Consider the following 461373-nt stretch of genomic DNA (forward strand, 5'->3'; position numbering starts at 1 on the left):
AGCTGATCAGTAGGAGGCGCATCGGCCTAGCTTAGCGAAGTTGCCCGGGTGAAGACAGCCTCATTGTTGCAACGGTTCGCTACCCAAGTCGGATAGCGCTTTTCCGGCCAGTGCATACACTGAATAGGTTGCTGGTACGGAGGTGAGAGATGTTGAAGCAGATGCTATCCGGCATGTTACTGGCCGGAATCGGGTTATCAGGTCTGGCGTATGCTGCGCCGCTGGAAGGGGAGAAGCAGGTGCTGTTGCTGGATAAACAGGGCAATGAGCGGCTGCTGGGACAGATCCTGTTTCAGCCACAGGGGAGCGTGAGTCAGTATGAGCTGCATGTGGATCATAGCCAGTTTCGGGATTACTTTCTGTCAATGAAAGAGATGAAGTGCCTTGAAGGCCCTGAACTCTGGTGTCACCTTCCCTATCCCTATACGCAGCCACATCAGGTCAGCGACACTGATCTGCGCTGGTTGTCCCATGATCTGCTGTTTATGTTCAAAAAGCCTTCGGAGTTCGGGGCTAACTTCTGGAACGGTATCTATTATCAACTGGAGCTGGAGGGCGATCAGATACGGGGCCGGGCGATGGCGGTGGATCTGAATCTGCTGGCATCTCCGCCTGAGAGTGCCGCTCCTCCCATCGGCGACACTGAACTGGATGATATCGACCGCAGCCAGCGTTGGCTGCCAGATCTGATTATTCGCTAGTCGGGGCTTGCTGAACCCGGCCGGTGCTGGGTTAAACTGGGCTATGCTTTAGCGGCGAATACGCTATTTTGTGGTTTGATAAGGCTCTGAGCTCACACAGGATGTATATGTACAGATGGTTTGGCATCATCGGGTTGGTTGTCTATGGTTGAGCGGCAGGACGGAGCTCCCCTGAGCGGAGGTAAAGGGTATCGCGCTTCCCTGCGTGCCCAGTTGATTCTGTGGATGGTGTTGCTGACTCTGGTGCCCTTAACGCTGGAGTCATGGATCAACTACCATCAGGATCGGGAGGGGCTGAAAGCCGCCTTTGAAGAGAAGCTGCAGCAATCCTCCAGAATTACCTCCGTCTCTCTGAAAAGCTGGTTTGAACAGCGGCAGACGGGCGTGCGCTTTCAGGCAGGCCTGAACAGCACAGTGCAGTTACTGCAACAGTTACAGCAGTCGTTTGCGCAGAGCGAAAAGAACCTGAGGCAGTATGTCGGCAGTGCGGAGTGGCAACAACTGACAGCCGCCTACAGCAGCGATCTGCAAGCCCTGCGGCGGCAGGATGATTTCATCTACGATATCCTGCTGCTGGATAACAATGCCAACCTGCTCTATTCCGTGATGGGTGAAACCGATCTGGGCACTAACCTGCGGCATGGGCCCTATGCCGGAACCGGCCTTGCCCGCAGTGTCCGCACCAGTTTGTCTACCGGCCAGCTCTCTTTCTCCGGTCTGGAACGTTACTCCCCTTCGGGTGATGTGCTGGCCGGATTTGTAACGATTCCTGTCCGCAATGTTCATGGTGATCCGCTCGGGGTTTACGCCATCCAGTTACGCTTTGGCAGTGTCTTCAAACTGCTGGAGATGACCCGTGATCAGAGCTACCTGCACTATCTTGTGGATCAAAGCGGCGTGCTGATCTCCCCACGGGGGAAGATGGTCAATGAAGTGCTGGTGCGTCAGGTCAGGCTGGCGGGGCGCAATCACGCCAACCGGGTCTACAGTCCGGGAGATGAAAACCGGGTGCAGAGTTATATCGGGCCGGAAGGGGAGGCCGTGTTTGGGGTGGTCAAACCGGTGCAACTGGCCAATGTGCAGTGGTATCTGGTGACTGAAGTCGAACAGACAACGGCGTTACGTTCCGCGGATCAACTGGGCACCTTTTCGCTTATGCTGGGGCTGGTGACGGCTTTGGTCGTGGCCCTGATGGCCTATTTAATTGCCGGAAAAATCACCTCGCCGATCATACAACTGGCACGACTGGCCCGTGAAGCAGCAGCCGGCGATGTGGAAAAGGTTGAGCTGGAATCGACCAATGAGGAAACCTCACAACTGACTCTGGCCTTTAACCACCTGCTTGCAGCGAGGCAAATGAATGAGGCGGCACTCAGGCAAAGTGCCGAGCAGGCCCGACAGGCCCTTGCCGAGCTGACAGAGCAGAAGTTCGCACTGGATCAGCATTCCATTGTTGCCGTCACCGATCTGCGCGGCACCATCACCTACGTGAATGAAAAATTTGTCGAGATCAGCGGCTATATGGCAAGCGAGCTGATCGGTCGTAACCACCGGATTCTTAACTCCGGGTATCACTCGCAGGAGTTTTTCCGTCAGATTTACCGAACCATTGCCAGCGGTGAGGTGTGGCAGGGTGAGATCCGTAACCGGGCTAAAGATGGCAGTATCTACTGGGTCTGGACCACCATCGTACCGTTCAAAAATGAGCAGGGAAAACCGGTCAGCTATATCGCCCTGCGTTATGACATTACCCAGCGTAAGCAGATGGAGCTGGAGATCCGCGAGGCGCTGGTGCGACAGGAGTCTATTCTGGAGTCCACCGATAACGGCATTCTGGTGACACTGCCGGGCGGCGCGGTAGACAGCTACAACCGGCGTTTTGCTGAGTTGTGGAGTATGCCAGAGGTCTACCATCGCGACACCCGGGTACTGGGCAACGTGCTGCGCCAGTTGAGTAATGCTGATGAGATGGCGCATATCATCAAGGGCCTGCTGAATAATGAGCAGCGGCCTGACAGCTCCTACCTGTATCTGAAAGATGGCCGGACCTACGAACAGATCTCGATTCCGATGTATGTGGATGGAGAGATTCGGGGGCGGGTATGGTCGTTCCGGGATATTACCAAGCAGGTGAATGCTGAGCGACGTCTGATCAAGGCGCTGGAGCAGGGCGAAGAGGTGCAGCGCGAGCTGGAAGAGGCCAAAAGCCGGGTTGATCTGGCGGTAGAAGCATCGGAAATCGGTATCTGGGAGTGGGATCTGCAGGCGAACCGGTTGACCTGGGATGAGCAGACCGTATCGATCTATCAGGTGCCGCCGGAGGTGATCGCGAGCCACCTTTACTATGATTTCTGGCGTGCCTGTCTGCATCCCGCCGATCGAAGCCGTGTTGAAAATTCGCTGTCTCAGGCGATCAGCCAGCGCCAGGGCTGGCGTAATGAATACCGTATCTGTCTGGCGAATGGTGAGGTGCGCTACCTGAAAGCGTCGGCGGCAGCGATTCTCGACAGTCATGGCGAAGTGCAGAAAATGATCGGCACCCATCAGGATATCACCGCCGAGCGGGAGATGGAGCAGCGCCTGATCGCGCTGAAAGAGGAGGCGGAACAGGCTAACCGGACTAAAAGTGCGTTTCTGGCGAATATGAGCCATGAGATCCGCACGCCAATGAACGGGGTGATCGGTATGCTGGGGTTACTCCTCAGCGCGCCGCTCAGCGATGAGCAGCGGCATCGGGCGAAGATTGCGGAAAGCAGCGCCAACGCATTGCTGCACCTGATTAACGACATACTGGATTTCTCTAAAGTTGATGCGGGCAAGCTGGAGCTGGAAACCATCGACTTCGATCTGCAGGAGATGCTGGCTGAACTGGCAGAGGCGATGGCACTGCAGGCACAGGAGAAAGGACTTGAGCTGATTCTGGATCTGACCGGGGTCGGGCAATCCCGGGTCAGAGGGGATTCAGGGCGTTTACGCCAGATTCTGACTAACCTGATAGGTAATGCGATTAAATTTACCCCGCAGGGTGAGATTCTGCTGCGGGTCGAACTGACTCCGTCTGCCACCGAGGGCTGTCAGTTGCGTTGCCGGGTTGAAGACAGTGGCATAGGGATCGCACCGGAGAAGCTTGAGGAGCTGTTTGAGTCCTTCAGCCAGGTTGATGTCTCTACCACCCGCGAGTATGGCGGTACCGGGCTCGGGCTGGCCATCAGTAAGGAGCTTTGTGTGCTGATGGGTGGGGATATCAGCGTAGAAAGCCGGGTCGGCGAAGGGAGCTGTTTTGAGTTCTGGGTTGAGCTGGAGAGCAGTGATCACCCGCTCAGTCAGACCGGCCAGACCGAAATGGACGGCCAGCAGGTCCTGTTGCTGGACGGCAATCGCCACAGTGCAGACGTCATCAGCCGACAGCTTCAGCAGTGGGGTGCCCGGGTTGTTGTGGCAGAGAGTGCTGAGGGGGCTTCAGGGCTTTGCCGGGAGTTGTCTGCCGGGGCATCGGCAAATGGCTTTGACCTCGCCTTTATTGATCAGCAGGCAGTGCCGGCGGAGTGGATTACCGAGTTGCGGAGCGAAGCCTGCTGCCAGCAAACGCGGATGATACTGATGACCTCAATGGCCGCCAGCAGTGCCAGTGGCGCGATTGCTGCGCTGGGTTATCACTGGCACTTTGCCAAACCGGCGACACCGCACAATCTGTTACTGGCACTGAATGCCAGTATTACACCACAGGCGCTGGAGCCAGAGGCGTTATCCGCATCAGGGGCGCTGCAACCGGAACCGGCGATGGTCGTGGAACCGGAGGCCGAAGCGTCGGGCAGCAGAGTGCTGGTGGTGGAGGATAATCAGGTTAACCAGATGGTGATACAGGGCATGCTGACCCAATTGGGTTACCGCTCGATGATCGCTGCCAATGGCGTAGAAGCCTTGCAGATGTTGCAAAATTCATTGCACGATGAGGATCCGGTGGAACTGATCCTGATGGATTGCCAGATGCCGGAGATGGATGGTTATGAAGCGACGCGGCAGATACGGGCCGGGCAGGGCGGTGATCTCTATATCGGGCTGCCCATTGTCGCGATGACGGCCAACACCATGGCGGGGGACCGTGAAAAGTGTCTGGCCGCAGGTATGGATGAATTTATCAGTAAGCCGGTGCTGGTGGATCAACTGAAGGGTATGTTGCAGCGCTTTATCTCAGGTAGTCTGGCGGAGCCTGAGAAGGTTACAGTGACTGAGCCCGTTGTAGCGACAGAGCCCGGTACAGAAGAGACGCAGGCTGAAGTGTGGGGGTTGTCGTCTCTGATCGACCGGATGATGGGTAACCGGGAGATGCTGCCACCGTTACTGGAGATCTTTATTGAAGATTCCGGCCAACTGGTTGCAGAGATTCAGAGTGCAGCGGATGCAGAAACGCTGGCGGCACTTGTTGGGCCGGCCCACTCGCTGAAAGGGATGGCTGCTAACCTGTCAGCGATGCAGTTGTATGAGCAGGCATCCATGATGGAGAGGTTGGCGCGGGAAGCCAACCGGGACGCACTGAGCCTGTTGCCCGGGTTTATCGCAGCGTATGATGCCGTGGTGCTGCGCTTCAGGGAGTACCTCGATGGCCTGAATCCGCAGGCGAAAAATGAGCTTAGTCATCTGCGGTTAAGGCAATTTATCCGTCAATTGACGGACGCCGTCAGTCAGGGAATCTACATTGATCCGGCTGACTATGATGAACTCTGGAATTGTCTGGCCGGACCTGAGGTTGATGCAGAACTGAAACGGCTGCGCAGACATATCTCCGGATTCGAATTTGAGGCGGCGCTGGAGAGTTTGGAAAAGCTGGACGGCTTGTTGCAAACCGATCAAGAAGAACAAACAGCAGGATGAAACCGTGAAAGACACCCCGGTGGTACTGATCGTAGATGATATGCCCTCCAATATTAAGGTGCTGGCAAACTGCCTCAAAGAGGAGTACGAGATTCGTGCGGCCACCAGTGGCCAGGCGTGTCTGCAGCAGTTGCAGGCTGGCCCCGTACCGGATCTGATACTGCTTGATATTGAAATGCCGGATATAAACGGGCTGGAGGTGTGTAAGCAGCTTAAGGCGCTGCCAAGGCTGAAGGATGTGCCGGTGATCTTCGTGACCGCCTGGGGAGAGGAGCGGGATGAGGAGCTGAGTTTTGAACTGGGCGCGGTCGATTACATTACCAAACCGGTGCGGCCTTCGGTGGTACGTGCCCGGGTCAATACCCATGTCACCCTGAAAAAACAGCAGGAAAAGTTGCGGGAGATGGTGCTGAAAGACTCGCTGACCGGCCTTTACAGCCGCTATTATCTGCTTGAAACAGCGGTGAAACGGATGGCAGAGGCGGAGCGTCACAGCCTGCCGCTGAGTCTGGTGCTGTTTAATCTGGATCACTTCAAACAGATCAATAATCACTACGGCTATATGCAGGCGGATAAGGTACTCAGCCAGTTGGGTGACCATCTGTTGCAGAACCTGCGTAAAGGTGATCTGCCGGCCCGCTTTGGCGGAGAGACCTTTATCCTGTTACTCGAACAGTGTGACCTGAAGGCGGCTGAGGAGAAAGCGGAGGCGCTGCGTCAGTCCATTGAGCAACTGGAGCCGGAAAAAATTCGCCTGACCTGCAGTATGGCGGTGGCGCAGTATCAGTCTGGTGAAGCGATCGAACAGTGGCTGGGGCGCTGTGATCAGGCTCTGGCTGAGGCCAAACGGCTCGGCCGTAACCGGGTCTGCCCGACCGGGTAACTGTCAGCCCCTTTGCCTCTGAGGTTGAAGGGGCATGTCGTCTTTTAATCTCCGGCCAGATGTAACTGCAACCATTTCTGTAGCTGACTGAACTCCATTGGCCGCGCGAAATAAAACCCCTGTGCCTGGTCACAGTCGAGCTGCCGGAGGTGTTCCATCTGCTCGAGGGTTTCTACCCCTTCTGCGATCACCTGCATATTCAGATCTTTGCCGAGGCTGATGATCATCTCCGGTATATGGGTGCTGGTGTGCTCATCGAGCATTTTATCGACAAAGGATTTATCGATTTTCAGGCGGTCAAAATTCAGCGTTTCCAGATAGCTGAGACAGGAAAATCCGGTACCAAAATCGTCGATGGCGACCTGAGCACCATACTCGTGGATGGTGGCCAGAATCTCGCGCACATTCTCGGTATCCATCATCGCCACAGACTCGGTTACCTCGAACTCGATCTGGCTGGCGGACACCTCCAGCCGGTCGAGACGACTGCGGATGGTGTGAAGGAAGTTGGGGTGGCGGAACTGCAGCGAAGAGATATTAATCCCCATCTGCAGTTTCAGGCCGAACTGCTGCTCCAGTCGAACCAAGTCGGCCATGGCAGTATCCATCACCCACTTACCCAGCGGGATAATCATGCCTGAGCTTTCAGCGACCGGGATAAACTCCTGCGGACCGATCATGGTGCCATTCTTGGTGCGCCAGCGCATCAGGGCTTCAAACCCGGTCACCTGACCCGTGCGGAGGTCGATCTGGGGTTGATAGGCGAGGAACAGCTCATTGTCGTTGTAGGCACGACGCAGCCCCTGTAACAGTAGCATCCGCTGGTGGGTTTCGCGTTCAATCTCCTGAGTGTATTCAATCGCCTCGCCGCGGACGATAGTCTTCGCCCTTTTCAGCGCAATATTGGCGCGTTTGATCGCATCGTTACCCCTCAGGTTGCTGTCGTTGAGCTGGTAGTAACCCTGAGTTACCGAGATCACCAGCTCATCACCAAACAGGCTGAAAGGGTCAAAAAATCCGGCTTTTATCCGGGCGGGCTCGAGCAGTGAACGTGGCCCGAGCAGACCGAAGGTATCGCCGGACACCCGGCTGACAAAGACCTCGGCCGGCAGCATCTCGGTCAGGCGTTGTGCCACCAGACGCAGCAGTTCGTCACCTGACTGAGCACCCAGTGTGTCGTTGATGCCGCTGAAGTGGTCGATGTCGATCAGCGACAGCATCAGGTTATGGCTCTGCCCCAGCAGCATCTTATCGATATGGTTGGCAAATGAGATTCGGTTGGGGATGTCCAGCAGCGAGTCGAAATAGGCGTGATTGTGTAAACGGTCCAGAATCGTCGCATTATCCAGACAGACCGAAATATTGCTGCAGAAAACCTCCAGAATCTGGTGTTCTGTCTCCTCCAGCGGGCGCTGTATATCGAGATAGAGCAGAATATCGTCGCGCATCTCGCTGGGGAAATAGAGCACGCAGGCGTGTTCATCATCAATACTGCGCTGCTCGCTGATGGCTCGTTGCAGCATCTGTTTGATATCCGGGTCTTCCAGTGGGCGGGCGTTCTGCGCTTTGATTGCCTGTTTGCCGGAAGCGGCGACGATAATAAACTGATGCTCATCCTGTTCAGTTATCTTACTGCGGCAGCAGATAATGCCCTCTTCAGGAACCCCGAGCAGGGCCGAAAGCTGGGTGATGATGCCGTTAGCCAAGTCGTTAATGCCGTGCCGCGACATCAGTTCGCTCGAGGCACGGACAATCTGTTCCAGCCCCCGCCGGCTGGTATCGATGGTGACCATTTCTGAGTAGGAGCGCAGCGCCGCGGTTACTGAGGTATAGAGCCGGGTGCGGGTCAGATCCGCTTTGTTTTTGTAATCGTTGATATCGTACTTCAGGATCACTTCGATTTCGGGAGCATACCCGGGCTGGCCGGTGCGCAGGATAATTCTGCAGTTGGTCATCTGCAGGTCGTGACGGATCACTCTGACCAGATCCAGCCCGGCGGTTTCGGTCTCCATCACCACGTCGAGCAGAACCACCGCGACGTCTTCGTGCTGGGTGAGCAAAGCGCGCGCTTCATCTGCGGAATAGGCATGCAGCAGTTGCAGCGGCTGGTTCATGAAAACCAGACCTTTCAGGCCAAATTTTGTTGCCTCGTGTACATCTCTGTCATCATCAACAACGAGCACCTTCCATGGTCTAAGACTCCCTTTCGCTTCGGAGCTGGCTTGGCGTTGCGGCTCCTCTGCAAACACAATGAGTTCATCAGACATGCATATCCCTCAGATCGAATGATCATAGTTAAGTATATGCACAGATACCGCAAGTTGTAGATTTTCCGGGGCCTTTTTTGGCCGGGCACCGGGCTGTCGGCAGGGCAGATCAAAGCAGGTTAAAATAGAGCGATGAATTACCTTGCCCACCTGTTTCTGGCGCAAAGCTCGGTAGAGTCCCAGGTCGGGAATCTGCTGGGTGACTTTGCCCGTGGTATCAGGCCTGACCAACTCCCCTCAGCCGTGCGCAGAGGGCTCTTCAATCACCGCTTGGTGGATCGTTTCACCGACCAGCATCCGCAGGTACGTGAGCTGAAAAGCCTGATCAGTCAGCCGCGACGTCGCTTTGCCGGCATCATGCTGGATATGGTGTTCGATCACTATCTTATTAAACACTGGCATTGCTACAGTGAGCGGTCATTCAGCGATAGCTGCCGGGATTATTATGCCAACCTGCAGCGCGGCCGTGCGCTGATGCCGTTGCCTATGCAGCAGGTTACCCGGCGCATTACTGAACAGGACTGGTTCAGCAGTTATGCCGAGATTGAGGGCATCGGCTATGCGCTGGACCGGGTCGCCACCCGGATTCGCTTCCCGCATCAGTTTGCCGGTGCGGTCATTGAACTGCGTCAGCATGAAGAGGCGATCGAACAGGGCTTTCTGCGCTTCTTTCCGCAGCTCTGTGCCGCGGTAGATGACGCCGCGCTTGAGCGGCATCCGGTGGACGAACCGGGTAGCCCGGCGCAGGGCTGATGCTGTCGGCGGGCTGATTGTATCCGCCACAAAACCTACGCCGTGGACAGGCAATAGGTTATGATCGGTTTCATAAAAGTTTCGCCGGATTGTCACATACGCCAGGGGCGGGTCTGCGTTAGCATAGCGGCCTTCCGGCCCCAGCCAGTAAAGGATCTTCAGCTTAATGACCACCCGTAAACCTGTGACCAGCGCTTCTGTTGTTGCGTACCTTCGCCAGTGTATCCGCAAAGGGGATCTGAACCCGGATGACAAGCTGCCTTCCGAGCGGGAGATCAGTGAACGGCTGCAGACCACCCGGGTGACAACCCGCGAAGCGCTGAAGCAACTGGAAGCTCAGGGGGTGATCTATCGTTCTAACCGGCGCGGCTGGTTTGTGACCCCGGCACGTATCAACTATGACCCGAGCCGGGTGATGTATTTTATGGATTATGTCGCCGAACAGGGGTTAGCCCCTTTCAGCCGGCAACTGCTCAAGCAGCAGATCCGGGCCGATGCGGAACTGGCGCAGCGGATGGGGATTGAGGTGGGCGAACCGCTGGTTGAGCTGCACCGCCTGCGTGGCGCAAACGGTCGTGCGGTTTACGTTGAGCAGATCTTCCTGCGGGAGAAGCTGCTGCCGGAGATCGGGCAGCGGGAGCTGGAACAATCCGTCAGCCGTGTGTTGCATAATGATTATGGCACCCGCTATGGAAAAGCTGAGCTGAGTCTGACCGTGGGCTCTCTGGCCGAGCGTGAGGCCGAACTGCTGCAGGCACCGGCGGGCTACACCTGCATTGAGATTCAACGTCTCTCTTATACCCCCGGTGGTGAAGTGATGGAGTACGACATCGAACACTGGCGGCATGATGCCATGCAGCTTCAGGTGTCGATTGGCGAAAACTAAGCAACCTCTGCCCCCGTCTTCTTGGCACTCGGGTTGCGCTGAGGCCCCCCCGCCGTGAGGGCTTGGTGTTACGCCCTGATCTTGCAAACAGTTTCCCCTGATCCGCTAACATTTTCTGACCCTGTCTGATCCCTTCCCCGGGCCGTCACGGCGGGCCCATGTACCTCGGGGAACCTGAGCATCCGTCCTGTTCGTGTTCTGTATATCCTGAAGCCAGAGTACCGCACGGGTTCCTTCGCATTAGAAAAGGTCGGGGATGGATTAGAGAAAAAAACAATCACGTAACATAAACGTCAAAAAGGCTATCTATCATATTTCACTATCTACTGGTCTAGACCAGATAACTTATAAGGTTAAGGAGAAGACGGTGAAATTTGCAAACAAACTTGGTACTACGCTGATGACGGGCCTGCTGGCCGGTACAGCGCTGATGGGTACCGCTCAGGCGGCAACTGAACTGACTGTTTACACAGCAGTAGAAGCAGAAGATCTGAAACGCTACGCTTCTGAATTCACTAAGAAAAACCCGGATATCAAGATCAAGTGGGTGCGTGATTCCACCGGTATCGTAACGGCTAAACTGCTGGCAGAAAAAGAAAACCCGCAGGCCGATGTGGTCTGGGGTCTGGCGGCCACCTCTCTTCTGGTGCTGAAAGGTCAGGATATGCTGAAGCCTTATGCGCCACAGGGTGTTGAGAACCTGTCTGCTAAATTCCGCGATGCTGATGAAGTGCCTTCCTGGGTGGGTATGGATGCCTGGATCGCGTCTATCTGCTTCAACACGGTAGAAGCTGAAAAGCACAACCTGCCTAAACCGACTTCATGGGCCGATCTGACCAAGCCGGTCTACAAAGGCCATGTGATCATGCCGAACCCGAACTCTTCCGGTACCGGTTTCCTCGACGTTTCCTCCTGGTTGCAGATGTACGGTGAAGAGAAAGGCTGGGCATTCATGGACGGCCTTCACCAGAACATCAGCCGTTACACTCATTCGGGTTCCAAGCCTTGTAAGCTGGCGGCTGCCGGTGAAACCGCCATTGGTATCTCTTTCGCCTTCCGTGGCGCCAAGCTGAAGAAGAAAGGCGCGCCACTGGATCTGGTCTTCCCGACTGAAGGTCTGGGCTGGGATATGGAAGCGGCTGCGATTGTAAAAGGCACGCAGAAACTGGCAGCGGCTCAGAAGCTGATGGATTTCATCGCGTCCAAAGAAGCCAACACCATGTACAACAAAGGCTATGCGGTTGTCGCTATGCCGGGTATTGCACAGCCGGTTGAGTACTTCCCGAGCAACGCTGAAGAGCTGATGATCGATAACAACTTTGCCTGGGCTGCAGAAAACCGTAAGGAAATTCTGGCTAAGTGGCAGACCCGTTACGACAGCAAGTCCGAACCTAAATAAGGGATTGCACGGACACCGCGCCCCGCATCGTGAGGGGCGCATTTTCTGAGAGGAGCCTGCTCCTCTCGTTGTTTTTATTCACAGGCGATATCGCCACCTCAGCAGGACCCAGGCCATGACGGATTCCTACCTGAAAATCATAGAACTGGATAAACAATTCGGTGATTTTGTTGCATTAAAAAATATCTCGCTGGAGATAAAAGAGGGGGAATTTGTTTGCTTCCTTGGGCCATCCGGTTGTGGCAAAACCACGTTGCTGCGTGCGATCGCCGGTCTGGATATTCAGACGAACGGGCGGATTGTTCAGGCCGGGCGCGATATCTCCTGGCTGTCGCCCGATCGACGTGACTTCGGCATTGTTTTTCAGTCTTATGCTTTGTTTCCCAATCTGACCGTGGCGGAGAATATCGCCTACGGCCTGCGTAATCGCAAAACACCGCGAATTGAACAGCGGGCCAGAGTCAGTGAACTGCTGGAAACCATCGGTCTGCCGGATGCGGATGCGAAATACCCGGGGCAACTCTCCGGTGGTCAGCAGCAGCGCGTTGCGCTGGCACGGGCGATTGCAACGTCACCCGGACTTTTATTGTTGGATGAGCCGTTGTCGGCACTGGATGCACGGGTGCGTCTGCACCTGCGCCATGAGATTAAAGAACTGCAGCGCAAGCTGGGTGTGACCACGATTATGGTCACCCACGATCAGGAGGAGGCGCTGTCGATGGCCGACCGGATCGTGGTGATGAATCAGGGGGTGATCGAGCAGGTCGGTACCCCGGAAGAGATCTACAGCGAACCGGCGACCCCGTTTGTAGCGGAATTTGTCGGCACTATGAACTTCTTCCCCTGCAGCGTGCTTGACCATGAAACCGTCACTCTGGGCGGCAAAAGCATGCGTTGCCTGCGTCCGGCTAAAGGTCAGGTTAACGGCAGTGCCCGGCTGGCGATCCGGCCGGAAGATATCCGGGTGCGCAACACGGCGAAGTCGGCTAACCAACTGCTTGCCGGTGTCGGTGCAATGGAATTTCTCGGCTCTTTCGTGCGTTCAGAACTGAATGTAGACGGGATTGCGGAGCCGGTGATTGCAGACTTTTCCATGAACGATATCCGCGACCTCAATATCACTCTGGGGGATCGCCTGGTGCTTGACCTTCCGGAAGAACGACTGCATCTGTTTGCCGGATAAAAGACGATGAGTATTTACGAAAACCTGCCCTCCACCCTGACCGGTGAGACGGCCATTAACACCCCCAAAGCCAGCCTTTCCCGTGACCAGATTCTGCAGAGCGGCGGCCTGCTGGTAGCCAGTGTCATTCTGCTGATTACGCTGGTGATGCCTCTGTACTCGATTCTGTCGAAGAGTCTGGAAGATCAACAGGGCAACTTTATCGGCCTGAGTAACTATGTGGAGTATTTCGCCACCCCGTCACTCTCGGTGTCGATCACCCATACACTGACGATTGCAGCGATTACCACGCTGATTGTGATCAGTCTGGCGCTGCTCACCGCCTATGCGCTGACCCGTACTTGCATGCCGGGACGGGGAATCTTCCGGATTCTGCTGATGGCGCCGATCTTTGCGCCCTCTTTGCTGCCGGCGATCTCTCTGGTCTACCTGTTTGGTAATCAGGGCGTGCTCAAAGGGATGCTGATGGGCGAGACCATCTACGGTCCGATCGGTATCGTGATCGGCTCCGCGTTCTGGTGTTTCCCGCATGCGCTGATGATTCTGATTACGGCGCTGTCGAATACCGATGCGCGGCTTTATGAATCAGCAAAAGTGTTGCGCACTTCAGGTCTGCGCACCTTTCTCACCATCACCCTGCCATCGATCAAGTATGGTCTGATCAGTGCGGCGTTCGTGGTCTTTACGCTGGTCATCACCGACTTTGGCGTGCCCAAAGTGATTGGTGGGCAATACAACATGCTGGCCACTGATATCTACAAGCAGGTGATCGGGCAGCAGAACTTCTCAATGGGTGCTGTGGTATCGGTGGTACTGTTGCTCCCGGCGTTACTGGCGTTTGCCGTGGATCGCTGGGTACAGCGGAAACAGGTGGCGTTACTCTCATCCCGGGCCGCGCCGCTGGTGCCGAAAAAAGAGCCTCAGCGTGACTGGATTATGCTCCTGCTCTGCCTGCCGGTACCGGTGATTATCCTGACCGTTCTGGGGATGGCCGTGTACGCCTCATTGGTCAGCTTCTGGCCCTACAATCTGGAACTGAGCCTGAGTAACTATGAGTTCGACCTGATGGACGGCGGTGGCTGGGGCGCGTACTACAACTCTCTGGAGATGGCGGCCTGGACGGCGCTGTGCGGTACCTTCTTTATCTTCTACAACGCTTATCTGGTGGAGAAGGTGAAGGGGCTGAAGCTGTTGCGCACCCTCTACCATCTGGTGGCGATGATCCCGCTGGCCGTACCCGGTATGGTGCTGGGACTGGCGTACGTGTTTTTCTTTAATGCACCAGACAATCCGCTGAACGGAATCTACGGCACCATGTCGATTCTGGTGATCTGCACGATCTCTCACTTCTATACGGTGTGCCACCTGACGGCGATTACCGCGCTGAAACAGATCGACAGTGAGTTTGAAGCGGTCTCCGCTTCGCTCAAAGTGCCGTTTTACATCACCTTCTGGCGGGTGATTCTGCCGGTATCCCTGCCCGCCTTGCTGGAGATCGGCAGTTATCTGTTTATGAATGCCATGACCACCGTATCGGCGGTCGTGTTTATCTACTCTGCCGACACCATGCTCGCCTCGGTCTCGGTACTGAATATGGATGATGCCGGAGATATTGCCCCTGCGGCAGCGATGGGGGTGCTGATTATGCTCACCTGCATTCTGGCCAAGCTCCTGCACTGGGCTTTTTCCCACTACCTGCTGAAACGAACCCAGCGCTGGCGTAACAGTTAGCCGCCGCGTTGCCCCCGGGGCTGAAACGTAAGCACCGGGGGAATAATTTAACCAAATTGTCATCGCTTTGCGCTGTTATAATCTGGTCTATACCAATTATCATAGACCGCGCAGATTATTACCCTGGATTAACCTCGCAGGCGCATAAAAGCCGTCTGCTGCAAGATGTAACCGGAGCCACCATGAGTAGCCAACAGCCTTTCCTGCTAACACCGGGACCGATCAATACCAGCATGAGCACGAAGCAGGCGATGCTGTCTGATTGGGGATCCTGGGATCAGGATTTTAATGCCATCACCGCGGAGGTCCGGCAGCGGATTCTGCAGTTAGCCAACGCTGAACAAAGCCATGTCTGTGTACCCGTACAGGGCAGTGGCTCGTTTGCAGTGGAAGCGACGCTGGGCACTCTGGTGCCGAAAGATGGCAAGGTGCTGGTGTTGATGAACGGTGCTTATGGCAAACGGATCGCGCAGTCTCTGGCTTATATGGGGCGTGAATCCTGTGCGATCGATATGGGCGACTATGCGCCGCCGCAGCCTGAAGCCGTGGCCGCGCGACTGGCAGAAGACCCGTCGATCAGCCATGTGGCGCTGGTTTTCTGTGAAACCAGCTCCGGCATTCTTAATCCCGTGGCGGAGATTGCAGAGGTGGTTCGGCAGGCCGGTCGTGGCCTGATTATCGACGCCATGAGTGCCTTTGGCGCACTGCCGGTAGACGCACAGACCCTGCCATTTGACGCGCTGATTTCGGCCGCCAACAAGTGTATTGAAGGGGTGCCGGGCTTTGGTTACGCGATCATCAGGCAACCGGTACTGGAGGCCTGTGAGGGCAACGCGCACTCCCTCAGCCTCGATCTTTACGATCAGTGGCGTTACATGGAGAAAACCGGGCAGTGGCGCTTCACGCCGCCGACCCATGTGGTGGCCGCCTTTCTGCAGGCGCTGAAAGAACACGAAGCCGAGGGCGGTACCGCAGGCCGTTATGCCCGTTATGCGCGCAACCGGGACCGCATGGTTGCCGGCATGCGCCAACTGGGTTTCCGTACCCTGCTGGAAGATCAGTGGCTGTCGCCGATTATCACCACGTTCTTCAGCCCGGCGCATGAGAACTTTGAGTTTCGTGAGTTCTATGACCGCCTCAAGGCCCACAACTTTATCATCTATCCGGGCAAGCTGACTGAGGCGGAAAGCTTCCGTCTGGGGCATATCGGTCAGTTGTTTGATGAACAGGTCGACCAGTTGCTGGAGGCGATGGCCGCCGTGCTGGATGAGATGCAGATCACACTTTGAGAGTTAACACAGGATTGAACAATGAGCTTTTCTTACAAGCGTAGCTATACCGGTCCGGTGACCGCGGTGATTTTTGACTGGGCCGGAACCACCATCGATTTTGGCTCACTGGCACCGATTAAGGCGTTTTGTGCGCTGTTTGCTGAAAACGGGGTTGAGATCAGTCTGGATGAAGCCCGTGCCCCGATGGGTGCCGAGAAACGTGAACATATCCGTCAGATTCTGGCGATGCCGCGGGTTCATAAGGCATGGCAGGAGGCCCATGGCCAGCCTGCGGATGAGGTGGTAATCGATCGCCTGTATAACGATTTTGTACCGCTGCAGATCGCAGCAATTGCTGAACGGGCAACGCTGATTTCGGGCGCGCTGGAGACCCTAAACTACCTTCAGGCGCAGCAGATCAAGATCGGCGCCAACACCGGCTACGCAGCGGAGATGATCGTTGATCTGCTGCCGAAAGCGGCCGGGCAGGGCTACCAGCCGGCGTCTAATGTCTGTGCGCCGGATGTACCTAAGGGGCGTCCTTATCCACATATGACTCTGAAGAATATGCTGGAGCTGGAGATCGAAGCGGTACAGTCGGTGGTGAAGGTGGATGACACCCTGATCGGCATTGAAGAGGGACTCAACGCCGGGTGCTGGACGGTAGGTGTAGCGATCAGCGGTAATGAAGTGGGTCTGGATCTGGAAGCGTGGCAGGCGCTCAGCGAAGCGGAACAGGATAGCCTGAGACAGCAGGCTTACGCCCGCTTCCGTGCCTGTGGTGCCCACTATGTGATCGATTCGATCGCGGATCTGCCTGAGGTGATCGAAGATATCGAAGCGCGCCTTGCCTGTGGCGAGCAGCCATGACCGTTTCATGTGAGAGCGGTAACCGCATGCGCTTCAGCCATGGGGCTGAAGGTTGTATTACCCGGTTACCTTATTGCCCGTCACTCCTGTGGTGACGGGCTTTTTTTCAGCTCCCGGTTATACGGTTCATTGAACCCTATGAGGTTTGCTGCGTAGCTGTTGAGTTATCTGATATTGCGAGCGTCCTGAAAATGAAATCTGAGCCTGATTACCTCAATCCACAAATTCCTGCGGATCTGCCGTGGGTGAATATTCCGGTGATTGTCGCCACGGAAGAGAACATTGCGCCTTATGGCCGTCTGGTGGATTCCCCGCAAGCGGCAGAAATTGAAATTGTCCGCTGGCCGGCACAGGGCTGGCGTCCCGTGGATGAGGGTACCGGTGATGAGGGTGGCACCACGCAGGGAACCTTCTTCTCCCGCTGGTGTGGTGATCTGCTCTACGGCAGCAACGAGGCGGTAGGCGGGCACTATATTCTGGGCTACGGTCAGGCACCGGAGCTGGCACAGGAGGATCATCAGCAGGCGCCGCAGCAACTGCTGTTGTGGCACGCCAACTATCATCCGGATGGAGGTCAGTTGTTTTTCCCCAATCAGAAACGCCCGTTTCTGGTGCCTCTGGCGCTGCCGGGAGACGATGTTCAGCCGGATCAGTTTGTCTGTTTCTGGTTCAGCGGTGAACAGGGGCTGTGTATCCATCCGGGAATCTGGCATGAGGGGGTGTTTGCGATCTCCGGTGAACAATCTTTCTATGATGAGCAGGGAGCGGTACATGCCCGGGTCTCGGTTGATTTCCCACGGGAGTTCGGTTGCTTGCTACAGATCGATCTGAGTGACCTGCCACAGCCGGTATGAGCTGAAGTGCGCCGCTGGCACCGGGTGTGTTTCGTCCTTTACAACGTCGGCTGGGTTTTGCGCCCGGATCAGGTATGCTGCCAGTTGATCTGAATGAATCGGGCGACGAAGTGATGATGCAACTGGGAGAGATCAACGAGCCTCTGCTGGTGTTTGGCGGGCCTTACAGTAATCTGGCGGCGACCCGCGCGATGCAGCAGCGTGCTGAAACACTGGGCATACCGCCGCAACGGGTGATCTGTACCGGTGATCTGGTGGCGTACTGCGCAGAGCCTGTGGAGACCGTTACACTGCTGCGGCAGTGGGGCTGTCACCTGTTGATGGGCAACTGTGAGGAGTCGCTGGCAGCCGGCGCCGTTGATTGTGGCTGTGGCTTTGACGAGGGCTCCGCCTGTTCGTTGCTGGCGGTAGACTGGTATCGGTACGCGCAGCAGAGGCTGGACGCGGACTGTTGCCACTGGATGGGCAGGTTACCGCGGGTGATCGGGTTCACACTGCAGGGTAAACGCTACCGGGTTGTGCATGGCAGTGTCAGCCGTATCAATGAGTTTATCTTCGCCAGCAGTGACCCCCTGTACAAACAGCAGCAACTGGATCTGGCCGGGGCTGATGTGGTGCTGGCAGGGCATTGCGGTCTGCCGTTTGGTCAGGCGCTGGAGCGGGGTTACTGGTTGAATGCCGGGGTGATCGGCATGCCCGCTAATGATGCCCGAACCGGTGGCTGGTATCTGCTGCTGACGCCGCAGGCTGATGGTACAGAGGCGCGCTGGGAGCGGTTAGATTATGATCCTGCGCCAGCCGTGGCGCGGATGGCGCAGGAAAACCTCAGCCCGGTTTATGCTCAGGCATTGCAGACCGGGTTGTGGCCGAATCAGGATATTCTGCCGGCTATCGAGCAGGCACAACAGGGTAAGGCCCTCTCTCTCAGGCCGATTTTAATTCGCTGATCAGGCAGTTCCGGCCCTGACGCTTGGCGCAGTAAAGGTTGTTATCTGCGGCATCCAGTGCCGCTTCCAGACTGCTGTACTGGCCGGCCCGGGCCTCCACAGCGCCGATGCTGATGGTGTAAGGGATCACCTGATCCTGCAGTGTTACCGGGTTGGCTTCGACCAGTTTTCGCAGGCGCTCCAGCGCCACTTCAGCTTCTCCGAGCGGCTGGTTCAGAATCAGGGCAAACTCCTCCCCGCCGATTCTGGCGACCAGATCACTCTGCCGGATCTGTTCACGCAGCAGGTTGGCCAGTTGAATCAGCACCTCATCACCCACCGCATGGCTGTGACTGTCGTTAATCTGCTTGAAGTAATCGATATCGATCATGGCGATGGTCAGCGCCGCGTCATCGCGCTGGTTCCGGTGCCATTCGCGGTGTCCGGCGAGGGAGAATCCACGCCGGTTGAGCAGATTGGTCAGGGGGTCGGTAATGGCCTGAGTATGGAGTTTCTGTTTCTCCTCTTCGAGCGCCTGCAGGGCTGACTTAAGCTTCTCTTCCGATTCCAGTAACGCTTCATTTTGCAGGGAGAGCATCTGCCCGCTCTGCTCCTTCTGCTGCATTAACTGGCTCAGATTCCGGATCATCTTGGCAAATGCCTTGGCCAGTGAGCGAACCTCCGAGTGCTGGGAGGTGAGTTCATGATCCACCCGCACGCTGAGATCGCCGTCTGCGGCTTTGACGGCCAGCGCTTCCAGATGTTTGATCGGCTGAGTGATCATCTCGGCAAAGATATAGGCGATGATCGATCCGAGAATGATGAACAGGGCACAGATCAGGAAGATCCGGTTACGGATCTCATAAAGACCGGCATAGAAATCATTCAGGCTGGCGCTGGCACCGATCACCCAGTCCCATTCGGGGATGTAACTGACCGCTGCTGCTTTGGGAATGGGCGATCTATCATTCAGTCCGCGCCACTGATAGTAAACCATCCGGGTATCCCCCGGCGGTTGATTGATCGCGGTACTGATGATGTGATTGACCAGAGAGTGCCCATGCTGATCGCGGATATCAGACATATCTTCACCGTCGCGCAGGTGATCCCGGGAAACCACATATTCACCGCGGCTGTTGAATACCCAGAGGTAGCCATGCTCACCGATCTTTTCATGGGCCATCCGCAAACGTAGCTGGTTCTGGAGTTTGTGGATCAGGTTACTGCTTTTGTAGTCGGTTTCATTGATCGTGACACCCACCACCATCTGCCAGTTAGTCAGGTAGGCCAGTGCACTCTGGCGGTAGAGGTAGACGCCATCGGCGGTCTGTCGCCACGGATAGCGGATGGTGACCACCTCGCCGGATAGCAACCGGGCGCGGGATTGTTCAATTCGGGTGATAAAGCCATTGTAGAAACGGACACTGGACGCGTCGGCAAGAAATTGCGGATTGATCAGTGCCTGATTTTGTTCATTCAGCAGAAAAATATGTCCGCTGCGATTCAGGCGCACGCCGGCCATATGTTGCAGAAGAGTATGATGCAGTGGCTCCCCCGGTACCGGTTGGGCTGCATAAGGTAAGGTGGAGAGTATATTCTGACTGAGCTCCGCCACCGAAATGATCCGTTTCAGAACCAGCCCCTCCTCGCGGCGCAGAACCCGGTCGTTCTGGTCGATCAGGTCATAAGCCAGCGAGACAATCTCTTTGTTGCTCTGCTGCAGACGTGATTCCAGTTCGTTATGGGCAAAGCGCTGGTAGGAGAAATAACCGGCGACCCCCATCAGCACGGTGGGCAGGGTCACCAGCAGGATACAGAGCAGCATCAGTTCCCATTTCAGTCCGATTCGCTTCATGCCTTACTCTTTGTAGTAACCGTGAAATTCAAAAATATCCTCCCACTCCCGGGTCAGGTTATCGAGGCTGTCCCGGGCCGAAATCCTGTCGCTGAACAGGTACTGGCTCCAGTTACGCTGGGAACTTTCCAGCAGCTCGGCATACTCCGGTACGGTCCAGAAATCGCGGACAAAGCCGAAGGATTCGCTGAAGGCTGCGTGCAGGGGGGAGGCATTGATAAACGCCGGTGAGTGCATAATTTCAATGTGGCAGCTCAGTCCGCCCAGCTCCGACCAGCGGGCCTGGGTTTGCTTGCGGATAAACCAGCGCAGAAAACGGAAACTGTGCTCTTTTTTCTTCGAGTAGCTGATCACCGAGATACCCTGACCGCCGAGCGAGGTCGCCCGGCCCCCGGGGCCTCCCGGGGTCGGGAAAAAGCCAATCTGATCGGCATAAGGGTTCTTCTCAGGATCGAGCAGCTCCGGGGCGATGGCAAAATAGGTCATCGCCATGGCGACCTGACCGTCGATTAAGGGCTTGTTGGAGCTGGCGTGGGTGTCCAGATAATAATCACGCCATTCGGGGTTGTTGAACTGCAGCAGGCGCTTGTAGAAGGCCAGTGCCGTTGTTGCCTGACCGCTGTTGAGGTAGTCCCGGATCTTATAGCTCTGGCGGTCACCCAGATCTGCACCCCAGGACCAGAGCACCGACTGCATGGCCATGGTCAGGCCATCATAATGAGGATCAGCCCAGGCCATCAGCCCCCAGAGCTCCTCTGCCGGGCGGTTGAAAAATTCGGCCAGGTCGTAAAGCTGCTGCCAGCTTTGCGGGACAGCCAGAGGGTAACCATAACGCTGCTGAAAGTTACGTTGTTCCTGCGGATCGTTGAACAGGTCTTTACGGTAGGCAAAGCCCATGGCGTCACCCTCTACCGGAATAGCCCAGTAAAAATGGCTGCCTTTGGGGTACTCCGCGTAGCCGCTCATCGCTGCCGGCACAAACGCCTGCAGGACATTGTGATCTCTGACCCAGTGACTGAGGTTAATGTAGTGGCCGTTTTCGGCACCGAAGCCCAGCCATTGGGAGTCGCCGATCACCATATCGTAATAGGCGCTTTTTTCCGCCATATGGCTGGCAAAGTGTGGTTGGAATTCAGACCAGGAGCGCTGTGCCACCTCAACCCGGATACCGGTTTCGGCGGTGAACTCATCGGCCAGAGTTTGCAGATAGTCAGCGGGTTTCCACTCAGCCCAGAGAATCCGGATGGACGCTTCACGTTTGGGTTCGAAAAACTGATAGGCGTCCGCCTCGGCCTGATGTTGTGACAACAGGTTAGAGGCAGCCAGTGTGATGACAATAATCGACGCCAGTAGCAGGATCAGGGCCGCAGCTACTCTTTTCATACTGCTAAACTCACATGAACCCTCAGGTTTTTTATCAAGCTTATGTCATATACGGCAGGCAGACTATAGAGAAAAAGTGCAATGTGTCTGGAAGTATAGGTCATCTGTCGGGACCCTGACGCTAAAATACAGAGAAATGGGGAATTCTGGAGAATGTTCAGAGCCTGCTGCATCAGTCTGATCGTGTTACTCTCCCTGCCGGTTCAGGCAGAGGACAAAAACTACCGTTACGCAGTGACGGATGAGAGCTGGGTACCCTACTGGATTGTTTCAGAAGCGGGCGTCGAAGGGATCTTCAGTGATCTGATGCAAGCGCTCGACCGATACCTGAATCTGCCGGTGTCTGTTCAGGCCCTGCCCGGTACTCTGCCCCCCAAACGTGCTCAGATGCTGTTTCGCAGTGGTGACCTGCAACTGGAGTGTTGTGTGAACCCGCTCTGGCGGTTGCCGCAGGATGGCGGGGCGGAAGATCTCTGGAGCGAGGCTGTTCTGGCGTCTGAAGAGGTGCTGATTTTTGCCCGGGGGCAGGCTTTTCCCTACCACCAGTTGACGGATCTGAAAGGTAAAAGGATCGCCACCGTACTGGGTTACGGCTATGTCGGTGATCATCTGTTTTTACGTCAGGACAGTACCCGCAGCACCGCTCAGTTAATGATGGTGGCAGACCGGCGGGTCGATGCCGGGATTATCGACCGGAACGAGCTCGCGTATCTGTTCAGAAATGAGCCCCGGGCGCGCCGGTTAAGGCATCTGATTGAGATCGGGCCGGTGGTTAATCGCTCCGCGCTGAAACTGCGGATTAACCGCGATCACCCGGAACTGCTCGAACCTGTCAACAGCGCCCTGCATCAGATGAAACAGGATGGCACACTACAGCGGCTTATCCGGCATTATATTGAGACCCCCTGATCTCCGGCCGTGGCAGCCTTTGATCTCCCGTAAAGGCAGCCTCCCGAAGTTGCCTGAGACTCCCCTTTTCTGATCCCGACTGAGTGGTTACATGCTTTACCTTAACGTAAATTTAAGGTATAGATTAGGGTAAACCCCTACATGGAAACCCTTATGGATCTCTCACTCACAGAAGAACAACAACTGATCCAGGACACCGCCAGGCGTTTTGCCGAAACTGAACTGGCACCGGTGGCCGAGAAACTGGATCAGACAAAAGACAAATCCATTTTGCTGGCCAACTGTAAAAAGCTCGCTGAACTGGGCTTTATGGGACTGAATATTCAGGGCGAATACGGTGGTACTGAAGCCGGTGTCGTGGCGTTCAGTGTGGCCATGACCGAGATCGCCCGTGCCTGCGCGTCAACCGCGGTGACCATGTCGGTCACCAATATGGTGGCAGAAGTTATTCAGGCGATGGGCACCGATGAGCAGAAAAGCCATTACCTGCCGCTGATCTGCAGTGGTGAGTATGCTGCCGGCAGTTTCTGCCTGACCGAGTCCGGTGCGGGTTCCGACCCGGCTTCTATGCGCACTCAGGCGGTGAAAACTGATCAGGGTTACGCCATCAGCGGTACTAAACAGTGGATTACCAGCGCTGAGTTTGCCGGTGTCTTTGTGGTCTGGGCCGTCACGGATCCGGAAGCGAAGAAAGGCAAAGGTATTACCTGTTTCCTGGTGGATGCGGACAGTGCCGGTATTACGGTAGGCCCGGCTGAGAAGAAAATGGGCCAGCATGGTTCGGCGACCAATGAAGTTCACTTCGATAATGTTGAAGTGCCGGAATCGGCGATTCTCGGTCAGCTTAACGATGGTTTCCGTCTGGCGGTAGCCGAACTGGCGGGTGGGCGTATCGGTATCGGTTCACTGGCGCTGGGCGTAGGTCTGGCGGCGATGGATTTTGCCACCGCTTACACCACCGAACGCAAGCAGTTTGGTCAGGCTATCTCCAACTTTCAGGGGCTGCAGTGGATGATTGCAGACCGTTACACCGATCTGGAAGCGGCGCGCCTGTTGCTGATGAGCGCTGCGGACCGGAAAGAGCGGGGTCTGCCGTTTGCTAAGGAAGCCTCAATGGCCAAAGTCTTTGCCAGCGAAAAAGCCAATCAGGCCTGTTACAGCGCACTGCAACTTCTGGGCGGTTATGGCTACATGCAGGAGTATCCGCTGGAGCGTTATGCCCGAGATGTACGTATTACCTCGATCTACGAGGGAACCAGTGAGGTTCAGCGCCTGATTATCGCCCGTGAAATTCTGCGCGAATTCAACTGAGAGCTGATCGATGCAGCCGCTTAACGGACTTAAGATTCTCGACTTTTCGACCCTGTTGCCCGGGCCTTACGCCAGCATGCTGCTGGCGGATCTGGGCGCAGAGGTGGTGCGTCTGGAATCTCCGAGCCGGGATGATCTGGTACGCAGCATGGAGCCGCAGATTGAAGGGCAGTCCGCGGCGTTCCGCTACCTCAACCGGGGCAAGCAATCCCTCTGTCTCGACCTGAAGCATCCGGCAGCGGTTAAAGTTATCCACAGTCTGCTGGATGAATTTGACATCATCATCGAGCAGTTCCGTCCCGGTGTTATGGATCGGCTGGGTCTGGGTTACGAGGCCCTCAAGGCGTCTCATCCCGGGCTGATCTACTGCTCGATTACTGGCTACGGTCAGACCGGCAGCTACGCCGAAAAGGCCGGCCATGATCTTAACTTTCTTGCCCTCTCCGGTTGCGCCAGCCATATGGGTCGGGCCGCTCAGGGGCCTGCACCGCTCGGCGTACAGGTGGCGGATATTGCCGCCGGTTCGCACCCGGCGGTGATCGGCATACTGGCGGCTGTAATTCAGCGACAGCGCACGGCAGAGGGCAGCCACATTGATATCTCCATGGCGGATAACAGTTTGGCGTTACAGGCGCTGATGGCGCCCGGTGCCCTGAACGGTGGCCGTGTAGAGAGCTACGAAAGTCACTTTCTCAACGGTGGCGGATTTTACGATTACTACCGGACCCGTGATCAACGCTATATGGCCGTTGGCAGTCTGGAGCCACAGTTTAAGCAGCGTTTGCTGGAAACTCTGAACGCTGCTGAGCTGGCCTGTCTGGATGATGCGACCCTGAAAGTGCGCCTGCAGGCGATCTTTATCCAGCAGGATCTGGCTCACTGGCAGCAACGCTTTGCCGGGGTGGATGCCTGTGTGGAACCGGTTCTGAGCATCACCGAAGCGGCAGAACATGAACTGTTTCAGTCCCGCGAAATGCTGCTGACCGGTGCCCGTGGCGAGCGCCAGATCGCACCGGCGATCCGCTTTAACGGGCAATCCCCGTCTTTACCTGACCCCGCCCCGAGCCGGGGACAGGACAGCGATGCAGTACTGGCCCGCAGCGGGCTGGATAAACAAGAGTTAGAGAGCTTCCGGCAGTCAGGGTTGTGTGGCTGATGCCATGCCTGCCTGCGGTTAAGAATAACAATGATAAATATGAGAGAAATAAAATGACTACGGAAAACTATCAGGACTACTACGATAAGTTTGACCCGGCCATGATCGAAGAGCTGATGATCGGCAATCTCAAGGATGGCTTCAACGTATGCGAAGAGATTGTTGATAAGTGGGCCGAAGGTGATCGGGTTGCGCTCAAGTACGAAGGTGCTGAGCGTCCGTCTTCACAGCTTACCTTTGTCGAGCTTAAGGAAAAAGCTGCGCAGTTCGCTAATTTCCTCAATTCTCAGGGCATCGGTAAAGGTGACCGGGTTGCGGCGCTGCTACCCCGTACGCCGGAGCTACTGGTAGTGATTATGGGTACCCTGCGTGCGGGTGCGGTGTATCAGCCGCTGTTCACCGCCTTTGGTTCGGGTGCCATTGAATACCGGGTACAGCAGGCGAGCACCAAACTGGTGGTCACTGATCCGGCTAACCGTCACAAGCTGGATGATGTAACCGGCTGCCCACCTGTCCTGATGGTTAACCGTGATCAGGCCGACGCTAAATACGCCGGGGATCCTGATTTTGGTGCTGAAGTCGGCCGCCAGTCTGCCGAGTTCGAACCGGTTCGCATCGGCAAGGATGAGCCTTTCCTGCAGATGTTTACCTCCGGCACCGTGGGTAAATCCAAAGGGGTGGCGGTACCGAGCCGTGCGATTCTTTCGTTCTACGTCTACATGCGTTTTGCCATTGGCCTGCGTCCGGAAGATACCTACTGGAACGTCGCAGATCCGGGCTGGGCTTACGGCCTCTACTACGCGGTGGTAGGGCCGCTTCTGCTGGGTAACACCACCCACTTCTGTGAAGCGGCGTTCACCCCGGAAACCACCTACGACATGCTGCGTAAATACAGCATCACGAATCTGGCGGCAGCGCCTACAGCCTATCGTATGCTGATGGCTAACGATGATGTGCTGGGTGCGGATGATAAATTTAATCTGCGCGTGGCCAGCAGTGCCGGCGAGCCACTTAACCCTGAAGTGATCAGTTGGGTGGATAAACGGCTGGGTTGCCCGGTGATGGATCATTACGGCCAGACCGAAACCGGTATGACCGCCTGCAACCATCACGATCTGGAACAGAGTGTTGTCCGGGTGGGGTCTATGGGCTTCTCTATGCCGGGTCATCGTGTGGTGGCGCTGGATGGTGACTACAACGAGATCACTGAGGGAGAAACCGGCCAGTTGGCAGTGGATGTGGATAACTCTCCGCTGTTCTTCTTCCAGGGCTACACCTGGCAGGAGAAAAATCCGTTCCATGGTAAGTACTACCTGACCGGCGACGTGGTGATGAGTCACGGTGACGGCAGTTACTCCTTCACCGGGCGTGATGACGATATTATTACCACGGCCGGTTACCGTGTAGGGCCGGCAGATGTGGAGAGCACTCTGCTGGAGCATGAAGCGGTGGCTGAATCTGGCGTGGTCGGTAAACCGGATTCCAAACGCGGCGCGATCATCAAGGCCTATGTGGTGATCAAGCGTGAATTTGATCCGACTGACGAGCTGAAAGATGAGCTGAAGCAACTGGTGCGTACCCGTCTGTCGACCCATGCCTTCCCGCGTGAGATCGAATTTATGCATGAACTGCCAAAAACGCCGAGCGGCAAGATCCAGCGTTTTATTCTGCGTAACAAAGCGCGCGATGAGAGCGACGCCAACGTATAAGGGGTGGGCTCATGCAACCGAAAAACCCGGACTACGAGACAGAAACTCGCCGGGTTTTCGATCAGGCGCCCTTTATCCGACTGCTCGGGGCTGAACTGCTTGAGTTCAGCCCCGGCTTCTGCCGGACCCGGATTGTCCTGAACGAAAACCACAAGCAACAGGATGGCTTCGTCCATGCCGGGGTGCAGGCGACACTGGCGGATCATAGCTGTGGTACTGCGGCGGCTACGCTGATCGCTGCCAATCAGCGGGTACTTACCGCCGATTTCAGTGTTAACCTGTTACGCCCCGCCAGCGGTTTGATTCTGGAGTGTGAAGCCCGGGTCATTAAAGCCGGCAACATGCTGAGCGTGGCCGAAGGTGAAATCTACACGGTCGATAAAGTGCGCAAGCTGGTGGCCAAAGCCACGGTGACGCTGGCACTGGTTAATCTGGAGTAGGCTGAAGCGATGAAGATGAATTTTACCGAGATGCAGCAGTTCCTTGAGGAACACTTTCCTCAGGGCGCCCAGTACGGTGAACTGCTGGAACTGGGCAATGGCACCTCAACCATGCGCCTGCCGGTGGATGATCAGCACCTGCGCCCCGGAGGTACGGTTTCCGGCCCTGCCATGATGGGGCTGGCTGATGTGGCGGTCTATGCGGCACTGCTCAGTAAGATCGGACCGGTCGCGCTGGCGGTGACCACCAACCTGAATATTAATTTCCTGCGCAAGCCGGCGGCAGACAGCGATATTATCGCCAAAGCACAGATGCTCAAGGTGGGAAAACGGCTGGGGGTGGGTGAAGTCTCCATTCTCTCTGCCGGGGATGAAGAACCGGTGGCGCATGCCACCATGACCTATTCCATTCCGGTACCGGAGCAGCGCGGATGAGTAGTATCACCTGGGCCGATCGTATGCTGACCCTGCCTGACGGGCAGCAAATCCACGCTTTGCATGGCATTCATCCGCAGGGTGCCGGTAAACCAACGCTGGTGTTCCTGCACGAAGCGCTGGGTCATATCCGGATGTGGAAACAATTTCCGGCGCAGTTGGCTGAAACCCTCGGCTGCAGTGTGCTGATCTATGAGCGTCTGGGTTATGGCCTCTCCTCACCGATTACTCTGCCCCGGGCCGATGACTACCTGGTTCCCGAGGGCGAGCAGCGTCTGGGCGAAGTCCTGAATGCGGCGGGTGTGGATAAGGTAGTGCTGATCGGCCACAGCGATGGTGGCACTATCGCCCTGATCGGTGCGGCGGCACTTGGCGACCGTGTTGTCGCGATGATCACTGAAGCAGCTCATCTCTATGCCGATCACCTGACCCTGAAAGGGATTCGTGAAGCGGTGGAACTGTATCGCACAACAGATCTGCCAGCGCGCCTCGCACGTTACCATGAAGCGCGGACCGATCATCTGTTTCGCGCCTGGTCAGAAACCTGGCTGCGTGAGAGCTGCCATCAGAATATGGATTTCAGTCCCTGGCTCAGCGATATCCGTTGCCCGTCACTGATTATGCAGGGGAAGCAGGATCAGTACGGCGTGGCGGAACAGGTCACCGATATCTGCACCGGTATTGGCGACCATGCCGAGGCCTGCTTTGTGGATAACTGCGGTCATGTCCCCCATCTGGAGGCCGGTGAGGAAGTCATGCAATTAATGGCGGCGTTTATTCGGCAGCATACCTGAACCGGCTTAAAGCGATTTCTGCATACTGAAGTTGATCAGTTCAATCCCGTTTCTCTGAACGCGGTTTTCCCGAACCACCTCGAATCCCCAATGCCGGAACACCGGTTTTGCCAGATGGGAGGCTTCAACATAGAGGCGCTTCAGGCCCCGTTGCTGCGCCTGATGTAGCAGGTGCTGATAGAGGGCCGAGCCGACGCCCTGACCCTGAGTGTCGGGGTCGGTATAAAAGCAGTCGATATGGCCGTCTGCTTCCAGCTCAATAAAGCCGACAGGCCGGCCACCGGATTCGGCGATAAACGGACGGGTCTGTTCCAGTCGGGTTGCCCATTCTGCATAGTCTGGCGGCGTTGGTGCCCAGGCTTCCTGCTGTTGCAAGGAATAGATCGCCGGGTTGATGCTGTGCACAGCATGATGGAAAAGGTCGCTGATCGGGCGGGCATAGCGGCTTTGAAAGGGGCGAATCCGGATCATCCGATCGCCCCCTGCAGACAGGTGGGCATCAGCCCAGATCGTTGATTTGCGCGGCCTGTTTAACCAGCTCCGGCAGGCTGCCGGCGCGCATTTTGCTCATGACCCGTGAGCGGTGGACTTCAACGGTTTTCGGGCTGATATCAAGCTCTTCGGCGATCTGGCGGTTGGCGTTGCCAGCCACAACCAGTGCCATCACCTCTTTTTCGCGGCGGCTGAGGTTGGCGTAGCAGTCGAGGATCTCCTGCTGAGCGCCCTGTTCATCGCGTACCTGGCTGGCTTTGCTCAGGGCCCGGTTGACCAGACGCAACAGGACATCGCCATCAAACGGTTTTTCGAGGAAATCCATCGCGCCCTGTTTCATTGCACTGACCGCCATCGGGATATCGCCGTGACCGGAGATCACGATGATCGGCATGCTGATACCACGCTCCTGCATGATCTGCTGCAGGGCCAGACCGTTGATCTCCGGCATCCTGACATCCAGTAGCATACAGCCGATCTCACCGTCGAAATTATTCAGAAAATCCCGCGCCGAAGGGAAGGTGATCACTTTGTGATTGGCTGATTCCAGCAACCACTGCATAGAGTCACGGAAGTCTTCGTCGTCATCAACGATGTAGATAGTACCGGTCAGGTTTGCTTGCATTATTCTTCTCTTAACGGCAGTTTCAGATAAAAGTGCGTACCTGTTTTGCCGTCACTTTCAGCCCAGAGCTGGCCTCCGTGGGTCTCAATAATGGTCTGGGAGATGGATAAGCCCATGCCCAGTCCGGTTGATTTGGAGGTGTAGAACGGTTCAAACAGGTTAGCCAGCCCTTCGGGACTGATCCCCTTCGCTTCGTCCTCAACCGAGATATGGATATAGCCCTCGGTAGAACGAGTGCTGATAATAACGGGTCTGTAGGGTTTCTTACAATCGCTGTAGGCCTCAATCGCGTTGCGCATCAGGTTTAGCAGCACCTGTTCGATCTGGATTTTATCGGCCACCAGATCGGGCAGCTTCTGATCCAGATGAAAGTCAAAGGTAATATTGTGGTCCAGCGCCTCCTGATAGAGGAACGCACTGACCTCCTTACAGCTATCATTGACCGAAAATTCAATGCAGTGTGAGTCGGTTTTGCGCACAAAAGAACGCATCCGGCGGATAATGTCCGAGGCGCGTTTCGCCTGTTTCATAATCAGCTTCATCGCCCCGGAGACGGTCTGTACCGGATCATCGACGCCATCTTCCAGACGTCGCTGAGTGCCGTGGCAGTAGTTGAGAATGGTCGCCAGCGGCTGATTCACCTCATGGGCCAGACCGGTTGCCATCTCGCCGACCGACAACAGGCGTGACATATGCGCCAGCTCCAGTTGGTGGCGCTTGGCTTCCTCCTCGGCCTGCCGGCGCAGGGTGATATCGCGGCCGATGATCGAGTAGTACTCCACCTTGTCATCTTCACGGCGGTTACGATGAGCGATGATTTCGCGAATCTCTGCGACCCGGTTCAGATGTTCCGGCAGGTGCATCGGGATACTGCCGTACCAGACGCCGTGCAGAGAGGCGTGCTCCAGCGCATCTTTAACCAACCCGTTGAGTACGTCGGGACTGAACAGTTGGGGCAGGTAATAGATAACCGGGGTGTCCTTTTCACTGCCCAGCGTGTGATAGGCCGACTCGTTGAGGTAGGTCAGTTTGTGAGTCTCGTGGTTGCAGAACATGATCATATCGGAGGAGGCTTCCACCACCCGTGCCAGACGACGCATATTCCGCTGGGCCTCTTCCCGCTCGGTCACATCCCGCGATACACAGATAATCTCCATCGGCTTGCCGCGTTCATCACGGATCACCCGGCTGGTGGTTTCCAGCCAGATATAGTGGCCCTGCTTGTGCCGGTAGCGGTACACATTGGTGTACACCCCTTCACGATAGCGTACCCGATCGTCCCGTTTTGACAGGTTATCCGCGTCTTCCGGATGAAACTGCTCGTAACCGGCCATGCCGATAATCTCTTCCGGTTTGTAACCGAGTACCCGCTCTACAGCCGGGCTGGCATCGATGTAGGTCCATTCCGGGGTGGGGGTATGACGCGAAATCATATCGGTGGACTGCTCAGCAAGCAGACGGTAGCGGTCAGCTACTTCACGGCACTGGGCCAGTTCATCGATGGCGGTGTTTGACATAGAGGTCCCTAGGGAAATCCCTGTTAAAAATTCTAGATGATAATGGTATGACTTTAGGATAGTTTGAGTAATAAGGGAAATTACGTAGTATGTTGAGGAGCCTGTGGCTTTTTTCAGGTTCCTAAGGCTTCAGCACGACAATAAAAATTACCGGGGCGCAGCGGCACGGTCGATGGCGTCCTTACCGACGGTCAATCACAGGAACAATAATAATGAGTACTGCCCATAACCCGTATGCTCTGGGACTGGACCAGAACCAGGCCAACTTCGCAGCTCTGACGCCTCTGAGTTATATCGAGCGCGCAGCCTTTGTTTACCCAAACCACACCGCGACCGTGCATGGTGATGTGCGCCGTAACTGGGCGGAAACCTACAGTCGTTGCCGCCGTCTGGGCAGTGCGTTGCAACGTCGCGGCATCGGTCAGGGGGATACGGTGTCGGTGATCGCACCCAACCTGCCGGAGGTGTTCGAGTGTCATTTCGGCGTACCTATGGCCGGCGCGGTACTGAATGCGATCAACATCCGTCTCGATGCAGAGGCGATTGCCTTTATTCTGCAGCATGCGGAGAGCAAGGTGGTCATCGTTGAACGCGAGTTCTCCGAGGTGGTGCAGAAAGCTTTGCGCATTGCCGGAACCACGCCGCTGGTGATCGATATTGATGACCCGACCTATGAGGGCGGGGAGTTGATCGGCTCAATGGATTATGAAGCCCTGCTGGCTGAGGGTGATCCGGAATTTGCCTGGCAGCCGCCGGCGGATGAGTGGGATGCGATCACCCTGAACTACACCTCCGGTACCACCGGTAATCCGAAAGGGGTGGTCTATCACCACCGTGGGGCTTACCTGAATGCGATGAGCAATATCGTCTCCTGGGATATGGGTCGTCATCCGAACTACCTCTGGACGTTGCCGATGTTCCACTGCAACGGCTGGTGTTTCCCCTGGTCAATTGCCGCTGCCGCAGGCACCAGCGTGTCACTTCGACATGTACGTGATCAGGATATCTACGACCTGATCCGCAGCGAGAAAGTGGATCACTTCTGTGGCGCGCCGATTGTCCTGAATATGCTGAATAACGCACCGGATGAGATGAAAGAGGGTATCGATCACAAGATTAAAGTGATGACCGCGGGTGCCGCGCCTCCGGCTGCAGTGATTCAGGGCATGGAGGAGATGGGTATCGAAGTGACCCACGTTTATGGCCTGACCGAAACCTATGGCCCTTCAGTGGTCTGTGCCTGGCATGATGAGTGGGACGACAACACCCTTGAAGACAAGGCCCGTCTGAAAGCCCGTCAGGGGGTTAAGGCACCGATGCTGGAAGGGCTGATGGTCGCCAATCCGCAGACGCTGGAGCCGGTACCGCAGGACGGTGAGACTATGGGTGAGATCTTTATGCGCGGAAATCTGGTGATGAAGGGCTACCTGAAAAACCCGAGCACTACCGATGAGTCCTTCGAGGGTGGCTGGTTCCACTCCGGCGATCTGGCGGTTTGGCACAAAGACGGTTACATCGAAATTAAGGACCGCTCCAAAGACATCATCATCTCTGGTGGTGAAAACATCTCCTCGATTGAAGTGGAAGATGTGCTCTATCGTCACCCGGCGGTGATGGAAGCCGCTGTGGTGGCCAAAGCTGACGAGAAGTGGGGCGAAGTGCCCTGCGCCTTTATCAAAACCAAGGCCGGTGTTGAGGTGACTGCGGAAGAGATTATCGAATTCTGCCGCAACAATATGGCCCGCTTTAAAGCGCCGAAGGAGATCGTCTTTGGTGAGCTGCCAAAAACCTCCACCGGCAAGATCCAGAAATTTGTTCTGCGTCAGCAGGCTGATAGTTAAGGAACCTGCGGGGGCGGCGCTGGCTGCCCCCGTCTCTTTTATTGTGATTGAGGCAGATTGATGGCTGATTACAAAGCACCTCAGAAAGATATGAATTTTGCGCTGCGCCACAATGCACGGATGCAGCAACTGGCCGGGCTGCCGGGTTATGAAGAAGCCACCGACGATATGGTGGAAGCGATTCTTGAAGAAGCGGCCAAACTGGCGACCGGTGTTCTGTCACCGCTGAATGAAGTGGGTGATCAGACCGGGGTTAAGCTGGACGGTGTGGATGTGCCAACCCCGGCGGGGTTTGCAGAAGCCTACCGGCAGTTTGCCGAAGGCGGCTGGGGTTCGCTGCAGTTTGATCCCGAATATGGCGGTCAGGGGCTGCCATACGCGCTGTCGATCCCGGTAATGGAGATGTGGCAGTCGGCTAACATGGCCTGGGGCCTCTGCCCGCTGCTCAGTCAGGGCGCAGTGGAAGCGATCTTCCACAATGCCACCGATGAACTCAAAGAGCGCTACCTGCCACCGCTGATCAGTGGCCAGTGGACCGGCACCATGAACCTGACCGAGCCGCAGGCCGGGTCTGATCTGGCGGCGATCCGCTGCCGTGCTGAGAAAGAGGGTGATCACTACCGGATTAAGGGTCAGAAGATCTTTATCACCTGGGGTGAGCACGATATGGCAGAGAACATCATCCATCTGGTGCTGGCGCGTCTGCCGGATGCACCGCCGGGGGTGAAGGGGATCAGCCTGTTTGTAGTACCCAAGTTTATGGTCAATGCCGATGGCTCACTGGGTGAGCGCAACGATGCCAAGTGTGTTTCGCTGGAACATAAGCTGGGGATTCACGCCAGCCCGACCTGTGTGATGGCGTTTGGCGACGATGAGGGCGCGATCGGTTATCTGGTGGGTGAAGAGAACCGCGGTCTGGCCTGCATGTTTACCATGATGAACAACGCGCGTCTGGCGGTGGGTTTGCAGGGGGTTGCGATCTCTGAACGGGCCTACCAGCATGCACTGGACTATGCCCATGACCGGGTTCAGAGTCCGGCAGTGGGTAGCCGGGAAGCGGGGCCGATCATTCAGCATGCGGATGTCCGGCGGATGTTGCAAACCATGAAATCGGTGACCGAAGCAGGACGTGCGCTGGCTTATGATGCCTGTGCCAGCCTCGACTTTGCCCATCAGTCTGAAGACCCGGGCGTACGTGCCCGGGAAGCGGCCCGCGCGGCGTACCTGACGCCAATCGTCAAAGGCTGGTGTACTGAACTGGCGCAGGAGGTGACCTCGCTGGGGGTTCAGGTTCATGGCGGTATGGGCTTTATTGAGGAAACCGGAGCGGCTCAGCACTATCGCGATGCGCGAATTCTGCCGATCTATGAAGGTACCAACGCGATTCAGGCGCTGGATCTGGTGGGGCGTAAAACTCTGTTTGACGGCGGTGAAGCCGGTGCGGCAGTGCAGGCGGAAATAGCTGAACTGATTGCTGCACTGAAACAGCAGGGCGATTTAAGCGATGAAGCCGAAGCGCTGGAGAAAGTACTGGAGCTGGCGCAACATGCCCAGACCAGCCTGCTCAGCACCGCACCGGATGATCCTTTGCTGCCGGGCTCGGTGGCGTTTAACTACCTGATGCTGATGGGCACCCTCTGTGGTGGCTGGCAGTTGCTGCGTGCTGCTCTGGCGGCGCAGCAAGCGCTGACGGAGGGCGGTGATACCGAGTTTCTGCAGGCGAAAATTCTCAGTGCCCGCTTCTATGTGGCGCAGGTGCTGCCCCGTTGCGCCGGTTATGCACAGATGGTTGCGGCTGGCAGTCAGAGTGTAATGGCGATGAACGATCAGCATCTGGCTTCGGCCTGGTATTCCTGATCGAACAGGCAGTCACGCGGGGGGCTGCCTACTCATCCCGCCCTTCAGCGAATTTGGGCAGGTCGTCGCTGAGTTCACACCAGTTGGCCCGGTAACGGGTGTAGATATGGGCATCGATCTGTACCGGGATCGGCTCATCAAAACAGGCGATGGCGATCTCCATCGCTTTTTTATCGGTACCTTCCGCGCGAAACCCGAGGCTGGAACCACACTGACTGCAAAAGCTGCGCAGGGTGCCGTTGTCGGCGCGAAACTCGCGGATTAAGGGTTCTCCGCTCAGCCAGTTCAGGTCAGACACCTCAACCAGCGTGCCAAATGCTGCGCCATGGAACTTACGGCACATGCTGCAGTGACAGTGGGCGGCCTGCTGGCTGAAGCCGGTCACTGAAAAACGGACTTCGCCGCAGAGGCAACTGCCACGGTAAGTTTCAGGCATGGTCGGCTCCTTGTTGCCGGGAAGTGAAGCTCATGACTACTCGCTTACGGCCAGTTTTGTACCAAATCCGAGTAGCAGTGTTCCGGTAATACCGTTCATGATCTGGCTGACTCTGGGGTTTTGCAGCCACAGCCGGGCACGGCCGATCATCAGAACCAGCGTTCCCTGCCAGAGCATCGCCAGCATAAAGTGAATACCGGCCATGACCGTTGCCTGCGGTATCGCCGGATGGGCCGGGTCAATGAACTGGGGCAGAAACGCCATATAGAAGATCACGGTTTTCGGGTTCAGCACATTCGACAGCAGCCCCTCACGCAACGAGCGCATCGCCGGGATCTGCTGATGGGTTTTCGGGTGGTGCAGCACCATACCTTGTCCACGCCGGGCTGCAAGCAGACTCTGGCAACCCAGCCAGATCAGATACCCGGCACCGGCCAGTTTCAGCAGCATAAACAGCTCGGCTGAGCTGAGCAGAATCACTGACAGGCCTGCCGCGGAGATCAGCGCATGCAGGAACAGCCCAAGGCAGATGCCGAGGCTGGTCAGCATGCCATCACGGGTTCCACCGCGGGCGGCGTTGCGCATCACCAGCAGGGTATCAACGCCGGGGCTCAGGGTCAGGGCTGTAATGGCTAGCAGAAAGGGCAGCCAGAGAAAATGTTCAAACATCGGTTCACTATTCTTTTACCGGATACAAGCTTATGCTTAACAGAAGCACCATGGCTTCTATTCTCGCGCTAGTTTCATGGAGGCACAAGTATGACAGATAGCAGGCAAGGGAAGGCTGCTCAGGGTAGTACAGAGCTGAAGCGGCTGGCTGAGGAAAACCGCATTCTGCAGCGTTACAAAAAGGATCTGGAAACACTGCTGGAAACAACCGATGACTTTATCTATATCAAAGATCGTCAGCATAAATTTATCTATACCAGCAGCGCTTTTTCGCGCTTGACCGGCCATGCAAGCTGGCAGGATCTGGTGGGCAAGGATGATTTTGATATCTTCCCGGCGGAGCATGCCGAGCGTTATTTCGCTTTTGAAAAGGCGGTGATCCGAGAGGGCAAGCCGCTGCGCTTTCATGAAGAACCCTACTATGACCCGGAAGGTAATCTGTGCTGGGTCACCTCAACCAAAAATCCGGTATTTGATGAATCCGGGCAGGTCATCGGGCTGGTGGGAATCAGCAAGGATATCACTCAGTTGAAGCGGCAAAAGGAGCAGATGGAGCATCTGGCTGACCATGATGATCTGACCTCGTTGCTGAACCGTCGGGCATTTTTTCTTTATGGCTCCAAGTTGATCGCTGCCGCCGAACGGGAAGCCGGGCGTATCAGCGTGCTGTATATTGATCTCGACCGTTTTAAGCAGATCAACGATCAGTGGGGGCATGCAAAGGGAGATGAAGTACTGACCTGTTTCGGCGAGCTGATCAAGGCGTGCACACGCGAATCGGATCTGACCTCGCGTTTTGGCGGCGATGAATTTGTGGTGATGCTGAAATCGGCCTCGGATGAGCAGGATGATACAGCGGTGCCACAGCTTGTTCAGCGTCTGCAACAGGCGGTGCAGGCGCATCACGCGGGGCTGATGGGCTGTGGCTGCAGTGTTGGTGTGGCACATTACAACCCGGGGGAGACGCTGGATCAACTGGTGAACCGCGCGGATAAGGCGATGTATCAGGCGAAGAAAAAAACTCAGTGACGCTGACCGGTCAGCACGGCTGTGCCAGCACCTCGACTACCCGGGCGGCACCACTGCTGAGGTTCGCCATGACATTCGCCCCCATCCGGGAAAAATCAGACCCCAGAATCAGTGCCGGAGATAGTGGCGCCGCCTGAACCTGCTGGCTCTTCTCCTTTTCGGATTGCCGCTGGCGCCAGGCCAGTGCCTCTGCAGACCAGTCATCAAACTGATAAAGCTCAAAACCACTTTCCTGTAACAGCTTACGCAACCGGGGTTCGCTGAGCAGGTGGGAGTGAGCGGCGTCACGGGCCCAGGGGACCGGATAGCGCATCTTTTCCGGCTGATCGCCGGCGAGTACCTCATGTAGCAGCAACTGACCGTCACTGAGCAGTAAGCGGCGCGACTCGCTGAGTACCTGACGGCTGTCCGGCATATTCAGCAGGCTGTGCTGAAACAGAATCAGATCAAACTGCTGATCGGCAAACGGCAGGTGATGAGCATCGGCGGTGATCAGGCGGGGAGATGTCTGCTCCGGGCAGAGCGCTGTAAGGTCACGGTTCAGCCTGTTCAGTTCATGGCTGATATCGACCCCGACCAGTGCTGTATCCAGCTTCGATTGGAGCAGACGCATTAATCCGCCTGTGCCGGAGCCGATGTCCAGAATCCGCCGGGGTCTGAGCTGTTCTATCCGCTGCAGCAGCTTTTCGGAAGCTTTGATGCCACCAATATGCAGTTGATCCACCGGCGCCAGTTGGTAAAGATTCGGCCCCTGTGGATAAGTTTGCTGCACACGGCTGAGAATCTGTTCACGCTGCAACTGTTGTTGGTAGTGCTGGCTGATCTGCCCGGTCATTCAAGTGCTCCGGCATGGGGACAAAAACGCCAACCCGAAGGTTGGCGTTGCTCGTTCAGGGTGAGGAATCAATCCTCCAGCCCCAGCTCCTGTATGGAGATCTCACGCATTTTGAACTTCTGGATCTTACCGGTCACCGTCATCGGGAACTCATCGGTAAACTTGAAGTAACGCGGAATCTTGAAGTGGGTGATCTTACCTTTACAGAACGCTTTCAGGTCCTCTTCGGTAACCTCTTCAGCACCCGGCGACAGTTTCACCCAGGCGATCAGTTCTTCACCGTACTTCTTATCCGGTACTCCGGTCACCTGAACATCGGAGATGGACGGATGAGTGTAGAGAAACTCTTCGATCTCTTTCGGATAGACATTTTCACCGCCACGGATCACCATATCTTTGATACGGCCAACGATCTGGATATAACCCTCTTCATCCATCGTTGCCAGATCGCCGGTGTGCATCCAGCCGCCCTCATCAATTGAGTTGGCCGTTGCTTCCGGGTTGTTCCAGTACTTCAGCATCACGCTGTAGCCACGGGTGCAGAGTTCGCCCACTTCGCCGCGTGGTACCACGTTGCCGGAAGCCGGATCAACGATCTTGGTTTCCAGATGCGGCTGAGTGCGGCCGACGGTGGTGACCTGCTTTTCGAACGGATCATCGGCAGCGGTCTGGGTGGATACCGGGCTGGTTTCAGTCATACCGTAGGCGATCTGAACCTCCTTCATGTGCAGCTTGGAGTTGACTGCTTTCATCACCTCCGCCGGGCAGATGGAGCCGGCCATAATCCCGGTGCGCAGGCTGGAAACGTCGTACTGATCGAAGTCCGGGTCATCCATCTCGGCGATAAACATGGTCGGTACGCCGTACAGCGCGGTCGCACGTTCTTCAGACACCGCCTGCAGGACAGATTTTGGCTCAAAACCTTCATCCGGGTAGATCATGGTCGCGCCGTGAGTCATACAGCCAAGATTGCCCATTACCATGCCGAAACAGTGGTACAGGGGAACCGGAATCACCAGACGATCTTTCTCGGTGAAGTTCATGCTCTCGGCAACAAAGTAACCGTTATTCAGAATGTTATGGTGCGACAGGGCGGCACCTTTCGGGAAACCGGTGGTGCCGGAGGTGTACTGGATGTTGATCGGGTCGTCGAACTGCAGTTCGCCCTGAACCCGCTGCAACTGAGAGACGTCGATCTTATCTGCCATCTCGACGAAATCGTCCCAGCGCCACATGCCGGCGTGTTTCTCATCTGCCAGATTGATCACCCCTTCGAGGTGCGGCAGCTTTTTCGATTTCAGCTCGCCTTCGGCGGAGTCATGCAGCTCCGGTGCCAGATCGAACAGCATGGCGGTGTAGTTGGAGCTTTTGAAACTGTCGGCGGTCACCAGAAAACGGGCTTCCGACTGGTTCATCGCGTACTCCAGCTCGTGCAGACGGTAGGCCGGGTTGACGTTCACCAGAATCGCACCGACTTTGGCGGTGGCAAACTGGGTGATGGTCCACTGGGCGCAGTTAGGCGACCACATGCCGACGCGATCACCGCGTTTAACACCGATCGCGAGGAAAGCACGCGCAGCCTGATCGACTTTCTCTTTTAGCTGAGCGTAAGTCAGGCGGATACCCTGATGTCGCACGATCAGGGCATCGTTATCCGGGTAAGTGTTGGCAATCTGGTCAAATTTGTCACCGATGGTCATGCCGATCAGTGGCTTGGTGCTGGTACCGCTGGTGTAGCTAGGGAGTTTGCTCATCGTTATTGACCCCATGTACTTTATTTTTATAAATCAAATAAGGGTTGGCCTGTGCCGGGCCCATCTTCGCAGACCCGGTGGTTCAGCTGTTATCGGTTCTGGCTGTGATACTCCGGATTCGGCTGCATATCCACCGCGCTGGCAACGCGGTTGGTCATGTTGTAGAAACCGGCAATGTTGGCGATATCCCAGATATCCTGCTCACTGAAGCCCACATCGCGCAGCGCCTGACGGTCCTGTTCAACGATCTGGTTCGGGGTTTCGGTGAGTTTGACCGCAAAATCGAGCATGGCGCGGTGGCGCTCGGAAAGCTCGGCGGCCCGATAGTTCATCACCATCAGTTCTCCCAGCATGGGTTCGCCGGAGTAGCCACGTACTGCAGCACCGTGGGCGACCTGACAGTAGTAGCAGCCATTACTGGAGGAGACCGCAACCGCGATCATCTCTTTTTCCAGCACGCTGAGCCCGCTCTCGCCAAACATCATCTCGTTGTAGATGCGTGAAAACACATCCAGCTGAGCCTGATTCTGGCTGTAGGCTTTGAGTACGTTCGGCACCATGCCGAGTTTCTCCTCGCAGACGGAGAAGTATTTCTGAAACTCGGGTGACAACTGGTCATGCTCAGGAATGGGCAGATCCAGTGCCGTAATATGGTCGGGTTGTGACTTCATTTTCTACCTCGGTTGTTGTTTTTGTACGAGGCAGCGCCTGCAGTGCAGACGCTGAATCCTTTTTTATTTATTCGCAGCCCATCGCCAGGGCGACTTTGGAGCCGTTACTGCGCCCCAACTGCCGGGTGATCCAGTGACTGGTCGCGACCAGCTTTTCAATATCGATTCCGGTTTTAATGCCGAGCCCGTTGAGCATATAGAGTACATCCTCGGTGGCGACATTGCCGGAAGCACCTTTCGCATACGGACAACCGCCCAGACCGGCAACGGAGGTATCCACCACCGCCACCCCCTCTTCGATTACTGCATAGAGGTTGGCCAGTGCCTGTCCATAGGTGTCGTGGAAATGCGCTGCCAACTGCTCCATGGGCACTTCACGGCTGACCGCTTCAAGCATCCGCTTCGCTTTCAGCGGGGTGCCGACACCCACGGTATCACCCAGAGAGATTTCGTAGCAGCCCATCGCCCGCATATCGGCGCACACTGCGGCGACCTGCTGCGGGGCAATCTCACCATCATAGGGGCAGCCCAGTACGGTGGAAACATAACCACGCACGCGGATTCCGTTTTCCTGCGCCATCTCGATCACCGGTGCAAAACGCTCCAGACTCTCTTTGATGGAGCAGTTGATATTTTTCCGGGTGAACGCCTCGGAAGCCGCACTGAACACCGCCACCTCATCGGCACCGGCTGCAATTGCGCCTTCAAGGCCTTTCAGGTTAGGCGTCAGCGCAGCGTAAGTGACGCCCGGTTTACGCTGAATACCGGCGAGTACTTCATGGGCGTCGCCCATCTGCGGTACCCACTTCGGGGAAACGAAACTGGCTGATTCGACGTAGCTCAGCCCGGCGTCCGCCAGTCGGTTGATCAGCTCAACCTTGATTGCGGTAGGGATGATCTCGCCCGGTTCATTCTGGAGGCCGTCGCGGGGACCGACCTCCACAATCCGGACCTGTTCCGGAAAGGCCATTACGCAGCCTCCTCGTCGGAGCTTTCCAGTGCAATCAGCTCGGAGCCTTCATTCACCAGATCGCCTTCGGCATAGAACACGTCGGTGACAACACCGTCATGGGGCGCGGAGATGCTGTGTTCCATCTTCATCGCTTCCATGACCACAAGAGTCTGACCGGCGCTGACCTGCTGGCCTTTTTCCACCAGTACTGCGACCACGGCACCGTTCATCGGCGCGGCCAGAGAAGCATCGCCGGATTGCTCCGATTCGCTGAAGGTTTCGCGGTGCTGACGGCAGTGGAACTGATCACCGCTGTGGAACAGGGTCAGGTTGTCGCCATCCTGGAAGCAGTGCACTGTCAGGCGGTGACCGTTGATGATCACGTTCAGCGCATCACCCTGCAGGGTCGCGCTGACCCGGTAGCTGGCATCATCGACGCTGATTTCGTATTCACCCTGCTGCTCAAGAATGCTCAGCTCATGCTGGGTTTCGTTCTCGATCAGTTTCATCGGCCGGGCGTAGGCGGAGTTCAGACGCCAGCCGTTCTGCGCAGAGAACGGTGAGTGGCGGTCGCCGCGAATGGTATCGCCCGCTTTGGCTGTTTCGAGGAAGAACGCGGCCGCCATCACCAGACAGAACTGGTTATCCAGTTGCGGCGCCGGGAACAGCAACTCACGGTGTTTTTCGATAAAGCCGGTATCCAGCTCCTGATCGCGGAACGGGGCGGCATCGGCCAGATTGCGCAGGAACCGGGTGTTGGTCTTGAGACCGGCGATACGGTACTCCTCCAGCGCCTGAACCATACGGTTGATGGCTGCTTCGCGGTTCTCATCCCAGACGATCAGTTTGGCGATCATCGGGTCATAGTAAACGCTAACTTCATCACCCTGAATCACGCCGGTGTCAACGCGCACATGGGCGTTTTCAGCCGGGGTCTGCAGGTATTTCAGTGTGCCTGTTGCCGGCAGGAAATCGTTGTCCGGGTCTTCGGCGTAGATACGGGCTTCCAGCGCATGACCGCGGATCTTCAACTGTTCCTGCGTGATCGGCAGTTCACTGCCAGCGGCGATACGCAGTTGCCATTCAACCAGATCGAGGCCGGTGATCATTTCCGTTACCGGGTGTTCTACCTGCAGACGTGTGTTCATCTCCATAAAGTAGAAGGAGCCGTCCACATCGTAGAGGAACTCCACGGTACCGGCACCGACGTAATCGATTGCTTTGGCGGCACGTACGGCAGCTTCACCCATGGCTTTTCGGGTCTCTTCAGAGAGGCCGGGCGCGGGTGCTTCTTCAATTACTTTCTGGTGACGGCGCTGCACAGAGCAGTCGCGCTCCGCCAGATAGATGCCGTTGCCATGCTGGTCGCAGAACACCTGAATCTCCACGTGACGTGGCTGGGTCAGGTAGCGCTCAATCAGCATATCCGGGTTACCGAACGCATTCTGGGCTTCACGGCAGGCGGAGACCAGTGCTTCGTCAAACTCTTCCAGAGAGGAGACAACCCGCATCCCTTTACCGCCGCCGCCAGCGACCGCTTTCAGCAATTGTGGATAACCGCATTTCTGGGATTCAGCTTTGAGCAGGGCCGGATCCTGATCTTCGCCATGATAGCCCGGTACCAGAGGCACGTTGGCGTGAGACATGATCTCCTTCGCCGCCGACTTGGAACCCATCGCCGCAATGGCGGAGGAAGGCGGGCCAATAAAGGTGATGCCATTGGCCTCGAGGGCTTCGGCAAAGCCGGTGTTCTCAGAGAGGAAACCGTAGCCCGGGTGCACCGCCTGGGCGCCGGACTGTTTGCAGATCGCGATAATCTTATCGGCGCGCAGGTAACTTTCGCTGCTCGGTGCAGGGCCCAGCAGGAAGGCTTCATCAGCCATCGCAACGTGACGGGCGTTAGCGTCGGCTTCGGAATAAACAGCGATACATTTAATACCCAGACGGTGTGCGGTCTGGATAACGCGGCAGGCAATCTCACCGCGGTTCGCAATCAGAATTTTACTAAACATTGCACTCTTACTCCTGAATCCAGTTTGGCTTGCGCTTCTGCAGGAAGGAACCCAATCCCTCCTGACCTTCGCTGCTGACGCGGATCTCTGCGATCCGGCGTGCGGTGTCGTCGATCACATCCTGATCGATCACCTTGCCGCTGACCGCGAAGATCAGCTCTTTGGCGGCGTGCATCCCCTGCGGGCTGTTACGGCGCAACTGATCGATCATGCGGTTGCAGGCGTCGTCGAGCATCTCCACATCGGCGACCACCTCATGCACCAGACCGAAATCGCGGGCTTGTGTGGCAGAGAACGCTTCAGCCGTCACAAAGTAGCGACGCGACTGACGTTCCCCGATGGCACGCACCACATAAGGGGAGATCACCGCAGGAATCAGGCCGATCTTGACCTCACTCAGGCAGAACTGGCTGGCTTCAGAGGCGATCACGATATCGCAGCAGGCCGCCAGACCCACGGCACCGCCGTAAGCGGCACCCTGAACCAGTGCGATGGTCGGTTTCGACAGGCTGTTCAGACGCTCCATCAACACCGCAAGACGACCGGCGTCCTGCAGGTTTTCCTGATAGCTGTTCTGAGCCATCCGCTTCATCCAGGCCAGATCAGCTCCGGCGGAGAAGTTTTTGCCGTTGGAACGCAGCACCAGTACACGCACGTCCGGGTCCTGATCGCAGGCTTCGAGCCGGCTGATCAGTTGCTCAATCACATCATCGTCAAAGGCGTTGTGAACCTCGGGACGGTTAATGATCAGCTGGGCAACGCCGCGACTGTCTTTTTCCAGTAGTACAAATTGATTCGACATAAGGCCCCCTTACATGCGGAAGACACCGAATTTGGTGTCGCCGATCGGTTTGTTGAGGGCAGCAGACAGACCCATGCCGATCACGTCGCGGGTCTGGGCCGGATCGATAACACCGTCATCCCACAGACGCGCACTGGCGTAGTAAGGGTGACCCTGATGTTCATAGGTTTCGATCACAGGTTTTTTGAATTCAGCTTCTTCATCGGCAGACCATTCCTGGCCCATGCGATCCATGTTGTCACGTTTCACCGTGGCCAGTACGCCCGCCGCCTGTTCACCACCCATGACCGAGATCCGGGCATTCGGCCACATCCAGAGGAAGTTCGGGCTGTAAGCGCGGCCACACATACCGTAGTTACCGGCACCGAAGGAGCCACCGATCAGTACGGTCAGTTTAGGTACATCGGCACAGGCTACAGCGGTCACCATCTTCGCGCCGTGTTTGGCGATCCCTTCGGACTCCGCTTTCTGGCCGACCATAAAGCCGGTGATATTCTGCAGGAACAGCAGCGGGATCTTGCGCTGGCAGCAAAGCTCGATAAAGTGCGCGCCTTTCTGCGCGGAGTCACCAAAGAGGATGCCGTTGTTGGCAATAATACCCACCGGGTAACCGTGGATATGGGCAAAACCGGTCACCAGCGTGGTGCCGTACATCTTTTTAAATTCGTCGAATTCGGAGCCATCGACGATACGGGCGATGATCTCGCGCACATCAAATGGCTTCTTCAGATCAGTACCGACAATGCCGTAGATCTCATCCGGGCTGTAGAGCGGTTCTTTCGGCTCACGGATATCCAGATCAAGTTGTTTACGGCGGTTCAGATTCGCCACGCAGGTGCGGGCAATCTGCAGGGCGTGGGCATCGTTTTCGGCATAATGGTCGGCTACACCGGAGACTTTACAGTGCACATCGGCACCGCCCAGATCTTCAGCAGAGACCACCTCACCGGTCGCGGCTTTTACCAGCGGTGGGCCTGCGAGGAAGATGGTGCCCTGATTACGGACGATGATCGATTCGTCAGCCATCGCCGGCACATAAGCACCGCCTGCGGTACAAAGGCCCATCACCACCGCGATCTGCGGAATACCTTTAGCCGACATGCGCGCCTGGTTATAGAAGATCCGACCGAAGTGGTCGCGATCCGGGAATACGTCATCCTGCTGTGGCAGGTTGGCACCGCCGGAATCCACCAGATAGATGCAGGGCAGGTGATTCTGCTCGGCGATCTCCTGAGCACGGAGGTGTTTTTTCACAGTCAGGGGATAGTAGGTACCACCTTTTACGGTGGCATCGTTAGCGATGATCATGCACTCCTGACCGCTGACGCGGCCAACCCCGGCGATAATACCGGCAGCGGGAATCACATCATCGTAGACCTTATAGGCAGCCAACTGGGACAGCTCCATAAACGGGGAGCCTTCATCCAGCAGGGCGTTGACTCGCTCCCGTGGCAGCAGTTTACCGCGGGACAGGTGACGCTCCTGATATTTAGGGCCACCACCCTGTTCGATGGTGCCGACCTTGTCGCGCAGGTCATTAACGGCTTCTGCCATCGATTCATGGTTACTGAGGAACTCTTCTGCGCGTGGATTTATTTTTGTTTGCAGAACGGCCATACCGGTCTCCTGAAAAATTACCTGAATAAGAGAAAAAAGGGGTGGGCTTAACAGCCCACCAATGACGGCGTTATCACTTGTTCAGGAACAGTTCGCGGCCGATCAGCATGCGGCGGATCTCGGAGGTACCGGCGCCAATCTCATACAGCTTGGCATCACGCAGCAGACGGCCTGTCGGGAATTCGTTGATGTAACCGTTACCACCGAGCAACTGGATTGCGTCCAGTGCCATCTTGGTCGCGGTTTCGGCGGTGTAAAGAATCACACCGGCACAGTCTTTACGGCTGGTTTCACCGCGCATCGCTGCCTGAGCAACGTTGTAGGTGTAGCATTTAGAAGCGTTCATCAGGGTGTACATATCGGCAATCTTGCCCTGTACCAGCTCAAATTCGCCGATCGCCTGACCAAACTGTTTACGGTCGCGGATATAAGGTACGGCGATATCCATCGCCGCTTCCATGATACCCAGCGGGCCACCGGCCAGTACCAGACGTTCGTAGTCGAGACCCGACATCAGTACCTTCACGCCACCGTTCAGCTCACCGAGGATGTTCTCTTTAGGTACCGGGCAGTCTTCAAACACCAGTTCACAGGTGTTGGAGCCGCGCATACCCAGCTTGTCCAGTTTCTGATGACGGGAGAAGCCCGGGAAATCGCGTTCTACAATAAACGCAGTAATACCGCGAGGGCCGGCGCTGGTGTCGGTTTTAGCGTAGATCACGTAAGTGTTGGCATCGGGACCGTTGGTGATCCACATCTTGTTGCCGTTCAGCAGGAAGTGGTCGCCGTTATCACGGGCAGTCAGTTTCATGGAGACCACATCGGAACCGGCATTTGGCTCAGACATCGCCAGTGCGCCGATATGCTCACCGCTGATTAGCTTCGGCAGGTATTTATGTTTCTGCTCTTCAGTACCGTTACGGTGGATCTGGTTAACACAGAGGTTGGAGTGCGCACCGTAGGAGAGGCCAACAGACGCAGAGGCACGGCTGATCTCTTCCATGGCAATGACGTGTGCCAGGTAGCCCATGTCTACACCGCCGTACTCTTCCTTAACGGTGATGCCGAGCAGGCCCATGTCGCCGAACTTACGCCACAGGTCATTAGGGAATTCGTTTTTCTGGTCAATCTCTTCAGCACGCGGTGCGATTTCCTGAGAGGCGAAGCTGTTAATCTGCTCGCGCAGCATGTCGATGGTTTCGCCAAGTCCAAAGTTCAGTCCGGAGTATTGTGAGATCATTTTGCTACCCTTTGCTTGCCGAACAGCCAGTTGCTCTTAGCTGGCTTTATCGGTGGATTGTTTTTGTTTTAATTCGTTAAGTGTTTCCTGACAGCGAACCTCGGCGTTATTCAGCTCCTGCTGGATAATCTCGATATCCTTGAGCTGCTGCTCAAGCTCAGCCCGCTTCTGATGAATAATTTCCAGCAGCAGATGGAGCTGCTTTTCACTACCGGTCAGTGTCTCGTCCCAGAGAGAGAACAGTTCCCGGGTCTCTGCCAGAGAAAAGCCTAGTCGCTTACCGCGCAGGATCAGTTTCAGCCGTACCCGGTCCTGCGAGCTGTAGACACGTGTCTGGCCGCGTCGGGTAGGAAACAGCAGTTGCTGATCCTCATAAAAACGGATGCTGCGCGTGGTCAGGTCAAACTCCCGGGCCAGCTCTCCAATGGAGAAGGTTTTTTTACTGTTCATAGGTCCACACTGTTCAGTTGTTGAGGGCTAGCATAATCAAAGTTGACGTTTACGTAAAGTTCAATAAGGGTATTCCTATATTTTTGTATTTTTTTTGATCTGCATGTTATCGCTTTGTATTTATTGGTTTTTTTCTGGATTTTTAGGATAACCTCAAGCAATATGCTACCAAAGTAGTACTAGCCTTCCTGTAGGGGAAATTGCTAATTTGGGTTCACGGCTTAGCTGCTTCCAGTCACCATTTAAGGCAGTAGCGCTGGTTACATAAAAATAAAAACACAGCGAGGATCGGATTCTGCATGAGTGTCGATTACGTCCTGCAAACCTCTGATTTGGTTAAAGAATTCAAAGGTTTCACAGCGGTAGATAACGTTAATTTGAATGTCGAGCGTGGCACTATTCACGCTTTGATCGGGCCCAATGGGGCGGGTAAAACCACCGTGTTTAACCTGCTGACCAAGTTTCTGATTCCGACTTCAGGTCAAATTCTTTTCAACGGCAAAGACATCACCCGAATGCGCTCGGCAGAAATTGCCCGGCGTGGCGTGGTGCGTTCCTTCCAGATCTCTGCCGTATTCCCTCACCTGACCGTGCTGGAAAATGTCCGTATTGCGCTACAGCGTAAAGAGGGCAACAGCTTCCATTTCTGGAAATCGGACCGGGTGCTTAACAAGCTCAATGCGCGTGCTATGGAGCTGCTGGAGTCGGTGGGTCTGCAAGACCATGCCCACTCAATTACAGTGGATCAGCCCTATGGCCGCAAACGTGCTCTGGAGATCGCTACAACGCTGGCGCTGGATCCTGAACTGATGCTGCTCGATGAGCCGACTCAGGGCATGGGCCACGAAGATGTTGAGGTGGTTTCGGACCTGATTAAACAGGTTTCCAAAGACCGTACCATTCTGATGGTTGAGCATAACCTGCACGTGGTTTCCAAGCTGGCAGACCGGATCACCGTATTGCAGCGTGGTGCCATCCTCACCGAGGGTGACTACGATACGGTATCGGCAGATCCGCGGGTTAAAGAAGCCTACCTGGGTGTGGCGGCGGATGAGGACGATGCATCTGCTCCGCAGGCGGTGGTCGCAGAGGAGAGGGAAGTAGTATGAGTAAAGGTGGAAACGAAAAGATTCGCATCAGCGATCTGCACGCCTTCTACGGTGAGTCCCATATCCTGCACGGTATCGACATGCACGTGATGCAGGGCGAACTGGTGACCCTGCTGGGCCGGAATGGCGCGGGCCGCTCCACAACCCTGCGTTCAATCATGAACATGGTGGGTCGCCGTACCGGCAGTATCAATATTAACGGTCGTGAAACCATCGATATGCCGGCGCATAAAATCGCCCATCTCGGTGTTGGCTTCTGTCCGGAAGAGCGCGGAATTTTCTCCAGCCTTAACGTGGAAGAAAACCTGCTGTTGCCTCCGACGGTGCGCAGCGACGGTATGTCCGTCGAAGAGATCTATGAGCTGTTCCCTAACCTGTATGAGCGTCGTACCAGTCAGGGTACCCGTCTCTCCGGTGGTGAACAGCAGATGCTGGCACTGGCGCGTATTCTGCGCTCCGGCGCCAATATTTTGCTATTGGACGAAATTACTGAGGGTCTGGCCCCGGTTATTGTTCAGAAGCTGGGTGAAGTGCTGACCACGCTGAAACAGCGTGGCCTGACGATCCTGCTGGTGGAGCAGAACTTCCGTTTTGCTGCGCCAATTGCTGACCGCCACTATGTGATGGAACACGGCCACATCGTGGAGGAAGTTCACAAGAACGAACTCGAAGCTAAAACCGAAATGCTCAACACAATGTTGGGTGTCTGATTAGGTTCTTTAACTCTTTAAACGAATAACAATAAAAATCCTATCAGGAGAAAGATGATGAAACCAATGAAGAAATCTCTGCTGGCAGCAGCCGTAACAACAGCGTTTGCGGTCTCTGGTGCTCAGGCTGCAGGTATCTCTGACGACAAGGTAAAGATCGGTGTACTGGCGGATATGGGCGGTGTATACGCTGATATCTGTGGTAAAGGCTGTGTAACTGCAGTGGAAATGGCGGTTGAAGATTTTGGTGGCACTGTACTGGGTAAGCCGATTGAGGTGATCAGTGCAGATGATCAGAACAAACCTGACGTGGGCTCTGCGAAAGTCCGTGAATGGGTAGAGAGCGAAGGCGTTGACGCGGTAACCGGTCTGGTAGCGTCCTCTGTAACCGGTGCAGCCACTAAGGTGCTGACCGATAACAAGAAGATCGCCCTGATCTCTACCTCTGCGTCTCATGCATTCACAACCAAGGCTTGCTCTCCATACAACGCGCACTGGACGTATAACGTAGTGGCGCTGGCGAACGGTACCGTGAAGCCAATGGTTGATGCGGGTAAGAAAAAATGGTTCTTCATTACCGCTGACTACGCATTCGGTCACGCCCTGGAAAAAGTGGCGACTGGCGTAATCAACGAAAACGGTGGTGAAGTGGTTGGCGCAGTACGTGCACCTCTGGGCACGACTGACTTCTCCTCTTACGTACTGCAGGCTCAGTCCTCCGGTGCAGACGTAGTTGCTCTGGCGAATGCCGGTGCGGACTTCGTTAACTCCCTGAAAACAGCGGCTGAGTTCGGTCTGACCGAAACCACCGATGTAGCAGGTCTGCTGGTATTTACCCACAACGCGCAGGCGCTGGATCCAAACATCGCAGGCGGTATGAAACTGACAACCGGTTTCTACTGGGATATGGATGACCAGACCCGTGAGTGGTCTAAGCGCTTCAAAGAGCGTCACGGTTCTATCCCTGCAATGGGTCAGGCCGGTGCTTACTCTATGACAATGCACTACCTGAACGCGATCAAAGCCGCAGGTACGGATGAGTCTGATGCTGTAATGGCGAAGATGAAAGAGATGAAGCCTGATGACTTCTTCGCGCGTAACGCTTACCTGCGTGCCGATGGCCGTATGGTTCACGATATGTACCAGGTACGTATCAAGAAAGCCGATGAGCGTGCAAATGGCGATGACATCTTTGCGATTGAGAAGGTAATTCCGGGCGAAGAGGCCTTCGGCCCAATGCTGGATTCCTGCAACTTCGCAGCTAAGTAATCGTGCTCAGGGGCGGCGGGTACCTCCTGCCTGCCGCTCCACTTAAGAAAGAGACAGAGCCGTACAGACATCAGTCCGGCTCCGGTTAACTCTCTTTGTCGTTTGGTGAATTCCGGCAAAGCTACCATCAGAAGTAGCCAGATCAGACCGGATAGGGGTGGAGAGTTATGGCAACATTTCTCGGTATCAATCTCTTTGGCCTTTTCGGCCAGCTATTAGTGGGCCTGATAAACGGCTCCTTCTACGCGCTGCTCAGTCTTGGGCTGGCGATTATTTTCGGGCTTTTAAAGATTATTAACTTTGCCCAGGGCGCACTCTACATGCTGGGTGCATTCTTTGCCTGGATGGCCCTCAACTACATGGGCATCAACTACTGGGCAGCACTGATTTTTGTTCCGTTAGCGGTCGGCTTAATCGGAATTCTGATGGAACGCTTCCTGTTACGTCCGATTGCCAATGAAGACCATCTCTACAGCCTGTTGCTGACCTTTGGTCTGGCGCTGATGCTGCAGGGTACATTTACTCATCTGTTTGGTTCTTCCGGTCTCTCTTACTCGATTCCTGAAGAGCTGAAAGGCGGTAACCGTTTACCGTTTATGTACCTGCCGAACTACCGTGCGTGGATCATTGTTGCGTCCATCGTCGTCTGTGCCGGTACCTGGTACATGATTGAAAAAACCAAGCTCGGTGCCTACCTGCGGGCAGGGACTGAAAACCCTCAGCTGATGCAGGCCTTTGGTATCAACGTGCCGTTGATTGTTACCCTGACCTTCGGTTTTGGTGTGGGTCTGGCCGGTTTTGCCGGTGTTATGGCCGCTCCGGTTTACTCCGTATCGCCGGATATGGGCTCGAATATGCTGATCGTGGTGTTCGCCATCGTGGTAATCGGAGGCATGGGCTCGATCGGGGGAGCGATTCTCACCGGTCTGGGCATGGGTATCGTGGAAGGTTTGACCAAGTACTTCTATCCGGAAGCCTCCACAACCGTGATCTTTGCGGTCATGGTGATCGTCCTGCTGACCAAGCCTGCGGGCCTGTTCGGTAAAGAAGCATAAGGGGTTAGCGTATGAAAATCAGTAAATCAGCCATTGCACTGGTCGTTCTCGGCCTGATCGCGCCCTTCATTCTTTACCCTGTATTTGTGATGAAGGTGCTTTGTTTCGCACTCTTTGCCTGTGCCTTTAACCTGCTGCTGGGTTATGTGGGCCTGCTCTCTTTCGGGCATGCCGCGTTCCTTGGCACCGGCGGTTATGTCACCGGTTACATGATGATGCAGACCGGCCTCACGCCGGAACTGGGGATTCTCTGCGGTACTGCCGCAGCCACCGCACTGGGTGCGCTTTACGGCAAGCTGGCGGTGAAACGTGAAGGGATCTACTTTGCGATGGTCACCCTGGCACTCTCGCAGTTGGCCTTCTTTGTCTACCTTCAGGCACCGTTTACCGGCGGTGAAGATGGTATGCAGGGTGTACCGCGTGGTGAGCTGTTCGGCCTGATCGATCTGAGCGACAACATGAACATGTACTACTTCGTGTTTGCGATCTTCCTGTTTGGCTTCTGGCTGGTGAACCGAACCGTTCACTCGCCGTTTGGTCAGATTCTTAAGGCGATCCGTGAAAATGAACCTCGTGCAGTCTCTCTGGGTTATAACGTCAATGACTACAAGTGGGCGGCCTTTGTGATCTCCTCCGGTCTGGCCGGTCTGGCGGGTTCCACCAAAACGCTGGTATTCCAGCTTGCCTCCCTGACCGATGCTCACTGGCATATGTCCGGTGAAGTGGTACTGATGACCCTGCTGGGTGGTATGGGCACCATTTTCGGACCGCTGGTCGGTGCCGGTGCCGTGGTAACCATTCAGAACTACCTGTCTGGTGGTGAACTGGGTAACTACATCCACATCATCATGGGCCTGATCTTTGTGATCTGTGTACTGGCGTTCCGTAGCGGTATCGTCGGTGAGTTCCAGAAGTTCATGAAAAAGAACTTCAGCTAAGCAGGGTGAACTCTGCTTAAGAGATTAGATATCCGGGGTGCGCCTGAGCACCCTTTTTTTTCTCGACAGGTTGACGTAAACGTCAACTTTTAAAACAGTCAATTAAGGTGAAATTATGAGTCAGGATGCAGTTGTTATAGTGAGTGCCGCACGCACGCCCATGGGCGGCATGATGGGATCTCTCAGCGATGTACGGGCACCGGACCTGTGTGCGACTGCGATTAAGGCTGCGATCGAGCGGGCCGGTATTCAGCCTGCTGAGGTGGATGAAGTGATCATGGGCTGTGTGCTGCCGGCGGGTCTGGGTCAGGCTCCGGCGCGTCAGGCATCCCGTGCTGCGGGTATCCCGGATGCCGCAGGCTGCACCACCATCAACAAAATGTGTGGTTCAGGCATGAAGGCTGTGATGATGGCTCATGATCAGGTACTGGCCGGTTCCGCAGATGTGATGGTGGCCGGCGGTATGGAAAATATGAGTCAGGCACCTTACCTGCTGCCTAAAGCGCGTCAGGGGATGCGCATGGGGCACGCTCAGGTGATTGACCACATGTTCTTTGATGGCCTCGAAGACGCCTATGAAGGCGGCCTGATGGGCGCTTATGCGCAGAAGAGCGCAGATGCTTACAGCGTGACCCGCGAAGCGATGGATGACTTTGCCATCAGCTCGCTGGAAAAAGCGCTGGCGGCGATTGAAAACGGCGAATTTGTCGAAGAGATCGCGCCGGTCACCATTCAGAGCCGTAAAGGTGAAACCGTGGTGGATACCGATGAGCAGCCGGGTAATGCCCGGATCGATAAGATCCGCAGCCTGAAGCCGGCGTTCAAAAAAGACGGTACCGTGACTGCGGCGAACTCCAGCTCGATCTCCGATGGTGGTTCTGCGCTGGTACTGATGCGTGAGTCTGAAGCGAAAGCCAAAGGCTTGCAGCCACTGGCCCGGATTGTGTCTCACTCTACCCATGCGCAACTGCCGGCGGAATTTACCATTGCGCCGATCGGTGCCATCCAGAAAGCCCTCGACAAGGCGGGCTGGAGCAAAGATGAAGTGGATCTGTTTGAGATCAACGAAGCCTTTGCAGTGGTCACCATGCTGGCGGTGAATGAACTGGGTCTGGATGCCGGTAAGGTCAATGTGCGCGGTGGTGCCTGTGCGCTGGGTCACCCGATCGGTTCCAGCGGTTCCCGCATCATGGTTACCCTGCTGCATGCGCTGAAACAGAAAGGCCTGAAAAAAGGCATCGCCTCCCTCTGTATCGGCGGTGGTGAAGCCACTGCGGTTGCGGTAGAGATGCTGTAACGAATCTTCTGATAGTGGGTCGTTTATGCCCTTAGATGGCCCCTTGCAACCAACTTATCGGTCGGGGATTTGCTTAACCTCCTGACTTGTAAGGCTCTGTGTTATGGTTGGTTTTGCCGGACTGCTCAGTCCGGCTTTTTTCTGTCTGAAAAATAAACAGTCGTTACGCATTGGCTGTAAACCTCTCGTCTACCTACACTGTATCCATTCCTCCCTGTAATAACCTGATGCTGACCGGGTTATTGAACTCATAACCGGGCTGTAGGCCCGACAAGTCTGGAGGGCACTATGGATACCCGACTCTCTTTGCTGCTTTTTGCAGCGACTCTTTTTACATCATCTGCTTTTGCACAGGACGATCAACAGGCGTTGATTGATCAGGCGCGTTCGGCTGCACCGTCTATGGTCAGTGCCGATGCCACCGTGGTCTATCGCGGAAAAACACTGGTTGAAGGCAGTAACGGCTGGGTTTGTATGCCGGAAACGCTGCCGGATGATAATGCACCTATCTGCAATGATCCCATGTGGATGAAAATGCTCACGGCGGTGGGCAGTAAGGCTGATTTTACCGCTCAGGGCATTGGTGTTTCCTACATGTTGCAGGGTGATGGTGGCGTGAGTAATTCCGACCCTTATCATCCTGACCCGATGCACTCCCATGATTTTATCAAGGAAGGGCCACACCTGATGCTGATTGTGCCTAAGGCGCTGTTGGAAGGTATGACCGATGATCCCGCTGCCGGCGGCCCTTATGTGATGTGGGGAGATACCCCCTATGCTCATATTATGATTCCGGTGGGCGAGCGAGAATAAGCGGACGCGCTTGATCTTCAGGGGGCATTTTGCCCCCTGACAACGGACTTCTGGGTTGGGTGGTAACCCGGCTTTTCCCACTCACTGATAGTGATGGGCTACCCTTATCGCATAACGTAATCAGGGAGATAACAGGTTATGCCTCAATACCGGCGTGCATGGATGCCAGGCGGTAGCTATTTTTTTACCCTCAAGCTCTATCAAAGGCGCAGTGATCTGCTGGTACGGCATATCGAATGCTTGCGCACGGCTGTGCAGCGCGTCCGGCAGACCTACCCTTTTGTTATTCATGGCTGGGTCGTTTTGCCGGATCACATGCATGCGTTGATTACGCTGCCACCTGACGACTGTCGTTACCCTCTGCGCTGGCGACTGATTAAAAGCACTTTTTCAAAAAGCCTGCGTACCGGGGAGTTACGGTCGGACTCGCGTATCCGGCGTGGCGAAAGAGGTATCTGGCAACGCCGCTTTTGGGAGCACCTTATCCGGGATGAGGCGGATTTCCATCGGCATATGGATTACATCCACTTTAACCCGGTAAAGCATGGCCACGTGGACCGGGTGGCAGACTGGCCTTATTCGACTTTTCATCGATTGGTTCAGAGCGGTTATTACCCCGCAGATTGGGGGGCATAGCGTAGCGCCGGGATAACAGGCCATTTTACGTTGCAGGGTGCCATGAACTCTGGCGCGGAGTTTGGGCGTTGATGGTGCAATACACTGCGTTATTGCACCCTACGGTTTGGTTCCGTGAACTCTGGCGCGGAGTTTGGGCGTTGGTGGTGCAATACACTGCGTTATTGCACCCTACGGTTTGGTGCCATGAACTCTGGCGCGGAGTTTGGGCGTTGATGGTGCAATACACTGCGTTATTGCACCCTACGGTTTGTGCCATGAATGCTGGCTCGGGGCTGCGGGCATCAATCCCCTTTGTACGGAAACGCGCCGGTGCGCATTTTGCGGTACTGGCTGGGGGAGACGCCCATCAGCTTTTTAAAGATCCTTGAGAAGTAGTAAGCGTCTTCATAGCCCACCGCGAACGCAATTTCGTTGATACCGTTGTCGGTGGTATCCAGCAGGTGGCAGGCGCGTTCGATTTTGAGCTGGATAAAGTGGTTGATCGGCGTGGTGCCGGTGACCTCTTTGTATTTTTTAACGAAATGGTATTTCGACAGGCTGATCGCTTCGGCCAGTGTGTCCAGATCCAGTTGCTCGTGAACGTGGGTTTGCATCAGGCTGTGTACCCGCTCTATATCCAGCCCGCCGCGGGACTGCTTCTGTCGCGCCAGTGGCTGCAGCAGGGCGATATGGCTGAGGATCTGCCGCAGTTGGTTTGCTGCACAGATATAGGCGTTCAGGTTGTAGGTGGATTCGCGCGCCTCAAGCAGGGCTTCAAAGTCACTGGCAAGGCGGGAGTGGATGCCGATCGGGGTAATAAACTGGCGCTGGCTGCTCTCCCGCTGTTGCAGGTGGCTGACAAAATCTCCCGCATGGTGCCCATGAAAGTGGACCCAGTAGATGGTCCAGGGCTGACTTTTACGTGCCTGATAGGTGTGAGGCACTCCCTTTGGAATCAGCAATATATCACCAGATCGGATGCGGGTTTTCTGTCCGTCGATCACCGCTTCGCCCTCTCCTTCAAGACAATATATTAGCAAATTATCATCATGTTCCGGCCGTTCCATCTGATGGCCACTGGCTTTTCGATAGTAGCCCATCCCCAGCGGATAAAGGCCCTGGCTCAATGGATGGGCCGCCAGCTCACTGATTACGCGGCGTGGAATAACAAAGCGGATACTCTCCGGTGGCAGGGGCCAGTTAGATGGGGCGCTCATGGCTACGACCTATGTATAAGGGAAAATACTTACCTAATCGCAATATAGTCCATTAATAAGACAAGATTATCAATCCTGCATTGGTAGGGTGCGTGGTACAACTTACCTATCGAGTAGAAAAGAGCGACCCGGAGCCTGCCACGCTTTTCTGTACAGGCTCCATCACTAATAACAATTAAACAGGTATCAGAGCATGACACAGCAAGTACCTCTTTTGATCAACGGCCAGTTAGTTCAGAGCGAATCGCAGAATCTTATCCCGGTAACCAATCCGGCCACTCAGGAAGTGATTGCACAGGTTCCCTGTGCCACTGCATCTGAAGTAGAAAGCGCAATCGATGCGGCAAAAGTAGCGTTCGAAAGCTGGAAAGATACCCCGGTTGGCGAGCGTGCACGTCTGATGCTGCGCTACCAGCACCTGCTGAAAGAGAACCACGACGAGCTGGCTACACTGCTGGCACAGGAAACCGGTAAGACCTTCGAAGACGCGAAAGGCGACGTATGGCGCGGTATCGAAGTGGTTGAGCATGCCTGCAACATCGCTTCCCTGTCTATGGGTGAAACGGTTGAAAACGTAGCGCGTAAAATCGATTGCTACAGCATCACGCAGCCACTGGGTGTGTGCGTAGGTATCACGCCGTTTAACTTCCCGGCTATGATCCCGCTGTGGATGTTCCCAATGGCCATTGCCTGCGGTAACACCTTTGTCCTGAAACCTTCTGAGCAGGATCCACTGACACCGATGCGTCTGGCTGAGCTGTTCAAAGAAGCCGGCGCGCCAGACGGTCTGCTGCAGATCGTTCATGGTACGAAAGAGGTGGTAGATCAGTTGCTGACGCACAAAGATACGCCAGCGATCTCTTTTGTTGGTTCGGTTGCTGTTGGTGAGCACATCTACCGTACCGGTACTGACCACATGAAACGTGTTCAGGCGTTTGCCGGTGCTAAAAACCACATGGTGGTGATGCCGGATGCCTCTAAAAATCAGGTAGTTAACAGCATCGCCGGTGCCTCTGTTGGCGCGGCAGGTCAGCGCTGCATGGCGATCTCTGTGGCTGTGTTTGTTGGTGAAGCCCGTGAGTGGATCCCTGAAGTGCGTGATGCGCTGGCGAAAGTACGTCCGGGTGCGTGGAACGATCCGGAAGCCGGTTACGGCCCGCTGATCAACCCACAGGCGCGTGAGCGTGTACTGGATTTCATTCAGCAGGGTAAAGATGCCGGCGCTGACTGTATCCTCGACGGTAGCGAGTGCGTGGTTGAAGGTTACCCGGATGGTAACTGGGTTGGCCCGACCATGTTCCGCAACGTAACCCGCGACATGTCTATCTATCAGGAAGAGATTTTCGGTCCGGTACTGATTGCTCTGGAAGTAGATACGCTGGAAGAAGCGATCGAACTGATCAACGAGAACCCATACGGTAACGGTACGTCTATGTTCACCTCTTCCGGTGCTGCAGCACGTAAGTACCAGCACGAGATCAAAGTGGGTCAGGTCGGTATCAACGTACCGGTACCTGTGCCGCTGCCAATGTTCTCTTTCACCGGTTGGAGAAAATCTTTCTACGGTGACCAGCATGCTTACGGTAAGCAGGCGGTTAAGTTCTACACCGAAACCAAGACTGTGACTGCGCGCTGGTTCGAAGATGACATCGATACCGGTGTTAACACTACAATCCAGCTGAAGTAATTCAGCGGTCCTCTGAAAACAATAACGAGAAGAAGGCCCCCGCCCGGGGGATCTTCTTCCATTAAAGGAGAGAGCGATGGATTTCGAGCTGAATGAAGATCAGATCGCATTCGCCGACATGGCCCGTGCCTTTGCGCAAAATGAATTCGAACCCAACGCCGCCGAGTGGGATCAGGAACAGACCTTTCCGGTTGATGTCCTGCGTCGCGCCGGGGAGATGGGTTTTTGTGGTCTCTATTCCCCGGAAGATGTAGGTGGCCTTGGCCTGAGCCGTCTGGACGCCAGCATCGTGTTTGAACAATTGGCGATGGGCTGTACCTCGACAACTGCGTTCATCACCATTCATAACATGGCGACCTGGATGATCGCCGACTTCGGTAACGAAGAGACCCGCCAGTTCTGGTGCCCGGATCTGACCGCCGGCCAGAAACTGGCTTCCTACTGCCTGACCGAGCCAAACGCCGGTTCTGATGCTGCATCCCTGAAAACCACTGCCCGTCGTGACGGTGACAACTACATCCTCAACGGCAGCAAAATCTTTATCTCCGGTGCCGGCAGTACTGATGTGCTGGTGGTGATGGCGCGTACCGGCGAAAGTGGTGCTAAAGGGATCTCTGCCTTTGCGGTAGATGCTAAAACCGATGGCATCGTCTACGGCCGGAAAGAGGAGAAGATGGGCTGGAACAGCCAGCCAACCCGTATGATCACCTTCGAAGACGTAGTCGTCCCCGCTTCTGCCCTGCTGGGTAACGAAGGCGACGGCTTCAAAATTGCCATGAAAGGCCTTGATGGGGGGCGTATCAATATCGCCACCTGTTCGATCGGTACCGCTCAGGCGGCGCTGAATAAAGCCCGTGATTATATGCATGAGCGTAAACAGTTCGGTAAAGAGCTGGCCAATTTCCAGGCGCTGCAGTTCAAGCTGGCCGATATGGCGACCGAGCTGGTGGCGGCACGTCAGATGGTGCGTCTGGCAGCGTCCAAACTGGATGCGGGCCATGCCGATAAGACCACTTACTGTGCGATGGCGAAACGCTTTGCTACCGATGTGGGTTACAGCGTAGCCGATGAAGCCTTGCAGATTTTTGGCGGCAACGGTTATATCAAAGAGTATCCGCTGGAGCGTTATCTGCGTGATAACCGCGTTCACCGGATTCTGGAAGGCACTAACGAAGTGATGCGTCTGATCATCGCCCGTCGCGTACTGATGGACGATGCTGCGGATCTGCTCTGATCCGTCACCAAGGAGATTAAGATGAGCGATAAACTGATCGTAGAAAAACAGGGCCACACGGCGGTTATTACCATGAACAACCCGCCGGCCAACACCTGGACTGAAGAGAGCCTGAAAGGCCTCAAGGTGGTGGTTGAGGAGCTGAATCAGGATAAAGAGATCTATGCTCTGGTGATCCGCTCCCAGAGTGAAAAATTCTTCTCCGCCGGCGCAGACCTGAATCTGTTTGCCGACGGTGATCGCAGTATTGCGCGGGATATGGCGCGTTACTTTGGTGAGGCGTTCGAAACCCTGTCTCGTTTTCGTGGTGTATCGATCGCGGCAATTAACGGTTTTGCCATGGGGGGCGGTCTGGAAGTAGCGCTGGCCTGTGATATCCGTGTGGCGGAAGAGCAGGCACAGATGGCGCTGCCAGAAGCGAAAGTAGGCCTGCTGCCCTGCGCAGGCGGTACCCAGAACCTGACCATGCTGGTGGGCGAAGGCTGGACCAAGCGACTGATTTTGTGTGGCGAGCGTATCAAAGCGCCGCTGGCGAAAGAGATCGGTCTGGTGGAAGAGCTGGTGCCACAGGGTGAGTCCTTCGCCAAAGCGATGGAGCTGGCGAAAGCGGTAGAGCAGCAAAGCCCGACCGCCGTTGCCGCCTGTAAACAGCTCATCCAGAACAACCGCACCCAGCACTGGGATGCCGGTTATATTCTGGAGCGGGAACTGTTTGTTGACCTGTTCCACACCGAAGACCAGAAAGAGGGTGTGAATGCCTTTCTGGAAAAGCGTGCCCCTGAGTGGAAAAACCAATAAGGACCCGAGTATGAGTTGCGTACTGTTTAACGAATACCCGACGCAGGATGGCAAAAAGATCGTTGAGATCAGCCTGAATGCGGAGCGCTCGCTGAATGCCCTGACGCTGGAAATGATCGACCTGATCCAGCCGAAGCTGGATGCGTGCAAAAACGATGACAGCGTGGCTGCGGTGATCCTCGACAGTGCCGGCGAGAAAGCGTTCTGTGCCGGCGGTGACGTGGTTAACCTGTATAAATCCATGACCGGTGGCGGCGATCCGGCGTTCCCGGAAGACTTCTTCACCCGCGAATATACGCTCGACTACACCATCCATACCTATCCCAAGCCAATTATCTGCTGGGGCAGCGGTATTGTGATGGGGGGTGGCATGGGCCTGATGAACGGCTGCAGCCACCGTATCGTGACCGAGACCTCACACATGGCGATGCCGGAAGTGACGATTGGTTTGTACCCTGACGTAGGCGGTAGCTGGTTCCTGAACCATATGCCGGGCCGTACCGGCTTGTTCCTGGGGCTGACCGGCAACCCGATGTACGCCGCAGATGCCCTGTTCCTGGGGCTGGCGGATCGCTTTGTTGCTGCTGAACTGCGCCAGAGCATGGTTGAGCGTCTGCAGGCAGAAAGCTGGAGTGGTTGTGCTCACGCCTCGGTTAACCGGGTATTGCGTGATCTGGAAGAGGAATCCCGGCCGCAGTTTAAGGCGGAGTCTCCGATTCAGCAGCACTATGACTTTATTCAGAAGATTACCGATCAGGACAGTGTTGAAGAGATTGTGGAAGCACTGCTGGCGGTTGAGAGTGAAGACAAGTGGATTCTGCGCTCACAGAAAGCGATTAAACACGGCAGCCCGCTGGCGATCAACCTGATCGCGCAGCAACTGGAAGTGACGAAACATATGTCACTGAAAGAGGTGTTCTGTGCCGAGATGATCCTTTCCGTGCAGAGCTGCAAGCACCGCGAGTTCCCGGAAGGGGTACGTGCGCTGCTGGTCGATAAAGACGGCAAGCCGGAGTGGACGTTCAAAACCCTGGCTGATGTGGATCAGGCAAAAGTGGCTGAGTTCTTCGTCTCCCCGTGGGAAACCAATCCACTGATCGATCTATAACCATAACCGGTAGGAGGCCAGTCCCTGGCCGAATCGCTACACCGTATCAGGGACAGGCTCCTGCAACGACTTGAACATAAACAGAGTGCTATAGGTTTGCGCCTGGGCAATCGGAAAATAATAAAAGGGCTAGAGAAATGGCAACAATCGGATTTATTGGTCTGGGCAACATGGGTGGCCCAATGGCGATCAACCTGGTTAAAGCGGGTCACAGTGTTAAAGCGTTCGACCTGTCTCAGGATGCAATTCAGAAAGTGGTCGCCGAAGGCGGTCAGGCAGCCAGCTCTGCGGTAGAGGCCGCGACCGGTGCTGAGTTTGTTATCACTATGCTGCCAGCCGGCAAACACGTTGAAGGCCTGATGGTCACCGGCGATGCGCCGCTGTTTGACGTGGTGGCTGACGGTGCTCTGATTATTGATTCCTCAACCATCGACGCGGACACGGCCAAGCGTGTTGCAGCGATCGGTGCCGAGCGCGGTATCAGCTTTATCGATGCGCCGGTATCCGGTGGTGTGGGTGGTGCTGTCGCCGGTACGCTGGCGTTTATGGTTGGCGCCTCCGAAGCTCAGTTCAGCAAAGCAAAACCGATTCTGGACTGCATGGGCAAAAACATCTTCCACGCCGGTGACAACGGCGCGGGACAGGTCGCTAAAGCCTGCAACAACATGATGCTGGCGATCCTCATGACCGGTACCTGTGAAGCCCTGAACATGGGTATCAAGAACGGTCTGGATCCGGCCGTGCTGTCTGAAATCATGAAGCAGAGCTCCGGTAACAACTGGGCGCTGCAGGTGTATAACCCGGTACCGGGTGTGATGGAGGGCGTACCTTCCTCCAACGATTATCAGGGTGGCTTCCAGGTCGATCTGATGTTCAAGGATCTGGGTCTGGCGATGGAACTGAGCCAGATGAGCGCGTCGCCTACGCCAATGGGCTCTCAGGCGCGTGCACTGTTTAACCTGCACAAAGCCAATGGCAACGGCGGTCTGGACTTCTCCAGCGTGCTGCGCCTGTATCAGGATCAGTAATTCTGAACGGATAATCAGCGGCCCGCTGCCCAGGTCAGTGGCGGGCCAGCCAACCTGATAAAAAAAATAATGAGGTTGAACACCATGGGATATAACGAAGAATATCAGTCTGCCCTCGATAATACGGAAGCCTACTGGGCAGAGCAGGCGGACAGCATTGCCTGGTACAAAAAACCTGAAACCACCGTCAGCCAGACCGATTTCGGCACCTATAGCTGGTACCCCGACGGTGAACTCAATAGCTGCTATCTGGCGCTGGACTACCATGTGGCCAACGGCCGTGGTGAACAGGTCGCGCTGTATCACGATTCTCCTGCCTCCGGTAACAAAGAAGCGATCACTTACAACCAGATGCTGGATCGCGTTTCCCGTTTCGCCGGTGCACTGAAGGCGCAGGGCGTAGAGAAAGGCGACACCATCCTGATCTATATGCCGATGATCCCGGAAGCGGCGGTTGCCATGCTCGCCTGTGCACGCCTCGGTGCGGTGCACTCCGTGGTATTCGGTGGCTTTGCGCCCAACGAGATGGCGATCCGTATCGACGACGCCAATCCGAAGATGATCCTGACCGCCTCCTGCGGTATCGAATTTGATAAGAAGATCGCTTACAAACCGCTGGTGGACAAAGCGATCGATCTGGCGACCCACAAACCGCAGAACACCATCGTCTGTCAGCGTGACATGCTGAAAGCTGAGCTGAACAGCGAACGCGATCTGGACTGGTATCAGGTTCAGGAAGGTGTTGAGCCTGCAGAATGTGTTGCGGTGAAGGGCGCTGATCCGCTCTACATCCTTTACACCTCCGGCACGACCGGCCAGCCAAAGGGTATTGTGCGCGATAACGGCGGTCATGCGGTGGCACTGAAATACGCCCTGCACAATATCTGCGGGATGAAGCCGGGCGATGTCTGGTGGGCAGCCTCCGATATCGGTTGGGTTGTGGGCCACTCCTACATCGTTTACGGGCCGCTGATGGCGGGCTGCAGCGCGGTATTCTTTGAAGGCAAACCGATTAAGACCCCGGATGCCGGCACCTTCTGGCGGGTGGTTGAAGAGTACGGTGTTAACTCCATGTTCTGTGCGCCGACCGCATTCCGTGCGATCCGCAAAGAGGACCCGGAGGGGGCGCTGTCAAAAGATTACAACCTCAGCAGCCTGAAATGGGTGTTCGTGGCGGGTGAAAAACTCGACTCCTCCACCTACCACTGGCTCTCTGATCTGCTGCAGGTACCGGTGATCGATCACTGGTGGCAGACCGAAACCGGCTGGCCAATGACCTCGCCGATGATGGGCTGGGATAACCCGTCCGAATCCCGTCTGGGTTCTACCAACAAGCCGGTACCGGGCTACGATATTCGTGTGCTGGATGGTGAGGGTAACGAAGTGGCCGACGGTGACGCGGGCAATATCTGCGTTAAGCTGCCGATGCCACCGGGCGTTGCCTGGAGTATCTGGAACAACAACCAGCGCTATGTCAGCTCCTATCTGGAAGCGTTCCCGGGCTACTACCACACCGGCGATGGCGGCTATAAGGATGAAGATGGCTACATCTACATCACCGGCCGTACCGACGATGTAATCAACGTATCCGGCCACCGTTTATCCACAGGCGAGATGGAAGAGGTGGTTTCCGCCCACGCTGAAGTCGCTGAATGCGCCGTGATCGGTGTCAACGACGAGCTCAAAGGGCAGTTGCCGGTTGGTCTGATTGTGCTGAAAGCGGGATCAGAGATCGACGAAGAGCAGCTTCAGGCTGAACTGGTGCAGATGGTTCGCGATCAGGTCGGTGCACTCGCCTGCTTCCGTACCGCCATTGTGGTACAGCGTCTGCCGAAGACCCGCTCCGGTAAGATCCTGCGCGCCATTCTGCGTAAGATCGCGGCTCAGGAAGAATACAAAATGCCTTCCACCATTGATGATCCGGCCATTCTCGGCGAGATCGAACAACTGATCGAAGCGCGCGGCGCTATCTGAATCAGTTAACCCCCTCAGGGCGGCCGGGCGAAGCATAACCCGGTTGCCCGACCTGTTGTCACTTATTCATTTTGCACTCTTAGCCGGCCATGTTGCTTAGCGCATGGGCCGGTCTTTTTATGTCCGGACGCCTTCGGCAAACCAGATCCCAAGCCGTAGGGTGCAATAGCGAAGCGTATTGCACCGTTTACCGAAGCGTATTGCACCGTTTACCGAAGCGTATTGCACCGTTAACCGCAGCGTATTGCACAGTTCACCTCCGCGTATTGCACGATATTCAAACCCATTAAAGCGAATCGCTCCGTTCCGCTTATTAGGGAAAACCCTAATTATTTCTCGCAATCGCAGCAGAAAAACGCTATAAATGAGGGCTGACAAACCAAGCTATTTCAAGCCTGTTCCGTTGAGCTTAACGGCTCCGGAGCCGGACTAAGGAGAATAAGAATGCAGATTAAAGACAGTGTATTTGTCATCACCGGTGGTGGTCGCGGACTGGGTCGTGCCATGGCGGAAAACCTGGCGAAACTGGGCGGTAAACTGGCCCTGATCGACCTCAGTCAGGAGAACCTGGATGAAGCCTGCGCGGCCTGTGCCGAGCACGGCAGCGAAGCCCGTGGCTACATCTGCAACATCACCGATGAATCTGCAGTGGAATCAACCTTTGCTCAGATCAAAGCCGATTTCGGCCAGATCAACGGTCTGGTAAACAACGCCGGCCTGATGCGCGACGGTATGCTGATCAAAGTTAAAGACGGCGAGCTGCAGGCGAAAATGAGCCTTGAGCAGTTCCAGTCTGTAGTCGACGTCAACATGACCGGCACCTTCCTTTGTGGCCGTGAAGCGGCGGCCGTCATGGCGGTACAGGGCAACGGTGGTGTGATCGTGAACATCTCCTCCGTATCCCGCGCTGGCAATATGGGCCAGACCAACTACTCCGCCACCAAAGCGGCCGTAGCCACCATGGTTACAAGCTGGGCCGGCGAACTGGCACGTCACGGCATCCGCGTGGGTGGTATTGCACCGGGCGTTATCGCCACCGAGATGACTGCACAGATGAAACCGGAAGCGATCGATCGCATGATCTCTGCGGTACCCCTGCGCCGTCTGGGCGAAGTAGACGAAATGGCTCACACCCTGCAGTACATCATCGAAAACGACTTCTTTACCGGCCGCATCATCGAGATGGATGGCGGTCTGCGTATCTGATTTCAGAAGGCGTTGATACCAGGAGCCCGCTGTTTAGCGGGCTTTTTTGTGGTTGGCGTATTTCGGAAATGGTGCAATACACTTCGTTATTGCACCCTACACTTGGAACAGAGAGATGGCGTAGGTTGGATTAGCGCAGCCTAATCCAAAATTGAGCTCTTTCTTTATTTCGCCTCTTATCCGGCTTCGACGCTGCCTCCGTAATGGGCATTTGTTTGGTTCAATGCTGCTGTCTATGTCGTCGCAGAGCTAGCCTTGGCATGCTGAATCATTCCCTTAAGCTCATCGATAGAGAGGGTTTGGGATTGTTTTCTGTGCACAACTGCGTGGCAATTTGCACAGAGAGGCACTAGATCGGTTTCAGGGTCGATAAGGGTCGGCTGATCTAGCGTTGAAACAGGGACAATGTGATGGATGTGTATAAACCCATCCGCATAATCACCATAGAAATCCTTGAAATTGAAGTTGCATGCGGCGCAAGTTAAGCCGTGGATAGCAATCGCTTGTTGCCTGTATTTGATATTTCGTTCGTAGGTGGTGACAAAACGCTGATTGGGTTTACCCTCACTGCCCGACTCTAGTTGATAGCCGCTGTCATTGAGTGGGTGTTCTGTTTCCTCGAGCTCAGATACAGTGATTACTTGATTGGGCTCTAGCTGAGAAAGGATTCTTTCAAAGCCGGTTGTGTCTATCGGTCGAACACCGTTTCTCCAATAATTGCTCTTCTGATTGTCCGGAATGGTTTCAAGGTAAGTACCATCAGTTTTTGCCATGATTGGAACCGTAAATGGTGCATAATCAATGATCGTGGCGAACAGGTCACCTTTGTCACTACTTCTGTCGGGATAGACTTTGCCAATCACAGCCTTAGCAAAGTAATGGGGGGCGTCGTCTAAACGCTTATCTCTGTATTGAAGGTTTTTGATTTTTCCCTTGTAGTAAAGCACTTCAGTACCGGGCAATAGATACTTTTGATAGCGCTTCGGGAAATGATAAAGGGAGCCGGTTTGGTCATCCCATTGAGACTCGTCATTCTCTGTAATTACTGCCTGCACGATACATCCTTATACTACTTCGACTACATTCAACGTGCTGAAATACAGGTATTTCTGTGGCCTTAATATCTATTGAATCGATATAGGCTGCAAGAGATGAATAGTATCAGATGAAGAATAAACAACGCCGGTAAACCGTGAAGTATGCCGTCGGCTGACGGTGTAATACGGTAAACGGTTCAAGACGGTAAACGGTGCAATACACTGCGTTATTGCATCCTACATTCGGAACAGAGATCTGGCGTAGGTTGGATTAGCGAAGCGTAATCTAACCATTCGATGGAGGCTCAGCTTCTTGTGCCCATAAAAAAATCCGCAACCCCTATGAGCGGGGCTGCGGATTTCAGAACGCGGTTAAGCGGGTCGATTACATATTCGGGTAGTTCGGGCCGCCCATGCCTTCGGGGGTGACCCAGCGGATGTTCTGAGCCGGGTCTTTGATGTCGCAGGTTTTGCAGTGCAGGCAGTTCTGGCTGTTGATCTGGAAGCGTTCGCCGCCGTTCTCTTCATCGGTAACCACTTCATAGACACCGGCCGGGCAGTAGCGCTGTGCAGGCTCTGCGTAGGTCGGCAGGTTTTTCGCCAGCGGGATCGAGGCATCTTGCAGTTGCAGGTGGCAGGGCTGATCTTCCTCATGGTTGGTGTTCGACAGGAACACTGAGGAGAGTTTGTCGAAGGTGAGTTTGCCATCCGGTTTCGGGTAGTCGATCGGCTGGAAGTTGCTTGCCGGCTGCATCTGGGCGTAGTCTTCGTGATCGTCGTGCAGAGTTACCGGGATCTTACCGCCAAAGATATTCTGGTCGATAAAGTTGAACGCACCGCCCATGATCGCGCCGAATTTATGCATTGCCGGGCCAAAGTTACGCGAGCGGAACAGCTCGTCGTGCAGCCAGGAGTTTTCGAACAGTTCCGCATAACGGCTCAGCTCTTTGCCGCCTTCACAGCCTGAGCTGAGCGCTTCAAAGATCGCTTCGGCACCGAGCATGCCGGATTTCATCGCAGTGTGTGTGCCTTTGATCTTGGAGAAGTTCAGGGTACCGGCGTTACAGCCCACGACCAGACCGCCCGGGAAGCTCATCTTCGGCAGGGAATTAAAGCCGCCTTTGGTGATCGCACGGGCACCGTAAGAGACCCGGGTGCCGCCGTCCAGATGCTGCTTCAGCACCGGATGATGCTTCAGGCGCTGGAACTCATCGAACGGGCTGATATACGGATTCGCATAGTTCAGGTCGATTATCAAACCCACCACCACCTGATTGTTGTCGGTGTGGTAGAGGAAGAAACCGCCGCTGGTACCACCCGTCAGCGGCCAGCCGGAGCCGTGAACCACCAGACCGGGTTTGTGCTGTTCAGCCGGGATATCCCACAGCTCTTTGATACCGATACCGTAGTGCTGAGCATCCGCATCGGAGGCAAGATCAAAGCGCTCGATCAGCTCTTTACCCAGATGTCCGCGACAGCCTTCGGAGAAGACGGTGTATTTGGCGTGCAGCTCCATGCCCGGCATGTAGTTCGGGCCCTGCTCGCCTTCGGCGGTCACGCCCATATCGCCGGTGGCGATCCCTTTGACGCTGCCATCGTCGTTATAGAGGACTTCCGCAGCGGCAAAACCGGGGAAGATCTCCACACCCAGTTCTTCAGCCTGTTCCGCCAGCCAGCGGCAGACGTTGCCCAGACTGACGATGTAGTTGCCGTTGTTGTGCATGGTTTTCGGCACCAGACCATTAGGGATCTTGCGGCCGCTTTCAGCATCTTTCAGCAGGAAGACTTCATCTTCGGTGACCGGGGTGTTCAGCGGTGCGCCTTTCTCTTTCCAGTCCGGGAACAGCTCATCCAGCGCGCGGCTCTCGATTACCGCGCCGGAAAGAATATGAGCACCCACTTCAGAGCCTTTTTCCACCACGCAGACGGTCAGCTCCTGCTCTTTTTCCTGCGCCAGTTGCGCCAGACGGCAGGCAGTGGACAGGCCCGCCGGGCCTGCGCCTACGATAACTACGTCAAATTCCATCGACTCGCGTGTCATGGTCGATCTCCCCTCAGATTCGTTGGATAAGGTTCAGGCGTTAACGCCTGCCATTATCGGATTAACGGGGGCCTTCACTCAGTTTACAGAGGCCCTTTATAGGTAATGGAATCTATTATAAGGGATATCCCTAATAAGTGAATAGGGTATTTATTAGCCTATGGGTGAACTTAATTGTTAGTAAGGGTGATTGCTTATTTGCAATAAATAAGTATGATTAGGGGAAACCCTTAGTGGCCTGAGTGGTGAATTCAACCTGTTTTTGCCCGGCCACTGACACAGAAAACAGCACGGGTTGGAACAGACCCGCTGACAACTAGAACTAAAAAGGTCTTTGCTGATGAAGGTACTCGTAACAGTTAAACGTGTTATCGACTACAACGTCAAAGTGCGTGTGAAGTCGGACAATACCGATGTGGATCTGGCCAACGTAAAAATGGCCCTGAACCCGTTTTGTGAAATCGCGGTAGAAGAGGCGGTGCGCCTGAAAGAAGCCGGCACGGCCACTGAAGTCGTGGTTGTTTCGATTGGCCCTAAAGCCTGTCAGGAGCAGATCCGTACCGCACTGGCACTGGGTGCCGACCGCGGTATTCAGATCGAGACCGAAGATATGCCTGAGTCCCTCAACGTGGCCAAACTGCTGGCGAAAGTCGTTGCAGAGGAACAGCCGGGTCTGGTGATCATGGGTAAACAGGCGATCGACAGCGATAACAACCAGACCGGCCAGATGCTGGCGGCGCTGACCGATATGCCACAGGGTACCTTTGCTTCTGAAGTGAAGATCGATGGCGACAAAGTGAATGTCACCCGTGAGGTAGACGGCGGTCTGCAGACCGTAGCCCTGAACCTGCCGGCCATCGTGACCACCGACCTGCGCCTCAACGAGCCACGCTATGCCTCTCTGCCAAACATCATGAAGGCGAAGAAGAAGCCGCTGGATGTGAAAACCCCGGCGGATCTGGGTGTTGAGCTGAAAGCGCACAGCAAACTGCTGAAAGTGACGCCGCCGGCGGAACGTCAGGCCGGTATCAAAGTGGCCAGCGTTGATGAGCTGGTCGAAAAACTGAAAAACGAAGCGAAAGTTATTTAAGGGGTGATGAGATGGCTATTCTGGTAATTGCAGAACATGACAACAGCACCCTGAAGGGCGCGACCCTGAATGCGGTGACAGCCGCAACGCAGATTGGCGGTGACGTTCACCTGCTGGTGGCGGGCGCTAACTGCGCTGCAGTAGCGGATCAGGCGGCAGCGGTTGCAGGCGTATCTAAAGTGCTGCTGGCAGACAACGCAGCCTACGAACACCAACTGGCGGAGAACCTCTCCAAACTGGTGGCAGAACTGGGTCGTGACTACAGCCACGTGCTGTCTCCGGCAACCACTACCGGTAAAAACTTCCTGCCGCGCGTTGCCGCATTGCTGGACGTCGCGCAGATCTCCGACATTACGGCGGTGGAATCTGAGAACACCTTCCAGCGTCCGATCTATGCAGGTAACGCGATTGCGACCGTTGAGTCTCTGGACCCGATCAAAGTGATCACCGTGCGTGGCACGGCGTTTGATCCGGCGGCGGCTGAAGGCGGTTCTGCAGCAATCGAAACCGTTGCCAGCGCACACGATGCCGGTCAGTCCAGCTTCGTTGGCGAAGAGATGGCGAAATCGGATCGTCCTGAACTGACCGCAGCGAAAGTGATCATCTCCGGTGGTCGTGGTATGGGTAACGGCGAGAACTTCTCTATGCTGGAAGCGATCGCAGACAAACTGGGCGCTGCGGTAGGTGCCTCCCGTGCAGCGGTGGATGCGGGCTTTGTGCCGAACGATATGCAGGTCGGTCAGACCGGTAAGATCGTTGCGCCTGAACTGTACATTGCGGTGGGTATCTCCGGTGCGATCCAGCATCTGGCAGGTATGAAAGACTCCAAGATCATTGTTGCGATCAACAAAGATGAGGAAGCACCGATCTTCCAGGTGGCCGACTACGGACTGGTAGCAGACCTGTTCGAGGCCGTACCGGAACTGGAAGGTAAACTGTAAGTATTTGAGTGCCGGTTCCTCCCCGGGCCGGCTCTCTTCACTCTGGAAAGGCTTGTCGGATATACCGTCCCAAGACATAACGCCTTTATTTTTACCGGCACACTGTGCCGGTTTTTTTATGCCCGGCTGCTTTCAACCCACCTGTTCTTTTGCCGGGTTATGTTGTTCTGGCGCGGCCGGCAACTATCAGTCTTGCTGTCGGAGCGGTGTCTCACCGCGATACCATCCACCTCTTCATATCACCGTTCTCCCACTGATTATTCTCCGCAATCGCCGATGAAGTAGATAAAAAAATACTATTGAGTCTAGAGTAACAATTAATTTCAACTAAATTTCGCGTCGGCCTATTATCTCTCCTGTCAACGAAACACAGCACAGTTACTGGAGATAACATGTCTAACTCACTGATCAACACTGAAATTAAAGCTTTTAACGCAACTGCATTCCACAACGGTGAATTCATCGAAGTATCCGATGACGATCTGAAAGGTAAATGGTCTGTTGTGTTCTTCTACCCGGCTGACTTCACCTTTGTCTGCCCAACTGAACTGGGTGATCTGGCTGATTACTACCCACAGTTGCAGGAGATGGGTGTCGAGGTTTACTCCGTGTCTACCGATACTCACTTCACCCACAAAGCATGGCACGACACTTCCGATACTATCGGCAAGATTCAGTTCCCGATGGTGGGCGACCCTACTGGTCTGATCACCCGTAACTTTGAGGTGATGATTGAAGAAGCAGGTCTGGCAGAGCGCGGTACTTTCGTCATCGATCCGGAAGGTCGTATCCAGATTATCGAGATCAACGCTGGTGGTATCGGTCGTGATGCAGGCGAACTGGTTCGCAAGATCAAAGCAGCCCAGTACGTAGCAGCTCACCCGGGTGAGGTTTGCCCGGCTAAATGGAAAGAGGGTGAAGAGACCCTGGCTCCTTCGCTGGATCTGGTAGGCAAGATCTAAACAGCCTGCAGAACCGTGGAAGAATGATCTCAAAGCTAAAGGCCACAGGCTCAGAGATCAGCCTTCCGGCCGGTCCCGTTTCCCCACGGGACTGGCCATCTTCCCTGTATAAATCAGTCACATAAACGGATATCGCTATGCTTGATGCAAATCTTAAACAACAGCTGGGCACCTACCTTCAGAAGATTATCAATCCGATTGAAGTGACTGTGTCCCTGAATGACACTGCCAAAGCGCAGGAACTGAATACACTGGCGACAGAGATCGCTGCTATGTCGGACAAAATCAGCCTGATTCAGGGGGCGACCCCGTCCGGGCGTCAGCCATCCATGGCCATCGGTCCGGCAGGAGAGTCCCCGAGGGTTGAGTTCGCAGGAATTCCCATGGGGCACGAATTTACTTCGCTGGTACTGGCCCTGCTGCAGGCAGGTGGTCACCCGGCGAAAGAGGAGGAAGCCCTCCTCAATCAGATTAAGCGTCTTGATCAGCCGCTGGAGGTGGAGACCTATATCTCCCTCTCCTGCCAGAACTGTCCTGACGTGGTGCAGGCGTTCAACCTGATGGCGGTACTGAATCCGAATATCAGCCACCGCATGATCGATGGTGCGTTGTTTCAGGATGAGGTCGAGTCGCGCAAGGTTATGGCGGTGCCATCGGTTTATATCAACGGTGAACTGTTTGGTCAGGGCCGTATGAGCCTGACAGAGATTGTGGATAAGCTGTTCAGCGGCTCTGCCGAAGAGAAAGCCGCTGAGCTGAGCCAGCGTGAAACTTACGATGTGCTGGTGGTAGGCGGAGGCCCCGCGGGCGCCTCGGCAGCGATCTACTCCGCACGTAAGGGTATCCGTACCGGTATTGTGGCTGAGCGTTTTGGTGGTCAGGTGATGGATACCATGGCGATCGAGAATTTTATCTCGGTTAAGGAAACAGAAGGCCCGAAACTGGTGGCCAATCTGGAGCAGCACGTCCTTAGCTACGACGTCGATCTGGTGCAGAACCAGCGTGCAGCGAAGCTGCGTAAAAATGATCTGATCGAGATTGAGCTGGAAAACGGTGCGGTACTGAAGAGCCGCTCGGTGATCCTTTCTACCGGTGCCCGCTGGCGCGAGATGAACGTGCCGGGCGAGCAGGAGTACCGTGGCCGTGGTGTGGCGTACTGCCCGCACTGTGATGGCCCACTGTTTAAAGGTAAATCGGTGGCGGTGGTTGGCGGGGGTAACTCCGGAATTGAAGCCGCGATTGATCTGGCCGGTATTGTTGAGCACGTCACCGTACTTGAGTTTGCCGACACTCTGCGTGCAGATGAAGTGTTGCAGCGCAAGGCCCGCTCTCTGCCGAACGTAGAGATCATTATGAATGCGATGACCACCGAGGTTCTGGGTAACGGCGAGAAGGTAACCGGCCTCAGCTATCAGGATCGGGTCAGCGGTGAGAGTAAACAGCTTCCGCTGGCGGGGATCTTCGTGCAGATCGGCCTGATGCCGAATACCGAGTGGCTGAAAGGTGATATAGAGCTGAGCCGTCATGGCGAGATCGTGATTAATGAGCGTGGTGAAACGTCTATTCCCGGTGTGTTTGCGGCGGGTGATGTCAGCACGGTGCCTTATAAGCAGATCATTATCGCGATGGGTTCAGGATCGACTGCAGCGCTGAGTGCATTCGATTACCTGATTCGTGAACCGGTCAATGAGGCCGCTGCCTGAGCGGCCCGGGAGAACGCCGATGTTAAAGGTTAAAGACATTATGCAGCGGGTTCCGGCCCTCAGCCCGGAGATGGGGCTGCAGCGCGCTGTGGATAAAATCGCCGAATCCGGGTTGCTCGGCCTGCCGGTGACGGATCAGGAGCAGACGCTGGTGGGGTACCTGTCTGAACAGGATTGTCTGGAGAAACTGCTGACCGAGAGTTACCACTGCGACAGCCACATTACCGTAGCCGATATTATGAACCCCAGTCCGTTACAGGTTTCCGAAGACCTGACGGTATTTGCTCTGGCCCAGTTGATGGGGAGCGGTAAGCCAAAACTGTATCCGGTGACGCGGGAAAATCGACTGCAGGGGCTGGTCAGCCGGGGGGCGGTGGTGATGAGCCTCTCCCGCTCCCTTGATGCCTGTAAAGTGTTTTAAATTTCTTCCTTCCAGAAAGTGCTTTGCCGACCTCCGGGTCGGCTTTTTTTGAGTTTAGCAGGCATAAAACGGGGTGGCGGACTATAGCTTTTCGGCCTATTGAGGGTTTATTCCAGTATGCTAATCTAGAGGTTTAGTTGCCCAGTTGCGGACCGCCATTTAAATGCCCTTTCCTCCGATTAAAATCCTGCTGTCTGCATTGCTGACATTGCTGTTGCTGAGCCAACCGGTGCAGGCGCAGTTGATGCTGACCGACGAGGAAAAGGCCTGGCTGGCGCAAAACCCTGAGATCCGGGTTGGTGAAAGCCCGGCGTTCCAGCCGTTATTTGTGCAGCAGCCGGACGGCAGTATCAGCGGTATTCTGCCGGATACATTTGATCTGATTGGCGAAATGCTGGGGGTTCGGTTTCGCTATGTGGCCGATGACTGGCCCGCAGTGCTTAATGCCCTGCGTGATAAACGGATAGACCTGATCGGGTCGATGAACCGGGAGACCGCAGTACAGCAGGGCTTCAGCAGCGTTACTGCACCGATCAACTTTTCCAGTGTCGTGTTTGCCCGCAAGTCCCGTGATTTTCAGCTTTACTCTTCCGCCGATCTGAGCGGTTTACGGGTGGCTTACCACAGTAAACGTCTCTACCTCGGACGCTATCTGAATCAGCAGCATCCACGGCTGACGCCTATACCCGCAGACACCCCCGAAGCGGCGATTAACAGCCTGCTGAACGGTACGGCGGATGTGGTACTGGGCATGAATATCGACAGTTATCTGCTGGCGCATAACGGTTTGCAGAATATTGAACCGGCCTTTGTACTGCATGAACTGTCAGCCGACAGTGTGATCGGCGTGCATCCGGATAACTCGCTGCTGGCGGGGATTATGCAGAAAGCGGTGGCCGAGATCGGTTATGAACGCAGTGCCGCTATTATGCAAAAATGGGCCTGGCTGCCTGAGAACAAAGTGCGTCTGGATAATCTGACGGCTGAAGAAAAAAGCTATCTGCAGCAGCATCCGGTGCTGCGGGTACAGAGCCTGAGCACCTTTCCACCGTTTAACTTTGTTGAAAATGATCAGGCCAAAGGCTACACCGTGGACTACCTGAATCTTGTCGGGGAGATGCTCGGGGTTCACGTGGAGTTTGTGAAGGGCAAGGAGTGGCATGAGTATCTGGATATGCTGCGCGAGGGCTCGCTGGATCTGATCCCGCATATTGCGGTCACTGAGGAGCGCGAGCAGTTTATCGCCTTCAGCCGGTTCAACCATATTGAATATACCTCCGGCGTTGCGCTTAATCGTAACGCGGGCATTGAAACGGCGGCTGACCTGGAAGACAAGGTGGTGGCCGTAGCCAATAAAACCTTTCTTCACAGCTATCTGAGCCAGCACTATCCGCAGTTTAACCTGCTGCTTACCGGCTCCACAGCCGAAGCGGTTGCGGCGGTATCGGCCGGACGCGCCGATGCGGTTGTCGGCAGCCTGCCGGCGCTGAACTATTACATTCAGAAAGACTGGCTGAGCAATATCTACATTGCCACGGTTGCTGATCTGAACATGCCCAGAGTGACCAAATTGCCGATGGGTGTATCGCAGAACAACCCGGTGCTCCTGTCGATTCTGGAAAAAGCCAACGAGGCGATTCCCCACACACAGATCTCGGTGCTGAAGCAGAAGTGGATGCGGAATAATTTTGACCAGATTATGAATGCCGAACTGACGACAATGGAACAGGCGTACCTGCAAAGTCGTGGCCCTTTGCAGGTGTGTATCGATCCGGACTGGCTGCCGCTGGAGGGGATGGTTGCCGGTCAGCCTCAGGGGATGTCGGCGGATTATATGAATCACTTCAGCCTTTTTACCGGTGCCGCGCTGAACTATGTCGAGACCGGCTCCTGGCGCGAGAGTCTTGCCGCCGGCCTCGAAGGGCGTTGTGATATCTACCCGCTGATTATGCGTACTGAGGAGCGTGAGGCGACCCTCAGCTTCTCCAGACCCTATCTCGAAATACCGCTGGTGCTGGTGACCGGAATCGACCAGAGCTTTATCAACGATCTGCATACTCTGCCCGAAGGGCGTATCGGGGTGACGGCCAGTTTTGCCGTTCGCCAGCAGCTCGAAGCGAACTTTCCGCAGTTGGAGTTTATCGGGGTCGAGCACGCACGGGACGGATTGCGCCGGGTCAGTGAGGGTGAACTGTTTGGTTTTGCTGAAGCGTTGCCGGTGGCAGGCTACTGGATTCAGAAACAGTATCTGGGTGACCTGAAAGTATCCGGTAAATTTGAAGAGAGCTGGTCACTGGGGCTGGCGGTAGATCGCGAGCAGCCGATACTCCACAGCATTTTCGACAAAGCCATCCAGCACCTCAGCCCGGAGATCCATCAACAGATTCAGAGCCGCTGGGTGGCGATCAACTACCAGCATGGGGTGGATTACAGCCTGATCTGGAAACTGGGGCTGGGATTTGCCGTGGTTGCGCTGTTCCTGCTCTACCGTAACCGGGCGGTGGCCCAGCTCAACCTGAAGCTGGAAATGGCCAATCAGGCCATCAGCGCGCAGCAGCGGATGGTCGATCGTTATGTCCTGATCACCACCTTCGACCGGCAGGGAAACATCACCAGCGCTAACCATGCGTTCTGCAATGCCTTAGGGTACACGCCGCACGAACTGCTGGGTTGTGAGCTGAAAGCGCTACTCAGCCCTCAGCCTGAGGGTGATCTGTTCAGCGAAATCTGGCAGCGTGTGCGTGAGGTCCACGCCTGGTCGGGTGAGCTTTGCTGCCTCAGCAGCAGCGGCGAAGACGTTTTTCTCGATATACATCTGGAAGCGGTGCTGGAAGATAACCGCGTGGTTGCTTACCGCGCTATCTGTGACAACGTCAGTGATAAAAAACGGATTGAAGAACTGTCTGTCACTGACAAACTGACCGGGTTGTATAACCGTCTGAAGATCGATGAGATTCTGGCGGAGCAACTGGAACGGCACCATCGCTACGGTAATTATTTCTCCGTGCTGTTACTGGATGTGGATAACTTTAAGGCGGTGAACGATCAATATGGCCATGATGTCGGTGATCTGGTGCTGAAAACACTGGCTCAGGTGATGCAGGGTACGGTGCGTAAAGTCGATGTTGTCGGCCGCTGGGGTGGTGAAGAGTTCGTGGTGATCTGTGAGAACACCCCGGCCAGCAATGCACTGTTACTGGCAGAAAAGTTGCGGCAGCGCGTTGCTGAAACCGAATTTGCCGAAGTGGGGCATAAAACCATCAGTATCGGCGTCAGTGAATTGCAGCAGGGTGATACCCTGAATGCGTTGTTCAAGCGGGCAGATCAGGCGTTATACCGGGCTAAACGCAGCGGTAAAAACCGCGTGGTTGCAGCAGAATCGGAGCTGGACCGAAGGGATCAGGCCTGAGCCTGTCCCCTTCGTTCGGGCACGCTCAGCTCATATACTGGCCGCCGTTAACCGACAGGTTGGTACCGGTAATAAAGCCGGCATCGTCAGCGGTCAGGAAGGTCACCGCACGGGCGATCTCCTCTGGCTGGCCGAGGCGGCCCACCGGAATCCCCTCGATAATGCTGTTCAGCACATTTTCCGGTACCTGACGTACCATCGGCGTATCGATATACCCCGGTGATACCGCGTTCACTGTCACGCCTTTACGTGCGCCTTCCTGTGCAATCGCTTTAGTAAAGCCGTAGATTCCCGCTTTGGCTGCAGAGTAGTTAGCCTGTCCGAACTGGCCCTTCTCACCGTTCAGGGATGAGATATTCACAATCCGGCCAAAGCCGCGCTGGCACATCGCTTCAAACACCGGCTGGCACATGTTGTACATCGAATCCAGATTGGTACGCAGTACCTGATTCCACTGCTCTGGCTGCAGACGTTTCAGCGGCCCGTCGCGGGTGATCCCGGCGTTGTTGACCAGAATATCGATCGCACCGACCTCTTCCTCCACCTTGTGGATAAAACTGCAGCAGTGATCGTAATCGGTCACATCCAGCGGATAGACCGCAATGCTGTAACCCTGTTCCTGCAGGCTGGCCTGCCACTGGCGGGCGTCCTCATCCTGACCCGGCAGGTAGCTGCCGACCACCGTCCGGCCCTGATCGGCCAGTGCTTTACACATACTTTCACCCAGGCCACCCTGAGCACCGGTTACAACCGCAACACGTTGAGACATCAATTTCTCCTTATTTTTATTTGAGCAGGGCTTTAAACCGCGCGGACCGGGCGACTTCACCCTGAGCGCTGTAAGCCTGACTGCGATTTTCAATATGGGGCAGATCGTAGAGATAGTTCACCATCAGCCCGGCCGACTGCTGTAAGCCTTTTTCGGAGCTGTCTGCCAGCCAGTTAAGCTGGGCAATCTCGGCGCCGTTGCTGAGATGGAAGTGACTGACCGGATCGAGCGCGGTTCTGCCTTTGCGCTTCTCCCGGCTGAGATAATGGGCGGCCAGTTGCTGCAGGGGCTCCTGCAGCGCTTCAGCCGATTCGTGTTCCAGGTGCCAGCCTTCTGCGAGCGGATCATCACCCAGTGCCAGCCAGGCCTGACCGCCGGGCAGTTCTGCCAGCGCTTCAGCGCTCTGGCGGTGCAGCCAGTGACAGAAGCCGGGGATCGGTGACAGGGTGGAGAACTGTTTCAGATTCGGGAAATCGTGTTGCAGCTCAGCCACCACCCGTTTAATCAGAAAGTTACCAAAGCTGATGCCGGCCAGACCGCGCTGGGCGTTGGATATCGAGTAGAAGATCGCGCTGTCGGCTTCATTCAGGTCGACCAGCGGGGCGGACTCATCGAGCAACTGCTGGACGTTGTCTGCCAACCCTTTAACCAGTGCCACTTCGACAAAGATCAGGGGTTCATCCGGCATCTTCGGATGAAAGAACGCAAAGCAGCGGCGGTCGGAATCGAGCCGGTTTTTCAGGTCATCCCAGCTCTGAATCGCATGCACCGCCTCATAGGCGATCAGCTTCTCCAGCAGATGGGCACCGGAGTGCCAGTTAATCTGGGCCATCTGCAACAGGCCGATATCAAACCAACTGGCCAGCAGGCGTTTCAGGTCCGCTTCCAGTGGCATCAGCTCCGGGTGCTCACGCCGCAGGCTGAGCAGTTCCGCACGCATATCCACCAGAAACTTAATCCCCTCCGGCAGCTCGGTGAACTGGGAAAGCAGAGTCTGGCGGGGTGGTTCAAGGGTATCGCGAAGCTGATTGCGCGCCTGTGCCTTCTCTTCGGCAGGGGATTCGCGCCAGTGTTCGATCGCCTGCTCCACGGCCTGGTCATCCACATCGTATTGCTGTGCCAGCAGCAACAGAAACTTCAGCCGGCCCTCAGCATTCAGCGCAAGGTAGTTTTCACCCAGCAGCGCGGCCCGGCGACGGGCGGCCACTTCACCTCCGGCGGCGGTCAGGCAACTGTCCATCCACTGTTGTAACTGCTGCAGATCCTCCCCCTCCAGTGAGGGGGACAATGACAACATCTGGCTCTGCTGGCGATCCACAGAGAGTTCATGCCACACCTTTTTGAGCTGGCTCAGGGTGCGATTCAGAAAACTGGTACTGATCTGACTGGGCATGACTTCACCTCATATTTCGGTTCGGTTGTGGCTAAAAGTATGGGTCGTGCAGCTAAGGTTGAGGGAAAACTATCAGAGAAAAATTAAAAAACCAAGTATAAACCCTTGGTTTTTTGTTTCGGAATCGATATGTTTGGAGCATCCAGACGCAGCAGAGGCTGCACAAGCGGAATAACAATAAGTAAAAATTTGGAGCGAAAAACAATGATGCAGGAATTACACGGCTACTATCTGGAAGATCTGGAAGTGGGCATGAGCGCCAGCTATGCAAAAACGATTACCGAAGCGGATGTGGTGCTGTTTGCCGGTATTACCGGTGATGATAACCCGGTGCATATCAATGCCGAGTATGCAGCGCAGACGATGTTTGAACAGCGGATTGTCCACGGCATGTTCAGTGCCGGACTGATCTCGGCGGTACTGGGCACCCGCCTGCCGGGCCCGGGCGCGATCTATATTGATCAGGAGCTGAAGTTTAAGGCTCCGGTGCATATTGGTGATACGGTAGTTGCGACTGCCACCGTGCTGGAGATCGATTCCCAGCGCCGCCGGGTGAAACTGGAAACCGTCTGCCGCGTGGGCGATAAGATTGTCGCCACCGGTACAGCAACGAATATGGTTGATCGCAAACCCGTCTGATCAGGAGAGAGAAAAGCATGTTAATGAAAGCCGAACGGTCAGCCCTGTTGCTGATCGACGTACAGGAAAAACTGCTGCCGGGCGTTCATCAGAACGAGGCACTGGTAGAGAGCTGCAAATGGTTACTGGGGGTTGCCCGACTGACAGAGATTCCGGTGCTGGCATCGGAACAGTACCCGCAGGGGGTGGGGCCGACGGTGGCAGCGCTGCGTGAGATGCTGCCGGCAGAGGATTTTATCGGTAAAACCCACTTCTCCTGCGCGGATGCTGAGGCGTGTCGTGAGCGTATTGAGCAACTGGACCGCGAACAGATCGTGATCTGTGGCATGGAAGCCCATGTCTGTGTGCTGCAGACCGCGCTGCGTTTGCAGGAAGAGGGCAAGCAGGTATTTGTGGTACGGGATGCGATTTCGGCGCGAAACCCGGCGGATACGCAAGCGGCGATTGAACGGATGGCAGCCGAAGGTATACGCATGGTGACCCGGGAGATGGTTGGCTTTGAATGGCTCGGACGTTCCGATGTCGCAGAGTTTAAAACCTTCAGCATGGAGTATCTGCGCTAATTCGCAGTGGTTTAAACCAACAGATAGGTAGCAGTATGGGCAATAAAAATAATAATCCGTACGACCTGGGGTTAGAGCAGAATCAGGCCAATTATGCGGCGCTGACCCCTTTGTCATTTATTGAACGCGCGGCTACGGTTTACCCTGACCGGACCGCAGTGATCTACGGCGATCTGCGGCGTAGCTGGCTGGAAACCTACCAGCGCTGCATCCGCCTTGCCTCGGCCCTGCGCAAGCGCGGTATTGGCCCGGGCGATACGGTGGCGGTCATGCTGCCGAACCTGCCGGAGATGCTGGAGCTGCATTTTGCCGTGCCGATGACCGGTGCGGTGCTGAATACACAGAACACCCGGCTCGATTCGGAGACCATCGCCTTTATGCTCGATCATGGTGAAGCCCGGGTGCTGATCTCCGATCGCGAGTTTTCTGAGGTGATCGCCAGAGCAGTAAAGATGGCCACGGTCGATCCGCTGCTGGTGGATGTGGATGATCCGCAGTATGAAGGCGGTGAACTGATCGGCGAGCTCACTTATGAACAGTTGCTGGCGGAAGGGGATCCGGAAGATCACTGGCAACCGCCGGAGGATGAGTGGCAGGCGATCACCCTGAATTACACTTCGGGCACCACCGGTAACCCTAAAGGCGTGGTCTATCACCATCGCGGTGCGCATCTGAATGCAACCAGCAATATCATCGGTCAAAATCTGCCGCCTCATGCGGTGTATCTCTGGACGCTGCCGATGTTCCATTGCAATGGCTGGTGTTACCCATGGTCGGTAACGGCGGTGGCGGGTACCCATGTTTGCCTGCGCCATCTGTTGCCGGAGACCGTATTTGAGCTGATTCAGGCCTGCGGCGTAACCCACTTCTGCGGTGCTCCGGTGGTACTGAATATGCTGCTGAATGCGCCGGAGGAAGCGAAACGGCGGGTCGATCACCCGGTGACCGTCACCACCGGCGGCGCAGCACCTCCGGCGGCGATTATCGAAGGGATGGAACAGATCGGGATCAAAGTCGTGCATGCTTATGGTCTGACAGAGTCCTACGGGCCGAGCGTATTCTGTGCGCATCAGGTTGCCTGGGATGAGATGGCGCTGGAGCAGAAAGCGGCGATGATGGCGCGTCAGGGCGTTCGTGCTCCGGCTCTGGAACAACTGATGGTTGCTGATCCGGCGACGATGCAGCCGGTACCCCGCGATGGTCAGACCATGGGTGAGGTGATGATGCGCGGCAATAACGTGATGAAGGGCTATCTGAAAAACCCCTCTGCCAGTGAGTCGGCGTTTTACGGTGGCTGGTTCCACACCGGCGATCTGGCGGTATGGCACCCGGATGGCTATATCGAGGTCAAAGACCGTTCCAAGGATGTGATTATCTCCGGCGGTGAAAATATCTCCACCATTGAGGTTGAAGATATGCTCTATCGGCATCCGGCGATTCTGGAAGCGGCGGTGGTGGCGAAACCGGATCAGCACTGGGGTGAAGTCCCCTGTGCCTTTGTTACCCTGAAGCCGGAGAAAATAGCCACTGAGGCCGAGATCATCAGCTTTACCCGCGAGCATATGGCGCACTTCAAGTGCCCGAAACAGGTGGTGTTTGCACCGTTACCGAAGACCTCTACGGGTAAGGTACAGAAATTCGCCCTGCGGGCGATGCTGAAAGATCTCTGATCGGACCCTGAACAACGCAGCAGGCACTCGCCTGCTGCGTTCACTCACCCAATGCTGCTACTATCCCTATGTTATTAAGTCACAATGCCAGGCACGAAAGCAGATTGATGGATTCCAGCGAGCGCGACCCGAACGCCCCCCACCTCAGCGATGATCAGGAGCACAACCGGCTGCTGGCCGAAATGGCAGAGCAGTCGACCGATATGATCTCCCGGCACACGCCGGGTGACTGGCGTTTTATCTATGCCTCGCCGGCGGTCGAGCATCTGCTGGGGTATCGGGTGGATGAGATTATCGGCATGTCTGCCTATGAGCTCTATCACCCGGATGATGTGGAAGATTTCAAACGCCGTGCCCCGAGTGTCAGTTATGAGCGCGGCACCTATACCCACAGCTACCGGTTCCGCTGTAAAGATGGCCATTACACCTGGCTGGAAAGTACCAGCCGTTCGATCCGCGATCCGCAAACGGGCGAGCTGAAAGAGATTCTGGTGGTTTCCCGTGATGCCAGCCGCCGGATTAATGCAGAACAGACCAACCGGCGTCTGGCCCGGGTGGTCGAAAACAGCAGTGATCTGGTGGTGTTTTTTGACCTTCAGCAGCAGGTCACTGATCTGAATGAATCCGCCCGCCGCCTGTTGGGTCTGGATCCGGGAGCTACCCCGCTGAGCCTGTCGCAGCTTTTCAGTGTCAACAGTTATGCACAGCTACAGCAAGGGCTGCCGATGGCAGAGCGCTCTGATCAATGGCATGCCGAAGCGGAGATGCAGGCCAGCAGCGGACAACTGATACCGGTTTCACTGGAGCTGCTGACGCATCGTGATGCCACCGGTCAGGCTGCGTATTATTCGATACTGGCACGGGATCTCAGCGCCCGGCGCGCCATGGAAGCGGAACGCCAGCGCTATCAGGCTGAAGTCAGTCATGCCTCACGGTTGATGACTATGGGCGAGATGGCTTCGGGTCTGGCCCATGAGCTGAATCAGCCGCTGACTGCCATCGTGAATTATGTGCGCGGGCTGGAACGCCGCTCTGTTGGCAAGTCGGAGCTGCCGGTTACGTTGCTGGAAAAACCTTTGCATAAGATCGCCGATACCGCACTCAGGGCAGGGGAGATCATCCGCCGGATGATGGACTTTACCCGCAAATCCCTGCCACAGCGCGAAGCGGTGGCGCTGGCGCCGGTACTGGAGGATGTGCTGCAGTTCTGTGCTACCAGTGCGCACAGTGCCAATGTACGCTTAACCAGCCGGATTGCTGAGTCGGTACCGGCTGTGCTGGCGGATCGGATTCAACTGGAGCAGATTCTGCTCAACCTGCTGCTGAATGCGATCGAGGCCAGTGCAAGCGGAGAAAACGAGGCCCCGGGGGAAGTCTGGATTGATGCCCTTGAGAGCACTCAGGGGCAGGTTATAATCCGGGTACATGATCGCGGATGCGGTTTGCCTGAAGGGGACAGTGAACAGCTTTTTCAGCAGTTTTATACCACCAAGCAACAGGGGCTGGGGATGGGGCTGGCGATCAGTCGCTCTCTGGTTGAAGCCCACGGCGGACAGCTTTGGGCGGAACCCGCTGAGCAGGGTGGTGCTGTGTTCAGCTTCAGCCTGAGCCGCGCAGAATCAACGGATGCAGAGAACAGATAAAAAATGACAGACCAGATCGTTTACGTGGTGGATGATGATGAGGATGTACGGGATTCGCTGCAGTGGTTGCTGGAATCGGTCGATCTTCAGGTAGAAAGTTATGCCACGGCGCAGGCGTTTCTGGATGCTTACCCGGCCGGTCAGAGTGGTTGTGTGCTGATGGATGTACGTATGCCCGGCCTGAGTGGCCTGAGTGCGCAGAAAAAACTGCCGGATTATGAAATTGATATTCCGCTGATTATGATCTCGGCTCACGGCAATGTGGATATGGCTGTGACAGCGATGACGCAGGGCGCACGTACTTTTATTGAAAAGCCGTTTAATGATCAGACACTGCTTGATCATGTTCAGCGGGCGCTGGATCAGGACCGCGCGCAGCGGGAGCAGCGTCAGCAAAGGCAGCAGATCCAGAGGCGGTTTGCGACCTTAACCAAGCGGGAAAAGCAGGTTTTTGAGCGGGTAATTGAGGGGCTCTCCAATCAGGAGGTGGCGGATGCGCTGGCGATTAACCGCAAAACCGTTGAAGGGCACCGCGCCAATATGATGGCCAAGATGGAAGCCGGTTCACTGGCCGAGCTGATCCAGATGGCGGTTCAGCTCGGTGTACTGGGGCGCTGCTGACGTTGGCTTCAGGCCGGCTCCAGCCAGTAATTTGCTTGCGTATAGATGCGGTTTTCGGCGTCAGGTGCCGGCAGTGATGCCTGAAAAGCCGGTCGTTCTGCCAGTCGATGATAGTAAGCCTGAACGGCAGGAAAAGCTGACAGATCGGTAAACAGCCCGCCCGCATGCAGGCTGTATCCGATCCCCGTATCTACCGCACTGAATCCGCTCTTCAGCATGTATTCCCGATCCTGCAGTATCGCTTCAAGCACCTCTATCGCTTTTTCCAGCCGGCGGGTTTCCAGTTTGCGTACCGTCGCTGAGCGCAGCGCCGGATCAAAAATTACAATCTGCTGCTGGGTCAGGCTGGCAACATGCACACAGATGGTTTCGGCATAGTGCAACCATTGCAGCCACTCCGCGCGCTCAGGGTCGCCGGGCAGGCGGATCAGGCGTGCCGCTTTGTCGTAGGTTTCACACAGATATTCACAGATGGCTCCGCTCTCAAACAGGGTGATCTCACCGTCTTCAAGGCAGGGCACCCGGCCCAGTGGATGGCGGTTCAGGTAGGATTCGCTGCGCAGGGCCTCACCGAAAGAGAGGGTGATGATCTCAGCGTCCAGTTGCAGTTCATTGATCAGCCAGAGCGAACGCATTGAGCGCGCTTCGTGGCAGTGGTAAAGCCTCAGTGCCATGGTCTTTTCTCCCGTATTTATCCCTGTGCATACCTGAGAAAGATACTGGGATAAAACGAGAGATAAGTAAATACCCTTATTTTTACGGCGGTGCGCAGGGATCTGTCGCCTGTAATGCGTCCAGCGCTTCCAGCGCCAGGTCGAAATCAAAATCCTGTACCGCATTCAGCACCGGCTGCAGGGACGAAAAGCCCTCTCCTTCGCTGTTCTGACACAGGGTTTCGAGCAGGGTCAGGGCATCGGTATCGGCGGATTCCAGCAGCCCTCTGAGGGTATCCAACTGACGGTTGATATCGGCCTGTTCGTGACCGGTCTGGTGGCTGGCAGATTGCGCTCCCGGCTGTGGCTGCTGCAGGCGGCGCAGGTTCTGCTGTAGTTGTTCGAGTTGCTGGCTCAGCGCAGTCAGCAGGGCGTAACCCTGATCCTCCGGTAGCTGTGTCAGTTGCTCCAACTGCTGGCAGGTTTGCTGTAACTGTTCCGCGCCGAGGTTGGCAAAGACGCCTCGCAGGCTATGGGCCAGTGGTTTGAGCTGGCTGAACTCAGCACTCTTCAGCAGCCCGCTGATCTGAGCCTGCAGATCCGGGTAGCGCTGGTCGAACTGTTGCCAGAGACTGAGGTAGCGGTTCAGATCGCCATTGAAGCGTGGCAGGCTGGTTTTCAGGTTAAGGCCGGGCAGTTCCAGTTGTGCCAGATCGGCGCTGGATTCAGGCAGTTCATGTGATTGCGGGTCGGGCGTATGTGGTTCGCCGCTGACCCAGCGGATCAGGGTGCTCTGCAACTGCTCATAATTAATCGGTTTGGTGATATGGTCATCCATACCCGCCGCCAGACTTCGTTCCCGGTCGCCGGACATGGCGTGAGCGGTCAGGGCGATCACCGGCAGTGCCTCAAAGCGCGGGTCATTGCGGATATGGCGGATGGTGGTCAGGCCATCCATCACCGGCATCTGCAGATCGAGCAGGACAATATCGAACGCTTCCCGGTCAAGGCAGCGCAGTGCTTCTTCACCGTTTGTGGCGGTACTGATCTTCAGCCCCAGACTCTCCAGCATGCCACAGGCCACCTCGGTGTTGAGGGGGTTATCTTCAACCAGCAGAACCCGGGCCCCGAGAATTGATTCGATACCATGCAGTGAGGCGGTAATGGTTTTTTTATTCTGCCTTAACGGGCTGCTGCAGAGATGGGAAAACAGCAGCTCAAAGATCGTTGAAGGGGTTCGCAGTTCGGCCAGAGCGTGGACGCCGTAGTGGGCCAGAGCGCTCTGCTGATCCTCGATAGTCTGGCTGTCACAAAGCAGAAAGAAGGGGATTTTTAACCCCAGTTGCTGACGCAGCGACTGCAGTGCCAGCGGCAGTAACTCCTGACAACTCTGCGCCCGGTCGGTGACCAGCATGACCGCATCGGTCTGCAGGTCGGCCTGTCGGCTGAGGTTGATCAGGGAGGATTCATCGCAGGCGCAGGCCGTAACCTCCAGCCCGAAGTTGTGCAGCAGGTGTTGCAGTTTTTCGTCACCGCCGCAGAGCAGCAGGCGTTTACCGGCCATACTCTGGCTGTGGCTGAGTACGTCGGCTTTGCTCTGCAGACGCAACGGCAGATCGACACTGACCCGGGTACCCTGACCCTGCGTGCTGTCGATGCTGATCTGGCCGCCCATCAGTTCGGTCAACTGGCGGGTGATCGACAGACCCAGCCCGGTACCACCGAACTGGCGGGTGGTGCTGGCATCACCCTGACGGAACGCCTCGAACAGGTTGGCTTTATGCTCATCAGAAATACCGACCCCGGTATCCTCAATAATAAACCGCAGTTGCAACTGGTCTGCTGTTTCCTCCAGCAGTTCGACCCGGATGCGCACTTCACCCTGCTGAGTGAACTTGATCGCATTACCGATCAGGTTGACCAGAATCTGATTCAGGCGTACCGGATCGCCGATCACCAGACCGGAAAAGCCGATATCACGATTCAGGGTCAGGCCGATCTGTTTGGCAGAGGCTTTAACCTTTTTGATCTCATACAGGTCCAGCAGCAGTTCGTCGAGATCGAACTCGATCTCCTCAATATCGAGCCTGCCGGCCTCAATTTTGGAGAAGTCGAGAATGTCATTGATGATAGACAGCAGGTTTTTGGCGGAACGCTGAATCTTGCTGACGTAGTTGGCCTGCTTCGGGTTCAGGCCGGATTCCATCGCCAGATGGCTGAGACCGATGATCGCGTTCATCGGCGTGCGGATCTCATGGCTCATGTTCGCCAGAAACATACTTTTGTGCTGGTTGGCTTCTTCCGCCAGCGCCAGCGCTTTCTGCAGCTCGCTGGTTTTTTCCTGCACGATCTGCTCCTGAAAGCGGACCAGATTACGGAGCTGTTCATTGGCTTCATACAGGTCGGAGGCTTTCTTCTCCAGCAGATCTTCTGCTGCCTGACGGGCCTTTTTCTCGCGTTGCAGCCGTCGTTCGAGACGGGCTATAAGCTCATTTTCACTCATCGATCTGGCGGATGTCGAAATCGGTCATGTGGTATTCGCCGGACTGGCTCGATTCGAAGCTGACCTCCAGCGCGTTGCCGAAGTAATCGCCGCAGCCTTTTATCAGGCCCAGAGCCAGCAGGGAGAAAGGACGTTTCGAGCTGTAATGCATCTTCAGATGGCCGGGGCCGAGGCGCTCGCAGCCGAATTTCGGCAGTTCTGCGTTGGGGTAAAGCTTGAGCACCTGAATATGTACGGTTGAGTCGACGCTCTCAAGGAAATCCAGCGTATTGGTGTAATCACCTTTCAGGGCCGGGTACTTACCGATCAGAATGCCGAACAGGTGGCGGCCGAACGCTTCGATCAGGTCATCGACCGGTACATCGACCCGTTTGCTCAGCGCGACGACCATTCTGACCATATCCTGATGGTCATAGTAACCCACGGAAGTGAAGATACCATCAGAGGACAGGTTGGAGGATTCGAGAACGTCGTCCAGTACATCGGCTGAAAACTGCTCTTCCACCATCTCCATAAACTCGGTGAAAACTATACCCAACATCTGTAATTCCCTCGCGGAAGGTTCCCTGAATTGACGGGGATCATTCTATGAATCTTTTTAACCGGGGTGCAATCGGTTTCGGTATAAGGTGTTATTTAGTCGTGATCAGGCTATGGCTAATATAGTGTAGCCCGATTGTGACGATTCATTATTCGTTCTACAGTTAAAACTTGTCCGGTGTATATGGTCGTGTTGGAGGTGTCCCGACGATGGTGGCGCAAAGCAAGGTAGTGCTGGTGGTGGATGATGAGCCGGTGAATATTATGGTGCTTTCTGACCTGCTCAAAGATCGCTATCGTGTGATCGCAGCCAAAAACGGCGAGCAGGCACTGCAGCGTGCTGTCGGTAATATCCGGCCTGATCTGATTCTGCTCGATGTCATGATGCCGGGCATGGATGGATTTACGGTGTGCCGGGAGCTGAAGTCAAAATCTGAAACCGCCTCGATTCCGGTGATTTTTGTCACCGCCATGAACGAAGAAGTGGATGAGATGAAGGGCCTTGAGGTGGGGGCGGTGGATTACATCACCAAGCCGATCTCACCGGCGATTGTTAACGCCCGGGTGAAAACCCATCTGGCTCTGAAAACCGCTCAGGATGAACTGGCGAAGCAGAACGAACTGCTGGATAAACGGGTCAAAACCCGCACCGCCGAGCTCAGCCTGACTCAGGATATTACGATTCTCGCACTGGCCTCACTGGCTGAAACCCGCGACAACGAAACCGGCAACCATATCCGTCGTACCCAGTACTATGTCCGGGTGCTGGCTGAAGATATGGCAAACCATGGGTTCTATACGGATGAACTCACGCCGGAAAATATTGAGCTGCTGTATAAGTCTGCGCCGTTGCATGATATCGGGAAGGTCGGTATTCCGGACAATATTCTGCTTAAGCCCGACCGGCTCACCGATGATGAGTTCCGGATTATGAAAACCCATGCCGTGCTCGGGGCAGAGGCGATTGAAGAGGCTGAAGACCGGCTGGGCGATGCGGTGGAAACCTCCTTTCTGCGTTATGCCCGGGAGATCGCCCGTTACCACCATGAGAAGTGGGATGGTTCCGGTTATCCTGAAGGGCTGACGGGCACTCAGACTCCCTTGTCTGCACGGCTGATGGCGGTGGCCGATGTGTACGATGCACTGATTTCAAAACGGGTTTACAAGCCTGCTTTTGAACACGATAAAGCAAAAATGATCCTGCTTCAGGGGCGTGGCACCCACTTTGATCCCGATATCGTGGACGCGTTTGTCCGGGTTGAGCAGGCGTTTATTGAAATTGCTGAACAGTACAAAGATGAGTAACAGGCCGATGCTGCGTAGTAAAAAAAACTGGCTGGGGTTGTGTTTAGGCTTGATGCTGTTGCCATCCTCTTTGCTGGCGGACAGTTTTACCGTGGGGGTGGTGCCGCAGTTTGATATTAAAACCCTGTACCGGATCTGGAACCCGATTCTGGATCAGCTGGAGCAGCGTACCGGCCACCAGTTCAGCTTGCGCGGGTCGCCGGATATTCCCGCATTCGAGCAATCATTTGCCAACCGCGAATTCGATTTCGCGTACATGAACCCTTACCACTACACCATTGCCGGGCACTACCAGCCGATTGCCAAAGATCACGGGCGTAAGCTGTATGGCCTGCTGGTGGTGAAAGCGGAAAGTGAGATTACCGAACTGAGTCAGTTACAGGGGAAGACTCTGGCTTTTCCGGCGCCTAACGCGCTCGGTGCGTCGTTGATGATTCGCGCTGAACTGGAACGCAAGTACGGTATTCAGTTTGAACCCAAGTATGTAAATACTCACTCATCAGTTTATCTGAATGTGGTGCTCGGGCTGGTGCCTGCCGGTGGCGGAGTACAGAAGACGTTCAACCAGCAGAAGCCGGAAGTCCGCGATCAGTTGCGTGTGTTATTGCAGACCGATCCGGTTGAGCCGCACCCGTTTACCGCGCGCAAGGATCTTGACCCGGCGCTGGTGGCGCAGGTGCAGCAGGTGTTGCTGGAGATGGGGCAGAATCCGGAGCATCAGGCGCTGCTGGCCCGGGTGCCGTTCAAACAGATCGGTATCGCCGTGGATGCTGACTATGAATCGATCCGTCAGCTCAATCTTGATCACTATTATGTGAAGCCGGAGCGGTAACTCAGGGTGAATATCTCCGGTAAGATTCTGACCCCGGTCGTCGTCACGCTGGGCCTGTTTCTCGGCTCGGTGGAATTTGCCTTTGTGCCGCACTTTAAACAGAAACAGTTAGAAGCGTTAATCGACCGGGAGCGTGCTGAGCTGCAGGTGCTGGCCCCGATTGTGGCGGAGGAACTGGCCGCGGGCGACCTGTCAAAAATCTATAGCATTCTTGATAACCAGAGCCGGATTCACGCGGAGGGTGATGAGAGCGGGATCGTCCTGACCGGACACAATGGCATGCAGCTTTACCCGCTGACAGAGCGAGCCCGGTTCCATGAGAACGATGATGACTATCTGATTATCGAGGAAGCACTGGTCTGGGGTGAACAGACGCTGGGCAGCTTCCGTTATGAGCTGGAGATTGAACACGAGCTGGATATTATCAACCAGCAATTGCGGCTGCTGCGGCTGGAGACTGCGCTGGTATGTTTGTTTATTACCCTGTTTGGCATCTGGTGGAACCGCAAGCTGGTGATTCTGCCGCTGGAACAACTGCGCCGGGCGGCAAAAAGTATTCAGCGCGGTAAGTTTGACAGCCAGTTGGTGGTCAGATCACAGGATGAGATCGGCGAGGTTTATAAAGCCTTCAACAAGATGCAGCGAACGATCCAGGAGAAAAATCTGGCCCTGAGTCAGGCGGTCGAGCGGGCGGAGCATGCCGCCCGGGCGAAAAGCGATTTTCTGGCGAATATGAGCCATGAGATCCGCACACCGATGAACGCCATTATCGGCCTGACCCATCTTTCACTGGAGAGTCATGGTCTCAGGGATGAACAGCGCAACTATCTGGAGAAGATTCAGCGCTCCTCGAAAAACCTGCTTGGCATTATCAACGACATCCTCGATTTCTCAAAAATTGAAGCCGGCCATATGCAGGTGGAGCAGACCAGTTTCAGTCTGGATGAGGTGTTGTATAACGTGCATACCCTGAACCAGCAACTGGCGGAGGAGAAAGGCATCAGTCTGACGGTGAGTCGGGATATGCGCCTCCCGGATAACTACAAGGGCGACCCTCTGCGCCTGAGTCAGGTGCTGATCAATCTGCTGGGTAATGCTGTGAAATTTACCGACAAGGGGTCGGTAAGGATGCATGTAGAACCGGTTGCAACCGATACTGAACCGGGCCTGCTGCGTTTTTCGGTGGAGGACACCGGGGTTGGCATCTCCGAACAGCAGCAGAGTCAGCTATTTACCCCGTTCAGTCAGGCCGACAGCAGCATTACCCGAAAATATGGGGGAACAGGGCTGGGGCTGACTATCTCAGCGCAACTGATCCGGTTGATGCGGGGCGAGATTAAGGTCAGCAGTGAGCCGGGTAAGGGCAGTTGTTTCAGTTTCGAACTGCCACTGGAACCGTTGCAGGCGAGTGACGGGGAGACTCAGCGGCGTGGTCTGGCTGAGATCGGTGTTTATATCCTCGGCAATGAAGGTATCGCTGACCTGCTGGCATCGTTTGGTGTACGTGTGCTCGGGCAAGTGAGCGATCTGCAGCAGGTGGACTGGCGGCAGATCAGTGATGAGCTGTCCGGGCAGCCGATTGGGCTGGTGGTACTGATGGACCCGGAAGGTCAGGTCGATATTGCTGAGCTATCCTCCCAACTGCAAACGCTGATGGCGCCACAACCGATGCCGCCGGTGCTGCTGATCTCGGCGCTTACCCGGTTGCCGAGTCTGCCGGAAGGGCTGCCGGTCTACCCGGTATCCGGGCTGATGACCCCCTCTTCGGTGTTTGATGCGCTGGTTAATCTGCTGCGTCAGACCGGGCATCTGGATCGGGTGACGAGCCCGGCACCGGATAAACTGGAAGTCACCCCGCAATTAGCCGGAGCGCATGTCCTGCTGGCGGAAGATAATGCGATCAATACCGAGGTGGCTTGTGGCCTGTTACAGGCGCTGGGGGTCAGAGTGACAGCCTGCAGCAATGGTCAGGAGGTGCTCGATCAGTTGCGTCAGCAAGCATTTGATCTGGTACTGATGGATATCCAGATGCCGGTGATGGATGGTTATACGGCCACCGCGCAGATCCGCAGTAATCCGGATTATGCGGATCTGCCGGTGATTGCCCTGACCGCCAATGCGATGGTCACCGATCGGGAACGCAGTCTGGCGGCCGGGATGAATGATCATCTGGCCAAGCCGATTGAGCCATGGCTACTGCAACAGGTGTTGTGTCGCTGGATCAGTCGGCCGCATGATGCTGATGCGGCTGACGACGCGTTGCCAAAAGCCGCGCCGGACACGACCCAGGCGCCTGCGCAGGTATTGAATCTGCAGGATGGGTTGAACCGGTTGTCAGGCAATCGCGACGCCTATTTTCGTTTACTGCAGCAGTTTGTCAGCAGTGCTGAAGAAGCAGAGAGCGATCTGCAGCAACTTATCGAAAGTCCGGATCAGGCAGGGCTGCAGGCGCAGGCGCACGCGCTGGCCGGAGTTGCCGGCACCATGGGCGCGTATGAGCTGCATGAGATGTGTCGTCAGATGGAGCGTGAAAAGAGCACTGACCCGGACGTTCTGCAACGGCTGTTTCAGCAGTTCAGAGAAGCTCTGCAGCGTTTGCGGGAAGCCGCGGCGGCTCAGTTGGCAACCGCTGCCTGTGAAGCGTCAGAGCCACAGGAGGCGTTCTGCAGCGATGCTGTGCTCCGGTTGTGTGAGCAACTGGAGCGTAAAATTACCTATGGGGATGTGACCAGTCTGGAAGCGGCAAAAAACTTGTGTCAGGCGCTGAATCAGCATGCGGCTTATCCTCAGGCAGAATTAATACACAGGGCGTTGGATGAGTTCGATTTTGACCAGGCGCAGACCCTGTTGCTGCAACTGAGAGAGAGACTATGAAGCCAGGTGAAGGACTGAAAACCATTCTGCTGGTAGATGATGAACCGGTTAATCTCGGCGTATTAGCCGGTATACTGCAGACAGATTATCGGATACTGGTGGCGAAAAGTGCCGATGCTGCGTTTAAAAGTATGGAACGTGGCGGGATACCGGATCTGATCCTCAGCGATATCGTGATGCCGGAGATGGACGGAATCGACTTCTGCCGGTTGCTGAAAACGGATCCGCGTTACCGGGATATTCCGCTGCTGTTCGTGACCTCCCATGATGATCTGGATAACGAAGCCCGCGCTTATGCCGCAGGGGGGGTGGATTTCATCACCAAACCGATCTCTCCGCCACGGGTGAAGCTGCGCGTTAGTCTGCACCTGCAACTGGAGCAGAACCGGCAGCGGGTGCTGCATCAGAAGCAGCAACTGGAACAGGAACAGGAGGATGTGGCCCGGATTCTGGACAAAATGCGTACCCGTTACCCGCTCAATTCGGCACGGCTCTCCTATCGGATGTCGCCGGTGGAGCGAAGCTCGGGCGATATTCTGCTGTCAGCCGAGAATGCCAGTGGCGAATACTACCTGCTGGGGGATTTTACCGGCCATGGCCTGACGGCTGCGGTGGGAGCACCGGTGCTGGCACGGCTGTTCACCGAATCGGTGACAGAGAAGCAGATGCCGCCGGAGGCGCTGCTGCAGGAGATCAACGCTGAACTCTGTAACCTGATGCCCACCGGGATGTTTGTCAGTGCCGGGCTGGCGCATTTCTGCCGTGAAAAACGGCAACTGAAAGTCTGGAACGCGGGCCTGCCGATTCAGTACCTGTGTAATGCTGAGATCACGCCGATTCACTCCAGCCTGCCACCGCTGGGAATTATGCCTGTTCTGAGCAGTCAGGCGCCCTCCTACAGCGGGTCGGTTATGCATAAAGCTGAGCTGTTTCTTTACACCGACGGCCTTACCGAGTCCGTTAACCGCAGTGGCGAGATGTTCGGTGATGAGCGGTTGGTGAACCTGTTGCAACAGGGGACTAAACAGGTGGAGTCGATCTATTCCGAAGTGCTGGCGTTCTGTCAGCCGGATTCACCTTCAGATGATCTGACCATGGTCGCGATCGATCTCTGATCAGCGCTGATTGTCGCCGCCTGCAGTTTAAAACGAGCCGGCCAGTGCCCGAAGGAATGATTTCTTTCTTTGCGCGAAGGGTTCAGAATGCAGCCTGCTGTGAACATTCCATAAAAAGAGAAAAAAAATGGATTACCTGCTGTTAGGGCTGATTGCGCTCGCCTTCATTCTGATTGTGATTGAAGATGTCATTCACCTTAATAAAGCAAAATCCACTCTGTTCCTCGGGACACTGGTGTGGATTCTTGCCTTTATCTTTCCGCATACTGATGCGAATCAGGTCAAAGAGGGCCTGAACGAGCAGTTGCTGGATATCGCAACCCTGTGGTTGTTTCTGATGGCGGCAATGACCTTTGTTGCCTACCTGAACCAACAGGGCTTGATTACACAACTGGTCTACCGGCTTCTGCCGGAAGAGCTGAAAATCAGTAGTCTGATGTTACTGATCGCTCTGCTGGCGCTGTTGTTCTCCTCTCTGGCCGATAACATTACTGCGTCACTGATTATGTTGTCGTTGCTCTCCTCGCTGAATCTGGATCGCAAAACCACCCTTAAGTTCGCCACCCTGATTGTCTTTGCGGTGAACTCCGGCGGTGTCTCGCTGATCACCGGCGATGTCACAACGCTGATGATCTTCCTCGCCGATAAGGTCTCCATCACCGACCTGTTTATGCTGATTCCTCCGGCGATCTCCGGCGTGATGCTGCTGGCGTTCTTCCTGATGTGGGGCAACAGTGAGCGGGTGACGCTGCCGAAGTTCAAGCGGCCGATTGCGGCAGGGGATAAGCTGATTGCCTGTCTGTTTCTGCTGACCATTATCGGCACCCTGTTTATGAGTGTGGCCTTTTCGGTACCGCCGGTGCTGACCTTCCTGTTCGGGCTCTCGGTCATGTTCCTGACCCACCGGGTGATCCACCGCAGTGAGAAGGCTCCGAATGTGCTGGAGTACGTGCGTGAGATCGAGTTCGATACCCTGTTGTTCTTCCTCGGGGTGCTGTTGCTGGTGGGGATGCTGAAAGAACTGTCGGTACTGGAACTGCTGCCGCAGTTGTATGAGCTGATGCCAATCTACATGGCGAACTACTTTATCGGTATTCTCTCGGCGCTGGTGGATAACGTGCCGTTGACCGCGGCGATCCTTAAATCCGGTGTGGAGATGGATACCGCCCAGTGGCTGGGGCTGACCTATGCGGTAGGTGTGGGTGGTTCGCTGCTGATTATCGGCTCGGCTGCCGGGGTGATCGCCCTGAGCAAGCTGGAAGCGCTCTCTTTTATTACCTACCTGCGTTTCTTCCACTGGCTGGTGCTGGCGTATACCGCCGGTTATGCCGCGGTCATGCTGATGGCCAGTTACGTGCTCTGATTGCTGTATGCTGTTCGCCGGGCCCGGCGGACAGCTCAGTCATCATTTTCCAGGGGTTGCAGGCTGGCTTCCGGCCGCAGCTCCAGATTCCTCAGCATCTCGATAATCGGCTCGATGTTCATATGGCTTGGCTGCTGGCGGCCAAACACCGCGTAGACGGCGTGGGGCATCGGATCGATCTCATCGATCAGAAACAAACTGCCCTCCTCCAGATAGGGGCTGACCAGCGCTTTCGGCAGGAAGGCGGCGCCACCGTTGGTCAGGATAAACTCCAGCGCGATCTGGCTCTGTTCGGTATGCAGAATCGGCGCGACCGCCTTTTTGAACAGTTTGGCGTGCTTCAGGTTGAAGGCGGTACCCCAGTCCACAAATACATAACCCATATCGCTGACCGCCGAAAATCCGGCGTCTGCCTGATGACAGACCAGTACCAGTTCAATCATGCCGATCTGAGCACTGCTCAGCTCCGCCATATTCGGCGGATCGAGCACGACGGCCACATCGAGACGGCCTGAGATCAGGGAGCGGGTCAGCTCTAACTGAGAACTGATCTCGGTGCGGATTGAGACACCGGGAAACGCCTCGGACAGCTTTGGAATGGCTGATTGCAGGAAGGTGCCCCACAGATTGGAAAGTCCGCCCAGCGACAGGTACATCGCCTGCTGTTCCGGCAGCCCCACATCCTGCAGCGCGATCTGCCAGGCGGCGATAATGTTTTCGGCGTGGGGGATCAGGCGTTCCCCGGCCGGGGTCAGCATGATGTTATTACGCTGTCGGGTAAACAGCGGTACGCCGACCCGTTCTTCCAACTGACGTACCCGGAAGCTCACGGCAGACTGGGTCAGGTAGAGGTTCTGGGCGGCCTTGCCAAAGTGGCGGGTCCGGGAAACCTCAAGAAACGTGCGTAACAGGCCTATATCCATCGATGAACCATGAAAGAAATTAATCGTTTTCCTGCGGCTCACCCGCTTGCTGCGAGTCTGTAATGAAACAAAAGCGGCAACGGCGCTTAACTGCGCCCGATGAGTCGGTTTTTACCCTAACAGTCGTTGATTTTTCGATCAATTTTTTTAATCAACTTCCATCAAAAAGCCTCATTTTACATGCCCGTAGATGGCGACAATAATCCGCTTGAACCTCTAATTGCCAATGGTAGTGATTGAAAAACGGTGCCTTATGATGAAAGTTCACGACTGCTTCAGGTCTGATGGGCTGTTTTCAGACCGAATCAATTTTCCCTACGGATTCCTGAAAAGTGGGGAGTTCACTATAACTCAGGCCGACCTGCTGGAGCAGCATGGACAGGCTTACAGCGAGCTGGCCAGTGGCCTGCGACAACCGGCAGGGCCCGAGGAACAGGCGTTTGTCCGCTTCTGTCAGGGTGAAAAGCCGGCCGAAAGCCACCATGAGCGGGTCTGGCAACGCTATCTGCACAAGGTGCAGGGCAACCATATGGCGATCTCTTTTCACAAGCGGCGTACCTGGGAGGGTGCGTTGTATGAGGAGATGAGCCCGCCTTACTAAGGACGCTGCGAACAAGTCCTGTTAGTGCCTGCACGACCGATTCGCAGGTTCCCTGACCTTATTCAGCCCGAAAAACAGATTTTACCCGGCTGCGCCCGATTTTTATGAGTCCGGCGCAGCTTTTTTTTATACTCTAAGCAGATCTGCGTTTTTGGGAATAAGAGTAATGGATGAGCTACAACCGCGTGAGCAACTGGATGTTTATGTTTCCCAACTGCTGGCGCCGCAGGCCGAGGCCACTGAGGTATTCGCCCAGGCCGCCGAAGTACTATCAAACAGTGAACTGAGCCTGTTGCTGGAAGCGCTGCCCATTGAGGAGCGTTTCCTGCGTTGGCAGGAACTGTCGGCCGAACTTCAGGCCAGCGTACTGGTGGGCATGCGTGCTCAGGCCCGGCGTCCGGTGCTTGAGGCGCTGGAGCCGGTTGCGCTGGAACAACTGCTGCAACAGCTCGATGCGGAAGGGCTGATCGAACTGTCGGATAACCTGTCCGATGAACAGGTCGATCGCGCCTATCACTATCTGGATGAAAAACAGAAACTCTGGTTCCGGGATTCCAGTCAGTTTACCGAGGAGCAGATCGGCCGTTACGCCGAACATCGCTTTATCTCCCGACTCGCCACGACGAAAGCCGGGGACGCGCTGCGCGCCCTGCGTCGCTCAAGCCTGCGGGATGCTTCGCGCATCTATGTGCTGGAAAAGGGCGGGGTATTTCTTGGCACGGTACGCCTGTCTGCCCTGTTGCGGGTAAAAGATGAAAATCAGCCTCTGGCTGAGCTGCTGGAAGCGGAACAGGTGAGCCTGAATGGTACTTTGTCGCTGCTGGATGCCGCCGAGCTGATCGAGCACAGTGAAGCTACGGAGCTGCCGGTGGTGGACGATCAGCAGCGGCTGATCGGTTGCGTCAGTCCGCAGACGGCGTTGTGGATTCAGCGGGAAGAGTTTGAACACCGTTTGATGGCCCAGGCGGGTATGGATGAATCCACCGACCTGTTTGTTCCGGTTGTGCGGGGTGCCCGGCAGCGTGCGCTGTGGCTGGGAATCAACCTGCTGACCGCGTTTCTTGCTGCCTGGACTATCGGTTTGTTTGCCGAGGTGTTGAGCAAAGTGGTGGCGCTGGCGGTACTGATGCCGGTGGTGGCTTCCATGGGAGGGATCGCGGGCAGCCAGACGCTGACGCTGATTATCCGTGGTCTGGCGACCCGTCAGGTGACGTTCGGTAACTCGCTGGCCCTGAGCCGGCAGGAGCTGAGTATCGCTGCACTGAATGGCGTCGGCTGGGGGCTGGTGATCGGGCTGGTGACTCTGTTCTGGTTTGACAGCACGGTGATCGGCCTGATCATCGGCGTTGCGGTACTGGCGAATATTGTGGTGGCGGCTTTATCCGGTGTCTATATCCCTTTGCTGCTGGATAAATTTAAGTTTGATCCGGCGCTGTCCGGTGCGGTTGTGCTGACCACCGTGACCGATGTGGTTGGGTTTGTCACCTTCCTTGGGCTGGCAACGCTGTTGATTTTATAGGGGAGAGGGGATTGATAATGCAGACTGGCGAAGTTCAGCAGGCGCTGAATCTGGAGGAAAAAACCTGGTATGCCATGAGTCTGGGGGATCTGACTCTGTACCTGCAGCAAAAGGGCAGTGAGCTGCTGACGGCAACCGCCTATCAGTCCAATGATGCCCCGCCTCTGTGTCAGGTGCTGCATCCGGTTGAGCAACTGGCAGACGGGGTTAAAATCAAGGAGCGCCTTTATATCGGTGATCCGGAGGAGCAGTACCGGATCCAGTTACAACTGGCGGATAAACCCTATCAGGTGAAGACCGATACGCCGATCCGGATCGGCCCTAACGGCCATCTGGTGCTCTATGTCAGTACACCGTTGTGGGTGCAGTTGATCAGTACGTCGGGACAGGTAATGAGCGAATACCCGGCGGTCAGTCCGCGCCTGAGCTGGGTCGGCAGCAGTACCACGGAGGGTGCGCTCTGCTACAGTTCAAAAAGCACGGCCCCGGCGGATATTACTCAGGTGCAGCGGCGCGAGCATCGGGCCGTCACCGCGATGGAGCTGGTGAACAGCGGTACCGCGCCGTTGTCGGTTGAACGGCTCTCACTGCCGCTGAATATGCTCAGTCTCTATTATGCCTCGGGAGAGGGGTTCTGGACCGAGTCGGTGCGTTTTCGCATCGAGCCGGGGAGTGGCGAGACGACCATTGTCGCCTCGGCTAAACCCCCGCTCGATATTGGTGAGGCGAAACTGATCTCAGAGCCGCGCGAGTCGGGTAAGTCGAGCCGGCTGAAAACCGCTATGAATCTGATAATGGGATAACCTATGCCTGAAATTATGGAAAGTATTGCCCCTCTGGCCTGGTTGCGAGCCCTGCTGTTTATTGTCGTCGGTTTTGTGATTGCACGGCTGGCCTCGCGCTTTTTCCGTCGGGTCAGTGAAAAGAAACTCAGTACTCATCACCAGTTGCTTGGCAGCATGCTGGTGTTTTATCTGCTGTTTATTATTTTTCTGCTCTCCGGGCTGCGTGAACTGGGCTTCAGTATGAGTGTACTGCTCGGCGCTGCGGGGGTGTTGTCTGTGGCGGTGGGCTTTGCGTCCCAGACCTCGGCTTCCAACCTGATCAGTGGTTTGTTCCTGATTGCCGAGAAGCCGTTTGAGATCGGCGATGTGCTGAAACTGAGTGAGTTTACCGGTGAGGTGATCGCGATCGATCTGCTGTCGATTAAGCTGAAAACCTTCGATAACCTGATGATCCGGGTGCCCAATGAAACCCTGATCAAGACCACCTTTGTAAATATGTCGCGCTATCCGATCCGCCGGGTCGACCTGGTGATCGGAATCGCTTATAACGAAGATATCGAGCGCGCCCGGCAGGTACTGCTGGCGGCCGTTCAGAATCATCCGCGAGCACTGGAAAGCCCGGATCCGTTTTGCATTGTGACCCTGTTCAATGCTTCCTCTGTCGATCTGCAACTGTCGGTCTGGGTTGTGCGCAGCGAACTGCGGGAAGGGCGCAGTGAGTTGCTGGTGGCCTGTAAGGAAGCGCTGGATAAGGCCAATATCGAAATACCCTATCCGCATACCAGCCTGTATGTGGGGAATCACACCCGGCCGCTGCCGATTCAGATGGTCACGGAGGAACCGCCGGTCCGGGGTGACTGACACTAAGGAACTACACCGTGGAAAACGCAATACTGCAACTGTCCCAGTTGCTGCACAAAGTCAGTAACGAAGCGGATCCTGCCCTGCAGGTAAAGCTGATTGTCGATTCGGTCAGTGAGCTGTTCGGCACCGATGTCTGCAGCCTCTATCTGCTGAATGAACAGCGCGAGTCAGTGTTATTTGCTTCCCACGGTCTGAAAGCCGAGCGGCCGGTGCCGCTGGCTGAAGGTAAAGGTCTGATTGGTCGGGTAATCACTTCAAAGCACCTGATTAATGTGGCGGATGCCGCCCATGAAGAGGGCTTTGAGCTGATTCCGGGCATCGGCGAACAGGCTTTCAAAAGCTTCTGTGCAGTACCGCTGGTCAAACAGGGACAGAGTGTGGGTGGTCTGGTAGTACAGAGTCGCCGCGCTGAAGCCTTGCCGGCGGAGTCGGAAGCGCTGCTGGTGACGCTGGCCGCGCAACTGGCGTGGATCGTGCCCGATCTGCAGCAACTCAAAGGCCGGACGGCGGTGAATCTGCGGATTCCCGGTGTTCGCGGCGCCCCCGGTATTGCGGTGGCGGAGGTCTATGTTCTCAGCTCCTGTTCACTGGAGCAGGTTCAGCCGGATCGTTGTGCAGACCCGGACGCCGAGCTGCAGCGCTGGCGCGAACTGCGTCTGGAGGTGGCTGAGAGTCTCAGTCGGGAGAAAGCCCATCTCAGCAACAATATCTCTGATCAGAGCTTTTCCGGTATTTTTGACGCTTACCAGCTACTGCTGGAAGACCCGGCCCTGAACCGGATGGTTGAAGCGGAGATCAGTGGCGGTGCGGATATACCTACTGCGGCGAAACGGGTCTTCAGCAATTTTGCCGACGGCTTCCGCGCGCTGGATGATCCCTATCTGGCCTCGCGTGCGGATGACCTGATCCACCTCGGCAATAAAGTGCTGAGTGTTTATAACTCGGTTTCACTGGCCGTGGCTGATCGCCCGCAGGGCCCGGTCATTCTCTATGGCGTGGATGTCAGTGTGTCGGATATTGCGGCCTTTCCGGAAGGCCATGTGGTGGGGATTATCTGCTCACAGGGCTCGCACCTGTCGCATACTGCCGTACTGGCCAACGCAATCGGTATTCCTGCGGTACTGGGCATCGGCCGTCAGCATCACCTGAACAAAGGTGAAGAGGTGGTGCTGGATGCGGATAACGCCTGCATTATCCAGCATCCGACCCGTTCGCTGCGTAATGAATACCGGCGTGCCGGAAAACGCATCCTGCAGGAGACACAGGCACTGCGCCAGTTGCGCGAGCTGCCTGCGCAAACGCTGGATGGCCATCCCGTCAGGCTGATGGTGAACAGCGGCCTGACCAACGATATCGGCCCGGGTCTTGAGAGCGGGGCGGAGGGGATCGGTCTGTACCGTACTGAGATTCCGTTTATGACCTGTCAGGCGTTCCCGACCGAAGCGGAGCAGGTTCAGATCTACAGCGAAATCATTCAGGCTTTCAGTGGCCGGCCGGTGTGTATGCGGGTACTGGATATCGGTGGTGATAAGCAGTTGCCGTACTTTCCGATCAGCGATGAGATGAATCCGGCGCTGGGCTGGCGGGGTATCCGTTTCTGCCTCGATAATGCGCACCTGTTGCTGAGCCAGATCCGGGCGATGCTGGTGGCTGCCGGGCTGGGTCAGCAGTTACATATCCTGATCCCGATGGTCTCGGATAAACAACAGATTCTGGCGTTTAAGCAGTTGCTGGCGGATGCCATTCGTCAGTTGCAGGAGGAGGGCGTGGCGGTGGAAGCGCCTGCGGTGGGCTGCATGATCGAAGTGCCGGCCGCAATCTCGCAGATACCGTTCTGGGCTGATGAGCTGGACTTCATCTCCATCGGTTCCAATGACCTGAGCCAGTACCTGCTCTCGGTAGATCGTAATAACCCCCGGGTCGCTGCGCTCTACGATCCGGTGCATCCGGCGGTTATCCATGAGATTAACCGGGTGGTGGCGCAGGCACAGAAAGCGGGCCTGAAGATCAGCCTCTGTGGCGAACTGGCCTCGGAGCCGGTGGCGGTAGTGCTGCTGGTCGGGATGGGACTTCGCTCTCTCAGTCTGGGGGCTGCCTACCTGCCGAAAATTAAAAAATTGATCCGGCTGATCGACCAGCAGCGGGCCAGTGAGGTACTGCAGCAGGCGCTGACCCGGCAGAGTGCGGCGGAGGTTCGTGCGGTGGTGGAGCAATACCTGCAGGAAGCCGGTTTTCTGCCTCCGGCCTGAAATGACAAACCGGGATCAGCCGGCTGCCTGCGCTTGCTCCGGTTTGCTGCTGTGTTTTGCCTGTTGGCGCTTAAGCTGTTTTGCCGCCATGGCGTAACCGCCACCGGTGCCGTCGACAAAATGCAGATGCTCCCCGTCACTCAGGCTCTCAACGTAACAGGTCATCTGCGCAGCACCGGAACGGTGCAGGCCAAAGGCTATTTCGCCACGCCCGGCGAATGGCTGTAACGCCTTTGTGATCTTTTCCACTTCGTCCGCAGAGCAGTCCAGCACCATACGCAGGGTGTCGTCATACTTCTGGAAATCACAATGCCGCGGAATCTTACGGACGTAGTTATCCACAGCGGAAAAATGGCGGAATCCCTTCAGGTTGAACAGCAGCACCGTCAGCAGTAGTTCATACAGTTCGCTGAAAAAGGCTTTGCTGAACCAGTGGCTGGAAACGCGCAGATGGCGGCGCAGGTTGTGGAAAAATGACTGGTATCGGGCCTGTTGCATCGTGATCGGGTTACAGGTGGAGAGGGGGTAACCGAGACCGCTTTCGAGTTCGCTCAGTACCTGACCGATGATGGCAGATTCATCCTTGCCGGTAGCCTGTACCAGAACACAGAGGGTGGAGCCCTTGCTCGCCGGGATCGGCTTCCAGCGGCAGGTCAGGCCAGCAAAAACCTGATCCCGCGGCAGCAGGGGCGCGGCCTGAATCTGCAGGGCCGGATCCGATTTCACCCGTTTTTCGGCCAGACTCAAACCGCCGCCTTTGAACATCGCCTGAGCGAAATGGTGCGTGCTGTTGTACTTGGCCACAAGGACGTCGCTGCCCAACTGACGTAATTCGCGGACGCTGACCAGGCCACTGTGTACCCGCAGAGAAAACTGCTGTTGGGCGTAATAGCAAAGCGAAGCCAGTAACTGTGTCGCCTGATCTGCCATCTCTGGCCTGATCAGTACGCAGGCACCGTCACCACCAAAGACAAACGGCAGTTCACGGGAGATCTGTGCCAAGAGGGTTGAGATGGCCGCCGCGCCGATAAAATTCACGTCGCGGTAGCGGCCCCGCTCAATCGCCTGAGTCGACTCACGGACATCCAGTACCGCGACCAGCCATTCATCGGGTACGGCGCGGTAATGCTGATTCTGCGCCAGCGCGGAGATATCATCAAAGCCGGGAAGGTTACGGTAGAACTGATCCATCTGATTCGTTATCGGTGATATCCACAGGCCCGGCCTGAGGGTTAATGATTTCGGGAATAGACGATTGCCCGGTTTTTGCCAGAACGCTTGGCATCATAGAGCGCGTTATCGGCCCGTTCAATCAGCGGCGTCAGGGAGTAATCTTCAGCCTCCAGTTCGGCTAGCCCGATGCTCAGGGTTGGCAGCTTTTCCATCCCCTGAATCTCATCCAGATCCCGGTGGTTGCGGATGGTATGGATAATACGCTCGGCGATTTCCAGTGCGGTATCCGCAGCGGTTTCCGGCATATAAACCACAAACTCCTCACCCCCGTAGCGGGCAAAGATATCATATTCGCGGACGTTGCCTTTAATCAGATCGGCCACCTTCTTCAGAACCAGATCCCCCTGCAGATGGCCGAGTTCATCATTGATCCGTTTAAAGTCGTCAATATCGATCATCATCACCGAGGCTTTCAGGAACAGCCGTCTGGCGCGGAGAAACTCCACCGCCGCGCGTTCATTGAAACAGGCCCGGTTGTTAATGCCGGTGAGCGAGTCGGTGGTGGCCTGAGAATAAAGATCCTTGTTGACCCGCCGGGTCTTCTCCAGATTGCGTTTCAGTGATTCGTTTTCTGAGATATCGCGCACCACGGCGATGGTGTTCATACCGAAACGGGTTTTCACTGGACTGAGCTTGATCTCGACCGGCACCTGAGCGCCGCTTTTAGTCTGACAGAAAAACTCTTTACCGCGCTGGCCCATCTCGCGGATCGACGGATCGGCGCTGTACGCCTGGCGGTGTCTGATATGGCCTTCCCGGTGCTGTTTCGGAATCAGTTGCTCAACCTTCATGCTGCTGAGGGTTTGCTGGCTGTAGCCAAACAGGGTGGTAGCGGCGCTGTTGGCGCGGACAATATTGCCATCGGCATCCACCTGTAACACCGCGTCGGGCATCGCATGGAACAGTTGATCGATCTCTTCCAGCGCGAGCCGGGTTTCTGCGTACTGCTGCTCCAGAGATTTCAGATTATGCAGATAGCGCTCTTCGATATTTTTCTGGCTGGTGATATCGGTATGCGCCCCCAGCATCCTGATCGGCTTGCCGGCGGCATTGCGGATCGCCATACCACGACAGCGGACCCAGACAGTGGAGCCATCCTGATGCCGGTAGCGCACTACCTGATCATACGGGTGCGAGGGATCGGCGCAGTGCGCGTGGAAATTTTCCAGCGACAGTTTCAGATCATCCGGGTTGATCAGATCCTGCCACTCCGATGCGAGATGCTTTTTCCCGGCGGGGTCAAAGCCGAGTGTTTTCCAGAAACCTTCGCTGAACCATTCGTTATCGGGGTTTTCCAGATCCCAGAACCAGAGGCCGTCGAGGGTGGAGGACTCAAGAAACCGAAACAGCCCACTGTCGGTTTGTAACAGTTGGGTCAGCTCCTGTTCCAGATAATGTATCTGATCTGCCATACAGTAATCCGTAAAAAGGGTGACAGGACTGCGTTAGTACCTTGTCATTAGCTGCTTATGAAATTCCTTTCAAGCTAACTGCCTCTTTCCGGAGGCATAACTACAATCATAGACCGGTCAGGAACCTTTAGATAACTATTGCTTTGTTTGAAATGTCCTTACAAAGCAAGAGGATATGTTCGTAAAACGGCCATGACTCTGTTTAATTTATGTTGTCTTAATGTCGCTTGTAAAGGATCGCGTTAGCGGTTGGCGTTTAAATTAACGGCTATCTATGTAGAAACGGTTAAAGTCTTTTTTTGTTTTTCGATACGCCGCTACGAATAGTTGTAGCCGCTGGTTTATGGTCGAACCCGGCAATCAGGACTAGGCTCAAAAGTACCGATGAACCTGCGAACGGCGCCCTGTATCTGCACGTTTAGGGAGATGCAGAGCATTATAAAGGACTGACTTGCAGGTTTCCTGAATCAGCGGGGACATTGCGATGAGTATCAAAGTGGCGATTAGCCAGAAACCGCCCGTGCTGCTGGATCTGCAGGCAAGCCTGCAACGTGCCGTGGAGTGTGTGGAGGAAGCGGCGGCCAGCGGCGCCCGGCTGCTGATGTTTCCGGAGGCCTACCTGCCCGGATATCCCACCTGGATCTGGCGGCTGAAACCCGGAGCCGATATGGCGCTGGGTAACCAGTTACATGCCCTGCTGCGAGAGAATGCGGTCAACATCAGCGGTGGTGATCTGGCACCTTTATGTCAGGCCGCTGCAGACCATCAGATGGTGCTGGTGGTAGGCATGAACGAACGGGATGCAGAATTCAGCGGCACCACCCTTTACAACACGCTGGTGGTGATCGGTGATGACGGCACAATACTGAATCGCCACCGTAAGCTTCTGCCCACTAACCCCGAACGGATGGTGTGGGGGATGGGGGATGCATCAGGTCTGCAGGTGGTGGAGACCCCGCTGGGGCGCATCGGTTGTCTGATCTGCTGGGAGAACTATATGCCTCTGGCACGGTTTGCGCTCTATGCCCAGAATATTGACCTTTATCTGGCCCCGACCTGGGATTGTGGCGATACCTGGCTGGCCTCCATGAATCATATTGCCCGTGAAGGCGGGTGCTGGGTGCTCAGCACCGCCACGGCGCTGCAGGGATCGGATATCCCGGATAGTTTCCCCGGGCGTGACGAGCTGTTTGATCCGCAGGAGTGGATCAATCCCGGTGATGCGGTGGTGGTGAAGCCGTTTGGTGGCGTCGTTGCCGGCCCGCTGCATCAGCGTGCGGAAATCCTGTATGCGGATATTGAGCCGGAAGCCGCACGTCAGGCGCGGAAGTCACTGGATGTGGCGGGTCATTATGGCAGGCCGGATCTGTTCCGGCTGGAGGTGGACTGTCAGCCAAAGCCACCGATACACTTTTCCCGCCCGGCCAAGTAGCGTATCTTAATTAAATCCCGCCTTGCGGTGGGGGTTTGACGCTATCAGCGCAGGGTGTTTGGTAGTTACTTCCCGGATGGAGGTTACTGGTGTACCTATGAAGTTAGTTAAAGATCTCTACGATTCCGATATCGTGTTTTACTGGACTGGCGATTCTGGTGAGAAGCTCAGCCCGAATCTGCATACCCTGATGGAAGCGGAAGAGTGGTGGAAGCGAGAGATGTTTGCCCGTTATGAGGGACCTGAGCGGCGCAAATCGATCTACGACCGGCGTGAAGATTCCGAAACCCGCAAACGCTTCGAGCGCAACCATAAGTTTTCCCGCCACAATCCCCAGGGGCGTCGTCAGACCGATCAGCCAGTCAAAGTGGATATTGATCTGGCCAAAGAGAAAATCGAGCAGATTATGGTCTGGCGGGTTGCCTCGAATGAAAATGATTAATCCTCCCATCCCCGGTTCTGTTTAAGCCCGCTCGTTGCGAGCTCCCCCCTGTAGATAACCCACTGTCCGAAATTATCAGGTATTTGGCTGCTGCGGTAATGGTCATGCCGGCCTGTAGCGCGTACCAATAAAGACCGCTCCGCAAGGTGTTCTGGTTGACGGCAAAAGGCACGATCAACCGGCGCTTCGGGGTGTTTGAGTGCGATGGCCTGATGGCTGAATCCCGGCCACTTTACAACAAGAATAATCACAGGACTCTGTTTATGTTTACCTTGCTGCTGTCTCCGGCGATCCGCCTGATGAACAGAATGAACTACCTCTATAAATTCTCCCTGATCAACCTGTTGTTTCTGATTCCGTTGCTGGGGCTGGCTTATCTGCAGCTCAATGAGATCGCTGAATCACGGCAGATGACCCGGACCGGGCAATTGGGTATCAACTCACTGGGTCAGGCCATCAAACAGGTGGAACTGGCTTCTGAGCTGCGTGATCTGGCGGTTATTCAGGGCAGCGGTGTCGAGCTTGAGAATGAACGCGCCGGGCTCAAGCAGGAATACCTGCAAGGGCTGGAGCAGTTACAGCAACGTCTGGGGACCGGGGCTTCGACGACGCTCATGCAGCAGATGGATAAACTGCGGCAGATGGTGCAGGAGAAGAACCATGTAGGCGCCGCAGACAGTGCCTTCCTGTTCGTGAAAAATAACAGTCTGGTGCTGGAGAGCTGGATTCTGGTACACCGCTTAAGCTACGAGACCGGGGTCTATCAGGACCGCGATCCGAATAACTTTATTCTGATGAAGATCGCCCTCGATAGTCTGGAATCGCTGCTGGAAAATCAGGGCCAGAAACGTGCATTCTCGGCACAGGTGATGAAATCCGGCATGCTCAACTCTAACCTGATGGATATTATGAATCAGGTGATGGATTCACTGCTGGAAGACCAGACCCGGCTGGAAAGCTCTCTGCGGCCGATTTTTGCGACGCAGGGGCAGTTTGGCAGTGAACTGGTAGCGCTGGCCAATCAGCTCAGCGACAGGCTGAAACAGGGTACTGAGCGCTTCGATAACACCCTGCTGGTGGAAGAGGATCTGAACCACGACTGGCGTGAATATTATCAGCAGGATTCCGCAACCAGCCGGGCTGCTTATGCTCTGATCTACGGAGCGCTTGAATATGTGGCAGACCGCCTTGAAGCCCGTGATCAGGCAGAAAACGGCTATTTTATCGGCTTACTCAGCAGCATCATCCTGATCTTTCTGGTCACTAACTACCTGATGCTGGCGTTTAACTTCTCGGTCCGTAACAGCATTCAGGCGATTCTGGATACGGCGGATGGTGTGGCTGACGGCGATATGACCTGCCGGGTACAGATCAGCAATACCGACGAGCTGGGCACTCTGGCGCAGCGCTTTAACCAGATGACCGAGCGGATGCATCAGTTGCTTTCAGAGGTGACTACCACGGTGGCTGCCGTGGTCTCTCAGGCCGGTCAGGTGGGCGGTATCGCTCAGCAGAGCAGCGAAGCGGTGGAGACTCAGCGTCGTGAGACCGATATGGTGGCCACGGCGATCAATCAGATGGTGGTCAGTGTGCAGGAGGTGGCTGACCGGACCCAGATCGCCTCTCAGGAAAGTGAAGAGGTTGATCAGCAGGCGGTTCAGGGGCAACGGCTGGTGAGCAACACGCTGGCGGATATTGGCCAGTTATCTCAGGATATGGATAAGGCGATGCAGGTGATCCACCTGCTGGTTAAAGACAGCGACAGCATCACTCAGGTGCTGGATGTGATCAAAGGGGTGGCCGAGCAAACCAATCTGCTGGCTCTGAATGCGGCGATCGAGGCCGCCCGTGCCGGAGAGCAGGGGCGGGGGTTTGCGGTGGTGGCGGATGAGGTCCGTACCCTGGCAAAACGTACTCAGGATGCGACCGCCGAGATTGAGGATATGATCAACCGGCTGCAATCCGGCGTCAGCGATGCGGTACAGGCGATGGAGGTCAGCCATGAGAAGGTCGGCCAGACTGTGACGAACTCCGCCGAGGTCGGTCAGACTCTGGAACATATCTCCACCGCCATCTCCCGTATTGTCGAGTTTAATACCCAGATTGCGGCGACCGGCGAGCAGCAAACCATGGTCGCGAATGAGATTGAACGTAACGTACAGTCGATCAGCGATGTGGGCAGCCAGACCGCCGACGGTGCACGCGGTACCGCAGAGGCCTGTCAGCAGATGACCCTGCAGGCAGAGAGATTGCAGACTATGGTGGCCAGTTTCCGGGTATAACGGATCCCGGCCCGACGACAATGGCTGTCGGGCCGGTTAAGGAGTGTCGTCAGACTTCGGCCATACTCAGCCAGGTATCGTGCTTGTTGCAGACACTCAACGCATAGATTGCACCCGTGTAACCGGTCAGCTTGTACTCGGAGCGGGCCTGAGCATCTTTGGTCGGGTCAAACATCAGTTCATCGATAAAACCGTAGTCCTTATCCAGCAGGATATGTTTGACGATAAAGTGCTCATATTCCTTCATCTCGTGGGGTGTGACGACCTCCACCATGGTATCCGCACCGGATTTCTGCAGCGTAATCAGCGGTACGTGGCCGCCCGCTTTCGCTGCCCAGCGCCCCGGTTGTTCTTTGGTGTAGTAGATACCGCCGGCTCCGCTCATCTTGTCAGATGCCAGTGCGGCGGTGGGAATCAGAACTCCGCTGGCAGTGGCCGCCAGACTCAAACGCATAAAACTTCTTCTGTCCATGATCTTGCCTCAGTTTAATCGTTAGCAGAGAGCGATCACTGAGAGTCTCCGTAAGCCCTGCACCCTCACTTCAAAACGGAGGTCGCCCGGTGATGCCTGAATAAGCATAGATAGGCATGCTGGATTCGGTTAGCAAAAACAAACAATTGTTTAAAAGACTACAGATAAAAGGGGGCAGCGTGGTAGCAGGGCTTATCCGGGCTTTAAGAAAACCGGGGTCGTCTGCTCACGCCAGCGCAGAGGCTTCTGCAAACAGATCGGGCTTTACAGCCTGTGTTCAGCAATGCAGCAGGTCATCTACTAACTGGCATTCATAGCCCCACTGCTGGCGGATAATATCTGCCCAGCGCAGATTGATGGCCCTGACCACGCCGGACTGGTGCAGACTTTCAGCGGCGGCTTGCCAGCGTTGTACCGTTTTCGGGTGGGTACCTTTCGACATGGCGAGGTAGATCGGTGCGCGGTGGGCCGTAAACAGCGGTTTAAACTCATCGGCGGCGAATGCCTGCTGCCGGCTGGCGTAGGCCACGCCCTGCGGTTCATAAAGCACCAGATCGGCTCGCCCCTGACGTAACAGACGCAGACTCTGGCCGGGGGATGCGGTCAGCAGCAGGTTAGTAAACCCCTGCTGCTGCAGCCAGCTTTCCCGAATATCGCCTCTGACCACCGCAACGCGCAGCGTGTGATCCAGCGCTTCAAGGTTGCGGGGTTGCCCGCTGAAGTCTCCCCGGGCATAGAAAACCCACTGTTTGACCCCGACCTGTGTGATCCAGTGAAACTGGGCTTCCCGCCCGGTGGTACGCGAGATACTGAATAGGGCAATGTTCGGCTGCTTCATCGCCATATGTATGACCCGGGATTCCGGTAGCAGGTTGATGGCGGCATAGTCACCGAGGCTTTTCTGGATCGCCTGAACGATCTCTACGGCGAAACCTTTCAGGAGGAGGGTACCATTCTGTTCGACCTGATAGTTACTGGGTGGCTCATCGACGGTGAGAATCTGTAACGAAGCCGCATCTGCCCGGTTCGGTGGCAGATTCAGGCTGATCAGTAACAGGGCTAACATGGAAAGGGACAGGCGCATGGCAACAACTCAGAAACCGGTTCGGCACACAGCTCGGACAGTGGGACAGGTGCCGGTAAGGTATTAAAAGCGGCCATGATCCATCAGCCTGAGCGAATATTAACTGAACGTGCGCTAATTAAGGGCACTGACATGAGTATAGCCAGTATGCGATGAGTCGTATGATTCTGCAGAGTACGGTCGCCACTTCACCGCCTCTGCGTCATTTCCGCCACTGACAAGGCGCTATATACTTGACCTTCCCGTTACGGGAAGGCTTAGGCTGCATGCGTAGCCCGGCTGTTCCGAAACAAAAATTACAACGGAGAACTCCATGAGCATTAAAACCACACTGAATTGTGTACTGCTGTCTGTGTTGGCGCTGAATACACCGAACCTTCATGCCCACGGTGGTGCTACCGGTGTGGTGAAGCAGCGTATGGATCTGATGGAGGATATGAAAGACGCGATGAAGTCCGTAGCGGCGATGTTTAAAGGCCAGACTCCCTATGACGCTGATCGGGTAAGGGCTGCTGCAGAGGTGATCAGGCGTCACTCCGGTGAGCATATGACCCGTTTGTTTCCCGAAGGAAGCCTGCAGCACCCTTCGGAAGCCAAACCCGAGATCTGGGAGGAGTGGCAGCGTTTTTCAGAAATGTCACAGCGTCTGGGCGTTATCAGTGAGGGGCTCTCCCGTGCAGCAGACAATTACGGCGACCCGGCTAAAGATGATTCGATGATGGGTGGCGGCCAGATGATGGGGTCGGGTCATATGATGGGTGCTGACAGTATGATGGGCGGTTCATCCGGCACTGAGCACAGGCAGCATACGGCCGAAGAATACGGCCAGATGCCGGTAGAAATGGTCTTTAAAATGGTCAGTGATAACTGCTCCTCCTGCCATACCCGTTATCGGGTCGAGGACGATAAATGAGAAAAGGGCTCGCGCTGAGTCTGGGGCTGATTCCGCTATTGGTAGTGGCGGGCATCAGCCTGCGGCCTGAACCGGCAGAGCTGCCCTCTCTGGACGGGCTGTCCGGCGATATTAAGCGCGGTGCCTATCTGGCAAGGGCATCGGGCTGCATTGCCTGTCATACGGACTTCGCTAACGGTGGTGCTGCACTGGCGGGTGGAGCGGCGCTGGAAACACCTTTTGGCCGTTTTGTCGCCCCGAACCTGACGACTGATCCGGAGCACGGCATCGGAGGCTGGAGTATTGATGACTTCAGCCGTGCCCTGCGTCACGGGATCAGTCCACAGGGGGAGCCCTACTATCCGGCGTTCCCCTACACCTTCTATACCCGATTCAGTGATCAGGATATTGCCGACCTCTGGGCAGCTTTTCAGACTGTGCCGCCGGTCGCCCGGAAGGCCCCGCAGCATCAGCTTGGTTTCCCCTACAATCTGCGTTTTGGTCTGACTCTCTGGCAGGGGCTCTATTTTGAGCCACAGCGGTTTCAGGCCGAAGCGGATAAAAGCGAAGCGTATAATCGGGGGGCTTATCTGGTCACGGCAGCCAGTCACTGTGCCGCCTGTCATACGCCGCGTAATCTGCTGGGCGCCATTGATCACCATGCGCCTTTCAGTGGTGCCGGGTCACTGCTTGACGGGGGCGGTCAGGTTCCGCCGATCACGCCTCAGGCTCTGACCCGCAATGGCTGGACTGAACTGGATCTGGCCTATGCGCTGCAGACCGGTGTTAAACATGATGGTGATGCGTTTGGTGGCAGTATGGGCGAAGTGGTCCGTGAGGGGACCGGGTTTATGCGTAAAGAGGACCTGCGTGCCATCGCGCACTATCTGTTTAACCGCGAATAAGAGGGTTGTGCACTGCGGTTGGCAGTGGCTATAGTTAGCGCATGAAATCCTCCCTGTTCACTCTGTTTATGCTGGTTATCCTGCTCACCGGAAGTTTCCAGATGAGCCCGATGCCACCTCTGCCGGCTGCTGCGCAAACGGTGGAGATGCCTATGGACGCCGATCCGGGTCACGCCATGGCAGAGATGCCGGGGTGCGAAGGCAGCAACGGTTGTGATCAGCAAAGTACCTGCGCCGGGCATCTCTGTTCCGGGATTCCGCTGATGGTCGTACTGGACCTGCCTCAGGTCGGGCTGGCAAGCCCCCCTTACACTGAAAGTAGTGATTCGCTCTCTCCGGTTCCACAGGACCGGCCTCCCCGTTTTCCGGTGATCTGATTCACCGGGAGCGACAACGCTTCCTGCAAAATTATCTCAGCGTCACTGCCAGAGGCGGTGGCGGCAATTTTTGCGTGGAGTATCAACATGAATATCTCAGAGGCTGCCCGTTGCAGCGGCTTAAGCAGTAAAGCGATCCGCTTTTATGAGGAAAAAGGGCTGCTGTCTGCTGTCGAGCGCACCGCTAACGGTTATCGCAATTACAACCAGCAGCAGGTCGAAATGCTCTGCTTTATACGCCGTGCCCGTGGGTTGGGTTTTTCGCTGGAAGAGTGCCGACAGTTACTGGCATTGCAGGGCCAGACGGAACGTCGCTCGGCCGAGGTGAAAGCCCGTTTCCAGAACAAGCTAGCCCGGATCAGGGCCCAGATCGCGCGGTTGCAGGCGCAGGAAACGGCGCTGCTCAGGCTGACTGACACCTGCCCCGGAAACCACGATGCGCATTGCCCGATACTCGACCAACTCAACGGGGTGGATAAAACCCCGGTGAGGAATCTTTAAGGAACCACGATGATTAAGAAAAATTTTCTGCTCTGTCTCAGTCTTCTTCCCCTGCCGCTGCTGGCCGGTGATCCCTACTGGCAGCAAGGCAAGGATCTACGTGAATTTGAAATAGAAGTGTATCGCAGCGCCAGTTGTGGTTGCTGTAAGGACTGGATCAGTCATCTGCAGGCGCATAATTTCAGGGTGCTGGACCGTGTGGTGGAGGATGTCACGCCGATCAAACAGCAACATGCTGTGCCGCAGCAGGGCTACTCCTGTCACACCGCTCTGATCAATGGCAAGGTCATTGAGGGGCATGTACCGGCGCAGGCGATAAAAGCCGCGCTGGCGCAGCCGGAAATTCGGTTACTCACGGTGCCGGGCATGGTTTCCGGCAGCCCGGGTATGGATAGCCCGGGCGCACCCCATCAGGCGTTTAAGGTGTACTCGGTTGATCAGCAGGGTCAGGTGGAGGTTTACCGTGAATACAGCGACTATTAAATCGCGCGGTTGGTTGCCGGTTCTGCTGGGTGTGGTTGGGCTGCTCAGTGGCTGCCTCGAAACCGAAGAGAAGGTGCCCGGACGCTGGTATACCCCCTCTCAGCTGGAACAGGGGGAGCAGGTCTTTCTGCAAAACTGTGCCCGCTGTCACGGTGCCGGTGCGCAGGGTACCCAAGAGTGGCGCAAGCCTCTGGCCGATGGGCGTTATCCACCGCCACCGTTAAACGGTACCGCGCATGCCTGGCATCACCCACTGGCGATGCTGAAAAATACTGTGGCAGAGGGCGGGGTCCGGCTGGGCGGCAGTATGCCGGGGTTTGCCGGAACTCTGAGTGAGGCTGAACAGGAAGCGGCGATCGCTTATTTTCAGAGCAAATGGCCCGCGGAAATCTACGCTGCCTGGTTGCAGCGCGGTGGTCTGAAATAAGTGCTGGAACAGACAGGCCCTCAGCCCGGATGATCCGGGTGGGCCTGCTGGAAAGCGGGCAGTGACAGGCAGTGCTGCTCGATCCGGCAGATCAGGGGCAGTTGGCTGAAATCAACCGCAAAGCGCCGCGCGTTGTAGAGCTGCGGCAGCAGGCAGATATCTGCCAGTGTCGGGTTGTCGCCATAGCAGCAGAGGCCGCTCTGGCCTGATCGGTGTAGTCGTGTCTCAAAGGCTTCGAGCGCGGGTTGCAGCCAGTGCTGATACCAGAGCTGACGCTGCTGATCATCAACGTGCAGTTCATCGCGCAGGTAGTTGAGTACCCGCAGGTTATTCAGTGGATGGGTATCACAGGCGATCAGATGAGCCAGTGAGCGGACACAGGCCCGGCTGTGGATATCTTTCGGGAGCAACGCAGGCTGGCTGAATTTATCTTCCAGGTACTCGCAGATTGCCAGTGATTGCAGGTAGACCCGTCCCTCATCTTCCAGCGCCGGCACCAGCCCCTGTGGGTTCTGGCGAAGATAGGCGTCGCTGCGCTGCTCGCCACTGAGCAGATCCACCGCCACCCGGGTATAGCTCAATCCTTTCAGGTTGAGGGCAATTCTTACCCGGTAAGCGGCTGAGGAGCGGTAGTAGTCGTACAGAATCACACGTCACTCCGGCTTTTAGTCAGAGAACTCTTTCTCATGGAGCCAGGCCGCGTGCTTCGGCGCCCTTTTCGTCTGGCTCCACTCCTCCAGCATCAGCGGCGCGACTTCAGCTAACTGTTGTAACTCCTGCTCGGTACCGCAACGGTAGGTCAGTTCCAGCCGGTGTCCGTTGGGGTCGAAGAAGTAGATGGAACGGATAATGCCGTGATCGGTGACGCCGACTACGTCCAGCCCTTTGCCTTCCAGTTCTGCCTTCGCTGCCAGCAGTGCGGCCTCATCGGCGACTTCGAAGGCGATATGCTGACACCAGGCGGGGGTGTTCAGATCCCGGCCCATCTCCGGCGAGTTGGGCAGTTCGAAGAACGCGAGGATATTGCCGTTACCTGCATCAAGAAATACATGCATGTAAGGATCGGGTTCTTTCGTCGACGGCACCCGGTCTTCGGCGATAGCCACCAGAAAATCCATATTCAGGTATTCCTGATAGAAACCGACGGTCTCTTTGGCATCTTTACAACGGTAAGCTACATGGTGAATCTGTTTTATATTTATCATTTTTCTACCTGTATCGGACTGTCGGTTAATGGTGTGGACGGGCGGGCAGCACACAGCCGGTGACGCTGCCGAAACCGATGCGTCGGCTGCCGGGGGCCTCGCACCAGCCGCGCAGGGTGACCCGGTCGCCGTCTTCAAGGAAAGTGCGTTGTTCGCCGTTGGCCAGTTGCAATGGCTGTTTGCCACCCTGACTCAGTTCCAGCAGGGAACCGGACTCCTCAGGCTGCGGGCCGGACTGGGTGCCGCTGCCGAGCAGATCACCCGGTTGCAGGTTGCAGCCGTTGACGGTGTGGTGGGTCAGCATCTGCGACAGGGTCCAGTAAGAATCAACAAAGCTGGACTGGCTGAGTTGCTGGCCCGGTCTGCTGGCTTCGCGATCGCGGGCGGTTTCCAGTTCCACCGCCAGACGAATATCCACAGCGCCGTGCTGGCGTACCTGCGGCGAATCCAGATAATCCAGTGGTTGCGGCTCATCCGGGCTGCGTGTCCACGGGGCGCGGAACGGTGCCAGTGCTTCCATCGTTACGACCCAGGGGGAGAGCGAGGTTAAGAAACTTTTCGACAGAAACGGGCCCAGCGGCTGGTATTCCCATGCCTGCAGATCCCGTGCTGACCAGTCATTCAGCAGGCAGAGGCCGAAGATGTGGCTTTCTGCCTGATCGATACCCACCGGGCTGCCCAGCGCGTTGCCTGTACCGACCAGCACACCCAGTTCCAGCTCATAGTCGAGTCGCTGGCAGGGGCCGAGGGTCGGGGTGGGGGCATCCGCTGCCCGGGTCCCCTGCGGGCGCTGAAAATCCTGCCCCGAGATCACCACCGAGGAGGCGCGGCCGTGATAGCCGATTGGAATCCACTGGTAGTTGGGGAGTAGCGGGTTATCGGGACGGAACAGGGAACCGACCCGGGTGGCGTGATGGATCGAGGTGTAAAAATCGGTGTAGTCACCGATCTGACAGGGTAACTGATACTCAACCTCGTCCTGTGGACAGAGAGCGGCTTTTAACTTATCCACAGTTACCGCGTCGGCGTTGCTGCTGAGCAGTTCAGACAGACGCGCCCGCAAAGCTGACCAGCAGGTCTGCCCCAATTCCATCAACGGTTTCAGGGTTTCACAGTTGCAGGCATTGATTACCCCGGCAGGCAGGCCCGTTAACAAACCACCGTGAGCAACCTGTTGCAGATCGAGTACCTGATCACCAATGGCTACGCCGATCCGAAACGGCTGGTCGCTGGCGACAGGTCGGAAAGAGGCGTAGGGCAGATTCTGAATCGGGAAGTCGCTGTCTGCCCGGTTGGCGGATTCGAGCCAACTACTCAGTTCAGGGTTATGGGTCTGGTTCAGTTCGATCATGCGATACCTGGCTCCGGAAATCGGGTTTACTCCACTATAGATCTCATATTGATTGAAACAATCGTCAAAAATGGATATTTCTATTCCATATCTGGAAAAGTGGTGATTGGAATGGGTAATTTCGACGATATCAGTCTGTTTAATAAGGTAGCGGAATACTGCAGTTATACCCGGGCAGCGAGGCAACTGGATCTGCCGATTGCCACCCTGAGCCGGCGGGTCAAACTGCTGGAACAGCGGCTGGGGGTGCAACTGATTAACCGTGATACCCGCAAGCTCAGCCTGACTGAAGCGGGGACTTACCTGTATCAGGCGAGCCGGGGGCCGCTTAGTCAGTTACGGGAGATCGAGCGGGAAACCAGCAACTATCAGATCCGTCCGGCGGGCGAGCTGAAGCTGACCATTCCGGTGGAGATCTCGGTCCGGCTGCTGAATGAGATCCTCTCCGATTTTGCCCTGCTGCATCCACAGATCAATCTGCTGCTGAATGTGACCAACGAGGTCGTGGATATTATCCATGAAGGCTACGATCTGGCGATTCGTGGTGGGGCACCGAAGGATTCCAACCTGATCAGCCGGAAGATCATGTCGAGCCGGCTGCACCTCTGTTGTTCAGCGGAGTATCTGGCTGAGCACAGTCCGGTACACACGCCGCAGGATCTGGAACAGCACTGCCTGATGACCTACAACTACGAGTTTTATACCAACCCTAAGCTGGTCCGGGGTGAGGAGGAGGTAGTGCTGAGCAGCGGCAGCCGCCTCAGTGCCAACAGTTTCGATATGCTGCACAAATGTGCTCTGAAGGGGATGGGCATTGCGGTGATGCCCAGCTCGGTGTGTTACGAATCGCTCCGTAGCGGGGCGCTGGTCAGCCTGCTCAGCGAGTGGCAGATGCCGGAGGTTGCGCTTTATGCGCTCTACCCCAACCGGGTCAAAACCAAAAAACTGCAGCTTCTGATCGATTATCTGGAGCAGCGCCTGCAGCAGGTTGAGCAGGCGTTTGCCGGGATTCAGTGATCGGCCAGTTCCAGCAGGCCGCTGGATTCGATTGAGCGTTTTTCCAGCTCATCCCTGACCCTGACTGAGTTTGCCATGTGCCGACTGACAGCTACGCTTTAGAAGGTACGCCTGGAGGGTAGCAGAGATGGTTGTAGTTTTGTCGCACCCGTTCATTATCGCTTTTGTGCTGGTGGTTGCACTGATGACCGGATCAGCCGTGGCCGCGGATAAAGCGGTAGAGGTTATTCTCTATGGGGATGACAACTACCCGCCCTATTCCTACAGCGAGGATGGCGAGGCGCGGGGCATCTATGCGGATATTATTCTGGAGGCGGGGCAACGGATGCCGGGTTTCCGGCTCTCTCTTAAAACTGTGCCCTGGAAACGAGGGTTGCTTATGCTGCAACAGGGGACGGCATTTGCGCTCTACCCGCCCTATAAGCACAGCAGCGAAAATCGTCCTTACATTGATGCGTATTCCCTGCCGATTCTGGAAGAAACCGTGGTGGTTTATTGCCGTGAGGAGGTCATTTCCAGCCGGGAACTGAATCGTTGGCCAGAGGATTTTTACGGTCTGGTGATCGGTCGCAATGCCGGTTTCCTGCTGGGCGGCGATGCTTATCGTGCCGCCATTCAGCAGGGCCTGATCTGGGAGAAAAATGCGCATGGAAACCGTGTAAATATTCTGGCGATGAAGATGGGCCGGAACGACTGTTACATCAATGACCGGATCTCCATCCTCATGGAACTGCAGCGTCTTGAGGATGAAGGCCCGCCTGAGGTTGATTATCAGCGGGTGTTTGAGGTCATTGAAGTCTCCCGGGAACACGGCTATCTGGCGTTCACAGGCAGGGATAAGGGGCGTTTCTACTATAAGCAGGCATTTCTTGCAGGCTTCAATGCGGCGATCCGGCAGATGCAGGAGGAGGGGCGCCTGCAGTCGATTATCGAACGGCACATCAGACAGGCCCCCTGAAAGCTGAATCGGGGATTATGGTCATGCAGAAAACAGGGTTTTGTCTGAATCGGTTCGGCTGTCATTTTGGTCAGGGCTTCTACCTGAGTAAGCCGCTGCTGGCGGAGGAGATCAGCCGGATGATACGCCGTAGTTGCGCGGAACAAACAAACGCGTGAAATTCTTTCAAAGCCTACACGGGGACACCAAAACCGGGCTACTATTGTTAGGTTCATAGGTTTTGCAGGGCTGCCTGTAACCGTCGGTGAATGAGAACGGAACTTAACTGAGCACAATCCGGAGGAGCTCTCAGATGACGTTGTCCAAGCAGTTGCTGCTGTTGATATCTTTAATCTTTCTGGCCATCTTTTCGGTCAACTTTGTCACCAGTATCAATAATATTCGCGATTATCTGCAGGTCGAATCTGAGGTCCATGCGCAGGATACCGCCACATCTCTCGGGCTGTCGCTGAGCCCCTATATCCTTGATGAAGACGACACCATTCTGGAAACCATGGTGAACAGTATTTTTGACCGGGGTTACTACCTGGAGATTATGCTGGAAAATCGTAAGGGCAAGGAGCTGGTCAGAAAAACCAACCCATCCTCCTTTGAAGAGGTGCCTGCCTGGTTCGAGGCGCTGCTGCCGATGCAGACCGCAACTGCCCGTTCTGAGATTGATGCGGGCTGGGTGATGGGCGGCACTGTGTATGTCACCATCCATCCGGGTTTTGGTTACCTGAAACTCTGGGAGCAGGCGAAGCGAAGTCTGGCTTTTTCGGCGATTGCGCTGACCATCTCAGTCCTGTTACTGATTCTGATGCTGCGTCTGGTGCTGAGTCCGCTTTCCCGCATCAACAAGCTGGCCCGGAGCATCGCCGATGGCAGCTTCGAAACCATTGAGCCGCTGCCGTGGACCACCGAGATACGTAACGTTGCCAGCTCTATGAACCTGATGTCGGGCAAGATCGAAAAGGTGATCTCTAACCTCAACTCGAAGCTGGAGGAGAGCTCACGGCGCATGCGGGTGGATGAGCTGACCGGGCTTGAAATGCGTGCCACCTTTGAAACCGAGATGAAGAACCGCTTCATGTCGAATGCGAAAGGCTTTGTCTTTTTGCTGCGCATTGCTGAGCTGGGTAAGTTCGCCAGTACGCAAAGCACTGCCAAAGTGGATGATTTTATTATCGGGGTAGTTAAGGCGATCCGTCAGGGGCTTGAGGATTCAGGACTTCCCGCTGACTGTATCTACCGCATCGTCGGTGCTGAATTTGTGTTTATTGCGGATTGTGCGGATCAGGCCGCAGCGGAGCAGACCTGCGGTAAGATTTTCAGCCGTCTGGAAGCGCTGGGGCAGGAGTACGGCAAACCGGAAGTCGCGCATATGGGGGGGGTGTTGTTTGATCCTCATGGCACGATCGATGCGATGGTGGCATCGGCGACTGAAGCCTACGAAAAGGCGCTGCTGATTGGTGCCAACAGCTTCTCGATTAATCAGGACAGCGGCAATGCGCGCAACATGGATGAGTGGAAGGCGCTGGTGGCCCGGGTGATTGAGGAACGTAAAATCTCAATCAGCTACATGGCGCAGGCTCACAGACTGACCGGAGATCAGGCCGGTGAGCTGATGATAGAAGAGGCGATGTCGCAGGTACAGGATGATGAGGGTGAAGCGTTGCCGATCGGTACCTTTATCTCGGTGGCCGAGTCGATTGGCCAGATTCTGACCTTTGATATGCATGTGGTTAAGGAAGTACTGCGCCGAATCCGCGAAGAGCAGATCAGCCACGACATTGCGGTTAACCTCTCGTTTACAACACTGGCGAGTAATGAGTTCCGCTCAGAGCTTTATGCCCTGCTGCAGGATAACAGTGATATTGCCAGCCATCTGGTGTTCAGTGTGACCGCCTACGGCGCGACTAAAGATCTTAAGGCCTTTGCGACCTTTATCGATTTCGCCCACCGCTGTGGTGCGAAAGTCATTCTCAAGCGATACGAAAGCCGCTTTATCTCCATGGATGATATTAAAGAGTACAAACTGGATTACATCCGTCTGGCCCGGGTTTACACCGAAAACATCAGCCGGGATGCCGAGAAACGACGCATGGTTGAAGTCTTTAAAGAGCTGGGCGAGCTGCTCAATGTCAGCATTCTGGCTGAGTCGGTGGCCTCTGACAGTGACTTTGCCGCTGTGTCTGAAATAGGTATTACGGCGGTCAGCAGATGAACCGGCTGCCAGGCGGTATCCGTGTAGCGCACGGCTGGCGCAGGTATCTGTGCGGCGTCTCTGTGCTGGCGGCACTGGCAGCGCCGCTGCCGGTGCAGGCGGCGGGCCTGATCGAATTCAGTGATTCACTGCTGAAAAAGGTCGAGAAACGCTACGGTAAGTCGGCGGTCTTGCGGCTCAATGCGCTGGCGGATCTGGTGCGCAAGAATGGCAATATCAGTGAGATGGATAAGGTTGAAAAGGTTAACGGCTTTTTCAATATGATCCCCTATTACACCGACTGGGCGCACTGGAAGAAAAAGGATTACTGGGCCACCCCCTTTGAGAAACTCACCACCCACGGTGGCGATTGCGAAGATTACGCGCTGGCCAAGTACTTCACCCTGAAAGAGCTGGGTGTGCCTGAGAAGAAGATGCGGATTATGTACGTGAAGGCGTTGAGGTGGAACGAAGCACACATGGTGCTGACCTACTTCCCGAACCCGGATGATATTCCGCTGGTGCTGGATAACCTTAATCCGCGTATTCTGCCGGCGCATAAGCGTAAGGATCTGGTGCCGGTCTACAGCTTTAATGGTGACGGCCTATGGCTGGCCAAGGGCCGTGGTACCGGTAAGCGGGTCGGCGGCTCCGGTAAGCTGAAACTCTGGGTCGATGTGAACAAGCGCTTCAATCAATAGCCGGTTACCACTGACCGGCTAGCCCAGATACTGCTCAATATCCACTTCATCAATCTGTTCAGGATCGAGGAAACGCTCGGCATACTGTTTGTAGATGCCGGCACTGAGGAACAGATCAAACAGTACCGGATCGATATGCTGATCCTTCTTGAAGAAACTGAGAATACGGATTGATTCAGACAGGCTCTTGGCCTTTTTGTAAGGCCGGTCGGAGGCGGTCAGGGCTTCGAAAATATCGGCGATGGCCATAATTCTGGCCGGAACTGACAGCTCGGATTCGCTCAGACCTCTCGGGTAGCCGGTGCCGATCAGGGTTTCGTGGTGTGCGCCGGCAATTTCCGGCACCCGGCGCAGGTTTGGCGGGAACGGCATCTGTTCCAGAATCGCAATGGTCTGGATGATGTGCTCGTTGATTTTAAAGCGCTCTTCCGGCGTCAGAGTGCCACGGCTGATCACCAGATTATGCAGTTCGCCGTGGTTGTAGAGATACTCGGGGATCTCCATCTTCCAGCCGTATTCCGGGTCCAGCGCTTTGTTGGGTGGTCGCTCGATCAGGTGTTCGGGGCGGTCACACAGCAGCGGCTCCATTACCGGCAGGGTTTCGTTGCTATCCGGGCAACGGCGCAGCTCATCGTCAGACAGACCGATCCGGTTATCAAAATTACGTTGCCAGCGTTGCTGGCCGATCTCGCGAATGCGCTCGATCTTGTCTGCTTCGAGGAATTCGCCGCCCACATTACAGTGCGCAATAAAGGCAAAATCATCCAGCAGTTGCTGACGGCGCTCAGCATAGGCGGCTTTGGCTGTCGCCGGATCTTGCTGCTGTTCATAGATCGCCTGTAATTTCGCGATCTCCGCATCGCGCAGCAAGACTTCAAACCGGGTTCGCACTTCATGGATACGGTTGTAGATGGTTTCCAGCTTGGTGGCTTTATCCACCACGTGTTCCGGTGTGGTCACCTTGCCGCAGTCATGCAACCAGGCCGCAATGTTAAACTCACGCCACTCGTCTTTGCTGGTCATGGCGAACTCAGCCAGAGGGCCCTCCTGCGCAGCGCTGGCGGCTTTACAGAGCATCACCGCCAGTTCCGGTACCCGTTCACAATGACCACCGGTATAAGCGCTTTTGGCATCGATTGCGCCGGCGATCATCTTGATCATCGCATCCATCATATGTTTCTGGGCGGCAACCAGATCCTGATTCTCAATGGCGACGGCGGCCTGTGACGCGAGGGCATCCACCAGACGAACGCTTTTGCTCTCAAAATCGACGATGCCGCGGCTCATCGGGTCGACGGCATTCAGCAGTAACACCACGCCTTTTACCGTCTGATCGGAGAACTGCATCGGCACTACCAGCAGGGAGTGTATGGCCGAGCCTGACATCGTGCGCAGTTCGGCCCAGGGGGCCTTGCTCAGCATCCGGTGATCATCTTCACCGAGATTCTGTATCTGATTCTGAACGCAGGTCTGGCCGATCAGACTGTTCTGGCCGGCTTCCTGAGTCAGGTCAACGGAGTCTTCCCAGTCGGTTTGCAGACCGCGCTGACCGACAGGCGTGAGCAGCCCGTCTTCGGATTTCAGCAGTATTACCTGAGCCTGACAGGGGGCCAGTTCATCAATACCATCCAGTGTCATCTGCAGGAGTGTGTCCCGATCCTGCAGGCGACCCAGTGCAATACCGTTTTCTACCAGCCGTTCCAGTCGGGCCTGTGCTTCGCCAAGGTTTTCCAGAATGCTGGTAATAAAGAAGGAGCCCATCACCAGCGTGATACCGATAACCACGCTGGATGCGGAAAACAGCAGCCCCCAGAGCCAGAACAGCAGATAACCCAGCCCCATAAACAGAATGGCGAAGATCGCGATAAAACCGAGCATCCATACCGGACGGTGCTTCAGCAGGGCGCCAAGCTGTGTTTTGGGTCGGGGAATAAACCAGATCAGCAGCATGCCCGTTGCCAGCACCGTCAGGACTTCCAGCCAGTGCAGCCAGACCGGACGATAGAGGAAGTCGCCATCAAACATCGCTTCGGCTAACTGGGCATGAATTTCGACCCCCGGAACCTGTTCATTCAGGGGGGTAAAGCGCATATCGGACAGGCCGGCTCCGGTCAGGCCGATCAGCACCAGTTTGTTCTCCAGCATGGAAGGGTCAACCTGACCATTCAGTACATCCACCGCAGAAACGTAGCGGTGGCGGGTGTCATCGAGTGATGCATAATGCAGCCAGACATCACTTTGGGCCTGCGTATTGATATTCAGGTCGGCGACACTGACCTGTTCAATGCCCCCGTTACCGACGCGCAGACGGATAGCCTCTGAAGCGGTGGCGACACGAAACATCTCCATCACCATATTCGGTACCGGCTCACCATTCACTGCCATAATCAGCGGCAGATGCCTGATCGGGCCGACAGAGCCCGGGATACTCACCAGCGCCTGGCCCGCTGCAGCGTATTGCAGCTCAGGAAGACTGGCCAGCACTTGCGGGTAGTTTGTCAGAAAGGCTGACGGGTCGGTGCCATCGATCTGTATCGGCGTGACAAACAACTCACTGCTGGTGGTGTAGGTGTCAAAGTCAAAACCGGCTGCGGCCAGCACCGAGGGGGTTCCGCTCAGCGCCATGGCTAACTGAAAATCACTCGATGGCAGTGATTCCAGCTCTTTGATGAGGTACTTCTGATCCGGCGCCAGTCGTTGCGCCAGTTTCTCTACTGAGTTCTGATCCGGCTCCGGCATATAAAAATCGAGGCCGATTGCAGCGGGGCCGAAAAAGTCGAGAGTGTGGATAAGTTTTGCCAGAATATCCCTTGGCCAGGGCCATTGGCCCAGCTCAACCAGAGTTTTCTCGTCGATTGCGACAACTGTGACCGGCTGGCTCAGGGGCTGACGCGGTGAGATCTGCTGGTAGGAATCAAATAACGCCAGTTGGGCACTGACAGTGGGGGCTCTTATGGTCTCAACCAGCGAGGAAAACCACTGCGGGTAACTGGCCTGCACCTTTTGTGGCAGCAGGTTGAGGACTTCAGAGAGGAGGATGATCAACAGAATCGCAATGGCCAGAGGGCGGCCCCGGGCAACGCCCAGAAGACGTTGCAGAGCAGAATGACTACTGGTCAGATTCATCCCCATCTGGCGTGAAGTTCCTTTCTGAGTGACGAGAAGGGTATTGCGATCAGCGGATACTGATCTCTACCCGGCGATTGTCCACGTTATCAACATTATCAGCGGTCGATACGGCCAGTTCACGTTCACCGCGTCCCGTCACTTCCATCAACTGTTGATCCACACCCTCTTTAACCAGAATCTCGGCCACCGTCTGGGCGCGCATTCTGGAGAGTTTATCGTTGGCCTGTAGCGAGCCTACGGTATCCGTATGGCCGATCAGGCGAACTTCGGGGGCCGAGCGTTTCTCCAGATCGGCAAACAGTTGCTGGACCACCGCCGCAGAATCAGGGGTCAGCTCGGTCGCTGAACCGGGCAGAAATCGCAGGGTATAGCTGGCCGGAGCCAGTGGTTGTTCTTTGAGTAGCTGACCAAAACGGGAGCTGACCTCCTGCTGACTGGCAGGTGCGGTTTCCAGCTCACCGGCCTGACCCACATGAATCGCGGCAAATGCGCTGTCGACCTTCTGTGCTTTGCCGCCGGAACTGACGATCACAGCACCGACGGTGCCCTCAGCGTCGGGTAACAGAATCACCCGATCCATGGGGTCACAACCCGGTTCCAGTTTCTGGCCCTGGGCACTGTTAGTGCTGACGCATTCGCCGAGGGAATCACGCAGTGGCGTGCCATCGGAGCTGTGCCAGTACTTTGCGGCGTTTACAACACCACTGGCAGAGAGCGCCGCTAAGGTCAGAAACGTGTATTTAATCATTGCAGACATCCCTGTTACTCCCCGGCTGCTTCAAGAATAAATTCGGTACCACGCACACCTACCGTCATCGACCCGGTATTGAACTGGACTGATTCCGGATTGGATTTAGCCAGCTTGCCGGAGATGACAGCCAGCTTGCCCCGTTTCAGGTTGGCACTGAGCCGGCCCTTATGGGTGGTGGTGTCAAAGGCAAAATCATCAATCACCAGCGTAGAGCCGGGGCCGGAGGTTAAACGGGTATTATCCCGCAGGGTAATGCCGGCAAAACTGGACTCGGCGGTGATCACCGTATCGCCTTCGAGTACGGCATCGCCAACTTCGGCGTTCTGGGTGGCTCCGTTACGCTCAATACTGACGCTGCCGTTGACGACTTTAAACGTGCCGGCTCTTTCAGCGGCATAGCTCTGACTGGTGAGGCCGATAAGCGAGAGGGTGAGCGCCATAATAGCGAGCGAGTTACGACGGGACATAGCTATGATCTCCTGAATAACACTGTCAAAAGTAAGTGATTTGAGTCTTGCTGTGTTCACTGCTCAGGTTCCTTCCTGATATCGATCAGCCAACAAACAAAACCGGACGTGTCATAGCCCGGGCCGGATGAAGGGGACTTTGATTCAGGTCGTCAAGTCCTAACAAAATAGACCATCCACAAGTAAAGATATAGCGGTCTGACAATGTGATTAATTGTAGTTAAGACGCGATTTTAATCTAGAGAGATGACTATTACCTTATGTTTTTAAAGGGTTTTGTCGTTAAGTATGGATTCTGATTCCGGTATGGATTGTGGATAAGTTTAGTCAAACTTAATGCTTATGTTATATCATAACGTATATTGTCAGATTGAGTTTATACAGGGGGGATCAGTGGAAGCAGCAGAGTGGGCAGAGCCCGAATTTCAGTCGGGTACAGAGGCCGGTGTGTCGTCTTTTACCAGCGGGGACACACCTGAGGTGATGACGCAGATCTACACCGAAGGGGTCAATTTGGTGTTGCTGAGGCGAACCCTGCTTCCCGGGGTGGCCGATGATTGTCAGCAACTGGCTGATCAGTATCCGGATTTTAACCTGCGCTCGGTGATCAGGCCGGAGCAGGCGGCCGTATCGCTGAGTGCGCTTATACCCGGGCAGGATCAGCACGGAGCGTTTATCGAGGATCTGGCGCAGGTTGTCGATATGTATGCCTGCCTGTTTGATCTGGAGGAGGTCGGGCTGAGGCTGCAGGTGCTCAACCGTGCCATGTGTCCGCGCTTCCATACCGATAAGCTGGGTTGCCGGCTGGTGACAACGTATCTGGGGCAGGGTACGGAGTGGCTTGGCAATAACGATCTTGATCGGCGTAAGCTGGGCCGGGGGAGTCAGGGATTAAGTGATGAGGAGTCGGGCCTCTACCACGGGCCTGAACGGATTCAGCAGGCAGAGCCGGGTGATCTGCTGCTGTTAAAGGGTGAGGGCTGGTTTGGCAATGAAGGGCAGGGCGCTGTGCACCGCTCTCCGGCAGTGCCATCGGGCCAATCGAGGCTGGTGGTCACACTGGATTTTGCCTGAGCATTACTCGTCGGGCCCGACCGCATGCAGGTAACGGTCTTCAATGGTATGGCGCAGCTTGAGATTCTCAGGATCGGCAAACGCCCGGTTAAGGATCTCAAGAATCTTATCGTTGTCGGGGTGGGCGCCGTTCAGCGCAAGATAGAAAGGCTGCTCTGCTAAACATCCGGCGATTCTGAACCCTTTGTCAGGCAACTTATGAAATTCATGGCTGACAAGGGTCCAGCTGACTATTTTACTGTCTTCGATAATGGTCGAAACCCGGCCCTGATGCAGCAGTTTTAATAATCTGACCAGCGCATTGGCGCCCTTGAGCTCCATAACCCGGTTATTCGTCTCCTGCTCGCTGAGAAAGCGATCGATCTCTTCTCCATAACTGTATTCAGCGATATAGCCCAAGCGCCCCAGATAGGAACTCAGGGATGCAGGGGTCTGATAGCGCCAGTTGCTGTCTTCGCGGGTATAGAAACAGACCTGATAAGACATGGTCGGGGTTCGGGTATAGAACAGATCCGGGCTTTCACTGGGGACGGCGGTCAGCAAGCCATCGATATGGGACGCTTCGTTTGCCTCGGCAATAGCGCGTGACCAGGGCAGCATTGTGATTTCCGTCCGGATCTGGTGCCGTGCAAGTATCTCTGTGACGTAATCCGCCACAATCCCGGGTTGGGGGCCTGCGCAGGTATAAGGACACCAGTCTGTGGCTGCCAGACGCAACAGGGTTTGCTGAGCCGCCAGCGGGTGGCTACAGAGAACAAGCAATAATGCGACAGCTGAGCAGTATTTTTTCATGGATAGACAGCATGATGGTTACACTAAACATAGGCGCTGTGACCGGCTTTTGCCTTATCTTTCGGGGAAATGGTGATGCACTGTCACGCCGCAGATTTGTTAAAGCAGGTGCAGGGTTGGAGCGCAGGTAGGCAGCTCCAGAGTGAGCGTCAGACCGCCAGCGGGGTTACTGACAGATGAGATTTTTCCTCCCAGCACATCGTTGATAAGCGAATGGGCCACACTCAGACCGAGCCCGGTACGGTTCATACTGGCCTCCCCTGTGAAGAAGGGATCAAACATCTTTTTCTGGACTTCGTCCGGTGCTCCGCTGCCGTTATCTGCCAGTGTGATCAGCGTTGTTGTCTGTGTCTGACTGATGGCGATTTCGATTACTTTTTGATCGGCGGTGGTGTCGGTAAACGCATGCTGGCAGGCGTTTTCAATGAGTTCTTTCAGAACCTGCGACAGGGAAACGGGATAGCTGTCCATTTCCAGCGCTTTATCGCCTGTTATCTGTACCTCAATGCCGGCCCGGCTGAGCTGTTCCTGAGACTGTATCAGTGCAACGTTCAGGTATTCGAACAGATTGAAGCGTTCCCGGTGCTCCTGCCCCTGATGGGCAACCAGCCTTTTAAAATCGTTTACCAGTCTGGCGGTTTTGTACAGGGCGGCCTCTTCCAGTTTTAAGGCTTCCAGTGACTCTGTGATAAAAGCATTAAGTTGTGTCTGGGTCAGTTTGCCCGCTTGGGTATCACGCTCAATCAGTTGCAGATGGTGACTGAGGTTGCTGTTTAATGTGATGGCATTACCGATTGGCGTATTGATCTTATGGGCCACTCCCGCGGTAATTCTGCCCAGCGCCGCCATCTTCTCAGATTGCACCAGTTGCGCCTGAGTCTGGATCAGATCATGCAGGGCCTCCTCGAGTGCTTGTTTGGCCTCACGCAGCGACCGGGTCCGGTCTTTAACCTGTTTCCTCAGAATATTGATGGCGACCAGAGTGATTAAAATAAATAACAGCACCCCGACCAGTGCTATGTTGAGGTAGGTTTGCCGGAGCTTGTGCTCGGTCAGGTAGACCATGTTGTAGCCGCTCCATTGTTTATTAAGGGCATCGAGGGTGCCATCTGAGCGCATCCTTTCAATCCCTTTGGTCAGCAGTTCAGCTAACGCCTGTTCGCCTTTTCTTACCCCCATATGGCTGGGCTTGAGTGCAATGGGGTCGGTGACAAACTTTATCCCTTCAAGTCTGTTTTTCTGAATAATATAGGCACCTACCCATTTGGTGGTTGCCAGTGCATCAATCTCGCCGGCGAGCAGGCGCCTGAATCCATCGAGGTGATCTTGCACAAACACCAGCTCCGTCTCACTGCCGGTACTGAGAATCTTTTGCGGGAAGCTGCCTTTGATCACCCCGGTCCGGGTACCGCTAAGGTCGGCCAGATTGTGGATTGTCAGGTTGTCGCTTTTCACAAACAGACTGATCTCAAAGGTCAGAAAACTATCCACAAAGTCGTAGTGTTCCTCTCTCTCTGCGTTGGGGCTGAAGACAGTGAGTACATCACCTTTTCCGGCTAACACCGCTTTCTGGGCCTCATGCCAGTTCATCAGGCGATATTCGATGCGCCGATCCAGCGCCGTTGCATAGTGTTCAAGAAACGAAGCGAAAATACCCCGGGGCTCTCCGTTTTCCAGCCATTCTATCGGGGGGTAGTCCTGATCCCCGAGGAAGACAATAGGGGGCTGCTCGCTGTTGTTTCCAAAGCTGAGGGTTTCGGCCTGTATCGGGGTGGAAGCAATACAAAGCCACAAGCCAAGATAAAACAACCGGTGTGCGCAGTTCATATGCCGGGGTCAGATTAGTGGTAACAGGATTGAGTATAGTTAGTTTTCAGCGGTCAGGAGGCTGTGTTGGCGGGTTGTATTCTTGCGCACCGGTAAAGCATTACCCTGCTCTGTTATCTGAGTTGAAGTAGGCCTTGATCCACTGCTTTGGCGTTACACCAAAGTGCTTCTTGAATACCTTGGCCAGAGAGGAGGCGTTCTCGTAGCCGACATCATTGGCAACCAGCCCGACAGGGCGTTGTTGCTTCAACAGCCCTTTGGCCATCACCATGCGCAGGTGGGTGACATACTCAATAGGCGACTGGCCCAGCGTTTCTTTAAACAACGCTGCAAATTTGGAACGGGACATGGCAACGGCGTTGGCCATCTCATCGACCGACCATTCCTGCTCGGGATTGTCTTTTATCGCCTGTATCAGCGGTGCCAGCGAAGGGTGTGAGCCGGCGGCGATGAGCCCCAGTTCAACCGTTCCGTTACTGATGACGCTACGCAGCATCTGCAGAACGAAGATATCGCACAAACGATTAATCATCAGTTGACGACCGGATTGTTCAGCAAACGCCTCAGAGAAGATCAGCTTTGCGGTGTGGGTGATCGCTTCTTCATGCTGAATATCAAAGCAGAGAAAGAGAGGAAGGTTATCCGATAAAACCTGTTTGTGGAGCAACGGAATTTTCACCGTCGCACACACCAGCCTCGCCTCCGCGGCTGGCGCAATCTTTACCTCGTGATTACAGCCACTGGGGAAGAAAATGACCGACCCCGCACCCAGTTCAATGCAGTGCCCTGACCCGGTCGACAGTGTCAGCGAGCCAGATTCCAGAAAGTGCAGAACGCTTGAATCCTGATGATCATCAAAGGCGTTGATGCCACACAGCGTTCCGCTGAAGAACACATCAGCGTTTACTTCCAGGCTTTGCAGAATCTGGCTCAATTTATCCATTAAGCACCTGTTTTGGACGATTGGCGTTTTTTTGTGGACTTGCTGCAGCCTTTTGACCGGTGGTTATCCGTAATCTTCATCTCAGGCACTACGCAACAAATCAGGTATGCGATCTGTGTCCGATTAAACCATCAACGAAGGAAAAAGAAATGAAATTTTCACAAACACTGAAACTGGCAACCGCCGCAGGTGCACTCTTTCTCAGCAGTATGAGCTTCGCAGCCGCGACAAATATCGGTACCAACGATGTCGCGATTCAGGGGTATGACCCGGTTGCTTACTTCAGCGAACACAAAGCCGTTGAAGGCTCTGCTGAATTTACCGCGACACACGAAGGCGCCATTTACCGCTTCAGCAGTGCGGAAAACCGCGACCTGTTCAAAGCTGATGCAGAGCGTTACGCACCACAATTTGGCGGTTACTGCGCGATGGGTGTGGCACTGAACAAGAAGCTGGATATTGACCCGCAGGCATTTCACATCGAAGAGGGCAAGTTGTACCTCAACCTGAACAAAGATGTGCAGAAAAAATGGCTGACCGATGTTCCCGGCCACCTGAAAACCGCGAACCGTATCTGGGCAGGTATTGAAGATCTGTCGGTAGCACAAGCCAACGCAGAAGACTGATGCGCTATGGCTGAACAGGCGTTGACGTTTTCAGTAAACGGGCATAGCTACCCACAACCGTTGGCACTGCTTTGGTTCAGTGCCAACTGGTGTGGCCCATGTCAGCAAATGAATCCGGTTATGCAACAACTGGCCGGTCAGAGCACTGAACAAGTCCGGGTATTAAAGATCGATGTAGATCAGCAATCTGCTCTGTCTGCAGATTTTTCAATCCGTGCGGTACCTACTCTGGTTTTATTGGGCGCCAACGGAGAGATTGATCGTCAGGTGGGCAGTGCAGGATTGGGCCAGTTGAGCCAGTGGCTTGACCGTTCTTTGGCCCGGTTAAAACACACAGGAGAGAAATATGAATACTAAACAGCGTGTAGCATACACTCTTTCCCTACAGACGCTCTTCCGATCTCGGCTGCTCTGGCGGCCGCGCTTTCCACAGTCGCCACCCTGCCTGCGGCGCACGCCGCCGGAAAAGAGAAGTGCTACGGCGTTGCACTGGCCGGTCAGAACGACTGCGGCAATCTTGCAGGTACACACTCCTGCGCAGGGCAGTCAAAAGTGGATAACGATCCCGGCGAGTGGAAGCTGGTGGCCAAAGGGACCTGTAAAGATCTCGGCGGCATGCTGAAAGCTGAAGCCAAAAAACGTTATCAGGAGCAATCTGCCTCATAAGGGTGGGGCTTGTTAAAGGAGAGATGAAGATGTCTTCAATCCGTTCAAAATGGGCCGGAAGTGCTCCCGAACAGTATCGGGTGGGGGTTGGGCTGCGTCACCCGCATTATCGGGAGGCGCTGCTGGGGGCATCTTCCATCGACTTTGTAGAGATCCATGCCGAAAACTTTTTCGCGGAGGGTGGCGTGATTCAGGAGATCCTGACCGATATGACAAACATATACCCGGTGAGCCTGCACTCCACATCCATGGGGCTGGGCTCAGCCATGGGGATCAATCAGGGGTATCTGAAAAAGCTGCAGCGCCTGGCTGAGCGGATCAGACCCTTGCATATTTCCGATCATGCCTGCTTTACCTGGGGAACGCTGGGAGACAAACCGGTGCATGCCGGAGACCTGCTGCCACTGGAGTTTACACGGCAGAGTCTGACAGTGATGAGCGACAATATTGACCGGGTACAGCAGCTTCTGGGCAGGAGGATCCTGATAGAAAACCTGTCTGCCTATGTTGAGTTTAAGCATTCCACCCTGAGCGAGACCGGGTTTCTGACAGAGCTGGTGGAAAGAACAGGGTGCGGCTTATTAGTGGATCTGAACAACCTGTTGGTGAATGCCCATAACTTCAGTGACGAACCTGCAGCAGAAGCCGCGAAACACTGGCTGCAGCAGATTCCTGCAGATGCAGTGGGGGAGATTCATCTGGCGGGATATACACCCGCAGAAAGGGGAGCGCTGATCGTGGACGATCATAGTCAGCCCGTCTCCGATGAATGCTGGGCGCTGTATCGCTATGCCCTGCAGCAGGTGGGGCCGGTCTCGACCTTAATCGAGTGGGATAACCAACTGCCCGATTGGGAAACGCTGCTGGCACAGGCCGTACAGGCGCGAACCATTATCCACAGCGAACTGAATCAGCGCGGAGGGATGGCCCATGCGAGCTGATCAGGATGCACTCAGCAACCGTCAGGCCTCCCTGATTAAGATGATTTTTGCAGGGGTGACGGTTAAGCCTGAGCGGGCTGAACCCGTTGCAGACAAAGGGCTTCAGATCTATCAGAACAACCTGTTGATGACAGCGGCGAGGGCCCTGTCGTTGAGTTACCCGGTGACTGAAAAAATGCTCGGTGAAGAGACGATGCGCCTCTTGTGCCGCCATCTCCTTTCCCGTGAACTGCCATCAAGCGGAGACTGGGCGGATTGGGGCGGCCAGCTTTCTGATCTGATCCGAACGACGAGCCTGCAGGACGGGCACCCCTATCTGGCCGATATCGCCGAACTGGAGTGGTTGATCCACAGGGCCGCAAGAGCCGCCCCGACGGAGCTGGATATTGCTTCCCTGTCCCGGTTGGCAGACGAAAACCTGAGTGATCTCCGTCTGTATTCAGGGTCGGGGCTGAACATTATTCGCAGCCTCTACCCTACGGCCGAGCTATGGCAGATACATCAGCAGGATGTCACCGATATCGATACCGAAGAGGTGGGCAGGTTACTGAGCCAGCCTCCGCGTGCGCGATACCTGCTGATCTGTCAGAAAGATCATCTTCCCTGTATCACGCATCTGACAGAGGAGGAATATTTATGGATGGCTGCACTGCAGGCGGGGCAGGATCTGGCTTCACTGCTGGAGCAGTTTCCGGCTTTCGATTTCAGTCAGTGGCTGACCCGGGCCATAGAGCAGCAGTGGCTGCATAAGCTCACTTAGCGCGATCTGGAAATCGATACGACACAGAGGAATCAGAATGAGTAATTTAATCCAGAGTACCTATCAGACATACCTGAACCGAGAGAATGGGTTCACACACTTCCACTTTCTGGCTGCCGTACTGGCCAGAGTATACGTAGCTCAGGTCTTTTTTAGTGCAGGTTTAACCAAAATACAGGATTGGGAAACCACGCTGTTCCTGTTTGAAGAGGAGTATCAGGTGCCGCTCCTACATTTTGAAACGGCAGCGGTTCTGGGCACGCTGGGCGAGTTAATACTGCCAGTGTTGCTGTTTTTTGGAGTACTGACCCGCTTTTCAGCCACAGGCCTGTTTCTGGTCAATGTCGTGGCGGTGATCAGCCTGGCCGAGATTGCGCCGGCCGCACTTTATCTGCACTACCTGTGGGGGATCCTGCTGGCTCAGATCGCGATATATGGCCCGGGGCCGCTGGCTCTCGATAGCTTCGCGCGCAAATTGATGCCGAAAGCCTGAGGCTGGGAGAGTGGTAAAACGCTGAGGCTGTTTTACCACCATCTTTTGTTGAGGGCTGCGAAAGCGGTGCTTTCTTGTCTCAAAATGCTCTTGTGGTCGCATTTTTCGAACCACATCGATGCTTCTCATCCGGCCTTTAGTCACCAAACAAAAAGCCCCGCACTCTCTTAAGGTAGAGAATCGAGGCTTTGAGTTTAGTGCCCAGAGGCGGATCAATGCCGCAGGCATTAACACATCGGAACGCAGTGACGATAGCCCGAAGGGTGAGCGCGCAGCGCGAATAATCGAACAGGTTCGGTGACGCCCAGAGATACTTAATCTTTGAAAGCTATACTACTAATGTTGGGAGGAGCTGCTCGAGGCGGAATGATCTTAATTTCCTTTGTGGAAATTAAGCCCCTCTCGGGTGAGAGGGCTGCGAAAGCGATGCTTTCTTGTCTCAAAATGCTTCTGTGGTCGCATTTTGTCGAACCACATCGGTGCTTCTCATCCGGCCTGTAGTCACCAAACAAAAAGCCCCGCTGATAGCGAGGCTTTGAGTTTGGTGCCCAGAGGCGGAATCGAACCACCGACACGGGGATTTTCAATCCCCTGCTCTACCGACTGAGCTATCTGGGCGCTGGGTGCAGATTGTCTGCTGAATAAAAAGCCCCGTTAGGTAACGAGGCTTTAAAATAAGTGGTGCCCAGAGGCGGAATCGAACCACCGACACGGGGATTTTCAATCCCCTGCTCTACCGACTGAGCTATCTGGGCAACTCAAGTGGCGCGTATTAAACCGTCTTAGCGGAACACTGTCAACCACTTGTTACAAAAAAACTATTTCGAAGGGGGAACGTAACCTTCGGCCTTCTCGTAGTCGCCGCCGTCCATGAATTTTTCCATTTCGGTCTGAAGAAATTCGCGGGTGGAGGGGTCCATCAGGCTGAGGTGTTTTTCGTTGATGATCATGGTCTGGTGGTCGGTCCACTCTTTCCATGCTTTTTTCGAAACATTGTCGTAAATCTCCTGGCCTTTGGCACCCGGGTAAGGTGGGCGGTCCAGTCCTTCCAGTTCTTCTTTGTATTTACGGCAAAATACGGTGCGGCTCATGCATGTGCTCCAAACTTTTATGATTCGGCCAGTTGTTGCAGCAGCTTTTTAACCGGGGCTGCCAGGCCGACGTTTTCTGGTTGCTCTATGTTATACCAGAGCAGCGGTTTGCCTTCCATGACAGAGTCTGTAGGGGTATTTACCCTTGCCCTGACCGGGGTTATATCCAGATGGAAGTGGCTGAAGGTGTGGCGCAGGGGTTCCAGCACCTGAATGCTTGCCTGATCGAGCTCCAGACCGGTTTCGCTCAGGGTGTCGCGCAGGTCGCTGACTTGCGGCAGGCTCCAGAGTCCGCCCCAGAGTCCGGTGGGTGGACGCTGGTAGAGCAGAACTTCTTTGCCCTGATCCTGTTGTAACAACAGCATATAGGTTTGTTTTACCGGTTGGGTTTTCTTCGGTTTAGGGGCCGGTAACTGATCGGTTTTACCCTGTTTAAAGGCTTCACAGTGGGGTTGCAGCGGGCAGAGCAGGCAACTGGGCTTGCTCCGGGTGCAGAGGGTGGCTCCGAGATCCATCATCGCCTGGGTGTAATCGCCGACCCGCTGACGAGGGGTGTTCTGTTCGGCATATTGCCAGAGCCGTTTTTGATTCGCGGTGGTGCCGGGCCAGCCTTCCAGCGCATAAAACCGGGCCAGAACGCGCTTGACGTTACCATCGAGGATCGGCGCCCAGCGGCCACTGCTGATCGAGAGCACTGCGCCGGCGGTGGAGCGGCCGATACCGGGTAGTTCTGAGAGTTCCTCTACGCTGAGAGGAAACTGTCCCTGATGGTTGTGGGTAACGATCTGAGCGGTTTTGTGAAGGTTACGGGCACGGGCGTAATAACCGAGCCCGGTCCAGAGATGGAGTACCTCATCCTGTTCCGCTGCTGCCAGCGCTTCGACGCTGGGAAAGCGTTCGATAAAGCGCTGGTAGTAGGGAATGACCGTGGTCACCTGGGTCTGCTGCAACATGATCTCAGAGATCCAGGTGTGGTAGGCGGTTTTGTTTTCCTGCCAGGGCAGGTCGTGACGGCCGTGCTGGTCAAACCAGTCCAGTACGGCCGTGGAGAATTGCTCAGGTTGCATCAGTTACCAAACAGGCCTTTCAGTTTATCGCCAAGTTTCTCTTTTACTTTTTCTTCGACTTCGGCTTTTTTCTCTTCTACCTTGGCCTTGGCTTTCTCCTTAACCTGTTTTTTCAGGGCATTGGTGATAAAGCTCAGGTCTGGTTTACAGAGTTTTGCCGGGTCGGTGTTAAAGCTGCCTTTACAGTCGACAGGAATCTCTACACCTTCCAGTTTATCCGGGAAGGAGCAGGTTTCTTTGAACAGGTTGCGCTCCACCATAAAGCCAAGGCGGTAGTCCAGCATCTGTTGTGGCAGGTTGACGGTGCCTTTACCGCTGAGGCTCATGGCATCGAGCGCGGCTTTCAGGTCCTGATTGCTGACCACACCGTTTTTGATCGTGGTTGAAGCGCCCATATTGGCGAATGGGGTGGAGCGGTCCACTTCCTGAGTGTTAATACCCAGAGAGCTGACGTTGTTCATGCCCTGACATACGGTCTGGGCCATATCGATACCGTGCAGCACACCATCGGTCATATTGACCTGTGCGGTACCGGTCATGCTGTTAACAAAGTCATGAACTGAGTTGCCGCGCAGGGTAATGTTGGAGCTGGAGTTAAGTGCGCCGGTAATCTGGGCTTCGCCCGCCATAGCCGTCAGCACTTCGCCGATCTGAATTCCTTTTACCGTTTTGTTCGAGGTGATGACCGGGGTGTTGTTGCGAACATCCACGGTGACATTGTTACGCACGGTGCCGCTGTAGAGGTCGGCGTCGATTTTGCTGGCTTTGATCAGGCCGCCGTGGGCGCTGACCTGCAACAGAATATTGCTGACATCCATTTTAGACACATGCAGTGCGCTCAGGCCCAGTTTGGCATCCAGCTCCAGTGCACGCAGTGCATCGATCGGCAGGATCGGGTCTTTCGGGTAAGCGCTGCCGCCCTGACTGCTGCCGGAGGCCTTAGCGCTGGTCTGCTGAGGTTGTTCGCTGGCCGGTGGCATGTAGCGGTCTGCATTCAGTTTGTCACCCTGCAGGTTAACGCTGATATTGCTGTTGGCCAGATTGTAAGCAGCAGAGCCATTGAAGCTGGTGTCATCCAGTTTCAGGTTGAGGCTTTTGGCGGTCAGCGTATTGGCAGGCCCTGTCAGTTCCATATTCATGCTGATCGCTTTGAGTACGTTCGGGTCAGTGGTCTTAACTTCTGCCTGACCGACACTGCTGAGCAGCTTGTTCAGATCAAATGGCGCGACCGCCAGTTTGCCGCTGATCTCCGGGGCTGCGAAGTTTTTCACGGCCAGCGCGCCTTCGGCTTTGAGATTGGCCAGGCCGAGGCTGAGGTTGTTCAGGTTCAGCATCTGCCGGGTCAGGTCGGCATCAATATCGGCTTTAGTCGCCAGTGTCAGTGAGTTGCCCGCCAGCGGTTTGCCGCTGAGGTTGATCTCGCTGTCGAGACCTTTGATTTTGTACTGCTGTTTATCCAGATCCAGATAAAACTCGGCGGCCAGCTTAGCGATGGCTTTGATCTGCTCTTCGCCCTTAACGCTCTGGGTTGCGGTAAAACTCAGTTCAGCCGGGAAGAACGCCTGTGTCACGACCTGACCGGAACTCATGTTGAAGTCGCTGAGCAGGGCTTCGCTGTCGCTGGTTTTATCCAGATAGCTGATACGGCCATTACTGATCTGGATGCTGTCGATATCCAGTGCCAGCGCGGGGCCGGCTTCACCAGCACTGTCGGCAGAACCGCTGTCTGCCTGCTGAGTGCCTTGTGAGGTGCTGATTGTGGCGCTCCAGTTGTTGCTGCCATCTTTCTCCTGAATCAGGTTCAGATTCAGACCATCAACCACTACGCTCTGCATTTCGACCTGACCGGAGAACAGTGCGGCAATGCGAACAGAAACCTGTGCCTGATTGAGGCTGGCCAGATCGGGCTTGCCGGGGAACTTAACATCGATTTTGTTAACTTCGAGACCCAGCCATGGGAACACGGACCAGCCGATATCACCGTTAATTTTCAGCTCGACGCCGCCTTTTTCCAGTGCCGCCTGCTCGATCTCCGGCTTGTATTCATTGGGGTCGAAAAATGCCCCCAGAATTGCTCCGCCGGCGAGAATAACCACAACCACCAGGGCGGCTAATCCAGCGATGATTTTCAGCAAACCTTTCATTGTTCTCTCCTTGGTCCAGGTTCCGAAGGGTTGAGGATAAACGGAATTAGTGAAGTTTCAACGGCAAAGCCTGAAGGTCGGATTAATAATTCAGCAGCAGACCCGGTTTTTACCCTCGTTCTTGGCTTTGTAGAGGGCCAGATCGGCCTGTTTCAGCATCATTTCCCGGTCGGAAAACGCCAGATCCAGTTCACCGACACCGATGCTGGCGGTCACCTGCAGCACTTCACCGTGCATGATCTCGATCTCAAGCTGACGCAGTTGTGCCAGATAGCGTTCGGCGATCTGCACCGCCTGCTGCTTACTGGTTTCCGGGAGAATGATCATAAATTCCTCGCCGCCGTACCGGCAGACAAAATCGTGGGCCCGGGAGTAGCGATCCAGCGCCCGGGCCGTGCGTTTCAGAACCGCATCACCGGCATCATGGCCGAAGGTATCGTTGATCTGTTTGAAGTTATCCAGATCCAGCAGGATGGCGCAGATCGGTCGCTGCCGACGGGTGGCTTCCTGACAGAGCTTCTTCAGTTGCTTGCGACCCTCGCGCCGGTTGTAGATGCCGGTCAGGTCGTCATAGGTCGCCAGACGCTGAAATTTTTTCTCCAGAATTTTTTGCTCAGTAATATCGATAATGGCACCGAGCAGCCCGGCGACATTGCCCTGTTCATCCACAAAGGTGGCTTTGTGGAACTTAACGTAGATGGTCTCTTCTCCTGCCCGGTGTACCGGGGTTTCGTAAATCTGGGTGCCGGGGTTGGCCAGTAGCTCCTGATCAGATGCGTGGAAGATGGAGGCCGGGATTTTGTCGAACAGTTCGAACACATCTTTGCCGATGATCTGCTCCCGCTGCAGGCCGACATACTCTTCGTAGGCCCGGTTGCAGCCGAGATAACGGAAATTCAGATCTTTATAGTAGATAGGGAAAGGCAGGGCATCAATAACCAGCAGCAGAACCTGATGGTTGTCTTCGAGTAGTTGGTGCAGAACCTCATCGTTCATCGCGCTGGCTTTCTCCCGGAGGCTGAATACTTAAAAGATAGATCAGGAGTCAGTGCTTTGCTGGTTAAGGGCCGCTTCTCATGTGCATGGATCAGGTGTTGGTTGTATAATCTGCGCTCTGTTTAACCTAGCGGGAGATAACCATGGCGGAACGTACAGCCAAGGTAAGCCGAAATACTCTGGAGACGCAGATCACTGTGTCGGTCAATATCGATGGTAGCGGTCAGTTTAAGGCTGAAACCGGTGTGCCTTTTCTTGAGCACATGATGGAGCAGATCTCCCGTCATGGTCTGATCGATCTTGATATCCATGCGGTGGGCGATACCCACATTGATGACCACCATACGGTGGAAGATATTGGTATTACTCTGGGTCAGGCGTTTAAGGAAGCCGTGGGTGATCGTAAAGGGATCATGCGCTACGGCCACGCTTACTGCCCGCTGGATGAGGCACTGTCCCGTGTTGTGATTGATTTCTCCGGTCGTCCGGGTCTGGACATGAAAGTAGAGTTCACCCGTGGCAATATCGGTCGTTTTGATACTCAGTTGTTCTGGGAGTTTTTCCAGGGCTTCGTTAATCACGCCGGCGTGACTCTGCATATTGACAATATCAAAGGTTTCAACGCTCACCATCAGGCGGAGACGATCTTTAAAGCCTTTGGTCGTGCCCTGCGTTACGCGCTGGAAATTGATGCGCGCGCAGCGGACGTTATGCCATCCACTAAGGGGTGTTTGTAAACCATGTCGACGGTAGCGGTAATCGACTACGGAATGGGCAACCTGCACTCGGTTGCCAAGGCGCTGGAATTTGTTCAGCCCGGTGTTGAGGTTTGGGTCACAGCCGACCCGGAACGGGTTGCCAGCGCTGATCGGGTAATCCTGCCCGGTGTTGGTGCGATGCGTGATTGTATGGCAGAGATCCTGCGCGCAGGAGTGGATAAAGAGGTCACTGATGCAATCAACTCCGGCAAGCCGTTTCTCGGTATTTGTGTCGGAATGCAGGCCCTGCTGCAGCGTTCAGAAGAGAACGGCGGTGTGGACTGTCTGGCGCACTTCGACGGTGAAGTGAAATACTTCGGTGATGATCTGCGTGAAGAGGGCGACCGGCTTAAAGTTCCGCATATGGGCTGGAACGAAGTGGCGCAGATGATCGATCATCCCCTGTGGAGCGAGATCGAAGATGGCAGCCGCTTCTATTTTGTCCACAGCTACTACGTGCAGTCAGAACAGCGTGATCTGGTGGCGGGCGTTTGCCGTTACGGTCTGCAGTTTGATGTGGCACTGGCGCGGGATAACGTGTTTGCGGTGCAGTTCCACCCGGAGAAAAGCTCGAAGGCGGGTCTGCAACTTCTGAAAAATTTCCTCAACTGGGACGGTAAGATCTGATGGCTCTGGCAAAACGCATTATTCCCTGTCTGGATGTGGAAAACGGCCGTGTAGTTAAGGGCGTTAAGTTTGTCGATATCCGCGATGCGGGTGACCCGGTTGAGGTTGCCAAACGCTACGACGAGCAGGGCGCTGACGAGATCACCTTTCTCGATATCACCGCGACGCACGAAGGTCGTGACACGATGGTTGAAACGGTTGAGCGGATGGCCTCTCAGGTATTTATCCCGCTGACTGTGGGGGGCGGTATCCGCACCTGCGAAGATATCCGTACCATGCTTAATGCCGGTGCCGATAAGGTATCCATTAACTCGGCGGCGGTGTTTAACCCTGAGTTTGTGAAAGAAGCCTCTGATCGCTTCGGTTCTCAGTGCATTGTGGTGGCGATCGACGCGAAAAAGGTCTCTGCCGCAGACGAAGAGGATCGCTGGGAGATCTTCACCCACGGTGGCCGCAAGCCAACCGGTATCGATGCCATTGAGTGGGCGCGGAAGATGGTGGCGCTTGGCGCCGGTGAGATCCTGCTGACCTCGATGGATCAGGACGGGGTGAAGAACGGTTACGATATTGCCCTGACCCGTGCGATCAGCGAAGCGGTCAATGTACCGGTGATCGCCTCCGGTGGTGTTGGTAATCTGGATCATCTGGTCGAAGGCTGTATTGAAGGAAAGGCAGATGCGGTACTGGCGGCATCAATCTTCCACTTTAATGAGTACACCGTGCCGCAGGCGAAAGCCTACATGCGGGAACGGGGCATAGAAGTCCGGCTCTGATCAGAACCTGAAAGCCTCGCACTGCGGGGCTTTTTTGTATCTGCCGGACACCGCTCAGGTTTTGAACGAGTCTGGTGCTCAGGCGGGTCATGATGCATTATCAGCCATATCACAAACCATATAACAGGGATGAGTATGAGATATTGGGCCGGTTTCACACTGCTGCTTTTCTGTGGGCTTTTAAATGCAGCGGGGTCTGTAGTGGTTAAACCACTGGACGAATTACTGCAGCCTTCATCTGACAGCGCGCCGGCTGAAGTGGTTAACGAAGAGCACTCGCTGCTCAGTGCCCGTATCAGCGCCAGAGTCGAGCAGGTGCTGGTTCAGGTCGGCGATCAGGTGCAACAGGATCAGCCACTGCTGAAACTGGAATGCCGCGATTACGAGCTCGCACAGCAACAGGCCGAAGCGGCTGTGCAGGCTCTTCAGGCCCAGTTGCAACTGGCCCGGCAACAACTCTCCCGCGCGCAACGTCTGCTGCAACAGAAAAATGCCTCTCAGGAACTGCGTGACCAGCGTCAGGCCGAACTCAATAGTTTGCTGGCACAGCAGCAGGGCAGCAAAGCGGCGCTGGCTGAAGCCGGGCTGATGGTGCAGCGTTGTACCCCATTGGCGCCGTTTGCCGGCGTGATTACTTCCCGTCAGATCAGCCCCGGTGCACTGGTGGCACCGGGCACGCCGATGCTCAAAGTTCTGCGTCAGGGCAGTCAGGAGGTCAGTGCTGCCCTGACCCGGGAGCAGGCAGCGCAACTGCGCCGCAGCCCGGAGATCTGGCTGCAGTTGAATCAGCAGCGATATCCGTTACAGCTCCGGGCTATTCTGCCGTTGCTGGAAAGCCGGGCCCGTACTCAGCAGGTCAGACTCGGCTTCAGCGCTGAACCAGCGATTTCCGGTGCCAGTGGCCGGTTGTTCTGGCAGTCAGGGGAGCAGCGCCTGCCGATTCGCTATGTTGCGTCCCGGCAGGGGCAGCTGGGCGTGATGCAGGTGGTGGATGGCAAGGCACAGTTTGTTGTGCTCCCGGATGCCATTGAGGGGCAAGCGGCCCGGGTCGGTCTGCCCGGCGACAGTCTGATTATTGTCGAGGGGCAACACTCGGTTATTGACGGCGCAAGTGTCACTCTGGCCGGTGAGGAATAGAGGGATGATGAGCCGTTTATTCCGCAATCATGTGCTGGCGAATCTGACCTTTGTTCTGGTGCTGGTCATCGGCGCGCTGTGTTATCAGTTGCTGCCGCGGCAACAGGATCCGACGATCAACTTCAACTGGGTGGTAGTGACCACCGTGTTGCCCGGAGCCAGTGCCGGGGATATTGAAAAGCGGGTGACTGACCCGCTGGAAGATGCGATAGAAAATGTCTCAGATATCAAATTTGCCTCCTCTAACAGCCGTGAGGCCGTATCCAGCCTGTTGATCCGGTTTCAGGATATTGATGCCCGGACTTTTGATAAGCGCATCAACGATCTGCGCCGTGAGATACAGAATGTTGAGGATGAGCTGCCGGAGAACGCCTCCGATCCGGTGATCCTTGAGCTGACCAGCGCCAACGCTTTCCCCAGTGTGACGGTCGCGGTAACCGCACTGGATGATGACGAAAACCTGCGGATTCAGGCCCGGAATATCGAAGAGGATCTGGAGCGTCTGGCCGGCATTGACCGGGTGGACCCGGTGGGGCTTGATGACCCGGAACTGCAGGTCAACTTTGATCCGGCGGTGTTACAGGCACTGTCTCTTTCGCCCACTGATCTGGCAGATACAGTAGCGGTATGGTTCCGCGATATCTCCGCCGGCAGTGTTGAGGTGGGCGGTCAGTCCTGGCTGGTGCGGATGGTCGGGCGCAGTGCCGACCCGGATCAGGTGAAGCAGATTCCGCTGGTGGGGCTGCAGGGGCAGGAGATCCGGCTGAGCCGGATTGCCGAGGTTACACAAACCCGTGAAAAAGCAGCGCAGGATGCGGTGATTAACGGCAAGCCTGCTGTTGTGCTGGCGGTTATGAAAAAGGCGGATGCCAATACGCTGGAGCTGGTGGAGCGGGTTAAAACCTACATGGATCAGCGGAACCTGCTGGCGACCTCCACCGGCGTTGAACTGGTTATGGTCGATGATCAGACCATTCCCACCCGGGAGGCGATCAGCCTGATGCAGAATAATGCCCTGATCGGCCTGCTGCTGGTGCTTCTGGTGGCGTGGCTGTTCCTTGGCGCACGCATCGCTTTTCTCACCGCCATCGGTATTCCTTTTATTCTCGCCGGTACTTTCTGGGTGCTCTGGGGGATGGGAGAAACGCTGAATGTAACGGTGCTGCTGGGCGTCGTGATCGTACTCGGGATGCTGGTGGATGATGCGGTGGTTGTGGTCGAGGCGATTTACTACCGTATGCAGCTCGGACAGCCGGCCTATCAGGCCACCTTGGCCTCACTCAGTGAAGTGGGGCGACCGGTGATCAGCGCCGTCCTCACCACCATGGCGGCATTTATGCCACTGATGCTGCTGCCGGGCATTCTCGGTGATTTTATGCGGGTGATCCCGATGGTTGTCACCATTGCACTGGCGATCTCGCTGATTGAAGCGTTCTGGATGCTGCCGGTGCACGTCAGCGTAGCGCGGGTAAGTTTTGCCGATCCCGGCCGGATGCAGCGGTTCCGGGTCAGGATGACCCACAAAATTCAGATCAGTTATGTGCGCAGCCTGATCTGGGCGATGCGCCGCCCGATACTGACGTTCAGTCTGATTATCGCGTTGTTCACCGGTGCCATGGGAGCGCTGGGGGCGGGGCTGATCAAGCTGGACTTTTTTGCCTCTGATCCACTGCGGCTGTTTTACGTCAATATTGAGATGGCACCGCAGACGCCGCTGGCCACTACCCTCGATAAAGTCCGGCAGATGGAACAACTGGTGCGTAAGCACCTGAAAGATGAAGACCTGCGTGCGGTGGTTGGCTACGCCGGGCAGCAGTTCACCGAGACTGCACCGATGTTCGGCGAACATTACGGACAGGTGCTGGTGGGTCTGCAGCCGAAGACCGATACCAATCGTTCCGTAGATGAGCTGCTGGCCGCGGTACGGGAGGATGCGCTGGCACTGCCGGGGCCGGTGAATACCACCTTCCTGCGTCTTGCCGGTGGCCCTCCGGTGTCGAGGCCGATCAGTATCAAAGTGCGCGGTGATGAGTACGCTGAGATCCGTGCGGCTGCGGATGCGCTGAAGGCGTTTATGGCGCAGGTGCCGGAGATTACCGATATCAGTGATGATGCCGGTGGTGGGCGGATGACCCTGACCCTGCAGGCGGATTATGATGCGATCACCCGGGCCGGTCTGAATCCATTGCAGGTGATCCGTACTGCACAACTGCTGGTGGATGGTGAAGTGGTGGCGGATATGCAGCATGAGGGGGAAAAGCTCGAGGTCCGGGTGCGGGCAAAACCGCAAGCCTACACCGACATTGATCAACTGCTGGATTTCAAACTACCGCTGCCGGATGGGGGGCAGGTGCCCTTGTCTGAGCTGGTCAGCTTTAAGCGCGAACAGGCACTGGGCAATATCCGTCACTACAACTTCCGCCGGGCCATCACCGTGGAGGCGGATCTGTTGCCGGAGAGTATCGATACCGTGACCGCCAATGCCATGGTCGTGGAGCACTGGAACAGTCAGTTGCTGTCGCAGTTCCCTAATCTGGATCTGGATTTCTCCGGGGAGCTGGATGATATTCAGGAGAGTATGGACGCAATCGGCATCCTGTTCCTGTTCGGTATCGGGCTGATGTACCTGATTCTTGGCACTCAGTTTGCCAGTTACTGGCAGCCGCTGATGATTCTGATGACCATTCCGATGGCGTTTACCGGCGTGGTGATGGGCCTGCTGCTGACCAGCAATCCTCTGAGCCTGTTTACCATGTACGGCGTAGTTGCGCTGGCCGGAATCGCTGTAAACGCGGCGATTGTACTGATCTCAGCGGGTAACCAGCGACTGGAAAAGGGAATGTCGGTGAAGCATGCCACGCTGTACGCGGCCCGGCGCAGGGTGATTCCGATTCTGATTACCTCGCTGACCACCATCGCCGGGCTTTTCTCACTGGCGACCGGTCTCGGTGGGCACTCTCTGATCTGGGGGCCGGTGGCAACGGCGATTGTCAGCGGTCTGGCGTTTTCTACCGTACTGACATTGTTCCTGATCCCGATGCTCTACCGGATATTTATGCAGTGGTCACACAAAGTGGTCACGGATGAGGAGCGTGCAACTTTATGATGATGGTGTTTTTGATCGAAAAAGAGACACTAAAGTAACAGCCCAGACGATAGATGCTACCGCAACAGGAAATTCCAATATGAAAAAAATAATACCTGGAATGCTAATCAGTGCGTGGATAATCAGTCAGACCGCGAGTGCCGCGTTACTTCAGGTGCATGAAGAGCAGTTGCTCAGCTCCTGTCAGGCACTGAAGCAGCGACCGGCAGCGGTTGAAGCTGCGGCTTGCGCGACCTACATCAATGGCTTTATCGATGGTGCACTGCTGACTGACTCGGAAAACGCCACTGAACTGCAGTCGGCAGATCAGGAGGATTTTATGTCTCGGGCACTGCGCACCCGGTTGGGTGGGCGCGAGGGCGAGGGACATTTTCTTCACTTTTGCGTTCCGGCGGAACGGGCGCGGGCAGAGATTATTCAACAGATCGCACCGCACATTGCCGGGGGGAATGCCGGAGTGAGTCAATTAAAAGCGTCGATTTATGAAGGGCTGAAAGCCGAGTTGCCCTGCCCGGTTGTGAAATAAGCAAAGCCAGAGGGCAGGGGCATCGGGGCAGCCGATTGCACCCTGCATCAAGGATTGATCAGGCCAGATCCAGTACCTGATCCACCAGTTTACGGATGCCGGAAGCCGCCTCGGTGATACTGCCCGCCAGCATATAGGCAGGAGTCGTCACAATTTTGCGCTCTGTATCGATTACAATCTCGCTGACACCGCAGTTCTGGTGCTTACCCCCCATCGCTTCGATGGCAGCGGCTGCGTCGGGGTCCGTGCCGATAGTGCAGGTGGCACCTTCGCCTAACAGGATCGGTGTCATTGCCGGAGCGATACAGATCAGACCTACCGGTTTACCCGCCTGGTGGATCGCCTGAGTGAAGCTGATCAGTTGTGGATTAACCTGACATTCTGCACCTTTCACTGCAAAATCGGAGAGATTTTTCGCGGCACCAAAACCACCGGGGATGATCAGCGCATCGTAGTCCTCTGCTTTGGCATCAGCCAGATCGATAATTTCGCCGCGGGCTAACCGTGCGGCCTCTACCAGAACATTGCGACGTTCACCGCTGGCTTCTTCACCACTGAGGTGATTGATCACGTGCATCTGCTCGATATTCGGCGCCATACACTGGTAGCTGGCACCGCGTTCTGCAATCTGCAGCAGGGTGATTACGGATTCGTAAATTTCTGAGCCGTCGTAAACGCCACAGCCGGAGAGAACCACCGCGATCTTTTTCATCTTTCCCGTTTCCTTTTATATGAGTTCAGTCATACCCTATGAGGGCAAGATTACGATAAGATTCAGCCTATTACCACGAAGATGACCGGGTAGACTGAACCCGCCTTTCGGATCGTTGTCATCTGTTTGTCATCTTTTTTCTGTCCAATTCACCCTGCACTGATAAGGAAACCGACGTGTCCTTCAATAACAGCCAGCGCTTCTACCCTGAAACCCGTATGCGCCGTATGCGTGCTAATGACTTCTCCCGTCGTCTGATGCGTGAGAATGAACTGACGCCAAGCGATCTGATCTACCCGGTTTTTGTTATCGAGGGACAGAATCAGACCGAACTGGTGCCCTCTATGCCCGGCGTGGAGCGGATGAGTATCGACCTGTTGGTGGCAGAAGCGAAAGAGCTGGCGGCGCTGGGTGTTCCGGCGATGGCGCTGTTTCCGGTAACGCCGATGGATGTGAAATCGGAGTTTGCGGAAGAATCCTATAACCCAGATGGTCTGGCGCAGCGTGCGGTTAAGGCGATCAAGGATGCCTGCCCTGAGATGGGCATCATGACGGATGTAGCGCTGGACCCGTTCACCACCCACGGGCAGGACGGCATTATCGATGAGAACGGCTATGTCCTGAATGATCGTACCGTGGATACGCTGATCAAACAGGCGCTGTCCCATGCCGAAGCGGGTGCCGATATTGTCGCGCCGAGCGATATGATGGATGGCCGAATTGCCGGTATCCGCGATGAGCTGGAAAGCAACGCTTTCGTGAATACGCTCATCATGGCTTATTCTGCCAAGTATGCGAGTGCTTACTATGGGCCGTTCCGCGATGCCGTCGGTTCAGCGGCAAACATCGGTAAAGGGAACAAGTTCAGCTACCAGATGGATCCGGCCAACAGCGATGAGGCTTTGCATGAAGTTGCACTGGATCTGGCCGAAGGTGCCGATATGGTGATGGTTAAACCGGGTATGCCTTATCTGGATATTGTGCGCCGGGTTAAAGAAGAATTGAAAGCGCCCACCTATGCTTATCAGGTGAGCGGTGAATACGCGATGCATATGGCGGCCTTCCAGAATGGCTGGCTCGATGAGAAAAGTGTCACCCTGGAATCCCTGCTGGCCTTCAAACGTGCCGGTGCGGACGGGGTGCTGACCTACTTTGCCAAACGCGTTGCGCAGTGGTTAAACGATTAACAGATCGCTGAAACGTACAGGGATCTGCAGGGATTAAGGAATAAGGCAGGCCAGTTATGGTTGAGTTAGTAGAACAGAATGAAGCGGCGGTTGCTCTGCTTGAGAGCCGGGAAAATGTTGCCATCACCGAGCAGGAGGTGGAGGAAACGCCGGTTGACCTCAAGGCGCCCGAGCTTTACATCAACCGAGAGCTGAGCCACCTGCAGTTCAATATCCGGGTACTGGAACAGGCGCTGGAGGAGCAGCACCCGCTGCTGGAGCGTCTGATGTTCCTGCTGATCTTCTCCAGCAATCTGGATGAGTTCTTTGAGATCCGCGTGGCGGATCAGATCACCCAGCTCAAGTATGGTCGTGAAGCGGTCGGGCCGGATGCGATGCATCCGCGCACCGTGCTGGAACGAATCAGCGAGATCTGCCACCTGATCGTTGAGCGTCAGTACAAGATTCTTAACGACATCATCTTCCCGGAGATGGAGAAGGAGAATATCCACTTCATCCGTCGTCATCTGTGGACGCCGGAGCAGCGTGAGTGGATTCGTACCTACTTTGAAGAGAAGGTGGTTCCGGTGATCAGCCCGGTCGGACTCGACCCGTCACACCCGTTCCCGCGTCTGGTGAACAAAAGCCTTAACTTCATCGTTGAGCTGGATGGTAAAGATGCGTTTGGCCGTGAAACCGGCATGGCGATTATTCCTGCACCGCGTTCCCTGCCGCGTCTGATCCGCCTGCCGGATGAGCTCTGTGATGGGGGCGATAACCTGATCTTCCTCTCCTCGATTATCCACGAATTTGCCGATGAGCTGTTCCCGGGGATGACCGTGGATGGCTGCTACCAGTTCCGTATCACCCGTAATGCGGATATGACCTTCGATGTGGAAGAGGTTGAGGATCTGGCGAACACCCTGCGTGGTGAACTGCATTCGCGTAAATACGGTGATGCGGTGCGTCTTGAGGTGGATCAGCGCACACCTGAGGAGCTGATTGAGTTCCTGCAGCGCGAGTTCAAGCTGGATGAATCGCAGACCTACCGCGTTGATGGGCCGGTTAACCTGACCCGACTGATGGCCGTGCGTGATCTGGTGGAGCGCAATGATCTGCGCTGGAAACCGTTTACTCCGGGTGTGCCGGGTAAGCTGAAGGGTGAGAGCGTATTTGATGCGCTGAAAGCCAACGACCAGCTCTTGCTGCATCCATTCCAGTCCTTTACCCCGGTTGTCGATCTGTTGCGTCAGGCGGCGAAAGATCCGGATGTAGTGGCGATCAAACAGACGCTGTACCGTACCGGGGTTAAATCCGACATCGTTAACGCACTGGTGGAAGCGGCGCGTAGCGGTAAAGAGGTCACCGTAGTCATTGAACTGCGGGCCCGGTTTGATGAAGAAAGTAACCTGCATCTGGCCTCCCGTCTGCAGGAAGCCGGCTGTCTGGTGGTATACGGGGTGGTTGGCTATAAGTGTCACGCCAAGGCGATGCTGATTGTGCGTGAAGAGGGTAACCAACTGGTGCGTTACTCCCATCTGGGGACGGGTAACTACCACTCGGGTACGGCCCGCCTCTACACCGATTACAGCTTCCTCACCGCCGATCAGGAGGTGGGGGAAGATGTGCATAAGGTATTCCAGCAGCTCACCGGAATGGGCAAGATCCAGAAGCTGAAAAAACTCTACAATGCGCCTTTTACGCTGCACGCCAAAATGATTGAGGCGATTCGCAACGAAACCCGTCTGGCAAATTCCGGCAAACCCGGCCATATCATGGTTAAGGTCAACGGGCTGACAGAACCGAAGATGATTCGTGCGTTGTATGAAGCGTCTGCGGCGGGGGTTAAAGTTGAGCTGATCATCCGCGGCATGTGCCGTCTGCGTCCGGGTATTGAAGGGCTGTCAGAGAATATCCATGTACGCTCGATTATCGGCCGTTTTCTGGAACATACCCGGGTTTACTACTTCGGTAATAACGGTAAACCTGAAGTGTTCTGCGCCAGTGCCGACTGGATGGAGCGCAACATGCTGAACCGTGTAGAAACCGGCTTCCAGTTGTTTGGCAAGCATGCGGAACGACTCAAGCGTGAACTGGATTACTACATGCAGGACAACTGTCAGAGCTGGGAGCTGCAGGCCGACGGCAGCTATATCCAGAATCAGCCGGCTGAGGGCGAAGAGCCTTTCTCCGCCCAGCAGGCACTGATGGATGAGTTTGCGAAGTAATACCCTGACAGAGTATTAAGCGAGACGGGTAGCCAGTTTCGGGGCGGCTTTTACAGGGTTAAGCGGTTTGGCCGGGTAAGCGTCTGAGCCCGACGACAGGCGAAAACTCATCTCTGCCAGATGCTGAAAACGTGACAATATCAAAGGGGCCCGGAGCCCCTTTTTTACTGGCTGTGAATCAGCTCGCGATAGCCGCTGCGGAAATCCGGGTAGATAAACTTATAGCCGGAATCCTTCAGCCGCTGGTTGCTGCAGCGTTTGCTGCCCGCCCGCCGACTGGCTGTGGTGGTGAGAATCTCGCTGCCCAGCGTTTCAGCCAGCCAGTGTGTCACCTCATGCATGGTCACCGGTTCATCGTCGGTAGCCAGATAGCAGTCGAGCAGGGCCTGTCCGTTAAAGTGCAGATTGATCAGGTGGTTAAGCACGCCGGTACAGTCATCACGGTGAATCCGGTTGCTGTACTGTGGCGGCTCTTGTGGGGCCACATCACCGCGGCGTACCCGGTTGAGCAGATGGTTTCGTCCCGGGCCATAGATACCGGTGAAGCGCACGACCGTGGACGGCACGGAGGCCTGCGCTACCGCCTGCTCGGCCTGCAGCATGATCCGGCCAGAGAACGATTGCGGGTGGCAGGGGCTGGTTTCATCGACCCAGCCGTGATCATCCTGATGGTAGACCCCGCTGCTGGAGGTAAAGAACAGATGCTGCGGCTGAACCGGCAGGGCCTGTAACAGGTTGCGCATACCCTGCAGATAGGCAGATTGATAACCGGCTTCATCGTGACTCGATGCTGCTGCGCTGTAGACCAGAATATCGCACTGCTGAATCTCGCTAAGCGCTTGTTGCAGCGTGTCTAATTGCCCCAGATCAGCGCTTATCCCTTGGATGCCTTGGGGAAGCTGGTTTATATTACGTCGCAGGCCCACAACGTTGTGCCCTTGTTGTAGTAGCTGCTGTCCGAGTTTGGATCCGACGTCGCCACACCCCGCGATAAGGATGGTTTTCTGTTGCATAAGGCCTCCGGTTATCAATCAGAATGGCATCATAGCAAAGGATGAACCTGCATGACCCTTACTGAACTGCGTTATATCGTTACCCTTGCCCGCGAGCAGCACTTTGGCCACGCGGCTGAAAAGTGTTTTGTCAGCCAGCCGACCCTGTCGATTGCGGTTAAAAAGCTTGAAGAAGAGCTGGGCGTAGCCCTGTTTGAACGCAGCAAAAACTCCGTGCGGGTAACGCCGGTGGGTGAAAAGGTGGTACAGCAGGCTCAACGGGTACTGGAACAGGCAGATACAATCAGGGATCTGGCCCAGGAGGGTAAAGATCAGTTGAAGAGTCCGCTCCGGGTTGGCGCTATCTACACGATTGGCCCCTACCTGTTTCCCCATCTGGTTTCTGAAGTCCAGAAGCTGGCGCCGGAGATGCCGCTGTATATCGAGGAAAACTTTACCGAAAATCTGCGCCAGAAGATCCGCAACGGTGAGCTGGATGCCGTGATTCTGGCGTTGCCGTTCCATGAGCCGGATATTCTGACCCGGCCGCTCTACGAAGAAGACTTTGAAATGCTGATGCCTAAGGGCCATCCCTGGAGCGAGCAGGAGTCGATCAGCAGTGAAGATCTGCCAAGTACGCCGTTGCTGTTGCTGGGCGAGGGGCACTGTTTCCGTGATCAGGTACTTGAGTCCTGTCCTACGCTGACTCAGGCGTTGCATGATCAGCATACGATTACCGAAGGCAGCTCTCTGGAGACGATCCGCATGATGGTGGGTTCTGGTCTTGGCTGTTCTGTTCTGCCGCAGTCGGCTGTTTACGGGCCTTCCCGTTCCGATATGGTGGTGACCCGTCCGTTCCGCGAGCCGGTGCCGCAACGTACAGTCGGTGTCGCCTGGCGCGCCAGTTTTCCACGTCCGCAGGCGATCGATGTGCTGGTGGATGCGATCTCCCGGTTCGAACCTGCAGGTAATCAATGACCCTTGCTCTTGCCGAGATTCCGGTCAGTGAACTGAAAGGGGTCGGTGCTGCGCTGGAGTTAAAGCTGCACAACCTGGGGATCCGTACCCTGCAGGATCTTCTGTTTCACCTGCCTCTGCGCTATCAGGACCGGACCCGGATTCTGCCGATCGGCTCGCTGCGCCCCGGTGATGAGTGTGTGATTGAGGGCGAGGTTAAACTGGCCGATATCAGTAAAGGCCGGCGTCGCAGCCTGCTTTGCCGGATTCAGGATGGCACCGGCAGTCTGACTCTGCGTTTTTTCCATTTTTCTGCCGCACAAAAGAACAACCTGCGACCGGGTGTACGCCTGCGCTGTTTTGGCGAAGCCCGTGCCGGTGCTAACGGGCTGGAAATTGTTCACCCTGAATACCGCCGGGTCGACAGCGATGAACTGGTGCCGGTTGAAGAGCATCTGACCCCGGTCTATCCCACCACCGAAGGGCTGCATCAGAACCGGCTGCGAAGTCTGACTGATCAGGCACTGGAATATCTCAAACGTGGTGCGCTGCAGGAACTGGTACCTGAATCCTTACGGCAGGGCTGGCAGTTTCCCGGCCTCGATGATGCTATGCAGTACCTGCACCGCCCCCCGGTGGATGCAAATCAGCCTCTGCTGCTGGAAGGGATGCACCCGGCACAGCGCCGGCTGGCTTTTGAAGAGCTGATGGCCCATCACCTGTCCCTGTTGAAACTGCGGCAGAAAACCCGTGAGAAAGGCGCGCCTGAGTTACCCGGAGATGGCTCGCTGAAGCGGGCTTTCCTTGATGCATTGCCGTTTCCTCTGACGGGTGCGCAAAGCCGGGTGGCGGACGAGGTGGCTAAGGATCTGTCCCAGGCCTTTCCTATGTTGCGTCTGGTGCAGGGGGATGTAGGTTCAGGTAAAACTGTGGTGGCTGCGCTGGCAGCGATCCAGTCGGTAGAGAGCGGATTGCAGGCGGCAGTGATGGCTCCCACCGAGATTCTGGCGGAGCAGCATTACCATAATTTCAGCCAGTGGCTGGAGCCGCTGGGGGTTAAAGTTGCGTGGCTGGCGGGTAAATTAAAAGGTAAACAGCGTCAGGCACAACTGGAACTGATTCGCAGCGGAGAAGCCCGGGTTGTGGTGGGCACCCATGCGCTGTTTCAGGAGGAGGTCGTGTTTTCCGATCTGGGGCTGGTGGTGATTGATGAACAGCACCGCTTTGGTGTGCATCAGCGCCTTTCGCTGCGGGAGAAAGGGCGCAACGGTAAGCTGGCGCCGCACCAGTTGATTATGACCGCGACACCCATTCCACGAACCCTGACGATGAGTGCCTACGCCGATCTGGACTGCTCGGTCATTGATGAGTTGCCGCCGGGGCGGACACCGGTCAGCACCGTGGTGATCGCCGACAGCCGTCGCGATCAGGTGATTGAGCGGGTGCGCAGCGCCTGTGCCGAAAAGCGTCAGGTGTACTGGGTCTGTACCCTGATCGAAGAGTCTGAGGCGTTGCAGTGTCAGGCGGCCGAAGTCACCGAACAGCAGTTGGCTGAAGCGCTGCCGGAACTGCGTATCGGACTGGTCCACGGGCGCATGAAACCCGCCGAAAAAGCTGAAGTAATGGGCCGTTTTAAGGCGGCGGAGCTGGATCTGCTGGTGGCGACGACGGTGATTGAAGTCGGGGTGGATGTACCCAACGCCAGCGTGATGATTATTGAGAACCCTGAGCGGCTGGGTTTAGCCCAGTTACATCAGTTACGCGGCCGGGTCGGGCGTGGCTCGGTGGAGAGCTTCTGTGTGCTGATGTACCATGCGCCGCTGTCTAATCAGGGCCGGCAGCGACTGGCGGTGATGCGTGAAACCACCGATGGTTTCCGGATTGCAGAGAAAGATCTGGAGCTGCGCGGCCCCGGCGAGGTGCTGGGGACCCGGCAGACCGGTGTGATGCAGTTCCGTATGGCGGATCTGCAACGGGATTCTGACCTGCTGACCCGGGTTAAAACGCTGGCCGGGCAGATGCAGGCATGGCCTGACCACGCAGAAGCGCTGGTAGAGCGCTGGCTTGGCCGGGGTGAAGATTATGGTAATGTCTGAGCAGATCTCGTCCATACTGTAAGCTGTGCAGGCGGTTGTCCGGCTATAACTGAATTTAAGAGAGAGTTTCATTGATCAACCCTTCCGAACAACAACTTGACCTGATCCGGCAGCAGCTTGGCCGTGAACCCCGTGGCCTTGCCGGTATCGCTGTGCAGAGTGATCAGGGCGTACCGATTGTGCTGCAGATGCAGGCCTTAGTCGATGATAAGCCGTTTCCCACCCTGTTCTGGCTCTCCAGTAAAGATGTCTATCAGATGATTGCTGAGATTGAGACGGCAGGCGCGGTAAAATTGCTGGAACAGGAGTTGGCAGAAGATGAGACGCTGCGTGCGGCTCATCTGGCTGATCAGCAGCGCTATGTGGATCTGCGCTGGGCAACCGTGACCCCGGAGCAGGAGGCGCGTATCGAATCCCTCGGCTTCCGGCATCTGTATGACCAGTACGGCATCGGTGGCATATCCCAGTGGGACAAAATTCGCTGTTTGCATATGCAGTACGCTTACCATCTGGCCGAAGGCAGCACCATCGGACGTTTGCTGGATGAGCGTTACGGTCTGGATCAGAAACTGCAGCAGATAAGGCTTTAGGAGTAACGGATGAAGTGGCGCTATATCGGACTTATCACTGTTCTGGTTGCGGGAACCGCAAGCGCTGCTCCGAAGAAAGGCGGCTCTGGGGTCAGTATTGATTGCAGCAGCAGCGATTCGGGCGTAATTAACGAGCTGGTGCCGCAGGGCACGGCGGGGCCGATCCGTTATATCGAGGTGGCGGTTTTGGGCGAATCCGCAGTGGATGTGTCCGGCTGGCAACTCTGCACCAGCGATCAGGGTAAATCCCCCGACTGCCGGGGCTACGGCAGTGGCAATATGATTGTCGGTGCCTTCGACAGCAGTAGCCAGACCTACGACAGCGGCATAACCTCGCACACACCCAAAGAGTATCTCAGTTCCGCTCAGACTCTCAGTTCTAATGAGTGGGAGGTGCTGTTGCTGGATGGTTCAGGCAAGGCGCTGGATTATGCCCATTTCTGTAAGGACAGTTGCAAAAAGAGCACCTATTGGGAGGTGCCTGCTGCATGCACCAATGATCTGGGTGGCGGGGGAGATAACAAAGTAATTCTGGCGCGTATGCCCGATGGTGAAGGAGGCTTCGTTGAGGTCGATGACCCGACGCCGGGCAGTAACAACAATGGTGAGCCGGATGCCGATGTAGATCACTACGCTATTAGCCACTCCGGTAGCGGAGTGACCTGTCTGCGGGAAACCGTGACGATCAGCGCTCACGGTGACGCCAGCCACGGCACTGTAGATGCCGCGCAATCGGTCATTACGCTGTCCACCTCCCATGGCAAAGGCGATTGGGTTGGAATTGCCAGCGGCAGCGGCGCACTGGATAACGGCAGCGCCGGAGATGGGGTGGCAACCTACAGTTTTGCTGAAGGCGAGCAGAGCGTACAACTGCTGTTTGAGTACATCGATCTGACCTCAGGCAGTGAAACTTTCTCCTTTAACGTGACTGACGGAACGTCAACTGAGACCAGTGGCGAAGCCACGGCGGCGGATGACCCGTCGATCACTTTCAGCACCGCGGAATTGAGGTTTGTTGACGCCTCCGGCAATGAGCTGATACCGACCCAGATCTCCGGGAAATCCTCCGCAGACTCCCCGTTTTCAGAGCAACTCTTTTTGCAGGCGGTCCGTGCTTCCGATGGCGATGCTTCGGTCTGTACGGCTGCTGTATCAGGCACCCAAACGATTCAGGTGGCCGCGCAGTGTCAGAATCCCGATATCTGTGTCGCGGGGCAGCAGTTGAGCCTGCAGAGTGATACCAATCCCGCTGTGGATATCTCGCTTAATTCAGCCTCTCCGGCAGTCCCTGCCAGTTACGCAGATGTGCAGATGAGCTTCGATGCCGAAGCCAAAGCACCCTTCCACTTCACCTACAGCGATGCCGGCCAGATACAGCTATATGCCCGCTTTGACGGCTCGGAAACCGGTGTGGTTATGAGCGGTAGCTCCAATCTGTTTGTAGTGCGTCCCTTCGGCTTCGGATTCGGTCGGATCTATACCACAGAGAAAGATAATCCGGGTGGTGATGAATTGTTTGGCGAGGGCTTTGTTGCAGCCGGACGCGATTTCAGTGTCGAGCTCAATGCCTATGCCTATGATGCTTCTGACGACGATGATGGCAGCGGAAACTTCGATGGTATTCCGCAGCCGGATGCAGATCTGTCAGATAATGCGGTAACGCCTAACTATACAGGTACTGTTCAGCTCTCAGTGTACGAATTTACCCCGCTGGGTGGGGTTGAGGGTAACCTTGATGGCGATAGCGGCTTGCTGCTGGATACCTACAGCAACCGAGCGGGAGCCTATGCAACTGCGGTGCTGCAATATGATGAAGTGGGCAGTATGACCCTGCGGGCAGATCACAACGACTATCTGGGCGCAGCCGATGCGGATATCAGCGGTTTCTCACCAAAAACCGGTCGATTCTATCCGGATCACTTCTTCCTCACGGACAAATCGCTGACCCTGAGCTGCAGTGGTTTTGTCTATATGCAGCAGCCCTATGCCAGTCTTGAGTATCGGGTGGAGGCCCGGGCGGCGGATGACTCCGTCACCGAGAACTACGATATTGCGCTCTATAACACCGATAACCTCGCACTCACCGCAGAAGACAGTGATGATGGTAATGCGTTGAGCCGGATTAGCGCGGATGGCGCTTCATTGAGTGGCTGGACCGCAGGTGTCGTTGATCTGACGGATAAAACCTCCGGTGGTGGTGCCGATGATTCGGTCAGGACACTACGCTTTATCCGTAACGGTGGTGCCGAGGGTCTGGAAGATGGCCCGTTCAGTCAGGTGCAGTTAGGGCTGACCAGTACAGAGGTATCCGGTGGTTTCAGTGATGGGGTTCGGTTTCATGCGGATCAGCTGGATACAGATCCGGCCAGTGCGGGCGCCTGTGCGGGAAGTTGTACCGCCATCTCACTGGGTGATGAGCATCAGGCGCTCTATGGTCGCTTGCTGTTGCAGTCTGCGCATGGCCCGGAAACTCAGGATCTGCCGGTTCCGTTTGCTGTAGAGTATTGGAACGGCAGTCGTTTTGTGACCAATGGCAGTGACAGTTGCAGCCGGATACCCCTGTCGGATATCAGCTTTGACGGCGGGATAATCGCTGTGGATAACTCTTCACGTACCGTGACGGTGGGTGATGGTTCTACACTGGGTACGCTGAATATTGATGGCACGGATGCACTGGCAGGCAGCGGTGATTTCGGTCTGGTGTTCAGCGCACCGGGTGCCAGCGGCGGCGGTACCGATTACACCGGATATTTTCCGGTGGGAATCAGTTCACTGGATGAGTGGCTTCGCTACGACTGGAATCAGGATGGTGCGGCGGGTGATGTTACGCTGCCTGACGCGATCATCACCTTTGGCCGGGCGCGAGGGAATGACCGGGTGATCTTCTGGCGCGAGCCTTAGGCTGTTTGAAGCACAAAAAAAGCAGGCTCAGTGCCTGCTTTTTTCTGCGTTCAGATCGACTTACTGGCCGGTCAGCTGCTTGTACTTTTCCATCAGCTGAGCTTCGGTTTCTTCGTGATCCGGATCTTTAGGGATACAGTCAACCGGGCAAACCTCAACACACTGTGGAGTGTCGTAGTGGCCTACGCACTCAGTACACTTGGATGGTTCGATCTCGTAAATTTCATCACCCGGAGAGATTGCCTCGTTAGGGCATTCCGGCTCACATACATCACAGTTGATGCATTCGTCAGTAATGATCAATGCCATGATGGCTACCTCACTGTCATAACATGAATTAATTAATGGCCATGGTGCTCAAGCAGGGCCTTTTGCACCGCCGGATGCACAAACTTGCTTACGTCGCCGCCCAGACTGGAGATCTCTCTGATCAGTGTGGAGGAGACAAAAGACAGGTGCTCTGCCGGTGTTAAAAATATGCTTTCTACGCTGGGCGCCAGGTGCCGGTTCATCGCAGCAAGCTGGAACTCGTATTCGAAATCCGACACCGCGCGCAGGCCACGCAAAATGATGTTTGCGTTTTGTTGCTCAAGTAGTTCTGCTAACAGACAATCAAAGCCAACAATCTCAATGTTATCAAGGTGAGATGTTACCTCTGACACCAATTCCACACGCTTCTCCAGAGGGAGGAGAGGACGCTTGTTCGGACTCTCAGCAATCGCTATAACGACCTTGTCGAAAAGTCTGGCTGCGCGCTCCACCAGATCGGAATGACCGTTGGTGATTGGATCGAATGTACCCGGGTATACAGCTGTATTCATATGAGGTTCACAGCGGTTGATGTCTATTTGGGAACTGTATATACAACTCCCGATCAATTAGCAAATTCGCAAGTGCGGCATAGTAGCTGAATTGACCGGGGGGTACAAATACAATAATGGAATGTATTGAGCTCTGTCAGTTATAAAAAATTAATTTATTATTACTAATAACTATATGCGGTATGGGGGTATTAAGGTGATGGGCTGGAAACGGGTTGCGCTGATTGTGTTGGCTGCGGTGGGGTTATCGGGGTGTCAGGCGCTGCAGAAAGTGGATCAGGGGCTCTATCAGGTGGCTGAATCGGTCAGCGAACGGGACCGCGTGACCGGCCAGCGTACCCTGAGCATGGCTGACCGGTCGGCACAGATTGCCAATGGCAATGCGTATATCGAACAACTGATTGCTGCTGAGAAAAAAGCCGGCCGGCCTGTTAATGCTGCGGTAGATAAACAGCAGTACCAGCGTCTGGTACGGGTGTTTGACCGGGTGCATCAGATCTCCCACCTCAAAGATGAGCGCTGGCAGCCTCTGCTGATCCGGCGTGACAGCTTTAACGCTTTCACAACCGGGGGCACCTATATTGTGGTGCACTCCGAACTGATGGATACCCTGAAGGATGACGCGGAACTGGCGGCGGTGATCGGCCATGAGATCGCGCATACGGTGGCTAACCACGTGTATGAACGTCAGACACATGCTCAGGTCAGTGCTCTGGCGGGTTCCAATTCTGTTAGCCGTAGCGGATATCAGGCAGCCTTCACCCACGAAAGTGAACGCGAGGCAGACCGGATAGGGATTCTCTACTCCGCCCTGTCGGGATACGACCCGATGGCGGCCAGCCGGATCTGGCAGCGCAAATACACTGCTGAAGGGAATGCCCGGGCGCTGTTTCATCATGATCACCCGGTGAACGCAGAGCGTTATCAGGAAGCGCAGGCCGTAGGGCAGAAAGTGATGCCTTATTACCAGAAAAACCGGATCAATCCGAACGCTCAGGCCCTGCTGGATAATAATGTTCTCTGGCGCAAGAATAATGCAGAGGCGGCTGCAGGTGAGGGGGGGGGAGTCAGTGCTCTGCTGACCACGGCGCTGGGCGCATACGTGCAGCATCAGGGGGCGAAGCAGGAGGAGCTGCGTCAACGTCAGCAGGCACATTTTGTAAAATCGGTGGAGGCCGGGCTGAAGCTGGAATCCAGCCGTAAGGCTTCGGCTCAGAAGCTGGAAACCCGCTGGCGCTATGCGGTAAGAGGTCCGGTGCTGAAAAATCTGGTGATGGGGTTATATTTCAAACGCGACAATAAGGTCGAGCGCTACGTTGATCATGTGCCCGGTTACATTAAACCCGGACAGGTGTTCGCCGCCCGGTTTGAGCTCCCGCAGGGGGTAACGGTGGATGATCTGCAGAGATATGACGCGCGCTTTTATCTCGATGATGTTGAGCCTGCCCGTTAAAACGCTAAAAAATAACATGCTGATTCATATGTAATTTTTCTGTAACTTTATAACCCGGCTGAATTTATATAATGGACAGATATCAGTTTAGGTTTGGAATACCAGCATGCCACGAAGGACCAAAGAAGAAGCGGAGCAGACACGCCAGTTGCTGCTCCGGACTGCACTCAGAATGTTTGCTGAGCAGGGCATTGCCCGTACCAGTCTGAAAGAGATTGCCAGTGAAGCAGGGATGACTCACGGCGCGCTCTACTGGCATTTCAAGAACCGCAGTGATCTGGTGGCCGCGCTCTATGAGGAGTGTCGTTTCCCGCTGGAAGATATCTATCTGGATCAACTGCAGTCTGCCCGTCAGGATGCGTTGCAGTCCCTCGGCGGTTTTCTGGGTGACTGGTGTAAGCGTATTCTGAATGATGAGCGTGCCGGTCATATCTGGCAGGTTTTCCATCAGGGAAATCAGCATCAGCCTGAGCTGCAGGCGTTAGAGCCGGTCATCCGTGAAGAGCGTGAGGAGTGGTTGCAGCGCTTGGCCAAAATCATCAAAAAAGCCCGCAAGCAGAAACAGATTCCGGGTAGTCCGGGTAAAACCGACCCCGTTCCCGCCAGTGCGCTGGCGATTGTTTATGGGGTCAGCGCCTGTGCGTTAAAGAGCCCGGCAGCGGTGAGCGAAAAAGCACAGATCAAATCACTGGTTCACAGCTACCTATATGGGTTGGCAGCCTGAGGAACTTCATTTTTTCGACTGCAGAGCATCAGCTTTCCTGACTGTATGGCCTCAGCCTTCCCGACTGTAGAGCCGGTAGGTGACCTGACCGGCTTTTTTCTGCCGTAGTTCCTGCCAGCCTGCCGGTACGCCGGGATCACCCAGTTCTGATTCCGTTTCCACATAGATCAGCGCATTGGCTGACAGCATGTTCCGCTGTTCCAGCAGCTCACAGCAAGGGGCGACCAGTCCCTTGCGGAACGGCGGGTCCATAAAGACCAGATCATAACGTGGCTCAAGATCGGTCTGGCGACTGTTCAGCCACTGCACAACATCGGCCTGAATGACATCGGCATTCTGGCATTTCAGCAGGTGCAGATTGTCCTGCAGTTTTCGCGTGGTGGTGCTGTTCAGATCGATAAAGGTAGCACTGCCCGCATCGCGCGAGAGGGCCTCCAGCCCCAGTGCACCACTGCCGCTGAACAGATCCAGACATTGGGCACCCGGAACGGCTGTCTGAATCCAGTTGAACAGGGTTTCCCTGACCCGGTCGGGGGTCGGGCGCAGGCCCTCTTCCGGAATAAATTCCAGCTTCCGCCCACGCCATTGACCCGCGATGATACGTAGATACGAGCTGGCTAACGGTCGGTTGCCGGTTTGTCTGCGTGGGGGATTTTTGCGGCCCATACTGATTCCTTAATTCCTGGGGGAGTGAAGGATGCGGATCTGCTGTTCGCTTTGCAAGGCCCGGCGGGCAATTTCACGAATCTGTTCCGGTTCCTGATCCAGCAGTTGCTGGCTGTATTCCGCCATGCTGTCAGTTGGCAGGCCGTAGAAGGCGATCTGATTCAGGGCCTGCTGCTGGTTCAGTGGTTCGCGCATGCGCTCCTGCCATTCGGCGGCAAGCTGATTCTGGCTGTGCTCGATTAACTCGTCACTGATCTGTTGCTGCAGTTGTGCCAGCAGCGATTCAGGGTGTACCTGACTGCTGACGAGCAGCGCCCGGTAGCCGGCCTCTTGCAGTGCGGACCAGAGCAGACGGAACTGCAGCGGGCTGTTGCCGGGGTTGGCGCTCAGCAGATCCTGCAGTACCCGTGCGGCAATGCGTTCAGCCTGATAACCGGGGTCGATACGGGCGACGATCGTACTACCGAGCAATAAGCGATAGTGATCGCCGCTGCTGCTTTGCTGCTCTGAACTGGCGCTGATCCGGGGCATGGGTTGTGCTGCAACCTGCGGGCCTGTGGGTAACTGTTGTTGTACCTGTTCTGCCACCTCTTCGGCCTGCTCACCGCTGACCGCATAGCGAGGTGATGTAAACAACTGATGGTAGCGCGTCGCCAGCATTCCCAGCAGGTCGGCCCGGGTTTCTGGCTGTAACTGACGGAAAAACTGGTCGATCAGTTGCTGCTCCTCAGACTGGGATTGCAGATACTGACGTGCTTCGATTTTTTTCAGCGCTTCGTGCCAGCGAGCACTCTCAACCGGCTGGCTCAGATGTCGCCAGAGGTTTTTCAGATCAGGCACCGGCTGATCACTGGCCCAGCGCAGAGTGATTTCGATCCGGTCCTGACGGGGAGCCACGTTGAAACTGTATGCCGGGCTGGCCATTTGCTGCAGACGGGTTTGCAGAATCTGAGTCTTGAGTTGCTGTAACCGGCGCTGTTCAGGGTTCAGTGCAGCGGGTGTCGGCAGCAGGATGGCAAGGGTTTCAGGTTGCTCATGCATCTCCATCCAGTAGAGATTCCCGGACTTTGCCGCTTCAATCTCATAATATTCGACATCCCCGGGCCCAAGCGTCGAAAGCAGCAGAATCGCAAGCAGGCTGAACCACATCAGAGCACTGATATGTTTGCGGCTGAAAAAGGGGCGGTACTCATTTGCCATAAAGGGTAGTCTCTGGACCAAATCACTGTGATAAGATACCAGACTTTGCGGCGGACCTGCTCTGTTTTCCACAGGTCTGCGTCCTGTTCAGAAAGCAGATGAAGGCCTGAGTCATGCTGGATTTAGTTGACCTGTTTATCGCCAGAGGCTGGGACACCAGCTATATCGCATACACCTGCACCCTGATAACAGCCGTCGTGCTGGTAGCGGCCTATCGTTACCTGAGCACCGACGATGCTGAGGACAGATAATTTTTTGTATCAACCAGCGGCTGTTTGGGTCAGGCGCTGTATGAGGATCTTCAATGTTTAAAAAACTGAAATCGATATTCGGTGGTGCTGCGGAAGAAGAGAAAAAACCGCAGGCGCAGTCACAGGATGTCGAGCAGGCAGAGCTGGCCGAACAGCCGGCTGAGCAGAATGAAACCGCAGTAGCAGAATCTGCTCCGGTTGTGGCGGAAGAGACGGCGGTTGAACCGGTTACTGAAACGGCAGAGGAAGTTCAGGTCGGGGAAGCGGTTGCTGAGGCTGATGAGCTGCCTGTCGAAGCGCCTGTTGTGGCAGATGTACAGGTTGCTGCGGAGGTAGCTCCTGAACCTGTTGAACCTGCAGTTGTTGAAAGCCCGGAGGTTCAGCCTGAGCCCGAACTGACATCGGTTGCACCGGTTGAGGTTAAAACCGAAACCAAAGAGGAGAAGAAAGGCTTCTTCGCCCGGATCAAATCCGGCCTGAGCAAGACCAAGGCTAACCTCACCGAACAGTTGGGCAACCTGTTTCTGGGCGCTAAAGAGATCGATGACGATCTGCTGGAGGAGATAGAAACCCTGCTGCTGATGGCCGATGTGGGTGTTGAGGCGACCACCGAAATTATCGAACGCCTGACCAACAAAGTCGCGCGTAAAGAACTGGGCGACCCGCAGGCACTGCAGGCTGCTCTGAAAGAGGAACTGGCGGGTCTGCTGCACCAGTCTGAACAGCCGCTTGAGATTCCGGTCGATAAAAAGCCCTATGTGATCCTTATGGTGGGTGTTAACGGCGTCGGTAAAACCACGACGATCGGTAAGCTGGCGAAGCGCTTCCAGAGCGAAGGCAAATCGGTGATGCTGGCGGCGGGAGATACCTTCCGGGCTGCCGCCGTGGAACAGTTGCAGGTCTGGGGTGAGCGGAATCAGGTGCCGGTTGTGGCGCAGCATACAGGTGCTGATTCGGCTTCGGTTATTTTCGATGCTTTGCAGTCTGCGCAGGCCAAGGGGATCGATGTATTGATCGCTGATACCGCCGGGCGTCTGCAGAACAAAGATAACCTCATGCAGGAGCTCGAAAAGGTGGTGCGTGTGGCGAAGAAACTGTCACCTGAGGCTCCCCATGAAGTGATGCTGGTACTGGATGCCGGCACCGGTCAGAATGCACTGAGTCAGGCGAAAATCTTCAAAGAAAGTGTCGGTGTAACCGGCATCAGCCTGACTAAGCTGGACGGTACTGCGAAAGGCGGGGTGATCTTTGCGATCGCCAAACAGATGGATCTGCCCATCCGCTTTATCGGTGTTGGTGAGCAGATTGATGATCTCCGCCCGTTCCGCTCCCAGGAGTTTGTCGACGCCCTGTTTGACTGAGGCGAAGCGCTGCAATGAACCTGAGGCGGAGCCTGTATGATCAGCTTTGAAAACGTCAGCAAGCGTTATCCCGAAGGGCATGATGCCCTGCGTGATGTCAGCTTTTTCCTGCAACGTGGTGAAATGGCGTTTCTGACCGGCCACTCCGGTGCCGGTAAAAGTACCCTGCTGAAACTGATTATGCTGATGGAACGTCCCAGTCGCGGTCAGGTGATGGTGGCGAATCAGGATCTGGCCAGTTTTAGTCACGATGATATTCCCTACCACCGTCGCCGCATCGGTGTGGTGTTTCAGAATCATCAGTTACTGTTCGACCGCAGTGTGTTTGCCAATGTGGCTCTGCCACTGCAGATCTCCGGTTATGAACAGGACGATATCGGTAAGCGGGTCAGGGCCGCGCTGGATAAGGTGGGTCTGCTGAGCAAAGAAAAGCTCAATCCGATTGCGCTCTCTACCGGTGAACAGCAGCGGATCGGCATTGCCCGGGCAATTGTACACAAGCCTCAACTGCTGCTGGCGGATGAGCCAACCGGTAACCTTGACCCGACCCTCTCGGCCGAGATTATGAGCCTGTTTATGGAGTTTAACCGGCACGGCACCACGGTACTGATTGCCAGTCACGATCTGGCGCTGATTTCACGTACCGGCCACCGTACATTGATTCTTGATCAGGGGAGGTTGCTGCGCGATGGCTAAGCAGGAACCGGTTAAACGCGGTGCTGAAAGACAACAGCGCCCGGTTGCACCTCAACAACCCTCCCCCGCACAGAGCAAAGGCGCGGCGCGGCATAAGGTTGATCTGGCGGCCCAGAGCCGAAGCTGGATACGGCATCACAAACAAACTGCACGGGAAGCCCTGTTGCGCCTCAAAGCGACGCCGCTGCCAACGCTGATGACGCTGGCGGTGCTGGCGATTGCACTGGCCCTTCCGGGGCTGATGTTTGTTGGCCTGAAAAATATTCATCAACTCAGCGGTGAATGGAAAGGTGACCCCCGCATCTCCCTCTATCTGGATAAAAAACTCTCCGAGGCGGAGGCAGAAACCTTCAGTCAGCGTTTGCTGTTGCGCGAGGATCTGGCTGCAGTGGAACTGGTGAGTAAGGCTCAGGGACTGCATGAGTTTCAGCAGATCTCGGGGTTGGCTGATGTGCTGGAATTTCTCGATGATAACCCGCTGCCGGCAGTGGTAGTGGTACAGCCGCGCGATGGCAGTAAGCTCAAACTGAGTACTCTGCAGCAGGAGCTGGCAGGGTTACCCGGCGTTGAACAGGCGGTACTGGATATGGTCTGGGTCGAACGGCTGGCGTCTTTTGTGCAACTGGCTAACCGGGTGGTACTGGTCTTAGGCGCGTTGCTGGCGCTCTCTGTATTGCTGGTGGTGGGTAACACGATTCGTCTGTTTATTGAGAACCGTAAAGATGAAATTCAGGTCGCGAAGCTGGTCGGGGCAACGGATGCCTGGGTGCGCCGGCCGTTTATCTACACCGGCTTCTGGTTTGGTTTGCTGGGGGCGCTGAGTGCCTGGTTACTGGTGCAGAGCAGTTTGCTGCTGATCAGCCGGCCGGTGGCCGAGCTGGCGGGGCTTTATCAGAGCGGTTTTGATCTTCAGGGGCTGGGCTTTGGCGACAGTCTGGTGCTTCTGCTGGTGGGCATACTGCTTGGCCTGTTCGGCGCCAAACTGGCTGTGGGCCGGCATCTGCGGGAGATCGAGCCGCAGTAGCCGGGTCGTCGCTTTGTCATATTTGCGTTTTATACTTTAAGCCGCTATATTTTTCGGTCCTCTGCTTACGCAGATGCGTTTTATTTTGGAACTTTATCACTGCAATTAAGTCATATCTGCGACGTTTAGAGCAGAATGATGCGAGGTCTTAATGGGCACTAGCTTACAAGTTGTTGAAAACCTTTCTCCTGGCCAGAACCTGGATGCGTATGTTCAGACAGTAACAGCGATTCCGGTCCTGAGTGTTGAAGAGGAACGTTCTCTGGCTGAGCGGCTGCATTATGAGGGAGACGTAGAGGCTGCCCGTCAGCTTGTTATGTCACACCTGCGCTTCGTTGTGCACGTGGCTAAAACTTACTCCGGCTACGGCCTGCCACTGGGCGATCTGATTCAGGAAGGCAATGTGGGTCTGATGAAAGCGGTAAAACGTTTCGATCCGACCATGGGTGTACGTCTGGTTTCTTTTGCGGTGCACTGGGTAAAAGCCGAGATGCACGAGTTTATCCTGCGTAACTGGCGTATCGTTAAAGTAGCGACCACCAAAGCGCAGCGTAAGCTGTTCTTTAACCTGCGTTCCAAGAAGAAGGCACTGGGCTGGATGACCAATGATGAGGTCAATGCCATTGCTGAGGACTTGGGCGTAGAAGCTAAAACCGTACGTCAGATGGAAGGCCGTATGGCTTCCGTGGATACGGCGTTTGATGCACCTGAAGGTGCGGATGACGAGCAGGCTGCCTGGGCGCCGGCGCACTATCTTGAAGATAAAAGCGCTGACCCGTCGCTGCTGCTGGAAGATGCAAACTGGGAAGAAGACGCCCAGCGTCGTCTGATGGGGGCCATGGCCGAACTGGACGACCGCAGCAAGGATATTCTGGCTCGCCGCTGGCTGACCGACGACAAAGCAACCCTGCATGAGCTGGCCGCTGAATATGGCGTCTCTGCAGAGCGAATCCGTCAGTTGGAAAAAAACGCCATGAAAAAGATCCGGGTGACCATGGAGGCCTGATCTCCGGTCATCTGAATAAGCCGCTTTCGAGCGGCTTTTTTGTGTCTGCCAAACAGGGACAGGTGACGTAGAAATTCGCTATAATTGCTTCTCTTTTATTCAGGATCTCCCATGAGTAAGCGGCTCCAGACAGGGTGGGCGGCGTTAAGCGGTTTTTTAGCGGTGGCGCTGGGTGCCTTTGGGGCGCATGCCCTCAAAGCCAGTCTTGAGCCTGCGTTGTATCAGGCCTACCAGACAGCGGTTGAGTATCAGTTCTATCACACGCTGGTGCTGCTCTTCATTGCCCTGACCGATAAGCTGCCTCAGGCTGGTTTAAATCGGGCCTATATGGCCTTTGCATCGGGGATCCTGCTGTTTTCCGGCAGCCTTTACGCCATGGCCCTGAGTGGCGAACGGATGCTGGGAGTGGTAACGCCGCTGGGCGGTCTGGCTCTGTTGGCAGGCTGGGCTCTGCTGGCGTATACCGCGATATTTTCTGACAGGAGATAGATCAATGCAGATCCAGGTAAATGGTGAGATGCTGCAGGTATCTGAAGGTACCACCCTGACCGGCCTGATTGATAAGCTGGAGCTGGGTGAGAAGCGGATTGCCGTTGAACTCAACCTTGAGATTGTGCCGCGTAGTGAGCATGCAGACACCATTCTGCAGGCTGCGGACCGGGTAGAGATCGTGCACGCCATCGGTGGTGGCTGAGCACCTGTTACCCGAAAAGCCAGAGTAACCCTATAAAAATTATTGATTGGATGGACTTCATGTCACAGCTAAATGATCCGTTAATTATCGCAGGCCAGACGTTCAACTCACGTCTGCTGATTGGTACAGGTAAATACAAAGATCTGGAAGAAACCCGGCTGGCAATCGAGGCCAGTGGTGCTGAGATCGTAACCGTGGCTGTGCGCCGTACCAATATTGGCCAGAATCCGGATGAGCCTAATTTGCTGGATGTGATCTCGCCGGATAAGTACACCATTCTGCCTAACACCGCCGGTTGCTTTAATGCGGCAGATGCGGTGCGTACCTGTAAGCTGGCGCGCGAGCTGATGGATGGCCATGATCTGGTGAAGCTGGAAGTGCTGGGTGACCAGAAGACGCTGTATCCTAACGTAGTTGAAACGATCAAGGCGGCCGATGAGCTGGTACGTGATGGTTTTAAAGTCATGGTTTATACCAGTGACGACCCGATTGTTGCTAAAGAGCTGGAATCGATCGGCTGTGTCTCGATTATGCCGCTGGGCTCCATGATCGGTTCCGGTCTGGGGATTCTCAATCCACACAATATCAACGTCATCATGGAAGACTGCAAAGTACCGGTTCTGGTCGATGCCGGTGTGGGTACTGCGTCTGAAGCGGCTGTGGCGATGGAGATGGGCTGTGAAGCCGTGCTGATGAATTCGGCGATTGCCGGTGCGCGCAACCCGATTCTGATGGCGTCGGCGATGAAAAAAGCGGTTGAAGCGGGCCGTGAGGCGTTCCTTGCCGGTCGTATGCCGCGGAAGAAGTACGCCAGTGCCTCTTCGCCGATGGAAGGTACGATTGTAGGTAAGTAGGCGCAGGTAACATCAGCGTCGGAAAATAAGCCGCCAGATCGGCTACACTGATATTTCGCAGCCTGATCATTTGGTCGGGCTGCTTTGTTTTAATTTTTTGGATCGATCAGATGTCAGAACAGAACAACAGCGAACAGCAGAACCCTGAAGAAAAGCATATGCGGACAGTGAAAAGCTTTGTCCTGCGCGCCGGACGTATGACCGAAGGTCAGCAGAAAGCGATGGAAGCGGTATGGCCGCGGATGGGACTTGAGCTGCAGCAGGGCAAGCTGGATCTGGCCGAAGTGTTCGGTCGTGAGGCGCCGGTGGTGCTGGAGATCGGCTTCGGTATGGGGGATTCGCTGATTGAGATGGCCAAGGATCAGCCAGAGAAAAACTATATCGGTATCGAAGTACACCGCCCCGGTGTTGGCCGCCTGCTGAGCAATGCTGAAAAAGCGGGACTGGAGAATATCCGGGTGTTCTGTGACGACGCCATTGAGGTGCTGGCGCAGTGTATTCCTGACGCCAGCCTTGATTGCATCCAGTTGTTCTTCCCTGATCCGTGGCATAAAAAGCGCCACCACAAGCGTCGTATTGTGCAGCCTGAGTTTGCTGAAACCCTGCGTAAGAAACTGAAGCAGGGTGGCGTTTTCCATATGGCAACCGACTGGGAAAACTACGCTGAGCATATGATGGAAATTATGAGTGCCGCACCGGGTTACCGTAATCAGGCGGGCGAAGGCTGTTACTCAGATCAGCCGCACTGGCGTCCGGTGACCAAATTCCAGAAGCGTGGTGAGCGTCTGGGGCACGGTGTCTGGGATCTCATGTTTGAAAAGGTTGATTAATGGCTTGCTGCCGGCAGGCGCCTGATTAGATTCCGCTATACCGATCTATATCATGGTTCTGCCGGCATGTAGCAGGTAAGCTGGGCCGACGTGATGGATGGATTTCCCCGGCTGAATGGATTTGGCTAATATGAATGTACAGTAATTAGCGAGGTCCTCCAGGCGTAATGGAGTCATCCCCATATCAGCATAAACCCCTCTTGGTGCATCAGGTCGCGCAACGTGATCTGGTTACCTGTGCGCCGGGAGACAGTGCTGAGCATGTGGTTCAACAGTTGGCACGGCACAAAATCGGCTGTGTGGTGGTCTGCTCTGAAGACCGTCCGGTCGGTATTGTTACCCGTCGCGACATCCTGCGGCTCACCGTAGAAGGTGAAGATCTCTCCTTTGTTCGGGTGATGGGCTTTATGTCCTCCCCGGTCCAGACTGCACAGTACAAGGAATCGATTGATGACGCCGGGCTGCGTTTTCTGGCATCCGGCTTTCGCCATCTGGTAGTGGTGGATGATGATGGCGCGCTGTTTGGCATTCTTTCTGAAACCGATGTGGTGAACAGTCAGGGCGTTGAGCATGACCTGTTCCTGCGCTCGGTTTCGCAGGTGGTCAGTCGAGACCCGCTTATTCTTCCCCATGATCAATCCCTGAGGCTGGCGATTGAGCGCCTTAAGGCCACAGGTCGCAGTGCGGCACTGGTCAGCCGCGACCGGGATGTGATCGGCATTATCACAGAAAACGATCTGATCGCCTGTCTGGCCGGAGGCTCACTGGATACCACGCTGGCTGAAAGTATCTCCGGTGAGCTGGTCTGTGTTGAGGAGGATCTGAGCCTCTATAACGCACGGAAGATCTTCCGTCAGAATCATTTCCATCATCTGGGTGTGAAAAGCCACGATGGCCGGGTTATCGGTCTTCTCTCCTACAGCGATATTCTGCGGAATGTGGAGATGGACTATGTCTATCGCCTGAAAGAACTGTTGAATGAGCGTGACCGGGCACTGCAGATGTCACAGCAGAACCTGAAGCTGGCGGATAAGGTTATCGAGGCCTCCATGGAGGCGATCGTGGTGACGGATACACAGGCGCGTATCCAGCGGGTCAACCCGGCCTTCACCGAGATTACCGGTTACGAGGAGTGGGAAGTGTTGGGTAAAAACCCCAATCTGCTCAGCTCCGGCCGGCACGATGAAGAGTTCTACAAAACAATGTGGCGCTCTCTGACCGAAAAGGGCAGTTGGCAGGGGGAGATATGGAACCGGCGTAAAGATGGATCTATCTACCCGGAATGGCTGACCATCACGGCGGTTGAAGATGAGAGCGGCCAGATCTGCCAGTATGCTTCGATCTTTTCTGATCTGACCGAGATTAAAAAGTCTGAAGCGCGGATTAAGCGTCTGGCTTATTTTGATGAACTGACCCGGCTGCCCAACCGGAAGATGTTTAATGACCGCCTTAAACTCTCGCTGGGTTATGCACAGGAACATAGCCTTAAAGTTGCACTGGTATTCCTCGATCTGGACTATTTTCAGCGGGTTAATGACCGCTTTGGTCTGGAGGGGGGAGATCAGGTTCTGCGCGAGCTGGCACGGCGGATCGAGCTGTTGCTGGATGAAGGCGATACCGCCGCGCGGTTTGGTGGTGATTCTTTCAATATGATTCTGACCGATGTGGAAGATGATAATGCGGTCAGTGATTTCCTTAATCGTCTTCTTGAATCGGTGAATCAGCCGGTGCTGCTTAACGGTAGCGAGCTGAACCTGACCGTGAGTGTCGGGGTGAGTTTCTTCCCTACCGATGCCACTGAACCGGAAGAGCTTTTTCAGTGTGCTGAGGCCGCGGTAAAGCAGGCTAAGGACTTTGGCCGCAACAGTTATCGTTTCTTCTCCTCCGAACAGCATCAGTTGGTGCAATCCCGCTACCGTATGGCGAATGATCTGCACCGGGCAATCGAGACCCGGCAGTTTGATCTCTACTATCAGCCAAAAGTGGATCTGGCCCAGCGCAAGACGACCGGGGTCGAAGCTTTGATTCGCTGGCGTCATCCTGAGCTTGGTTTTGTGCCGCCGGATGAATTTATTCCTCTGGCAGAAGACCTCGGCCTGATCGATCAGATAGGTCACTATGTGATGACAGAGGCTGTGCGTCAGGCAGCCGAATGGCATGCGCAGGGTTTGTCTATTCCGGTAGCGATCAACGTATCCGCCAAGCAGGTCCAGCGGCGTGATGTGGTCGAGGAGATCCTGCAGGTGCTCGAAACTTATCAACTGCCACCCTACCTGTTGTCGGTAGAGCTGACGGAAAGCAGCTTTCTGCATTGTCTGGAGCAGACTCAGGTGGCGATCGATCAGTTAAGGACTGAGGGGTTACGGATTGCGATTGATGATTTCGGCACCGGGTATTCCAGCCTCAGCTATATTCGCAACATCAGTATGGATGTGCTGAAGATTGATCGCAGCTTTCTGATCAATATCGATACGTCTGATGTGGATCGCACCATTGTTTCGTCGATTATTGAGATGAGTCAGGCGATGGGACTTGAGGTGGTCGCCGAGGGGATTGAGACCGAGATCCAGTTCGCTATGCTGAAGGCGTTGAATTGTGACCAGATACAGGGTTACCTGATTGCACGGCCAATGCCGGCTGAGGAATTTATAAGCTGGTATCAGGAACAGCAGGCTTAAACGTAAGGCGGATAAAAAAGCCCCGGCTCAGGGAGTCTCCGCTAAGCCGGGGTGAAAGATCTTCGAATTTTGCCCATGATCCAAAAAACGAAGTAAGTGGAAAAGGTCGCTGCCGGGGATTAGTCGGCAGCAGCAATCAGGCTGGCATTACCGCCTGCTGCGGTGGTGTCGATGCAGAGGTGACGTTCCAGTACAAAGCGTTCCGGTTGATCGACCTCGGTGATCAGCGGCAGCAGAGCTTCCACGCTGGCGGTGATGGTTGCGGTGCCATCACCCTCGTTAGCAGTCACGTCGGACAGGGTTACGGTAGTGGTATCCAGCGTATCGTCAACAGTAACTGTCGCTGTATCGCTGGTATCGAGGTCTTCGAAGTTACCGCCTGTCACTCAACTGACCCTCAGCACCGGCAACCGGCAGACCCTGCTCGGCACAATGGCGCAACAGGCCGTCAATGCCTTCAGCAATGATCACGACCGCATTCCCCTGAGCCAGCGCGACCGCTGCCTGCTGAGTCGCCTGTGCGGCATCCGGGCCCAGGCAAAGTACAACGCCGCGGCCATTTTCGGAGAGCAGGTTGAGCTCGCCGGTGGGGCCTGGCATCTGTTCAGCGCGCTGTGCCGGCAGAGATACAGAATTCAGTTGCTCTGCAAACAGCGACTGAAGCTTGCTCAGGCGCTCGTTATCGGTTGCCCAGCGTGCAGGCTTGAGGCCGTCGATCAGTGTCTGCAGGGTTGCCGCATCAATGCTGGCTGCTTCGCTGCTGAACGCAGTGCTGGTCACGGCAGAGCGGGTAAAACGCTTCACATAGTGCGGGCCGCCCGCTTTAGGGCCGGTACCCGAGAGGCCTTCGCCACCGAATGGCTGAGAGCCGACAATCGCACCGATCTGGTTACGGTTAACGTAGATATTACCCACCGCAATCTGGTTAACGATCCTTTCAACACGGCTATCAACACGGGTGTGCAGGCCGAAAGTCAGGCCGTAACCTTTGCTGTTGATTGCAGCGACAACCTTGTCGATATCTTTCGCTGCAAAGGTCGCAACGTGCAGCACCGGGCCAAAAATTTCTTCTTCCAGCTCTTCGATGCCGTCTACCTTGAGAACGGTCGGGGCAACAAAGGTACCTTGCTGTGGCGCATCCATCTGTTTCAGCAGGCGGCCACGTGCGGCAAAAGCGGCACAGTGCTGGTCGATCTTCGCTTTGGCAGCGCTGTCGATAACCGGGCCTACATCCGTGCTCAGCAACCATGGGCTGCCCATGCGCAGTTCATCCATAGCGCCATAGAGCATCTCCAGCAGGTTATCGGCGATATCTTCCTGCAGGTACAGCACGCGTAGTGCTGAGCAGCGCTGGCCGGCGCTCTGGAAAGCCGACATCAGTACATCACGCACAACCTGTTCCGGCAGGGCGGTAGAGTCAACGATCATTGCGTTCATGCCACCGGTTTCAGCAACCAGTGGTGCATCGGGAGCCATCTTCTCCGCCATCACCTGATTGATCCGCTGTGCGGTCAGGGTGGAGCCGGTAAAGCAGACGGCAGCAATGCGTGGGTCTGATGTCAGTGGTGCGCCTACTGCCAGACCTGAACCCGGCAGCAACTGAACTACGTCAGCCGGAATGCCGGCTTCGTGCATCAGTTCAACCGCACGGGCAGCCATCAGCGGCGTCTGATCGGCCGGTTTAGCCAGTACGCTGTTACCCGCGGCCAGTGCCGCTAGTACCTGACCTGAGAAAATTGCCAGCGGGAAGTTCCACGGCGAGATACAGGTGATGATGCCACGGGCATCGGCTGCGGCGTGTTTCTCGGCTTCATTGGCGTAGTAGCGCGCAAAGTCCACTGCTTCACGTACTTCGCCTACCGCATCCAGCAGGGTTTTACCCGCTTCGCGGCTGGCCAGAGCAAACAGTTCTGCGGCGTTCGCTTCATACAGGTCAGCTACACGACGCAGGCAGGCTGCGCGTTCTTTCGCATCGGCCTGTGACCAGCGCGCGAAGCCTTCACCGGCAGCGACAATGGCGTTTTCGATATCTTCAGGGCAACTGCTGGTTACCGTGCCAACCTGATCAGCCGGATCGGCCGGGTTCAGTACCGGGGTAGTGTCGCTGCTCTGTGATGTGGCTGCGATCAGTGGCTTAGCCTGCCACTGAGAGTTCTGGAATTCACTGCGCTGCGGTTCAAGCTGTTGCAGAGTTGTATGATCGGTAATGTCCCAGCCTTTAGCGTTAATACGCTTGGCGCCAAAAATCTGCGCCGGTGTCGGAATGCGCTGGTTGGACAGATCGCCGCCGTTGGCCAGAATCTGGCTGAACGGATCGCGGGCGATCTCTTCCGGTGTGATCCGGGTGTCTACGATCTGGTTTACAAAGGAGCTGTTTGCCCCGTTTTCCAGCAGACGGCGTACCAGATAAGCCAGCAGATCACGGTGAGCGCCTACCGGTGCGTAGATCCGGCAGCGGGTGTTGTTGGCTTTGAGTACGGTATCGTGCAGGGATTCGCCCATGCCGTGCAGGCGCTGGAACTCAAAGTTATCCACATTGTTCTGCTGGGCCATGTAGAGGATGGCGGCAGCAGAGTGTGCATTATGGGTAGCGAACTGAGGGTAGATGCGGTCGGTCATACCCAGCAGCTTTTCAGCGCAGCACATGTAGGACAGATCGGTGTTGATCTTACGGGTAAATACCGGGAAGCCGTCGAGGCCCAGTACCTGAGCGCGCTTGATCTCTGCATCCCAGTAAGCGCCTTTAACCAGACGCACCATGATACGGCGCTGCAGACGCTCAGCGGTATGATACAGCCAGTCAAGTACATGGCTGGCACGCTGGCCAAAGGCCTGTACCACAATGCCAAAGCCATTCCAGCCTTCAAGGCGGGGATCGGCGAGTACCGCTTCAATGACATCCAGTGACAGATCCAGACGGTCTGCTTCTTCTGCATCAATGTTAAAGCCCATGTTGGCTTCTTTAGCCTGAATGGCCAGACTCAGGGTGCGCTCGACCAGCTCCTGCATCACCCGTTCACGCTGACCGACTTCGTAGCGTGCGTGCAGTGCAGACAGTTTTACCGAGATACCCGGGTTGCTGCGGATATCGTCGCTTTTGCAGCTCGGTGTCAGTTCGCTGATCGCTTTGGCGTAGGCCTGATGGTAGCGCAGTGCATCGGCATCGGTGCGTGCAGCTTCGCCGAGCATATCGTAAGAGTAGGTGTAACCCTGCTTTTCCAGTTTGCTGGCGCGCTTCGTCGCTTCCTGAATCGTGCGGCCCAGAACAAACTGGCGGCCCAGCTCTTTCATCGCCTGAGATACCGCGGTACGTACGACCGGTTCACCCAGACGTTTGATCATCCCTTTCAGGGTGGAGCCCACGCCTTTATTGTCATCTTCCTGCAGCAGTTTGCCGGTGATCAGCAGTGCCCAGGTAGAGCTGTTCACCAGAGAGGAGGCGGACTGGCCAAGGTGACCTTTCCAGTTACCCGGTACGACTTTGTCTTCGATCAGTGCGTCGATGGTCATGCTGTCCGGAACACGCAGCAGCGCTTCGGCGAGACACATCAGGGCAACACCTTCTTTGGTGGTCAGGCCGTATTCGGCGAGAAACTTTTCCATCATTGAAGGGGTGCTTTCCGTGCGAACCTTGCGCACCAGATCGGCGGCATTCGCAGAGATCGCCTGGCGGTCCTGTTCGCTGATGCGGGCGTTATTGATCAGCTTGCTGATAGTATCGGTTTCGTTAGCCAGATAGTTTTCACGGATGTTCTGGCGGCACTGGTCGATTGATAAGCTCATACTTTTTTCCTCTTATTCTATGCTGGCCTATTCTAGCGGGAGCAAAAAAGTCTTTTTCTCTAAATAAATCAAAAAAGCAGTTATGAATAATCTTATTTTTTGTCTTTTGTTTATTACTGTTTCTTAAAATTAATAAAATTAAGTCATTTGTGCTTTTTGGTTATTTCTTGGCTTGTATGTTTATTGAACAGTTTTGTTCTGTGGCAAAGAGCGGGTTGCTGACAAAGCTTAGGACAGAGAGCGCGCTGGGCTGGGTGTGAAAGACAAAAAAACCGGCTGATAACTCAGCCGGTTTTTGGAGAATGGATCCTGAAGTCAGAACAAAGCCTGATCAGCTTTTAATTTCTGCTTCCACTTCGGCAAAACGCTGCTGGATAGAAGCGGAAGGTGCCGGGGTGATCCGGGAGACAACAATAATTGCGATAAAGGCGAAGATGATGCCCGGAATAATTTCGTACAGGTCGAACCAGCCGCCTGACAACTGTTTCCAGACTACGACCGTCACACCACCGGTGATGATACCAGCCAGCGCGCCCGCTTTAGTCATGTTCTTCCAGTAAAGAGACATGATCAGAGCCGGACCGAAGGCGGCACCGAAGCCAGCCCAGGCGTAGGACACCAATTCCAGAACTTTGGAGTCTTTGTCCATGGCGAGGAAGGTCGCGATGATTGCAATCACGACTACAGCGACGCGGCCAACGCGTACCAGTTGTTCCTGAGTCGCTTCTTTGTTGAACAGTGCCTTGTAGAAGTCTTCCGCCAGTGCAGAGGAGGACACCAGCAACTGGGAATCCGCAGTACTCATCACCGCCGCCAGAATGGCCGCCAGCAGTACACCCGCAATCGCCGGGTGGAACAGTGCATCAACCAGCACCATGAATACGGTTTCGTTATCGCCCAGACCCTGCGGCAGGTAGCCGATAGCGCTCAGGCCGATCAGGCAGGCACCGGCCATGGAGATAGCAGACCAGATCACCGCGATACGACGTGCAGCCGGAACGTGATCTTTACTCTTGATACCTTTAAAACGTGCCAGAATGTGCGGCTGACCAAAATAGCCCAGACCCCAGCCCAGCAGAGACAGTGTACCAATCAGCGTGATGCTGCTGCCGTCGGCTTCGGTAAACATGTTCAGCAGTTCAGGGTTTTTCGCTTCCACGGCAGACAGTGTGCCGCTCAGGCCACCGATCTCGCCCATGGCAAACAGAGGAACCAGAATCAGTGCGCCCACCATCAGCAGGCCCTGTACCACGTCGGTCCAGGATACCGCCAGAAAACCACCGAACAGGGTGTAGGAGATGACCGCTGCAGCTCCGACCAGTACCGCCAGAGTGTAGTCAAAGCCGAACACGGTTTCGAACAGCTTGCCGCCCGCTACCAGACCGGAGCTGGTGTAGAACAGGAAAAACACCAGTACAAACACGGCAGAGATGACACGCAGGCTGTGAGTGTTATCTTCAAAGCGCTTCTCGAAGAAGGCTGGCAGAGTCAGTGCATCATCAGCACGCTGGGAGTATACGCGCAGGCGTTGCGCAACCAGCAGCCAGTTCAGCCAGGTGCCGACCAGCAGACCGCCAGCCAGCCAGAAGGAGCCGTAGCCCGCAGCCATGGCGTAGCCGGGCAGGCCCATCAGCAGCCAGCCGCTCATATCTGATGCGCCAGCACTCAACGCACTTGGGATCGGCCCTAAGTTACGTCCACCCAGAACGTAGTCAGACAGATCCTGAGTGCGACGATAGGCAACGATACCGATCGCAAGCATCAGAATCAGGTAAATGATAAATGTTAGGGTTACCATGCAGAAACCTCGTTGTATTACATTATGATTATTATTGATCCATCCTGATCTATGCCCCCGGCAGAGGCCTTCCACGGCACTGCCTTAATGTCCTGAGGGATGGTCGGTTTTTGACCACCAGTCCGATGGAGACATATGGAAAAAATGTTACCGGTTATTTATTGGTTATTTGCTCTTAATTTGGTCAATTTCTAGGCTATTGGTCTTTTTTGTTCGCCAGAACAGGTTTTTTAACTGCCAATGCGCGATTTTAGACTCACTTTGATAATTAAGACCGGAAATAATGCTACATAAAGCGTAGTAGACTTGTGAGCAAAAGACGAATTCACTATATTTATCTCTACTTACTTGCCTTTTGGGCTTTCCTGCAGCGGGGGGAATTAAGATGGAACCTCTGGATAAACTTGATATGGCGATTCTGCGCGAGCTGCAGAAGAACGGTCGTGTCACGGTGACTGAACTGGCATCCAGGGTGGGTTTGTCAAAAACTCCCTGTCAGGTACGCATGAAGCGACTTGAAGAACTGGGTTATATCAAGGGCTACACGGCGCTGATCGATCAGAAAAAACTCGGTGCCAAACAGGTGGCTTTTGTTCAGGTGACGATGAACGACACCAAGACCAAAGCGCTACAGGCATTTAATGAAGCGGTACGTGCGATTCCGGAGATCGAACAATGCCACATGATTGCGGCCAACTTTGATTACCTGCTGAAGGTACGTACCTCAGATATTGAATCCTACCGCGAAGTGCTCGGGGAGAAGATCTCTAATCTGCCTTATGTGAAGCAGACCAGTACCTTTGTGGTGATGGAAGATGTGAAGGATATCGCGTCCAAACTGATCTGAATGTTCAGTTTACAACGCTATCAGGCGGGCCTCTGCCCGCCTGAGGTTATGATTAACGGCAGCCTTTACCCCGGTGGTCTTCACCGTGATGACCATAGCCACCGTGGCGGTCGCCGCGTTTTTCCATTTTTTCCTGCATCTGACTCCTCATCTCAGCAAATTTTGCTTCCTGCTCCGGGGTCAGAATCTGATGCAGTTTCTCCTTCTGTTCGGCCCGGGCGAGAATCATCGCCTCGGTCTGCTTCTGTGCTTTCAGTACCAACTGGCTTAGCTGATCCTGATAGTCGGCAGCGCCCGGGTCTAACTGCATCAGTTGACGCTGGATCTCGCGACGGGATTCCCGTTGCGCCTTCATCTGATCTTTTCCGCCCGCCATATGGGAACGCAGTTGCGCTTCCTGCTCTTCGGACAGGTTCAGCCGTTCGGACATACGATCCAGTTTACGCTGCATGTGGTCTTCGCGATCGTCGGCGTTCGCTACGCTCATACCGATGCCTGCAACAGAGATAATGGCCGCGCCAATGGCGACAATGTATTTGGTACGCATGATGCTCTCCTTGGTTGTCTCATCTGTTGTGCCCAGTATGATTTCTGTCAGCGCAAAGTTGGGTTAGCGGCTTGTAAAGTTTGGTAAATCGATCGTGGATGCCGGGTGTTTTGACGCTAAAAGCTCTATCATTTTTGCTGAGAGAAAGCATAAACAGGTGGCGAGAGAATGAGTGATAAACAGCGGTTACTGATGGTCGATGATGATGTGGAGCTCTGTGAGCTGATCGGTGACTACCTCAGCCATGAAGGTTTTACTCTGGAGTTTGCCCATGATGCTGAGCAGGCCTGTGAGCGGCTGAAGCGCGCCGATCGCTACCTGCTGATGATTCTGGATGTGATGATGCCGGGTAAAAGCGGGCTCGAACTTTTGCAGCAGATCCGTCCGCAGATTCAGCTACCGGTGATTATGCTCACCGGACGGGGCGAGGATATAGACCGTATTCTGGGTCTGGAGATGGGCGCAGATGACTACCTCAGTAAACCCTGTAATCCCCGTGAACTGCTGGCGCGAATCCGGGCTGTGCTGCGTCGTGCAGAACCGCAGCAACGCACCACCTTGTTTCCGGATGCACCGGTGTCGATGAGCGGAGTCAGCCTTGATCCGGGTGTGCGTGAGGTGCGGGTGGCTGATGAGCAGGTTGAACTGACCGGTACCGAGTTCAATGTGCTGGCCTACCTGCTTGCCAATGCCGGTAGTGTGCTGGAAAAAGAGCAGCTCACAGAGCTGGTACTGCATCGCAAACTGGCCGCATATGATCGGGCGATCGATGTACACGTGAGTCGGGTGCGGCAGAAGCTGGGTCGTCTGCTGCCCGGGCGTGAACTGATTAAAACTGTGCGTGGTGTTGGTTACCAGTTTATAAAGGATGATCTATGAAGTGGTATAAGCGCCTGTTCTGGAAGGTTTTCGCGGCGATATGGTGTGTCAGTTTTCTGGTGTTACTGGCGACGGTTTGTGTCGTCGCCACCATGACCGAGCAGGATCGTTTCAAAGAGGTGGTTACCGCCCGGGCTGAAGGCTATGCGGAATTAATGATCGGGCGTTATGAACGTACAGGGTTTCGGAGTCAGTTGCCCAAACTGCCACGCAAATATAAGGAGCACGACGATGATGACGATGACCATAAGCGTGATGACCATCGTTCACGCCACCCGGACCGGAAACGGGATAGCTGGCTGAACATCGCGGAACGGGTATATATCACGGATGTTGAGCTGGGCCGAAAGGTCGTTGGTTTTCAGAACTTTAATCCTGAGCCGGAGGAGCTGTACCGGTTTGTTATGAGCTCAGAATCCGGGCGCCTGTATCAGGTGGATCTGGATCTGCGCTGGGATCGCTCTCCGTTTGCGCATCTGATGAGCCGCATCCTGTCAGTACAACTGGTACTGATACTGCTTGTTTCGGGGCTGGGTGCATTGCTGGTGTCGGCCATCATTGCCCGGCCGCTGAAGCTTCTGCGGGAGCATACCCAGGCGATCTACCGTGGCGAACTGGATACCCGGACCGATGAAAAGCTGCGCCAGCGTGGTGATGAGCTGGGCGAGCTGGCCCGGGATTTCGATCGGATGGCCGATTACGTGCAGCAGACACTGACCTCGCATCAGCGCCTGATGCAGGATGTTTCTCATGAGCTGCGGGCACCGCTGGCCCGGTTGCAGGCTGCTGCCGGGATCGCCGAACAGCGACTGGGAGAAGATGATAAAGCGGTCGCCAGAATTATCCGTGAGTGTCAGCGGCTGGATCAGCTCATTGGCGAAATTCTCTCACTCTCCCGTCTGGAGCAGATGGAGGTCTCAGGAGAGGGGATCGCCCTGAGTCAGTTTCTCGGTGAGTTACTGGGGGATGCCCGTTTCAGCCATCCACAGCGTGATTTTTCGCTGGTCGTACATTCCGAGTGTGAAGTACGGGTGAATGAGAAACTGCTGGAGAGGGCGCTGAATAATATTCTGGGCAACGCCTGTAAACATACACCGCCGGAGAGCGCCATAGAGCTGAGTGTGAGCTGTGCCTCGCAGTGCGAGATCCGGATTCGGGATCATGGCCCCGGGGTAACGGAAGAGCAGCTCAGCAAACTCTGTGATCCGTTCTATCGGGGTTCAAGTCAGTCCGAAGGTTACGGTCTGGGGTTAAGTATTGCCTCGCGGGCCATACAGCGTCTGGGTGGGAAACTGACGCTGGCCAATCATCCTGAAGGGGGGCTGGAAGTCCTGATCCGGGTGCCTGCGGCAGTTAAGGCTCAGTGATAAAGTTCGGGTAGCTGCAGGATCAGGTTGAGTTCGCTCAGCGCCTGCGCGATCTCCTCCACCAGTTGGGGGTCGCGCAGATCATCAGCACAGAGCCGGTCCCGGTAGTGCTGTTCAATCCAGCTTTGCAACGCCTGATAACGTTCTTCATTGATCAGGATGCCCGGCGCGACCCGCGATAACTCCTGCTCTCGCAGGGGGATAGCCAGACGTAAGCAGGCGGGGCCGCCGCCATTGTTCATACTTTGCCTGAGGTTAAAAAAGCGCACCTCGCTGACCGGGTTATCCTCTGCCAGAATGCGCTCGCAGATGGCCGCAGTCACCGGATCCTGATGGCTCTCTTCAGGGGCGATCAGTAGCAGGCTGCCATCTGTCAGCGTCACCAACTGGCTGTTAAACAGATAAGTTTTCACCGCCTGACTCAGGCTTAACTCTTTCTGGCTGACCTCGAAAATGCTCAGCGGGGCTTGCCAGTGCCGGGTTTGCTGACGCAGTGTCTTCAGTACCTCCGCCTGCTCGGAAAAGGCCTGCTGGTGCAGCAGCAGGAAATTTTCATGGCCCACCGCCACCACATCATTATGAAAAGCGCCGGCATTGATCGCGTCCGGATTCTGTTGCACCAACAGCGCCCGTTCGGGTGGTATCCGGTGACGGCGAATCAGACTGTTGCTGGCGAGTTTGCTCTGTCGTGCCGGGAAATGGTCGGGCCCGCTTTGCTGATCGCTGCGGCCATAGATAAACAGGTTCAGGGAATGACCGGTGGCGGGGTCGCTGAGCCGGGTATGGTTAGCCGCTCCTTCATCGGCAAAACTGTTCTGAGCCGGAAGTGGAGGGTGTACCTGAAAAAATTCAGGGTCGGAAAAGCAGCGCCGGAAGAATTGCAGGTTAAAAGGTGCTTCCAGTGAACGGTGCAGGCCGCTGACCAGATTCGCCGGGGAGATCTGGACTTTGCCACTCAGGCTGTCGCAGGCAGGTGTGATGGTGGCGGCATTGGCGGCCCACATGGAGGAGGCGGAATAACAGGCTTCCAGCAGCCGCGGTGACTCTTTATATGCTTGTTCAAGCAACGCTGCTGTTGTGCCGCGAAAGCCGGCTGCATACAGCAGGGAGAGCTGCGGGCGCGGCTGTGGTGGCAGAATGCCCTGAGCAAGTCCCAGTTGATGCAGGGCATGCATCTTCTCCAGCCCCTGAAGTGCTGCGCTGCGGGGGTTGGATATCTGACCACGATGTAGCGCAGAAGCCAGATTACCCTGCGCCAGCCCGCCGTAGTTATGGTTAGGGCCAACCAGCCCGTCCAGATTCAGAACCCGGGTCATACCCGGCCCCAGATATGTTCATCCAACTGGATGCCCGGCGCCAGTTTGTCTGGCAGTTCCATCTGTTCTGATTGCAGCGAAGCCACCGGATAAGCGCAGTAATCAGCGGCGTACCATGCGCTGGGCCGGTGGTTGCCACTGAGGCCACCGCCGCCAAAGGGGCGGGCACTGGACGCGCCGGTCAGCGGGCGGTTCCAGTTGATCAGGCCGGCACGCACATGGCGCTGGAAATACTCGAATACCTGCGGGTCATCACTCAGTACTCCGGCGGAGAGTCCATATCGGGTGTTATTGGCCATTTCGGTGGCCTGTTGCAGGCTGTTAACCCGATAGACCTGCAGCAATGGGCCGAAGTACTCCTCGTCATCCGGGTGTTCGATGGCGCTGCAGTCGAGCAGTCCGGGCGTCAGCAGGGCACCCCGGTCGGTGAAGCGTTGCATGCTGACCAGCGGCTCGGCTCCCTGATCCAGCAGTTTGTTCTGGGCGTGGAGCATCTGGGTCATGGCGCTCTGACTGATCAGGGAACCCATAAACGGGGCTGGCTGCTGGTTGTAGAGCCCGACAGCGATATGGCTGACAGCATTTTGCAGGGCCTGAAGAAACTGATCGCCCTCGTCCCCTTTAGGTACCAGTAAGCGTCGGGCACAGGTACAGCGCTGCCCGGCAGTGATATAAGCCGACTGAAGTGTGTTATATACCGCTGCCGTGATATTTTTAGTGCGGGTAACCAGTAGCGGATTGTTACCCCCCATTTCCAGCGCAAGGATCTTCTCTGGCTGACCACCGAACTGCTGATGCAGGTAGCAGCCGGTGGCGGCACTGCCGGTAAAATAGAGCCCGTTGATATCCGGATGCGCGGCCAGCGCAGCGCCGGTCTCTTTACCACCCTGCAGCAGATTAAGCACACCATCGGGCAGATCGGCTTTCTGCCACAGATGAACCATTAACTCAGCGGTACGCGGTGTCAGTTCGCTGGGTTTAAGCACCACCGTATTACCCGCCAGCAGTGCCGGCATAATGTGTCCGTTGGGCAGGTGGCCGGGGAAATTGTAGGGGCCAAAAACTGCAACCACGCCATGGGGTCGGTGGCTCAGGAGTGAGCGTATTCCGTTACTGATGCTCTCTTCCTCCGGGCAGCGTTGCTCGTAAGCGCTGATGGTAAGGCCGGCTTTACCGCGCATGGCGGTTACTTCGGTAGCAGCTTCCCAGAGTGGTTTGCCGGTTTCCTGACCTATTGTGTCAGCCAGCAGGTCGCTGTATTCCAGCAGCAGGTCGCTGAACCGGTGCAGAAAGGCGGCCCGTTGATTCAGGGTCAGGTCGGCCCAGTGGGGAAAGGCTTCTGCGGCAGCAGTGACGGCTGCATTGACCTGCTGTTCATCGGCGGCATCGCCCTGCCAGATACGCTCTCCCGTACCGGGGTTGACGGACTCCAGAGAGTCGCCGCAGCCGGCTATCCATTCGCCGTTAATAAAATGGGTTGCCTGAGGTTTCATAGCTGCCTCCCTTTCAGTTCCACTAAACGGATGGTATCGCCCTCAATGATCTGTAACAGTTCAGCGGCCTCGGTGGATATCTCGGCGATGCCCTGACGCTGTACGATCGGGCAGATACAGCAGCGAAATTCCCGGGTACGGGTATTGCTGATCAGAAACAGGGGCTCGTTATCACTGAGGGGCTGGTTTAGCAGGCGAACTTTGGCGTAACGACTTTCACGTATTGCCCGGATCTTCTCCAGCGGGGCGGTGAGGGTCGGACCGGCATCAAAGATATCCACATAGTTCTCGAAGCGAAAACCTTCATTCTCGAGCATTCGCCGGGCCGGTTCGGTATTCGCGTGTACCCGGCCGATCACCGCCTGAGCCTCTTCCGGCAGCAGGTGTATGTAAATGCTGTATTTAGGCATCAGTTCGGCAATAAACACCTTGTTACCGGAACCTGTCAGGTAGTCAGCTTCGGAATAATCCATGGCAAAGAACTTCCGGCCAAGCCCCTCCCAGAAGGGGGAGCGGCCTTCCTCATCGGAGTAACCGCGCATCTCGGCGATCACTCTTGAGGCGAAGCGTTGCGGGTGTTCTGCCATAAACAGAAAACGGCTTTTCGACAGCAGGCTGCCGTTCTGGGAGTGGCGATGCTCTGGCTGCAGGTACAGAGTGCAGACTTCGCTGCAGCCGGTGTAATCGTTGCACAGATAGAGGGTTTTGAACTGGTTGTGGATATTCAGTTCACGGGAGGCGTGAACGACGGTGCCCATGCGATAGTGATACCAGGGCTCCCGCAAGCCAACGGCAGCCTCAATGCCGGTGGTGCCGACGACCTGATTGCTGTCTGAGTCGATCAGCACAAACAGGTAGCTTTCCGCTCCGGCTTGCTCAATCGCCTGCTCCATGGCGCTGCAACTGCGCTGGATTTTGGCTTCCAGCAGTTGTTGATTTTCCGGCAGAGAGGTGAAGCCGGGACCTGACTCTATCGCGATCTGGTGCAGTGTTTCCAGATCTTCGCTGGCGATGGGGCGGATAAAGTACATGACTCACCTCCTGTCTGCCGCTATTACCGGGTGTCGGTACTCTCGAATATTTTGTCCGCCGACGCGGTGACAAAACCCTGATAGAGGGTGCCATCGTCCAGCGGATAACGCCGGGCAAATTCGTAGTAACAGCCGGGAATTTCAGCTTCGCAATCGCTGAAATGAACGCTGACCGGGTTGGCCAGTGTTGACGACTGCTCCAGCCGTGCTTCCACGCTGCCTTTTATCTCACCGCCAGCCGTGTTCAGGCGGAAGCCTTTATCTTTGAGGAACTGATTAACCTCGCCGATGCTGTTGTGTGAGGTCAGCGCGTTAACGAAAATGGTGAAGTGATTAGGGCGGAACCCAAAGGCAGCGAGCCAGGCAGCGTATTCGCTCTGTTCCAGCAATTGCTGGTATTCCGTATAACTCAGATCCCAGGCCCGTCCGGAGTAACAGAGGTTATCTGCAACTAACTGCTCGGGTTCCAGTTCGGCGATCATATTGTGAATCAGTAACTGGCTATCGCTGCTGAGTGATTCCGTCATCAACTGGCTGATAAATACTTTGGGCAGGAGCGGGTCGCGATGCTGAAAGTGTTGTGCATAAAGCTGCTTGGCTTTGAAATGGTACTCCCCGGCCGGTTCATAACCCGCCTGAATAAACGGGCGGGCCATCTGCTCAATGTTCACCTCTTCCAGATCAAAGGTGCGCAGAGCGATATGATCATTGATCACCTGGTAGTTCAGGTCGCTGAACAACTGGTGGATCTGCCGGGCTTCGGGGTTCATGGCCAGATAATCCTGCCACATCGCCTCCAGCATCTCCGTTAGCTCAGACTTGTTCATGGTATTTCTCCTGATCGGGATGCCGGGGTGAAGGGCAGCCCGTTAGCCGCAATGCGGAATAGCAGTAGCGCGCTGAGTCTGGCACGTTCGGTGAGGCTGTCCAGATAGATAAATTCATCGGTGCTGTGGATAAAGTTGCCGGTGACGCCGAGTGTGTCGATGTTGGCCAGACCCGCGGCCGACAGGTTATTGCCATCACAGCAGCCTCCCGTGGCCTGCCAGTTAAGATCCTGGCCGAGATCCTTAGCGCAGTTCTGTACTAACTTGTAAAGCGCCAGGTGCTGCGCGTCAAGGTTCTTCGGTAGCCGGCCAAAGCCGCCGTGCAGTGCCAGATTGAAACCTTCATCGTGATTGTGCCGCAGAATCATCCCCTGCAGTTGCTGTTGACACCAGTCTGCATCGGCTTTGTTTTCGATGCGGATATTGAATTTCAGCACTGCCAGATCGGGCACTTTATTGGTGGTTTCGCCGCCTCGAATCATGCCGTTGTTGAGGGTTAGTCCGGGGCGGGCCTGATTCATGTTTTGCAGTTCAAGGGCCAGTTCGGCGGCCTTATTGATCGCATTGCGGCCCTGTTCAGGGTTGCGTCCGGCGTGGGCGGCGCGGCCACGAACGCAGAGGGTGAAATTGCCGCTGCCTTTGCGTTGCCCGGCAAGGTTTCCATCGGGCAGGGCCGGCTCGTAAATTAATCCAAGGTGATGTCTGCCGGCTTCGCTGGCAAGCAGGTCTGCCGAGCCCGGAGAGCCGATCTCTTCATCCGGGTTGAGTAGCAGTGTCCAGCCGACTTCAGTGCCTAGCGGGTGTGCTTCCAGTGCCTCCAGTGCGGAGAGTATGACCAGAATGCCGCCTTTCATATCCGCGGCTCCGGGGGCATTGAGACGGGCATGATCCAGACGGATTGCGTGCTGAAACGGACTCTCCGGAGGAAAGACCGTATCGGTGTGGCCGCAGAGCAGAATCTGACAGGGCGCATCCGGACGGCGCCGGAACCGCCACAGATCGCCCAGCGGCTGTTCAATGATCTCGCCGGAGAAGTCCATGCGCTGCCAGTGGGGCAGGGGCAAGCGTTCACAACTGTCGCTGATCGGTGCAAACCAGTGCGCACAGCGTTCGCCTGTCTGATTGATCCCGGCCGGGTTCAGTGAGCCGCTGTTAATCTCGACCAGTTCAATCAGTTGGTGTTCCCGCAGAGCCTGTTTTTCAGCCAGTTGCCGGAGCAGTAGCTGCTCCTGTTGTTCCAGATCCAGCGGGATATCGGTGAACGATTTCATGGCAAGGCCTCCGGCTTCAGGGTTCCTGCAGGAAGCGATGCATTGCCCGGCCGAAGCGTTGCAGCCCCTCATCGATATCGGCTTCGGGGATGATCAGCGAGGGTGCCAGACGGATCACATCCGGGCCGGCAATCAGCAACATAACCCCCTCCTCCTGAGCCAGCAGCAGTAACTGTTTGGCTTTGCCGAGGAGATCGGGCTTCAGCGCGCAGCCCAGCAACAGGCCCTGACCACGGAACTGATCAAAAACCGGGTATTGTTGGTTGAGTTGATTCAGTTGTTCACGAAACCTCTTTTCCCGACTGAGAACGCCATCGAGCACCGCTTCACTGTCGACCACCTGCAACAGGGCGCTGGCCACGGCGCAGCCCAGCGGGTTGCCGCCATAGGTGCTGCCATGGGTACCAAACTGGAAGGACTCGGCCACCTCGCTGCGGCAGAGCATGGCGCCGATCGGAAAGCCGCCACCCAGTGCTTTGGCGGTGGTCATAATATCCGGTATGACAGCGCTATGCTGATAAGCGTAGAGTTTGCCGGTACGCCCGACACCGGTCTGGATCTCATCAAAGATGAGCAGAGCACGGTAGCGGTCACAGAGCTCGCGCGCGGCCTGCAGGTATTCCTGACTGGCGGGAATGATCCCGCCCTCGCCCTGAATCGGCTCAATGACCAGCGCGCAGGTGCGTTCACTGATACTCGCTTCGAGTGCCGCGATATCGTTGAAGGGCAGATGCCGGATCCCACCGGGAACCGGCTCAAAGCCCTCCCGGTATTTCGCCTGACCACCGACGCTGACGGTGAACAGGGTGCGGCCATGAAAGCTGTTCTCACAGCTCAGAATCTCATGCTTCTGCGGCCCGCTGTGATCGTAGGCGTATTTGCGGGCCAGTTTGAAAGCGGCTTCATTGGCTTCTGCGCCGGAGTTCGCGAAGTAAACCCGCTCGGCGAAGGTTTTATCACACAGCAGTTGCGCCAGTTGCAGGGCGGGTTCGTTGGTCCAGACGTTGCTCAGATGCCAGAGCTTTTCTGCCTGTTGATGCAGTGCCTGAGTCAGTTCCGGGTGGCAGTGACCCAGAGCCGTCACGGCGATACCGCCGGCAAAATCGATATATTCACGGCCCGCCTGATCCCATACCCGCGAGCCCTGACCACGAACAGGGATGACCGGTAGCGGAGAATAGTTGGGCACCATGACCTGATTAAACAGTTCCCGATCGAGGGTGGGTGACATCGCTCGCCTCCTCTGCTGCATATAGAGGTAAGTTTAGACGCTTGCGGCGAACAGGGTAGAAAAGTCGCCCGCAAGGGGCGCTATGTTTTCAGCAAAGGTGGGTGCAGAGATTAGTTCAGCAGTGATGTATTCTGTCGCTGCGGCAGGATCTCACAGTTGCTCTCTTTGTAGCAGGCACCGCAGTAATGCTGACACTGACGGTAGCTGTTACAGAACGCTTCGAAGCTGGCTGGCCGGCTGATCAGAAAGCCCTGCAGCAGTGAACACTGATTGCGGTTGAGGAAACTCATCTGAGCTTCATTCTCGACTCCCTCCGCCACCACTTTAAGACCGAGCTGCTTGGTCATGGCGATAATGGTTGAGGTGATCGCCATATTGTCCCGGTCAGTGGGAATATCCTGCAAAAAAGAACGGTCAATCTTGAGCAGGTCTACCGGCATTTTCTTCAGATAGCTGAGTGAGGAGTAGCCGGTACCAAAATCATCAATCGCCAGACTGATGCCCATCTGTTTGATCCGGTGCAGCAGGTCGATCGCCGCCTGCATATCCTGCATCAGCATGCTTTCAGTGATCTCAAGCTCCAGCCAGCGGGGTTCCAGCCCGGAGAGCTGGAGGGCTTCTTCGATATAACTCAGCAGGTTGGGATCGTCGAACTGTCGGGTCGACAGGTTGACGCAGACCTTGATCGGCGGCAGCCCCATATCCTGCAGCTTGCGCGCAGCTTTACAGGCTTCCCGCAGTACCCAGCGCCCGATCGGGATAATCAGGCCGGTTTCCTCGGCATGGGGGATAAACTCCGAGGGAGGAATCGCGCCATCAATAGGGTGTTCCCAGCGCAGCAGGGCTTCCATGGCGGTGATCTTGCCGTCTTCAGCGCGTACCTGAGGCTGGAAGGCCAGTTGCAGTTGCTGGCTGTTCAGCGCATTACGCAGATCATGTTCGATACTCAGTGTGCGCTGTGCTTCCTCATCTAAACGCGGGGTATAGAAAGCATAGGTGTTGCGACCCTGTTTCTTGGCGTGGTACATGGCCAGATCCGCATTTCGCAGCAGGTCACTGGCGTCCTGACTGTCGAGGCCGATCAGGGTGATGCCGATACTGACGGTTACCCGGATTTCATGGGGGCCGATCTGAACCGGCTGGGACAGCAGATTCAGTACTTCGCGGGCCCGCTCGGTAATATGCTCCTGATCCCGGCAGTTGCGAAAAATCAGCGTGAACTCATCTCCGCCAAGGCGGAACACCGAGGTCTTCTGGCGGGTGCAGAAATTCAGACGTCCGGCGATGGTAGTGAGGAGGACATCGCCCGCTTCGTGGCCCATGGTGTCGTTGATCTGTTTGAAATGATCCAGATCGAGCAGCAGCAGGGCATGGACCCCCTGTTCCTGAGGGGAATGCAGGTACTGATCCAGAGCGCGGCGAAAACTGCGCCGGTTACCCAGATCAGTCAGGGGGTCAAAGTACGCCATCTTCTCCATCTGGGCGTCATGCTCTTTGATTTTGGAAATATCTTCACTGACTGAAACGAAATTGCTGATATTCCCGAGCTCATCATGAATCGGTGAAATGTTCTGCAGCGACCAGTAGGTGGTACCGTTTTTACGCTGATTCAGCAGAGTGCCACGCCAGGGCTGGTGGTTGAGAATGCTCGACCAGAGCTGGCGGTAGGTTTCATCATTGGTCTGAGCCGAGCGCAGAAAACTGGGGCGGCGACCCCGGATCTCATTCAGGGTGTAGCCGGTAATTTCACTGAACCGGCGGTTGGCATATTCGATCTGGCCCTGCCCGTTGGTGATGACGACTGCGCTGCCGGTATTGTCGACTGCGTTACGGAACACCCGGAGCTCGCGGGCCTGACGAGCGCCAAGGCTGGAGTTGCGCAGGGTCAGAAACAGGGCGCTGACGCCCTCGCTGAGTTCGATACGGCTGAGTTCCGTGCGCACCAGCAGTGGCTCATCAGAACTGGGTAGTAACAGGTGAGTCGCGTAATTTTCCTGCTGCTCACGCAGCAGTTTATCCAGATGGGGTTGCAAGGCCTGTCTGAAGTCTTCCGGAAGACAGTTGCCAGCCGGCTGATCGATACGGCTCCAGATCAGATTTTCAGCGCAGGGGTTGCAGTGGATGCAGTTCAGCTCCGGATCGAGCAACAGGATGCCCACTGAGGAATGGTGAAACCAATCCAGTGTCGGGGTGGTCGTGTTGTCAGAAAAAATGGGCGAGTCAGGCATCAATCACATCTTGGTTATTGCTGGGTTTCCGGATGGTTATTCTGCTTTAATTTTCGTTTGAATTGTAATGCCGGACCCCGAAGATTGTTTGAAGCTTGACTTGGATCAATAGCTGTTTGCGGGTGGTTTTTTTCTGAAATTAAAAGGTTTCTTTCACTAATTTAAGGATTTTTATAGGTTTTATTGATCTATTCAAACTGTGCTATAGCCCTTGGCGTTAAAAGCTATAAGATCGGCTTGTTTTTGCTTTTTGTTTGAATGCGGGGCGGGAACAAGGGCGGCTGTACTCTAAGCCGTATCGTGGATAAGCTCGGCCTTATTCAGCGGTGTGCTCTGTTAACGGTCAGGCAAGTGCAGTAAAAAAACAGGCGTTTCGGGGACGCTCTGGTACGTCCGGGAGGAGCGGAGGCAATAAAAAACGGCCCCGAAGGCCGTTTTTTTTTAAAGCGTGCTGAATCAGAGCGCGTCCGGGCCGCTTTCGCCGGTACGGATGCGGATAACCTGCTCCAGTGGTGCTACAAAAATCTTACCATCACCGATCTTGCCGGTATTGGCGGTTTTGCTGATCGCTTCGATAACCTGCTCAACCATATCGGCATCAACAGCAATCTCGATTTTTACTTTAGGCAGGAAATCCACCACGTACTCTGCACCACGGTACAGTTCGGTGTGACCTTTTTGACGTCCGAAGCCTTTCACCTCAGTGACGGTCACGCCCTGAATACCAATCTCAGAAAGCGCCTCACGGACATCATCCAGTTTAAACGGCTTAATCACCGCAGTGACCAGTTTCATAATGCTATTCCTCAGTCTGACCCGTCCTGTTGGTACTGAACCTCTGCGGACAGTTTTAACTATCGTGAATTATGCGCCCTAGTATACCTAGAAATACCTGACTTGGTATATGGGCTTGCTTCACCCTGTGATCGCATTTTGCCCTGAAAACAAAGAAAAAAGGGTGCCTGAGCACCCTTTTTCATCGCTTTTTTATTTTTATTTAGCGGATGTGAACTCTGGGTATGCTTCCATACCGCATTCAGAGATATCCACACCTTCGTACTCTTCTTCTTCAGTAACCCGGATACCCATGATCGCTTTCAGCGCCAGCCAAACGATCAGGCTGGTTACGAATACCCATACGAAGATGGTCAGAGCGCCGATGATCTGGCCAGCGAAGCTGGAGTCACCGTTAGTTACCGGTACCAGCAGCAGACCCAGCAGACCTACAACACCGTGTACAGAGATCGCACCGACCGGATCATCAATTTTCAGCTTATCCAGTGTCAGGATGCTGAAGACAACCAGAGCACCACCGATCGCACCGAACAGGGTAGCCTGCAGGGCAGATGGGGTAGACGGTTCAGCAGTGATCGCTACCAGACCTGCCAGCGCACCGTTCAGAGCCATGGTCAGATCCGCTTTGCCGAACAGCAGGCGAGCTACGATCAGGGCCGCAACTACCCCACCTGCGGCTGCAGCGTTGGTGTTCATGAATACCACGGCTACTGCGTTGGAGTTTTCAACATCGGAAGTTGCCAGTACGGAACCACCGTTGAAGCCGAACCAGCCCAGCCACAGTACGAAAGTACCCAGAGTTGCCAGCGGCAGGTTAGCACCCGGAATCGCGTTAACCGCACCGTCTTTGCTGTATTTGCCTTTACGGGCACCCAGTACCAGAACACCCGCCAGTGCTGCAGCAGCACCTGCCATGTGTACGATGCCGGAACCTGCGAAGTCAGAGAAGCCCAGATCGCCCAGAGTGTACATGCCAAATACCGCGTTGCCGCCCCAGGTCCAGGAACCTTCCATTGGGTAGATAACACCGGTCATCACGACTGCGAATGCCAGGAACGCCCACAGTTTCATGCGCTCAGCAACGGCACCGGAAACGATGGACATTGCGGTTGCAACGAATACCACCTGGAAGAAGAAGTCAGCAGATGGAGCATAGGTCGCAGGCTCTTCAGCACCGGTGAAACCGTCGCCGGTGATGCCGGACAGCAGGTAGTCACCGCCGTACATGATGGCGTAACCGCACACCAGATACATGATGCAGGAGATCGCGTACAGGGCGATGTTTTTAGTCAGGATTTCAGTGGTGTTTTTGGCCCGTACCAGACCCGCTTCGAGCATGGCAAAACCTGCTGCCATCCACATTACCAGCGCACCGCACACCAGGAAGTAGAAAGTATCCAGTGCGTACTTCAGCTGAGTTACATCAGCCGCTGTTGAGTTCAGAAGTTCTTCCATTGGGTAGTTCCTCCAGAAGCTATCAGTAAGTCAGTTAGTTAAAGTGCTTCAGCGCCGGTTTCACCGGTACGGATACGCACTACTTGTTCGATGCTGGTGACAAAAATCTTACCGTCACCGATTTTGCCGGTCTGGGCAGCGCTGCTGATCGCTTCTACTACCTGGTCGACGATGTCGCTGGATACTGCGGCATCAACACGTACTTTAGGCAGGAAATCCACCACGTATTCGGCGCCACGGTAGAGTTCGGTGTGTCCTTTCTGACGTCCGAAGCCTTTGACTTCTGTCACGGTGATACCCTGTACCCCGATCTCAGAAAGTGCTTCACGTACATCATCCAGCTTGAATGGTTTGATGACTGCGGAGACCATCTTCATTTTGTTATCCCCCATTGAGACAAATGCGTTTCTATTCCTGAATCGTTGAGCTTGACTGTCGTTTACGATTTCTGAGCATGGTTTAGCGAAGGCTGTGCCATGTTTTAAAATGCATTTAAAATCAATTTGTTACGATATCTTGCATGGAGCTGGTTAAAAATTGTGCTACAAATTAGGGCGCCGTGCGCTGCGCTGTTTTGATGCATGCACTGTTTTGGTGCCAGGTTGATCCGGTGGTGATTGTTGATATAGTGAACGTCTATTATCAGGTACATAAAAAGAGGCATAAAATGATCAATCCACAATTGATTGATGGCTTGACCGAGCAGTTCAATCAGTTACTTTCCGGCAGCCAGAAATTGCCCGGGCAGGATCAGATGAAAGAACAGATCAGAGCCATGTTACAGGGCACTTTTGACCGCCTCGATCTGGTCAGCCGCGAAGAATTTGATGCTCAGAAAGCCGTGCTGATGCGGACCCGGGAAAAGGTCGAAGCACTGGAAAAATTATTGCAGGAGCTGGAGAACAACTCCCCGGCATCATAAACCCCACCCAGTCCGTCGCTACGCGCAGGGGGCTCCATGGAAGATTTTGAACAGATTCTGTTTCAGCGATCGCCGCAGGCGGTATTTGTGACAGACCAGAATAACCGGATTATCAGCGCCAATGCGGCGTTTGAAGCGTTAACCGGCTATGGTTTTGCGGAGGTGGCGGGGGAAGAGCCCGGTATTCTCTCTGCGGACCGGAGTAACGACCGGTTTAACTCGGAGATCTGGCTGAACCTGAGTAATGAAGGTGTCTGGCAGGGCCAGATCTGGTGTAAACGCAAAGATGGCACCGTCTTTCCGGGCTGGTTCAACATTATCCGCGAGGAAAATACGCTCGGCCTGCTGAAAGGTTACCTGGTACAGTTTTTCGACCTCAGTATGATCCAGTCGGAGCTCAAACCCCTGACCCATCAGGCCCGCTACGATGAGCTGACTCAGTTACCCAACTGGGAGATGTTTCAGGATATTCTGGATAAGCAGATCGACCGTTGCCGGGAAGCTAAAGAGCAACTGGCGGTGATGCTGGTCGATCTCGACCGTTTCAAATGGATCAATGACAATCTGGGCCGCAGCGTCGGCGATAATCTGCTTAAAGAGGTCGCGCGTCGGCTTGGCTCTGTGGTGCGTGGCGAAGATGCTCTTGCTCGTCTGAGCAGTGATGAGTTTGTGATGGTCCTGCCGAGTAAGGATGGGGTGGAATCCGCGATTAAAGTGGCACAGCGGGTGGTTGAGCAGCTCTCTCACGGTATCTTTGTGGATCATCGGGAGATCTTTGTCAGTGGCAGTGTTGGTATTGCGCTGTATCCGGAACATGGTGAGCAGTCCAAGCAACTGGTGAAAAAAGCCGATGTGGCGATGTATGCGGCGAAGCAGGGAGGGCGGAACACCTTCCGTGTATACAGTGAGCTGATGGAACGCAGCAAAGGCCCGCAGATTCTGCGTGAAGAGGATCTGTGCAAAGCGCTGGTCAGCAGCGAAGTCGGTATGACCTTTCTGCCGGTGTACAGTATCTACAGCCATCGGGTGGTGGCGGTGCATGCACGGCCGAGCTGGGCACATCAGGAACTGGGCCAGATTCCGCTGGCGGATTTCGCGGCATTGTTACAGAGTTCGGAATCACTGAAGCTGTATGAAGACTGGCTGGATCAGGAGTTGCTCTCCCTGAGTGTAATCTGGGAGCGCTTCCCCGGCCTGCGCTTTATCTCTTTCCGTCTGGAAAATCAGCAACTGCAAAGTAAAGAAAGTGTGCAGCGCTGGGTGGCACAGTTAACCCAGTATCAGATGGCAGGACAGATGATGGTCGATGTGGACCTGCAGACAGCGCTCGAACGTGAAGGGGCGCTGTTTGACCTGCTGAGCAGTGATGCACTGCTTTCGGTCAGCGGTTTTGCCTGCGAAAGCCCGCTGATGGAACAGCTAAAAGAAGTTCAGCCTGATCTGATCAAGCTGGATGCGGATCTGGTCACCACCATGAGTAGTGATGAGAACCGGCAAAAGATTATCGACAGCGTTCTGGATATGGCAGAACGACTGGAGATTGAGGTGCTGGCTGACGGCGTGGCCAGTGCCGGTGCCCGGGGCCAGTTAATGGGGCAGGGCTGTATGCTGATGCAGGGACGTTATTTCGGTATGCCGCTGTCGCTGGAGCAACTGCTGCAGCATCTGGCCGTAGAACACTAACACTCAGCCCGTCCCGACGGGGCGAAGGCTGACACTTCCAAGGATGGAAGGTTATGTCACTTGCAATTGCACTGACCCGGGCTCAGGTCGGGATCAGTGCTCCACCGGTTTCGGTGGAGGTTCATCTCTCACCGGGCCTGCCCTGTTTTTCTATTGTCGGATTGCCTGAAGCGGCGGTGCGCGAAAGTCGGGAGCGGGTGCGCAGTGCCCTGATCAACTCCGGCTTTGAGTTTCCGCAACGTCGTATCACGGTTAATCTGGCCCCGGCAGACCTGCCGAAAGAGGGAGGGCGCTATGATCTGGCGATTGCCCTTGGCATCCTCTGTGCCAGTGCTCAGGTGCCTGAGCAGGCTTTATCCCACTATGAGCTGATCGGTGAACTGGCCTTATCCGGTAGTTTGCGACCTGTGAATGCTCTGCTGCCGGCGGCGCTGGCCTGCCGGGATGCTCAGCGTCAGTTGATTCTGCCTGTGGATAACGGTCAGGACGCACTGATCGCCTCCGGTTTAACGGTATTGCCAGCCGCGCACCTGTTAGCGGTTTGTGCACACCTCAGGGGGGAGTGTCTCCTGCAGCCCGCAGAACCACAATCGGGAGCGAATCAACCCGTTGTCGCAGGCCCTGACCTGTGTGAGGTGAAAGGCCAGCTTCAGGCGAAACGGGCCTTAGAGATTGCGGCTGCCGGGGGGCATAATCTGTTAATGGTCGGGCCTCCGGGCAGTGGTAAAAGTATGCTGGCGCATCGTTTACCCGGCCTGTTGCCTTCAATGACTGAGGCTGAACAACTGGAGGTGGCGGCTATTCACTCGCTAACGCAGAGTGCTGTTACGGGGCTGCCTCAGCAACGCCCTTTCAGGGCGCCACATCATACGGCCTCTTCTGTCGCACTGGTGGGCGGTGGCAGTCATCCGCGTCCGGGTGAGATCTCGCTGGCGCATCAGGGGGTAATATTCCTTGATGAGTTGCCGGAGTTCAGTCGTCAGGTGCTGGAGGTGTTGCGTGAACCTATGGAATCCGGCCAGATTCTGATTTCCCGGGCGGTGCGGCAGGCGGTTTTTCCTGCCGGATTTCAGTTGATTGCGGCGATGAACCCCTGCCCCTGTGGATATTTCTCGGATCCCTCCGGGCGCTGCCGCTGCAGCCCTGATCAGGTGCGTCGTTACCAGTCGAAAATTTCCGGGCCGCTGCTGGACAGGATCGATCTCCAGTTGAGTGTGCAGGCGTTGAAACGGGATGAGTTGCTGGCAGAATCAGAACAGAGCGAAACCAGTGAACAGGTGCGTCTCAGAGTTGAGCAGAGCCGGTTGCGTCAGTTGGCGCGTCAGGGGTGTCCGAATCAGGCGTTACAGGGGAAATTGCTGGAACAGTCATGTGCTTTGCAGGAGGAGGACCGGCAACTGCTGGCTTCGGCACTGGAACGATTGAATCTGTCTGCACGGGCTTACCATCGGGTGTTACGGGTGGCACGGACGGTGGCAGATCTGGCAGGAGAGGAAACACTGCAGCGGCGGCATTTGCTGGAGGCGCTCAGTTATCGTCTGACTGAGCTGAGCTGAGCTGAGCTGAGTGAAGGGTCAGACCGCTGCGGCACACTTCAGCAGGGTGTGCTGGAACAGATCAAAACTGACGGGCTTACTGAAGAAATAGCCCTGCACAAAATCGCACTCCTGCTCTACCAGAAAATCGAGCTGATGCTGCTCTTCGACCCCTTCGGCGATAACGGATTTACCCATGTTATGAGCCAGGTTGATGATCGCCCGGACAATCTCCGCATCATCGGCGCAGGTGGTGACATTGGTGATAAAGGAACGGTCGATCTTAATGGTGTCGATCGGCAGTTTCTGCAGGAGAGAGAAGGAGGAGTAGCCGGTACCAAAATCATCGAGCGAGAACGACAGGCCGGTCTCCGAGAGGCTTTGCAGACAGGAGATGACATGGTTCTGGTCATCGTGAAGGGCCGATTCGGTCAGTTCCAGCTCGAGAACACTGGTGTCTGCTTTGGTCTTTTCAAGTATCCGTTTAATGGTCGGAACCAGATTATCATCGCCAAACTGACGGAACGATAAATTAACCCCGATATGCTTCAGATCGATGCCGGAACTCTTCAGGCGGTTGATATCCATACAGGCCTGATGAATGATCCAGTAGCCTATCGGTACGATCAGGCCCATCTGTTCGCAGATCGGGATAAAGGAATCCGGGTAGAGCAGCCCCTTCTCCGGGTGCTGCCAGCGAATCAGCGCTTCGGCACCCTCAATCTGGCCATTACGCAGGTTGATCTGGGGCTGATAGTGCAGCACAAACTGATTACTGCGCAAGGCAAAGGCGATTTGCGGAGCCAGCTCTGAATAGAGATTGTCGCGGCTCTCCAGCTCGTTGCTGAAGAAGGTATAGCGGGTTTCGAACGCCTTTTTCGATTCCTGCCGGGCGACCACGGCACGGTGAACCAGTTGTTCTGCATCATCACCATGTTCAGGATAGAACGAGGCCCCGATGCTGCATTTGATCTGCACTTCACTGCGGCCGTAAACCACCGGCTGCATAATGCTGTTCATGATCTTCTGGATAATCTCTTTGGTAACGACGCCCGTGTCTTCATAGGCGGAGATATCCACAATAATCGAAAACTCATCGTTGCCCAGGCGCGCCGTGGAGGTCTTCTCCGATTCGATCAGAGAGAGCCGGCGCGCTAACTCCTCAACCACAATATCGCCATGGTGCTGACCGTATCGGCTGTTCATCGCCCGGAAATTATTGATATCCATGGAGATGACCGCCAGTTTGGTGCCCATTTTCTTGTTTTGTTCGAGCTTGGTTTCGAGCTCCCGATAGAAGAACTGACGGTTACCCAGCCCGGTCAGGCTGTCTGTGTCGCGCAGCTCCTGAATCAACTTCCGCTGTTCCGCGTTTTGCAGGGCATAACGGATAGAGCGGTTGAGGGTATCCTCAGAAAAGTTGCTCAGGGAGATATAATCAGTCGCCTTGGCCCGGAGCAGTCGCTCCCGTTCTACCGGGCTGTCCTTATCGATAATGCTGATGATGGGGACTTCGGGCTGGAAACTGTGGAATTTTTCGATGATGCCGGGGAGGGATTTTTTCAGTTGATTACAGGCGAGCAGGATCACATCACACTTATTTTGTTTCTGACTCAGTAGTCCGTCAGAAAACGAATGCGTGATGATCAGCCTGTACTTGCGTGTCGATTCAACCAGGGCTTGGGAAATACATCTGCTAATGCCGTCCACGTCAATAAGCAGAATGCTCTTCGGGCGATCAGACTGCTGCCTGAGGGCCTTTCGCATTGTTATTATTCCTTATCACCTAATCCGGGCATTTCTCGGCTTCCTTAAGCAGACATACATGCGATAATTAGCAGCGAGAGTGAATAAGCCTAACACTAAGCCATTACTGATTAAACGCTTATAAAACGCAGGGGCTCAGTTAACTCACTGTAAATGCTGTAAACAATTATTCGTTCAAGAACTTAATCGGCTTCAAATTTACATACTTTAGTAGTCTTTTATATGTCTCAGTTAAATGCACGGCAAAAAGAAGCTGTGGAATACATCAGTGGCCCCTTGTTGGTACTGGCAGGCGCGGGATCGGGTAAAACCAGCGTAATTACCCGCAAAATTGCTTACCTTGTTAACAACTGTGGTATCGCAGCCCGGAATATCGCCGCGGTGACTTTTACCAATAAAGCCTCCCGTGAGATGAAAGAGCGTGTTACCGCCCTGCTCGAAGGTGGCGACAGTAAAGGGCTGACCGTAGCCACTTTCCATAACCTGGGGCTGACCATAATCAAACGGGAGTATAAAACACTGGGGTTTAAGCCCGGTTTCTCCATTTTTGATGATCAGGATACCAAGGCGCTGCTGAAAGACCTGATGCTGCAACACAACGAAGAGACCGATCAGGTTGATTCCGTGCAGCACCAGATCTCTAACTGGAAGAATGAGATGCTGACCCCGCAGCAGGCGCTGACGCAGGCGCAACTGCCAGAAGAGATTCTCGCTGCCCGGGCTTATGAAGTCTATGAACAACACCTGCGTGCTTATAACGCGGTTGATTTTGATGATCTGATTCTGGTGCCGGTGCGTCTGTTTGCGGAACACCCGCAGGTACTTGAGCGCTGGCAAAACCGTTTGCGCTACCTGCTGGTGGATGAATATCAGGATACCAACCTCTCTCAGTACCGCCTGGTGCGACAACTGGTAGGCCATCGCGGTGCCCTCACCGTGGTGGGGGACGATGATCAGTCGATCTACGCCTGGCGTGGAGCCCGGCCGGAAAACCTGCATCAGCTGGAAAAAGATTACCCCAGCCTGAAAGTGGTCAAGCTGGAACAGAACTACCGCTCCACCAGCCGGATACTGCGTGCGGCCAACACCCTGATCGCTAACAACCCCCACATATACGAGAAAACCCTGTGGAGTGAGATGGGGCTGGGTGATCCGATCCGGGTGCTGCATACCCGCAATGAAGACGCCGAGTGTGAGCGGATCGCCATGGAAATTACCGATCTGCATCTGCGAAATGGTATCCAGTTCCGGGATATGGCGATCCTCTATCGCGGCAACTTTCAGGCGCGCTTGCTGGAGATGAAACTGCAGAACTATCAGGTGCCCTACAAACTGAATGGCGGCACCTCATTCTTCGCCCGCGCAGAGATCAAGGATCTGATGAGCTACCTCAAAGTGCTGGTCAATCCCGATGACGACAACGCCTTCCTGCGAATTATCAACCTGCCGCGCCGTGAAATCGGGCCGAGTACCTTGCAAAAGCTGGGGCAGTACTCCGTAGAGCGCCAGATCAGCATGTTCAGCGCCTGTGATGAGATGGGCCTTGAGCAGGCGATGCCAGCCAACGCGGTTGAGCGTCTGCGTCGTTTCTGTAACTGGATGCAGCATATCTACAAACAGTGTCATGTGGGGGATCCGATCGCTGCGATCCACGAGATGATCCGTGATATCGACTATGAAGGCTGGATCGCTCAGAACAGCTCCAGTGAAGCGATGGCTGAAAAACGGATGCAGAACGTCTGGTTTCTGCTGGATTCCCTCAAATCCACGCTGGAACGGCTGCAGGAAGATGACCCCGATGCCGGGATTCAGGAAGCGATCAACCGCCTGATGCTGATCGACATGCTCGACCGGCAGGAGGAGGAAGATGACTCCAACCGGGTTCAGTTAATGACCCTGCATGCCTCAAAAGGTCTGGAGTTTCCCTATGTCTTTCTGATGGGCATGGAGGAAGAGCTGCTGCCCCACCGCAACAGCATCGAAACCGATAACATTGAAGAAGAGCGTCGTCTGGCTTACGTAGGTATCACCCGGGCCAAACGTTGTCTGACCATCACACTGGCAAAACAGCGTAAACAGTATGGCGAAGTGCTGGACTGTATTCCCAGCCGCTTCCTCGATGAGTTACCCGCGGAAGATCTGGAGATAGAAGGCGCAGGTGAAAAGAACCCGATCCAGAATCAGAAGAAAGGGCAGGCCACCCTCAACAGTTTGAAAAACCTGTTCGACTGAATCGCAGGCACAAAAAAGGCCGCAGAAGCGGCCTTTTTTACTGCGTCTGAATTACTGAACGCTATCGATCATGTGCTGGATTGCGCCCTGCAGTTCTTCGTCAGAACAGTCAGCACACAGACCGCGAGGTGGCATTGCATTGATACCGTTGATCGCGTTTGCCAGCAGAGTCTCCATACCTTTGCTTCCACGATCAGCCCAGTCGGAGGTGCCGTACTTAGGTGCACCGGCTGCGCCAGTAGCGTGACAGCCTGCACACTTAGCAGTGTAAACTTCTTCAGCGGAGCGAGTGCCGCCGGCTGCTACAGGAGCCGCCGCAGCGCCACCGCAGCTATCATCGCCTTCGATACAAACGGAACCTACCGCCTTAATACGCTCAATCACAGCCTCGTCATTAGATGTCGCCTGTACGGATGCACTCAGTGCAACGCCCAGACCCAGAGCTACCAGTGCTGAAGTGATTTTTTTCACAGTCACGACCTCTCAATCAACCTTAAATTTGGATACGCAGCACGGCCTGTCAGGATGCCCGGCCCACCATGGGGATGCTCAGGGACGTAGGTTCAGACTCGACTGCTCAAAGTTTCACCGGCTGCGAATTATAGCGGTAAATAATCACAACTGAAATGGGGCTTTGATGGTGGGGGGTGATCTAACGCAGTTTTGGTGGGTATTTTTTCGTTATCCCTACAATTATTTGCAAAATTGCTCAGGCTCCGGGGGAAAAGCGTAGCTTTTAGAAAATGAAAGGAGTAAAAGAAGGTACTACTAAGGTCTAAAATAAAAACAGCGGTGTCCACCATGACCAGCAAGGGAATGTATGAAAACTGCGCCTGCCGTAAGCTCGAGGGTGAGCCCGATGGCAGCGTAAAGCTAACCCTGTTAAGCAGTATTCCGAATCAACGGATCTACCGTTGCTGTAACTGCCACTCTTTCCTCTCCTTTGCCGAAGACAACCAAACCTGGGAAGTGCTCCTGCAGGGCGATTTGGATACAGAACTACGCAACCTCTACGAAGTTGAGTCAACCCGGGAAACAGGTACTTAACTTTATAAAATACTTGGCGAATCCAAACGCTGCCGTTAGAATACCCCCCGCAAACACTTCTTGAGTGCGCCTGTAGCTCAGCTGGATAGAGTAGCAGGTTCCGATCCTGTTGGTCGGGGGTTCGAATCCCTCCAGGCGCGCCACTTTTTTATCCTATCTTTTTGATTTTATTGGTTTATTTTGTTTTTCTGGTTTCTTGTGCCCTAGGATTTACCCTAAAGGGAACCTGATACATATTTTTCAGTAAAAGCTTTTCAGGCAAGTTTGCTACTTTGTTGTGGCAGAGGTGCCCCATCACAAACTCAGAGGCGTTGAAGGGGTATACAACCAGCATGATTATCTCGAAGAGCGTAGAGCAGCACTTGAGGTATTAGCCAGCCGTATTTCTGCTTTGACATAGTGCTTCACAGAGGCTGGTTGTTAGAGGCTTGGCTTGATCTTTTATCCAGCAGCCTGCTTGCCTTTTTTTGATACTTCTCCTCAAGAACCTGCTTTTTCTCATTGAAAACTCTTTTTTCTTCCTTATGAGCCAGCTCTGAAAGGTTTTTTGCATTTCTCAATAGATTTTCAATCACCTCGGTTGGCCCTTTCTGCCAATTTCGACAGAGCTTATTCAAGCAGGAATAGGCTTCTTTAGATATGGTCAGGTGGATCACTTGCTTATTGAGTTTGTGCTTGTGAACGCGCCAAGCACCAAACATTGAGCCAACCCTCTTATTGGCTTCATCTGCTTTTGAGGATGAGCATATGTAGGAAATGATTCCGTTTTTACTTGCACTCAGGTCGTATAGGTCAGCATTTGGTATAGGATTGTTTCTCAGATATTGATCTGCCCAATGGCAGAGAAGTTCTTCTAATTTTGAGTGCTTTTCGAACCATTTCTCTGCTCTCTGTTTGAGTCTCTCTTGATCTGGAGAGAGAGTGGGATTCCTCGGATTCATTATTTCAATGCTCTCACTTTTTATCATTACTATAACGTTACTATAATGTTCTACATTTAACAGTATGTGTGGTACCTTTTTTCGTATATCTAGTGCGCAGGTGGATGTAGATGAACATAGATGCACACTCTGTTCTTCGTCTTCAAGTAGCAAAAAATAACGATACAAAAAATGCAGAGCTAATCTACGTAGGAAAAAATACTCATCGTACATTCAGTCTCCCGCCAGGCAGTGGATCTTTGATTCTCTTACCAGAAGAAAGGTTGGCACTATTTCGACTGATGTTAGAAGTGCAGGATAAAGGTGAAAAAGGGCTCAAGTGGACAGCTCGAGCCATAGCTGATTTATGTGATGCCAACCTTAAAACAGTGAGTTATTTGATTCGAAAATTGGTTCGTATTGATTTTATTGTTGCTGATATTTTGAGGTTAGAGATCGGAGGTGAGAGAACAGCGTATTTACTTTCCCCAGACTCAGTTAACTTGCTCCAAAAATCTGCATTTCTCGAGGGAGATCCAATTAGAGCCTTACAGCGGGAAGTGTTACTGCCTAAAGATGGGTATAACCCGGACAACAAGAATAGAGGAGGGTTTTCCAGGTCAAATAGATGGCTTCTGTCGGTATTGTTGGAATTCTCTGATCCTCAGGGTGTTGTAGATGATTTAAGTAGCAAGAGTCTACGAGAGCTAACGGGCTTCACTAAAGAGCGTTTAAGGTCACAGCTAAAACATCTTAGGTGTCTTGGGTTGCTCCATACGGTGGTTCCTGGAGTGTTACGTGATAGGGTCGTAGGTACTAAGCCACCGGTTTATTACCTTAATTTACGCCATCCTACTTTTGGCGCAGCTCGTCGCCCAGGGGTTATGATCTTATTCCGCCAAACGGAAAGAGCAGAAGATCATGTATTGCCGAACGCTGGTCAGCAGATTTTGGAAAAGGTGGAAGGATTGCCTGCAAGCGAAAAATCTCTAGGAAAGTTTGCAAGTTTCAAGGAGCTTCATTCATATGAGCACTTATTTTTTGCCGATGGGTTAAACAACTTTGTGTATCACCATCTTGAGAGTGTGATATGCCGTATGACATCTTTTCTGGTATCTGATTCAGGAAGAAGAGCACAATTCGGTAAAAAAATCGGGTTTGAGTTTTTATGTTCCATGCTTGATAAGCCAGATAAGCCAGATAAGCCAGATAAGCCAGATAAGCCAGATAAGCCAGATAAGCCAGATAAGCCAGATAAGCCAGATAAATCAAGACGCATAGTCGCATGTAACGTTTTATACAGAGCGGCAGAGATGCGGCTACTAGAACTACAGACACTCGTTCCAACAAAGATACGGTTGCACGCTAGCAGCTTGTTAGTGGTTCCCCTTGTTAGTAGCCCGATAGAGCGAAACCTGACACATGTAGTAGAAGTGTTTACTAACAAACAATCTGATACAGAATATCAATGTATTTCCATCACTATGGGAAAGGAGTGTAAAACAGAACGCTCTAATCTACTTACAGCTGAACAGAGGAAAGCTTTTGGTTTTATAGATGCTCAGATGCTAGAAAAAGTTAAGCAGCTAGGAGACCCCCTTTTTGATGGATCTCAGTCCAAGTCCGAAAACGATACTGGATAAGGTATCTTTTGCTTTCTTCGGTTTTGTCTCTTCGAGGTTTCAAATACCGGGCTCAACTGCGTGTAAAGCACATTGTATGAGCAGGGTTTAGTCACACGTAATGAAATAGGAGGCCCCAATGGAAGATCAATCGTTATCAATGGCTGACTTATGGATGCGGCGCTACGAGCAAGAGCATCCAGAGGTTCTGGAGCCTGGCTACTGGAAATCTCAACAAGATCAGTCAACAACCCTAGTAAATGATCAACAGGCCAAAACTCCGTCACTGCCGTCGAATAAGGGGGGTAATGCGTGTCTTTGGAACGGAACTGAAAGGAGAACAGGCGCAAAAACTCTCATTCGGTCCTTGGAACCGGTCGTCTTAGATGCAATTGATTTGCGTCGATCACTGAAGCTGACACAGACAAAATTTGCTCGTTGTTTGGGGATTAGTCCGCGTACTGTCAGTGAGTGGGAACAAGGCAGAAGATGCCCAAGTGGCGCTGCAAGGACTTTGCTTCATTTGGTGGTGCAACGGCCTGATTTTTTGAAGGAATTGAAACGATCACTGTAGCCGTTGAGTGAGAGTAGCAATGACAGATAAGTTGAGAGTGGTTGTTCCATGAGCATAGTGCACTGTTCCAATGGATTCGGCCTAAGGGTGCCGACAAATTTCGTTATTGCTCAATGCGGCACATGTCGGAATGGTATTATTACGATGCGCAGCAAAGGGATTATATCCAGCCCATTAAGGGCAAGGATATATATGGATCAATAACTTAGGGAGTAAAATTTTATAGGTAAGGATTCTTCTATAGACGAGTAAAGAACTCGACATTAACCATAGGAGATCCAAAATGTCTAAGACCAAGCTAACCAATCATGGCCCACTCAACGACCGCTACCTGAAACGTATGGAAGAAACGTTGCGGAGAGCATTACAGACTCACCCTCGCTTAACAGTAATAAGGATTGATTTGAGGCTTCCTGATAATGGCTGCTTCTCTGATAACCCTCTCGAGATTGATTCTCCCACATTCTTTATGAATACCGGTCCAAATCTATTGCAGGGATTCTTCTCATCGATCAAAGCTCAAATGGCAGCGGAGGAGTATGCAAAGGCGAGAAGGGGGATGAGGGTTCATGCATGTGAGCTGGAATATGTCTGGGTGAAGGAATACTCCACGAATCACAAAGCCCACTATCACTTAGCATTGATGTTCAACAAAGATCGCTACTTTCAATTAGGCAGTCACTGTGACCCGAATGCGCTTGGCTGGATGATCATTAAAGCTTGGGCTAGCGCGCTTGGTATTCATCCTGAGGACTGTTCGGCATTAGTTCATTTTCCAGAGAATGGGGTATATCACTTAAACCACAATGCTCCTCATGAAGAGTTCATGGCTAAGTTATACCCGTTACTGGTACGTCTGAGTTACCTGGCCAAAGAGAAAACAAAGATGTACGGAACAGGTCAGCGTAACTTTGGCTGTAGTAATCCAAAAAAGAAAAGGGGCTAAGCCCCTCAGCAGCCCATAATAGGGCTGCTTATATCCCGCTGGTGGGCCTTTTGTTCTATCCATTCCTGAACCTCACCTTCTATCCAGGCAATATTTCGCTTGCCAAGTTTGACGGGCTTTGGAAAGTTGTTATCAGAGCAGTACCTATAAATTGTTGAACGCGCCAGGCTGGTCATTGTCATGACGTGTCGTAGCTTCAGCAGTTTTAGTGTTGGAGATGATGTTGCTGGGTTCATAGCTCTAACTCCTTGAAGTCGCGGTCGACCTCGTCTTGGGTGATACCGATGTAACGCAATGTCACGCTCTCAGAGCTATGCCTGAGCATCTTCATTACACGCGCAATATCCTTTGTGGATTTATAAAGGTGATAGCCCCGTGTTTTTCGCATGGAGTGGGTTCCAAGTGATATTCGGAGTTCCTCACCTATCGATCCAAAAGCCTTACTGACAGCACGTCGAGAGAGGGGGCGGGGTGTTCGATTGGTGGATTGAAGGTTTCGGTATGACTGGAACAGATAGATGTGATGGGGATGATCCTGATGAATTCGCTGAATGATCTTCAGGGCTTTGGGGTTTAAAGGGATATTGGCTTGTTTTCCTGTCTTTTGTTCTCGGAGGACCAATCGGTCCTCCTTTATGTCGCTGAACTTAATTGAGAGCAGATCGGAGATCCGCAATGCCAAGTTCAGTCCGATATTCCAGATGTCGGCCATCTGCTGACTATGCCGTCGGGTGAGCAAGTGGCTAATCAGGCAGATGGTCTCTGGATCTTTGACGGCATGCACCTCTGTCATGGTCAGGTTCCTTTTTTCAATTGAAATGGGGAATTTGGGAATTTAGACGGGCCCCTTCGTGCTGAGCCCAGTATTCATGCGGGTTGGTAAGTTCCCAAAATGACAATATGGGAACTTCGGTTGAGGGTCAGAGTAAGCCGCGTTGAGCGAAGGACACTGGCTGCGTTGCTCCTACCACGATGTGGTCCAGCACGCGAACATCGATCAGCGACAAGGCGGCTTGTAGCTGTTGCGTGATCTGGCGATCTGCCAGGCTGGGCTCAGGATCACCGGACGGGTGGTTATGCACCAGGATGACCGCCGCCGCATTGAGCTTCAGACATTCCTTAACCACTTCGCGAGGATAGACGCAGGCCGCGTTGAGCGTGCCGCGAAACAGTTCCACAAAGGTGAGGATCTTGTTGCGGTTATCCAGCATCAGCAGCGCAAACACCTCATGCTCATAATCGAGCAGTAAGGTTTGTATCGCTCGATGCACTTCGTCCGGATTATTGAGGGCTTGTCCTTTGGCGAGCCGGCGGCGGGCAATCATTTTGGCGAGGTGAAGTAACTCGGCTTCCGTGACCGCATCGGGTACCACATAGGTACCCGGTTTCTCACCCGCCATCAGTTGTACGGTTTCCATCATGGTTGCTCCTTCAGTTAGGCTGCCATTGATTCGCCCTTCAGGGCCGCGAAGTGTTCTGTCAGTTTCCAAAGCGCTCGGTTAAGCCGCACGTCTTCCGTGACTGAACGAATGGGGCGGGTACGTGTGCGGCGTCCTTGGCTGGAACGTCCGTGTAAGCCGCCTTTGAGTAGGTTTTCTTGGGTACGGTTAAAGACATGCCAGAGGTCGGGATCACGGTCTTCTGAGCGTCGAGCCTGAAGAAGGGTGTCCGGAGATACGGGGCTGGCATTCACCCAGTCCTCTCCGTAGCGCAACGTCAGGGCGGATTGCGCGAAGAGTTGTGCTTCATCCGGTGAGAGTCTCAGTGATCGGAAGCGATCAACGGAGGAGATGATCACGGGGGCTTCATCGATGAGGGCGATGGAGCCTTCAAGAATGTCATCCACAACTTGGCAGCCATGCCGCACTCTGATCCCACCCATCTCGCCGATGGGCGTTACCATGCCGTTGCTGCAGACCAGCCTGAACAAACCGAGGTCTAACTGATACGCACTGCTTCGATCATGGCTGTTGCAGAGTACGAGTTCGGCAACGGAATCACCGACGTGGATCTGCCGATCCGGATCTTGACGAAACCTCACCATATGACGAGCAACCGAGCGTCGTTCGGGTAACCGCGACATCGTTTGTTGCGCGCGGACGGGGTACCAGCCCTCTTGTTGTAAGGACTTGACCACCTCAATGGTGGGCACAAAGCCATAACGGTCTGATACCTGGCTATCGGGCGTGTCCGCAAAAATAGCGGGTGCGTTACGGTAAAGCTGGTTTTCTGAAAGGATATGCATGGTCATGGGTAAACTCCTAATAAGCGGCCACAGCCAAGCACTCCCATAGAGCGCATTGGACTGAGGCGATGACTTGGAATAGGGGAAGTCGCTGTGCGCTTTCTATATATCAGGGCATAAAACCGGCCGACGCCGGAGTATTTCTTGGGGGGATAAGTCTTTGTTGCTGAATTTGATCGGAATGGTATTAAAGGTGAAAGGGTGATGGGGCTTGGAGTTACTCGTCGCTGCGAAAGGTTTGGCCGCAGTCAGTACATTCCAGATCATCAAGAATGTGCTCATCCAGCTTCTCCCCAATCTTTGAGCCTGCCAAGGTACCGGTGACACCACCTGCAAGCCCGCCGAGCAGTGCGCCGGCAAATCCGCCGAGGGCAATTCCGACAGGGCCTCCAACGGCACCAAGGGCCATTCCCGTGCTCGCACCTGAACTGGCGCCTGCAATTCCGCTAGCGGTGCCCGCCACCCCGCCTGTAATACCGCCTACGTTACGCCCTTTGTGACGATGGACAACAGACTCTGATCTGCAATTTGGACATGAATATGACATGGATAGGGTCTCCTGAGATGAAGGTAGAACCAGGCTGGTGGCCTGGGAAAACAGAATGGGGCTGTTCTCAGGAAGGTGATATATGTCTGAAAATCTTTTATTTAAGAAATTGATTGTGCTTGATATGGCGACAATTCTACCGGGAAGGTCAATGATGTCGCATCAAGGAAAAAGTGAAGGAAGTTATCTTAGATTCGACGGAGTTCAGTGCTGGTGCTGAAGAGGGAGCACTTCTTTAGTGCTGATCGCTCTGTGAGTGCTCAGTTATTTCTTACACACAGGGCTTATTGCATGAGATGAACTACGAGGACCATACTCATGCGATTAATGAAATTGAAAGAGGTCATGCACACCACGGGCCTAGCACGCTCAACTGTTTACAAGTACATTCATGAGGGTAATTTCCCAAAACCAGTCTCTTTAGGAGAACGTAACGTCGCGTGGCTTGAAAGTGAAATTGAAGATTGGATTATGGATAAAATTGAGCAGCGTGACTCGCTGCCTGACTAACTCCAACCCCTATGAATAGATAAAAGTATTAGCCGATTCCTATCAAAAGAGCTCCATAAGGGTTTAGTTTTGAAGATAGCGGAGCATTCTCTTTAACAACTCCACCGCATCTCTGTTGTTTACCAAGGTTAAGCATCCCACGCCGTGAGTATCCAGATAGTCTGGATCCGACAACCTTGGCACTTCCTTGTTAGCAGGCACCAGAAGAACTGATAGCGAAGGGGCTTTTCCTCTGAATTTAATCGAATCACGATAGATGTGTGCGGAAGCCATCGAGTCTAGAATTCGAGATCGGTAGGCTGTGTATTTGCTGTCGAGGCAGATAAAACGGACCTGCTGCCCCTTCCGGTATTCCAGTACTAGGTCAGGCCGACGCTCTCGGCTGATTGAGCAGTAACCATAGTGATTATCTTCTTCCATGGATCTGCATACTAATTGTGAATAAAGACTGACAGCCTGGTCGCCTGATTGGCCCACTAATACCATATCCGCGAACGCGGGAGCGCTTTTCAACCGCCACTCATAACCAGGTAGAAGGACCTCTAATTGCCGCGCTAGCGCCACAAAACACCAGGCTTCATAGACTTCCCAGGTTGGTGCCAGATAGTGCTGCTCATCATCGGCCAGCTCCGAAAGCCCTTGCCGCAGCAGGCGAACACCCACCCGATAAGCCAGATCATAATGAGGGCTACCAGAAACAGCATTGAGCCCAGCTACACCGGTTTTTGATTTATCGGCGGCACTAAATGGCGTGTTCCGGGATAGCTTCAGCAATCGTTTTCGAATGCCTGCTAGGTAGTTCAGACGGCGCGGCATCCGCGAAAGGATATCGCTCTCGGTCTCTCCAGAGGTGCTGCTGTAGTTGGAGAATGATTCGACTAGCCCATCGACCATTCGCAACACATGATCCAGTTGCTGCGCCATCAGACGATTGGCAGGGTTATCCATCGTTGGCTCATTAAAGGGAACATCTAATCGGTTGTTTTCGATTATACGATTGTGGGCCTGTCCCGGTTGCTTAGCCACGACAGCAAGCAGCTTTGGATTGGCGCTCAGGCGGCGAACTGTTGTGACATCAACTCGACGCGCTAGGTGTATCGGCAATTGTTCCCGATGATGGTTTAGACGGACTATCGGCCGCTCGCTTATGGCCTTAAGGCCATAAAGGTACCGGTCGATAAAGCAACGAAACCTTGCATAACGAATCCACAATGAGAGTTTTTGCTTAGCTTGACCCCCCAAGCCATGTTTGGCCGGTTCTGTTCCAGTCAGCAGCTGAGGCGCATAGTCAGCGATCTGGCTGATATATTCGATGTACTGCTCACGACCCGTTTTATGTTGTGCGGGGGCTACATCAATGAGAAAGCGCACCGGAGCGTGCAGACCTTCCTGCTCTAACTCAAGCTCCACTTCCCCGGCATAAAAACCGGGCGACCATAGCCAGAACTCACGTCGCGCATCCATCGGTAACAACGCATCATCAACATACAGACGAGACGTTTCCGCATCCACGCTGATAAGGTAGTGATGATTCTCTTCAACGCCCTGCAGCGTTTTCTCCGCGCTCAGCTCACCAATAAAAGATGGCGGCTCCTGGCGGCGGCAAAAAACCTTCAATTTCACCGTCATTAACGCCAAAAACGCATCATGCCAGTGTCAGCGAGGTCGGCTTTAAGCATTCGCACCTTAGTGCAACTTCGCTTCAGGCCCTGCTGTTCCAATACAGCCGCAGCTTTATGCAAGACATCATGTAGACGCTGGCTCTCAGAACCTCTGAGCTTCGGCAAAACGCGTGCGTAAACCACATCGTCCAATGCCCCCATCAGTTCGAAGTCACTCGCTTTACTTGCCAATGCCAGATAAGACAGTACGTCCTCGACGGTACGCCAGCCAAAGTGCAGTCTTTCAGGGGCAAGCACCGTCAGCAGCGCTTCGAGACAACTGCGTACAACTACCACATCTGCAGAGACAAGACCGTGACTGTTCCAGTTGGGGTAATCAGCCAAGGTGATATCCCAAAACTCCAGAGTAAATGCACGATCAAGGACTTTGTCAGAGAGCCCATGGGTGGTCTCATCCATGTTTACGGTGCCGATGAAGGCAACATTAGATGGATAGGCGATTGTACTCGGCACACCGTCGAACGAATCACCCTCGTTATGCAGCCTCAATCGATCCCCTGACTCCATTGCCGATAGCACCGGTGCAAAATACTGCTCCGGATGGGACAGATTCATCTCATCCAGTATCACCGTATATGGCTGATCCGGATGCGCTGCTGCTTGCAGCAAAAAGTCGAGTAGCGGTGGACGCACATAGTTATCGGAGACGAGCGGGTTGATATAACCGAAAAGAGGCGCAGGATCGTACCAACCGGGCTGAACCGCCTGAACGAATACATTCTTAGCCGGCGTCTTTGCAAACTGGGCCGCTAACGCTTCAGCATACCGCTGTGCGAGTAGCGTTTTACCCGAGCCCGACAAGCCGGCCAGCACCGCGAAATGGCGCCGAGCGTGAGCCCATAGCCCGAAATGCAGCTGACTCACAATACGCGCTGGGAACGCTGTATTCGAAATAACTTGCTTCAACAGCGCGGTCTGATCAAGGGAAGCCATATTCAATGTAGCATCGGTCGACGACAGTTCAGCGACGTCACCGTTTTCGACTGCTTGCAGTTTCTCTGGATGCCAATTGATCTGCTCCGCCCATGAACGCCCCGCCTCGGATAGGCTATAGACCCCAACGGTATCGACCTCCAGCAGACCAAAGTCTCGCAACCATTTCAGCATCGCCCTAGGTGCAAAGTCCGTCGTCCAGCCAGGATTGACCTCTTTTAACAGTATGATCAGATCAGTCGTTGATAACTCATGTTCGGCAAGCGCACAGAGGACGTGATCGACACCTAAAGTACGCGTTAGGAATAGAGGAATGAGCTCCTGGGGATCGTTATTCTCAAGGTACAGTTCTCCCCGAGCCGTCTGCGTGATCACCCCGTCATTTTCCTGAATGACATAAAATTCGTTCTTGAGGATATTCATCAAGGTTCGCAGCGAGCTGTCGCGGTAGTCAGGGAATTCGGCCTTTAGGTAGTCCATCAGCTCTTCACGGCTCACCCCATCAACTACAAAGCTGAGTGCGCTGGATATGGTTCCCAGCCCACCTTTGATGCTGGTAAACCCTTTCCGACGCTGAATGGCTGGCAAGGGCTTAAGCTCAATTTCTCCGAGTGGATTAGCCGTTTCCGCGACGGCTTCGGAGCTAGCAGACTGCACATGGCGCTCATAGACAAACCATGGAAGGGTCATTCGTTCAGCAAGTGCACGTGCATCGTCAGCACATGGCCCTAATAGAGAATCGATCCTATCCATCAAGTGAATTTGGCGAGCAACAGGGTCTGGTTTTTTAACTTTTCCAAACCACGCCCTATGGCATTCTAGGGCCATGCGACCGTATGTGATTGTGCTGAAATGGCGGGGGTAAAACGCAGCCAGTAGCCGGAAAATTTTGACCCGTGGGGTACGACTAGCGAAGGCTTTCAGCTTTTCAACAATACCGTCATGTAGTGATCTAAACTGTGCAAGCCGTGCGTCCGCCGTTTCTCCAAGGGGCTGCAAAGACGTTTCTGCCAACCAGTCTCGGAAAGATGAGTCATCCAAAGCGGATCCAAGATCAACCGTTCCCATGCCCACTCCGCTAACCGCATTGTCATCCCAAAGGCGCTGCTGAAATTCCTTTGTTCGACGAGTCTCGAAGTCGGCTTTCTGCACGTATGTGAGAAAGCCTTCCAGCTCACTCAACCACTTCGGATTTGAATCCCAAGGCTTAATATCAAGAAGAGCCTGCTTTAGTTGGTCATCTAGTGTTAAGTCGAGCGGCATATTCCAGCGTCCTTACATAGTTTATTATCGAACGGATATCGCTACTCGACATCCTTGTGCCACAAAACGGCCATGTTAGAAGCATTCCTGCGATAGCCGAGATATACCCAGCCAAAGACTGACGACAATCCCCATTAATCAATTGTGGGAGCTTCTGATTTCTTAATCTTTATCGCCCTCCAAGTCCTTTCCTTTTTTTTAGGGTTGATGTCCCAAACCTTCATCACTTCCACCTCGGCTCCATTCCATTCTGGGACGACTAGGTCTGGGGTGACGAAAGTGTCGCATACAAAGGCAAAACCTTTGGTATGCACTCTTAGCTCCCCAACCTCGGTTTCTACCCCGGTTAGGCTAATAGGTGCAGTGGGCATTGCTTTCAGCACCTCGGTGTCCTCTCCTGTTCTAGCAAAGGTAATAGTTACCCAGTCGCCTCTATCTGGTAGCCCCTTACCCGCAAACACGCCTTTCCGTACAGAAAGCTTCTGACTTTGAGACAGGTATACGTTGAAGCCTTTGCCTGATCTATGTAGCGACAATACAACCCCTGTCGCGTCCTGGATCTCGTCGTATAGAAGCTCATCAGCATATGCCCCATGTTCTGAAAAATAGCTGTTTAGATTAATCGAACTAGCAACTGACGCATCAAACCAAGGTTGCGCCATCAAGTCTTCGTATTCAGGCTTGAGAGTCCAGCCTTCATTGCGGTAGGTATCAGCGATGGAGCATAGGAGGGCTGATGCTTCTGAGCATTGCCCTTGCCGCGCAAATAAGAGAGCTAGACCGCCACGCATTTTGACCGAAAACTTCGGGTCTTTAGATGCGCTAAGCCCTTTGCAATAGCAAGCAATAGCTCTCTTTGGATCACTTTCGATGTAAGTCGCTGCCAGTGCTCCCCATGCCCAAAACTCAGACGCTTTTTTTCGAACGATAGGCAGCACTAAATCTCTCGCAGCTTCGTAATTCTTTGCTCCGATTAAGCACTTCGCGTAGTCATAGTGCATCCAAGTCTTGTCTTGATCCTGTGCTTTCTGATCAGCCAAGTCCAGAAACGAAGTTAAGGAAGACAGGCTTAAGTTCCACTCTTTACGGTGGGTTAGCCAGCCTTTAGAAGCCATACGAGCCTGTTTGACTACTTGGCTTGGGCTCTCGTGTTTTTCCCCTTGGTATGGGGTGTAATCCTCAGGCCAAGTAAACAAGCTAGAGTGGTTATCGAGAACAAACCGGACAAAGGCTTCATAGTGCTCTCCGTTGTCTTTAAACAGATTAAAAAAACGGAAATCAAGTTCTTCGCACGGCATCGGAAGTTTCAGCTGTTCAATGCAAGAAATCCAGCTCGTAACATATTCTTGCTCCTGCTGAGTCGGGGCTTTGTTCTTACGGTGGATGATCTGGCTCTGTACCGACTTAATACCGTCATAGCACGCCCAATAGAGGCTGCGCTTTAGGAATAAGTTATCCGGTTCATTTTGAAGAGCTGGATACCCTGCGTTCCAAGCATCAACCGGTTTCCCGCTATGCCGAAGTTCTTTGATCGTTTGGAATATGCTCATAGAGGTCAAACTGATTCAATGAGTTTTTGAACAACAGCGATGAGCTTTTCATCGCTTGCTCTTACAGGGCGTATGGAGCTTGCCAAGCCTGTTTTAGCGACGTTGATCTCTAGCTCGATGGCACCTTCGCTATATTCAAAACCGGCGACAGCACGATAGGGGCTCTCCTTAACACTATTTCTAACCAACCCGGCGGGAGCTAAAAGGTCATCTAGGCTCTTTACAGCCTCCTTCACTTCCCAGGCTTCAAAAACATCACCTCCGTAGACTCTGTTCTGAAGCTCTTGGAGAGCCGTTTGATCGACACCCTCTGCAACCCAGACAAGGTTTGAAACGGTGTAATCGCCTTTGTACGAGAGCCTTGCCAATACCGTCTGCTCTTGTTCGTTGATGAACGTGTACTGCTCTTGGTAAGGGTGTTGTGCCATGCCCTCTATTTGCCAGCAAGAACCTTGTAATCGGTCTCTGAGAGTCAAAAGAATCGCGACAAGTTCTGGAGTTGCATCAGTGAACCCTCTGGGTGGGGCTAGCTTCGCTTCAGATTCGGACGGAGTCCTCTTTCGATCATAGTGGAGAGGGGTCGCGACATTAAATGGACCTACCTTGCACTGCGTGTTCATATTGAACACACACTGAGAAAGAGGGCTGAGTTGCGGATACTTTTGTAGTGACAGCTTCGCTGATGCACAGACGGAAGCTGTATAGAGATACCGAAAAAATTCATCGTTATGATGCGACTCACCTCCTGAGCTACGTTCAGCATTCAGGATGACATGACTCCATTCTCGACCTTGACCTCTATGAACTGTCATCGCATAAGCGAACCGGATACGTGCAGCATTGAAATAACCACTACCCATCACTCGACGGTTGACGAGCATATCGAACCGTTTTTTCTCGGTTTGGTACTTCGCTTTATCTGCTTCGCTATTGGAGTCTTTGAGTAGGGATAGTTCGGCTTTAAGCTCTTCAAGGCTTTTCTCAGCTTCTTGACGGGCGAATACATTCATCGCTACAAGCTGGTCTGCCGACAATGCAGGTTTTTCACCGATCAAAAAATCTGGAAGGAACCGAACATTCACGGAGCCAAGTCCTGGAACCTTGCACCTCATCATTTTGAAGCGAAGGTCCGTAGCCTCTTTCCTCCCTTTCAGAAGTATTGAGTGGACTTCTTCCTGATCAGATACCCACTCCACAACACCGATGTCTCCGGCATTTACGTAGGATGACTCCTGCTCATGTGACTCGTAAGTTCCATAGATCTCTTGGACCACAGGGGTTCGGTTATGAAAATCAATCCGATCTCCTACTTCTAGCCCATAGCTACCCTGTGGTCGCAACGCTTTTTTTACAGCAAGATTAATACGGTGAGCCGCTTCGTTTAGAGCACAAAGATAGACCGCATGAAAGAAGCCTGTGGAAAGTTCCTTAGGCAGCGAAGGGTCTTTATTTACCTCACTCACTTGGTCGCCATCAGGGGCAGGGAGGCGGTTAAAATGTTTATGTTTTATGTGTTCAGCTAGGTCAAACTGGAAGTCTAATAGGCCTTGTTGCTCAGAGTCAGAACGAAGCTGTTCTTCTAACGAGGCTCTCGTGACCTTGTACCCTCGTTCCTCCATTGCGTTGCCATGAATGAAGCTCAGCTTAAGATCACCTCGTGATAACTGATAGGGGTCACCAATTAGTGCAATTTTCGGAGGGGTATCGCCAAATGCTTCTAGTAAATCGTTCACTAGATGACCGGTCCCAAAGCGATTCGTATCAGTGGCGAAAAAACTATTACCTAGGAGGTGGGCATCGACAAAGATTAGGCATTTCCCTTTGACATCATGTTGGGTCAGTTTGACATCATGTATCCCGACACCAACACCTGAACTATTTTTCTCAATCCTGTCTGGCTGGCTGTTATAGAGCAACGTGTAGATTGAGTAGCACTCATCGAATCCATGTAATTGGTAACGCTTGGCAATTCGACTGTTTGGCGCTAGCAGGAGCGGAGATAGTCCTTGTCTTTGAACACTCTCAATTATGGTTTCCAGAACAGTGCGTTTACCTGTATTAACCATGCCGGTGATGACGAACGCAGTTGTATCTCCCTCTAGCCAATCGGACGTACCCGTCAATACCTTCTTTTGTCCCTCTGTCCAATGAATCGTTCGTCCACCTTCTGCTTTAGCTTCTCTAATAGTCCGTACCTCAGGATGGCCATCAGGAAAATAGGGCGGAACGTCAAATGCGTTGATCAGTATCTCGAGGTCGGTGCTTGGCAAGTCGATTGATGCGCTTGCAATACTATCCACTGTCCTAACTGCATGAAGCATGTCGCCTACATGGAACCAACTATGAATCTTAGGAGGAACCTGCAGCTCATCAAATTCGATAGGCTGCTGGAATAGTGTTAGTGCGGCGATATGTCCAAGGTTGGGCTGAGACCGCAGCGGCAGCCGATCACTTTGTATGAACTCCAACAGGGCGAACTTGTTTGTTCTTAACTGCTGATATGGATTAATGCTATTGCCGCCCTTTACTGGAACACCATCGCAGGTCCAGCGATTGTTCTCTGAAAATCTGACTTCGCCACCAAAGTTTTTGAAGTCGATGGCGATAATAGCGTTTCTCTTAACGATCAAAGCATCCAGTTCTTTGCCGCCTACGAAGAAATTACCGAACAGGTACAACGGCTCATCTTGGTTTTCCCAGTGTTGCTTCAACTGGTCATGAAGCTCGTTGAATGCTTTGTTCTCATGGCTGTGATTAAAAGCCGAACCTCTAAATGCTTGAAATGTCATTCAGCCCTCCGCTGGCCTAAATTCTAATCGATGGGGTGAAACCCAAATTGTATGAGTGCTTCGTTCAGACCATCTTTGATCTGCGGGTTAAGGTCTTGTATTGAAATGGCAGCTAGCAACTTGTCCAAGTCATGAAAGGTCCAGGTTTCGTGAGTGCACCCCAAGAGATAAGTGATCAACTGTGCTACAGCATTCGGCTGATCCTTTACTAAGCCTTTAATGAGAATTGACCGCAAACAGAAGCAATCCCTCAGATGGGTGGGGGGCATCTGAATTGCCAAACCAACACCCTCAGAGAATTTTTCTCCTAGCGTTGGGAGCCAATTGAGCATCTGTATGACTTCTTCAGGGGTAAGCTCAGCTGGTGCCCCATCAATCCGACTTTGCCAATAATTGCGCAACCAGTCGTCCCAGGATTTGTTTAGGTCATCTTGCTCGAGCCCTTTCAGCAACGCACTCATTTTCTCGGCTAACACCGCACGCTCTACTTCTGTAATTGAAGTGAGCAGCTTGGGTATCCAGTCGGCAGAAGGATCTTCTAGATGCCACAATCCAGCAGCAGCATAGAACTCGATGAACCTATCTTTCTTACCAGCTAGGATTGCGTCCAAGCGGGGTATTGCTGCGGAAAAAGCATCTTTAAGGATGGCAAAGACAAAGTTAGAGGGGCCGCGACAACCAAGAAATCCTTGCCAAGCCAGCGCAGCTATTTCATCGTTTTCGTCAGTGAACAACGGATAGAGGTTATGTGTTGACCACTCCTCATCAATCGCGGTTAGAAAGGTTATCTGTCGAGCGATCGGCGGAATTGCATATCGGCTTTTAGCTTCTGACTTGTCGCAGAGCTTCGTCAGCTCATCTCGATAGGGTTCAACCAGTTCTCTCGCATTTATTCGGGAATACGCATCTAGGGCATGAATCCAATATTCAGCCAGACGTCCCTCTGGAGTGTTAAGAGCTTGGGTCAGCCAATCATGCTGGTCCTTCTCAAATACGGCTGGTACGAAGTGGTTCCGTAGATTCTTAGCAACCTTGTTGGTGGGCTCTAAAATTTTGGAGAGATAGGGAACCCCTTTGTTCTGTACCGCGTAGTAAAGAATATCTGCGACATGCGAGGGCTGCCGCTTTTGCAGCTCCTTTAGCGCGATCAAACTTAGAAGAGGAGCAGCATCTTCAAAAGTTTCCGGCCACGCACTCAAACCCCTGAGTAGCGGCTCCCAGAAGTCAGACTCCCAGCCGCCGGAATCTTTTAGGAAATCAGCAAGCTTGAAACCCCATTCAGGTTTTTTCTTCGACGCGTCCGTGATTGCCTGCTGCAGCCCGGATCGCGTCGGTCCTCGGAATTTGGTTTCTCCTTTGAACTGCATGAGTTCATCAAACCACTCAGTGGTATCTTTGCTGAGGAGATCTTCAACAGACCAGGGGCTCTCAGATTCACTCCAGCCCGATTCAGTCCATGATTTCAGCGCTGGATAAGGACGCTCTGGTATGTCGTTGTACTTGGCCGTAATCGCATCTAAGGCCTTTTTGACTATAGGGCAGCTCTCATCAACCTTTTGCAGTGCTCTCAGCCACTGGAAATGCTCTGAGGCTGAGTAATACTCAGGGTCGTCCTTAGACGAGCTCCGATACCCCAGGATTGCTTCAACTACCTCCTCTTTTATGGCAGGAGACAACGCAGCATAATTTTCCTCTAGTAGCGTTATGGATTCCTGTAGATAAGGCTCTTTGTACAGACCCTTAACGAGTAACAACCGAATCTTCTGATCGCTATCGTATGCATGCAGGAACCCAATAGCGTGGATTGCAAGCCTCCGAAGAAGGTGCGACGGAGAGAAATGTTGATTCCAAATCCATAACCTGGTTTGTTCTGGTATGTCAGTTGCCATCGTCTCAACAGCCGCTCTAGCAGCTTTGATGATGACATCGATCGTGTTTGGATACTCATCCTGTTCATGATCCGCGATGGCAGAGCGGCCATAGCTATCCCAATCGTAGTCATCTGAGGCATTGTTCCAGGTGCGGGCTAACGCATTCCGATTTAGCAGCAGCCTTGTACAAGTCGCTAGGATCTCTCGGTGCTTGGACCCTATCCTTGGTTGTAGATTTTTCTCCCACACCTCATTGAGGTTCCACTCCGGTGACGGAATATCCAGCTCAGTTCGGACTTGGTAACTGTCTGATGGGTTGCTCTTGCGTAAAGGATCCCTTATTGCCAGTTGAGTTGTTCCCATGATCTCAAACAGGCGCAATACCTGATCGAACATATCATTGGCATGAGCTTTCTTTGCCAGGAACTGAAGAGCATGTACGTCGATAGCTGCCGGTTTTGTCTGCAGCAACAGATCTAACCAGCGGTCAAAATTTTCAACCTTGTCACTCTGGCTTACTTTGTGAGCCAGTCCCCACCAAAACCACACTCCTAGCTTAAGGTGGTGTTTTGCGAGCAGTTGGAACAAGCGATCGGTCTGTTTTTCGACATGACACTCCGTTAACCAATCTCCGAACAATTTAGCGGTTGAATCCGAAGCAGGCCAATCCATATCGAACAGGTCGTCAAAAACCTTCTCGTTATCCAACCATTCGATCCACTCAACGGCGGTCGCTTTGTCGCAGAAGAAACGCACCTTAGAAACATCATTCAAGGCATGCCTGAGCGTCGCCGCATCCTCTACGTCCATTTCACCAGGGAGACTGCGGGCAATCTCGCCGATCAGCTTTTGCCACTGACTGGGGCGGCGGTTGGCATAATCTGCCAATCCTTCGGCAGCTGCGTAGAGGTTCGAATAGTCTTTGCTGTCCGGTTTCGTGTAGGTCAGTGGGACGATGCCGAGCAACTCCCACTTTTCGGGAGACTCGTCATTTCCAACCAGCGCAAAGCGTTTGTCTTTGGCTTTGTCAGGCAGTGCCCGTGCCAGGTACTGCAACACCGTATCGTCATGGCTGTAGCCTACGAATAACACGGTATAGCTTTCGAAGAGATCAACCAGAAAACGTCTGGCCCAACCCTCGGTTAGATAGGCTCGACCGAAGTCACTATCGGTGAGAACTATGCTATCCAAATCATCCACCGCACCGTGGACGTGCACAATCCCGGAGAAAGAGGACCCAAGCGGCAGAGCTGGTGCGGTATAAATCTTGGGAGACTCATCCCACTTCGCTTCGCAGGCTGCCTCGAACAGCAGATCAAAGTTTGTCGTCACGATGCGAACCTGTTCTGGTTTACCGAACAGGCGCACTATGGATGCATGAAGGGCTGTGTGAGCAGTTCCCGTTTTAAGACTTTTTACCGCACGGGCATTTAGAGTCCCTTTTTCTAGCGGCAAACGGCCTAAGAACTGATCTAATGCCTCCCAGAATTCCTTTCCATCACCATTGGTTCCCAACAACCTTGGCGATTCACCAGTGTTCTTAGCGATGTCGCAAGCAAGCTCCCAGAAGCTACCTAAGTTTGCAGGCTCTCCCATTGATACGCCTGCACCAGCAAACACAACGACCTGGCGGCTATCGATAGCGTCCGTTAACTGCTTGGGGAACTGTACACCGCTAAAGATCACGCGCTCACCTTCCTTCTGCCGCGCTTGGCGGGCTTCATCGCCGCTCGCTCAGCCTTGATCCGTTCCAGCAAAGCTTCTGCTGAGTTTTCATCGCTGATCAGATCGGGATTCTGTTCGCGCCATTCGGCGGTGAGTTCGCCGCGGAAGGCTTTGGCGAGGATCGATTGGGTGAGGAGGTTGACCCGTGACTGGGCATCCTTGACCCGCTGTTCCATCTGGTCGGCGAAGGCGAAGAGCTGTTCAACACGGCGGACGATTTCGGATTGTTCTTCTACCGGAGGAAGAAGTAATCGGAACTGTTTGAGTGCAGGCATGTAAATGGTCTTCACCGTAGTTCCTTGCCCCGAAATAGTGAGATGCCCTTTCGCGGCCATCAACGCATACATCAAATACTTGTTGCTCAAACCTTCGCCGCAAATCCAGTTGGCAAAGTGCTGAGTAGTGGACATTTCATGTCCCATAATTGTCGTGAAACCAACTGATATATCACGAGAGAAACACACCGTACCTGCGGGCAGTAAACGAGCGCTAGAGTTGTCTATTCCTAGCATCGTTGGTTTGTGCTTAGTGTCCTGAATCTCCGTACCATGAGCTGCCCTGATATCCTGCAAGCTTATCCAGTAAACGTCTCCACCTTCCCAATACTCAGGAACAGACTTTCTCGGTGTATGGCCTGACTCCAGTACGGCTAGGTCGGTCAATAATTTCCATCCCCAGCCTTTGGGGGCTGCGTCAGCCTCTTTGCCAATTGTGACAGGTGATTGATTGAATGAAGTGGCAGGTGAGCCTCGCCACTCCTCCGTCAATCGTCCACTCACCGCAGCGGCGAGGATGGATTGGCGGAAGCGTTTGAGGATGGCGGGGATGCTGTCGAGGCGGGTTTTGAGGGTGTCCACCTGCGCCAGCAGCGCGTCCAGTCGGGCGGCGATCTGCTGTTGTTCGGCTAGAGGGGGAAGTGGTAGCTCTAAAGCTTCTAGCTTCTTCCGAGTAATTCTTTTGCGTGTTGTTCCTGTCGCCTGCAGTGCAATTGCGTTTCTAACAGAGGGAGAATTGATCCAATGCTTCAGTATGGTGCTAGAAACTGCTGACCCTTCGGAACAGCGAACAAGGCAAACGTCAACGACTGTTACAGACTCCTGGCCAACGCCCGGAAAAATACATGCGCGGCCGAGAGGGTCTGGCATACGAGCAATTAAAACATCCCCTTTTTGCAAGTAAGTGCAATTAAGTCGATCTGCAGCTTCCAGATTCATAAACCGCTTGGACTTATTCCGAAAATCACCATCCCCAATATCAGCAAGCTGTATCAATCTGATGTTGCCGCTAGGGTCTTGGTCCTTGGATTCAACCCAATCGCCATCAGACATTACTGATTCGATTCTTAACGCATCTTTGATAGCGGCGGCTGCCCAACCGCTGGGCAAGCTGTTATTTAACACCGTTACCCTCCAGACCCAGCGCCTCAACCAATAGGTCCCTTTGAGCTTGCGCCTGATCACCAGCTCCCAGCGCCTGCATCAGTCCATCCAGCTCTCGCAAACACTCGGTCAGCTCACCCATAGCTTCAGCAGCTAGCACGTCGGGCTCCGGCAGGCTGGCGGCATCGACGCTGTCCTCATCCTTAATCCAGCTGATATCCAGCGAGTCACCTTTCTGGTCGCGAATGTAATCACGAGTGAAACAGCGCCAGCGACTGGTTTCGGCGGTTTGCTCGGTGTCTTCAGGACAGAAGTTCCAATCGCCCTCAGTGCGTACACTGGTGCCGTTGGCCTGATCACCATAGAGGGCTTCGAAGGGCTTGAGATGTTGTTGGCCAAACGGGGTGCGCTTACCGAAGCTGGGCATATTGGTACGCAGATCGTAGACCCAGACGTTTTCAGTGCAGTTTTCCTCCTGCCGAGGATTTGCCGCGGTGCCTCGGGTGAAGAACAGCACGTTGGTCTTCACGCCCTGCGCGTAGAAGATACCGGTCGGCAGCCGCAGGATGGTGTGCAGGTTGCATTTGTTCATTAGGTCGGCGCGGATGCTGGTACCGACACCGGCTTCAAACAGCACGTTATCGGGCAGCACCACCGCCGCACGACCACCGGGCTTGAGGCCGCGATAGATATGCTGCAGAAACGCCAGCTGCTTGTTGCTGGTCTTGTAGGTGAAATCATCGCGGGTCGGCCCGCCACCGCCCTTGGCAGTGCCAAAAGGTGGATTAGAGAGGATCATATCCGCCTTGGGCAACTGAGTGCCGGGCAGACCGAGCGTGTTTCCCAGGTGCACCACGCCTTCGTTATCACCTTCCATGCCGTGCAGCAGACAGTTCATCAGTGCCAGGCGGCGGGTATTGGGCACCAGCTCCATGCCGATAAAGGCGTCGTTACGCTGAAAGCGCTGGGCCTTTTCGTCGAGGTCGTAGAGGTCGTCGGTCTGCTCTTTGATGTAGGCGTCGGCAGCGATCAAAAAGCCTGCAGTACCGGCTGCCGGGTCCTGCACCAATTCACCGGCCTGCGGCTTGATGCAGCGAATGATGCTGTCGATCAGCGGACGCGGGGTGAAGTACTGACCAGCCCCCGACTTGGTCTCGGTGGAGTTTTTCTCCAGAAGGCCTTCATACAGATCGCCCAAACCGTCCCGCTGGGCGCTGAACCAGTCGATGGCATCCAGTGCCTTGATCAACACTTCAAGGTGGCGTGGTTCACTGAGCCGAGTCTGTGAATCAGCATAGATAGCAGCGATTAGCGGATCATCGTCTTTACCCAGATCCAACAGCATCTGGCGGTAATGGTTAAGCAGGTTAAGGCCGGATTTATCGCGAAGATCAGGCCAGCGGCAGCCTTGCGGTAGCTTGTGCTCAAAGTTGACCTGATTCTGAACCTGCTCGTACTCCATGCGGATAAACAGCAGCATAACCAGTTCGGTAACGTAGTCGGAGTAGTTGATGCCGTCATCCTTGAGGACGTCACACAGATTCCAGAGTTTTTGGACGATTTCGTTGTTGCTCATAAAGCTCTCAGTCAGGTGTTAACCGGCTTCGTCCCAGAGGGATTCAGCCAGGGTGTCGAGTACGGTGTTTAATTGTTTATCCAGCAGGGCATCCAAGCGTTTGGCTCCGCCATCTTTAGCAAAGGCGCGGTTAACGAACTGCTCGTCGATGACTACTTCGTGGGTGAGCTGCTTGGCCATCCGTTCCAGCCATTTACGCTGTACCGGTGTCCAGGCATGTAGCCCCAAGATGCGTTGCATCGCTTTGGCGACGCGTTGCTCAAACGGAATCAGGGCTTCATCCAGCGCAGCTTGGCGGATATAGCCAACGATACTGGCTGCGATCTCCTGGTTGGTCTGGTTGCGCCAGGCGGTTTTCAGCTTGGCTTCGTTGTAGCCGTACTGATCCAATAGCAGGCGGATTTCCCGCAGTTGCTCGCGTGTCAGGTCCTTAGGTTTATTGACCACCACACCTAACGCAACCGATTGGTTGAGCTGGTTATGAATAAAATCGTGGAAGCTCTCTAGGTAGTCTTCCGGGCGCTTGCCATCGGGGTCTTGGGTACGGCCTTTGAGCTCGTCATCACCATCGAAAATCAGAGGTTGTTTGTCTGATCCCAATAGCTCGTTCACGTTAGCGATCTGATTGACCAGCTGCGAATGAGTGCGAAGGAATTGGGCCGCTGAGCTTGGCCCCAGCTCATGTAGATGCTGATGCAGGTTGCTGGCGGGTACGCCCCAGAGCTGCTCCAGCTCGTTGAGTTTCTCTTTGAGCGGTGGCTTTTGCTCGGCCTTTTTCTGCGCTTTACGCATCACCCGCATCACTTTCTGGCTCAAGGCATTGAGTACATCGTCAGCGTGGCTGGTTTCGGCCTCGTTGCCTTTGGTGTTTAGCGCCTTTTCCAGTGACTCGGGGTTGGACAATTCCTCGACCAGATCTTCCAGCGAGATATTAGGATCTTTCACCAGCGGCTTCATGGTGCTGACATCTTGCAGAGCAGCGTAGATATCGACAGGATCGTAGATCTTGAATACGGTCTTGCCTATCTCATCACAGCGGCGTGTGGCCCGCCCGATCATCTGCTCATACAGAATCCGCGAGCGGATGCGACGCAGAAAGACCAGATGACAGATCTTCGGTACATCAATGCCCGTGGTCAGTAGATCCACAGTGATGGCAATGGAGGGATAACGCTCGTTCTTATACTGCCGGATCAACTGATCGACCTTGTCGCTCGCACCGGTAATCTTGCGTACGGCCGCTTCGTTGTAATCCTCGCCCCAGACTTCGGTGAAGGCATCATCCAGCAATCGTTTGACCATATCGGCATGCAGGTCGGTGGCACAGAAAATCATGGTCTTTTCGTCACCATGCGGATCGATCTCTTTGGCGAGTTGCTCACAGATCACCTTGTTAAATCCTTCGGTAATCACGCGACGGTTAAAGGCATCGACCTCGAAGTTCATCTCGTCGTTGAGCTCAGCCAGCTCAACTTCGCCGGTCTTCACATTGATCGATGAGACTTGCTCGCCTTTATCGAAGTGAATCCCTTTTTGAGTCAGCAAGGTCTCATAACGGATCGGCGGTTCATGATCGATCAGCCAGTCGTCAGCGACAGCCTCGCGGTAGGAGTAGGTGTAAACAGGCTTGCCGAAAATTTCGGTGGTGTGCTTGGCTGGCGTTGCGGTCAGGCCGACCTTAGTGGCATCGAAGTAATCGAGCACGCGGCGATAACTGGACAGATAGAGCGAAGCATCACGGGTGGCCAATTCGCCTTCGGTCATGTCCTGATCGAGGGTATAACCCCGGTGGGCTTCGTCGATGATAATGCAGTCGTAGGCATCGACGGTGGGCGGATTATCGGATTGGAAGATCCGCTTCACCATCGCCTGAACGGTAGCGACCTGGATACGGGTTTCCGCCTCAGCGGCCATATCACCGAGTTCGGCTACGTTGTAGATCTTGGAGAGGGTCTGATTCTGCTCTAACGGGGCTTCATTGAAGGCATCAATTGCCTGCTGCCCCAGCGCAGTACGATCCACCAGAAACAGAATACGCTTGAACCGTTCGACCTTGAGGAAACGATACATCAGACCAATGATCGTCCGCGTTTTACCGGTACCGGTCGCCATCGCCAACAAGCAGTTTTGCTGTTCTCGCTCGAGTGCAGTCTCTACTGATTCAATCGCTTTTTGCTGATAGTCCCGCAGCTTGAGATATCCGAAGCCTTCCTGTTGGAGTTTGGCCACCGCTTCAGAGCGGCTGCGCTTGAGCTTGTCTAGCAATCCGGTAGGGCTGTGGAAGTCATGCAGCGGCTTTGCGGTATTAGAGGCCATGCGGGCATCGCGGAACCAGGTGCCGGAGTGCTCCGCCAACTGTTTCACATAAGGGCGACCGTTGCAGGAGTAAACAAACGGGATCTGATATGTCGTGGACTCGGGGCCGTCCCAAGGTTCGACGCGACCTTCTTCCGTCCACGCAGCGATCATTGGCTCGATGGGTGTGAAGCCTTTAGCGTAACGCTCGGCCTGCGGGATCTTACCAGCGACATTTGTGTTCTCACGCTTGGCTTCAACCACCGCAATCGGCACCAAACCGGCGAATAGAATGTAGTCTGCTGCTTGCTTGCCCACCGTAGGCCACTCTGCAATCGCCTTGTTTTTTCCTTTCTCGGGGCGAGCACCATTTTGATAAGTCTGCTCTTGCGAGTCGGCTTCCCAGCCCGCGTCAATGAGCTGCTGGTCGATCAGGATGCGAGTCAGCTCTTCGTTGAGAGTGAAATTGGCGCTGGCTTTCTGAGTCGAGGTTGAAACCGCCTGAGTGGCTTGCTGCGCCAGCTCCTTGTGTTCTGAAAGTTCTTTTTGCAGAGCGTCGATGCGCGCTTCAAAATCGGCTTTTTGAGTCGCGAGAGCTTGTTCGTTCTCCAGTGCCAGTTGCTCGTAGGCACGAGCTTCAGCATCCATCTGCTCAGCCAATACTGCATATTCTTCATTCTCTTTAGCAACCAGTTCAGCTAGCTGCTGATTGGATTCCAATTGCTGATTGGCACCGATCAGGCGTGACTTTAGCTGCTCGATCTGTGTCTGCAATTCTCTGAGCTGTGAACTGGGATCTTGTGGTGGCACAAATGGCCCAGGCTTGAAACACGAACCTTGTTTCCCAAAGGACTGGTGAAACCAGACCGTTAAGGCACGCGCGATGCGAAGACCTGCCATCGCTTCTTTGTGTTGGGTACGAAATTGATGAGTAGCCTTGTTGCCCTCTTTCCGCAGTGTGTGGAACAGGTCTCGAATTACTGGGTCGAGATGTATCTCACGATTTAGCTTGAATAGCAGATCTGCTTGAGAGGTTTGGTCATCAAATTCTATTCCGCAGCGAGCAGCTAAATCCTGGGCCAGTGCTTCGCCAAGCTGACGGAGCTTGAGCAGGGTGGTGTTGGGATCGTTAGAAAATGTACGCTCAGCTGCTGATGCTAACTGCAGGAAGATGGGGTCGTGTTCACGTAAAAAATCAAAGTTACTAGGAGCTGCCATCGGTCCCTCTCCGGCTTGTTTGTTTAGGTGCCTTAATTCATTGTCGCCCGCGCTTTTCCGGAGAGCTTTATACTGCTCCTCAGAGAGGGGTACAGTCGTCCTAACCGTTGCCATTTCGCTCACCAAGATGCGTAACTTTGCATAATCATAACCCAAGGGTTTAGAAAGGTCATTGTGCTAAAAGACTATGGCCAGGGAAGTGGTGAAAGCGAAGAAACAGGAAGCAATCTAATATGTGAGAATACACCTCAGCGTTCCCTTTGCGAGTCTTTTAGTATCTCAGTTTCGATACGAGGTCAGATCCTGCTGTCCCGACTTCGAAATATGTTCAACAAAAAAAATGCTTTGCAATCCAGTTTGATTGGCAGAAGAAATCGGTGCTTGGTTAGGTGGTAATCCTCCCATTAAGTCACCCTCAGCGGTGGTTTGGTAGGCCCTTAACTATTTGCTTATCAATAGCTCAAGGAAGGATTAGTCTACATTTTCTACCTCAATACATTCGATAAGGGGGGAGGAAGGAGATCTGCGATTCTTCCACTCTTGATAGATTCTTTCCCAGGACTTGGATGATCTTTGTTCTAGTAGCGGTGGTCGAAGTTTTGGTGGTACGTAATGGCCGTCATGAAAACGCCCGCATAATCGGCAGGCTGCTGCCATCAAATCCCGCATTTCATCATTGGTTGACGGCAGGCTTTTCCTGCCGTTTTTTATACCCAAAACACGGTCTATTCCACCAGCAACAGCGCAAGGGTAGTAGCCCTGAGGTGTTAGCCCAATACCACAAGTTGAGGAAATAGAGCATCCGTTTCGAAAGTCTGCAAATCGATACCAAGGATTGTCTTGGGGGGCTAAGTTGAACGGACCAAACGAAGGTTGGATATTGTTATTTTTTGACGAATTTTCAATTTGAATAGAGTCGGGTATCTGGCTCAGTATACGCTGAACTTTTGAGCTATAACCGTTACTTACGACCTCGATCAAAGTTGTCGGGTTGTACTCAAGATAGCGTTCCATTTCATTAATTATGTTCTGGAAATCCGGGTGTAGTGTCGGTTCACCACCTAGAAGTCTAATGCGCTCCCAGTTCCTATCCTTGTTAATCGATTCATCTACAAACTGCCGGATGTCGTCCAGGCTGATATGGCTCGCTTCAGGTGCTTGGGCACTGGAACGGTTACAGTTGTTGCACCGAAGGTTGCACAGGTAGGTAATATCAATTTCTATCAAAGTTGTTGCCGGTTTATATTGATAGCCCAGTAGACGTGTCATGGGACCTTGAATACGTACCCATCGCCATGCTTTTTTTAAGGTGAACCACAAGCGTACAAGGCTTATGTATCGGTGTGGGTAATCTGGGTGATATCGATAACTATTGGATGAATCATACTTCTTCATACGGACATACCACGCATGGACTTTGAACGGATGCTGCTGTTAGGGAATGGACCAGGAGACTTGCCCGTTAACACGGGAGCTTGTCCATATGTCATTTTTAATAAATCAGGTACTCGCTTGGAAAGCGGGGTGACAATCCGAGTCTCAAATAGGAAAGTAGCTGGGCTGAGAAACCGAGATTTACCTTTCCTAGTGAGTAGCGAGGGTGCCTCAGATAGCTGGTGTGACCGGTTCCAAATCCAGTTGTCCCTAACAGCAAAAGATCTCGAGCGAGAACTGGATAGCTTGCCGTCAGTCGGCCTAGCGACAGCCCATGCCTTATCTTGCATGGGGGTTACATTACAGTTATACCGAATGCCTTTGTGCCCAAGTCTCATCAGATCTGAACATTTATCAGAGCGCGAACCTTTACCTGCGGCCTTCCATAATTGGTTGGGTGAACGTCGTTTGGCTTGGCAGTTGTTGCTTCGAGAAAAAGAGAGGTGGCATTGGCCGCAATTGTTCTTGGCGTGCGGAAAAAGCAAATTAGAACCGACTAATATCCAGGAGCCTTTAACGGATCTATGGGACTGGTTTTCCTCCCATGCTGGCTTGCCTGACACTGATATCACCGAATTAAAGAGGCTTTCGGAGTTGCCGCTCGATGTTTGGTTAAATTCTTCGAATAAGAGTGCTTTGCAAGCATTGGAGCGTTTTCTATTCCTCTCAAGGAAAGAACCGCTGACTCCCAACTGGTGGTTGTATCGCAATGATCTATCTCCTCTCATTAATCGCCTTCAGTTGCGTTTAATGCAGGTACAACAGCATTTGTACTCTCAGCCCCAGGTAAACTAAATAAATGGGAGAGGATTGCGTGTTGGGAGCTTTTTTTGGCTTTTGAGTATGGATAACGCTGGTGGTAATAGCAGAAGAGGTCATCAATAAACATTGGACTTTTCGCCATTTCCGAAAGCGGCAACATAAGGGCGTAGTCCGTAACATCTTTTACCCAGTCTCCCTGATATTCAAGGTAGTGGGAGGGCAATTGGTCGAACAATTTTTTACGAAAACCTCGTAAGTGAGCCCAAACATTGGCTCCCCCTTGATGACGAGGGTTCTGGTAGTTCGGTATGTAGAGATGAAAGGGTTTGTCGGGGCGAAACATACCGCCGTTGATTAGATCTGCACCGGAGTTAATCGCTTCGTATAGCTTGGCCACGACATCTGAAGACATCAGTGCATCGTCTAGGTCCAGCGTCACAATAAGAGACTCAGGGTTTGAGCAGATCTCGCCTATTGCCGCTTTGAAGTTTCTGATATACCCGAACCGTTCTCTGCGGCGGATAAGAGTGGTACGACTCTTCATTGTTCCCAGTAAAAGAGGCAGGTGCCAATTGTTGGCAAATGAGCCCCCATCATCGATAACAATCAGGCCAAATCGTTGTTCGCGCTGCATCTTCAGTGAGGCTAAACTCCGACGTAGCTTACCAATACTGGTATCTCTGCCTTTCAATAGAAATATCAGGGGTTCATCTCGAATGGGGTATTGCCACTGGGTGTCAGGGAATAAATCCCATTTTCCCTTTTGTTGATCCGGCTCCATACCTTGGCTGATCAGATCTCGCCAAACAGGGAAACCGGGCTTGTCTTTCTCCGTATTCATCGGATGGACATAAAAAGAGCGATGGTCCCCTCCACGAACAGACCGACAATGTGGGTGTGTAGTCTGTTGCACGCTGCGATGCCACATTAGGTTGAATCGGTCATGATCCACTGTGTTGTGCAATGGGCATAGAGCTCGTAGGCGAGGTAGGTGAAGCAGTCCACATCGCACTTCAGGAGCAAACTCCCCTGCATTGCCATGGTAGGGCTTAAGGTCGGTTGATGGTTGTGGAATATTGAAGCCAACGCAGACAACGTTCTCTTTTGTTAACGCTTTAATCATGTCAGCTAAGTAGTCATGGCTTAAATCACGTCGACCGATTAACACATCGGAATCACACTGAAGGACATAAGGGGTGTTTACTTGCTCGAATGCCCACAGTTGGGAAAATACAGGGGCGAAGATGCTGGTGTGGCTGGACGATATGTCATTTCTCCCAAACCATCTAAGATAGGTATCTCTAATCTCATCCGTGTCGGCTGGCGCTTGCCAGACGTCATCTATTATTTCTTCTGCTAGTAAGTGCAGCCCGATCTTTTGAGCTTGTTCGAGATCGCCTTTTGCATATTGCCTGAGAAAAGGGCCTGTATATGGATCAATCAGCAGCACTTTTTTGGCAAAGGCGGCAGGGTAGGATAACTGGGATACGATATGCTCGACCTGATCCTGTAATAAGCCTGCATCTTGAGGACAGCTTTTGATCAGCAAGGTTACTTGTGGCTCATCCCGCAACGGGAGTATGGGGGATTCATCTACATCGATGCAGTGTGGGAAAAGTTCTTCGATCAAGTTTCTGTAAAAAACATTAAAACCTTCTAATGTTGCTAGAGACTCGTGTAGTCGCATGGTGGTTTCTCTACGCGCTAACTCGAAGTCTGATTGCCCTAAGACGGTGATGCTGTATAACCGAGCGGCGGCATCAAGAAATCTTGAGGGCGATAGGGGAACGATATCCTTACCTATATCAATATAAATCAGCTGACCTTCAGTTAGCCGGAGATTCGTCCGTTTAATATTGCTGGTGACATAGCCGCTAGCATGTAAACGTTTTAAAAATTGACGAGCTGTTTCCGCCGGGAGAAACGTGGGTACCGGCTCACTATCAAACCAAGGGTACTGACAACACCATGTCCCATCATCACTTTTATTCCAACTGACAGAGGGGAGCGGTCCTTCGGTATTAGTGGTCAGTGACTGAATCCGATTGGCTTCGAAATCATTCATGGCATGTGGATAAAAGCGCTTCCAAATGACCTGTTGGTCTTGCCATACAATCCCTTCTTGACCCACACCTAGTAATTTTACTGGATTGTTCAGTGCTTGGAGCCAGAGTTTAGTCGCGGCAGCGAGCTTATGGCGTTGCTGTGACCATTGAGAAGATTTTCGGTTCTGTTCAGTTAACCCGCCATCAAGTGAGTAGACAGAATAGATAGGGTGGGGAATGACGAAGCCTTGTTCTGGTTTTAGCATGAGAAGTTCCGCTACCAGCCAATGGTCTTCTGCACTCTTTACATCCGGATATCGAATTCCGCTATGGGTGCGGAGTATTAGGTTGCATGATGGAAGCTCTTGCCTTGAGCGCCCAGAACAAAAGTCATCGATAAATCTGACAAGTGGCTCCCGATTCTGCAGTACAGATGGATCAGCGATGTTGCTGTCGGGAAGTATTTCGCCTTTTTCTTCGAGGTGATTGCTACCCAATAGATATAGGGGGGGCTCACCAGAAGTTTCGCGCAGCATCTCCTGTACAGAGTTTGTGCGAGCGAATTTATCATCAGCATCTAACCGAGCGACCCAGGTGGCGGTAGGGAGTTCCGCATCGACCCAATCTAGCAAGGCATTGCGCGCTCGAGCTGCTGTGCCACATAGTGCATGAACGATAATTAATCGAGGGTCATCAAGCCACTCATCAATACCTGCTAACCACTCATCTGATGAGTTGTCATTTAAAATCAGAACAGCCCCATCACCCTGTTGAACGATGCTTTGTGCCATCGCTGAAGCCAGGGCTGGCTTTATATGATTAGCTTGGTTCTTAATACAAATGCCAATAATGGCTGTGGCATTGAGAGCTTCGTTACTGAGAGGGGAGTGCAACTGATAAAAGCGCGGAGATAGTACGCACTCAGTTACTCGAGGGGCTTTTGTATGCATCTTGCCATTCCTTAGCACGTTTCTTTATTTCTCTCTCACTCCATCCAAAGAGTGTGCTTGCCCGCATAAAAAAGAGATGCTTAATCTCATCAGTCATTAGATGATTATGCAAATGATAAAAATGTCCTAGCCCATCGAGTTTAGTCTCACTAAACCGGGTAGAGAGGGCCTGTTGATTAGTATTCAATGTCCAGTTTGCAGTATGCGACTCCGTAAAGGCGAACCTTACTCCTTCGATGCTGCACACACGAATAGCTAGGTCACGATCATTGCAGCTCGTAAGTCGGCTTGTAAAGCAGCCTGCAGTAATTAGTGTTGAGAGTTGGATGAACGTGTTTGATCCCTGCCATCCTGGATTTCCGATTAAAAAATCTTGCAGTGTTAACTGGTTAAGGGGCTCCCTATTCTGAATCTCCCCATTGCAAATAACACGAAGCCCGGAAATGACAACGTCGGGCCAGTCGTTACGGTTAGCTTGGTCAAAGCATAAGGCTAAATGATTTGTGTCCCAGGTATCGTCATCATCAAGAATAGCTATATAAGAGTCAGGCCAATGTTGCTCGATGAAATGAATCCCCATGTTCCAACTGGAAGCGGCACCGGAGGATTCGGTATTTTTCAGGGTGTGTACTGGAAATGAAGAAGTGCTGAGTTTGGGGATGTATTCAGTGTTTGAACTATCGTCATCCACGACAATAACGCAAGCACATGGTAATGAGCTTTGCGCACAGACCGACAGCCAGGCGCGCTTTAACAGCCCCTCTCTTTCGGGGAGAGTGGCGATTAAGGTGATAATATTGGGTGTTAAATGTTTCATTCCTATTGTGCCCATTTCACATCCGTGTGCTTTTCGTCACGTACCCAGAATGCCATTGACATAGATCTTTTTACACTACTAAAAGCACCGCATTCTTCTAATTTTTTCTTTATCTGTTCATTTACCACTGATAATGAATGCAGCTCTGGGTGTCAGTGAAGCGCTATATGTATACTCTAGCTATATCTAGCAAAGTTGGGCAGTGGTTAGCGAGTATTGAGGCCCTTTGTGTTATCTCGAAAAACCTATGGCTTACTTCTTTTCTAATTTTATTGAGTCTAAGTGGTTAGCCCATTTCTGCATCATTACCGTTCTCTGCTCTAGAAGTTCTGCTTTGTTATAAGTAGCTCTTATTCTGTCCTTACTTGCATGAGCTAGTTGAAGTTCAATTGCGTCGGCGTTAAAACCAAGTTCATTAAGCATGGTTGATGCTGTGTGCCTAAATCCGTGAGATGTCATAACTCCTCTGCCTATAGGTTGGTGCGTATCTTCATCTCTAATGCGTATGATGGCTTGGTTTAGAGTGTTTTCGCTCATTGGTTTTCCGGTTCTTAAGCCAAATGCAGTGAGGAAAACATACTCGTGCTTTTGTGAAAGCTGGTGGGCTTTATTTAATATTTTAATGGCTTGTTTTGCTAAAGGGATTTTATGCTCTCTTTCCATTTTCATTTCATTAGAAGGTATTTTTATTAGCTTATCTTCAAAATTAATATATTCCCATTTCATAAAGCGTATGTTGTATGGGCGCAGCATGACTAGAGGCATGAGTTGCAAAGCTAGCTTTACAGATGGGTCGCCATCAAAGGTGTCTATTCCGCGAAGGATTTTTGCAAAGTCTTTTGGGTCGGTTATGTGAGCAAAATTGACTGACTTTTTAGGCTTGGGTAAGAGTTCGGAAATGGTTGCAGCTGGATTGTTCTGGATAAGCTGTAAACTAAGTAGGTAATTGAACGTTTGGCGACAATATGTTGCTAAGTCTTTTGCTGTTTCTCGTTTTCCCTTGTCAGCAATAGGCTTGAGTAAGTTGAGCAAATCAATGGCGGTTATTAGATCTACTGGTTTTGTGTCCAAGGGTTTAAACAAGTGCCGCTCCATTTTGGCTAACTTCTTTTTCGCAGTTGTAGGTCTAAGGTCCTGTGTAGACATCATCTCTTGAGCGTAGAAGCTGAATGGCTTCGCTAAGAGCTTCTCAGCGTCTTTTTGTGCTCTGGGGTCTTTGCCCTTTAAAACGTCGTGATGTGCTTGCTCATGAAGCTGACGAGCTTCAGAAAGAGATAGGCTAGGGTATTGTCCAAATGTGATAGTCGCGTATTTGTTATGAAGCTTGAAGTCATAACGAAAAGACTTTGTACCGTTTGTTCTGGTTAATACATAAAGGCCGCCGCCATCTGCTGTTTTGTAGCTCTTACTTTTGGGTTTTAGATTTTTGACCTTAGCGTCAGTTAGTTTTCTCTGCATGGAGGTGTCCTTTCTTTGTATACCCTAAATAATACCCTAAAATGGCATGGATTTGGTTAGTCTTTGATGGACGTTGTGAGACTCGTTTTGCTTTAAGTTACTTTATTGTAAGGTGTTATTGGATGTTGTGAGATATTGGTTTGACTTTCTCCAGGCGCGCCACTTTTTTATAGTTCTTCACATCTTTCAGTTTATACCCGTTCGACATTTAGAGTACTGAACTGGAGGGTGAGCAACCCCCGATGGGGTTCGAGCCGAGCGCAGCGAGACAACGTTGCCGCATTTTGGCAACGACCCGAAGGGCGAGGCGAAGCCGAGTAATCCTTCCAAACACGCCATTTTTATCTCCCCTACCTCCTCGTTCCCCTTCGATTGTTGCTGGCCTTTCCACCTGAGCATAAGGCGTACCGAAAAACGTTGGCGGTGCGTATCTGTTATTGGCCGCACAATGCTCTTAGTGCCGGTGGGATGTCATTCCCCCTGAACCTGTTGCTCCATTGAGAGCAGAGCAGACTCAATTTGCTCAAACAAACCGGCGTGCTGAGCAGAAAAGCTGGTTGCTATGAAGGCACTGCGAGTTGAAATCGGTATGGGGATGATTTCAGGTTTCCCTTCGCCTGAAAACGGTAGGTGTGTTCCTGAAATACCAACAGCTAAATCCACCCTCCCCTGAAGTAGCTGATTCATTTGTTGTGGGATGCTGTCAGCATGCATGATGGTTATCTCCCCATCAGCGACCATTTTGTCAAACTCAGTTGAGGTACTTACATCTCTGATTCTGCTGATGCGCAATCCTTTTAAGAAAGAGAGAGTTCCATCCACTGACGATAATTGCTTGCCTTTCACTTTAAACACCACAACGTCGAGTTCCATGAATGGACGTGTCGTAAATCGAAAAAGCCTGTCCCGGGTAGCTGTGCGAAAAATAGGCAGTATGACGTCTGCTTCTTGATTTTCTACAGACTGGATTGCGCGTTTCCAGGGAAGCGGGATGAAGATGGGGGTCAGGTTTATGCGTTTGAATAGTTGTTTGGCTTTATCAACCGCCTGACCTGAAACCTCTTGATTGCTATTCAGTGTCACGTAAGGGGGGAAGAGTACGGTGGCAACCCGGATGCTACCCTTTTCTGTGGAATACGCGGGTAAGGAATAGCCGATAAGTAATATGGATAAGCAGAGGCTTCCGATTGTCAGGGAGCGTCTTTGATGATCGAACAACGTCTGCTTAACCTCGCAAATTCAGTATCTGGATGATAAGTCTAGCTGCAAACTTCAGAATAAGGGAATGGAGCCTCTGTGACCTGCTCCCTATGTACCTGCCCACTGCACTTTTGTCTTTTATCCTTTTCGTTCTTTGGCCCTGTTTTTGTTTGTATCTATTGCCGGTGCGGCATACAGGTTCTACAACCACAGGGAGTGAAGCAAAAGGTCTGTGTATGGGGTTCGCTCTGATAGCGCAGAATGTAATTCATGGATTCATTTACACAAGGACGAAAAATAATGAATGTAAAAGCGATAGTGATCGGTTTAATGGGGCTGGTCTCGGTTGAGGCTGCGGCCAGTGATCTGAGTTATGAGGCCTATATCGACTCAGATAAGCGGATTAAATGTTTATACGGTTATGCTGCCGATAAAACCGGTAATCACGGGGCGGCGATCAGCATTTTCGAAGACTGTATCCGGCGCTGGAATGATGTGTATTCGATGATCTGGCTGGCACAGATCTACGAAACCGGTATTGGTGTTCCCCGCGATCTGGAGTATGCCACTGCTCTGATGAAGCGGGGCGCTGAGTCCGATGATGAGGCTGGCTACTCGATACTGGCGCGTTACCACTATGGTAAGGCTCTTTATCTGGGAATCGGCACCGAACAGAACCGCGAGGCCGGGTTACATTGGTTGCAGCGCTCTGCGGATGAAGGCAGCACTGATGCACAGGCGTATCTGTTGGAGTTGCTCGCAGAATAACCGGCTGCTCTGATGAGTTTGTGTAAGTTGCCACGCTTGCTTTCATCCACCCCCTCACTTCATCTACTATAAATAGCAGAGGCGATGTCTCTGTTCGTATAGCAGTGAGGGTGAGTGATGGCTGGTTTAGCCAGACAGGTAGTGGCAGCACTTGTGCTGCTTTTGGGATTTTCCAATGCCTTCGGTTGTGAGTTGGTGATGGGGTATCGGACCAGTGAGCGTCTGCCCCTGATCGATCAGGCTCCGGATAACCGGGGGCTCTATTTTGACCTGTACAACGAAGCGGCAAGGCAGATTGGCTGTAATCTGAAGGTTAGCCGTCTGCCTAAAAAGCGGGTGATTCAGGGTATGAGATCCGGGGTGATCGATTTTTATCCGGGTTTCTCCTTTAATGAGGTTCGCGCCGGCTATGCGGTTTTTATTGAGAATGGTCTGGAAACGAAGATCAGTATTCTCTCGTCGGATCGTCTGGCTGAAGTGACCGAGCTCAGCCAGATGCAAGGCAGAAGGCTGATTGTCGCGAACGGTGGCCCGACCTTCGGTGCAGAGCGTTACGGTATTCCGGTGACGTTTATCGAAAATCTGGATCTGGACCGGGCGATCGCCATGATCGATGAGGGGCGGGCTGATTTCTACCTCTACCATCGTGACACTCTGTTGTATTACCTGAAAAAACATCCTCAGAGCGGCGTTCGAATTCATCCCTGTTGCGGTGAATCCAGACCGATGTACCTGGGTTTTTCCCGCGCTTCTGCTCATTTTCAGCCGGTAGCAAACCCCGATTATAATCCTGCCCTGCCCGTATCGGCTGATAATCCCGATATTATCCCTGCTCAGGGCAGTGTGGCTGCACGCTTTGCTGAGGCGATTCAGGTGCTGAAGCAATCAGGTTATGTAGCGGATCTGGTTGCTCACTATTACGAGTAATTTTTGCAAACAACAAAGCTGTCTGTGTCTCTCTGCTGTTCCTTAACTGAACCATTCCCGCCTGATAAGCGTAACAGCTTGTTATTCAAAGCATGTTGCGTCTTTTATAAGTGATCAGGTACTGAAAATTCCATGAAATCTACGTATCCCCATATCGCTGTGGTTGGTGCGGGTCTGGCCGGCGCGGTTTTAACGTCTCACCTTTTGCAGGCGGGCATGTCCGTTACGTTGTTTGATAAGAGCCGTGGTACTGGCGGGCGGCTGGCCAGTTGTCGTCTGGGTGATCAGGTGGCTGATTTGGGTGCGCCACTGTTTGAAATAGATCCGGGTGCTTTCTGCGACTGGCTGCAGCAGCAACCCGAGATAAGCCGTTGGCAGCCAAAACGCAGTGACTTTTCGGGTGAGTCTCTTAAACCGGAGCAATACTTCGTGGTCAGCCCTCGTCAGAGTGCGTTGACCCGGCGGTTGATTCAGGGCGCTGAGTTTATTCCGCAGTTACGGGTGGGATCGCTCTGGCCCGAGCGGGTCGGTTCCGGTCAGGGTGTGGTGCTGCGTGATGAGCACGGCAAGGCGATCGGGCATTACGATGCAGTGGTGGTCGCTACGCCGGCCAGACAGGCAGTTGCGTTATTGGAGGCGTTACCACGCTTTATGCACAGGGCTGCTGCCGTGGCTACTTTTCCTCGCTGGGTTCAGGTTCTGGAAATTCCGGCCGGAGCAGGCCCGCGATCGGAGTTAATACTGGGTGAACACCCACAGTTGCTGCGGGTGTGTCATAACAGTCATAAGCCGGGCCGGATCGCTTCGGCTGAGAGCGAGGTGTGGGTGCTGGAGGCAAATGAGCAGTGGAGCGCGGAGTATTGTGATGCCCCGCCGGCGCAAATCTCCGCCAGTCTTAAGGCGGCTTTTTCCAGCCTGTTGCCTGCCAGTCCAAAGGTGATATCAGAGAGAACGCATCGTTGGTTGTATGCCCGTCATGAGGGGCTGGGTGAGCCTTTTCTCTGGGATGAGCGCAGCGCTATTGGCGCCTGTGGTGACTGGCTGGCGGTGGGGGGAGCTGAGGGTGCCTGGCGAAGTGCCTCCCTGCTTGCTGGGGAAGTGATCCGTCAGTTTACATCCCCGCTGAAAGCGGAGATGGCATGATTACCTGCTGACTGAGGAGTTAGCTCATATGGATAAACTACAGTTTGATCAGCTCATCAGCTTACAACCTCTGAAACGGGTTCAGATCCGGTCGATCGACTGGTCGCTTTATCAGGTTCGGGTACAAACCGGTGATTCGCTTGTGCTTCTTTACGCCGGGAAAGCGCCGGCCCGGTTTAACAGTCTGGGGCAGATAAAAGACAAATTTGAGGCGCTACAGGTCGATCGCTTTCAACTGGTTAGGGATTGCTGCAGCTACGATGAAATGGTCGGTCAGCCAGAAACAGTCTTCCCGGACTTTCTTGAGACCGAACTGCACTGGAAACCCTGAGCTCATGCACCCCGGTCGTTTACGCATCAGAGGGACGGCAGGTAACCCCGGATAAAGCGCCTGAATTCAGGGTCCGAAGGTTTGATATGGCTTTTGAAGCTGCCGACTACCTGCCCATCAGGAGCGATCAGGTATTTGTGAAAATTCCAGCCGGGGTATTCGCCGCTCTTTCTGGCCAGAAACTGGTAGAACGGGTCCGCTTTGCCCCGGGCGGCGTGAACTTTTTCGAACATAGGGAACTCAACGCTGTAGGTCAGGCGGCAAAACTCCAGAATCTGTTGCTCGGTTCCCGGCTCCTGACCGGCAAAATCATTTGAGGGAAAACCGAGCACGACCAGACCCCGGTCTTTATATTCCCGGTAAAGTTGCTCAAGGCCATCATATTGCGGGGTGTAGGCGCATTTACTCGCGGTGTTGACGACCAGTATTAACTTGCCAAGATAATGCTGGCAGAGGTGCACCTGCTGAGCTTCGCCCAAACGTTTAAATGTGAAATCCAGACTCTGAGGGCAGAGTGGGCTCTGTTTGGGTTCTGCTGCATTCAGGGGCTTGCTGAGCATCAGGAACCCCAGCAGCGCCATAATGGTGACAGAGTAAAGCCAGTTCATCTGAGTCTCCCTGATGGTTTTTGTCCTGTACGCGAGATGAGCTGATATGGATTGGTTCCAGTTGCGGATCGGGTTAATCTGGTTCGTGATCGTATGTAGCCCGCAACCATCATCGAATTGCTGAGAAGAAAAGGCAGCACAATGTATCTGTATGAGATCTTTCAGAAAGCCCTGGCAGGAGACCATCAGGCTCTGTTTTTCTGTATCGCGGCATATGGGTGTCTGGCCTGCGCTGTCTCGGTTGTTTTACAACTGCGGATGCAGCGCTGGAAAGCGGTTGATGGGCAATTGCTGCAGGCAGGTGCCGTAAAGGTCGGACATGAGAATCTGGCGACTGAACAGCACTATATGGCTGAAGCGCTCTACGTTTATCAGGTGGCAGGGCGTGAATATCGGGGCAGTAAAGTATCTTCCTGGGTTATGTCTGCCAGTGGGAGCCTGCGGGGTGTGTCGCTGCTGCAGTTAAAGGGAATTAAGCACAAAGCGGATGGATCGATCGTGGTGTATCACCACCCGGATAAACCGGAGAAAAGTATGCTGATCAGGCCCGGCAGGTTCAGTATTCTGTTAACGGCAGGGTTGGGAACGCTCCCTGTGGTGCTCTATCTTCTGCGTTATACGGGCTGATCAGGGGTTACATACTGTAGCGGTGCCGGCGGTTGAAACCTGTTCCCCGGTCTCGCTGAACTGCGCTTTCACGGTTTGCAGGCAGGGGCCGCATTTTGATTTGCCTTTGCCCAGTTCATCCCAGTTTTGGTTACTGACACCCAGTTGGATATCGACGGCCTGCTTTAAGCACTGGCCGCAGGTGAGGTGTTTATTTTTCTCCACGCGCAGACTCCCCTGATGGTTGGGTGGAACCAGTGTAGGTGTTTAAGCTGACTTAAACCAACCAATCGGTCTGAAAGCTGATTCAGGTCAACGGATGGGGAGGGGTGAAGCTGTGCTTTATAATCGCCCCTGCTTTCTCAGCCTGCGCCGTACCATCCAGCGATAAAGGCCACTGGCGACAGGGCGAATGAATGGCAAGCCGATCAGCCAGCCAACCAGACGATATTCTGGGATACGGCGGCATAAGACCTGATAGGCATCCAGTTCTGAGAGAATCTCACCATCCGGGTTACGGACATGTAATTCGGTCAGAGCTTTGTAAGGCTCGATTCCCAGTTGTTGCAGCAGCTTTTCCTGACCCGTGATATCAAACCACTCGACAGGTTCGAGGTTTGCTGGTTCTTTTGCTTCATAATTTTTTCTGTCCTGAATACAACGGGGGCAACTGCCGTCATAAAAAACAGTAATTTTGCCTCTGGGATCGTTCATTATGCTGTCCTCCTGCGAGGGCAAAGACAGGACACCCGGCAAGCCATCGTGATGTGGGAGAGTGACGTCGTGATGTCTCCTCAGTGTTCGATCATCTCTGCAGCAATCTGCTGCAATTGATCGCTTTCCAATGGCAGGCTGAGCCAGCGGGTAACTTTGAATTTGTTGAATAATTGCTCATGTTCAGGCTTTATAGATTCGATAATGAATACCGTAGGCAACCCGGCCCAGGCCAGAGACTTACGTATCTCTGCCAATTGCTGAGTGATCTCCTGATCCTCTCTTAACATAATGAACTGTGCGAAGATGCCTGCATGTTGATGCAGTAGCTCCCGAGCTTTTTCAGGGGTTTCAGCCCTGAACAGAGGATAAGGGAGTGTCGTATCGATCTCATCTCCGATCGGTTTGTCCGTGCCGATAAACAACAGGCTGGTTTCACTGCTTCCCTGATCCTGTTGAGTTGTGTTCAGTGCATCCTGCATGATCAGAGAGTTGAATGCTCGCCAATAATGGGCCCCCAGAACCCGACTGATTTCGGCAATGCTGGTAATACCCGATACTACTGCTTCGGTTGCTATCACGTTCATGCTTCTTTGAGATTCCGTCTGGGTGGTTTCAAGAAACTTATCCAGCCGCAGAGCCTCAATATGCTGGTCAGAAGGCTCAAATACCTCGATAAGCGGGAAGCGGCCTTTATAACCCGTATAGTTGCAGGCTTCGCAACCGACTTCTCTCATGGCCGGGTTTTCCTGGGTCGCCTCCGCAAATAGTTTTTCCAGATGGTTATGATGAACCAACGGCTCAGCGCAGGTATCGCACAGTTGGCGAGCCATACGCTGAGCGATAATGCCTTTGAGCCCTTCAGCCAGTTGTCCCTGTGAAGCGCCCAGATCCAGAAGGCGCCGGATAGTGCCAGGTACATCAGATGTATGCAGGGTGGCAAATACCAGATGCCCTGTCATTACGGCCTGTAAGGTAATTTGTAGCGTTTCCGTATCGCGAATTTCACCAATCAGAATGATATCGGGGTCTTGCCGGAGCATGGATTTTAGAATGCTGCCGAACCCTCGGCCGCGCTTATCATCTACTTCGATCTGACTGATGCCCGGGATGCGATATTCGACCGGGTCTTCGGCAGTCATGATATTTCGGTTGGGTGTGTTTAACTGGCTCAGCAAGGTGTACAGGCTGGTGGTTTTACCTGAGCCTGTTGGGCCCGTAAACAGGATCAGGCCACGGCTTTCCTGACAGAGGCGCTCAAGAGCATGCTGTTCTGCTAATGGGAAGCCTAGCTTGCTCATGGAAAATTTTCGATTCTGACTCAGCAGACGAATCACCAGTCTCTGGCTGTCATGGCTGGGTAGAATGGAGATCCTCAGGTCAAATGCCTGATCGTTAATGTTCATCTGGATTCGCCCGTCTTGTGGCGTGCTGTGGTTGGAGGTATCCAGATGCGCACAGGTCATAATGAAGCGAATAACCGAGTCTTGCACCGTTTTTGGCAGGCTGGGGCCGCGAATCAATTGTCCGTCGACCCGGTATCGGACCAGTCCGCCCCCGAGAAAAGGCTGGATATGAATATCGCTGGCGTTTTTTTTCACGGCTTCATCCAGAATCAGCAGTGAGATCCGTTCAATGACCTGATCAGGGCTGGCTGCTTGCGTCAGTTCTTCATCAGATATCCACAAACTGCGGCTCGACTCCACTGGCAAGGCGTAGGTCAGGTTGATAGCGTTATCTATCTCTTCCGGCGGTGCGAAGAATAACTCCACCTTATGCCCCATTTGAAACGCAAGTTCGTGGGCCAGCTTTTCGTTAAATGGATCGCAGCAGGCGAGGTGCAGGGTATTGCCCTCTTTGCCACAGCCAATCACCGCATACTTTCTGGCAATCGACTCTTTGATCTGCGATACCCGGCTCTTGCTTAAACGGTCGGGGGTAGCGCAGGGTATATGAGTCTGTTCGTGTAAAAAGTTGAACAACTCTGTACTGCCCAGATCTGTGGCCTGACAAAGACGTTTCCAGCTCTGTGATGGGTCTTCTGTGAGGATTGTTTTCTCTAGCTCCGTAGCATGATCCGGACAAAGTTTAATTAACAGTAGTTGAAGCCATTGCAGGGAATTCATGGGTTAACTCTCGCTGAAAATCAGTTCCCGACCCGGGGCTTGTGTATGATCTCCTCGGTAGAACAGGGTGATTTTGTTGTTACCTTGGGGCAAAACCCCGATCGAAGCTGCCAATATAGGGTTTTCAAAAGGAGCCAGAAGTGATTCGCCCGCCTGATAGCGTTGCGTGAGTTGCTTTTCAGCTTCGTCGTACAACTGGTCGATATTACTGAGATGGTGTTCGTCCGGTGCCAGTTCGTGAGCCAGTTTGTAATGTTCGCCTTCAGCCAGAATCAGAATAATTAACAAAGGCCAGAGGAACAGGTTAAACCGCTTGTTTTGTCTTTTGCTCACCTGATGACTTGTGCCGCTGGATTCATCCTTCGCAACGGCCATGGCGATGTAATCTTGAATCTCACTCATACTACGGTACCTTCAGTTCAAAGGGGACAATTAGGCCGGTGGGGATTGCGGTGATAATAACCGCCGTTTCGTTTGATACATTCAGGTGGAATAGTTACCACCTGAATGTGTGTCGACTGGACGGCTGGCGGCTGTGAATTTGTTACTTGTGCCGGTGCCTGAGTCACAGGGGGATTGCTCGTCTGAGGTGATTGCTGTGATTGTTGGACGGCGAGCGATGCTGCTGCATGACTTGTAACTGGCGTTCCCGGATTCAGGGTAGAGGCGGTTGTGCTACCCGTCGGTGAGGGCGTTTCTGCTGCCGGGCTGGAATGAGCAGGGGGCTGGGTGTTGCCCGAGGGTTGTGGATCCGCGAGCCAGACACTGAGCATAGTCCGGTTGTAATAGCCATGAATCCAGCTCTCGGGTAGGTGCTTACGCGCTTCGTCAATGATAAAGCGACCGTCAGCATCTGAGGCCATAAATACGGCAATAGGGCGGTTACTGCCGCTAATGGCGGTCTGGGTAAGAAAGTGCGGGGTTTTTAAGAGTTCCGGGTTCAGCTTCAGGGGTGCAGGCCATAATCCTGATTGCGGCGGGGTCTGTAACTGAGCCGGCCAGTTTGCCTGACTTATTTCGATGGCTACGCGCTCACGCAGAGTTTCAATTTTTTCAATCAGATCCACCGACTTGGCCGAATGGATATAACGTTGATAAGTCGGAACAGCAATCGCGGCCAATATGCCGATGACAGCAATCACCAGCATCAGCTCGATCAGAGTAAAGCCTGTATTCTTCTGCATAGATGGATACTCCATTTTCACCCTGCGAGAACAAGAATCAGTTTTTCACAAGGAAAATGTAGCATGAATTAGCCCGTGTGAAACCAGATAGAGGTTAGCCCATTAGTTCCAATACAACGGAGTAGAGCTGTTTCTCCTGGGTGGATCATTAAGATGATGGCGTTTTAATAGTCCCAGACTGCAACGCTATAAAAACATAAGGACAAACCGATCTCTGTTTGCTAGCTTTGTACAACATAATGATAAATACAGGGTTTAAGCGTGGGCAGTTTGTTTGAATTTACCGACGAGCATGGGCGTGGCGCTACCATCAGCTTGCCTATACAGTGCGGTGAAAATCTCTGTACACCGTTAAAAAATCAGTGCTTGTCTCACCTGCAGGGCGGGATCTCGGTAACGCTGGATCTGAGCCAGACCGAGGCGCTGGATAAGGTGCTGCTGGGCTGTTTTCTGGAATTGAATGAGATAGCCGCGCAGTACGAATGCCGCTTTAGTCTGTTGAACCCTCACGGGGCTGTGCTCGAGCTGTTGCATCGGCTTCACTTTGAGCAACTGATGACTCTGAACCATTCGCCCGTCACCTACGAGATCTGACAGCGTTCTACCCGCCAGATCACCTGTTTACCGTTTGCCGCTTTATTTCAGTTCTACTTCAACAAACGCAAACTCGTAATCGTTAGCATTAATCACGTTGTGCTTTACCCCGGCTGTTCTGAAATAGGACTGGCCGAGCTTCAGTGCGCTGCGGCTCTCGCCTTCGGCGGTTTCCAGTAACAGATCACCGTCAAGTCCGGGGATGACGATATAGTCATGGCCATGCTGATGCCAGCCGGTTTCAGCGCCGGGCGGGAACCGCCACTCCGTGACAATCACGCGGTCATTTTCAATTTGCAGGGTAGGTTGTGCTTTGGGTCTTGCTGTAGTCATGGGTCACTCCTCTGAGGCAGACCGGGGTGGGCGATTGCTTTTGCATGGGTACCCCGAATCGATGTTGTCTGTAATCCACAGAGCAAAACGGATGCCAGAGCAGGAATGCCCGGTTTATGTGCCGAAACTTTGAAAGACAGGCGCGGATAACGCTCAAACGGCTTGTTGGAGAGCGCTCATCGCTCACCGGGGCTCGTGCTTTTTCATGGTTGCGAGGATCTGATCGTACAGGGAGATCAGCTTATCCAGATCCTGAATGCAGCCCCGTATCAGAATAAATACCGGTAACAGGCAGGCAGCGATGATCAGATACAGTTGTACCATCAGGTGCTCTGCAGTGACCGCGCCGAGGATCAGGGCCAGTAAAACACAGAGACAGAGGAGTTGTTCGCCGGTGCTGAGGTTTTTCAGGCACAGATAAAAGCTTCGGATCAGGTGCATCGCTTCTCTCCTCACTGGCTGAATGGATAATTTATATATATGCAACGTATATACATATTGCAACCGGGCTGGTAGCAGGATGCAGTCAGGGCTTGCGGATTTTACGCTTGGGATCAGGACGGCCGGGTTGCTATGATGGGGTGCCCCGGGAGTACCCCGGGACTTTAAACAGGAAAGGACTGAAAATGAAAAAGCTGACGAAACTCACGGTTGCTCTGCTCTTTGCTCTGCCATTGCTGACCCTGCAGGGCTGCTCACCTGAAGTGGGTTCAAAAGAGTGGTGTGCAGAACTGAAAGAGAAGCCTAAGGGCGACTGGAGCGCCAATGAGCTGAAGGACTTTACCAAGCACTGCATTCTCTGATTTTGCAGTCAAACCAGACCGGTGTGGTCTGGTTTGACGAATGCCCCCCGTCTGAACTTTACTTGGTAGTATTGTCGCGCTCGCTGCAGCTCCGGAGGGAAAGGTGTTGGATATCAGAGTGGAAGTGGCCGCCGAAACGGTTGTTGGCATGGATGTGGATGTTGGCCGCGCAGCACACACCCTGACTAAAGCGCTGGATTATGTTGGCATTGACGACAAAAGTCATGGCCGCCGAGTCGGTCTGATCTGTCACCGGATAGCGCATCTGCTGGGCTGGAATCGTCAGCGCCGCCATTTCAGTTTGCTGGCGGGTATGTTGCATGACTGCGGCGTTTCATCCACGTCGGTGCATAAGAAACTGGTGGATGAGATGGAGTGGCAGGGGGCGGAACAGCATTGTATCCGCGGCGATAAGTTTCTCCGTAGTTTTCCACCGTTTCAGGCTTATGCTCCGGCGATTCGTTATCACCACACCCGTTGGGCGTCTTTGCCGGATACCCTTGATCCGGAAACCCGTGAATATGCCAATCTGATCTTTCTCGCTGACCGGCTCGATGTACGCTATGCGGTGTTTGTCAGTGAACACCCCTATCATCAGGTGTTGTTACAGCGCCATGAATTGCTCGACGATCTGCTGCCTTATGTGGGTACGCTATTTTCGGAAACGCTCTATCAGGCGCTGCGGGTCGCGGCCGAGAAAGACAGCTTCTGGCTGGAGCTGCGCGATGAATATCTGGATGAGGCAATCTTTGAGACGCTGGATTCCGGGGATTATAAGATCTCGCTGAATTTTAATGAGATCGAAGCGCTCGGGGAGCTGATCTCTCAGGTAGTGGACGCCAAAAGCCCGTTTACCCACTACCACAGCCTGCGCGTGGCAGACCTGGCTTATACGCTGGCCGGGCTGGCCGGAGTCGGGTCTTACGATGCCCGGCTGTTGCGTATTGCCGGCTTACTCCATGATGTGGGTAAGTTGCGCACCCCGGATGAAATTCTGGAAAAGGCGGGGCCTCTGTCGGCCGATGAGGCTGCGCAGATGCACAGCCACCCGCTGGACAGTAAGCGGGTTTTGCAGGCCATCTTCCCTGATACTCCGATTGCCCGCTGGGCCTCTGAACATCATGAAAAACTGGATGGCTCCGGTTATCCCTTTGGCTGGCATGCTGAACAGATCGACCTGCCCACCCGGATTCTCTGTATTGCGGATATCTTTCAGGCACTTTGTCAGAAGCGCCCCTACCGGGATCGGCTGAGTGTGGATGAGGTGTTGCAGATAATGGACAGCATGGCTGCGAAAGGGCAGATTGATCTGAACGTGTATACACTGTTACAGGAACACCGGCAGCGGCTTTATGCTATTGCCGTCAGTGCCGGGGCTCAGATATATGAGCCCTAGCCCTGTTTCGCGCTGTCAGTGGATCAGGCCTTTAGCCAGAAACATCAGACGGAGCCTTTCGGCCAGCTCTATCTCCAGATGGCGTAGCTGCTCCGGGTCATCCGGATGAGAAAAATCCCAGCGGATGTGCTCCCGGTCTGAAGCCAGTTCAGGAATGGCCTGATGGCTCTTATCGCAGAGCGTAATAATCATATCAAAATGCTGGTCAGCCAACGTTTCCAGTTGAGTGGATTGTAAGGGCTGCGCCTGCTTGTTGATCCCTGCAGCCCATTGCTGAATAAATTCCGGAACCGGTGTCGGCTCGATGCCTGCGCTGACCGCGGTGACATTTCCCTTTCCCAGATGGTTTGCCAGAATCATCGCTATCTGGGAGCGAATCGCATTATGACGACAGACAAATAAAATATTCACAGGCATATCCCTATTCTTCTTATGTTGCGCTGAATCTGGTTGGAGTATAGGCCAGGGATACAGCCATCGGAAGAGGTATCAACGGGCCGGGATACGGCTGCTGAACAGCTTCTCAAACTCGGCTGCCGGCAAGGGTTTACCAAGATAAAAACCTTGTAACAGATCACAGTGCTGGCTTTGCAGGAACTGATACTGCGCTTCAGTTTCGATCCCTTCGGCGGTGACACTCAGCCCCAGTTGGTGAGCCATGGCGATGGTCGCCGTGACCAGAATCTGAGCATCTTTATTGGCTGGCAGCTCCATCACAAATGAGCGGTCAATCTTCAGGTTGTTAAACGGGAAGGTCTTCAGATAGTTGAGAGAAGAGTAGCCGGTACCAAAGTCATCCATCGACAGCCTGACCCCGAGCGCTGAGATCTCATTCAGGGTCTGACTCAGTTCTGGTGTGGCCTCAATCAGCAGGCCTTCCGTGACTTCAATCACCAGATGCCGGGCGGGCAGGTCATGGCGCTCCAGCGCATATCGCAGATCATCCACCAGATTATTGCCTTTAAACTGCCTTGGCGAGACATTAACGGAGATAGAAAAGTGGCTATGGCCCTGATCGATCCATTTTCGGGCCTGACCACAGGCCTGCTCCAGTACCCAGCGGCCAATCGGAATAATCAGGCCGGTCTGTTCGGTCAATGGGATAAATTCGGTGGGTGATACCATTCCCAGCGTAGGGGAGTGCCAGCGCAGCAGGGTTTCTGCGCCACTGATCCTGGCTTCGCCGCCATTGCTACTGATCAGTGGCTGAAACGCCAGACTGAACTCGCCATTATCCAGTGCATCACGAAGATTATTATCCAGTTCGAGTTGCCGGGTGGCGATATCGTTCATCTCCTGAGTGTAGTAATGGAAGCGGTTTCGCCCATCCTTTTTCGCCTTGTACATGCCGATATCTGCCGCCCGCAGCAGTGCCGGGAAATCATCCGCATCATCAGGGTAGATGGAGATACCGATGCTGGTGGTGACTACCAGTTGCTTGTTCTGCACATCAAACGGTTGTGAGAACTGTTCCAGAATCTGCTCAGCTACCAGTTCAGCCTGTTCCGGGGTTTGCAGTTCGTCAAGCAGGATCAGAAACTCATCGCCCCCTTGCCGGGCCAGTGTATGGTGGGGTTCCAGACAGTGTTTCAGACGCTGGGTGGCCTGTTGCAGCAGGCGGTCGCCGACGTCGTGACCGAGACTGTCGTTGACCTTCTTGAAGCCATCCAGATCAACAAACATCAGCGCCAGCTTCTGCTGGTGGCGGTCAGCGGCGCGGATGGCCTGTTCCGCCCGGTCTTTGGCCAGAAAACGGTTAGGAATATGGGTTAACAGATCATACTGAGCCTGATAGAGAATATGTTCTTCCTGCTCCTTCTGGCGGCTGATATCGCGAATCGAAAGCACGTTATACAGGCCGTCTTCAAACTGCATACTGGCGCTGGTGATCTCCGCCGGGAACAGGCTGCCGTCGCGGCGTTGCAGCGTCAGTTCAAAACTCTGATTACGTCCGGATTCTGTGATGATCTTCTGCAGGGTTTCCGGGCTGAAAATGTGACTGAGTGACTTTGAAACCAGATCTTCCCGGCGTTCGCCGATGATGCTGCAGAACGACTGGTTTACATCGATGATGTTCTGGTTACTGTGAATTAACAGCCCCTCGGCGACCAGATCGGAGAGCTGGCGGAAACGGAATTCACTGGCACTGAGTTTTTTCTGTACCTCAAGCTGCTTGCGGATATCACGGAAGGAAGCTGCGCGGGCAGCGCGTCCCTCCCACAGCACTGAACGGCCGGTGACAATTACCGGAATGATTTCACCCTGACGGGTTTTGACCTTGGCCTGATAAGGCTGTTCTGAGCCCTGCCGGATATGCTTCAGTGCTGTTTCCAGACTCTTCGGGGTGAAGAGATCGCGTGCATCCAGATTGAGAAACTCCTCGTGGGTGTAGCCCAGCAGTGCCTCAGCCTGACGATTTACGTCGACAATCCCCTGTTTGTTATGGATCAGGATCACTTCCGAGCTGACCTGTTCAAAGCGCTGCAGACGATCTTCGCTCTGTTCGAGCTGGCGCTGATAACGCTGGCTGGTCACCATGCTGGTTTGCAGCCGCTGATATAACTTAAAAACCGCAACCAGGGTGAAAATGAACAGCAGAAGCAGTATCCCCAGTGCCGAGCGATGCTGCCCGAGCTGGCTCTGGGTGTGGTAGTTGTCGGGCAGCAACAGATACGCGATGGACCAGCCCGGCAGTGCGTCGATGGTTTGCTGCTCCAGCAGGTAGGTGCTTTTATCAGGCGCGCTGGCCTGACCGACAGCATTGCTCTGGAAGCCCAGTGTTTCCGGAAGCGTATCGCCAAACTGACGAGACTCGGCGATCTGCATCTGCTGGCGCTCAGTCATCGGGAACAGGGTTTTATATAACCAGCCGGCTTCATTGGAGGCGAAGATCACGCCGTTGGGGTCCATCAATGCGGCCTGTCCGGTCAGCTCAGAAAAGTAGCTTTCGATCAGGCCGGGTTCGTATTTGATGACGCTGACGCCGATCACCTTCTGATGACTGGAGTAAACCGGGCTGCTGAAATAGATGCCGCGCTTTTTAGTGGTCACTCCCAGCGCCAGATGAACACTGGGGATACCCTGAAGAGCCTGTTTAAAATAGGGACGGAAACTGTAGTTGTTACCCGTGAGTGAGCGTTTTCCGAGTCGGTTATCGACCAGTGTCAGCCCCTCGGAATTCATCAGGTAGCAGATCGAAGCCTGCAGGGTTTCACAGTAACGCTTATGCAGCAGGTGGATCTGATGCCACTCGGACGCCGGAGCGCCCTGTTCGAGATAGTCGCGCAGTTCACCCTCACCCGCCAGAAGGCTGACGGAGTGGCTGCGGTTGCGAATAAAGGCATTGGTCTGGCTGGCCAGCAGCTTGGTTACGTTGAGGCTGTGCGCCCGGGCTTCCAGCTCGGTCTGCGAGAACAGGTTCAGATAAACCAGACCGGCACCGAAAGCCACCAGTATCAGCGGCAGGATAATCAGCGCCAGCAAGACCCGGGTGGGGTTGGAATGTTTGATAGGAAGTTGAACGTTATCTGCCAAGGTAAGCCTGCTACAACGGATTTTATTTTTATGGGCGGGCGGCTGCCAGGTTGATCACTCAGATTAATCTACTTTAGAACCGGGATCTCGCTGCCGCAACAGAGCGGGCGAATATCTTACCGGGGATTTGTTCTGGGTCATGATTCTCCCCTTCAGGGTTTCGGGCCTGGCTTCAGGATCTGACTGATTAACCACAGTTAATAACAGTTACCTATAAGATTCAATAGGTTAAAAGTTCAGTTTCAGGAGCGCAGGGGGGAACTCTGCTGTGGACAGTCTGTGCTGAAGCAACAGGTCTGATTGCGGCCGGCGGCTTTGGCCTGATACATGGCCGTATCTGCTTTTTTCAGCAGCGTTTCGATCTGTTCGCCCGGTTCCAGCCGGGTCAGGCCAAAGGAGGCAGTCACAACCATGCTCTGCTCCTGAAAGTGCATCTGGTTAGCAGCCAGCCGCAGCCTGACCCGCTCGATGACCTGAAGTGCATCGTCCATGCTCATATCGGGCAGAATAAACAGAAACTCTTCGCCGCCAATCCGGGCTACGGAGTCGTGACGCCGGATGCTCTTCTGGAACAGGCTGGCAGTATGCTGCAATACCCTGTCGCCCACGTCGTGCCCGAACTGATCGTTCACTTTCTTAAAATGATCAATATCGGCGAGGGCAACACAGCAGGTGTTTGCTTCCGGGCTGTTACTGATCTGACAGATCTGCCCGGAGAGAATGGTCATGATGCTCTTGCGGTTGAGCAGATTGGTCAGTGGGTCGAACTGCTGCTGGCTGGCTACGGCAAATTCGAGTAGTTGCAGGATGTTATTGAAAAACAGCCGTTGAATGTCGAGAAATTCGGCATAACGTTCGCGGTTAAACTGACCGTTCTGATCGAAGTCCAGTAACAGGTTGCGTGCACTCTGGTGGAGCTGTTGGTGCAGGGTTTCGATTTCTATACAGGTAGGGTTGTGAAAGGTCTCATCACGCAGCAGTTGTTCGATCCAGCCACCAAAATGACAATGCTGGTGGGCATCGGCTGCGGTAAAGGATGGTTCATCGATTGATTCCCGTGCCGCAATGGCGAGATTTATCCGCTGTAACCAGAGGTGGTGCTCGGCAAGCGCATGTTTGATCTGTTCCGAGAATCGGGCAAAGGCCTGATGGTCGATCCGTTCTAAGAGTGACTCCAGCATAACGTTGTAAACTTTTCAGCGAGGGCTTATCTCATCCTAGGCGCTGTCTCGCATCGGGTAAACGTAAAGTTGCCCGTTTCAGGCATAAAAAGCCGGTTGAACGCTAAAGATGGGCCTTTAATTGAGCGAAGACAATTTCCGGGGTCAGGTTGCGGAAGATCTCAGGTTCGACGTTGCTTTCTGCTGCAGGGTAGTCCGCCGCTTTCAGACAAACCTGGTCTTTGCCGTAGCCACCAACCAGTCCGGGGTCGGTTGGGCCAAACAGAATGATATTCGGAATATCCAGTGCCGCCGCGAGATGGGAGAGACCTGTGTCGACCGACACGCAGGCTTGCGCATGGGCCAGCACCGCTGCTACCTGATTCAGACTGAGCCGGGGGAGCACTTCGCAGTTTGGGTGGCTCTGTGCCAGGCGCTCTGCCCGTTGTTGTTCGTTGGCATTACCCCAGGGCAGCTTGATCTTCCAGCCGGCGTCTCCGGCTATCTTAATTAACTGTTGCCAGTAGGGTTCCGGCCAGTGTTTATCGAACCGGGTGGTACTGTGCTGAAACACCAGATAGGGGCTGTGTGCCTGCTCTGCATCGACAAAGTGATGGCGGATGGAAAAATCCCCGCGTTCGGCTGGCAGGGGGTAGCCCAGTGCCGCCGCGAACAGTTGCCGAACCCGCTCTACGGCGTGCTGATTTTTAGCCACCGGGATGGGATGATCGTAAAACCGCGCGGCCAGTGGTTCCCGGGCTGAGCTTTTATCGAGACCAAAGCTGGGGCCTTTGGCCAGCCGTGTCGCCAGAAGGGCGCTTTTCAACAGCCCCTGAGCGTCGATGACCGCATCATATTCAGTGCGTTGTAACTGTTGCCGGTAGCGCTGCCATTCGCCACCTCGCCAGGTCTGCAGCAGGTTTTTCCGCCAGCGGCGGATGGCTACCGGAATAACTTCGCCTACCGAACTGTGCCACAAAGGAATTTCGCGGAAGTTCTCTTCGACAACCCAGTCAAATTCAATGCCGGGAATGGCTCGGGCAGCATCGGTCAGGGCTGGCAGGGTGTGGATAACATCTCCCATGGAGGAGGTTTTGACGATCAGTACCTTCATCTTTGCGGCAGCCATTTGTGCAGGGATTCGAGGGCCATCTCCGGGGTGATATCGATCAGGCTCTGATGATAGCCCTGGTCCGCATCGCCCTTGCGGATTTTATGGAAGCCTTCAATCAGACGGATCACTTCGGCCTGTTCGGACAACGGCGGGGTGAAATCCGGGCTGGTAGGGCCATAGAGCGCTACCAGCGGCGTATTCACTGCGGCGGCAATGTGCATCAGCCCCGAGTCGTTGCTGACGGCGGCCTGACAGGCTGCGATCAGATCGATCGCCTGCGGCAGGCTGGTCTCACCCGCCAGATTGCGGCAGTGGGCGCGTTGTCCGGGCTTCAGTTGGGCGATGATCTGTTCGGCTACCGGTCGATCTTTAGGTGAACCGAAAATCCAGATCTGCAGCCCCTGATCGATCAGCTTGCGGGCCAGCGCTGCGTAGTGGTAATCCGGCCAGCGTTTAGCCGGGCCAAACTCGGCCCCGGGACAAAAGGCCACAGCCGCTGTGTCGTCGAGACTGAACTGTGTCCGGGCAGCGGCCTGCGCTTCTGCGTCGACCCGCAACTGTGGCGGCAGAATCTCGGCACGGGACAGAGCCGGGGCGCCAGCGGGGCAGGCCAGTGCGACATAGCGCTGTACCATCAGTGGAAAGGCTTGTTTATCCAGCCGGCGCCGGTCATTCAGCAGGCCATAGCGCATTTCACCATGCCAGCCGGTTCGCAGTGGAATGTGGGCAAACCAGGGGATCAATGCAGATTTCAGTGAGTTGGGCAGAACAAAGGCCTGTTGATAGCCGGTGCTTTCCAGTTCGGCAGCAACGGCCTTACGCACACCCCACTGCAGGCTGCCATGGCCTACAGGCATGGCGATCGCCTGATTGACTTCCGGCATCCGCGCCAGTACTGAGCGGCACCAGTCCGGTGCGAGCACATCGATTTCGCGCTCCGGGTTCTGCTGCTTCAGGTGGCGGTAGAGCGACTGGCTCATCAGCATATCGCCCACCCAGGATGGGCCGATAATCAGTGTTTTCACGCGATTTCCTGTTGCCATGGATAAGTCGTCATTCTACTGCGCTTCGGTGGTGGGGGTTAAGCGTCGTTCAAAATAATCCCGGTAGCGCTGATCCAGCTCTGCATAGGGGATGATGCTCTGGCCATCCTGCAGGGTCGCACTCTGGCGGTCAAAGTCCACATGAATATACCCGAGATCCGGGAACACCAGCACGGCGTTAGGCTCATTGTGCAGGGTCTTCATGTACGCTGAAACCACCCGCAGGCGCTCGGGATCGATCGGCTGGCGCAGACTGACCCCGTTAATTTCGGAGATCGGTTCTATCTGCATCAGATCGAGGATGGTGGCAAATATATCTGCCTGGCTCACCGGGCTGTTAATGTTATCGGGCAGGGCGTTCAGCGCAGACTTCGGCGGGAACACCATCAGGGCATTGTGGATAACACCGGAGCTGTAACCCCGGTTGAACTGGGTTTTGTTCTTCGAGATATCCTGACCGTGGTCGCTGGAGAAGAAGACCCAGGCTTCCGGGTCATGGGCCCGTACACCTTCAACCAGCCGCTGCAGGTAGAGATCGGTGTAAAGCACGGTATTGTCGTAGGCGTTGATGTCATTTTCATCCAGCTCTGGCAGGAACTGCTTTATGGACGCCGGTGAATGGGTGGTATAGGGGTAGTGACTGCCGTTCATCTGGGTGACCAGCATCAACGGCGCGTTATCCTGACGGGTAAAGTGTTGATCGAGGAAGGGCAGAATGCCCTCTTCCAGCACTTTGATATCGTCGGCCCCATCGGAAACCGATACCGAAGCACTGAAATCAGTGCCGCTCTGGTAAAAATCCATATCCGGGTCGACAAAGATCTGATCGACGTTACGCCACTGGAAATCCTGCGCGGTGATCAGTGCCGTGCGATAACCCGCCGCTTTGGCGTAGTTGAACAGGGTCGGGCTGCTGTAGACCAGCCCGGCCGGATCGATCCCCTGCAGTCCGGTCAGCATATAGGGTACTGAGCTGAGGGTGCGGGTGCCGATACTCACCGCATTGCGGTACAGCAGCACTTCATTCCGGTCCATCATCTGTTGCAGCCGGGGTGTGGTCTGGCGCTCGTAGCCATAAATGCCAAGGTGATCCAGCGTCAGGGATTCGCCGATGACATAGACAATGTTGGGTGCGTCAGCAGCGGGCGTTTGCTCAGGCACCGCAGGCTTTTCGGCCAGTTTGGTTTCAAAGGCGTGGCGTTCGATGAGACCGGGGAAAATACCCGCGTAAGCAACTGAGCTGAACTGGAATTTGCTGATCCCGTACCAACTGAAAGTCACCAGCAGGAACAATAGGCTGGCAAGGACCAGGCTGCTGCCTTTGAGCAACCAGTGTGGCCGCAGCTCCAGCCGGAACAGCAGCATCAGCAGGGGTAACTCAATCAGTAACAGCAGAAGTGGCTTAAGAATAATGGCGTTGCCGAGCCATAGTTCGAGGGTTAACAGCGGGTCTGCGGCGACAAAGCGCAGATCAAAAACCGAAACGAAACTGCCATAGACTGCAAAATAGGATTGCTGGGCGATCTGGGTGCCAAGGATAAAAAACAGAAACAGCGAGCGGATGACCCCGCTGCGGATCGGTGCCATACAGATCATCAGCAGAAACAGGCTGGCCAGACTGAAGCTGTAGTTGACCCAGAAACGTTTGCCCTCCAGATGATTCAGCAGCCAACTGAGATCGCGGACCAGTAGAAGGTCGCAGATCGCAAGCGCCATAAAAATCAGTAAAAAGAAAAGCTTAGGGGACGCTTTGCCGCGTTCCACCCAGAGTGCGAAAATGTTATTCATCAACAGACTACAACAGACTACAGAGTTGGTTGGTCGCCAGGTCAGCCCGGTTTCATTGCGTGATGGTGGAGACAGACGGACGCTGATGGCAGGGTCTTAATTAAAGCGGCTAATCATACAATGAAAGCCTGGTTAAGGGCTATACAGAACACGCCGCGGCAGGTGTGGCGCGGATTGTTGCAGCAAGAACGTGTGCAGCATTCAGGGTAATTCCAATTTGCCGGCTTCAGGATTAGAATATCAGGCCTCATATTGAGAACACCTAATCATATCGCCTCAGGCCCATGTCGGGCTGAGCAGGCACCCGGAATATTTAAGGAAGGTATCATGGCTACTGCATTCGGCTCCCAATTTATGCCTGAAATGTCAATCTCGTGGTTTGACGGTTCTAGCTGGAGTGCCGCTGAAGTGGTCCCGAGTGACAGCATTCAGTTACATCCGGGGGCGCACGTACTGCATTACTCCAGTACCTGCTTTGAGGGGCTGAAAGCGTTCCGCCATGAAGACGGTTCGATTAAGGTTTTTCGCATCGACCGTAACGTAGCACGTATGGCGCAAAGCGCTCGTCTGCTGGCGCTGCCGGAGCTGGACGAAGAGATGGTCAGCAAGATGATCCTCGACACCGTGAAGCGTTTCGCAGCCGATGTACCGGCACCTCCGGGCTCCATGTATATTCGCCCGACTCTGTTTGGTACTGAACCGGCGATCGGTAAAGCGGCGGCACCGTCTGAAACCGCCTGCTTCTACGTACTGCTCTCTCCGGTAGGTGACTACTTTGCCGGTGGTGACCGTACCCTGCGCCTGCTGGTGGATGATACCGGTCTGCGCTGTGCACCCCACAATGGCATGATCAAGAGCGGCGGTAACTACGCCAGCGCTCTGCTGCCAACCATGCGGGCAAAAGAGAAGTACAGTGTTGATCAGGTACTGTTCTGCCCGAACGGTGATGTTCAGGAAACCGGTGCGGCCAACTTCCTGCTGATCGATGGTGATGAAGTGATTACCCGTGATCTGGACGAAAGCTTCCTCCACGGTGTGACCCGTGATTCTCTGCTGACTCTGGCCCGCGATCTGGGTCTTAAGGTGTCCGAGCGTCGTCTGACCGTAGAGGAGATGCTGGAGCGTATTGCCAAACCGGGTTGCGAAGCAGCGTTGTCCGGAACCGCAGCGGTACTGGCGCCGGTGGGTACTATGATCTATCAGGATCAGGAGTATACAGTCGGTAACGGTGGTATCGGTGAAACCACTCTGAAACTGCGTAAAGCGCTGAACGATATTCAGTGGGGTAAAGCAGAAGACAAGCATGGCTGGCTGACTGACGTCTGATCCGGTTTAGCGCGAAGCATAAAAAAGCAGGCCACTGGCCTGCTTTTTTTGTATCTGTTGCACCCCTCAGCAGAGGGTTTTATCCCAGATCGCTGCTACGGTTTCACGCAGTTCGCTGATCTCCGAGTCGGAAATGGTGCTGGAGCGATCCTGCAGGGTCTGGCGGTGGCCGATAGCCCGGTAGGCTTTGTAAGCTTCGCGCAGGGTCTCGGCATCCTCGCTGCTGAGCAGGTTGACGCTCTCAGCAGCATCGAGAATCCGTATGTTATCGGTAAATTCGTACAGCGCCGGGTGATTTTCCGCGTGAAGCAGGGTCAGGTACTGCACCAGAAACTCGATATCCACAATTCCGCCACGGTCATGTTTAAGGTGGAAAACCGGGGTCTCATCGCCGCTGTTTTTACTGCCCAGATGCTGACGCATTTTTTCCCGCATCTCGGTGACTTCTTCCAGCAGCTTGGCCTGATCGCGGTGGCGGGCAAGGATCTCAGCACGAACCGCTTCAAAACGTTGCTGCAGCGCCGTGTCACCGGCGACCACCCGGGCACGCACCAGTGCCTGATGTTCCCAGGTCCAGGCTTCTTTTTCCTGATAGTCAGCAAACGCTTTCAGAGAGCTGACCAGTAAGCCTGAATTGCCGGATGGGCGCAGGCGCATATCCACTTCATAGAGCTGGCCGGAGGTGGTGAACGTATTCAGGATGTGAATAATTTTCTGCCCCAGGCGGGTAAAGAAGACTGAGTTGGCAATCTGTTTGTCGCCATCGGTAAACAGGTTGGGATCGGAATCGTGGATGAATACCAGATCCAGATCGGAACCGTAGGAGAGTTCAATGCCGCCCATTTTGCCATAACCGAGAACGATAAAGTCCGGGTTACAGGCAACGCCCGCTTCCTTCTGTGGAAAGCCGTGTTTCTCTGTGAGCAGTTTCCAGGCGATCTCGACTACCGCCTGCAGGATCACTTCGGCGGTCCAGGTCAGGTAATCACTGACCTTCATCAGCGGCAGCACGCCGGTAATCTCTGAGGCTGCCACTTTCAGTACGTGGGCGTTCTTAAAGTAGCGCAACGCGTCCATCAACTGCTCGGTGTCCTCTTCGGGAATCCGCAGCAACTGCTGGCGCAGTTCGTTATCCAGTTGTACCTTGTCCGGCGGTGAGTAGAGACTGGCCGGGTTGATCAGCTCATCCAGCAGGATCGGTTGTTTGGTCAGGTTCTCCGAGAACCAGCTTGAAGCGGAACAGAGTTTAACCAGTTGCTGCAGGGCAACCGGGTTTTCTGCCAGCAGCACCAGATAAGCGGAGCGGCGCAAAATCGCCTGAATAAGCTGCAGGACACGGGTCAGGGTCTCACTTGAATTTTCGGTGGCGGCGACCTCGTGCAGCAGTACCGGCAGTACCGCCATGAGACGTTCCTGTGCGATCTGCTGCAGCATGACGACGGTGCGCGAGCTGCGCAGTTGATCCAGTTGCTGCCAGGCGGCAGCCGGATCATCAAAGCCGTTCTGCTCCAGCAGAGCGATCGCCTGTTCATCCTCCAGTTCATCTTTCCACAGGGAGAGCCAGACCTCATTCCGGGCAATCTGCCCGGCGTCTTCTGTCTCTTCGCAGGGGGCGATCAGGTCAGCGAAGTGCGCGCTGACATTATCGCGATGGCGTTGTAATTCGGTGCTGAAACTTTGCCAGTCGGCAAAGCCCATGCTGAAACTGAGGCGTTGCTGCTCCAGTGGATCCTGAGGCAGCTCCTGCGTCTGTTTATCGGCCACGGCCTGAATCGCATGTTCTGCATTGCGCAGGAACTCATAGGCCAGCATCAATTCATCGGCGGCCTGTTGTGGCATGCCGACGGCTTCAGGCAGCATGGGTAATACCCTGCACAGTTCGCGCCGCTGTAACCGGCTGTCCCGCCCACCACGCAGCAACTGGAAAACCTGAACGATAAACTCCACTTCACGGATGCCGCCAGCGCCGAGTTTTACGTTTCCGCTGAGTCCCTTGCGGCGTACCTCCCGGCTGATCATCTCTTTCATCTCGCGCAGCGAGTCAAAGGCACTGAAATCGATATACTTGCGATAGACGAACGGGCGCAGGATCTGCATCAGTTCTTCGCCTGCTTCCCGATCCCCGGCGATCGCCCGGGCTTTGATCATGGCGTAGCGCTCCCACTCCCGGCCATGCTCCTGATAGTACCCCTCCATGGCGTCAAAGCTGATCACCAGAGGGCCGGCTGAACCAAACGGCCGCAGGCGCATATCAACCCGGAAGACAAAGCCATCGATGGTGGTGTTATCCAGAGCCTGAATCAGTTTTTTACCCAGTCGGATAAAGAAATCCTGATTGTCGAGGCACTTTTTACTGCCTTCGGTTTCGCCGTTTTCCGGGTATGCAAAAATCAGATCGATATCGGAGGAGAGGTTCAGTTCATTGGCGCCGAGCTTACCCATGCCAAGCACGACCATCTTCTGTGGCTGACGGCTGTGCCGACCGGTGGGTGTGCCCCAGCGTTCACAGGCCTGCTGATAGAGCCAGTTCATGGTCTGCTCAACACAGGCGTCGGCGAGCAGGGAGAGCTCCCGGGTGGTGTTGCGCATATCGCTGCTGCGGGTCAGGTCGCGCCAGATCAGCCGGGTTTGTTCCCGCTGCCGGAACTGGCGTACTGCTTTCTGCATGCTCTCTTCTGTATCACTTTCGGCCAGCCGTGTGGCGAGACGGGTCTGATAATCTGTCTCGTCGTAACAGCGGCTGAGATCACCGCTGCTCAGCAGGTCAGGCAGCATCCCGGAATTACGGTTGAGCTGTTCGGCCACAAAGTTACTGCCGGTCAGCACCCGACTGAGGTCATCAACCAGAGTGTCCGGAGGGTTTTCCAGACCATCCAGCACGGTCTGCAAAGCTTCCCAGTGCTTTTGCAGCAGCGGTTGCAGAGTCTCCGGAATTAAATCCATTTGTGGTTGCAGCATGGGGCGAAATTCTCCTGAGATACAGATCTTTAAAGTCTAACAGCGCGTGCGGGGCCGGGTTGTGACACCCGTCACGCTTTATGCACAGGCTGTTGCGCCAGCATCTGATGTTTACTGTTCCAGCGTTTGCGCCAGCTCTGCTCAATCAGTTGTTCCGAGATCAAGAGTGCCAGTAAACCCGGTTCTGAGGTTTGCAGCAATACTTCCATTCGCGAATGGGCGCGTTCTGCCTGACGTTTAATCCAGCCGCTCTCCTGACTGTTACTGAGCAGCGCAGTACGGCGCCAGGCATCGATATCCCGTATCTGACGGATCAGTTTTCCGAGCAGATGATCGATCTGACCGTCCGGCTCCGCCGGGACGATCTCGCTGAAGGATTCGTAAAAGGCACCGATATTACGCAGTGACTCGAGTGCCAGCGGAATCTGCTGCCAGTCATCATTGAATTGCCAGGCTTCAAAGTAGCGCGGCCAGAGGGCAAGTTCATTCTGCACCAGACGGCAAAAAGCGGTTTCCAGTGTGGTTTCGTCATCGAACGCTGGCAGCGAGCGCTTTACCTGATAGGCTTCGGGCTGCAGCAGACGGTAGCCTCGCTCGGCCTTGCTGATATCGCTGATATACAGCGGGACATTCCGCGCCAGTCCGAGAGCGACCTTAACCAGCTCACCGGGTTCACCTTCGAGTAACTCAAGCTCAAGCTCGCAGATCGGTTCCTCGCGTTCCGGGGTCGCTACCTGTCCCTGATCCAGCGCGATCTCCGCTTTCAGCGGCTGTCCCTGACTATCGGTGGTGTCGAGGATCCAGATGGTGCGATTGAAATCGGTACTGAATACCGGCGCGATGTTGCGTTGCAGGGTTTCGCAGTTCAGCGACTCAGGCCATTCGGCGCTGCGCAGCAGGTCAAAATCCAGCTGTGGGCGGGTCAGCAACCACTCCCATTCGTTACGGCTGTGCATCCCGGCAGCACTGCTGCCGCTGCTCTTCAGGGTCTGGATCAGTTGTTCTCCTTTGCGGCGTATACGCAGCGCGACCCGGTTCTGAGTGAGTTGCTGATCGGGGGTGTCGTAATAGGTATTGCCCAGACGCTGGCTGCCCAGTTCGCGCACTTCGGCGGAGCGGAACAGGGGTTGCAGTTTCAGCGATTCTACGTGGTGCGGGCTCAGGGTCAGTTTTAATTCTACTTCCAGTGCCATTCTCTCTTTCTCTACTCTGGCTGAGCTTATTATGGAACCATGCAAACAGGTTGCCCGGGCACGCTGGCTTCAGCGCTTGCCGCGGATTAATGCGCAGGTTCATTATCCGGCTAGTCTACCGTAATCATGCTGAAAAAGGGCAGGCTTGAACCGGGTTGGATAAACCGGCGACAATGGGAGTGAATATCGTCATTGTCAGGAGCCTTCCCATGTCTAATAACTGCCCCGATCTGGTCAGCATGCTGCGCCAGCTTATTGCCAGCCCGTCAGTAAGTTGTACCCAGCCGGACTGGGATCAGAGCAATCTGGGCGTCATTGAGCTGCTGGAGGGCTGGTTGGCTGATCTGGGTTTTCAGACCGAGGTGGTGCCGGTGCCCGGTCATCCCGGCAAGGCGAACCTGATTGCGACGCTGGGCTCTGGTCCGGGCGGCCTGGTGCTCGCCGGACATACCGACACGGTGCCGTTTAACGCTGAGCTGTGGCAGAGCGATCCGTTTAAGCTGACCGAGCGGGACAACCGTTTTTACGGTCTCGGTACCTGCGATATGAAGGGCTTCTTTCCGATTGCGATTGAAGCGGCGAAGCAGTTTCTTGATAAGACCTTACAGCAGCCGCTGATTATTCTGGCGACGGCTGATGAAGAGAGCTCTATGAGCGGAGCCCGGGCGCTGGCAGAAGCGGGGCGGCCGAAAGCCCGTTATGCGGTGATCGGTGAGCCGACCGGGATGAAACCGATCTATATGCACAAAGGGATGATGATGGAGTCGGTGCGGGTTGAAGGTAAAGCCGGTCATTCATCTGATCCTTCGCTCGGCGCGAACGCGCTGGAGGCGATGCACAGTGTGCTGTCGGAGCTGATCGCCTTCCGTGGCGAGATGCAGAAACAGTATCACAACAGTGACTTTGTTATCGCCGAGCCGACGCTGAATCTGGGCTGTATTCACGGCGGCGATAACCCCAACCGGATCTGTGGTAGCTGTGAGCTGGAGTACGACCTGAGGCCTTTGCCGGGGATGGATCTGGATAACCTGCGTGAGGAAGTCAGTCGCCGAATGGCGCCGCTGGCAGATCGCTTTGCTGTGGATATCCAGACCAAAGCGCTGTTTCCGGGCATTCCAGCGTTTGCCAACCAGCGTGATTCGAATCTGGTCAGAACCGCAGAAAAGCTCACCGGTTATACCGCACAGAGTGTGGCCTTTGGTACGGAAGCGCCGTTTATGCAGGCGCTGGGTATGGATACCATCGTGATGGGGCCGGGCTTTATCGATCAGGCGCACCAGCCGGATGAGTATTTGGCTTTTGACCAGATTAAGCCTACAGTAGCCGTGTTAGAAAAACTGATTGAACAATACTGCCTGTAGACACGCCGTGAACGACGACACTAAACAATACGTCAACTGGTTCAGACACTCTTCGCCCTATATTAATGCGCATCGTGGTAACACCTTTGTTCTGATGCTCAGCGGCGAGAGTGTGGCTGATCCGAATTTTGCCAATATCGTGCATGATATCGCCCTGCTGAACAGTCTGGGCGTGCGACTGGTGCTGGTGCATGGCTCGCGCCCCCAGATTCGTGAACGGTTGCAGAACCGACAGGTGGAGTCAAAGCTGCACCATCACCTGCGTGTCACCGATCAGGCTACCCTGACCTGCGTAATTGAAGCGGCGGCGATTGTCCGTGCCGAGATAGAAGCACGTCTCTCGCTGGGGTTGCCGAACACGCCGATGGCCGGTTCCCGGATCAAGGTTGTTTCCGGCAATTTTGTCACCGCCAAGCCGGTGGGGGTGCTGGATGGTGTGGATATGGCCCATACCGGTCAGGTACGTCGTCTCGACAGTGATGGCATCCGCCAGCAACTGGATGGGGGCAATATTGTACTGCTCTCCCATCTGGGTTATTCGCCGACCGGTGAGTTGTTTAATCTGGCGGCTGAGGATGTGGCGACCTGCACAGCGTCGGCGCTGAATGCCGATAAACTGATTCTGCTCGGTTCAGACCGGGGTGTGATGGACAGCTCGGGAGAGCTGCGCAGCGAGCTGCTGGCACGCAAGGCGGAACGGCTGGTCAGCCAGTACCTGTCTTCTCTGGATGATCCGCAGCAGCCTCATACTGAACTTTCCAGCCATCTGCAGGCCGCGGTAAATGCCTGTCGGGGTGGTGTAAAGCGCTGTCATCTGATCAGCTATAAGGAAGATGGTGCATTGCTGGGCGAGCTGTTCACCCGCGATGGTTCCGGCACCATGGTGTTGCAGGAATCCTATGAGCAGTTGCGTCAGGCCAGTATTGAAGATGTTGGCGCGGTGCTGGAGCTGATCCAGCCGCTGGAGCAGGATGGCACGCTGGTGCGTCGCTCCCGTGAGGTACTGGAGAATGAGATTGAACGCTTTACCCTGATCGAACGTGACGGGGTGGTGATCGGCTGTGCGGCTCTCTATCCGTTCCCCGAGGAGCAGATGGGCGAGCTGGCCTGTGTTGTTGTCTCTGCGGAGTATAAGGGAGGCGCGCGGGGTGACAAACTGTTACAGGCGATCCAGAAGCAGGCCCGGCAACAGGGCTTGCAGCAGCTCTTTGTGCTGACCACTAAAACCGCGCACTGGTTTGTCGAGCGCGGATTCAGCGAAGGTGAGGTTGAGCAGCTACCGGGCGAGAAAAAAGCGTTGTTCAACCTGCAGCGTAACTCCAAGGTTTTTCTGCAGGCGCTCTAGGCGTTAACCGGGCAGGGTGATAATAAAACAGGCGCCCCCGAGAGGGGAGTCGGTGACCTCTATCTGGCCGTTGTAGCTGCTGATAATATCGGTGGCGACCGAAAGGCCGATCCCCTGTCCCTGAATCGAAGTATCCAGCCGTTCACCCCGCTGCAGGACAACCTGCCGCATCTCGGGGCTGACCCCCGGGCCGTCATCACCGATCTCCAGTTGCAACGCATCTGCTGTGCGTCTGCCGCGAATGCTGACCTGACTGTGACCGTACTTAAATGCGTTCTCCAGAATGTTTCCGAGCAGCTCCATCAGGTCGCGTTCATCGCCGTAAAAATTCAGCGCCGGTTGCATATCCAACTGGCTGTGGATCGCTTTGTTGCGGTAGACCTTGCCCAGTGCTGACAGCATACGCTCAACCAGCGGTGTCACGGCTACGGCTTTGCCCATCGCCGGATGCTGGCTTTTCACCGCCCGGCTGAGTTGGTACTGAACGATCTGATCCATCCGCTCAATCTGCTCGCTGACCAGTTGTTCGTAACGCTGCTGGTCATGTTGCTCATGGCTGGCGCCGCGAATCACCGCCAGGGGGGTTTTCAGGCTATGGGCCAGATCACCCAGGGTATTGCGATAACGTTCCCTCTGTTTGCGCTCACTGTCGATCAGCAGATTGAGGTTTTCTGTGACCGGCTGTACTTCGTCCGGGTAAACGCCGCTGAGGCGCTCTGCGTTGCCTGACTCGATCGCTTTGAGGTCTCGTGCCAGCCGGCGTAACGGTGTCAGGCCCCAGCTCAGGATCAGGGTCTGAGCGAGCAGAGCCACCAGAAAGATAATTCCCATCCAAAGGATCAGTTGCTGGTTGTAGGCTTTGCTGTCACGTATTACCAGCTCATCGGATTCCATCACGGTAAACAGGAAGGAGCGCTCTTCACCCTGCTGCTCCCAGATAATGCGCAGTTGAAAGCGGTATAGCTGAGCTTCATCGAGATGCTCAAATTTGGGTTCGCCGGTATTCAGGCCGCTGTGATTGATCGCCGCAGTGAGTTGCGGGTTGTCCAGCAATACCGATGAGAGTGAACGCCACAGCAGGCCGCCGTTCTGGTCGTGAATCGTGGCATAGAGTCCTGAGCCGATCTGTTCGTAGCGGGGTTCCTGTAGTCGTTCAGGAAAGCGGATATGGTCTTCCTTAATCTCAATCGCGCCAAGCAGCAGGTAGACCTGAACCTGAAGCCGGTCCTTAACTGAGTTTTCAAGGCTGGACTGGTAGGCATTACTTAACGCCAGCGCGGCAATCAGCAGTACCAGCGGCAGCACCACTGCAGAGGCGATCAGTAATCGTCCCTGCAGTGAATGCAGTGGGGAGCGGATATTCAAAGCGGTTTATCCGTCCTGATTATCCGGGGTCAGGGAGAAGCGATAACCCAGTCCGCGCACCGTGGTGATCGGCTGCAGGGTCTGGTCCGGGTCCAGTTTCTGTCGCAGGCGACGGATAAAAACCTCCAGCACGTTGCTGTCGCGATCGAAATCCTGATGATAGAGGTGTTCGGTCAACTCGCTTTTGGAGATGGTTTTGCCGTTGTTCAGCACCAGATATTCAAAGGTTCGGTATTCGTAACTGGTCAGATTGACCGCTTCATTATCCCGATAGACAACCCGGCCGGTGGTATCAATTTTCAGCGGGCCGAACTGCAGCACGGGTTTGGCATGGCCGGCGGCACGACGCAGTAACGCGTTAAGACGGGCGCTCAGCTCTTCCATATGAAAGGGCTTGACCAGATAATCATCGGCGCCGGCTTCCAGCCCTTCGACTTTATCCTGCCAGTCGCCCCGGGCGGTGAGGATAATAATGGGGAACTCTTTGCCCTCATCGCGCCAGCGTTTGATCACCTCGATGCCGGAGAGCTTTGGCAGGCCCAGATCGACAATCGCCAGATCATAGGGGTACTCCTGCCCCATATACAACGCTTCTTCACCATCGGCGGTCTCTTCTACCGTGTAGTTTTTAGAGCCCAGTGCAGTGACTAACTGACGACGCAGATCCGGGTCATCCTCAACAACCAATAATTTCATGCTTACTACTCCATGTCAGGGCTTAATGGTTTTACCACTCTGGCTGTCAATCAACACCTCTTTGACGTGGCCGTCATTCAGCAGGCGGATCTTATAGATCGCTCGTCCATCTCTGGCGATGGTGTCAGCTTTGACAACTTTTCCGCCCAGAGTGCGGGTGGCCTGTTCTGTTGCCTGCTTAAGGCTCAGTGGCGCAGGCTCCCTGGCGATAGCAACAGGCGACGCTGTGCCGGTAACCAGACACAGTACGAGTACCGCTTGATAAATCTTCTGCCGAAGCATCGACTTAAACCTCATACTTGTTCATCAGATCGATTTGCTTGTTAGAGTATTATGCATCCGCAACTGAATGTTAAACCCCGGCTACGGTTTTAAGGGAGGGCCTGGAGTGAAAATCGGTTGCTACCCATTCTGGCAGCATAAAACTGTATACAGGGTGAATCGTTTAACCGGGCAACAGCAGCTTATTTGTCTGCCTGTTTCTCCCGCAACTGACGCAGTGAAAGAATCACAAAGCGGACGTTATAGATCATACCCAGACCCAGTGCTACAGCCGCGGTGACAATAAACAGATTACCCAGCTCGGGGATCTTGAAATACCAGCCTACCCAGAGCGAAAGGACGCTGATCAGGGCGATCGGGATACCGGTTTTGATCAGCAGGCTCATCCACTTATCGGAACGGATCGCCTTACGGTCGACACTGGACATAGAAACTCCTCAGTTTTTGACAGGGCTACAGAGTAGTGCCCGGCTTATCCGGGTTCAAGCCCTGTCTTACTCAAAGCTGATCTATTGGTCGCAGAGGCAGGTGAAAAGCCTCGGCCACACCAGCGCAGTAAATCTCACCGGCGTGAACGTTCAACCCCTTAGCAAACAGCGGATCTTGCTGCAGTACCTGCTTCCAGGGCTGTCCGGCCAGTCGCAGGATGTAGGGCAGAGTGGCGTTGGTCAGGGCCAGTGTTGAGGTGCGGGCAACCGCGCCGGGCATATTGGCTACACAGTAGTGAACCACGCCCTCTTCGATATAGGTGGGGTTCTGGTGGGTTGTCGCCCGGCTGGTTTCAAAGCAGCCGCCCTGATCGATGGCGACATCCACCACCACCGAACCATTTGCCATGATTTTAAGATCCTCACGGCTGACCAGCTTCGGTGCTGCCGCGCCGGGGATCAGCACTGCACCAATCACCAGATCGGCGTCCGGCAACAGTGATTGCAGATTAGCCCGGTTGGAGTAGCGGGTTTTCAGTCGCCCCATAAACTGAGCGTCAAGCTGGCGCAGGCGTTGCGGAGCGTTATCCAGCAGTGTCACATCGGCGCCGAGTCCGACGGCCATCTGTGCAGCGTTAGTGCCGACCACGCCGCCGCCAATAATCACTACCCTGCCCGGAGCGACACCGGGTACCCCGGCAAGCAGTACACCCCGTCCCTGACGGGCATTTTCCAGACAATGTGCGCCGGCCTGAATCGACATCCGCCCCGCGACTTCGCTCATCGGTGCAAGCAACGGCAGGTGACCCTGAGCATCGCTGATAGTTTCATAGGCGATAGCCGTACAACCGGATTGTTGCAGGCCCCGGGTCAGGTGTTCATCTGCAGCCAGATGCAGGTAAGTAAACAGCAACTGGCCGGAGCGCAGGCGAGCGACCTCTTCGGCCTGGGGCTCTTTGACCTTGATGATCATCTCTGCCTGTTGCCATAGTTCCTCCACTTCACAGAGCTGAGCGCCGGCGGACCGGTAATCATCATCAGTGAACCCGATCGCTGCTCCTGCCTGATGTTCTACCAGCAGTTCATGGCCTCGTGTGCTGAGCTCTCTGACCCCATCGGGGGTTAAGCCCACCCGGTATTCGTGCACTTTTATTTCGCGGGGAATGCCGATCTTCATCCTGAATCTCCTTGACCCAACCGTATCGATTACAGTGTAGACAACGGATGATCTATTTCCCGGCACATGTTGTTGCGAACAAAGCAATACCGGCTGGCAACGGTTTAACCCGGCTTCTGCTATACTCGGCGACCTGAGAACAAATAATTACTCCAAGGGTCAAATTTTATGCCGCAATATCGCTCAAAAACATCGACTGCGGGTCGTAATATGGCTGGTGCGCGTGCGCTTTGGCGTGCAACCGGCATGACGGATGAAGACTTCCACAAGCCGATTATCGCTGTTGCCAACTCCTTTACCCAGTTTGTACCGGGCCATGTTCATCTTAAGGATATGGGCCAGCTGGTGGCACGTGAGATCGAAAAAGCGGGTGGTGTGGCAAAAGAGTTCAACACCATTGCGGTGGATGACGGCATCGCTATGGGTCACGATGGCATGCTCTACTCACTGCCTTCGCGGGATATCATTGCTGACTCCGTGGAGTATATGGTTAACGCGCACTGTGCCGATGCGCTGGTTTGTATCTCCAACTGTGACAAGATCACACCGGGGATGCTGATGGCGTCTATGCGTCTGAATATTCCGGTCATTTTTGTCACCGGCGGTCCGATGGAAGCGGGTAAAACCAAGCTGGCAGAGCACAAGCTGGATCTGGTTGATGCGATGGTACTGGCGGCTGATCCGAACGCTTCTGACGAAGAAGTGGATGCGGTTGAGCGTTCTGCCTGCCCTACCTGTGGCTCCTGTTCCGGTATGTTTACTGCCAACTCCATGAACTGTCTGGCGGAAGCGCTGGGTCTGGCGCTGCCGGGTAACGGTACGGTGGTGGCGACTCATGCGGATCGTAAAGAGCTGTTCCTGCAGGCGGGTCGTTCTATCGTTGAGATGACAAAACGCTACTACGAGCAGGACGACGAGCGGGTTCTGCCGCGCTCCGTTGGCTTCAAGGCGTTTGAGAACGCCATCACACTGGATATCGCTATGGGCGGTTCCACCAATACGATTCTGCACCTGCTGGCCATCGCTCAGGAAGCGGAGATCGATTTCACCATGGATGATATTGACCGTCTTTCCCGCGAAGTACCGCAGTTGTGTAAAGTCGCGCCGAATACGCAGAAATATCACATTGAAGATGTGCATCGTGCCGGTGGCATCATGGGCATTCTGGGTGAACTGGACCGTGCCGGTAAACTGCATACTGATGTACCGACGGTACATGAGCCAAGCATGAAAGAAGCACTGGATAAGTGGGATATCATGCGTAACCCGTCTGATGCCGTGAAGGAGTTCTATAAAGCCGGCCCGGCGGGTATTCCGACTCAGGTGGCTTTCAGTCAGAGCGAGCGCTGGACATCACTGGATGGTGACCGTGCAAACGGCTGTATCCGTTCCCTTGAACATGCGTTCTCCCTTGAGGGCGGTCTGGCAGTGCTGACAGGCAACATCGCAGAAAACGGTTGTGTGGTTAAGTCTGCCGGTGTTGATGAGTCGATTCTGGTGTTTGAAGGCCCTGCCCATATCACGGAATCTCAGGATGAGGCGGTGGCCAATATTCTGGATGATAAAGTGGTTGCCGGTGAGGTTGTGATTGTCCGTTACGAAGGGCCGAAAGGTGGTCCGGGTATGCAGGAGATGCTTTACCCGACCTCTTACATCAAGTCCAAAGGACTGGGTAAAGCCTGTGCCCTGCTGACTGACGGTCGTTTCTCTGGCGGTACTTCTGGTCTTTCTATCGGTCACGTTTCTCCTGAAGCGGCGGCGGGTGGTGCGATCGGTCTGGTGCGTAACGGTGATATTATCCGTATCGATATTCCAAACCGCAGCATCGATGTTCTGTTGTCTGATGAAGAGCTGGCGGCGCGTCGTGCAGAGCAGGATAAGCTTGGCTGGAAACCGGTTGCAGAGCGTCCGCGTAAAGTCTCTGCCGCGCTGAAAGCGTATGCGAAACTGGCGACCTCTGCGGATAAAGGCGCCGTACGCGACCTGTCTCAGCTCGACTAAGAGGTTTTAGTTGCAGTAAAAATGAAAAGGCAGCCTCTCGGGCTGCCTTTTTTGTGAACGGGATTCAGAGGTAGGTTTGCAGCGCCTGCCACAGCAAACGCAGCGCCAGCAGGGTGACCAGCGTTTTAAATATCAGCCGGAATTTTTCAGCCGGGATACGGTTGAGCATTTTCAGTCCGAGCCAGGTACCGGCCACTCCCCCGAGAATCATCAGGATAATCAGCGGCAGCCACTGCCAGAAAGCAAAGCCGACCAGTGAAAATACCAGCATTTTCAGCAGATGCTGCACGCTCATGCAGGCAGCAAAGGTAGCGGTGGTGGCTTCTTTGTCGTAACTCTGCCGATGCACAAAGCCGGCAACCAGCGGGCCGGAAGCCCCGACAAACATGGAGATAAAGGTCGTACCGCCGCCGGCCAGAAACTGGCCCTTTTCACTGAGCTGGGCGGAGCCGGGTTTCGGGCCCCATACCAGATAGAGAATGAACAGGGCCACGCAGAGCTGGATCAGTTCCAGGGGGAGCTGAATAACCACAAAGGAGGCGGCGAACGCACCCAGCAGAGCGCCGGCGCTGAAGCTTTTTACCATGCACCAGTCGATATGTTGCCGGGTCATGATCGCGCGGTTGCCGTTTGATCCGAGCTGGACCAGCCCATGAACCGGAATCAGTGCAGCGGCTGGCAGTACGGACGCCAGGATCGCCAGCAGCATGACACCACCACCAATGCCCATCGCTGCGGTGACGAAAGAGGTGCCCGCCGCTGATACAATCAGCAGCAGGACCAGATCTATGTTTTCCAGCAGTGGCACGGAACTCAGGCTGCAGCGCTGTCAGACAGGGTCATCATCACCTGTTGTGACCAGGTCAGGCTGTGACGGTAGGCAGCCTCGTAGTAAGCCTGATCCAGCAGTAGGTTCATCTGCTCGAAGTCACCGCTTTCATACTGGCTCACCTGCTGCAGTATCTGACCGAGCTGGCCTTCGTGATTGAGCAGTGCCGCTTTCACTTCGGCTTGCAGGGGTACCTGTTTGAGCAGGTCTTCCATCTCCATATCCAGCAGGACATCGAGTTTGGAGAACAGGCCGGTAATAAAGTTATTGATCGGCTGATCGCGTCCCAGCATCTCCGCCAGCAGTTCACACATCCGGCCGCGAACCAGCATGCTGCGGGTCAGCTCCTCCGGTTTCTCCTGCGTGTCGGTGACCAGGAACAGACTGACCCATTTACGGATCTGGTCGAAACCGAGCAGGCTGATGGCGTGGGAAAGCGATTCGATTTCACGCTGCAGGCTGAAGGCGGCAGAGTTAACCACGCGGAGAATCCGGTATGTCAGCAGAGGGTCATTGATCACCAGCTGCTCTACGGACTGAGCCGTCGCGTTAGGGTTCTGCAGTTCGACCATCATCTGCATCAGCAGTACTTTGCTGCTGCCGAGCTTTTTCCCTTTAACCGCTTCCGGCTTACTCAGGAAGTAACCCTGGAACAGAGCGAAGCCCAGCTCATGGCAGCGGCGGAACTCATCCTGACTTTCGACTTTGTCGGCCAGCAGTTCGAGATGGTAAGGGCGCAACTTCTGCACAACCTGCGGAAGCTGATCCAGACCGATAGTCTGCATATCCAGTTTCAGGATGTGGATAAGTTTCAGCAGTGGCTCATATTTGCTGTCGGGCCGGTAGTCGGAAAGGGCCAGACGATAGCCTTGCTTGGCCAGCTCGGCTACCCGTTCAACAAACTCAGGAGTGATATCGGAGTGGCCGAGAATTTCGAGAATGAAGTGCTCTTTTGGCAACTCCGGAAAGGTGTCGGCCATCAGGGTCTTGTCGGTCAGCTTGATATAGCAGGGCAGAGAGCGGACCTGACCATCCTGACAGATACTGGCATAGGTATTGAGAATAACTGAAGAGGTGGCCAGATGGTCATTGATCGTCTGCGGTGCTTTCTCAGCATCATTGCGATACAGCAATACGTAGGCGACTACATCCTGGCTTTTGTTAAATACGGGCTGCCGGGCAAGTAACAGATCAAGCGATTCTTCAGTATCGATTACTTCGCTCATAACTTTTCTCCGGCGACATCCTGACTGCGCATAACTTCTACCTTGAAAAAGGACTACTGTTTGATAAAACCTTTAGATTGTAAAAAAGAAAGCATATGAGGACGAGCCTCTTTTTGTAGCATACCGGAGATCTGTTCACTCCAGGTCATCTCTTTCTGTCCGCCGGTACGGGTTGCGTAATACTCGCGGACCGCATGATCGTAATCGGCGATGATCTCCCGGTCAGCGCTGTCATCATAGCTGTCCTGTTTCAGGACCACTTCAAGCGGCAGACGAGGTTTCACCTCAGGATTCTGATCCGGATGGCCGATGCACATACCAAATACCGGGTAACTCAGTTCCGGCAGGTTCAGGCTCTCTGCGACCAGATCGATCCGGTTACGCAGACCGCCGATGTAAACAATTCCCAGACCTTCGGACTCTGCGGCAATCGCGACATTTTGCGCAAACAGCGCGCAGTCGACCGTGGCGGTAATAAACTGTTCAGTGAATCCGGAGAGCATCTCGGCCTGATGCATTTCACAACTGATTTTATGTCGGTGCATATCGGCGCAGAACACCAGGAACACAGGAGCGTCTTTTACGTACGCCTGATTTCCCGCCCACTCGGCAAGCGAGCTGCGTTTTTCCGGATTATTTACCTGAATGACGGTACAGGCCTGAATAAAGCTGGAGGTGGCGGCGGCCTGGCCTGCCTGAACAAATCGGTTGACCTGTTCCTGGCTGACGGTCTGATCGGTAAATTTTCGAATTGAGCGGTGGGCGTTGAGTAAATCGATAACCTTGTTCATAGGAATCCTGCGTCTCTTTCTGTAGCCCTTTTTTAACACAGCCGCCGGGTTAGCAGAAGCTCTGATAAAGGATTAAAGCGGTGTTATCTGCTGAACTCTGAGGTTAAGCTCTGGTCTATCAAAAAGTTAGCGTTTAAGAGAATGTGATCTTGCCGGAAAAACAGGTATCTGCCACTCTGCTGCTGGTATGTAAAAAGCCGCTTCTAAATCAGGGGAAACAACGACTGGCCGCCACGCTGGGGGCTGAAAGTGCAGTGTTGCTGGCCCGTGCACTGCTGAATTGTGCGCTGGAGGATCTGGCGGACTGGCCGGGGCCGGTGGTGATCTCTCCTTCAACGGCAAAGGATACCGCCTGGGCACAGGCCCTGTTGCCGCAGCGCCCGGATCTTCTGGTGCAGCCACAGCCTTCGGGTAATCTGGGCGAACGTATTAATCAGGTGGATCAGGTGCTCAGGAAACAGGGGCATCAGAGAATCATCATTATCGGCAGCGATGCGCCGATGCTGACCGCCGAGCATTATGCAGAAGCGGCTCAGGCGCTGACGGAATACCCGGTGGTTTTCAGTGCTGCCGACGATGGTGGCGTGATCCTGATGGGGGCAAGACAGCCATGGCCTGAGTTGGGGCCGTTGCCATGGAGTACCGAACGGCTGGGGCAAGCGCTCTGTCAGACCTGCGCGGATCATGGGCTCAAAGCGGGTTTTATCCGACCGGGTTACGATATCGATCTGCAGGATGATCTGCTTAAACTGGCCGTTGATCTGGCGTCTGACCCACGGCCTGCGCGTCAGGCTTTACTCAAACAGATCGCGCAGGTGCTCCCAAAATCGTTTTTATAATTCTTAACCCGGGACTGATACCGAAGAGAAGCTGATGCAGTATATCCGTAGCGAAAACTGGTTTTACACCCCGCAGGGCGAAGCGCGGGGCTATATTGATCCACACCGGCTGCGTGAGCTCTGGTTTCATACCGGCACCGCCTGTAACCTGCAGTGCCCGTTTTGCCTTGAGGGCTCGGCACCGGGTGATAAACGTCTTGAACTGATTAAGTTTGACGATGTTAAGCCCTATATCGATGAAGCGCTTGAGCTGGGGGTTGAGCAGTTCTCTTTCACGGGGGGGGAGCCGTTTCTTGCCAGACAACTGGTTAAAATTCTCGCCTATGCAGCACAGCACCGGCCTTGTCTGGTTCTGACTAATGGCACTGAGGCGATTCAGCAACGCATGGATGAGGTAGCCGGCTTAAAGCAGGCCGCACATCCGGTCAGTTTCCGTATCAGTATCGATCATCCTTCGGCGGAGGCGCACGATGCGGGGCGGGGCGAAGGTAATTTCGTTAAAGCGATGTGCGGGTTACAGCGACTGCATCAGGCTGGATTTACCGTTTCAGTGGCCCGGCATATGCGAAAAGATGAAGATAAAGTGGCAGTTGAAGCGGCGTACCGGGCATTGTTTGCTGACTGGGAACTACCGCAGGATCTGAACATTGTCGCGTTTCCCGATTTTGCGACCCCCGGCAGTCTGCCGCAGGTGCCTCAGGTAACGACCGCCTGTATGACGACTTATCAGGATGAGGCGAGTCGGCGGGAGTTTATGTGTGCCTACAGTAAGATGATTGTGAAGAAAAATGGCCGGATGCGGGTCTATGCCTGCACGCTGGTCGATGATGATGAAGAGTATGATCTGGGCGCAAGCCTGAAACAGAGCCTGCAAGAGCGAATCAGCATGAAGCATCATCGTTGCTATAGCTGTTTTGCTTACGGCGCTTCCTGCAGTGAAGGTTAAGGAGAGCACGTTGTTAGCAATTATTGGCGGTACCGGTATCTATCAACTGGACGGACTGGAGGTCACTGCGGAGCATGCGCTGTCGACCCCTTTTGGCGATCCTTCTGCACCGGTTGTTCAGGGGCAGATGGCAGGTCAGGAACTGCTGTTTCTGCCGCGACACGGTCAGCAGCATCAGCTACTTCCATCGGAGGTGAACTACCGGGCCAATATCTGGGCGCTGAAAAAACTGGGCGCGACTCAGGTGATCGGGGTGTCTGCGGTGGGGAGTCTGCAACAGGAGATCCGCCCCGGCGATCTGTCGCTCCCTGATCAGTACTTTGATTTTGTTAAAGGTCCGCGGCAGAAAACCTTTTTCGGTAATGGCATCGCCGCGCATGTTTCTACGGCTGAACCGAGTTGTGCCTGTTTGGCGGACGGGCTGGAGCAGGCGGCAGGTTCCGTCGGGGAAAAAGTCCATCGGAATAAAACCTATGCCTGTGTTGATGGCCCGCGCCTGGGCACCCGGGCAGAGAGCTTCTTCCTGCGGGGTGCAGCGGGTTGTGATCTGGTGGGGATGACCAATGTGCCGGAGGTGTTTCTGGCGCGTGAAGCCCAGCTTTGTTACTGCACCATTGCGATCGCCACCGATTATGATTGCTGGCAGGATGACCCGGCTCAGCATGTCAGCGTTGAGCAGGTGATCAGCCGTTATGGTGAAAGTCTGGAACGGGCGAAACAGGTATTAAGTGCCTATATTCGCCGGCCACTGCACCGTGGCGATTGCGGCTGTCGCAGTAGTCTGGCAGCGGCGGTACTGACCCCTCGCTCAGCACTGAATGAGGCGCAAACTGAGCTGCTGGATCTGTTGAGTGCCTGAACCGCGATTGTCGGTGATTGTACCGGTCGGCCCCGGAGAGACCGGAATTCCATCGGGACTGCTGGCCGATCTGCGTCAGATTAAAGGAGCCTGGGAGCTGATCTTTGTTGGCTGCGACCCTGTCGCGCAACAGTCGTTGCAACAGGCAACCCGGTCGATAGCGGATTGTTGTTCACTGAGATGGCTGTTTGCGCCGGCGGGGCGGGCGCAGCAGATGAATCTTGGGGCAACTGAGGCGCGCGGCGAGTTTCTCTGGTTTGTGCATCTGGATAGCCGATTTTCAGTAGAGTTGAGTGAGCAGTTGCTGATTAATCTGCAGCGTTACCCTGAGCGTTTGCACTATTGCCGTCTGGCGTTTATGAACGACGGACCTGCATCCATGGGGGTGAACGCCTGGGGAGCGAATCTGCGTTCGCGATGGCTCGGCGTGCCTTTTGGTGATCAGGGCTTTGCCCTGAGCCGTGAGCTGTTCCGCTCAGCGGGAGGCTACCCGGAAGCCCGGTACGGTGAAGATCATCTGCTGGTATGGCGGTTACGTCAGCGTGGCATCTGTCTGCATGAATGCACCCGGCCGCTCTATACCAGCGCCCGCCGCTACAGGAATCAGGGCTGGATCAGGCTGACGCTGACCTACCAATGGCGCTGGTTGCGTCAGGCACTGCCGGAACTGATCCGGCTTATCCGACTGCGTTATTTCTGAGCCCCGTTATTTCTGACCCCGTTGCCAGCGGTGAAACTTCGCCAGCCAGTTGAGGATTCTTTGCGGCGCATGGGCGCGTTTCCACTCCCCGGCGGCATATTTATTGGCTTCACTCAGGGTCGGGTAGATATGGATGGTGCCAAGAATCTTGTTAAGACCAAGCCCGTGCTTCATGGCGGTGACATACTCGCTGATCAGTTCCGCCGCATGGGGGCCGGCAATAGTGGCGCCGAGAATTTTGTCGCGACCCGGTTGGGTCAGGACTTTAACAAAACCGCGATTACTGCCATCGGCAATTGCCCGGTCCAGTTCACTGAGGTCAAACCGGGTGACCTCGTAGGGAATACTCTGTGCCCGTGCTTCCTGTTCATTCAGGCCAACCCGGGCAACTTCCGGATCGGTAAAGGTTGCCATCGGGATCACTGCATAATCCACTTTAAAACGTTTGAAACGGCCAAACAGGGCATTAACCGATGCATACCAGGCCTGATGTGACGCTGCGTGGGTAAACTGGTAAGGCCCGGCCACATCGCCGCAGGCGTAGATATTCGGAAACCGGGTCTGCAGATATTCATTGACCCGCAGGGTGCCGTCAGGGTTGAGATCCAGAGCCAGATTCTCCAGCCCGAACCCTTCAGTATTGGCCTGGCGGCCGGTGGCCACCAGCACCTGATCGAAGCCGATCTCCTCAGTTTTGCCGCGGTATTCGCAGATCAGAAAACGTTCCCCGTCGCGCTCGATAAACTCGCGCAGTTTGCGTTGAGTGAGAATGTTGACCCCTTCGCTCTGCAACTGACGGCTGACCTCCGCAGAGAGATCCGGGTCCTCTTTCGGCAAGATCCGCTTGCCGCGCAGCAGCATCGTAACCTCGCTGCCAAAACGGGCAAAGCATTGCCCCAGCTCACATCCGATCGGGCCGCCACCGAGCACCAGTAAACGTTTTGGTTGCTCACGTAGTTGCCAGAGGTTGTCTGATGTCAGTGGTTGCATCGCCTCGATATTATTAATCGCCGGGATGTGCGGCCGGGCACCACTGGCGATGATGATATTACGGCAACTGATAATCTCCCCGTTTACCACCACTTCGTAGGGGTTCAGTATTGTCGCCTGACCCTGTATGCAGTCGACACCCAGGTTGGTGTAACGCTCGATGGAGTCATGGGGTTCGACCTGCTTCACGACCCGGGAGACCCGCTGCATGATCTCGGCGAAATCAAATTTCAGCTCCGCTTCTGCGATACCGTAGTGCTCGCTGTTTCGGCTTTCGGCAATAAACCGGGCCGAACGGATTAACGCTTTCGAGGGAACGCAGCCGGTATTCAGACAATCACCGCCCATCCGGTGTTTCTCCACCAGAGTGACTTTGGCTTTGACCGCCGCCGCGATGTAGGCACTGACCAGCCCGGCCGAGCCGGCGCCAATCACCAGCAGATTAGTGTCAAATCTATCCGGTTTTCTGAATCCGGCGTAAACCCGGTGCGCGCGGAATCGATCCAGCAACTTTTTTGCTACAAGAGGGAAGAGTCCCAGCAGAGAGAAAGAGAGAATCATTTCTCCGGAGAGAATGTCGCGGGTGGATTGCAACTGGCCCAGTTGCGTACCGGCATTGACGTAGACCGCCGTGCCCGCCAGCATCCCCAGTTGGCTGACCCAGTAAAAAGTCCAGAGGCGGATCCGGGTCAGCCCCATTGCCAGATTGATAGCAAAAAACGGAAACAGCGGAACCAGTCTCAGGGTAAACAGATAAAAGGCACCCTCTTTCTCGATACCCCGGTTAATCTTATCCAGCGTGCCTGCGAAGCGTTGCTGAATCTGATCGCGCAGCAGAAAACGTGAACAGAGAAACGCCAGTGTCGCCCCCAGCGTGCTGGCAAAAGAGATCAGCAGTAAGCCGGTGCTGAAACCAAACAAGGCCCCGCCAATCAACGTCATGATCGTGGCGCCGGGCAGAGAGAGGCCGGTGACAAGTACGTAGAGGGTGAAAAAAACCGCAGAGGTGAGCAGCGGCTGCTCACTCAGTTGCTGCTGAAACTGCGCCTGATTGGCTTTGATAAATTCAAGGTTCAGGTACTGGCCAAGATCGAAGGCGAAAAACGCTGCCGCAACCACAACAACCAGTAATATCAGCAGGGAGAGTTTTTTCATGGTGTGCGGGTTATCCTCAAAATCGGGCGGGCTGATAGCATTAGTCTGCCTGTGTTGGCTTTAGTTCCGTCAGGTCATTGCAGATCGGTGAGGCCGCTTCTTTGATTTAACTTGGCCCGGCCTGCGCTTATAATGCCGGCATGAATAATGTGCAGCTTGATCTTATCATCATTGGCGGCGGTGTCGCCGGACTGTGGACGCTGAACCGGGCGGTTAAAGCCGGGTTGAATGCGATTTTACTGGAAAAGGATTGCCTGGGCGGGGGCCAGACTGTGCGCTCTCAGGGGATCATTCACGGCGGTACGAAGTACGCGCTGAACGGCGTCCTGACTCAGGCATCGAATACCATCAAAGAGATGCCGCAGCGCTGGCGCGACTGTCTCGCCGGGCATGGCGAGCTCGACCTGACTCAGGTCCGCTTGTTATCGGATGCCCATTATATGTGGTCTAAAGGCTCTCTGGGCTCAAGGATGACGACCTTCTTTGCGACTAAGGCGTTCCGTGGTCGGGTGGAAGAGGTGTCTGCCGCTGACCGTCCGGCGGTATTTCGCAATCCCGGATTTAAAGGTTCGCTGTATCGGCTGAATGAGCTGGTGCTGGATGTGCCTTCACTGATTGATGCTCTGCGGGAACCGGTTGAAGAGCGGATTTTTCAGGCAGATATCTGTCAGGCTGAGCTGGTGTTTTCCGGCGATCAACTGACTGACATTCGTTTTCCCGATGGTCTGTGCCTGCAACCTCGGCAGGTCGTGCTGACTGCGGGTGAAGGGTTTGCCGAGCTGGCGCCACAATTGGGCCTGAACCAGCCAGAGATGCAGCGGCGTCCATTGCATATGGTGATGGTGAAGCATCGTCTTAACCTGCCAACTTTCGCCCACTGCATTGGTACCGGCAGTAAACCGGTGGCGACGATTACTACGCATCCTTGCGAAGATGGGGCTCAGGTCTGGTATCTGGGCGGGGATATTGCAGAAACCGGTGTTGAGCGCGGACATGATGAGCAGATCGCTTTTGCCCGCAAGGCGATGGCGGATCTGCTGCCCTGGGTGGATCTGAGCGATGCACAGTGGAACTGCCTCCGTGTGGATCGGGCTGAGCCAAAACAGTCTTCACTGGTGCGGCCCGATTCAGGTTTTGCGCAGGCGGCAGGTAATTGTATCGTCGCCTGGCCGACCAAGCTGGCGCTATCCCCGGATCTGGCGGATCAGGTCTTAGCGCTTTGTCCGGAACCGGGTTATCCACAGGCTGACCTCAGCGCTCTGTCGCTGCTGCCGAAACCCGCAACTACGCGTCCGGTATGGGAGAGTTATTTTGATCAGACGTAACTTTGCCGGGACCGGCCTTGAGGTCTCCCAACTGGGGCTGGGAACGGTCAAACTCGGGCGTGATAAAGGGGTTAAATACCCGTCTGGATTTAAGATTCCTTCGGATCAGGAGGCGCTGGCGCTGATCAATCTGGCGCGTGATCTGGGGATCAACCTGATCGATACTGCGCCGGCTTACGGTAACAGTGAAGAACGTCTCGGCCAGTTGCTCAAAGGGCAGCGGCATGAGTGGCTGATCTGTTCCAAAGTGGGCGAAGAGTTCGACAGCGAGACGGGCGAATCGAGCTTTAATTTCACTCCGGAACATGTGCGTTACAGTGTGGAGCGCAGCCTGCAGCGCCTCAATACCGACTATATCGATATGCTATTGGTGCATTCTGATGGGAATGATGAAGAGATTATTCGTCGCTACGGTATTCTGCAGCAGCTTCAGGAGCTGAAAGCGGAAGGTAAGATCCGTGTTACCGGTATGTCGACTAAAACGGTGGCGGGTGGCCTGCTGGCCCTGTCTCAATCCGACTGTGCCATGGTGACTTACAATCTGGCGCATCGGGAAGAGGAGCCGGTGCTCGATTACGCGGCTGCTGAGGGGAAAGGTATTCTGCTGAAGAAAGCGCTGGCATCGGGACATCTCTGTCTGGATCAGGAGCGCGACCCGGTGGCTGCCAGCTTCGAGTTTATCTTTGCGCATCCGGGCGTGTCTTCTGCGATTGTCGGTACGATCAATCCAGAGCACCTGAAAGCCAATGTGAAAGCGTTGGAGCAAGTATCTGGCCGGTAAGGTTTACCGGCCAGTCCGCTTAAAAGATTACTCTTTGTCCTGCTGGATTTTTTCCACAATCGCCGTGGTTGAACAGTTATCGAGGAACGAGAGCACTTTGACTTCCCCGCCGTAGCTGCGGACAAATTCACCGCCGACGACGCCCTCAATACCATAATCACCGCCTTTCACCAGTACGTCGGGACGTACCTGTTCCAGCAGACGCTCAGGGGTGTCTTCACTGAAGTACAGTACCCAGTCCACGGCTTCGAGTCCGGCAAGGACTGCCATCCGACGTTCAACCGGGTTGATCGGGCGACCGGGGCCTTTCAGGCGGCTGACGGATTCATCGCTGTTAATGGCCAGAACCAGACGATCGCCCTGAGCACGGGCCTGTTCCAGATAGCCGACATGACCGGCATGAAGAATGTCGAAACAGCCGTTGGTAAAGACGATCTTTTCACCGGCTGCGCGGGCATCAGCAAGGGCAATTTTGAGCTGCTCTTCGGTGACTACGCCGCGTTCTGCTCCCTGTTCCTGGCTGACGGCACGACGTAGTTCAGGTGCACTGATTGCAGCGGTACCCAGTTTGCCAACCACAATACTGGCGGCGATATTGGAAAGGGCAACGGCATTCGCCAGATCTTCACCGGCAGCGAGTGCGGCTGCCAGGGTAGATATCACGGTATCGCCGGCACCGGTTACATCAAAAACTTCACGCGCCCGGGCCGGGAAATGCAGTTCCTCCTGATTAGCCCGGATCAGGGTCATACCCTGTTCACTGCGGGTTACCAGCAGGGCTTCCAGTTCCAGATCTGCCAGTAACTGCTGGCCTTTACTGACCAGCTCTTCCTCGGTTGCACAAGGGCCGACGATGGTTTCAAATTCGGACAGGTTCGGTGTCAGCAGCGTTGCACCGCGGTAGCGGCCAAAGTCGGAGCCTTTAGGGTCGACCATCACCGCAACCTGTTTTTCGCGCGCCTGTCTGATCAGGCTCTGGCAGTCGGACAGGGTGCCTTTGCCGTAGTCAGACAGCACCAGCACGCTGACATTATCGAGCAGAGGGCTGACCGAGTTTTCCAGCCGGGCACTGTAATCTGCAGCAAACTTATCTTCAAAATCCAGACGAATCAGTTGCTGGTGGCGGCTGATCACGCGGAGTTTCGTAATCGTAGGTTCCTGATCGGTATGCGCAAAGACGCAGTTGACCCGTGCGGAACTCAATTGCTCCTTCAGCGCACGCCCGGCTTCATCTTCACCTACCAGACCTACCAGCGATACACCGGCGCCGAGCGCGGTAACGTTCAGGGCTACGTTGGCGGCACCGCCGGGACGATCTTCATGCTGTTCCACTTTGACAACCGGAACCGGAGCTTCCGGGGAGATGCGCGAAGTAGGGCCGTGCCAATAGCGATCCAGCATCAGGTCGCCAACGACCAGAACCTGCGCTTTGTCGAAACGTGGCATTTGAATTTTCATCTAGTTCTCTCCGCTACCGGCGTTATCGCCTGTCACTGTGTTGTCTTCGCTGAATTGCATATTGTAGAGGGCGGCATAAGCGCCTTTCAGATTGAGCAGTTCCTGATGGCTGCCCTGTTCAATAATCTGGCCTTTGTCCATCACCACAATCTGGTCGGCATCCTCAATGGTTGAGAGACGGTGCGCGATCACCAGCGTGGTCCGGCCTTGCATAACGTTGGTCATCGCTGCCTGAATATGGCGTTCCGATTCGGTATCCAGCGCTGATGTGGCTTCATCCAGAATCAGGATCGGTGCATTTTTCAGAATCGCCCGGGCGATGGCAATACGCTGTCGCTGACCGCCGGAGAGTTTGATCCCTTTCTCTCCGACTTCAGTGTCGAGCCCTTCCGGCAGGCGGCTGACAAATTCCATCACATGAGCGGCTTCGGCGGCGGCCAGAATCTCTTCATCAGTGCAATTTTCCATACTGCCGTAGGCGATATTGTCACGGATACTGCCCGCAAACAGCACGACATTCTGGGTTACCAGTGCGATCTGCTCGCGCAGATTACTCAGGGAGTAATCGGTCAGCGCTTTGCCATCGAGCAGGATACTCCCGGGTTGGGTATCGTAAAAACGCGGAATCAGGTTGGCCAGCGTCGACTTACCGCTGCCGGATTTGCCGACCAGTGCGATGGTCTGGCCTGGCTGGATATCCAGATTGAGATCTCTCAGTAGCGGTTTGTCAGGGGCATAGGAAAAATTGAGGTTGTTCAGCTCGAGATGACCTTTAACACCCTGCTGCCTGAGATTGCCCTGATCCTCTTCCCGTTCAGCATCGAGCAGTTGGAAGATACTTTCAGATGCAGCGATGCCTCGCTGTATAGTGGCATTGACTTCGGTAAGAGAGCGCAGCGGCTTGGCGATCAGGCCGGCGGCTGTGATAAAGGCGATGAACTCACCGGCACTCATGTCTGAAGCGATCATCGGGTGCAGTGCAAGAAAGATCAGCAACGCCAGAGCCGAGGAGACAATTAACTGCACGATAGGCGTGCTCAGCCCTTCGGTGATTGCCATCTTCAGGCTTTGTTTAAGGTTATGTTCGCTGGCACGGAAAAAGCGTTCTTTCTCGAACTGTTCACCACCAAAAATTTTGACAACCGGGATCCCCTGAATCGCTTCAGATGCCGCATGGGTAACATGGCCCATTGAATCCTGAATGCGGTGACCGAGCCGGCGGAAGCGTTTTGAAGCGTACATCACCACCAGAGCAATGAACGGCGAGGTGGCAGCAAATACCAGTGACAATTTCCAGTTGAGGAAGATCAGGTAGCAGAGCAGCAACAGAACCGTCATCCCTTCGCGGATGGCGATTTTAAGCGCATGGGTGGCGGCACTGGTGACCTGCTCGACGTTAAATGAAAGCTTGGAGAGTACCTGGCCGGACGCATTGTCATGAAAATACTGCAACGGCAGAGAGAGCAGGCGCTCGAACATTTCTGTACGCAGTTTGTGGACGATGTTGCGGGCCACATACACGGTAAAATAGTTCCCGGTAAAGGTACCTATGCCGCGGACAAACGCGATTCCCATCAGGGCCAGAGGGCCGTAGATATAGGCTTCTTTATTCTGATCGCCGATGGCGTCGACCAGATACTCCATCAGAGCGGCAAAAGCGGTCTGGCTCGCGGCATAGAGGATAAAGCCGACAATACCGACCGAGAAGGCGAGCAGATAGGGGCGTACATATTTCAGCAGGCGCAGGTAGACCCGCATACCGGTTTCCGGAGCAGCCGTGGTTTCTGTCATGAATCGTTACTTTGAATTGATGAAACAGGGGTTATTGTACCGTTCTGCGGCGCAACACCCAACTGTCTGGCTGATATTCATCCTGACCGTTATAATTGCCTTTTGTCTTCAGCGAAATGATCTATTGTGGCTAAAACTACTTCTTTTTACGCGCCAAAATACTGGACGGTGTGGCTTGGCTTTGGCCTGTTGAGAATCGCCTCTCTGTTACCTTTCCGGCTGGGTGTTGCTGTGGGTAATGCGTTGGGGATGCTGCTCTACTATGCGATTCCAAAGAGACGGCGGGTTGCTGAGGTGAATGTCGGTCTCTGTTTTCCCGAGCTCCGTGCTGCAGAAAAACAAAACTTTGTTAAAGATGTCTTTCGCCATAACGGGGTGGGAGTGATCGAGACCGCGTGGGCATACTGGAGTGATCCGGACTGGTTTCGCAGACACACCGAGGTGCTTGGCAGGGAGGTTCTGGATCAGGCGCTTGAGCAGGGTAAAGGCGTGATTCTGTTGGGGGCTCATTATTCGCATCTGGATCTGGGCGGGATGCTGTTCTCCTTCTATGACAAACCTCTGGTGACAATGTACCGGGCACATAATAATCCACTGATGGAACGGCTGATTCAGCGAGGCCGTGAGCGCTTTGGAGAGCCGGTTGAGCGGGCTAATCTGCGCAGTATCGTTCGCAGCCTGCGAAAGAATAAAGTGGTCTGGTACGGTCCGGATCAGGACTTCGGCAGTCGCAACTCGGTGTTTGTGCCTTTTTTCGGGCAGACTGCCGCGACGGTCACCGCAACCACGAAGATGGTGGGCTTCAACGATTCACCGATGGTGGCGCTCTCCCAGCGGCGCAAAGAGGATGGTAGTGGTTATATTATTGAGATTGAGCCGGTGCCCGGATTTCCCAGTGGCGATGAGCTGAAGGATGCGGAAATCGTTAATCTGACCCTGGAGAAGGGGATTCGCAAAGCGCCGACCCAGTATATGTGGGTGCACAAACGCTTTAAAACCCAGCCGGATGGCGAACAGAAACTGTATAAGCAGGCAGGTTGTTAATGTCGCGAGAGATCGATTTGAGCCAGTGCCGGCGGGTGCTGGTGACCAAGCTCAGGCATCATGGCGATGTCCTGCTCAGCTCACCGGTGTTTCAGGTACTGAAACAGCAATACCCGCATCTTGAGATCGATGCTCTGGTGTATGAGGATACTTCGCCAATGCTGGCCGGGCATCCTGCGATCAGCCAGTTGCACTGTATTGATCGTCAGTGGAAAAAGCTGGGTGCCGGTAAGCATCTGGCGGAGGAGCGCGGCCTGCTGAAGCAGTTAAAAGCGCGCGATTATGATCTGCTGATCCACCTGACCGAGAGCTGGCGCGGTGCCTGGTTGAGCCGGCTGTTGAAACCGGCTTATTCCGTGGTTCGAAAATACCCCGGCCGGAGTAACCGCTTGTGGAAAAACAGTTTTACTCATCACTATGCGTCACCGGCCGGCAACCGACGCCATACGGTAGATATGCATCTGGATGCACTGCGTCATATTGGTGTTCAGCCGCAGAGTGAAAACAAAAAATTGCTGCTGGCGGTGGCAGAGGCTGACGTGAAAAAGGTTGCTGATCAGTGGCCTGCAGCAGCCGGTAAAACGGTGTTGCTACACCCGACCTCGCGCTGGATGTTTAAAACCTGGCCCGCAGACAAGGTTGCAGCGGTCATCCGTTATCTGCAGCAGCAGGGGATGAATATCGTCGTGACCGCTGCCCCGGCAGAAAAAGAGCTGAACATGGTCGAAGAAATTCTGCAGTCGGTTGAACAGCCGGTTGTGAATCTGGCGGGCAAGCTCAGCCTGAAACAACTGGCCGCAGCGATCGATCGTGCCGATCTGTTTGTGGGGGTCGATTCGGTGCCCATGCATATTGCAGCGGCGATGCAGACCCCTGCGGTGGCGCTGTTCGGGCCCAGCGGCGATAACGAATGGGGCCCCTGGATGTCACCGAATCAGGTGATTGCATCGGACATCTCCTGCCGACCTTGCGGGCAGGATGGCTGCGGCGGCAGCAAAGTCAGCGACTGTCTCACGATGATTGAGGTCGAGAGGGTGTGCGCTGCGGCGATGGAGTGGCTGACAGAATGACCCGTCTGGCAATTATCCGACAGCGCTACCGGCCGGATGGCGGAGCAGAACGTTTTGTCTCTCAGGCTCTGGCGGCACTGGCTGAAACGTCTCAGTTGGATGTCAGCGTGATTACCCGCGGCTGGGAAGGGGAAAACCGTTCCGGCTATCAGGTACTGCAGTGCGATCCGCAACAGCGGGGCAGGGTTGAGCGTGAGCAGGCGTTTGCCGGGAAGGCGCTGCAACTGCTTAAGGAACATCAGTTTGATCTGGTCCAGTCTCACGAGCGTATTCCCGGTTGTGATATCTATCGCGCCGGAGACGGGGTACATAAAGTCTGGCTGCAGCAGCGTGATCGGGTTATTGGTTGTCTGCAGCGTTTCTGGCAGCAGCGCAGTGCTTTTCACCGCTACCAGCTCGCCACAGAAAAGGCGTTGTTCACTCATCCTGAGCTCAAGGCAGTGATCTGTAATTCGGAGATGGTTAAGCAGGAAATCATCCAGCACTTCGCCACCCCTACAGATAAGATTCATGTGATCTATAACGCGGTGGATGGCGAGCGCTTTAAGCCAGTCACCGCAGATCAAAAACAGGCGCTGAAAAAGAAACTGGGGCTGGCAACTGATAAACCAGTGGCGATCTATGTGGGTTCGGGTTTTCAGCGGAAAGGTCTGGAAGCGGCTATCGGGGCGGTGGCTAAACAGCCTGACTATCAGTTGCTGGTGGTGGGTAAAGATAAAAAACAGCGTCGCTATGAGAAACTTGCGGCCCGTCTTGGGTGTGCTGAACGGGTCCTGTTTGCCGGCGTACAAAAAGAGATGCCGGAGTATTACAACGCAGCGGATCTGCTGTTGTTGCCAACTCTGTATGATCCCTTTCCCAATGTCATACTGGAAGCGATGAGCAGTGGTCTGCCGGTAATCACCTCGCGTAAGTGCGGCGGCGCGGAGTTTATCCGACAGGGCGAAGAGGGGTTTGTCACTGATGCCCTCGATGTTGATGCTATGGCTGCTGCACTGGGGCAGTTAAAAGATCCGCAGCAGTGGCAGCGATCTTCAGTCGCGGCCCGACAGAGAGTGGCGGCCTGTACTCCGGAAAATCTGGCAGGGCAATTGCTGGCGCTGTATCAGTCACTTTTGTCTGGCACGGGGGGACGCGTTCGTGAGCCGGTTTAAATCCCGTCTGGTGACGCTGAGTGCGGTTCTGAAACGGTTACCTGGCCACTTGTTCCGCCGGGCGCCACAAAAGGCCCCGGAAAAGGTTCTGATTGCACACCATCTGCTATTGGGCGATACCCTGATGCTGACGCCGCTGCTGGCAAAAATTCGGCAGCAGTACCCGCATGCGGAAATCTGTATGTTAGGCCAGAAAGCCTTAGCTTCACTCTATGCCGGTAAGCCTTATGGTGTGAATTATCTGCCTTATCATCCCTCTGAAACCGAGCGTTATCGTGAGCTGATCGCTTCGGGGCCCTACGATCTGGCCTTCGTACCGGCAGATAATCGTTACAGTATTCTCGCCTATGCGATGGGAGCCCGGTGGATCAAAGCGTTTTCCGGTGATCGCCCGGCGTATAAAAGCTGGCTGGTAGATCAGTTTTACGATTACCCCGATACACCTATGCACTGGGCGGATATTAATACCCTGATGCTGGAGGGGGACTATCCGGCGCCCTTCAGTCCTGAGCAGTGGCCGCTTCCGGAGACCAGTCAGGCTGAGATACTGCCTGAGATCCCGGGCCGGTTTGTGGTTTTGCATGTGGGGGCGAGTTCAGCGTTGAAGCTGTGGTCCCCTGCCCTCTGGCGACAGTTGGCAGACGGACTGACCGCAGAGGGGTTTCAGGTGGTCTGGAGTGGAGGCCCGGGTGAGGAGCCTCTGGTTGAAGCGATCGGTGTCATGCCGGGGGAGATCAATCTGGCCGGTAAGCTGTCGCTGGCACAGCTCTGCCGATTGCTGCAGCAAAGCGCTGCGCTGGTTTGCCCGGACACGGGTATCAGTCATCTCGGCCGGCTCAGTGATACGCCGACGCTGTGCCTGTTCGGGCCGGGTAACCCCGCAGTCTTTGGTAACTGTCGCTTCTGGAATCAGGATAACTATCGGGCGATTCATAAACCGGTTGCCTGCCGGGATCAGCATGTGATGTTCAAGCGGGAAATACCCTGGTTGCAGCGCTGTAATCGTGGCACTGATCGCTGCGAAAAAGCGGTCTGTATGCAGGCTATTACGCTGCAGGAGGTGCAGCAGCAACTGGCGTCGCTGCTGCATCAGGATCACTTTTAACCCTGCAACTGGCGGTGATGATCGATATATTGCTGCAGCGAGTTTCGGATCGAAAACTTGTGCAGGTATTCGTCGCTGATTGCCGGGTATTCCTCCAGCGCCGCGCGGATATTGGCGGCAAGGCCGTCGACATCGTCCGTGGGTGACAGGAAGCGGCTGAACTCTCCGGTGAGAATCTCGGAAGGTCCGGTCGGACAGTTGGTGCTGACTACCGGCGTACCGACGATCAGGGATTCGATCAGAACCGTGGGCAGCCCTTCACTGTCGGAGGACATGGCAAACAGCTCGGCCCCTTTGACCCAGGCGTAAGGGTTGCTCTGGAAACCCGGTAGAATCACTTTGTCTTTGATGCCCAGATCGTCAATCAACGCCAGCATCTGTTCATACCAGCGTTTGTCTGACTCGGTATAGGTGCCACCGATCAGGACCAGTTTCTGTTCGATATTGGCTTTGGCGTAGGCCTTCAGCAGCAGGTCCTGACGCTTGCGATTTTCAAACTTAGCCGCGTAGATGATATACGGAGAATCGGGTTTCAGGGCCGGATCGATCGGTTCGGCAGCTTTGCTGCGTAACAGATCGAAATCAAACGGATTGTAAATGGTGCGGATCGATTTCGGTTTAATACCGACCTGATTGACCAGTTCATCCTGCAGGGCATCGGATACGGTAACAATATTTCTGCCACTGTAGATGCTGCGGAACTTTCGGGTCCACCGCCACTGCCGTATCCAGCGTTTCAGCCCGGTTTTATTACCGACTTTGTTTTCGATGTACTTGACCATCGAGTTGCGGTAGCGGATATAGACGTTTTCCAGTGCGGCCATCCCGCTGAGGCGATCCATATCTTCTGCATTGGAGGTGAAGAAGTCGAACTTCTGGCCATCGTTCTCGATCTGTGTGACCTTATCCCGCAGCGCCTGCGCCAGTAGTTTTTTATTCTGCCAGCGGTTTTCGGCCAGTTCTCCGTCTTCAGACAGGTAGTGTATCTGGTAGCGGTCGGAGGCGGCCTGATGTTGCTGCTCATTTTTGACCAGAATGATATGAACATCGTGTCCCATATCGGCCAGGCCCCCGGCAAAATTCAATACCACGCGCTCGGCGCCGCCGCCGATCAGGGAGTCGATCAACAATCCAATACGTAACATAGATTCACTCATTTGATTAAGCCAACTGTTGCATAGCGTCGAGCACTTCGGCGCTGGTCAGGTCGGTGAGGGGTTCTTTATGCATAATACGATGCTGGCCCCAGGGGCGCCATTGATCTGCGCCGGGGTATCCAAACAGGGCAACAACCGGTACACCCAGCCCGCTGGCAACATGCATGGCACCGCCATCACTGCAGACCATAATCTGCGCCAGAGAGAGCGCGCCCACCAGTTGCCGCAGGTTTTCGGTGCGGAAGGGAATAATATTGTCTACTTGGTCAGTGAGTTGCAGTAACTGCTCAAGCTTCTCATCATCGCCGGGATGCTGCGGGTCGTGTTGTGAGCCGGGACTCCAGAGCAGCATGACGGGTCTGTCAGAACCCGCCCGGTAGGCATTGATCAGTTCGGCAAATTTTTCCGCAGGCCATTGGTTACAGGCTTTACGGGCGCTGATATGAAAAGCCGCGATCCCCTGTTCCAGTTGGGTTGCGCCACTGTTCGCCAGTTGCTGTCGGGCATATTGCTGTTCTTCCGGGGTGGCCGCCAGGCTGAGAGCGGGAATGGCTTTATCCTTAAAACCGGCGATGCGGCAGATCTTTTCTACCTGATGCAGACCTTCTAATGAGTCTGGTGTAACGGCGTCTTTGATCCCCAGGCTGCCATCATCAACACCGATAATCCGGGCCGCACCGGCCTGACGGGCCAGTTTCAGACCATGACGGTCAGGTGAGGGTGTCGCCAGAATGGCAAGATCGATCTGTTTACGTCTGAGCCGACGCAGTAACCGGAAGCGCTCAAGGTAGATCGAAAAACGACTGCGGGTGCCACGGTGCTTGGCTTTAACGTAGAAGCACAGGTCATCAATATCCGGACAATTTTCCAGAATCGGCGCGTTATAACTGCAGGCCAGCAGGGTGATTTCGGCATCCGGATAACGCTGACGCAGCAGGGTGAGCATGGGAGTTGTGCATACCAGATCGCCGATATTGTCTCTGCGTACAACCAGAATCTGTTTCACTTGATGGCCTCGGTTTCAGTTTTTTTTGCAGGTCGAACCGCGGATGCCAGAATCAGCCCCATCAGCGCCCAGAAGATAATAATGTTATTCCGGATAAAAAAATCATCCGTCATACTTTTCAGGAAAAATACCAGTGTCAGGCTGATACCAAGCAGGCCCAGGTGCCGGTTTTCCGGCTGCTTGCAGAGTAATACCATACGGTAAATCAGCCAGCCGTACAGTGCCATAAATAACAACAGCCCCGGCCAGCCTAACTGCAGATAGCGGTTTAAAAGGACGTTGTGGGCGTGAAGACGGTAATTGCTGTTGAAGTTTTCTGGCATCTCATCAGATAGCGCCTGACCCGGAATCGAATAACCATAACCAAAACCACGATGAGGAGCGCGGTCATATTGGCTGAGATAGAACGGCCAGAGCGTGTTAGCGCGTGGGTCTTTTTTCAGCGCGGTGACTTCGCTAATGTTGCCGCTCTGCTTCATATTCAGTGCAGTTAGGGTGGAAACAGCAAGGAGTATGGGAATCAGGATGAGTACCAGGCCTCTTTGTTTGCGGCATTTAACAACATCGAAGAGGACTACCAGACTGAAAAACGCCGCAACAAAACCGACACAGATAATAGCCATTCGGTTCTGGATCAGAGAAAGGCTGTAACCGCTCACAGCCAGCCCTGTTAAGGCAAGTAACAGTATCCAGAGTCTTCGGTTGCTGATACAGATCGAGCAGAAGACACAGACGGCTAAAGTGATCAGGGTCGAAGTATCGCCCACCATCAGGTAATAGTCGCTTCCCCCTTTTATCAGACCCAGCTTGAAATTAATGGACAGAAATAACAGGGCGGTATAGCCAATTCCCAGACCGATGATCGTGTAGTTCTGCAGGGTTGATTGCTGACAACACAGATAAAAAATGCCAAAAGCAAACAGGGGATAAAGCAGCTCTTTTTTGATGGCGCTGAGGGTGAGATCCGGGGCAACGCTCCAGTTTACCGACAATGCGGCAAGGCCGATCAGGGCTGCCCACAATATGAGACCCGAGCGGATTGCGATCAGCTTTCGGAACTCGGGTGAGGACAGTAACAGCAGTGCCGCTAACGCAGACAGCATCACGCCCTGTGCATCTCTCAGTTGGACTGATATAGAGAAAGCAATCAGGAGTATGCCTGATAAAAGGGTCAGCATTGATCTGATCGGGTTAGGCAATGAAATCGGCACGGGACTACTTATTCTCGTTAACTTTGATTTTTTCGATCGTTTTAGCGTATTTGGAAAATGAGTTGAGACAGCCAATCAGGATGTGGACCAGACCGGGGAGCCCGTCGCGAAACCCCTGACGGATTAAATAGAATTTAATAAACCGCAGCAAAGGGCTGAGCAGCAGTTTAGCCACGCCAATCTTTTTTCCTTTCTGAAAAAGTTGCTCCGCCTGAAGCGAGGTGTAGCGGTTCTGCTTATTCAGGTACTGCTCAAGCGTTTCCTGAGAAAAGTGCAGTATATCTCCGCTGAGTGTTGCCGGTTCAGCCTGACTGACCACCTTTTCATGAACCGGGTCATCACTCCAGGCTGCGTGCGCCCGGTGGAATAAACGCAGGCTGATATCCGGATAGCCTTCACCATGGTAAAGCCAGCGGCCCATAAACCGGTTTCGCCGGGGCATCTGGCAGGCATGGCTGGCAGGGTTGCGCATAAAGTGCTCGATACTCTGCTGCAGCTCCGGGCTGATCCGCTCATCGGCGTCGAGGCAGAGTACCCAGTGGTGCCGGGCCTGTTCAACCGCAAACTGCTTTTGTTTGCCAAAGCCCAGCCATTGCTGCACAACCACTCTGCAGCCCAGCGATTCGCTGATCGCTACCGTGTCATCCGTACTGCCGGAATCAACCACGACCACTTCATCGCAAAAACTGAGTGAGGCGATACAATCCGCAATATTAGATGCTTCATTAAGCGTGATGATAACGGCAGAGAGTGGCTCTTTATTCACACTGGAATCCTGTTGCTAGAGCCCTGAGCCCTGAATGACACTGAAACTGGAGGGGATTATACCTGAGTCCGTTTGCGCGACAAAGGCTGCCCATTCAGCTACCGACATATCCCTGAGCGGCTGTTAGAATAGGCCGATAATCCTGATATCTGTTTTTCGTGATCCCAACTATGCAAATTTCTATCTGCGTCCTCACTTTTAATAGCGATAAAACTCTCAAGCCGCTACTGGACCAATTGTTAAAGCTGAATGCTGAGATGGTGGTGGTTGATTCCGGCAGTAGTGACCGTACGCTGGATATAATCCACAAGGCGTCTGAACAGGGCAATGTGCGCCGAATTGACCGTCCGTATCAGTGTCATTCTGATCAGATGAATTATGCGATAGATCAGGCCAGTCACGACTGGGTCCTCTGTATGGACAGTGATGAGATTCCTGATGATCAGTTTATTCTGGAATTACAGGGCTTGCTGAAAAGTTTTGACCCGGAACAGACAGGTCAGGCAGGGCGGATCAAGCGAAACTGGTATGTGTTGGGGCGTAAGGTACATGCCATGTATCCATGCTCCAGTCCGGATTATGTGGTGCGTTTCTTCAACCGGAAGCAGTGTCGCTTCAATGACAGTGTGGTGGACGATAAGGTCATCGGTTTTGATCAGGATTTTATCCTTGCCGGTGAAGTTGATCACCACACTTTTGAAACTCAGGAAGCGATGGACCGGAAACTGGATGCCTATGTGCGCCGTTTGAAATCAGGCTCTGCGCCAAGAAAAAATTCGACGCCGCGCGCGATTGCCAGTGCGATTGCGGCCTTCTGGAAGTGGTATTTTGTGAAGCAAGCGTATCTGGATGGCATCGTAGGGATAAAAACGGCGCGCTATGCAGCTCAATACTCCTACCGTAAGTATAAGGTTTAAACCTGATGCCACGTTGGTTATACACCGCTCTGTTCTACCTTGCCCTGCCGGTTATTCTGTTGCGGCTGTGGTTGCGCGGGCGGAAAGCGCCGGCTTACCGGGAGCGTTGGCAGGAGCGGCTCGGTGTTTATCAGTCAGATCCTTTGACGAATGCTCAGCCGCTGTGGATTCATGCGGTTTCTGTGGGCGAAACGCTGGCGATTGTACCGCTGGTTAAGCTGATTCAGGCGCGTTATCCGCAGTTGCCGATTGTGATGACCACGATGACGCCTACCGGTGCGGAGCGAGTCAGGGCCAGCTTCGGTGATAGCGTTCAGCACTATTATTGTCCTTACGATCTGCCCTGTGCGCTGAAGCGTTTTCTCAATCATGTGAAGCCGCAGGCCTGCGTCATTGTTGAAACTGAGTTATGGCCTAATCTGGTCGATCAGTGTTATCGCAGCAGGGTGCCGGTGCTGGTGGCCAACGCGCGACTGTCGGCACGATCGGCCAGAGGCTATGCCCGTTTTGCCAAAATGGCGGCGGCCATGCTGCAGCAGGTGGAGCTGATCGCTGCGCAAAATGCGACCGACGGACAGCGCTTTGTTGAGCTGGGGCTGGCGCCGGAACATCTGCAGGTGACCGGTTCGATTAAATTCGACATCAGCGTCCCGGAAGGCTCTGAGCGTCTGGCGTATGGGTTGCGCGAGCTCTGGGGGGCGCAGCGCCCGGTGCTGATCGGTGCCAGCACCCATGAGGGTGAAGAGCAGGCGCTGGTGGAGCTCTATAAGGGGTTGCTGAGTGATCATCCTGAGCTGCTTCTGGTTCTGGTGCCCAGACACCCGGAGCGGTTTGGCCCGGTGGCTGAACTGGTTAAAGCGGCGGGGCTGAAAATGGCCCGTCGCAGTCTGGGGCAGCAGCCAGCTTCGACCACTCAGGTATATCTGGGAGATACCATGGGCGAGTTAATGAAGCTGCTGGCGGCAGCGGATATCGCCTTTGTTGGCGGGAGTCTGATTGAGCGGGGAGGGCATAACCCGCTCGAGCCGGCTGTGCTGAAAAAGCCGGTGCTGATGGGGCCACACTTTTTTAATTTTCAGCAGATCTGTGAGCAGTTAGCGCAAGCCGGTGGCCTGAGCGTGGTAGCCGATGAAAAAGCGCTTTATCAACGCTGCGCAGAGTTGCTGGCCGATGCTTCGACAGCCCGGGCACAGGGTGAGAAAGGCTATGACTTTGTGATGCAGAACCAGGGCGCATTAGAGAGACTTTACGCCCTGGTTGAAGCGGTGTGTATCCGGCGTTGAATCAGCCTTCGCCGGACAGGCGGCGGTCCATCTCTTCGCACAGCCAGTGGCCGACAAAAATATGCGCTTCCTGAATGCGCGCAGTTTCGTCTGAAGGTACCCGGATCAGATGATCCGCAATGTCATTCAGTTTGCCGCCGTGGGAACCGGTCCAGGCCCAGGTGGTGCAGCCGATCTGTTTGGCTGCTTCGATCGCGTCAATCACGTTGGCGCTGTTGCCTGAGGTTGAGATACCGATCACCAGATCTTCTGCTTTAGCCAGTGCCAGCATCTGTCGGGTGAATACTGAGTCATAGCTGTAATCGTTACTGTGGGCGGTGAGAATTGAGCTGTCTACCGTCAGCGCAATGGCAGCCAGCGGGCGGCGTTCTGCTTTGTAGCGAACAACAAACTCAGCGGCCAGATGCTGGCTGTCGGCGGCGCTGCCACCGTTACCCATAAAGATCAGTTTGCCGCCGTTGTTGAAGCATTGTTCAATCTGATCGGCCAGCAACTGACTTCCCGCTTCAAGGCTGTTCAGTTGGTTAAAGGTATCAAAATGGCGTTGCAGGGCATTAGCAAAAGACATGCGCTCAGGCTCCTGTCAGATCAAATTCTAGGGATTCGCCTGCCTGATCGGCAAAGGCTTTCTTCAGGAACGGGCCGAGGGGCTGGCCATCGCTGTCCAGCACCCAGCCTGCCTGATCAGTATCGTAATCAAAGTGGAAACCGCCACTCTTGGTAGCCAGCCATAGCTGTTTAACCGGGGCCTGACGGGTAAAGATCAGCTGTGAGCGATTCTCGCAGATAATGGTCAGGATGCCGCCACCCAGCTGGACGTCAATATCGGTTTCGGCATCGTCCAGAATCTCCTCGATTTGCTCCAGAGTCTGGTCTACCCGATCGTTAAATTCGCTCTCAGTCATCTATCTCTCCGACCCTGCGGGTCATAAAAAACCATTCAGGCCGCAGAGTATAGCAAGCAAACGGAAAAAGCCGAAGAATGCTTATCATTCCCTCTTCTGCGGGTCGAGCTGGTGTTGTCGGGCGGGTTTCTGAAAAACGTTTTTAAGAATTGCTCCGGATACAGGTATAATCCGTGGATTCAACCGTTTTGCGGGGATTATTTGCTGTGAAAACACAGACTAAGCGTATTGGAATTTTAATGCTGTTCAGCCTGGTTATGTTGGCCGGTTGTGGACAGAAAGGACCGCTCTACCTTCCGGATGGTGAAGAGCAGCAAAACACGCAGCAGAAGTAAGCAGAATTTAAGAGATCACTGATGGATACATTTGAATACAGAAACGGCCAGTTATGCTGCGAAGAAGTTGCTCTGGCAAAAATCGCAGAAGAGTTTGGCACCCCGACCTATGTTTATTCCCGGGATGCGCTGGAGCGTGCTTATCTGGCCTATGCTGAAGCGCTGGAAGGCACCAGTTCTCTGGTTTGTTTTGCCGTGAAAGCCAACTCCAATCTGGCTGTGCTGAATGTGCTGGCGCGCCTGGGTGCGGGGTTTGATATTGTTTCTATCGGTGAGCTGGAGCGTGTTCTGCGCGCGGGTGGTGACGCAGATAAAGTGGTGTTTTCCGGTGTGGGTAAACAGCCCCATGAGATTAGCCGCGCGCTGGAAGCGGGCATCCGTTGCTTCAATATTGAATCGGAAGCGGAGCTGGAGCGGATTAATCAGGTAGCGGCAGAAGAAGGCAAAGTCGCTGCGATCTCCTTCCGTGTTAATCCGGACGTGGATGCAGGTACCCACCCTTACATCTCCACCGGCCTGAAAGAGAACAAATTTGGTATCGCCATTGATGAGGCGCTGCGTATCTACGGTCGTGCGGCCGAAATGGCCAATGTCAGCGTGGTCGGGATGGATTGCCATATCGGCAGCCAACTGACCGAAGTGGCGCCATTCCTTGATGCACTGGATCGCCTGTTGGTGCTGGTGGATCAACTGGCTGAGCAGGGCATTCATATCAAGCATCTGGATCTGGGTGGCGGACTGGGTGTGTGCTACACCGATGAAACGCCGCCGACACCGCAGGCATACATCGCTGAAGTGCTGAAAAAGCTCGAAGGCCGTGATCTGGAGCTGATCTTTGAACCGGGCCGTTCTATTGCCGCGAATGCGGGTGTGATGCTGACCCGGGTTGAGTTTCTGAAGCGTTCCGGTGAGAAAAACTTTGCCATTATTGATGGTGCCATGAACGACCTGATCCGGCCATCACTGTACAGCGCCTATCAGGAAATTATTCCGGTGATGCTGCGGGAAACCGGGTCTGAAGAATCATGGGATCTGGTCGGTCCGGTGTGTGAAACCGGTGATTTTCTGGGCAAAGATCGCTCGTTGAATCTGGAGCCGGGTGATCTGCTGGCGGTCTGCTCTGCCGGTGCCTATGGCTTTGTTATGGCATCTAACTACAACAGCCGTGGTCGTCCGGCCGAGGTGATGGTAGATGACAATAAGCATTACCTGATCCGCAAGCGTGAGACTCTGGCTGATCTGGTGAAAGGCGAGCAGTTGCTGCCGAAAGATCGATAAGGATAGGTCCATGCTAGTTCGCTTTACCAAAATGCACGGCCTCGGTAATGATTTTATGGTGCTGGATCTGGTGACCCAGCGGGTAAAAGTGACGCCGAAGCTGGTGAAAAAGCTCGGTGACCGCAATTTCGGTGTAGGGTTCGATCAGTTACTGATTGTTGAGCCACCTTCTGAACCGGATGTTGATTTCCGCTACCGGATTTTCAATCAGGATGGTTCCGAGGTGGAAAACTGCGGTAACGGTGCCCGTTGTTTCGCCAAGTTTGTCCGTGATAAGCGCCTGACCGGCAAATCTCAGGTCCGGGTACAGACCAGTAATGGTCGCATGACCCTGAAGATCCATGAGGACAAGCGGGTTGAGGTCAATATGGGTGAGCCGATCCTGACGCCAGCAGAGGTTCCCTTTGTGGCTGATCAGCAGGCAGCGGTTTATCCACTGCAGGTAGCGCTGAACGGGCAGATGCAAACGGTTGAACTCAGTGCGGTGTCTATGGGCAATCCGCATGGGGTTCTGCTGGTGGAGGATACCGCAACCGCGCCGGTCGAAAGCCTTGGGCCGGTGCTGGAATCCCACGAGCGATTTCCGGCGCGGGCTAATATTGGCTTTATGCAGGTGATTTCTCGCAATGAGATCAATCTGCGGGTGTTTGAGCGTGGTGTGGGTGAGACCATTGCCTGTGGTACCGGAGCCTGTGCTGCGGTGGTCGCGGGTAAACTGCGTGGCGAGCTGGATATGCCGGTAACGGTGCATCTTCCGGGTGGTGATCTGCAGATCGAATGGCAGGGTGACGGTCATCCGGTGATCATGACCGGGCCGGCAACAACCGTATACGAAGGACAGATTTTTGTATGAGCGATGCAACAATGGATCGGCTGACAGAAGCGCAGGTAGCGGCTTACCTGCTGGAACACAGTGACTTTTTTACCCGCAACAGTAAACTGCTGGAGAAACTGCAGGTACCGCACGAAACCGGTCGCGCGGTATCGCTGATTGAGCGCCAGACCAGTCTGCTCCGGGAAAAGAATCAGAATCTGACGGCGCATCTGTCTGATCTGATTGATATCGCCCGTCACAACGATCTGCAGTTTGAGAAAACCAAACGGATGGTACTGGCCCTGCTGGAAGCTGAAACGCTGGATGATGTCGCCATCGCTATCGATGAAAGCCTGTGTCAGGACTTTGCCAGTGACAGTACCGCGCTGATCCTGTTTACCAGTAAGTCGATGGATGTGAATAACCTGCGTCTGATGCTGCGTGAAGATGCCGAAGCGGTGAACAGCCTGATCGGGACTAATCTGCCGAGCTGTGGTCGTCTTAATGATGCCGAAAATCAGTTCATTTTCGCCGACCAGGCGGTCAAGGTGCAGTCTGCCGCGGTGGTACCGCTGGTTCAGGGTGAAACACTGGGCCTTCTGGCGATAGGCAGTTTTGACCCGAACTACTTCACCAGTAGTCAGGGCACGGTACTGCTGAGCTATGTAGGCGAAGTGCTGAGCCGGGTGGTCAGCCGGATTCTTCGTCAGCCGGCGCGCTGAACAAACCGGTGTCGCGGGTGTGAAAGAGGCGCAGCTTGAGCAGTTTCTGCACTATCTGGCAACAGAGCGGCAGCTTTCCCCTCATACCCTGAACAACTACAGCCGGGACCTGCTGCGCTTCCTCGAATTTGTCGAAGAGCACCGTCTGGCGCAATGGGCTGATGTCAGCGCCCGCCATGTGCGCCAGTTTGCGGCACAGATCCACCGACAGGGGCTGGCAGGAAAAAGCATTCAGCGTACCCTTTCAGCGGTACGCAGCTTCTACCGTTTTCTCGCCCGGGAACAATGGGTGGAACAGAACCCGGCCGAGGCGGTGCAGGCACCGAAAGCCTCGCGTAAACTCCCCAACACACTGGATACAGATCAGATCACCCGACTGCTGGATATTCCGGTGTCTGACGCCCTCTCCGCCCGTGATCTGGCGATTATGGAGCTGATCTACTCCTCCGGTCTGCGTGTATCTGAACTGGTCGGGTTGGATATGCAGAATCTGGAACTGGCAGAGCACAGTCTGCGGGTGCTGGGTAAAGGTAATAAAGAACGGGAGTTGCCGGTGGGGCGTAAAGCCCTGCAGGCGCTGGATCGCTGGTTTGATTACCGGGACCAGCTGGCCGATTACACTCAACCTGCGTTGTTTGTCAGCAGCCGGGGTGGTCGGATCAGTGTGCGTACTGTGCAGCAACGGATGGAATACTGGGGCAAAAGGCTGGGAATCACCGGTCGGGTGCACCCGCACCGGTTGCGTCACAGCTTCGCCAGTCATATGCTGGAATCCAGTGGTGACCTGCGTGCAGTGCAGGAGTTACTGGGGCATGAAGATATATCCACCACCCAGATCTATACCCACCTCGATTTTCAGCACCTGATGCAGGTTTACTCCGGTGCGCATCCCCGGGCGCAAAAAAAGGATAAGTAATGATTCGTTGTATTACCTTTGATCTCGATGACACGCTCTGGGCGGTTGATCCGGTGATCACTCACGCCAATCAGACGATGTTCGAATGGCTGACAGAAAACGCACCGGCCTTTACCCGGTTATATCAGATTAAAGATCTGCCCCAGCTGCGCCATGCTGTACTGGAAGAAGCGCCGGAGATTGGTCACAGTGTCACCCTGATTCGTCAGGCCCAGCTTCGCCATGGCCTCCGGGCGGCAGGCTACACGGCGGAGCAGGTTGAGCGTCTGACTGAACAGGCGTTTTCCGTGTTTATTCAGGCGCGTCAGGAGGTGGTGTTCTTTGAGCATGCCCGCGAAACACTGCAGGCGTTGAAAGACGCCGGTTATCAGTTGGGCGCATTGAGTAACGGCAATGCGGATGTACAGCGGGTTGGCCTGGGTGATCTGTTCGATTTCCAGTTTAAGGCGGATGATGTTGGTCAGATGAAGCCCCACCCTCTGATGTTCCTGCAGATGCTGGAGCATACCGGTCTGCGCCCGGAGCAGGTAGTCCATGTGGGCGATAACCCGGAACACGATATTCAGGGCGCGGCTGCGCTTGGAATCTGGACTATCTGGATTGATCTTTCAGGCGCGGGTACCTGCGCCGAAGCAACAGAACAGACTGATTGCCTCAGCCGCCTGCCGGATCTGGTCGAAAAGATCCGGCAGACAGCGCAGCGACGGGTCACCCTCTAGGCGTGTGTGTGGTTGTCAGTGCAGCTTGAAGCGGCTGACAATCTCTCGCAGATTTGCGGCCTGCTGAGCCACTTCTTCACTGGCCATCGCATTCTGACCAACCTGTTCGTTTGCCACCTCAACAATCGCCTGAATCCGCTCGGCGTTCAGGTCAATCTCGCTGGCTACAGCGGCCTGCTCTTCAATGGCCGAGGCGACCTGAGTGGTCATATCGACAATGCTGTTGGCGTCTTCGTTGATTTTCGCCAGTGCACTGATAGTGCCGCTGGCTTCTTCTGCGCTGCGGGTGCTCAGTTCCACGCTTCGCTGCATCAGGCCGGATACCTGTTCCGTCTGTTGCTGCAGGGCGTTGACCATCTCTTCAATTTCAGTGGCCGATGACTGGCTGCGACCGGCCAGCGCCCGGACCTCATCCGCAACAACCGAGAAGCCCCGGCCCTGTTCTCCGGCACGGGCGGCTTCGATAGAAGCATTCAGTGCCAGCAGATTGGTCTGTTCGGCAATGGTCTTGATCACATCCAGTACGGTGCCGATACGGTTACTGTTCTCTTCCAGTAATTGTACAGCCTGCGTACTCTGATTCGCTTCTTCTGCCAGTTGGTTAATATTACCGATGGTCTGATTAATAATCGCCTGACCTTCGTTAGCACTGGCCTGAGAGCTGGTAGCGGTCTGTGCGGTGAGATCCGTATTATGAGAGATCTCATGCATGGCGTTCTTCATTTCACGGACGGCTGAAGATACCTGACTTACCTCATGTTTCTGGTCCTCAAGGCCTTTCGAGGTATCCGCAGCAATGGCCGATACCTCTTCCGCAGAGGAACTGAGGGAGAGGGAGGATTTACTGACATCATCCAGCAGCGACTGGAACTCCTCCATCATGCTGTTAAAACTGCGGCCCATATCGCTCAGTTCATCATTGGAGGTGATCGGGTAGCGCAGGGTCAGGTCTTTATCATCCCGGGCTGAGCTCATCACATTCTTTAGCGAATCGACACGGGAGGTTATATTCCGGGCGATCCAGAAGGCAATCAGCGCGATAACGACCGCCAATACCAGAGACTTAGCGGCAGAAAACAGCAAAATATTGTCCGTTTCCTGTTTCAGGCGCTCTCCGATCACCTGTTCCTGCTCTGCCAGCAGGGTTTCAGATTGATGGATGGTGCTACGCATCTGGCCGAACAGGCCCTCTTTGCTGCTCAGGCCGAGTTTTTCGTAATGACCGACCAGTGCGAGGAAGCCTTCGCGGTAGATTTTCAGCAGGGCTTTGGTTTCTTTTGCCAGATTGGGATCGCCGATGACCTGTGCAATGTCGTTATCCAGTTTGCTGAAGTTCTTCTCGAATTTTTCCCGGTATTTCAGATCCTTGCGCAGGAGGAAGTCTTTTTCATTACGGCGTAGCTGCAGAATGCCGGAGACCAACTGGTGATAGCCCAGTTCATTCACTTTACCTTCCGCGCCCTGCACGGCTTTACGCAGGTTGCCGCGCAGCCCCTCTTCATGGGTCAGGCCGATCTCGGCTTTGGTATTGGCAACCGCTTTGAAGTGGCTCTGATACTGAAGGAGTACCTGATCCAGAGATTCAAGCTGGCTGTTATCAATACCGGATTGCTCCAGCAGATTAGCCAGATGCATCAATTGGTTATGGAAGGTGTCGACGGTTTCATCGAAACGGCCCAGGTACTTGCTGTCGTCCCGGGCAAGGAAGTCTTTCTCGTGGCGACGCAGGGTCAGCATGCTGCTTTCCAGCTCGCTGACGGTGGTCTGGGCGTCTTTGAGGCGACCCACACTGTCGAGGGCAAAATGCAGGAATGAATAGACGGCCCCGATGGCAATAATAGTCACAAGGATCAGACAGGAAAGCTTTGCTTTGATCGTCATGGTGAAGTATCTCGGTCTCAATTAAGTGACGGTAGCAATCCTTTGCCTGCGGATTGTGCATATGCACTACTTCAAAACTAATACATAAACGGCGATTAGGAAAGTTTATTCAATTAAATTAAGAAGATGGATAACAGATCATTGAGGAATAAGCGGCCTTTCTCGCTGGGGCGGAGGTAGCGGGTGTCTGCTGTGAGCAGCCCCTGCCGGCGCGCCTGAGTCAGCTCCTCGCGGATTGATTCGAGTGATAAGCCGGTGCGTTGGGAAAACAGTTCAGCGGGAACCCCCTGATACAGCCGCAGGGCGTTGAGCATAAACTCAAAAGCCCGCTCTTCGGTTGGCAGTTCGGTTTCACCGCCGAGACGGCGCTGCGGGTCCATATAGGCTTTCGGTTGTTTCTGCTTCCAGCGGCGGATCATCCGGTCCTGCTCTGACAATGTGATTTTGCCATGGGCACCGGCGCCGATCCCCAGATAGTCACCAAACTGCCAGTAGTTCAGATTATGTCGCGACCGGTCTTTTTCCGACTGGGCGTAAGCGGAGATCTCATACTGTTGATAACCCTGCTCGGCCAGCAATGCCTGTCCCCGTTCCTGAATGGCCCAGAGGGTGTCATCCACCGGTAGTTGCGGTGGTCTGGCGTGAAATTCGGTATTGGGTTCGATCGTTAACTGGTACCACGACAGGTGGTCAGGTTGCAGGGCGATCGCCTGTTGCAGATCGTGCATCGCTCCGGCCTGATCCTGACCGGGAAGGCCGTGCATCAGATCCAGATTGAGTCGCGGAAACAGTTCCCGCGCCAGCTCTGCGGCCTGAATGGCGTCTGCCGAGGAGTGTATCCGGCCCAGCGCCTGCAACTGGTGGTCACCGAAACTCTGGATGCCGATGGAGAGGCGGTTAATCCCCGCTTCCCGATAGCCCCGGAATTTCTCCTGCTCAAAGGTTCCGGGGTTCGCTTCAAGGGTGATCTCTGCATCGGCCTCAATCGGAACTATGCGATCAATTTGCTGCAGCAACTGTTTGTAATTATCCGCAGAGAACAGGCTTGGGGTGCCGCCGCCAATGAAAATGGTGCTGATATTACGGCCCTGAGCCAGTTCCGCCTCTGCCTTCAGATCCTCCAGCAGGCAGGCGATATACTCGGCTTCGGGCAACTCTCCCCGCTGGGCGTGAGAGTTAAAGTCGCAGTAGGGGCACTTACGCACACACCAGGGTACGTGGATATACAGGGCAAGAGGGGGCAGTTGCAGCGACATAACTTACTTCAGGTAGGGTGCAATAAGCTGCTTAAGCTGAGCGACCGCTTTGCCGCGATGGCTGAGCTGGTTTTTCTGCTCTGGTGCCAGTTCTGCAGAGGCTTTTTCCAGCTCAGGAATCCAGAACAGGGGGTCGTAGCCAAACCCGTTTTCACCACTTGGCGCCTCAAGAATCTGACCTTCCCAGCTGCCCTGACAGATCAGCGGGGTGGGGTCGTTTGCATGGCGCATAAACACCAGTACACAGCGGAAACGGGCACTGCGCTCGGCCGCTGGCAGACCGGCCAGTTTCTCCAGAAGCAGGCGGTTGTTGTCGGCATCAGAGGCGCCAGCACCTGCAAAACGGGCAGAGTAGATTCCCGGAGCGCCCTGCAGTGCGTCCACCTCGAGCCCGGAGTCATCCGCCAGCGCGGGAAGGCCGGTAACTTCTGCCGCATGACGGGCCTTAATCAGTGCGTTTTCGACAAAGCTCAGGCCGGTTTCTTCGACATCGCCCACATTAAAATCGGACTGTGGCAGGACCGTGACCTTAAGATCCGCAAGGACCTGATTAAACTCCTTGAGTTTGCCTTTATTGCCGCTGGCTAATACGACCTGAGTAATCATCTGTGGTTTCCCGAGGGTTCTGAATGAAAAAAGGCGCACGGAGCTGTGCGCCTTTTATGTTTAGTGATCGCTTACTTACTCTTCGTAGAACTTCTGTTCGAAGGCTACATTGAATGCCGGCTGATTAGGATCAGGCTGAACTTCCAGTGCCAGTCGAATCACCTGATCGTCGGTAAAACCGAATTCGCCTAGATAGTAGATGGCGTCACCTTCATCCACTTTGTTAAAGCGGATCTCCTGGGACTGCTGAATCAGGTTGGTTGCTTTGCCTGTTACCACGGCGCTTACAGCGGTTTTCTGATCACCGTTTACTTTCAGTACAGAGACGTTTACCAGCGCTTTCCGTTTACTGCGCGAAATCCCGACCTTCTGCGCGACATCCGGCTGTATAAAAGTGCTGTTAAACGCGTTGTAATGAATTTCGTATTCGCCATGGGCGACAAGCTGTTCGGCCAGCAGTGGCTGGCTGAGCAGACTGACTGCTGCGATCAGAGCGGCTGAAATCCATGTTGTTATCCGATTCATGATCTGCCTCGCTTATTTGGTAATCCGGTAGATGGCAATCTCGCCCAGCATATTCGGCCAGAGGTGAATCCACCACCGGTGTTGGTGTTCGTTATCCACCACGGTACGCTCCATGATATAGATATTGCGCTCTACGCAGAGGCGCTCAAAATCCTTGAAGGTACAGAAATGGGTGTTTGGCGTGTTATACCAAGTATAGGGCAGGAACTTGGAGACCGGCATTTTACCGCGAAACGCCAGATAGCCACGGGCGCGCCAGTGGCCGAAATTCGGGAAGGTAACGATGCACTCCTTACCGATTCGCAGCATCTCGTCGACGATTTCATCCGGGCGCATCATGATCTGGATAGCTTGCGTCATGATCACCGTATCAAAGGTGTTATCCTTGATGGAGGCCAGCCCCTCCTCGATATCTTTCTCGATGACGTTAACGCCTTTGCGAATGCATGCGGTGATGTTTTCCGGGCCGATCTCAAGGCCGTAACCGCTGGCATTCTTATGGTTTTGCAGATGGTGCAGCAGTTCGCCGTCACCACAACAGAGGTCGAGCACCCGGCTACCCGGCTCAACCCACTCTTTAATCAGGTCTAAGTCCGCACGCATCAGTGGTTCTCCTTGTCAGACAGGGCCTGGGTATCCGCCTCAACCCGTTGCATATAGGCACTGAAAACATCCAGATAGCGGGGAATCGGAATCAGGAAAGCATCATGCCCGTGGGCTGCTTCAATCTCGGCATAGCTGACCTGTTTGTCGGCTTCTACCAGTGCATCGACGATCTCCCGGGAGCGCTCCGGTGAGAAGCGCCAGTCAGTGGTGAACGAGATCACCATAAACTTAGCCCGGGCCTGTTGCAGGATGGCAGGCAGATCACCCTCCGTTGCCGCCGCCGGATCAAAGTAGTCCAGAGCCTTGGTCATCAGCAGGTAGGTGTTGGCGTCGAAGGTGGTAGAGAAGCGTTCACCCTGATAGCGCAGATAGGATTCCACCTCGAATTGAGGGGTGAAGTCGTAGCTGATCTGCCCGGCGCGCAGTTCACGGCCGAATTTGCTGCGCATGCCGTCATCGGAGAGGTAGGTGATATGGCCGAGCATGCGCGCCAGCATCAGACCAACGCGGGGTACTTCGTCCTGTTCGTAATAATGGCCGTTGTAGAACTGTGAGTCCTGACTGATCGCCTGACGCGCCACCTCGTTGAAGGCGATATTCTGTGCCGACAGTTTTGGGGCTGCCGCGATCACCATGCAGTGGCGCAGACGGTCCGGGTAGTTGATCGACCATTGCAGCGCCTGCATGCCACCGAGGCTGCCACCGATGATAGCGGCAAACTGGTCGATGCCAAAGTAATCGGCCAGACGCGCCTGGCTTTCGACCCAGTCATTGACGGTGACGATAGGAAAGTCCGGCCCGAAGGGCTTTCCGGTTTCAGGGTTGATCTGATTTGGTCCGCTGGAGCCATGGCAGCCGCCCAGATTGTTCAGGCCGATAACAAAAAACTTATTGGTATCAATGGCTTTGCCGGGGCCGATGGCTGAATCCCACCAACCGGGCTTTTTATCGTCTGCGCTGTGATAACCCGCAACGTGGTGGTTGCCGGACAGCGCGTGGCAGATAAGAATGGCATTGGAGCGGTTGGCGTTCAGTTCGCCATAGGTCTCCACCATCAGGTGGTAGTTGTTCAGAACACGGCCGCACTGCAATTGCAGCGGCTGGTTAAATTCAATTTTCTGTGGTTCTACGATTCCAACGGAATCTTCAGGAATTACAGCAGGCATCTCTCAACTCGACTCAAACAGTAAAGGCTGGTGTGTGGCAGATGAAGCAGTGCACCGGGCACAGGGGAGTCGAGCTTCACATCTCGTAGAAGATGAGCACGCGACCGAGAGAAATGTGGGTAGTAACTGTCACGTCAGGGAATCTCAATATTCAGTGATTCGGGTATCTTAACCGGTTGCGTTATCTTAACGCGTTTTTGTCTGGCAAGCTCGCCTTTGACAATAGTAACTGCATTTTTAGCCACGCCGAACTGTTTGGCAAGATATTTCACCAGATGGGCGTTGGCTTTACCGTCGACTGGCGGCGCGGTAATTCTGATCTTCAGGCTGTCGCCGTGATCGCCGCAAAACTCATCTTTGCTGGCTTTAGGTTGCAGGTGGCAGTCGAGAATAAGATCCCCCGACTGCCATTGAAACCAGGGCATATCAGAACAGCAACCGGCCCAGTTGCGACTGGATCAACTGGATCACGATGAAGATCAGAATCGGTGACAGATCCAGCCCGCCAATCGGTGGAATCACTTTGCGCGCGAGGCTGAACAGCGGCTCGGTTACCTGCTGGATAAGCTGCGGGCCCGGATGATAACTACCCGGAGCCACCCAACTGATAATCACAGAGCCGAGTACGGCCCAGAAATAGATGGTGAGGATGGCATCGAGTATTCCTACCAGTGCCAGCATCAGCAACTGCAGCAGGTTGGGCATTGCCATGCCGGAAGCCAGCACGATCAGCAGCAGTACCACCAGTTTAATGCCAATGGCGTAGAGCAGTGCTGACAGGTCAATGCGACCTACCCTTGGCACCGCGCGGCTGATCGCCAGTACCGGTACATTGGTCAGGCGGGCAATCGCCTGAGAGATCGGATTGTAATAATCGGCATGGGAGATCTGCAGGAGAAAACGCATGATGACAATAAACGCGTACATCTCACCCAGCATGCGGATAATCAGAACGATGGGATCCTGAGCCATGGTCATTCCTATGTGACTGAAAAGTTGGCAAAACCCTGTTAGGTTCAACCCAGAAGTATAGAGCCTAGTTGGTGCCGGGTGAACCTTTCGGCCAGGAAGTTGTGCCCAACCCCCTGACCGGGCGGAGAGTGACGCTTAGTCTTTACCCAGTTCTGCTGCCAGTTCTTCCGAACGATCATTGCAGCGCTGCATCGCTTCTTCAACCAGCGCGGGCAGGCCACCTTCGACAAAGCAGTTGATCGCCTGTTCGGTGGTGCCGTTAGGCGAGGTAACCCGGCGACGAAGCTCGGCTGGATCCACATCGCTGGCCTGTGCCATTTTTGCGGCGCCTAGTGCTGTCTGTAACGTCAGTTGGGTGGCCACCTCTTCGGTCAGCCCCAGCTTTTTGCCGGCCGCAATCATCGCTTCCATCATCAGGAAGTAATAAGCCGGGCCTGAGCCGGATACGGCGGTAACAGCATCCAGTTGCTCTTCAGTTTCTACCCACAGGGTAAGGCCGGTTGCCTGCAAGACAGTTTCAGCCTGCTGGCGTTGTTCGGCAGTGACCTGCGCGTTACCGAACAGGCCGTTGGCGCCGGTCTGAACCAGAGCCGGGGTGTTAGGCATACAGCGAACGATCGCCGGGTTACCGCCGAGCCAGTGTTGCATGCTGCTGCTCATAATACCTGCGGCCACAGACACGATCAGCGGCTGATGTGTCTGAACCGCGTCGGCCATCGCCAGACAGACCGGTTTCAGGATCTGTGGCTTGACCGCCAGAATCACAACATCGGCAGAAGCTACGGCGGCGTTGTTGTCGGTTGTTGTCTTCAGGCCCTGAGCCTGCAGATCCTGCAGACGTTCTGCATCGGGTTCGCTGGCCCAGATTTTCTCTGCCGGGTAGCCATTGTTGATCAGGCCGCCGATGATTGCGCGAGCCATATTGCCTGCGCCGATAAATGCCAGAACGGGTTGTTTATTCACGATGGTTTCCTTTCATTACTGTTCAGGTGTCAGGCCGGCCTGGCTGGCCTGGCACCGAAAATCGCGGTGCCTATACGGACGATGGTGGAGCCCTGCTCGATTGCTGGCTGCATATCGCCCGACATGCCCATAGACAGTGTATCTAACTGAGGGTGAGCGGCCTGTAATTCAAGCAGCAGACTATTCATGCGCTTAAATGCTGCGGCTTGTTCGTTGCTGTCGTCGGTGGCTTTCGGGATTGCCATCAGCCCCCGGACCCGGATGTTAGGCAGCCCACTCAGTGCAGAGACCAGCTCCGGGAGCTCCTCCGGGTTGCAGCCGGCTTTGCTCGCTTCGTCGCTGATGTTCACCTGAATACAGATATTCAGTGGCGGCATTCCCTCAGGACGCTGCTTTGACAGGCGCTGACCAATTTTGAGGCGGTCTACGGTGTGCAGCCAGTGAAAGTGCTCAGCTACGGGGCGGGTTTTGTTGGACTGCAGCGGTCCGATGAAATGCCAGCAGATATTCAGATCATGGAGTTGGTGTATTTTTTCCAACGCTTCCTGCAGGTAGTTTTCACCGAAATCACACTGGCCGACCGCATAAGCGGCACGGATATCTTCTGCCGGACGGGTCTTGCTGACCGCCAGAAGGGTAATCTCTTCCGGCTGGCGCTGACAATGGCGGGCTGAATCCGCCAGTTGGAGGCGAACCTTATCAAGGTTCTCTGCTATGATTGACATACTAATTTGTCGCCTTGGCAATTGGATTGCAACAGGTATTCTGCTAGAACTAATCCTACAAGCAAGCAGTACCGGGTTACAGGATCGCTATGGATATTACCGAACTTTTATCATTCACCGTACAGCAGGGCGCATCCGACCTGCATATTACCGCAGGAATGCCGCCTATCATCCGTGTTGACGGGGATGTTCGCCGTATCAAACTGCCTTCACTGGATCACAAACAGGTCCACTCCCTGATTTATGACATCATGAACGATAAACAGCGTAAAGAGTACGAGGAAGTGCTCGAGACGGATTTCTCGTTCGAGGTGCCGGGTCTGGCCCGTTTCCGTGTTAACGCCTTTAACCAGAACCGTGGTGCCGGCGCCGTATTCAGGACCATCCCCAGCAAGGTATTAACGCTGGATGATCTGGGTATGGGCAAAGTGTTTCAGGATCTGTCGGAAAAACCCCGTGGACTGGTACTGGTGACCGGGCCAACCGGTTCCGGTAAGAGTACCACGCTGGCGGCGATGATCGATTACATCAATGACACTCGTGCGGATCATATCCTGACCATTGAAGACCCGATCGAATTCGTGCATGAAAGTAAGAAATGTCTGGTGAACCAGCGTGAAGTGCACCGTGATACCCACAGCTTTGCCAACGCCCTGCGTTCAGCCCTGCGTGAAGACCCGGATATTATTCTGGTGGGTGAGATGCGAGACCTCGAAACCATCCGTTTGGCGCTGACAGCGGCGGAAACCGGTCACCTGGTATTTGGTACCCTGCATACCACCTCAGCGGCAAAAACCATTGACCGTGTGATCGACGTATTCCCGGCAGCAGAGAAAGCGATGGTTCGTTCTATGTTGTCTGAATCATTGATGGGTGTTATCTCTCAGACTCTGCTGAAAAAACCTAATGGCGGTCGTGTGGCAGCACATGAGATCATGATCGGTACTCCGGCGATTCGAAACCTGATCCGGGAAGATAAAGTGGCACAGATGTATTCAGCCATTCAGACCGGTGCCTCATTCGGGATGAAAACGCTGGATCAGTCACTGATGGAGCTGCTACAGAAAGGCATGATTTCCAAGGATACAGCGCGTGAGCGGGCGGCGAACCCGGCTCAGTTCTAAACCGGTTGTAGGAGAAAAGCGTGGATTTTACGCAACTATTGAAAGTGATGGTGGAGCGGGACGCATCCGACTTGTTTGTGACCGCCGGGGCCCGGCCGACGATCAAAGTGGACGGAACACTGAAGCCTCTGACCAAGGATACTCTCAAACCTTCCCAGTCACGGGCGCTGGTTTACAGCACAATGAATGACAAACAACTGGCCGAGTTCGAAGGCACTCATGAGTGTAACTTCGCGATCAGCGCGCCAGGGCTAGGGCGATTTCGTGTCTCGGCATTTTTTCAGCGCAACTCTGCAGGGATGGTACTGAGGAAAATCAGTGACTATATCCCCAGTCTGGAAGAGCTGAATCTGCCGCCGATTCTGCGTGATCTTTCGATGACCAAGCGTGGTCTGATCCTGTTTGTGGGGGGAACCTCGACGGGTAAATCGACCTCACTGGCATCCATGATCGACTACCGAAATACCAATCACCGTGGTCATATCATTACCATTGAAGACCCGATTGAGTACGTACACGATCACAAGCAGAGTATTATCACGCAGCGTGAAGTGGGGATTGATACCGAATCCTTCGAAGTGGCCTTGAAAAACACCCTGCGTCAGGCGCCTGACGTCATCCTGATGGGTGAGATCCGAACCAAGGACACCATGCAGCACGGTCTTGTATTCGCAGAGACCGGCCACCTTACGCTGGCAACCCTGCACGCTAACAACGCCAACCAGGCGTTGGACCGTATAATCAGCTTCTTCCCGCCGGAGCATCACGACCAGCTATGGATGGACCTGTCGCTGAACCTTAAGGCGATTATCGCCCAGCAACTGTTGCCGACCAAAGATGGTAAAGGCCGTCGTGCCGCCATCGAAGTGCTGATCAACACCCCACTGATTCAGGATCTGATCCGTAAAGGTGAAGTGCACGAGATCAAAGAGGTAGTGAAGAAATCCACCAACCTGGGGATGCAGACCTTCGATCAGGCGCTGTTTGAGCTCTATAAAGATGGCGTTATTACCTACGAGGTTGCGCTGGCCCATGCGGATTCTGCCAACGACCTGCGCCTGCTGATCAAGCTGAGTGCGGATACGAATCCGGAACTGGCTGACCAGATGGAAGAGCAGTCCTTCCAGATGCAGGAAGAGGATGATTTTCTTCACAACGAAGATGATGGCCAGTTTAAGCCACGCTAAGTGAGCTGATAAAATCGATTGCAAGCCGGGCTTCTGCCCGGCTTTTTAGTGCCGGCGTGGGAATGGTATCCGACTACTGCTCGATTCCCGCAGGACTTTCAGGCTGAAGTTCGGTGGCCGCTTTGGCCCGGGCCAGCTTGGTTTCACCCCATCGCTTCACAGTTGCCGGAGCGGTACCGGACTTAACCGTGGTGCCCTCATTAGCCTGAGTCAGCTCAACCCGGCCCTGTTCATTCTCGACATAAACGCCTTTTCCGCTGAGCATAGTCACGTCCAGATCATCCGAGAAAAGAAAGCCGCCAATAAACTCAGTCCCTCTGACGCCGATAGTGGCGACGGGTGTTTCGATCTCAAACCGGGGTTGGGCCTGCTTGCCGATGGCGCCGGTTAACGTGCGAAAAGCACCTTTAAGCATTTTAAAACGTACATCAGAGCTGTTTTCATCATATGTGTACCGAGAAAGCTGGAACTGACTCTGCTGCGCAAGAGTAATAGTGGTTTTATCCATGAGCCTGATTAATACGCGACTACCGGCAGGCGTGATCAGCATGTCACCCTGATAAAGCGCATCGTTACGCTTCAGCATCAATTGCTGTTCACCACGTTCTAACAGAGGCTTTCCTGTGGCCAGCACCACATTGCCGATAGCGTCAGCGAGACTGAGGCTGGGGAAGGCGAAAATCAGTAATGTTATGAATACGGGGTGTTTAAATCGTTTCAGCATGGTATTTAAATTTAAGAATTATTTACGCATGAGTGTAGCGTATTGCTGGCAGAAAGGCGTAAAAAAGCCCCGCAGACAGCGCCTGCGGGGCTTTTTAAAATTTGGTGGAGATGGCGGGTTTCGAACCCGCGTCCGCCAATCCTCCGCCCAAGGATCTACATGTTTAGGCTACTCTATTGAGTTAACCCGTCGCGACCCGAGAGCCAGGGTGCTATGGGCGAGCCTCTAAAGGTTTTAACCGTTCAGCCTGAGACAAGGCTTCCGGGCGATTCTGTCTCGGATGATACCGCAGATCCTCTAGTTACAGACACCTGAAGGAGCGGCACAAGCTGACTTAAGCAGCTAGAGCGTAGTTATCGTCGTTAGCAACTATAACTAGTGTAGCGATGTATTTACGAGATTCACTACGATCTCGACATGCACCTAAGGTTTTGCAATCGGCGTCGAAGCCAAGTCATCCCCAGATTTCGGCTATTATAGCCTTATGACACAAAGATAAGAAGAAAGTTTATTTCGCCGCCATCACGCGTTGTTTCTGGCGTGCCCAGTCGCGGTCTTTATCGGCTGCACGTTTGTCATGCATCTTCTTACCTTTTGCCAGAGCAATTTCACATTTAACGTGACTTTGCTTCCAGTAGAGGGAAAGGGCGACGCAGGTGTAGCCTTTGGCCTGAGTGGCACCGATGATTTTCTCGATCTCACGCCGATGCAGCAGTAGTTTGCGGTCTCGGGTGGGGTCGGCAACCACATGGGTGCAGGCCGTTTTCAGCGGCGTAAAGTGGGCGCCAACCAGCCAGGCTTCACCGTTGTGAATAATCACATAGGAGTCAACCAACTGGGCGCGACCTTCACGCAGACTTTTGACCTCCCATCCGGTCAGCGCGAGGCCCGCCTCGAATTTATCTTCAATCAGATATTCGTGACGTGCTTTTTTGTTCTGACAGATGGTGTTGCCCGACGGGGCTTTCTTCTTTTTGGCCATGGCGGGCGATTATATAGTGCCGCCCTCAGTAATAAAAGCAGAGAATGCAGCAGTTTATAGTGGGGTGTGGTCGCCGCTGTGGCAGGAGAAGCAGGATAAAATTTGTGGGTAAAACGACTGGCTTTGGCCGGAATGTCAGGTAATTTTTCTGAAATTTTCGGGAATAAATTATCTGTGCAAAAAACAGGCAGCATTCGGTGTACTTAGGTCTTAAAAAATGAAAGAATCGCCGGCTTTTCGCTTAAGTGATTCTAGAGAGAAGCAGTTCATGCAGGAAAAGAAGTCAATTCATGGTGCCTGGGCATCACGCTGGATCTTTATTTTGGCGGCCACGGGTTCCGCCGTTGGGCTGGGTAACATCTGGAAGTTCCCTTATATCACAGGTGAGAATGGCGGCGGTGCGTTCGTTCTGGTTTACCTGTTCTGTATTCTGCTGGTCGGCGTGCCGATCATGATGGCGGAAGTGCTGGTAGGTCGCCGCGGTCGGCAGAGTCCGATCAACGCGATGCGTGATGTGGCGATCGAGGCGAATCATTCTGGGAAATGGTCGCTGGTTGGCTGGATGGGTGTCCTTGCCGGCTTCATGATCTTCTCCTTCTACTCCGTTGTAGCCGGTTGGGTGTTGTACTACATCGCGGGTATGGGCGTAGGTGACTTTATTGCGATCGGCAGCAGCGATGCCGGTGCGGCTTTCGATGCACTGCTTGCCGATGAACAGACCCTGCTGATCTGGCATAGTGTCTTTGTTGTGATGGTGATGCTGGTTATTGCCGGGGGTGTAAACAAGGGTCTGGAGAATGCGGTTAAATTCCTCATGCCTGCCCTGTTTGTGCTTTTGCTGGTGATGCTGGGTTACTCCATGCAGACCGAGGGTTTTGCTGCGGGCTGGAATTTCCTGTTTCATTTTGATTTTTCTGAACTGAGCTGGAACGCGGTGCTGGTAGCGCTGGGTCATGCATTCTTTACCCTGTCACTGGGTATGGGGGCGATCATGGCTTATGGCTCCTACATGCCGAAGAAAACCTCCATCGGCGGTGCCGTTATTACAATCGCTGTGATGGATACATTGGTGGCGTTGATTGCCGGTCTGGTAATTTTCCCGATCGTATTTACTAACGGTATGGATCCGGGGGCTGGCCCGGGGCTGATGTTTGTCACCTTGCCGGTCGCCTTTGGTCAGATGCCGGGTGGTCAGGTCTTTGGGTTTGTCTTCTTCCTGCTGGTGGGTATTGCGGCCTGGACTTCGGCTATCTCGCTGATTGAGCCGGCAGCTGCTTGGCTGGTGGAAAAGTTTGGCTGGCACCGTGTGCCGGCGTGTATTGCATTAGGCCTGCTGGTCTGGGGGCTGGGTGTTGCTGCGCTGGGGTCATTCAACTTTATGTCTGACTTTACCCTGCTGGGCTTCAATACCTTCGATTTCCTCGATTTCATGACCGCGAATATCATGCTGCCTCTGGGCGGATTGTTTATCGCTATCTTCACCGGCTGGTTTGTAACCCGGAAGATGTCTGAAGATGAGTTGGCAATCTCCTCACCGCTGCTGTTCAATGCGTGGTATATTGCCCTGCGTTATATTTCACCGGTTGCGGTAGCAGCTATTTTTGTTCTCAATCTGATTGAGAAACTGAAGTAAGGACAGTTCCAACGGCATGACTCAGGTAAACCGCAGTGCATTGGTCTTGCACACCGCAGAGCAGATGTTTGATCTTATTGATGATGTGGAGCGCTACCCTGAGTTTTTGCCCTGGTGCAGTCGAACCGAGGTGATCAGCCGCAGTGAAACTGAGCTAGTCGCCACGCTCTATCTTGCCAAAGGCGGGTTGAAATACAGTTTCACCACCCGAAATCAGTTAAACCGGCCACTGCAGATGACTCTGGAACTGGAAGAGGGGCCGTTTTCCTCGCTCAGTGGTGTCTGGGATTTCAAAGCCCTGAGTGAAGAGGCCTGTAAGGTCAGTCTGAATCTGCATTTCGAATTTTCTGGTAAGCTTGCCTCTCTGGCGATGAGCAAGGTATTCAATCAGGTCGCAACGACTCTGGTGGATGCGTTTGTGACCCGTGCCGATCAAATCTACGATTAAGAGCTGAAGATGATTGTTGAAGTGGCTTATGCTCTACCCACCGAGCAGAAGATTATCTCGCTGAACGTGGCGGAAGAGTGCACTGCCTATGAGGCGGTTATTAAATCGGGTATCGCTGAGATGTTCCCACAGATCGATCCGGAAAATGATCCGATGGGGATATTTGCCAAGGCGATTAAAGATCCGAAAACAACGGTGCTGAAAGAGGGGCAGCGGGTAGAGATCTACCGGCCTCTGATCGCCGATCCGAAAGAGGCGCGGGCGAAACGCGCAGCTAAAATGAAAGCGAAAAAGGAAGCTGAAGCTGCGCGCGATGCGTGAGGTTTAGCCTTCGGAGCCGCCGCCCGGGCGGAAGTCGCCGTTCAGGCCGCTCAGCTTACCATCGGTGAAGTAGAGCGAAATGCGTTCACGGGTGTAGCTGTCGTCAGAACCACTTTTCATGCTGTAGATGTAATCCCAGCGACCTTCGTGGAAGGTGTCAGTGACCAGCGGTGAACCCATGACGAAACGAACCTGATTCTGGGTCATGCCGGGACGTAGCTGATCAACCATCTCCTGGGTGACGACGTTGCCCTGCGGCAGGTCGATTTTATAAACACCGGGGAAACCGGAGCAGCCTGTCAGAGCAACAGTTAAAACTGCAGCAATAAGAAGTTTTTGCATCTGATTTTTGCTTCCACTATTGTGCGTAAATGCGGATAATAAAGTTTCGTGCGCATTTGAACAAGCGCTTAGCATACTGTGCCGTCAGTATATATCCAAAGCATAGAGAATTATTATGTCACTCGAAAATCAGGAACTTCGTAAAGCAGGACTGAAAGTTACCCTGCCGCGTGTAAAAATTTATCAGATACTGGAGCAGGCTGGCGAAGGCGACCATTTCAGTGCTGAAGATATTTACAAGTTGCTGATGGAAAAAGGTGAGGACGTAGGTCTGGCGACCGTTTACCGTGTTCTGACCCAGTTTGAAGCAGCCGGTCTGGTGACCCGTCACCATTTTGAGGGCGGTCACTCTGTTTTCGAACTGGCGCGTGATGAAGAGCACGATCACATTGTCTGTGTAAAGAGCGGTATCGTTAAAGAGTTTAACGACCCTCGCCTGAATGCCTTGCTGAATGAGATTGCGGAATCTATGGGCTTCACCGTGACGGATCGCACGATCTATCTCTACGGTGTGCATAAAGACGCTGAAGAGAAGTGATCTTTAACTGAATCAGTGACAACGAAAAGGCCAGCGATAAGCTGGCCTTTTCGTTACTGCAATAACCCTTCAGAATGTCCGTCTTCAGGCTTGCCCCAGCATCTCCCGGGCGTGCTCAACGGAACGTTCGGTGATATCGATCCCCCCCAGCATTCTTGCTACTTCCTGAACCCGGCTTTCATTATCCAGCTGATTAATCCGTGTGTGAGTCTGGGTTTTGTCGCTGCGTTTACTGACAAACAGATGTTGATGACCCTGAGAGGCGACCTGCGGCTGGTGGGTCACGCAGAGAATCTGGGCGCGTTCCCCTAGTTGCCTTAACAGGCGGCCAACTACCTCTGCGATGGCGCCACCGATCCCCACATCAACCTCGTCGAAAATCAGCGTTGGGGTGGTCGAGGTCTGAGCGGTAATGACCTGAATTGCTAGGCTGATACGCGACAGTTCGCCCCCGGAAGCAATTTTTGCCAGTGGTTTGGCCGGTTGGCCCTTGTTGGTAATAATCAGGAACTCCACGTCTTCCAGCCCCTGAGCTGCGGGTTTATGCAGCGGAGTGAGGGCGACAGAGATCTCTGCAGACGGCATGCCCAGACTATGCAACTGCTGGTCAACCTGCTTACTTAGCTGGCTGGCGGCCTGACGGCGTTTTTTGCTGAGTTTTTCTGCCTTATTGAGGAACGCCAGTCGTGCGGCCTCGGCCTCCTCGGCCATCTGTTCGAGTTCTGCGTCAGATCGGTTTAACCCTGCCAGTTCCTGTTCCAGATTCTGCTGGAACTGCAGCAGCTCATTCGGGTGAATCCGGTGCTTGCGGGCGATTTCAAAGATGCCGGAGAGGCGCTCTTCGACTTCGCTCTGACGCTCCGGATTAATCTCAACCCGATCCAGATAGTGGCGAATCTCGCTGCTGGCCTCTTCCACCTGAATCAGGGCGGAGTTAAACATCTCGATAGCCTGGCGTACAGAGGGTGATTCTGACTGCATATTCGTCAGCAGGTGGAGGCACTGATGGAGTACCTGAACGCAGTTGTTATCGTCGCTTTCACTGGCAAGGCTGATCAGTTGATGGCCGGTATTGATAATCTCACCGGCATTGGCCAGTGTTTTTTGTTCTGCTTCCAGTTGCTCAATCTCGCCCTCCTGCAGCGCCAGTTGTTGCAGTTCCTCAACCTGATAACTGAGTAACTGTACCCGGGCGGTCTGTTCGGCGCTCTGTTCCGACAGGCGTTTCAGCTCGCTGGAGAGTTGGTGCCACTGTTCATAGCTATGGCGAACCTGCTCAGCCAGCGGGCTCTGACCAGCAAACTCATCGAGCAGAGTGCGGTGATACTCTTTTTTCAGTAGTCGCTGGTGCTCATGCTGACCGTGAATGGCTGCCAGATATTCACCCAGAGATTTGACCATTGCAGCGGGTGCAGGCCTGCCGTTGATGTAGCAACGTGAGCGGCCCTCTTTGGTGATGACCCGGCGCAGTATGCATTCGCCATCGTTATCAAGATCGTTATCGATCAACCAGCGGCTGGCTTCGGGGATTTGTTCCAGGCAGAAATTGGCGCTGATGTCGGCTTTGTCGGCGCCGTGTCTGACGGCACCGCTTTCAGCGCGATCGCCGAGGGCTAAACCCAGAGCGTCCAGCATAATTGACTTTCCGGCACCGGTTTCACCGCTGACGACGGTCATGCCCTGGCTGAGTTCCAGATCCAGGCTTTCTACGATTGCAAAATCTCGGATAGTGAGCTGAATGAGCATAGTCAAATACATGTGTTTTTATACAGTGGTTTCTGTATAAGCCATATTTTCGGTGGATGCAAACTTTATCTGCCGGAAGGATAAAAAAATCCGCTAAAGAGTGTTGAAAGGTTGAGCTTTGTCCCCATATAAATCGGCAACAAATTTTTTCCCTAATTCAGACGCGTTATTGCCGGCATCAGGCTGGCTGGAGATTAACAATGGCGAACGAAGAACTGAAACCGGCTGAACAGCAGACCGCAGAACCTGTAGAGCAGGCCGCAGAAGAGCAGCAGGCCGCAGACGTGAATGCAGAAGAATCCGCAGATCAGGTTGAGCAGGTGGATGATGCAGAACAGTTGGCTCAGGACCTGGCTGCTGCCACCGCAGAAATAGAAGCGCTCAAAGATCAGATGCTGCGGATTCAGGCCGAAGCGCAGAATGTGCGCCGTCGTGCCGAGCAGGATGTTGAGAAAGCGCATAAATTTGGTGTGGAAAAATTTGCCAACGAAATGCTGCCGATTGTTGACAGCCTGGAACGTGCGCTGGAAGTGTTTGGCGACGATGAAACTCTGCAGCCGATGCGTGAAGGGGTGGAGATGACCATGAATATGTTCCTCTCCGGCTTGGCCAAGTTTCAGATGGAGCAGGTGAACCCGAAAGGTGAAACTTTCGATCCGGCACTGCATCAGGCGATGTCTATGATCGAGGTGCCTGATACCCCGGCTAACACCGTTATCGAAGTCATGCAGAAAGGTTACACCCTGCATGGTCGTCTGGTTCGTCCGGCGATGGTGATTGTCGCTAAAGGTTAATAATTTTTAACAGACAGCCTTGAAACCGTACAAATCGTACTTATATAGGTTTCAAGCTGACTGAAAAACAGTCAAACGAGATTCAATGACTGCCCGTCCTAACCGGGCAGCTAGCAAGTGGAGCAGATACAAATGGGTAAAATCATCGGTATTGACCTGGGAACCACCAACTCTTGTGTTTCCATTCTGGACGGTGACAGCGCGAAGGTAATTGAAAACGCAGAGGGTGATCGTACTACCCCTTCAATTATCGCGTACACGGATGACGACGAGATTCTGGTAGGTCAGCCTGCCAAGCGTCAGGCGGTAACTAACCCTAACAACACACTGTTTGCGATCAAGCGTCTGATCGGTCGTCGTTTCAAAGACGATGTGGTTCAGAAAGATATCAAAATGGTGCCGTACAAAATTATCGAGGCAGACAACGGTGATGCCTGGGTTGAGGTAAAAGGCCAGAAAATGGCTGCGCCTCAGATCTCCGCAGAAGTTCTGAAGAAGATGAAGAAAACTGCAGAAGATTACCTGGGTGAAGCGGTGACTGAAGCGGTTGTAACCGTACCGGCTTACTTCAACGATGCGCAGCGTCAGGCAACTAAAGATGCCGGTAAGATTGCGGGTCTGGAAGTTAAACGTATCATCAACGAGCCAACCGCTGCGGCACTGGCTTACGGTATGGACAAGTCCAAAGGTGATAAAACCATCGCGGTTTACGACCTGGGTGGTGGTACCTTCGATATCTCTATCATTGAGATCGCTGAAGTCGATGGTGAGCACCAGTTCGAAGTACTGTCTACCAACGGTGATACTTTCCTCGGTGGTGAAGACTTCGACCTGCGTCTGATCGAATATCTGGCAGACGAGTTCAAGAAAGAGTCTGGTATCGATCTGCACAACGATCCGCTGGCTCTGCAGCGTCTGAAAGAAGCGGCTGAGAAAGCGAAGGTTGAACTGTCTTCTGCGCAGCAGACGGATGTTAACCTGCCGTACATTACTGCAGATGCGACCGGTCCTAAGCACCTGAACGTTAAGATCACCCGTGCGAAACTGGAATCTCTGGTTGAAGAACTGGTTATCCGCTCTCTGGAGCCTTGTAAGATTGCTCTGCAGGATTCTGATCTGAGCGCGTCTGAGATCGACGAAGTGATTCTGGTGGGTGGTCAGACCCGTATGCCACTGGTACAGAAAAAAGTGGCAGAGTTCTTCGGTAAAGAAGCACGTAAAGACGTTAACCCGGATGAAGCGGTAGCCATGGGTGCTGCGATTCAGGGTGCGGTACTGGCCGGTGACGTTAAAGACGTTCTGCTGCTGGACGTAACGCCTCTGACACTGGGTATCGAAACCATGGGTGGTGTTGCAACGCCGCTGATCGATAAGAACACTACGATTCCTACCAAGAAATCGCAGATCTTCTCGACAGCAGATGACAATCAGGGCGCGGTAACAATCCACGTTGTACAGGGTGAGCGTAAGCAGGCTGCACAGAATAAATCTCTGGGCCGTTTCGATCTGGCTGACATCCCGCCAGCACCGCGTGGTGTTCCACAGATCGAAGTAACCTTCGACCTGGATGCCAACGGTATCCTGAACGTATCCGCTCAGGATAAGGCAACGGGTAAACAGCAGTCTATCGTGATCAAGGCGTCCTCCGGTCTGAGCGATGACGAGATCGACCAGATGGTTCGCGATGCTGAGTCTCACGCAGAAGAAGATAAGAAATTCGAAGAGCTGACCACTGCCCGTAACCAGGGTGATGCAATGGTTCACTCTGCGAAGAAGACAATCGAAGAAGCGGGTGACAAGGCGACTGATGAAGAGAAAGCTGCAGTAGAAGCAGCGATTGCTGAACTGGAAGAAGCCCTTAAGGGTGACGACAAAGAGGCAATCGAAGCGAAAACTACAGCGCTGACCGAAGCGATCTCCGGCGTTGCTCAGAAGATGTACGCTGAAGCAGCACAGCAGGCGGAAGCCGAGCAGGCTGCAGGCGGTGCTGAACAGCAGGCTGGCGGTAACGACGACGCAGTTGACGCAGAGTTTGAAGAAGTTAAAGACGACAAAAAATAAGTCGCCTTAACAAACCTGTTAATTGCGTAGGCCTCCCGCTGCAATGTTGGCGGGAGGTACAATAACTCGGCACCGCGGGCTTTATGCCCGCGTTGTCATATCCGGCACTAAGCCGTGCAACTGTTGTGACTGACTATGTCGAAACGAGATTATTACGAAGTATTGGGTGTGTCCCGCGACTCATCCGATCGCGATATCAAAAAAGCTTTCCGCCGTATGGCGATGAAATATCATCCGGACCGTAATCCGGACGATAAGGAATCCGAAGACAAGTTCAAAGAGGTGAATGAAGCCTACGAAGTCCTGTCTGATGCGCAGAAAAAAGCAGCCTATGATCAGTATGGTCATGCCGGGGTCGACCCGAACATGCGTGGCGGTCATGGTGGCGGTTTCGAAGGAAACTTCTCAGATATCTTCGGTGATGTGTTCGGCGATATCTTCGGTGGCGGTGGTGGCCGTGGCGGCCGTAGTTCCGTGCAGCGCGGTGCTGACCTGCGTTACAACATGGAAATGACGCTGGAAGAAGCGGTCCGTGGTGTAGAGCGCAGCATCAAAGTCCCGACGCTGGTTGCCTGTGAGACCTGTGATGGTTCCGGTGCCAAGCCGGGTACCAGTGCAAAAATCTGTGGAACCTGTGGCGGTCAGGGTCAGGTGCGAATGCAGCAGGGATTCTTCTCTGTGCAGCAGACCTGTCCAACCTGTCATGGCGAAGGTAAAGTAATCAGCGATCCGTGTACCGATTGCCACGGTCATGGCCGTAAAGAGAAAACCAAAACCCTGAACGTCAAAATCCCTGCCGGCGTGGATACCGGTGACCGGATTCGTCTGGCGGGTGAGGGTGAAGCGGGCAGCCACGGCGGGCCGGCCGGTGATCTCTATGTGCAGGTACACGTCAAGGATCACCCGATCTTTGAGCGTGATGGCAAGCATCTGTACTGCGAAGTGCCGATCAGCTTTGTTGATGCAGCACTCGGTGGTGAACTGGAAGTGCCGACGCTGGATGGTCGGGTTAAACTGAAAGTTCCGGCGGAGACCCAGACCGGTAAGATGTTCCGCCTGCGTGGCAAGGGGATCTCTCCGGTACGCGGCGGTGCCACCGGCGATCTGCTGGTGAAGGTGGTGCTCGAAACTCCGGTGAAACTCAGCAACCGGCAGAAAGAACTGCTGCGTGAGTTCCAGGATGAGATGGATCAGAGTAACCACAAGCACAGTCCGAAAAAGCATGGCTTTTTCGATTCTGTGAAGAAGTTCTTTGAAGATATGACCTGAAACTAAGGGGCTGCGGACACAGCCCCTTAATGCTTTATAAGAAACGGAGATGGCATGAGCCAGAATCCAGAATGCCCAACCTGGCTTTGGGAAGAGATTACAGCGGAAGCTGAGCGGGAAGTGATTGAAGAGCCGGTGCTGGCGGGTTTTTATCACGCCAACATTATTGGACATCAGAGCCTCTGCTCCGCATTAGCCTATCTGTTAAGTCGTAAACTGCATGATGATGCGGTGCCGGCGGTGACCTTTCGTCTGGTGATTGAAGAGGTGTTCCGCGATGCACCTGAGATCCTGCAGGCGGTCTGCGCTGATATTGCTGCAGTACGCACCCGTGACCCGGCAATCGATAAATACGCCACCGTGCTCCTCTATCTGAAAGGTTTTCATGCCATTCAGGCCTATCGCGTGGCGCACTACATGTGGAACAAGGGTCGCCGTAGCATGGCGCTGTATATTCAGAGCCGTGTCAGCAGTGTACTGCAGGTGGATATCCATCCTGCAGCGCGGATTGGTCATGGGGTTATGTTCGACCATGCGACCGGTATTGTCGTTGGCGAAACCAGCGTGATCGAAAATGATGTGTCTATTCTTCAGTCCGTTACCCTGGGTGGTACCGGTAAAGAGTGTGGCGATCGTCATCCTAAGATTCGCGAAGGGGTTATGATTGCCGCCGGTGCGAAAATTTTCGGTAATATTGAGATCGGTGCCGGCGCTAAGGTCGGTGGCGGCAGTGTGGTTCTGGACAGTGTTCCTGCGCACACCACGGTGGTAGGTGTGCCGGCGCGTGCTGTGGGTCATCCGCAGTGTGATAAACCCGCGCTGGATATGGATCAGAACGTTCTGCACGATAAGAAAAAATAAACGGAAGGTAGCATGATTAAAGTGGCAGTGACCGGCGCGGCTGGTCGTATGGGTAAGGCAAATATTGAAGCGATCCAGATGGCCGAAGGCGTTGAGCTGGGCGCTGCGATTGTCGAACCGGATAGTTCCCTGATCGGTGCTGATGCCGGTGAAGTGGCGGGTGTTGGTAAGCTGGGTGTCACCATTGTCGGCTCTCTGCATGAAGCCGTGGCAGACTTTGATGTGCTGATCGACTTCACGGCACCTGAAGTGACGCTGGAAAACGTACGTTTCTGCACCACGCACGGCAAGAAGGTAGTCATTGGTACCACGGGTCTGACGGATGCTCAGAAGCAGGTGCTGGAAAAGGCTGCTGAAAGCATTGCGGTGGTTTTTGCACCGAACATGAGCGTAGGTGTAAACCTCTGTTTCAAACTGCTGGAGATCGCAGCAAAAGCGCTGGGTAACGATGACTACGATATCGAAGTGATTGAAGCGCACCATCGGCATAAGGTGGATTCACCTTCCGGTACGGCGCTGCGCATGGGTGAAGTGGTGGCCGACGCACTGGGACGCGATCTGAACGAATGTGCAGTTTATGGCCGTGAAGGTCAGACTGGCGCTCGTCCGCGTGGTGAGATCGGTTTCGAAACCATCCGGGCCGGTGATGTAGTGGGAGATCACACCGTACTGTTCGGCACTGAGGGTGAGCGCATTGAGATCACTCATAAAGCGAGTAACCGTCTGACGTTTGCCAAAGGCGCTGTACGTGCCAGCAAGTGGCTGGGTGATAAGGACAAGGGCTTATTTGATATGCAGGATATCCTTGGCCTGAAATAAGTCAGCTACTGCGTACTGTACAATTAAAAAGCCCCGGCTCGAAGTCCGGGGCTTTTTGCTTTCTGAGCATAACCAAACGCTTTAAGCGTTACCGCCTTCCAGTTGATAAACCAGTTCGCCGTTGAACAGGGTGTGAGTGACACGGCCCTTCAGCGGGTAGTTCATAAACGGAGTGTTTTTGCCCCGGGAATGGCAGCTTTCGGGTGTCAGTTCCCACGCCATGGCCGGATCAAAGATCGTAATGTCAGCGGCGCTGCCCGGACTCAGTTTACCGCCTTCCAGACGCATGATCTCTGCCGGCGCGGAAGTCAGTTTTTCTACCAGTTGCGGCAGTTCCAGAATGTTCTGCTCAACCAGCAGCAGTGACAGAGGCAGCAGGGTTTCGAGGCCGATCATGCCCGGTTCGGTATCTGCGAACGGTGCTTCTTTGGCCGCACGCTCGTGTGGCTGATGATCGGAACAGATCGCCTGAATCGTACCGCTGAGTACACCCTGAATCAGGCCGGCACGGTCTAGCTGGCTGCGCAGGGGGGGCAATACGTGGAAATCGTTGTTGAAACCGGTCACGCACTCGTCGGTCAGTAGCAGGTTGTGAATCGCAACGTCGGCGGTGACCGGCAGGCCGCGTTCACGGGCTTCGTGGATCATGCGCACGGAGCGTTCACAGGAGAGCTGACCAAAGTGGGCGCGAACGCCGGTCTGCTCAGTCAGCAGCAGGCAGCGGGCGACTTCAATTGTTTCAGCGGACTCCGGAATACCGTTCAGACCGAGTCGGGTGCAGGTGCTGTCATCGTGCATGCAGCCGCCACGGGCCAGAGATTCATCCTGAGCCTGAAACACCACCAGCAGATCATGGGTTGCCGCGTATTCCAGACAACGCATCAGAATCAGCGAGTTGGCAATCGGCAGGCGACTGTTGCTGAACGCGATGCAACCGGAAGAGGCGAGTGCAGCCATCGGGGCGAGTTGCTCCCCTTCGAGGCCTTTGGTCAGTGCTCCCATCGGCAGAATGCGCATCTTGCCGGCTTCTTCACAGCGATCCCGGATCAGTTCGGCGACTGCGGAGGTATCCACAACCGGACTGGTGGTAGGCGGGGTGATCATGGTGGTTACACCGCCGGCTACGGCCGCAGCTGCTTCGGTTTTGATGGAGCCTTTCTGCGAAGGGCCGGGTTCACGGGCGTGGGCGCTGAGGTCGATAAAGCCCGGGCAGACAACCTGACCGGTAGCATCAATCGTTTGTCCGGCTTCAACGCCTTCCGGGGCAGAACCCAGTGCGGCGACTTTGCCATCGACAATGTAAAGGTCGGTGACCTGATCAATCTGATTGGCCGGGTCGATAACGCGACCACCCTGAATAAGCATGTTCATCGTTATGACTCTCCAGCCTGGATTAGATTCGCACGGGTTTTGGTCTGGCCGCTCATGGCCATGGACATCACGGCCATTCGCACGGCGATACCGTTGGTGACCTGATCCAGAATCAGTGAGCGATCACCATCAGCCACAGAGGAGGCGATCTCCACGCCGCGGTTGATCGGACCCGGGTGCATCACCACCGCGTCCGGTTTAGCCAGCGCCAGTTTATCCATAGTCAGGCCGTAGAGTTTATAGAATTCGCTCTCGCTTGGCAGCAGGGCGCTGTTCATACGCTCCTTCTGCAGGCGCAGCATCATCACAACATCGACGTCGCGAATGCCCTGCAGCATATCGGTGTATACCTTAACGCCGAGGGTCTCGATATGGCGGGGCAGCAGGGTGTTAGGTGCGATAACGCGAATCTCTTTAACGCCCAGTGTGCGCAGTGCGTGGATCTGTGAGCGGGCCACACGGGAGTGCAGGATGTCACCGACAATCGCCACAGTCAGCGGCGCAAATTCGCCTTTCGCCTGACGGATAGTCAGCATATCCAGCATGGCCTGTGTCGGGTGTGCATGACGGCCGTCACCGGCGTTGATGACCGCGACATCTGGTGTGACATGTTCGGCAATAAAGTGCGCTGCACCGCTGCTGGAATGACGTACCACAAACATGTCAGAGTGCATCGCGTGCAGGGTCATCAGGGTGTCTTTCAGGGTTTCGCCTTTGGAGGTCGACGAGGTGCTGATGTTCAGGTTGAGCACGTCGGCGGACAAGCGCTTGGCGGCCAGTTCAAAAGTGGACAGAGTCCGGGTGCTGGCTTCAAAAAACAGGTTTACCACAGTTTTACCCCGCAGCAGCGGGACTTTCTTAACCTGCTTGGCGCTCATATCCACAAAGGAATCAGCGGTATCCAGAATCTCGGTCAGCAGCTCACGGGAGAGACCTTCCGTGGTGATAAAGTGCTTCAGCTCACCCTCAGGGGTCAGTTGAATCTGATTCGGGTCGGTGGGTTCAAACATGATTTTAAACTCAGTCTGCGGAACGGTTACGAATTTCCAGGGCCAGAGGTTCCGGGCCGGTCAGTTTTACAATCTGGTCAGGGTCGATCGCCAGAGTGCCGCCAATAATATCCGCCTGAATCGGCAACTCGCGTTGCTGCAGGTCAAGCAGGGTCACCAGAGTGACCGAGGCCGGGCGGCCATAATCAAACAGCTCGTTCATGGCGGCGCGAATGGTGCGGCCACTCATGATGACATCATCGACCAGAATGATATGCCGTCCTTCCGTGGTGCAGGGAAGCTGCGAGGGCTGCACCCGGGGGTTAAGGCCGCTCTGGTCAAAATCGTCGCGGTGAAAGGAGATATCCAGCACGCCGAGCGGACTCTCCAGCTTCAGGGCTTTGTGCAGGCGCTGAGCCAGCCAGACACCGCCGGTGTGGATGCCGATCATCATCGGGTCCGGGCGCGTGCCCTGGGAGAGCAGGGCGCTGAGTTCTTGCTCCATCTTGCCCAGCAGGGCGGTGGCATTAAGTGCGTTTGATGTCATAGGCATCCTCCAAACGGGTATGGCTCGGAATGCGGATGTCGCAGTTGAACCAGCTTTCCAGAATCAGTTGGGCAGCAATCCCGTCTACCGACTCTTTCTTAAAATTGTTACTGCCGCCCGCGGCAAAGTGAATCTCCTTGGCGGCGACAGTGGAGAGGCGTTCATCCATTAAAAAACAGGGGGTTTTGTAGCGCTCATGCAGACGGTTGGCAAATTTACGCGCGCGGTGTGACAGATCCTGAAGCGTACCGTCCATGTTCAACGGAATGCCGATGACCAGCGCGTGGGGTTGCCACTCGTTAATCATGGCGTCGAGCTGCTCCCAGTCCGGGATGCCGTCCCGGGCTCTGACCGGTGGCAGAGGCGATGCGCTGGCCGTCACCGACTGGCCTGCTGCCACGCCGATGCGTGTGGTACCGAAATCGAAGGCCAGTACCTGCTCAATGCTGTTGCTCATGTGTTGCCGGATCCTTATGCCTGTGCGGCAAATCTGCCTGATCAGAGGCGACTTCAGGCGTGTCCTGGGTGGGCGGTCAGCAGATCGAGGTTTACGCCCAGAATGGATGCGGCTGCCTGTAAACGATCCCCAGCCGGAATGCCGAATAGTATATCCGAATTTGCCGGGCAGCTTAACCAGACATTGTCGCTGATCTCCTGTTCTAACTGCCCCGGGCTCCAGCCCGCACAGCCCAGTGCAACCAGATAATCATGGTTAAAACGGCCCTCGGCTGCGGCTTCAATCGCATCGATGGAGGTGCTCAGGTAGATGTCATCCGCGACACAGTGACTGCCGGGCCACTCCTCCGGATGGCCGGAGCGGTGAAGCACATAGCCCCGGTCGCTGCGCACAGGGCCGCCGCTGTATATCTCCTGCTGCTGGTTGGCGATAGAGGGGCAGGGGATTTCGAGATGGTCGCACAATTCTGCAAGGGTGATACCTACCGGCCGGTTGACCACCAGCCCCATAGCGCCGTACTCGCTGTGGTCGCAGATGTAGGTGACCGTCTGGGAGAAGTTCTGGTCGTTGAGGTGAGGCATCGAGATGAGGAACTGATTACGCAGGCTGTAGCACGGGGAGCTCATAGTATTGATCTCTTTTTGGAGCACTACATAAAGGATTAGTATACCCGGGCTTTTTTCTCAAACTTCCAGGTACGAATAATCTCCAGAATGTCCGTACTTTTTCTCATCTCGAGCGGGAACGGCTGGAACGGTGCGGCGAGGCGGACGATGCGAATGGCAGCATCATCCAGTACCGGCTGGCCGGAGGATTCCAGAATCTCAACACTGCGTACCGAGCCGTCCGGTTCGATTGCAACCAGCAACCGCAGGCTGCCGTAGAGTTTGTTGCGGCGTGCTTCTTCCGGGTAATTCAGGTTGCCGACTTTTTCGATTTTTTTGCGCCAGTTGTTGAGGTATTGGGCATCTTCACGCTTCTGCGTGGAGGCGGAGGTGAGTCGTTTGACGCGGGGGCGTTTGGCTTCCATCTCCCGGTGCGCGTCCAGCTCGGCCTGCAGGCTGGCCATCTTCAGACTGCGTGCCAGCAGTGAGGTTGCGCCGGCCGTTTCCTGTGGCTTACGCTGGCTGGTTTTACGTTGCTGAGTCTGGTCGGCAGCCTGATGCTGTTTGGCTTTGGTGCTGGTAACAACTTTTTTCTCGGGGCGCTTTTTCGGCTGGCTTACAGGCGCTTTTTCCGGCGCGTCCTGCTTGGCGGTAGCCGGTGCCGGCTGGGCTTGCTGTACCGGCGCATTGGCCAGCGGCTGAGCGGGCGCGGTGTGATTGATCTTGCTGTCCTGAATCGAGGCTTTCTGCGGGGTTGAAGGCAGCAGTTTCTCTTCGCTGCGGCCGCTGCCCTGTTGGTTCGACTGGGCGATGAAATCGGCTTTCTCCGGCGCTTTTTCCTCCTGAAACTGGGCCAGAGTCACTTCAATGGTGCGTTGTGGCGGGACTTTAGTTTCCGTTGTAAAGCTGATACCAATGATCGCGACCGCATGCAGCGCGGTCGCGAAAAACAGCGTAAAGCCAAACCTTTCGGTGGCGGTAGCAGTGGAGGATACAGCGGTATTCACGCGCAGCGCTTTCCTTTGGTCGATGCTCAGCGAGCCGTCAGGCGGGACTCGATGGCATCCATCAGTTGCATGCCGATATCCAGCCCGTACTGATCGTTCAGTTCGCGGATACAGGTCGGGCTGGTGACATTGATCTCAGTGAGATAATCGCCGATTACGTCCAGTCCTACAAACAATAATCCCTTTTCCTTCAGGGTGGGAGCGATCTGTTCGCAGATCCAGTAGTCGCGTTCAGTCAGTTCACGACCTTCGCCACGACCTCCGGCAGCGAGGTTGCCCCGGGTCTCGCCGTTGGTCGGAATACGTGCCAGACCGTAAGGCACCGGTTCGCCATCGACCAGCAGAATGCGTTTGTCGCCGTCCACGATCTCCGGAATAAACTTCTGCGCCATAATCGTCTGCTGGCCATGGTTGGTCAGGGTTTCGATAATCACGCCCAGATTCAGTCCGTCTTCTTTTATACGGTAGATCTGGGAGCCGCCCATACCGTCCAGCGGTTTGAAAATCACGTCGCCCTGCTCGCGATGGAACTTACGCAACTGCTGTTCATCACGGCTGACCAGTACCGGCGGGCAGCACTGGGGGAAGTGAGTGGCAAACAGCTTCTCGTTGTAATCGCGCAGGCTCTGCGGTTTGTTAACGATCAGGGTGCCTTCCATCTCTGCCTGTTCCAGCAGGTAGGTGGTGTAGATAAATTCGTTATCAAACGGTGGGTCTTTGCGCATCAGGATCACATCCAGATCCGCCAGATCGCGGGTCTGGTATTCATCGCGCCGGAACCAGTTGTCCGGGTCCATGGCAACCTGTAGCGGTGCCATGCTGGCCTGAGCCTTACCGTTGAGTGAGAACAGGTGGTGCTGTTCCATGTACCACAGCTCCCAGCCTTTCTGCTGCGCAGCCCATAGCATGGCCAGCGAACTGTCCTTTTTGAAACTGATGTGATCGATCGGGTCCATCACGATGCCAAGTTTAATTGCCATTGCTGCTTCCTGTTCTGTTAATACTGCGACTACCGGGTCTGAATCAGCCCGTTTTTTATCCGCCCAGATCGCCCCAGAGGTAGTTGAGAATGCTCAACGCAGCAACCGGGGCTGTTTCTGTTCGCATTACCCGAGGCCCCAGTGTCAGGGGCCTGAAACCGTGACTGATTGCCAGTTCTACTTCGGCTTCGCTGAGCCCGCCTTCCGGGCCAATCAGCAGTGCCACCGAGGTGGGGGCATCCATCTGCGCCAGAGGCTGTTCACTATGATGATGTAATACCAGTTTAAGTTCCGCATCCTGTGCCTGTAGCCAGGTTTCAAGCGTTTCCGGCGTATGGATCAGAGGCGGGATCTGGCGGCCACTCTGTTCACAGGCACTGATGGCGATCTGCTGCCAGTGGCTGACCCGTTTCGGCTGACGCTCTTTCGGTAGTTTAACCTCGCAGCGCTCGCTGAACAGCGGGGTGATGGCTGCAACGCCCATCTCGGTACTTTTCTGTACCGCGTAATCCATACGTTCGCCACGGGACAGCGTCTGGCCGATAGACACCCGCAACGGGCTTTCACTGCTGCGGGTAACCTGTTCTTCTATATGGGCATAGGCGTTGCGTTTTTCAACACGGCTGAGGCGGGCACGGTATTCACAGCCGTCACCATTGAACAGGGTCAGCAGATCCCCGCTCTGCATCCGCAGCGCGCGGCTGACGTGCTGTACCACCGCATCACTCAGTTCAATCTCTGTGCCCGCCTGCAGTGGCTGGTCTTCGTAAAAGCGCGGAATTCTCATGGTCGGCTTCAGGCACCTTCAATAATCAGGTCTTCATCTATCAGGGATTCAAACTGCTCGACAGCCAGTGGTTTGCTGAGCAGGAAACCCTGAACAATATCGCATTGTGCTTCGCGCAGTATAGAGAGTTGCTGCTCGGTCTCAACACCCTCGGCGACCACTTTGAGTTGCAGGCCGTGAGCCATGAGGATAATGGCCTGCACAATTTTCAGATCCTGTGGGTTGCTGTCGAGGTCTTCGACAAAGGATCGGTCGATTTTAATGTGATCCACCGGCAGATTTTTGATTCGGCTGAGGGAGGAGTAGCCGGTACCGAAATCATCGATGGAGATGCTCACGCCAGTGGCTCTGACCCGTTTCAGTTTCTCCTGAATATGGGTCAGGTCTTCGATCAGGACACCTTCGGTCAGTTCCAGCTCCAGATGCCATAAGGGCACCTGATAACGGCGGAAAATTTCGGTCAGCCGCTGCTCAAAATCGCTGCGCAGGAAGCTGATGCCGGAGAGGTTGACGGCAATCCTCGGGAAGCAGAGCTGTTTGTTGATCCAGTGACGGCATTGCCTTGCCACCGCGCTCAGTACCCAGTAGTCGAGGCTGGAGATCAGACCGCTCTGCTCAGCAAGAGGAACAAAGACCGCCGGCGATATGGGGCCAAGCCTCGGGTGGTTCCAGCGCAACAGTGTTTCAGCGCTCAGCGGTGTGTTGTGGTTCAGATCAAACAGGGGCTGGAACACCAGATGAAACTGATCCTGTTCCAGCGCGGTGGAGAGGTCCTGCCAGAGTTCGAGGCGCTGGTGGGCTTCCTGATCGCGAATCTGGTTATAGCAAAGCCAGTTCTGTTCCCGTTTGCGGGCTGCTTTGGCCGCGATTTCGGCCCGGCCGATGAGCTCGAATTGCTGGTCTCCATCTTCCGGGAAACTGGTGACACCGATGCGCGCGCCGATCTGAATCTGCAGGTTACCCAGCTTGATCGGTTGCTGCATGGTTTCCAGAATGCTCTGGGCCAGTTGTTCCAGTTTCAGGTCATCCGGCTTGTTGATCAGAATCAGACCGAAGCTGCCCTCAGAAAGACGCGCCAGCCGGTGATTGACGGAAAGCAGCAGGCGCAGTCGATTGGCGGTTTCGACCAGAATCTCGTCACGTTGCTCGTCACCCAGTTCGATGGTCAGGTTGCGCAGCAGATCGAGGCGGATAAACAGGAAGTAAACTTTCTCCTGTGTATCAAAGTTACGGATAATCTCCCGCTCCAGTGCCTCGCCAATCGCATGGCGGTTATACAAGCGTGTGACCGGGTCGAAGTTTTCCAGAAACTGCACATGTTCCTGAACGTAGCGCAGCCGCTTGTTTTCCAGCAGATGGTCGCGGAAGTGGTCCATCGCGCGTGCGATCTTGCCGATCTCGTCGCGGTGGTGGGTAAAACGGATCTCCTGATCGATGTCGCCGTGGGCCAGTTGTCCCATCTGTTCGGAGAGGGCCTTAACCGGGCGGACAATATTTCTCGCAATCAGAATGGCGCTGATCAGAGCGCTGATCAGGATAAACAGGGTCAGCCCAAGATAGCTCAGGGCACGTTGCAGATAGATCGGATACAGATCATCCAGATAGATGCCGGTGCCCAGTACCAGATCGCTGCCCTGAATCTGCTGCATATAGGTAAGCTTTTCGATCGAGCGGCCACCCTCAGGGCGGGGCCAGTAAATATTCCAGAAGTGCTGCCCGGCAGAGCGGCGAAACAGTTCATCCAGCCCGCTGAGAATCAGGTTGGGGCGCATTTGCTCAGGAAGCTCGCTGATCGCCTGACCTTCCAGTTGCGGGAGTCTGGGGTGCAGAAGCAGTTGATTGTTTTCAATCAGGTAGAGGTAACCCTCTTCGCCATAGCCGACGGTGTAGATAAGATCGCGCAGGCGTTGCTGATATTCGTGTTGGGAGATCTGTCCGGATTGTTGCTGATTGCGCAGAGCGCTGATCTGATTAGCCGATGCCTGAATAACACTGCGGATCTGCTCCTTCTTACCGTTCAGGGTGTCCTGATAGGAGAAGCAGAACGCCAGACCGGAGGCGACGATAATGCCCAGCGCGAGAATCATCACCAGTCCGATCAGTTTGCTGCGGATACTAAAATTACTCAGCTGCATTATGTCCAAGGCCCGGAAAAAACAGACACATTATTGTCATATGATTTCTTGTAGGCAATTAAAAAGCACCCGAAGGTGCTTTTTAATTGAATCTGGCGTTGCGGAAACGGCTTAGAGGCCGGCTGCAGCGCGCAGTTCGTCAGCTTTATCAGTACGCTCCCAGGTGAACGCAGTAAAGGTTTCACCCTTGTACTCCATCTCAAACGGGTTGCGACCGAAGTGACCGTAGGCCGCAGTTGGCTGGTACATCGGGTGCAGCAGGTCGAGCATTTTGGTGATCGCGTAAGGACGCAGATCGAAGTGCTCGCCAACCAGCTGGATAATTTTTTCATCGGAGATTTTGCCGGTACCGAAGGTGTTGATCGATACCGAGGTCGGCTGAGCGACACCAATCGCGTAAGAAACCTGAATCTCGCAACGGTCAGCAAGGCCTGCCGCAACGATGTTTTTCGCCACGTAACGACCTGCGTATGCTGCGGAACGGTCTACTTTGGACGGATCCTTACCGGAGAACGCGCCACCACCGTGACGAGCCATGCCGCCGTAGGTGTCTACGATGATCTTACGACCGGTCAGACCACAGTCGCCGACAGGCCCACCGATCACGAAGTTGCCGGTCGGGTTGATGTGGAACTGAGTGTCTTTGGTGATCCACTCCGCCGGAATGACGTGCTTAACGATCAGCTCCATCACCGCTTCACGCAGATCTGCCTGAGAGACGTCCGGGTTGTGCTGGGTGGACAGTACCAGTGCATCTACAGCAACCGGCTTGCCGTTTTCATAACGGAAGGTCAGCTGTGATTTTGCATCCGGGCGCAGCCATGGCAGCAGGCCGGATTTACGTGCTTCAGCCTGACGCTCAACCAGACGGTGAGAGTAGGTGATAGGCGCAGGCATCAGAACATCGGTTTCGTTGGATGCGTAACCGAACATCAGACCCTGGTCGCCGGCACCCTGATCTTCAGGCTTGGAGCGGTCAACGCCCTGAGCGATATCGATAGACTGTTTACCGATGATGTTGATCACACCACAGGTATCCCCGTCGTAACCCACATCAGAAGAGGTGTAGCCGATGTCGCAGATCACCTTACGAACCAGATCTTCCAGATCGACCCACGCGGAAGTAGAGATTTCGCCGGAAACCACTGCTACACCCGTTTTTACCATGGTTTCACAGGCAACGCGGGCGTATTTGTCTTCAGCGATGATGGCGTCCAGAACTGCATCAGAGATCTGGTCGGCGATCTTATCCGGGTGACCCTCGGAAACCGATTCAGAAGTAAATAAGCTGTATTCGCTCATTGTCATTAATACCTTTCAATAGATGATCCAAAGAGGCTGGAACAAGGCGCCTGAAACACTGAAAGTCTAGCAGGCGACAATCCGTCTGGATAAATAAGCGCGTATTGTACGCGTGGGCAGCTAAAAATATATAGGATTGAGGCCCCGCCAAGATGAGAATTATCACTTTTTGAATGAAAAACGCTCATTTTTGCCCGGAAAAGGCAAAACTTATTTGAAGCGAATGGCTATCTGCGAGAAAATTGCGCCCAATTTTTTCCTGAACCTTCTATTTGGGCGAGCCGCCCAGGAGCTGAGTTAATGTCCTCTCGCAGAGAACTTGCCAACGCGATTCGCGCGCTGAGCATGGATGCCGTACAGAAAGCAAAATCTGGTCACCCGGGTGCCCCAATGGGTATGGCGGATATCGCCGAAGTGCTGTGGAATGATTTCATGAAGCACAACCCGCAAAACCCGCAGTGGTTCGACCGTGACCGGTTTGTCCTCTCTAACGGACATGGCTCTATGTTGATCTACAGCCTGCTCCACCTGACCGGTTACGATGTGTCCATCGACGACCTGAAAAACTTCCGTCAGTTGCACTCCAAAACGGCAGGTCACCCGGAATACGGTTACTGCCCGGGTGTAGAAACCACAACCGGTCCACTGGGTCAGGGTATCACCAATGCGGTAGGTTTTGCGGTAGCCGAGAAAGTACTGGCTGCGCAGTTCAACCGTGAAGGTCACGAGATTATCGATCACAACACCTATGCGTTCCTCGGCGATGGCTGCATGATGGAAGGTATCTCCCACGAAGCCTGCTCTCTGGCGGGTACTCTGGGTCTGGGTAAACTGATCGCGTTCTGGGATGACAACGGCATCTCCATCGACGGTGAAGTAGAAGGCTGGTACACCGACGATAACGTTAAACGTTTCGAAGCCTACGGCTGGCAGGTTATCCCGGCAGTAGACGGACACGATGCGGATCAGATCCGTGCAGCCATTGAACAGGCTCAGGCGAACACTGAACAGCCGACCCTGATCTGCTGCAAAACCGTCATCGGTTTCGGTTCGCCTAATAAAGAAGGTAAAGAGGACTGTCACGGTGCACCTCTGGGCGATGATGAGATCGCACTGACCCGTGAACGTCTGGGCTGGACTCATCCTGCATTCGAAATCCCTGCGGATATCGCTGAAGACTGGAATGCTCAGGAAGCTGGCACTCACGCTGAAAACGAGTGGAACGAACGTTTCGCTGCGTACCGTGCTGAGTTCCCTGAACTGGCTGATGAGCTGCTGCGTCGTATCTCTGGTGAGCTGCCGGCAGACTTCTCCGACAAAGCCGATGCATACATTGCTCAGATCGCTGATAAAGGCGAAACCATCGCCTCCCGTAAAGCGTCCCAGAATGCACTCAACGCATACGGCCCTATGCTGCCTGAACTGCTGGGCGGTTCGGCTGACCTGGCCGGTTCGAACCTGACCCTGTGGTCTGGTTGTAAAGGTGTTGAGAGAAACGATGCCAACGGTAACTACCTGTTCTACGGTGTTCGTGAATTCGGTATGTCCGCAATCATGAACGGTATCGCCCTGCACGGCGGTTTCATCCCTTACGGCGCAACCTTCCTGGTATTTATGGAATACGCCCGCAATGCGGTACGTATGGCGGCGCTGATGAAGCAGCGTGCAATCCACGTGTACACCCATGACTCCATTGGTCTGGGTGAAGATGGTCCGACACACCAGCCGATCGAACAGATCTCTAACCTGCGTCACACCCCGAACATGAGCTGCTGGCGTCCGTGTGATGCGGTTGAATCCGCTGTTGCCTGGAAAGCGGCGCTTGAGCGTGTGGATGGGCCTACGGCGATGATCTTCTCCCGTCAGAACCTGCCACACCAGCAGCGTGATGCTGAACAGCTTGCGAATATCGCTAAGGGTGGTTACATCCTGCGTGATACAGACGGTCAGCCAGATGCGATTCTGATTGCTACCGGTTCTGAAGTCGGCCTGGCGATGGATGCGGCGGAAGCTCTGGCAGCCGATGGCGTGAAAGCCCGTGTCGTTTCCATGCCGGAAACTGCGCTGTTCGACAAGCAGTCTGCTGAATACCGCGAATCTGTACTGCCAGCAGCGGTAACCGCGCGTGTTGCTGTTGAAGCGGCTCAGGCTGACTTCTGGTACAAATATGTTGGCCTGAACGGCGCGATCGTTGGTATGCGTACCTTCGGTGAGTCGGCTCCGGCGGGCGACCTGTTCAAACACTTCGGCTTTACAACTGAGAACGTTGTTGAGACTGTGAAGTCTGTTCTCTGATTGAACGATCTGCAAAGACCCGGCTTGCCGGGTCTTTCTCTTTTTTTCGGGTAGGGTTTCAGATTGAGTTACCGCGTTGCGATCAACGGCTATGGCCGAATTGGCCAGTGTGTTCTGCGTGCCATCTATGAGAATGGTGTTCAGGACCTGTTTCAGGTGGTCGCGATTAATGAACTGTCTGATCTGGAAACCGTCACCTACCTGACCCGCTACGATACAACCCATGGCCGATTCCCGGTGCCGGTTGAGCATGATGGCAACCAGTTACTGGTGAACGGTGATCCGATCCGTATTCTCAGTGAATCGGATGCGGAAGATCTGCCCTGGGCCGCGCTGGGCATCGACCTGCTGTTTGAGTGTTCCGGTTCCTTCAAGGCCCGCTCTCTGGCCGATCTGCATCTGCACAGTGGCGCACAGCGCCTGCTGTTTTCGCAACCCGCTACGGCGGAGGTGGATGCCACGATTGTTTATGGTCTGAACGAAGAGCTGTTGCGGCCTGAGCATCAGGTGGTTTCCGCCGCGTCCTGCACCACTAACTGTATCGTCCCGGTGCTGGATCTGCTGGACAGACGTCTGGGCATTGAAAATGGTGTCACCACGACGATCCACTCGGCGATGAATGACCAGCCGGTGATCGATAGTTATCACCAGACCGATCTGCGTCTGACCCGCAGTGCAATGCAGTCGATCGTGCCGGTGGATACCGGACTGGATAAGGGGATCGACCGTCTGTTGCCGCATCTGGAAGGCAAATTCCAGTGCCTGCATATGCGGGTGCCGACCATTAACGTCTCGTTGATGGATCTGTCGATTAATGTGCGTACCGAAACCTCCGTTGCCGAGGTGAACCAGATCTTGCAGCAGGCCTCACAGCAGGGGCCGTTAAAAGGACTATTGGGTTATACCGAAGAGCCGCATGCTTCAGTAGACTTCAACCGCGATTCCCGCTCCGCGGTGGTCGACGGAACCCAGACCAAAGTGTCTGAGGGGCGTCTGATTAAACTGGTTTGCTGGTTCGATAACGAGTGGGGTTTTGCCAACCGGATGCTGGATGTGGCGAGTCACTGGCTGGCACTGAAGAGCGGGGAACAGCCGTCCCCGGCAGAAACGAATATCTGATTTAATTTTTGAAATATAAGCAGGGCACGTCAATGAGCGTACTGAAAATGAGTGAACTGGATCTGAGCGGAAAACGCGTTCTGATCCGTGAAGACCTGAACGTACCGGTAAAAAACGGTGCAGTGACTTCTGACGCACGTATCCGTGCGTCTCTGCCAACCATTGAGCTGGCGCTGAATGCCGGTGCCCGGGTGATGTTGATGTCTCACCTGGGACGTCCGACCGAAGGTGAGTACGACGAAGCGTTCTCCCTGCAGCCGGTTGCAGACCACCTGGGCAAACTGCTGGGCCGTGAAGTACCCCTGATCAAAGACTGGCTGGATGGCGGTTTTGACGTAGCCGAAGGCGAAGTGGTTCTGCTGGAAAATGTACGCTTTAACGTTGGCGAGAAAAAAGATAACGAAGCCCTGTCTCAGCAGATGGCTGCACTGTGCGATGTTTACGTGATGGATGCATTCGGCACCGCTCACCGCGCTCAGGCTTCTACCCATGGCGTGGCTAAGTTTGCGCCGGTTGCCTGCGCAGGTCCTCTGCTGGCGGGTGAGCTGGATGCACTGGGTAAGGCGCTGGATAATCCGGCTCGCCCACTGGCTGCCATCGTGGGTGGTTCTAAAGTATCCACTAAACTGGAAGTGCTGACTGCGCTGTCTGATCAGGTTGATCAGTTGATCGTGGGTGGCGGTATCGCTAACACGTTCCTTGCGGCTGCTGGCAAGCCGGTAGGCAAATCACTTTGTGAGCATGATCTGATTCCGGTTGCTCAGGATCTGATGGCGAAGGTAAACATCCCGATGCCGGTGGATGTTGTGGTGGCCAAAGAGTTTGCGGAAACGGCAGAAGCGACGGTTAAGTCTGTGGATGACGTGGCTGAAGACGACATGATTCTGGATATCGGCCCTCAGTCGGCACAGGCGCTGGCGGCGCTGCTGAAAGATGCGGGTACGATTATCTGGAATGGCCCGGTGGGCGTATTCGAATTTGATCAGTTCGGCGAGGGTACTAAAACCCTGTCGCTGGCGATCGCTGATAATCAGGGCTTCTCTATTGCAGGTGGCGGTGACACGCTGGCGGCTGTGGATAAGTACGAGATTGCAGATAAGGTTTCCTACATCTCTACCGGTGGTGGTGCCTTCCTGGAATTCGTTGAAGGTAAAGTGCTGCCGGCGGTTGCCGCACTGGAAGCGAAAAGCGCCTGATAAAGCGGCCCGGCGACAACGCCGGGCTCTGAATATGAGTGGATGGGTGGTAAACTCTGCCCATCCCTGCCTGTTGGCAAAGTTAACGAACATTTAAAGGTGACAAAATGGCTCTGATTTCCATGCGTCAGCTGCTGGATCACGCTGCAGAATTTGGCTACGGCATTCCGGCATTTAACGTGAACAACGTGGAACAGATGCGCGCGATTATGGAAGCGGCATCGAAAACCAACTCTCCGGTGATTGTTCAGGCATCTGCGGGTGCGCGCAAGTACGCGGGTTCCAACTTCCTGCGTCACATGATCGAAGCGGCAATTGCTGAATTCCCGCACATTCCGGTATGTATGCATCAGGACCACGGTACCTCACCGGCGGTTTGTCAGCGCTCTATTGCGATGGGTTTCTCCTCGGTAATGATGGATGGCTCGCTGATGGATGACGGCAAAACCCCGTCCAGCTACGAATACAACGTCGACGTAACCCGTCGTACCGTTGAGATGGCTCACGCCTGCGGTGTATCCGTTGAGGGTGAGCTGGGCTGCCTGGGTTCGCTGGAAACCGGTCAGGCGGGTGAAGAAGATGGTATCGGTGCAGACTGCACTCTGTCCCACGACCAGATGCTGACCGATCCGGACGAAGCGGCTGACTTTGTTTCCAAAACCGGTGTTGATGCGCTGGCAATTGCCTGCGGTACGTCACACGGTGCATACAAGTTTACCCGTCCACCGACTGGCGACATTCTGGCGATCGACCGTATTAAAGCGATCCACGAACGTATCCCGGATACTCATCTGGTTATGCACGGCTCCTCTTCTGTGCCTCAGGAGTGGCTGGCAGTGATCAACCAGTTCGGTGGTGAGATTCCGGAGACTTACGGTGTGCCGGTTGAGCAGATCGTTGAAGGTATCAAGTACGGTGTGCGCAAAGTGAACATCGACACCGACCTGCGTCTGGCTTCTACCGGTGCGATCCGCCGCTTCCTGGCCGAAAACCCGGCTGAGTTCGATCCGCGTAAATACCTGAAGAAATCGATGGATGCGATGACCGAGATCTGTATCGCCCGCTATGAAGCGTTTGGTACAGCAGGTAACGCCAGCAAACTGACAGCGATCTCGCTGGAAGATATGGCTGATCAGTACGAGTCCGGTGCTCTGGATCCGAAAATCGCCTGAGCTGCTGAAGATTGATGATAAAAACCGCCTTTATGGCGGTTTTTTTTCGTCTGTTTTCCACCGCTTATGCCGTTGTGGATGAAATGGGCTGACTATACTGAAGCTTTATATTTCGGTTCCTGTTTTATTGATCATCGGCATTGGTTTATCCACGGGGCCGGTTTACTCTGGGTTGAGGGTTTGTCCACAAAAGGATTGGTGATGAGTCATACAGCACCTGCTTTTCTTGCGCGTGAAGATCTGAACCGGCTGCTGCAGTTATTGCAGGGGCAGGGCTACCGTCTTTGTGGCCCGCAGGTCCGTGACGGCACCATTGTTTATGACCACCTCGCTGACACTGCCGCTTTACCCCGGGGCTGGCGTGATACTCAACAGCCCGGTCACTATCGTCTGCAACAGCACGACTCCCCGCGTTATTTTGACTGGGCCAATGGGCCACAGGCGATCAAACCCCTGACCTTCCCCGCCCGTGAGGTGCTTTGGGAGGCGCGCCGCAGAGAAAGCGGTGAGCTGGAATTTATTGTCCCGGATCAGGCGCTGGAAAAGGTTGCGGTTATCGGTGTAAAAGCCTGTGATCTGGCTGCGCTGGCATTGCAGGATCAACACTTCTTACAGGCTGAATATCAGGATCCGGGCTATCTGGCGCGGCGCAAAGGGCTGTTTCTGGTCGGGGTTAACTGCAGCCGTGCAGCGGCGACCTGTTTTTGCGTTTCCACCGGCGATGGCCCGGCAATAGAGCAGGGCTATGATCTGCTTCTGGATGAGCTGGAGGAGGGGTTCCTGATCCGTTCGGGTTCAGACTCCGGTGCCGTGCTGCTGGCAGAGTTGCCATTAGAGGCAGCGCTGCCCGGGCAGATCGACGCAGCGGAACAGCAGGTGCAACAGGTTGCCCGATCTCAGCAGCGTCGCTTGATGCCTGTGTCGCCCGGCAGCTTGATGCAGCAACGCCAGCATCCGCAGTGGGACGATGTGGCAGATCGTTGTCTGGCCTGTGGTAACTGCACTCAGGTTTGCCCGACCTGTTTCTGCCATCACCAGCAGGACCTGCTGCAACTGTCTGGCGAAGCGAGTGAGCATCAGCGTGAATGGGATAGCTGTTTCTCTGAATCCCATGGGCAGTTGGCGGGTTTTCAGGTGCGCAGCACCGTTAAGCAGCGCTATCAGCAGTGGATGACGCATAAACTGGACAGTTGGCAGGAGCAGTACGGCCGTTCTGGCTGTACCGGCTGCGGCCGCTGTATGAGTTGGTGCCCGGCAGCGATTGATTTTGTCGAAGAAGCCAACAAAATCACGGGGGATGGCTGATGAACTCCCATGTTTTTGCGCCGATGCGTGCCACCGTACTGGACAATATCCGTGAGTCTGAGGGGATCTTTACGCTACGTCTGCAACTGAGTGATCCGCAGCACCGGGCCAGTTATCAGTTTATGCCGGGCCAGTTTAATATGCTCTACCTCTACGGCGTGGGGGAAGTGCCGATCTCGATCGTATCCGATCCGCAGGATCCGGGAGTGATCGATCATACGATTCGCAGTGTGGGCCGGGTGACGCGCGGGTTGGCCAAACTGGAAGCCGGGGCAGAGGTCGGGCTGCGTGGCCCTTTCGGACAGGGCTGGCCGATGGCGCTGGCACGGAATAAAGACCTGCTGATCGTGACCGGTGGTCTGGGGTGTGCGCCGGTCGTGGCGGCGATCAATTTTGCTCTCAAGCGCAAAGCCTATTACGAAACGATCAATATTGTGCAGGGTGTTAAGCACAGTGATGACCTGATCTGGCGGCGGCAGTATGAGGCGTGGCAGGCGCTGGAGGGGGTTGAAGTATTTCTTGCGGCGGATCAGTCGGGGCCCGGCTGGCCGTTTCATACCGGCTTGATCACTGAGCTGCTGGGGCAGGTCACGGTGGATCTGAAAAATACGCTGGCGATGGTGTGCGGCCCCGAGGGGATGATGCATGCGGTGGCGGAATCGTTGCTGCAGCAGGGGTTGTCAGCCTATTCGCTCTACCTGAGCATGGAGCGCAATATGCAGTGTGCAGTGGGCCATTGCGGGCATTGCCAGATGGGAGCGGATTTTATCTGTAAGGACGGTCCGGTGTTTGCGTACCCGGATATCCGTGACCGGTTGTTGCTGGCGGGAGTGTGAAGATGGCTAAACCTACTCTGGCGGTGCATAAATTCAGCTCTTGTGATGGTTGTCAGTTGGCGCTGTTGAATATGGGGCCTGATCTGCTGGCGCTGGCTGAACAGCTTGAGATTAAGCACTTTGCTGAAGCCGGAATCGTTAATGAGTCTGCCCCTGTTGATATTGCGCTGGTGGAAGGGAGTGTGGTCACAGCGGCGGATGAAACACGGATCAGAGAGGTGCGTGCCAACAGCCGATACCTGATCAGTATGGGAGCCTGTGCGACCTCGGGGGGGATTCAGGCGCTTAAAAATCTGGCGGAGGACCCTTCGGCCTGGGTCGGTCAGCTCTACCCGCAAACTGAGTTTATCGACTCTCTGGACCGCTCGCATGCGCTGAAGGCTTATGTCCGGGTCGATTTTGAACTCTGGGGCTGCCCGGTTAACAGCCGGCAGGTGGTCGCTGCGGCAGGACAGTTGCTGCAGGGAGTGAGCCCTGTGGATAACCGCGAAAAACTTTGTCTGGAGTGTAAGCGGGCAGGTCAGGTCTGTACGCTGGTCACCCGCGGTGAGCCCTGTATGGGGCCTGTGACCCGGGCGGGTTGCGGGGCGCTCTGTCCGGCCTTTGGTCGTGCCTGCTATGGTTGTTATGGCGAGGCTGAATTGAGCAACGGCGATGCATTGCAGCGCCGGCTGGAAGGGCTTGGGCTGGCACCAGAGCGAGCTGCAGCGCGGTTCCGGCTGATTCACCCGGATCAACAACAGCAAGATCCGCTTCAACTGTCGGGAGGTGACCATGACCCGGCGTAAGATTCAGATTAATGTGCCCAGTCTGGCCCGGGTCGAAGGCGAGGGTGCGTTGCACCTGAAAATCGAACAGGGCCGGATTGAGCAGTTGCAGTTTCGCATCTATGAACCTCCGCGGTTTTTCGAACAGTTCATGCAGGGGCGTCACTACACTGAAGTGCCGGATATTGTCGCGCGGATCTGCGGTATCTGCCCGGTGGCCTATCAGGTCAGCGCGGTGAACGCGCTGGAGTCGCTGTTTGCGCTGGAGACGACACCCTGGATCAGTAATATGCGCCGCCTGCTTTACTGCGGTGAGTGGATTCAGAGCCACAGCCTGCATATCCATCTGTTAGCCCTGCCAGACTATTTCGCGGAGGAAACTGTGCTCGGGCTGGCAGCTAAAGAGCCGGAGCTGGTGCGACGTGGCTTTGCGATACAGGAGGCGGGAAATCGGCTGATTCGTTTCCTCGGTGGGCGCTCGGTGCATCCGGTGGGTATTCAGGTGGGCGGTTTTCATCATGCGCCTGCGGTTTCTGAGGCCCGCTCCCTGCTGAGTTTTCTTGAAGATACATTACCTCAGGCAGAAGCCTTACTGGAGTATCTGGCCGGGATGGCGTTGCCGGAGCAGAATCAGGCATTTACGTCTGTGACGCTGGCGCATCAGGAATACCCGATTGAACAGGGCGAACTGATCAGCTCGACCGGACTCAGGCTACAACCCGAGCAGTATGAATCTCACTTTAAAGAGCTGCAGAGCCCTCATTCCACCGCGCTCTGGAGCCTGCTCGACGGACAGGATTATCTGGTCGGCCCGCTGGCGCGGCTGAACCTGAATCAGGCGGTGCTGCCTGCCTTTTTACAGCGCCATCTGCAGCGTCTGGGCAATCCGTTTCCGAGTCAGAATATGTTCCACAGTATGCTTGCCCGCGGGGTCGAGATCTGTCTGGCGTTGTATGAGGCGATCACTATTCTGCGGGAGTATCAGCCGGACACCCCGGCGCTGGAACTGCAGGTCAAAGCGGGGGTTGGCTGTGGCTGGAGCGAAGCGCCACGAGGGCTCCTGTGGCACCGTTACCGGGTGGATTCTGAGGGGTTGATTCAGGAAGCGAAAATAGTGCCGCCGACCAGTCAGAATCAGGCGCGGATCGAGCAGGATCTGCGTCATTCGCTGCATCAGTTTGGCCTGGATCATTCAACTGAAGCATTGCGCCTGCATAGTGAGAAGGTGATCCGTAACTATGATCCCTGTATCTCCTGTGCAACTCACTTCCTTAAGATGAGCGTGGAACGTCAGGGATGAGCCGGCAGAGACAGGGAATACTGGCGCTGGGCTCACACCATGGTGATGATCAGATCGGCTGGTCGTTGCTGGAGCAGTTGCCTCCTGAGTCCGTGCCGGAAGGGGTTGAGCTGGAGTGGATCAACAGTCCCGGACTGGAGCTGTTTAACTGTCTGCAAACCTATTCAAAACTGTTACTGGTGGATGCAGCCGAGATGGGGGAGAAGCCGGGCGCAGCGCGTTTTTATCCGACCCCGTCGATTCTGACGGAGGCGCCTGAGCGGGAGCTCAGCAGTCATTCACTGAGCCTTAAGCAGGCGCTGGAACTGTTACAGGCGCTGCAGATTCAGCCTCCGCAGCTCGCGCTGTATCTGATCCAGCCGCAAATGATGCAGCCGATGCAGCCACTGTCAGCGACTCTGCAGGCGCGTTTTCCGGCGTTACTTGTTGATTTTAATCAACGGCTGAACCATTATTTTGCGGTGCAATAAAAAGGAAATCGTTTAGTGTATAAACTCAGTTTCTTTGTTCCGGATGAGAACCTTGAAGCGGTGAAAGCGGCGGTATTTGCCAGCGGTGCCGGGAAAATCGGCCTGTATGATCACTGTTGCTGGCAGGTTAAAGGACTAGGGCAGTTTCGACCGCTACCCGGCAGCGACCCCCATATCGGGGCGCAGGGGCAGGTAGAACAGGTCGAAGAGTGGAAGGTGGAGCTGGTCTGTGACGATCAACTGATCCGGCAGGCAGTGGCAGCGATGAAGCAGGCACACCCCTACGAAGAACCCGCATATGAGGTCTGGAAGCTGGAAGATATTTGATCCTGGCAGATTGCCCGGAAAGGGAAAGGGAGAGTCAAGTGACACAGTTGCTGGTGCGGTACTCAAGGATTCTGGAAATTGTCGGTGATATTGTAAAAGTACAGGTGCCCCTCTCCGGGGAAGGCACGTCGCTGATCTGCTTCGGTGATCTGGCTCTGATTGAAAATGAGGAGAATCAGGCCCAGCGCTCAGCACTGGCTCAGGTGATCATGCTCGACCGGGAGGAGGTTTCATTACAGGTCTTTAACGGTACCAAAGGCCTCTCCACCCACTCTGTGGTTCGTTTTCTGGGTCGCTCGATGGAAGTGACCTTCTCTCCGAATATTCTGGGGCGCTCATTTTCCGGTACGGGACGCGCCATCGATGGCGGCCCCGCGCTGATCGAAGAGCCCAAAATCGAAATCGATGGCCCTACCGTTAATCCTGCCCGACGGGTACTGGCTTCACATATGATCCGCACCGATGTGCCGATGATTGATGTTTTCAACTGTCTGGTTGAAAGCCAGAAAATACCCGTTTTCTCCGTTGCCGGAGAGCCCTATAACCAGTTGCTGGCCCAGATCGGCACCCATGCCGACGCCGATGTGGTGGTGTTTGGCGGGATCGGTCTGGTATTTGATGACTACCACTATTTCCGTCAGGCCTTTGAAGAAGCCGGTGTGCTGGCGCGTACCGTGATGTTTGTCCATCAGGGGTCAGATCCGACGGTAGAAGGGTTGCTGGTGCCGGACATGGCACTGGCGGTAGCCGAGCGCTTTGCCGTGGAAGAGGGTAAGCGTGTACTGGTGCTGCTCACCGATATGACCGCTTACGCCGACGCTCTGAAAGAGGTTGGTATTTCAATGGAACATGTGCCCTCTAACCGGGGCTATATCGGCGATCTGTATTCTCAGTTGGCGCGACGTTACGAGAAGGCCTGTGATTATAAAGGCGCGGGCTCGGTGACTATCCTCTCAGTGACAACAATGCCGGGGGATGATGTGACCCACCCGGTGCCGGATAACACCGGTTATATCACGGAAGGGCAGTTCTACCTGCATGATGGAGTCATCGATCCCTTTGGTTCCCTGTCCCGTCTGAAGCAGCATGTGATCGGCAAAGTGACCCGTGAGGATCATAGCCAGATTATGAATACCATGGTGCGTTTCTATGCTGAATCTCAGGATGCAGCGCAGAAACAGGCGATGTCATTTGAGCTGAGTGAATATGATGAGCGGCTGCTTAAGTTCGGCCTGTTGTTTCGCAAACGGTTTATGGATATCAGTGTCACCATGCCACTGGAACAGGCGCTGGATCTCTGCTGGCAGACACTGGGCGAATGTTTTGCCGCCCACGAACTGCTGATGAAACAGGGGCTGGTGGATAAATATTTCCCACAGACAACGTCAGCTTCTGCCGCGGTTGAGGATTAAGCTGTGGCGAAGTTAGCGCTGAATAAAACCACGCTGAATCGTGAAAGCCGCCGGCTCAAGTCGTTCCGGCAGTTTGTTCCGGCGCTGGAGTTGAAACGCAAACAACTGATGTCGGCCCGCGAGGATACCCGCAAGCGGTTACTCGACTGTCAGGCGCAGTTACAGCAGTCAGAGGCCCGGGTAGCGGAACAACTACCGATGCTGGCATCGGCCGGGCTGGAGCTTTCCGGTTTGCTGCAGGTGGAAAAATTACAGATCAACTATGTCAATCTGGTGGGGCTGGAACTGCCGGAACTGGGTGAGCTGAGGTTACAGCGGGCCGAGTATTCCCGGCTGCTTCTGCCGCACTGGGTTGATGCGCTGCTCAGTTTGCAGTCGGATGCACTGCGGGCCGAAGTGGAGATTCGGGTATTGCAGCAGCGGCTGGAGATGCTGGAACAGGGTCTGCAGAAAACCACTCAGCGGCTTAATCTGTTCGATAAGGTGCTGATTCCTGAGGCGCAACGCAATATCCGTAAGATTCAGATCGCCCTGTCGGATGCCGAGCGGGCGGGTGTGGTCCGCGCCAAAATTGCCAAGGGTAAGCGGGCACGTATCGCCGCAGCACGGTCATTGGGAGCGGCGTTATGAGTATTCGTCCGCTGCTGAAAGCGACCCTGATCGGACTCAGTGAAGAGAAAGTACAGATTCTCGATCAGCTTCAGGCTCTGGGGCTGATGCACATCATTCCATTGCGTCAGGCTAAACCGCAGAAGTCCACCACCACGGCACAGCATGAGGTCAGTCCGGAGCAACTGCGCGGTGCGCTGCACTATCTGCTGAATGCCCGGATAAAACGCCGTCAGGTGCTCAGCGAACGCCATTTTGATCTGCCTCAGGTGGTCGATGACGCGGAACAGAACCGCTCACGCCGGCTTGCGCTGGTGGAGCGCCGTGATTTTCTGCAGAAGCGCATCAAAGACCTTCAGCCCTGGGGGAGTTTTAACCTGCCCGGCGAAAACGGGCTCTATGGCCAGCGGCTCTGGTTTTATCTGGTGCCCAACTACAAGATGAAAGAGGTGCTGCAGAGTGACCTGATCTGGCAACAGGTTTATCGGGATAACCGGTACAGTTATGTCGCTGTGATCTCTGAACAGGAGCCAGGTCTGAATGCCATGCCGGTGGTGCGCACCCATACCGGCGCGGTTCCCCTGACCGAGCTGCAGCGTGAACTGGAAGATATCGAAGTTGAGCTCGAGACCGTCGAAGCTGAGCGCGAGGGTCTGACTCGCTGGATCTACCTGTTGCAGCGCTCTATCGCCGGCACTGAAGACAATGCCCAACTGGCAGAGGTCGCCGATCAGACTCTGGACCGGGAACAGATTTTTGCCCTGCAGGGCTGGTTTGCAGCCGATCAGCGCGAGGCACTGGAAGCGTTTGCAGATCAGCATGAGATGGCCTTGCTGATAGAGCAGGTGCAGCCTGATGAGCTGCCGCCGACCCTGTTGGATAACCCGACAGCGCTGGCGGGCGGGGAAGAGGTGGTGCAGTTTTTCCAGATGCCGGGATATCGAAGCTGGGATCCTTCGCGGGTGGTGTTTTTCTCCTTTGTTTCGTTTTTTGCCCTGATTATGTCCGATGCCGGTTACTCTCTGCTGCTGGCGGCGATTCTGATCTTCTACTGGCAGCGTATGGGGTACAGCCAGAGCGGTGTGCGCCTGCGTGCGCTGGGCGCGGCGCTGGCGGGTGCCGGGCTGATCTGGGGTGTGTTGGTGGGCAGTTACTTCGGCGCCGGGCCACCGGTTGAATGGCTTGGCAGTCTGAAGCTCATGGATCTGAACGATTTCGACAGCATGATGCTGCTGTCGATCTGTATCGGCGCAGGTCATCTGATTCTGGGTAATCTGATGATGGCCTGGGTACGCCGGCGGCGTATTCAGGCACTGGCCTCAGTGGGCTGGGCGTTCGCGGTGCTGGTGGCATTGCTGGGCTGGATCTGGGGTTTCAGTACGCTGCACTGGGTGCTGTTTGCAGCCGGTCTGGGGATGGTGCTGCTGTTTTCCAGTGAGCGCAGCGACTGGGGCTGGCGGCGTCTGCTCGATGGACTCCTCGGTCTGAGTGGAGTGAGTAAAATTTTTGGTGATGTGCTGAGCTACCTGCGCCTGTTCGCGCTGGGGCTGGCGAGTGCCTCACTGGCGATGACTTTTAATCAACTGGCACTGGATGTGGCTGCCGCGCTACCGGCGATCGGTCTGTTATTTAAGGTGCTGATTCTGCTGCTGGGTCATCTGCTGAATTTTGTGCTGACCGTGATCAGTGGGGTGATCCACGGACTGCGCTTAAACCTGATTGAATTTTATAACTGGAGTCTGGCTGATGAGGGCTATGCCTTTGCGCCATTTGCTAAACGGGAGGTTTCACCTTGGATAACCTGATTATGGCCCTGGGATGGGCGGGCCTTTACGGGCCTATGGCGCTGGGCGCAATCGGCAGTATGATCGGCTGTGCTCAGGCGGGGCAGGCAGCCTGTGGCGCGTTGCTGGAAACCGAAACCGGTCATGGGCGTTACATCGGTATCGCCGCGATGCCTTCGTCCCAGTCGATCTACGGCATTGTGGTGATGTTTGCGCTGAACCGGGAGATTACACCGGAAAATGCGCCGGGCCTGGCTGCAATAGGCTTGCTCTGTGGTCTGGCGCTGTTGTTCAGTGCTGCCTGGCAGGGGCGTTGCTGTGCTTCGGCAATCAATGTTTCCAAAATCCGTCCGGAGATTTTTGGTATGTCTCTGGCACCGGCTGCGATTGTTGAAGGGTTTGCGGTGTTTGCGTTTATCTTTGCTCTGGTCATCAGTGCCGGTGTGCCAGCCTAGTCAGAAAGGGGGAGGGTGTGATGTCCAGTGAACAGAATAGCCATGCCTCATCCGGTGTCGAAGCGCTGATTGATAAGCTGCGTCAGCAGGGTGTGGAGAAGGGTCAGCAGGATGCGGCCAAACTGGTAGAAGAGGCGGAGCACCGTGCCGACTGGTTACTTTCGCAGGCGCGACAGGAAGCGGAGCAGATTGTCAGCCGGGCGAAACGGGAAGCGGGCCAACTGCGTCAGGCCGGTGAAGATGCGTTACGTATCGCCGCCCGGGATATGCATCTGGAAGTGCGTGAAACCCTGTCCCACTCCTTTACCGATCAGGTGGAAAGGCTGGTGGCCTCGCAGATGGATAATCAGGCGTTTATGCGTGAGCTGATTATGGCGCTGGTGAGTAAAGCCAGTCGCGATCAGGGAATCAGTCAGGCGAAGCAGATTGAACTGTTGCTGCCGGAAGACTTTATCGGTCTCGATGAGCTGCGGCGCAACCCGAAGGAGTACCGTGAGGGTAAGCTGAGTCAGTTTGTGCAGTCGCTGGCAGCCGAGCAGATGCGTGATGGTATCGAGTTTGAGCTCTACGAGGGTAAGGGCATCCGGGTGCGCCTGAGTGGTGAAGAGGTGGAGGTTGATCTGAGCAGTGAGGCCGTAGCGAAACTGCTGCTGAAACACCTGCAACCGCGTTTCCGGGCCATTATTGAGGGAGTGATCCGCTAGTGTCGGATTATTATACCCTGATCACCGCGCTGCCCTGGCTGCCGGAATTGAGCCAGTGCCGGCAACTGCCGCTGTCGCGGATCGCGCTGGAGCGCCGCCTGAGTATGCTCACGGATAGCGATGCTGAGCAACTGGCGGTTGTGGAGCAGCTTTACCATCCCGCAGAGCAAACGCTGCTGCAGATGACCGATCCGGATCTGGTGCGGCAGTGGCAGAATCAACTGGCAGGGCTGACGTCGCCGGTACTGCGGCAGCGGGTTATCTACCAGATGGAGTTACGTACTCTGCTGGCGGCCCTGCGCAGTCGTGCGGCAGGTCTGGAAAACCCTCAGCAGTTTCATGGAGTCGGGCGCTGGCTGCCGCGGATTCGCAAACACTGGTTTGAGCCGGATTTTTCCCTGCAGCAGTTATGCCCGGAACTGGAGCAGATTCAGCGTTTGCTGGAGAAGGATGAGCCGCTGCGCCTGCAGCGCTATCTGGATCAGTGCCTGTGGCAGGATCTGGCCCGTACCGAACATCAGTTTACTTTTCAGTTTGAAGCGCTGGCCTGTTTTGTGCTGCGTTGGGGAATCGCTGAACGCAGTCTGGCCTATAACAGCCGTCAGGCACTTGAATCTTTTAACCGGAGCACCGCTCAGTTGTTGCGCGGATGCGGTCTTGAGAAGCAGTTAATACAGGGGGTTGGCCAGTGAACCAGCAGAGCACCGCCCGGGTTGTGGCCGTCAGGGACGATATAGTAACTGTGGAGCTGCTGAAAGATGCAGAGGGGAGTTTCTACCCCATCCTGAAAAATGAAGTGGTGTTTATCTGTCCGACCCGACCGGGTAGTGAAGGGCGTCAGGAGTACCTGCAGGCTGAAGTCCTGCGGGTGCGGCACGGTGAGGCCGATGTGCAGGTGTTTGAGAATACCCGTGGCGTTGCCGTGGGAGATCCGGTCAGACAAAGCGGCCATATGCTCTCCGTTACGCTGGGGCCGGGTCTGCTCGGTCAGGTCTATGATGGCCTGCAAAACCCGCTGGAAATCATTGCCGGCCAGCACGGTTTCTTTCTTCCCCGTGGGCTTGAGGTAGACGGGGTCGACCGCCAGCAGCACTGGGCGTTTCAGCCGCGGGTGAAGGTGGGTGATAAAGTCCGGGCCGGTGACAGCATCGGTCAGGTGCAGGAGGGGCGATTTGCCCACAAGATCATGGCGCCTTTCGGCTTGCAGGGAGAGGCCGAGATTAGCTGGATTCAGGAGGGATCGTTCACCGTAGACACGCCGGTGGCGCGAATCCGTACCGCCCATGGTGATGAACGTGAAATCTCCATGCAGCAGCGCTGGCCGGTGCGGGTACCGGTGAGTCAGCCGTTGTTGCATGAAGGTTACAGCCAGCGTGAATATCCGCAGCAGCCCCTGCTGACCTCTATTCGTCTGATTGATACCTTTTTCCCGATTGCCCGTGGCGGAACCGCATGTATTCCGGGGCCGTTCGGTGCCGGAAAAACTGTACTGCAGAGCCTGATATCGCGTTTCTCCGAGGTGGATATTGTGGTGATCGTGGCCTGTGGTGAACGTGCCGGTGAGGTGGTGGAAACCATTACAGAATTCCCGAATATGTCGGATCCGAAAGGCGGCACCCTGATGGACCGGACGGTGATTATCTGTAATACCTCGTCGATGCCGGTAGCGGCCCGCGAGGCTTCGATCTACACCGGCATTACCCTGTCTGAGTATTACCGGCAGATGGGGTATAACGTGTTGCTGATCGCCGATTCTACCTCGCGCTGGGCACAGGCGATGCGGGAAACCTCTGGCCGGCTCGAAGAGATTCCGGGCGAGGAGGCGTTTCCGGCGTATCTGGATTCTGCCATTCGGGCGCTGTATGAACGTGCCGGGCTGATCCGCAATAACGCGGGGGATCAGGGCAGTCTGACCCTGATCGGTACTGTTTCACCGGCAGGGGGTAACTTTGAAGAGCCGGTGACTCAGTCGACCCTGCGAACCGTGAAAACCTTCCTCGGTCTCAGTGCGGAACGGGCCTATAAACGCGCTTATCCGGCGGTAGACCCGTTGATCTCCTGGTCCCGTTATCTGGATCAGATGGCTGAGTGGTATGCGCAGGAGCTGGGTGAAGAGTGGGTAGGCAACGTCAAGCAGATGCAGCAGTTGCTGGTTCAGGGAGAGTCAGTACAGCAGATGATGCAAGTCACCGGCGAAGAGGGTGTGACGCTGGAAGACTATATTCTTTACCATAAATCGATCTGCCTCGATCAGGTGTATCTGCAGCAGGATGCGTTTGACCCGGTGGATGTTTCTGTGCCGCTGGCGCGGCAGAAACAGGTCTTCAATCTGCTCCGGGAGTGCCTGTTGCAGCCCGCTGAGTTCAGCGATAAAGAGTCGGTACGGGAGCACTTTGTGAAGCTGACCGGGTTATTCCGTAACCTCAATTACAGTCGCACGGAGGGGCCGGATTTCCGGCGCTATCTGGCGGAGATTAAAGGGCTCTGCCGACTGGCCTCCTGAAAGCATTGATCTGAGTCATATTTTTTACCGGATGAGTGGTCTGTTTGGTGGCAGTTCTGTTACAGTTGACCGCTGGCCCCGACTTACAGATAGCGCCAGGACGGGTGTTGTCAGAGACGTCACAATAAACCATCCCTCTGCAAGGTATCTGTTTCGGGGATGATTAAATTCCACCCCCGGCTGATGATTACCCGCTTTCCTATATGACTCAGATCAAGGCTACCTCGCTGTCTCGCTACCTGTTGTTCGGTACAGTGGCTATTGCCGTTCTCCTGCTGGCTTCGGTGGCCAGTCATTTCCTGTATAAAAACCTGCGCGATAACGAGCAGCGCCTGGCGGCGCTTGAGCAGGAGATTATGCAGAAAGGCCGCGATCAGTTGCTGGCCGAAGTGAATAGCGCCAAGGACTACATCAGTTACACTCTGGCCCGGGCGGAGCAGGTGCTGCAGGAGCAGTCCAAAGCTGAGGTTCTTAAAGCACACAGCATCGCCGAGACTATTTATCAGCGCGAGCGGGATCGCCGTCCGCTGGTGGAAATCAAAGAGCTGATCCGCGAAACGCTGCGTGATATCCGTTTTTTCAATGGCCGTGGTTATATCTTTATCGATGATGATCAGGGTAATTGTGTCCTGTTGCCGACTTCACCTCAGGTGGAGGGTAAATCGCTCTACGATAATCAGGATGATACCGGGCACTACATTATGCGCGGTCTGCTGGAAGCTGTGGATAACCCGCAAGGCGAAGGCTTTTCACGTTACCGCTGGTATCCGCCCCATGATCAGAAGCATATGGCGGATAAAATTGCCTTTGTGAAAGCCTTTGAGCCTTTCTCCTGGGTGATAGGTGCCGGTGATTATCTCTACCGCATTGAAGATGATCTCAAGGTTGAAGCCTTGAAACGTCTGGAATCGATTCGGTTTGGCGAGCATGGCTATTTCGCGGTTTTCAGCCCGGATGGGGCGATGCTGACGTCACCCGGTATCAGCTCGTTGCAGGGTAAGCACCAACTGACGGCTGAGCAGAAGGCTCAGGAAGAGCAGGTGCTGGCCACGATTATGACTGCGGCGCAGAACGGCGGAGGTTTTGTCGAGTACGACTGGTATTTCCCGAATGGCAGAGATCTGGCGTCTAAGGTCTCACTGGTGGATACCGTGCCCGGACTGGGCTGGATACTGGTGGCTGGTTTTTACCCGGAAGATATCCGCCAGCTTCTGGATTCGCAGCAGCGCTTGCTCGAAGAAACCATGCGCGAAGACCGGGTGCAGATCTATCTGTTCCTGATTCTGGCAACACTGGTGACACTGGCGCTGAGCCTGCTGTTTTCCGGTTGGCTTAATCGCCGTTTTACCGACTATCACAATGAGATCGAAAACAAGCAGCAGGCGCTGGAGCTGGCTTCTAAGGTGTTTGACAGTGCCAGTGAGGGGATCATGGTCAGCGGTTCGGATAATCGCTTGCTGGCGGTTAACGATGCGTTTGTTGAGATCACCGGGTACCCGGCGGAAGAGGCGATTGGCCGTAACCCGCGTTTCCTGCAGTCAGGCAGGCATGATGCCGCGTTCTATACACAGATGTGGCAAAACCTGAATGCGCATGGTCAGTGGAGCGGTGAGATCTGGAACCGCCGTAAAAATGGTGAACTGTTCCCGCAGTGGATATCGATCATCGCATCGACCGACAATCATGGCATGGTGCAGCATTACATCGCTTCTATCGCGGATCTGACAGAACGGAAGCAGGTTGAGGAGAAGCTACGTTATCTCTCCGATTATGATCCTCTGACCAATCTACCTAACCGGCGATTGCTCGGCTATCGGGTTGAACAGACGATCTCCCTGAGTAAGCGTAAACAGAGTCAGCAGTTCGCCCTGTTGCTGATCGATCTGGATCACTTTAAAAACATTAACGACAGTCTGGGTCACCGCTTTGGTGATGAGATTCTGCAAAAGGTCGCCGAACGGATTCAGAAACAGGTACGTGACGGGGATACCGTCAGCCGTCTGGGCGGTGATGAGTTTATGATTCTGATGCCGGCGCTGGAAAAACCAGAGCAGGCGGCCAATCTGGCGGATCGTATACTGCAGCAGGTAGCTCAGCCGTTAGAGGCTGAAGGCCATATGACGATCACCCCCAGTGTCGGCATAGCGGTGTATCCGGATGATGGCGATAGCTTCGATGAGCTGATGCGTAACGCCGATGCCGCGATGCACTTTGCCAAGAAGCAGGGGCGCAATAACTACCAGTTCTATACCGCTGAGATGAATCAGCATGCCTCGAACCGGCTCAAGGTGGAGATCGCACTGCGTAAAGCGATCGAAAATCAGGAGTTCGAACTGTTTTATCAGCCACAGCTACAACTGGAGAACGGTCGTCTGGCCGGATTTGAAGCGTTGATCCGCTGGCGTAATCCGGAAACGGGGCTGGTGCCGCCTAATGATTTTATCCCGCTGGCAGAAGAGACCGGGCTGATTCTGCAGATCGGCAACTGGGTACTGCAGGAGGCTTGCCGGCAGGGCGCCCGGTGGCTGGCTCAGTCGGAACATCCGTTTACTATGTCGGTGAATGTATCGGTGCGTCAGTTCCGCCCGGATCTGGTTCAGGAGGTGCGTTCAGCGCTGGTGATGGCGGGCTTGCCGCCTGAGGCGCTGGTAATTGAAATCACCGAAAGCAGTCTGATGCAAAATCAGGAAACCACCCTGCACCTGCTGCAGGAGTTGAAAAAGCTGGGCGTTCAACTGTCGCTGGATGATTTTGGTACCGGTTATTCCTGCATGGCCTACCTGAAACGCTTTAATCTGGATCAGTTGAAGATCGACCGGGCGTTTATTGACGAGTTACCTGACAATCAGGACGATGCGGCGATCACGTCGGCGATAATCGATGTCGCCAGCCATCTGGGCCTGATCACGGTGGCGGAGGGGATTGAAACGCCGGAGCAGGCGAGCTTCCTCGCGGAGATGGGCTGTATTGAAGGGCAGGGGTATCTGTTCGAACGGCCACTGCCGGCAGAAAAAATACAGCAGCTATTCTTTGAATAAACGGGGTTACCAGCGCTGGCTAGTTACCCCGCAGTATCACTTCGCGGAGGGGGAATGTTCCCTTCTGCCGGTCCTCAAAGTAAAACTGCAGCGCGTTACGAATGGTGGTAAACGCCAGCTCATCCCAGGGAATTTCATCTTCCCGGAACAGACGTACTTCCAGTGACTCGCTGCTGGCGGAAAATTCCGGTTTATCAAGCTCGGCCAGATAGAGCATCTGTACCTGATTAACATGCACAATGGAGGTCAGCGTATAGAGGTGGCTGATGGTGACTTCAGCATTGGCTTCTTCACGGGTTTCACGCAGAGCACCTTCTGTCGTTGATTCCGCATTCTCCATATACCCGGCGGGCAGGGTCCAGTAGCCGAGACGCGGCTCGATTGCCCGTTTGCAGAGCAGGACTTTATCTTCATAGACCGGCAGGCAGCCGGTGACAATCTTCGGGTTCAGGTAGTGGATAGTGCCGCAGCCGTCACAGATATGTCTGGGCAGGTTGTCATCATCGGGTACCGCCACTGATAGCGGGCCTGCACAGTTACTGCAATATTTCATATAGCTTCCTTATTGGGGCGAGTTCAGTGGGTAAATTTGCCCGCCTGAGGTTCAGGGTATAACAAAAGCATGTATCGGAGTTAAACTATCTACGACCTTCGGAGTATTATTGTGGACCTGTCAGTCAAATAGAAGTGAATTTATGCTGAGAAAGATCCGTCAGCGCCTGCAGGATTTTGAGCCGCGGCGCTTCCCCACCAACCAGCCTAAGGCCAGTGTGCTGATCGCGCTGACCGACGACCCCGATCCGGAAGTGATCCTGACTAAACGCTCCTCCCGGCTCTCGACCCACAGTGGGGAGATCGCCTTTCCCGGTGGTAAACATGATGATACCGATCCCGATCTGTTGTATACCGCCCTGCGCGAGGCCCATGAAGAGGTAGGCATAGTGCCCGAAGCGGTTGATGTGATCGGGCCTCTGGGTCAGGTCGTGTCTAAACATGGGCTGCAGGTCACACCTTGGGTCGGTGTGATTCCCCGTGAGATCGAGTTGGTGGCTAACCCGGGAGAGCTGGATGAAGTGTTCAGCGTGCCACTGAGCTTCTTTATGCAGGATCAGCGTTATTCCACCGATGAGATCCGCTTTAAAGGCAAAAGCACTTTTGTTCCCGCCTGGGAGTATCAGGGGCATATTATCTGGGGGCTGACTGCTTACATGCTGGTCGAGTTGCTGAATACGGGGTGCGATGCGAACATTCCGATGAAACCGCGGCCTGAGCACAAGATCCGTCACTTTTAACCTTATTCATTTAACAGGAGGAGCGATGCTCTATTCCCTGGAAGGTCAGGCGGTGCGCCTGCTTGGTAAAGAACATTTTGTTGCAGACAACGCGACGGTGATCGGTAATGTTGAGTTGCATGATCGCAGCAGCATCTGGTTTAACGTGGTTATTCGTGGTGATAACGATCCGATCATTATCGGCCCCGGCAGTAATGTTCAGGACGGTGCGGTATTGCACACTGATCCCGGTTACACGCTGCGTCTGGGCGCTGACGTGACGGTTGGACATATGGCGATGCTGCATGGCTGCGAGGTGGGAGATGGCTCTCTGATTGGTATCGGCGCGGTGGTACTCAATGGCGCGAAGATCGGTAAAGGTTGTCTGATCGGAGCTAATGCATTGGTACCCGAAGGTATGGAGATACCTGATCACTCGCTGGTGGTTGGCTCACCGGCAAAAGTAAAACGTACCCTGAATGCGGAGCAGGTGGCCGGATTGCAGGAGAATGCCCGACACTATGTTGAGAATATGCGCCGTTTCAACAGCGGTTTTCAAGCGCAGGAAAACCTATGACGGAGCAAACGAACCGCCCTGTGCCTAACCCCTGCGTGGGTGTCTGTGCGCTGGATGAGAACGATCTGTGTATCGCCTGTCAGCGCAGCGGCATTGAAATAGCTGAGTGGGGTGTTTACAGCGATGAGGAAAAGCGCGAAGTCTGGCGCAAGATTCACCTGCGCGAGCAGGGTGTGCTGAAGGAGTGATTGTATGCAAGTGATGATCGATATCTGTATTGTTCCGCTGGGCGTTGGTGTCTCGGTTTCCGACTATGTGGCGGCCTGTCAGCGCGTGTTGCAGGATGCCGGATTAAAGCACCAGATGCATGCCTATGGTACTAATGTGGAAGGTGACTGGGATCAGGTGATGGCCGCGGTGAAGCGTTGCCATGAAGTGGTTCATGCGATGGGCGCGCCGCGTATCACCACCTCTATGCGGATGGGAACCCGGACCGACCGGGAGCAGAGCATGGATGACAAAGTGCGAAGTGTAGAAGACAAGCTGAGCCCGGTTTAACAGGCTCAGCTTATTGGGTGTCAGTCGTCGTCTTCGATCTCAAGCGCGATAATTCGGGCTGTTTTGATGACATTATCGCTGATCTGCAGGGTTTCAATCCGATAGTTGGCCAACTGCAGACAGACGTTCGCATCCGGGATCGATTCCAGCGTCTCGGTAATCAGTCCGTTCATCGTTTTCGGGCCATCGGTCGGCAGGTTCCAGTCCAGCGCTTTGTTTACATCGCGGATGTAAGCTGAGCCTTCAACGAAATAGCTGCCATCTTCCTGCAGGAAAACATCGTGGCCATCATCACGGTTATTGGAGGAGAGCTCGCCGACAATCTCTTCGAGGATGTCTTCCAGCGTCACGATGCCCTGAATATCGCCGTACTCATCCACCACCAGACCGATACGCCGGTTCTGGGCCTGAAAGTTCAGCAATTGCGTCTGCAGCGGAGTGCTCTCCGGAATAAAGTAAGGCTCACGGATTACCTGCAAAATTGCCGCTTTGGTTACGGTGCCTTTATGGAATACCTGCGCCAGGTTACGCATATGCAGCAGGCCGACCACCTTGTTCAGCTCGCCCTGATACACCGGCAGGCGGGTATGGTCGGTACAACTGAGTTGCTCGATGATGGTATCGATATCGTCATCCAGATCGATGCCGACCACCTCATTTCGCGGGATCATAATATCGTTAACCGTCACTTCGGACAGTTCCAGCACGCCCAGCAACATATTCTGGTTGTTCTGCGGCAGCAGTGCACCGGCTTCATTAACCAGTGTACGCAGCTCTTCGGTACTCAGGTGATGGCTGTTCTCACCGGTGACTTTGATTCCGAACAGGCGCAGGAAGGTATTCGTAATGCCATTGATAACCCACACCAGTGGGTAGATCAGCTTCAGTAACGGCGACAGCACATAGGCAGCAGGGAAGGCGATCCTCTCCGGGTGCATAGCTGCCATGGTTTTTGGCGATACTTCAGCAAAGATCAGAATGATCACGGTCAGACCGGCGGTGGCAATCATAATGCCGGTGTCGCCCCAGAGGCGTACACAGATCACGGTGGCGATGGCTGAGGCAAGAATGTTAACGAAGTTATTACCGATCAGGATAACCCCGATCAGACGGTCTGGACGGGCCAGAAGTTTGCTGGCCTTACGGGCACCGCGATGTTTCTTTTTAACCAGATGTTTCAGCCGGTAGCGGTTGAGCGACATCATGCCCGTTTCCGAGCTGGAGAAAAAAGCAGAACAAAGAATCAGGAAGCAGAGAACTCCAAGGAGAAAGCCGATCGATGCGTCTTCCAAGACTGTACGCCTATCTTATGAATGGAGTGCCATTTTTAAATTTGGCACCTTGGCTGTCAAGGGAATGACAGCAGAATTAATCGGGCCTGCGGGCAACTTTAGTCCAGTGACAGCGCTCAGACCAGCCACTCAATGACCATCTTGCTGCCAAAGAAGCCAAGTGCCAGCGTAACAAAGCTGGTCAGGGTCCAGCGAACGGCGGTGAGACTGCGCCAGCCGAAGCTGATACGGCCGAACAGCAGTGTAGCGTAAAGCCCCCAGGCGATGATCGAAAGAACGGTTTTATGGACCAGGTGCTGAGCAAACAGATCTTCAAAGACAATGAATCCGGTCAGCAGCGAGGCGGTGAGCAGGATCAGTCCGGTCCAGACCATCTCAAACAGCAGGCGCTCCATGGTCTGCAGCGGCGGAAGTGACGCCACCAGACCCCGGGTGTGGTGATGTTTCAGGGCAGCAATCTGGCGCGACAGCAGGATGGCCTGTATCGCAGCGATGGTAAAGATACTGTAAGCCAGAATCGACAGCAGAATATGCAGGATCAGGCCGGAATCATAATCGCGGCCCGGCGCTACACCGGCCAGTAAGGTCGCCAGTGCCGTCAGAGCTGCCATCGGAAAGACACCGATAAACAGGTTGTCGATACTCTGGCGCAGGCTGCTCAGCAGTACCAGCCCGGCAACCAGCCAGGAGATCAGCGAGCCGACGCTGAAAACGCTGAGGTTGATGCCGCCCGGCTGATGCAGCACCAGATAGATCGCCAGTGTATGGGCGCACAGGCCGCCAAGGCCAAGCAGTTGGTTGAGGCTGCGGGACTGCTGTCGCTGACCTTTCATAACCTGCCACTGCAGACCGGCAGTAGCGGAGTAAAGGAGTACGGCAAGCAACGTGGAAATCAGTAACATGTTTGTCTCTACAGTCCAGTGTTCCGACAGAACAGTATCGGTGTTTCAGGGTGGTACTGTGTGGACCTGCCTGAGGGTTGATCGGGGCCTGCTGTGGCCTCAGATCCGGCAGATCGCTGCAGCAGATGGCTAGTTTGGCATAGATGGAGGGCGGATAAAAGAAGCAGGGGGCTGCTAAGGCCGCGGTGAGTACGGTATAATGCCGCGATTATCTATCCGAGATTTTAAGTTTTCCCTTTGCCATGCTGTAGACGCCCGGGCGCGGGGTATTTGAGGTAGGACATGTTTGAGAATTTAACAGAACGACTTACGCAAACGCTGCGCTCAGTCACCGGTCAGGCGAAACTGACGGAAGACAATATTAAAGGCACCCTGCGCGAAGTGCGTATGGCCCTGCTTGAAGCGGACGTGGCGCTGCCGGTTGTTAAAGAGTTTGTAAACGGCGTTAAAGAGCGGGCAGTTGGCACCGAAGTCACCAAAAGCCTGACCCCGGGTCAGGTCTTCGTCAAGATCGTCAATGAAGAGATGGTCAAGGTGATGGGGGAGGCGAATGAAAAGCTGAACCTGGCCGCGACACCGCCGGCCGTTGTACTGATGGCCGGTCTGCAGGGTGCGGGTAAAACCACCTCGGTTGCGAAACTGGGTCGTCACCTGCGTGAGCGTGAGAAGAAAAAAGTATTGGTGGTTTCTGCTGACGTCTACCGTCCGGCGGCGATCAAGCAGCTGGAAACCCTGGCAGGCGAAGTGCAGGTAGACTTCTTCCCTTCAACCGCCGATCAGGACCCGGTTGATATCGCGAATGCGGCGATTGCCCACGCTAAGATTCAGCATCATGACGTAGTGCTGGTGGATACCGCCGGTCGTCTTCATGTGGATGAAGACATGATGGGTGAGATCAAGCGTCTGCATCAGGCGGTTAACCCGATCGAAACCCTGTTTGTGGTTGATGCGATGACCGGTCAGGACGCTGCGAATACCGCGCGCGCCTTTAATGAAGTATTGCCGCTGACCGGTGTGGTGCTGACCAAAACCGATGGTGATGCCCGTGGTGGTGCGGCACTGTCTGTGCGTCAGATTACCGGCAAGCCGATCAAGTTCCTCGGTGTGGGTGAAAAAGTCGATGCGCTGGAGCCGTTTCATCCGGATCGTGTTGCGTCCCGAATTCTCGGCATGGGTGACGTGCTCTCCCTGATCGAAGAAGCAGAACAGAAGATCGATAAGGCCAAGGCGGAGAAGTTCGCGAAGAAGATCCAGAAGGGTAAAGGCTTCGATCTTGAAGATTTCCGCGAACAGATCAGCCAGATGAAGAACATGGGCGGCATGATGGGCATGCTCGACAAGCTGCCGGGTATGGGGCAGCTGGCTCAGGCGGCGGACGCTGCCAACGCCGAAAAAGGGATGCATCAGATGGAGGCGATCATCAACTCCATGACCCCGGAAGAGCGCAGAAAGCCCGATATTATTTCCGGTTCACGGAAAAAACGTATCGCCATGGGTTCCGGCACCCAGATCCAGGATGTGAACCGCCTGCTTAAACAGCATAAGCAGATGTCGAAAATGATGAAGAAATTCAGCGGCAAAGGCGGCATGTCCAAAATGATGCGTGGAATGAAAGGTATGTTGCCGCCGGGTATGGGCGGTGGTCCGGGCGGCATGGGTGGTATGGGAGGCCCGGGCGGCTTCCCGCGCATGTAACCGGCGCACATCAGAATGTCTGAATAATAGACAAAAGGCTTTATCAGGGCGGCAAATTCGCGTAGAATTGCCGCCCTGATTTTTAATGGCCCAGTCTGTCCTCACGGTCGGCTGGTAAATCTAACAGTGGGCGATACTAAAACCCACTCAATAAAGGGATCTAACGCATGGTAACAATTCGTTTGTCTCGTGGTGGCGCTAAGAAGCGTCCTTTCTATCACATCTCAGTAGCTGACTCGCGTAATCCGCGTGATGGTCGTTTTATTGAGCGTGTGGGTTTCTTCAACCCTTCTGCACGTGGCCAGGAAGAGCGTCTGCGTATCGCTCTGGACCGTGTTGAATACTGGCAGGGTAAAGGCGCACAGCTGTCTGACCGTGTTGCTGCACTGGTTAAAGAAGCCAAAGCAGCTGAGTAATTAAAAGTAAGTTTCTGGATCAGGCGGCAAGATGAGCAGTAGTTCAGCACAAGAGACAATGGTTCTCGGTAAAATTACTGCGGTCTATGGGGTTAAAGGTTGGGTGAAAATCTATTCCTTTACCGACCCGATGGAAAACATCTTCGACTATTCGCCCTGGTTGCTGAAGATCGACGGCCGGGTTAAACCGGTTGAAGTGGAATCCAGCAAACGCCACGGCAAAGGACTGATCGCAAAACTGGCCGGTGTGGATGATCGTGATCTGGCTCGCAGCTACTGCGGTTTAGAGATCTCAACCGATGCAAACCAGCTTCCTCAACTGGAAGAGGGTGAGTACTACTGGAACCAGTTACAGAAACTGCTTGTTTATACCGAATCCGGTGTATTACTGGGTAAGGTAAGCCACCTGTTGGAAACCGGCTCAAATGATGTGCTGGTGGTGAAAGGTACCAAGGACAGTGTCGATCAGAAAGAGCGACTACTGCCTTACCTTCCTGAGCAGGTGATTAAAGAAATTGACCTGGAAACAGGTACCATGCGGGTCGATTGGGACCCCGAGTTCTGAACCATGTGGTTCGGTGTGGTAACACTCTTTCCTGAAATGTTTGAAGCAATTCGTTGCTACGGCGTAACAGGAAGGGCGGTTAAAAACGGTCTGATACAGATGCAGTGCTGGAGTCCCCGGGATTTCGCGCACGATAAGCATAAAACTGTAGACGACCGGCCCTATGGGGGCGGCCCCGGTATGCTGATGAAAGTTCAGCCGCTGCGGGATGCTATCCAGGCTGCCAGAGAGGCAGCAGGTGATGAGGTCAAAGTGATCTATCTGTCACCTCAGGGGCGCCGACTGGATCATGCGGGTGTGCAGGAACTGGCTTCGCGTGAGAAGCTGATTCTGGTGGCAGGACGCTATGAAGGTATTGATGAGCGTCTGCTTGAATCGGAGATCGATGAAGAGTGGTCATTAGGGGATTTTGTCCTCAGCGGCGGTGAACTGCCGGCGATGACCATGATTGATGCGGTTTCCAGACTGGTGCCCGGCGTACTGGGACATCAGGATTCAGCCATCGAGGATTCGTTTCACGACGGTTTGCTGGATTGTCCGCACTACACCCGCCCGGAACAGCTTGATGATATGCAGGTACCTGAAGTGTTGCTGAGCGGCAACCATAAAGAGATCAGACGCTGGCGTCTGAAACAGCAGTTAGGGAGAACCTGGCAACGCCGGCCCGATCTGTTGGAATCTCTGGAGTTGGACGCTGAGCAGAAGGCATTGTTAACCGATTTTATCCGGGAGACCCAAGGGTCCGAAGGTTGAATGTTTAGGAGTGACCGATGAGCGGCAAAAACCTAATTATTCAGCAGCTTGAAGCTGAACAGATGAGCAAAGAAGTACCAGAATTCGCACCAGGTGATACTGTTGTGGTTCAGGTAAAAGTAGTTGAAGGAACTCGTACACGTCTGCAGGCGTTCGAAGGTATTGTTCTGGGCAAGCGTAACCGCGGCCTGAACTCTGCGTTCACTGTGCGTAAAATCTCTCACGGTGTTGGTGTGGAACGTACTTTCCAGACTTTCAGCGCGACTGTAGACAGCATCGAAGTTAAGCGTCGCGGTGACGTTCGTCAGGCGAAACTTTACTACATGCGTGAGCGTTCTGGTAAATCTGCACGTATCAAAGAGAAGCTGGGCTAAGCGACTCGTTGATCAGCAGATTGAAAAAAGCGGCTTTATGCCGCTTTTTTTGTGCCTTGAAAAGGGCAAAGGGTTGGACAGCTTTGCTGTTTCAAGCCCATAATAAAGCATTGTTTTCTATTCCCTGCGATTAAGGAGAGGTTTCGGGGTCCTATGCAGAAGAAACTGATCAAGACACTGAGTACGCTGTTGGTTCTGATCCTTATTCCTGTCGTGCTGGCCGCCGGTGCCTATGGATTTATCTGGTGGAAAGTTTCCTCCGCTGCCGATGAATTCGCCCGCGAAATCGCCCCCTTTGCCACCATGCAATACCAGCAGGTACATATCGATCTGCTGGGCTCTGAAGTCGGCCTGAAGCAGATGAGCTTCACGCCGGCAGGAAACAGCAACAGTATCCAGATGCAGTCGGCGACCCTGAAAGCTCCCTCCTGGGGTTTTCTGCTGGATCTCAGTGAAAAGCTGAATCAGGGTGAGATACCGGAATCGCTCGATCTTAAACTCACCGGCATTGTGCTTGATCTGAACAGTGATTATGTCCGCGACTGGAACCGTATGGCGGAAGATATGCAGGGCGGCATGGAAATAACCGGGCAGAGCTATGAAACACTGGGTTGTGGTGATCTGAGCTATGTCGGTGTGAATGAGCTGCGGAAAATGGGTTACGGCAGTCTGAGCTCTGATCTCTCCCTGCAGTACGGGTTTGACGCAGTCGACCGCCAGATTTTCCTCGATGTTAACTCGAAAACTGAACGCATGGCGGATATGCAGGCTTCGGTTACCTTGCAGGTTGCTACCAGTGAGCTGGATATGCAAAGCCTGATGTTTGCACAGCCGCAGTTGAACCGTTTTGAGGTGGAATTTAAAGATCGCGGCTACAACAAGCGTCGCAATCGCTTCTGTGCCAAGTTGAATAAGGAAGAGGAACCGGCTTATCGCGAGCGCTATCGTAGCCTGCTGGCTCAGCGTCTGGCGAGTGAAGGCTGGATCATTCCGGAGCCGGTGATGGCCAGCATCGATACCCTGAATAATCCGGGTGGGTCTTTCTCCATGCGGGTGGATATCCCGCAGGGCTTTGGTGTTCAGTCTATGGCGCTGATTCAGACCCCGTCTGATCTGCTCGATGCACTGAATCCTTACGTTGAGCTGTCCGGCAAGCCGGTCAGTCTGGACGGTGTGAGCTGGCAGTTGCCTGACCCGACACTGGTCGAACAACCAGCAGTCTCCGATACGGAGGTGGCGATTGCGGGTGATCAGACCGATGATCTGGTACAGCCTGAAGAGGTTGTCGAGGATGCCTCTGACATGGCGCCTGAAGCGGATGCCGAGCCGAAAACGCCCGTGGTGTCTTCGTTTGACCGTACTCCGCAGCGTAAGTCGTTTAAGCCGATTTCCGTCTCCTCTCTGAGTGCTCATCTGGGAGAAACGGTGGCGCTGTACACCTATTTCGGCCGCAAGGTTGAAGGTAAGCTGATTTCGGCCACGTCAAAAGAGGTGACGATTGAACATCGTCTGGTTGATGGTCGCGGTACGGCTACCTACCCGATTGCGATGGAAAAGATCGAAACTGCTAAGCTTTATCACTGACCAACGGCCGGAAACTCTGTGGCGCCCCGGCAAACTGTAGAGCTGACCCCGGAAGATCAGCAACTGATCGATACCTATCTGGATGCGCTCTGGATGGAGAAGGGGCTCAGCGAAAATACGCTCTCATCTTACCGCCGGGATCTGCTCCAGTTCGCAGGCTGGCTGTTCACCCGGAACATGGATCTGCTGACCTGTAGCCGGGCCGATCTGCAGCAGTATCTGACATGGCGGGTTCGGGAGAAGCTGCGTGCCAGCTCGACCGCTCGGATGCTCTCCTGTTTACGTGGCTTCTATCATTACCTGTTGCGCGAAGAGCAGATCAGCGAAGACCCGACCCTGTTGGTAGAGAGTCCGAAAAAAGGCCGTCGTCTACCGAAAACCCTGACTGAGCAAGATGTTATAGCCCTGCTGGAAGCGCCAGAGCTGAATGATCCGGTGCAGTTTCGCGACCGGGCTATGCTGGAGCTGCTGTATGCCACCGGTTTGCGGGTGACAGAGCTGGTCAGTCTGCAGTTGCATGAGGTAAACCTCAATCAGGGGGTGATCCGGGTTATGGGTAAAGGTGGCAAGGAGCGGCTGGTGCCGATGGGGGAGGAGGCGATCAGTTGGGTGCGGCAATATCTGCGTCAGGTTCGTCCGTTGCTGATGGGAGAGCAGGTGGCTGATGTGCTCTTTCCCAGCCGGCGGGGGCAGCAGATGACGCGACAAACCTTCTGGCACCGGGTTAAGCGCCATGCACTGATCGCCGGTATTGATAAACCGCTGTCTCCGCATGTATTACGTCATGCCTTTGCGACCCATCTGCTGAATCATGGTGCTGATTTGAGGGTGGTACAGATGCTGCTGGGTCATAGCGACCTGTCTACCACCCAGATCTACACGCATGTGGCAAAACACCGCTTACAAAGCCTGCATCAACAGCACCATCCGCGCGGCTAATTTGCTACACTGCTGAACTTTGTCGGGTGTTCTGCTGTCACTTGGAAAGACCAGGTGAACCGGGTCTCTCTACGTTTATATTGAGGAAATTATGAAAAAGTTGCTTAGCATTGCTCTGTTGATCTTCTCAGGGCTGAGTTCAGTTGTTAATGCCTCTGAGGATACCCGGAGCTTCGTCAATCAGGTGCTGGAGCAACTGGCACCGGGTCTGAGCGTTGCGGAGGTGGCGTCATCACCGGTAAGCGGGATCGATGAAGTGGTCCTGAGTAATGGTGATATTCTGTATGTCAACAGTGAAGCTAAAAGTTTTCTGATCGGCCAGATGGTGACCCTGACGGAAGAGCAGGGGCTGGTTAATGTGACCGAGGTGAAAAAGCAGGAGCTGAGTGTTGCGCGCAACGGTGAGCGTAAAGCGACACTGGCTAAGATCAAAACTGAGGAGAAAGTGACCTTCTCACCTGAAGGTGAGGTGAAGGCACGTGTCCATGTGTTTACCGATATCTCCTGCCCATACTGCGTGAAGCTGCATGGTGAAGTTGCGGAGCTGAATAAAATGGGTGTTGAGGTCAGCTATCTGGCTTTTCCGCGTGCGGGGGCAGGTTCACAGGCGCATCGTCAGATGAACAGTATCTGGTGTGCGGGTGATGCTCAGGCCCGTCAGGATGCGATGGATCAGGCTAAAACAGGCGGAGGTATTAAAGGCTCCGATTGTGCCAGCCCGGTGATGGAACAGTACGGTATGGGCCATGAAATGGGCGTAACGGGTACCCCTGCGCTGGTGCTGGAAGATGGCAGTCTGGTACCGGGTTATGTACCGGCCAGACAACTTGCGAATATGCTGGGCGTAAAGTAAGCGGCATATCGTCTGGTGGCAATTTCAGGGGACCTTCGGGTCCCCTTTTATTTTCTGCTGCATACCGGGTCAGAGATAGAGCTATGGCCTCAGATTCGCTATAATAACCGCCTTATTTTTTGCTGATCGCCGCATTTGCCTCAGAAAATGACAAAGCGACGGTTTTTATTAGTTCAACAGCATGCGAGGTGCAGGTTTGAAACCGGTTAAAGTGGGTATCTGCGGACTGGGTACAGTCGGTGGTGGCACATTTAATGTGCTGAAACGCAATGCCGAGGAGATTGCTCGTCGGGCAGGGCGTAAAATTATGGTTGAAGCGATTGGTGCGCGTCATACCAATCCGGACTGCGATACCAAAGGCACCCATATTACCGACGATATTTTCGCGGTAGCTAAAAACCCGGAAATCGATGTCGTTGTTGAGCTGATTGGTGGTTACGACGTAGCTAAAGAGCTGGTGCTGACTGCGATCGAGCACGGAAAACATGTTGTCACTGCCAACAAGGCGCTGATTGCTGTTCACGGTAACGAGATCTTTGAAGCGGCACAGAAGAAAAACGTGATGGTCGCGTTTGAAGCCTCTGTGGCGGGTGGAATCCCGATCATCAAGGCGATTCGTGAAGGTCTGGCAGCGAACCGTATCAACTGGCTGGCAGGTATCATCAACGGTACCGGTAACTTCATCCTCACCGAAATGCGTGACAAAGGCCGTGATTTCGATGACGTACTGAAAGAAGCGCAGGCGCTGGGTTATGCGGAAGCTGATCCGACTTTCGACGTTGAGGGTATCGATGCGGCGCACAAGCTGACTATTCTGGCTTCTCTGGCGTTTGGCATTCCGTTGCAGTTTGAAAAAGCCTTCACTGAAGGGATCAGCAAGATCACTCGTGAAGACGTACAGTATGCTGAAGAGCTGGGTTACCGCATCAAGCATCTGGGTATCAGCCGCCGCACTGACAACGGTGTAGAGCTGCGTGTTCACCCGACTTTGATCCCTGAGAGTGCGCTGATCGCCAATGTTAATGGTGTGATGAATGCGGTGCTGGTTGACGGCGATGCGGTCGGTCAGACTATGTACTACGGTGCCGGCGCGGGCTCTGAGCCGACAGCCTCTGCCGTGGTTGCAGATATTGTTGACGTGGTTCGTACCCTGACGGCTGACCGGGATAACCGTGTGCCGCATCTGGCGTTCCAGCCATCCGAGCTGTCGAATGCGCCGATCCTGCCGGTGGAGCAGACTGAATCTGCCTACTACCTGCGGATGGATGCGCAGGAAAAACCGGGTGTTCTGGCGAAGATCACCAGCATTCTGGGTTCTCAGGAGATCAATATCGAAGCGATCATCCAGAAAGAGACCAGCGAAGATCAGGTGCCGGTTATTATCCTGACTCAGTCGGTTCTGGAGCAGAAGGTTAACGATGCGATTGCCCAGATCGAAGCACTGGAAGAGATCAACGGCAGCGTAACCCGCATCCGTGTTGAGCACTTTGACAGCTAAGGAGTTAACCCCGTGAAATATATCTCTACCCGGGGCCAGGCTCCGGCGATGAACTTCGAAGAGGTGTTGCTGGCAGGTCTGGCCAGTGACGGTGGCCTCTATGTACCGGAAGAGCTGCCTCAGTTCAGCAAAGAAACGATCGCTTCCTGGTCAGGTCTGCCATACAACGAGCTGGCGTTCAACGTGATCCAGCCGTTCGTGGCTGACTGCATTGATGACTCTGAACTGAAGCGGATGATTGATGAAACCTATGCCGGTTTCAATCACACCGCGGTGGCGCCGCTGAAAGAGCTGGGCACCAACGAGTGGGTACTGGAACTGTTCCACGGCCCGACTCTGGCATTTAAAGACTTTGCGCTGCAACTGCTGGGCCGTCTGATGGATTACGCCCTGAAAAAGCGCGGTGAGCATCTGGTGATCATGGGGGCAACCTCAGGTGATACAGGTTCTGCGGCGATTGAGGGCTGCTGTCACAGCGAGCATCTGGATATCTTTATCCTGCATCCGCACAATCGTGTGTCTGAAGTGCAGCGTCGTCAGATGACAACCATCATCAAAGACAACGTATTTAACATCGCGCTGGAAGGTAATTTCGACGACTGCCAGCAGATGGTTAAAGACAGCTTTGCCAATCAGGATTTCCTTAACGGCATGAAGCTGGGTGCAGTAAACTCGATCAACTGGGCACGTATTATGTCCCAGATCGTTTACTACTTCTCTGCGTCGCTGGCGCTGGGTGGCCCTCATCGTGAGGTGAGCTTCTCGGTACCGACCGGTAACTTCGGTGATATCTTCGCCGGTTACCTGGCTAAGCAGATGGGTCTGCCGGTTAAGCAACTGGTTGTGGCAACTAACCGTAACGACATTCTGCACCGGGTTATCTCCGGCAATGATATGTCCAAAGGTGAGCTGGTTCACACCCTGTCTCCGTCAATGGATATCATGGTTTCCTCTAACTTCGAGCGTATGCTGTTCGATGTTTACGGTCGTGATGGCGCTGAGATCAGCGAGCTGATGTCCCGCTTCTCCAAAGAATCGGTAGAACTGGATCCGGCACGTTGGGAAAAAGTACGCGAACTGTTCGACAGCTATGCGGTGGATGATGAAACCACTTGTGATGTAATCAAGCAGGTTTATGCAGAAACTGAGTACCTGCTCGACCCGCACACCGCAATCGGCGTTAAAGCCGCGCGCGAATGCAACCGTGACCCGGCGGTACCGATGATCACACTGGCAACCGCACATCCGGTGAAATTCCCTGAGCCGGTGGTTAAAGCGGGTCTGGAAGCGCCGCAACTGCCTGCACATATGAGCGACCTGTTCGAGCGCGAAGAGCAACTGCAGGTGCTGGACAACGATCTGGCTACCGTACAGAAGTTTGTTGCCAGCCACGTACACACCGAATAAGCGTAATGTGTTAGTCTAAAAACCCGACGCAATCCGTCGGGTTTTTTGTATCTTCCGGGCGGACGTTGCAGGCATACAAGGACGCTGAATTTATGACTGATCTGTTTTTTTCCCTTTCTAAACTGTTCTGGATTATCGTCCAGCCGGATCACTTCCTGCTGCTGATGCTGTTGCTGGGTCTGTTGCTCTGGCGGCGGGTACTCGGTGTCATTCTGGTGTGGGGTTCGGTTCTACTGATGTTACTGATCAGCGCGTTTCCTCTGGGCAACTACCTGCTGGAACCACTGGAACAGCGTTTTCCGAAAACAGATCTGGAACAGCTTGAAGCGCCTGTCGCGGGCATTATCGTGCTGGGAGGTGGCGAAGATGCCGAGCGTTCTGTGCTCTCTGATCAGCCGCAGTTTAATGACGCAGCAGAACGACTGATGAGTGCGCCGGCCCTGTGGAAACGTTACCCGCAGGCAACACTGATTTTCAGCGGCGGTTCCGGCTCTCTGTTGCGGCCTGAATATCGGGGTGCGGATGTCGCGAAGCAGTGGCTGGATGAACAGGGGATCGAAAGCCGGGTCCTGTTCGATCGGGACTCACGTAACACCTGGCAGAACGCCCTGTATACCAAAGAGCTGATCCGCGAGATGGAGCCTGCCCCTGAGGGCAAATGGCTGCTGGTCACTTCGGCCTTCCATATGCCGCGCTCGATGGGCCTGTACCGTCAGGCAGGGATTGATGTGCTGCCTTATCCGGTGGACTACCGGGTATCGGAAAACCGTTTTTCGCCGAATCTGAATAGCAATATGGCAGATCTCAATACGGCGGTCCGCGAATGGATTGGTCTGGCCGCCTATTACCTCACCGGAAAAACCGCCGAGTGGCTGCCGGGACCTGTGGATAACCGGGAACAACCATGAAGCAACTCAGTATCAGTCAGCGGCCGGCGGTTGACCCGGACCTGCCGGTTTTCTCCCAGACGAACCCGGTACTGGCGCGAATTTATGCCACCCGGGGGATCCATGATCTCGAAGGTTTAGGGCGTAATCTCAAAGAGCTGCTGCCGGATGAGACGATGTCAGGCATACCTGAAGCGGTAGAGCGGCTGGTTACAGCCCTGCAGCGGGGCGAGCGGATTCTGATTATCGGCGATTTTGACTGTGATGGAGCTACCAGTACGGCTGTTGCGGTGCTGGCGCTGCGCATGATGGGGGCGGCAGAGGTCAGTTATCTGGTGCCCAACCGGTTCGAGTACGGTTACGGTCTCAGCCCGGAGATCGTCGCCGAAGCCCTGAAGCAGGCCCCGGATCTGCTGATTACGGTCGATAACGGCATCTCCAGTATTGAGGGTGTCGCAGCCGCCGCCGAAGCGGGGCTGGATGTGATCGTCACGGATCATCACCTGGCGGGTGCCAGCTTACCGGCGGCCTGCGCGATTGTGAATCCGAACCAGCCCGCCTGTGGTTTCAGTGCCAAGTCTACCTGTGGAGTGGGTGTGATCTTCTACGTGATGATCGCTCTGCGCCGGGCTTTGCAGCAGCAGGACTGGTTCCGGCAGCGAGGCCTGGAGCTGCCGAATCTGGCTACTCTGCTGGATCTGGTAGCACTGGGTACGGTGGCGGATGTGGTACCGCTGGAGCAGAACAACCGGGTGCTGGTTTATCAGGGATTGCAGCGGATCCGGGCGGGTTTCTGTCGCCCGGGGCTGAAAGCGCTGATCGAACTCTCCGCACGCCAGCAGCACAAAGTGACCTCGGCTGATCTGGGCTATGCGCTGGCACCACGCCTGAACGCTGCCGGACGGCTGGAGGATATGTCGATTGGCATTGAGTGCCTGCTGACAGAATCGGAGCAGCGGGCGAGAGAGCTGGCGGCGACCCTCAACGATCTGAATCAAGAGCGTAAGGGAATTGAGCAGGAGATGCAGCAACAGGCGCTGCAACTACTCACCAGTCTGCAGCTTGATGATGCCCGGTTGCCCTACGGACTTTCACTGTACGAGCCCGAGTGGCATCAGGGGGTGATCGGTATTCTCGCATCGCGCATTAAAGAGAGGACACATCGCCCGGTAATTGCCTTTGCACAGGGTGATGAGGGTGAACTGAAAGGTTCTGCGCGCTCCATTCCCGGGTTTCACATACGTGACGGTCTGGATGCCATTGCAGCACGTTATCCACAGTTACTGCGTAAGTTTGGCGGCCATGCCATGGCGGCCGGGCTGACCATTCGTGAAAGTGATCTGGAACTGTTCCAGCAGGCTTTTGACAGCGAAGTAAGAAACCAGCTATCTGAGGCCGACCTGCAGCAGCAGGTGCTGACAGATGGCAGCCTCAGTGCCGCAGACTTTAATCTGGAGCTGGCCGAGATGCTGCGCGAGGCGGGGCCCTGGGGGCATCAGTTCCCGGAACCCCTGTTTGAAGGCGAGTTCTCATTACTGCAACAGAGAGTTGTTGGTCAGCGCCATCTGAAAATGGTATTGATGGAGCCCGTCTCCGGGCTGGCGTTGGATGCAATCCAGTTTAATGCCGATATGGAGCAGTGGCCTGATGAATCAATCACCCGGGTCCGGGTGGTGTATAAGCTGGATGTGAACGAGTTTCGTGGACAAAAAACGGTGCAGTTGCTAGTGGATCACCTGCTGCCTGCCTGAAACGGATAGTGGAGTTTCTGATGAACGAATTTACCCTGGATGAGTTAAACCTGCTGCTGGCGGTCTTTGCCAAAGCAGGCGTTGAAGAGAGTGCCGGAGAAGAGGGCGAAATGCTGCAACGGTTAAAGGCCGCTCAGGCTAACCGGCAGGAGCTGGAAGAGATGCAGTTTGACGACTGCCTCGGCGGTGCCTGCAAGCTGTAATATCCGGGGCTGTTGCCCTGAGGGGATTGCTGGTATCGTCTGCGCCTGAATTGAAGTTGAGTAGATTATGAGCCAGCAGATCCCCTACTATATCGGTGCCCATGTCAGCGCCAGCGGCGGCGTACAGAATGCGCCGCTGAATGCCAGACAGATTGGTGCCAACGCCTTTGCCCTGTTTACTAAAAACCAGCGTCGCTGGGAGGCTAAGCCGCTGGACAGTAAGACCATCGCCTCCTTTAAAAAGAATTGTGCCGCGCTGAACCTGCAGCCGGAACAGATTCTGCCCCACGACTCCTACCTGATTAATCTGGGACATCCTGAATCAGAGCCGCTGGAGAAGTCCCGTGCGGCGTTTCTCGATGAGATGCAGCGCTGCGAACAACTGGGGCTGGTCTATCTGAATTTTCATCCCGGCAGCCACTTGCGGAAAATATCCGAGGCGGAGTGCATTGCCCGAATCTCTGAGTCGATCAACCTTGCGGTTGCACAGACACAGGATGTTGTGGCGGTGATTGAAAACACGGCCGGACAGGGCAGTAATCTGGGGCATAGCTTTGAGCAGTTGGCAGCGATCATTGATGGCGTGGACGATAAAAGCCGGGTCGGGGTCTGTATCGACACCTGTCATATGTTCGCAGCGGGTTATGATATCCGGACGCAGGCGAGCTGTGCCGAAGTGTTCTCCGAATTCGAGCGGATTGTTGGCTTTGAGTATCTCAAGGGGATGCACCTGAACGATTCCAAAGGGGGTTTTAACTCCCGCTTAGACCGGCACCACAGCCTGGGGCAGGGCGAGATCGGTCTGGAAGTGTTCCGTTTTATCATGTCTGATGATCGATTCCGGGGTATCCCGCTGGTGCTGGAAACGATCGATGAAACCATCTGGGCCGACGAGATTCAGTTGCTGCGTCAGTTTGCGGCGGGCGAAGCCTGACCTCAATGCTGAGATTGCGATAATAAGACAATCCGCCGCAGGGCTCTGTCGGATCCTGATGCGGCGGCTTACCCGCTTAAACATTTTCACTCAAATGTAATATACATACGCTAGCCTTCCGGGTTTGTGCAGTCTTAGCCGGTTAGCAGTATATGGTATTTGCAACAGAGGGGATCGATGCGGTTCAGCGTCGTGATCTGCTTTTAGAGATTCTTGAGACCGAAGCCCTTTATCCTCATTTTCAGCCGATTGTGGATCTGAAAAAGAATGAGGTGATCGGCTACGAGGCATTGATCCGTGGGCCGGCGGGAAGCGCAATGGCTTCGCCGGGAGCGCTGTTTCAGACGGCGATCGAGAATAATCTGCTGCATACCCTCGAGCTGCTCTGCCGGCGTCGTTCACTGGAGCGTTTTGCCGAACTCAAACCGGGCGGCAAGCTGTTCCTTAATATCAGTGCTTCGTTACTGGGTACCCCTGAGCATACCGAGGGTTTTACCGCTGAGTTGCTGCAGCAGTTGGGTATCTCCATTGAAGATATTGTCATAGAGCTCTCTGAGCAGCACCCGTTTGATCAGCATGGCCTGACCCTGAGTGCGGTGGAGTATTACCGCAATATGGGCTTTCAGGTAGCGGTTGATGATCTGGGGACCGGTTACTCCGGCCTCAAACTATGGTCGGAGCTGAATCCTGAATACGTCAAGATCGATCGTCACTTTGTCTCCTATATTGATCGTGATGCGGTAAAGCGCGAGTTTGTCCGGGCGATTTTTAATATCAGCAATGCGCTGGGGTGTCAGGTACTTGCTGAGGGGATTGAGCGTCAGGAAGAGGTGGCCACGCTGATGGAGCTGGGCATCGGTATTGGTCAGGGTTTTTACCTCGGTTATCCGAGCCCGGATCCTGCTCCGGTCTGGACGCCTGTTGCTCTGTGTGAATCATTGAAGCCGCAGCCTGTAGAGCAACTGAAAAGCAGTGAAACCGCGATGGCGCTGCTACGTTGTGCACCGGCGGTCGCGCCGGAGGATCCGGTACTGGCGGTCAGCGAACTGTTTTTCAGTCATCCTGAGATGACCGCCCTGCCGGTGGTGCGCGATGGTGTGCCTGTTGGAGTGGTGCGTAAATCGGATCTGCTGGAGCTGTTTTCAACCCAGTATGGCCGGGCTTTGTATGAGAAGAAGCCCGCTGCCCGGCTGCTCAGTGAAAATGTGCTGTTTGTAGAAAGCAAAATGAGTCTGGTGGAGGTCTCCCGGCTGGTGACCGAGCAGGAACACAGTGCTCTGCAGCAGGATATTATCATCACCGAAGATGAATGTTATCTGGGTATGGGGAATCTGCGTGATCTGCTCAAGCGCCTGACCGAACTTAAGATTCAGAACGCCCGTTATGCTAACCCGCTGACGCTGCTGCCGGGTAATGTGCCGATCAATAATGAGCTCGACAGTCTGTTGCGGCAAACCGCCGATTTCCATGTGGCTTATTTTGATCTGAATAATTTTAAACCCTTTAATGACTGTTATGGCTACTCCAAAGGGGATCAGGTGATTCGTCTGCTGGGCGAGTTGCTCGGGCGGCATGTGTCCCATCCGGGTAACTTTATCGGCCATATCGGCGGCGATGACTTTGTAGTGATCTTCCGCACTCAGGACTGGGAGTTAAGGTGTGAACGCATCCTGCGTGACTTTGATCGTGAGGTGCGTGAATTCTATTCTCCAAAAGAGTTGCAGGCCGGTGGCATCTGGGCCAGCGACCGTAAGGGCGATAGCACCTTTTTCCCTCTGCTGGGGCTGGCGATCGGTGTGGTCCACCCTGACCCATACCGTTGCAGCAGCTTTCACGAAGTGGCTGAGCTGGCCGCCATGGCAAAGAAAGAGGCCAAACGGCAGAGCGAGAGCTCACTGTTTATCTCGCAGCGACGCTGCACCGGCATACCGGGGAAAGAGTCCCGGCGTCAGGCCTGACCCTAAGCGTCGGTTACGCTCTGTAATCGGCCTTTTTTTCTCTCTTCAGCTCATTGTTTCTTACCCTGCGCCGGTCTGGCGTGTGATATGAAAGTGTCACACCGGATCGGTTGATCCCATGTAATTTTCTAATACAGGCTGGTAGCGATGTGGATGGCTGCTATAGTCTGTTTTTTTCTGGCAGCGATTAGGGAAGGTTCATGTCTGAGCAGTGGCAACCGACATTCGGCACAAACGATTTCAGCATTGAGCGGGAGGAAACGCTCTACGATGGTTTCTTTAAAATGCGGAAATTATATCTGCGGCACAAAACCTTTGCCGGTGGCGAGATCAGTATCCAGCGCGAGTTGTTCTGGCGTGATGAGGCGGTTTGTGTGCTGCTGTACGATGCGCCAAGGCAGCGGGTGGTTCTGGTTGAGCAGTTTCGGGTAGGCGTTTATGACAGCCCTGAGGGCCCCTGGATGCTGGAATTGGTGGCGGGGATTATGGAACCTGGTGAGAGCAGCGAAGAGGTGGCCCGGCGCGAAGCGGTGGAAGAAGCCGGTGCCGAGCTGGGTGAGGTGCTGCATATTACCCGTTTTGCACCCAGTACCGGGGGAACCCGGGAGTATATCGACCTGCTCTGTGCCAGCGTCGATTCTGAGGGTGTTGAGGGAATTCATGGTCTCGCGGAAGAGGGTGAAGATATCAAAGTGCATACGCTGGCAGTTGCGGATGCCTATAAACTGGTACAATCGGGTAAAATTAATAATGCCCCTGCCATCATTGCTTTGCAGTGGTTGCAACTGAATCAGGCCGATCTGGATCAGCGCTGGGGTTAAATCAAACGATAGATGGGGAGCTATGAAGCGTAAATATATCCCGGATCTGAGTCGTCAGATGGCGCAATGTGAGGCGAACTACCATCGCATTATGAAGCTGCTGCCGGATCTGGACACCTGCGATGAACGAGAGTTTCAGGTCAGTTGGCCTGAGCATCAGGCGTTTTTACGCCTGAAGGTGGATGAGCGCTTCAAGTACACCTCAACCCTGCTGGTCAGTCACAGTTACGCGAAAAGTTCACCCTGGCTGGAGTGCCCGGGGCTGGTGGTGCGTCTGTACCATGATGCGTCTATGGCTGAGGTGATCTGCATGCAGCGGCGTAAACAGCTCTCCGGCGTATACCCCTACCCGAACCGCAATATGCACCTGCCGGATGAAAAGGTGCAGTTGAACGAATATCTGGGTGAGTGGCTCAGCGAATGCCTCAGTCACGGCCATCGGATGGAGACCGTGTTCAGTGGCTGAGCCGGTGTTGAGTCTGTTGCAGATCAGTGATCTGCATCTGCAGCAGGCGCCTGAAAAGCTATTACATCAAGAACAACCGGAAGCACGCCTGCGATCGGTGCTGGAACAGATTCGTAGCGAAAGCGCAGACTGGTTATTGCTGACCGGGGATCTGTCGCACCATGCGCCGGCGGCCTATGACCGGTTGAGTGACTACCTGCAAACATTGCCTTATCCGGCACGCTGGATTCCCGGTAACCATGATCTGCCCGCTGAGATGTTCCGATTTGCCGGGCTGGGTTATGGCGAAAAGGTGATTGAGCAGAACGGCTGGAAGATCGTTCTGCTCGACAGTACCGCCAGTCCTGACGGTCAGGGAGCGGGCTCGTTGTCAGAACCGGAGCTGGAATTTCTGGCCACGGAACTGGCGCAGAGTGACCCGGAGCAGCACCTGCTGTTGGTACTGCATCACAACCCGGTATCGGTGAACAGTGTCTGGCAGGATCGTATTGGTCTGCAAAACAGTGATCAGTTCTGGAGTGTTGTTGAGTGTTATCCACAGGTTCGGGGTGTGGTTTTCGGTCATGTGCATCAGGCCTGGCAACTTCAGCGTGGTAGTGTTCGCCTGTTTTCTGTGCCGGCAACGGCAGCCCAGTTTAAAGCGGGCTGTGAAAGCCCGGAAATTGAGACCGATACTACTCTGGCAGGCCCTGCTTATGCCCGTTATCAGCTCTTGGCTGATGGTGAAATACAGGTCAGGGTCAATCGATTGGCTGTCGACTGATCCCGGCTATTGCGCCTGCCTGCCCCCTCCGGTAAGTTCTTCCCTCAGAGGATAAGAATGAAAAAACCTTTATTTATCTACGTACATGGCTTTAACAGCTCGGCACAGTCCATGAAGGCGCAGGTATTTCAGCGCGCTATGGCTGAAAGGGGGATGGCCGATCAGGTACAGGTGCCGGAATTGCCGCACTGGCCTGCTGAGGCGATGGCTCTGCTGCAGAATCTGGTGGAGCAGCATGCTCCTGCACCGGTTGTCTTGCTTGGCAGCTCTCTGGGTGGTTATTACAGTACCTGGCTGACTGAGCATTTTCCGCATGTGCGCACAGTGCTGATCAATCCGGCGGTACGCCCGTTTGAGTTGCTACCTCAGTATCTGGGGGAAAATCAGAATCTCTACACCGGTGAGAAATACGAACTGACCCGGGAGCATATGCAGCAACTGCTGGATCTGCATTGCGAGGTTATAACCCGCCCCGAGGCTTATCTGCTGTTAACCCAGACCGCAGACGAAACTCTGGACTATCGGGAAGGGGTCGAAAAGTTTGCCGATTCCGCGCAGTTTGTGCAGCCCGGTGGCAGCCATGGTTTTGAACAGTTCGAAAAACTGATACCGGCAATACTGGCATTTGCCGAAGGGCGGGTGGCCCTGCCGGAGCCTGTTCCGGTTTAACCCATACAGATTTCAGGCCGGGTGCCCTGCCCGGTCAGACAGGAACCAAGTTGATGTCCAAGCAATATAATGCTGATTCCATAGAGGTATTAAGTGGCCTGGAGCCGGTAAAACGCCGTCCCGGGATGTATACCGAAACCGACCGGCCTAACCATCTGGCGCAGGAAGTAATCGACAACTCGGTCGATGAAGCGCTGGCCGGTCATGCCAAACAGATTGATGTGGTCCTGAACAAGGATGGCTCCCTGAGTGTAACCGATGATGGTCGTGGGATGCCGGTGGATATTCACCCGGAGCAGGGTGTCAGCGGGGTTGAGCTGATTCTCTGTAAACTGCATGCCGGGGGCAAGTTTAACAACGACAACTACAACTACTCGGGTGGTTTGCATGGGGTAGGGGTGTCGGTGGTTAACGCCTTGTCGAAGCTGCTGGAGGTTCAGGTAAGGCGAGACAGTCAGGTTTACCGGATCGGTTTTGCTGATGGCGAAAAAGTGTCCGATCTGGAAGTGATCGACACCTGCGGTAAGCGCAATACCGGTACCACCGTACGTTTCCTGCCCGACCCTCAGTATTTTGATACACCGAAATTCAGTGTCTCCCGGCTGAAGCATAATCTGCGCGCTAAAGCGGTGCTCTGTCCGGGGCTTAAGATGACGTTTACCGACCTCAGCGGTGCCAAACGTGAGAAAGACGAGTGGTACTATGAAGATGGTCTGGTGGACTACCTCAAAGGCACGACTCAGGTCTTTGAAACACTGCCCGCGGAGCCATTTTCCGGTTCGCTGCAGGGTGAGGAAGATGCGGTTGAGTGGGCAGTGCAGTGGTTGCCGGAAGGCGGCGAGATGACCTGTGAGAGCTACGTTAACCTGATTCCGACGGCTCAGGGCGGTACTCACGTTAACGGCTTGCGTACCGGCTTGCTGGAAGCGATGCGTGAGTTCTGCGAGTTCCGTAACCTGCTGCCGCGTGGGGTTAAGCTGAGTGCTGACGATGTCTGGGAAAAGTGTTGTTACGTGCTCTCGGCGAAGATGCAGGACCCGCAATTTGCCGGACAGACCAAAGAGCGTCTCTCTTCACGACAGATCGCTGCGTTTATCTCCGGCACGATTAAAGATGCGTTCTCTTTGTGGCTGAACCGCCACGTGGAAGAGGGCGAGCAACTGGCGGAGGTGGTGATTGCCAACGCCCAGAAACGGATGCGTTCCAACAAAAAAGTGGTCCGCAAGAAGGTTACTCAGGGGCCGGCGTTGCCGGGCAAACTGGCAGACTGCTCCGGCGGCGATACCATGCAGTCGGAACTGTTTCTGGTGGAAGGTGATTCCGCGGGTGGCTCTGCGAAGCAGGCCCGCGAGCGTGAGTTTCAGGCGATCATGCCGCTACGCGGTAAGATTCTGAACACCTGGGAAGTTGATCCGGCAGAGGTGCTGGGCTCTCAGGAGATTCATGATATTTCAGTGGCAATCGGGGTTGAACCTGCCTCGGATAATCTGGATGGATTGCGTTACGGAAAGATCTGTATCCTCGCCGATGCGGACTCCGATGGTCTGCATATTGCGACTCTGCTGTGTGCGCTGTTTGTGCGTCATTTCAAGCCGCTGGTAGCGGCGGGGCATGTTTATGTGGCGATGCCGCCGCTGTACCGTATCGACGTCGCAAAAGAGGTCTACTACGCCCTCGATGACGCCGAGCGTGACGGGATTCTGGAGCGGATCAGGGCGGAACGGAAAAATGCCAAGATCGGCGTTCAGCGCTTTAAGGGGCTGGGTGAGATGAACCCCCTGCAGCTGCGTGAAACCACCATGTCTCCGGATACCCGGCGTCTGGTGCAGTTGACCATCGAGCCGGGTGACGGCACCAATGAGGTGATGGATATGCTGCTGGCGAAGAAGCGTTCCCCTGACCGCAAGCAGTGGCTGGAAAGCAAAGGCAACCTGGCTGAGGTTTAATCCGGTTCGCCGGCAACCGAATTTAAGTTTGAGTGGTAAGACACAGAGATGAGCGTAGAAACCACCTTTGAAGACGGCACTGAAAAACTGTCGTTAAAAGATTTTACTGAGAAGGCGTATCTGGATTACTCCATGTACGTCATTCTCGACCGTGCCCTGCCGCATATCGGTGACGGGATGAAACCGGTGCAGCGGCGTATTGTTTATGCGATGTCGGAGCTGGGCCTGAAGGCAACGGCGAAATACAAAAAGTCCGCCCGTACAGTGGGTGACGTACTGGGTAAATTCCATCCGCACGGTGATTCTGCCTGCTATGAGGCGATGGTGCTGATGGCGCAGCCGTTCAGCTACCGTTACCCGCTGATCGATGGTCAGGGTAACTGGGGTTCGGCGGATGATCCGAAATCTTTCGCTGCGATGCGTTATACCGAATCCCGTCTGGCACCTTATGCCGAGGTGCTGCTGGCCGAACTGGGTCAGGGTACGGTGGAGTGGGTGCCTAACTTTGACGGCACCATGCGTGAACCGTCGATTCTGCCAGCACGGCTGCCCAACGTACTGCTTAACGGCACTACGGGTATTGCGGTGGGGATGGCGACCGATATTCTGCCGCATAACCTGCGCGAAGTGGCCAGTGCCTGCATCCACCTGCTGGACCATCCGCGGGCGGATCTGGATGAGCTGACAGAGATTGTTCCCGGGCCGGATATGCCGACCGATGCGGAGATTATTACCCCGCGCCGTGAGCTGCGAAAAATCTACGAAACGGGTCGTGGCTCGGTACGGATGCGGGGGGTCTATGTCCGGGAGCAGGGTGAGATTGTGATCACCGCGCTGCCACATCAGGTCTCCGGTGCTAAAGTGCTGGAGCAGATAGCGGCACAGATGCAGCAGAAAAAATTGCCGATGGTCAGTGACCTGCGCGATGAATCTGACCATGAAAACCCGACTCGCCTGGTGATTGTGCCGCGCTCAAACCGGGTCGATCTGGAACAGTTGATGGCACACTTGTTTGCCTCCACGGATCTGGAGCGCACCTACCGGGTCAATATGAACATGATCGGGGTCGATGGACGACCTCAGGTAAAAGATCTGCGCCAGATTCTGGTGGAGTGGCTGAGCTGGCGAACCGAGGTGGTGCGTAAGCGTCTGCAACATCGCCTCGAGAAGGTGATGGATCGTCTGCATATCCTCGAAGGTTTAATGGTGGCCTACCTCAATATCGATGAGGTGATCGCCATTATCCGCCATGAGGATGACCCTAAAGCAGAACTGGTCAGCCGTTTTGGTCTTACGGAGATTCAGGCAGATGCGATTCTGGATCTGAAACTGCGTCATCTGGCGAAGCTGGAAGAGTTCAAGATTCAGAGCGAACAGAATGAGCTGGAAGAGGAGCGCAAGCACCTCGAAGGCATTCTTGGCTCTGATGCGAAGATGCGCAAACTGATTAAAACCGAGATTAAAGAAGCGGCCGAGAAATATGGCGATGCACGTCGCTCGCCGATTGTTGAGCGCGAAGAGGCACAGGCGTTCAGTGAGAAAGACCTGCTTTCTTCTGATCCGGTTACCGTGGTGATCTCCAAACAGGGCTGGATTCGAGCGGCAAAAGGGCATGATATTGATGCGGCCGGTCTGAATTATAAGTCCGGTGATGGCTTTAAGCTGGCCTGTCTGGGGCGGACCAACCAGCCGACGATCCTGCTGGATACCACCGGGCGAAGTTTTACGATAGAAACCCACAATCTGCCTTCAGCACGGGGGCAGGGGGAGCCGGTGACGGGGCGTCTGACCCTGCCAAAAGGCTCGACAATCGATGCGGCAATCGCCGGTAAAGAGAGTGATAAAGTGCTGATGGCGTCAGATGCCGGTTATGGCTTTATTACCAATATCGGTGACCTCAGCAGCAAAACCAAGAACGGTAAAGCAGCACTGACCCTGCCGAAAAATGCCAGAATTCTTCAGCCACAGAAGGTACAGGCCTCTGCTGAGCAGTTGCTGGCGGCGGTGAGTAATGAGGGGCGTCTGCTGGTGTTCCCTGTCCAGGAGCTGCCGGAACTGGCCAGAGGTAAAGGTAATAAGATTATTAATATCCCTTCAGCCCGTGCCTCTGCACGAGAGGAGCTGGTGGTGGCGCTGGCGATTCTGTCGCCGGAGGATACCCTGCTGGTGCATGCCGGCAGGCAGCACCTGCGCCTGAAGCCCGCCGATATCGAACACTATCGTGGTGAGCGTGGCCGGCGTGGTAATAAACTGCCGCGCGGATACCAGCGCGTGGATAGCCTTGAGGTGGTGACAGACCGGGTGCCTGAACCGGAGGTGGCAGTGTCACCGGAAGCCTGATACGTAAGTTTCTTAAGGCGCTTCCATACCCCCGTCGGCCTGAGCTGGCGGGGGTATTTTTTTACTTGCATAAAATCAAGTAATGATTCGGGATTCAAACAAATGTGTTAGTTTTTGGTGTTGATGATAAACTTATATTTTGTGTGTATTAATATTTATTAATCATATAACTTGTTGTTTTATAGAGATTAATATTTGTGTAATTTATTATTTAATAAAATTTTATATTTTATCTTGCAGCATTATCTAAACGCATTAGTATTGAGGATCAAGAATAAGTTGTCTCTGTTTTACTAATAGAAGTTCCGAGAGGTGGAAGCACCATGGATGGGCATTTGTTGAGCAAACGATACCGGCAGCGCATTGCTGTGATGGCGGTGTTTATTCTTTGCGCAATACTGCTTATGGGCGGTGTTTTGTTCTATCTCTCATCAGAGGTGCGCACCGCCTGGGTTAACTACAGCCAAACCTCGGCCAGCCGCACAACCGCCTTGGCCGAGCTGCATCGTGCAATCGGTTACGGTGGCTTTATTCACAATTTCAAAAATTACGTTTTGCGTCAGGATCAGGGGCAGTTGCAGCGTCTGAACGCTGATCTGAAACGTTCATATTCTGCTCTGGATCGTTATCAGAAACTGCATCTCACAGAAAAAGAGGTGGATGCTCTGGAGATCATCCGCTCTCAGTTAAAAAGCTATCAGCGCAGCATTGAAGTGGTGCAGATGGGGGTGATCCGGGATGAAACTCCGCAGGCCATCGATTCCCGGGTGCGGCTGAATGATGCGCCGGCCTTGTCTGCCTTGCATCGTCTGCAACAGGAGAACCGGCGCTTCAGTCAGCGTGTCAGCGAGGAGATGAGAAAGCAGATAGACAGGCTGATGGGGACGCTGTTGTTTGGGCTTCTGGCGATGCCATTTGTAGTCCTGATGGCCTATCAGTATCAGCGAGTCATGGGGAAGCTGGTGGCGCTGGCGGTAGAGAAAAAGCAGGTTCAGCGTGAGCTGGAAGATACCGCTGCACTGGCAGCCGAAGCGGTCCAGACTCAGCTTCAGCTCGATTACGAAGCGCACCACTGTGAGCTTACCCGGGTGCCTAACCGTAAGGCATTTATGAAACAGAGCCGGGAGCTGCTTGATCAGGCACGGCAGCGGAACGACTGCCTTGCGGTGTTGTTTGTTGATGTGGATGACTTCAAAGATATTAATGATCGCTACGGACATGAAGTGGGCGATAAAGTGCTGGTCGAGGTGGCATCAAGACTTTTGTCGGCGCTTCGCGAAGAGGACTTTGTTGCCCGGCTCGGCGGGGATGAATTCGCTATGATCGTTCAGTGCCCGGAGTCAGCAGTGCACAGTGAGCGTCTTGCAGAACGCCTGCATGAGGTGCTGAATGAAAGTTTTGATTCGATCATGCCGCAGATGAGTGTCAGTTGTTCCGTGGGCGGTGCGTTTTTCCCGGATGAGGGCGATAGTATGGATGAGTTGATACGGATGGCGGATCAGCGGATGTACTGCGTTAAGAAAAGCGGTAAAAATGGTGTTTATCTGCAGGGCTGATCAGGCCTGCTTCTTAAAGATTTTGGTCAGCAGGTGATTGGCCTGCTTCTGTAGCAGCGTCTGGTGTTTCGGGGTGACCTTGAGCAGCAGAACCTTATCTTCATCTTCCCGTCGGATCTCTGCCTGCTCGAGCAATGCCTGCTTCAGGTGTGGCGCCTCAGTCAGCGCGGTGTGGCTGATCAGTTCGTTGCTGTTGGTGGTGCGGGTCAGGAAGTGAGCTTCCTCTTTCACCAGTTGATATTTGCTCTGATGGCCGCGGGCCAGCGACATCTGCAGGCTGAGTACCGGCTGGAAGCCTCGGATTCTGGACTGGTTAAATCCTTTGTAAAGCAGTGAGAACAGCATGCCGGCGCAGAGGGCGTTGATACCATGACGATCTTCGGAGTCGTGCATCTCAAAGCGCAGCAGAATATCTTTGTTCTCCTGCAATTCGGCTTCACCGTTGTAGATGCGTGCGACCTGTTTCGCCAGATGGTGGTACACGTTCAGCAGTGTCGCTTTCTCATCGGCGGGCATGTTCTCTGAACTGGCCGTCTGACTGTCGATATAAAACACATACAGCGCATCCTGAGGGGCCAGCAGCAGCTCCAGTTCCTGTTCAAATGAGTACAGGTTGAGCTGTTCTTCATGCCGTTCGACCATGCTGCGCAGGGGGTTGGCGGCACGTGGGGGAACGGGCTGAGAGTGCAGTTCCTCCTCTTCAAACTCCAGTGGATCATCCTGCGCATTCTCTTCCGGTAATGGCTCCGGGTGGTGCTCGAACTTTGGCATCCGCGGTGTCTGTTCCCGTTCCGGTTTCAGCAGGTCGACCAGATCATGGGTGTGCAGCAGATCGGGCTTGTCCCCGGCGCTGAGTGTTTCGGTCGGCTGTGCATCGCCCGAAACAGGTTGGGCGTGGGTGCTGACAGAGAATGTTTCCTGCTGAATGATCGGTGGTTCGCTGGCCGTGTCCCCGGCCGGAGACGGATCTGCTTGCGTCTCTTCCGCTGGCGTCAGTACGGGGTCGGCCGGTTGCTGCGGTTCCGGTTCCGGTTCCGGTTCGGAGAAGGTTTGTTCGGCCAGTAGCTGGTCGAAGTGGATCTTGTCGGCGTCAGCGTGTGTTTCGCCGGTGTTAAACGTGCCCTCATCTTCCCGTCGGTTCAGCAGCCAGATACAGAGCAGGGCGATGGCGATGGTGGCCAGAGCCAGAATGGCTGCGGGCCATAGCTGGCGGTGCTGCATCTGACGTGAGGGGGTCGGGTCCAGCCAGAGGGTGACCGTGCCGATCAGTTTGTTCTGCTGTTTCAGGTGCTGCTGCAGCTTAAGTTCGGCGGTGCTTCCGGCTCGGGCGGTGACAAAACCGGAGGGGTCCTGCACCTGCAGGCCCTGAACATAGTCCAGTTGTTCCAGTTCATTCAGCAGGTAGTTCAGGCTGACACCGTCATTTGCCAGTATCAGAGGGCGGATAAGGAACTGACTTTGCAGTGCCAGTGACTGGCCGAGTTTCAGAGTGTCCGCTTCGGCTTGCCGGCTGCTGCTGGTTACCAGATAGGCCGCGCTGAGCAGAAAACCGGAAAACAGGATCAGAGCGACGCACAGGGTCAGATTCTGTTTCAGGTTGAACTTATGGTTTTGCGTCTCTGTCACAGGTCGGATTGGCTCAAAACGGAATGCAGATGCAGATAATAACAGCTAGTTCGCGACAGGGTGAAGATGATTTGTATTAGAGGTATGACCTAACTGCGGCTGGCGCTATAATGGGCGGCTTATCGATGGGAAGGACAGCTATGAACGTAGAACAATATATGATCGAGCTGGGCGAGCAGGCACGTGATGCGGCCCGGTTGGTAGCTAAAGCGGACACTCACCTGAAAAATCAGGCTTTGCTGGCTATGGCCGATGCCATCGAGAACAGTCGACCGGCGCTGCGTGACGCCAATGCTAAAGATCTGCAGGCGGGGCGGGATAAGGGCCTTGATGATGCCATGCTGGATCGTCTTGAACTGACCGATGCTCGCATTGACACCATGATTGAAGGCCTGCGTCAGGTGGCCGCACTGCCTGATCCGGTGGGAGCGATCAGCGATCTGAAATTTCTGCCAAGTGGTATCCAGTTAGGCAAAATGCGCGTACCGCTGGGTGTGATCGGTATTATCTACGAATCTCGTCCAAACGTGACGGTTGAAGCGGCTAGCCTGTGCCTGAAATCCGGCAACGCAACGATTCTGCGTGGCGGTTCGGAAGCGATTCATTCCAATCAGGCCGTGGCGGATTGCATCAAACAGGGGCTGAAGAAAACCGGGTTGCCGGAAAACGCGGTGCAGGTGGTTGCAACCACAGATCGCGAAGCAGTAGGTCACCTGATTACCATGCCTGAGTATGTTGATGTCATTGTACCGCGAGGTGGTAAAGGGCTGATCGAACGTATCAGCCGTGATGCCAAGGTTACCGTGATTAAACATCTGGATGGCATCTGCCACGTTTACATCGATGATCAGGCTGATAAAGGTAAGGCGATAAACGTTGCGCTGAATGCGAAAACCCATCGCTACGGCACTTGCAACACTATGGAAACGCTGCTGGTGCACAAAGACATTGCTGCGGAGATTCTGCCTGAACTGGCCGAGCGATATCAGGCTGCAGGTGTCGAACTGCGAGGCTGTGATCAGACCCGTGAGCTGCTGCCGTTTGCCAAAGCCGCGACCGAAGCCGACTGGGAAACTGAGTATCTTGCGCCGATCCTTTCGATCCGTCTGGTTGATAATATGGATGTGGCGATTCGCCATATCAATCGTTATGGCTCGCACCATACCGATGCGATCATTACCGAGAACTACACCCGTTCCCGTGCGTTCCTTCGTGAAGTGGACTCCAGCTCGGTTATGGTGAATGCCTCGACCCGTTTCGCCGATGGCTTTGAATACGGTCTGGGCGCGGAGATCGGTATCTCGACCGACAAGATTCACGCTCGCGGCCCTGTCGGTCTGGAAGGGCTGACCTCAGAGAAATACGTGGTGCTGGGCGACGGTCATATCCGTCAGTAATGATCTGATGCAGGACGATGCTTTTGTGTTTATGGGTGGGACCTTTGATCCCATCCATAACGGTCACCTTCGAACAGCACTGGAGATCCGGCACTGGCTTGGGGTCGACCGGGTCGGCCTGATCCCGGCGAAAACACCGGTACACCGCGGTGATCCCGGCTGCAGCTCTGAGCAGCGCTTGCGGATGGTAGAGCTTGCCGTCAAAGATGAAGCGGCGCTGTTTGCTGACGATCGGGAGATCCGTTCCGCTGAGGCGTCCTACTCGCTGCTGACCCTGCTGGGGCTGCGTGCTGAACTGGGCCCTGAACGGCCGGTGATGATGGTGATGGGGATGGATGCTTTCCTCTCACTGCCCGGCTGGCATGGCTGGCAGCAGTTAACCGACTACGCTCATCTTTTGGTGGTGCAGCGGCCCGGTTATCAGCAGCCGCTGTGTCCTGTTCTGGCACGTTTCGCTGAACAGCACAAAGTTGATAGCCCGGAACAGTTACCCGGGGCGGCGGGAGGTCTGCTGTTCCACGAGCTGACCCCGCTGGCAATCTCTGCCACACAGGTGCGTGAAAGTATCCTGCGTGGGGAATCACCCCGTTATCTGCTGCCGGATGCGGTCTGGCACTATATTCAGGAAAACCGTTTATACGGTTTGAAAACCTAACGAAACCCCGTAGCGGGTTTCAAAAATGAAATGAGCAAATGCAAACTGAACAGATTTTAGACCTGGTGCACAACGCACTGGAAGATATGAAAGCCAAAGAGATCATCGATCTGGATGTACGTGGGCGCAGCACTGTCACCGATTACATGGTGATTGCCAGCGGTACATCGAAGCGACACGTTGCAGCGGTTGCTGAAGACGTGATTGTAAAAGTGAAAGAAGCCGGCCTGATGCCGCTGGGTTCAGAAGGGCAGCAGTCCAGCGACTGGATTCTGGTGGATCTGGGCGACGTGGTTGTGCATGTAATGATGCCGGACGCGCGTTCTTTCTATGATCTGGAGCGCCTCTGGGGCGTCGAAGCCGGCGCTTAAGTCAGGCATGAAGGTACGTATTATTGCGGTGGGCGGGAAGATGCCCGCCTGGGTCAATCAGGGCTACGCCGAATACGCCAAGCGCCTGCCAGCCGACTTCCAGCTTGAACTGGTTGAGATTCCTCTGGGTCACCGTGGTAAAGGCAGTGATCCCGCCCGCGCCATGCGTCAGGAGGGCGACCAGATGCTGGCGGCGATTCCTAAGGGGGATCGGGTGATCGCTCTTGAAGTGCTGGGTAAAAACTGGTCGACCGGGCAACTGGCAGAGAAAGTGGAAGCCTGGCGCATGGATGGTTATAACATCAGTCTGCTGATTGGTGGCCCTGACGGGCTTGATCCGCGCTGCTCCTCCATGGCTGATCAGAAATGGTCTCTTTCCGCGCTGACCCTGCCCCACCCGCTGGTGCGGGTATTGCTGGCAGAACAACTCTATCGTGCCTGGACTGTGATTCAGGGCCACCCCTACCACAAGTAAAAGACCACAGAGCATATGGCCGCTGAACGCCTGAAGGACTATAGCAGAGAGAGTCGGACCTTTAAGGTGCGGGCTGTGCTGGCGTTTCTTGTAGTGCTGGTTTTATTTGGTGTTCTCCTCAGTCGTCTGTACTACCTGCAGGTGATGGAGCATGAGCGCTATTCCTCCATGTCCGAAGAAAACCGGGTGCAGTTGCAACCGGTAGCACCTACCCGTGGACTGATCTATGACCGTAATGGCGTTCTGCTGGCGGATAACCGCCCCAGTTACAGCGTTACGGTGCTGAAAGAAGAGGTCAGGAATCTCGAACAGACCCTGCAGGATCTGCAGGAACTGATTCCGATTACGGACCGCGAGCTGGAGCGATTCCATAAACGGATGAATCAGCGGCGACGTCCGTTCCAGTCGATTCCGGTACGTTTCCGCCTGACCGAAGAGGAGATCGCCCGGATCTCGGTGAATTACCACCGGCTGCCAGGTGTCCGGGTTGAGGCGGAACTGATTCGCTACTACCCCTACGGTGAGTCGCTGGTACATGCGATGGGCTACGTGGGCCGTATCAATGAGAGCGAACTGAAGTCGGTAGACCCGACCAACTACGCCGCGACCCATTATATCGGCAAGCTGGGCATCGAAAAGTTTTATGAATCGGTGCTGCATGGCGAAGTCGGCTTCCAGAAAGTGGAGACCAATGCCCGTGGGCGCGTGATGCGGGTATTGGAACAGAACGATCCGAAGCCGGGGCAGGATCTGGTTCTGCATCTGGATCTGCGGTTGCAGCAGATTACTGAAAAACTGTTGCAGGGCCGGCGCGCCTCCGTGGTGGCGATGGATCCTAAGACCGGTGGTATTCTGGCCATGGTTTCCACCCCGGCCTATGATCCCAACCTGTTTGTAACCGGGATCTCATCGAAAAATTACAATGCCCTGCGGGAATCTAAGGATCTGCCGCTGTTTAACCGCGCGATCCGTGGCCGTTATCCGCCGGGTTCGACGATCAAACCGATGGTAGCGCTCGCAGCCATCGACACGGGTGTGGTATCGCCAAATTACAGAGTTTTCGACCCCGGCTTTTATACCCTGAGCAAGGGTGGGCGTAAGTACCGCGACTGGAAGAGAACAGGGCACGGCTGGGTGAATATGTATGACTCCCTGGCGCAGTCCTGTGATGTCTGGTACTACGATGTTGCCCATAAAATGGGAGTGGACCGGATGTCTGATTATCTGGGACGCTTTGGTTTTGGTCAGGTAACCAGTCTCGACCTGCCGGAAGCGCTGGGTGCGATCCTGCCTTCCCGGGAGTGGAAAAAACGTGCCCGCAAAGCCCCCTGGTATACCGGGGACTCGTTGAACATGAGTATCGGGCAGGGCTTTTTTGTTGCCACGCCATTGCAACTTGCCGCTGCCACTGCGGTGGTCGCAAACCGGGGTAAATGGCAATCGCCACGTATGCTGAAAGGGATGCGGAAGTACGATGAAGAGGGCGGCGAATCTCTGGTGATGCCGGATATCAGCGGGGTGGAACGTCCTCCGCAGGATATCAAACTGAATAATGAGAAAAACTGGGATGAGATCATCTTCGGTATGCGTGAAGTAATGCACGGAGAGCGTGGCACCGCTCGTCGTGTCGGTGCCGGGGCAGCCTATGAAATCGCCGGTAAAACCGGTACCGCTCAGGTGGTGGGGATAAAGCAGGATGAAGAGTACGATGCCGAAAAACTGGCGGAAATTCATCGTGACCACGCCCTGTTTGTCGCGTTTGCCCCGCTGGATGATCCGAAGATTGCGCTGGCGGTGATTGTTGAAAATGGCGGGGGTGGCTCCAGTACAGCGGCACCGATCGCCCGAAAAGTGATGGATGCCTACCTGCTGGGTATTGATCCTCTGGCTGAAGAATCTGCGGGAGGTGAAGGATGAGCCGGGAGTTTCAGCGTTACATGCCGGAAGCGCATGACCACCTGAGACAGCGTCCGAGTTTGTGGAGTTACACCCATCTGGATGGCTGGCTGCTGGTGCTGCTGCTGGCTTTGTGTGGCTTTGGTCTGTTTATTCTCTACAGTGCCTCCGGTCAGGATATGGGCTATGTCATGCGACAGGCAGTCCGTATGGGCGCCGGATTTTTTGTCATGATTGTGCTGGCTCAGTTGACCCCGCGTTTTCTGGGGCGCTGGGGCCCCTGGCTCTATCTGATCGGCGTTGCGTTGCTGGTCGGGGTGTTGCTCTTTGGTGTCGGCGCCAAAGGTGCGCAGCGCTGGATCGCGCTACCGGGCTTCCGCTTCCAGCCGTCGGAGATTATGAAACTGGTGCTTCCGCTGACGGTGGCATATTACCTGGCTCATCGCCCTCTGCCGCCGAGCTTCAAGCGAATTCTGATTACGCTGGTGATGATTGGTCTGCCAACGGTCCTGATTATGAAACAGCCTGATCTGGGGACTTCGCTGTTAATTGCGGCTTCAGGTATTTTTGTTTTGTTGCTGTCGGGTATTCTGTGGCGCTATATCTTCACGGCACTGGGGCTCGCGGCTGCGGCGTTGCCGGGATTGTGGGCGGTAATGAAAGATTACCAGAAGCAGCGGGTGCTGACGTTTCTTGACCCTGAGAGTGACCCGCTCGGCTCCGGCTGGAATATTATTCAGTCAAAAACGGCGATTGGTTCCGGGGGCGTTTCCGGTAAAGGCTGGTTGAGTGGTACTCAGTCGCAGCTCGACTTTCTCCCGGAATCCCATACCGATTTCATTATTGCGGTGGTGGCTGAGGAACTTGGCCTGATCGGAGTACTCATACTACTGGTACTTTACCTGCTGATTATTGCCCGTGGGCTGGTGATCGCCTCCCGCGCGGCGGATAGTTTTGGTCGTTTGCTGGCTGGAAGTCTGATATTAACGTTCTTTGTTTATGTGTTCGTGAATATCGGTATGGTCAGTGGTTTGCTGCCGGTGGTGGGTGTGCCACTGCCACTGGTGAGCTACGGGGGTACGTCGATCGTGACCCTGATGGCCGGGTTTGGCATGATTATGTCGGTGCATAGTTATCGCACCATGGTGATAAAGTAACAATTGAGCCCGCGTTTTTGTGGTATCTGGTCGGGCCGTAAGGGGAGCTTTATGGAATTTAACAGGGGTGCACTATGAGTTCAGGGATGAAGCAGAGATCAATGGTCACAGCGCTGCTGACCGCAGGGCTGTTATTAACCGGTTGTCAAGCAACCGCTGAAAAACCGGTAGAAGAGAAGCCGGCAGAAACGAAACCGGCGGAGGCTAAACCGGTTGCGAGCAAGCCGGCAAAAACCACTTCAACGCGCATGACCCAGGAGGAGTTACTGGCCTCTGTACGGGGCGGTTCCTACCTTGATTACCCACAAGCCGGCGCGTTTATCGAAGAGATGAAAGCCGAAGGCTTCACTGAAGACTACCTGCGTCAGGTGTTGTCCGAGGCTAAACGTCAGACCTCGATTCTTAAAGCGATCTCACGGCCTGCGGAGCGCAGTCTGACCTGGGGCGAATACCGGAATATTTTCGTTCAGCAGAAACGGATTCATCAGGGGGTTCAGTTCTGGCAGGAAAATCGCGAAATTCTTGATCGGGCAGAACAGACCTATGGAGTCCCGGCGGAGATTATTGTCGCGATCATCGGTGTGGAAACCCGTTATGGCCGGATCACCGGCAGTTACCGGGTACTGGATGCGCTGGCGACACTGGGGTTTGATTACCCGCGCCGCAGCGAGTTTTTCCTCGGTCAGCTAAAAGAATTCCTGCGTCTGGTGCGCGAAGAACAGGCCGACCTGACAGCGCTGAAAGGCTCCTATGCCGGGGCGATGGGGTTTGGCCAGTTTATCCCGTCGAGTTATCGTAACTTTGCTATCGATTTTGATGGGGATGGCAAACGGGATATCTGGAACAACAAAAGTGATGCGATCGGCAGCGTTGCCAACTACTTCGTTGAACATAAATGGAAGCCGGGGCAGCCGGTCATCAGCGGGGTGGATTTCAGCCAGCCTGCGGATGAATCCTGGTACAGCGTTGGTCGTGCAGGGCTGAGGCCGCAACTGACGCTGGCCGAATGGCAGGCGCGGGGCGTTCAGGCACATCTGCCCGGATTGTCTGCAGATGAGAAAGCGATCCTGATGCAGTTGGAGATCGATGAGGATATGCAGTACTGGCTGGGGTTACACAATTTCTACGTAATTACCCGCTACAATCACAGCAAACTCTATGCGATGGCGGTTTACCGCCTGAGTGAACAGATTAAAGCCGCTTATCAGAAAGCTGCGCCGCAGGTGGCTCAGCAGAGTGGAAAATCATAGGCATGCGTATGACCTGTCAGAAGTTGTTACTGCTGTTGCTGGCACTGGTGATTGCCGGCTGTTCCTCAACCGGAGGGAATAGCGGGCGTTACTCGATGCGTCACGACAAAGCGCCGGACCAGCCGGTTGATGTATCCCACGTTAAGGATGCAGTGCCCCGGGTAGAGCCGAAAAGCCGGGGCGGTAACAAAAGCCCTTATCAGGTGCTGGGCCGTTCATACCACGTCATGCCCTCCTCTCAGGGCTATGTGGCGGAGGGGACCGCCTCCTGGTATGGGAAGAAGTTTCATGGTCATCTCACCTCCAATGGCGAGACCTATGATATGTACAAAATGTCGGCGGCACATAAGTCCCTGCCACTGCCCACCTTTCTTAAGGTCACCAATCTGGCGAACAACCGGCAGGTCATCGTCAGGGTGAATGACCGTGGCCCCTTTCATGGGGACCGGCTGATCGATCTCTCTTATGCGGCGGCCTCACGTCTGGATATGCTGAAACACGGCACGGCACGGGTGCGTCTTGAAGCGATTGACCCGCTGGCATGGCAGAAATCAGGCCAACTGGTGGCGGCGCCGGTGGTGGCTGCTCAGCCAGTCATTGAAGGTCGTTATCTGCAAGTGGGGGCTTACTCCAGCCGTGACGCTGCGGAGTTTGTTCAGAGTCAGTTACGGCCGCTGATGACCAGTCTGGCGGTGATGATCAGGCCCGTCAGCAGCAGTGACCGGACGCTCTACCGGGTGCAGATCGGCCCTTTGCGCAGTGATAACTCACTGCCTGAGCTTACCCGTCAGGTAGAACAGATGGGCTATGCCAATCCGCGACTGGTGGACTTCCCCTGAACGCTTAAGTAGAGTTATTCGCGGCGCTACGTGGACTTCATTTAATCTCAAACAGTAATTCTGGATGACAATGTTTACTAAGGTTTCAAAGTATTTTTCTTTTATCTTTCTGGCTCTGCTGACCTTTCAGGCCAGTGCCGTTACCCGGTTGATTCCGGCGGAGCCGCAGATCGCGGCGACAGCCTATCTGGTTATGGATGCCGATACCGGAAAGTTAATTGCGTCAAAAAATGAAGACAAGCCATTCGCTCCGGCCAGCCTGACTAAGATGATGACCGCTTATATCCTTGAGTATGAGCTGGCCAAAGGCAATATCAGCGAAGAAGATCTGGTGCTGGTCAGCGAAAAGGCCTGGCGTACACAGGGCTCGCGGATGTTTATCCGGGAGGGGACGCAGGTCAAACTGGGTGATCTGTTGCGTGGTATCGTGATTCAGTCGGGTAATGATGCATCCGTGGCGGCGGCCGAGCATATTGCCGGCAGTGAAGCGGCTTTTGCTGATCTGATGAATCAGCATGCCATGCTGCTGGGGATGAAAAATACCCACTTCAACAACGCGACCGGCCTGCCATCTGAAGGCCACGTCTCCTCAGCACATGATCTGGCAATTCTGGCTAAAGCGATTATTCAGGATTTTCCTGATCGCTACGGCATGTATTCCGAAAAGTATTTCACCTACAACAAAATCCGTCAGCCAAACCGTAACAAACTGCTGTGGCGTGACAAAACCGTGGATGGCCTGAAAACCGGCTATACCGACGCAGCAGGCTATTGTCTGGTGGCTTCTGCTAAACGTGATGGTATGCGCCTGATCTCGGTGGTACTCGGTACCGATAATGAAGAGGCGCGGGCCCGTGAGAGCCAGAAGCTGCTCTCTTACGCTTTCCGCTACTACCGCACGCACAAGCTGTACGATGGCAATGTGATGCTGAACACGGCGAAGGTATGGTCGGGTGAGCAGGATCAGCTACGTCTTGGTATCAATCAGGCGCTGGTAGTGACTATTCCGCGTGGGCAGGCAGATAAGCTGCAGGCTACAATGGATATTGACCGGGTTATCCAGGCACCGATCAGTGCGGGTCAGGAACTGGGTAAGGTTCGTGTAACACTGGATGGACAACCGGTCAGCGAAGTGCCGTTGGTGGCATTGGAAGCAGTGCCTGAAGCGGGACTGCTGAAGCGGATCTGGCACGCCATCATGCTGTTCTTTACCAGTCTGATTGGCTAAAAAACGGTCGTAAGGCCTTTAATTTCCCGGAAATGCCCGCATCTTACCCAGGTGTGGGCATTTGTGTTCAGGTGCTATGGCAATCGTCTATCTAAACGGTGAATACCTGCCACAGGAGGAGGCGAAAATCTCGGTGTTTGACCGTGGTTTTCTGTTCTCTGACAGTGTTTATGAAGTGATCCCTTACTATCAGGGACAGGGCTTCAGGTTAGAAGAGCACCTGGCACGGCTGGCGCATAGCCTGCGCGCCGTCAGGATCCGTAATGATCAGGACTGGCGTGGCATCATGGACACACTGGTCGAACGCAACGGCGGCGGGAATCTGTCGGTTTATCTGCAGGTAACCCGCGGTAGTGCCGGCTTTCGCAGTCATGCCTACGATGACAGTATGCAGCCCACCGTATTTGCCTGCTGTACACCCATTAAGAACGTCTGGCAGTCCGGTGCGGATGCTGTCCGGCCGAGCCGGGCCATTGTTACCGAGGATTTGCGCTGGCACCGCTGTGATATTAAATCTACCTGCCTGTTGCCCAATATTCTGGTCCTGCAGCAGGCGCGCGATGAAGGCGTTGAAGAAGCGATCTTCTCGCGGGACAACAAACTGACCGAAGGCAGTACCTGTAACCTGTTTCTGGTCAACCACGGGGTGCTGTTCACTCCGAAGCGAAGCTCTGAAATTCTCGGTGGAACCACCCGGGAGTTGATTCTGGAACTGGCCGACAGTCAGGGTATCCAGTATCAGGAGATTGATATCGATTACGACCGCCTGCTCAATGCGGATGAGGCTTGGGTTTCCAGCTCTACCCGGGGGATTATTCCGGTTGTGGAAGTCGATGGAAACACCATCGGCGACGGAACAAAAGGTCCGGTCTGGCGGCGTATGTTTGAACTCTTTGCTGACTATCAGAGCAGGCTGATGAGTGGGCAGTAACCGAATAATTGACGTTGAAACTATGACGGATACCAAGCAAGAACCACCTAAAATAGAGTTTCCCTGCCCGAACTACCCGATCAAGGCCGTTGGGGTGAATCAGGGGGACTTTCGTGCCCACGTGATTGAGATTGTGCAGATCCACGTACCTGATTTCGATCTGACCACGGTCAGTGTGCAGGACAGCCGTAATGGCAGTTTCCAGTCAGTACGTTTCAGGATCACCGCTCAGGGCGTTGATCAGCTCAAAGCTTTGCATGAAGCGCTGATCGCCTCTGACCTCGTTAAGATGGTGATCTGATGCTGCAGGATCAGCTCATTGTCCGGGATCTGGGCTTGCAGCCCTATGAGCCGACCTGGCAACGGATGCAGGACTTTACCAACCAGCGGGATGAGGACGTCATCGACGAGATCTGGTCGCTGCAGCATGAACCGGTTTTCACCCAGGGGCAGGCCGGTAAGCTGGAGCACCTGCTGGAGACCGGTGATATTCCGGTTGTGCAGGTCGATCGCGGCGGACAGGTAACCTATCATGGCCCGGGGCAGGCAGTGGTCTATCTGCTGCTGAACCTGAAACGGCGTAAAACCGGGGTGCGCGAGCTGGTCACCATCATGGAGGAGGCCGTGGTCGATACCCTGCGTGATTATCAGGTAGAGGCCTATGCCAAACCGGATGCCCCGGGTGTGTATGTCAACGAGGCAAAGATCGCTTCATTGGGGTTGCGGGTACGTCGGGGCTGTTCTTTCCATGGTCTGGCGCTGAATCTGGCGATGGATCTGGAGCCTTTCCTGCGCATAAACCCCTGCGGCTATGCAGGTATGGCGATGACTCAGCTTAACGCCCTCAGCGAAAATCTTGATCAGGCTGAAGCAACCGACCGACTGCTCAACCATTTGATAGCAAAACTCGGGTATAATCAGATCACCCGTAAAAACACTCTGGATTGATCCTAGATGGCAGAAGAAAACAGTACGACTGACGTGAAGAAGCGAGTGGAGCAGGGGGTAAAGCTCCGTGGGGCCGATAAAGTTGACCGTATCCCGGTTAAGGTGATCCCGACCGCAAAAGAGGATATGCCGCGCAAGCCCGACTGGCTACGTGTGCGGATGGGTTCCAGCGCCGAGGTGCAGCGCATTAAAGAGCGCCTGCGCAAGCATAAACTGGCGTCCGTTTGCGAAGAGGCAAGCTGCCCGAATCTGGGTGAATGTTTCAGTCACGGTACTGCAACTTTCATGATTATGGGCGACATCTGTACCCGTCGTTGTCCGTTCTGTGATGTGGCGCACGGGCGACCTAATGCACTGGATGAGAATGAACCTAAAGAGCTGGCCGATGCGATTGCGGATATGGGGCTGCGCTACGTCGTGGTGACCTCCGTGGACCGTGATGACCTGCGTGATGGCGGGGCTCAGCACTTTGCTGACTGCGTCACTGAAACCCGGAAGCAGGTTCCATCGATTCAGATGGAAATTCTGGTGCCGGACTTCCGTGGACGTATGGATATCGCCATCGATATTCTGACCGAGACACCACCGGATGTGTTTAACCACAATATGGAAACCGTGCCGCGCCTTTATAAAGCGGTACGTCCGGGCTCCGATTACGAGTGGTCTCTGCAACTACTGAAAAAATACAAGGCGCGCAATCCCGATGTGCGCACCAAGTCTGGCCTGATGGTCGGTATTGGTGAGACTAACGAAGAGATCATTCAGGTGATGAAGGATCTGCGTGCCCATGATGTGGATATGCTGACCATCGGCCAGTATCTGCAGCCAAGCCGCAGCCATCTTAAGGTTGAGCGCTTTGTGACCCCGGAAGAGTTTGATGAGTTTGGCCGCATCGCCAAAGAGCTGGGCTTTAAACATGCGGCCTGTGGGCCGCTGGTGCGCTCCTCTTATCATGCTGATCTGCAGGCAAAAGGTGAGAAGGTGGGGTAACTTAACCCGCCGCACGATTTTAAAAGGCCGTTCTTAGAACGGCCTTTTTTATTGCTATTGGTTCTTTCTCATATATACCTGATGCTTATATATTAGTTCCATCTAATTATAAGTGATGGGAGTCAATCAATGGCGAATAAGTGTATTTCAGTTAATGCCACGATGGGTGAAGGTTGGGCCGTTCAGGCGGATATTCGTGATCATAAAGTGGTTATTGATCAGCCGTTGGAGGCTCGGGGTACCAACGAAGGCCCGACACCGCTGGAATACTTTCTGTTCTCACTGGCGGGGTGTATCGGCACCATTGCCCGCATCGCAGCCAATCAGCAAAAGATCGAACTACGCAGTATGGCGATTAAGGTAGAGGGTGATCTGAATCCTATGGGACTGCTGGGTAAAGCTACTGAGGACCGGGTCGGTTTTCAGCAGATACGGGTTGAAGCCAGTATCGATGCGGATCTGAGTAGCGAAGAGAAGCAGGTCTTTCTGGATGCTGTCTGTGAACGTTGCCCGCTGCATGACAATATTAAACTGGCTACAGAGGTCGTCCATCAACTGAGTTGATCAACAGCGACCAGTTTTATTCTATTTACCCCATTAATCAGCGTTTTCGGCCACTGCCTGGTTTTCCTTTGCTAAAGTGAATACTAATCACGGCTAATCCTCTGATTCACATGGGGTGAAATTATCGATATCGGAGATCCGGGTCAGCGTGGTTAATCCTCATTAACTTGCAGCGTTGTCCGGCTCATGAAAATAAGAACTAAGCTTCTCGCCGTTATTTCGGTCTCCGTCATTGTCCCTATCTGCGTTATCTCCCTGTTTGCTATTTACCAGTCGCGTCAGTCGGCACTGGATAATTTTGTCAGTAGCAGTTCAAAAGAGATCACTCAGATCGATAACGCCTTCGGTATTTTCTTTAAAGCAATTGAAGAGAATGTAGCCTACCTCGCGGAATCTCCGCTGGTACGGGATAACAGTTTCAAACTGTCCAACTTTACTCAGGGGCCGGGTAGTTTTACCCGGCACATCGATGCCAGTGAAAAAGAGGCGGAACTGTATCGGCTTTACGAACGGTTTGGTGAGAATCATCCGGGGCTGGCTTATGTCTATGGCGGTCGTGCTGATGGCGGTTATGTGGCCTGGCCGGATGTACCGATGAAAGAGGCCTATGATCCACGCTCCCGCCCCTGGTATAAAAAGGCGCTGGAAAACCCAGGGCAGGTCGCCCGTACCGGAGCCTACTACTGGGCCGGTGATGATGCGACCTATGTGGGAACGGTGAAAACCGTCACTGATGACAGTGGTCAAGTGATCGGTGTGCAGGCGATGGATGTGTCGGTGAATCAACTGACCGAGATTGTTAAATCGATAAAAATTGGTGAAGAGGGGCATGTGGTACTGGTGGAGGATAACGGTACCGTACTGGTTGACCCACTTCTGCCCGATCATAACTTCAAAAAAGCCGCTGAAATTAAGACGCCGCTGTATCAGGCTGTGAATAAACATCTGGAGGGGATGCTGGAGCTTGAGCGTAACGGTGAGGTTTATCTGGCGCAGATTATCCGTTCGCCTGATCTGGGCTGGCAGTTTATTGCGCTGGTACCTAAGGCCGAGGTGTTTGCTTCCGCCAACCAGTTGGCCTGGCTGGCGTTGATCTTTGCGCTGGTACTGAGTGCGTTGTTTATTCTGATTGGTGGTGTGGTGGCGAAACTGATTACCCGACCTATCGATCAGGTCGCCATGATGCTCAAAGATATCGCCGAAGGGCAGGGGGATCTGACCGCGCGGCTGAATATTCAGAGTAAAGATGAGGTGGGTGCGCTGGCGGATTCCTTTAACCGGTTTATTGCTAAGCTGCAGTCGATTATTCAGCAGATTGTCGGCTTGTCAGAGGAGCTCAAGGTCAGTTCGGTGGCGGCAGCTGAAAGTGCCAACAGTTCGTTGTCAGAGGTGCGCAATCAGTTGGATCAGATCACGCTGGTGGCCACTTCGGTTGAAGAGATGTCGATGGCGACTCAGGAAATTGCGGCTAATGCGGAAAATACCTCCAGTGCAGCCAGTGACAGTGCTGATCTGAGTCAGCAGGGGCAGGGTGTGGTGATGAAAACCCGTGATGAAATTGGCAATCTGGCGACTGAGGTCGGCGGCGCTTCTGAGGTGATCAGCCGTCTCCACGATCACTCACAGCAGATCAATTCCATACTGGCGACTATTCAGGGAATTGCCGAACAAACCAATCTGCTGGCTTTGAATGCCGCGATTGAGGCGGCCCGGGCCGGTGATCAGGGCCGCGGTTTTGCGGTGGTTGCTGATGAGGTACGCGAACTGTCGCAGAAAACTACCCGCTCTACGGATGATATCCAGAGCATGATCACGACCCTGCAAACAACGACTCAGGAAGCTGTCGAGAGTATGAAGCGCAGTGAATCGATGGCTCAGGATTCGGTAGAACAGTCGCAACTGGCTTTTGATCAGTTGCAGCAGATTACCGATTCGGTGAACAAGATTCGCGATATGTCTGCCCAGATCGCAACCGCAACGGAACAGCAGAGTTCGGTGAACGCGGGGATTACGGATAACACCAGTCAGATTAAAATGATCGCCGATCAGATGTCGGAAGACGCCAACGCCCGGTTACAGCGCTCTCAGACCCTGCACCGCCTCTCTGAAGGTATGCATGAACAGGTGAAGTTGTTTAAGGTGTAGGGCGCAAACGGCTATTGGGGCGGATTAAGCTGGATCCCGACCACGTAACGGGCCACGGCGTCCGCCTGGGCTTCGGATAGCTGATTAAAGACCGGCATCGGATGTTTATCCTGATTGTAACCGTACTTGATCATCAGAATAATCTTGTAGTGCTCCATGTGAGTCTGGTTACTCAGGTTCTCAAGGTAAGCACCGGCCCCTTCCTGCTGATGGCAATTTTTGCAGTAATAAGCGTAGAGATCCTCACCCGAGCTGAGTTGGGCAGGGTCCTCATCAAAACAGCCCGTAAGCAACAGGCTGCCCAGTAAAGTAAGGCTGAGTTTTGTCGGTCGCATGCTGATCTATCTATATGATTTATAAGCAGTGTAGTCGAATTGACGGAGGCAGACCAGATCTGCCCGGCTGTACTGCATCACTAAATATAGGTGGGTAGTTTCAGTGGGTTATGGCGCATATGCAGCGATAACCCGAGGGAAGAGAGGCCTTTATCACCCAGAAGTCGTGCTGCCAGAGGCAGGAACTGCTGCTCTTCAAACAGGGCATGTGCCAGATAATCCTCTACCAGTTTGCGACTGGCCTCCGGGTTCAGCCGGTCGGATCTGCCGCGGGCTATCTGCTTTAACTGTTTCTCCAGAGGTTTCCATTGTGCCTCAAGGAGGCGATGTTCTGCGGTGAGCTGATTGATCATATCCAATGCCTGTAATGCTTCCGGCGATCGGCAGCGGGCGGAGTCTTTCACTTCGCTGAACAGCTCTTCTTCCTCCTCCTGATGGTGTGCCAGAATGACACCGTGGAAAAATTGCTGAATTTCAGCCGCAGCCTTACGTTTTTCCGGGGTTAAAGGAGATCCGGGCGGGGTTTCACTCAGTGTCCTGAGGCGTTCAAGGTGTTCAATGATTCCCTGATGGCAGTTGGAAAATTCCAGCAGCGGTTCTGCATGCGTGGTTGGTGTCTGATTGTTTTGTTGTGGCATCTGCCTGTCCTCCTGAAATGGCAGAAAGCCATCTCCAGATAAGCAGCATAGTAAACGCCTTATGAGGGGGGAATGACGGAAATCAAGACCGGTTGTCCCTTTTTAAAGGGCCAGTGTGGTACCGGACAGGGTCAGGGAGATCGAGGTGAGGAGCAGCCAGGCGTCACCGCTGGCAAGGCCTTTGACGATTTTATCCACCTCGGCGCATTGCTGCAGAGCCTGATTGATCTGTTCTGGTTTGATTCGCTGCGCCGCGGTGCGGGCTAAGGGTTTGCGTTTACCCCAGATTCGTTCACGCTGGCAGACCGCATCAAATGACTGGCCGTTGTTCTGCGCCTGCTGAATCGCCGCCAGAGAGCGCAGCTCTTTGCTCAGCGCCCAGAGTACAACCGGCGGTTCAGTGCCATCCTGACGCAGTACCTGAAGTATTTTACAGCAGCGGCCGGAGAGCCCCTGCAATGCGGCATCGGCGAGACCATAGATGTCATATCGGGAACTGTCGGATACCGCATCGACCACATCCTCCGCACTGACCCTCTGGCCGGGAAACAGCAGGCTCAGTTTACTCAGTTCCTGTTTGGCGGCGAGGAGGTTACCTTCTATCCGGTCACAGAGCAGTTGTATGGCTTCGTCATCCAGTTGCAGCTCAATCTGCGCGGCGCGCTGGCGGATCCAGTTGGGTAACTGATTGCTCTCCACCGGCCAGATCTCGACAATCACCCCGCTGTTGTCGATCGCTTTAAACCAGGCGCTTTTCTTGGCGCTGCCATCCAGTTTGTCGGCGGTGATCAGCAGGATGTTGTCCGGTGCCGGGTTGCTCAGGTACTGCTGCAGAATCTCGCTGGATTTCTTATTCAGCTTACTGCTGCCGAGGCGCAGCTCGATGATTTTCTTTTCAGCAAATAAAGACAGAGCATTGGCGCATTCCAGCAGGTATTCCCAACTGAAGCTGCCATCAACATGCAGGACTTCGCGTTCACTGAAGCCTTGCTGTTGCAGACTGTGGCGAAGCAGATCAGAGCTTTCTTCAGAGAGCAGAGGCTCATCGCCGGTAATCAGGTAGACCGGCGCGAGTCCCTTTTTCAGATGGCCGCTAAGCTGCTCGGGGCGCAGTTTCATGCCGGGCCAGACTTAGCGGTTTTTCTGATTGCTGCTCAGATAGAGCCGCAGAATGTTCTGTGCCACGGCATTGTAGAGCTCACGGCGGAGCAGGGTTTCCTGCTCGGAGCTGGCAGCGGCAGCGTCTTTGTCGTAACTGTAGTAGCGTTCCCGTTGAATACGGATCTCTTTACTCAGCGGATTACCCTCACGATCAGCGATCATCACTGTGACCGAGAGGATCAGCTCATACTCGTCAACGCTGGAATTACTGACCGTCGCGGTACGACGCTTGTAATTATGATTCAGGATATGTAGCTGATAGGCGGCATTGGCGGTTTCCTGCATGCCGTTGAACTTCATGTTCTGGCGCAGGGTCTGCAGCAACTCCCGGCTGCTGTTGCCAGCAATCAGGGTTACCTGACGTTTCTCCTCAGAAACATCCTGGGCGCCGCGGAGGTGAAATCCGCAGCCGCCGAGCAGGGTCAGCAGCAGGCTGCTGAGAATCAGTTTAATGGTGATCTTTTGCCAATGCTGGGTCATGCTCTGCTCCTTGCTGGACCTTAGCCTACAACGATGTTGACCAGACGACCTGGGACAACAATCTTCTTGCGGATGGTTTTGTCGGCCATATGTTTCTGTACGTTTTCATCCGCCAGAGCGGTATGCAGAACCACGTCTTCATCGGCGTCAGCGGCCACATTGATCTTGGCACGCACTTTACCGTTCACCTGTACGACAAGCTGGATGTTGTCCTGCACCAGAGCCGACTCATCCACCGCTGGCCAGCGGCTGCCGAGCACCTCTTCGTCGTGACCCAGCTCCAGCCAGAGTTGATGGCTGATGTGCGGCACAATCGGCGCCAGCAGAAGGACTGCCGCTTCCAGCGCTTCCTGCATCACAGCACGGCCCTGCTCGCTGATATCGACGAACTTGGCGATGGTGTTAGACAGCTCCATAACCGCGGCAATGGCGGTGTTGAAGGTCTGACGACGTTCAATATCGTCGCTGACTTTCTGGATGGTCGCGTGCACTTTCAGGCGCAGTTCTTTCTGCACATCGGTCAGGTTATCTTTGTCCAGTGCGCTGACAGCACCGCCTGTGTTGAGGTGGTCATGCACCTGTTTCCACAGACGCTTAAGGAAGCGGTGTGCGCCCTCAACGCCGGAGTCGGACCACTCCAGAGACTGTTCCGGTGGGGCTGCGAACATCATAAACAGACGCACGGTGTCGGCACCATAACGGTCGATCATGATCTGTGGATCGATGCCGTTGTTCTTCGACTTGGACATTTTTGACATGCCGTCGTGCTGCAGCGCCTCACCGGTAGTACGGTGGCTGGCACTCAGAACCCGGCCTTTGTCGTCGGTTTTTACTTCTACCTCGGCCGGAGAAACCCAGACCTGACCGCCCTTGTCGTCTTCGTAGTAGTAGCTGTCGGCCAGCACCATGCCCTGACAGAGCAGGCGGGTGAACGGCTCATCACTGTTAACCAGGCCTTCATCACGCATCAGCTTGTGGAAGAAGCGGGAGTACAGCAGGTGCAGGATGGCGTGTTCGATACCGCCGATATACTGATCTACCGGCAGCCAGTAGTTAGCTTTTTCCGGGTCCAGCATCGCATTGTCGGCGCTGCGAGACGCGTAGCGTGCGTAGTACCAGCTGGATTCCATAAAAGTGTCGAACGTATCGGTTTCACGTTCTGCATCAGCACCGCATTTCGGACAGGTGGTGTTGATGAACTCAGCCATCTTCTTGATGGGTGAACCGCTGCCGTCAAACTCAACATCGGTCGGCAAGACGACAGGCAACTGATCTTCAGGTACCGGAACCGCGCCACAACTGTTGCAGTTGATGACCGGGATCGGCGCACCCCAGTAGCGCTGACGGGATACACCCCAGTCGCGCAGACGGAAGTTAACGGTGACTTTACCTTTGCCCTTGGCTTCCAGATCGGAGGCGATCGCCTTGAACGCCATCTCGAACTCAAGGTCATCGTAGGCACCGGAATTGACCAGTGCGCCTTTCTCAGTGAAGGCTTCCTCGTCCAGATCGATCTCATCGTTTTCCAGAGAACGAATCACCTGTTTGATTGGCAGGTCGTATTTTCTGGCAAACTCCCAGTCGCGCTGGTCGTGACCGGGAACCGACATCACCGCGCCGGAACCGTAATCCATCAGCACGAAGTTAGCGGTCCAGACCGGGACTTCTTCACCAGTTAGTGGGTGGATGGCGTTGATGCCCAGCGCCATCCCTTTCTTTTCCATGGTGGCCATATCCGCTTCGGCCACTTTGATGTTCTTGCACTCTTCTACAAAGCTGGCCAGCTCTGGATTGTTTTTGGCCGCTTCCAGTGCCAGCGGGTGCTGGGCTGCGACCGCAACGTAGGTTACACCCATCAGCGTGTCAGGACGCGTAGTGAAGACTTCCAGTTCACCATAACCGGCGACATCAAAGATCAGCTCGACCCCTTCGGAGCGGCCGATCCAGTTTTTCTGCATGGTACGAACCTGTTCCGGCCACTGATCCAGCTTGTCGAGATCTTCCAGCAACTGGTCGGCGTAATCGGTAATCTTCAGGAACCACTGAGGAATCTTCTTGCGCTCAACCAGCGCGCCGGAGCGCCAGCCGCGGCCGTCGATTACCTGCTCGTTAGCCAGTACGGTCTGGTCAACCGGGTCCCAGTTGACCTCAGCTTCTTTCTTGTAGACCAGGCCTTTGTCCATCAGGCGGGTGAAGAACCACTGCTCCCAGCGGTAATACTCCGGGTGACAGGTGGCCAGTTCGCGGTTCCAGTCGTAACCAAAGCCCATCTGCTGCAACTGGTTACGCATGTAATCGATGTTTTCATAGGTCCATTTGGCCGGTGCCACGTTGTTTTTCATGGCCGCGTTTTCAGCCGGCAGGCCGAACGCATCCCAGCCCATCGGCTGGAGTACGTTTTTGCCCTGCATCCGCTGATAACGGGAGACTACGTCGCCGATGGTGTAGTTACGAACATGGCCCATGTGCAGTCGGCCACTGGGGTAAGGGAACATAGACAGGCAGTAGAATTTCTCCTTCTGCAGGTCTTCCTCACATTTGAAACTGTCGTTTTCCTGCCAGTGTTTCTGGATCTGCGGCTCAATCTTTTGCGGGCGATATTGTTCGTTCATGTTCGTGAATCGTAATGCCTATGATGAAAAACCGGTATCCGTTGAGTTCGCACAGGGTAAAAGCGGAAACTCAGGTGATACCGGTAGATAAATGGTTGCTAATTGGGGCATAGCATACAATATATACAGGAGAGCAAACAGGGTTTCAGGGCATATCGGGGTGTATTTATGACGCAAAAAACTGAGAACCAAAGCAAACTGGCTTCTGCTGACTATGACCGGGTGCTGTTGCGCCTGACTAAAGATTTGCAGGCTTCTGAGGCCGGCTCATGGGATCTGCTGCAGGAAAAAATCCACGATGCGGTGGAACTGGAACTGGCGGCAGAGGATATGACCCGGGATGAACTGGATCTTCTCAAGGCCTATCTGGCAAGGGATCTGAAGAAACTTGGTTTCTATGCTCATGAAACCAGTGCCGGAATTGCCGCCTGGCTGAGATTCGATCTGGATGTGCTGGAGCAGCGTTTTGTTGAGCAGTTACGGCTTATCGCTGATCAGACCCGGATCGGGCAGGAGCAGCTCCGGGAGCGGCTGGAACACGATGAGGATCAGTATCTGGCGGGCGAGCTGGCGACGGTCGGCACGCTGGAATGCCTTAACTGTGGCTGCGAGCGGGTACTGACCCGGACTGAAAAACTGGAAAGCTGTGAACGTTGTGGTCAGGGCTATTACAAGCGGGTGTCACACCCCTGGCCCTGAGTGATTCAGCTCAGCTCAGAAAGCGGGTTGCGTGGTCGCCGCCGTCCCAGACTAAACAGGCACAGGAGCAGAGCGGCGCCGAGTACCGGAGCAGAGCCGTATTGCTGGAAGGGTGTTTCTCCGTGCATCGGGTAGACCTCTCCACGCAGAACACCGGAGCGGAACTGGGGTAGTCGGGCGACCAGTTCCCCCTGAGGGTTGATCAGACCGCTGATACCATTGTTGGTGCCGCGAATCAGCCAGCGACCATTCTCCAGCGCCCGCACCCGGGCGATCTGCATATGCTGAGCCGGTGCAATGGAGCGTCCGAACCAGGTGTCGTTGGACACCGTCAGCAATATATCTGCCTGCCTTGCGCCGCTGCGGACCAGTTCAGGGTAGGCGATCTCATAACAGATCGCTGTACTGATCTGCTGGCCCTTAACCTGCAACAGAGGTTGCTTGCCCTGAGGTAGCGAGAAGCTCGACATAGGCAGATTGAAAAAATCTAAAAGCCCGCGTAACTGCTGCTCAACCGGGACGTATTCACCAAACGGCACCAGCCGCTGTTTATGATAAATGCCGCTGCCGACGGTGAGTATCGCTAAGCTGTTGTGAATCCGGTAACCACGGGGGCGGCTGGCATCCCGTTCACTGCTGGGCAGACCGCTGATCAGAGTGACATTCTCCGCATCCAGTGTGTTGAGCAGTTCACCGAGTGCCGGAGCGGCCTGATGGAACAGTGCCGGAATTGCGGTTTCCGGCCAGAGCATCAGGTCAGTATCGGTATGCGGCAGGGAAAGTTCCTGATAACGGCTGAATATGTCCGGACGGTAGTCCGGGTTCCATTTGATCTGCTGCGGGATATTCGGTTGCACCAGCGCTACCCTCAGGGGCTCTTCTCCGCGTTCGGTCCAGCTCTGGTGTAACAGGTAGCTGGCGATCAGAGGCAGCGGCAGGGCGAGGAGTAACGCCACCCGGCGCAGACGCAGCAGTTCCGCGGCGCAGAGTGCAGTCAGCAGCATGCCGAGGCTGGCCAGCCAGACGCCTCCGATCGGCAACAGGTTGGCAAAGGGGGTATCGAGCGCAGCATTGCCCAGATAAAGCCAGGGAAAGCCGGTAAACAGCCAGCTCCGCAACCACTCAAAAACGATCCACAGGCCAATAAAGCCCAGTGCTCGAAGCCGGGCACTGAACAGTTTGCTCCACAGGTAAAGCTGTAGCGCAAACAGCAGGGCCAGTCCGGCTACAAACAGCAGTGTCAGAATAACCGCGATCGGTAACGGGGTCTGACTGTGCTCGCTGATACTGACATACACCCAGGAGACGCCACTGCCGAAAAAGCCGAGGCCAAACAGATAACCGAGCCAGCCGCTTTGCGTGACGGAGCGATGAGTGCAGCAGAGGTAGAGCAGAGCCGGTGGCAGTAACGCCAGATAGGGAACTTCGAAAGGTGCCATCGCCGGAGCGATCAGGGCACCGGCGAGCAGGGCTGTAAGGGCGGCGATCAGCATCGGTTTATGTGTGGCGAACGACCTGCAGCAGGCGAATACGCCGGGTGTCTGCGGACAGAATCTTAAACTGGAAGCCGTCTATGTCGACGGTTTCATCTTTTTTCGGCAGGTGGCCGAAACTCTGGGTGACAATGCCGCCGATGGTGTCGAACTCTTCATCCGGGAAGCCGACGGAGAAGAACTCATTAAAGTCTTCGATCGGGGTCAGTGCCTTGACGATAAAGGTGTTGTCATCAAACGGTTTGATGTTGCCTTCATCGTCTTCCGGGTCATGCTCATCTTCGATTTCGCCGACGATCTGTTCCAGTACATCTTCGATGGTGATCAGGCCGGATACACCGCCGTATTCATCCATCACAATCGCCATATGATTGCGGTTAACACGGAACTCTTTCAGCAGGACGTTGAGTCGCTTGGACTCCGGGATAACGGTCGCGCTGCGCAGTTTGCTCTTCAGGTCGAACGATTCCAGTCCCTCTTCCAGAATCAGCGGCAGCAGATCTTTTGCCAGCAGGACACCAAGGATTTCATCCGGTGATTCACCAATCACCGGGAAGCGTGAGTGAGCGCTGGAGATAATGACCGGCAGGAATTCGCGCGGGGTCTGATCCGCTTCTACCACAACCATCTGCGAGCGCGGGATCATCACATCCCTTACCTGCATATCAGACACCTGCATGGCACCTTCCATGATGGTCAGGGCCTCATTGTCCAGCAGGTTGTCGTCGGTCGCCTGACGTAAATCGGTTAACAGGTCTTCGCGGCTGCGCGGCTCGTCACTGAATGCCTGAGTTAACTTGCCTAACCAGCCTTTGGGCTGTCCCGTTCGATCTTCGCTCATGGTTTTGCGGGGTCCTGAAATTAGTTGTCGTCCCGGTAGGGATCTGCAATCGCTATACTTGCCAGAATCTGCCGTTCGAGGTCTTCCATCTCTTCGGCTTCAGCGTCATTTATATGGTCGAAACCGATCAGATGCAAGCAGCCATGTACAACCATGTGTGCCCAATGGTCAAAAAGGGCTTTTTTCTGTGCCTGGGCTTCCTCTGCCACCACCTCAGCGCAGATCACCAGATCGCCGAGCAGGCTGAGCGGGACTCCTTCCGGGACTTCGAACGGAAAGGAGAGTACGTTGGTGGGTTTATCCTTGTCGCGATAGTCACGGTTCAGTTGCTGACTTTCCTCAGGAGAGACCACGCGGATGCAGATCTCGCCTTCATCGCGACGGCCGCCGAGGGCGGCATCGACCCATTGCTGAAACTGCGCTTCAGTGGGTAGTTCGCCCTCGACTTCGTACTGGATATCACAATCAAAGGCCATGATTCAGTCCTTGTTCTGACGTTGTTCAAAACGATCATAGGCGCGCACGATATGCTGCACCAGCGGGTGGCGTACCACATCTTTGGCGGTGAAGCGGGTAAAGCCGATATCCTTCACGCCGTCCAGCACCTGCATCGCGTGGATCAGGCCCGACTGGGTTCCCTTAGGCAGATCTACCTGAGTGATGTCGCCGGTGATCACCGCGGTTGAGCCAAAGCCGATACGGGTGAGGAACATCTTCATCTGTTCGCGGGTAGTATTCTGGCTTTCATCCAGAATCACGAACGAGTTGTTCAGGGTGCGGCCGCGCATATACGCCAGCGGAGCCACTTCAATAACATTGCGCTCGATCAGCTTGCCAACCCGCTCAAAGCCGAGCATCTCGTAAAGTGCGTCGTACAGCGGGCGCAGATAGGGGTCAACCTTCTGACTCAGATCGCCGGGCAGGAAGCCGAGCTTTTCGCCGGCTTCAACCGCCGGACGCACCAGCAGAATGCGGTCAACCTCTTCCCGTTCCAGCGCATCCACGGCACAGGCGACGGCCAGATAGGTTTTACCGGTACCGGCAGGGCCGATGCCGAAGTTGATATCGTGTTGCAGAATAGAGCGGACATATCCCTGCTGGTTTTCACCGCGCGGGCGGATCAGGGCTTTTTTCGTGCGGATGCTGATATCCGTGTCTTCAATCTTCTGATGGCTGATCGCCTGTTCGAGTCCACTCTGCTGGATCAGCAGATGGATCTGTTCAGGGGTCAGGCGCTTATCCTCACGGGCATCGGCATAAAGGCTCTCGAGCATGTCGGAGACTTCGCTGATGACCTGCATGTCGCCCAGCAACTGAAAGTGGTTGCCGTGGTTACGGATCTCAATCCCGAGACGCTTTTCCAGCATCTTCATATGTTCATTGAACGGGCCGCACAGGTTGGCGAGGAATTCCGCGTTTTCCGGTTCCAGAGTCAGTTTGATCGATTGTGCTGTGGTCAATGCTTAGCCCGCCTTTGCCGTAAAAGTATCGTCCAGTTCGGAACAGATCAGTTCACCTACCAGCGAGTTGGCGTAGGCTTCGACGATCTTCACATCGGCAAAGTGGCCGATCAGGTCCGGGTTGGCGCAGCGGAAGTTAACCACACGGTTGTTCTCGGTACGACCGGAAAGCAGGCCCGGGTCTTTCTTCGAGTAGCCGTTAACCAGAATACGCTGGGTGCTGTTGACCATGCGACGACTGATCTGCTGAGCGTTCTGAATGATCCGGCTCTGCAGAATCTGCAGACGTTGCTTCTTGGTCTCTTCGTCAATGTTGTCCGGCAGGTCTGATGCCGGTGTCCCCGGACGACGGCTGTAGATAAAGCTGTAACTGTTGTCGAAGCCGATCTCATCGATCAGTTTCATGGTGGCCTCGAAATCAGCATCGGTTTCGTTGGGAAAGCCGATAATAAAATCAGAGGAGATCTCAATGTCCGGGCGTACTTTGCGAATACGGCGGATTTTCGATTTGTACTCCAGCGCGGTGTGTCCGCGTTTCATCGCCATCAGAATCTTGTCGGAACCACTCTGCACCGGCAGGTGCAGGAAGCTGACCAGCTCGGGAACCTCAGCATAGACGTCGATCAGAGAGTCGCTGAACTCTACCGGATGGCTGGTGGTGAAACGGATACGGTCGATCCCCTCGATTGCGGCAACGCAACGGATCAGCTCAGCCAGATCGGCGGTGTCACCATCATGCGTCGCGCCGCGGTAAGCGTTGACGTTCTGTCCCAGCAGGTTGACCTCACGCACGCCCTGCTCGGAGAGTTCAACGCACTCGGCGATCACGTCATCCAGCGGGCGGCTCACCTCTTCACCACGGGTATAAGGCACCACGCAGAAAGTGCAGTATTTTGAACAGCCTTCCATCACCGATACAAAGGCTTCTGCGCCCTCCACTTTAGGGGCAGGCAGGTGATCAAATTTCTCAATTTCAGGGAAAGATACATCGACGATACCGACACCGCCGGCGTCGGTTTCACTGATCATCTCCGGCAAGCGGTGCAGAGTCTGGGGGCCGAAGATCATATCCACATAAGGGGCGCGTTTAAGGATGTTGTCCCCTTCCTGACTGGCTACGCAGCCACCCACGCCGATCTTCAGCTCGGGCTTACTCTGTTTCAGCTTGCGCCAGCGACCCAGCTGGTGGAACACCTTCTCCTGAGCTTTTTCACGGATCGAACAGGTGTTGAGCAGCAAAACGTCTGCCTCATCGGCATTTTCTGTCAGCTCAAGATCATGACTTTCCCCCAGCAGATCTGCCATGCGGGCAGAGTCGTATTCGTTCATCTGACAGCCGTGGGTTTTAATAAACAGCTTTTTCGCCATTGTTCACCTGTAGTTTGTTTGGATCAAAAGCCCGGAGGGTCTGTTTCTGCCGGGGTCTGTAAAGGACCGCGCATTATACTGAAGCGACCAGATAATGAACAGTTTAGCTGAGCAGGGAATGTCGCACCGTCAACCGGGCACCGACTCGGGGCGAACGCGCTGAGTTGTGCACTGTTATCACTCAGGTATATTCGGGGAAAAAGCAGTCAACGCGTTGGCTGTGTTCTTAACTTCATGAAAATAAAGAATTTTAATATTCTGGCCCGGGCTTTGCTATTTGTAGGCCAGGTAGATCGGTGCAGATCTGAAAAATAAAAATAAAAAAACCTGGACGGAATACAGCACCCCGGCACCCGCTAAGGCGGTCTGTTGGGGTGCTTTTTTTCTGCCTGCACAGCGATTGCCTGTGCGTTTCCCTTGAAACGATTCAGTTTTGCCCTTATCTAGCAGGTTTAATTATTTCCGCCCGTCAGGGCCCGTTTTCGATCAGGGTAATCAATGGCTAAAGAAGATCGTATCTACCGTGTGATCTTTGTGAATCAGGATCAGGTATTTGAGCTCTATGCTAAACATGTCTACCAGAGTGATATGTGGGGCTTTCTGGAAATTGAAGAGTTTGTCTTTGGTAATCGTTCCGAGTTACTGATCGACCCGGGTGAAGAGAAGCTGAAGAATCAGTTTGCCGGCGTTAAGCGCTCATATATCCCCAGCCATGCTGTGATCCGCATTGATGAAGTCGAGCAGGAAGGGATCGCTAAGGTTTCCGAAGCGAAAGGCACCATCACTGCGTTTCCGCTGACTCCGGCGCCGAAAAAAGATTAATCAATCAGGGCTAAGCCCTGATTGATCAGTTCAGACAACCAGATCGACCTGCTGCAGGCTGCCCGTGTTACCGTTTTCGAACAGGAACAGACCGGATGATCGGATCTTACCGCCCAGTTCGTCACTGCCGGACCCCGCCTGCAGATCCCACTCGGTTTCGGTATATCCGAGATAAAGTGCGCCAACGCCTTTATCGGCAAGGCTGAACAGACTGCTGCTGCCATCGGCATGCTGAACCCAGATTTTCAGCTTCTCCCAGACTGAATCGCCTTCATCAATAAAGCCATTCTTGTCTTCATCATACTCGGCCAGCTCCAGGAAGCCGTTGCCGGAGTTGGCGCCGAACAATTCGCTACCGTTGTCGATCACGCCATTTTCATTGTTATCCAGCGCGATATAGCCGCTGCTGGATTGAAGGCGCTGGATCTCTTCGCTTTCCCCATCGCTGTCCAGATCAAAGCTGATGGTATCGGCACTGAGCTCGGCGGCTTTTCCGGCAAAGTTGATGACCAGCGGATCTTTCAGGGCGGCGCCGAGGCGGATCTGAAAGCTGCGGTTCTCACTCAGGGTACGGCTCATGTTCAGTTGCAGATTCAGGTCGATGGTCCGGCCATCAGCGGTTTTGACCTGACCGGTGGCCTGAAACTGAACCTGAGACTGAGAAACATGGGTTTCGCTGTAGTTATAAACAAGGCCATGTTCGAGACCTGCTTCGGCCGCTGAACCCCCGGAGCTGATGTTCAGCTCGGCGTTACTGCTCTGTGCGCTGGTCTGAACGCCGCTGCCGCCCCCGCCGGACCCCTGCAGATCCAGCATGCCGACACTGAAACGCTTGCCGGTGAGGCTTTCGAACAGTTTTTTCAGCAGTTCGATTTTAACTTTGTCTTCCGGGCTGAGTTCAAACAGCGAAGGGCCGGCGGAATCCCGCTTGCCGAGGAGCTGGTCGAAGCTGTATTTGCCCAGATCCTGTTTGGCGATCACCTGTCTGGGGTCGTTGTAACTGGCCTGAGTTTCACGGACCTCTGTGACGACCTCCCGCTCAACCCGTTCACGGTGTGTACCCGCCACCAGATTTTGCCTGTTGAAGGTATCTCCGGCACGGACAAAGCCTTCGGTTAATGTCTCCCTGACCTCTTTGTAGCGGCTGCTACTGGCCGCGCTGTCAAGGGCGACCTCTGCTGCGGCTATACGCATACTCCACCTGCGATTTCTGGTTAACCATAGGCGGGGTATCGGCTGTGCCGGCTGAAACTTCAGTGCTTCTCAGGCGGATGAATTTTTTTCAGTCGTGCAGCAGGGTTTTGGAAGCGCGCCCCGGTATCTCCCGGGCCAGACGCGGCACCAGATAGCCCGGCAGCAGGGTCTGTAGCTCGGCATGCAGGGCAATCGCCTGCTGATCAGGAATATCAAAATGAGCCGCACCCTGTACCGGGTCGAGGGTAAACAGGTAGTAGGGCAGTATGCCCATACTGAACAGGGTTTCGCTGAGGGCTGCCTGTGCGCTCACGCTTTCATTCACGCCTTTCAGCAAGACGGCCTGATTGAGCAGGGTGACGTTCGCCTGCTTCAGACGAGCGGCAGCCTTAGCCACGTTCCGGTCCAGCTCATTGGCGTGGTTGGCATGCAGTACCAGAGCGGTATCAAACCGGCTCTGCTCAAGCATCTGACAGAGCCGGGCTGTGACCCGCTGCGGGATAACAACCGGCAGCCGGCTGTGAATGCGCAGGCGGCGCAGGTGAGGAATCTGCTCCAGATCGCCGATCATCCGCTGCAGCCGACTGTCGCTGGTGGCCAGAGGATCGCCGCCGGAGAAAATCACTTCGCTGATGCTGTCATCAGCACGCAGGTAATCGAGCACTTTGTTCCACTGTTCGCTGCCGAGACGGTTATCGGCATAGGGGAAGTGACGGCGGAAACAGTAACGGCAGTTGACTGCGCAGGCGCCACTGAGAATCAGCAGTACCCGGCCTTTGTACTTGTGGATCAGCCCGTCGCTGTGGTTGGCGGCCATCTCCGCCAGCGGATCGGTAACATAGCCACGGATTTCCAGTGTTTCCGCCTCCAGCGGCAGTACCTGACGCAACAACGGGTCGTTGGGATTGCCTTTCTCCATTCGCTGCAGAAACGGACGGGGTACCTTCAGCGCAAATAAACGCGCGCCCTGATCGGCACCATCCAGCAGAGACAGCGGCAGGTCGAGCTCGCGCAGGAGTGCTTCAGGTTCATCAATGGTGTTGCTGAGTAGCTGCTGCCACTCCTCCGTTGCCGGAAGCTGAGTGATGTCTGGAAAAGAATTCATGCTGATTTTGTAAGGAATTGGAGCGGAAAGTTGCCCGCATTTTCCTTTCTAGTAGAATGTCTGTCAATTTTACGCCAGCAGAGGGCTGCGGGGCGAAAAAACTTATACAAGAGATACAGAGAACATTATGGCTAGCTTTTCTACTAACCAGTTTAAAAACGGTATGAAAGTAATGATCGACGGCGATCCATGCTCCATGGTTGACGTTGAATTTGTAAAACCCGGTAAAGGTCAGGCCTTCACCCGGGTTAAACTGCGCAACCTGATGTCAGGTCGTATCTGGGAACGTACTTTCAAGTCCGGTGAAAGTGTGGAAGCGGCTGATGTAATCGACACCAGCATGGAATACTCCTACTACGATGGTGAACTGTGGTACTTCATGGACCCGAACACCTTCGAGCAGGTGGGTGCGGATGAAAATGCGGTGGCTGACGCGAAGCCATGGCTGAAAGAGCAGGACACGGTAATGGTGACTCTGTTCAACGGTAACCCGATCTCTGTAACGCCGGCTAACTTTGTTGAGCTGGAAGTGACTGAAACAGACCCGGGCCTGAAAGGTGATACTGCGCAGGGTGGTTCTAAACCGGCAACTCTGAGCACCGGTGCAGTGGTTCGTGTACCTCTGTTTATCAACGAAGGCGAAGTGCTGAAGATCGATACACGTACCGGTGAGTACGTTTCCCGCGCCTGATCGCTGATTATCTCTGAAACGGCAGCCTCGGCTGCCGTTTTTGTTTGGAGCTCTGTTATGAATTCGTGGCAACCCTCGGCCAGCATTGAGATGCTGCACAAACGCGCTGAGCTGTTCAGCTACATTCGTGATTTCTTCCGCCAGCGTCAGGTGCTGGAGGTTGACACTCCGGTGCTGTCGCAGTGTGCGGTCAGTGACCCCTTTATCGATAGTATTGAGGTGAGTTATCGGCCAACGCTGGCCCATGATGCGCAGACAATGTATCTGCAGACCTCACCGGAGTATGCAATGAAGCGGCTTCTGGCTGCGGGAAGTGGGGCGATCTATCAGATGGGCAAAGTCTATCGCAATGGTGAGTACGGAGGTCGGCACAATCCTGAATTTACCATGCTGGAGTGGTATCGGCCCGGTTTTGACGATGCCCGCCTGATGGATGAAGTGGAGGCGCTGATCGGGCCTCTGCTGGCGCTGAAGTCTGTTCCCCGGGTTCGCTACAGTGATCTGTTTCAGCGTTATCTGGGGTTTCGCCCGGAGGAGGCTGAACTGGAGCAACTGATCAGCGTGACCCGTGAACATATCGATATCCAGATGGATGATTCTGATCCGGATAGCTGGCTGAACCTGCTGATGTCTCATGTGATAGAGCCGCAACTGGCTGAGCTGGATGCTGTGTTTGTCACGGATTACCCTGCCTCTCAGGCAGCGCTGGCCCAGGCGCGAGGGTGCGGACGGGGTGCCGGTGGCGGCCCGGTTTGAGTTGTTTATTAAAGGCGTTGAGTTGGCCAACGGTTATCATGAACTGACCGACTGGCAGGAGCAGGAGCGCCGTTTGCTGGCAGATCAGCAGCAGCGTCAGGCACTGGGCCTGCCCCGGCGGCCGTTGGAGATGCGTCTGGTCGAAGCGCTGAAAAAGGGCTGCCGGATTGTGCCGGCGTGGCACTGGGTGTTGACCGTCTGCTGATGCTGGCTGAGGCGGAAACGGAGCTGGCCCGCGTGATCCCGTTTGATCTGACGCGAGCCTGATTAACGCCGGAGTCAGGCGGGTAGTTCGTTGCTCAGGGCCACTTTGATCCGTCGGACCGCCTCCTCAAGTGTCTCCCGCGGGCAGCCGAAATTAAGGCGCATGTAATGATTGTCGCCAAAGTCGCGTCCCGGTGACATGCCGACGCCGGCCTGCTCAAAGAAGTGGGCCGGATTGCTCAGTTTAGCCCCGGAAACATCGATCCACGCCAGATAGGTGGCTTCTACCGGCAGCAGCTTAAGACCGGGGATCTGGTTGATCTCCCGGTGCAGATAGTCGCGGTTGCCACGCAGGTAATCCAGTTGTTGCCGGTTCCACTCATCACCATCGCGGTAGGCTGCTTCAGTGGCGGTGTAGCCGAGCAGATTCACATCCGGCACGATCCCTTTTTTGACATCGATAAACTGCTTGCGCAGTTGCGGATCGCTGATAATCGCGAAAGAGCAGCCAAGGCCTGCAATGTTGTAGGTTTTACTCGGTGCCATCAGGGTGATGGTACGGGCCCGGATGTCTGCTCCGAGGGAGGCGATCGGGATATGCTGTAAACCGGGTTCAAGAATCAGATCGCAGTGGATCTCATCGGAACAGAGGTAGAGGTCATGTTTCAGGATCAGCTCCGCCAGTTGTTCCAGTTCTTCACGACGATAGACGGCACCGCCCGGATTATGAGGGTTGCAGAAGAGCAGCAGGCGGGTGTTCCCGGTAATGCTGGCTTCCAGTGCTGCCAGATCGAGGACAAAGTGATCGCCATTCTGACGCAGCGGGACAGTGCAGACTTCCCGGCCAGACAGGCGTGGAGATGACATAAACGGTGGGTAGATCGGTTTTGGGCTGAGCACCGTATCCCCCGTCTCACCCACTGCCCGACAGGCCAGATTGAGGCCACAGACCAGACCGGGAAGCCAGATCAGCCAGTCCTGTTCTATCTGCCAGTCATAGAGTCGTTGCATCCGCGCCTGTATCAGTTGATTGAGTTGGCCGGGTACATTGGTATAGCCAAAAATGCCATGCTCAATCCGCTCATGCAGGGCCTGAATAACCGCAGGGGGCGCCTGAAAATCGGTGTCTGCTACCCACATGGGGAGGATGTCCCGATCAGCGTATTTCTCCCATTTCTGACTGGCGGTGCCTTTCCTGTCTACCTGACGATCAAACTCTTTTTCCATGACGACTCGATTCTTTATTTTGTTGGTTGCAAAACACGGGTCTGGCGCTATAGTGGGTGGTCACTGGATAACCTCGCAAACCCCGGAACTACCGCTTCTCTAGAGAGTATTACAGCCACGCCGGTTGATGCCAGCGCAAAGCCTGGTCGAGCCGATGGCAAATCGATCCCGATGGGCAAAGTATAGTTCTCCCGGACCCCCAATTGTGTCCAGTTTGGTAAAGATTTTAGTGACAGGCGATATACTTAAAAGATAACCCCTGTCCGACCCTGTGGAGCACCGCTATGAGTAACGACAATCGTGTAATTATTTTTGATACCACCCTGCGTGACGGTGAACAGAGCCCCGGCGCGTCAATGACACGGGACGAGAAGCTGCGGATTGCAAAACAGCTGGAAAAAATGCGGGTCGATGTGATTGAAGCCGGCTTTGCCATTGCAAGCCCGGGCGACTTTGAATCGGTTAAAGCGATCGCTGAGGCGGTGACCGAAAGCCGGGTTTGTTCTCTTTCCCGTGCTTTGGATGCTGATATCGATCGGGCTGGCGAAGCGTTGCAGAACGCCGCGATGGGCCGGATCCACACCTTTATCGCAACCTCGCCGATCCACATGAAGTACAAGTTGCAGATGGAACCGGATCAAGTGGTTGAGCAGGCGGTTAAGGCAGTAACCCGGGCGCGTAACCTGATCGACGATGTAGAGTTTTCGCTGGAAGATGCCAGCCGCTCCGAACTGGATTTTATGTGCCGGATTATCGAGAAAGTGATCGATGCCGGTGCCCGCACAATCAATATTCCGGATACCGTAGGTTATGCGGTGCCTGCTGAGTTTGCGCATACCATTGGTCAGTTGATTCAGCGTATCCCGAACGCCGACAAAGCGATCTTCTCGGTGCACTGTCATAACGATCTGGGTCTGGCGGTCGCCAACTCGCTGGCAGCGGTGGGCGCAGGTGCCCGTCAGGTTGAATGTACGATCAATGGTCTGGGTGAGCGAGCGGGTAATGCTTCGCTGGAAGAGATCGTGATGGCGATCCGTACCCGTAAGGATACGCTGGGCGTAGAAACCGCCATCGACACCACGCAGATCGTGCCAGCTTCGCGTCTGGTCTCCAGTGTTACCGGGTTCCCGGTACAGCCTAACAAAGCGATTGTGGGGGCTAACGCCTTCGCCCATGAATCGGGTATTCATCAGGATGGGGTGCTGAAACACCGCGAGACTTACGAGATTATGACCGCACAGGATGTGGGCTGGAACACCAACCGGATGGTGCTGGGTAAGCACTCCGGCCGCGCCGCATTCCGCAGCCGTCTCGAGGAGCTGGGCACCAGCTTTGCTTCCGATGCCGAGCTGAACAATGCGTTCTCCCGGTTTAAAGAGCTGGCGGATAAAAAACATGAGATCTTCGATGAGGATCTGATCGCACTGGTCAGCGACACCCGCGCCAGTGCCAGCAGTGAGCAGTTCAGACTGAGCAGCCTGTCAGTGACGTCCCAGACCGGTGAAACACCTCTGGCGAAGCTGGTTCTGCGCATGGGTAATCAGGAAGTCTCCGCTGAAGCTTCCGGCAGTGGCCCGGTCGATGCCGCATTCAAAGCGATTGAATCGGTTGCAAACTCCGGCGCCAGCCTGCAGATCTACTCCGTGAATGCGGTGACCGAAGGGACTGATTCTCAGGGTGAAGTGACGGTGCGACTGGAGAAAGGCGGTCGGATCGTCAACGGCCTTGGTGCGGATACCGATATTATTATCGCCTCTGCCAAAGCTTATATTCATGCGCTGAACATGCTGGATGCTAACGTTCAGAAAGCTCACCCTCAGGTCTGATCGGACTGAATGAGGAATAAACCGTGAGTCTGCAGCAGGAGCAGTTGCGTCATCAGTATCTGGAAGCGATGGGGATCAGTAGCTGGTTACCCTGTGCCCCGCTTCCCGGTGCCGCACCCTCTGCAGACTGGCTGAATGATTTTCAGTATCCGGCGCCGGAGATTCCGTTTGCTTCGGATCGCTCTGCCACAGCCCGCTCTCAGTTAGGGCTCAACAGTCAGAATCCGGCACCTTTATCACCGGTTGCCAAAACGCCCCCGGCACCACCCGGCGAGGGTATGAGTGCGGCAAGGGCGGCTCTGGGGCTCTCTTCTGTCCCGGGGGAAACTGACCCGGAACCGGCAGCGGAAGAGGCGACCGTTGAAACCGAAGGGCCGCGGGAAACCGGCGCTGAAGTTCAGCCGCCGCGGTTTAAGCTGGCATTTCAGCGGATTGCTGATCTGCTGGTGGTCGATAGTCTGCCGCCGCAGGGTGGCGCTTTTGCGGAGCATTATCAGCATCTGGCAACTGCGATTGTGGCTGCACTTGGCAGTCGGGGAGAGATCGCTCAGCCATTTATGCTTCCCTGGCCTATGTTTGCGAGTAAAACTCTGGATCAGGGGCCGCAGCAGGCCCGTATCGCGGTTCAGCATAAGTTATCTAAAGAGCTTCAGTCGGGTGATATCCGCGCGGTATTGCTGTTTGGCGAAGCGGCTGCCCAGATGGTACTGGAACGTAGTGAAGAGCTGGCAGAACTGAAAGGGATCAGCTTTACCCTGCGCAGCGATGTTAAGGTGATCGCCAGTCACAGTCTGACTGAGGCGATGCAACTGCCGGGAATCAAGAAACAGATCTGGCTGGACCTGCAACCCCTCCTGAAACAGCTTAATGCGCGCTGAGATCCGTCTGCTCCGGGCGGAGGATCTGCCTGCCTTGTCTGCACTGGAACAACAGTGTTTTACCTCGGCCTGGAGTGAATCCCAGCTTATGCAGCGTGTGCTCTCTGAAAAAGGGCTGGCACTGGGGCTGTTCACGCCTGCTCTGAGCGCATTTGCGCTGTTTTCCACCTTGCTGGATGAGGCTGAGTTGCTTCAGGTGGCAGTATTACCTGAGTCTCAGGGGCAGGGGCTGGGGCGGAATTTGCTGGATGCCTCGCTGGGCATGCTCAGTAACAGACAGGTGGAGCGTGTGTTGCTGGAAGTCAGGGCCTCAAACCTGCCTGCGATTGCCCTCTATCATCGTCTCGGGTTTGCTGAAGATGGCCGGCGTAAAGGCTATTATCCGCCAGCAGGTTCTCAGGGCACACGAGAAGATGCCCTGCTGATGAGCCTTAGCCTTCACCACTGAAACTACGCCAGCCGTTACGTCCGGCCTGTTTGGCTGCATACAGGGCCTGATCTGCCTGCCGTAGCAGAGCGGTAGGCGTTTCCGCCTGATGCTGGGTGCTGCTGATGCCAATACTCAGGCAAACCCTGTCTGCAGAGGCTCCGGGGGCGTGGGCTAAATCCCGCTGGGCCAGTGTTTCGCAAATCCGCTGACAGACCACCTCTGCTTCCTTAATGGAAGTTTCCGGCAGGATAATGGCAAACTCTTCGCCACCGTAACGGGCGACCAGATCGTGGGAGCGAAGTAAGCTCTTCTTCAGGACTTTTGCGACGGCTTTCAGGCATTCATCGCCCTGCGGGTGGCCGAAGTGATCGTTGTACAGTTTAAAATGGTCGATATCCAGCATCATTGCGGTCAGTTCTTTGCCGTCTCGTTTGCAGCGTTTCCACTCCCGCAGCATGTGCTGATCGAGTGCACGGCGATTGTAGAGGCGGGTCAGCGGGTCCTGACTGCTGAGTTTTTCGAGTCTGGCGTTGGCGTTGTCGAGGGCTTTTTTCATATTGGCAATGCGTTCCATCGCCCGGATTTTGGCTCTCAGTACCACGGGGCTGACAGGTTTAGTCAGGTAGTCATCGCCGCCGGCATCGATTCCCTCTTTGTAGTGTTTTTCGTCGCTCTGGCCACTCAGAAAAATAATCGGGAACCAGGTGTCGGGATAGGTATCGCGTATCTGCCGGGTCAGTTCAAACCCGTTCATGCCGGGCATCTCAACATCGGTCAGAACCAGATCAATGCTTTCCTCATCGAGCGCTTTCATGGCCTGTTCGGCATCTTCAGCAAACAGCGGCCGGTAGCCGGCATCATTGATAACACTACCGATGATCTCACGGATGTAGCGGTCATCGTCAACCAGAAGTATATTCATGCAGTATTCCGTTCTCGCGGAACGTCCGTGTTCTGCTGATATGGGTCAAATAGAGTACATCCACCCTATGATCATATGCGTATGATTCTGATGTTCAATGTAAAATAACGTCATTTATCCGTGAACATGATTGATTATGAGTTTTACTGACGGTTTGCTGAGTACCGGTTGGCTGATTGCTGCGGCCCCGATTTATCTGTTTGCGTTACTGCAGGCGGCCCGGCATGCGCCCTGGCGGGTGCTGGGGGATAACCGGGTGTTGCAGCATATGCTGGGTGGTGCAACGGCGCTGCTGGCAGTGCTCTGGACAATGCGGGCCGGGATCTCTCCCGGTCTGGGTATCCATTTTCTCGGAATTACCGTAATGACACTGGTCTTTGGCTGGGATCTGGCCATTCTGGCGGCCAGTGTGGTGTTGCTGGCGATGGCGCTGATCGGTAAAGAGAGCTGGGATGGTTTACTGATAAACGGGATCTGTTCTGTGCTTCTGCCAGTGGCGGCTACCTACCTGATCTGCTTTTTTGTTGAGCGGCGATTGCAGAAGAACTTCTTTATTTTTCTGTTTGTCTGCGGTTTTATCGGCGCGGCAGTCGCTACCGCGGTTGCAGGGCTCTCAACCAGTGCGGTGTTATGGCTGGACGGGGTGTATGATCTGAATAAGATCTATCACGAATATATCCGTTACCTGCCACTGATTATGTTCCCGGAAGGGTTGCTCAACGGGATCTTTCTGACCGGAATGCTGGTGTTTCACCCTGACTGGGTGCGGACCTTTGACGCCAAAGGCTATATCGACGAGCAATAGATTTCAGCGCTGTACCGGGCGCTTGGCCAGCTTGCGTTGCAGGGTGCGGCGGTGCATACCCAGTGCCCGGGCGGTGGCAGAGATATTGCCTTCATGCTCTTTCAGCACTTGCTGAATATGTTCCCATTCCAGCCGGTTAACCGACATCGGCTGCTCGGTAACTTCAATCTCTGCGTCGGCTTCTACTTTGTTCAGAGCGGCCAGAATCTGATCAGCATCTGCTGGTTTTGGCAGGTACTGAGTGGCCCCCAGCTTGATCGCTTCCACCGCTGTGGCGATGCTGGCGTAGCCGGTCAGCATCAGGATTTTCATCTCCGGATTAAGGCTGCGCAGCAGGGGAATCAGATTAAGCCCTGAAGCGCCGTCCATCTTCAGATCAACCGTGGCCAGATCCGGCTGCCAGTTTTGCAGCAGTTGTTCGGCTTCAGTTACGCTGGCGGCGGTCTGCACCTCAAACCCGCGACGGCCAATGGCCCGGCTCAATACCTGAGTAAATGCGGGGTCGTCATCAACAATCAGAAAGCGTTCAGCCATTTCAGTGCCTTACAGGTAGGGTGACTTCGGTCAGGGTGCCCCCTTCCGGATGGTTGTAGAGCCGGACATCACCGGCGTATCGCGCCAGTGTGGTGGCGGTCAGAAACAGGCCGATACCGAGGCCTTTGCCCTTAGTGGTGATAAAGGGTTTACCCAGATTATCGCTCTGTTCCAGACTGATGCCGGGGCCCTGATCATGGATCCGGAAAAACACACTTTGCTTATCCCAGTCCAATTCTATCTCAATGCCCACCGGCTCCGCATCAGCGGCGTTATTCAGCAGATTGAGCAGGGACTGGCGCAGGGAGGTTGTACAATTGAGCTGAGGGGCAGCCGCAGTGTTAGAAACACGGTAGCGGTAACTCGCTTCAGGGCGCTGTACCTGCCACTGTTCAAGCACGTCATCGACCAGTTCAGTGGCGGGCAGTCTGCGGCTGGTGGATTGCTCCTCCTTAACGCTTTGTGTCATCTGTTGCAGGCGTTCGGCACAGATATTGGTCTGCTGTTGCAGTAACTGCAGGTCTTCAAGCAGTTCCGGTTTGTCCTGATGCTCATATTGCAGCTCTTTCAGCAGAACCTGCATGGTGCTCAGCGGGGTGCCCAGCTCGTGTGCGGTTCCGGCTGCCATGGTCGCCAGAGAAAGCAGTTGCTGATCCTGTATGCGCTTCTCTCTCTCCTGCTCGAGCTTCTCCTGCTGGTTATGCATAGAATGGCGCATGCGGACAATGAAGTAGGTGATCACCAGTACCGTCAGCAGGAAATTGATCCACATCCCGGTAATGTGAATATCGAACAGGGCCATAATCCGGTGCTGATGATTGCTCTGCAATTGTACCAGCGGTTCGTAATGGACCAGCAGAGAGCTGTAGATCGCGACGACCATCAGGGCAATCAACCAGACATAGCGCTTCGATAAAGTCGTGGAAGCGATAATCAGGGGGACTAATAACAGGAATATAAAGGGGTTGGTTGCGCCGCCCATATGAAAAAGCAGGGCGCCATAGAGGGCCATATCAGCGACCAGTTGACTGAAAAATTCAGGTTCGGTCACCGGCCAGAAGGAGTTCAGTCGGGCGTAGGTAATCAGGTTGAGCAGCGCTAGAACCAGCAGCGTCAGGATGATCTGCCAGATATTCAGGTCGGCGCGGAGAATGTAAACCGCAAACAGAACCGCCAGTGACTGACCGAACAGCGTCAGGGTACGGATATAAGAAAGTTGCAGCAGATTATCGCGATGGTTGGCCATGCCGGAATTATACCTCAGCCGGTGGGGGAGCAGGCGAGGCAAAATGTCGCAGTTGAGGCAATTTTGCGCAGTAAGAGTATAATGCCCCCTTTCTGCCATCCTAGTATGAATTTGACCGATGAGTATCCTGCAAGAAGAAGTTAATCAGCGTCGCACTTTTGCGATTATCTCGCACCCGGATGCGGGTAAAACCACCATCACTGAAAAGCTGCTGCTGTTCGGACAGCTTATTCAGCAGGCGGGTACCGTTAAGGGTAAAAAGAGTGACCGTCACGCGACCTCCGACTGGATGTCGATGGAGCAGGAGCGTGGTATCTCCATCACCTCCTCGGTGATGCAGTTCCCTTATAATGGGCGGGTGGTTAACCTGCTGGATACACCGGGTCACGAGGATTTCTCTGAGGATACCTACCGGACCTTGACTGCTGTGGATTCCGCGCTGATGGTGGTGGACGGCGCCAAGGGTGTCGAGGACCGGACCATCAAGCTGATGGATGTTTGCCGTCTGCGTGACACACCGATCTTCTCCTTTGTTAACAAAATGGACCGGGATATCCGTGATCCAATTGAGCTGCTGGATGAGATCGAAGAGGTTCTGAAGATCGCTGCAGCGCCAATTACCTGGCCGATCGGTATGGGGCAACTGTTTAAAGGGGTTTACAACCTTTACACCGATACCATTCATGTATTCCAGCCGGGGCAGGGTCACACCATTCCGGATGATCTGCAGATTCAGGGGCTGGACAGCGCAGAAGCGCGCGAGCTGCTGGGTGAAGAGTATGAGGACTATCTGGAAGAGGTTGAGCTGGTGCGTGGCGCAACCCACGAGTTCGATCAGGAAGCTTTCCTCGCCGGACAACTGACGCCGGTGTTTTTTGGTACGGCGCTGGCCAACTTTGGTGTCCGTGAGATGCTGAATGATTTTGTGAAGTGGGCGCCGTCACCGATTCCGCGTTCTACCCTGAGTCGTGATGTTGAGCCAGACGAAGAAAAATTCAGCGGCTTCATCTTTAAAATTCAGGCGAACATGGACCCGAAACACCGTGACCGTATCGCCTTTATGCGGATCTGTTCCGGTAAATACAGCAAAGGCATGAAAATGCGCCACAGCCGGATTAAGAAGGATGTGAAGATTGCCGATGCGGTGACCTTTATTGCTGGTGATCGTGAGAACGTGGAAGAGGCCTGGTCCGGCGATATTATCGGTCTGCACAATCACGGTACGATCCAGATCGGTGATACCTTCACTGAGGGTGAAGAGCTGAAGTTTACCGGTATTCCGCACTTTGCCCCGGAGATGTTCCGTCGTGTGCGGCCGCTGGATCCACTGAAAATGAAGCAGTTGCAGAAAGGCCTGCAGCAGCTTTCTGAAGAGGGAGCCGTGCAGTTGTTCCAGCCACTGAAGAACAATGACCTGATTCTGGGTGCGGTGGGTCAGCTGCAGTTTGATGTGGTGGTGTTCCGTCTCAAGGATGAGTACAAAGTTGATTGTAAGTATGAGCCGATCAGTGTGCAGACGGCGCGCTGGGCGGAGTGCGAAGATCATAAACTGCTGGCGGACTTCCAGAAGAAAAACCACGACAATCTGGCGATCGATGGCAGTGGTCTGCTGACCTATCTGGCACCTACCCGGGTTAATCTGAGCCTGGCCGAAGAGCGCTGGCCGGATGTGCGCTTCCGCGCGACCCGCGAGCACTAAACCTCCGGCTGCAGGCCATCCGGCTTGCAGCCTTACTTTCCTCCCCCTAAGCTGCAGTTATGCATCTGATCGATAGTCACTGCCATCTGGATTTTCCTGTATTCCGAGACCAGCTCGACGCTGTCATGCAGCAAGCACTCACTGCGGGTGTCGCTGATATTGTGGTGCCCGGCGTGTGTGCGGCGGACTGGCCACGGCTTCTGAGTCTGGTTGAGCACAAACACCCGGCTATGCGCTTGCATCCCGCCCTCGGTCTGCATCCCTGTTTTATGCAGCAGCACCGTGAGGAGGATCTGGAGCAGTTACAGCAGGCGTTACAGGCGGGTGGCATCTGTGCGCTGGGAGAGATCGGGCTGGATCTGTTTATCGCTGATGCGGATCTCGAGCGGCAATTAGCTTTTCTGCAGCCGCAACTGGCGCTGGCCGACAGATTCAGGCTTCCGGTGCTTCTCCATGTGCGCAAAGCGCACGACCAGATGCTGAAGCAATTGCGGCGTCAGTCGCTGGCGCGGGGAGGCATCGTGCATGCGTTTTCAGGCAGTGCTCAACAGGCGGCTCAATATCTGGATCTCGGTTTCAGGCTGGGCATAGGGGGAACCATCACCTATGAGCGGGCAACAAAACTGAGAGGATTAGTGAAAACCCTGCCGCTGGAAGCGTTTGTGCTGGAAACCGATGCGCCGGATATGCCGTTGGCGGCGTACAGAGATGAGCCGAATCAGCCAGCGCGGGTACTGCAGGTAGCACAGACGCTGGCGGATTTAAGGGGAGTGACGCTGCAGGAAGTTGCCGCGCAAACCACGGCAACCACGCGTCAGTTATTAGGCCTGGATCAGAAGGAGTGATCGATCATGCCGTGTCCGTTCTGGATCTTCTGCAGGGTTCTCCAGACCAGATCGGTTTTGTCGTTTTTCGGAACTCTGAAATAACGGCCCTCGTCACCTACCGGCGTTGACTGATAGCTGCCATCCATCGGTTTGATCACCATGCGGATCAGACTGGCCGGGTAATTTGGCCCTTTTACAGGCTGGCCGTAACTTTCTTCGAGCGGCTGCAACTGGGCGCGGGATGAAACAATTTTGGTCATGTCGCTGCAGACCCGGCTGTTACCGTTACAGTAGAAGCGGTTCTGGATGTCGATCAGATAAAAACTGGTGTCGACAGGTTCACCTTTGCCCGGAGTGATAGAGTCCAGACTCATACAGCCGCTCAGGCCCAGAAAAGCAATCAAAAGTGTAACGCTGCGCATGCATCTTTCCTTGTTTAGCAGAGGTCTTCAAAAGGATTGTTCAGTTCAAGACTGATCGGGTTAGCATAGCCCGGCAGTTCAATCTGCTGATCGGTAATGGTCAGCTCTTCACCCAGCAGTACATTGTTGTCATAGAGATAGATGGGCTTGGCTTCGCCACGCAGTGCGGCCTGATCGTAGGCGGCGGCCACCTGACGGGTCTGCTCCAGTTTGTCCTGATAGGCGTTAAGCTGTTCACGGCTGTAGCGCTTGCTGAGCATGGTTTTGACGACGTGCGGCGCCAGTACCGGTGCGGAGGCATTGTTACCGCCAAAGCCTTTCGAGTTAAGCAGAACGGCGTCCATCCCCTCAGCACCCACTTCGATATGCTGGTTACTGAGATGGAGGTTACTCTGGTGAACGTCGTCAGCAAACTCCGGTGTGGTGACAATGCCGGGAATATAGCCATATTTCCAGGTGCCCAGAGAGGTGCTTAGCTGGTCACCGCCAGCGGTGCCTTGCGAGTGGCCAAGGTAGCACTTCACCGCTGCAACCGGCCAGTTACCAATGTTAAATGCTTTGGCGGTTTCGTTGATGACATGGGATTCAGTCACCCGGTTCTGTGGGGTGCTGGTTCCGTGGGCCTGAACAAAACTGCGCTGCTGCAGCGCTGTTTCGCCGAGCATCTTGCGTACCAGTGCCGCAGACTTGGCCAGGGTAATGTAGTTGCCAATACCCGGTGCGGAGATCGATTTTTTGTGGCCGTCGGCGTTCACGAATACCTCAGGTACTGCGCCGTAGATTTCAGCGCCCAGCTCGATCGCCAGGTCATCGCTCATCAACAGCACAAACTGGCTGCTCTCACCGATGGTGAAACCACAGTTGTTGCCGAACGGACGGCAGGCTTTACGGTAGCTGTCGGCGGTCAGTTCAGTCAGGTTATCGAGTGCTTTAAGATCTTTGTCTTCGGCCAGCGCGCCCATGGCGCGGAAGCCTTCAATGACTTCCGGTGTGACCGGTGCATCGCTGCCGCCCACCAAAACCACTTTGCGACGTCCGCTGCGAATATCATTGACCCCGCTGCGAAGGTTGTAAAGGAATGTGGCGCAGGCGCCCAGTGCACCGCCGGTAGTGCCCACGTTGCCCAGAATGTAGGCGTTAACAAAATCCGCGGGCATCTGGGCATAACCCAGAGGCATCTGTTTGGAGGTGGTGCGTTTGCCCAGTGCCGGAAACTTAGTCAGACCACCAAAGCCGAAGTCATCCAGTTGGCCGATAGAGTTGCTGGCGTAAACGGCAATCTGATCCGGAGCCACGCGGCTGGCGATCGTCTCAAACGGGATGCCGCTTGAAGAGAGTGCATCGGATGCGGCGAATACGGTCATCTGCAGGTTGCGCGGATGATTGCGCGACTGATACAACTTGCCCGGCTGAAACCCGCTGGGAAGCTGGCCGGCAGATTGTACGGGTGCGCTCTTGCTGTCAGGCAGGATCGCTTCCAGCAGGCCATTCACCTCTATATCGAACTGTCCCGGAGCGGTCTCTGTGACCTGCCAGTTGGTCGGAATGTTTTGTGGCATCTGCCGTTTACGCAGACGGAAGCGCAGCCCCTCTTCACCGCAGTTGAGGCTGGCCGGGCGGTTAAACATCACCTGTTCAACGTCAAAGCAGCTTTTTTCGATGCGACGAATCAGGGTGCTTTCCAGTAGCTGAGTCTGCAGGGTCTGAACCAGCTCCTGAGCGTCGCAGGGCGCGCCGTTCTGGTTGATGTATTTACCATCGGCGGTGGTGGTCAGGCCAGTGAGAATCGCCAGATCGGTCAGCGTTTCTGTCCGCGATTGTGGGTCCAGTTTGTCAATGATCAGGCGTCGGTAAGCATGATGAAAGGAGGCTCGCCCGGCGGGGTTTATACCACCAAAACCGACAATGACAGGTAGCTGGGACAATGGATTCTCCTCAGAGGTACAGACAGCAACAGAACTTCGGCACGGTCCTAGCCTCAGCAGTGGAGCCGGTTTGTGCCAGTTTATAATCGGATTATTTTATCGGTGTTTACCTGTACTGACTAGGTATCCGGTGAATAAAGTCTATAATTTTTCGGCGGCGAGTCGTGTTCGCGAGAGGGGCCTTGGGGGCCCTGGAGAGAGAACTTTTTCGCCGCTTGATAGTCAGTGAGCGTTCAGTGTTACTATTGCTTAATTCAGGGAACTGTTGAGTCTTAGGAGTAGAAAATGAAAAAACTGGTTGCCGTCGCTGTTGCAGGGGTATTGCTGGCCGGGTGTCAGACGCTGGATCCTTACACCGGTGAACAGAAGGTCGGAAATACTACCAAGGGCGCAGGTATCGGCGCAGTTGCAGGGGCCGTTCTCGGCGCTGCTGTTTCAAGTAAAGATGACCGCAAAAAAGGTGCCCTGACCGGCGCGCTGGTCGGTGGTGCTGTTGGTGGCGGTATCGGCTACTACATGGATCAGCAGGAAGCGCTGTTGCGTCAGGAGCTGGAAGGCACCGGCGTCCGGGTGCAGCGTATCGGGGATTCAATCCGTCTGATAATGCCGGGCAATATTACCTTTGCGACCGACTCTGACCGGATCGCGGGTAACTTCTATCCGGTACTGGATTCAGTGACTAAGGTGTTGCTGAAGTTTGATCAGACTGAGCTGAATGTGGATGGTTTCACCGACAGCAGCGGTTCGTTTGAATATAACCAGCAGTTGTCTGAGCGCCGAGCTGCCAGTGTGGCGGATTATCTGGCCAGCAGCGGCATTTCCCGACTGCGGATCAATGCCCGGGGTTACGGTGAGCGCTATCCGGTGGCGGATAACGGTTCAGCCGCAGGCCGCTCCCAGAATCGTCGGGTAGAGATCAATATCAGTGGTACCCGCCGCTGATCGATCTGCAAACAGGTAAAAGAAAGCCCGGTTCGACTGGTTCGGACCGGGCTTTTTAATGCGTAAATGAGTGCCGTCCGTTACCGGGCGATTGCCAGATCACCGGGCCGGATGTTGTAGCTCTCGGTCGTGCCGCTGATCTTGCCTGATGCTGTGCTGACCTGCACATCATCGATCACCAGCGTCTGGCGGGTGTTATCCAGTGAGGAGTTGGCTTTCATGTCCGGGGCATAAAAGGTGGATTTGCGGTATATGGTGAGTTTGTCACCCCGTTTCAGGCCCTGTTGGCTGCCGGCATTGATCCATATATCACGATCCTGCGTGCGAATAATACGCGCGGTGAAGGGTTCGCAACGTAATGCCTGGTTCAGGTCGTCGGCCATCTGTTTCTGCAGAGCGCTAACTTTCTGACCGTAATCCTGTTTCATAAATCCCGGGGTGGCAAAACCGGTTTTGATGGTCGGGTCGAGGCTCCAGAGTCCTGCTGTCTGATAGCGGTTCTGCCAGATCAGGTGGCCGGAAAAACCATCGTGTATGTAAAGATCCAGAGTGAAATTGCGCAGATGCTTGCGGCTTTTGTAATCAAGCCGGTTGTAGAGGTCGATAAAGAAATTGTTCTCCGCATGGGTGCGCGGGTCGACCATGGTGATGTCGCGGATGACACCGGAAACAATATAGTTTACTTCCATCTGCCCGGCTTCACTGAACAGGTTGCTGAGGGAGCCATCGTCCAGTTGGGTCACCGGTGCCAGTTGGGGATTGGGGTGGATGCTGATGCGACCGGCGTTCAGGGCGCTGACCGGACTGCCTGAATTGAGTTGCTGAGCGAGTTGCGCCGGCAGTTCGCTGCTGATGTTGTAGAGGCCGCCCAGATTGCTCTGTTGCAGATGCTGTAACGGAAAAGCGGTCATGGCGACCGATTTTCTGTAGCTGTTGCTGACGCCGTTGCTGCAGCCTTCGTCAATCAGCACATCCGCTTTGATATGCACAAACAGGGTCTGACCTACCACCTTTTCATCAATAATCTTGATATTGCTGACCTGACCCAGCGTGCTGATCTGCATGTTGTCGATTTCGAGAATGCCATCCCTGACGACCTGACTGCTGGAGACATAAACCGCAGCCTGCATGGAGGCTTGCTGGCTGGCATCACGGATGGCGGCCTGTCGTGCGGCACTGATGTCGCCGTTACTGATGATCGCCTGACCCTGTGCCTCAACCATGACGGCTGCGGCCAGTTGCGAGAAGATGAAAAGGTAAACGAAGAGGAAAAGCCTGGACGCCAGATTAAACATATCTCTCCAATGACCGATTAAAGATAAAAACAGTAGGCAAATCACCGGATCCTGTAAATGCCGGTTCCGGGTGGTTTTGGTTTGGCTACCTTTATGAATATGGTAGATTGTGGTGCGTAACCCTCGAGTTTGGAAGATCAGGATGAAAAAAATTTTACTGCTGCTGTCGGGCTGCCTGCTGGGTGGATGCCTGCAGCAGACTCAATCGGCCGATTCGCCGCCTGAGCGAGTCCATATTGAGAGTATGAGTCCTGAAGTGGTTGCTGAGTTGAATAAGCTCGAGAAAGCACATATCGCCGAGCGCGAAGCATTACTGGAGAAAGAGCAGGCGATGCTGCAGCGTCAGGTGGTTCAGGTGGAAATCGTTCCGAATGGCCTTGATCCCCTGAGTGAAGCGGTGGCGCAGATGGCAGTGCAGATGAACGCCGGCTTGCAGCAGAATCGGGTAAAGCGTTTCCCGGTGGCCGTGGTACCTTTCACCAATCTGCACAATGATCGCAGAGTGGGCCGGTTTGGTGAGCGGATGGAGCAGGCGTTTATCTATCAGCTACAGCAGCACGGTTACAATATGATTGATTACCGCGCGGCGGGGCTGACGACTTCAACCAAACAGCCCTTATCGAAACAGAATATGTCGGCGTTGCGCACCCGCTATAAAATCTATTTTCTGGTCACCGGGACCTATGCTCAGCACTCAGATGGTCTTGTCATCAATGCGCGGGTAATTGATACCACCACGCGACAGGTGCTGGCGACGGGGCAGTCGCATATCTCCAACGCCCGGCTTGAAGGGGGGATTCCCGGTTATAACCCACTTGAAGCGCTGAACAAGGGGATGATTGTTGAGAATCAGGGCGGGCCGGTAGGCAGGTAATTGTGATGTTAAAAATTAAGAAAAAAATACTCTTCACACTGGCGCCGATGCTGTTGCTGATCTCTTTGCTTCAGGGCTGTGAAACGGCGGTGCAGAACACAATTGATGTGGTTGAAGCGCTGCCGGATATTAATTTTCCGCCCCGGGTGGAGGAGCCAAGACAGCCAAATTGGGTGCGTGCCACCGGCTATGCGCCGATCAGCTTGCAGCCGGGCCAGACTGAGCAGCATAAAATGCTGATGGCGATGCGTGCTTCTAAGTTGCGGGCGTATCAGGAGCTGGCCGGGGTTGTGCATGGTCAGTATCTGTTTGGTACTACAACCGTGCAGGATATGGTGCTGCAGAGCGATCAGTTCAAAACCGCAGTGTCAGGTATTGTCCGCGGTGCGCGGGTGGTGAAAACCTTCCCGGTTCAGGAAGATACCTACGCCACTACGCTGGAGGTGGATCTGAATCAGGTGCAACGCGCCTGGATCAGTCAGTAAGGTAAATCGGGGTAGCTCAGCAGGGTGCGGCTACCCCTTAGCAGGTCTTACTTATTGCGGCTGGCTTCAAAAGCCGCCAGTTGCTCAGGTGTGGCTTCGGTCTGATACTTCTCTTTCCAGCTATCATAAGATTCGCCGTAAACGCGTTCGCGTGCGGCGTCGTAATCAACGCTGATGCCCTGTTTCTCTGCTTCCGCCATATACCACTTGCTCAGGCAGTTGCGGCAGAAACCTGCCAGATTCATCAGTTCGATATTCTGAACATCTTTGCGGCTGTCCAGATGCTCCAGTAAACGGCGGAAAACGCCCGCTTCAATTTCGTTCTGGGTCTGTTGGTCCATAGGTTCCTCGCTTAACAATGCGTTTCTGTTCAGTGTTCGTGCTGGATGTGTTCATCCAGCTGCTGACAGATCTCGTCCTGTAGTGTCTGACAGAGCTGCGGGTCGGAGACGGGCTGGCCCTGATCATCGGTAATAAAGAAAAAGTCTTCTACCCGTTCGCCAACACTGGCGATCCGTGCTTTACGGACGGACAGGTGATGTTCTGCAAAGATACCGCCGATTCTCGCCAGCAGGCCGGGGCGGTCGGGAGTGATAACTTCGATGACGGTCTGCTGCAGAATGGGGTCGTTGCTCAGATACACTTTGGTCGGCATGGCGAACAGCTTCATCTGGCGGGGTACCCGGCGCTGGATAATCTCCGGATAGTCATCCGGGTCGTCCAGTTCTTCAATCAGGCTCTGCTTGATATGCTGCAGGTGATCGGGGTTTTCCGACAGCGGGGTGTTGTCATCGGAGAGTACGGTGTAGGTATTGAGAACCTGGCCGCTGTCGGTAACGATAATGCGTGCGTCCTGAATGTTCAGGTGCAGTTGGTCCATTGCCGATACCGTGGCGGCAAACAGGTTTTTGATATCTTTGCTGTAGATGAAGATCTCGGTGGCACCCTCGAACATCCGGTGAGAGGTCTGGCGAATTAATACCAGAGGCTCATCCTGATTGGTGTGTTCCAGAATTGCCTGGGTATGTTCAACAATGCTCTGGGCGGTTTCGCGGAGGAAATAATCATCGCCGATGGTGGACCAGAGATTCTTGATCTCCGCTTCGTCGACGCCCTGACGGTGCAGTAATAAGAGGGCTTCGTTCTGGATCTGTTCTATCCGGTCCTCTTTATTGATGGGGTTCTCCAGACCGCGGCGCAGGGCGCGCTTGGTGTCGGTATAGAGCTTCCGCATCAGGGTTGCGCGCCAACTGTTCCAGAGCGAATGGTTAGTGGCATTGATGTCCGCGATAGTCAGCACGTAGAGGTAGTCCAGATGGACCACGTCGCGGACCTGTTGTGCGAAAGTGTGGATAACTTCCGGATCGGAGATATCTTTGCGCTGGGCTGTCATCGACATCAGCAGATGGTTGCGTACCAGCCAGGCGACCAGATGGCTGTCCCATTTGCCGAGGTGGTGGCCTTCACAGAACTCCATGACATCTTCCGCACCGAGTTCGGAGTGATCGCCGCCGCGTCCTTTGGCAATGTCGTGGAACAGCGCGGCAATATACAGCAGCTCAATTTTCGGTAGCTGGTTGACGATCCTGTGGGCGATCGGGAACTCCTCGCGGAAGTCGTTGTGCCTGAACTGGCGGCATTTCTGGATCACCTTCATCGTGTGCGCATCGACCGTGTAAATATGGAACAGGTCGTGCTGCATCTGGCCGATAATGCGACCAAACTGGGGCAGGTAGCGGCCGAGAATGCCGTAGCGTGTCATCCGCTTCAGCTCGGTGGATACCCGTTCCGGCGAGCGCAGCAGTTCCATAAACAGGCTGGTGTTGCGGATGTCAGAGCGAAACTCCTCATCCACTTTGTGCCGGTTGTCGCGGATCATCCGTATCGTGGAGGCGCGTACCCCTTTAATCTCCGGGTTCTGGGCGAGCAGAACAAACAGCTCCATCAGGGCGAAGGGGTGATGCTCAAATACGCTGTCGTAGGCGACTTCGAGATAATCGTTATGAATCTGGAAACGGTTGTTGAGTGGTGTGATCACCTGCTCTTCGTCAGCACGAAGAATGGCTTCGTCGAAGTGCTGCAGCAGCATGTCGTTGAACTCGGACATGGCCATGGCGATACGGTAGTACTTGCTCATGAACTGCTCGACCGCCAGTTTTCCGGCTTCATCTTCATAACCGAAAAAATCAGCCAGTGTGCGCTGATGATCAAACAGCAGGCGATCTTCGCGGCGGCCGCAGAGCATATGAAGTGCATAGCGTACCGACCAGAGGTAGAGCTCGCCTTTGTTCAGGGTTTCGAGCTCGGTTTCGGTGAGGAAGCCGTCTTCTACCAGATCGCGGATATAGGTCGAACCGAAATGACGTTTCGCAACCCAGCCGATGGTCTGCAGGTCGCGCAGGCCGCCGGGGGAGTTCTTCAGATTCGGCTCAAGGTTGTATTCAGTGTTGTTGGTCTTTTCGTGCCGGCCCTTCTGTTCTTTGAGTTTGGCAATGAAGAACTCTTTGTCGGTCCAGGCACCTTCAGAGGTAACCTTGTCGTACATCTGCTGATGCAGGTCTTCGTTACCCATCAGCGTGCGCGATTCGATCAGATTGGTCGCAATCGTGATGTCGTTCTGGGCTTCTTCGTAGCACTCGCTGAGGCTGCGGACGCTGGAGCCCAGATCCAGGTTGATATCCCAGAGCAGTGTCAGGAAGCCGCTGATGGAATCGTGATACTGTTCCGGGTCGACGCCGTCCTGAAGCAGAATCAGCAGGTCGATGTCCGAGTGCGGATGCAGCTCGCCGCGGCCGTAACCGCCGACAGCTATGAGCGAGACCTGCTGTTCCGGCCAGTCGAAGGTTGACCAGGCGGTTTGTAACAGGCGGTCGATCTCCCGGGCACGACCATAAACCAGTTTGCGGATATCTTCGCCATCGCGGAAGCGCTCGTCGAGGCTGCTGCGGATCTGTTTCAGTGCTTCTTTATAGACCGGGATCGGTGAAGCGGCTTCTGCCAATGCATTTTCGAAGGCGGAGAGATCGATGATCTCTTCCTGCTCCAACTGTTGATGCAGGGTGGTCGACATCTGAAGATTACCTGTTATCTGTCCAGCGGTTGCGGTTTAAGCCGGTTTGCCAATTCTGTCGATGCTTTCATCACTGCGCAGGGTGAGGATCTCGTAGCCATCGGCAGTCACCAGTACGGTGTGCTCCCACTGTGCAGAGAGGCGGCGGTCGGCGGTTTCTACGGTCCAGCCATCTTTCTTGGACAGCTTAACCTGACGTTTACCGGCATTAATCATCGGCTCGATGGTGAAGATCATGCCCTCTTCAAGGACTTCGCCGGTGTCCGGTCTGCCGTAATGCAGTACCTGAGGTTCTTCGTGGAACTCGGCGCCAATGCCGTGGCCGCAGTATTCGCGAACAACGGTGTAGTGATTTTGCTCTGCGTAGGTCTGAATCGCGTGGCCAATGTCGCCAAGGCGTGCGCCGGGCTTAACCAGTTTGATTCCACGGTACATGCATTCCAGAGTGATATCTACCAGACGGCGGGCATGGGATTGTTCTTTGCCGACAAAAAACATTTTGCTGGTGTCGCCGTGGTAACCATCCTTAATAACTGTAATGTCGATATTGATGATATCGCCATCTTTCAGTTTTTTGTCATTCGGGATGCCGTGACAAACAACCTGGTTGACCGAAGTGCAGATTGATTTCGGAAAACCGTGATAGTTGAGGGGAGCGGGAATGGCCTGCTGCTGGTCAACAATATAGTCGTGACAGATCTGGTTCAGTTCGTTAGTTGTGACGCCCGGTTTGACATAGGGTTCGATCATCTCCAGAACTTCAGCGGCCAGGCGGCCTGCCAGGCGCATTTTTTCGATCTCTTCAACTGTCTTGATTTTGATGCTCATAGTATACCGGTTGTCTTCTGAGTCCGTTGCCACGGATGGATAAAAGGGTGCAGCAGTGGATTGTAGCAATCATGGCTGGGAAGCGAAATAAACTTTATATTACCGGGTGGTTGTGGTATAAATCCGCGCTCGATTTGCGAGAGCAAAGAGATACAAATCACACACGTTCCGTCACAGCATTCAGGGTGCCTTCGGGTTGAGTGTTGGGGGTCGTGGAGGTCTAACCCAATTTTAGGAAAAAAACATGGCTAAAATTACTATGCGTGACCTGCTGAAAGCAGGTGTTCACTTCGGTCACCAGACCCGTTACTGGAATCCGAAAATGTCTAAATTCATTTTCGGTGCTCGTAACAAAATCCATATCATCAACCTTGAGCACACTCTGCCTGCACTGAACGGTGCGCTGGATAGCATCCAGAACATGGCAGCTAACAAGAACAAGGTTCTGTTCGTTGGCACTAAGCGTGCTGCCAGCAAGATCGTTAAAGAAGAAGCGGCTCGTGCAGGTATGCCTTACGTAAACCACCGCTGGTTGGGTGGTATGCTGACTAACTACAAAACTATTCGTCAGTCTATCCGTCGTCTGCGTGATCTGGAATCCCAGAGCCAGGACGGTACTTTCGAAAAGCTGACCAAGAAAGAAGCTCTGATGCGTCAGCGTGAAATGGAAAAACTGGAACGCTCTATCGGCGGTATCAAAGAGATGGGCGGTCTGCCTGATGCTCTGTTCGTAATCGATGTTGATCACGAGCGTATCGCTGTAAACGAAGCGAACAAGCTGGGCATCCCGGTTATCGGTGTGGTTGATACTAACAGCAACCCGGACGGTGTTGATGTAGTTATCCCTGGTAACGACGATGCGCTGCGCGCAATCCAGATCTACGTTAAGTCTGCTGCTGATGCTTGCCTGGAAGGTTCTGAAGCAACTGCTGGCGACAAAAACGAATTCGTAGAAGTTGAAGAAAACCAGGCTGCGGCTGAGTAATCTAACTGTCAGAACAGTTGATTATTCTCTTTGACTTTTTGAGGGGGCCTGGCCCCCTTTTTTGGATTTTTTGATTAACCCGCGATGATTAATAGGGGTATTCGATATGGCGAACATTTCCGCTGCAATGGTTAAGGATCTGCGCGACCGCACTGGTCTGGGCATGATGGAGTGTAAAAAAGCACTGAAAGAAGCTGATGGCGACATCGAGAAAGCGATCGAAGAGCTGCGTAAAGCTTCCGGAATGAAGGCTGCTAAAAAAGCAGGCCGTACTGCAGCAGAAGGTGTTGTGGTTGTTAAAGTTGCTGACGATAACAGCTACGCTGTAGCAGTAGAAGTTAACTCTGAGACTGACTTCGCTGCACGTGATGAAAACTTCCTGGCGTTCTCCGCGACTGTGCTGGAAAAAGCGTTTGCTGAAAAAGCAACTGACGTTGAAGCGCTGATGGCTGGTGAGCTGACCGAAGCACGTGATGCGCTGGTTCAGAAAATCGGTGAGAACATCGGTGTACGCCGTCTGTTCCTGGTTGAAGGTGGCGTTGTTGGCGCTTACGTTCACAGCAACAGCAAAATTGCAGCAATCGTTCAGCTGGAAGGTGGTAACGAAGAAACTGCAAAAGATATCGCTATGCACGTTACTGCGGTTAACCCACAGGTTGTCAGCAAAGAAGATATGCCTGAAGAAGTGGTTGCCAAAGAGAAAGAGATCATCATGGCGCAGCCAGACATGGCTAGCAAGCCTGCAGAGATCGCTGAAAAAATGGTTGTTGGTCGTATCAACAAGTTCCTGGCTGAGAACAGCCTGGTAGAGCAGGCGTTCGTTAAAAATCCTGAGCTGAAAGTAGGTCAGGTAGCAAAAGATGCTGGCGCAACTGTAACTGCGTTCACCCGTATCGAAGTGGGTGAAGGTGTTGAGGTTGAAGAAGTGGATTTTGCTGCAGAAGTTGCTGCTCAGCTGAAAGGCTAACTTGCTGTAAAACCTCCCGGTTGCGCATGTTCTGCATGCGCAACCCACTCTTTTCCTGCTACACTCTCCTGATCTCAAACTCTGCGGAGATATACGGATGCCGTCTACCGAAAAACAATCCAAATACAAACGTATACTGCTCAAATTAAGTGGTGAAGCCCTGATGGGTGATGAGAGCTTTGGTATCGATTCCAATGTGCTGAATCGTATGGCTCTCGAGATTGGTCAACTGGTGGGCATAGGCGTCCAGGTCGGTATGGTTATTGGTGGTGGTAACCTGTTCCGTGGTGCTGCATTGAATGCGGCGGGCCTCGACCGGGTAACCGGTGACCATATGGGAATGCTGGCTACGGTAATGAATGCGTTGGCCATGCGTGATGCGCTGGAACGCAGCAATATCAATACCCGCGTTATGTCGGCGATTCCGATGAGCGGTGTGGTAGACCATTATGACCGTCGAAATGCTATGCGTTACCTGAATCAGGGCGACGTAGTGATTTTTGCGGCGGGAACGGGTAACCCGTTCTTTACAACAGATTCCGCTGCCTGCCTGCGTGGTATTGAGGTTGAGGCGGATGTGGTGCTGAAAGCGACCAAAGTTGACGGCGTATATACCGCAGATCCGGTGAAGGATCCGACGGCCCGTCGCTACCGCCACCTGAGTTATGATGAAGTGCTGGAGCAACAGCTGGGTGTCATGGATCTGACTGCAATCTGTCTGACCCGTGATCATTCGATGCCGGTACGTGTTTTTAATATGAATAAGCCGGGTGCCCTGGCGAACCTCGTGGTAGGTTCGGATGAGGGAACCCTGATTGATTGCAGTGAGACGGTTGGAGAAAAATATGCTGAATGAAATCACTCAGGATGCTACCGAACGTATGCAGAAGAGCGTTGAAGCGCTGGTAAATAATTTCAAGAAAATCCGTACCGGACGTGCTCATCCGAGCATTCTGGAAGGGATTCAGGTTTCCTACTACGGTTCCGATGTGCCGTTGAGTCAGGTGGCTAATATCTCAGTGGAAGATGGGCGTACCCTGTCTATCGTGCCTTGGGAAAAGCCGATGGTTCCGGTCATTGAGAAGGCGATTATGACCTCTGATCTGGGTCTGAACCCGGCTACTGCGGGTGAGAATATTCGTGTGCCAATGCCGCCGCTGACCGAAGAAACCCGTAAAGGTTATATCAAGCAGGCGCGTCAGGAAGCTGAAGGGGCGCGTGTGGCAATCCGTAACATCCGTCGTGACGCGAATGGCGATCTGAAAGATCTGCTTAAAGAAAAAGAGATCACTGAAGATGATCAGCGTCGTGGTGAAGATCAGATTCAGAAAATCACAGATAAGCACGTTGCAGAGGTAGATGGCCTGCTGGAACAGAAAGAAAAAGATCTGATGGAAATTTGATCAAGCGGCGGCTCCGTAAGGGGCCGCTGAATTTTGCCGATGGCCTCTGAAAATAATTCCTCTGTACCCCTAAGTAAGCCTCCACGCCATATTGCCATTATCATGGATGGCAATAACCGATGGGCCAAAGCGCGCAATCTTCCCAGTCTGGCGGGTCACAAAGCGGGGGTGGACTGCGTCCGGTCTGTGATCGAAGGCTGCATCGAGATGGGTGTAGAAGCGCTGACGCTTTTCGCATTCAGTTCAGAAAACTGGAAGCGCCCGCCACTTGAAGTAAAAGGCCTGATGGAGTTGTTTAAGCTGGCGCTCGATCGCGAAGCGAAGAAGCTGCTTAAGAACAACATCCGCCTGCGGGTGATCGGTGACAAAACGGCGTTCAGTGAGTCGTTACAGAAAAAAATTATCAAGGCGGAAGAGCTGACCCGGGCGTGTGACGGTCTGCAGCTTAATATTGCCGCTAACTACGGTGGTCGCTGGGATATTGTCAACGCTGCCCGGCAGTTAGCTGAGCGTTGTGTTCAAGGCGAATTGCAACCGGCTGAATTGACCGAAGCGCTATTCTCGCAGGAGATCTCGCTCGGTGATCTGCCTGAACCTGATCTCTGTATACGTACAGGTGGGGAGCAAAGAATCAGTAATTTTCTGATCTGGCAGTTTGCCTATACCGAATTGTATTTTTCCGATGCCTACTGGCCTGACTTTGATAAACAGCATCTGCGTCAGGCGGTAGAAGATTTCAGTGGACGTCAGCGCCGCTTCGGCAAAACCAGTGAGCAGGTAGAGGCTGAGCAGAATGCTTAAACAGCGTATCTTTACCGCCCTGATTCTTGCACCTCTGGCTCTGCTGGGGGTTTTTGCCCTGCCACTTCCCGCTTTTATCTATCTTCTCGATGGCGCAATCTTACTGGCAGCCTGGGAATGGTCCAATCTGGCCGGTTATCAACAGAAAAACAGCCGATTGATCTATCTCGGACTGATGGCGCTGGTCATTGGTCTGGCGCACGGTTTTTATACGCTATTGCCTGTTCAGGGTATTTTGCTGCTCGCGCTGTTTGGCTGGTTGCTGGCGCTGTTCTGGGTGGTGCGTTATCCGGACAGTCAGGGCTGGCAGCAACAGTGGCAGCGGGCTCTGATAGGGTTCGTTGTACTCATTCCCTGCTGGTTTGCCTTTGTCAGTATGAAAGCTTCAGAAAACGGAGAGTTGCTGATTCTCTTGCTGTTCCTGCTGGTTTGGGGGGCTGATGTGGGCGCGTACTTTGCCGGTAAGCGCTTTGGCCGCAGTAAACTGGCACCCGCAGTAAGTCCGGGTAAAACCCGTGAGGGTTTGTACGGTGGTCTGTTCAGTTGCCTGCTGGTGGCGTTAGGTTACGGCCTGTTTAACGGCTTTGATCAGATGCAACTGTTGATGCTTTTGCTGGTCTCACTGCTCACAGGCATGATTTCTGTGCTGGGGGATCTGTTTGAGAGCATGCTCAAACGATATCGCGGCATCAAAGACAGCAGTCAGTTACTCCCGGGGCACGGTGGTATCCTTGACCGGATTGATAGTCTGACGGCTGCTTCACCATTATTTGTACTGGGAATGCATTTTTTGATTCCGGTCTGAGGTTTTATGGAACTGTTACACACCCTTGCGGCAACCATAGTGACACTGGGCATACTGGTGACCATTCATGAGTGGGGGCACTTTTACGTGGCCCGTCGCTGCGGGGTGAAAGTTCTGCGCTTTTCGGTGGGTTTCGGTAAAGCGATCTATAGCTGGAAAGATCGTCAGGGTACTGAGTACGCGATTGCCGCAATTCCGCTGGGCGGCTATGTCAAAATGCTCGACGAGCGCGAGGAAGCAGTACCGGCTGATCAGTTGTCGCAGGCGTTTAACCGTAAACCGGTTCTGCAGAGAATTGCGATTGTGGCGGCGGGGCCGCTGGTTAATCTGTTCTTTGCTGTTCTGGCCTACTGGTTCCTGTTTGTTTATGGCGTGGCTACGGTTGCGCCGGTTGTGGGTGAGGTTGCTCCCGGTTCACTGGCCGCGCGGGCAGGGGTAACCCCGGGAGCCGAGATCGTGCAGGTTGATGGCCAGCTCACTTCATCTTGGGATGAGGTTAATCTGCGGCTGGCGGCGCGGGTCGGTGAAAGCGGCAGTCTGCATCTGCAGACAAAAGATGCAAATGGCTACTCGGTACGCGATCGCTCTGTAGAACTGCAGAGCTGGTCGGTGGATGTAGAGAAAGAATCACCGGTTACCGCGTTGGGACTGATTCCATGGCGGCCTGAGGTCGAGGCGGTGATCGGCCAGTTGGTTGACGGTGAACGTGCATTGGCGGCAGGGCTCCGGGTTGGCGATCGGATAGAGACGGTCAATGATCAGCCGATAGGCGACTGGTACGCTCTGGTGCGTCTGGTGCGGGAAAATCCTGAGGTGCCGCTGTCTCTCGGCGTGCAGCGACAGGCTGAGTGGCTTGAACTGGTTCTGACGCCTGCGCAGCGAGCTGATGATAACGGAAATGTGTTTGGTTATATCGGTGCCGCCGCTGAGCCGGTAGGCTGGCCGGATGAGTATCGCCGTAGCATCCAGTACGGGTTCTTCGATGCGTTGGGGCAGGCCCTGAGTAAAACCTGGCAGATGATCAGTCTGACTCTGGACTCGATCTGGAAGATGATCGAAGGGGCGCTCTCGGTAAAAAACTTGAGTGGGCCTATAACCATTGCTAAAGTGGCCAGTGCTTCAGCAGCCTCGGGGTTGGAATCCTATATCAGTTTTCTGGCTTATCTGAGTATCAGCCTGGGGATTTTGAACCTGTTGCCCATTCCGGTGCTGGATGGTGGGCATCTGCTTTATTACGCGGTTGAGCTGGTAACTGGCAAACCGGTAAGTGAAAAAATTCAGTTGCTTGGACTTAAAATAGGCATGGCAATGCTGCTGACACTGATGTTTGTGGCACTGTTTAACGACTTCATGCGGTTGTAACCCTCCGGGTTGCGGCTGGATCAATTATTGATTACGGAAAATAAGAAGTAATTCATGAAACGTGGAATTGGACTTCTGGTAGCGCTTTTATTCTGGGTCACGGCTGCTCAGGCTAACTCACCTTCCTCATTTGTTATCGAGGATATCCGTCTGGAGGGTCTGCAGCGGGTCTCCCCGGGGATTGTATTCCGCAATTTTCCCCTGACCGCCGGGGATCAGGTGGATTCAGCCGAGCTGTCGAGAGCAACGCATAAGCTGTTTGAGTCCGGATACTTCAATGATATCCAGTTGCTGCGTGATGATTCCGTACTGGTGCTGAAGCTGCAGGAGCGGCCTTCGGTCAGCCTTATCCGCCTGGAAGGCAATGATGTTCTGGAAAGTGAGGCCCTGCTGGAAGGGCTTAAACAGAGCGGTCTGCAGGAGGGTGACGTTTTCAAACGTTCGACTCTGGAACAGATTAAGCAGGATCTGGTACGTCTGTACGCGTCTCAGGGGCGTTATGGTGCGGATGTGAATACTGAGGTTGAGACGCTTCCGGGTAACCGTGTTGCGCTTAATATCAATATCAAAGAGGGCCAGGTGGCCTCTATTCAGCACATCAATATTGTGGGTAATAACGTCTATAGTGATGAAGAGCTGAAAGATCTGTTCTCACTTAAGCTGCCGAGCTTCTGGTCTTTCTATAAGAAAGATGACCGTTATGCACGACAGAAACTGTCCGGCGATCTGGAGCGGCTGCGTTCTTATTATCTGGACAGTGGCTATGTGAATTTCTCAATTGATTCCACGCAGGTCTCAATTACGCCGGACAAAAAGCATATCTACATCACGGTTAATGTCACTGAGGGTGAACAGTACACTGTACGTGGCGTCGATCTGGCCGGTGAAATGGTGATTGATGAGGCTGAACTGCAACAGGTTGTGCTGGTTGAAGAGGGGCAGACCTTCTCCCGTCGACGCATTACCGAGTCTCAGGAAGCGCTGGTGAAGAAAATCGGTGATGCCGGGTATATGTTTGCTAACGTCGCGCCGGCACCGGAACTGCATGATGATAATACCGTTACGGTGAAGTTCTTCCTTGATCCGGGCAAGCGTACCTATGTGCGCCGGGTAAATATTCGCGGTAACACCCGTACCGCCGATGATATAATCCGTCAGCATCTGGTGCAACTGGAAGCCGCTGTTGCATCGAATGAGCGAATTGAACGGTCTAAATCCCGTCTGGAAAAAACCGGTTACTTCAAATCCGTTAACGTAGAGACCTCTGCCGTGCCGGGGCATGACGATCTGGTTGATGTGAATTTTGCCGTAGAAGAGCAGCAGTCCGGTAACTTCTCCGCCAGTATCGGTTTCTCTCAGAACTCAGGCCTGATCTTTGGTCTGAAGGTACAGCAGGATAACTTCCTCGGTAGTGGTAAGAAGGTGGGTATCGGGCTTTCCAACAGTGATACCCTGACCGAGTACTCGTACAGCTATCTGGACCCGTATTATACGGTTGATGGCGTTAGCCGTGGTTTCAACCTGTACTACCGCGAACGTGACTTTGATGAAGATAACACCAGTGCCTTCTCTACCGATGAGATTGGTGGCGGGGTTAACTTTGGTTATCCGATCGATGAGTTCCAGCGCCTCAGCTTCGGTCTTGAGGTGGAGCAGATCACGATTAATACCAACTCCACAGAGACCCCGGATGAGATCTTCCAGTTTATCGCGGATGAAGGGGATAAATACTTCAACTACAGCCTGAGTGCCGGCTGGAGTGATAACCATCTGAACCGTGGCTTCTTCGCAACCAAAGGGTATTCCCAGAGTGCTTCTGTGGAGCTGGGGCTGCCGGGTAGTGATCTGAGTTACTACCGGGCTAACTATAACGCTAAGTGGTATTACCCGCTGACTGAAGATCGCTTCTGGGTCATGGGTGTTAAAGGGCGTCTGGGTTACGGTGGTGAACTGGGCAGTAATGAGTATCCTTTCTATAAACACTTTTATGCGGGTGGTCTGAAAACCGTACGTGGTTATGAGCAGAATACCCTGGGGCCGCGTGACAGTAAGGATGATCCGTTTGGTGGTAACGTACTGGTAGCGGGTAGTGCCGAATTTATCTTCCCGACTCCGTTTGTGGATGATAAGCAGAGCTGGCGCACCATGCTGTTTGTCGACGCAGGTAACGTGTTCGATACCAGTTGTTCTTCGACCAGTGTCTGTGAAGACGGTGTACAACTGGACGAGCTGCGCCTGTCCGCCGGTTTCGGCCTGAGCTGGCTGACACCGTTCGGCCCGCTGTCGATCGCGATTGCAGCACCGCTGAACGATAAAGAAGATGATGAAACGGAAGTGTTCCAGTTCGCATTAGGTCAGAGTTTCTAAGGAATAGATTATGAATTTTAAAACGATGCTGGGAGTGATCCTGGCACTAGGTATCAGTTTTAATGCCCAGGCGGAAAAGGTTGCTGTGCTGGGTGTGCAGCAGGCGCTTCTGGCCTCTAAAGCAGCGGAAGAGTTTCGGCAGTCACTGAAAACCGAATTTGCTAAAGATGAACAGGCAGCGCTGGATCTGGAGAAGCAGGTTAAAGCGACCCGTGACAAAATTCAGAAGAACAAGGATCTGGTGTCTGCGGATGAACTGAAGCGAATGCAGGTTCAGTTCCAGAAAGTCTATGCAGAGTATCAGCGAAGTGGACAGGCCTTGCAGCAGAAGCGCATGCAGCGTGAACAGGCGTTTATCCAGCAGATGCGTCCAAAACTGGATAAGGTGATTCGTAACCTGATCAAATCAGAGGGATATGATCTGGTGGTAGCCAAGCAGGCCACCCTGTTTGTTAAGAAAGAGCTGGATATTACTGCCCGTGTTGTTGAACTGCTGAACCAAGAGTAGGCGTTCTGATTTAGATGTCGGCAAAAGAATTTACGCTTCAGGAGATAGCCAAGACGCTCTCTGCTGAACTACATGGGGATCCGCAGTGCCGCATCAGCGGTATTGCTACCCTGATGCAGGCCTCTGCAACCCAGCTCTCGTTTATTGCTAACAGCAAATATCAGAAACATCTCGCCTCGACTTCGGCGGGTGCGGTACTGATGTCAGAAGAGCTCCTGTCCGGCTTCAGTGGTAATGCGCTGGTGGTCGATGATCCTTATCTGGCGTATGCACATGTCAGTCAGTTGTTCGCAAAATCCGTGACTGAAACCGCAGGTGTCGATCCCCGTGCGTGCGTTGCTGACAGCGCCGTGCTGCAGAGTGATGTGTATATTGCGGCCGGGGCAGTCATTGGTGAGCGGGTAACCCTTGAATCCGGGGTACGGATCGGTGCCAATACCGTTGTGGGCGATGATTGCCAGATTGGCAAAGATTCGGTGCTTGAAGCCAATGTGACCCTTTACCATGGTGTACGTATGGGTCGTAACTGCCTGATTCACAGCGGTGCGGTACTGGGCAGTGACGGTTTTGGTTTTGCCAGTGACCGGGGTGAATGGGTGAAGATTGCCCAGCTCGGTGGTGTTGTGCTGGGGGACCGGGTAGAAGTGGGTGCCTGTACGACGATTGATCGTGGTGCACTCGAGGATACGCGGATCGGTGACGGGGTGATCCTCGATAACCAGATTCAGATTGCGCATAACGTTCAGGTTGGCAAAAATACTGCTATTGCGGGCTGTACCGCAGTGGCCGGAAGCACTAGAATTGGCGACCATTGTACAATCGCGGGTGCCTGCGGCATTACCGGTCATCTGACCATCGCCAGTGGCTCGCATATCACAGCAATGTCTCTTGTTACCAAGTCGATTTCCGAACCCGGTGCGTACTCTTCCGGTACCGGCATGATGCCGTACCAGCAATGGAAGAAGAATGTGGTCAGGTTTCGGCAGCTGGACGATATCGCCCGCCGGCTAAAAGCCGTTGAAGCAAAGATTTCTGAGGATTAAGGGTTTAAATAAGATGATGGATGTAAACGAAATTAGGGAATACCTTCCGCATCGTTATCCGTTCCTGTTGGTGGATCGGGTGCTGGAGCTGGAAAAGGGAGAATCCATTGTTGCGTACAAGAATGTTACGGTCAATGAGCCCTTCTTCAATGGCCACTTCCCGGATCATCCGGTTATGCCGGGCGTTCTTATTGTAGAAGCCATGGCTCAGGCTGCCGGAATCCTTGGTTTTAAAACCATGGATAAAAAGCCTCAGGATGGTTCTATTTACTACTTTGTTGGTGCTGATAATCTGCGCTTCAAGCGCCCGGTTGTGCCGGGTGATCAACTGAAGCTGGAAGCCAGAGTGGTTTCAGAACGCCGTGGTATCTGGAAGTTTGAAGTGCGCTCATCCGTAGATGGTGATACCGTAAGTACTGCTACCATTTTGTGTGCTGATAGAAAGGTTTAAGTCTTGATCGATTCCCGTGCACTCATAGATCCTTCTGCGAAGCTGGCCGATGATGTCACGGTCGGGCCCTGGTCGATAATCGGGCCTGATGTGGAGATCGGAGCGGGTACAGTGATCGGGCCTCATGTTGTGATCAGAGGGCCCAGCACAATCGGAAAAAACAACCGTATCTTTCAGTTCGCCTCGGTCGGTGAAGACTGTCAGGATAAAAAATACGCCGGTGAACCTACGACCCTGACCATGGGGGATAACAATGTTGTCCGCGAAGGGGTGACCATTCACCGGGGTACGATACAGGATGCCGGCACCACCACCATCGGTAACGATAACCTGTTTATGGCTTATGCCCATGTGGCCCATGACTGTGTTGTGGGTAATAACGTGATTATGGCGAATAACACGGCTATTGCCGGGCATGTGCATGTGGGTGACTGGGCTATTCTGGGTGGTTTTACGGCCGTTCATCAGTTCTGCAAAATCGGTCCCCACGTGATGTGTGGCACCAGTACGGTGGTACTGAAGGATATTCCGGCCTATATCATGGCTAACGGAAACACTGCCGAGCCGCACGGAATCAACACCGAAGGTCTGAAGCGACGCGGTTTCAGCCCGCAGGCGATCAGCGACCTGCGTCGGGCATACAAGATTCTTTACCGGAACAAACTTACCACTGCACAGGCACTGGCTGAGCTGAATAAGCTGCTGCCACAATGCCCTGAAGTTGCGGCGTTAATTCAGTCTGTCGAAACCTCCTCCCGCGGCATTATCCGCTAGGCTCAACCATGCCGAAATCTCTGCGTATAGGTATTGTCGCCGGGGAGGCCTCCGGCGATATTCTGGGCAGTGGCCTGATCCGGGCTCTGAAAAAACGCTTTCCCGATCTTAAAGTCGAAGGCATCGGCGGTGAGCTGATGATAGCCGCTGGCTGTCAATCGCACTATCCGATGGAACGGCTCTCCGTTATGGGGTTGGTTGAGGTGCTTGGCCGCCTGCCTGAGTTGCTTAAACTGCGCAAAAAGCTGATTCAGCACTTTATTGATAACCCGCCTGATCTGTTTATCGGTGTCGATGCGCCGGATTTCACTCTGGCGATGGAAGGGCAGCTAAAGCAGGCGGGGATCCCGACCGTGCATTATGTCAGCCCCTCTGTCTGGGCCTGGAAACAGAAGCGAATCTACAAGATTAAACAGACAACCGATCTGGTGTTGAGTCTGTTCCCGTTCGAAGCCCGGCATTATGAACCCACGGCACAGCGGATCGCATTTGTCGGACATCCGTTGGCCGACAGTATCCCGCGTAGTGTCGATCCGGCAGCCGAGCGAAAGCGCTTTGCTGTGAAAGCCGGTGAGAAAATTGTCGCCCTGCTGCCGGGAAGTCGTGGCAGTGAGGTTAAATATCTGGCGGAGCCTTTTCTGGAAACGGCCCGCTGGTTGTCCGAACGTCACGATAATCTTCGGTTTATTATTCCTGCGGCGAACGAGCAGCGCCACGATCAGTTACACCGGATGGTCAGTGAGCAGTTCGCCGATCTGAATATTCAGTTGGTGATGAAAAACTCCCGTGAAGTCATGGCGATTGCCGATGCGATTCTGATTGCATCCGGGACAGCCACGCTGGAGGCAACGATCCTTGGTAAGCCGATGGTCGTGGCCTACAAAATGGCCTCGCTGACCTATGCAATCTATTCACGGATGGTTAAATCCCGCTTTATCTCCCTGCCCAATCTGCTGGCGGATGAGGCGCTGGTGCCTGAAATTCTGCAGGATCAGGTGAAGCCTGAGGTGCTGGGGCCTGCCCTGCTCAAGGCGCTGGAAGATGAGAACTACAAACAGTATCTGCATCAACGCTTCGCCGAGATTCAGCAACAGTTGCATCAGGACGCGGATGAGAAAGCCGCAGACGCAGTGGTCGAATTGCTTAAGGATAAAGGTGTACTGCCATGAGTACGCAGGGGTTTGATTTTTCCGAGGGGAAGCTGATCGCCGGTGTTGATGAGGTAGGTCGCGGGCCGCTGGTAGGAACTGTAATGGCTGCGGCGGTTATCCTCGATCCGGCCAGACCTATTCAGGGGCTTGCGGATTCGAAGAAGCTCACAGCAAAACGACGTGAGCAACTCTATGTTGAAATCAAAGAGAAGGCGCTGGCCTGGTGTGTGGCATCCGCATCGGTAGAAGAGATTGACCGTCTCAACATACTCCATGCGACTATGCTGGCGATGCAGCGTGCAGTTAGCGGCCTGCCGGTTGAACCGGAGTTTGTTTACGTGGATGGCAATCGTTGCCCGGAACTGCCCTGTCCGAGCGAGCCGGTGGTGAAAGGCGATAGCAAGGTCGCAGAGATATCAGCCGCCTCGATTCTGGCAAAGGTCGACCGGGATCGTGAGATGGAGTTGCTGGATCAGCAATATCCGCAGTACGGCTTTGCCAAACATAAAGGCTACCCGACGGCGGCTCACTTTGCTGCGCTGGCTGAACATGGTCCACTGACTGAACATCGTCGCAGCTTCAGGCCCGTGCGGGACTGGCTGGAACAGAATTAGAATATTGAGATCCTATGTCTGAAGCACAATTTATCCATCTGCGCACCCATACTGAATTCTCCCTGGTAGACGGCCTTGTCCGGGTGAAGGAGCTGGTGGCCGCGGCTAAGGACAACGGGATGCCTGCGGTCGGAATGACTGACCAGACTAACTTCTTTGGTCTGGTGAAGTTTTTCAAAGCGGCGACTGGCAGCGGGATCAAACCGATCTGTGGTTCCGACCTGTGGGTAGAAAATACCGATGAACCTGGTGGTGAACCGTACCGCCTCACACTGCTGGTCTGCAATGCACAGGGCTACCTGAATCTGATGGAACTGATCTCTCAGGCATATGCTGAGGGGCAGAATATTATTCCTGATCTGGCTCTGGTAAAGCCGGAGTGGGTTGCTGCTAAATCGGCTGGCCTGATCGCACTATCAGGTGGCCGTAAAGGTGAGGTAGGCCGGGCGATACTGGCGGATAAGGGCGAGGCAGATGCCGTTCTCGAACGCTGGATGCAGGTGTTTCCGGGAAATTTCTACCTTGAGATACAGCGTACCGGGCGACCGGGGGATGAGCAGATTGTCCATGCCTCTGTCGCACTGGCTAAAGCCCACGATTGCCCATTGGTTGCAACCAATGAGGTGATGTTTGTTAAAGCCTCGGATTTTGAGGCGCATGAGGTCAGGGTCTGTATTAACCAGGGGCGGACACTGGAAGACCCAACCCGGCCAAAAGAGTACAGCGAACAGCAGTATTTCCGTTCACAGGAGGAGATGGTCGAGCTGTTCAGCGATATTCCATCGGCATTGCAGAACAGTGTGGCGATCGCCAAACGCTGTAATATCGAAATCGAAATTGGCACCTATTACCTGCCGAAATATCCGATCCCTGAAGGGATGTTGATGGATGAATTCTTCCGCAAGGTCTCCTATGACGGACTGGAAGAGCGGTTGGAAATCCTGCTGGATAAAGCTGATCCCGAGTATCAGGAGAAGCGTCAGCGCTACATTGACCGGCTGGAGTTCGAGCTGGATATCATTATCCAGATGGGTTTCCCCGGCTACTTCCTGATCGTAATGGACTTCATTAAATGGGGTAAGGAAAACGGCGTTCCGGTAGGTCCCGGACGTGGTTCCGGTGCGGGATCTCTGGTGGCGTATGCGCAGAAAATTACCGACCTTGATCCCCTGGAATACGATCTTCTGTTTGAGCGATTCCTTAACCCTGAACGTGTATCCATGCCCGACTTCGATATCGATTTCTGTATGGATAACCGCGATAAGGTAATCGATTACGTGGCTCGGACATATGGCCGTGATGCGGTATCCCAGATTGTGACTTTCGGTACCATGGCCGCGAAGGCGGTGGTGCGGGATGTTGCCCGTGTTCAGGGCAAACCCTTTGGTCTTGCAGACCGTCTCTCCAAACTGATCCCCTTCGAGGTGGGTATTACCCTGAAAAAGGCGATGGATCAGGAACCCATGCTGCGTGAATTCGTTGAGTCCAGCGAAGAGGCGCAGGAGATCATGGAGATGGCCTATAAGCTCGAAGGTGTGACCCGAAATGTGGGTAAACATGCCGGGGGCGTGGTCATCGCGCCCACCAAGCTGACTGATTTCGCAGCAACCTACTGCGATGAAGAGGGCAACGGTCTGGTAACCCAGTTTGATAAGGGAGATGTAGAGGAGGCGGGGCTGGTTAAGTTCGACTTCCTGGGGCTGCGTACCCTGACCATTATCGACTGGGCATTGCAGACCGTGAACCGGATTCGGGAGAAGCAGGGCGAGGAACCTCTGGATATTGCCCTGATCGATCTGGAGGATAAAAAGACCTTCGATCTGTTGCAGGCGGCTGAAACCACTGCGGTATTCCAGCTTGAATCCAGTGGTATGAAGGATCTGGTAAGGCGTCTGTTGCCGTCGCGCTTTGAGGATATTGTCGCACTGGTGGCGCTGTTCCGCCCAGGCCCGCTGCAATCAGGCATGGTGGACGACTTTATCAACCGTAAGCATGGCCGTGCTGAGATGGCGTGGCCGCACCCCGATTATCAGCTCGACTCTCTGCAGCCCGTGCTGGAGCCTACCTACGGCATCATCCTCTATCAGGAGCAGGTGATGCAGATCGCTCAGGTGATGGCCGGGTATACGCTGGGCGGCGCGGATATGCTGCGCCGGGCCATGGGTAAGAAAAAGCCGGAAGAGATGGCCAAGCAGCGGGCCTCCTTCCTGGATGGTTCAGTTGAAAACGGTATCGACAAAGATCTGGCGGGGAATATCTTCGATCTGGTAGAGAAGTTTGCCGGCTACGGTTTTAACAAATCCCACTCGGCTGCTTATGCACTGGTTTCCTACCAGACCGCCTGGCTGAAAGCCCACTACCCGGCGCCGTTTATGGCGGCGGTTATGTCATCCGATATGCAGAACACCGATAAGGTGGTGATCTTTATCGAAGAGTGCCGGATTATGGGAATACCGCCGGCACTGCCCGACGTCAACAGCGGTGAATATATGTTCACGGTTAATGATGAAGGGGTGATTGTATACGGGCTCGGCGCGATCAAGGGTGTGGGTGAAGGCCCGATTGAGGCGATTGTTCAGGCCCGTAACGAAGGTGGTCCGTTTAAAGACCTGTTTGATTTCTGTGAGCGGGTCGGGGCGAAAAAGCTGAATAAACGGGTACTCGAAGCGCTGGTGCGCTCCGGTGCGCTGGATAACCTCGGCGCAGAACGGGCGGTGCTTTGGGAAGCGATCCCGGCGGCGCTAAAAGCCGCAGATCAGTCGGCGAAGAATCAGGATGCCGGTATGTTTGATCTGTTCGGCGAAGTGGAAGCTGAATCCGATCGTTGCAGTTATGAAGACTTCAGAAATGTACGCTCCTGGACCGACAAAGAGCGCCTGACAGGCGAAAAAGACACACTGGGCCTGTATCTGACGGGTCATCCGATTGATGAATATGAATCGGAGCTGCGCCACTTTATCAGCAAGCGGATTGTTGAGCTGCAACCTGCACGGGGACAGACTCAGAAAATGGCGGGTCTGGTGGTGGATCTGCGCCTGAAAAAAACCAAAAAGGGCGATAACCTCTGCTTTGTTACACTGGATGACCGCAGTGCCCGGATTGACGTTACCCTGTTTGGCGATACCTATGACGCGGTGCGTGATATGGTCGCCAAAGATGCGGTACTGATCGTTGAGGGGGAGGTGGCAGAAGATCACTTTTCCGGCGGCATGAAGGTGCGGGTCAGCAAGGTGTTGAGTATTCCTCAGGCCCGGGCGCAGTATGCATCGGGTGTTCAGGTGCGCTGTCAGGCTGGGCAGTTTGCCGGGCGTCGGTTACAGGAGCTGCAGAATCTGCTGCAGTCGCATCGGGGGCAGGGCGGATTGCCGCTCCGTCTGCGTTATCAGCGTGAAGATGCGGAGGCGACGCTGGTGCTGGGGGATAACTGGCGGGTTGAGGCCAGCGACGAGCTGTTGATTGCATTAATGGAACGCTTTGGCAGCGATGCAGTGAGGCTGACCTATTAGACCGGGGTTGGCCATTGCCGATGTAGGTCTGGTTCTTATCCGAGCAAAAAGGTAAACTTTGCACAATTTTTTCACTTAATAAATAGATGAGTCATATGAATCCGAACTATCTGGATTTTGAACAGCCGATTGCCGAGTTGCAGGCAAAAATTGAAGAGTTGCGTCTGGTCGGTGATTCCGCTGAACTGAATATCTCCGATGAGATCGCACGTCTGGAAGACAAAAGCCGCAGCCTGACCGAATCTATTTTTTCTGACCTGAGCGCCTGGCAAGTATCGCAGTTGGCGCGTCATCCGCAGCGTCCATATACCCTGGATTACATCGATTATATTTTCGACGAGTTCGATGAGATCCACGGTGACCGCCATTTCGCGGACGATCAGGCGATCGTAGGCGGCATTGCCCGTCTGGACGAGAAGCCTGTGATGGTTATCGGTCATCAGAAAGGTCGTGGTGTGCATGAGCGTCAGAAACGCAATTTCGGTATGCCGCGTCCTGAAGGCTACCGTAAAGCGCTGCGCCTGATGGAGATGGCTGAGCGCTTCAAAATGCCGGTTCTGACCTTTATTGACACACCGGGTGCGTATCCGGGGATCGATGCCGAAGAGCGTGGCCAGTCAGAAGCGATCGCATTTAACCTGGCTAAAATGTCGCAGCTGAAAACACCGATTATCTCCACCGTGATTGGTGAAGGTGGTTCCGGTGGCGCGCTGGCGATTGGTGTCTGTGATGAGCTGATGATGATGAGCTACTCAACCTACTCGGTTATCTCGCCGGAAGGTTGTGCATCGATTCTGTGGAAAAGCGCTGAGCGTGCTGCGGATGCCGCTAAGGCGATGGGTATTACCTCCGAGCGTCTGCATGAGCTGGGTCTGGTTGATCAGATTGTCAGTGAGCCACTGGGTGGCGCACACCGTGATCCGGCACTGACCGCAGCGAATCTGAAACGTCATCTCAGCGAAACGCTGGCTAAACTTCAGGATCTGTCTCAGGATGAGCTGCTTGAGCGTCGTTACAAGCGCCTGATGTCCTACGGATTCGGTGGTGAGGCCTGATTCAGGTTTCAACCACGATCTGAAACAGTGTGAGCGCAGCATGGCTGCGCTCATTACTGATTATCTGCAAAAACTTCCCTCTGCTGAACGGCCTCGCAACTGGGTTATAGCCCATAGTGGCGGGCTGGATTCTCAGGTATTACTCCATCTCGCTGCCCGGTATTTCGATACCTCTGAACTAAGGGTGGTGCATGTTAACCACCACCTTCAGGCCGACGCTGAGCAGTGGGCCGAGTTTTCGCAGGCTCAGGCTGCTGCACTGGGGCTCCGTTTTTTCCGGCTGGATGTGTATCCGCAAAGTGATTCAGAAGAGGCCGCAAGGGATGCACGTTATCAGGCGTTTGCGGAAAATCTGCAGCAGGGGGAGTGTTTGCTGCTGGCCCATCATGCCGATGATCAGGCCGAAACCCTGTTGTTTCGTTTTCTCCGGGGCAGCGGTGTCGCCGGACTCTGTGGTATGCCGCGCTCACGTCCGCTTGCCGGGGGGGGCCTGCTGAGGCCTCTGCTGCATTGTTCCCGAGAGGCGCTCGAAGGAGCGGCGGCTGCATTGGGGCTCTCCTCAATTGAGGATCCCAGTAATCATTCGCTGGACTACGATCGTAATTTCCTGCGGGCAGAGATTCTGCCCGGATTAAAGCAGCGCTGGCCGCGGCTGTTGCAGCGCTGGCAGTCCAATGCTGAGCTGATGCAGCAGAACCAGTTGCTGTTAGAGAGTTATCTGCAGCAGGATCTCGATCAATGTCTGCGGGCACCCGATCAGCTCTGTCTGGCGGCGCTTAAGGCGCTCCCGCTGGTCCGCCAGCCTGAACTGCTGCGATTCTGGGTTGCGCAGTTCTGCGGTGAGTTGCTGAATGGCCGGCAGTTAACACAGATTGAGCGTGACCTTATTCTGGCACGGGAGGATGCGAACCCCTGTTACCAACTGAAAACCTGCTCCATTCGTCGTTTTCAGGGGGCGCTCTATCTGGTGTTGCCTATCCCGCAAACAATGGCTCAGCCGGGGCCATTGCAGTTGGGTACCCATGAGTTCGCTGATGGCTGTCTGACCGTGGCACCGGCCGATGCCGGTCTGAAAACCCTGAAGGATCTTCGTGTCGTTCGTCGGCAGGGGGGAGAGCGCTGTCGTCCGCATGGGCGTGGCGGCTCAGTCACGGTGAAAAAACTTCTTCAGGAATCCGCTGTTCCGCCCTGGCGACGTGACGCCTGGCCGCTGCTTTACCATGATGATGAGCTGGTGGCGGTTGTGGGTATTTGTGTTTGTGACGGCTGGTGGTCAGAAAAGTCAGGTTTTTCGCTTTTATGGCGTCCCTTTTCGTTGTCTGAGAAGGCCTGATTTGGTATCCTGTAGCGCCATCTCGATCTTAAAAAATCCTCGCTTTCAAAACGATCAAACAGGTTCTGCATGACGCGTTATATCTTCGTCACTGGCGGTGTTGTGTCCTCATTGGGCAAAGGCATCGCATCCGCTTCTTTGGCTGCCATTCTGGAGGCCAGAGGGCTTAAAGTAACTATGTTGAAACTGGATCCGTATATCAACGTCGATCCAGGGACCATGAGTCCGATTCAGCACGGTGAAGTTTTTGTCACAGAGGATGGTGCAGAAACTGACCTCGACCTTGGTCACTACGAACGTTTCATTCGTACTACCATGAGCAAGCGCAATAACTTCACCGCTGGCCGAATTTACCAGCACGTGCTGCGCAAAGAGCGCCGTGGTGATTACCTCGGCGGCACCGTTCAGGTTATCCCGCATATCACCGATGAGATCAAACGCCGTGTGATTGAAGGTGCCGGTGATGCTGATGTAGCACTGGTAGAGATCGGTGGTACGGTGGGTGATATCGAATCCCTGCCGTTTATGGAAGCAGTACGTCAGTTGAAAGCAGAACTGGGCTCACATCGGGCTATGTTTATGCACCTGACGCTGGTGCCGTATATCGCCACCGCCGGTGAAATCAAAACCAAGCCATCCCAGCACTCGGTTAAAGAGCTGCGTTCGATCGGTATTCAGCCGGATATTTTGGTCTGCCGTTCTGACTTCCCGCTGCCGGACTCCTCCCGTCGTAAACTTTCGCTGTTTACCAACGTAGAAGAGCGTGCAGTGGTATCTCTGCCGGATGCAGACACCATCTATAACATCCCGCGTATGCTCTCCGAGCAGGGGCTGGATGATATCGTTGTTCAGCGTTTCAATCTGGAATGTGGTGATGCGGATCTGTCTGAGTGGGATCGTGTTGCTGATGCACACCTGAATCCTGAAGGTGAAGTCACCATCGCCATGGTCGGTAAGTACATGGAGCTGCTGGATGCCTATAAATCCCTGATTGAAGCGATCTCCCATGCCGGTATTGCGCTGAAGAAAAAGGTGCGTATCGAATGTATCGACTCTGAGCGTGTTGAGCGTGAAGGTGTTGAGATCCTCTCCGGCGCCAGCGCTATTCTGGTACCGGGCGGTTTCGGCGAGCGTGGTGTAGAGGGCAAGATCAATGCGGTGCGTTATGCCCGCGAGAACAAAATTCCTTATCTGGGCATCTGTCTGGGTATGCAGGTGGCTGTAATCGAGTTTGCTCGTAATGTGGCAGGTATCGAAGGCGCGACTTCATCTGAATTTAATGCCAATGCTGAACACCCGGTAATCGGTCTGATTACTGAGTGGACCACTTCCGAAGGTGATGTGGAAACCCGTGGCGAGCAGGATGATCTGGGCGGCACCATGCGTCTGGGGGCGCAGGTATGCCACCTGAGCGAAGGCTCAACGGCGGCTAAGGCGTATGCCAGCACCGAGATTACCGAGCGTCATCGTCACCGTTATGAAGTGAACAACAACTATGTGCAGCAGCTTGAACAGGCGGGTCTGCGCATCTCTGGTCGGTCCGTCGATGGCGAGCTGGTAGAGGTTGTGGAAGTGGCTGATCACCCTTGGTTTGTGGCCTGTCAGTTCCACCCTGAGTTTACCTCGACGCCGCGTGACGGCCACGGCCTGTTCACCGGCTTCATCCGGGCTGCGGTTGAGCAGCAGGCAAAATAATAAACGCATTTAGATCGGGAGCGCGCAGCTCCCAGAATGAAAATTTCTGGAGTTATTAACCCATGGCACAGATCTCTGATATCAAAGCCCGCGAAGTTCTGGATTCCCGCGGTAACCCAACTGTAGAAGCTGACGTGATTCTGGCTTCCGGCGTCATCGGCAGCGCCTGTGCGCCATCTGGTGCGTCTACTGGTTCCCGCGAAGCGCTGGAACTGCGTGACGGCGACAAAAGCCGTTACCTGGGCAAAGGTGTTCGGAAAGCAGTCGCGGCGGTTAACGGTGTGATCCGTGAAGCCCTGATCGGTATGGATGTGACTGACCAGCGTGCGCTGGACAACAAAATGCTTGAGCTGGATGGCACTGAGAACAAAGAAAATCTGGGTGCGAATGCGATTCTGGCAGTCTCACTGGCAGCGGCGAAAGCAGCAGCCAGCGAAAAAGGTATTCCACTGTACGCTCACATTGCAGAGATCAACGGCACCGCGGGTCAGTTCTCTCTGCCGGTACCGATGATGAACATCCTCAACGGTGGTGAGCATGCGGATAACAACGTTGATATTCAGGAATTCATGGTTCAGCCGGTTAACTTCGACAAGTTCTCTGAAGGTCTGCGTTGTGGCGCTGAAATCTTCCACGCACTGAAAGGTGTGCTGAAAGCGAAAGGCCTGAACACTGCCGTAGGTGACGAAGGTGGCTTCGCACCTAACCTGGCGTCTAACGAAGAAGCACTGGTTGTTATCAAAGAAGCGATCGATAAAGCCGGTTACGAGCTGGGCAAAGATGTGACTCTGGCACTGGACTGCGCTTCTTCCGAGTTCTACAAAGATGGCAAATACGATCTGTCCGGTGAAGGTAAAGTATTCGATTCCGAAGGCTTTGGCGACTACCTGGCAAACCTGACTGAAAACTACCCGATCGTTTCTATCGAAGATGGTATGGACGAATCTGACTGGGATGGCTGGGCCAGCCTGACCCGTAAGATCGGTGACAAAGTACAGTTGGTGGGCGATGACCTGTTCGTAACCAACACCAAAATCCTGTCTCGTGGTATCGAGCAGAGCATTGGTAACTCCATCCTGATCAAGTTTAACCAGATCGGTTCTCTGTCTGAGACGCTGGATGCGATCAAAATGGCTAAAGATGCCGGCTTTACTGCTGTGATCTCTCACCGTTCCGGTGAAACTGAAGACACCACCATTGCCGATCTGGCGGTGGGTACGGCTGCAGGTCAGATCAAAACCGGTTCTCTGTGTCGTTCAGACCGTGTTGCTAAGTACAACCGTCTGCTGCGCATCGAAGAAGAGCTGGGCAGCGCCGCAATCTACAACGGCCTGTCTGAAATCAAAGGCCAGTAATAGCCTGGTCCTTAATAGTCTGATATATAAAGGGGGCTCCGGCCCCCTTTTTTTCGCTTAAAAAAGAAACTATGTACCGTTGGTTGATCGCTATCATTGTCATTATGCTGCTGGGTTTGCAGTATCGTCTCTGGTTTGGAGAGAACAACCTGCGTGATATCTGGGCCCTGCAGGCAAAGATTGAGTTGCAACAGTCGGTCAACCAGGAATTAAGCCAGCGGAACAGTGAACTTGAAGCGGAAGTTCAGGATCTGAAAAAGGGCCGTTCTGCGCTTGAAGAGCGGGCTCGCAGCGAGCTCGGCATGATTAAAGAGGGCGAGACCTTCTTTCAACTGGTGGAACCTGCCAAAGAGAAGTAATCACTGGTGAATAACTTACCCACAGACTTTGCCTATCTGCATGACCGTCCTCAGTCTGAGGCGATTATCCGAACCGAACCGGAAGATTTTCAGGTGATTGAAGAACTCGGTTTCGAACCGGAAGGTGAAGGCGAGCATGTTTTTCTCTATATCCGTAAAACCGGTGAGAATACCGACTGGGTTGCCCGCCAACTGGCGAATTTTGCCCAGGTCAGCCTGAGAGATGTCAGCTATGCGGGCAAGAAAGACCGGCATGCGGTGACCGAACAGTGGTTTTGTGTAAAATTTCCTATCAAGCGTAACCTGAACTGGAAATTGTTTGGCGGCGACACTATTCAGGTGCTGGAGGCAAAGCGTCACCCGCGTAAGCTGCGTCTGGGTACCTTGCAGGGAAACCGTTTCAGACTGCGTCTGCGCCAGGTGAGTGATATGGCTGATCTGCAGACCCGGCTGGAGCAGGTTCGTCAGAGCGGTGTGCCTAACTACTTTGGTGAACAGCGATTTGGTCAGGATTACGCTAATCTCTGGCGGGGGCTGGCGTTGCTGCGAGGTGAAATTCAGGAAAGGCAGCGCAATAAGAAAGGGATCTATATCTCGGCGGTGCGTTCCTGGGTGTTTAACCAACTGCTCTCCCGACGGATTGAGCAGAACCTGTGGCAACAGATGATGCCGGGTGATGCGCTGATGCTGGCCGGCAGCCAGAGCTGTTTTGTTGAAACCGACGTTTCCGCCGAGCTGGAGCAACGCTTGTCGGCCGGTGATATCAACCTGACGGGCCCTCTCTGGGGGAAAGGTGATATGCTGGCCACAGCCGATGCCGAAAGCTGGGAACGTGAACAGTTACAACCCTGGCAGGAGGTTACTGACCTGCTGGAGACGCTGAGCCTTAAACAGGAGCGGCGTTCGCTGAGGCTTCAGCCGGAGGCGTTACAGTCAGAAATTATAAATGAGCAAGAGTGTTGGATCTCGTTCTCACTGGGATCCGGATCTTTTGCCACCAGTGTGCTGCGTGAGATCTGTCTGACGGCGCAGCCTGAGTAGAGTAGCAAACATGAAAATACTGATCTCCAATGATGATGGAGTCTACGCCCCGGGGCTGGCAGCTCTGGCCCGGGCATTGTCTGAACTGGGGGATATACTGGTT

General features: G+C 54.5%; 419 protein-coding genes, 3 tRNA genes and 2 other RNA genes (2 of these 424 running past the window's edge). 253 read left to right on the forward strand and 171 right to left on the reverse strand.

Going from position 1 to position 461373, the window contains the following annotated elements; translation table 11 throughout:
• Positions 1-22 carry the beginning of a response regulator transcription factor gene (locus QUD59_RS08035; RefSeq protein WP_286240704.1) on the reverse strand. The gene continues 650 nt to the left of window position 1, outside the view, so 22 of the gene's 672 nt are visible here — the first part of the coding sequence; it begins with the start codon at positions 20-22; its stop codon lies beyond the left edge, outside the window.
• 127 nt (positions 23-149) lie between these two features.
• Here QUD59_RS08035 and QUD59_RS08040 point away from each other — a divergent pair, with 127 nt between their 5' ends.
• From QUD59_RS08040 to QUD59_RS08050, 3 genes are all read left to right on the forward strand, one after another.
• On the forward strand, positions 150-701 hold the full coding sequence (locus QUD59_RS08040) for a hypothetical protein (protein WP_286240705.1): 552 nt from the start codon (positions 150-152) through the stop codon (positions 699-701).
• Positions 702-845: 144 nt separating this feature from the next.
• Positions 846-5573: a PAS domain-containing protein gene (locus tag QUD59_RS08045; RefSeq protein ID WP_286240706.1), complete on the forward strand. Its 4728-nt coding sequence runs from the start codon at positions 846-848 to the stop codon at positions 5571-5573.
• A 4-nt stretch (positions 5574-5577) separates the two neighbouring features.
• Positions 5578-6456: a diguanylate cyclase domain-containing protein gene (locus QUD59_RS08050; protein WP_286240707.1), complete on the forward strand. Its 879-nt coding sequence runs from the start codon at positions 5578-5580 to the stop codon at positions 6454-6456.
• Positions 6457-6500: 44 nt separating this feature from the next.
• On the opposite strand, the gene QUD59_RS08055 is transcribed toward QUD59_RS08050, so the two are convergent.
• A complete protein-coding gene (locus tag QUD59_RS08055) occupies positions 6501-8723 on the reverse strand; it encodes a putative bifunctional diguanylate cyclase/phosphodiesterase (RefSeq protein ID WP_286240708.1) in 2223 nt (740 codons plus the stop codon).
• 132 nt (positions 8724-8855) lie between these two features.
• Between QUD59_RS08055 and QUD59_RS08060 the strand changes: the two genes are divergently transcribed.
• The 9 genes from QUD59_RS08060 to QUD59_RS08100 all read left to right on the forward strand — a co-directional run bounded on the left by QUD59_RS08060 (position 8856) and on the right by QUD59_RS08100 (position 18617).
• Positions 8856-9476: an acyl carrier protein phosphodiesterase gene (locus QUD59_RS08060; protein WP_286240709.1), complete on the forward strand. Its 621-nt coding sequence runs from the start codon at positions 8856-8858 to the stop codon at positions 9474-9476.
• Between the two features lie 166 nt (positions 9477-9642).
• A complete protein-coding gene (locus tag QUD59_RS08065) occupies positions 9643-10362 on the forward strand; it encodes a UTRA domain-containing protein (RefSeq protein WP_286240710.1) in 720 nt (239 codons plus the stop codon).
• A gap of 400 nt (positions 10363-10762) precedes the next feature.
• Positions 10763-11761 (forward strand): putative 2-aminoethylphosphonate ABC transporter substrate-binding protein, encoded by a 999-nt coding sequence (locus tag QUD59_RS08070; protein ID WP_286241010.1) that lies wholly within the window; start codon positions 10763-10765, stop codon positions 11759-11761.
• A 115-nt stretch (positions 11762-11876) separates the two neighbouring features.
• Positions 11877-12944: a putative 2-aminoethylphosphonate ABC transporter ATP-binding protein gene (locus QUD59_RS08075; protein WP_286240711.1), complete on the forward strand. Its 1068-nt coding sequence runs from the start codon at positions 11877-11879 to the stop codon at positions 12942-12944.
• A 6-nt stretch (positions 12945-12950) separates the two neighbouring features.
• On the forward strand, positions 12951-14675 hold the full coding sequence (locus QUD59_RS08080; protein WP_286240713.1) for a putative 2-aminoethylphosphonate ABC transporter permease subunit: 1725 nt from the start codon (positions 12951-12953) through the stop codon (positions 14673-14675).
• A 182-nt stretch (positions 14676-14857) separates the two neighbouring features.
• Positions 14858-15964, forward strand: a complete 1107-nt coding sequence (locus QUD59_RS08085; RefSeq protein WP_286240714.1) for a 2-aminoethylphosphonate--pyruvate transaminase — start codon at positions 14858-14860, stop codon at positions 15962-15964.
• Between the two features lie 21 nt (positions 15965-15985).
• On the forward strand, positions 15986-16816 hold the full coding sequence (phnX, locus tag QUD59_RS08090; protein ID WP_286240715.1) for a phosphonoacetaldehyde hydrolase: 831 nt from the start codon (positions 15986-15988) through the stop codon (positions 16814-16816).
• Positions 16817-17007: 191 nt separating this feature from the next.
• Positions 17008-17670 (forward strand): ureidoglycolate lyase, encoded by a 663-nt coding sequence (locus QUD59_RS08095; RefSeq protein ID WP_286240717.1) that lies wholly within the window; start codon positions 17008-17010, stop codon positions 17668-17670.
• A 74-nt stretch (positions 17671-17744) separates the two neighbouring features.
• On the forward strand, positions 17745-18617 hold the full coding sequence (locus QUD59_RS08100) for a metallophosphoesterase family protein (RefSeq protein WP_286240718.1): 873 nt from the start codon (positions 17745-17747) through the stop codon (positions 18615-18617).
• Here the strand turns inward: QUD59_RS08100 and QUD59_RS08105 are convergent.
• Positions 18595-20451 (reverse strand): sensor domain-containing diguanylate cyclase, encoded by a 1857-nt coding sequence (locus QUD59_RS08105; RefSeq protein WP_286240719.1) that lies wholly within the window; start codon positions 20449-20451, stop codon positions 18595-18597. The genes QUD59_RS08100 and QUD59_RS08105 overlap by 23 nt on opposite strands.
• A 3-nt stretch (positions 20452-20454) precedes the next feature.
• Positions 20455-21834 carry an ABC transporter substrate-binding protein gene (locus QUD59_RS08110; RefSeq protein ID WP_286240721.1) on the reverse strand — a complete coding sequence of 460 codons (1380 nt, stop codon included), beginning with the start codon at positions 21832-21834 and terminating at the stop codon, positions 20455-20457.
• A 153-nt stretch (positions 21835-21987) separates the two neighbouring features.
• On the opposite strand from QUD59_RS08110, the gene QUD59_RS08115 reads away from it, so the two are divergent.
• The 7 genes from QUD59_RS08115 to QUD59_RS08145 all read left to right on the forward strand — a co-directional run bounded on the left by QUD59_RS08115 (position 21988) and on the right by QUD59_RS08145 (position 28588).
• A complete protein-coding gene (locus QUD59_RS08115) occupies positions 21988-22743 on the forward strand; it encodes a substrate-binding periplasmic protein (RefSeq protein ID WP_286240723.1) in 756 nt (251 codons plus the stop codon).
• 153 nt (positions 22744-22896) lie between these two features.
• Positions 22897-24054 (forward strand): acyl-CoA dehydrogenase family protein, encoded by a 1158-nt coding sequence (locus QUD59_RS08120; RefSeq protein ID WP_286240724.1) that lies wholly within the window; start codon positions 22897-22899, stop codon positions 24052-24054.
• Positions 24055-24064: 10 nt separating this feature from the next.
• The gene (locus QUD59_RS08125) at positions 24065-25210 is read left to right on the forward strand and encodes a CaiB/BaiF CoA transferase family protein (RefSeq protein ID WP_286240726.1); all 1146 of its coding nucleotides are present in this window, start codon (positions 24065-24067) and stop codon (positions 25208-25210) included.
• 53 nt (positions 25211-25263) lie between these two features.
• Positions 25264-26919 (forward strand): AMP-binding protein, encoded by a 1656-nt coding sequence (locus QUD59_RS08130; RefSeq protein ID WP_286240728.1) that lies wholly within the window; start codon positions 25264-25266, stop codon positions 26917-26919.
• A gap of 11 nt (positions 26920-26930) precedes the next feature.
• The gene (locus QUD59_RS08135) at positions 26931-27359 is read left to right on the forward strand and encodes a PaaI family thioesterase (protein WP_286240729.1); all 429 of its coding nucleotides are present in this window, start codon (positions 26931-26933) and stop codon (positions 27357-27359) included.
• Between the two features lie 9 nt (positions 27360-27368).
• A complete protein-coding gene (locus tag QUD59_RS08140; RefSeq protein ID WP_286240730.1) occupies positions 27369-27794 on the forward strand; it encodes a PaaI family thioesterase in 426 nt (141 codons plus the stop codon).
• A complete protein-coding gene (locus QUD59_RS08145) occupies positions 27791-28588 on the forward strand; it encodes an alpha/beta fold hydrolase (protein ID WP_286240731.1) in 798 nt (265 codons plus the stop codon). The genes QUD59_RS08140 and QUD59_RS08145 overlap by 4 nt, the downstream gene beginning before the upstream one ends.
• A 6-nt stretch (positions 28589-28594) precedes the next feature.
• On the opposite strand, the gene QUD59_RS08150 is transcribed toward QUD59_RS08145, so the two are convergent.
• The 3 genes from QUD59_RS08150 to QUD59_RS08160 are packed head-to-tail and all read right to left on the reverse strand — an operon-like array spanning position 28595 to position 31222.
• A complete protein-coding gene (locus QUD59_RS08150; RefSeq protein WP_286240733.1) occupies positions 28595-29059 on the reverse strand; it encodes a GNAT family N-acetyltransferase in 465 nt (154 codons plus the stop codon).
• A gap of 28 nt (positions 29060-29087) precedes the next feature.
• Entirely contained in the window at positions 29088-29705 is a 618-nt protein-coding gene (locus QUD59_RS08155) for a response regulator transcription factor (RefSeq protein WP_286240735.1), read from the reverse strand.
• The gene (locus QUD59_RS08160) at positions 29705-31222 is read right to left on the reverse strand and encodes a PAS domain-containing sensor histidine kinase (protein ID WP_286240737.1); all 1518 of its coding nucleotides are present in this window, start codon (positions 31220-31222) and stop codon (positions 29705-29707) included. Before QUD59_RS08160 ends, QUD59_RS08155 begins: the two co-directional genes overlap by 1 nt.
• A 212-nt stretch (positions 31223-31434) precedes the next feature.
• Here QUD59_RS08160 and QUD59_RS08165 point away from each other — a divergent pair, with 212 nt between their 5' ends.
• Complete coding sequence (locus QUD59_RS08165) at positions 31435-33063, forward strand: acyl-CoA synthetase (protein WP_286240738.1); 1629 nt, start codon at positions 31435-31437, stop codon at positions 33061-33063.
• Positions 33064-33123: 60 nt separating this feature from the next.
• Positions 33124-34920, forward strand: a complete 1797-nt coding sequence (locus tag QUD59_RS08170) for an acyl-CoA dehydrogenase (RefSeq protein WP_286240739.1) — start codon at positions 33124-33126, stop codon at positions 34918-34920.
• 28 nt (positions 34921-34948) lie between these two features.
• Here QUD59_RS08170 and QUD59_RS08175 read toward each other — a convergent pair whose 3' ends face one another.
• Positions 34949-35356, reverse strand: a complete 408-nt coding sequence (locus QUD59_RS08175; RefSeq protein ID WP_286240740.1) for a GFA family protein — start codon at positions 35354-35356, stop codon at positions 34949-34951.
• 36 nt (positions 35357-35392) lie between these two features.
• Positions 35393-36025, reverse strand: a complete 633-nt coding sequence (locus QUD59_RS08180; protein ID WP_286240741.1) for a LysE family translocator — start codon at positions 36023-36025, stop codon at positions 35393-35395.
• A 90-nt stretch (positions 36026-36115) separates the two neighbouring features.
• Between QUD59_RS08180 and QUD59_RS08185 the strand changes: the two genes are divergently transcribed.
• A complete protein-coding gene (locus QUD59_RS08185) occupies positions 36116-37054 on the forward strand; it encodes a GGDEF domain-containing protein (RefSeq protein ID WP_286240742.1) in 939 nt (312 codons plus the stop codon).
• 10 nt (positions 37055-37064) lie between these two features.
• On the opposite strand, the gene QUD59_RS08190 is transcribed toward QUD59_RS08185, so the two are convergent.
• From QUD59_RS08190 to QUD59_RS08230, 9 genes are all read right to left on the reverse strand, one after another.
• Entirely contained in the window at positions 37065-37889 is an 825-nt protein-coding gene (locus tag QUD59_RS08190) for a class I SAM-dependent methyltransferase (protein WP_286240743.1), read from the reverse strand.
• A gap of 68 nt (positions 37890-37957) precedes the next feature.
• Complete coding sequence (locus QUD59_RS08195; RefSeq protein WP_286240744.1) at positions 37958-39643, reverse strand: AMP-binding protein; 1686 nt, start codon at positions 39641-39643, stop codon at positions 37958-37960.
• An 89-nt stretch (positions 39644-39732) separates the two neighbouring features.
• Positions 39733-40314 carry a peroxidase-related enzyme gene (locus QUD59_RS08200; RefSeq protein WP_286240745.1) on the reverse strand — a complete coding sequence of 194 codons (582 nt, stop codon included), beginning with the start codon at positions 40312-40314 and terminating at the stop codon, positions 39733-39735.
• Between the two features lie 67 nt (positions 40315-40381).
• Positions 40382-41284 (reverse strand): hydroxymethylglutaryl-CoA lyase, encoded by a 903-nt coding sequence (locus tag QUD59_RS08205; protein ID WP_286240747.1) that lies wholly within the window; start codon positions 41282-41284, stop codon positions 40382-40384.
• The gene (locus QUD59_RS08210) at positions 41284-43278 is read right to left on the reverse strand and encodes an acetyl/propionyl/methylcrotonyl-CoA carboxylase subunit alpha (RefSeq protein WP_286240749.1); all 1995 of its coding nucleotides are present in this window, start codon (positions 43276-43278) and stop codon (positions 41284-41286) included. The genes QUD59_RS08205 and QUD59_RS08210 overlap by 1 nt, the downstream gene beginning before the upstream one ends.
• Before the next feature lie 7 nt (positions 43279-43285).
• Positions 43286-44080, reverse strand: a complete 795-nt coding sequence (locus tag QUD59_RS08215; protein WP_286240750.1) for an enoyl-CoA hydratase/isomerase family protein — start codon at positions 44078-44080, stop codon at positions 43286-43288.
• A gap of 9 nt (positions 44081-44089) precedes the next feature.
• Entirely contained in the window at positions 44090-45697 is a 1608-nt protein-coding gene (locus tag QUD59_RS08220) for a carboxyl transferase domain-containing protein (RefSeq protein WP_286240751.1), read from the reverse strand.
• 73 nt (positions 45698-45770) lie between these two features.
• Complete coding sequence (locus QUD59_RS08225; protein WP_286240753.1) at positions 45771-46937, reverse strand: isovaleryl-CoA dehydrogenase; 1167 nt, start codon at positions 46935-46937, stop codon at positions 45771-45773.
• Between the two features lie 36 nt (positions 46938-46973).
• Entirely contained in the window at positions 46974-47387 is a 414-nt protein-coding gene (locus QUD59_RS08230; RefSeq protein WP_286240755.1) for a MerR family transcriptional regulator, read from the reverse strand.
• A gap of 299 nt (positions 47388-47686) precedes the next feature.
• Here QUD59_RS08230 and QUD59_RS08235 point away from each other — a divergent pair, with 299 nt between their 5' ends.
• The 8 genes from QUD59_RS08235 to QUD59_RS08270 all read left to right on the forward strand — a co-directional run bounded on the left by QUD59_RS08235 (position 47687) and on the right by QUD59_RS08270 (position 55214).
• Positions 47687-48496, forward strand: a complete 810-nt coding sequence (locus QUD59_RS08235) for an ABC transporter ATP-binding protein (protein ID WP_286240756.1) — start codon at positions 47687-47689, stop codon at positions 48494-48496.
• Positions 48493-49206 (forward strand): ABC transporter ATP-binding protein, encoded by a 714-nt coding sequence (locus QUD59_RS08240; protein ID WP_286240757.1) that lies wholly within the window; start codon positions 48493-48495, stop codon positions 49204-49206. The genes QUD59_RS08235 and QUD59_RS08240 overlap by 4 nt, the downstream gene beginning before the upstream one ends.
• 57 nt (positions 49207-49263) lie before the next feature.
• Complete coding sequence (locus QUD59_RS08245) at positions 49264-50475, forward strand: ABC transporter substrate-binding protein (RefSeq protein WP_286241012.1); 1212 nt, start codon at positions 49264-49266, stop codon at positions 50473-50475.
• 167 nt (positions 50476-50642) lie between these two features.
• Positions 50643-51530 (forward strand): branched-chain amino acid ABC transporter permease, encoded by an 888-nt coding sequence (locus QUD59_RS08250; RefSeq protein ID WP_286240758.1) that lies wholly within the window; start codon positions 50643-50645, stop codon positions 51528-51530.
• Positions 51531-51541: 11 nt separating this feature from the next.
• The gene (locus tag QUD59_RS08255) at positions 51542-52468 is read left to right on the forward strand and encodes a branched-chain amino acid ABC transporter permease (RefSeq protein WP_286240759.1); all 927 of its coding nucleotides are present in this window, start codon (positions 51542-51544) and stop codon (positions 52466-52468) included.
• A gap of 115 nt (positions 52469-52583) precedes the next feature.
• Entirely contained in the window at positions 52584-53765 is a 1182-nt protein-coding gene (locus QUD59_RS08260; RefSeq protein WP_286240760.1) for an acetyl-CoA C-acyltransferase, read from the forward strand.
• Positions 53766-54053: 288 nt separating this feature from the next.
• Complete coding sequence (locus tag QUD59_RS08265; protein WP_286240763.1) at positions 54054-54578, forward strand: hypothetical protein; 525 nt, start codon at positions 54054-54056, stop codon at positions 54576-54578.
• 138 nt (positions 54579-54716) lie between these two features.
• Complete coding sequence (locus tag QUD59_RS08270) at positions 54717-55214, forward strand: REP-associated tyrosine transposase (protein ID WP_286240764.1); 498 nt, start codon at positions 54717-54719, stop codon at positions 55212-55214.
• Positions 55215-55498: 284 nt separating this feature from the next.
• Here QUD59_RS08270 and QUD59_RS08275 read toward each other — a convergent pair whose 3' ends face one another.
• On the reverse strand, positions 55499-56413 hold the full coding sequence (locus QUD59_RS08275; RefSeq protein ID WP_286240765.1) for an AraC family transcriptional regulator: 915 nt from the start codon (positions 56411-56413) through the stop codon (positions 55499-55501).
• 193 nt (positions 56414-56606) lie between these two features.
• On the opposite strand from QUD59_RS08275, the gene QUD59_RS08280 reads away from it, so the two are divergent.
• The 7 genes from QUD59_RS08280 (at position 56607) to QUD59_RS08310 (ending at position 65448) form a co-directional block, all read left to right on the forward strand.
• Positions 56607-58100, forward strand: a complete 1494-nt coding sequence (locus QUD59_RS08280) for a CoA-acylating methylmalonate-semialdehyde dehydrogenase (protein ID WP_286240766.1) — start codon at positions 56607-56609, stop codon at positions 58098-58100.
• Positions 58101-58176: 76 nt separating this feature from the next.
• Positions 58177-59334: an acyl-CoA dehydrogenase family protein gene (locus tag QUD59_RS08285; protein WP_286240767.1), complete on the forward strand. Its 1158-nt coding sequence runs from the start codon at positions 58177-58179 to the stop codon at positions 59332-59334.
• A 21-nt stretch (positions 59335-59355) separates the two neighbouring features.
• Complete coding sequence (locus QUD59_RS08290) at positions 59356-60132, forward strand: enoyl-CoA hydratase (protein ID WP_286240768.1); 777 nt, start codon at positions 59356-59358, stop codon at positions 60130-60132.
• 10 nt (positions 60133-60142) lie between these two features.
• Entirely contained in the window at positions 60143-61240 is a 1098-nt protein-coding gene (locus QUD59_RS08295; RefSeq protein ID WP_286240769.1) for an enoyl-CoA hydratase/isomerase family protein, read from the forward strand.
• 137 nt (positions 61241-61377) lie between these two features.
• Positions 61378-62268: a 3-hydroxyisobutyrate dehydrogenase gene (mmsB, locus tag QUD59_RS08300; protein WP_286240770.1), complete on the forward strand. Its 891-nt coding sequence runs from the start codon at positions 61378-61380 to the stop codon at positions 62266-62268.
• A gap of 84 nt (positions 62269-62352) precedes the next feature.
• Positions 62353-64242: an AMP-binding protein gene (locus QUD59_RS08305; RefSeq protein ID WP_286240772.1), complete on the forward strand. Its 1890-nt coding sequence runs from the start codon at positions 62353-62355 to the stop codon at positions 64240-64242.
• 444 nt (positions 64243-64686) lie between these two features.
• Positions 64687-65448 carry an SDR family oxidoreductase gene (locus tag QUD59_RS08310; RefSeq protein ID WP_286240773.1) on the forward strand — a complete coding sequence of 254 codons (762 nt, stop codon included), beginning with the start codon at positions 64687-64689 and terminating at the stop codon, positions 65446-65448.
• Between the two features lie 233 nt (positions 65449-65681).
• Here QUD59_RS08310 and QUD59_RS08315 read toward each other — a convergent pair whose 3' ends face one another.
• Complete coding sequence (locus QUD59_RS08315) at positions 65682-66503, reverse strand: HNH endonuclease (RefSeq protein WP_286240774.1); 822 nt, start codon at positions 66501-66503, stop codon at positions 65682-65684.
• 367 nt (positions 66504-66870) lie between these two features.
• The gene (locus tag QUD59_RS08320; RefSeq protein ID WP_286240775.1) at positions 66871-68526 is read right to left on the reverse strand and encodes an electron transfer flavoprotein-ubiquinone oxidoreductase; all 1656 of its coding nucleotides are present in this window, start codon (positions 68524-68526) and stop codon (positions 66871-66873) included.
• A gap of 340 nt (positions 68527-68866) precedes the next feature.
• Between QUD59_RS08320 and QUD59_RS08325 the strand changes: the two genes are divergently transcribed.
• The 6 genes from QUD59_RS08325 to QUD59_RS08350 all read left to right on the forward strand — a co-directional run bounded on the left by QUD59_RS08325 (position 68867) and on the right by QUD59_RS08350 (position 77052).
• Positions 68867-69616 (forward strand): electron transfer flavoprotein subunit beta/FixA family protein, encoded by a 750-nt coding sequence (locus QUD59_RS08325; RefSeq protein ID WP_286237520.1) that lies wholly within the window; start codon positions 68867-68869, stop codon positions 69614-69616.
• A gap of 11 nt (positions 69617-69627) precedes the next feature.
• Complete coding sequence (locus QUD59_RS08330) at positions 69628-70557, forward strand: electron transfer flavoprotein subunit alpha/FixB family protein (RefSeq protein WP_286237521.1); 930 nt, start codon at positions 69628-69630, stop codon at positions 70555-70557.
• 404 nt (positions 70558-70961) lie between these two features.
• Entirely contained in the window at positions 70962-71519 is a 558-nt protein-coding gene (ahpC, locus tag QUD59_RS08335; RefSeq protein ID WP_434025555.1) for an alkyl hydroperoxide reductase subunit C, read from the forward strand.
• A 137-nt stretch (positions 71520-71656) separates the two neighbouring features.
• Positions 71657-73222: an alkyl hydroperoxide reductase subunit F gene (ahpF, locus tag QUD59_RS08340; RefSeq protein WP_286240777.1), complete on the forward strand. Its 1566-nt coding sequence runs from the start codon at positions 71657-71659 to the stop codon at positions 73220-73222.
• A gap of 19 nt (positions 73223-73241) precedes the next feature.
• A complete protein-coding gene (locus QUD59_RS08345) occupies positions 73242-73643 on the forward strand; it encodes a CBS domain-containing protein (RefSeq protein WP_286240779.1) in 402 nt (133 codons plus the stop codon).
• 163 nt (positions 73644-73806) lie between these two features.
• Entirely contained in the window at positions 73807-77052 is a 3246-nt protein-coding gene (locus tag QUD59_RS08350; protein WP_286240781.1) for a diguanylate cyclase, read from the forward strand.
• A 25-nt stretch (positions 77053-77077) separates the two neighbouring features.
• On the opposite strand, the gene phbB is transcribed toward QUD59_RS08350, so the two are convergent.
• Positions 77078-77821, reverse strand: a complete 744-nt coding sequence (gene phbB / locus QUD59_RS08355) for an acetoacetyl-CoA reductase (RefSeq protein WP_286240783.1) — start codon at positions 77819-77821, stop codon at positions 77078-77080.
• A 16-nt stretch (positions 77822-77837) separates the two neighbouring features.
• Positions 77838-79214, reverse strand: a complete 1377-nt coding sequence (locus QUD59_RS08360) for a malonyl-CoA decarboxylase (protein ID WP_286240784.1) — start codon at positions 79212-79214, stop codon at positions 77838-77840.
• 207 nt (positions 79215-79421) lie between these two features.
• Between QUD59_RS08360 and QUD59_RS08365 the strand changes: the two genes are divergently transcribed.
• The 5 genes from QUD59_RS08365 (at position 79422) to QUD59_RS08385 (ending at position 84350) form a co-directional block, all read left to right on the forward strand.
• Positions 79422-79853 carry a MaoC family dehydratase gene (locus QUD59_RS08365; RefSeq protein ID WP_286241013.1) on the forward strand — a complete coding sequence of 144 codons (432 nt, stop codon included), beginning with the start codon at positions 79422-79424 and terminating at the stop codon, positions 79851-79853.
• Between the two features lie 17 nt (positions 79854-79870).
• The gene (locus QUD59_RS08370) at positions 79871-80416 is read left to right on the forward strand and encodes a hydrolase (protein WP_286240785.1); all 546 of its coding nucleotides are present in this window, start codon (positions 79871-79873) and stop codon (positions 80414-80416) included.
• Positions 80417-80451: 35 nt separating this feature from the next.
• Positions 80452-82086: an acyl-CoA synthetase gene (locus tag QUD59_RS08375; RefSeq protein ID WP_286240786.1), complete on the forward strand. Its 1635-nt coding sequence runs from the start codon at positions 80452-80454 to the stop codon at positions 82084-82086.
• Between the two features lie 107 nt (positions 82087-82193).
• A complete protein-coding gene (locus QUD59_RS08380) occupies positions 82194-83729 on the forward strand; it encodes a PAS domain-containing sensor histidine kinase (protein ID WP_286240787.1) in 1536 nt (511 codons plus the stop codon).
• Between the two features lie 3 nt (positions 83730-83732).
• Positions 83733-84350, forward strand: a complete 618-nt coding sequence (locus QUD59_RS08385; RefSeq protein WP_286240788.1) for a response regulator transcription factor — start codon at positions 83733-83735, stop codon at positions 84348-84350.
• Positions 84351-84358: 8 nt separating this feature from the next.
• On the opposite strand, the gene QUD59_RS08390 is transcribed toward QUD59_RS08385, so the two are convergent.
• The 3 genes from QUD59_RS08390 to QUD59_RS08400 form a co-directional block, all read right to left on the reverse strand.
• A complete protein-coding gene (locus QUD59_RS08390) occupies positions 84359-85024 on the reverse strand; it encodes a glutathione S-transferase family protein (RefSeq protein ID WP_286240790.1) in 666 nt (221 codons plus the stop codon).
• 82 nt (positions 85025-85106) lie between these two features.
• Positions 85107-87506, reverse strand: coding sequence for an ATP-binding protein (locus QUD59_RS08395; protein WP_286240792.1), 2400 nt, complete (start codon positions 87504-87506; stop codon positions 85107-85109).
• Positions 87499-88047 (reverse strand): heme NO-binding domain-containing protein, encoded by a 549-nt coding sequence (locus tag QUD59_RS08400; RefSeq protein ID WP_286240794.1) that lies wholly within the window; start codon positions 88045-88047, stop codon positions 87499-87501. Before QUD59_RS08400 ends, QUD59_RS08395 begins: the two co-directional genes overlap by 8 nt.
• A 209-nt stretch (positions 88048-88256) precedes the next feature.
• Here QUD59_RS08400 and QUD59_RS08405 point away from each other — a divergent pair, with 209 nt between their 5' ends.
• From QUD59_RS08405 to nhaD, 5 genes are all read left to right on the forward strand, one after another.
• Positions 88257-89351, forward strand: a complete 1095-nt coding sequence (locus tag QUD59_RS08405; protein WP_286240795.1) for a response regulator — start codon at positions 88257-88259, stop codon at positions 89349-89351.
• A gap of 7 nt (positions 89352-89358) precedes the next feature.
• Positions 89359-90183: a phosphate/phosphite/phosphonate ABC transporter substrate-binding protein gene (locus tag QUD59_RS08410; protein WP_286240796.1), complete on the forward strand. Its 825-nt coding sequence runs from the start codon at positions 89359-89361 to the stop codon at positions 90181-90183.
• Positions 90184-90189: 6 nt separating this feature from the next.
• Complete coding sequence (locus QUD59_RS08415) at positions 90190-93057, forward strand: ATP-binding protein (protein ID WP_286240797.1); 2868 nt, start codon at positions 90190-90192, stop codon at positions 93055-93057.
• Positions 93054-94172, forward strand: coding sequence for a fused response regulator/phosphatase (locus QUD59_RS08420; RefSeq protein WP_286240798.1), 1119 nt, complete (start codon positions 93054-93056; stop codon positions 94170-94172). The genes QUD59_RS08415 and QUD59_RS08420 overlap by 4 nt, the downstream gene beginning before the upstream one ends.
• 127 nt (positions 94173-94299) lie before the next feature.
• Positions 94300-95535, forward strand: a complete 1236-nt coding sequence (nhaD, locus tag QUD59_RS08425; protein ID WP_286240799.1) for a sodium:proton antiporter NhaD — start codon at positions 94300-94302, stop codon at positions 95533-95535.
• A gap of 35 nt (positions 95536-95570) precedes the next feature.
• On the opposite strand, the gene QUD59_RS08430 is transcribed toward nhaD, so the two are convergent.
• Positions 95571-96458 (reverse strand): LysR family transcriptional regulator, encoded by an 888-nt coding sequence (locus QUD59_RS08430; RefSeq protein ID WP_286240800.1) that lies wholly within the window; start codon positions 96456-96458, stop codon positions 95571-95573.
• A gap of 253 nt (positions 96459-96711) precedes the next feature.
• On the opposite strand from QUD59_RS08430, the gene QUD59_RS08435 reads away from it, so the two are divergent.
• The 5 genes from QUD59_RS08435 (at position 96712) to ptsP (ending at position 102476) form a co-directional block, all read left to right on the forward strand.
• Positions 96712-97059, forward strand: coding sequence for a MaoP family protein (locus QUD59_RS08435; protein ID WP_286240801.1), 348 nt, complete (start codon positions 96712-96714; stop codon positions 97057-97059).
• Between the two features lie 166 nt (positions 97060-97225).
• Positions 97226-98578, forward strand: coding sequence for a magnesium transporter (locus tag QUD59_RS08440; protein WP_286240802.1), 1353 nt, complete (start codon positions 97226-97228; stop codon positions 98576-98578).
• Positions 98579-98595: 17 nt separating this feature from the next.
• Positions 98596-99381, forward strand: a complete 786-nt coding sequence (locus tag QUD59_RS08445) for a DUF432 domain-containing protein (protein ID WP_286240803.1) — start codon at positions 98596-98598, stop codon at positions 99379-99381.
• 3 nt (positions 99382-99384) lie between these two features.
• The gene (locus tag QUD59_RS08450) at positions 99385-100224 is read left to right on the forward strand and encodes a mechanosensitive ion channel family protein (RefSeq protein ID WP_286240804.1); all 840 of its coding nucleotides are present in this window, start codon (positions 99385-99387) and stop codon (positions 100222-100224) included.
• 17 nt (positions 100225-100241) lie between these two features.
• A complete protein-coding gene (gene ptsP / locus QUD59_RS08455; protein ID WP_286240806.1) occupies positions 100242-102476 on the forward strand; it encodes a phosphoenolpyruvate--protein phosphotransferase in 2235 nt (744 codons plus the stop codon).
• A 15-nt stretch (positions 102477-102491) separates the two neighbouring features.
• On the opposite strand, the gene QUD59_RS08460 is transcribed toward ptsP, so the two are convergent.
• Both QUD59_RS08460 and QUD59_RS08465 read right to left on the reverse strand, forming a co-directional pair.
• Positions 102492-103667, reverse strand: coding sequence for a DUF3095 family protein (locus QUD59_RS08460; RefSeq protein ID WP_286240807.1), 1176 nt, complete (start codon positions 103665-103667; stop codon positions 102492-102494).
• Between the two features lie 41 nt (positions 103668-103708).
• Positions 103709-105121 carry a GGDEF domain-containing protein gene (locus QUD59_RS08465; RefSeq protein ID WP_286240809.1) on the reverse strand — a complete coding sequence of 471 codons (1413 nt, stop codon included), beginning with the start codon at positions 105119-105121 and terminating at the stop codon, positions 103709-103711.
• A gap of 484 nt (positions 105122-105605) precedes the next feature.
• Between QUD59_RS08465 and QUD59_RS08470 the strand changes: the two genes are divergently transcribed.
• The 3 genes from QUD59_RS08470 to QUD59_RS08480 all read left to right on the forward strand — a co-directional run bounded on the left by QUD59_RS08470 (position 105606) and on the right by QUD59_RS08480 (position 109277).
• Entirely contained in the window at positions 105606-106553 is a 948-nt protein-coding gene (locus tag QUD59_RS08470; protein WP_286240811.1) for a carbon-nitrogen hydrolase family protein, read from the forward strand.
• Positions 106554-106650: 97 nt separating this feature from the next.
• Entirely contained in the window at positions 106651-106995 is a 345-nt protein-coding gene (locus QUD59_RS08475; RefSeq protein ID WP_286240813.1) for a hypothetical protein, read from the forward strand.
• Between the two features lie 155 nt (positions 106996-107150).
• Positions 107151-109277 carry a methyl-accepting chemotaxis protein gene (locus QUD59_RS08480; protein ID WP_286240815.1) on the forward strand — a complete coding sequence of 709 codons (2127 nt, stop codon included), beginning with the start codon at positions 107151-107153 and terminating at the stop codon, positions 109275-109277.
• A 49-nt stretch (positions 109278-109326) separates the two neighbouring features.
• On the opposite strand, the gene QUD59_RS08485 is transcribed toward QUD59_RS08480, so the two are convergent.
• Both QUD59_RS08485 and QUD59_RS08490 read right to left on the reverse strand, forming a co-directional pair.
• Positions 109327-109749, reverse strand: a complete 423-nt coding sequence (locus QUD59_RS08485; protein WP_286240816.1) for a desulfoferrodoxin family protein — start codon at positions 109747-109749, stop codon at positions 109327-109329.
• A 277-nt stretch (positions 109750-110026) separates the two neighbouring features.
• Complete coding sequence (locus QUD59_RS08490) at positions 110027-110833, reverse strand: substrate-binding periplasmic protein (RefSeq protein ID WP_286240817.1); 807 nt, start codon at positions 110831-110833, stop codon at positions 110027-110029.
• Positions 110834-111146: 313 nt separating this feature from the next.
• On the opposite strand from QUD59_RS08490, the gene QUD59_RS08495 reads away from it, so the two are divergent.
• From QUD59_RS08495 to QUD59_RS08520, 6 genes are all read left to right on the forward strand, one after another.
• Positions 111147-111746 carry a c-type cytochrome gene (locus tag QUD59_RS08495; RefSeq protein WP_286240818.1) on the forward strand — a complete coding sequence of 200 codons (600 nt, stop codon included), beginning with the start codon at positions 111147-111149 and terminating at the stop codon, positions 111744-111746.
• The gene (locus QUD59_RS08500; RefSeq protein WP_286240819.1) at positions 111743-112630 is read left to right on the forward strand and encodes a c-type cytochrome; all 888 of its coding nucleotides are present in this window, start codon (positions 111743-111745) and stop codon (positions 112628-112630) included. Before QUD59_RS08495 ends, QUD59_RS08500 begins: the two co-directional genes overlap by 4 nt.
• A 41-nt stretch (positions 112631-112671) precedes the next feature.
• The gene (locus QUD59_RS08505; RefSeq protein WP_286240820.1) at positions 112672-113007 is read left to right on the forward strand and encodes a hypothetical protein; all 336 of its coding nucleotides are present in this window, start codon (positions 112672-112674) and stop codon (positions 113005-113007) included.
• An 87-nt stretch (positions 113008-113094) separates the two neighbouring features.
• On the forward strand, positions 113095-113508 hold the full coding sequence (gene cueR, locus QUD59_RS08510) for a Cu(I)-responsive transcriptional regulator (protein ID WP_286240821.1): 414 nt from the start codon (positions 113095-113097) through the stop codon (positions 113506-113508).
• A gap of 9 nt (positions 113509-113517) precedes the next feature.
• Positions 113518-113991: a DUF411 domain-containing protein gene (locus tag QUD59_RS08515; protein ID WP_286240823.1), complete on the forward strand. Its 474-nt coding sequence runs from the start codon at positions 113518-113520 to the stop codon at positions 113989-113991.
• Entirely contained in the window at positions 113972-114418 is a 447-nt protein-coding gene (locus QUD59_RS08520; protein ID WP_286240824.1) for a c-type cytochrome, read from the forward strand. The genes QUD59_RS08515 and QUD59_RS08520 overlap by 20 nt, the downstream gene beginning before the upstream one ends.
• Before the next feature lie 20 nt (positions 114419-114438).
• Here the strand turns inward: QUD59_RS08520 and maiA are convergent, their stop codons facing one another.
• From maiA to fahA, 3 genes are read right to left on the reverse strand one after another with little or no spacing between them, the layout of a single operon-like run.
• Positions 114439-115068, reverse strand: a complete 630-nt coding sequence (gene maiA / locus QUD59_RS08525) for a maleylacetoacetate isomerase (protein ID WP_286240828.1) — start codon at positions 115066-115068, stop codon at positions 114439-114441.
• A 15-nt stretch (positions 115069-115083) separates the two neighbouring features.
• Positions 115084-115623 carry a VOC family protein gene (locus tag QUD59_RS08530; RefSeq protein ID WP_286240829.1) on the reverse strand — a complete coding sequence of 180 codons (540 nt, stop codon included), beginning with the start codon at positions 115621-115623 and terminating at the stop codon, positions 115084-115086.
• A gap of 25 nt (positions 115624-115648) precedes the next feature.
• Complete coding sequence (gene fahA / locus QUD59_RS08535) at positions 115649-116974, reverse strand: fumarylacetoacetase (RefSeq protein ID WP_286240831.1); 1326 nt, start codon at positions 116972-116974, stop codon at positions 115649-115651.
• 111 nt (positions 116975-117085) lie between these two features.
• Here fahA and QUD59_RS08540 point away from each other — a divergent pair, with 111 nt between their 5' ends.
• From QUD59_RS08540 to QUD59_RS08560, 5 genes are all read left to right on the forward strand, one after another.
• Complete coding sequence (locus QUD59_RS08540; protein WP_286240832.1) at positions 117086-117991, forward strand: LysR family transcriptional regulator; 906 nt, start codon at positions 117086-117088, stop codon at positions 117989-117991.
• A gap of 127 nt (positions 117992-118118) precedes the next feature.
• Positions 118119-118949, forward strand: a complete 831-nt coding sequence (locus tag QUD59_RS08545; protein WP_286240834.1) for a substrate-binding periplasmic protein — start codon at positions 118119-118121, stop codon at positions 118947-118949.
• 23 nt (positions 118950-118972) lie between these two features.
• Positions 118973-119107 (forward strand): hypothetical protein, encoded by a 135-nt coding sequence (locus QUD59_RS08550; RefSeq protein ID WP_286240837.1) that lies wholly within the window; start codon positions 118973-118975, stop codon positions 119105-119107.
• A gap of 134 nt (positions 119108-119241) precedes the next feature.
• The gene (locus QUD59_RS08555) at positions 119242-121155 is read left to right on the forward strand and encodes a bifunctional diguanylate cyclase/phosphodiesterase (protein ID WP_286240838.1); all 1914 of its coding nucleotides are present in this window, start codon (positions 119242-119244) and stop codon (positions 121153-121155) included.
• Positions 121152-121835, forward strand: coding sequence for a transglutaminase-like cysteine peptidase (locus tag QUD59_RS08560; protein WP_286240840.1), 684 nt, complete (start codon positions 121152-121154; stop codon positions 121833-121835). Before QUD59_RS08555 ends, QUD59_RS08560 begins: the two co-directional genes overlap by 4 nt.
• An 18-nt stretch (positions 121836-121853) precedes the next feature.
• Here QUD59_RS08560 and QUD59_RS08565 read toward each other — a convergent pair whose 3' ends face one another.
• From QUD59_RS08565 to QUD59_RS08575, 3 genes are read right to left on the reverse strand one after another with little or no spacing between them, the layout of a single operon-like run.
• Positions 121854-124967 (reverse strand): CHASE2 domain-containing protein, encoded by a 3114-nt coding sequence (locus QUD59_RS08565; protein WP_286240842.1) that lies wholly within the window; start codon positions 124965-124967, stop codon positions 121854-121856.
• A 43-nt stretch (positions 124968-125010) separates the two neighbouring features.
• Positions 125011-125721: an OmpA family protein gene (locus QUD59_RS08570; protein WP_286240844.1), complete on the reverse strand. Its 711-nt coding sequence runs from the start codon at positions 125719-125721 to the stop codon at positions 125011-125013.
• Between the two features lie 5 nt (positions 125722-125726).
• Positions 125727-126182 carry a FecR family protein gene (locus QUD59_RS08575; RefSeq protein WP_286240846.1) on the reverse strand — a complete coding sequence of 152 codons (456 nt, stop codon included), beginning with the start codon at positions 126180-126182 and terminating at the stop codon, positions 125727-125729.
• Positions 126183-126575: 393 nt separating this feature from the next.
• On the opposite strand from QUD59_RS08575, the gene QUD59_RS08580 reads away from it, so the two are divergent.
• Positions 126576-127256: a DUF1826 domain-containing protein gene (locus QUD59_RS08580; RefSeq protein WP_286240847.1), complete on the forward strand. Its 681-nt coding sequence runs from the start codon at positions 126576-126578 to the stop codon at positions 127254-127256.
• A 3-nt stretch (positions 127257-127259) separates the two neighbouring features.
• On the opposite strand, the gene QUD59_RS08585 is transcribed toward QUD59_RS08580, so the two are convergent.
• The 3 genes from QUD59_RS08585 to QUD59_RS08595 form a co-directional block, all read right to left on the reverse strand.
• Entirely contained in the window at positions 127260-128018 is a 759-nt protein-coding gene (locus QUD59_RS08585; protein WP_286240848.1) for a substrate-binding periplasmic protein, read from the reverse strand.
• Between the two features lie 129 nt (positions 128019-128147).
• On the reverse strand, positions 128148-129875 hold the full coding sequence (locus tag QUD59_RS08590) for a transporter substrate-binding domain-containing protein (RefSeq protein ID WP_286240849.1): 1728 nt from the start codon (positions 129873-129875) through the stop codon (positions 128148-128150).
• Positions 129876-129975: 100 nt separating this feature from the next.
• Positions 129976-130818: an AraC family transcriptional regulator gene (locus QUD59_RS08595; RefSeq protein WP_286240850.1), complete on the reverse strand. Its 843-nt coding sequence runs from the start codon at positions 130816-130818 to the stop codon at positions 129976-129978.
• Positions 130819-130967: 149 nt separating this feature from the next.
• On the opposite strand from QUD59_RS08595, the gene QUD59_RS08600 reads away from it, so the two are divergent.
• The 6 genes from QUD59_RS08600 (at position 130968) to QUD59_RS08625 (ending at position 134304) form a co-directional block, all read left to right on the forward strand.
• Entirely contained in the window at positions 130968-131444 is a 477-nt protein-coding gene (locus QUD59_RS08600; RefSeq protein WP_286240852.1) for a YHS domain-containing (seleno)protein, read from the forward strand.
• A gap of 6 nt (positions 131445-131450) precedes the next feature.
• Positions 131451-131801, forward strand: a complete 351-nt coding sequence (locus QUD59_RS08605; protein ID WP_286240854.1) for a thioredoxin family protein — start codon at positions 131451-131453, stop codon at positions 131799-131801.
• 84 nt (positions 131802-131885) lie between these two features.
• Positions 131886-132110, forward strand: a complete 225-nt coding sequence (locus QUD59_RS08610; protein WP_491565780.1) for a BufA1 family periplasmic bufferin-type metallophore — start codon at positions 131886-131888, stop codon at positions 132108-132110.
• Positions 132111-132139: 29 nt separating this feature from the next.
• Positions 132140-133051, forward strand: coding sequence for an MbnB/TglH/ChrH family RiPP precursor modification enzyme (locus tag QUD59_RS08615; RefSeq protein ID WP_286240855.1), 912 nt, complete (start codon positions 132140-132142; stop codon positions 133049-133051).
• Positions 133041-133811 (forward strand): HvfC/BufC family peptide modification chaperone, encoded by a 771-nt coding sequence (locus QUD59_RS08620; protein ID WP_286240856.1) that lies wholly within the window; start codon positions 133041-133043, stop codon positions 133809-133811. The genes QUD59_RS08615 and QUD59_RS08620 overlap by 11 nt, the downstream gene beginning before the upstream one ends.
• Before the next feature lie 37 nt (positions 133812-133848).
• Positions 133849-134304 carry a DoxX family protein gene (locus tag QUD59_RS08625; protein ID WP_286240857.1) on the forward strand — a complete coding sequence of 152 codons (456 nt, stop codon included), beginning with the start codon at positions 133849-133851 and terminating at the stop codon, positions 134302-134304.
• Positions 134305-134846: 542 nt separating this feature from the next.
• Here the strand turns inward: QUD59_RS08625 and QUD59_RS08630 are convergent.
• The 6 genes from QUD59_RS08630 to QUD59_RS08655 form a co-directional block, all read right to left on the reverse strand.
• Positions 134847-134922 (reverse strand) — tRNA-Phe (locus QUD59_RS08630).
• Positions 134923-134983: 61 nt separating this feature from the next.
• Positions 134984-135059, reverse strand: a tRNA-Phe gene (locus QUD59_RS08635).
• A gap of 63 nt (positions 135060-135122) precedes the next feature.
• A complete protein-coding gene (locus QUD59_RS08640; RefSeq protein WP_286240858.1) occupies positions 135123-135395 on the reverse strand; it encodes an oxidative damage protection protein in 273 nt (90 codons plus the stop codon).
• Positions 135396-135412: 17 nt separating this feature from the next.
• Complete coding sequence (gene mutY / locus QUD59_RS08645; protein ID WP_286240860.1) at positions 135413-136462, reverse strand: A/G-specific adenine glycosylase; 1050 nt, start codon at positions 136460-136462, stop codon at positions 135413-135415.
• Positions 136462-138606 (reverse strand): AsmA family protein, encoded by a 2145-nt coding sequence (locus tag QUD59_RS08650; protein ID WP_286240862.1) that lies wholly within the window; start codon positions 138604-138606, stop codon positions 136462-136464. The genes mutY and QUD59_RS08650 overlap by 1 nt, the downstream gene beginning before the upstream one ends.
• Positions 138607-138696: 90 nt before the next feature.
• Positions 138697-139602, reverse strand: coding sequence for a GGDEF domain-containing protein (locus QUD59_RS08655; protein ID WP_286240863.1), 906 nt, complete (start codon positions 139600-139602; stop codon positions 138697-138699).
• A gap of 143 nt (positions 139603-139745) precedes the next feature.
• On the opposite strand from QUD59_RS08655, the gene hisB reads away from it, so the two are divergent.
• From hisB to QUD59_RS08685, 6 genes are all read left to right on the forward strand, one after another.
• Entirely contained in the window at positions 139746-140339 is a 594-nt protein-coding gene (hisB, locus tag QUD59_RS08660) for an imidazoleglycerol-phosphate dehydratase HisB (RefSeq protein ID WP_286240864.1), read from the forward strand.
• A gap of 3 nt (positions 140340-140342) precedes the next feature.
• Positions 140343-140987 carry an imidazole glycerol phosphate synthase subunit HisH gene (gene hisH / locus QUD59_RS08665; RefSeq protein WP_286240866.1) on the forward strand — a complete coding sequence of 215 codons (645 nt, stop codon included), beginning with the start codon at positions 140343-140345 and terminating at the stop codon, positions 140985-140987.
• A complete protein-coding gene (gene hisF, locus QUD59_RS08670; RefSeq protein ID WP_286240868.1) occupies positions 140987-141760 on the forward strand; it encodes an imidazole glycerol phosphate synthase subunit HisF in 774 nt (257 codons plus the stop codon). The genes hisH and hisF overlap by 1 nt, the downstream gene beginning before the upstream one ends.
• 201 nt (positions 141761-141961) lie before the next feature.
• Entirely contained in the window at positions 141962-142897 is a 936-nt protein-coding gene (locus QUD59_RS08675; protein WP_286240869.1) for an efflux RND transporter periplasmic adaptor subunit, read from the forward strand.
• Between the two features lie 4 nt (positions 142898-142901).
• The gene (locus tag QUD59_RS08680) at positions 142902-146003 is read left to right on the forward strand and encodes an efflux RND transporter permease subunit (RefSeq protein ID WP_286240871.1); all 3102 of its coding nucleotides are present in this window, start codon (positions 142902-142904) and stop codon (positions 146001-146003) included.
• A gap of 79 nt (positions 146004-146082) precedes the next feature.
• Positions 146083-146529, forward strand: a complete 447-nt coding sequence (locus QUD59_RS08685; protein WP_286240873.1) for a Rap1a/Tai family immunity protein — start codon at positions 146083-146085, stop codon at positions 146527-146529.
• A gap of 58 nt (positions 146530-146587) precedes the next feature.
• On the opposite strand, the gene elbB is transcribed toward QUD59_RS08685, so the two are convergent.
• Positions 146588-147241, reverse strand: a complete 654-nt coding sequence (gene elbB / locus QUD59_RS08690; RefSeq protein WP_286240874.1) for an isoprenoid biosynthesis glyoxalase ElbB — start codon at positions 147239-147241, stop codon at positions 146588-146590.
• 176 nt (positions 147242-147417) lie between these two features.
• Between elbB and hemB the strand changes: the two genes are divergently transcribed.
• A complete protein-coding gene (hemB, locus tag QUD59_RS08695; protein ID WP_286240875.1) occupies positions 147418-148428 on the forward strand; it encodes a porphobilinogen synthase in 1011 nt (336 codons plus the stop codon).
• Positions 148429-148484: 56 nt separating this feature from the next.
• Positions 148485-150635, forward strand: a complete 2151-nt coding sequence (gene ppk1, locus QUD59_RS08700; protein ID WP_286240878.1) for a polyphosphate kinase 1 — start codon at positions 148485-148487, stop codon at positions 150633-150635.
• A gap of 164 nt (positions 150636-150799) precedes the next feature.
• On the opposite strand, the gene QUD59_RS08705 is transcribed toward ppk1, so the two are convergent.
• Positions 150800-151648: an SDR family oxidoreductase gene (locus QUD59_RS08705; RefSeq protein ID WP_286240879.1), complete on the reverse strand. Its 849-nt coding sequence runs from the start codon at positions 151646-151648 to the stop codon at positions 150800-150802.
• A gap of 51 nt (positions 151649-151699) precedes the next feature.
• Between QUD59_RS08705 and QUD59_RS08710 the strand changes: the two genes are divergently transcribed.
• From QUD59_RS08710 to QUD59_RS08725, 4 genes are all read left to right on the forward strand, one after another.
• A complete protein-coding gene (locus tag QUD59_RS08710) occupies positions 151700-152605 on the forward strand; it encodes a hydrogen peroxide-inducible genes activator (RefSeq protein ID WP_286240880.1) in 906 nt (301 codons plus the stop codon).
• Entirely contained in the window at positions 152602-154680 is a 2079-nt protein-coding gene (recG, locus tag QUD59_RS08715; protein WP_286240882.1) for an ATP-dependent DNA helicase RecG, read from the forward strand. Before QUD59_RS08710 ends, recG begins: the two co-directional genes overlap by 4 nt.
• A 71-nt stretch (positions 154681-154751) precedes the next feature.
• Positions 154752-155270: a DUF501 domain-containing protein gene (locus QUD59_RS08720; protein WP_286240883.1), complete on the forward strand. Its 519-nt coding sequence runs from the start codon at positions 154752-154754 to the stop codon at positions 155268-155270.
• Between the two features lie 9 nt (positions 155271-155279).
• Positions 155280-158171 carry a DUF6701 domain-containing protein gene (locus QUD59_RS08725; protein ID WP_286240885.1) on the forward strand — a complete coding sequence of 964 codons (2892 nt, stop codon included), beginning with the start codon at positions 155280-155282 and terminating at the stop codon, positions 158169-158171.
• Between the two features lie 60 nt (positions 158172-158231).
• Here QUD59_RS08725 and QUD59_RS08730 read toward each other — a convergent pair whose 3' ends face one another.
• Together QUD59_RS08730 and coaD are read right to left on the reverse strand one after the other, a co-directional pair.
• Positions 158232-158480, reverse strand: coding sequence for a YfhL family 4Fe-4S dicluster ferredoxin (locus tag QUD59_RS08730; protein ID WP_286240887.1), 249 nt, complete (start codon positions 158478-158480; stop codon positions 158232-158234).
• A gap of 32 nt (positions 158481-158512) precedes the next feature.
• Positions 158513-158992, reverse strand: a complete 480-nt coding sequence (coaD, locus tag QUD59_RS08735; RefSeq protein WP_286240888.1) for a pantetheine-phosphate adenylyltransferase — start codon at positions 158990-158992, stop codon at positions 158513-158515.
• 199 nt (positions 158993-159191) lie between these two features.
• Here coaD and QUD59_RS08740 point away from each other — a divergent pair, with 199 nt between their 5' ends.
• Positions 159192-160445 (forward strand): M48 family metallopeptidase, encoded by a 1254-nt coding sequence (locus QUD59_RS08740; RefSeq protein WP_286241015.1) that lies wholly within the window; start codon positions 159192-159194, stop codon positions 160443-160445.
• 106 nt (positions 160446-160551) lie between these two features.
• Positions 160552-161169 (forward strand): TetR family transcriptional regulator, encoded by a 618-nt coding sequence (locus QUD59_RS08745; RefSeq protein WP_286240889.1) that lies wholly within the window; start codon positions 160552-160554, stop codon positions 161167-161169.
• 51 nt (positions 161170-161220) lie between these two features.
• On the opposite strand, the gene rsmD is transcribed toward QUD59_RS08745, so the two are convergent.
• On the reverse strand, positions 161221-161835 hold the full coding sequence (gene rsmD, locus QUD59_RS08750; protein WP_286240890.1) for a 16S rRNA (guanine(966)-N(2))-methyltransferase RsmD: 615 nt from the start codon (positions 161833-161835) through the stop codon (positions 161221-161223).
• A 9-nt stretch (positions 161836-161844) separates the two neighbouring features.
• Positions 161845-163035, reverse strand: coding sequence for a peptidase M16 family protein (locus tag QUD59_RS08755; protein WP_286240892.1), 1191 nt, complete (start codon positions 163033-163035; stop codon positions 161845-161847).
• 113 nt (positions 163036-163148) lie between these two features.
• Here QUD59_RS08755 and QUD59_RS08760 point away from each other — a divergent pair, with 113 nt between their 5' ends.
• The 10 genes from QUD59_RS08760 to QUD59_RS08805 all read left to right on the forward strand — a co-directional run bounded on the left by QUD59_RS08760 (position 163149) and on the right by QUD59_RS08805 (position 172429).
• Positions 163149-163286 carry a hypothetical protein gene (locus tag QUD59_RS08760; protein ID WP_286240894.1) on the forward strand — a complete coding sequence of 46 codons (138 nt, stop codon included), beginning with the start codon at positions 163149-163151 and terminating at the stop codon, positions 163284-163286.
• Between the two features lie 53 nt (positions 163287-163339).
• Positions 163340-164647 carry a signal recognition particle-docking protein FtsY gene (gene ftsY / locus QUD59_RS08765; RefSeq protein ID WP_286240897.1) on the forward strand — a complete coding sequence of 436 codons (1308 nt, stop codon included), beginning with the start codon at positions 163340-163342 and terminating at the stop codon, positions 164645-164647.
• 36 nt (positions 164648-164683) lie between these two features.
• Positions 164684-165343 (forward strand): cell division ATP-binding protein FtsE, encoded by a 660-nt coding sequence (gene ftsE, locus QUD59_RS08770; RefSeq protein ID WP_286240899.1) that lies wholly within the window; start codon positions 164684-164686, stop codon positions 165341-165343.
• Positions 165336-166367, forward strand: a complete 1032-nt coding sequence (gene ftsX / locus QUD59_RS08775; protein WP_286240901.1) for a permease-like cell division protein FtsX — start codon at positions 165336-165338, stop codon at positions 166365-166367. The genes ftsE and ftsX overlap by 8 nt, the downstream gene beginning before the upstream one ends.
• Before the next feature lie 151 nt (positions 166368-166518).
• Positions 166519-167373: an RNA polymerase sigma factor RpoH gene (gene rpoH / locus QUD59_RS08780; protein WP_286240902.1), complete on the forward strand. Its 855-nt coding sequence runs from the start codon at positions 166519-166521 to the stop codon at positions 167371-167373.
• Between the two features lie 111 nt (positions 167374-167484).
• Positions 167485-167862: a DUF423 domain-containing protein gene (locus QUD59_RS08785; RefSeq protein ID WP_286240903.1), complete on the forward strand. Its 378-nt coding sequence runs from the start codon at positions 167485-167487 to the stop codon at positions 167860-167862.
• 4 nt (positions 167863-167866) lie between these two features.
• Positions 167867-168067, forward strand: coding sequence for a sulfur carrier protein ThiS (gene thiS / locus QUD59_RS08790; RefSeq protein WP_286240904.1), 201 nt, complete (start codon positions 167867-167869; stop codon positions 168065-168067).
• 59 nt (positions 168068-168126) lie between these two features.
• Positions 168127-168921 (forward strand): thiazole synthase, encoded by a 795-nt coding sequence (locus QUD59_RS08795; protein ID WP_286240905.1) that lies wholly within the window; start codon positions 168127-168129, stop codon positions 168919-168921.
• Between the two features lie 110 nt (positions 168922-169031).
• Positions 169032-169751 carry a tRNA (guanosine(46)-N7)-methyltransferase TrmB gene (gene trmB / locus QUD59_RS08800; RefSeq protein ID WP_286240906.1) on the forward strand — a complete coding sequence of 240 codons (720 nt, stop codon included), beginning with the start codon at positions 169032-169034 and terminating at the stop codon, positions 169749-169751.
• A gap of 167 nt (positions 169752-169918) precedes the next feature.
• Positions 169919-172429 (forward strand): EAL domain-containing protein, encoded by a 2511-nt coding sequence (locus QUD59_RS08805; RefSeq protein ID WP_286240907.1) that lies wholly within the window; start codon positions 169919-169921, stop codon positions 172427-172429.
• Positions 172430-172548: 119 nt separating this feature from the next.
• Here QUD59_RS08805 and QUD59_RS08810 read toward each other — a convergent pair whose 3' ends face one another.
• From QUD59_RS08810 to putP, 3 genes are all read right to left on the reverse strand, one after another.
• Positions 172549-172815 (reverse strand): hypothetical protein, encoded by a 267-nt coding sequence (locus QUD59_RS08810; RefSeq protein WP_286240908.1) that lies wholly within the window; start codon positions 172813-172815, stop codon positions 172549-172551.
• Positions 172802-176212 (reverse strand): bifunctional proline dehydrogenase/L-glutamate gamma-semialdehyde dehydrogenase PutA, encoded by a 3411-nt coding sequence (putA, locus tag QUD59_RS08815; RefSeq protein WP_286240909.1) that lies wholly within the window; start codon positions 176210-176212, stop codon positions 172802-172804. The genes QUD59_RS08810 and putA overlap by 14 nt, the downstream gene beginning before the upstream one ends.
• A 331-nt stretch (positions 176213-176543) precedes the next feature.
• Positions 176544-178010 (reverse strand): sodium/proline symporter PutP, encoded by a 1467-nt coding sequence (gene putP / locus QUD59_RS08820; RefSeq protein ID WP_286240910.1) that lies wholly within the window; start codon positions 178008-178010, stop codon positions 176544-176546.
• A gap of 385 nt (positions 178011-178395) precedes the next feature.
• Between putP and QUD59_RS08825 the strand changes: the two genes are divergently transcribed.
• The gene (locus QUD59_RS08825; protein ID WP_286240913.1) at positions 178396-178857 is read left to right on the forward strand and encodes an Lrp/AsnC family transcriptional regulator; all 462 of its coding nucleotides are present in this window, start codon (positions 178396-178398) and stop codon (positions 178855-178857) included.
• Positions 178858-178909: 52 nt separating this feature from the next.
• On the opposite strand, the gene QUD59_RS08830 is transcribed toward QUD59_RS08825, so the two are convergent.
• Positions 178910-179404, reverse strand: coding sequence for a Spy/CpxP family protein refolding chaperone (locus QUD59_RS08830; protein ID WP_286240914.1), 495 nt, complete (start codon positions 179402-179404; stop codon positions 178910-178912).
• Between the two features lie 168 nt (positions 179405-179572).
• Between QUD59_RS08830 and QUD59_RS08835 the strand changes: the two genes are divergently transcribed.
• Positions 179573-180283: a response regulator transcription factor gene (locus tag QUD59_RS08835; RefSeq protein WP_286240915.1), complete on the forward strand. Its 711-nt coding sequence runs from the start codon at positions 179573-179575 to the stop codon at positions 180281-180283.
• A complete protein-coding gene (locus QUD59_RS08840; RefSeq protein WP_286240916.1) occupies positions 180280-181650 on the forward strand; it encodes a sensor histidine kinase in 1371 nt (456 codons plus the stop codon). Before QUD59_RS08835 ends, QUD59_RS08840 begins: the two co-directional genes overlap by 4 nt.
• On the opposite strand, the gene QUD59_RS08845 is transcribed toward QUD59_RS08840, so the two are convergent.
• The 10 genes from QUD59_RS08845 to QUD59_RS08890 all read right to left on the reverse strand — a co-directional run bounded on the left by QUD59_RS08845 (position 181644) and on the right by QUD59_RS08890 (position 193674).
• Positions 181644-182966, reverse strand: a complete 1323-nt coding sequence (locus tag QUD59_RS08845; RefSeq protein ID WP_286240918.1) for an N-succinylarginine dihydrolase — start codon at positions 182964-182966, stop codon at positions 181644-181646. The two genes, QUD59_RS08840 and QUD59_RS08845, sit on opposite strands and share 7 nt — an antisense overlap.
• Complete coding sequence (gene astD, locus QUD59_RS08850; RefSeq protein ID WP_286240919.1) at positions 182963-184459, reverse strand: succinylglutamate-semialdehyde dehydrogenase; 1497 nt, start codon at positions 184457-184459, stop codon at positions 182963-182965. Before astD ends, QUD59_RS08845 begins: the two co-directional genes overlap by 4 nt.
• The gene (gene astA / locus QUD59_RS08855) at positions 184456-185490 is read right to left on the reverse strand and encodes an arginine N-succinyltransferase (protein WP_286240922.1); all 1035 of its coding nucleotides are present in this window, start codon (positions 185488-185490) and stop codon (positions 184456-184458) included. Before astA ends, astD begins: the two co-directional genes overlap by 4 nt.
• A gap of 23 nt (positions 185491-185513) precedes the next feature.
• Positions 185514-186317, reverse strand: a complete 804-nt coding sequence (locus QUD59_RS08860; RefSeq protein WP_286240923.1) for a DUF1338 domain-containing protein — start codon at positions 186315-186317, stop codon at positions 185514-185516.
• Complete coding sequence (locus QUD59_RS08865; RefSeq protein ID WP_286240924.1) at positions 186314-187588, reverse strand: hydrolase; 1275 nt, start codon at positions 187586-187588, stop codon at positions 186314-186316. Before QUD59_RS08865 ends, QUD59_RS08860 begins: the two co-directional genes overlap by 4 nt.
• A 16-nt stretch (positions 187589-187604) precedes the next feature.
• Entirely contained in the window at positions 187605-188819 is a 1215-nt protein-coding gene (locus tag QUD59_RS08870) for an aspartate aminotransferase family protein (protein ID WP_286240925.1), read from the reverse strand.
• Between the two features lie 110 nt (positions 188820-188929).
• Complete coding sequence (locus tag QUD59_RS08875) at positions 188930-191047, reverse strand: sensor domain-containing protein (RefSeq protein ID WP_286240926.1); 2118 nt, start codon at positions 191045-191047, stop codon at positions 188930-188932.
• 456 nt (positions 191048-191503) lie between these two features.
• Positions 191504-191842 (reverse strand): P-II family nitrogen regulator, encoded by a 339-nt coding sequence (gene glnK, locus QUD59_RS08880; RefSeq protein ID WP_286240927.1) that lies wholly within the window; start codon positions 191840-191842, stop codon positions 191504-191506.
• 198 nt (positions 191843-192040) lie between these two features.
• Positions 192041-193297, reverse strand: coding sequence for an ammonium transporter (locus QUD59_RS08885; RefSeq protein ID WP_286240929.1), 1257 nt, complete (start codon positions 193295-193297; stop codon positions 192041-192043).
• Between the two features lie 38 nt (positions 193298-193335).
• Positions 193336-193674 (reverse strand): P-II family nitrogen regulator, encoded by a 339-nt coding sequence (locus tag QUD59_RS08890; protein WP_286240930.1) that lies wholly within the window; start codon positions 193672-193674, stop codon positions 193336-193338.
• Between the two features lie 290 nt (positions 193675-193964).
• Between QUD59_RS08890 and QUD59_RS08895 the strand changes: the two genes are divergently transcribed.
• The 3 genes from QUD59_RS08895 to QUD59_RS08905 are packed head-to-tail and all read left to right on the forward strand — an operon-like array spanning position 193965 to position 197458.
• Positions 193965-194219 carry an accessory factor UbiK family protein gene (locus QUD59_RS08895; protein ID WP_286240931.1) on the forward strand — a complete coding sequence of 85 codons (255 nt, stop codon included), beginning with the start codon at positions 193965-193967 and terminating at the stop codon, positions 194217-194219.
• 36 nt (positions 194220-194255) lie between these two features.
• Positions 194256-195902 carry a diguanylate cyclase domain-containing protein gene (locus tag QUD59_RS08900; RefSeq protein ID WP_286240932.1) on the forward strand — a complete coding sequence of 549 codons (1647 nt, stop codon included), beginning with the start codon at positions 194256-194258 and terminating at the stop codon, positions 195900-195902.
• Positions 195903-195955: 53 nt separating this feature from the next.
• A complete protein-coding gene (locus QUD59_RS08905) occupies positions 195956-197458 on the forward strand; it encodes a YifB family Mg chelatase-like AAA ATPase (RefSeq protein ID WP_286240933.1) in 1503 nt (500 codons plus the stop codon).
• A gap of 18 nt (positions 197459-197476) precedes the next feature.
• On the opposite strand, the gene QUD59_RS08910 is transcribed toward QUD59_RS08905, so the two are convergent.
• Positions 197477-199027: a putative bifunctional diguanylate cyclase/phosphodiesterase gene (locus QUD59_RS08910; protein WP_286240934.1), complete on the reverse strand. Its 1551-nt coding sequence runs from the start codon at positions 199025-199027 to the stop codon at positions 197477-197479.
• Positions 199028-199426: 399 nt separating this feature from the next.
• On the opposite strand from QUD59_RS08910, the gene rep reads away from it, so the two are divergent.
• Positions 199427-201436: a DNA helicase Rep gene (rep, locus tag QUD59_RS08915; protein ID WP_286240935.1), complete on the forward strand. Its 2010-nt coding sequence runs from the start codon at positions 199427-199429 to the stop codon at positions 201434-201436.
• A 51-nt stretch (positions 201437-201487) separates the two neighbouring features.
• Here rep and QUD59_RS08920 read toward each other — a convergent pair whose 3' ends face one another.
• Entirely contained in the window at positions 201488-201907 is a 420-nt protein-coding gene (locus tag QUD59_RS08920; protein ID WP_286240936.1) for a c-type cytochrome, read from the reverse strand.
• 330 nt (positions 201908-202237) lie between these two features.
• Here QUD59_RS08920 and QUD59_RS08925 point away from each other — a divergent pair, with 330 nt between their 5' ends.
• Together QUD59_RS08925 and QUD59_RS08930 are read left to right on the forward strand one after the other, a co-directional pair.
• Positions 202238-202483, forward strand: a complete 246-nt coding sequence (locus QUD59_RS08925) for a hypothetical protein (protein ID WP_286240937.1) — start codon at positions 202238-202240, stop codon at positions 202481-202483.
• A gap of 66 nt (positions 202484-202549) precedes the next feature.
• A tRNA-Arg gene (locus tag QUD59_RS08930) sits at positions 202550-202626 on the forward strand.
• Between the two features lie 261 nt (positions 202627-202887).
• On the opposite strand, the gene QUD59_RS08935 is transcribed toward QUD59_RS08930, so the two are convergent.
• Complete coding sequence (locus QUD59_RS08935; protein WP_286240939.1) at positions 202888-203451, reverse strand: hypothetical protein; 564 nt, start codon at positions 203449-203451, stop codon at positions 202888-202890.
• An 83-nt stretch (positions 203452-203534) separates the two neighbouring features.
• On the opposite strand from QUD59_RS08935, the gene QUD59_RS08940 reads away from it, so the two are divergent.
• From QUD59_RS08940 to QUD59_RS08950, 3 genes are all read left to right on the forward strand, one after another.
• Positions 203535-205046 carry a cadherin repeat domain-containing protein gene (locus QUD59_RS08940; protein ID WP_286240940.1) on the forward strand — a complete coding sequence of 504 codons (1512 nt, stop codon included), beginning with the start codon at positions 203535-203537 and terminating at the stop codon, positions 205044-205046.
• Positions 205047-205164: 118 nt separating this feature from the next.
• The gene (locus tag QUD59_RS08945) at positions 205165-205599 is read left to right on the forward strand and encodes a helix-turn-helix domain-containing protein (protein WP_286240942.1); all 435 of its coding nucleotides are present in this window, start codon (positions 205165-205167) and stop codon (positions 205597-205599) included.
• A gap of 283 nt (positions 205600-205882) precedes the next feature.
• Complete coding sequence (locus QUD59_RS08950; RefSeq protein ID WP_286240944.1) at positions 205883-206545, forward strand: inovirus Gp2 family protein; 663 nt, start codon at positions 205883-205885, stop codon at positions 206543-206545.
• A gap of 5 nt (positions 206546-206550) precedes the next feature.
• Here the strand turns inward: QUD59_RS08950 and QUD59_RS08955 are convergent, their stop codons facing one another.
• The 5 genes from QUD59_RS08955 to QUD59_RS08975 all read right to left on the reverse strand — a co-directional run bounded on the left by QUD59_RS08955 (position 206551) and on the right by QUD59_RS08975 (position 209337).
• Complete coding sequence (locus QUD59_RS08955; RefSeq protein WP_286240945.1) at positions 206551-206781, reverse strand: helix-turn-helix transcriptional regulator; 231 nt, start codon at positions 206779-206781, stop codon at positions 206551-206553.
• Positions 206778-207338 (reverse strand): tyrosine-type recombinase/integrase, encoded by a 561-nt coding sequence (locus tag QUD59_RS08960; RefSeq protein ID WP_286240947.1) that lies wholly within the window; start codon positions 207336-207338, stop codon positions 206778-206780. Before QUD59_RS08960 ends, QUD59_RS08955 begins: the two co-directional genes overlap by 4 nt.
• 127 nt (positions 207339-207465) lie before the next feature.
• Positions 207466-207966 carry a RadC family protein gene (gene radC / locus QUD59_RS08965; RefSeq protein WP_434025548.1) on the reverse strand — a complete coding sequence of 167 codons (501 nt, stop codon included), beginning with the start codon at positions 207964-207966 and terminating at the stop codon, positions 207466-207468.
• A gap of 14 nt (positions 207967-207980) precedes the next feature.
• Positions 207981-208796, reverse strand: coding sequence for a DUF932 domain-containing protein (locus tag QUD59_RS08970; protein ID WP_286240948.1), 816 nt, complete (start codon positions 208794-208796; stop codon positions 207981-207983).
• A gap of 211 nt (positions 208797-209007) precedes the next feature.
• Positions 209008-209337 carry a hypothetical protein gene (locus QUD59_RS08975; protein ID WP_286240949.1) on the reverse strand — a complete coding sequence of 110 codons (330 nt, stop codon included), beginning with the start codon at positions 209335-209337 and terminating at the stop codon, positions 209008-209010.
• Between the two features lie 318 nt (positions 209338-209655).
• Between QUD59_RS08975 and QUD59_RS08980 the strand changes: the two genes are divergently transcribed.
• Positions 209656-209847, forward strand: coding sequence for a helix-turn-helix transcriptional regulator (locus tag QUD59_RS08980; protein ID WP_286240950.1), 192 nt, complete (start codon positions 209656-209658; stop codon positions 209845-209847).
• 63 nt (positions 209848-209910) lie between these two features.
• Here QUD59_RS08980 and QUD59_RS08985 read toward each other — a convergent pair whose 3' ends face one another.
• The 12 genes from QUD59_RS08985 to QUD59_RS09040 all read right to left on the reverse strand — a co-directional run bounded on the left by QUD59_RS08985 (position 209911) and on the right by QUD59_RS09040 (position 235594).
• On the reverse strand, positions 209911-211476 hold the full coding sequence (locus tag QUD59_RS08985; protein WP_350227805.1) for a DUF2357 domain-containing protein: 1566 nt from the start codon (positions 211474-211476) through the stop codon (positions 209911-209913).
• Positions 211476-213725 carry an McrB family protein gene (locus QUD59_RS08990; RefSeq protein WP_286240952.1) on the reverse strand — a complete coding sequence of 750 codons (2250 nt, stop codon included), beginning with the start codon at positions 213723-213725 and terminating at the stop codon, positions 211476-211478. The genes QUD59_RS08985 and QUD59_RS08990 overlap by 1 nt, the downstream gene beginning before the upstream one ends.
• 134 nt (positions 213726-213859) lie before the next feature.
• A complete protein-coding gene (locus tag QUD59_RS08995; protein ID WP_286240953.1) occupies positions 213860-215275 on the reverse strand; it encodes a tetratricopeptide repeat protein in 1416 nt (471 codons plus the stop codon).
• Positions 215276-215280: 5 nt separating this feature from the next.
• Entirely contained in the window at positions 215281-218064 is a 2784-nt protein-coding gene (locus tag QUD59_RS09000) for an NERD domain-containing protein (RefSeq protein WP_286240954.1), read from the reverse strand.
• 23 nt (positions 218065-218087) lie between these two features.
• On the reverse strand, positions 218088-221621 hold the full coding sequence (locus tag QUD59_RS09005) for a DUF4020 domain-containing protein (RefSeq protein WP_286240955.1): 3534 nt from the start codon (positions 221619-221621) through the stop codon (positions 218088-218090).
• Entirely contained in the window at positions 221618-223060 is a 1443-nt protein-coding gene (locus QUD59_RS09010) for a restriction endonuclease subunit S (RefSeq protein WP_286240956.1), read from the reverse strand. Before QUD59_RS09010 ends, QUD59_RS09005 begins: the two co-directional genes overlap by 4 nt.
• Positions 223050-224615 carry a class I SAM-dependent DNA methyltransferase gene (locus QUD59_RS09015; protein WP_286240957.1) on the reverse strand — a complete coding sequence of 522 codons (1566 nt, stop codon included), beginning with the start codon at positions 224613-224615 and terminating at the stop codon, positions 223050-223052. The genes QUD59_RS09010 and QUD59_RS09015 overlap by 11 nt, the downstream gene beginning before the upstream one ends.
• Before the next feature lie 18 nt (positions 224616-224633).
• The gene (gene hsdR, locus QUD59_RS09020) at positions 224634-228128 is read right to left on the reverse strand and encodes a type I restriction-modification system endonuclease (RefSeq protein WP_286240958.1); all 3495 of its coding nucleotides are present in this window, start codon (positions 228126-228128) and stop codon (positions 224634-224636) included.
• 471 nt (positions 228129-228599) lie between these two features.
• On the reverse strand, positions 228600-229523 hold the full coding sequence (locus QUD59_RS09025) for a radical SAM protein (protein ID WP_286240959.1): 924 nt from the start codon (positions 229521-229523) through the stop codon (positions 228600-228602).
• Positions 229524-230289: 766 nt separating this feature from the next.
• Complete coding sequence (locus QUD59_RS09030) at positions 230290-233319, reverse strand: glycosyltransferase family A protein (RefSeq protein ID WP_286240960.1); 3030 nt, start codon at positions 233317-233319, stop codon at positions 230290-230292.
• Positions 233291-234151, reverse strand: coding sequence for a glycosyltransferase (locus QUD59_RS09035; RefSeq protein ID WP_286240961.1), 861 nt, complete (start codon positions 234149-234151; stop codon positions 233291-233293). Before QUD59_RS09035 ends, QUD59_RS09030 begins: the two co-directional genes overlap by 29 nt.
• A gap of 237 nt (positions 234152-234388) precedes the next feature.
• A complete protein-coding gene (locus tag QUD59_RS09040) occupies positions 234389-235594 on the reverse strand; it encodes a tyrosine-type recombinase/integrase (protein ID WP_286240968.1) in 1206 nt (401 codons plus the stop codon).
• Positions 235595-235802: 208 nt separating this feature from the next.
• Here QUD59_RS09040 and QUD59_RS09045 point away from each other — a divergent pair.
• Positions 235803-235932: non-coding RNA, RtT sRNA (locus tag QUD59_RS09045), on the forward strand.
• A gap of 133 nt (positions 235933-236065) precedes the next feature.
• On the opposite strand, the gene QUD59_RS09050 is transcribed toward QUD59_RS09045, so the two are convergent.
• Positions 236066-236812, reverse strand: coding sequence for a substrate-binding periplasmic protein (locus QUD59_RS09050; protein WP_286240969.1), 747 nt, complete (start codon positions 236810-236812; stop codon positions 236066-236068).
• A gap of 282 nt (positions 236813-237094) precedes the next feature.
• Here QUD59_RS09050 and QUD59_RS09055 point away from each other — a divergent pair, with 282 nt between their 5' ends.
• From QUD59_RS09055 to QUD59_RS09070, 4 genes are all read left to right on the forward strand, one after another.
• A complete protein-coding gene (locus QUD59_RS09055; protein WP_286240970.1) occupies positions 237095-237562 on the forward strand; it encodes a tetratricopeptide repeat protein in 468 nt (155 codons plus the stop codon).
• 117 nt (positions 237563-237679) lie between these two features.
• Entirely contained in the window at positions 237680-238489 is an 810-nt protein-coding gene (locus QUD59_RS09060; RefSeq protein WP_286240972.1) for a substrate-binding periplasmic protein, read from the forward strand.
• A gap of 132 nt (positions 238490-238621) precedes the next feature.
• The gene (locus tag QUD59_RS09065; protein ID WP_286240973.1) at positions 238622-239632 is read left to right on the forward strand and encodes an NAD(P)/FAD-dependent oxidoreductase; all 1011 of its coding nucleotides are present in this window, start codon (positions 238622-238624) and stop codon (positions 239630-239632) included.
• A 28-nt stretch (positions 239633-239660) separates the two neighbouring features.
• Positions 239661-239963, forward strand: coding sequence for a DUF6482 family protein (locus tag QUD59_RS09070; RefSeq protein WP_286240974.1), 303 nt, complete (start codon positions 239661-239663; stop codon positions 239961-239963).
• A 26-nt stretch (positions 239964-239989) separates the two neighbouring features.
• On the opposite strand, the gene QUD59_RS09075 is transcribed toward QUD59_RS09070, so the two are convergent.
• Positions 239990-240571, reverse strand: a complete 582-nt coding sequence (locus tag QUD59_RS09075) for a glutathione peroxidase (protein WP_286240975.1) — start codon at positions 240569-240571, stop codon at positions 239990-239992.
• A 141-nt stretch (positions 240572-240712) separates the two neighbouring features.
• Between QUD59_RS09075 and QUD59_RS09080 the strand changes: the two genes are divergently transcribed.
• On the forward strand, positions 240713-241198 hold the full coding sequence (locus QUD59_RS09080) for a DUF3592 domain-containing protein (protein WP_286236581.1): 486 nt from the start codon (positions 240713-240715) through the stop codon (positions 241196-241198).
• Here QUD59_RS09080 and QUD59_RS09085 read toward each other — a convergent pair whose 3' ends face one another.
• The 5 genes from QUD59_RS09085 to QUD59_RS09105 form a co-directional block, all read right to left on the reverse strand.
• The gene (locus QUD59_RS09085) at positions 241199-241402 is read right to left on the reverse strand and encodes a hypothetical protein (RefSeq protein WP_286236582.1); all 204 of its coding nucleotides are present in this window, start codon (positions 241400-241402) and stop codon (positions 241199-241201) included.
• A 117-nt stretch (positions 241403-241519) separates the two neighbouring features.
• Positions 241520-241891, reverse strand: coding sequence for a thiol-disulfide oxidoreductase DCC family protein (locus QUD59_RS09090; RefSeq protein WP_286236583.1), 372 nt, complete (start codon positions 241889-241891; stop codon positions 241520-241522).
• Positions 241892-241971: 80 nt separating this feature from the next.
• A complete protein-coding gene (locus QUD59_RS09095) occupies positions 241972-244017 on the reverse strand; it encodes a GspE/PulE family protein (RefSeq protein ID WP_286236584.1) in 2046 nt (681 codons plus the stop codon).
• Between the two features lie 3 nt (positions 244018-244020).
• On the reverse strand, positions 244021-244419 hold the full coding sequence (locus QUD59_RS09100) for a hypothetical protein (RefSeq protein ID WP_286236586.1): 399 nt from the start codon (positions 244417-244419) through the stop codon (positions 244021-244023).
• A 17-nt stretch (positions 244420-244436) separates the two neighbouring features.
• Positions 244437-245201, reverse strand: a complete 765-nt coding sequence (locus QUD59_RS09105; RefSeq protein ID WP_286236587.1) for a pilin — start codon at positions 245199-245201, stop codon at positions 244437-244439.
• Positions 245202-245462: 261 nt separating this feature from the next.
• On the opposite strand from QUD59_RS09105, the gene QUD59_RS09110 reads away from it, so the two are divergent.
• Positions 245463-245795: an STAS domain-containing protein gene (locus QUD59_RS09110; RefSeq protein WP_286236588.1), complete on the forward strand. Its 333-nt coding sequence runs from the start codon at positions 245463-245465 to the stop codon at positions 245793-245795.
• Positions 245796-245837: 42 nt separating this feature from the next.
• Here the strand turns inward: QUD59_RS09110 and QUD59_RS09115 are convergent, their stop codons facing one another.
• Both QUD59_RS09115 and QUD59_RS09120 read right to left on the reverse strand, forming a co-directional pair.
• Positions 245838-246128 (reverse strand): cupin domain-containing protein, encoded by a 291-nt coding sequence (locus tag QUD59_RS09115; protein WP_286236590.1) that lies wholly within the window; start codon positions 246126-246128, stop codon positions 245838-245840.
• Between the two features lie 183 nt (positions 246129-246311).
• Positions 246312-246569 carry a hypothetical protein gene (locus QUD59_RS09120; protein ID WP_286236591.1) on the reverse strand — a complete coding sequence of 86 codons (258 nt, stop codon included), beginning with the start codon at positions 246567-246569 and terminating at the stop codon, positions 246312-246314.
• A 185-nt stretch (positions 246570-246754) separates the two neighbouring features.
• Between QUD59_RS09120 and QUD59_RS09125 the strand changes: the two genes are divergently transcribed.
• Complete coding sequence (locus QUD59_RS09125) at positions 246755-246931, forward strand: DUF3012 domain-containing protein (protein ID WP_286236592.1); 177 nt, start codon at positions 246755-246757, stop codon at positions 246929-246931.
• A 103-nt stretch (positions 246932-247034) separates the two neighbouring features.
• Positions 247035-248327 carry an HD-GYP domain-containing protein gene (locus tag QUD59_RS09130; protein ID WP_286236594.1) on the forward strand — a complete coding sequence of 431 codons (1293 nt, stop codon included), beginning with the start codon at positions 247035-247037 and terminating at the stop codon, positions 248325-248327.
• Between the two features lie 15 nt (positions 248328-248342).
• Here the strand turns inward: QUD59_RS09130 and QUD59_RS09135 are convergent, their stop codons facing one another.
• The 6 genes from QUD59_RS09135 to QUD59_RS09160 all read right to left on the reverse strand — a co-directional run bounded on the left by QUD59_RS09135 (position 248343) and on the right by QUD59_RS09160 (position 256966).
• Positions 248343-248738 (reverse strand): arsenate reductase/protein-tyrosine-phosphatase family protein, encoded by a 396-nt coding sequence (locus tag QUD59_RS09135; RefSeq protein WP_286236595.1) that lies wholly within the window; start codon positions 248736-248738, stop codon positions 248343-248345.
• A gap of 78 nt (positions 248739-248816) precedes the next feature.
• Entirely contained in the window at positions 248817-251861 is a 3045-nt protein-coding gene (locus tag QUD59_RS09140; protein WP_286236596.1) for a bifunctional diguanylate cyclase/phosphodiesterase, read from the reverse strand.
• A 242-nt stretch (positions 251862-252103) separates the two neighbouring features.
• Complete coding sequence (locus tag QUD59_RS09145) at positions 252104-253042, reverse strand: diguanylate cyclase (RefSeq protein ID WP_286236597.1); 939 nt, start codon at positions 253040-253042, stop codon at positions 252104-252106.
• A gap of 103 nt (positions 253043-253145) precedes the next feature.
• On the reverse strand, positions 253146-254135 hold the full coding sequence (gene rfaC / locus QUD59_RS09150; RefSeq protein ID WP_286236598.1) for a lipopolysaccharide heptosyltransferase RfaC: 990 nt from the start codon (positions 254133-254135) through the stop codon (positions 253146-253148).
• Positions 254132-255160 carry a lipopolysaccharide heptosyltransferase II gene (gene waaF, locus QUD59_RS09155; RefSeq protein WP_286236599.1) on the reverse strand — a complete coding sequence of 343 codons (1029 nt, stop codon included), beginning with the start codon at positions 255158-255160 and terminating at the stop codon, positions 254132-254134. Before waaF ends, rfaC begins: the two co-directional genes overlap by 4 nt.
• Before the next feature lie 33 nt (positions 255161-255193).
• Positions 255194-256966: a phosphoethanolamine transferase gene (locus QUD59_RS09160; protein WP_286236600.1), complete on the reverse strand. Its 1773-nt coding sequence runs from the start codon at positions 256964-256966 to the stop codon at positions 255194-255196.
• A gap of 327 nt (positions 256967-257293) precedes the next feature.
• On the opposite strand from QUD59_RS09160, the gene QUD59_RS09165 reads away from it, so the two are divergent.
• On the forward strand, positions 257294-258292 hold the full coding sequence (locus QUD59_RS09165) for a branched-chain amino acid aminotransferase (RefSeq protein ID WP_286236601.1): 999 nt from the start codon (positions 257294-257296) through the stop codon (positions 258290-258292).
• Positions 258293-258358: 66 nt separating this feature from the next.
• Here the strand turns inward: QUD59_RS09165 and glnE are convergent, their stop codons facing one another.
• Entirely contained in the window at positions 258359-261250 is a 2892-nt protein-coding gene (glnE, locus tag QUD59_RS09170; RefSeq protein WP_286236602.1) for a bifunctional [glutamate--ammonia ligase]-adenylyl-L-tyrosine phosphorylase/[glutamate--ammonia-ligase] adenylyltransferase, read from the reverse strand.
• Between the two features lie 71 nt (positions 261251-261321).
• Positions 261322-262443: a CYTH domain-containing protein gene (locus QUD59_RS09175; protein ID WP_286236603.1), complete on the reverse strand. Its 1122-nt coding sequence runs from the start codon at positions 262441-262443 to the stop codon at positions 261322-261324.
• 209 nt (positions 262444-262652) lie between these two features.
• Here QUD59_RS09175 and argE point away from each other — a divergent pair, with 209 nt between their 5' ends.
• Both argE and argA read left to right on the forward strand, forming a co-directional pair.
• Entirely contained in the window at positions 262653-263804 is a 1152-nt protein-coding gene (gene argE, locus QUD59_RS09180; RefSeq protein ID WP_286236605.1) for an acetylornithine deacetylase, read from the forward strand.
• Between the two features lie 7 nt (positions 263805-263811).
• Positions 263812-265149, forward strand: coding sequence for an amino-acid N-acetyltransferase (gene argA / locus QUD59_RS09185; RefSeq protein WP_286236607.1), 1338 nt, complete (start codon positions 263812-263814; stop codon positions 265147-265149).
• A gap of 3 nt (positions 265150-265152) precedes the next feature.
• On the opposite strand, the gene QUD59_RS09190 is transcribed toward argA, so the two are convergent.
• The 5 genes from QUD59_RS09190 to ald form a co-directional block, all read right to left on the reverse strand.
• Positions 265153-266514, reverse strand: coding sequence for an ATP-binding protein (locus QUD59_RS09190; protein ID WP_286236609.1), 1362 nt, complete (start codon positions 266512-266514; stop codon positions 265153-265155).
• Between the two features lie 6 nt (positions 266515-266520).
• Complete coding sequence (locus QUD59_RS09195) at positions 266521-267210, reverse strand: response regulator transcription factor (protein WP_286236611.1); 690 nt, start codon at positions 267208-267210, stop codon at positions 266521-266523.
• Between the two features lie 15 nt (positions 267211-267225).
• Entirely contained in the window at positions 267226-267492 is a 267-nt protein-coding gene (locus QUD59_RS09200) for a PepSY domain-containing protein (protein WP_286236612.1), read from the reverse strand.
• 182 nt (positions 267493-267674) lie between these two features.
• The gene (locus QUD59_RS09205) at positions 267675-267920 is read right to left on the reverse strand and encodes a hypothetical protein (protein ID WP_286236613.1); all 246 of its coding nucleotides are present in this window, start codon (positions 267918-267920) and stop codon (positions 267675-267677) included.
• A 70-nt stretch (positions 267921-267990) separates the two neighbouring features.
• The gene (gene ald / locus QUD59_RS09210) at positions 267991-269097 is read right to left on the reverse strand and encodes an alanine dehydrogenase (RefSeq protein ID WP_286236614.1); all 1107 of its coding nucleotides are present in this window, start codon (positions 269095-269097) and stop codon (positions 267991-267993) included.
• 168 nt (positions 269098-269265) lie between these two features.
• Here ald and ilvD point away from each other — a divergent pair, with 168 nt between their 5' ends.
• On the forward strand, positions 269266-271098 hold the full coding sequence (gene ilvD, locus QUD59_RS09215; protein ID WP_286236615.1) for a dihydroxy-acid dehydratase: 1833 nt from the start codon (positions 269266-269268) through the stop codon (positions 271096-271098).
• A gap of 64 nt (positions 271099-271162) precedes the next feature.
• Here the strand turns inward: ilvD and QUD59_RS09220 are convergent, their stop codons facing one another.
• The 3 genes from QUD59_RS09220 to nfsA are packed head-to-tail and all read right to left on the reverse strand — an operon-like array spanning position 271163 to position 273944.
• On the reverse strand, positions 271163-271906 hold the full coding sequence (locus tag QUD59_RS09220) for a sulfite exporter TauE/SafE family protein (RefSeq protein WP_286236616.1): 744 nt from the start codon (positions 271904-271906) through the stop codon (positions 271163-271165).
• Between the two features lie 5 nt (positions 271907-271911).
• Positions 271912-273153: an EAL and HDOD domain-containing protein gene (locus QUD59_RS09225; protein WP_286236617.1), complete on the reverse strand. Its 1242-nt coding sequence runs from the start codon at positions 273151-273153 to the stop codon at positions 271912-271914.
• Between the two features lie 53 nt (positions 273154-273206).
• The gene (gene nfsA / locus QUD59_RS09230; protein ID WP_286236618.1) at positions 273207-273944 is read right to left on the reverse strand and encodes an oxygen-insensitive NADPH nitroreductase; all 738 of its coding nucleotides are present in this window, start codon (positions 273942-273944) and stop codon (positions 273207-273209) included.
• A gap of 149 nt (positions 273945-274093) precedes the next feature.
• On the opposite strand from nfsA, the gene QUD59_RS09235 reads away from it, so the two are divergent.
• From QUD59_RS09235 to QUD59_RS09250, 4 genes are read left to right on the forward strand one after another with little or no spacing between them, the layout of a single operon-like run.
• The gene (locus QUD59_RS09235; RefSeq protein WP_286236619.1) at positions 274094-274783 is read left to right on the forward strand and encodes a TIGR04282 family arsenosugar biosynthesis glycosyltransferase; all 690 of its coding nucleotides are present in this window, start codon (positions 274094-274096) and stop codon (positions 274781-274783) included.
• 34 nt (positions 274784-274817) lie between these two features.
• Positions 274818-275729, forward strand: coding sequence for a radical SAM protein (locus tag QUD59_RS09240; protein ID WP_286236620.1), 912 nt, complete (start codon positions 274818-274820; stop codon positions 275727-275729).
• Positions 275730-275739: 10 nt separating this feature from the next.
• Positions 275740-276588: an S-methyl-5'-thioadenosine phosphorylase gene (gene mtnP, locus QUD59_RS09245; RefSeq protein ID WP_286236621.1), complete on the forward strand. Its 849-nt coding sequence runs from the start codon at positions 275740-275742 to the stop codon at positions 276586-276588.
• Complete coding sequence (locus QUD59_RS09250; protein ID WP_286236622.1) at positions 276581-277288, forward strand: TIGR04283 family arsenosugar biosynthesis glycosyltransferase; 708 nt, start codon at positions 276581-276583, stop codon at positions 277286-277288. The genes mtnP and QUD59_RS09250 overlap by 8 nt, the downstream gene beginning before the upstream one ends.
• A gap of 6 nt (positions 277289-277294) precedes the next feature.
• Here the strand turns inward: QUD59_RS09250 and QUD59_RS09255 are convergent, their stop codons facing one another.
• Positions 277295-279433 (reverse strand): dihydrolipoyl dehydrogenase family protein, encoded by a 2139-nt coding sequence (locus tag QUD59_RS09255; protein ID WP_286236623.1) that lies wholly within the window; start codon positions 279431-279433, stop codon positions 277295-277297.
• Between the two features lie 140 nt (positions 279434-279573).
• On the opposite strand from QUD59_RS09255, the gene QUD59_RS09260 reads away from it, so the two are divergent.
• The gene (locus QUD59_RS09260; RefSeq protein ID WP_286236624.1) at positions 279574-280758 is read left to right on the forward strand and encodes an NAD(P)/FAD-dependent oxidoreductase; all 1185 of its coding nucleotides are present in this window, start codon (positions 279574-279576) and stop codon (positions 280756-280758) included.
• Positions 280745-281539: an aldo/keto reductase gene (locus QUD59_RS09265; RefSeq protein ID WP_286236625.1), complete on the forward strand. Its 795-nt coding sequence runs from the start codon at positions 280745-280747 to the stop codon at positions 281537-281539. Before QUD59_RS09260 ends, QUD59_RS09265 begins: the two co-directional genes overlap by 14 nt.
• 27 nt (positions 281540-281566) lie before the next feature.
• On the opposite strand, the gene hldE is transcribed toward QUD59_RS09265, so the two are convergent.
• Both hldE and msbA read right to left on the reverse strand, forming a co-directional pair.
• Positions 281567-282997, reverse strand: coding sequence for a bifunctional D-glycero-beta-D-manno-heptose-7-phosphate kinase/D-glycero-beta-D-manno-heptose 1-phosphate adenylyltransferase HldE (gene hldE, locus QUD59_RS09270; RefSeq protein WP_286236627.1), 1431 nt, complete (start codon positions 282995-282997; stop codon positions 281567-281569).
• Positions 282998-284788 carry a lipid A export permease/ATP-binding protein MsbA gene (gene msbA, locus QUD59_RS09275; RefSeq protein WP_286236628.1) on the reverse strand — a complete coding sequence of 597 codons (1791 nt, stop codon included), beginning with the start codon at positions 284786-284788 and terminating at the stop codon, positions 282998-283000.
• A 126-nt stretch (positions 284789-284914) separates the two neighbouring features.
• On the opposite strand from msbA, the gene lpxL reads away from it, so the two are divergent.
• From lpxL to QUD59_RS09295, 4 genes are read left to right on the forward strand one after another with little or no spacing between them, the layout of a single operon-like run.
• Positions 284915-285832, forward strand: coding sequence for an LpxL/LpxP family Kdo(2)-lipid IV(A) lauroyl/palmitoleoyl acyltransferase (lpxL, locus tag QUD59_RS09280; RefSeq protein WP_286236629.1), 918 nt, complete (start codon positions 284915-284917; stop codon positions 285830-285832).
• Positions 285832-286902, forward strand: coding sequence for a putative lipopolysaccharide heptosyltransferase III (gene rfaQ / locus QUD59_RS09285; RefSeq protein ID WP_286236630.1), 1071 nt, complete (start codon positions 285832-285834; stop codon positions 286900-286902). The genes lpxL and rfaQ overlap by 1 nt, the downstream gene beginning before the upstream one ends.
• Positions 286899-288056 (forward strand): glycosyltransferase family 4 protein, encoded by a 1158-nt coding sequence (locus tag QUD59_RS09290; RefSeq protein ID WP_286236631.1) that lies wholly within the window; start codon positions 286899-286901, stop codon positions 288054-288056. The genes rfaQ and QUD59_RS09290 overlap by 4 nt, the downstream gene beginning before the upstream one ends.
• Positions 288043-289161 (forward strand): glycosyltransferase family 9 protein, encoded by a 1119-nt coding sequence (locus QUD59_RS09295; RefSeq protein WP_286236632.1) that lies wholly within the window; start codon positions 288043-288045, stop codon positions 289159-289161. The genes QUD59_RS09290 and QUD59_RS09295 overlap by 14 nt, the downstream gene beginning before the upstream one ends.
• On the opposite strand, the gene QUD59_RS09300 is transcribed toward QUD59_RS09295, so the two are convergent.
• The 4 genes from QUD59_RS09300 to QUD59_RS09315 are packed head-to-tail and all read right to left on the reverse strand — an operon-like array spanning position 289158 to position 293301.
• Positions 289158-290306: a glycosyltransferase gene (locus QUD59_RS09300; RefSeq protein ID WP_286236633.1), complete on the reverse strand. Its 1149-nt coding sequence runs from the start codon at positions 290304-290306 to the stop codon at positions 289158-289160. The two genes, QUD59_RS09295 and QUD59_RS09300, sit on opposite strands and share 4 nt — an antisense overlap.
• 16 nt (positions 290307-290322) lie before the next feature.
• Positions 290323-291324, reverse strand: a complete 1002-nt coding sequence (locus QUD59_RS09305; RefSeq protein WP_286236634.1) for a glycosyltransferase family 9 protein — start codon at positions 291322-291324, stop codon at positions 290323-290325.
• Positions 291321-292502 carry an O-antigen ligase family protein gene (locus tag QUD59_RS09310; RefSeq protein WP_286236635.1) on the reverse strand — a complete coding sequence of 394 codons (1182 nt, stop codon included), beginning with the start codon at positions 292500-292502 and terminating at the stop codon, positions 291321-291323. Before QUD59_RS09310 ends, QUD59_RS09305 begins: the two co-directional genes overlap by 4 nt.
• 37 nt (positions 292503-292539) lie before the next feature.
• A complete protein-coding gene (locus tag QUD59_RS09315; protein WP_286236637.1) occupies positions 292540-293301 on the reverse strand; it encodes a glycosyltransferase family 2 protein in 762 nt (253 codons plus the stop codon).
• A gap of 170 nt (positions 293302-293471) precedes the next feature.
• Between QUD59_RS09315 and QUD59_RS09320 the strand changes: the two genes are divergently transcribed.
• Positions 293472-294218: a glycosyltransferase family 2 protein gene (locus QUD59_RS09320; protein WP_286236639.1), complete on the forward strand. Its 747-nt coding sequence runs from the start codon at positions 293472-293474 to the stop codon at positions 294216-294218.
• 5 nt (positions 294219-294223) lie between these two features.
• Complete coding sequence (gene waaA, locus QUD59_RS09325) at positions 294224-295501, forward strand: lipid IV(A) 3-deoxy-D-manno-octulosonic acid transferase (protein ID WP_286236641.1); 1278 nt, start codon at positions 294224-294226, stop codon at positions 295499-295501.
• 1 nt (position 295502) lies between these two features.
• Here the strand turns inward: waaA and QUD59_RS09330 are convergent, their stop codons facing one another.
• Positions 295503-296069, reverse strand: a complete 567-nt coding sequence (locus tag QUD59_RS09330; protein ID WP_286236642.1) for a D-sedoheptulose-7-phosphate isomerase — start codon at positions 296067-296069, stop codon at positions 295503-295505.
• A 4-nt stretch (positions 296070-296073) separates the two neighbouring features.
• Entirely contained in the window at positions 296074-296406 is a 333-nt protein-coding gene (cyaY, locus tag QUD59_RS09335) for an iron donor protein CyaY (RefSeq protein WP_286236643.1), read from the reverse strand.
• A gap of 206 nt (positions 296407-296612) precedes the next feature.
• On the opposite strand from cyaY, the gene lptM reads away from it, so the two are divergent.
• The 6 genes from lptM to QUD59_RS09365 are packed head-to-tail and all read left to right on the forward strand — an operon-like array spanning position 296613 to position 301190.
• Positions 296613-296741 carry an LPS translocon maturation chaperone LptM gene (gene lptM / locus QUD59_RS09340; RefSeq protein ID WP_434025556.1) on the forward strand — a complete coding sequence of 43 codons (129 nt, stop codon included), beginning with the start codon at positions 296613-296615 and terminating at the stop codon, positions 296739-296741.
• Positions 296742-296762: 21 nt separating this feature from the next.
• Entirely contained in the window at positions 296763-298019 is a 1257-nt protein-coding gene (gene lysA / locus QUD59_RS09345; protein WP_286236644.1) for a diaminopimelate decarboxylase, read from the forward strand.
• 10 nt (positions 298020-298029) lie between these two features.
• Positions 298030-298872 carry a diaminopimelate epimerase gene (dapF, locus tag QUD59_RS09350; protein WP_286236645.1) on the forward strand — a complete coding sequence of 281 codons (843 nt, stop codon included), beginning with the start codon at positions 298030-298032 and terminating at the stop codon, positions 298870-298872.
• Positions 298869-299555 carry a DUF484 family protein gene (locus QUD59_RS09355; RefSeq protein ID WP_286236646.1) on the forward strand — a complete coding sequence of 229 codons (687 nt, stop codon included), beginning with the start codon at positions 298869-298871 and terminating at the stop codon, positions 299553-299555. The genes dapF and QUD59_RS09355 overlap by 4 nt, the downstream gene beginning before the upstream one ends.
• 19 nt (positions 299556-299574) lie before the next feature.
• Positions 299575-300471 carry a tyrosine recombinase XerC gene (gene xerC, locus QUD59_RS09360; protein WP_286236647.1) on the forward strand — a complete coding sequence of 299 codons (897 nt, stop codon included), beginning with the start codon at positions 299575-299577 and terminating at the stop codon, positions 300469-300471.
• A complete protein-coding gene (locus QUD59_RS09365; RefSeq protein ID WP_286236648.1) occupies positions 300471-301190 on the forward strand; it encodes an HAD family hydrolase in 720 nt (239 codons plus the stop codon). Before xerC ends, QUD59_RS09365 begins: the two co-directional genes overlap by 1 nt.
• 15 nt (positions 301191-301205) lie before the next feature.
• Here QUD59_RS09365 and QUD59_RS09370 read toward each other — a convergent pair whose 3' ends face one another.
• From QUD59_RS09370 to QUD59_RS09415, 10 genes are all read right to left on the reverse strand, one after another.
• Positions 301206-303071: a methyl-accepting chemotaxis protein gene (locus QUD59_RS09370; protein ID WP_286236649.1), complete on the reverse strand. Its 1866-nt coding sequence runs from the start codon at positions 303069-303071 to the stop codon at positions 301206-301208.
• Positions 303072-303184: 113 nt separating this feature from the next.
• Entirely contained in the window at positions 303185-304327 is a 1143-nt protein-coding gene (hemW, locus tag QUD59_RS09375; RefSeq protein WP_286236650.1) for a radical SAM family heme chaperone HemW, read from the reverse strand.
• Positions 304328-304330: 3 nt separating this feature from the next.
• Positions 304331-304933, reverse strand: coding sequence for an XTP/dITP diphosphatase (locus tag QUD59_RS09380; protein WP_286236652.1), 603 nt, complete (start codon positions 304931-304933; stop codon positions 304331-304333).
• Between the two features lie 75 nt (positions 304934-305008).
• Positions 305009-305458: a DUF4426 domain-containing protein gene (locus QUD59_RS09385; RefSeq protein ID WP_286236653.1), complete on the reverse strand. Its 450-nt coding sequence runs from the start codon at positions 305456-305458 to the stop codon at positions 305009-305011.
• A gap of 12 nt (positions 305459-305470) precedes the next feature.
• Positions 305471-306061, reverse strand: a complete 591-nt coding sequence (metW, locus tag QUD59_RS09390; RefSeq protein WP_286236654.1) for a methionine biosynthesis protein MetW — start codon at positions 306059-306061, stop codon at positions 305471-305473.
• Positions 306061-307230, reverse strand: coding sequence for a homoserine O-succinyltransferase MetX (gene metX / locus QUD59_RS09395; RefSeq protein ID WP_286236655.1), 1170 nt, complete (start codon positions 307228-307230; stop codon positions 306061-306063). Before metX ends, metW begins: the two co-directional genes overlap by 1 nt.
• A 134-nt stretch (positions 307231-307364) precedes the next feature.
• Positions 307365-307655, reverse strand: coding sequence for a DUF167 domain-containing protein (locus QUD59_RS09400; RefSeq protein ID WP_286236656.1), 291 nt, complete (start codon positions 307653-307655; stop codon positions 307365-307367).
• Between the two features lies 1 nt (position 307656).
• Entirely contained in the window at positions 307657-308202 is a 546-nt protein-coding gene (locus QUD59_RS09405) for a YggT family protein (RefSeq protein WP_286236657.1), read from the reverse strand.
• Between the two features lie 135 nt (positions 308203-308337).
• Complete coding sequence (gene proC, locus QUD59_RS09410) at positions 308338-309165, reverse strand: pyrroline-5-carboxylate reductase (RefSeq protein ID WP_286236658.1); 828 nt, start codon at positions 309163-309165, stop codon at positions 308338-308340.
• A 29-nt stretch (positions 309166-309194) separates the two neighbouring features.
• Positions 309195-309890 (reverse strand): YggS family pyridoxal phosphate-dependent enzyme, encoded by a 696-nt coding sequence (locus QUD59_RS09415; RefSeq protein ID WP_286236660.1) that lies wholly within the window; start codon positions 309888-309890, stop codon positions 309195-309197.
• A gap of 89 nt (positions 309891-309979) precedes the next feature.
• Here QUD59_RS09415 and QUD59_RS09420 point away from each other — a divergent pair, with 89 nt between their 5' ends.
• Positions 309980-311014, forward strand: a complete 1035-nt coding sequence (locus tag QUD59_RS09420; RefSeq protein WP_286236662.1) for a type IV pilus twitching motility protein PilT — start codon at positions 309980-309982, stop codon at positions 311012-311014.
• A gap of 20 nt (positions 311015-311034) precedes the next feature.
• Positions 311035-312201, forward strand: coding sequence for a PilT/PilU family type 4a pilus ATPase (locus QUD59_RS09425; RefSeq protein WP_286236663.1), 1167 nt, complete (start codon positions 311035-311037; stop codon positions 312199-312201).
• A 73-nt stretch (positions 312202-312274) separates the two neighbouring features.
• Here the strand turns inward: QUD59_RS09425 and QUD59_RS09430 are convergent, their stop codons facing one another.
• From QUD59_RS09430 to smpB, 3 genes are all read right to left on the reverse strand, one after another.
• Positions 312275-312925, reverse strand: a complete 651-nt coding sequence (locus tag QUD59_RS09430; RefSeq protein WP_286236664.1) for a FecR family protein — start codon at positions 312923-312925, stop codon at positions 312275-312277.
• A 102-nt stretch (positions 312926-313027) separates the two neighbouring features.
• Positions 313028-313387: a transfer-messenger RNA gene (ssrA, locus tag QUD59_RS09435) on the reverse strand.
• Between the two features lie 46 nt (positions 313388-313433).
• Positions 313434-313907 (reverse strand): SsrA-binding protein SmpB, encoded by a 474-nt coding sequence (smpB, locus tag QUD59_RS09440; RefSeq protein WP_286236665.1) that lies wholly within the window; start codon positions 313905-313907, stop codon positions 313434-313436.
• A 268-nt stretch (positions 313908-314175) separates the two neighbouring features.
• Here smpB and QUD59_RS09445 point away from each other — a divergent pair, with 268 nt between their 5' ends.
• The 3 genes from QUD59_RS09445 to QUD59_RS09455 are packed head-to-tail and all read left to right on the forward strand — an operon-like array spanning position 314176 to position 316309.
• Positions 314176-315540 carry a sodium-dependent transporter gene (locus tag QUD59_RS09445; RefSeq protein ID WP_286236668.1) on the forward strand — a complete coding sequence of 455 codons (1365 nt, stop codon included), beginning with the start codon at positions 314176-314178 and terminating at the stop codon, positions 315538-315540.
• A gap of 16 nt (positions 315541-315556) precedes the next feature.
• Positions 315557-315988, forward strand: coding sequence for a type II toxin-antitoxin system RatA family toxin (locus QUD59_RS09450; protein WP_286236670.1), 432 nt, complete (start codon positions 315557-315559; stop codon positions 315986-315988).
• A 9-nt stretch (positions 315989-315997) separates the two neighbouring features.
• Entirely contained in the window at positions 315998-316309 is a 312-nt protein-coding gene (locus tag QUD59_RS09455) for an RnfH family protein (RefSeq protein WP_286236671.1), read from the forward strand.
• Between the two features lie 3 nt (positions 316310-316312).
• On the opposite strand, the gene QUD59_RS09460 is transcribed toward QUD59_RS09455, so the two are convergent.
• Complete coding sequence (locus tag QUD59_RS09460; RefSeq protein ID WP_286236673.1) at positions 316313-316651, reverse strand: outer membrane protein assembly factor BamE; 339 nt, start codon at positions 316649-316651, stop codon at positions 316313-316315.
• 115 nt (positions 316652-316766) lie between these two features.
• Here QUD59_RS09460 and fur point away from each other — a divergent pair, with 115 nt between their 5' ends.
• Positions 316767-317189, forward strand: coding sequence for a ferric iron uptake transcriptional regulator (gene fur / locus QUD59_RS09465; protein WP_286236674.1), 423 nt, complete (start codon positions 316767-316769; stop codon positions 317187-317189).
• Positions 317190-317273: 84 nt separating this feature from the next.
• On the opposite strand, the gene recN is transcribed toward fur, so the two are convergent.
• Positions 317274-318935 (reverse strand): DNA repair protein RecN, encoded by a 1662-nt coding sequence (gene recN, locus QUD59_RS09470; RefSeq protein WP_286236675.1) that lies wholly within the window; start codon positions 318933-318935, stop codon positions 317274-317276.
• Between the two features lie 200 nt (positions 318936-319135).
• On the opposite strand from recN, the gene grpE reads away from it, so the two are divergent.
• From grpE to dapB, 5 genes are all read left to right on the forward strand, one after another.
• Positions 319136-319729, forward strand: a complete 594-nt coding sequence (grpE, locus tag QUD59_RS09475; RefSeq protein WP_286236676.1) for a nucleotide exchange factor GrpE — start codon at positions 319136-319138, stop codon at positions 319727-319729.
• A 132-nt stretch (positions 319730-319861) separates the two neighbouring features.
• Positions 319862-321790, forward strand: coding sequence for a molecular chaperone DnaK (dnaK, locus tag QUD59_RS09480; protein WP_286236677.1), 1929 nt, complete (start codon positions 319862-319864; stop codon positions 321788-321790).
• Positions 321791-321925: 135 nt separating this feature from the next.
• On the forward strand, positions 321926-323059 hold the full coding sequence (gene dnaJ / locus QUD59_RS09485; protein WP_286236679.1) for a molecular chaperone DnaJ: 1134 nt from the start codon (positions 321926-321928) through the stop codon (positions 323057-323059).
• 54 nt (positions 323060-323113) lie between these two features.
• A complete protein-coding gene (gene cysE / locus QUD59_RS09490; protein ID WP_286236680.1) occupies positions 323114-323920 on the forward strand; it encodes a serine O-acetyltransferase in 807 nt (268 codons plus the stop codon).
• Between the two features lie 12 nt (positions 323921-323932).
• Complete coding sequence (dapB, locus tag QUD59_RS09495) at positions 323933-324739, forward strand: 4-hydroxy-tetrahydrodipicolinate reductase (protein ID WP_286236681.1); 807 nt, start codon at positions 323933-323935, stop codon at positions 324737-324739.
• An 81-nt stretch (positions 324740-324820) separates the two neighbouring features.
• On the opposite strand, the gene QUD59_RS09500 is transcribed toward dapB, so the two are convergent.
• The 10 genes from QUD59_RS09500 to metK form a co-directional block, all read right to left on the reverse strand.
• Positions 324821-326110 carry a dihydroorotase gene (locus tag QUD59_RS09500; RefSeq protein WP_286236683.1) on the reverse strand — a complete coding sequence of 430 codons (1290 nt, stop codon included), beginning with the start codon at positions 326108-326110 and terminating at the stop codon, positions 324821-324823.
• A gap of 2 nt (positions 326111-326112) precedes the next feature.
• A complete protein-coding gene (locus QUD59_RS09505; protein ID WP_286236684.1) occupies positions 326113-327120 on the reverse strand; it encodes an aspartate carbamoyltransferase catalytic subunit in 1008 nt (335 codons plus the stop codon).
• A 10-nt stretch (positions 327121-327130) separates the two neighbouring features.
• A complete protein-coding gene (gene pyrR, locus QUD59_RS09510) occupies positions 327131-327646 on the reverse strand; it encodes a bifunctional pyr operon transcriptional regulator/uracil phosphoribosyltransferase PyrR (protein ID WP_286236685.1) in 516 nt (171 codons plus the stop codon).
• Positions 327627-328103 carry a Holliday junction resolvase RuvX gene (gene ruvX, locus QUD59_RS09515; protein WP_286236687.1) on the reverse strand — a complete coding sequence of 159 codons (477 nt, stop codon included), beginning with the start codon at positions 328101-328103 and terminating at the stop codon, positions 327627-327629. Before ruvX ends, pyrR begins: the two co-directional genes overlap by 20 nt.
• 53 nt (positions 328104-328156) lie before the next feature.
• Positions 328157-328729: a YqgE/AlgH family protein gene (locus tag QUD59_RS09520; RefSeq protein ID WP_286236688.1), complete on the reverse strand. Its 573-nt coding sequence runs from the start codon at positions 328727-328729 to the stop codon at positions 328157-328159.
• A gap of 35 nt (positions 328730-328764) precedes the next feature.
• The gene (locus tag QUD59_RS09525) at positions 328765-329715 is read right to left on the reverse strand and encodes an energy transducer TonB (RefSeq protein WP_286236689.1); all 951 of its coding nucleotides are present in this window, start codon (positions 329713-329715) and stop codon (positions 328765-328767) included.
• Between the two features lie 26 nt (positions 329716-329741).
• Positions 329742-330695 carry a glutathione synthase gene (gshB, locus tag QUD59_RS09530; RefSeq protein WP_286236690.1) on the reverse strand — a complete coding sequence of 318 codons (954 nt, stop codon included), beginning with the start codon at positions 330693-330695 and terminating at the stop codon, positions 329742-329744.
• A 55-nt stretch (positions 330696-330750) separates the two neighbouring features.
• Positions 330751-331482: a 16S rRNA (uracil(1498)-N(3))-methyltransferase gene (locus QUD59_RS09535; RefSeq protein ID WP_286236691.1), complete on the reverse strand. Its 732-nt coding sequence runs from the start codon at positions 331480-331482 to the stop codon at positions 330751-330753.
• A gap of 8 nt (positions 331483-331490) precedes the next feature.
• Complete coding sequence (locus QUD59_RS09540; protein WP_286236692.1) at positions 331491-333617, reverse strand: EAL domain-containing protein; 2127 nt, start codon at positions 333615-333617, stop codon at positions 331491-331493.
• A gap of 111 nt (positions 333618-333728) precedes the next feature.
• Positions 333729-334919 (reverse strand): methionine adenosyltransferase, encoded by a 1191-nt coding sequence (metK, locus tag QUD59_RS09545; protein WP_286236693.1) that lies wholly within the window; start codon positions 334917-334919, stop codon positions 333729-333731.
• A gap of 300 nt (positions 334920-335219) precedes the next feature.
• Between metK and tkt the strand changes: the two genes are divergently transcribed.
• From tkt to QUD59_RS09635, 18 genes are all read left to right on the forward strand, one after another.
• The gene (gene tkt / locus QUD59_RS09550; protein ID WP_286236694.1) at positions 335220-337214 is read left to right on the forward strand and encodes a transketolase; all 1995 of its coding nucleotides are present in this window, start codon (positions 335220-335222) and stop codon (positions 337212-337214) included.
• Positions 337215-337277: 63 nt separating this feature from the next.
• The gene (locus tag QUD59_RS09555; protein ID WP_286236695.1) at positions 337278-338333 is read left to right on the forward strand and encodes a type I glyceraldehyde-3-phosphate dehydrogenase; all 1056 of its coding nucleotides are present in this window, start codon (positions 337278-337280) and stop codon (positions 338331-338333) included.
• Between the two features lie 32 nt (positions 338334-338365).
• Positions 338366-339529: a phosphoglycerate kinase gene (locus QUD59_RS09560; protein WP_286236697.1), complete on the forward strand. Its 1164-nt coding sequence runs from the start codon at positions 338366-338368 to the stop codon at positions 339527-339529.
• A 107-nt stretch (positions 339530-339636) separates the two neighbouring features.
• The gene (gene fba, locus QUD59_RS09565) at positions 339637-340701 is read left to right on the forward strand and encodes a class II fructose-bisphosphate aldolase (RefSeq protein WP_286236698.1); all 1065 of its coding nucleotides are present in this window, start codon (positions 339637-339639) and stop codon (positions 340699-340701) included.
• A gap of 201 nt (positions 340702-340902) precedes the next feature.
• Positions 340903-342006 carry a 4Fe-4S dicluster domain-containing protein gene (locus QUD59_RS09570; protein ID WP_286236700.1) on the forward strand — a complete coding sequence of 368 codons (1104 nt, stop codon included), beginning with the start codon at positions 340903-340905 and terminating at the stop codon, positions 342004-342006.
• Positions 342006-342842: an FAD/NAD(P)-binding protein gene (locus QUD59_RS09575; protein ID WP_286236701.1), complete on the forward strand. Its 837-nt coding sequence runs from the start codon at positions 342006-342008 to the stop codon at positions 342840-342842. The genes QUD59_RS09570 and QUD59_RS09575 overlap by 1 nt, the downstream gene beginning before the upstream one ends.
• Positions 342843-342844: 2 nt before the next feature.
• Positions 342845-343630, forward strand: a complete 786-nt coding sequence (locus QUD59_RS09580) for an NADH-quinone oxidoreductase subunit B family protein (RefSeq protein ID WP_286236702.1) — start codon at positions 342845-342847, stop codon at positions 343628-343630.
• A complete protein-coding gene (locus QUD59_RS09585) occupies positions 343617-344909 on the forward strand; it encodes a Ni/Fe hydrogenase subunit alpha (RefSeq protein WP_286236703.1) in 1293 nt (430 codons plus the stop codon). Before QUD59_RS09580 ends, QUD59_RS09585 begins: the two co-directional genes overlap by 14 nt.
• Entirely contained in the window at positions 344906-345379 is a 474-nt protein-coding gene (locus QUD59_RS09590; protein ID WP_286236705.1) for a hydrogenase maturation protease, read from the forward strand. The genes QUD59_RS09585 and QUD59_RS09590 overlap by 4 nt, the downstream gene beginning before the upstream one ends.
• A 15-nt stretch (positions 345380-345394) precedes the next feature.
• Entirely contained in the window at positions 345395-345706 is a 312-nt protein-coding gene (locus QUD59_RS09595; protein WP_286236708.1) for a YqfO family protein, read from the forward strand.
• Positions 345707-345744: 38 nt separating this feature from the next.
• On the forward strand, positions 345745-347118 hold the full coding sequence (locus tag QUD59_RS09600; RefSeq protein ID WP_286236710.1) for a V-type ATP synthase subunit B: 1374 nt from the start codon (positions 345745-345747) through the stop codon (positions 347116-347118).
• Positions 347119-347121: 3 nt separating this feature from the next.
• Positions 347122-347748, forward strand: coding sequence for a V-type ATP synthase subunit D (locus QUD59_RS09605; RefSeq protein ID WP_286236711.1), 627 nt, complete (start codon positions 347122-347124; stop codon positions 347746-347748).
• Positions 347745-349532 carry a V-type ATP synthase subunit I gene (locus QUD59_RS09610; RefSeq protein WP_286236712.1) on the forward strand — a complete coding sequence of 596 codons (1788 nt, stop codon included), beginning with the start codon at positions 347745-347747 and terminating at the stop codon, positions 349530-349532. Before QUD59_RS09605 ends, QUD59_RS09610 begins: the two co-directional genes overlap by 4 nt.
• Complete coding sequence (locus QUD59_RS09615; RefSeq protein WP_040662675.1) at positions 349520-349966, forward strand: ATP synthase subunit C; 447 nt, start codon at positions 349520-349522, stop codon at positions 349964-349966. The genes QUD59_RS09610 and QUD59_RS09615 overlap by 13 nt, the downstream gene beginning before the upstream one ends.
• Before the next feature lie 20 nt (positions 349967-349986).
• Positions 349987-350670, forward strand: coding sequence for an ATPase (locus QUD59_RS09620; protein ID WP_286236713.1), 684 nt, complete (start codon positions 349987-349989; stop codon positions 350668-350670).
• Positions 350670-351362, forward strand: coding sequence for a DUF2764 family protein (locus QUD59_RS09625; RefSeq protein WP_286236715.1), 693 nt, complete (start codon positions 350670-350672; stop codon positions 351360-351362). The genes QUD59_RS09620 and QUD59_RS09625 overlap by 1 nt, the downstream gene beginning before the upstream one ends.
• Positions 351359-353173, forward strand: coding sequence for a V-type ATP synthase subunit A (locus QUD59_RS09630; protein ID WP_286236716.1), 1815 nt, complete (start codon positions 351359-351361; stop codon positions 353171-353173). Before QUD59_RS09625 ends, QUD59_RS09630 begins: the two co-directional genes overlap by 4 nt.
• Positions 353174-353376: 203 nt before the next feature.
• Entirely contained in the window at positions 353377-356211 is a 2835-nt protein-coding gene (locus QUD59_RS09635; RefSeq protein WP_286236718.1) for a bifunctional diguanylate cyclase/phosphodiesterase, read from the forward strand.
• 19 nt (positions 356212-356230) lie between these two features.
• On the opposite strand, the gene QUD59_RS09640 is transcribed toward QUD59_RS09635, so the two are convergent.
• Entirely contained in the window at positions 356231-356764 is a 534-nt protein-coding gene (locus tag QUD59_RS09640; protein ID WP_286236719.1) for an NUDIX hydrolase, read from the reverse strand.
• Between the two features lie 142 nt (positions 356765-356906).
• Here QUD59_RS09640 and QUD59_RS09645 point away from each other — a divergent pair, with 142 nt between their 5' ends.
• The 4 genes from QUD59_RS09645 to QUD59_RS09660 are packed head-to-tail and all read left to right on the forward strand — an operon-like array spanning position 356907 to position 358557.
• The gene (locus tag QUD59_RS09645; protein WP_286236721.1) at positions 356907-357503 is read left to right on the forward strand and encodes a CoA pyrophosphatase; all 597 of its coding nucleotides are present in this window, start codon (positions 356907-356909) and stop codon (positions 357501-357503) included.
• Between the two features lie 25 nt (positions 357504-357528).
• On the forward strand, positions 357529-358059 hold the full coding sequence (locus QUD59_RS09650) for a gamma carbonic anhydrase family protein (protein WP_286236722.1): 531 nt from the start codon (positions 357529-357531) through the stop codon (positions 358057-358059).
• Positions 358056-358247 carry a DUF1289 domain-containing protein gene (locus QUD59_RS09655; protein ID WP_286236723.1) on the forward strand — a complete coding sequence of 64 codons (192 nt, stop codon included), beginning with the start codon at positions 358056-358058 and terminating at the stop codon, positions 358245-358247. Before QUD59_RS09650 ends, QUD59_RS09655 begins: the two co-directional genes overlap by 4 nt.
• Positions 358248-358251: 4 nt before the next feature.
• The gene (locus QUD59_RS09660) at positions 358252-358557 is read left to right on the forward strand and encodes an MTH1187 family thiamine-binding protein (RefSeq protein WP_286236725.1); all 306 of its coding nucleotides are present in this window, start codon (positions 358252-358254) and stop codon (positions 358555-358557) included.
• 20 nt (positions 358558-358577) lie between these two features.
• Here the strand turns inward: QUD59_RS09660 and QUD59_RS09665 are convergent, their stop codons facing one another.
• Entirely contained in the window at positions 358578-359849 is a 1272-nt protein-coding gene (locus tag QUD59_RS09665) for an HlyC/CorC family transporter (RefSeq protein WP_286236726.1), read from the reverse strand.
• Between the two features lie 116 nt (positions 359850-359965).
• Positions 359966-360751 carry a cytochrome C assembly family protein gene (locus tag QUD59_RS09670; protein ID WP_286236727.1) on the reverse strand — a complete coding sequence of 262 codons (786 nt, stop codon included), beginning with the start codon at positions 360749-360751 and terminating at the stop codon, positions 359966-359968.
• 282 nt (positions 360752-361033) lie between these two features.
• On the opposite strand from QUD59_RS09670, the gene ffh reads away from it, so the two are divergent.
• The 22 genes from ffh (at position 361034) to QUD59_RS09780 (ending at position 385129) form a co-directional block, all read left to right on the forward strand.
• Complete coding sequence (gene ffh, locus QUD59_RS09675; protein WP_286236728.1) at positions 361034-362446, forward strand: signal recognition particle protein; 1413 nt, start codon at positions 361034-361036, stop codon at positions 362444-362446.
• Positions 362447-362613: 167 nt separating this feature from the next.
• Positions 362614-362862, forward strand: a complete 249-nt coding sequence (gene rpsP / locus QUD59_RS09680) for a 30S ribosomal protein S16 (RefSeq protein ID WP_286236729.1) — start codon at positions 362614-362616, stop codon at positions 362860-362862.
• Between the two features lie 31 nt (positions 362863-362893).
• Positions 362894-363427 carry a ribosome maturation factor RimM gene (rimM, locus tag QUD59_RS09685; RefSeq protein ID WP_286236731.1) on the forward strand — a complete coding sequence of 178 codons (534 nt, stop codon included), beginning with the start codon at positions 362894-362896 and terminating at the stop codon, positions 363425-363427.
• A gap of 3 nt (positions 363428-363430) precedes the next feature.
• Positions 363431-364180, forward strand: a complete 750-nt coding sequence (trmD, locus tag QUD59_RS09690; protein ID WP_286236732.1) for a tRNA (guanosine(37)-N1)-methyltransferase TrmD — start codon at positions 363431-363433, stop codon at positions 364178-364180.
• 17 nt (positions 364181-364197) lie between these two features.
• Positions 364198-364554, forward strand: a complete 357-nt coding sequence (rplS, locus tag QUD59_RS09695) for a 50S ribosomal protein L19 (RefSeq protein ID WP_286236733.1) — start codon at positions 364198-364200, stop codon at positions 364552-364554.
• 153 nt (positions 364555-364707) lie between these two features.
• Positions 364708-366138 carry a hypothetical protein gene (locus QUD59_RS09700; protein ID WP_286236735.1) on the forward strand — a complete coding sequence of 477 codons (1431 nt, stop codon included), beginning with the start codon at positions 364708-364710 and terminating at the stop codon, positions 366136-366138.
• A 93-nt stretch (positions 366139-366231) separates the two neighbouring features.
• On the forward strand, positions 366232-367077 hold the full coding sequence (xerD, locus tag QUD59_RS09705) for a site-specific tyrosine recombinase XerD (protein ID WP_286241018.1): 846 nt from the start codon (positions 366232-366234) through the stop codon (positions 367075-367077).
• A gap of 91 nt (positions 367078-367168) precedes the next feature.
• Positions 367169-367930, forward strand: coding sequence for a thioredoxin fold domain-containing protein (locus QUD59_RS09710; RefSeq protein WP_286236736.1), 762 nt, complete (start codon positions 367169-367171; stop codon positions 367928-367930).
• A gap of 196 nt (positions 367931-368126) precedes the next feature.
• Positions 368127-369428, forward strand: coding sequence for a homoserine dehydrogenase (locus tag QUD59_RS09715; protein ID WP_286236737.1), 1302 nt, complete (start codon positions 368127-368129; stop codon positions 369426-369428).
• Positions 369429-369440: 12 nt separating this feature from the next.
• Entirely contained in the window at positions 369441-370835 is a 1395-nt protein-coding gene (thrC, locus tag QUD59_RS09720) for a threonine synthase (RefSeq protein ID WP_286236738.1), read from the forward strand.
• A gap of 92 nt (positions 370836-370927) precedes the next feature.
• A complete protein-coding gene (locus tag QUD59_RS09725) occupies positions 370928-371743 on the forward strand; it encodes a YdcF family protein (RefSeq protein ID WP_286236739.1) in 816 nt (271 codons plus the stop codon).
• On the forward strand, positions 371740-373473 hold the full coding sequence (recJ, locus tag QUD59_RS09730) for a single-stranded-DNA-specific exonuclease RecJ (protein ID WP_286236741.1): 1734 nt from the start codon (positions 371740-371742) through the stop codon (positions 373471-373473). The genes QUD59_RS09725 and recJ overlap by 4 nt, the downstream gene beginning before the upstream one ends.
• A gap of 20 nt (positions 373474-373493) precedes the next feature.
• A complete protein-coding gene (locus QUD59_RS09735) occupies positions 373494-373676 on the forward strand; it encodes a hypothetical protein (protein WP_286236743.1) in 183 nt (60 codons plus the stop codon).
• 67 nt (positions 373677-373743) lie between these two features.
• Positions 373744-374610 (forward strand): deoxyribonuclease IV, encoded by an 867-nt coding sequence (nfo, locus tag QUD59_RS09740; RefSeq protein WP_286236745.1) that lies wholly within the window; start codon positions 373744-373746, stop codon positions 374608-374610.
• A 152-nt stretch (positions 374611-374762) separates the two neighbouring features.
• A complete protein-coding gene (locus QUD59_RS09745; RefSeq protein WP_286236748.1) occupies positions 374763-376568 on the forward strand; it encodes a GGDEF domain-containing protein in 1806 nt (601 codons plus the stop codon).
• 200 nt (positions 376569-376768) lie between these two features.
• On the forward strand, positions 376769-377389 hold the full coding sequence (locus QUD59_RS09750) for an NUDIX domain-containing protein (RefSeq protein ID WP_286236750.1): 621 nt from the start codon (positions 376769-376771) through the stop codon (positions 377387-377389).
• Between the two features lie 22 nt (positions 377390-377411).
• Positions 377412-377855, forward strand: coding sequence for a DUF1249 domain-containing protein (locus QUD59_RS09755; RefSeq protein ID WP_286236752.1), 444 nt, complete (start codon positions 377412-377414; stop codon positions 377853-377855).
• The gene (locus tag QUD59_RS09760; protein WP_286236753.1) at positions 377848-378618 is read left to right on the forward strand and encodes a metallophosphoesterase; all 771 of its coding nucleotides are present in this window, start codon (positions 377848-377850) and stop codon (positions 378616-378618) included. The genes QUD59_RS09755 and QUD59_RS09760 overlap by 8 nt, the downstream gene beginning before the upstream one ends.
• Before the next feature lie 57 nt (positions 378619-378675).
• Complete coding sequence (locus tag QUD59_RS09765; protein ID WP_286236754.1) at positions 378676-379287, forward strand: YqiA/YcfP family alpha/beta fold hydrolase; 612 nt, start codon at positions 378676-378678, stop codon at positions 379285-379287.
• Between the two features lie 53 nt (positions 379288-379340).
• Positions 379341-381233 carry a DNA topoisomerase IV subunit B gene (gene parE, locus QUD59_RS09770; RefSeq protein WP_286236755.1) on the forward strand — a complete coding sequence of 631 codons (1893 nt, stop codon included), beginning with the start codon at positions 379341-379343 and terminating at the stop codon, positions 381231-381233.
• Between the two features lie 48 nt (positions 381234-381281).
• On the forward strand, positions 381282-383573 hold the full coding sequence (parC, locus tag QUD59_RS09775; RefSeq protein ID WP_286236756.1) for a DNA topoisomerase IV subunit A: 2292 nt from the start codon (positions 381282-381284) through the stop codon (positions 383571-383573).
• A 338-nt stretch (positions 383574-383911) separates the two neighbouring features.
• Positions 383912-385129 (forward strand): GGDEF domain-containing protein, encoded by a 1218-nt coding sequence (locus QUD59_RS09780; RefSeq protein ID WP_286236757.1) that lies wholly within the window; start codon positions 383912-383914, stop codon positions 385127-385129.
• Here QUD59_RS09780 and QUD59_RS09785 read toward each other — a convergent pair whose 3' ends face one another.
• A complete protein-coding gene (locus QUD59_RS09785; RefSeq protein ID WP_286236758.1) occupies positions 385130-386755 on the reverse strand; it encodes a hypothetical protein in 1626 nt (541 codons plus the stop codon).
• A gap of 140 nt (positions 386756-386895) precedes the next feature.
• Here QUD59_RS09785 and QUD59_RS09790 point away from each other — a divergent pair, with 140 nt between their 5' ends.
• From QUD59_RS09790 to QUD59_RS09860, 15 genes are all read left to right on the forward strand, one after another.
• Positions 386896-388152, forward strand: a complete 1257-nt coding sequence (locus tag QUD59_RS09790) for a glutamate-5-semialdehyde dehydrogenase (protein WP_286236759.1) — start codon at positions 386896-386898, stop codon at positions 388150-388152.
• 7 nt (positions 388153-388159) lie between these two features.
• On the forward strand, positions 388160-388807 hold the full coding sequence (gene nadD, locus QUD59_RS09795; RefSeq protein ID WP_286236760.1) for a nicotinate-nucleotide adenylyltransferase: 648 nt from the start codon (positions 388160-388162) through the stop codon (positions 388805-388807).
• 38 nt (positions 388808-388845) lie between these two features.
• A complete protein-coding gene (gene rsfS / locus QUD59_RS09800) occupies positions 388846-389178 on the forward strand; it encodes a ribosome silencing factor (protein ID WP_286236761.1) in 333 nt (110 codons plus the stop codon).
• Between the two features lie 7 nt (positions 389179-389185).
• Complete coding sequence (gene rlmH / locus QUD59_RS09805) at positions 389186-389653, forward strand: 23S rRNA (pseudouridine(1915)-N(3))-methyltransferase RlmH (protein WP_286236762.1); 468 nt, start codon at positions 389186-389188, stop codon at positions 389651-389653.
• 15 nt (positions 389654-389668) lie between these two features.
• Positions 389669-391570, forward strand: coding sequence for a penicillin-binding protein 2 (mrdA, locus tag QUD59_RS09810; RefSeq protein WP_286236763.1), 1902 nt, complete (start codon positions 389669-389671; stop codon positions 391568-391570).
• Entirely contained in the window at positions 391567-392706 is a 1140-nt protein-coding gene (gene rodA, locus QUD59_RS09815) for a rod shape-determining protein RodA (protein ID WP_286236764.1), read from the forward strand. The genes mrdA and rodA overlap by 4 nt, the downstream gene beginning before the upstream one ends.
• Positions 392707-392792: 86 nt before the next feature.
• Positions 392793-393956: a lytic murein transglycosylase B gene (mltB, locus tag QUD59_RS09820; protein WP_286236765.1), complete on the forward strand. Its 1164-nt coding sequence runs from the start codon at positions 392793-392795 to the stop codon at positions 393954-393956.
• Positions 393957-393958: 2 nt separating this feature from the next.
• Positions 393959-394795, forward strand: a complete 837-nt coding sequence (locus tag QUD59_RS09825; RefSeq protein WP_286236766.1) for a septal ring lytic transglycosylase RlpA family protein — start codon at positions 393959-393961, stop codon at positions 394793-394795.
• Positions 394796-394859: 64 nt separating this feature from the next.
• Positions 394860-396023, forward strand: coding sequence for a D-alanyl-D-alanine carboxypeptidase family protein (locus QUD59_RS09830; protein WP_286236767.1), 1164 nt, complete (start codon positions 394860-394862; stop codon positions 396021-396023).
• Positions 396024-396099: 76 nt separating this feature from the next.
• Positions 396100-396954 carry an aminotransferase class IV gene (locus QUD59_RS09835; protein WP_286236768.1) on the forward strand — a complete coding sequence of 285 codons (855 nt, stop codon included), beginning with the start codon at positions 396100-396102 and terminating at the stop codon, positions 396952-396954.
• Positions 396955-396976: 22 nt separating this feature from the next.
• On the forward strand, positions 396977-397255 hold the full coding sequence (locus tag QUD59_RS09840) for a YbeD family protein (RefSeq protein ID WP_286236769.1): 279 nt from the start codon (positions 396977-396979) through the stop codon (positions 397253-397255).
• The gene (gene lipB / locus QUD59_RS09845) at positions 397255-397902 is read left to right on the forward strand and encodes a lipoyl(octanoyl) transferase LipB (RefSeq protein WP_286236770.1); all 648 of its coding nucleotides are present in this window, start codon (positions 397255-397257) and stop codon (positions 397900-397902) included. The genes QUD59_RS09840 and lipB overlap by 1 nt, the downstream gene beginning before the upstream one ends.
• Positions 397903-397908: 6 nt before the next feature.
• A complete protein-coding gene (gene lipA / locus QUD59_RS09850; protein WP_286236771.1) occupies positions 397909-398892 on the forward strand; it encodes a lipoyl synthase in 984 nt (327 codons plus the stop codon).
• A 129-nt stretch (positions 398893-399021) separates the two neighbouring features.
• Entirely contained in the window at positions 399022-399456 is a 435-nt protein-coding gene (locus tag QUD59_RS09855; protein ID WP_286236772.1) for an OsmC family protein, read from the forward strand.
• A 186-nt stretch (positions 399457-399642) separates the two neighbouring features.
• The gene (locus tag QUD59_RS09860) at positions 399643-401601 is read left to right on the forward strand and encodes a methyl-accepting chemotaxis protein (RefSeq protein WP_286236773.1); all 1959 of its coding nucleotides are present in this window, start codon (positions 399643-399645) and stop codon (positions 401599-401601) included.
• Positions 401602-401612: 11 nt separating this feature from the next.
• On the opposite strand, the gene QUD59_RS09865 is transcribed toward QUD59_RS09860, so the two are convergent.
• The 5 genes from QUD59_RS09865 to leuS all read right to left on the reverse strand — a co-directional run bounded on the left by QUD59_RS09865 (position 401613) and on the right by leuS (position 406827).
• Positions 401613-401936: a c-type cytochrome gene (locus tag QUD59_RS09865; RefSeq protein ID WP_286236774.1), complete on the reverse strand. Its 324-nt coding sequence runs from the start codon at positions 401934-401936 to the stop codon at positions 401613-401615.
• An 80-nt stretch (positions 401937-402016) separates the two neighbouring features.
• A complete protein-coding gene (locus QUD59_RS09870) occupies positions 402017-402574 on the reverse strand; it encodes a hemerythrin domain-containing protein (protein ID WP_286236775.1) in 558 nt (185 codons plus the stop codon).
• A gap of 102 nt (positions 402575-402676) precedes the next feature.
• Positions 402677-403693, reverse strand: coding sequence for a DNA polymerase III subunit delta (holA, locus tag QUD59_RS09875; protein ID WP_286236776.1), 1017 nt, complete (start codon positions 403691-403693; stop codon positions 402677-402679).
• A 12-nt stretch (positions 403694-403705) separates the two neighbouring features.
• Positions 403706-404215, reverse strand: a complete 510-nt coding sequence (locus QUD59_RS09880) for an LPS-assembly lipoprotein LptE (RefSeq protein ID WP_286236777.1) — start codon at positions 404213-404215, stop codon at positions 403706-403708.
• 20 nt (positions 404216-404235) lie between these two features.
• Positions 404236-406827 carry a leucine--tRNA ligase gene (leuS, locus tag QUD59_RS09885; protein ID WP_286236778.1) on the reverse strand — a complete coding sequence of 864 codons (2592 nt, stop codon included), beginning with the start codon at positions 406825-406827 and terminating at the stop codon, positions 404236-404238.
• A gap of 168 nt (positions 406828-406995) precedes the next feature.
• Here leuS and QUD59_RS09890 point away from each other — a divergent pair, with 168 nt between their 5' ends.
• The gene (locus QUD59_RS09890) at positions 406996-407526 is read left to right on the forward strand and encodes a zinc ribbon-containing protein (protein ID WP_286236779.1); all 531 of its coding nucleotides are present in this window, start codon (positions 406996-406998) and stop codon (positions 407524-407526) included.
• A 5-nt stretch (positions 407527-407531) separates the two neighbouring features.
• Here the strand turns inward: QUD59_RS09890 and lnt are convergent, their stop codons facing one another.
• Genes lnt through miaB form a run of 5 tightly spaced genes read right to left on the reverse strand, consistent with a single transcriptional unit; the run spans position 407532 to position 412688 of the window.
• Positions 407532-409019: an apolipoprotein N-acyltransferase gene (lnt, locus tag QUD59_RS09895; protein ID WP_286236780.1), complete on the reverse strand. Its 1488-nt coding sequence runs from the start codon at positions 409017-409019 to the stop codon at positions 407532-407534.
• A gap of 4 nt (positions 409020-409023) precedes the next feature.
• Entirely contained in the window at positions 409024-409860 is an 837-nt protein-coding gene (locus tag QUD59_RS09900) for a CorC family transporter (RefSeq protein ID WP_286236781.1), read from the reverse strand.
• Between the two features lie 20 nt (positions 409861-409880).
• Positions 409881-410336: an rRNA maturation RNase YbeY gene (gene ybeY, locus QUD59_RS09905; protein ID WP_286236782.1), complete on the reverse strand. Its 456-nt coding sequence runs from the start codon at positions 410334-410336 to the stop codon at positions 409881-409883.
• Positions 410337-410339: 3 nt separating this feature from the next.
• Positions 410340-411320, reverse strand: a complete 981-nt coding sequence (locus QUD59_RS09910; protein ID WP_286236783.1) for a PhoH family protein — start codon at positions 411318-411320, stop codon at positions 410340-410342.
• Positions 411321-411323: 3 nt separating this feature from the next.
• Complete coding sequence (miaB, locus tag QUD59_RS09915; protein WP_286236784.1) at positions 411324-412688, reverse strand: tRNA (N6-isopentenyl adenosine(37)-C2)-methylthiotransferase MiaB; 1365 nt, start codon at positions 412686-412688, stop codon at positions 411324-411326.
• A gap of 498 nt (positions 412689-413186) precedes the next feature.
• Between miaB and QUD59_RS09920 the strand changes: the two genes are divergently transcribed.
• Positions 413187-413510 (forward strand): DUF1820 family protein, encoded by a 324-nt coding sequence (locus QUD59_RS09920; protein WP_286236785.1) that lies wholly within the window; start codon positions 413187-413189, stop codon positions 413508-413510.
• Positions 413511-413540: 30 nt separating this feature from the next.
• Here the strand turns inward: QUD59_RS09920 and QUD59_RS09925 are convergent, their stop codons facing one another.
• Positions 413541-414704, reverse strand: a complete 1164-nt coding sequence (locus QUD59_RS09925) for an SPM autocatalytic domain-containing protein (RefSeq protein WP_286236786.1) — start codon at positions 414702-414704, stop codon at positions 413541-413543.
• A gap of 88 nt (positions 414705-414792) precedes the next feature.
• Positions 414793-415809 (reverse strand): EF-P beta-lysylation protein EpmB, encoded by a 1017-nt coding sequence (gene epmB, locus QUD59_RS09930; RefSeq protein WP_286236787.1) that lies wholly within the window; start codon positions 415807-415809, stop codon positions 414793-414795.
• A 127-nt stretch (positions 415810-415936) separates the two neighbouring features.
• Between epmB and efp the strand changes: the two genes are divergently transcribed.
• From efp to QUD59_RS19245, 3 genes are read left to right on the forward strand one after another with little or no spacing between them, the layout of a single operon-like run.
• Complete coding sequence (gene efp / locus QUD59_RS09935; protein WP_286236788.1) at positions 415937-416500, forward strand: elongation factor P; 564 nt, start codon at positions 415937-415939, stop codon at positions 416498-416500.
• 57 nt (positions 416501-416557) lie between these two features.
• Complete coding sequence (locus QUD59_RS09940; protein ID WP_350227779.1) at positions 416558-417256, forward strand: amino acid--tRNA ligase-related protein; 699 nt, start codon at positions 416558-416560, stop codon at positions 417254-417256.
• Complete coding sequence (locus tag QUD59_RS19245) at positions 417240-417461, forward strand: hypothetical protein (RefSeq protein ID WP_350227780.1); 222 nt, start codon at positions 417240-417242, stop codon at positions 417459-417461. The genes QUD59_RS09940 and QUD59_RS19245 overlap by 17 nt, the downstream gene beginning before the upstream one ends.
• A 74-nt stretch (positions 417462-417535) precedes the next feature.
• Here the strand turns inward: QUD59_RS19245 and QUD59_RS09945 are convergent, their stop codons facing one another.
• The gene (locus QUD59_RS09945) at positions 417536-418687 is read right to left on the reverse strand and encodes a MalY/PatB family protein (RefSeq protein ID WP_286236789.1); all 1152 of its coding nucleotides are present in this window, start codon (positions 418685-418687) and stop codon (positions 417536-417538) included.
• A gap of 284 nt (positions 418688-418971) precedes the next feature.
• Between QUD59_RS09945 and QUD59_RS09950 the strand changes: the two genes are divergently transcribed.
• From QUD59_RS09950 to rimI, 3 genes are read left to right on the forward strand one after another with little or no spacing between them, the layout of a single operon-like run.
• Positions 418972-420513 carry a 2-isopropylmalate synthase gene (locus QUD59_RS09950; RefSeq protein WP_286236791.1) on the forward strand — a complete coding sequence of 514 codons (1542 nt, stop codon included), beginning with the start codon at positions 418972-418974 and terminating at the stop codon, positions 420511-420513.
• 23 nt (positions 420514-420536) lie between these two features.
• Positions 420537-421391 (forward strand): uracil-DNA glycosylase family protein, encoded by an 855-nt coding sequence (locus QUD59_RS09955; RefSeq protein ID WP_286236792.1) that lies wholly within the window; start codon positions 420537-420539, stop codon positions 421389-421391.
• Positions 421381-421839, forward strand: a complete 459-nt coding sequence (rimI, locus tag QUD59_RS09960) for a ribosomal protein S18-alanine N-acetyltransferase (RefSeq protein ID WP_286236793.1) — start codon at positions 421381-421383, stop codon at positions 421837-421839. The genes QUD59_RS09955 and rimI overlap by 11 nt, the downstream gene beginning before the upstream one ends.
• On the opposite strand, the gene QUD59_RS09965 is transcribed toward rimI, so the two are convergent.
• On the reverse strand, positions 421823-422743 hold the full coding sequence (locus QUD59_RS09965; protein ID WP_286236794.1) for a GGDEF domain-containing response regulator: 921 nt from the start codon (positions 422741-422743) through the stop codon (positions 421823-421825). The genes rimI and QUD59_RS09965 overlap by 17 nt on opposite strands.
• Positions 422744-422879: 136 nt before the next feature.
• Between QUD59_RS09965 and QUD59_RS09970 the strand changes: the two genes are divergently transcribed.
• Positions 422880-423548 carry an energy-coupling factor ABC transporter permease gene (locus QUD59_RS09970; protein WP_286236797.1) on the forward strand — a complete coding sequence of 223 codons (669 nt, stop codon included), beginning with the start codon at positions 422880-422882 and terminating at the stop codon, positions 423546-423548.
• Positions 423549-423551: 3 nt separating this feature from the next.
• Here QUD59_RS09970 and QUD59_RS09975 read toward each other — a convergent pair whose 3' ends face one another.
• Together QUD59_RS09975 and QUD59_RS09980 are read right to left on the reverse strand one after the other, a co-directional pair.
• Positions 423552-424082 (reverse strand): response regulator transcription factor, encoded by a 531-nt coding sequence (locus QUD59_RS09975; protein ID WP_286236798.1) that lies wholly within the window; start codon positions 424080-424082, stop codon positions 423552-423554.
• Between the two features lies 1 nt (position 424083).
• Positions 424084-425328, reverse strand: coding sequence for an ATP-binding protein (locus QUD59_RS09980; protein WP_286236799.1), 1245 nt, complete (start codon positions 425326-425328; stop codon positions 424084-424086).
• A 118-nt stretch (positions 425329-425446) separates the two neighbouring features.
• Here QUD59_RS09980 and QUD59_RS09985 point away from each other — a divergent pair, with 118 nt between their 5' ends.
• Together QUD59_RS09985 and QUD59_RS09990 are read left to right on the forward strand one after the other, a co-directional pair.
• Positions 425447-427027: a peptide chain release factor 3 gene (locus tag QUD59_RS09985; protein WP_286236801.1), complete on the forward strand. Its 1581-nt coding sequence runs from the start codon at positions 425447-425449 to the stop codon at positions 427025-427027.
• Between the two features lie 59 nt (positions 427028-427086).
• Positions 427087-427872: a TatD family hydrolase gene (locus QUD59_RS09990; protein WP_286236802.1), complete on the forward strand. Its 786-nt coding sequence runs from the start codon at positions 427087-427089 to the stop codon at positions 427870-427872.
• Here QUD59_RS09990 and QUD59_RS09995 read toward each other — a convergent pair.
• Together QUD59_RS09995 and QUD59_RS10000 are read right to left on the reverse strand one after the other, a co-directional pair.
• On the reverse strand, positions 427860-428276 hold the full coding sequence (locus QUD59_RS09995; RefSeq protein ID WP_286236803.1) for a hypothetical protein: 417 nt from the start codon (positions 428274-428276) through the stop codon (positions 427860-427862). The genes QUD59_RS09990 and QUD59_RS09995 overlap by 13 nt on opposite strands.
• Before the next feature lie 14 nt (positions 428277-428290).
• Complete coding sequence (locus QUD59_RS10000; protein WP_286236805.1) at positions 428291-430201, reverse strand: beta-ketoacyl synthase; 1911 nt, start codon at positions 430199-430201, stop codon at positions 428291-428293.
• A gap of 285 nt (positions 430202-430486) precedes the next feature.
• On the opposite strand from QUD59_RS10000, the gene QUD59_RS10005 reads away from it, so the two are divergent.
• Positions 430487-431143 (forward strand): YiaD family glycine zipper/OmpA-like lipoprotein, encoded by a 657-nt coding sequence (locus tag QUD59_RS10005; protein ID WP_286236807.1) that lies wholly within the window; start codon positions 430487-430489, stop codon positions 431141-431143.
• Between the two features lie 80 nt (positions 431144-431223).
• Here the strand turns inward: QUD59_RS10005 and QUD59_RS10010 are convergent, their stop codons facing one another.
• The gene (locus QUD59_RS10010) at positions 431224-432438 is read right to left on the reverse strand and encodes a flagellar assembly protein T N-terminal domain-containing protein (protein ID WP_286236809.1); all 1215 of its coding nucleotides are present in this window, start codon (positions 432436-432438) and stop codon (positions 431224-431226) included.
• A gap of 142 nt (positions 432439-432580) precedes the next feature.
• Between QUD59_RS10010 and QUD59_RS10015 the strand changes: the two genes are divergently transcribed.
• Positions 432581-433312, forward strand: a complete 732-nt coding sequence (locus QUD59_RS10015) for a FlgO family outer membrane protein (RefSeq protein ID WP_286236810.1) — start codon at positions 432581-432583, stop codon at positions 433310-433312.
• Positions 433313-433317: 5 nt separating this feature from the next.
• Entirely contained in the window at positions 433318-433797 is a 480-nt protein-coding gene (locus QUD59_RS10020; RefSeq protein WP_286236811.1) for an LPP20 family lipoprotein, read from the forward strand.
• 47 nt (positions 433798-433844) lie between these two features.
• Here the strand turns inward: QUD59_RS10020 and QUD59_RS10025 are convergent, their stop codons facing one another.
• The 3 genes from QUD59_RS10025 to map are packed head-to-tail and all read right to left on the reverse strand — an operon-like array spanning position 433845 to position 437695.
• Positions 433845-434138, reverse strand: coding sequence for a DUF1244 domain-containing protein (locus QUD59_RS10025; protein WP_286236812.1), 294 nt, complete (start codon positions 434136-434138; stop codon positions 433845-433847).
• A gap of 29 nt (positions 434139-434167) precedes the next feature.
• The gene (locus QUD59_RS10030; protein ID WP_286236813.1) at positions 434168-436867 is read right to left on the reverse strand and encodes a [protein-PII] uridylyltransferase; all 2700 of its coding nucleotides are present in this window, start codon (positions 436865-436867) and stop codon (positions 434168-434170) included.
• Between the two features lie 36 nt (positions 436868-436903).
• Positions 436904-437695 (reverse strand): type I methionyl aminopeptidase, encoded by a 792-nt coding sequence (gene map, locus QUD59_RS10035; protein ID WP_286236814.1) that lies wholly within the window; start codon positions 437693-437695, stop codon positions 436904-436906.
• Positions 437696-437939: 244 nt separating this feature from the next.
• Here map and rpsB point away from each other — a divergent pair, with 244 nt between their 5' ends.
• The 22 genes from rpsB to surE form a co-directional block, all read left to right on the forward strand.
• Positions 437940-438680 carry a 30S ribosomal protein S2 gene (rpsB, locus tag QUD59_RS10040; RefSeq protein WP_286236815.1) on the forward strand — a complete coding sequence of 247 codons (741 nt, stop codon included), beginning with the start codon at positions 437940-437942 and terminating at the stop codon, positions 438678-438680.
• A 106-nt stretch (positions 438681-438786) separates the two neighbouring features.
• Entirely contained in the window at positions 438787-439647 is an 861-nt protein-coding gene (gene tsf / locus QUD59_RS10045; RefSeq protein WP_286236816.1) for a translation elongation factor Ts, read from the forward strand.
• A gap of 97 nt (positions 439648-439744) precedes the next feature.
• A complete protein-coding gene (pyrH, locus tag QUD59_RS10050; RefSeq protein WP_286236817.1) occupies positions 439745-440503 on the forward strand; it encodes a UMP kinase in 759 nt (252 codons plus the stop codon).
• Positions 440493-441050: a ribosome recycling factor gene (frr, locus tag QUD59_RS10055; protein ID WP_286236818.1), complete on the forward strand. Its 558-nt coding sequence runs from the start codon at positions 440493-440495 to the stop codon at positions 441048-441050. Before pyrH ends, frr begins: the two co-directional genes overlap by 11 nt.
• 39 nt (positions 441051-441089) lie before the next feature.
• On the forward strand, positions 441090-441851 hold the full coding sequence (gene uppS / locus QUD59_RS10060) for a polyprenyl diphosphate synthase (protein WP_286236819.1): 762 nt from the start codon (positions 441090-441092) through the stop codon (positions 441849-441851).
• On the forward strand, positions 441844-442656 hold the full coding sequence (locus tag QUD59_RS10065; protein WP_286236820.1) for a phosphatidate cytidylyltransferase: 813 nt from the start codon (positions 441844-441846) through the stop codon (positions 442654-442656). The genes uppS and QUD59_RS10065 overlap by 8 nt, the downstream gene beginning before the upstream one ends.
• 6 nt (positions 442657-442662) lie before the next feature.
• On the forward strand, positions 442663-444018 hold the full coding sequence (rseP, locus tag QUD59_RS10070; protein WP_286236822.1) for a sigma E protease regulator RseP: 1356 nt from the start codon (positions 442663-442665) through the stop codon (positions 444016-444018).
• 54 nt (positions 444019-444072) lie between these two features.
• Positions 444073-446385, forward strand: coding sequence for an outer membrane protein assembly factor BamA (gene bamA / locus QUD59_RS10075; RefSeq protein WP_286236823.1), 2313 nt, complete (start codon positions 444073-444075; stop codon positions 446383-446385).
• A gap of 10 nt (positions 446386-446395) precedes the next feature.
• The gene (locus tag QUD59_RS10080) at positions 446396-446893 is read left to right on the forward strand and encodes an OmpH/Skp family outer membrane protein (protein ID WP_286236824.1); all 498 of its coding nucleotides are present in this window, start codon (positions 446396-446398) and stop codon (positions 446891-446893) included.
• Between the two features lie 14 nt (positions 446894-446907).
• Positions 446908-447936 (forward strand): UDP-3-O-(3-hydroxymyristoyl)glucosamine N-acyltransferase, encoded by a 1029-nt coding sequence (lpxD, locus tag QUD59_RS10085; protein WP_286236825.1) that lies wholly within the window; start codon positions 446908-446910, stop codon positions 447934-447936.
• A 13-nt stretch (positions 447937-447949) separates the two neighbouring features.
• Positions 447950-448387, forward strand: a complete 438-nt coding sequence (gene fabZ / locus QUD59_RS10090) for a 3-hydroxyacyl-ACP dehydratase FabZ (RefSeq protein ID WP_286236826.1) — start codon at positions 447950-447952, stop codon at positions 448385-448387.
• Between the two features lie 3 nt (positions 448388-448390).
• Positions 448391-449161, forward strand: a complete 771-nt coding sequence (gene lpxA / locus QUD59_RS10095; protein ID WP_286236827.1) for an acyl-ACP--UDP-N-acetylglucosamine O-acyltransferase — start codon at positions 448391-448393, stop codon at positions 449159-449161.
• Between the two features lie 8 nt (positions 449162-449169).
• A complete protein-coding gene (gene lpxB / locus QUD59_RS10100; RefSeq protein WP_286236828.1) occupies positions 449170-450330 on the forward strand; it encodes a lipid-A-disaccharide synthase in 1161 nt (386 codons plus the stop codon).
• A complete protein-coding gene (gene rnhB, locus QUD59_RS10105) occupies positions 450327-450926 on the forward strand; it encodes a ribonuclease HII (RefSeq protein ID WP_286236829.1) in 600 nt (199 codons plus the stop codon). The genes lpxB and rnhB overlap by 4 nt, the downstream gene beginning before the upstream one ends.
• A 14-nt stretch (positions 450927-450940) precedes the next feature.
• Positions 450941-454432, forward strand: a complete 3492-nt coding sequence (gene dnaE, locus QUD59_RS10110; RefSeq protein ID WP_286236831.1) for a DNA polymerase III subunit alpha — start codon at positions 450941-450943, stop codon at positions 454430-454432.
• A gap of 95 nt (positions 454433-454527) precedes the next feature.
• Positions 454528-455487: an acetyl-CoA carboxylase carboxyl transferase subunit alpha gene (accA, locus tag QUD59_RS10115; protein ID WP_286236833.1), complete on the forward strand. Its 960-nt coding sequence runs from the start codon at positions 454528-454530 to the stop codon at positions 455485-455487.
• A complete protein-coding gene (gene tilS / locus QUD59_RS10120) occupies positions 455477-456820 on the forward strand; it encodes a tRNA lysidine(34) synthetase TilS (protein ID WP_286236834.1) in 1344 nt (447 codons plus the stop codon). The genes accA and tilS overlap by 11 nt, the downstream gene beginning before the upstream one ends.
• Before the next feature lie 69 nt (positions 456821-456889).
• The gene (pyrG, locus tag QUD59_RS10125) at positions 456890-458515 is read left to right on the forward strand and encodes a CTP synthase (RefSeq protein WP_286236835.1); all 1626 of its coding nucleotides are present in this window, start codon (positions 456890-456892) and stop codon (positions 458513-458515) included.
• Between the two features lie 62 nt (positions 458516-458577).
• A complete protein-coding gene (gene eno / locus QUD59_RS10130) occupies positions 458578-459870 on the forward strand; it encodes a phosphopyruvate hydratase (RefSeq protein WP_286236836.1) in 1293 nt (430 codons plus the stop codon).
• A 71-nt stretch (positions 459871-459941) separates the two neighbouring features.
• Positions 459942-460229 (forward strand): cell division protein FtsB, encoded by a 288-nt coding sequence (ftsB, locus tag QUD59_RS10135; protein ID WP_286236837.1) that lies wholly within the window; start codon positions 459942-459944, stop codon positions 460227-460229.
• A gap of 6 nt (positions 460230-460235) precedes the next feature.
• Entirely contained in the window at positions 460236-461270 is a 1035-nt protein-coding gene (gene truD, locus QUD59_RS10140) for a tRNA pseudouridine(13) synthase TruD (protein WP_286236839.1), read from the forward strand.
• Positions 461271-461280: 10 nt separating this feature from the next.
• Positions 461281-461373, forward strand: partial view of a 5'/3'-nucleotidase SurE gene (surE, locus tag QUD59_RS10145; RefSeq protein WP_286236841.1) — the 5' portion only. The gene runs 657 nt beyond the window's last position; the window shows 93 of its 750 coding nt (coding positions 1-93); it begins with the start codon at positions 461281-461283; its stop codon lies beyond the right edge, outside the window.

This window comes from Neptuniibacter halophilus (genome assembly GCF_030295765.1).
GTDB classification, from domain to species: Bacteria; Pseudomonadota; Gammaproteobacteria; order Pseudomonadales; family Balneatricaceae; genus Neptuniibacter; species Neptuniibacter halophilus.

What these genes read in the sequence shown, in the direction of transcription:
- QUD59_RS08590 (WP_286240849.1), bottom strand. Translation starts at nt 129,875, where the DNA reads ATGAACTGCGCACACCGGTTGTTTTATCTTGGCTTGTGGCTTTGTATT.
- QUD59_RS08460 (WP_286240807.1), bottom strand. Translation starts at nt 103,667, where the DNA reads ATGGATCAGTTCTACCGTAACCTTCCCGGCTTTGATGATATCTCCGCG.
- QUD59_RS09385 (WP_286236653.1), bottom strand. Translation starts at nt 305,458, where the DNA reads ATGAATCGGATAACAACATGGATTTCAGCCGCTCTGATCGCAGCAGTC.
- QUD59_RS09200 (WP_286236612.1), bottom strand. Translation starts at nt 267,492, where the DNA reads ATGCTTCGGCAGAAGATTTATCAAGCGGTACTCGTACTGTGTCTGGTT.
- QUD59_RS08885 (WP_286240929.1), bottom strand. Translation starts at nt 193,297, where the DNA reads ATGGAAGAACTTCTGAACTCAACAGCGGCTGATGTAACTCAGCTGAAG.
- QUD59_RS08125 (WP_286240726.1), top strand. Translation starts at nt 24,065, where the DNA reads ATGCAGCCGCTTAACGGACTTAAGATTCTCGACTTTTCGACCCTGTTG.
- xerD (WP_286241018.1), top strand. Translation starts at nt 366,232, where the DNA reads ATGGAGAAGGGGCTCAGCGAAAATACGCTCTCATCTTACCGCCGGGAT.
- QUD59_RS09300 (WP_286236633.1), bottom strand. Translation starts at nt 290,306, where the DNA reads ATGTTACGTATTGGATTGTTGATCGACTCCCTGATCGGCGGCGGCGCC.
- QUD59_RS08250 (WP_286240758.1), top strand. Translation starts at nt 50,643, where the DNA reads ATGGCAACATTTCTCGGTATCAATCTCTTTGGCCTTTTCGGCCAGCTA.
- dapF (WP_286236645.1), top strand. Translation starts at nt 298,030, where the DNA reads ATGCTAGTTCGCTTTACCAAAATGCACGGCCTCGGTAATGATTTTATG.
- rfaQ (WP_286236630.1), top strand. Translation starts at nt 285,832, where the DNA reads ATGTCGCGAGAGATCGATTTGAGCCAGTGCCGGCGGGTGCTGGTGACC.
- QUD59_RS09075 (WP_286240975.1), bottom strand. Translation starts at nt 240,571, where the DNA reads ATGAACTGGCTTTACTCTGTCACCATTATGGCGCTGCTGGGGTTCCTG.
- QUD59_RS09035 (WP_286240961.1), bottom strand. Translation starts at nt 234,151, where the DNA reads ATGGGCACAATAGGAATGAAACATTTAACACCCAATATTATCACCTTA.
- thiS (WP_286240904.1), top strand. Translation starts at nt 167,867, where the DNA reads ATGCAGATCCAGGTAAATGGTGAGATGCTGCAGGTATCTGAAGGTACC.
- QUD59_RS08235 (WP_286240756.1), top strand. Translation starts at nt 47,687, where the DNA reads ATGAGTGTCGATTACGTCCTGCAAACCTCTGATTTGGTTAAAGAATTC.
- waaA (WP_286236641.1), top strand. Translation starts at nt 294,224, where the DNA reads ATGCCACGTTGGTTATACACCGCTCTGTTCTACCTTGCCCTGCCGGTT.
- QUD59_RS08710 (WP_286240880.1), top strand. Translation starts at nt 151,700, where the DNA reads ATGACCCTTACTGAACTGCGTTATATCGTTACCCTTGCCCGCGAGCAG.
- QUD59_RS08640 (WP_286240858.1), bottom strand. Translation starts at nt 135,395, where the DNA reads ATGAGCCGCACCGTATTTTGCCGTAAATACAAAGAAGAACTGGAAGGA.
- lnt (WP_286236780.1), bottom strand. Translation starts at nt 409,019, where the DNA reads ATGCTGATCGCCGCCCTTACAGCCCTGCTCGCCGGTGCCCTGATCGCT.
- QUD59_RS09655 (WP_286236723.1), top strand. Translation starts at nt 358,056, where the DNA reads ATGACGGAGCAAACGAACCGCCCTGTGCCTAACCCCTGCGTGGGTGTC.
- mltB (WP_286236765.1), top strand. Translation starts at nt 392,793, where the DNA reads ATGAAGCAGAGATCAATGGTCACAGCGCTGCTGACCGCAGGGCTGTTA.
- QUD59_RS09105 (WP_286236587.1), bottom strand. Translation starts at nt 245,201, where the DNA reads ATGCAGAAGAATACAGGCTTTACTCTGATCGAGCTGATGCTGGTGATT.
- QUD59_RS09750 (WP_286236750.1), top strand. Translation starts at nt 376,769, where the DNA reads ATGTCTGAGCAGTGGCAACCGACATTCGGCACAAACGATTTCAGCATT.
- phbB (WP_286240783.1), bottom strand. Translation starts at nt 77,821, where the DNA reads ATGTCTCAACGTGTTGCGGTTGTAACCGGTGCTCAGGGTGGCCTGGGT.
- QUD59_RS08785 (WP_286240903.1), top strand. Translation starts at nt 167,485, where the DNA reads ATGAGTAAGCGGCTCCAGACAGGGTGGGCGGCGTTAAGCGGTTTTTTA.
- QUD59_RS08225 (WP_286240753.1), bottom strand. Translation starts at nt 46,937, where the DNA reads ATGATCTCACAATACTCCGGACTGAACTTTGGACTTGGCGAAACCATC.
- QUD59_RS08835 (WP_286240915.1), top strand. Translation starts at nt 179,573, where the DNA reads ATGAGTGATAAACAGCGGTTACTGATGGTCGATGATGATGTGGAGCTC.
- metX (WP_286236655.1), bottom strand. Translation starts at nt 307,230, where the DNA reads ATGCCTGCTGTAATTCCTGAAGATTCCGTTGGAATCGTAGAACCACAG.
- QUD59_RS08160 (WP_286240737.1), bottom strand. Translation starts at nt 31,222, where the DNA reads ATGTCAAACACCGCCATCGATGAACTGGCCCAGTGCCGTGAAGTAGCT.
- QUD59_RS09860 (WP_286236773.1), top strand. Translation starts at nt 399,643, where the DNA reads ATGAAAATAAGAACTAAGCTTCTCGCCGTTATTTCGGTCTCCGTCATT.
- QUD59_RS09040 (WP_286240968.1), bottom strand. Translation starts at nt 235,594, where the DNA reads ATGCAGAGAAAACTAACTGACGCTAAGGTCAAAAATCTAAAACCCAAA.
- astD (WP_286240919.1), bottom strand. Translation starts at nt 184,459, where the DNA reads ATGAAACCTCAGGCAACCCATTTTATTAACGGCGAATGGATAGCCGGC.
- metW (WP_286236654.1), bottom strand. Translation starts at nt 306,061, where the DNA reads ATGCGTGCGGACTTAGACCTGATTAAAGAGTGGGTTGAGCCGGGTAGC.
- QUD59_RS08045 (WP_286240706.1), top strand. Translation starts at nt 846, where the DNA reads ATGGTTGAGCGGCAGGACGGAGCTCCCCTGAGCGGAGGTAAAGGGTAT.
- QUD59_RS08140 (WP_286240730.1), top strand. Translation starts at nt 27,369, where the DNA reads ATGAAGATGAATTTTACCGAGATGCAGCAGTTCCTTGAGGAACACTTT.
- QUD59_RS10015 (WP_286236810.1), top strand. Translation starts at nt 432,581, where the DNA reads ATGAAAAAAATTTTACTGCTGCTGTCGGGCTGCCTGCTGGGTGGATGC.
- tkt (WP_286236694.1), top strand. Translation starts at nt 335,220, where the DNA reads ATGTCCTCTCGCAGAGAACTTGCCAACGCGATTCGCGCGCTGAGCATG.
- QUD59_RS09460 (WP_286236673.1), bottom strand. Translation starts at nt 316,651, where the DNA reads ATGCAAAAACTTCTTATTGCTGCAGTTTTAACTGTTGCTCTGACAGGC.
- QUD59_RS08600 (WP_286240852.1), top strand. Translation starts at nt 130,968, where the DNA reads ATGAAATTTTCACAAACACTGAAACTGGCAACCGCCGCAGGTGCACTC.
- QUD59_RS09575 (WP_286236701.1), top strand. Translation starts at nt 342,006, where the DNA reads ATGAACTCCCATGTTTTTGCGCCGATGCGTGCCACCGTACTGGACAAT.
- QUD59_RS08260 (WP_286240760.1), top strand. Translation starts at nt 52,584, where the DNA reads ATGAGTCAGGATGCAGTTGTTATAGTGAGTGCCGCACGCACGCCCATG.
- QUD59_RS08450 (WP_286240804.1), top strand. Translation starts at nt 99,385, where the DNA reads ATGCCTGAAATTATGGAAAGTATTGCCCCTCTGGCCTGGTTGCGAGCC.
- QUD59_RS08990 (WP_286240952.1), bottom strand. Translation starts at nt 213,725, where the DNA reads ATGCCGCTCGACTTAACACTAGATGACCAACTAAAGCAGGCTCTTCTT.
- QUD59_RS09025 (WP_286240959.1), bottom strand. Translation starts at nt 229,523, where the DNA reads ATGAAGAAGTATGATTCATCCAATAGTTATCGATATCACCCAGATTAC.
- nhaD (WP_286240799.1), top strand. Translation starts at nt 94,300, where the DNA reads ATGGATTACCTGCTGTTAGGGCTGATTGCGCTCGCCTTCATTCTGATT.
- QUD59_RS08875 (WP_286240926.1), bottom strand. Translation starts at nt 191,047, where the DNA reads ATGCCTGACTCGCCCATTTTTTCTGACAACACGACCACCCCGACACTG.
- QUD59_RS08975 (WP_286240949.1), bottom strand. Translation starts at nt 209,337, where the DNA reads ATGTCATATTCATGTCCAAATTGCAGATCAGAGTCTGTTGTCCATCGT.
- QUD59_RS09320 (WP_286236639.1), top strand. Translation starts at nt 293,472, where the DNA reads ATGCAAATTTCTATCTGCGTCCTCACTTTTAATAGCGATAAAACTCTC.
- QUD59_RS08245 (WP_286241012.1), top strand. Translation starts at nt 49,264, where the DNA reads ATGAAACCAATGAAGAAATCTCTGCTGGCAGCAGCCGTAACAACAGCG.
- QUD59_RS08395 (WP_286240792.1), bottom strand. Translation starts at nt 87,506, where the DNA reads ATGAGTGAAAATGAGCTTATAGCCCGTCTCGAACGACGGCTGCAACGC.
- metK (WP_286236693.1), bottom strand. Translation starts at nt 334,919, where the DNA reads ATGAGCGAATACAGCTTATTTACTTCTGAATCGGTTTCCGAGGGTCAC.
- QUD59_RS08210 (WP_286240749.1), bottom strand. Translation starts at nt 43,278, where the DNA reads ATGTTTAGTAAAATTCTGATTGCGAACCGCGGTGAGATTGCCTGCCGC.
- QUD59_RS08350 (WP_286240781.1), top strand. Translation starts at nt 73,807, where the DNA reads ATGCCCTTTCCTCCGATTAAAATCCTGCTGTCTGCATTGCTGACATTG.
- mmsB (WP_286240770.1), top strand. Translation starts at nt 61,378, where the DNA reads ATGGCAACAATCGGATTTATTGGTCTGGGCAACATGGGTGGCCCAATG.
- QUD59_RS09580 (WP_286236702.1), top strand. Translation starts at nt 342,845, where the DNA reads ATGGCTAAACCTACTCTGGCGGTGCATAAATTCAGCTCTTGTGATGGT.
- glnK (WP_286240927.1), bottom strand. Translation starts at nt 191,842, where the DNA reads ATGAAACTGGTCACTGCGGTGATTAAGCCGTTTAAACTGGATGATGTC.
- elbB (WP_286240874.1), bottom strand. Translation starts at nt 147,241, where the DNA reads ATGAAAAAGATCGCGGTGGTTCTCTCCGGCTGTGGCGTTTACGACGGC.
- ftsB (WP_286236837.1), top strand. Translation starts at nt 459,942, where the DNA reads ATGTACCGTTGGTTGATCGCTATCATTGTCATTATGCTGCTGGGTTTG.
- pyrH (WP_286236817.1), top strand. Translation starts at nt 439,745, where the DNA reads ATGCCGTCTACCGAAAAACAATCCAAATACAAACGTATACTGCTCAAA.
- QUD59_RS09405 (WP_286236657.1), bottom strand. Translation starts at nt 308,202, where the DNA reads ATGGCTCAGGATCCCATCGTTCTGATTATCCGCATGCTGGGTGAGATG.
- QUD59_RS09420 (WP_286236662.1), top strand. Translation starts at nt 309,980, where the DNA reads ATGGATATTACCGAACTTTTATCATTCACCGTACAGCAGGGCGCATCC.
- QUD59_RS08490 (WP_286240817.1), bottom strand. Translation starts at nt 110,833, where the DNA reads ATGCGCCTGTCCCTTTCCATGTTAGCCCTGTTACTGATCAGCCTGAAT.
- QUD59_RS08180 (WP_286240741.1), bottom strand. Translation starts at nt 36,025, where the DNA reads ATGTTTGAACATTTTCTCTGGCTGCCCTTTCTGCTAGCCATTACAGCC.
- QUD59_RS09365 (WP_286236648.1), top strand. Translation starts at nt 300,471, where the DNA reads ATGATTCGTTGTATTACCTTTGATCTCGATGACACGCTCTGGGCGGTT.
- QUD59_RS08345 (WP_286240779.1), top strand. Translation starts at nt 73,242, where the DNA reads ATGTTAAAGGTTAAAGACATTATGCAGCGGGTTCCGGCCCTCAGCCCG.
- recN (WP_286236675.1), bottom strand. Translation starts at nt 318,935, where the DNA reads ATGCTCATTCAGCTCACTATCCGAGATTTTGCAATCGTAGAAAGCCTG.
- QUD59_RS09205 (WP_286236613.1), bottom strand. Translation starts at nt 267,920, where the DNA reads ATGTCCAGTGTCGACCGTAAGGCGATCCGTTCCGATAAGTGGATGAGC.
- QUD59_RS09330 (WP_286236642.1), bottom strand. Translation starts at nt 296,069, where the DNA reads ATGTCTTTTGCTAATGCCCTGCAACGCCATTTTGATACCTTTAACCAA.
- parE (WP_286236755.1), top strand. Translation starts at nt 379,341, where the DNA reads ATGTCCAAGCAATATAATGCTGATTCCATAGAGGTATTAAGTGGCCTG.
- QUD59_RS08620 (WP_286240856.1), top strand. Translation starts at nt 133,041, where the DNA reads ATGCGAGCTGATCAGGATGCACTCAGCAACCGTCAGGCCTCCCTGATT.
- QUD59_RS09855 (WP_286236772.1), top strand. Translation starts at nt 399,022, where the DNA reads ATGGCGAATAAGTGTATTTCAGTTAATGCCACGATGGGTGAAGGTTGG.
- rlmH (WP_286236762.1), top strand. Translation starts at nt 389,186, where the DNA reads ATGAAGGTACGTATTATTGCGGTGGGCGGGAAGATGCCCGCCTGGGTC.
- QUD59_RS08555 (WP_286240838.1), top strand. Translation starts at nt 119,242, where the DNA reads ATGACGTTGTCCAAGCAGTTGCTGCTGTTGATATCTTTAATCTTTCTG.
- nadD (WP_286236760.1), top strand. Translation starts at nt 388,160, where the DNA reads ATGCAGGACGATGCTTTTGTGTTTATGGGTGGGACCTTTGATCCCATC.
- QUD59_RS09660 (WP_286236725.1), top strand. Translation starts at nt 358,252, where the DNA reads ATGCAAGTGATGATCGATATCTGTATTGTTCCGCTGGGCGTTGGTGTC.
- QUD59_RS09310 (WP_286236635.1), bottom strand. Translation starts at nt 292,502, where the DNA reads ATGCTGACCCTTTTATCAGGCATACTCCTGATTGCTTTCTCTATATCA.
- QUD59_RS09225 (WP_286236617.1), bottom strand. Translation starts at nt 273,153, where the DNA reads ATGAGCGAAGTAATCGATACTGAAGAATCGCTTGATCTGTTACTTGCC.
- QUD59_RS08825 (WP_286240913.1), top strand. Translation starts at nt 178,396, where the DNA reads ATGGAACCTCTGGATAAACTTGATATGGCGATTCTGCGCGAGCTGCAG.
- QUD59_RS08615 (WP_286240855.1), top strand. Translation starts at nt 132,140, where the DNA reads ATGTCTTCAATCCGTTCAAAATGGGCCGGAAGTGCTCCCGAACAGTAT.
- QUD59_RS08440 (WP_286240802.1), top strand. Translation starts at nt 97,226, where the DNA reads ATGGATGAGCTACAACCGCGTGAGCAACTGGATGTTTATGTTTCCCAA.
- QUD59_RS08980 (WP_286240950.1), top strand. Translation starts at nt 209,656, where the DNA reads ATGCGATTAATGAAATTGAAAGAGGTCATGCACACCACGGGCCTAGCA.
- QUD59_RS09755 (WP_286236752.1), top strand. Translation starts at nt 377,412, where the DNA reads ATGAAGCGTAAATATATCCCGGATCTGAGTCGTCAGATGGCGCAATGT.
- QUD59_RS08320 (WP_286240775.1), bottom strand. Translation starts at nt 68,526, where the DNA reads ATGACACGCGAGTCGATGGAATTTGACGTAGTTATCGTAGGCGCAGGC.
- QUD59_RS08390 (WP_286240790.1), bottom strand. Translation starts at nt 85,024, where the DNA reads ATGGCACTGAGGCTTTACCACTGCCACGAAGCGCGCTCAATGCGTTCG.
- QUD59_RS08515 (WP_286240823.1), top strand. Translation starts at nt 113,518, where the DNA reads ATGATTAAGAAAAATTTTCTGCTCTGTCTCAGTCTTCTTCCCCTGCCG.
- lpxD (WP_286236825.1), top strand. Translation starts at nt 446,908, where the DNA reads ATGTCGGCAAAAGAATTTACGCTTCAGGAGATAGCCAAGACGCTCTCT.
- rseP (WP_286236822.1), top strand. Translation starts at nt 442,663, where the DNA reads ATGGAACTGTTACACACCCTTGCGGCAACCATAGTGACACTGGGCATA.
- ybeY (WP_286236782.1), bottom strand. Translation starts at nt 410,336, where the DNA reads ATGGCCTTTGATTGTGATATCCAGTACGAAGTCGAGGGCGAACTACCC.
- QUD59_RS08325 (WP_286237520.1), top strand. Translation starts at nt 68,867, where the DNA reads ATGAAGGTACTCGTAACAGTTAAACGTGTTATCGACTACAACGTCAAA.
- QUD59_RS08805 (WP_286240907.1), top strand. Translation starts at nt 169,919, where the DNA reads ATGGAGTCATCCCCATATCAGCATAAACCCCTCTTGGTGCATCAGGTC.
- QUD59_RS08400 (WP_286240794.1), bottom strand. Translation starts at nt 88,047, where the DNA reads ATGTTGGGTATAGTTTTCACCGAGTTTATGGAGATGGTGGAAGAGCAG.
- trmD (WP_286236732.1), top strand. Translation starts at nt 363,431, where the DNA reads ATGTGGTTCGGTGTGGTAACACTCTTTCCTGAAATGTTTGAAGCAATT.
- ffh (WP_286236728.1), top strand. Translation starts at nt 361,034, where the DNA reads ATGTTTGAGAATTTAACAGAACGACTTACGCAAACGCTGCGCTCAGTC.
- QUD59_RS08100 (WP_286240718.1), top strand. Translation starts at nt 17,745, where the DNA reads ATGCTGCCAGTTGATCTGAATGAATCGGGCGACGAAGTGATGATGCAA.
- QUD59_RS08650 (WP_286240862.1), bottom strand. Translation starts at nt 138,606, where the DNA reads ATGAAAGGTTTGCTGAAAATCATCGCTGGATTAGCCGCCCTGGTGGTT.
- gshB (WP_286236690.1), bottom strand. Translation starts at nt 330,695, where the DNA reads ATGGCAATTAAACTTGGCATCGTGATGGACCCGATCGATCACATCAGT.
- QUD59_RS08360 (WP_286240784.1), bottom strand. Translation starts at nt 79,214, where the DNA reads ATGCCCAGTCAGATCAGTACCAGTTTTCTGAATCGCACCCTGAGCCAG.
- lipA (WP_286236771.1), top strand. Translation starts at nt 397,909, where the DNA reads ATGGCAGAAGAAAACAGTACGACTGACGTGAAGAAGCGAGTGGAGCAG.
- QUD59_RS10010 (WP_286236809.1), bottom strand. Translation starts at nt 432,438, where the DNA reads ATGTTTAATCTGGCGTCCAGGCTTTTCCTCTTCGTTTACCTTTTCATC.
- QUD59_RS08105 (WP_286240719.1), bottom strand. Translation starts at nt 20,451, where the DNA reads ATGAAGCGAATCGGACTGAAATGGGAACTGATGCTGCTCTGTATCCTG.
- rpsP (WP_286236729.1), top strand. Translation starts at nt 362,614, where the DNA reads ATGGTAACAATTCGTTTGTCTCGTGGTGGCGCTAAGAAGCGTCCTTTC.
- QUD59_RS08285 (WP_286240767.1), top strand. Translation starts at nt 58,177, where the DNA reads ATGGATTTCGAGCTGAATGAAGATCAGATCGCATTCGCCGACATGGCC.
- cyaY (WP_286236643.1), bottom strand. Translation starts at nt 296,406, where the DNA reads ATGACTGAGAGCGAATTTAACGATCGGGTAGACCAGACTCTGGAGCAA.
- rfaC (WP_286236598.1), bottom strand. Translation starts at nt 254,135, where the DNA reads ATGAAGGTACTGATCGTCAAAACCTCCTCCATGGGAGATGTTATCCAC.
- lipB (WP_286236770.1), top strand. Translation starts at nt 397,255, where the DNA reads ATGCTGCAGGATCAGCTCATTGTCCGGGATCTGGGCTTGCAGCCCTAT.
- ald (WP_286236614.1), bottom strand. Translation starts at nt 269,097, where the DNA reads ATGAAGATCGGCATTCCCCGCGAAATAAAAGTGCACGAATACCGGGTG.
- QUD59_RS08540 (WP_286240832.1), top strand. Translation starts at nt 117,086, where the DNA reads ATGGGTAATTTCGACGATATCAGTCTGTTTAATAAGGTAGCGGAATAC.
- QUD59_RS08385 (WP_286240788.1), top strand. Translation starts at nt 83,733, where the DNA reads ATGACAGACCAGATCGTTTACGTGGTGGATGATGATGAGGATGTACGG.
- QUD59_RS09500 (WP_286236683.1), bottom strand. Translation starts at nt 326,110, where the DNA reads ATGAACATGCTTATTCAGGGTGGTCGCGTTATCGACCCGGCCAATCAG.
- QUD59_RS08725 (WP_286240885.1), top strand. Translation starts at nt 155,280, where the DNA reads ATGAAGTGGCGCTATATCGGACTTATCACTGTTCTGGTTGCGGGAACC.
- QUD59_RS09765 (WP_286236754.1), top strand. Translation starts at nt 378,676, where the DNA reads ATGAAAAAACCTTTATTTATCTACGTACATGGCTTTAACAGCTCGGCA.
- cueR (WP_286240821.1), top strand. Translation starts at nt 113,095, where the DNA reads ATGAATATCTCAGAGGCTGCCCGTTGCAGCGGCTTAAGCAGTAAAGCG.
- QUD59_RS08405 (WP_286240795.1), top strand. Translation starts at nt 88,257, where the DNA reads ATGGTGGCGCAAAGCAAGGTAGTGCTGGTGGTGGATGATGAGCCGGTG.
- QUD59_RS08150 (WP_286240733.1), bottom strand. Translation starts at nt 29,059, where the DNA reads ATGATCCGGATTCGCCCCTTTCAAAGCCGCTATGCCCGCCCGATCAGC.
- pyrR (WP_286236685.1), bottom strand. Translation starts at nt 327,646, where the DNA reads ATGACATCAAACGCACTTAATGCCACCGCCCTGCTGGGCAAGATGGAG.
- fba (WP_286236698.1), top strand. Translation starts at nt 339,637, where the DNA reads ATGGCTCTGATTTCCATGCGTCAGCTGCTGGATCACGCTGCAGAATTT.
- QUD59_RS09000 (WP_286240954.1), bottom strand. Translation starts at nt 218,064, where the DNA reads ATGACATTTCAAGCATTTAGAGGTTCGGCTTTTAATCACAGCCATGAG.
- QUD59_RS09090 (WP_286236583.1), bottom strand. Translation starts at nt 241,891, where the DNA reads ATGAACGATCCCAGAGGCAAAATTACTGTTTTTTATGACGGCAGTTGC.
- glnE (WP_286236602.1), bottom strand. Translation starts at nt 261,250, where the DNA reads ATGCTGCAACCACAAATGGATTTAATTCCGGAGACTCTGCAACCGCTG.
- QUD59_RS10065 (WP_286236820.1), top strand. Translation starts at nt 441,844, where the DNA reads ATGCTTAAACAGCGTATCTTTACCGCCCTGATTCTTGCACCTCTGGCT.
- QUD59_RS08485 (WP_286240816.1), bottom strand. Translation starts at nt 109,749, where the DNA reads ATGGACAGAAGAAGTTTTATGCGTTTGAGTCTGGCGGCCACTGCCAGC.
- QUD59_RS08680 (WP_286240871.1), top strand. Translation starts at nt 142,902, where the DNA reads ATGATGAGCCGTTTATTCCGCAATCATGTGCTGGCGAATCTGACCTTT.
- QUD59_RS09535 (WP_286236691.1), bottom strand. Translation starts at nt 331,482, where the DNA reads ATGAGAATTCCGCGCTTTTACGAAGACCAGCCACTGCAGGCGGGCACA.
- QUD59_RS08065 (WP_286240710.1), top strand. Translation starts at nt 9,643, where the DNA reads ATGACCACCCGTAAACCTGTGACCAGCGCTTCTGTTGTTGCGTACCTT.
- ahpF (WP_286240777.1), top strand. Translation starts at nt 71,657, where the DNA reads ATGCTTGATGCAAATCTTAAACAACAGCTGGGCACCTACCTTCAGAAG.
- QUD59_RS08205 (WP_286240747.1), bottom strand. Translation starts at nt 41,284, where the DNA reads ATGGCCTTTCCGGAACAGGTCCGGATTGTGGAGGTCGGTCCCCGCGAC.
- QUD59_RS09620 (WP_286236713.1), top strand. Translation starts at nt 349,987, where the DNA reads ATGTCCAGTGAACAGAATAGCCATGCCTCATCCGGTGTCGAAGCGCTG.
- ilvD (WP_286236615.1), top strand. Translation starts at nt 269,266, where the DNA reads ATGCCGCAATATCGCTCAAAAACATCGACTGCGGGTCGTAATATGGCT.
- QUD59_RS09255 (WP_286236623.1), bottom strand. Translation starts at nt 279,433, where the DNA reads ATGAAAAAACTCTCCCTGCTGATATTACTGGTTGTTGTGGTTGCGGCA.
- tsf (WP_286236816.1), top strand. Translation starts at nt 438,787, where the DNA reads ATGGCGAACATTTCCGCTGCAATGGTTAAGGATCTGCGCGACCGCACT.
- QUD59_RS08430 (WP_286240800.1), bottom strand. Translation starts at nt 96,458, where the DNA reads ATGGATATAGGCCTGTTACGCACGTTTCTTGAGGTTTCCCGGACCCGC.
- lysA (WP_286236644.1), top strand. Translation starts at nt 296,763, where the DNA reads ATGGATACATTTGAATACAGAAACGGCCAGTTATGCTGCGAAGAAGTT.
- QUD59_RS08435 (WP_286240801.1), top strand. Translation starts at nt 96,712, where the DNA reads ATGATGAAAGTTCACGACTGCTTCAGGTCTGATGGGCTGTTTTCAGAC.
- QUD59_RS08940 (WP_286240940.1), top strand. Translation starts at nt 203,535, where the DNA reads ATGAACATAGATGCACACTCTGTTCTTCGTCTTCAAGTAGCAAAAAAT.
- fahA (WP_286240831.1), bottom strand. Translation starts at nt 116,974, where the DNA reads ATGATCGAACTGAACCAGACCCATAACCCTGAACTGAGTAGTTGGCTC.
- QUD59_RS10080 (WP_286236824.1), top strand. Translation starts at nt 446,396, where the DNA reads ATGAATTTTAAAACGATGCTGGGAGTGATCCTGGCACTAGGTATCAGT.
- QUD59_RS09505 (WP_286236684.1), bottom strand. Translation starts at nt 327,120, where the DNA reads ATGTTTGAACCCACCGACCCGAATCAGATTCAACTGACCCCTGAGGGT.
- QUD59_RS08095 (WP_286240717.1), top strand. Translation starts at nt 17,008, where the DNA reads ATGAAATCTGAGCCTGATTACCTCAATCCACAAATTCCTGCGGATCTG.
- QUD59_RS08565 (WP_286240842.1), bottom strand. Translation starts at nt 124,967, where the DNA reads ATGGGGATGAATCTGACCAGTAGTCATTCTGCTCTGCAACGTCTTCTG.
- bamA (WP_286236823.1), top strand. Translation starts at nt 444,073, where the DNA reads ATGAAACGTGGAATTGGACTTCTGGTAGCGCTTTTATTCTGGGTCACG.
- QUD59_RS08305 (WP_286240772.1), top strand. Translation starts at nt 62,353, where the DNA reads ATGGGATATAACGAAGAATATCAGTCTGCCCTCGATAATACGGAAGCC.
- QUD59_RS08745 (WP_286240889.1), top strand. Translation starts at nt 160,552, where the DNA reads ATGCCACGAAGGACCAAAGAAGAAGCGGAGCAGACACGCCAGTTGCTG.
- QUD59_RS08575 (WP_286240846.1), bottom strand. Translation starts at nt 126,182, where the DNA reads ATGTCCCGTCGTAACTCGCTCGCTATTATGGCGCTCACCCTCTCGCTT.
- QUD59_RS08270 (WP_286240764.1), top strand. Translation starts at nt 54,717, where the DNA reads ATGCCTCAATACCGGCGTGCATGGATGCCAGGCGGTAGCTATTTTTTT.
- QUD59_RS08380 (WP_286240787.1), top strand. Translation starts at nt 82,194, where the DNA reads ATGGATTCCAGCGAGCGCGACCCGAACGCCCCCCACCTCAGCGATGAT.
- QUD59_RS08625 (WP_286240857.1), top strand. Translation starts at nt 133,849, where the DNA reads ATGAGTAATTTAATCCAGAGTACCTATCAGACATACCTGAACCGAGAG.
- QUD59_RS09990 (WP_286236802.1), top strand. Translation starts at nt 427,087, where the DNA reads ATGCATCTGATCGATAGTCACTGCCATCTGGATTTTCCTGTATTCCGA.
- QUD59_RS08755 (WP_286240892.1), bottom strand. Translation starts at nt 163,035, where the DNA reads ATGGCAAATGAGTACCGCCCCTTTTTCAGCCGCAAACATATCAGTGCT.
- QUD59_RS09975 (WP_286236798.1), bottom strand. Translation starts at nt 424,082, where the DNA reads ATGGCTGAACGCTTTCTGATTGTTGATGACGACCCCGCATTTACTCAG.
- QUD59_RS08290 (WP_286240768.1), top strand. Translation starts at nt 59,356, where the DNA reads ATGAGCGATAAACTGATCGTAGAAAAACAGGGCCACACGGCGGTTATT.
- QUD59_RS10030 (WP_286236813.1), bottom strand. Translation starts at nt 436,867, where the DNA reads ATGTCGACCACCCTGCATCAACAGTTGGAGCAGGAAGAGATCATCGAT.
- QUD59_RS08200 (WP_286240745.1), bottom strand. Translation starts at nt 40,314, where the DNA reads ATGAAGTCACAACCCGACCATATTACGGCACTGGATCTGCCCATTCCT.
- QUD59_RS08905 (WP_286240933.1), top strand. Translation starts at nt 195,956, where the DNA reads ATGTCACTTGCAATTGCACTGACCCGGGCTCAGGTCGGGATCAGTGCT.
- QUD59_RS09640 (WP_286236719.1), bottom strand. Translation starts at nt 356,764, where the DNA reads ATGAAATATTGCAGTAACTGTGCAGGCCCGCTATCAGTGGCGGTACCC.
- dnaJ (WP_286236679.1), top strand. Translation starts at nt 321,926, where the DNA reads ATGTCGAAACGAGATTATTACGAAGTATTGGGTGTGTCCCGCGACTCA.
- QUD59_RS09650 (WP_286236722.1), top strand. Translation starts at nt 357,529, where the DNA reads ATGCTCTATTCCCTGGAAGGTCAGGCGGTGCGCCTGCTTGGTAAAGAA.
- QUD59_RS08155 (WP_286240735.1), bottom strand. Translation starts at nt 29,705, where the DNA reads ATGCAAGCAAACCTGACCGGTACTATCTACATCGTTGATGACGACGAA.
- mrdA (WP_286236763.1), top strand. Translation starts at nt 389,669, where the DNA reads ATGGCCGCTGAACGCCTGAAGGACTATAGCAGAGAGAGTCGGACCTTT.
- QUD59_RS09965 (WP_286236794.1), bottom strand. Translation starts at nt 422,743, where the DNA reads ATGAATATACTTCTGGTTGACGATGACCGCTACATCCGTGAGATCATC.
- hldE (WP_286236627.1), bottom strand. Translation starts at nt 282,997, where the DNA reads ATGAAAATTCAAATGCCACGTTTCGACAAAGCGCAGGTTCTGGTCGTT.
- rpoH (WP_286240902.1), top strand. Translation starts at nt 166,519, where the DNA reads ATGGGCACTAGCTTACAAGTTGTTGAAAACCTTTCTCCTGGCCAGAAC.
- QUD59_RS09865 (WP_286236774.1), bottom strand. Translation starts at nt 401,936, where the DNA reads ATGCGACCGACAAAACTCAGCCTTACTTTACTGGGCAGCCTGTTGCTT.
- QUD59_RS09870 (WP_286236775.1), bottom strand. Translation starts at nt 402,574, where the DNA reads ATGCCACAACAAAACAATCAGACACCAACCACGCATGCAGAACCGCTG.
- QUD59_RS08830 (WP_286240914.1), bottom strand. Translation starts at nt 179,404, where the DNA reads ATGCGTACCAAATACATTGTCGCCATTGGCGCGGCCATTATCTCTGTT.
- QUD59_RS08890 (WP_286240930.1), bottom strand. Translation starts at nt 193,674, where the DNA reads ATGAAGATGGTCTCCGCAGTCATCAAACCATTCAAGCTGGATGATGTA.
- QUD59_RS09095 (WP_286236584.1), bottom strand. Translation starts at nt 244,017, where the DNA reads ATGAATTCCCTGCAATGGCTTCAACTACTGTTAATTAAACTTTGTCCG.
- QUD59_RS09160 (WP_286236600.1), bottom strand. Translation starts at nt 256,966, where the DNA reads ATGAATAACATTTTCGCACTCTGGGTGGAACGCGGCAAAGCGTCCCCT.
- QUD59_RS09995 (WP_286236803.1), bottom strand. Translation starts at nt 428,276, where the DNA reads ATGCGCAGCGTTACACTTTTGATTGCTTTTCTGGGCCTGAGCGGCTGT.
- rplS (WP_286236733.1), top strand. Translation starts at nt 364,198, where the DNA reads ATGAGCGGCAAAAACCTAATTATTCAGCAGCTTGAAGCTGAACAGATG.
- cysE (WP_286236680.1), top strand. Translation starts at nt 323,114, where the DNA reads ATGAGCCAGAATCCAGAATGCCCAACCTGGCTTTGGGAAGAGATTACA.
- QUD59_RS09825 (WP_286236766.1), top strand. Translation starts at nt 393,959, where the DNA reads ATGCGTATGACCTGTCAGAAGTTGTTACTGCTGTTGCTGGCACTGGTG.
- QUD59_RS08955 (WP_286240945.1), bottom strand. Translation starts at nt 206,781, where the DNA reads ATGAACCCAGCAACATCATCTCCAACACTAAAACTGCTGAAGCTACGA.
- hisB (WP_286240864.1), top strand. Translation starts at nt 139,746, where the DNA reads ATGGCGGAACGTACAGCCAAGGTAAGCCGAAATACTCTGGAGACGCAG.
- QUD59_RS09370 (WP_286236649.1), bottom strand. Translation starts at nt 303,071, where the DNA reads ATGACGATCAAAGCAAAGCTTTCCTGTCTGATCCTTGTGACTATTATT.
- QUD59_RS09115 (WP_286236590.1), bottom strand. Translation starts at nt 246,128, where the DNA reads ATGACTACAGCAAGACCCAAAGCACAACCTACCCTGCAAATTGAAAAT.
- recG (WP_286240882.1), top strand. Translation starts at nt 152,602, where the DNA reads ATGACCCTTGCTCTTGCCGAGATTCCGGTCAGTGAACTGAAAGGGGTC.
- ppk1 (WP_286240878.1), top strand. Translation starts at nt 148,485, where the DNA reads ATGGTTGAGTTAGTAGAACAGAATGAAGCGGCGGTTGCTCTGCTTGAG.
- QUD59_RS09175 (WP_286236603.1), bottom strand. Translation starts at nt 262,443, where the DNA reads ATGGCACTGGAAGTAGAATTAAAACTGACCCTGAGCCCGCACCACGTA.
- QUD59_RS08195 (WP_286240744.1), bottom strand. Translation starts at nt 39,643, where the DNA reads ATGAGCAAACTCCCTAGCTACACCAGCGGTACCAGCACCAAGCCACTG.
- QUD59_RS09945 (WP_286236789.1), bottom strand. Translation starts at nt 418,687, where the DNA reads ATGGAAAAAGAGTTTGATCGTCAGGTAGACAGGAAAGGCACCGCCAGT.
- QUD59_RS08475 (WP_286240813.1), top strand. Translation starts at nt 106,651, where the DNA reads ATGAAGTTAGTTAAAGATCTCTACGATTCCGATATCGTGTTTTACTGG.
- QUD59_RS08080 (WP_286240713.1), top strand. Translation starts at nt 12,951, where the DNA reads ATGAGTATTTACGAAAACCTGCCCTCCACCCTGACCGGTGAGACGGCC.
- QUD59_RS10025 (WP_286236812.1), bottom strand. Translation starts at nt 434,138, where the DNA reads ATGGACCAACAGACCCAGAACGAAATTGAAGCGGGCGTTTTCCGCCGT.
- ftsX (WP_286240901.1), top strand. Translation starts at nt 165,336, where the DNA reads ATGGCTAAGCAGGAACCGGTTAAACGCGGTGCTGAAAGACAACAGCGC.
- QUD59_RS08175 (WP_286240740.1), bottom strand. Translation starts at nt 35,356, where the DNA reads ATGCCTGAAACTTACCGTGGCAGTTGCCTCTGCGGCGAAGTCCGTTTT.
- QUD59_RS09635 (WP_286236718.1), top strand. Translation starts at nt 353,377, where the DNA reads ATGACTCAGATCAAGGCTACCTCGCTGTCTCGCTACCTGTTGTTCGGT.
- QUD59_RS08240 (WP_286240757.1), top strand. Translation starts at nt 48,493, where the DNA reads ATGAGTAAAGGTGGAAACGAAAAGATTCGCATCAGCGATCTGCACGCC.
- efp (WP_286236788.1), top strand. Translation starts at nt 415,937, where the DNA reads ATGGCTAGCTTTTCTACTAACCAGTTTAAAAACGGTATGAAAGTAATG.
- putP (WP_286240910.1), bottom strand. Translation starts at nt 178,010, where the DNA reads ATGGTAACCCTAACATTTATCATTTACCTGATTCTGATGCTTGCGATC.
- QUD59_RS08655 (WP_286240863.1), bottom strand. Translation starts at nt 139,602, where the DNA reads ATGAACGATGAGGTTCTGCACCAACTACTCGAAGACAACCATCAGGTT.
- QUD59_RS08505 (WP_286240820.1), top strand. Translation starts at nt 112,672, where the DNA reads ATGAAATCCTCCCTGTTCACTCTGTTTATGCTGGTTATCCTGCTCACC.
- QUD59_RS09790 (WP_286236759.1), top strand. Translation starts at nt 386,896, where the DNA reads ATGAACGTAGAACAATATATGATCGAGCTGGGCGAGCAGGCACGTGAT.
- QUD59_RS08165 (WP_286240738.1), top strand. Translation starts at nt 31,435, where the DNA reads ATGAGTACTGCCCATAACCCGTATGCTCTGGGACTGGACCAGAACCAG.
- QUD59_RS08945 (WP_286240942.1), top strand. Translation starts at nt 205,165, where the DNA reads ATGGAAGATCAATCGTTATCAATGGCTGACTTATGGATGCGGCGCTAC.
- QUD59_RS10020 (WP_286236811.1), top strand. Translation starts at nt 433,318, where the DNA reads ATGTTAAAAATTAAGAAAAAAATACTCTTCACACTGGCGCCGATGCTG.
- QUD59_RS08130 (WP_286240728.1), top strand. Translation starts at nt 25,264, where the DNA reads ATGACTACGGAAAACTATCAGGACTACTACGATAAGTTTGACCCGGCC.
- QUD59_RS09970 (WP_286236797.1), top strand. Translation starts at nt 422,880, where the DNA reads ATGAGTTTTACTGACGGTTTGCTGAGTACCGGTTGGCTGATTGCTGCG.
- QUD59_RS08365 (WP_286241013.1), top strand. Translation starts at nt 79,422, where the DNA reads ATGCAGGAATTACACGGCTACTATCTGGAAGATCTGGAAGTGGGCATG.
- QUD59_RS08705 (WP_286240879.1), bottom strand. Translation starts at nt 151,648, where the DNA reads ATGCAACAGAAAACCATCCTTATCGCGGGGTGTGGCGACGTCGGATCC.
- QUD59_RS09585 (WP_286236703.1), top strand. Translation starts at nt 343,617, where the DNA reads ATGACCCGGCGTAAGATTCAGATTAATGTGCCCAGTCTGGCCCGGGTC.
- argE (WP_286236605.1), top strand. Translation starts at nt 262,653, where the DNA reads ATGTCTAATAACTGCCCCGATCTGGTCAGCATGCTGCGCCAGCTTATT.
- ruvX (WP_286236687.1), bottom strand. Translation starts at nt 328,103, where the DNA reads ATGAGCAACAGCATTGAGCAGGTACTGGCCTTCGATTTCGGTACCACA.
- QUD59_RS09030 (WP_286240960.1), bottom strand. Translation starts at nt 233,319, where the DNA reads ATGCATACAAAAGCCCCTCGAGTAACTGAGTGCGTACTATCTCCGCGC.
- QUD59_RS08465 (WP_286240809.1), bottom strand. Translation starts at nt 105,121, where the DNA reads ATGGCAGATCAGATACATTATCTGGAACAGGAGCTGACCCAACTGTTA.
- QUD59_RS09940 (WP_350227779.1), top strand. Translation starts at nt 416,558, where the DNA reads ATGAATTCGTGGCAACCCTCGGCCAGCATTGAGATGCTGCACAAACGC.
- QUD59_RS08115 (WP_286240723.1), top strand. Translation starts at nt 21,988, where the DNA reads ATGTTCAGAGCCTGCTGCATCAGTCTGATCGTGTTACTCTCCCTGCCG.
- QUD59_RS08570 (WP_286240844.1), bottom strand. Translation starts at nt 125,721, where the DNA reads ATGTCTGCAATGATTAAATACACGTTTCTGACCTTAGCGGCGCTCTCT.
- QUD59_RS08970 (WP_286240948.1), bottom strand. Translation starts at nt 208,796, where the DNA reads ATGACCATGCATATCCTTTCAGAAAACCAGCTTTACCGTAACGCACCC.
- QUD59_RS09900 (WP_286236781.1), bottom strand. Translation starts at nt 409,860, where the DNA reads ATGAGCGAAGATCGAACGGGACAGCCCAAAGGCTGGTTAGGCAAGTTA.
- QUD59_RS08255 (WP_286240759.1), top strand. Translation starts at nt 51,542, where the DNA reads ATGAAAATCAGTAAATCAGCCATTGCACTGGTCGTTCTCGGCCTGATC.
- QUD59_RS08220 (WP_286240751.1), bottom strand. Translation starts at nt 45,697, where the DNA reads ATGGCCGTTCTGCAAACAAAAATAAATCCACGCGCAGAAGAGTTCCTC.
- QUD59_RS09165 (WP_286236601.1), top strand. Translation starts at nt 257,294, where the DNA reads ATGGCTACTGCATTCGGCTCCCAATTTATGCCTGAAATGTCAATCTCG.
- QUD59_RS08470 (WP_286240811.1), top strand. Translation starts at nt 105,606, where the DNA reads ATGAGTATCAAAGTGGCGATTAGCCAGAAACCGCCCGTGCTGCTGGAT.
- fabZ (WP_286236826.1), top strand. Translation starts at nt 447,950, where the DNA reads ATGATGGATGTAAACGAAATTAGGGAATACCTTCCGCATCGTTATCCG.
- QUD59_RS10005 (WP_286236807.1), top strand. Translation starts at nt 430,487, where the DNA reads ATGAAAAAACTGGTTGCCGTCGCTGTTGCAGGGGTATTGCTGGCCGGG.
- QUD59_RS08925 (WP_286240937.1), top strand. Translation starts at nt 202,238, where the DNA reads ATGACCAGCAAGGGAATGTATGAAAACTGCGCCTGCCGTAAGCTCGAG.
- accA (WP_286236833.1), top strand. Translation starts at nt 454,528, where the DNA reads ATGAATCCGAACTATCTGGATTTTGAACAGCCGATTGCCGAGTTGCAG.
- QUD59_RS08900 (WP_286240932.1), top strand. Translation starts at nt 194,256, where the DNA reads ATGGAAGATTTTGAACAGATTCTGTTTCAGCGATCGCCGCAGGCGGTA.
- QUD59_RS09610 (WP_286236712.1), top strand. Translation starts at nt 347,745, where the DNA reads ATGAGTATTCGTCCGCTGCTGAAAGCGACCCTGATCGGACTCAGTGAA.
- QUD59_RS09590 (WP_286236705.1), top strand. Translation starts at nt 344,906, where the DNA reads ATGAGCCGGCAGAGACAGGGAATACTGGCGCTGGGCTCACACCATGGT.
- trmB (WP_286240906.1), top strand. Translation starts at nt 169,032, where the DNA reads ATGTCAGAACAGAACAACAGCGAACAGCAGAACCCTGAAGAAAAGCAT.
- QUD59_RS09890 (WP_286236779.1), top strand. Translation starts at nt 406,996, where the DNA reads ATGACGCAAAAAACTGAGAACCAAAGCAAACTGGCTTCTGCTGACTAT.
- dapB (WP_286236681.1), top strand. Translation starts at nt 323,933, where the DNA reads ATGATTAAAGTGGCAGTGACCGGCGCGGCTGGTCGTATGGGTAAGGCA.
- QUD59_RS08530 (WP_286240829.1), bottom strand. Translation starts at nt 115,623, where the DNA reads ATGATAAATATAAAACAGATTCACCATGTAGCTTACCGTTGTAAAGAT.
- astA (WP_286240922.1), bottom strand. Translation starts at nt 185,490, where the DNA reads ATGTACTTTATCCGCCCCATCGCCAGCGAAGATCTGGAAACACTGCAC.
- QUD59_RS09520 (WP_286236688.1), bottom strand. Translation starts at nt 328,729, where the DNA reads ATGAGCTCCCCGTGCTACAGCCTGCGTAATCAGTTCCTCATCTCGATG.
- QUD59_RS09700 (WP_286236735.1), top strand. Translation starts at nt 364,708, where the DNA reads ATGCAGAAGAAACTGATCAAGACACTGAGTACGCTGTTGGTTCTGATC.
- dnaK (WP_286236677.1), top strand. Translation starts at nt 319,862, where the DNA reads ATGGGTAAAATCATCGGTATTGACCTGGGAACCACCAACTCTTGTGTT.
- QUD59_RS09835 (WP_286236768.1), top strand. Translation starts at nt 396,100, where the DNA reads ATGGCAATCGTCTATCTAAACGGTGAATACCTGCCACAGGAGGAGGCG.
- QUD59_RS08295 (WP_286240769.1), top strand. Translation starts at nt 60,143, where the DNA reads ATGAGTTGCGTACTGTTTAACGAATACCCGACGCAGGATGGCAAAAAG.
- QUD59_RS08040 (WP_286240705.1), top strand. Translation starts at nt 150, where the DNA reads ATGTTGAAGCAGATGCTATCCGGCATGTTACTGGCCGGAATCGGGTTA.
- QUD59_RS08110 (WP_286240721.1), bottom strand. Translation starts at nt 21,834, where the DNA reads ATGAAAAGAGTAGCTGCGGCCCTGATCCTGCTACTGGCGTCGATTATT.
- QUD59_RS09645 (WP_286236721.1), top strand. Translation starts at nt 356,907, where the DNA reads ATGCTGAGAAAGATCCGTCAGCGCCTGCAGGATTTTGAGCCGCGGCGC.
- QUD59_RS09880 (WP_286236777.1), bottom strand. Translation starts at nt 404,215, where the DNA reads ATGACCCAGCATTGGCAAAAGATCACCATTAAACTGATTCTCAGCAGC.
- QUD59_RS09560 (WP_286236697.1), top strand. Translation starts at nt 338,366, where the DNA reads ATGAGCGTACTGAAAATGAGTGAACTGGATCTGAGCGGAAAACGCGTT.
- hisH (WP_286240866.1), top strand. Translation starts at nt 140,343, where the DNA reads ATGTCGACGGTAGCGGTAATCGACTACGGAATGGGCAACCTGCACTCG.
- hisF (WP_286240868.1), top strand. Translation starts at nt 140,987, where the DNA reads ATGGCTCTGGCAAAACGCATTATTCCCTGTCTGGATGTGGAAAACGGC.
- QUD59_RS09670 (WP_286236727.1), bottom strand. Translation starts at nt 360,751, where the DNA reads ATGTTACTGATTTCCACGTTGCTTGCCGTACTCCTTTACTCCGCTACT.
- leuS (WP_286236778.1), bottom strand. Translation starts at nt 406,827, where the DNA reads ATGAACGAACAATATCGCCCGCAAAAGATTGAGCCGCAGATCCAGAAA.
- QUD59_RS08075 (WP_286240711.1), top strand. Translation starts at nt 11,877, where the DNA reads ATGACGGATTCCTACCTGAAAATCATAGAACTGGATAAACAATTCGGT.
- lpxB (WP_286236828.1), top strand. Translation starts at nt 449,170, where the DNA reads ATGCCGAAATCTCTGCGTATAGGTATTGTCGCCGGGGAGGCCTCCGGC.
- QUD59_RS09400 (WP_286236656.1), bottom strand. Translation starts at nt 307,655, where the DNA reads ATGCCCTGGTTTCAATGGCAGTCGGGGGATCTTATTCTCGACTGCCAC.
- QUD59_RS09985 (WP_286236801.1), top strand. Translation starts at nt 425,447, where the DNA reads ATGAGTATCCTGCAAGAAGAAGTTAATCAGCGTCGCACTTTTGCGATT.
- QUD59_RS09065 (WP_286240973.1), top strand. Translation starts at nt 238,622, where the DNA reads ATGAAATCTACGTATCCCCATATCGCTGTGGTTGGTGCGGGTCTGGCC.
- QUD59_RS09290 (WP_286236631.1), top strand. Translation starts at nt 286,899, where the DNA reads ATGACCCGTCTGGCAATTATCCGACAGCGCTACCGGCCGGATGGCGGA.
- QUD59_RS09840 (WP_286236769.1), top strand. Translation starts at nt 396,977, where the DNA reads ATGACGGATACCAAGCAAGAACCACCTAAAATAGAGTTTCCCTGCCCG.
- QUD59_RS08170 (WP_286240739.1), top strand. Translation starts at nt 33,124, where the DNA reads ATGGCTGATTACAAAGCACCTCAGAAAGATATGAATTTTGCGCTGCGC.
- hemW (WP_286236650.1), bottom strand. Translation starts at nt 304,327, where the DNA reads ATGTCGCTGCAACTGCCCCCTCTTGCCCTGTATATCCACGTACCCTGG.
- nfo (WP_286236745.1), top strand. Translation starts at nt 373,744, where the DNA reads ATGAGCCAGCAGATCCCCTACTATATCGGTGCCCATGTCAGCGCCAGC.
- QUD59_RS09015 (WP_286240957.1), bottom strand. Translation starts at nt 224,615, where the DNA reads ATGAGCAACAACGAAATCGTCCAAAAACTCTGGAATCTGTGTGACGTC.
- QUD59_RS08500 (WP_286240819.1), top strand. Translation starts at nt 111,743, where the DNA reads ATGAGAAAAGGGCTCGCGCTGAGTCTGGGGCTGATTCCGCTATTGGTA.
- rodA (WP_286236764.1), top strand. Translation starts at nt 391,567, where the DNA reads ATGAGCCGGGAGTTTCAGCGTTACATGCCGGAAGCGCATGACCACCTG.
- QUD59_RS08605 (WP_286240854.1), top strand. Translation starts at nt 131,451, where the DNA reads ATGGCTGAACAGGCGTTGACGTTTTCAGTAAACGGGCATAGCTACCCA.
- QUD59_RS09125 (WP_286236592.1), top strand. Translation starts at nt 246,755, where the DNA reads ATGAAAAAGCTGACGAAACTCACGGTTGCTCTGCTCTTTGCTCTGCCA.
- dnaE (WP_286236831.1), top strand. Translation starts at nt 450,941, where the DNA reads ATGTCTGAAGCACAATTTATCCATCTGCGCACCCATACTGAATTCTCC.
- QUD59_RS09430 (WP_286236664.1), bottom strand. Translation starts at nt 312,925, where the DNA reads ATGCTGAAACGATTTAAACACCCCGTATTCATAACATTACTGATTTTC.
- msbA (WP_286236628.1), bottom strand. Translation starts at nt 284,788, where the DNA reads ATGACAGAAACCACGGCTGCTCCGGAAACCGGTATGCGGGTCTACCTG.
- QUD59_RS08445 (WP_286240803.1), top strand. Translation starts at nt 98,596, where the DNA reads ATGCAGACTGGCGAAGTTCAGCAGGCGCTGAATCTGGAGGAAAAAACC.
- QUD59_RS09925 (WP_286236786.1), bottom strand. Translation starts at nt 414,704, where the DNA reads ATGCGTATAGCCGCAGCAGAGGTCGCCCTTGACAGCGCGGCCAGTAGC.
- QUD59_RS09240 (WP_286236620.1), top strand. Translation starts at nt 274,818, where the DNA reads ATGCAGTATATCCGTAGCGAAAACTGGTTTTACACCCCGCAGGGCGAA.
- radC (WP_434025548.1), bottom strand. Translation starts at nt 207,966, where the DNA reads ATGATGGAAACCGTACAACTGATGGCGGGTGAGAAACCGGGTACCTAT.
- QUD59_RS08310 (WP_286240773.1), top strand. Translation starts at nt 64,687, where the DNA reads ATGCAGATTAAAGACAGTGTATTTGTCATCACCGGTGGTGGTCGCGGA.
- QUD59_RS08935 (WP_286240939.1), bottom strand. Translation starts at nt 203,451, where the DNA reads ATGATAAAAAGTGAGAGCATTGAAATAATGAATCCGAGGAATCCCACT.
- QUD59_RS09060 (WP_286240972.1), top strand. Translation starts at nt 237,680, where the DNA reads ATGGCTGGTTTAGCCAGACAGGTAGTGGCAGCACTTGTGCTGCTTTTG.
- QUD59_RS09355 (WP_286236646.1), top strand. Translation starts at nt 298,869, where the DNA reads ATGAGCGATGCAACAATGGATCGGCTGACAGAAGCGCAGGTAGCGGCT.
- QUD59_RS08070 (WP_286241010.1), top strand. Translation starts at nt 10,763, where the DNA reads ATGACGGGCCTGCTGGCCGGTACAGCGCTGATGGGTACCGCTCAGGCG.
- QUD59_RS08995 (WP_286240953.1), bottom strand. Translation starts at nt 215,275, where the DNA reads ATGAGCATATTCCAAACGATCAAAGAACTTCGGCATAGCGGGAAACCG.
- QUD59_RS09055 (WP_286240970.1), top strand. Translation starts at nt 237,095, where the DNA reads ATGAATGTAAAAGCGATAGTGATCGGTTTAATGGGGCTGGTCTCGGTT.
- QUD59_RS08060 (WP_286240709.1), top strand. Translation starts at nt 8,856, where the DNA reads ATGAATTACCTTGCCCACCTGTTTCTGGCGCAAAGCTCGGTAGAGTCC.
- QUD59_RS09145 (WP_286236597.1), bottom strand. Translation starts at nt 253,042, where the DNA reads ATGCTGGAGTCACTCTTAGAACGGATCGACCATCAGGCCTTTGCCCGA.
- pyrG (WP_286236835.1), top strand. Translation starts at nt 456,890, where the DNA reads ATGACGCGTTATATCTTCGTCACTGGCGGTGTTGTGTCCTCATTGGGC.
- QUD59_RS09830 (WP_286236767.1), top strand. Translation starts at nt 394,860, where the DNA reads ATGACAATGTTTACTAAGGTTTCAAAGTATTTTTCTTTTATCTTTCTG.
- QUD59_RS08085 (WP_286240714.1), top strand. Translation starts at nt 14,858, where the DNA reads ATGAGTAGCCAACAGCCTTTCCTGCTAACACCGGGACCGATCAATACC.
- QUD59_RS08795 (WP_286240905.1), top strand. Translation starts at nt 168,127, where the DNA reads ATGTCACAGCTAAATGATCCGTTAATTATCGCAGGCCAGACGTTCAAC.
- QUD59_RS08870 (WP_286240925.1), bottom strand. Translation starts at nt 188,819, where the DNA reads ATGTCACCCACCCTCGATCGGGAACTGTTTAATCAGGTCATGGTGCCC.
- nfsA (WP_286236618.1), bottom strand. Translation starts at nt 273,944, where the DNA reads ATGAACAAGGTTATCGATTTACTCAACGCCCACCGCTCAATTCGAAAA.
- map (WP_286236814.1), bottom strand. Translation starts at nt 437,695, where the DNA reads ATGAGCATCAAAATCAAGACAGTTGAAGAGATCGAAAAAATGCGCCTG.
- eno (WP_286236836.1), top strand. Translation starts at nt 458,578, where the DNA reads ATGGCACAGATCTCTGATATCAAAGCCCGCGAAGTTCTGGATTCCCGC.
- QUD59_RS08840 (WP_286240916.1), top strand. Translation starts at nt 180,280, where the DNA reads ATGAAGTGGTATAAGCGCCTGTTCTGGAAGGTTTTCGCGGCGATATGG.
- QUD59_RS08185 (WP_286240742.1), top strand. Translation starts at nt 36,116, where the DNA reads ATGACAGATAGCAGGCAAGGGAAGGCTGCTCAGGGTAGTACAGAGCTG.
- QUD59_RS08950 (WP_286240944.1), top strand. Translation starts at nt 205,883, where the DNA reads ATGTCTAAGACCAAGCTAACCAATCATGGCCCACTCAACGACCGCTAC.
- QUD59_RS08960 (WP_286240947.1), bottom strand. Translation starts at nt 207,338, where the DNA reads ATGACAGAGGTGCATGCCGTCAAAGATCCAGAGACCATCTGCCTGATT.
- QUD59_RS08265 (WP_286240763.1), top strand. Translation starts at nt 54,054, where the DNA reads ATGGATACCCGACTCTCTTTGCTGCTTTTTGCAGCGACTCTTTTTACA.
- QUD59_RS08375 (WP_286240786.1), top strand. Translation starts at nt 80,452, where the DNA reads ATGGGCAATAAAAATAATAATCCGTACGACCTGGGGTTAGAGCAGAAT.
- rimM (WP_286236731.1), top strand. Translation starts at nt 362,894, where the DNA reads ATGAGCAGTAGTTCAGCACAAGAGACAATGGTTCTCGGTAAAATTACT.
- putA (WP_286240909.1), bottom strand. Translation starts at nt 176,212, where the DNA reads ATGAGCTTATCAATCGACCAGTGCCGCCAGAACATCCGTGAAAACTAT.
- uppS (WP_286236819.1), top strand. Translation starts at nt 441,090, where the DNA reads ATGGCCTCTGAAAATAATTCCTCTGTACCCCTAAGTAAGCCTCCACGC.
- smpB (WP_286236665.1), bottom strand. Translation starts at nt 313,907, where the DNA reads ATGGCCAAAAAGAAGAAAGCCCCGTCGGGCAACACCATCTGTCAGAAC.
- QUD59_RS09455 (WP_286236671.1), top strand. Translation starts at nt 315,998, where the DNA reads ATGATTGTTGAAGTGGCTTATGCTCTACCCACCGAGCAGAAGATTATC.
- QUD59_RS08145 (WP_286240731.1), top strand. Translation starts at nt 27,791, where the DNA reads ATGAGTAGTATCACCTGGGCCGATCGTATGCTGACCCTGCCTGACGGG.
- QUD59_RS08370 (WP_286240785.1), top strand. Translation starts at nt 79,871, where the DNA reads ATGTTAATGAAAGCCGAACGGTCAGCCCTGTTGCTGATCGACGTACAG.
- QUD59_RS08865 (WP_286240924.1), bottom strand. Translation starts at nt 187,588, where the DNA reads ATGAAATCGTTCACCGATATCCCGCTGGATCTGGAACAACAGGAGCAG.
- QUD59_RS08740 (WP_286241015.1), top strand. Translation starts at nt 159,192, where the DNA reads ATGGGCTGGAAACGGGTTGCGCTGATTGTGTTGGCTGCGGTGGGGTTA.
- QUD59_RS08330 (WP_286237521.1), top strand. Translation starts at nt 69,628, where the DNA reads ATGGCTATTCTGGTAATTGCAGAACATGACAACAGCACCCTGAAGGGC.
- QUD59_RS09450 (WP_286236670.1), top strand. Translation starts at nt 315,557, where the DNA reads ATGACTCAGGTAAACCGCAGTGCATTGGTCTTGCACACCGCAGAGCAG.
- QUD59_RS08280 (WP_286240766.1), top strand. Translation starts at nt 56,607, where the DNA reads ATGACACAGCAAGTACCTCTTTTGATCAACGGCCAGTTAGTTCAGAGC.
- phnX (WP_286240715.1), top strand. Translation starts at nt 15,986, where the DNA reads ATGAGCTTTTCTTACAAGCGTAGCTATACCGGTCCGGTGACCGCGGTG.
- QUD59_RS08190 (WP_286240743.1), bottom strand. Translation starts at nt 37,889, where the DNA reads ATGACCGGGCAGATCAGCCAGCACTACCAACAACAGTTGCAGCGTGAA.
- QUD59_RS08595 (WP_286240850.1), bottom strand. Translation starts at nt 130,818, where the DNA reads ATGGATAAATTGAGCCAGATTCTGCAAAGCCTGGAAGTAAACGCTGAT.
- coaD (WP_286240888.1), bottom strand. Translation starts at nt 158,992, where the DNA reads ATGAATACAGCTGTATACCCGGGTACATTCGATCCAATCACCAACGGT.
- QUD59_RS09920 (WP_286236785.1), top strand. Translation starts at nt 413,187, where the DNA reads ATGGCTAAAGAAGATCGTATCTACCGTGTGATCTTTGTGAATCAGGAT.
- QUD59_RS09120 (WP_286236591.1), bottom strand. Translation starts at nt 246,569, where the DNA reads ATGCACCTGATCCGAAGCTTTTATCTGTGCCTGAAAAACCTCAGCACC.
- QUD59_RS09445 (WP_286236668.1), top strand. Translation starts at nt 314,176, where the DNA reads ATGCAGGAAAAGAAGTCAATTCATGGTGCCTGGGCATCACGCTGGATC.
- mutY (WP_286240860.1), bottom strand. Translation starts at nt 136,462, where the DNA reads ATGCAACCTGAGCAATTCTCCACGGCCGTACTGGACTGGTTTGACCAG.
- QUD59_RS08215 (WP_286240750.1), bottom strand. Translation starts at nt 44,080, where the DNA reads ATGTCGAATCAATTTGTACTACTGGAAAAAGACAGTCGCGGCGTTGCC.
- rep (WP_286240935.1), top strand. Translation starts at nt 199,427, where the DNA reads ATGTCTCAGTTAAATGCACGGCAAAAAGAAGCTGTGGAATACATCAGT.
- fur (WP_286236674.1), top strand. Translation starts at nt 316,767, where the DNA reads ATGTCACTCGAAAATCAGGAACTTCGTAAAGCAGGACTGAAAGTTACC.
- QUD59_RS09195 (WP_286236611.1), bottom strand. Translation starts at nt 267,210, where the DNA reads ATGAAATTATTGGTTGTTGAGGATGACCCGGATCTGCGTCGTCAGTTA.
- recJ (WP_286236741.1), top strand. Translation starts at nt 371,740, where the DNA reads ATGAAGCAACTCAGTATCAGTCAGCGGCCGGCGGTTGACCCGGACCTG.
- epmB (WP_286236787.1), bottom strand. Translation starts at nt 415,809, where the DNA reads ATGAATTCTTTTCCAGACATCACTCAGCTTCCGGCAACGGAGGAGTGG.
- QUD59_RS08860 (WP_286240923.1), bottom strand. Translation starts at nt 186,317, where the DNA reads ATGAACAAGTCTGAGCTAACGGAGATGCTGGAGGCGATGTGGCAGGAT.
- frr (WP_286236818.1), top strand. Translation starts at nt 440,493, where the DNA reads ATGCTGAATGAAATCACTCAGGATGCTACCGAACGTATGCAGAAGAGC.
- QUD59_RS09735 (WP_286236743.1), top strand. Translation starts at nt 373,494, where the DNA reads ATGAACGAATTTACCCTGGATGAGTTAAACCTGCTGCTGGCGGTCTTT.
- QUD59_RS09070 (WP_286240974.1), top strand. Translation starts at nt 239,661, where the DNA reads ATGGATAAACTACAGTTTGATCAGCTCATCAGCTTACAACCTCTGAAA.
- QUD59_RS08495 (WP_286240818.1), top strand. Translation starts at nt 111,147, where the DNA reads ATGAGCATTAAAACCACACTGAATTGTGTACTGCTGTCTGTGTTGGCG.
- QUD59_RS08685 (WP_286240873.1), top strand. Translation starts at nt 146,083, where the DNA reads ATGAAAAAAATAATACCTGGAATGCTAATCAGTGCGTGGATAATCAGT.
- QUD59_RS09745 (WP_286236748.1), top strand. Translation starts at nt 374,763, where the DNA reads ATGGTATTTGCAACAGAGGGGATCGATGCGGTTCAGCGTCGTGATCTG.
- rimI (WP_286236793.1), top strand. Translation starts at nt 421,381, where the DNA reads ATGCGCGCTGAGATCCGTCTGCTCCGGGCGGAGGATCTGCCTGCCTTG.
- QUD59_RS09540 (WP_286236692.1), bottom strand. Translation starts at nt 333,617, where the DNA reads ATGCAGCTGAGTAATTTTAGTATCCGCAGCAAACTGATCGGACTGGTG.
- parC (WP_286236756.1), top strand. Translation starts at nt 381,282, where the DNA reads ATGAGCGTAGAAACCACCTTTGAAGACGGCACTGAAAAACTGTCGTTA.
- grpE (WP_286236676.1), top strand. Translation starts at nt 319,136, where the DNA reads ATGGCGAACGAAGAACTGAAACCGGCTGAACAGCAGACCGCAGAACCT.
- QUD59_RS08985 (WP_350227805.1), bottom strand. Translation starts at nt 211,476, where the DNA reads ATGACGGTGAAATTGAAGGTTTTTTGCCGCCGCCAGGAGCCGCCATCT.
- QUD59_RS09725 (WP_286236739.1), top strand. Translation starts at nt 370,928, where the DNA reads ATGACTGATCTGTTTTTTTCCCTTTCTAAACTGTTCTGGATTATCGTC.
- ftsE (WP_286240899.1), top strand. Translation starts at nt 164,684, where the DNA reads ATGATCAGCTTTGAAAACGTCAGCAAGCGTTATCCCGAAGGGCATGAT.
- QUD59_RS09380 (WP_286236652.1), bottom strand. Translation starts at nt 304,933, where the DNA reads ATGATTACTCAGGTCGTATTAGCCAGCGGCAATAAAGGCAAACTCAAG.
- QUD59_RS08730 (WP_286240887.1), bottom strand. Translation starts at nt 158,480, where the DNA reads ATGGCATTGATCATTACTGACGAATGCATCAACTGTGATGTATGTGAG.
- QUD59_RS08560 (WP_286240840.1), top strand. Translation starts at nt 121,152, where the DNA reads ATGAACCGGCTGCCAGGCGGTATCCGTGTAGCGCACGGCTGGCGCAGG.
- QUD59_RS09710 (WP_286236736.1), top strand. Translation starts at nt 367,169, where the DNA reads ATGAAAAAGTTGCTTAGCATTGCTCTGTTGATCTTCTCAGGGCTGAGT.
- QUD59_RS09100 (WP_286236586.1), bottom strand. Translation starts at nt 244,419, where the DNA reads ATGAGTGAGATTCAAGATTACATCGCCATGGCCGTTGCGAAGGATGAA.
- QUD59_RS08420 (WP_286240798.1), top strand. Translation starts at nt 93,054, where the DNA reads ATGAAGCCAGGTGAAGGACTGAAAACCATTCTGCTGGTAGATGATGAA.
- QUD59_RS08410 (WP_286240796.1), top strand. Translation starts at nt 89,359, where the DNA reads ATGCTGCGTAGTAAAAAAAACTGGCTGGGGTTGTGTTTAGGCTTGATG.
- QUD59_RS09080 (WP_286236581.1), top strand. Translation starts at nt 240,713, where the DNA reads ATGTATCTGTATGAGATCTTTCAGAAAGCCCTGGCAGGAGACCATCAG.
- QUD59_RS09980 (WP_286236799.1), bottom strand. Translation starts at nt 425,328, where the DNA reads ATGGCCAACCATCGCGATAATCTGCTGCAACTTTCTTATATCCGTACC.
- QUD59_RS08120 (WP_286240724.1), top strand. Translation starts at nt 22,897, where the DNA reads ATGGATCTCTCACTCACAGAAGAACAACAACTGATCCAGGACACCGCC.
- QUD59_RS08895 (WP_286240931.1), top strand. Translation starts at nt 193,965, where the DNA reads ATGATCAATCCACAATTGATTGATGGCTTGACCGAGCAGTTCAATCAG.
- ftsY (WP_286240897.1), top strand. Translation starts at nt 163,340, where the DNA reads ATGTTTAAAAAACTGAAATCGATATTCGGTGGTGCTGCGGAAGAAGAG.
- QUD59_RS09950 (WP_286236791.1), top strand. Translation starts at nt 418,972, where the DNA reads ATGAGTAACGACAATCGTGTAATTATTTTTGATACCACCCTGCGTGAC.
- QUD59_RS08845 (WP_286240918.1), bottom strand. Translation starts at nt 182,966, where the DNA reads ATGACCCGGGTTCTGAATCTGGACGGGCTGGTTGGCCCTAACCATAAC.
- rsfS (WP_286236761.1), top strand. Translation starts at nt 388,846, where the DNA reads ATGCAAACTGAACAGATTTTAGACCTGGTGCACAACGCACTGGAAGAT.
- QUD59_RS08275 (WP_286240765.1), bottom strand. Translation starts at nt 56,413, where the DNA reads ATGAGCGCCCCATCTAACTGGCCCCTGCCACCGGAGAGTATCCGCTTT.
- QUD59_RS08550 (WP_286240837.1), top strand. Translation starts at nt 118,973, where the DNA reads ATGCAGAAAACAGGGTTTTGTCTGAATCGGTTCGGCTGTCATTTTGGT.
- QUD59_RS08135 (WP_286240729.1), top strand. Translation starts at nt 26,931, where the DNA reads ATGCAACCGAAAAACCCGGACTACGAGACAGAAACTCGCCGGGTTTTC.
- QUD59_RS09260 (WP_286236624.1), top strand. Translation starts at nt 279,574, where the DNA reads ATGAATAATGTGCAGCTTGATCTTATCATCATTGGCGGCGGTGTCGCC.
- holA (WP_286236776.1), bottom strand. Translation starts at nt 403,693, where the DNA reads ATGAAACTGCGCCCCGAGCAGCTTAGCGGCCATCTGAAAAAGGGACTC.
- hsdR (WP_286240958.1), bottom strand. Translation starts at nt 228,128, where the DNA reads ATGGCAGCTCCTAGTAACTTTGATTTTTTACGTGAACACGACCCCATC.
- QUD59_RS08230 (WP_286240755.1), bottom strand. Translation starts at nt 47,387, where the DNA reads ATGAACAGTAAAAAAACCTTCTCCATTGGAGAGCTGGCCCGGGAGTTT.
- miaB (WP_286236784.1), bottom strand. Translation starts at nt 412,688, where the DNA reads ATGGCGAAAAAGCTGTTTATTAAAACCCACGGCTGTCAGATGAACGAA.
- QUD59_RS09415 (WP_286236660.1), bottom strand. Translation starts at nt 309,890, where the DNA reads ATGTCAATCATAGCAGAGAACCTTGATAAGGTTCGCCTCCAACTGGCG.
- rpsB (WP_286236815.1), top strand. Translation starts at nt 437,940, where the DNA reads ATGGCTAAAATTACTATGCGTGACCTGCTGAAAGCAGGTGTTCACTTC.
- QUD59_RS08545 (WP_286240834.1), top strand. Translation starts at nt 118,119, where the DNA reads ATGGTTGTAGTTTTGTCGCACCCGTTCATTATCGCTTTTGTGCTGGTG.
- rsmD (WP_286240890.1), bottom strand. Translation starts at nt 161,835, where the DNA reads ATGGGCCGCAAAAATCCCCCACGCAGACAAACCGGCAACCGACCGTTA.
- rnhB (WP_286236829.1), top strand. Translation starts at nt 450,327, where the DNA reads ATGAGTACGCAGGGGTTTGATTTTTCCGAGGGGAAGCTGATCGCCGGT.
- QUD59_RS08760 (WP_286240894.1), top strand. Translation starts at nt 163,149, where the DNA reads ATGCTGGATTTAGTTGACCTGTTTATCGCCAGAGGCTGGGACACCAGC.
- QUD59_RS09570 (WP_286236700.1), top strand. Translation starts at nt 340,903, where the DNA reads ATGAGTCATACAGCACCTGCTTTTCTTGCGCGTGAAGATCTGAACCGG.
- QUD59_RS08055 (WP_286240708.1), bottom strand. Translation starts at nt 8,723, where the DNA reads ATGTCTGATGAACTCATTGTGTTTGCAGAGGAGCCGCAACGCCAAGCC.